Origin of the sequence: Thiomicrospira cyclica ALM1 (genome assembly GCF_000214825.1) — a bacterium.
In the GTDB taxonomy this organism is placed as follows: Bacteria; Pseudomonadota; Gammaproteobacteria; order Thiomicrospirales; family Thiomicrospiraceae; genus Thiomicrospira; species Thiomicrospira cyclica.
In genome coordinates this window covers 1,152,412-1,613,784 of sequence record NC_015581.1, presented here as the reverse complement: position 1 = coordinate 1,613,784, position 461,373 = coordinate 1,152,412, and the positions used below count along the sequence as shown (strand labels likewise).

418 protein-coding genes, 7 tRNA genes, 2 other RNA genes, 1 pseudogene and 1 riboswitch (2 of these 429 cut by a window edge) are annotated in these 461,373 nt (G+C 47.1%); of the genes and pseudogenes, 268 read left to right on the top strand and 160 right to left on the bottom strand.

Annotated elements, in window-relative coordinates; all coding sequences use genetic code 11:
• From rplT to THICY_RS07225, 5 genes are all read left to right on the top strand, one after another.
• A protein-coding gene (gene rplT, locus THICY_RS07245; RefSeq protein ID WP_013835961.1) for a 50S ribosomal protein L20 crosses the window boundary here: on the top strand, nucleotides 1-122 show its final stretch. The gene continues 235 nt to the left of window position 1, outside the view; the window shows 122 of its 357 coding nt (coding positions 236-357); its start codon lies beyond the left edge, outside the window; it ends in the stop codon at nucleotides 120-122.
• 154 nt (nucleotides 123-276) lie between these two features.
• Nucleotides 277-1,275, top strand: coding sequence for a phenylalanine--tRNA ligase subunit alpha (gene pheS / locus THICY_RS07240; protein WP_013835960.1), 999 nt, complete (start codon nucleotides 277-279; stop codon nucleotides 1,273-1,275).
• Between the two features lie 27 nt (nucleotides 1,276-1,302).
• Nucleotides 1,303-3,678 (top strand): phenylalanine--tRNA ligase subunit beta, encoded by a 2,376-nt coding sequence (pheT, locus tag THICY_RS07235; RefSeq protein WP_013835959.1) that lies wholly within the window; start codon nucleotides 1,303-1,305, stop codon nucleotides 3,676-3,678.
• Between the two features lie 9 nt (nucleotides 3,679-3,687).
• Nucleotides 3,688-3,981, top strand: a complete 294-nt coding sequence (locus tag THICY_RS07230) for an integration host factor subunit alpha (protein WP_013835958.1) — start codon at nucleotides 3,688-3,690, stop codon at nucleotides 3,979-3,981.
• Between the two features lie 14 nt (nucleotides 3,982-3,995).
• Entirely contained in the window at nucleotides 3,996-4,388 is a 393-nt protein-coding gene (locus THICY_RS07225; RefSeq protein WP_013835957.1) for a MerR family transcriptional regulator, read from the top strand.
• A gap of 80 nt (nucleotides 4,389-4,468) precedes the next feature.
• Here THICY_RS07225 and THICY_RS07220 read toward each other — a convergent pair whose 3' ends face one another.
• The gene (locus THICY_RS07220; RefSeq protein ID WP_041435455.1) at nucleotides 4,469-4,741 is read right to left on the bottom strand and encodes a hypothetical protein; all 273 of its coding nucleotides are present in this window, start codon (nucleotides 4,739-4,741) and stop codon (nucleotides 4,469-4,471) included.
• Nucleotides 4,742-4,875: 134 nt separating this feature from the next.
• The gene (locus THICY_RS07215) at nucleotides 4,876-5,163 is read right to left on the bottom strand and encodes a hypothetical protein (protein ID WP_041435452.1); all 288 of its coding nucleotides are present in this window, start codon (nucleotides 5,161-5,163) and stop codon (nucleotides 4,876-4,878) included.
• A gap of 418 nt (nucleotides 5,164-5,581) precedes the next feature.
• Here THICY_RS07215 and THICY_RS07210 point away from each other — a divergent pair, with 418 nt between their 5' ends.
• The 5 genes from THICY_RS07210 to THICY_RS07190 all read left to right on the top strand — a co-directional run bounded on the left by THICY_RS07210 (nucleotide 5,582) and on the right by THICY_RS07190 (nucleotide 9,798).
• A complete protein-coding gene (locus THICY_RS07210; RefSeq protein ID WP_013835956.1) occupies nucleotides 5,582-7,180 on the top strand; it encodes an ArnT family glycosyltransferase in 1,599 nt (532 codons plus the stop codon).
• A 2-nt stretch (nucleotides 7,181-7,182) separates the two neighbouring features.
• Nucleotides 7,183-8,190: a glycosyltransferase family 2 protein gene (locus THICY_RS07205; protein WP_013835955.1), complete on the top strand. Its 1,008-nt coding sequence runs from the start codon at nucleotides 7,183-7,185 to the stop codon at nucleotides 8,188-8,190.
• A gap of 3 nt (nucleotides 8,191-8,193) precedes the next feature.
• Nucleotides 8,194-8,544 carry a GtrA family protein gene (locus THICY_RS07200; RefSeq protein WP_013835954.1) on the top strand — a complete coding sequence of 117 codons (351 nt, stop codon included), beginning with the start codon at nucleotides 8,194-8,196 and terminating at the stop codon, nucleotides 8,542-8,544.
• A 183-nt stretch (nucleotides 8,545-8,727) separates the two neighbouring features.
• Complete coding sequence (locus tag THICY_RS07195) at nucleotides 8,728-9,363, top strand: glutathione S-transferase N-terminal domain-containing protein (protein WP_013835953.1); 636 nt, start codon at nucleotides 8,728-8,730, stop codon at nucleotides 9,361-9,363.
• An 18-nt stretch (nucleotides 9,364-9,381) separates the two neighbouring features.
• A complete protein-coding gene (locus tag THICY_RS07190) occupies nucleotides 9,382-9,798 on the top strand; it encodes a ClpXP protease specificity-enhancing factor (RefSeq protein ID WP_013835952.1) in 417 nt (138 codons plus the stop codon).
• Nucleotides 9,799-9,805: 7 nt separating this feature from the next.
• Here THICY_RS07190 and mvaD read toward each other — a convergent pair whose 3' ends face one another.
• From mvaD to THICY_RS07140, 10 genes are all read right to left on the bottom strand, one after another.
• Nucleotides 9,806-10,849: a diphosphomevalonate decarboxylase gene (mvaD, locus tag THICY_RS07185; RefSeq protein WP_013835951.1), complete on the bottom strand. Its 1,044-nt coding sequence runs from the start codon at nucleotides 10,847-10,849 to the stop codon at nucleotides 9,806-9,808.
• A 35-nt stretch (nucleotides 10,850-10,884) separates the two neighbouring features.
• Nucleotides 10,885-11,901: a mevalonate kinase family protein gene (locus THICY_RS07180; protein ID WP_013835950.1), complete on the bottom strand. Its 1,017-nt coding sequence runs from the start codon at nucleotides 11,899-11,901 to the stop codon at nucleotides 10,885-10,887.
• Nucleotides 11,898-12,941, bottom strand: coding sequence for a mevalonate kinase family protein (locus THICY_RS07175; protein WP_013835949.1), 1,044 nt, complete (start codon nucleotides 12,939-12,941; stop codon nucleotides 11,898-11,900). The genes THICY_RS07180 and THICY_RS07175 overlap by 4 nt, the downstream gene beginning before the upstream one ends.
• 1 nt (nucleotide 12,942) lies before the next feature.
• Nucleotides 12,943-14,121, bottom strand: a complete 1,179-nt coding sequence (locus THICY_RS07170; protein WP_013835948.1) for a hydroxymethylglutaryl-CoA synthase — start codon at nucleotides 14,119-14,121, stop codon at nucleotides 12,943-12,945.
• A gap of 20 nt (nucleotides 14,122-14,141) precedes the next feature.
• Nucleotides 14,142-15,179 carry a type 2 isopentenyl-diphosphate Delta-isomerase gene (fni, locus tag THICY_RS07165; RefSeq protein ID WP_013835947.1) on the bottom strand — a complete coding sequence of 346 codons (1,038 nt, stop codon included), beginning with the start codon at nucleotides 15,177-15,179 and terminating at the stop codon, nucleotides 14,142-14,144.
• Nucleotides 15,180-16,238, bottom strand: a complete 1,059-nt coding sequence (locus tag THICY_RS07160) for a hydroxymethylglutaryl-CoA reductase (protein ID WP_013835946.1) — start codon at nucleotides 16,236-16,238, stop codon at nucleotides 15,180-15,182. It lies immediately after the preceding gene.
• Nucleotides 16,239-16,270: 32 nt separating this feature from the next.
• Nucleotides 16,271-17,092 (bottom strand): SDR family oxidoreductase, encoded by an 822-nt coding sequence (locus tag THICY_RS07155; protein WP_013835945.1) that lies wholly within the window; start codon nucleotides 17,090-17,092, stop codon nucleotides 16,271-16,273.
• 219 nt (nucleotides 17,093-17,311) lie between these two features.
• A complete protein-coding gene (locus THICY_RS07150) occupies nucleotides 17,312-18,571 on the bottom strand; it encodes an OmpP1/FadL family transporter (RefSeq protein WP_013835944.1) in 1,260 nt (419 codons plus the stop codon).
• Nucleotides 18,572-18,872: 301 nt separating this feature from the next.
• Nucleotides 18,873-19,445, bottom strand: coding sequence for a DUF302 domain-containing protein (locus tag THICY_RS07145; RefSeq protein WP_013835943.1), 573 nt, complete (start codon nucleotides 19,443-19,445; stop codon nucleotides 18,873-18,875).
• A gap of 178 nt (nucleotides 19,446-19,623) precedes the next feature.
• The gene (locus THICY_RS07140; RefSeq protein WP_013835942.1) at nucleotides 19,624-20,760 is read right to left on the bottom strand and encodes a 4-phosphoerythronate dehydrogenase; all 1,137 of its coding nucleotides are present in this window, start codon (nucleotides 20,758-20,760) and stop codon (nucleotides 19,624-19,626) included.
• A 54-nt stretch (nucleotides 20,761-20,814) separates the two neighbouring features.
• Here THICY_RS07140 and THICY_RS07135 point away from each other — a divergent pair, with 54 nt between their 5' ends.
• The 6 genes from THICY_RS07135 (at nucleotide 20,815) to THICY_RS07110 (ending at nucleotide 29,191) form a co-directional block, all read left to right on the top strand.
• On the top strand, nucleotides 20,815-21,450 hold the full coding sequence (locus THICY_RS07135) for an alpha/beta hydrolase (protein ID WP_013835941.1): 636 nt from the start codon (nucleotides 20,815-20,817) through the stop codon (nucleotides 21,448-21,450).
• Nucleotides 21,451-21,559: 109 nt separating this feature from the next.
• Nucleotides 21,560-22,945, top strand: a complete 1,386-nt coding sequence (locus tag THICY_RS07130; RefSeq protein ID WP_013835940.1) for a TolC family protein — start codon at nucleotides 21,560-21,562, stop codon at nucleotides 22,943-22,945.
• Nucleotides 22,946-24,046, top strand: coding sequence for an efflux RND transporter periplasmic adaptor subunit (locus tag THICY_RS07125; protein ID WP_013835939.1), 1,101 nt, complete (start codon nucleotides 22,946-22,948; stop codon nucleotides 24,044-24,046). It abuts the gene before it with no gap.
• On the top strand, nucleotides 24,046-27,396 hold the full coding sequence (locus THICY_RS07120; RefSeq protein ID WP_013835938.1) for an efflux RND transporter permease subunit: 3,351 nt from the start codon (nucleotides 24,046-24,048) through the stop codon (nucleotides 27,394-27,396). The genes THICY_RS07125 and THICY_RS07120 overlap by 1 nt, the downstream gene beginning before the upstream one ends.
• 149 nt (nucleotides 27,397-27,545) lie before the next feature.
• The gene (xerD, locus tag THICY_RS07115; RefSeq protein ID WP_013835937.1) at nucleotides 27,546-28,448 is read left to right on the top strand and encodes a site-specific tyrosine recombinase XerD; all 903 of its coding nucleotides are present in this window, start codon (nucleotides 27,546-27,548) and stop codon (nucleotides 28,446-28,448) included.
• A gap of 20 nt (nucleotides 28,449-28,468) precedes the next feature.
• The gene (locus THICY_RS07110; protein WP_013835936.1) at nucleotides 28,469-29,191 is read left to right on the top strand and encodes a DsbC family protein; all 723 of its coding nucleotides are present in this window, start codon (nucleotides 28,469-28,471) and stop codon (nucleotides 29,189-29,191) included.
• Between the two features lie 89 nt (nucleotides 29,192-29,280).
• On the opposite strand, the gene THICY_RS07105 is transcribed toward THICY_RS07110, so the two are convergent.
• From THICY_RS07105 to THICY_RS07095, 3 genes are all read right to left on the bottom strand, one after another.
• Nucleotides 29,281-29,991: a TIGR04211 family SH3 domain-containing protein gene (locus THICY_RS07105; RefSeq protein ID WP_013835935.1), complete on the bottom strand. Its 711-nt coding sequence runs from the start codon at nucleotides 29,989-29,991 to the stop codon at nucleotides 29,281-29,283.
• Nucleotides 29,969-32,737, bottom strand: a complete 2,769-nt coding sequence (locus THICY_RS07100) for a valine--tRNA ligase (protein ID WP_013835934.1) — start codon at nucleotides 32,735-32,737, stop codon at nucleotides 29,969-29,971. The genes THICY_RS07105 and THICY_RS07100 overlap by 23 nt, the downstream gene beginning before the upstream one ends.
• A gap of 107 nt (nucleotides 32,738-32,844) precedes the next feature.
• Nucleotides 32,845-33,492 (bottom strand): 2OG-Fe(II) oxygenase, encoded by a 648-nt coding sequence (locus THICY_RS07095; protein WP_013835933.1) that lies wholly within the window; start codon nucleotides 33,490-33,492, stop codon nucleotides 32,845-32,847.
• A 113-nt stretch (nucleotides 33,493-33,605) separates the two neighbouring features.
• Here THICY_RS07095 and THICY_RS07090 point away from each other — a divergent pair, with 113 nt between their 5' ends.
• Nucleotides 33,606-34,034: a hypothetical protein gene (locus THICY_RS07090; protein WP_013835932.1), complete on the top strand. Its 429-nt coding sequence runs from the start codon at nucleotides 33,606-33,608 to the stop codon at nucleotides 34,032-34,034.
• A gap of 74 nt (nucleotides 34,035-34,108) precedes the next feature.
• Here the strand turns inward: THICY_RS07090 and THICY_RS07085 are convergent, their stop codons facing one another.
• Together THICY_RS07085 and THICY_RS07080 are read right to left on the bottom strand one after the other, a co-directional pair.
• Nucleotides 34,109-35,350, bottom strand: coding sequence for an ammonium transporter (locus THICY_RS07085; protein WP_013835931.1), 1,242 nt, complete (start codon nucleotides 35,348-35,350; stop codon nucleotides 34,109-34,111).
• A gap of 34 nt (nucleotides 35,351-35,384) precedes the next feature.
• Entirely contained in the window at nucleotides 35,385-35,723 is a 339-nt protein-coding gene (locus tag THICY_RS07080) for a P-II family nitrogen regulator (RefSeq protein ID WP_013835930.1), read from the bottom strand.
• Nucleotides 35,724-36,121: 398 nt separating this feature from the next.
• Between THICY_RS07080 and glnE the strand changes: the two genes are divergently transcribed.
• Entirely contained in the window at nucleotides 36,122-38,878 is a 2,757-nt protein-coding gene (glnE, locus tag THICY_RS07075; RefSeq protein WP_013835929.1) for a bifunctional [glutamate--ammonia ligase]-adenylyl-L-tyrosine phosphorylase/[glutamate--ammonia-ligase] adenylyltransferase, read from the top strand.
• On the opposite strand, the gene THICY_RS07070 is transcribed toward glnE, so the two are convergent.
• Both THICY_RS07070 and THICY_RS07065 read right to left on the bottom strand, forming a co-directional pair.
• Nucleotides 38,879-40,495: an alpha/beta fold hydrolase gene (locus tag THICY_RS07070; protein WP_013835928.1), complete on the bottom strand. Its 1,617-nt coding sequence runs from the start codon at nucleotides 40,493-40,495 to the stop codon at nucleotides 38,879-38,881.
• A gap of 104 nt (nucleotides 40,496-40,599) precedes the next feature.
• Complete coding sequence (locus tag THICY_RS07065) at nucleotides 40,600-40,983, bottom strand: zinc ribbon-containing protein (protein WP_013835927.1); 384 nt, start codon at nucleotides 40,981-40,983, stop codon at nucleotides 40,600-40,602.
• Between the two features lie 94 nt (nucleotides 40,984-41,077).
• Here THICY_RS07065 and leuS point away from each other — a divergent pair, with 94 nt between their 5' ends.
• Genes leuS through holA form a run of 3 tightly spaced genes read left to right on the top strand, consistent with a single transcriptional unit; the run spans nucleotide 41,078 to nucleotide 45,134 of the window.
• Complete coding sequence (leuS, locus tag THICY_RS07060) at nucleotides 41,078-43,573, top strand: leucine--tRNA ligase (protein ID WP_013835926.1); 2,496 nt, start codon at nucleotides 41,078-41,080, stop codon at nucleotides 43,571-43,573.
• Nucleotides 43,573-44,136, top strand: coding sequence for an LPS-assembly lipoprotein LptE (locus tag THICY_RS07055; protein WP_013835925.1), 564 nt, complete (start codon nucleotides 43,573-43,575; stop codon nucleotides 44,134-44,136). The genes leuS and THICY_RS07055 overlap by 1 nt, the downstream gene beginning before the upstream one ends.
• Nucleotides 44,136-45,134 carry a DNA polymerase III subunit delta gene (gene holA, locus THICY_RS07050; protein ID WP_013835924.1) on the top strand — a complete coding sequence of 333 codons (999 nt, stop codon included), beginning with the start codon at nucleotides 44,136-44,138 and terminating at the stop codon, nucleotides 45,132-45,134. The genes THICY_RS07055 and holA overlap by 1 nt, the downstream gene beginning before the upstream one ends.
• Here holA and THICY_RS07045 read toward each other — a convergent pair.
• Nucleotides 45,131-45,379, bottom strand: coding sequence for a helix-turn-helix domain-containing protein (locus THICY_RS07045; protein ID WP_013835923.1), 249 nt, complete (start codon nucleotides 45,377-45,379; stop codon nucleotides 45,131-45,133). The two genes, holA and THICY_RS07045, sit on opposite strands and share 4 nt — an antisense overlap.
• Nucleotides 45,380-45,502: 123 nt before the next feature.
• Between THICY_RS07045 and THICY_RS07040 the strand changes: the two genes are divergently transcribed.
• From THICY_RS07040 to hsdR, 17 genes are all read left to right on the top strand, one after another.
• The gene (locus tag THICY_RS07040) at nucleotides 45,503-46,117 is read left to right on the top strand and encodes an outer membrane protein (protein WP_013835922.1); all 615 of its coding nucleotides are present in this window, start codon (nucleotides 45,503-45,505) and stop codon (nucleotides 46,115-46,117) included.
• 736 nt (nucleotides 46,118-46,853) lie between these two features.
• The gene (locus THICY_RS07030; protein ID WP_013835921.1) at nucleotides 46,854-48,107 is read left to right on the top strand and encodes a glutamate-5-semialdehyde dehydrogenase; all 1,254 of its coding nucleotides are present in this window, start codon (nucleotides 46,854-46,856) and stop codon (nucleotides 48,105-48,107) included.
• Nucleotides 48,108-48,236: 129 nt separating this feature from the next.
• On the top strand, nucleotides 48,237-48,935 hold the full coding sequence (nadD, locus tag THICY_RS07025; protein WP_013835920.1) for a nicotinate-nucleotide adenylyltransferase: 699 nt from the start codon (nucleotides 48,237-48,239) through the stop codon (nucleotides 48,933-48,935).
• A complete protein-coding gene (gene rsfS / locus THICY_RS07020; RefSeq protein ID WP_013835919.1) occupies nucleotides 48,913-49,275 on the top strand; it encodes a ribosome silencing factor in 363 nt (120 codons plus the stop codon). The genes nadD and rsfS overlap by 23 nt, the downstream gene beginning before the upstream one ends.
• Nucleotides 49,276-49,277: 2 nt before the next feature.
• Nucleotides 49,278-49,748, top strand: coding sequence for a 23S rRNA (pseudouridine(1915)-N(3))-methyltransferase RlmH (gene rlmH / locus THICY_RS07015; protein WP_013835918.1), 471 nt, complete (start codon nucleotides 49,278-49,280; stop codon nucleotides 49,746-49,748).
• Between the two features lie 151 nt (nucleotides 49,749-49,899).
• On the top strand, nucleotides 49,900-50,163 hold the full coding sequence (gene rpsT / locus THICY_RS07010; protein WP_013835917.1) for a 30S ribosomal protein S20: 264 nt from the start codon (nucleotides 49,900-49,902) through the stop codon (nucleotides 50,161-50,163).
• 186 nt (nucleotides 50,164-50,349) lie between these two features.
• Nucleotides 50,350-50,424 (top strand) — tRNA-Gln (locus THICY_RS07005).
• 49 nt (nucleotides 50,425-50,473) lie between these two features.
• Complete coding sequence (locus THICY_RS07000) at nucleotides 50,474-51,439, top strand: ribose-phosphate pyrophosphokinase (RefSeq protein WP_013835916.1); 966 nt, start codon at nucleotides 50,474-50,476, stop codon at nucleotides 51,437-51,439.
• Nucleotides 51,440-51,634: 195 nt separating this feature from the next.
• A complete protein-coding gene (locus THICY_RS06995; RefSeq protein WP_013835915.1) occupies nucleotides 51,635-52,216 on the top strand; it encodes a 50S ribosomal protein L25/general stress protein Ctc in 582 nt (193 codons plus the stop codon).
• Nucleotides 52,217-52,260: 44 nt separating this feature from the next.
• A complete protein-coding gene (gene pth / locus THICY_RS06990) occupies nucleotides 52,261-52,848 on the top strand; it encodes an aminoacyl-tRNA hydrolase (protein ID WP_013835914.1) in 588 nt (195 codons plus the stop codon).
• 29 nt (nucleotides 52,849-52,877) lie between these two features.
• Entirely contained in the window at nucleotides 52,878-53,969 is a 1,092-nt protein-coding gene (gene ychF / locus THICY_RS06985; protein WP_013835913.1) for a redox-regulated ATPase YchF, read from the top strand.
• Nucleotides 53,970-54,017: 48 nt separating this feature from the next.
• Nucleotides 54,018-54,094: transfer RNA gene (locus THICY_RS06980), tRNA-Met, on the top strand.
• A 233-nt stretch (nucleotides 54,095-54,327) separates the two neighbouring features.
• The gene (locus THICY_RS06975) at nucleotides 54,328-55,785 is read left to right on the top strand and encodes a class I SAM-dependent DNA methyltransferase (protein WP_013835912.1); all 1,458 of its coding nucleotides are present in this window, start codon (nucleotides 54,328-54,330) and stop codon (nucleotides 55,783-55,785) included.
• Nucleotides 55,782-56,981: a restriction endonuclease subunit S gene (locus tag THICY_RS08800; protein WP_013835911.1), complete on the top strand. Its 1,200-nt coding sequence runs from the start codon at nucleotides 55,782-55,784 to the stop codon at nucleotides 56,979-56,981. The genes THICY_RS06975 and THICY_RS08800 overlap by 4 nt, the downstream gene beginning before the upstream one ends.
• A complete protein-coding gene (locus THICY_RS08785; RefSeq protein ID WP_013835910.1) occupies nucleotides 56,978-57,199 on the top strand; it encodes a hypothetical protein in 222 nt (73 codons plus the stop codon). Before THICY_RS08800 ends, THICY_RS08785 begins: the two co-directional genes overlap by 4 nt.
• Nucleotides 57,192-58,097, top strand: a complete 906-nt coding sequence (locus THICY_RS06960) for an Abi family protein (protein WP_013835909.1) — start codon at nucleotides 57,192-57,194, stop codon at nucleotides 58,095-58,097. Before THICY_RS08785 ends, THICY_RS06960 begins: the two co-directional genes overlap by 8 nt.
• An 18-nt stretch (nucleotides 58,098-58,115) precedes the next feature.
• Entirely contained in the window at nucleotides 58,116-60,563 is a 2,448-nt protein-coding gene (gene hsdR, locus THICY_RS06955; RefSeq protein ID WP_013835908.1) for an EcoAI/FtnUII family type I restriction enzme subunit R, read from the top strand.
• 51 nt (nucleotides 60,564-60,614) lie between these two features.
• Here the strand turns inward: hsdR and THICY_RS06950 are convergent, their stop codons facing one another.
• The 7 genes from THICY_RS06950 to folB all read right to left on the bottom strand — a co-directional run bounded on the left by THICY_RS06950 (nucleotide 60,615) and on the right by folB (nucleotide 66,352).
• On the bottom strand, nucleotides 60,615-61,070 hold the full coding sequence (locus THICY_RS06950; protein ID WP_013835907.1) for a helix-turn-helix domain-containing protein: 456 nt from the start codon (nucleotides 61,068-61,070) through the stop codon (nucleotides 60,615-60,617).
• Nucleotides 61,071-61,091: 21 nt separating this feature from the next.
• A complete protein-coding gene (locus THICY_RS06945; RefSeq protein ID WP_013835906.1) occupies nucleotides 61,092-61,430 on the bottom strand; it encodes a DUF4258 domain-containing protein in 339 nt (112 codons plus the stop codon).
• Nucleotides 61,431-61,997: 567 nt separating this feature from the next.
• Nucleotides 61,998-62,073 (bottom strand) — tRNA-Asn (locus tag THICY_RS06940).
• Between the two features lie 156 nt (nucleotides 62,074-62,229).
• Complete coding sequence (gene mgtE, locus THICY_RS06935; protein ID WP_013835905.1) at nucleotides 62,230-63,621, bottom strand: magnesium transporter; 1,392 nt, start codon at nucleotides 63,619-63,621, stop codon at nucleotides 62,230-62,232.
• Between the two features lie 338 nt (nucleotides 63,622-63,959).
• Complete coding sequence (locus THICY_RS06930) at nucleotides 63,960-64,727, bottom strand: undecaprenyl-diphosphate phosphatase (RefSeq protein ID WP_013835904.1); 768 nt, start codon at nucleotides 64,725-64,727, stop codon at nucleotides 63,960-63,962.
• A 54-nt stretch (nucleotides 64,728-64,781) separates the two neighbouring features.
• Nucleotides 64,782-65,957, bottom strand: coding sequence for a class I SAM-dependent methyltransferase (locus THICY_RS06925; RefSeq protein WP_013835903.1), 1,176 nt, complete (start codon nucleotides 65,955-65,957; stop codon nucleotides 64,782-64,784).
• A 14-nt stretch (nucleotides 65,958-65,971) separates the two neighbouring features.
• Nucleotides 65,972-66,352 carry a dihydroneopterin aldolase gene (folB, locus tag THICY_RS06920; RefSeq protein WP_013835902.1) on the bottom strand — a complete coding sequence of 127 codons (381 nt, stop codon included), beginning with the start codon at nucleotides 66,350-66,352 and terminating at the stop codon, nucleotides 65,972-65,974.
• Between the two features lie 78 nt (nucleotides 66,353-66,430).
• Between folB and plsY the strand changes: the two genes are divergently transcribed.
• Nucleotides 66,431-67,018 (top strand): glycerol-3-phosphate 1-O-acyltransferase PlsY, encoded by a 588-nt coding sequence (gene plsY, locus THICY_RS06915; protein WP_013835901.1) that lies wholly within the window; start codon nucleotides 66,431-66,433, stop codon nucleotides 67,016-67,018.
• Here plsY and tsaD read toward each other — a convergent pair.
• On the bottom strand, nucleotides 67,002-68,063 hold the full coding sequence (tsaD, locus tag THICY_RS06910; protein ID WP_013835900.1) for a tRNA (adenosine(37)-N6)-threonylcarbamoyltransferase complex transferase subunit TsaD: 1,062 nt from the start codon (nucleotides 68,061-68,063) through the stop codon (nucleotides 67,002-67,004). The two genes, plsY and tsaD, sit on opposite strands and share 17 nt — an antisense overlap.
• A gap of 191 nt (nucleotides 68,064-68,254) precedes the next feature.
• On the opposite strand from tsaD, the gene rpsU reads away from it, so the two are divergent.
• The 5 genes from rpsU to THICY_RS06885 all read left to right on the top strand — a co-directional run bounded on the left by rpsU (nucleotide 68,255) and on the right by THICY_RS06885 (nucleotide 72,922).
• Nucleotides 68,255-68,473 carry a 30S ribosomal protein S21 gene (gene rpsU / locus THICY_RS06905; protein ID WP_006460960.1) on the top strand — a complete coding sequence of 73 codons (219 nt, stop codon included), beginning with the start codon at nucleotides 68,255-68,257 and terminating at the stop codon, nucleotides 68,471-68,473.
• A 2-nt stretch (nucleotides 68,474-68,475) separates the two neighbouring features.
• Entirely contained in the window at nucleotides 68,476-68,919 is a 444-nt protein-coding gene (locus THICY_RS06900; protein ID WP_013835899.1) for a GatB/YqeY domain-containing protein, read from the top strand.
• 81 nt (nucleotides 68,920-69,000) lie between these two features.
• Nucleotides 69,001-70,797: a DNA primase gene (gene dnaG, locus THICY_RS06895; RefSeq protein WP_245534950.1), complete on the top strand. Its 1,797-nt coding sequence runs from the start codon at nucleotides 69,001-69,003 to the stop codon at nucleotides 70,795-70,797.
• 154 nt (nucleotides 70,798-70,951) lie between these two features.
• On the top strand, nucleotides 70,952-72,739 hold the full coding sequence (gene rpoD, locus THICY_RS06890) for an RNA polymerase sigma factor RpoD (RefSeq protein ID WP_013835897.1): 1,788 nt from the start codon (nucleotides 70,952-70,954) through the stop codon (nucleotides 72,737-72,739).
• A 106-nt stretch (nucleotides 72,740-72,845) separates the two neighbouring features.
• Nucleotides 72,846-72,922, top strand: a tRNA-Ile gene (locus THICY_RS06885).
• Nucleotides 72,923-72,955: 33 nt separating this feature from the next.
• Here THICY_RS06885 and THICY_RS06880 read toward each other — a convergent pair.
• From THICY_RS06880 to THICY_RS06870, 3 genes are read right to left on the bottom strand one after another with little or no spacing between them, the layout of a single operon-like run.
• The gene (locus THICY_RS06880; protein ID WP_013835896.1) at nucleotides 72,956-73,426 is read right to left on the bottom strand and encodes a Dps family protein; all 471 of its coding nucleotides are present in this window, start codon (nucleotides 73,424-73,426) and stop codon (nucleotides 72,956-72,958) included.
• Nucleotides 73,427-73,477: 51 nt separating this feature from the next.
• Complete coding sequence (locus tag THICY_RS06875; protein WP_013835895.1) at nucleotides 73,478-73,867, bottom strand: YraN family protein; 390 nt, start codon at nucleotides 73,865-73,867, stop codon at nucleotides 73,478-73,480.
• A gap of 10 nt (nucleotides 73,868-73,877) precedes the next feature.
• On the bottom strand, nucleotides 73,878-75,452 hold the full coding sequence (locus tag THICY_RS06870; RefSeq protein WP_013835894.1) for a penicillin-binding protein activator: 1,575 nt from the start codon (nucleotides 75,450-75,452) through the stop codon (nucleotides 73,878-73,880).
• A 58-nt stretch (nucleotides 75,453-75,510) separates the two neighbouring features.
• Between THICY_RS06870 and rsmI the strand changes: the two genes are divergently transcribed.
• From rsmI to murG, 13 genes are all read left to right on the top strand, one after another.
• Entirely contained in the window at nucleotides 75,511-76,365 is an 855-nt protein-coding gene (gene rsmI / locus THICY_RS06865; RefSeq protein ID WP_013835893.1) for a 16S rRNA (cytidine(1402)-2'-O)-methyltransferase, read from the top strand.
• 32 nt (nucleotides 76,366-76,397) lie between these two features.
• An RNA gene (gene rnpB, locus THICY_RS08675) (RNase P RNA component class A) lies at nucleotides 76,398-76,783 on the top strand.
• Nucleotides 76,784-77,135: 352 nt separating this feature from the next.
• On the top strand, nucleotides 77,136-77,594 hold the full coding sequence (gene mraZ / locus THICY_RS06860; protein WP_013835892.1) for a division/cell wall cluster transcriptional repressor MraZ: 459 nt from the start codon (nucleotides 77,136-77,138) through the stop codon (nucleotides 77,592-77,594).
• The gene (gene rsmH / locus THICY_RS06855) at nucleotides 77,591-78,520 is read left to right on the top strand and encodes a 16S rRNA (cytosine(1402)-N(4))-methyltransferase RsmH (RefSeq protein WP_013835891.1); all 930 of its coding nucleotides are present in this window, start codon (nucleotides 77,591-77,593) and stop codon (nucleotides 78,518-78,520) included. The genes mraZ and rsmH overlap by 4 nt, the downstream gene beginning before the upstream one ends.
• Nucleotides 78,521-78,566: 46 nt before the next feature.
• Nucleotides 78,567-79,817, top strand: a complete 1,251-nt coding sequence (gene ftsZ / locus THICY_RS06850) for a cell division protein FtsZ (protein WP_013835890.1) — start codon at nucleotides 78,567-78,569, stop codon at nucleotides 79,815-79,817.
• A 20-nt stretch (nucleotides 79,818-79,837) separates the two neighbouring features.
• Entirely contained in the window at nucleotides 79,838-80,155 is a 318-nt protein-coding gene (gene ftsL, locus THICY_RS06845; protein WP_013835889.1) for a cell division protein FtsL, read from the top strand.
• Nucleotides 80,152-81,819 (top strand): peptidoglycan D,D-transpeptidase FtsI family protein, encoded by a 1,668-nt coding sequence (locus tag THICY_RS06840; RefSeq protein WP_013835888.1) that lies wholly within the window; start codon nucleotides 80,152-80,154, stop codon nucleotides 81,817-81,819. The genes ftsL and THICY_RS06840 overlap by 4 nt, the downstream gene beginning before the upstream one ends.
• A complete protein-coding gene (locus tag THICY_RS06835; protein WP_013835887.1) occupies nucleotides 81,816-83,408 on the top strand; it encodes a UDP-N-acetylmuramoyl-L-alanyl-D-glutamate--2,6-diaminopimelate ligase in 1,593 nt (530 codons plus the stop codon). Before THICY_RS06840 ends, THICY_RS06835 begins: the two co-directional genes overlap by 4 nt.
• Nucleotides 83,405-84,862 (top strand): UDP-N-acetylmuramoyl-tripeptide--D-alanyl-D-alanine ligase, encoded by a 1,458-nt coding sequence (locus THICY_RS06830; RefSeq protein WP_013835886.1) that lies wholly within the window; start codon nucleotides 83,405-83,407, stop codon nucleotides 84,860-84,862. Before THICY_RS06835 ends, THICY_RS06830 begins: the two co-directional genes overlap by 4 nt.
• Entirely contained in the window at nucleotides 84,846-85,928 is a 1,083-nt protein-coding gene (mraY, locus tag THICY_RS06825) for a phospho-N-acetylmuramoyl-pentapeptide-transferase (RefSeq protein WP_013835885.1), read from the top strand. Before THICY_RS06830 ends, mraY begins: the two co-directional genes overlap by 17 nt.
• A 3-nt stretch (nucleotides 85,929-85,931) precedes the next feature.
• Nucleotides 85,932-87,278 (top strand): UDP-N-acetylmuramoyl-L-alanine--D-glutamate ligase, encoded by a 1,347-nt coding sequence (murD, locus tag THICY_RS06820; protein ID WP_013835884.1) that lies wholly within the window; start codon nucleotides 85,932-85,934, stop codon nucleotides 87,276-87,278.
• A complete protein-coding gene (ftsW, locus tag THICY_RS06815; protein WP_013835883.1) occupies nucleotides 87,271-88,437 on the top strand; it encodes a putative lipid II flippase FtsW in 1,167 nt (388 codons plus the stop codon). The genes murD and ftsW overlap by 8 nt, the downstream gene beginning before the upstream one ends.
• A gap of 8 nt (nucleotides 88,438-88,445) precedes the next feature.
• Nucleotides 88,446-89,555 (top strand): undecaprenyldiphospho-muramoylpentapeptide beta-N-acetylglucosaminyltransferase, encoded by a 1,110-nt coding sequence (murG, locus tag THICY_RS06810; protein ID WP_013835882.1) that lies wholly within the window; start codon nucleotides 88,446-88,448, stop codon nucleotides 89,553-89,555.
• Between the two features lie 4 nt (nucleotides 89,556-89,559).
• On the opposite strand, the gene THICY_RS06805 is transcribed toward murG, so the two are convergent.
• Nucleotides 89,560-89,632 (bottom strand) — tRNA-Arg (locus tag THICY_RS06805).
• A 14-nt stretch (nucleotides 89,633-89,646) separates the two neighbouring features.
• Nucleotides 89,647-89,958, bottom strand: coding sequence for an ArsR/SmtB family transcription factor (locus THICY_RS06800; RefSeq protein WP_013835881.1), 312 nt, complete (start codon nucleotides 89,956-89,958; stop codon nucleotides 89,647-89,649).
• 118 nt (nucleotides 89,959-90,076) lie between these two features.
• On the opposite strand from THICY_RS06800, the gene THICY_RS06795 reads away from it, so the two are divergent.
• Complete coding sequence (locus tag THICY_RS06795) at nucleotides 90,077-91,384, top strand: S41 family peptidase (protein ID WP_013835880.1); 1,308 nt, start codon at nucleotides 90,077-90,079, stop codon at nucleotides 91,382-91,384.
• Nucleotides 91,385-91,401: 17 nt separating this feature from the next.
• Nucleotides 91,402-92,262, top strand: coding sequence for a YihY family inner membrane protein (locus tag THICY_RS06790; protein ID WP_013835879.1), 861 nt, complete (start codon nucleotides 91,402-91,404; stop codon nucleotides 92,260-92,262).
• Here THICY_RS06790 and gshA read toward each other — a convergent pair.
• Entirely contained in the window at nucleotides 92,259-93,554 is a 1,296-nt protein-coding gene (gshA, locus tag THICY_RS06785) for a glutamate--cysteine ligase (RefSeq protein WP_013835878.1), read from the bottom strand. The two genes, THICY_RS06790 and gshA, sit on opposite strands and share 4 nt — an antisense overlap.
• Before the next feature lie 45 nt (nucleotides 93,555-93,599).
• Complete coding sequence (locus THICY_RS06780; protein WP_157862731.1) at nucleotides 93,600-95,534, bottom strand: sensor histidine kinase; 1,935 nt, start codon at nucleotides 95,532-95,534, stop codon at nucleotides 93,600-93,602.
• 87 nt (nucleotides 95,535-95,621) lie between these two features.
• On the opposite strand from THICY_RS06780, the gene THICY_RS06775 reads away from it, so the two are divergent.
• Together THICY_RS06775 and THICY_RS08655 are read left to right on the top strand one after the other, a co-directional pair.
• Nucleotides 95,622-96,305, top strand: coding sequence for a response regulator transcription factor (locus THICY_RS06775; protein WP_013835876.1), 684 nt, complete (start codon nucleotides 95,622-95,624; stop codon nucleotides 96,303-96,305).
• 56 nt (nucleotides 96,306-96,361) lie between these two features.
• Complete coding sequence (locus THICY_RS08655; RefSeq protein WP_013835875.1) at nucleotides 96,362-96,910, top strand: invasion associated locus B family protein; 549 nt, start codon at nucleotides 96,362-96,364, stop codon at nucleotides 96,908-96,910.
• Nucleotides 96,911-96,920: 10 nt separating this feature from the next.
• Here THICY_RS08655 and THICY_RS06765 read toward each other — a convergent pair whose 3' ends face one another.
• From THICY_RS06765 to metK, 3 genes are all read right to left on the bottom strand, one after another.
• Nucleotides 96,921-97,661, bottom strand: coding sequence for a 16S rRNA (uracil(1498)-N(3))-methyltransferase (locus THICY_RS06765; protein WP_013835874.1), 741 nt, complete (start codon nucleotides 97,659-97,661; stop codon nucleotides 96,921-96,923).
• 15 nt (nucleotides 97,662-97,676) lie between these two features.
• Nucleotides 97,677-98,546 (bottom strand): methylenetetrahydrofolate reductase [NAD(P)H], encoded by an 870-nt coding sequence (gene metF / locus THICY_RS06760; protein ID WP_013835873.1) that lies wholly within the window; start codon nucleotides 98,544-98,546, stop codon nucleotides 97,677-97,679.
• Nucleotides 98,547-98,680: 134 nt separating this feature from the next.
• Nucleotides 98,681-99,838: a methionine adenosyltransferase gene (gene metK, locus THICY_RS06755; protein ID WP_013835872.1), complete on the bottom strand. Its 1,158-nt coding sequence runs from the start codon at nucleotides 99,836-99,838 to the stop codon at nucleotides 98,681-98,683.
• Nucleotides 99,839-100,233: 395 nt separating this feature from the next.
• Between metK and THICY_RS06750 the strand changes: the two genes are divergently transcribed.
• Together THICY_RS06750 and THICY_RS06745 are read left to right on the top strand one after the other, a co-directional pair.
• Nucleotides 100,234-101,223, top strand: a complete 990-nt coding sequence (locus THICY_RS06750) for a DUF389 domain-containing protein (RefSeq protein WP_157862730.1) — start codon at nucleotides 100,234-100,236, stop codon at nucleotides 101,221-101,223.
• A gap of 34 nt (nucleotides 101,224-101,257) precedes the next feature.
• A complete protein-coding gene (locus THICY_RS06745; RefSeq protein WP_013835870.1) occupies nucleotides 101,258-101,812 on the top strand; it encodes a thioredoxin family protein in 555 nt (184 codons plus the stop codon).
• Between the two features lie 15 nt (nucleotides 101,813-101,827).
• Here THICY_RS06745 and THICY_RS06740 read toward each other — a convergent pair whose 3' ends face one another.
• Nucleotides 101,828-102,943: a 5-(carboxyamino)imidazole ribonucleotide synthase gene (locus tag THICY_RS06740; RefSeq protein ID WP_013835869.1), complete on the bottom strand. Its 1,116-nt coding sequence runs from the start codon at nucleotides 102,941-102,943 to the stop codon at nucleotides 101,828-101,830.
• 4 nt (nucleotides 102,944-102,947) lie between these two features.
• Nucleotides 102,948-103,448, bottom strand: coding sequence for a 5-(carboxyamino)imidazole ribonucleotide mutase (purE, locus tag THICY_RS06735; protein WP_013835868.1), 501 nt, complete (start codon nucleotides 103,446-103,448; stop codon nucleotides 102,948-102,950).
• 134 nt (nucleotides 103,449-103,582) lie between these two features.
• On the opposite strand from purE, the gene THICY_RS06730 reads away from it, so the two are divergent.
• On the top strand, nucleotides 103,583-105,274 hold the full coding sequence (locus tag THICY_RS06730) for an L-lactate permease (protein WP_013835867.1): 1,692 nt from the start codon (nucleotides 103,583-103,585) through the stop codon (nucleotides 105,272-105,274).
• Here the strand turns inward: THICY_RS06730 and THICY_RS06725 are convergent.
• From THICY_RS06725 to THICY_RS06700, 6 genes are all read right to left on the bottom strand, one after another.
• Nucleotides 105,263-105,997, bottom strand: a complete 735-nt coding sequence (locus THICY_RS06725) for a type II secretion system protein (protein ID WP_013835866.1) — start codon at nucleotides 105,995-105,997, stop codon at nucleotides 105,263-105,265. The genes THICY_RS06730 and THICY_RS06725 overlap by 12 nt on opposite strands.
• Nucleotides 105,960-106,892: a hypothetical protein gene (locus THICY_RS06720; RefSeq protein ID WP_013835865.1), complete on the bottom strand. Its 933-nt coding sequence runs from the start codon at nucleotides 106,890-106,892 to the stop codon at nucleotides 105,960-105,962. Before THICY_RS06720 ends, THICY_RS06725 begins: the two co-directional genes overlap by 38 nt.
• Entirely contained in the window at nucleotides 106,886-107,740 is an 855-nt protein-coding gene (locus THICY_RS06715; protein ID WP_013835864.1) for a hypothetical protein, read from the bottom strand. The genes THICY_RS06720 and THICY_RS06715 overlap by 7 nt, the downstream gene beginning before the upstream one ends.
• A gap of 63 nt (nucleotides 107,741-107,803) precedes the next feature.
• A complete protein-coding gene (locus tag THICY_RS06710; RefSeq protein ID WP_013835863.1) occupies nucleotides 107,804-109,165 on the bottom strand; it encodes a 3-deoxy-D-manno-octulosonic acid transferase in 1,362 nt (453 codons plus the stop codon).
• Nucleotides 109,149-110,093 (bottom strand): KpsF/GutQ family sugar-phosphate isomerase, encoded by a 945-nt coding sequence (locus THICY_RS06705; protein ID WP_013835862.1) that lies wholly within the window; start codon nucleotides 110,091-110,093, stop codon nucleotides 109,149-109,151. Before THICY_RS06705 ends, THICY_RS06710 begins: the two co-directional genes overlap by 17 nt.
• A 46-nt stretch (nucleotides 110,094-110,139) precedes the next feature.
• Nucleotides 110,140-110,805, bottom strand: a complete 666-nt coding sequence (locus THICY_RS06700) for an acyloxyacyl hydrolase (RefSeq protein ID WP_013835861.1) — start codon at nucleotides 110,803-110,805, stop codon at nucleotides 110,140-110,142.
• Between the two features lie 226 nt (nucleotides 110,806-111,031).
• On the opposite strand from THICY_RS06700, the gene hldE reads away from it, so the two are divergent.
• From hldE to recR, 13 genes are all read left to right on the top strand, one after another.
• Entirely contained in the window at nucleotides 111,032-112,456 is a 1,425-nt protein-coding gene (gene hldE / locus THICY_RS06695) for a bifunctional D-glycero-beta-D-manno-heptose-7-phosphate kinase/D-glycero-beta-D-manno-heptose 1-phosphate adenylyltransferase HldE (protein ID WP_013835860.1), read from the top strand.
• The gene (locus THICY_RS06690; RefSeq protein ID WP_013835859.1) at nucleotides 112,449-113,015 is read left to right on the top strand and encodes a D-sedoheptulose-7-phosphate isomerase; all 567 of its coding nucleotides are present in this window, start codon (nucleotides 112,449-112,451) and stop codon (nucleotides 113,013-113,015) included. Before hldE ends, THICY_RS06690 begins: the two co-directional genes overlap by 8 nt.
• Before the next feature lie 47 nt (nucleotides 113,016-113,062).
• Nucleotides 113,063-114,073, top strand: coding sequence for a glucokinase (locus tag THICY_RS06685; RefSeq protein ID WP_013835858.1), 1,011 nt, complete (start codon nucleotides 113,063-113,065; stop codon nucleotides 114,071-114,073).
• A 36-nt stretch (nucleotides 114,074-114,109) separates the two neighbouring features.
• Nucleotides 114,110-115,375: a glucose-1-phosphate adenylyltransferase gene (gene glgC, locus THICY_RS06680; protein ID WP_013835857.1), complete on the top strand. Its 1,266-nt coding sequence runs from the start codon at nucleotides 114,110-114,112 to the stop codon at nucleotides 115,373-115,375.
• Between the two features lie 66 nt (nucleotides 115,376-115,441).
• Nucleotides 115,442-117,124 carry a glycoside hydrolase family 57 protein gene (locus THICY_RS06675; protein ID WP_049778973.1) on the top strand — a complete coding sequence of 561 codons (1,683 nt, stop codon included), beginning with the start codon at nucleotides 115,442-115,444 and terminating at the stop codon, nucleotides 117,122-117,124.
• 49 nt (nucleotides 117,125-117,173) lie between these two features.
• Entirely contained in the window at nucleotides 117,174-118,505 is a 1,332-nt protein-coding gene (gene malQ / locus THICY_RS06670) for a 4-alpha-glucanotransferase (RefSeq protein WP_013835855.1), read from the top strand.
• Between the two features lie 14 nt (nucleotides 118,506-118,519).
• Entirely contained in the window at nucleotides 118,520-120,712 is a 2,193-nt protein-coding gene (gene glgB, locus THICY_RS06665) for a 1,4-alpha-glucan branching protein GlgB (protein WP_013835854.1), read from the top strand.
• Nucleotides 120,713-120,717: 5 nt separating this feature from the next.
• Complete coding sequence (gene glgA, locus THICY_RS06660; protein WP_013835853.1) at nucleotides 120,718-122,214, top strand: glycogen synthase GlgA; 1,497 nt, start codon at nucleotides 120,718-120,720, stop codon at nucleotides 122,212-122,214.
• A complete protein-coding gene (locus tag THICY_RS06655) occupies nucleotides 122,204-124,702 on the top strand; it encodes a glycogen/starch/alpha-glucan phosphorylase (RefSeq protein ID WP_013835852.1) in 2,499 nt (832 codons plus the stop codon). Before glgA ends, THICY_RS06655 begins: the two co-directional genes overlap by 11 nt.
• Before the next feature lie 103 nt (nucleotides 124,703-124,805).
• Nucleotides 124,806-124,902: signal recognition particle sRNA small type (gene ffs / locus THICY_RS08550), an RNA gene on the top strand.
• Between the two features lie 127 nt (nucleotides 124,903-125,029).
• Nucleotides 125,030-126,928, top strand: coding sequence for a DNA polymerase III subunit gamma/tau (dnaX, locus tag THICY_RS08650; protein WP_013835851.1), 1,899 nt, complete (start codon nucleotides 125,030-125,032; stop codon nucleotides 126,926-126,928).
• 25 nt (nucleotides 126,929-126,953) lie between these two features.
• Entirely contained in the window at nucleotides 126,954-127,283 is a 330-nt protein-coding gene (locus tag THICY_RS06645) for a YbaB/EbfC family nucleoid-associated protein (RefSeq protein ID WP_013835850.1), read from the top strand.
• 12 nt (nucleotides 127,284-127,295) lie between these two features.
• The gene (gene recR / locus THICY_RS06640) at nucleotides 127,296-127,898 is read left to right on the top strand and encodes a recombination mediator RecR (RefSeq protein WP_013835849.1); all 603 of its coding nucleotides are present in this window, start codon (nucleotides 127,296-127,298) and stop codon (nucleotides 127,896-127,898) included.
• On the opposite strand, the gene argF is transcribed toward recR, so the two are convergent.
• Both argF and THICY_RS06630 read right to left on the bottom strand, forming a co-directional pair.
• A complete protein-coding gene (argF, locus tag THICY_RS06635) occupies nucleotides 127,895-128,806 on the bottom strand; it encodes an ornithine carbamoyltransferase (RefSeq protein WP_013835848.1) in 912 nt (303 codons plus the stop codon). The genes recR and argF overlap by 4 nt on opposite strands.
• Before the next feature lie 7 nt (nucleotides 128,807-128,813).
• Nucleotides 128,814-129,986, bottom strand: coding sequence for an aspartate aminotransferase family protein (locus tag THICY_RS06630; protein ID WP_013835847.1), 1,173 nt, complete (start codon nucleotides 129,984-129,986; stop codon nucleotides 128,814-128,816).
• Nucleotides 129,987-130,231: 245 nt separating this feature from the next.
• Between THICY_RS06630 and THICY_RS06625 the strand changes: the two genes are divergently transcribed.
• Genes THICY_RS06625 through THICY_RS06615 form a run of 3 tightly spaced genes read left to right on the top strand, consistent with a single transcriptional unit; the run spans nucleotide 130,232 to nucleotide 132,285 of the window.
• Complete coding sequence (locus THICY_RS06625; protein ID WP_013835846.1) at nucleotides 130,232-131,161, top strand: branched-chain amino acid transaminase; 930 nt, start codon at nucleotides 130,232-130,234, stop codon at nucleotides 131,159-131,161.
• Between the two features lie 18 nt (nucleotides 131,162-131,179).
• Nucleotides 131,180-131,386: a zinc-finger domain-containing protein gene (locus THICY_RS06620; RefSeq protein ID WP_013835845.1), complete on the top strand. Its 207-nt coding sequence runs from the start codon at nucleotides 131,180-131,182 to the stop codon at nucleotides 131,384-131,386.
• Between the two features lie 29 nt (nucleotides 131,387-131,415).
• Nucleotides 131,416-132,285: a hypothetical protein gene (locus THICY_RS06615; protein ID WP_013835844.1), complete on the top strand. Its 870-nt coding sequence runs from the start codon at nucleotides 131,416-131,418 to the stop codon at nucleotides 132,283-132,285.
• Here the strand turns inward: THICY_RS06615 and pnuC are convergent.
• The 10 genes from pnuC to THICY_RS06565 all read right to left on the bottom strand — a co-directional run bounded on the left by pnuC (nucleotide 132,282) and on the right by THICY_RS06565 (nucleotide 143,278).
• The gene (pnuC, locus tag THICY_RS06610) at nucleotides 132,282-132,932 is read right to left on the bottom strand and encodes a nicotinamide riboside transporter PnuC (protein WP_245534949.1); all 651 of its coding nucleotides are present in this window, start codon (nucleotides 132,930-132,932) and stop codon (nucleotides 132,282-132,284) included. The genes THICY_RS06615 and pnuC overlap by 4 nt on opposite strands.
• A 16-nt stretch (nucleotides 132,933-132,948) precedes the next feature.
• On the bottom strand, nucleotides 132,949-133,215 hold the full coding sequence (locus tag THICY_RS06605) for a hypothetical protein (RefSeq protein ID WP_013835842.1): 267 nt from the start codon (nucleotides 133,213-133,215) through the stop codon (nucleotides 132,949-132,951).
• 31 nt (nucleotides 133,216-133,246) lie between these two features.
• Nucleotides 133,247-135,313, bottom strand: coding sequence for a TonB-dependent receptor (locus THICY_RS06600; protein ID WP_013835841.1), 2,067 nt, complete (start codon nucleotides 135,311-135,313; stop codon nucleotides 133,247-133,249).
• Nucleotides 135,314-135,381: 68 nt separating this feature from the next.
• Nucleotides 135,382-135,481: riboswitch (TPP riboswitch) on the bottom strand.
• Nucleotides 135,482-135,540: 59 nt separating this feature from the next.
• On the bottom strand, nucleotides 135,541-135,732 hold the full coding sequence (locus THICY_RS06595) for a CPXCG motif-containing cysteine-rich protein (protein WP_013835840.1): 192 nt from the start codon (nucleotides 135,730-135,732) through the stop codon (nucleotides 135,541-135,543).
• A gap of 3 nt (nucleotides 135,733-135,735) precedes the next feature.
• The gene (locus THICY_RS06590; RefSeq protein ID WP_013835839.1) at nucleotides 135,736-138,558 is read right to left on the bottom strand and encodes an FAD-binding and (Fe-S)-binding domain-containing protein; all 2,823 of its coding nucleotides are present in this window, start codon (nucleotides 138,556-138,558) and stop codon (nucleotides 135,736-135,738) included.
• 18 nt (nucleotides 138,559-138,576) lie between these two features.
• Nucleotides 138,577-139,827, bottom strand: a complete 1,251-nt coding sequence (gene serA / locus THICY_RS06585) for a phosphoglycerate dehydrogenase (RefSeq protein ID WP_013835838.1) — start codon at nucleotides 139,825-139,827, stop codon at nucleotides 138,577-138,579.
• Between the two features lie 69 nt (nucleotides 139,828-139,896).
• Nucleotides 139,897-140,730, bottom strand: a complete 834-nt coding sequence (gene thiD / locus THICY_RS06580; RefSeq protein WP_013835837.1) for a bifunctional hydroxymethylpyrimidine kinase/phosphomethylpyrimidine kinase — start codon at nucleotides 140,728-140,730, stop codon at nucleotides 139,897-139,899.
• Complete coding sequence (gene thiE, locus THICY_RS06575) at nucleotides 140,727-141,425, bottom strand: thiamine phosphate synthase (protein ID WP_013835836.1); 699 nt, start codon at nucleotides 141,423-141,425, stop codon at nucleotides 140,727-140,729. The genes thiD and thiE overlap by 4 nt, the downstream gene beginning before the upstream one ends.
• 18 nt (nucleotides 141,426-141,443) lie before the next feature.
• The gene (locus tag THICY_RS06570; RefSeq protein WP_013835835.1) at nucleotides 141,444-141,854 is read right to left on the bottom strand and encodes a hypothetical protein; all 411 of its coding nucleotides are present in this window, start codon (nucleotides 141,852-141,854) and stop codon (nucleotides 141,444-141,446) included.
• 86 nt (nucleotides 141,855-141,940) lie between these two features.
• A complete protein-coding gene (locus THICY_RS06565) occupies nucleotides 141,941-143,278 on the bottom strand; it encodes an ABC1 kinase family protein (RefSeq protein WP_013835834.1) in 1,338 nt (445 codons plus the stop codon).
• A 144-nt stretch (nucleotides 143,279-143,422) separates the two neighbouring features.
• Between THICY_RS06565 and THICY_RS06560 the strand changes: the two genes are divergently transcribed.
• The 6 genes from THICY_RS06560 to THICY_RS06535 are packed head-to-tail and all read left to right on the top strand — an operon-like array spanning nucleotide 143,423 to nucleotide 146,803.
• Nucleotides 143,423-143,692 carry a TIGR03643 family protein gene (locus THICY_RS06560; protein ID WP_013835833.1) on the top strand — a complete coding sequence of 90 codons (270 nt, stop codon included), beginning with the start codon at nucleotides 143,423-143,425 and terminating at the stop codon, nucleotides 143,690-143,692.
• On the top strand, nucleotides 143,693-144,499 hold the full coding sequence (locus THICY_RS06555) for an SDR family NAD(P)-dependent oxidoreductase (protein ID WP_245534948.1): 807 nt from the start codon (nucleotides 143,693-143,695) through the stop codon (nucleotides 144,497-144,499). It begins immediately after the preceding gene.
• Between the two features lie 21 nt (nucleotides 144,500-144,520).
• Nucleotides 144,521-145,024: a CIA30 family protein gene (locus THICY_RS06550; RefSeq protein WP_013835831.1), complete on the top strand. Its 504-nt coding sequence runs from the start codon at nucleotides 144,521-144,523 to the stop codon at nucleotides 145,022-145,024.
• Nucleotides 145,024-145,857 carry an FAD-binding domain-containing protein gene (locus THICY_RS06545; protein ID WP_013835830.1) on the top strand — a complete coding sequence of 278 codons (834 nt, stop codon included), beginning with the start codon at nucleotides 145,024-145,026 and terminating at the stop codon, nucleotides 145,855-145,857. Before THICY_RS06550 ends, THICY_RS06545 begins: the two co-directional genes overlap by 1 nt.
• Nucleotides 145,857-146,339: a hypothetical protein gene (locus THICY_RS06540; RefSeq protein WP_013835829.1), complete on the top strand. Its 483-nt coding sequence runs from the start codon at nucleotides 145,857-145,859 to the stop codon at nucleotides 146,337-146,339. Before THICY_RS06545 ends, THICY_RS06540 begins: the two co-directional genes overlap by 1 nt.
• Nucleotides 146,336-146,803 carry a DUF3429 domain-containing protein gene (locus THICY_RS06535; protein WP_013835828.1) on the top strand — a complete coding sequence of 156 codons (468 nt, stop codon included), beginning with the start codon at nucleotides 146,336-146,338 and terminating at the stop codon, nucleotides 146,801-146,803. Before THICY_RS06540 ends, THICY_RS06535 begins: the two co-directional genes overlap by 4 nt.
• Nucleotides 146,804-146,860: 57 nt before the next feature.
• On the opposite strand, the gene THICY_RS06530 is transcribed toward THICY_RS06535, so the two are convergent.
• Nucleotides 146,861-147,133, bottom strand: coding sequence for an HU family DNA-binding protein (locus tag THICY_RS06530; protein ID WP_013835827.1), 273 nt, complete (start codon nucleotides 147,131-147,133; stop codon nucleotides 146,861-146,863).
• A gap of 267 nt (nucleotides 147,134-147,400) precedes the next feature.
• Here THICY_RS06530 and THICY_RS06525 point away from each other — a divergent pair, with 267 nt between their 5' ends.
• From THICY_RS06525 to lnt, 9 genes are all read left to right on the top strand, one after another.
• The gene (locus THICY_RS06525; protein ID WP_013835826.1) at nucleotides 147,401-147,922 is read left to right on the top strand and encodes a peroxiredoxin; all 522 of its coding nucleotides are present in this window, start codon (nucleotides 147,401-147,403) and stop codon (nucleotides 147,920-147,922) included.
• Nucleotides 147,922-148,554, top strand: a complete 633-nt coding sequence (locus THICY_RS08645; RefSeq protein ID WP_013835825.1) for a M48 family metallopeptidase — start codon at nucleotides 147,922-147,924, stop codon at nucleotides 148,552-148,554. Before THICY_RS06525 ends, THICY_RS08645 begins: the two co-directional genes overlap by 1 nt.
• Nucleotides 148,555-148,600: 46 nt before the next feature.
• Nucleotides 148,601-149,821 (top strand): mechanosensitive ion channel family protein, encoded by a 1,221-nt coding sequence (locus tag THICY_RS06515; RefSeq protein WP_013835824.1) that lies wholly within the window; start codon nucleotides 148,601-148,603, stop codon nucleotides 149,819-149,821.
• Between the two features lie 20 nt (nucleotides 149,822-149,841).
• Nucleotides 149,842-152,253 (top strand): phosphoenolpyruvate synthase, encoded by a 2,412-nt coding sequence (ppsA, locus tag THICY_RS06510; RefSeq protein ID WP_013835823.1) that lies wholly within the window; start codon nucleotides 149,842-149,844, stop codon nucleotides 152,251-152,253.
• Between the two features lie 91 nt (nucleotides 152,254-152,344).
• Nucleotides 152,345-153,784 carry a tRNA (N6-isopentenyl adenosine(37)-C2)-methylthiotransferase MiaB gene (gene miaB, locus THICY_RS06505; protein ID WP_013835822.1) on the top strand — a complete coding sequence of 480 codons (1,440 nt, stop codon included), beginning with the start codon at nucleotides 152,345-152,347 and terminating at the stop codon, nucleotides 153,782-153,784.
• Nucleotides 153,785-153,790: 6 nt separating this feature from the next.
• Nucleotides 153,791-154,780, top strand: coding sequence for a PhoH family protein (locus THICY_RS06500; protein WP_013835821.1), 990 nt, complete (start codon nucleotides 153,791-153,793; stop codon nucleotides 154,778-154,780).
• A gap of 21 nt (nucleotides 154,781-154,801) precedes the next feature.
• Nucleotides 154,802-155,317: an rRNA maturation RNase YbeY gene (gene ybeY / locus THICY_RS06495; RefSeq protein WP_013835820.1), complete on the top strand. Its 516-nt coding sequence runs from the start codon at nucleotides 154,802-154,804 to the stop codon at nucleotides 155,315-155,317.
• Between the two features lie 90 nt (nucleotides 155,318-155,407).
• On the top strand, nucleotides 155,408-156,286 hold the full coding sequence (locus tag THICY_RS06490; protein WP_013835819.1) for an HlyC/CorC family transporter: 879 nt from the start codon (nucleotides 155,408-155,410) through the stop codon (nucleotides 156,284-156,286).
• A complete protein-coding gene (gene lnt / locus THICY_RS06485) occupies nucleotides 156,273-157,805 on the top strand; it encodes an apolipoprotein N-acyltransferase (protein ID WP_013835818.1) in 1,533 nt (510 codons plus the stop codon). The genes THICY_RS06490 and lnt overlap by 14 nt, the downstream gene beginning before the upstream one ends.
• 136 nt (nucleotides 157,806-157,941) lie before the next feature.
• Here the strand turns inward: lnt and glnA are convergent, their stop codons facing one another.
• From glnA to THICY_RS06465, 5 genes and pseudogenes are all read right to left on the bottom strand, one after another.
• Nucleotides 157,942-159,348 (bottom strand): type I glutamate--ammonia ligase, encoded by a 1,407-nt coding sequence (gene glnA, locus THICY_RS06480; RefSeq protein ID WP_013835817.1) that lies wholly within the window; start codon nucleotides 159,346-159,348, stop codon nucleotides 157,942-157,944.
• 663 nt (nucleotides 159,349-160,011) lie between these two features.
• A complete protein-coding gene (locus THICY_RS06475) occupies nucleotides 160,012-160,935 on the bottom strand; it encodes a chromate transporter (RefSeq protein WP_281054521.1) in 924 nt (307 codons plus the stop codon).
• 118 nt (nucleotides 160,936-161,053) lie between these two features.
• A pseudogene (locus THICY_RS08880) lies at nucleotides 161,054-161,296 on the bottom strand (hypothetical protein); the annotation flags it as partial.
• Between the two features lie 5 nt (nucleotides 161,297-161,301).
• Nucleotides 161,302-161,532, bottom strand: coding sequence for a chromate transporter (locus THICY_RS06470; protein ID WP_041435427.1), 231 nt, complete (start codon nucleotides 161,530-161,532; stop codon nucleotides 161,302-161,304).
• Between the two features lie 79 nt (nucleotides 161,533-161,611).
• Entirely contained in the window at nucleotides 161,612-161,863 is a 252-nt protein-coding gene (locus THICY_RS06465) for a 2Fe-2S iron-sulfur cluster-binding protein (protein WP_013835816.1), read from the bottom strand.
• Between the two features lie 95 nt (nucleotides 161,864-161,958).
• Here THICY_RS06465 and THICY_RS06460 point away from each other — a divergent pair, with 95 nt between their 5' ends.
• Nucleotides 161,959-162,258 (top strand): BolA family protein, encoded by a 300-nt coding sequence (locus THICY_RS06460; RefSeq protein WP_013835815.1) that lies wholly within the window; start codon nucleotides 161,959-161,961, stop codon nucleotides 162,256-162,258.
• Nucleotides 162,259-162,387: 129 nt separating this feature from the next.
• Nucleotides 162,388-162,768, top strand: coding sequence for a DUF4168 domain-containing protein (locus THICY_RS06455; RefSeq protein WP_013835814.1), 381 nt, complete (start codon nucleotides 162,388-162,390; stop codon nucleotides 162,766-162,768).
• A gap of 80 nt (nucleotides 162,769-162,848) precedes the next feature.
• Here THICY_RS06455 and THICY_RS06450 read toward each other — a convergent pair whose 3' ends face one another.
• Genes THICY_RS06450 through THICY_RS06430 form a run of 5 tightly spaced genes read right to left on the bottom strand, consistent with a single transcriptional unit; the run spans nucleotide 162,849 to nucleotide 168,916 of the window.
• Nucleotides 162,849-163,700 (bottom strand): symmetrical bis(5'-nucleosyl)-tetraphosphatase, encoded by an 852-nt coding sequence (locus THICY_RS06450; RefSeq protein ID WP_013835813.1) that lies wholly within the window; start codon nucleotides 163,698-163,700, stop codon nucleotides 162,849-162,851.
• A 4-nt stretch (nucleotides 163,701-163,704) separates the two neighbouring features.
• The gene (gene rsmA, locus THICY_RS06445) at nucleotides 163,705-164,553 is read right to left on the bottom strand and encodes a 16S rRNA (adenine(1518)-N(6)/adenine(1519)-N(6))-dimethyltransferase RsmA (RefSeq protein ID WP_013835812.1); all 849 of its coding nucleotides are present in this window, start codon (nucleotides 164,551-164,553) and stop codon (nucleotides 163,705-163,707) included.
• Nucleotides 164,540-165,541, bottom strand: a complete 1,002-nt coding sequence (gene pdxA / locus THICY_RS06440; protein ID WP_013835811.1) for a 4-hydroxythreonine-4-phosphate dehydrogenase PdxA — start codon at nucleotides 165,539-165,541, stop codon at nucleotides 164,540-164,542. The genes rsmA and pdxA overlap by 14 nt, the downstream gene beginning before the upstream one ends.
• A gap of 8 nt (nucleotides 165,542-165,549) precedes the next feature.
• A complete protein-coding gene (locus THICY_RS06435) occupies nucleotides 165,550-166,530 on the bottom strand; it encodes a peptidylprolyl isomerase (RefSeq protein ID WP_013835810.1) in 981 nt (326 codons plus the stop codon).
• Nucleotides 166,531-166,540: 10 nt separating this feature from the next.
• The gene (locus tag THICY_RS06430; RefSeq protein WP_013835809.1) at nucleotides 166,541-168,916 is read right to left on the bottom strand and encodes an LPS-assembly protein LptD; all 2,376 of its coding nucleotides are present in this window, start codon (nucleotides 168,914-168,916) and stop codon (nucleotides 166,541-166,543) included.
• A gap of 98 nt (nucleotides 168,917-169,014) precedes the next feature.
• Between THICY_RS06430 and THICY_RS06425 the strand changes: the two genes are divergently transcribed.
• From THICY_RS06425 to yaaA, 4 genes are all read left to right on the top strand, one after another.
• Complete coding sequence (locus THICY_RS06425) at nucleotides 169,015-170,130, top strand: aminoglycoside phosphotransferase family protein (RefSeq protein ID WP_013835808.1); 1,116 nt, start codon at nucleotides 169,015-169,017, stop codon at nucleotides 170,128-170,130.
• Nucleotides 170,118-170,804, top strand: coding sequence for a nucleotidyltransferase family protein (locus THICY_RS06420; RefSeq protein ID WP_013835807.1), 687 nt, complete (start codon nucleotides 170,118-170,120; stop codon nucleotides 170,802-170,804). The genes THICY_RS06425 and THICY_RS06420 overlap by 13 nt, the downstream gene beginning before the upstream one ends.
• 105 nt (nucleotides 170,805-170,909) lie before the next feature.
• Entirely contained in the window at nucleotides 170,910-171,176 is a 267-nt protein-coding gene (locus THICY_RS06415; protein WP_013835806.1) for a hypothetical protein, read from the top strand.
• A gap of 3 nt (nucleotides 171,177-171,179) precedes the next feature.
• Complete coding sequence (gene yaaA / locus THICY_RS06410; protein ID WP_013835805.1) at nucleotides 171,180-171,956, top strand: peroxide stress protein YaaA; 777 nt, start codon at nucleotides 171,180-171,182, stop codon at nucleotides 171,954-171,956.
• Between the two features lie 20 nt (nucleotides 171,957-171,976).
• Here the strand turns inward: yaaA and hslO are convergent, their stop codons facing one another.
• The 11 genes from hslO to THICY_RS06355 all read right to left on the bottom strand — a co-directional run bounded on the left by hslO (nucleotide 171,977) and on the right by THICY_RS06355 (nucleotide 182,351).
• Entirely contained in the window at nucleotides 171,977-172,822 is an 846-nt protein-coding gene (gene hslO, locus THICY_RS06405; protein WP_013835804.1) for an Hsp33 family molecular chaperone HslO, read from the bottom strand.
• Nucleotides 172,822-173,811 (bottom strand): lipoyl synthase, encoded by a 990-nt coding sequence (gene lipA / locus THICY_RS06400; RefSeq protein WP_013835803.1) that lies wholly within the window; start codon nucleotides 173,809-173,811, stop codon nucleotides 172,822-172,824. Before lipA ends, hslO begins: the two co-directional genes overlap by 1 nt.
• A gap of 27 nt (nucleotides 173,812-173,838) precedes the next feature.
• Nucleotides 173,839-174,504, bottom strand: coding sequence for a lipoyl(octanoyl) transferase LipB (gene lipB, locus THICY_RS06395; protein WP_013835802.1), 666 nt, complete (start codon nucleotides 174,502-174,504; stop codon nucleotides 173,839-173,841).
• Complete coding sequence (locus THICY_RS06390) at nucleotides 174,492-174,788, bottom strand: YbeD family protein (RefSeq protein WP_013835801.1); 297 nt, start codon at nucleotides 174,786-174,788, stop codon at nucleotides 174,492-174,494. The genes lipB and THICY_RS06390 overlap by 13 nt, the downstream gene beginning before the upstream one ends.
• A 10-nt stretch (nucleotides 174,789-174,798) precedes the next feature.
• The gene (locus THICY_RS06385) at nucleotides 174,799-175,698 is read right to left on the bottom strand and encodes a D-amino acid aminotransferase (protein WP_013835800.1); all 900 of its coding nucleotides are present in this window, start codon (nucleotides 175,696-175,698) and stop codon (nucleotides 174,799-174,801) included.
• The gene (locus tag THICY_RS06380) at nucleotides 175,698-176,870 is read right to left on the bottom strand and encodes a D-alanyl-D-alanine carboxypeptidase family protein (protein WP_013835799.1); all 1,173 of its coding nucleotides are present in this window, start codon (nucleotides 176,868-176,870) and stop codon (nucleotides 175,698-175,700) included. The genes THICY_RS06385 and THICY_RS06380 overlap by 1 nt, the downstream gene beginning before the upstream one ends.
• Before the next feature lie 77 nt (nucleotides 176,871-176,947).
• Nucleotides 176,948-178,102, bottom strand: a complete 1,155-nt coding sequence (rodA, locus tag THICY_RS06375; RefSeq protein WP_013835798.1) for a rod shape-determining protein RodA — start codon at nucleotides 178,100-178,102, stop codon at nucleotides 176,948-176,950.
• Nucleotides 178,099-179,937, bottom strand: coding sequence for a penicillin-binding protein 2 (mrdA, locus tag THICY_RS06370; protein WP_157862729.1), 1,839 nt, complete (start codon nucleotides 179,935-179,937; stop codon nucleotides 178,099-178,101). The genes rodA and mrdA overlap by 4 nt, the downstream gene beginning before the upstream one ends.
• A 6-nt stretch (nucleotides 179,938-179,943) precedes the next feature.
• Nucleotides 179,944-180,447: a rod shape-determining protein MreD gene (mreD, locus tag THICY_RS08640; RefSeq protein WP_013835796.1), complete on the bottom strand. Its 504-nt coding sequence runs from the start codon at nucleotides 180,445-180,447 to the stop codon at nucleotides 179,944-179,946.
• Nucleotides 180,444-181,232, bottom strand: coding sequence for a rod shape-determining protein MreC (gene mreC, locus THICY_RS06360; RefSeq protein WP_281054520.1), 789 nt, complete (start codon nucleotides 181,230-181,232; stop codon nucleotides 180,444-180,446). Before mreC ends, mreD begins: the two co-directional genes overlap by 4 nt.
• 78 nt (nucleotides 181,233-181,310) lie before the next feature.
• On the bottom strand, nucleotides 181,311-182,351 hold the full coding sequence (locus tag THICY_RS06355) for a rod shape-determining protein (protein WP_013835794.1): 1,041 nt from the start codon (nucleotides 182,349-182,351) through the stop codon (nucleotides 181,311-181,313).
• Between the two features lie 182 nt (nucleotides 182,352-182,533).
• On the opposite strand from THICY_RS06355, the gene gatC reads away from it, so the two are divergent.
• The 4 genes from gatC (at nucleotide 182,534) to htpX (ending at nucleotide 186,747) form a co-directional block, all read left to right on the top strand.
• The gene (gene gatC, locus THICY_RS06350) at nucleotides 182,534-182,821 is read left to right on the top strand and encodes an Asp-tRNA(Asn)/Glu-tRNA(Gln) amidotransferase subunit GatC (RefSeq protein ID WP_013835793.1); all 288 of its coding nucleotides are present in this window, start codon (nucleotides 182,534-182,536) and stop codon (nucleotides 182,819-182,821) included.
• Between the two features lie 29 nt (nucleotides 182,822-182,850).
• Nucleotides 182,851-184,317 (top strand): Asp-tRNA(Asn)/Glu-tRNA(Gln) amidotransferase subunit GatA, encoded by a 1,467-nt coding sequence (gatA, locus tag THICY_RS06345; RefSeq protein ID WP_013835792.1) that lies wholly within the window; start codon nucleotides 182,851-182,853, stop codon nucleotides 184,315-184,317.
• Entirely contained in the window at nucleotides 184,314-185,747 is a 1,434-nt protein-coding gene (gene gatB, locus THICY_RS06340; protein ID WP_013835791.1) for an Asp-tRNA(Asn)/Glu-tRNA(Gln) amidotransferase subunit GatB, read from the top strand. Before gatA ends, gatB begins: the two co-directional genes overlap by 4 nt.
• A 100-nt stretch (nucleotides 185,748-185,847) precedes the next feature.
• Nucleotides 185,848-186,747, top strand: a complete 900-nt coding sequence (gene htpX / locus THICY_RS06335) for a protease HtpX (RefSeq protein WP_013835790.1) — start codon at nucleotides 185,848-185,850, stop codon at nucleotides 186,745-186,747.
• An 88-nt stretch (nucleotides 186,748-186,835) separates the two neighbouring features.
• Here htpX and THICY_RS06330 read toward each other — a convergent pair whose 3' ends face one another.
• Nucleotides 186,836-187,252 carry a SufE family protein gene (locus THICY_RS06330; RefSeq protein WP_013835789.1) on the bottom strand — a complete coding sequence of 139 codons (417 nt, stop codon included), beginning with the start codon at nucleotides 187,250-187,252 and terminating at the stop codon, nucleotides 186,836-186,838.
• A gap of 148 nt (nucleotides 187,253-187,400) precedes the next feature.
• Between THICY_RS06330 and pcnB the strand changes: the two genes are divergently transcribed.
• Genes pcnB through panC form a run of 4 tightly spaced genes read left to right on the top strand, consistent with a single transcriptional unit; the run spans nucleotide 187,401 to nucleotide 191,011 of the window.
• Nucleotides 187,401-188,810 (top strand): polynucleotide adenylyltransferase PcnB, encoded by a 1,410-nt coding sequence (pcnB, locus tag THICY_RS06325; protein ID WP_013835788.1) that lies wholly within the window; start codon nucleotides 187,401-187,403, stop codon nucleotides 188,808-188,810.
• Nucleotides 188,803-189,351 carry a 2-amino-4-hydroxy-6-hydroxymethyldihydropteridine diphosphokinase gene (gene folK / locus THICY_RS06320; RefSeq protein WP_013835787.1) on the top strand — a complete coding sequence of 183 codons (549 nt, stop codon included), beginning with the start codon at nucleotides 188,803-188,805 and terminating at the stop codon, nucleotides 189,349-189,351. Before pcnB ends, folK begins: the two co-directional genes overlap by 8 nt.
• Nucleotides 189,348-190,139 (top strand): 3-methyl-2-oxobutanoate hydroxymethyltransferase, encoded by a 792-nt coding sequence (gene panB / locus THICY_RS06315; RefSeq protein WP_013835786.1) that lies wholly within the window; start codon nucleotides 189,348-189,350, stop codon nucleotides 190,137-190,139. Before folK ends, panB begins: the two co-directional genes overlap by 4 nt.
• Entirely contained in the window at nucleotides 190,139-191,011 is an 873-nt protein-coding gene (gene panC / locus THICY_RS06310; RefSeq protein ID WP_013835785.1) for a pantoate--beta-alanine ligase, read from the top strand. Before panB ends, panC begins: the two co-directional genes overlap by 1 nt.
• 6 nt (nucleotides 191,012-191,017) lie before the next feature.
• Here panC and panD read toward each other — a convergent pair whose 3' ends face one another.
• From panD to THICY_RS06285, 5 genes are all read right to left on the bottom strand, one after another.
• Nucleotides 191,018-191,404 (bottom strand): aspartate 1-decarboxylase, encoded by a 387-nt coding sequence (panD, locus tag THICY_RS06305; RefSeq protein WP_013835784.1) that lies wholly within the window; start codon nucleotides 191,402-191,404, stop codon nucleotides 191,018-191,020.
• Nucleotides 191,405-191,501: 97 nt separating this feature from the next.
• Nucleotides 191,502-194,309: a phosphoenolpyruvate carboxylase gene (ppc, locus tag THICY_RS06300; protein ID WP_013835783.1), complete on the bottom strand. Its 2,808-nt coding sequence runs from the start codon at nucleotides 194,307-194,309 to the stop codon at nucleotides 191,502-191,504.
• A 128-nt stretch (nucleotides 194,310-194,437) separates the two neighbouring features.
• Nucleotides 194,438-194,962, bottom strand: a complete 525-nt coding sequence (gene ppa / locus THICY_RS06295; RefSeq protein ID WP_013835782.1) for an inorganic diphosphatase — start codon at nucleotides 194,960-194,962, stop codon at nucleotides 194,438-194,440.
• A gap of 88 nt (nucleotides 194,963-195,050) precedes the next feature.
• A complete protein-coding gene (locus THICY_RS06290) occupies nucleotides 195,051-196,025 on the bottom strand; it encodes a class 1 fructose-bisphosphatase (protein WP_013835781.1) in 975 nt (324 codons plus the stop codon).
• 81 nt (nucleotides 196,026-196,106) lie between these two features.
• Complete coding sequence (locus tag THICY_RS06285; RefSeq protein WP_013835780.1) at nucleotides 196,107-197,639, bottom strand: MltF family protein; 1,533 nt, start codon at nucleotides 197,637-197,639, stop codon at nucleotides 196,107-196,109.
• A gap of 89 nt (nucleotides 197,640-197,728) precedes the next feature.
• Here THICY_RS06285 and THICY_RS06280 point away from each other — a divergent pair, with 89 nt between their 5' ends.
• From THICY_RS06280 to rlmB, 3 genes are read left to right on the top strand one after another with little or no spacing between them, the layout of a single operon-like run.
• Nucleotides 197,729-199,117, top strand: coding sequence for a dihydrolipoyl dehydrogenase (locus THICY_RS06280; RefSeq protein ID WP_013835779.1), 1,389 nt, complete (start codon nucleotides 197,729-197,731; stop codon nucleotides 199,115-199,117).
• Between the two features lie 60 nt (nucleotides 199,118-199,177).
• Nucleotides 199,178-201,541: a ribonuclease R gene (gene rnr / locus THICY_RS06275; protein ID WP_013835778.1), complete on the top strand. Its 2,364-nt coding sequence runs from the start codon at nucleotides 199,178-199,180 to the stop codon at nucleotides 201,539-201,541.
• Nucleotides 201,531-202,262 carry a 23S rRNA (guanosine(2251)-2'-O)-methyltransferase RlmB gene (gene rlmB / locus THICY_RS06270; protein WP_013835777.1) on the top strand — a complete coding sequence of 244 codons (732 nt, stop codon included), beginning with the start codon at nucleotides 201,531-201,533 and terminating at the stop codon, nucleotides 202,260-202,262. The genes rnr and rlmB overlap by 11 nt, the downstream gene beginning before the upstream one ends.
• 8 nt (nucleotides 202,263-202,270) lie before the next feature.
• Here the strand turns inward: rlmB and THICY_RS06265 are convergent, their stop codons facing one another.
• Together THICY_RS06265 and THICY_RS06260 are read right to left on the bottom strand one after the other, a co-directional pair.
• On the bottom strand, nucleotides 202,271-203,482 hold the full coding sequence (locus tag THICY_RS06265; protein ID WP_041435759.1) for a PfkB family carbohydrate kinase: 1,212 nt from the start codon (nucleotides 203,480-203,482) through the stop codon (nucleotides 202,271-202,273).
• A 461-nt stretch (nucleotides 203,483-203,943) separates the two neighbouring features.
• Nucleotides 203,944-205,512, bottom strand: a complete 1,569-nt coding sequence (locus THICY_RS06260; RefSeq protein WP_013835775.1) for an inorganic phosphate transporter — start codon at nucleotides 205,510-205,512, stop codon at nucleotides 203,944-203,946.
• Nucleotides 205,513-205,650: 138 nt separating this feature from the next.
• Here THICY_RS06260 and THICY_RS06255 point away from each other — a divergent pair, with 138 nt between their 5' ends.
• The 9 genes from THICY_RS06255 to THICY_RS06215 are packed head-to-tail and all read left to right on the top strand — an operon-like array spanning nucleotide 205,651 to nucleotide 213,009.
• Entirely contained in the window at nucleotides 205,651-206,520 is an 870-nt protein-coding gene (locus THICY_RS06255; RefSeq protein ID WP_013835774.1) for a 23S rRNA (adenine(2030)-N(6))-methyltransferase RlmJ, read from the top strand.
• Between the two features lie 17 nt (nucleotides 206,521-206,537).
• On the top strand, nucleotides 206,538-207,035 hold the full coding sequence (locus THICY_RS06250) for a Na+/H+ antiporter subunit E (RefSeq protein ID WP_013835773.1): 498 nt from the start codon (nucleotides 206,538-206,540) through the stop codon (nucleotides 207,033-207,035).
• Nucleotides 207,032-207,334: a monovalent cation/H+ antiporter complex subunit F gene (locus tag THICY_RS06245; protein ID WP_013835772.1), complete on the top strand. Its 303-nt coding sequence runs from the start codon at nucleotides 207,032-207,034 to the stop codon at nucleotides 207,332-207,334. Before THICY_RS06250 ends, THICY_RS06245 begins: the two co-directional genes overlap by 4 nt.
• A complete protein-coding gene (locus tag THICY_RS06240) occupies nucleotides 207,321-207,635 on the top strand; it encodes a cation:proton antiporter (protein WP_013835771.1) in 315 nt (104 codons plus the stop codon). Before THICY_RS06245 ends, THICY_RS06240 begins: the two co-directional genes overlap by 14 nt.
• Nucleotides 207,619-208,548 carry a hydrogenase subunit MbhD domain-containing protein gene (locus THICY_RS06235; RefSeq protein WP_041435417.1) on the top strand — a complete coding sequence of 310 codons (930 nt, stop codon included), beginning with the start codon at nucleotides 207,619-207,621 and terminating at the stop codon, nucleotides 208,546-208,548. The genes THICY_RS06240 and THICY_RS06235 overlap by 17 nt, the downstream gene beginning before the upstream one ends.
• Nucleotides 208,541-208,843 carry a cation:proton antiporter subunit C gene (locus tag THICY_RS06230; protein ID WP_013835769.1) on the top strand — a complete coding sequence of 101 codons (303 nt, stop codon included), beginning with the start codon at nucleotides 208,541-208,543 and terminating at the stop codon, nucleotides 208,841-208,843. The genes THICY_RS06235 and THICY_RS06230 overlap by 8 nt, the downstream gene beginning before the upstream one ends.
• Nucleotides 208,840-210,315 carry a complex I subunit 5 family protein gene (locus THICY_RS06225; protein WP_013835768.1) on the top strand — a complete coding sequence of 492 codons (1,476 nt, stop codon included), beginning with the start codon at nucleotides 208,840-208,842 and terminating at the stop codon, nucleotides 210,313-210,315. The genes THICY_RS06230 and THICY_RS06225 overlap by 4 nt, the downstream gene beginning before the upstream one ends.
• Entirely contained in the window at nucleotides 210,225-211,853 is a 1,629-nt protein-coding gene (locus THICY_RS06220; protein WP_245534947.1) for a proton-conducting transporter transmembrane domain-containing protein, read from the top strand. Before THICY_RS06225 ends, THICY_RS06220 begins: the two co-directional genes overlap by 91 nt.
• Before the next feature lie 16 nt (nucleotides 211,854-211,869).
• A complete protein-coding gene (locus tag THICY_RS06215; RefSeq protein WP_013835766.1) occupies nucleotides 211,870-213,009 on the top strand; it encodes a PQQ-dependent sugar dehydrogenase in 1,140 nt (379 codons plus the stop codon).
• A 16-nt stretch (nucleotides 213,010-213,025) separates the two neighbouring features.
• Here the strand turns inward: THICY_RS06215 and THICY_RS06210 are convergent, their stop codons facing one another.
• The 3 genes from THICY_RS06210 to THICY_RS06200 are packed head-to-tail and all read right to left on the bottom strand — an operon-like array spanning nucleotide 213,026 to nucleotide 215,292.
• On the bottom strand, nucleotides 213,026-213,898 hold the full coding sequence (locus THICY_RS06210) for a fructosamine kinase family protein (RefSeq protein ID WP_013835765.1): 873 nt from the start codon (nucleotides 213,896-213,898) through the stop codon (nucleotides 213,026-213,028).
• Entirely contained in the window at nucleotides 213,888-214,532 is a 645-nt protein-coding gene (locus tag THICY_RS06205) for an ArsR/SmtB family transcription factor (protein WP_013835764.1), read from the bottom strand. The genes THICY_RS06210 and THICY_RS06205 overlap by 11 nt, the downstream gene beginning before the upstream one ends.
• 19 nt (nucleotides 214,533-214,551) lie before the next feature.
• On the bottom strand, nucleotides 214,552-215,292 hold the full coding sequence (locus THICY_RS06200; RefSeq protein ID WP_013835763.1) for an MBL fold metallo-hydrolase: 741 nt from the start codon (nucleotides 215,290-215,292) through the stop codon (nucleotides 214,552-214,554).
• 91 nt (nucleotides 215,293-215,383) lie between these two features.
• On the opposite strand from THICY_RS06200, the gene THICY_RS06195 reads away from it, so the two are divergent.
• Complete coding sequence (locus tag THICY_RS06195; protein ID WP_013835762.1) at nucleotides 215,384-216,676, top strand: MFS transporter; 1,293 nt, start codon at nucleotides 215,384-215,386, stop codon at nucleotides 216,674-216,676.
• Nucleotides 216,677-216,721: 45 nt separating this feature from the next.
• Nucleotides 216,722-217,633, top strand: coding sequence for an alpha/beta hydrolase (locus THICY_RS06190; protein WP_013835761.1), 912 nt, complete (start codon nucleotides 216,722-216,724; stop codon nucleotides 217,631-217,633).
• A gap of 89 nt (nucleotides 217,634-217,722) precedes the next feature.
• Here the strand turns inward: THICY_RS06190 and THICY_RS06185 are convergent, their stop codons facing one another.
• Complete coding sequence (locus THICY_RS06185) at nucleotides 217,723-218,724, bottom strand: AraC family transcriptional regulator (protein WP_013835760.1); 1,002 nt, start codon at nucleotides 218,722-218,724, stop codon at nucleotides 217,723-217,725.
• Between the two features lie 229 nt (nucleotides 218,725-218,953).
• On the opposite strand from THICY_RS06185, the gene THICY_RS06180 reads away from it, so the two are divergent.
• Together THICY_RS06180 and THICY_RS06175 are read left to right on the top strand one after the other, a co-directional pair.
• On the top strand, nucleotides 218,954-220,747 hold the full coding sequence (locus THICY_RS06180) for a ShlB/FhaC/HecB family hemolysin secretion/activation protein (RefSeq protein WP_013835759.1): 1,794 nt from the start codon (nucleotides 218,954-218,956) through the stop codon (nucleotides 220,745-220,747).
• 22 nt (nucleotides 220,748-220,769) lie between these two features.
• Nucleotides 220,770-233,315 (top strand): two-partner secretion domain-containing protein, encoded by a 12,546-nt coding sequence (locus THICY_RS06175; protein WP_013835758.1) that lies wholly within the window; start codon nucleotides 220,770-220,772, stop codon nucleotides 233,313-233,315.
• Between the two features lie 55 nt (nucleotides 233,316-233,370).
• On the opposite strand, the gene dbpA is transcribed toward THICY_RS06175, so the two are convergent.
• Both dbpA and THICY_RS06165 read right to left on the bottom strand, forming a co-directional pair.
• Nucleotides 233,371-234,765, bottom strand: coding sequence for an ATP-dependent RNA helicase DbpA (gene dbpA, locus THICY_RS06170; protein WP_013835757.1), 1,395 nt, complete (start codon nucleotides 234,763-234,765; stop codon nucleotides 233,371-233,373).
• Nucleotides 234,766-234,891: 126 nt separating this feature from the next.
• On the bottom strand, nucleotides 234,892-235,131 hold the full coding sequence (locus THICY_RS06165) for a helix-turn-helix domain-containing protein (RefSeq protein WP_013835756.1): 240 nt from the start codon (nucleotides 235,129-235,131) through the stop codon (nucleotides 234,892-234,894).
• Nucleotides 235,132-235,238: 107 nt separating this feature from the next.
• Between THICY_RS06165 and THICY_RS08775 the strand changes: the two genes are divergently transcribed.
• From THICY_RS08775 to THICY_RS06125, 9 genes are all read left to right on the top strand, one after another.
• Nucleotides 235,239-235,466 carry a hypothetical protein gene (locus THICY_RS08775; RefSeq protein WP_013835755.1) on the top strand — a complete coding sequence of 76 codons (228 nt, stop codon included), beginning with the start codon at nucleotides 235,239-235,241 and terminating at the stop codon, nucleotides 235,464-235,466.
• Nucleotides 235,463-236,959: a Wzz/FepE/Etk N-terminal domain-containing protein gene (locus THICY_RS06160; RefSeq protein ID WP_013835754.1), complete on the top strand. Its 1,497-nt coding sequence runs from the start codon at nucleotides 235,463-235,465 to the stop codon at nucleotides 236,957-236,959. Before THICY_RS08775 ends, THICY_RS06160 begins: the two co-directional genes overlap by 4 nt.
• A gap of 205 nt (nucleotides 236,960-237,164) precedes the next feature.
• Nucleotides 237,165-238,151 carry an AAA family ATPase gene (locus THICY_RS06155; protein WP_013835752.1) on the top strand — a complete coding sequence of 329 codons (987 nt, stop codon included), beginning with the start codon at nucleotides 237,165-237,167 and terminating at the stop codon, nucleotides 238,149-238,151.
• A complete protein-coding gene (locus THICY_RS06150; RefSeq protein WP_013835751.1) occupies nucleotides 238,148-239,065 on the top strand; it encodes a DUF58 domain-containing protein in 918 nt (305 codons plus the stop codon). The genes THICY_RS06155 and THICY_RS06150 overlap by 4 nt, the downstream gene beginning before the upstream one ends.
• Nucleotides 239,062-239,592, top strand: a complete 531-nt coding sequence (locus tag THICY_RS06145; protein ID WP_013835750.1) for a hypothetical protein — start codon at nucleotides 239,062-239,064, stop codon at nucleotides 239,590-239,592. Before THICY_RS06150 ends, THICY_RS06145 begins: the two co-directional genes overlap by 4 nt.
• Complete coding sequence (locus THICY_RS06140; RefSeq protein WP_013835749.1) at nucleotides 239,585-240,670, top strand: VWA domain-containing protein; 1,086 nt, start codon at nucleotides 239,585-239,587, stop codon at nucleotides 240,668-240,670. Before THICY_RS06145 ends, THICY_RS06140 begins: the two co-directional genes overlap by 8 nt.
• Complete coding sequence (locus THICY_RS06135) at nucleotides 240,571-242,496, top strand: vWA domain-containing protein (RefSeq protein WP_245534946.1); 1,926 nt, start codon at nucleotides 240,571-240,573, stop codon at nucleotides 242,494-242,496. Before THICY_RS06140 ends, THICY_RS06135 begins: the two co-directional genes overlap by 100 nt.
• Nucleotides 242,490-243,866, top strand: coding sequence for a hypothetical protein (locus THICY_RS06130; RefSeq protein ID WP_013835747.1), 1,377 nt, complete (start codon nucleotides 242,490-242,492; stop codon nucleotides 243,864-243,866). The genes THICY_RS06135 and THICY_RS06130 overlap by 7 nt, the downstream gene beginning before the upstream one ends.
• Before the next feature lie 28 nt (nucleotides 243,867-243,894).
• Complete coding sequence (locus tag THICY_RS06125) at nucleotides 243,895-245,727, top strand: complex I subunit 5 family protein (RefSeq protein WP_013835746.1); 1,833 nt, start codon at nucleotides 243,895-243,897, stop codon at nucleotides 245,725-245,727.
• On the opposite strand, the gene THICY_RS06120 is transcribed toward THICY_RS06125, so the two are convergent.
• From THICY_RS06120 to THICY_RS06110, 3 genes are read right to left on the bottom strand one after another with little or no spacing between them, the layout of a single operon-like run.
• The gene (locus THICY_RS06120; RefSeq protein WP_013835745.1) at nucleotides 245,714-246,889 is read right to left on the bottom strand and encodes a ChaN family lipoprotein; all 1,176 of its coding nucleotides are present in this window, start codon (nucleotides 246,887-246,889) and stop codon (nucleotides 245,714-245,716) included. The genes THICY_RS06125 and THICY_RS06120 overlap by 14 nt on opposite strands.
• Nucleotides 246,886-247,326, bottom strand: a complete 441-nt coding sequence (locus THICY_RS06115; protein ID WP_013835744.1) for an NfeD family protein — start codon at nucleotides 247,324-247,326, stop codon at nucleotides 246,886-246,888. Before THICY_RS06115 ends, THICY_RS06120 begins: the two co-directional genes overlap by 4 nt.
• Nucleotides 247,323-248,234, bottom strand: a complete 912-nt coding sequence (locus tag THICY_RS06110; RefSeq protein ID WP_013835743.1) for an SPFH domain-containing protein — start codon at nucleotides 248,232-248,234, stop codon at nucleotides 247,323-247,325. The genes THICY_RS06115 and THICY_RS06110 overlap by 4 nt, the downstream gene beginning before the upstream one ends.
• Before the next feature lie 103 nt (nucleotides 248,235-248,337).
• Between THICY_RS06110 and THICY_RS06105 the strand changes: the two genes are divergently transcribed.
• The 3 genes from THICY_RS06105 to THICY_RS06095 all read left to right on the top strand — a co-directional run bounded on the left by THICY_RS06105 (nucleotide 248,338) and on the right by THICY_RS06095 (nucleotide 249,578).
• Nucleotides 248,338-248,838: a GlcG/HbpS family heme-binding protein gene (locus tag THICY_RS06105; protein WP_013835742.1), complete on the top strand. Its 501-nt coding sequence runs from the start codon at nucleotides 248,338-248,340 to the stop codon at nucleotides 248,836-248,838.
• Nucleotides 248,839-248,954: 116 nt separating this feature from the next.
• Nucleotides 248,955-249,045, top strand: a tRNA-Ser gene (locus THICY_RS06100).
• Between the two features lie 164 nt (nucleotides 249,046-249,209).
• Entirely contained in the window at nucleotides 249,210-249,578 is a 369-nt protein-coding gene (locus THICY_RS06095; protein ID WP_013835741.1) for a thiol-disulfide oxidoreductase DCC family protein, read from the top strand.
• On the opposite strand, the gene THICY_RS06090 is transcribed toward THICY_RS06095, so the two are convergent.
• The 5 genes from THICY_RS06090 to nrdA form a co-directional block, all read right to left on the bottom strand.
• Nucleotides 249,575-250,018 (bottom strand): DsrE family protein, encoded by a 444-nt coding sequence (locus tag THICY_RS06090; RefSeq protein WP_013835740.1) that lies wholly within the window; start codon nucleotides 250,016-250,018, stop codon nucleotides 249,575-249,577. The two genes, THICY_RS06095 and THICY_RS06090, sit on opposite strands and share 4 nt — an antisense overlap.
• Before the next feature lie 127 nt (nucleotides 250,019-250,145).
• Nucleotides 250,146-250,832, bottom strand: coding sequence for a hypothetical protein (locus THICY_RS06085; protein ID WP_013835739.1), 687 nt, complete (start codon nucleotides 250,830-250,832; stop codon nucleotides 250,146-250,148).
• Entirely contained in the window at nucleotides 250,829-251,404 is a 576-nt protein-coding gene (locus tag THICY_RS06080) for an RNA polymerase sigma factor (protein ID WP_013835738.1), read from the bottom strand. Before THICY_RS06080 ends, THICY_RS06085 begins: the two co-directional genes overlap by 4 nt.
• A 123-nt stretch (nucleotides 251,405-251,527) precedes the next feature.
• Complete coding sequence (gene nrdB / locus THICY_RS06075; protein ID WP_013835737.1) at nucleotides 251,528-252,661, bottom strand: class Ia ribonucleoside-diphosphate reductase subunit beta; 1,134 nt, start codon at nucleotides 252,659-252,661, stop codon at nucleotides 251,528-251,530.
• 18 nt (nucleotides 252,662-252,679) lie between these two features.
• Complete coding sequence (gene nrdA, locus THICY_RS06070; RefSeq protein WP_013835736.1) at nucleotides 252,680-254,956, bottom strand: class 1a ribonucleoside-diphosphate reductase subunit alpha; 2,277 nt, start codon at nucleotides 254,954-254,956, stop codon at nucleotides 252,680-252,682.
• Nucleotides 254,957-255,342: 386 nt separating this feature from the next.
• On the opposite strand from nrdA, the gene THICY_RS06065 reads away from it, so the two are divergent.
• Together THICY_RS06065 and THICY_RS08635 are read left to right on the top strand one after the other, a co-directional pair.
• Nucleotides 255,343-255,771, top strand: a complete 429-nt coding sequence (locus THICY_RS06065; RefSeq protein WP_245534945.1) for a winged helix-turn-helix domain-containing protein — start codon at nucleotides 255,343-255,345, stop codon at nucleotides 255,769-255,771.
• 187 nt (nucleotides 255,772-255,958) lie between these two features.
• On the top strand, nucleotides 255,959-256,645 hold the full coding sequence (locus THICY_RS08635) for a TorF family putative porin (protein WP_013835734.1): 687 nt from the start codon (nucleotides 255,959-255,961) through the stop codon (nucleotides 256,643-256,645).
• Nucleotides 256,646-256,781: 136 nt separating this feature from the next.
• Here the strand turns inward: THICY_RS08635 and THICY_RS06055 are convergent, their stop codons facing one another.
• The 3 genes from THICY_RS06055 to THICY_RS06045 all read right to left on the bottom strand — a co-directional run bounded on the left by THICY_RS06055 (nucleotide 256,782) and on the right by THICY_RS06045 (nucleotide 259,560).
• Nucleotides 256,782-257,888, bottom strand: a complete 1,107-nt coding sequence (locus THICY_RS06055; RefSeq protein WP_013835733.1) for an anhydro-N-acetylmuramic acid kinase — start codon at nucleotides 257,886-257,888, stop codon at nucleotides 256,782-256,784.
• A 12-nt stretch (nucleotides 257,889-257,900) separates the two neighbouring features.
• Nucleotides 257,901-259,220, bottom strand: a complete 1,320-nt coding sequence (locus tag THICY_RS06050) for a M23 family metallopeptidase (RefSeq protein WP_013835732.1) — start codon at nucleotides 259,218-259,220, stop codon at nucleotides 257,901-257,903.
• A 76-nt stretch (nucleotides 259,221-259,296) separates the two neighbouring features.
• Nucleotides 259,297-259,560: a sulfurtransferase TusA family protein gene (locus THICY_RS06045; RefSeq protein ID WP_013835731.1), complete on the bottom strand. Its 264-nt coding sequence runs from the start codon at nucleotides 259,558-259,560 to the stop codon at nucleotides 259,297-259,299.
• A gap of 137 nt (nucleotides 259,561-259,697) precedes the next feature.
• On the opposite strand from THICY_RS06045, the gene glyQ reads away from it, so the two are divergent.
• From glyQ to THICY_RS06025, 4 genes are read left to right on the top strand one after another with little or no spacing between them, the layout of a single operon-like run.
• The gene (gene glyQ / locus THICY_RS06040; RefSeq protein ID WP_013835730.1) at nucleotides 259,698-260,636 is read left to right on the top strand and encodes a glycine--tRNA ligase subunit alpha; all 939 of its coding nucleotides are present in this window, start codon (nucleotides 259,698-259,700) and stop codon (nucleotides 260,634-260,636) included.
• Complete coding sequence (gene glyS / locus THICY_RS06035) at nucleotides 260,636-262,711, top strand: glycine--tRNA ligase subunit beta (RefSeq protein ID WP_013835729.1); 2,076 nt, start codon at nucleotides 260,636-260,638, stop codon at nucleotides 262,709-262,711. Before glyQ ends, glyS begins: the two co-directional genes overlap by 1 nt.
• Nucleotides 262,711-263,286: a D-glycero-beta-D-manno-heptose 1,7-bisphosphate 7-phosphatase gene (gene gmhB, locus THICY_RS06030; RefSeq protein ID WP_013835728.1), complete on the top strand. Its 576-nt coding sequence runs from the start codon at nucleotides 262,711-262,713 to the stop codon at nucleotides 263,284-263,286. The genes glyS and gmhB overlap by 1 nt, the downstream gene beginning before the upstream one ends.
• Nucleotides 263,283-264,002: a lysophospholipid acyltransferase family protein gene (locus THICY_RS06025; RefSeq protein WP_013835727.1), complete on the top strand. Its 720-nt coding sequence runs from the start codon at nucleotides 263,283-263,285 to the stop codon at nucleotides 264,000-264,002. Before gmhB ends, THICY_RS06025 begins: the two co-directional genes overlap by 4 nt.
• Before the next feature lie 14 nt (nucleotides 264,003-264,016).
• Here THICY_RS06025 and THICY_RS06020 read toward each other — a convergent pair whose 3' ends face one another.
• Nucleotides 264,017-264,745, bottom strand: a complete 729-nt coding sequence (locus THICY_RS06020; RefSeq protein ID WP_013835726.1) for a uracil-DNA glycosylase — start codon at nucleotides 264,743-264,745, stop codon at nucleotides 264,017-264,019.
• On the bottom strand, nucleotides 264,726-265,373 hold the full coding sequence (gene pdxH, locus THICY_RS06015) for a pyridoxamine 5'-phosphate oxidase (protein WP_013835725.1): 648 nt from the start codon (nucleotides 265,371-265,373) through the stop codon (nucleotides 264,726-264,728). Before pdxH ends, THICY_RS06020 begins: the two co-directional genes overlap by 20 nt.
• A gap of 131 nt (nucleotides 265,374-265,504) precedes the next feature.
• Here pdxH and parE point away from each other — a divergent pair, with 131 nt between their 5' ends.
• Both parE and THICY_RS06005 read left to right on the top strand, forming a co-directional pair.
• Nucleotides 265,505-267,388, top strand: a complete 1,884-nt coding sequence (parE, locus tag THICY_RS06010; RefSeq protein WP_013835724.1) for a DNA topoisomerase IV subunit B — start codon at nucleotides 265,505-265,507, stop codon at nucleotides 267,386-267,388.
• A gap of 9 nt (nucleotides 267,389-267,397) precedes the next feature.
• Nucleotides 267,398-269,170: a tetratricopeptide repeat protein gene (locus THICY_RS06005; protein WP_013835723.1), complete on the top strand. Its 1,773-nt coding sequence runs from the start codon at nucleotides 267,398-267,400 to the stop codon at nucleotides 269,168-269,170.
• A 20-nt stretch (nucleotides 269,171-269,190) separates the two neighbouring features.
• On the opposite strand, the gene THICY_RS06000 is transcribed toward THICY_RS06005, so the two are convergent.
• Complete coding sequence (locus THICY_RS06000) at nucleotides 269,191-270,822, bottom strand: acetolactate synthase large subunit (RefSeq protein WP_013835722.1); 1,632 nt, start codon at nucleotides 270,820-270,822, stop codon at nucleotides 269,191-269,193.
• Nucleotides 270,823-271,007: 185 nt separating this feature from the next.
• On the opposite strand from THICY_RS06000, the gene murJ reads away from it, so the two are divergent.
• The 4 genes from murJ (at nucleotide 271,008) to lspA (ending at nucleotide 276,962) form a co-directional block, all read left to right on the top strand.
• Complete coding sequence (gene murJ / locus THICY_RS05995) at nucleotides 271,008-272,573, top strand: murein biosynthesis integral membrane protein MurJ (RefSeq protein WP_041435407.1); 1,566 nt, start codon at nucleotides 271,008-271,010, stop codon at nucleotides 272,571-272,573.
• A gap of 78 nt (nucleotides 272,574-272,651) precedes the next feature.
• Complete coding sequence (gene ribF / locus THICY_RS05990; protein ID WP_013835720.1) at nucleotides 272,652-273,617, top strand: bifunctional riboflavin kinase/FAD synthetase; 966 nt, start codon at nucleotides 272,652-272,654, stop codon at nucleotides 273,615-273,617.
• Nucleotides 273,617-276,445 carry an isoleucine--tRNA ligase gene (ileS, locus tag THICY_RS05985; protein WP_013835719.1) on the top strand — a complete coding sequence of 943 codons (2,829 nt, stop codon included), beginning with the start codon at nucleotides 273,617-273,619 and terminating at the stop codon, nucleotides 276,443-276,445. Before ribF ends, ileS begins: the two co-directional genes overlap by 1 nt.
• A complete protein-coding gene (gene lspA / locus THICY_RS05980) occupies nucleotides 276,438-276,962 on the top strand; it encodes a signal peptidase II (protein WP_013835718.1) in 525 nt (174 codons plus the stop codon). The genes ileS and lspA overlap by 8 nt, the downstream gene beginning before the upstream one ends.
• 16 nt (nucleotides 276,963-276,978) lie before the next feature.
• On the opposite strand, the gene THICY_RS05975 is transcribed toward lspA, so the two are convergent.
• From THICY_RS05975 to THICY_RS05965, 3 genes are read right to left on the bottom strand one after another with little or no spacing between them, the layout of a single operon-like run.
• Complete coding sequence (locus THICY_RS05975; protein ID WP_013835717.1) at nucleotides 276,979-280,053, bottom strand: efflux RND transporter permease subunit; 3,075 nt, start codon at nucleotides 280,051-280,053, stop codon at nucleotides 276,979-276,981.
• Nucleotides 280,054-280,067: 14 nt separating this feature from the next.
• Nucleotides 280,068-281,162: an efflux RND transporter periplasmic adaptor subunit gene (locus THICY_RS05970; RefSeq protein ID WP_013835716.1), complete on the bottom strand. Its 1,095-nt coding sequence runs from the start codon at nucleotides 281,160-281,162 to the stop codon at nucleotides 280,068-280,070.
• A gap of 22 nt (nucleotides 281,163-281,184) precedes the next feature.
• Nucleotides 281,185-282,408, bottom strand: a complete 1,224-nt coding sequence (locus tag THICY_RS05965) for a lytic murein transglycosylase (protein ID WP_013835715.1) — start codon at nucleotides 282,406-282,408, stop codon at nucleotides 281,185-281,187.
• Between the two features lie 110 nt (nucleotides 282,409-282,518).
• On the opposite strand from THICY_RS05965, the gene rlmKL reads away from it, so the two are divergent.
• From rlmKL to THICY_RS05930, 7 genes are all read left to right on the top strand, one after another.
• A complete protein-coding gene (rlmKL, locus tag THICY_RS05960) occupies nucleotides 282,519-284,834 on the top strand; it encodes a bifunctional 23S rRNA (guanine(2069)-N(7))-methyltransferase RlmK/23S rRNA (guanine(2445)-N(2))-methyltransferase RlmL (RefSeq protein WP_013835714.1) in 2,316 nt (771 codons plus the stop codon).
• A gap of 151 nt (nucleotides 284,835-284,985) precedes the next feature.
• Nucleotides 284,986-286,368: an oxygen-independent coproporphyrinogen III oxidase gene (hemN, locus tag THICY_RS05955; RefSeq protein ID WP_013835713.1), complete on the top strand. Its 1,383-nt coding sequence runs from the start codon at nucleotides 284,986-284,988 to the stop codon at nucleotides 286,366-286,368.
• A gap of 78 nt (nucleotides 286,369-286,446) precedes the next feature.
• On the top strand, nucleotides 286,447-287,967 hold the full coding sequence (locus THICY_RS05950) for a type II secretion system protein GspD (protein ID WP_013835712.1): 1,521 nt from the start codon (nucleotides 286,447-286,449) through the stop codon (nucleotides 287,965-287,967).
• Nucleotides 287,968-287,971: 4 nt separating this feature from the next.
• Nucleotides 287,972-289,501, top strand: coding sequence for a GspE/PulE family protein (locus THICY_RS05945; protein WP_013835711.1), 1,530 nt, complete (start codon nucleotides 287,972-287,974; stop codon nucleotides 289,499-289,501).
• Nucleotides 289,491-290,729, top strand: coding sequence for a type II secretion system F family protein (locus tag THICY_RS05940; RefSeq protein ID WP_245534944.1), 1,239 nt, complete (start codon nucleotides 289,491-289,493; stop codon nucleotides 290,727-290,729). Before THICY_RS05945 ends, THICY_RS05940 begins: the two co-directional genes overlap by 11 nt.
• A complete protein-coding gene (locus THICY_RS05935; protein WP_013835709.1) occupies nucleotides 290,716-292,086 on the top strand; it encodes a hypothetical protein in 1,371 nt (456 codons plus the stop codon). Before THICY_RS05940 ends, THICY_RS05935 begins: the two co-directional genes overlap by 14 nt.
• Nucleotides 292,083-292,895 carry a hypothetical protein gene (locus THICY_RS05930; RefSeq protein WP_013835708.1) on the top strand — a complete coding sequence of 271 codons (813 nt, stop codon included), beginning with the start codon at nucleotides 292,083-292,085 and terminating at the stop codon, nucleotides 292,893-292,895. Before THICY_RS05935 ends, THICY_RS05930 begins: the two co-directional genes overlap by 4 nt.
• 9 nt (nucleotides 292,896-292,904) lie before the next feature.
• On the opposite strand, the gene THICY_RS05925 is transcribed toward THICY_RS05930, so the two are convergent.
• Nucleotides 292,905-293,546, bottom strand: a complete 642-nt coding sequence (locus THICY_RS05925) for a type II secretion system protein (RefSeq protein WP_013835707.1) — start codon at nucleotides 293,544-293,546, stop codon at nucleotides 292,905-292,907.
• Between the two features lie 351 nt (nucleotides 293,547-293,897).
• Here THICY_RS05925 and THICY_RS05920 point away from each other — a divergent pair, with 351 nt between their 5' ends.
• Nucleotides 293,898-294,524 carry a 5-formyltetrahydrofolate cyclo-ligase gene (locus tag THICY_RS05920; RefSeq protein WP_013835706.1) on the top strand — a complete coding sequence of 209 codons (627 nt, stop codon included), beginning with the start codon at nucleotides 293,898-293,900 and terminating at the stop codon, nucleotides 294,522-294,524.
• Between the two features lie 21 nt (nucleotides 294,525-294,545).
• Here the strand turns inward: THICY_RS05920 and THICY_RS05915 are convergent, their stop codons facing one another.
• Genes THICY_RS05915 through THICY_RS05905 form a run of 3 tightly spaced genes read right to left on the bottom strand, consistent with a single transcriptional unit; the run spans nucleotide 294,546 to nucleotide 300,610 of the window.
• On the bottom strand, nucleotides 294,546-298,496 hold the full coding sequence (locus tag THICY_RS05915; protein WP_013835705.1) for a translocation/assembly module TamB domain-containing protein: 3,951 nt from the start codon (nucleotides 298,494-298,496) through the stop codon (nucleotides 294,546-294,548).
• 10 nt (nucleotides 298,497-298,506) lie between these two features.
• Nucleotides 298,507-300,291, bottom strand: a complete 1,785-nt coding sequence (locus THICY_RS05910) for an autotransporter assembly complex protein TamA (RefSeq protein ID WP_013835704.1) — start codon at nucleotides 300,289-300,291, stop codon at nucleotides 298,507-298,509.
• A gap of 13 nt (nucleotides 300,292-300,304) precedes the next feature.
• Nucleotides 300,305-300,610: a cell division protein ZapA gene (locus THICY_RS05905; RefSeq protein WP_013835703.1), complete on the bottom strand. Its 306-nt coding sequence runs from the start codon at nucleotides 300,608-300,610 to the stop codon at nucleotides 300,305-300,307.
• A 128-nt stretch (nucleotides 300,611-300,738) separates the two neighbouring features.
• Between THICY_RS05905 and THICY_RS08630 the strand changes: the two genes are divergently transcribed.
• From THICY_RS08630 to THICY_RS05880, 5 genes are all read left to right on the top strand, one after another.
• Nucleotides 300,739-301,311, top strand: a complete 573-nt coding sequence (locus tag THICY_RS08630) for a UPF0149 family protein (protein ID WP_013835702.1) — start codon at nucleotides 300,739-300,741, stop codon at nucleotides 301,309-301,311.
• A 16-nt stretch (nucleotides 301,312-301,327) separates the two neighbouring features.
• The gene (locus THICY_RS05895; protein ID WP_013835701.1) at nucleotides 301,328-302,710 is read left to right on the top strand and encodes an aminopeptidase P N-terminal domain-containing protein; all 1,383 of its coding nucleotides are present in this window, start codon (nucleotides 301,328-301,330) and stop codon (nucleotides 302,708-302,710) included.
• Nucleotides 302,686-303,909, top strand: coding sequence for an FAD-dependent monooxygenase (locus THICY_RS05890; RefSeq protein ID WP_013835700.1), 1,224 nt, complete (start codon nucleotides 302,686-302,688; stop codon nucleotides 303,907-303,909). The genes THICY_RS05895 and THICY_RS05890 overlap by 25 nt, the downstream gene beginning before the upstream one ends.
• A 21-nt stretch (nucleotides 303,910-303,930) precedes the next feature.
• Entirely contained in the window at nucleotides 303,931-305,166 is a 1,236-nt protein-coding gene (locus tag THICY_RS05885; RefSeq protein WP_157862727.1) for an FAD-dependent monooxygenase, read from the top strand.
• A 151-nt stretch (nucleotides 305,167-305,317) separates the two neighbouring features.
• Nucleotides 305,318-306,265 (top strand): LysR family transcriptional regulator, encoded by a 948-nt coding sequence (locus THICY_RS05880; protein ID WP_013835698.1) that lies wholly within the window; start codon nucleotides 305,318-305,320, stop codon nucleotides 306,263-306,265.
• Between the two features lie 22 nt (nucleotides 306,266-306,287).
• On the opposite strand, the gene THICY_RS05875 is transcribed toward THICY_RS05880, so the two are convergent.
• Nucleotides 306,288-306,713, bottom strand: a complete 426-nt coding sequence (locus THICY_RS05875) for a GNAT family N-acetyltransferase (RefSeq protein ID WP_013835697.1) — start codon at nucleotides 306,711-306,713, stop codon at nucleotides 306,288-306,290.
• Between the two features lie 13 nt (nucleotides 306,714-306,726).
• Here THICY_RS05875 and THICY_RS05870 point away from each other — a divergent pair, with 13 nt between their 5' ends.
• Nucleotides 306,727-307,368, top strand: a complete 642-nt coding sequence (locus tag THICY_RS05870; protein ID WP_013835696.1) for a tRNA-uridine aminocarboxypropyltransferase — start codon at nucleotides 306,727-306,729, stop codon at nucleotides 307,366-307,368.
• A 46-nt stretch (nucleotides 307,369-307,414) separates the two neighbouring features.
• Here the strand turns inward: THICY_RS05870 and THICY_RS05865 are convergent, their stop codons facing one another.
• Nucleotides 307,415-309,919 (bottom strand): Rne/Rng family ribonuclease, encoded by a 2,505-nt coding sequence (locus THICY_RS05865; RefSeq protein WP_013835695.1) that lies wholly within the window; start codon nucleotides 309,917-309,919, stop codon nucleotides 307,415-307,417.
• Between the two features lie 542 nt (nucleotides 309,920-310,461).
• On the opposite strand from THICY_RS05865, the gene THICY_RS05860 reads away from it, so the two are divergent.
• Nucleotides 310,462-311,424, top strand: coding sequence for an RluA family pseudouridine synthase (locus THICY_RS05860; protein WP_013835694.1), 963 nt, complete (start codon nucleotides 310,462-310,464; stop codon nucleotides 311,422-311,424).
• Nucleotides 311,421-312,083, top strand: coding sequence for an HAD family hydrolase (locus THICY_RS05855; RefSeq protein ID WP_013835693.1), 663 nt, complete (start codon nucleotides 311,421-311,423; stop codon nucleotides 312,081-312,083). The genes THICY_RS05860 and THICY_RS05855 overlap by 4 nt, the downstream gene beginning before the upstream one ends.
• Here the strand turns inward: THICY_RS05855 and THICY_RS05850 are convergent.
• Nucleotides 312,072-312,671 (bottom strand): Maf family protein, encoded by a 600-nt coding sequence (locus tag THICY_RS05850; RefSeq protein WP_041435727.1) that lies wholly within the window; start codon nucleotides 312,669-312,671, stop codon nucleotides 312,072-312,074. The genes THICY_RS05855 and THICY_RS05850 overlap by 12 nt on opposite strands.
• A gap of 112 nt (nucleotides 312,672-312,783) precedes the next feature.
• Here THICY_RS05850 and THICY_RS05845 point away from each other — a divergent pair, with 112 nt between their 5' ends.
• The 16 genes from THICY_RS05845 (at nucleotide 312,784) to THICY_RS05770 (ending at nucleotide 327,369) form a co-directional block, all read left to right on the top strand.
• Nucleotides 312,784-313,305 (top strand): YceD family protein, encoded by a 522-nt coding sequence (locus THICY_RS05845; protein ID WP_013835691.1) that lies wholly within the window; start codon nucleotides 312,784-312,786, stop codon nucleotides 313,303-313,305.
• Nucleotides 313,306-313,362: 57 nt separating this feature from the next.
• On the top strand, nucleotides 313,363-313,539 hold the full coding sequence (gene rpmF / locus THICY_RS05840; RefSeq protein WP_013835690.1) for a 50S ribosomal protein L32: 177 nt from the start codon (nucleotides 313,363-313,365) through the stop codon (nucleotides 313,537-313,539).
• A 6-nt stretch (nucleotides 313,540-313,545) separates the two neighbouring features.
• The gene (plsX, locus tag THICY_RS05835) at nucleotides 313,546-314,583 is read left to right on the top strand and encodes a phosphate acyltransferase PlsX (RefSeq protein ID WP_013835689.1); all 1,038 of its coding nucleotides are present in this window, start codon (nucleotides 313,546-313,548) and stop codon (nucleotides 314,581-314,583) included.
• Nucleotides 314,584-314,587: 4 nt separating this feature from the next.
• Entirely contained in the window at nucleotides 314,588-315,583 is a 996-nt protein-coding gene (locus THICY_RS05830) for a beta-ketoacyl-ACP synthase III (RefSeq protein ID WP_013835688.1), read from the top strand.
• Nucleotides 315,584-315,640: 57 nt separating this feature from the next.
• Nucleotides 315,641-316,582, top strand: coding sequence for an ACP S-malonyltransferase (gene fabD / locus THICY_RS05825; RefSeq protein ID WP_013835687.1), 942 nt, complete (start codon nucleotides 315,641-315,643; stop codon nucleotides 316,580-316,582).
• Nucleotides 316,583-317,323 carry a 3-oxoacyl-ACP reductase FabG gene (gene fabG / locus THICY_RS05820; RefSeq protein ID WP_013835686.1) on the top strand — a complete coding sequence of 247 codons (741 nt, stop codon included), beginning with the start codon at nucleotides 316,583-316,585 and terminating at the stop codon, nucleotides 317,321-317,323.
• A gap of 132 nt (nucleotides 317,324-317,455) precedes the next feature.
• Complete coding sequence (acpP, locus tag THICY_RS05815) at nucleotides 317,456-317,692, top strand: acyl carrier protein (RefSeq protein ID WP_006459324.1); 237 nt, start codon at nucleotides 317,456-317,458, stop codon at nucleotides 317,690-317,692.
• A gap of 100 nt (nucleotides 317,693-317,792) precedes the next feature.
• On the top strand, nucleotides 317,793-319,034 hold the full coding sequence (gene fabF / locus THICY_RS05810) for a beta-ketoacyl-ACP synthase II (RefSeq protein ID WP_013835685.1): 1,242 nt from the start codon (nucleotides 317,793-317,795) through the stop codon (nucleotides 319,032-319,034).
• Between the two features lie 39 nt (nucleotides 319,035-319,073).
• Complete coding sequence (locus THICY_RS05805; protein ID WP_245534943.1) at nucleotides 319,074-320,450, top strand: aminodeoxychorismate synthase component I; 1,377 nt, start codon at nucleotides 319,074-319,076, stop codon at nucleotides 320,448-320,450.
• Nucleotides 320,447-321,376 (top strand): aminotransferase class IV, encoded by a 930-nt coding sequence (locus tag THICY_RS05800; RefSeq protein ID WP_013835683.1) that lies wholly within the window; start codon nucleotides 320,447-320,449, stop codon nucleotides 321,374-321,376. Before THICY_RS05805 ends, THICY_RS05800 begins: the two co-directional genes overlap by 4 nt.
• Before the next feature lie 12 nt (nucleotides 321,377-321,388).
• Nucleotides 321,389-322,525: an endolytic transglycosylase MltG gene (gene mltG, locus THICY_RS05795; RefSeq protein ID WP_013835682.1), complete on the top strand. Its 1,137-nt coding sequence runs from the start codon at nucleotides 321,389-321,391 to the stop codon at nucleotides 322,523-322,525.
• A 57-nt stretch (nucleotides 322,526-322,582) separates the two neighbouring features.
• Nucleotides 322,583-323,209: a dTMP kinase gene (tmk, locus tag THICY_RS05790; RefSeq protein ID WP_041435723.1), complete on the top strand. Its 627-nt coding sequence runs from the start codon at nucleotides 322,583-322,585 to the stop codon at nucleotides 323,207-323,209.
• Nucleotides 323,197-324,207 (top strand): DNA polymerase III subunit delta', encoded by a 1,011-nt coding sequence (holB, locus tag THICY_RS05785; RefSeq protein WP_013835680.1) that lies wholly within the window; start codon nucleotides 323,197-323,199, stop codon nucleotides 324,205-324,207. Before tmk ends, holB begins: the two co-directional genes overlap by 13 nt.
• Nucleotides 324,208-324,215: 8 nt before the next feature.
• Nucleotides 324,216-325,004, top strand: coding sequence for a TatD family hydrolase (locus THICY_RS05780; RefSeq protein WP_013835679.1), 789 nt, complete (start codon nucleotides 324,216-324,218; stop codon nucleotides 325,002-325,004).
• Nucleotides 325,001-326,854, top strand: coding sequence for an ABC transporter ATP-binding protein (locus tag THICY_RS05775; RefSeq protein ID WP_013835678.1), 1,854 nt, complete (start codon nucleotides 325,001-325,003; stop codon nucleotides 326,852-326,854). The genes THICY_RS05780 and THICY_RS05775 overlap by 4 nt, the downstream gene beginning before the upstream one ends.
• 62 nt (nucleotides 326,855-326,916) lie before the next feature.
• Entirely contained in the window at nucleotides 326,917-327,369 is a 453-nt protein-coding gene (locus tag THICY_RS05770) for a hypothetical protein (protein ID WP_013835677.1), read from the top strand.
• A 25-nt stretch (nucleotides 327,370-327,394) separates the two neighbouring features.
• On the opposite strand, the gene THICY_RS05765 is transcribed toward THICY_RS05770, so the two are convergent.
• Together THICY_RS05765 and THICY_RS05760 are read right to left on the bottom strand one after the other, a co-directional pair.
• Entirely contained in the window at nucleotides 327,395-328,555 is a 1,161-nt protein-coding gene (locus tag THICY_RS05765; protein ID WP_013835676.1) for an NAD(P)/FAD-dependent oxidoreductase, read from the bottom strand.
• Between the two features lie 27 nt (nucleotides 328,556-328,582).
• Nucleotides 328,583-329,032, bottom strand: a complete 450-nt coding sequence (locus THICY_RS05760; protein WP_013835675.1) for a YhcH/YjgK/YiaL family protein — start codon at nucleotides 329,030-329,032, stop codon at nucleotides 328,583-328,585.
• Nucleotides 329,033-329,149: 117 nt separating this feature from the next.
• On the opposite strand from THICY_RS05760, the gene THICY_RS05755 reads away from it, so the two are divergent.
• Together THICY_RS05755 and THICY_RS05750 are read left to right on the top strand one after the other, a co-directional pair.
• Nucleotides 329,150-329,545: a hypothetical protein gene (locus THICY_RS05755; RefSeq protein WP_013835674.1), complete on the top strand. Its 396-nt coding sequence runs from the start codon at nucleotides 329,150-329,152 to the stop codon at nucleotides 329,543-329,545.
• Between the two features lie 13 nt (nucleotides 329,546-329,558).
• Complete coding sequence (locus THICY_RS05750; protein ID WP_013835673.1) at nucleotides 329,559-330,011, top strand: FKBP-type peptidyl-prolyl cis-trans isomerase; 453 nt, start codon at nucleotides 329,559-329,561, stop codon at nucleotides 330,009-330,011.
• Here the strand turns inward: THICY_RS05750 and THICY_RS05745 are convergent.
• Entirely contained in the window at nucleotides 330,008-330,352 is a 345-nt protein-coding gene (locus THICY_RS05745; RefSeq protein WP_245534942.1) for a PP0621 family protein, read from the bottom strand. The genes THICY_RS05750 and THICY_RS05745 overlap by 4 nt on opposite strands.
• Before the next feature lie 54 nt (nucleotides 330,353-330,406).
• On the opposite strand from THICY_RS05745, the gene sucC reads away from it, so the two are divergent.
• From sucC to nagZ, 7 genes are read left to right on the top strand one after another with little or no spacing between them, the layout of a single operon-like run.
• Nucleotides 330,407-331,582, top strand: a complete 1,176-nt coding sequence (gene sucC / locus THICY_RS05740; protein WP_013835671.1) for an ADP-forming succinate--CoA ligase subunit beta — start codon at nucleotides 330,407-330,409, stop codon at nucleotides 331,580-331,582.
• Entirely contained in the window at nucleotides 331,579-332,463 is an 885-nt protein-coding gene (sucD, locus tag THICY_RS05735) for a succinate--CoA ligase subunit alpha (protein WP_013835670.1), read from the top strand. Before sucC ends, sucD begins: the two co-directional genes overlap by 4 nt.
• Nucleotide 332,464: 1 nt before the next feature.
• Entirely contained in the window at nucleotides 332,465-334,114 is a 1,650-nt protein-coding gene (locus tag THICY_RS05730; protein ID WP_013835669.1) for an NAD+ synthase, read from the top strand.
• Nucleotides 334,115-334,124: 10 nt separating this feature from the next.
• The gene (locus tag THICY_RS05725) at nucleotides 334,125-334,607 is read left to right on the top strand and encodes a L,D-transpeptidase (protein ID WP_013835668.1); all 483 of its coding nucleotides are present in this window, start codon (nucleotides 334,125-334,127) and stop codon (nucleotides 334,605-334,607) included.
• Nucleotides 334,608-334,617: 10 nt separating this feature from the next.
• Nucleotides 334,618-335,538 carry a nickel ABC transporter permease gene (nikB, locus tag THICY_RS05720; protein ID WP_013835667.1) on the top strand — a complete coding sequence of 307 codons (921 nt, stop codon included), beginning with the start codon at nucleotides 334,618-334,620 and terminating at the stop codon, nucleotides 335,536-335,538.
• The gene (locus THICY_RS05715; protein WP_013835666.1) at nucleotides 335,535-336,338 is read left to right on the top strand and encodes an ABC transporter permease; all 804 of its coding nucleotides are present in this window, start codon (nucleotides 335,535-335,537) and stop codon (nucleotides 336,336-336,338) included. Before nikB ends, THICY_RS05715 begins: the two co-directional genes overlap by 4 nt.
• A gap of 18 nt (nucleotides 336,339-336,356) precedes the next feature.
• Complete coding sequence (nagZ, locus tag THICY_RS05710; protein ID WP_013835665.1) at nucleotides 336,357-337,406, top strand: beta-N-acetylhexosaminidase; 1,050 nt, start codon at nucleotides 336,357-336,359, stop codon at nucleotides 337,404-337,406.
• On the opposite strand, the gene murB is transcribed toward nagZ, so the two are convergent.
• A complete protein-coding gene (gene murB, locus THICY_RS05705) occupies nucleotides 337,401-338,426 on the bottom strand; it encodes a UDP-N-acetylmuramate dehydrogenase (protein WP_013835664.1) in 1,026 nt (341 codons plus the stop codon). The genes nagZ and murB overlap by 6 nt on opposite strands.
• Before the next feature lie 59 nt (nucleotides 338,427-338,485).
• On the opposite strand from murB, the gene THICY_RS05700 reads away from it, so the two are divergent.
• On the top strand, nucleotides 338,486-339,931 hold the full coding sequence (locus tag THICY_RS05700; RefSeq protein WP_013835663.1) for a sodium-dependent transporter: 1,446 nt from the start codon (nucleotides 338,486-338,488) through the stop codon (nucleotides 339,929-339,931).
• Nucleotides 339,932-339,970: 39 nt separating this feature from the next.
• Here THICY_RS05700 and THICY_RS05695 read toward each other — a convergent pair whose 3' ends face one another.
• From THICY_RS05695 to dapD, 5 genes are read right to left on the bottom strand one after another with little or no spacing between them, the layout of a single operon-like run.
• Nucleotides 339,971-340,462 (bottom strand): cyclic nucleotide-binding domain-containing protein, encoded by a 492-nt coding sequence (locus tag THICY_RS05695; protein ID WP_013835662.1) that lies wholly within the window; start codon nucleotides 340,460-340,462, stop codon nucleotides 339,971-339,973.
• A 34-nt stretch (nucleotides 340,463-340,496) separates the two neighbouring features.
• Nucleotides 340,497-340,727 (bottom strand): hypothetical protein, encoded by a 231-nt coding sequence (locus THICY_RS05690; protein WP_013835661.1) that lies wholly within the window; start codon nucleotides 340,725-340,727, stop codon nucleotides 340,497-340,499.
• Complete coding sequence (gene dapE, locus THICY_RS05685) at nucleotides 340,728-341,879, bottom strand: succinyl-diaminopimelate desuccinylase (RefSeq protein ID WP_013835660.1); 1,152 nt, start codon at nucleotides 341,877-341,879, stop codon at nucleotides 340,728-340,730.
• Nucleotides 341,876-342,208 carry a Spx/MgsR family RNA polymerase-binding regulatory protein gene (locus THICY_RS05680; RefSeq protein ID WP_013835659.1) on the bottom strand — a complete coding sequence of 111 codons (333 nt, stop codon included), beginning with the start codon at nucleotides 342,206-342,208 and terminating at the stop codon, nucleotides 341,876-341,878. The genes dapE and THICY_RS05680 overlap by 4 nt, the downstream gene beginning before the upstream one ends.
• Nucleotides 342,209-342,264: 56 nt before the next feature.
• The gene (gene dapD, locus THICY_RS05675; RefSeq protein ID WP_013835658.1) at nucleotides 342,265-343,092 is read right to left on the bottom strand and encodes a 2,3,4,5-tetrahydropyridine-2,6-dicarboxylate N-succinyltransferase; all 828 of its coding nucleotides are present in this window, start codon (nucleotides 343,090-343,092) and stop codon (nucleotides 342,265-342,267) included.
• A 96-nt stretch (nucleotides 343,093-343,188) separates the two neighbouring features.
• On the opposite strand from dapD, the gene THICY_RS05670 reads away from it, so the two are divergent.
• The 7 genes from THICY_RS05670 (at nucleotide 343,189) to THICY_RS05640 (ending at nucleotide 348,763) form a co-directional block, all read left to right on the top strand.
• The gene (locus tag THICY_RS05670) at nucleotides 343,189-343,554 is read left to right on the top strand and encodes a VOC family protein (protein WP_013835657.1); all 366 of its coding nucleotides are present in this window, start codon (nucleotides 343,189-343,191) and stop codon (nucleotides 343,552-343,554) included.
• Between the two features lie 83 nt (nucleotides 343,555-343,637).
• Nucleotides 343,638-344,153, top strand: coding sequence for a hypothetical protein (locus THICY_RS05665; protein ID WP_013835656.1), 516 nt, complete (start codon nucleotides 343,638-343,640; stop codon nucleotides 344,151-344,153).
• Between the two features lie 32 nt (nucleotides 344,154-344,185).
• On the top strand, nucleotides 344,186-345,532 hold the full coding sequence (gene rimO, locus THICY_RS05660; protein WP_013835655.1) for a 30S ribosomal protein S12 methylthiotransferase RimO: 1,347 nt from the start codon (nucleotides 344,186-344,188) through the stop codon (nucleotides 345,530-345,532).
• 69 nt (nucleotides 345,533-345,601) lie between these two features.
• Nucleotides 345,602-346,069: a hypothetical protein gene (locus THICY_RS05655; protein ID WP_013835654.1), complete on the top strand. Its 468-nt coding sequence runs from the start codon at nucleotides 345,602-345,604 to the stop codon at nucleotides 346,067-346,069.
• 218 nt (nucleotides 346,070-346,287) lie between these two features.
• Nucleotides 346,288-347,739, top strand: coding sequence for a prephenate-dependent tRNA uridine(34) hydroxylase TrhP (trhP, locus tag THICY_RS05650; RefSeq protein ID WP_013835653.1), 1,452 nt, complete (start codon nucleotides 346,288-346,290; stop codon nucleotides 347,737-347,739).
• Nucleotides 347,740-347,767: 28 nt separating this feature from the next.
• Nucleotides 347,768-348,025, top strand: a complete 258-nt coding sequence (locus THICY_RS05645; protein WP_013835652.1) for a YfhL family 4Fe-4S dicluster ferredoxin — start codon at nucleotides 347,768-347,770, stop codon at nucleotides 348,023-348,025.
• Nucleotides 348,026-348,067: 42 nt separating this feature from the next.
• On the top strand, nucleotides 348,068-348,763 hold the full coding sequence (locus THICY_RS05640) for a glutathione S-transferase family protein (RefSeq protein ID WP_013835651.1): 696 nt from the start codon (nucleotides 348,068-348,070) through the stop codon (nucleotides 348,761-348,763).
• A gap of 19 nt (nucleotides 348,764-348,782) precedes the next feature.
• On the opposite strand, the gene hflD is transcribed toward THICY_RS05640, so the two are convergent.
• Genes hflD through THICY_RS05625 form a run of 3 tightly spaced genes read right to left on the bottom strand, consistent with a single transcriptional unit; the run spans nucleotide 348,783 to nucleotide 351,241 of the window.
• Complete coding sequence (gene hflD / locus THICY_RS05635) at nucleotides 348,783-349,463, bottom strand: high frequency lysogenization protein HflD (protein ID WP_013835650.1); 681 nt, start codon at nucleotides 349,461-349,463, stop codon at nucleotides 348,783-348,785.
• A gap of 6 nt (nucleotides 349,464-349,469) precedes the next feature.
• Nucleotides 349,470-350,639, bottom strand: a complete 1,170-nt coding sequence (mnmA, locus tag THICY_RS05630; protein ID WP_013835649.1) for a tRNA 2-thiouridine(34) synthase MnmA — start codon at nucleotides 350,637-350,639, stop codon at nucleotides 349,470-349,472.
• 32 nt (nucleotides 350,640-350,671) lie between these two features.
• Complete coding sequence (locus tag THICY_RS05625) at nucleotides 350,672-351,241, bottom strand: rRNA large subunit pseudouridine synthase E (RefSeq protein ID WP_013835648.1); 570 nt, start codon at nucleotides 351,239-351,241, stop codon at nucleotides 350,672-350,674.
• Nucleotides 351,242-351,559: 318 nt separating this feature from the next.
• Here THICY_RS05625 and clpS point away from each other — a divergent pair, with 318 nt between their 5' ends.
• The 4 genes from clpS (at nucleotide 351,560) to THICY_RS08625 (ending at nucleotide 363,351) form a co-directional block, all read left to right on the top strand.
• Entirely contained in the window at nucleotides 351,560-351,856 is a 297-nt protein-coding gene (gene clpS, locus THICY_RS05620) for an ATP-dependent Clp protease adapter ClpS (RefSeq protein ID WP_013835647.1), read from the top strand.
• A gap of 27 nt (nucleotides 351,857-351,883) precedes the next feature.
• Nucleotides 351,884-354,154 carry an ATP-dependent Clp protease ATP-binding subunit ClpA gene (gene clpA, locus THICY_RS05615; protein ID WP_013835646.1) on the top strand — a complete coding sequence of 757 codons (2,271 nt, stop codon included), beginning with the start codon at nucleotides 351,884-351,886 and terminating at the stop codon, nucleotides 354,152-354,154.
• A 163-nt stretch (nucleotides 354,155-354,317) separates the two neighbouring features.
• Entirely contained in the window at nucleotides 354,318-355,970 is a 1,653-nt protein-coding gene (locus THICY_RS05610; RefSeq protein WP_013835645.1) for a ShlB/FhaC/HecB family hemolysin secretion/activation protein, read from the top strand.
• A 10-nt stretch (nucleotides 355,971-355,980) separates the two neighbouring features.
• Entirely contained in the window at nucleotides 355,981-363,351 is a 7,371-nt protein-coding gene (locus THICY_RS08625; protein WP_013835644.1) for a two-partner secretion domain-containing protein, read from the top strand.
• 72 nt (nucleotides 363,352-363,423) lie between these two features.
• Here the strand turns inward: THICY_RS08625 and THICY_RS05600 are convergent, their stop codons facing one another.
• Nucleotides 363,424-364,059, bottom strand: a complete 636-nt coding sequence (locus THICY_RS05600; protein WP_013835643.1) for a rhodanese-like domain-containing protein — start codon at nucleotides 364,057-364,059, stop codon at nucleotides 363,424-363,426.
• A 134-nt stretch (nucleotides 364,060-364,193) separates the two neighbouring features.
• Nucleotides 364,194-365,132 (bottom strand): 1-aminocyclopropane-1-carboxylate deaminase/D-cysteine desulfhydrase, encoded by a 939-nt coding sequence (locus THICY_RS05595; RefSeq protein ID WP_013835642.1) that lies wholly within the window; start codon nucleotides 365,130-365,132, stop codon nucleotides 364,194-364,196.
• Nucleotides 365,133-365,165: 33 nt separating this feature from the next.
• On the opposite strand from THICY_RS05595, the gene THICY_RS05590 reads away from it, so the two are divergent.
• Nucleotides 365,166-367,574, top strand: a complete 2,409-nt coding sequence (locus THICY_RS05590; protein WP_013835641.1) for a Lon protease family protein — start codon at nucleotides 365,166-365,168, stop codon at nucleotides 367,572-367,574.
• A gap of 16 nt (nucleotides 367,575-367,590) precedes the next feature.
• Here THICY_RS05590 and THICY_RS05585 read toward each other — a convergent pair whose 3' ends face one another.
• On the bottom strand, nucleotides 367,591-368,139 hold the full coding sequence (locus THICY_RS05585) for a DUF2062 domain-containing protein (RefSeq protein WP_013835640.1): 549 nt from the start codon (nucleotides 368,137-368,139) through the stop codon (nucleotides 367,591-367,593).
• On the opposite strand from THICY_RS05585, the gene THICY_RS05580 reads away from it, so the two are divergent.
• The 14 genes from THICY_RS05580 to minE all read left to right on the top strand — a co-directional run bounded on the left by THICY_RS05580 (nucleotide 368,138) and on the right by minE (nucleotide 382,572).
• Nucleotides 368,138-370,597 carry a DNA internalization-related competence protein ComEC/Rec2 gene (locus tag THICY_RS05580; protein ID WP_013835639.1) on the top strand — a complete coding sequence of 820 codons (2,460 nt, stop codon included), beginning with the start codon at nucleotides 368,138-368,140 and terminating at the stop codon, nucleotides 370,595-370,597. The genes THICY_RS05585 and THICY_RS05580 overlap by 2 nt on opposite strands.
• Before the next feature lie 105 nt (nucleotides 370,598-370,702).
• Nucleotides 370,703-371,053: a P-II family nitrogen regulator gene (locus THICY_RS05575; RefSeq protein ID WP_013835638.1), complete on the top strand. Its 351-nt coding sequence runs from the start codon at nucleotides 370,703-370,705 to the stop codon at nucleotides 371,051-371,053.
• Complete coding sequence (locus THICY_RS05570) at nucleotides 371,053-371,457, top strand: CBS domain-containing protein (RefSeq protein WP_013835637.1); 405 nt, start codon at nucleotides 371,053-371,055, stop codon at nucleotides 371,455-371,457. Before THICY_RS05575 ends, THICY_RS05570 begins: the two co-directional genes overlap by 1 nt.
• Before the next feature lie 6 nt (nucleotides 371,458-371,463).
• The gene (locus THICY_RS05565; protein WP_013835636.1) at nucleotides 371,464-372,963 is read left to right on the top strand and encodes a DUF1538 domain-containing protein; all 1,500 of its coding nucleotides are present in this window, start codon (nucleotides 371,464-371,466) and stop codon (nucleotides 372,961-372,963) included.
• A 22-nt stretch (nucleotides 372,964-372,985) separates the two neighbouring features.
• The gene (locus tag THICY_RS05560) at nucleotides 372,986-375,703 is read left to right on the top strand and encodes a cation-transporting P-type ATPase (RefSeq protein WP_013835635.1); all 2,718 of its coding nucleotides are present in this window, start codon (nucleotides 372,986-372,988) and stop codon (nucleotides 375,701-375,703) included.
• An 89-nt stretch (nucleotides 375,704-375,792) separates the two neighbouring features.
• The gene (locus THICY_RS05555) at nucleotides 375,793-377,769 is read left to right on the top strand and encodes a cation:proton antiporter domain-containing protein (protein ID WP_013835634.1); all 1,977 of its coding nucleotides are present in this window, start codon (nucleotides 375,793-375,795) and stop codon (nucleotides 377,767-377,769) included.
• Nucleotides 377,769-378,872: a tetraacyldisaccharide 4'-kinase gene (gene lpxK / locus THICY_RS05550; RefSeq protein ID WP_013835633.1), complete on the top strand. Its 1,104-nt coding sequence runs from the start codon at nucleotides 377,769-377,771 to the stop codon at nucleotides 378,870-378,872. The genes THICY_RS05555 and lpxK overlap by 1 nt, the downstream gene beginning before the upstream one ends.
• A gap of 28 nt (nucleotides 378,873-378,900) precedes the next feature.
• On the top strand, nucleotides 378,901-379,107 hold the full coding sequence (locus THICY_RS05545; RefSeq protein WP_013835632.1) for a Trm112 family protein: 207 nt from the start codon (nucleotides 378,901-378,903) through the stop codon (nucleotides 379,105-379,107).
• A 5-nt stretch (nucleotides 379,108-379,112) separates the two neighbouring features.
• A complete protein-coding gene (gene kdsB / locus THICY_RS05540) occupies nucleotides 379,113-379,880 on the top strand; it encodes a 3-deoxy-manno-octulosonate cytidylyltransferase (protein ID WP_013835631.1) in 768 nt (255 codons plus the stop codon).
• A complete protein-coding gene (locus tag THICY_RS05535) occupies nucleotides 379,873-380,091 on the top strand; it encodes a hypothetical protein (protein WP_013835630.1) in 219 nt (72 codons plus the stop codon). The genes kdsB and THICY_RS05535 overlap by 8 nt, the downstream gene beginning before the upstream one ends.
• 11 nt (nucleotides 380,092-380,102) lie before the next feature.
• Nucleotides 380,103-380,693, top strand: a complete 591-nt coding sequence (locus THICY_RS05530; protein WP_013835629.1) for a YqiA/YcfP family alpha/beta fold hydrolase — start codon at nucleotides 380,103-380,105, stop codon at nucleotides 380,691-380,693.
• Between the two features lie 15 nt (nucleotides 380,694-380,708).
• A complete protein-coding gene (gene minC, locus THICY_RS05525) occupies nucleotides 380,709-381,440 on the top strand; it encodes a septum site-determining protein MinC (protein WP_013835628.1) in 732 nt (243 codons plus the stop codon).
• A gap of 50 nt (nucleotides 381,441-381,490) precedes the next feature.
• Nucleotides 381,491-382,303, top strand: a complete 813-nt coding sequence (gene minD / locus THICY_RS05520; RefSeq protein WP_013835627.1) for a septum site-determining protein MinD — start codon at nucleotides 381,491-381,493, stop codon at nucleotides 382,301-382,303.
• A gap of 2 nt (nucleotides 382,304-382,305) precedes the next feature.
• The gene (gene minE / locus THICY_RS05515; RefSeq protein ID WP_013835626.1) at nucleotides 382,306-382,572 is read left to right on the top strand and encodes a cell division topological specificity factor MinE; all 267 of its coding nucleotides are present in this window, start codon (nucleotides 382,306-382,308) and stop codon (nucleotides 382,570-382,572) included.
• A 51-nt stretch (nucleotides 382,573-382,623) separates the two neighbouring features.
• Here minE and THICY_RS05510 read toward each other — a convergent pair whose 3' ends face one another.
• The gene (locus THICY_RS05510; RefSeq protein WP_013835625.1) at nucleotides 382,624-383,295 is read right to left on the bottom strand and encodes a CsiV family protein; all 672 of its coding nucleotides are present in this window, start codon (nucleotides 383,293-383,295) and stop codon (nucleotides 382,624-382,626) included.
• A gap of 19 nt (nucleotides 383,296-383,314) precedes the next feature.
• On the bottom strand, nucleotides 383,315-386,797 hold the full coding sequence (mfd, locus tag THICY_RS05505) for a transcription-repair coupling factor (protein ID WP_013835624.1): 3,483 nt from the start codon (nucleotides 386,795-386,797) through the stop codon (nucleotides 383,315-383,317).
• A 144-nt stretch (nucleotides 386,798-386,941) separates the two neighbouring features.
• On the opposite strand from mfd, the gene THICY_RS05500 reads away from it, so the two are divergent.
• From THICY_RS05500 to THICY_RS05485, 4 genes are read left to right on the top strand one after another with little or no spacing between them, the layout of a single operon-like run.
• A complete protein-coding gene (locus THICY_RS05500) occupies nucleotides 386,942-387,571 on the top strand; it encodes a trimeric intracellular cation channel family protein (protein ID WP_013835623.1) in 630 nt (209 codons plus the stop codon).
• Between the two features lie 15 nt (nucleotides 387,572-387,586).
• Nucleotides 387,587-388,840, top strand: a complete 1,254-nt coding sequence (locus THICY_RS05495; RefSeq protein ID WP_013835622.1) for a lipoprotein-releasing ABC transporter permease subunit — start codon at nucleotides 387,587-387,589, stop codon at nucleotides 388,838-388,840.
• Nucleotides 388,833-389,537: an ABC transporter ATP-binding protein gene (locus THICY_RS05490; protein ID WP_013835621.1), complete on the top strand. Its 705-nt coding sequence runs from the start codon at nucleotides 388,833-388,835 to the stop codon at nucleotides 389,535-389,537. The genes THICY_RS05495 and THICY_RS05490 overlap by 8 nt, the downstream gene beginning before the upstream one ends.
• A complete protein-coding gene (locus THICY_RS05485; protein WP_013835620.1) occupies nucleotides 389,524-391,512 on the top strand; it encodes an ABC-F family ATP-binding cassette domain-containing protein in 1,989 nt (662 codons plus the stop codon). The genes THICY_RS05490 and THICY_RS05485 overlap by 14 nt, the downstream gene beginning before the upstream one ends.
• 27 nt (nucleotides 391,513-391,539) lie before the next feature.
• On the opposite strand, the gene THICY_RS05480 is transcribed toward THICY_RS05485, so the two are convergent.
• Entirely contained in the window at nucleotides 391,540-391,755 is a 216-nt protein-coding gene (locus tag THICY_RS05480) for a YgaP family membrane protein (protein ID WP_013835619.1), read from the bottom strand.
• Nucleotides 391,756-391,877: 122 nt separating this feature from the next.
• On the bottom strand, nucleotides 391,878-392,174 hold the full coding sequence (locus THICY_RS05475; protein ID WP_013835618.1) for a hypothetical protein: 297 nt from the start codon (nucleotides 392,172-392,174) through the stop codon (nucleotides 391,878-391,880).
• 58 nt (nucleotides 392,175-392,232) lie between these two features.
• Between THICY_RS05475 and THICY_RS05470 the strand changes: the two genes are divergently transcribed.
• Nucleotides 392,233-392,556 carry an NIF3 1 gene (locus THICY_RS05470; protein WP_013835617.1) on the top strand — a complete coding sequence of 108 codons (324 nt, stop codon included), beginning with the start codon at nucleotides 392,233-392,235 and terminating at the stop codon, nucleotides 392,554-392,556.
• Nucleotides 392,557-392,559: 3 nt separating this feature from the next.
• Here THICY_RS05470 and THICY_RS05465 read toward each other — a convergent pair whose 3' ends face one another.
• From THICY_RS05465 to THICY_RS05455, 3 genes are all read right to left on the bottom strand, one after another.
• Entirely contained in the window at nucleotides 392,560-393,075 is a 516-nt protein-coding gene (locus tag THICY_RS05465) for a copper chaperone PCu(A)C (RefSeq protein ID WP_013835616.1), read from the bottom strand.
• 36 nt (nucleotides 393,076-393,111) lie between these two features.
• On the bottom strand, nucleotides 393,112-393,729 hold the full coding sequence (locus THICY_RS05460; RefSeq protein ID WP_013835615.1) for an SCO family protein: 618 nt from the start codon (nucleotides 393,727-393,729) through the stop codon (nucleotides 393,112-393,114).
• Between the two features lie 80 nt (nucleotides 393,730-393,809).
• A complete protein-coding gene (locus THICY_RS05455) occupies nucleotides 393,810-395,900 on the bottom strand; it encodes a TonB-dependent receptor domain-containing protein (protein WP_013835614.1) in 2,091 nt (696 codons plus the stop codon).
• Between the two features lie 169 nt (nucleotides 395,901-396,069).
• On the opposite strand from THICY_RS05455, the gene ilvA reads away from it, so the two are divergent.
• Entirely contained in the window at nucleotides 396,070-397,599 is a 1,530-nt protein-coding gene (ilvA, locus tag THICY_RS05450; protein ID WP_013835613.1) for a threonine ammonia-lyase, biosynthetic, read from the top strand.
• A 40-nt stretch (nucleotides 397,600-397,639) separates the two neighbouring features.
• Here the strand turns inward: ilvA and THICY_RS05445 are convergent, their stop codons facing one another.
• Nucleotides 397,640-400,114, bottom strand: a complete 2,475-nt coding sequence (locus THICY_RS05445; RefSeq protein ID WP_013835612.1) for an ABC transporter permease — start codon at nucleotides 400,112-400,114, stop codon at nucleotides 397,640-397,642.
• Nucleotides 400,105-400,797, bottom strand: a complete 693-nt coding sequence (locus tag THICY_RS05440) for an ABC transporter ATP-binding protein (RefSeq protein WP_013835611.1) — start codon at nucleotides 400,795-400,797, stop codon at nucleotides 400,105-400,107. The genes THICY_RS05445 and THICY_RS05440 overlap by 10 nt, the downstream gene beginning before the upstream one ends.
• A 42-nt stretch (nucleotides 400,798-400,839) precedes the next feature.
• Here THICY_RS05440 and THICY_RS05435 point away from each other — a divergent pair, with 42 nt between their 5' ends.
• Nucleotides 400,840-401,463 carry an arylesterase gene (locus THICY_RS05435; protein ID WP_013835610.1) on the top strand — a complete coding sequence of 208 codons (624 nt, stop codon included), beginning with the start codon at nucleotides 400,840-400,842 and terminating at the stop codon, nucleotides 401,461-401,463.
• Here the strand turns inward: THICY_RS05435 and smpB are convergent.
• Nucleotides 401,452-401,931: an SsrA-binding protein SmpB gene (smpB, locus tag THICY_RS05430; protein ID WP_173358412.1), complete on the bottom strand. Its 480-nt coding sequence runs from the start codon at nucleotides 401,929-401,931 to the stop codon at nucleotides 401,452-401,454. The two genes, THICY_RS05435 and smpB, sit on opposite strands and share 12 nt — an antisense overlap.
• A gap of 43 nt (nucleotides 401,932-401,974) precedes the next feature.
• On the opposite strand from smpB, the gene THICY_RS05425 reads away from it, so the two are divergent.
• Nucleotides 401,975-402,406, top strand: coding sequence for a type II toxin-antitoxin system RatA family toxin (locus tag THICY_RS05425; RefSeq protein WP_013835608.1), 432 nt, complete (start codon nucleotides 401,975-401,977; stop codon nucleotides 402,404-402,406).
• Nucleotides 402,399-402,692, top strand: coding sequence for an RnfH family protein (locus THICY_RS05420; protein WP_013835607.1), 294 nt, complete (start codon nucleotides 402,399-402,401; stop codon nucleotides 402,690-402,692). Before THICY_RS05425 ends, THICY_RS05420 begins: the two co-directional genes overlap by 8 nt.
• A 5-nt stretch (nucleotides 402,693-402,697) precedes the next feature.
• On the opposite strand, the gene THICY_RS05415 is transcribed toward THICY_RS05420, so the two are convergent.
• A complete protein-coding gene (locus THICY_RS05415) occupies nucleotides 402,698-403,054 on the bottom strand; it encodes an outer membrane protein assembly factor BamE (RefSeq protein ID WP_013835606.1) in 357 nt (118 codons plus the stop codon).
• Nucleotides 403,055-403,232: 178 nt separating this feature from the next.
• Between THICY_RS05415 and fur the strand changes: the two genes are divergently transcribed.
• A complete protein-coding gene (gene fur, locus THICY_RS05410; RefSeq protein WP_013835605.1) occupies nucleotides 403,233-403,664 on the top strand; it encodes a ferric iron uptake transcriptional regulator in 432 nt (143 codons plus the stop codon).
• Between the two features lie 9 nt (nucleotides 403,665-403,673).
• On the opposite strand, the gene recN is transcribed toward fur, so the two are convergent.
• Both recN and THICY_RS05400 read right to left on the bottom strand, forming a co-directional pair.
• A complete protein-coding gene (recN, locus tag THICY_RS05405) occupies nucleotides 403,674-405,344 on the bottom strand; it encodes a DNA repair protein RecN (protein WP_013835604.1) in 1,671 nt (556 codons plus the stop codon).
• Nucleotides 405,344-406,219 carry an NAD(+) kinase gene (locus tag THICY_RS05400; protein WP_013835603.1) on the bottom strand — a complete coding sequence of 292 codons (876 nt, stop codon included), beginning with the start codon at nucleotides 406,217-406,219 and terminating at the stop codon, nucleotides 405,344-405,346. Before THICY_RS05400 ends, recN begins: the two co-directional genes overlap by 1 nt.
• 187 nt (nucleotides 406,220-406,406) lie before the next feature.
• Here THICY_RS05400 and grpE point away from each other — a divergent pair, with 187 nt between their 5' ends.
• From grpE to THICY_RS05350, 10 genes are all read left to right on the top strand, one after another.
• Nucleotides 406,407-406,979: a nucleotide exchange factor GrpE gene (gene grpE, locus THICY_RS05395; protein ID WP_013835602.1), complete on the top strand. Its 573-nt coding sequence runs from the start codon at nucleotides 406,407-406,409 to the stop codon at nucleotides 406,977-406,979.
• A gap of 90 nt (nucleotides 406,980-407,069) precedes the next feature.
• Nucleotides 407,070-408,986 carry a molecular chaperone DnaK gene (dnaK, locus tag THICY_RS05390; RefSeq protein ID WP_013835601.1) on the top strand — a complete coding sequence of 639 codons (1,917 nt, stop codon included), beginning with the start codon at nucleotides 407,070-407,072 and terminating at the stop codon, nucleotides 408,984-408,986.
• 154 nt (nucleotides 408,987-409,140) lie between these two features.
• Nucleotides 409,141-410,292, top strand: coding sequence for a molecular chaperone DnaJ (gene dnaJ, locus THICY_RS05385; protein ID WP_013835600.1), 1,152 nt, complete (start codon nucleotides 409,141-409,143; stop codon nucleotides 410,290-410,292).
• Nucleotides 410,289-411,101, top strand: a complete 813-nt coding sequence (gene dapB, locus THICY_RS05380) for a 4-hydroxy-tetrahydrodipicolinate reductase (RefSeq protein WP_013835599.1) — start codon at nucleotides 410,289-410,291, stop codon at nucleotides 411,099-411,101. Before dnaJ ends, dapB begins: the two co-directional genes overlap by 4 nt.
• 201 nt (nucleotides 411,102-411,302) lie before the next feature.
• Nucleotides 411,303-412,445 carry a glutamine-hydrolyzing carbamoyl-phosphate synthase small subunit gene (gene carA, locus THICY_RS05375; protein WP_013835598.1) on the top strand — a complete coding sequence of 381 codons (1,143 nt, stop codon included), beginning with the start codon at nucleotides 411,303-411,305 and terminating at the stop codon, nucleotides 412,443-412,445.
• A 23-nt stretch (nucleotides 412,446-412,468) separates the two neighbouring features.
• The gene (gene carB, locus THICY_RS05370; RefSeq protein WP_013835597.1) at nucleotides 412,469-415,684 is read left to right on the top strand and encodes a carbamoyl-phosphate synthase large subunit; all 3,216 of its coding nucleotides are present in this window, start codon (nucleotides 412,469-412,471) and stop codon (nucleotides 415,682-415,684) included.
• A gap of 67 nt (nucleotides 415,685-415,751) precedes the next feature.
• The gene (greA, locus tag THICY_RS05365) at nucleotides 415,752-416,234 is read left to right on the top strand and encodes a transcription elongation factor GreA (RefSeq protein ID WP_407635094.1); all 483 of its coding nucleotides are present in this window, start codon (nucleotides 415,752-415,754) and stop codon (nucleotides 416,232-416,234) included.
• Between the two features lie 111 nt (nucleotides 416,235-416,345).
• Entirely contained in the window at nucleotides 416,346-416,726 is a 381-nt protein-coding gene (locus THICY_RS05360; RefSeq protein WP_013835595.1) for a hypothetical protein, read from the top strand.
• Between the two features lie 130 nt (nucleotides 416,727-416,856).
• Complete coding sequence (locus tag THICY_RS05355) at nucleotides 416,857-417,675, top strand: ferritin-like domain-containing protein (protein WP_013835594.1); 819 nt, start codon at nucleotides 416,857-416,859, stop codon at nucleotides 417,673-417,675.
• Nucleotides 417,672-418,571 (top strand): ROK family protein, encoded by a 900-nt coding sequence (locus tag THICY_RS05350; RefSeq protein ID WP_013835593.1) that lies wholly within the window; start codon nucleotides 417,672-417,674, stop codon nucleotides 418,569-418,571. Before THICY_RS05355 ends, THICY_RS05350 begins: the two co-directional genes overlap by 4 nt.
• Nucleotides 418,572-418,623: 52 nt before the next feature.
• On the opposite strand, the gene trxA is transcribed toward THICY_RS05350, so the two are convergent.
• Together trxA and THICY_RS05340 are read right to left on the bottom strand one after the other, a co-directional pair.
• Nucleotides 418,624-418,992 carry a thioredoxin gene (gene trxA, locus THICY_RS05345; RefSeq protein WP_013835592.1) on the bottom strand — a complete coding sequence of 123 codons (369 nt, stop codon included), beginning with the start codon at nucleotides 418,990-418,992 and terminating at the stop codon, nucleotides 418,624-418,626.
• Nucleotides 418,993-419,016: 24 nt separating this feature from the next.
• Nucleotides 419,017-420,402 carry a class II fumarate hydratase gene (locus THICY_RS05340; protein WP_013835591.1) on the bottom strand — a complete coding sequence of 462 codons (1,386 nt, stop codon included), beginning with the start codon at nucleotides 420,400-420,402 and terminating at the stop codon, nucleotides 419,017-419,019.
• 282 nt (nucleotides 420,403-420,684) lie between these two features.
• On the opposite strand from THICY_RS05340, the gene THICY_RS05335 reads away from it, so the two are divergent.
• Nucleotides 420,685-421,356 (top strand): response regulator, encoded by a 672-nt coding sequence (locus tag THICY_RS05335; protein WP_013835590.1) that lies wholly within the window; start codon nucleotides 420,685-420,687, stop codon nucleotides 421,354-421,356.
• A 60-nt stretch (nucleotides 421,357-421,416) separates the two neighbouring features.
• On the opposite strand, the gene THICY_RS05330 is transcribed toward THICY_RS05335, so the two are convergent.
• Genes THICY_RS05330 through ettA form a run of 3 tightly spaced genes read right to left on the bottom strand, consistent with a single transcriptional unit; the run spans nucleotide 421,417 to nucleotide 424,549 of the window.
• Nucleotides 421,417-421,899 carry a DsrE family protein gene (locus THICY_RS05330; RefSeq protein WP_013835589.1) on the bottom strand — a complete coding sequence of 161 codons (483 nt, stop codon included), beginning with the start codon at nucleotides 421,897-421,899 and terminating at the stop codon, nucleotides 421,417-421,419.
• A gap of 54 nt (nucleotides 421,900-421,953) precedes the next feature.
• Complete coding sequence (locus THICY_RS05325; protein ID WP_013835588.1) at nucleotides 421,954-422,871, bottom strand: sensor domain-containing diguanylate cyclase; 918 nt, start codon at nucleotides 422,869-422,871, stop codon at nucleotides 421,954-421,956.
• Nucleotides 422,872-422,881: 10 nt separating this feature from the next.
• Nucleotides 422,882-424,549 (bottom strand): energy-dependent translational throttle protein EttA, encoded by a 1,668-nt coding sequence (gene ettA, locus THICY_RS05320; RefSeq protein ID WP_013835587.1) that lies wholly within the window; start codon nucleotides 424,547-424,549, stop codon nucleotides 422,882-422,884.
• A gap of 158 nt (nucleotides 424,550-424,707) precedes the next feature.
• On the opposite strand from ettA, the gene glyA reads away from it, so the two are divergent.
• From glyA to thiL, 8 genes are read left to right on the top strand one after another with little or no spacing between them, the layout of a single operon-like run.
• Nucleotides 424,708-425,982 carry a serine hydroxymethyltransferase gene (gene glyA / locus THICY_RS05315; RefSeq protein ID WP_013835586.1) on the top strand — a complete coding sequence of 425 codons (1,275 nt, stop codon included), beginning with the start codon at nucleotides 424,708-424,710 and terminating at the stop codon, nucleotides 425,980-425,982.
• 13 nt (nucleotides 425,983-425,995) lie between these two features.
• Entirely contained in the window at nucleotides 425,996-426,463 is a 468-nt protein-coding gene (nrdR, locus tag THICY_RS05310; RefSeq protein ID WP_013835585.1) for a transcriptional regulator NrdR, read from the top strand.
• A gap of 53 nt (nucleotides 426,464-426,516) precedes the next feature.
• Nucleotides 426,517-427,635, top strand: coding sequence for a bifunctional diaminohydroxyphosphoribosylaminopyrimidine deaminase/5-amino-6-(5-phosphoribosylamino)uracil reductase RibD (gene ribD, locus THICY_RS05305; RefSeq protein ID WP_041435384.1), 1,119 nt, complete (start codon nucleotides 426,517-426,519; stop codon nucleotides 427,633-427,635).
• Between the two features lies 1 nt (nucleotide 427,636).
• Nucleotides 427,637-428,284 carry a riboflavin synthase gene (locus tag THICY_RS05300; protein ID WP_013835583.1) on the top strand — a complete coding sequence of 216 codons (648 nt, stop codon included), beginning with the start codon at nucleotides 427,637-427,639 and terminating at the stop codon, nucleotides 428,282-428,284.
• Nucleotides 428,285-428,315: 31 nt separating this feature from the next.
• Nucleotides 428,316-429,431: a bifunctional 3,4-dihydroxy-2-butanone-4-phosphate synthase/GTP cyclohydrolase II gene (gene ribBA, locus THICY_RS05295; protein WP_013835582.1), complete on the top strand. Its 1,116-nt coding sequence runs from the start codon at nucleotides 428,316-428,318 to the stop codon at nucleotides 429,429-429,431.
• Nucleotides 429,432-429,435: 4 nt separating this feature from the next.
• Nucleotides 429,436-429,897 (top strand): 6,7-dimethyl-8-ribityllumazine synthase, encoded by a 462-nt coding sequence (ribH, locus tag THICY_RS05290; RefSeq protein ID WP_013835581.1) that lies wholly within the window; start codon nucleotides 429,436-429,438, stop codon nucleotides 429,895-429,897.
• 3 nt (nucleotides 429,898-429,900) lie between these two features.
• Nucleotides 429,901-430,404 carry a transcription antitermination factor NusB gene (gene nusB / locus THICY_RS05285; RefSeq protein WP_013835580.1) on the top strand — a complete coding sequence of 168 codons (504 nt, stop codon included), beginning with the start codon at nucleotides 429,901-429,903 and terminating at the stop codon, nucleotides 430,402-430,404.
• A gap of 8 nt (nucleotides 430,405-430,412) precedes the next feature.
• On the top strand, nucleotides 430,413-431,396 hold the full coding sequence (gene thiL / locus THICY_RS05280) for a thiamine-phosphate kinase (RefSeq protein ID WP_013835579.1): 984 nt from the start codon (nucleotides 430,413-430,415) through the stop codon (nucleotides 431,394-431,396).
• Between the two features lie 43 nt (nucleotides 431,397-431,439).
• Here the strand turns inward: thiL and THICY_RS05275 are convergent, their stop codons facing one another.
• The gene (locus tag THICY_RS05275; protein ID WP_013835577.1) at nucleotides 431,440-432,507 is read right to left on the bottom strand and encodes a 3-deoxy-7-phosphoheptulonate synthase; all 1,068 of its coding nucleotides are present in this window, start codon (nucleotides 432,505-432,507) and stop codon (nucleotides 431,440-431,442) included.
• A gap of 211 nt (nucleotides 432,508-432,718) precedes the next feature.
• Here THICY_RS05275 and THICY_RS05270 point away from each other — a divergent pair, with 211 nt between their 5' ends.
• The gene (locus tag THICY_RS05270; RefSeq protein WP_041435703.1) at nucleotides 432,719-433,024 is read left to right on the top strand and encodes a DUF3579 domain-containing protein; all 306 of its coding nucleotides are present in this window, start codon (nucleotides 432,719-432,721) and stop codon (nucleotides 433,022-433,024) included.
• A gap of 27 nt (nucleotides 433,025-433,051) precedes the next feature.
• On the opposite strand, the gene THICY_RS08620 is transcribed toward THICY_RS05270, so the two are convergent.
• The 4 genes from THICY_RS08620 to THICY_RS05250 form a co-directional block, all read right to left on the bottom strand.
• Entirely contained in the window at nucleotides 433,052-433,639 is a 588-nt protein-coding gene (locus THICY_RS08620; RefSeq protein WP_245534939.1) for a prepilin peptidase, read from the bottom strand.
• 235 nt (nucleotides 433,640-433,874) lie between these two features.
• A complete protein-coding gene (queD, locus tag THICY_RS05260) occupies nucleotides 433,875-434,261 on the bottom strand; it encodes a 6-carboxytetrahydropterin synthase QueD (protein ID WP_013835574.1) in 387 nt (128 codons plus the stop codon).
• Nucleotides 434,262-434,306: 45 nt separating this feature from the next.
• Complete coding sequence (locus tag THICY_RS05255) at nucleotides 434,307-435,212, bottom strand: polyprenyl synthetase family protein (protein WP_013835573.1); 906 nt, start codon at nucleotides 435,210-435,212, stop codon at nucleotides 434,307-434,309.
• A gap of 2 nt (nucleotides 435,213-435,214) precedes the next feature.
• Nucleotides 435,215-436,093, bottom strand: coding sequence for an SDR family NAD(P)-dependent oxidoreductase (locus tag THICY_RS05250; protein ID WP_013835572.1), 879 nt, complete (start codon nucleotides 436,091-436,093; stop codon nucleotides 435,215-435,217).
• A 137-nt stretch (nucleotides 436,094-436,230) separates the two neighbouring features.
• Here THICY_RS05250 and THICY_RS05245 point away from each other — a divergent pair, with 137 nt between their 5' ends.
• The 17 genes from THICY_RS05245 (at nucleotide 436,231) to THICY_RS05165 (ending at nucleotide 451,703) form a co-directional block, all read left to right on the top strand.
• Nucleotides 436,231-436,923, top strand: coding sequence for a DUF502 domain-containing protein (locus tag THICY_RS05245; RefSeq protein ID WP_013835571.1), 693 nt, complete (start codon nucleotides 436,231-436,233; stop codon nucleotides 436,921-436,923).
• Between the two features lie 95 nt (nucleotides 436,924-437,018).
• The gene (gene aspS / locus THICY_RS05240) at nucleotides 437,019-438,806 is read left to right on the top strand and encodes an aspartate--tRNA ligase (protein ID WP_013835570.1); all 1,788 of its coding nucleotides are present in this window, start codon (nucleotides 437,019-437,021) and stop codon (nucleotides 438,804-438,806) included.
• Nucleotides 438,806-439,903, top strand: coding sequence for a quinolinate synthase NadA (gene nadA, locus THICY_RS05235; protein ID WP_013835569.1), 1,098 nt, complete (start codon nucleotides 438,806-438,808; stop codon nucleotides 439,901-439,903). Before aspS ends, nadA begins: the two co-directional genes overlap by 1 nt.
• 31 nt (nucleotides 439,904-439,934) lie before the next feature.
• The gene (locus THICY_RS05230; protein ID WP_013835568.1) at nucleotides 439,935-440,690 is read left to right on the top strand and encodes a YebC/PmpR family DNA-binding transcriptional regulator; all 756 of its coding nucleotides are present in this window, start codon (nucleotides 439,935-439,937) and stop codon (nucleotides 440,688-440,690) included.
• Nucleotides 440,690-441,220: a crossover junction endodeoxyribonuclease RuvC gene (ruvC, locus tag THICY_RS05225; protein ID WP_013835567.1), complete on the top strand. Its 531-nt coding sequence runs from the start codon at nucleotides 440,690-440,692 to the stop codon at nucleotides 441,218-441,220. The genes THICY_RS05230 and ruvC overlap by 1 nt, the downstream gene beginning before the upstream one ends.
• A gap of 39 nt (nucleotides 441,221-441,259) precedes the next feature.
• Complete coding sequence (gene ruvA, locus THICY_RS05220; protein WP_013835566.1) at nucleotides 441,260-441,871, top strand: Holliday junction branch migration protein RuvA; 612 nt, start codon at nucleotides 441,260-441,262, stop codon at nucleotides 441,869-441,871.
• The gene (gene ruvB, locus THICY_RS05215; RefSeq protein WP_013835565.1) at nucleotides 441,868-442,878 is read left to right on the top strand and encodes a Holliday junction branch migration DNA helicase RuvB; all 1,011 of its coding nucleotides are present in this window, start codon (nucleotides 441,868-441,870) and stop codon (nucleotides 442,876-442,878) included. Before ruvA ends, ruvB begins: the two co-directional genes overlap by 4 nt.
• Before the next feature lie 4 nt (nucleotides 442,879-442,882).
• Nucleotides 442,883-443,560, top strand: coding sequence for a protein TolQ (tolQ, locus tag THICY_RS05210; protein WP_013835564.1), 678 nt, complete (start codon nucleotides 442,883-442,885; stop codon nucleotides 443,558-443,560).
• A 12-nt stretch (nucleotides 443,561-443,572) separates the two neighbouring features.
• On the top strand, nucleotides 443,573-444,025 hold the full coding sequence (locus tag THICY_RS05205; RefSeq protein ID WP_013835563.1) for an ExbD/TolR family protein: 453 nt from the start codon (nucleotides 443,573-443,575) through the stop codon (nucleotides 444,023-444,025).
• A complete protein-coding gene (tolA, locus tag THICY_RS05200; protein ID WP_013835562.1) occupies nucleotides 444,022-445,032 on the top strand; it encodes a cell envelope integrity protein TolA in 1,011 nt (336 codons plus the stop codon). Before THICY_RS05205 ends, tolA begins: the two co-directional genes overlap by 4 nt.
• 41 nt (nucleotides 445,033-445,073) lie before the next feature.
• A complete protein-coding gene (gene tolB / locus THICY_RS05195) occupies nucleotides 445,074-446,402 on the top strand; it encodes a Tol-Pal system beta propeller repeat protein TolB (protein WP_013835561.1) in 1,329 nt (442 codons plus the stop codon).
• Between the two features lie 42 nt (nucleotides 446,403-446,444).
• Entirely contained in the window at nucleotides 446,445-447,017 is a 573-nt protein-coding gene (locus THICY_RS05190) for an OmpA family protein (protein ID WP_013835560.1), read from the top strand.
• 8 nt (nucleotides 447,018-447,025) lie between these two features.
• A complete protein-coding gene (gene ybgF, locus THICY_RS05185) occupies nucleotides 447,026-447,775 on the top strand; it encodes a tol-pal system protein YbgF (RefSeq protein WP_013835559.1) in 750 nt (249 codons plus the stop codon).
• Nucleotides 447,775-448,449, top strand: a complete 675-nt coding sequence (gene queC, locus THICY_RS05180) for a 7-cyano-7-deazaguanine synthase QueC (protein WP_013835558.1) — start codon at nucleotides 447,775-447,777, stop codon at nucleotides 448,447-448,449. The genes ybgF and queC overlap by 1 nt, the downstream gene beginning before the upstream one ends.
• A gap of 74 nt (nucleotides 448,450-448,523) precedes the next feature.
• A tRNA-Lys gene (locus tag THICY_RS05175) sits at nucleotides 448,524-448,599 on the top strand.
• A gap of 120 nt (nucleotides 448,600-448,719) precedes the next feature.
• Nucleotides 448,720-450,198, top strand: coding sequence for a sodium:solute symporter family protein (locus THICY_RS05170; protein WP_013835557.1), 1,479 nt, complete (start codon nucleotides 448,720-448,722; stop codon nucleotides 450,196-450,198).
• Nucleotides 450,195-451,703: a 3'-5' exonuclease gene (locus tag THICY_RS05165; RefSeq protein WP_013835556.1), complete on the top strand. Its 1,509-nt coding sequence runs from the start codon at nucleotides 450,195-450,197 to the stop codon at nucleotides 451,701-451,703. Before THICY_RS05170 ends, THICY_RS05165 begins: the two co-directional genes overlap by 4 nt.
• Here THICY_RS05165 and ygfZ read toward each other — a convergent pair.
• The 4 genes from ygfZ to msrA form a co-directional block, all read right to left on the bottom strand.
• Nucleotides 451,700-452,773, bottom strand: coding sequence for a CAF17-like 4Fe-4S cluster assembly/insertion protein YgfZ (ygfZ, locus tag THICY_RS05160; RefSeq protein WP_013835555.1), 1,074 nt, complete (start codon nucleotides 452,771-452,773; stop codon nucleotides 451,700-451,702). The genes THICY_RS05165 and ygfZ overlap by 4 nt on opposite strands.
• Before the next feature lie 166 nt (nucleotides 452,774-452,939).
• Nucleotides 452,940-454,361: a protein adenylyltransferase SelO gene (locus THICY_RS05155; protein ID WP_013835554.1), complete on the bottom strand. Its 1,422-nt coding sequence runs from the start codon at nucleotides 454,359-454,361 to the stop codon at nucleotides 452,940-452,942.
• A 28-nt stretch (nucleotides 454,362-454,389) separates the two neighbouring features.
• Nucleotides 454,390-455,004 carry a LysE family translocator gene (locus THICY_RS05150; RefSeq protein WP_013835553.1) on the bottom strand — a complete coding sequence of 205 codons (615 nt, stop codon included), beginning with the start codon at nucleotides 455,002-455,004 and terminating at the stop codon, nucleotides 454,390-454,392.
• Entirely contained in the window at nucleotides 454,994-456,154 is a 1,161-nt protein-coding gene (msrA, locus tag THICY_RS05145) for a peptide-methionine (S)-S-oxide reductase MsrA (RefSeq protein ID WP_013835552.1), read from the bottom strand. The genes THICY_RS05150 and msrA overlap by 11 nt, the downstream gene beginning before the upstream one ends.
• Nucleotides 456,155-456,585: 431 nt before the next feature.
• On the opposite strand from msrA, the gene THICY_RS05140 reads away from it, so the two are divergent.
• The 4 genes in view from THICY_RS05140 to gspF are tightly spaced (at most 24 nt apart) and all read left to right on the top strand, a layout consistent with a single transcriptional unit that may run on beyond the window.
• Entirely contained in the window at nucleotides 456,586-457,383 is a 798-nt protein-coding gene (locus THICY_RS05140) for a type II secretion system protein N (RefSeq protein ID WP_157862725.1), read from the top strand.
• Nucleotides 457,384-457,407: 24 nt separating this feature from the next.
• Complete coding sequence (gene gspD, locus THICY_RS05135; RefSeq protein WP_013835550.1) at nucleotides 457,408-459,492, top strand: type II secretion system secretin GspD; 2,085 nt, start codon at nucleotides 457,408-457,410, stop codon at nucleotides 459,490-459,492.
• A gap of 2 nt (nucleotides 459,493-459,494) precedes the next feature.
• Nucleotides 459,495-460,937, top strand: a complete 1,443-nt coding sequence (gene gspE / locus THICY_RS05130) for a type II secretion system ATPase GspE (RefSeq protein ID WP_013835549.1) — start codon at nucleotides 459,495-459,497, stop codon at nucleotides 460,935-460,937.
• Nucleotide 460,938: 1 nt separating this feature from the next.
• Nucleotides 460,939-461,373, top strand: partial view of a type II secretion system inner membrane protein GspF gene (gene gspF, locus THICY_RS05125; protein WP_013835548.1) — the 5' portion only. It continues 807 nt past the right edge of the window; 435 of the gene's 1,242 nt are visible here — the first part of the coding sequence; its start codon is at nucleotides 460,939-460,941; its stop codon lies beyond the right edge, outside the window.

The window sequence follows — 461,373 nt, the reverse complement described above, 5'->3', positions numbered from 1 at the left end:
TTATTAATGGGTTAAGCAAAGCCGGTATTATGGTTGACCGTAAGGTTTTATCTGATATCGCGATTCATGATGCTGCTGCCTTCTCTGCGATCGCAGCGAAAGCAAAAGCCGCACTCGCTTAATTTATTAAGTGGTTGATCCGAAAAGGGGCGTAAGCCCCTTTTTTGTCAATGGAAACTTTAATTTTGTCGAAAAAATGATCGATGAGTTTTATATGGAGCCTAACCAGGCCTGGTTATAAGTTTCATCAATATTTTTTCGTTTAGGAAGCCTGGCATGCAAGAAAAACTAACCGCAATTTTAGCGCAAGCCAAAGATACCGTTGCGCGCGCGACACAACTTGCTGAAGTTGAGCAACTTCGTGTTGATTTATTGGGCAAAAAAGCTGAAGTAACCGCTCTAATGAAAACACTTGGACAACTTTCAGCCGAAGAACGCCCTTTAGCCGGACAACAGATTAATGAGGTTAAGCAAGCTATTCAGCAACTGATTGCTGAAAAAAAGCAGGCGCTTGAAGCCGCTAAAATGGCGGCTGATTTAGCAGGTGATACTCTGGATGTAACCCTAGCAGGGCGTCGGGTTGACTTAGGTGGTCTGCATCCTGTTACACGCACCTTGCGTCGTATCGAGCAGTTATTTGCCAAAGCGGGTTTTGATGTCGCAACGGGGCCAGAGATTGAAGATGATTGGCACAACTTTGGTGCGCTAAATATTCCAGAAACCCATCCGGCCCGTGCCATGCACGACACCTTCTATATTGATGAATCCACCGTGCTACGTACCCATACCTCAGGTGTGCAAATCCGGATTATGGAAAACCAGGCACCACCGATTCGGATTATTGCGCCAGGTCGCGTCTATCGTTGTGACTCCGATCAAACGCACACGCCGATGTTTCATCAAATTGAAGGCTTAATTGTGGAAAAGAACGCTAATTTCGCGCAGTTAATGCAATTACTGACAGAGTTTTTACAGCATTTCTTTGAAGATGAGCAATTAAAAACCCGCTTCAGACCCTCTTACTTTCCTTTTACCGAGCCGTCTGCAGAAGTGGATATTGCTACGGAGTTGTTTGGTGCGGGACGTTGGGTTGAAGTACTGGGCTGTGGCATGGTGCACCCTAATGTCTTGCGCAATGTTGGCATCGACCCTGAAGAATATACTGGACTCGCATTTGGTTTGGGCGTCGAGCGCCTTGCGATGTTGCGTTATGGTGTTAAGGACTTACGCCAGTTCTTTGAAAACGATTTGCGTTTTTTAAAGCAATTTCAATAAGCCTCAGTAAGCGGAAATGATAAGAAGATGAAAGTTAGTGAACAATGGTTAAGAACTTGGTGTAATCCAAACTGGACAACACAAGAGCTATCGGAAGCGCTGAGTTTAGCTGGGCTGGAAGTAGATGATATAACAGCGGTTGCACCAGCCTTTAGCGGTGTGGTAGTTGCCGAAGTTGTGCGTGTTGATGCGCATCCCGATGCTGAAAAGTTGCGCGTTGCCCAAGTTAACGTGGGTGAAGAGGCTTTGGTACAGATTGTCTGCGGTGCGCCCAATGTGCGTCCGGGAATTAAAGTGCCTTGTGCGAAAGTTGGTGCGGTATTGCCCGACAGTTTTAAAATTAAAAAAGCTAAATTACGCGGTGTGGAATCCTTCGGTATGCTGTGTTCAGCAACCGAGTTAGGCCTAGAGCAAGACTACGATGGTTTGTGGGAGTTGTCGGCCGATTTAACCGTTGGTGAGGATATTCGCCAAGCCTTGGCTTTAGACGACCAATTGATTGAAGTTGACCTTACTCCCAATCGTGCCGATTGCTTGAGTGTTGAAGGCTTGGCTCGTGAATTAGCCGTGGTGAGTGATGCTCCTTTTCAACAACCTTTCGAGTTGTCACCTTTAACCTTGTCTGGCAACTGCCCGCAGTCCGTAGAGATTTTAGATTCGCAGGCCTGCTTGACCTATTTAGGCTGTGTGGTTACTGATTATAATGCCCAGGCCAGCACGCCAGATTGGATGGTTCAGCGTTTAATTCGTAGCGGTTTGCGTCCAATCTCCTTATTGGTGGATATTACCAACTATGTGATGTTGGAGCTGGGACAGCCGATGCATGCGTTTGATGCCGATAAGTTGCAAGGCACTGTACGAGTGCGCTATGCCAAGGCTGGCGAACAGTTGGTCACCTTGGACGAAAAAAATCTAGAGTTACAGCAAAACACCCTATTGATTGCCGATGATAAGGGACCCTTAGCCTTGGCCGGTATCATGGGCGGCCTAGCATCTTCAGTAACCGATCAAACTCAGCGTTTGTTTTTTGAATGTGCCCATTTCACTCCTGCGGCGATTGTTGGTAAAGCGCGTCAGTATGGTTTGCATACCGATTCGTCGCATCGTTTTGAACGCGGCGTTGACCCGGCTTTGCCAGCTAGAGCTTTGACGCGTGCCTTAAACCTATTGCAATCGATTGCCGGTGGCAAGGTGACCGAATGGGTTACGGCGGGCCAAAGTGCATCCGCCCAGCAACCGAGCATTCAACTGCGTCGCAGTCGCGTGACCCAATTATTAGGCACCGAGATTGAGGATAGCTTTATTAGTCAATTGTTAGGTCGCTTAGGCTGTCAGGTTACTGTTGGTGCAGACGGCTGGCTGGTGACGCCTCCCTCCTATCGCTTTGATTTAACCATCGAAGTGGACTTGATTGAAGAAATTGCACGTGTGTATGGCTATAACAATCTAGCGATTAACCAAGCGGCAATGCCATTGAACCTGAAGCCCCTACCTGAAAGTGAGCAGGAGTTGCATGTACTGCGTATGGCGTTGATTGGTCGTGGCTACCATGAAGTGATTAGTTACAGTTTTGTTGAGGAATCGGCGGTTAAGCAGCTAAGCCCAGAGATTCCGTATGTGCAAGTCAAAAACCCGATTTCAGAAGATATGAGTACCATGCGTACCTCGCTCTTCCCAGGTTTATTAGGGGTGTTGAGCTACAACCAAAAACGCCAGCAATCGCGTGTACGCGTATTTGAAACGGGTCTTATCTTCTCGTTAGAAGCCGGGCAGATGCAGCAGGTACCAGTGATTGGCGGACTTATTTTTGGCCAGGTTGAACCCATGAGCTGGCAAGGTAACAGTCGCAAGGTCGATTTTTATGACCTAAAAGGCGATGTCGAAGCTCTGTTAGCCATGAGTCATTTACATGACCAGGTGCAGTTTGTGCCGGCACAAAGCCCCGAGTTCCATCCTGGGCAGTGTGCGCAGATTCAATACCAGGAACAAACGATTGGCTTAATTGGGCAGTTGCATCCGCAATGGCTCAAGCCTTTTGATGTGCAGGGACCGGTATTTATGTTTCAGTTATTCCAAGATAGCTTGTTAACCAAACAGGTTCCACAGGTGACAGGAATTTCTAAATTCCCTGAAGTACAACGTGATTTGGCGTTTGTGGTTGATAAAACCTGTCCCGTTGCGACCCTGCTGTCTGCGATAAAATCCCTAGATAATTCACTGATAAAACAGATCCAAGTCTTTGATGTATATGAGGGTACCGGTTTAACGGATTCGCAAAAGAGTGTAGCAATTAGTTTAAAAATCCAACATAATGATAGAACCTTGACCGATGATGAGGTTGATCAGTTGATTCAACAAGTTATAGACCGTGCGCATACGCGTGTCGGTGCTAGCTTGCGATAAAGGAATACCATGGGAACCTTAACAAAAGCCGATATGGCTGAAAAACTTGCTGATATGTATGGTTTTAACAAACGTGAGTCTAAAGATCTGGTCGAGCAGTTTTTTAATGAAATTAGTGAAGTCTTGGTCAGTGGTGAGTGTGTCAAAATTTCGGGTTTTGGCAACTTTGAATTGCGCGATAAGGCATCGCGTCCAGGACGTAATCCACGTACCGGTGAAGAGGTCGCCATTTCAGCCAGGCGCGTAGTGACCTTTAAACCCGGACAAAAGCTCCGCATTCAGGTGGACAATTACACAGGCTAACCTATGGATAAGCAATGGATAAGCAGCCGCAACAATTAGCGATTGATATTGAGTTGCCCGACAAAAAATACTTTACCATTGGTGAGGTGAGTGAGATTTGTCAACTTAAATCCCATGTGCTGCGCTATTGGGAACAGGCGTTTCCGCAGTTAAAACCGAGCAAGCGTCGTGGTCGACGCTACTATCAAAAAAGTGATTTGTTGCTATTGTTGGAAATTAAAAGCTTGCTTCACGATCAAGGCTTTACCATCCCAGGTGCCAAAGCCCGTCTAGATCAAGTACATTCCGCCCATAATGCGCTTTCAGAACAGCGATTAGAGGCACCGCAACAAGATATGCTGGGTCGTTTAACCCAGCTTCATCAAGATGTTGTTGAGTTTAAACACTATATTCAACAAACCTACTGAGTTACTCACCAAACCATTTCAGCGGCTTGATTAATCAAGCCCTCTCTCTAGATGATTAGTCACTTCTCGATAAACCCAATCTACATCAATTCACTCAGTGTGTATAGCATGGGCATTTTTTGTAGTTTCAGCTGTCCGGCAAAATTAATACAGCGCGGGTGATCCACTTTATTTTTGAGTGTTTCCGCTTTATCAAACTCAGCCGATAACCTGGAAAATAACTCTAAATTCACCGTGGCATCAATCTTATTGCGCCGAGACCAGGCGATAAAGCGCAGGCTATCCCAAATTAATAAGGCTAATTTTTCTTCGCGCAGGGTAAAGATATTTTGCTTAGGAATGGTGTTAAGCAAATCCAGGCTGGGTTTGCCAGCGGCGGGTCTTAATCAATCAAAAACTTTCGTAAAGACGCTGGTGATCACGCAGATCGGAATCCCTAGGTAATAGTCTATTTTACGCATCGTATCGACTTTCACAGCTAGGCTCTCTATAAGAGTTTATGTTTGTTGCGCACATAAAACACCAGGACTGGTAGTGCCGTAAAAATAAGCAAGATGCCATAAAGAATCGACATCGACATCGCCATCGCCAGCACCAGCGTGGCGTCGATTCCTACGGACATGAATGAAAAAATGAGTGCCCCTTCGCGTAAAACCCAGCCGGCAAAAGACAGAGATAACACGGTCAGTAAAATGGCCGGTGGAATCAAGACCAGATGAGTCACCAAGGGTTCATTAATGCCGACACTATGACCTATACCAAAAATCGTAATCATCGCTCTAACAGGGGCAGTTTGTGTAGCGAGAGTAGCACAAAAACCCCAACAAAAGCCGCCAGTATTAAGCCGTTAACAAGATAATAAATGTGAGAGGGTAATAAGCTCAGATCAATCATATTCGCAATCAAGGTAATGATTGTAAATGAAATGAGCAACCTAATAATATTAGCTAAGGTGCCTACTTATGTAGGTAGTTGAAAGGGCATGCACTATAACAGAATATATTATTTTATTTGCCAGAGTAGACTTTAGATTATGGGTTAGGAGTTTTATTATGATTTTACTTCTCAGTGGATTGTTCTTATTGTAAGATGCGCTGGGCGAATATGATAGGTTACTAATTGTTTTGAAGGAGTTAATAGTTGGCCTAAATCGTTAATTTTAAGTTGTTTTTGTCATTTAAAAAGGTGAGCAAGTGTTTGTATTAAAGCAAGATTCCAATTTCAAAAACTGGGTTGAAACCTTCTTATTGGGCGAATCACCTTACTCACGTTTGTTGGTTGCATTTATAGTTGGATTAATTGCGGTTTTATATCTATGGCCAGCTCTTCAGTTACCATTGTTCGATATGGATGAAGGAGCTTATGCTGCCGTTTCTAGAGAGATGGTGTTAAGTGGTCAATGGTGGGCAACCATGCTTAATGGCGAACCTTTTTTCCATAAACCAGTTTTAATGTATTGGTTACAGGCCTTGGGGCTAGCGATTGTTGGAGATGGTAGCTTTGCTTACCGACTTTCTTCGTTAGTTGCGTTGGGGCTTTGGTTGTGGGCGACTTTTGTATTTGTTGAGCGCCACATCGACAGAGAAACTGCTTGGTACACCCTGTGGATAGCCATGTTTAGTTCCGGGATTGTGGTGGTTTTTAAAGCGGCCATTCCTGATGCTTGGTTAATTCTGTTTATTTCACTGGCGATCTATCGTGGGCTTGACTTTTTGAGTTCAGCCAAAGCCGCAGACTTAAATTGGGCGTTTGTATGGACGGGCTTTGCTACCTTGGCTAAAGGCCCTATTGGTTTGGTTGTCGTAGCCGGAACATTTTTTATCTATTTAATCTTAACTAAAAACTGGCAAAAATTAAAAGAAATGCTGCTTGCCTGGCAGGGCTGGTTGCTACTTGCGCTAATCTCCTTGCCTTGGTATATATTGCAGTTTGTACTATTTGGTCAGGACTTTATTAATGAGTTTTTTGGGGTTCATAACGTCGGACGCTTTATGAGTCCTATGGAAGGACATGGTGGAACTCCCTTATATTATATTGTGGCGTTAGTGATCCTAACCTTGCCTTTCTTTCCATTGTTAGTGCGTTCTATCCTTCCTTGGTGGCGTTGGTCGAAAGCGGAAGAACTAGCTAAGGTATTGGCTATTTGGTTCTTATTGGTGATTATTTTCTTTACACTCGCTGCCACTAAACTGCCACATTATTTAATGTATGGCATTCCTCCAGTTATTATTGCGATTGCATATTGTGCTCGTCAGCATGGAACTCGTTGGGGGTTGGGTCTTACCCTGATAGTTGTTGCACTAGTGCTCACCAGCGTACCTTGGTTAATTGAGTTGAGCATGCAACAGGAGAAGAATCCTTATTTAGTTGATACATTTGGTCTTGCAACTGAGCTGGTAGAACTTCATTATTTTATTTGGATGCTTGTTTTAGGCTTGGCTGGATTGTGGTTAGTCTGGGCTAAATGGGGAAGTTTAGCTAAGATAGTGTTTTCAGGGATATTGATGACGCTTGTTCTTAACTATGCGGTATTAGATTATGCCGCTGAGCTACAACAGAAACCGATTGTTGAAGCGGCTGAGTTTGTAAAATCAAACCAATTAGAGGTTGTTACCTGTTGTATAGAGATGCCGAGTTTTAATGTTGTCGCACAGCAGTTAACCCCAGTTCGTATGCCACAGGCTGGCGAGGTTGTTTTTGGTAAGACTTATGAGTTGGAACAACGGTTTACACAAGTAGAGTGGCTATGGCAAGGGCGTGGGGTTTCTGTTGCTCGTGTGCTTAAGGAATAATTATGATTTCATTTGTCGGTGAAGATATTGCTAAATCAGTGGGTCGGGGGATTAATTTATCCAGTTTGGACAAGGATTTTGCTCAACGTGTAGATTTGTCGATAGTCGTCCCTTGTTTTAATGAAGAGGCCGTTATTCCGGTTTTTTTAACAACACTTATCCCTATTTTACAGTCGCTTGAACTGACTTATGAGTTAGTTTTTATCAATGATGGCAGCCGAGATAAAACACTGGATGTCCTATTAGAGCAAAAACAAACCTACCCTGAAATTCGAATCATTAATTTTTCACGTAATTTTGGCAAAGAAGCGGCGCTATCGGCGGGTATTGATTTTGCACAAGGTAAAGCTTTAATTCCAATTGATGTTGATTTACAGGATCCACCAGAGTTAATCCGAGAAATGGTGCGCATTTGGCAGGAAAAAAATGTTGATGTAGTCCTAGCCAAACGAGTTGATCGTAGTAAAGACAGTTTCTTTAAGCGTTGGAGTGCCAATGTTTTTTATCGGCTGAATAATTTGATTTCTGATAACCGTATTCCTGAAAATGTAGGCGACTTCCGTTTAGTGTCGCGTCGTTGCGTCGAAGCGATTAAAATGATGGGCGAAACTCAGCGTTTTATGAAGGGGGTTTTTGCTTGGGTCGGTTTTAAAACCCAGGTGATAGAGTATCAGCGTGATGAGCGTCAAGCGGGTAAAACCAGCTTTAACGCATGGAAGCTTTGGAATTTAGCGCTTGAAGGAATTACCAGCTTTTCGACCGCGCCTTTAAGAGTGTGGCTTTATTTAGGGCTTGTTGCTTGGCTCTTATCGATTACTTACGGTTTCTGGATTATTTTACGAACTTTGATTTTTGGGGTCGATATTCCCGGTTATGCCTCCATGTTTACCGCCATTTTGTTTTTAGGAAGCACGCAGCTTATCGTGCTGGGTGTGCTAGGTGAATACATTGGCCGAATCTATTTAGAAAGCAAAGGTCGTCCGCTTTATATTGTCGAAAAAGAATATTAAGTCGTGGCTAAAAAGTTCAGTCGCTATACTTTGATTGGCCTATTAAATACTGCGGTACACTGGATTGTTTTTGCGCTTGTTGTGAGCTTAGGCTTTAGTCAAGCCATCGCAAATGGCTTAGGTTTTTTAACTGCGGTGACGGGTTCCTATTTATTAAATTCCAAAATTACATTTAATAAAGCACCTAATAAAAAAGGTTATAGCTATTTTGTTATCGGAATGGGTTCTATCAGTGTTTTAATCGGCGCATTGGGCGACTACCTCGAATGGCCAGGCTTGGTGACATTAGTGGTCTTTTCATTCACCAGTTTACTACTTGGCTTTGGCTGGTCAAAATGGGTTGTTTTTAAGTAAGCGTAACTCGTTTTGGTGGCTCGCTTGATCAATTCCTAACAGCCTCATAACTCTAGTATCTTGGAGCATCTCCCTGTTTTGCACCCGCTTTGCTCCATTCAGGGGTCTTGACAAGGGGTGTATAATACTATTATTTGTCTATTAAATCACAGCCACGCTGTGTTTTGCGCTGAGGAGTGCTCCATGTCTGATATCCCATTAACAAAACGTTCCGTAATGACGCTGTTTTCTGATCCACGCAGTCCTAATTCGCACCGTGTTCGTTTGGTAGCAAAAGAAAAAGACATTCCGATGGATGTCATCGAAGTGGATCCGGACGATTTGCCTGAGGATCTCGTGGAGTTAAACCCTTATGCGTCCTTACCAACGCTGGTTGATCGCGATCTCATTCTATATGATGCGCAAGTCATTATCGAATATTTAGACGAGCGTTATCCACATCCGCCGCTGATGTCGGTTGATCCGATTTCAAAAGCCCGTTCACGCCAGCAATTGCGTCAAATTGAAACCGAATGGTATCCATTGGTAGAAACGATCGTGCGTAATGAAAATGCGGAAGAGGTTAAGATCGCTCGCCGCGATTTAACCGAGCGCTTAATTCAGATGATTCCCGTGTTTGCGCATCGTCCATTCTTTATGAGCGAAGACTACACCTTGGTAGATGCGAGCTTAGCGGTCTTACTCTGGCGTTTACCGTCTTTGGGGATTGAGCTACCTAAGTCGGCTAAGGCGATTACCGATTATTCGAATCGTTTAATGGAGCGGGAAATGTTTAACGAAAGCCTGTCGGACGACGAGCTGGACATGAATGACGCTTAAGCCCTTTAAGGAGAGATGATGATTTCTAATCGACCTTATTTAATTCGCGCCATTTATCAGTGGATTGTGGATAACGATTGGACGCCGCATATCCAAGTGGATGCCAATTACCCCGGTGTGCAGGTGCCGCAACAGCATGTGCAAGATGGGGTAATTGTGCTCAATCTTGCGCCATCAGCGGTGCAAGGTTTGGATATGGATAATGAGTTATTCACCTTTCGAGCGCGTTTTTCTGGTGTCGAACAGCGTTTAGCCGTTCCACCTCAAGCGGTATTGGCCATTTTTGCCCGTGAAAATGGTCAGGGTATGCCACTGCCGCCAGAGCCCTATCCTGAAACGGATCTTGGTGATGAAAGCGCAGACGCTTCTGTGGAAAAGCCTGAAAAATCCGCCAAGTCAGGCGCAAAAAAACCGGGTTTGCGCCGGATTAAATAGCGCGACCTCAAGATGAAAAAGGTTCAATAACCTTTAATCCTGGAAAAGCGGCACTGACCGCTTTTTTTTGTGCCGCTAAAAACAGCAGTTTGAGGTTCGGACCGGCATCCATCGTAAAATACACTTCCACACCCTGCTGGCGTAATGTCCAGACCTGTTGCATCGCAATAACCGATTCGGCTTGCCAATAGAGCAATGGCGGCCAGCTGGCAATCATGGTGGCGTGCATGCTCAAGGCATTGTGTTCGGCGGTAGCGCCCAAGCGACTAAAGTCCTGCGCTCGAATCGCGTCAATAATCACCGCTTTATCACGCTCCGCTTGTGCCGGCCATGCCTGGTACAGCGCGCAAGCGGCGGTCGTTTGTTGCATCCCGGCGGTAGAGCCGACCGGTTTTTCAGCGACATCAATTTCAACCAGACCGACGCAAAACTCCGGCCAGGGAGCATCAAGCGCTTCTGCAAAACTATCCAGTCCATCGCCTTGTTGTCCGGCATGCCAAATTGCAAAACCCGGGTAGAGCGAGCGGCTAGCACTGCCACTGCCCATGCGCGCCAGCAAAGACAGTTGCGTCATAGGCAATTGCCAATCGAATAGGTCATCGAGTGCTAACACCAGCGCCGCATAACCCGATGCTGACGAGGCCAAGCCGGCAGCCGTTGGCACGCTGTTTTGGGTCACCACCTCAAAAAATGGCACCTCAGCGGTACGAAACAGATTTAAAAATTCGCTAAGACGCTTGGCAAAAGGCGCACTAGCATCGAGCTGTTGGTCATTCAGCCAAACGCTATCCTGCGCCACGGCTGGTTTCAGTTGGGTTTCGCTGCCCAGACCGGGAAGGCTTATGGATACCGAGCCATTTTGTGGCAGATTTAACACCGCATCGCGCTTGCCCCAGTATTTGCTCAGGGCAATATTGACCGGCGCGCTGCCGACGCCTTGTGCTTTAGTCGAGGCGCGGTTTGGTGAATTAGCGCTCAGGGAATGGGCCGTTGCTAAAATCGATTGCACAAAGGCGTGTTGGCGAGGATCGGGTGTTTGAGCGGCGGGCATAAGGTCTCCTTGTTACGCAAGCAGTGGTTGCGGGGTCATAGCACTATCATATCAGCGCCATCAGACGTAATAGGCAAGCTAAAACATGACCAGGCCTGCATCTCGGCTTGCGCAAACCACTGGTCAATCTGCTCAGCTTGATCACTAAACACAATAATACAATCGCCCAGGCCGGAACCAGAAACTTTCGCCGCACCAAGTTGGGCAGCATCGGCAAGGCTGAGTAATTGTTTTAGTGTCGCATCGCTGACCCCCAGTTTGGCCATACAGTCTTGATAGTCCGTAACTGCCGCATAAAACGGCAACCAGGCCTGCTGTTCCAGTGCTTGATAGCCGTGTTGAGTAATGGCCCCCATGCGATGATAAAGCGCATCTCTTTCGGTTGGTCTGTCCTGCCAGTGATCCGCCACCCAAGCTAAGACGTCTGCGGTCGGGGTTTTATAACCGGCATAAACTAAGCCCAGCGATAGCCCTTGGTAGCTAGTTGGGTTTAAGGGCGTGATGCGGGCTGGTTCTGAAGCTGGTGATGAGGCCGCTTCGGAATCAGTTTCGGGTTGTAAGTAAACCACACCACCAAAAAGGCTAGCGGCCAGATCGGCGGCTGAACCGCGACCCTGTCGTTGACGAATAATCTGCCGCCCAATCTGCCAAAGTTCTAACAGGCTGTGGGATTGTTGGCTGAGTTGGTTTAAGCCAACCAGACAGGCGGCTAAGACCGCTGCCGAACTGCCGAGGCCAAGATTGCTATCGATATCACTGCTAATGTTTAATTGCCAGCCCTGGTTAGCGGGTGTGTGTTGACGCAAAGCGGGTAAAAAATAGTTTAGCGCGTCGCACACAAAGCCGAGTTTGGGATGGGGTGTTATCGCCGCTAATCTGGTGTGGTGGTTGGCCAACTCGCTAAGGATAATAAGGTCGGGGCTATTGAGCGGTGTCCAGTCGATGGTTAACCATTGATCGAGTGCGGCGACTAAGGCCGGTTGGCCATAGACCACGGCGTGCTCGCCCATCAACATGGTGTTCGCCGGTGCACGACTTTGCAAGGCGGTCATAGACTTGCCACCTCAGTGACCAGGCCTGGTGCATCCAATTGCACCGCATGACAGCGCCAGCCTTGTTGATCACAAACTGCGGCAGGACTGCTATCACCGACATAAAGTAACACGCCACCGGCATCGCCGCTGACACTGCCCGCGCCGCAAAGTTTTACCCCGCCATGGCGTTGCAATTGGGCGATAGGCTCGGTGAGTGCACTAGGAACGACGCCAAGGTTGACGAGTAATTGATGGTTAGCATTCAGCTGTTGCTGTAAACCGGCCAGGTCTTGGGACAACCAGGCCTGCTGCATCTGCTCGGTGACTTGTTTAAATTCGCGCCAAATTGCCGCTGACGCATCAAAGCGGCGAGCGACTTCGGTGACACAGTCACCCGTGCTGCTGGCTGGGGCACCGGTATCAATCAACCAGGCGTTAAGTGGCCAAGAACTTAGTGGGGTTAATCCGGTTGCGCGTTCAAAGCGTCCGACACCCCCTTGGGCGATAATACTCGGGTCAAGACCGCTGGAGCAGCCGTGTTGCCAGTTTTCTAAGTGTTGGGCTTCTTGAATGAGGCGGTTACGGTCTAGCGGCCTTGTTGAATCGACGGCAGTGAACGTTTGCCAAGCGGCTAACATTGCTAATAAACAGGCGGCGGAGCTCCCTAAGCCACGCCCCATCCAGCTTTGTGATGACAGCTTTAACAAGCAGGCCTGCTGTAGGACAGAGTTAGGTAATGGCTGACTGGTTAGGGCTAACACCACCAGATCGCTTGGGCGCGTTAGCAACCGGTTGATTGGTCGCTGGCCTCGCTGAAAAGCATCATAACGGCTGTCAAGTGTTTGTTTACGCGAGATCACCTCATCCCAGCTTAACCAGGCCTGGTGCTGAAGATCGGCAAGTTCGAGATGCAGCCCGGCGGGCGCTTGCTCATCAAAATGAAGGCTGACTTGCGTCGGTAGATCAATCGCAACCGCTAAAGCAGGGCAGTCATAGAGTACGGCGTGTTCGCCACTGAGAATTAATTTAGCAGGAGCCTGGACGCGCACCGCGTTCATGCTAGGCTCCGGTTTTTAGATAATAGCGTTTGTGATCTTGAATGCCTGCCAGACGATAAGGACCCGTATGAAAGGTGTCAAAAGTAATATTGGCATCGGTCGGTTGTGGTTGATGATAATACGCCAGATAGGTGTCGTAACTTAATGGCTTACGTTGAGCAATTTGAGCTAAATGGCTTTTGGTAAATAGATGTGCCTCATAGCCAGTTTGCAGGACGCCACTAAAAAACTCCGCAACACAGCCCGAGCCATAACTGAATAGCCCGACCCTATCGCCACTTAAATCGTGCGCTTTTTGCGCGTAATGATCCAACATAGAGCAAAAACCAACAAATAGAGAGGCACTGTAACTATTACCAACCACACGATTATAGATTTGACTCGGTTGGGTTTGCGCCAGAGTGTCGGCGTCGGTTTGTTCAACGTTGGATAATTTGACTAATTGTTTATGGGCTTTTTCGGCCATTTTGGTAAACGGAATGTGGTAACAAAAATGTTGAATATCGGCAAAGCCTCGCCCCGTCGCTTCTTGAAAGTAAGCCCAGGCCTGCTTTAGGCTATTAAGATAGACTTTGGTGGAATATTTGCCATCAACTAATGCGGTATCGCGATGATTGGGGCGCCAAAAATCCATCACGTCTTCGGTGTAATAACCCGAACCCGGCTCAACAGCCAGAATGCGTGGATTAGCGGTCACTAACATAGCAACCGCGCCACAGCCTTGCGTGGCTTCACCAGAGGTATCAACGTCATAGCGAGCAATATCCGCCGCAACCACTAAGATACGCTCATTTGCATTCGCACGAACACTGTTAACGGCCATTTGTAAGGCCGCGGCACCGGCATAGCAGGCGTGTTTAAATTCGACCACGCGACAGCGATTTGGCAGCCCTAATAAGCCATGCAAAAACGCGCCTGCCGATTTCGACTGATCGACTCCCGATTCGGTGGCAAAAAATACCGCGGTGATTTGACTAGAGTCACAGGCCGCTAATAAAGGATCACAGGCTTTAGCGGCCAGTGTGACGACATCTTCGTCGGGCGGGGCAATCGACATTTTTTCTTGCCCGATGCCGACAAGGTACTTGTTCGGATCCTGATTTTTTTGCTGCGCAAATTCATCCAAGCCGAGGTAAAAGTCGGCGGTGGCAAAATGGATCAGATCAATACCTACATTCATGCGTAATCTAAGCTTCCATGTTAAGGCTGCACCAAGAGGGCATCATTTAAAAAAAGGTCTGTTGTCGAAGCCGCGCCCACCAAAAACTGAGCCACTTGAAATGCCTGTTTAAATTCAGTAATGGTTTGAATAACGGCATCCGTGCTTTGTAGAGCGGGCGATAAAAAGGGTGCCGCAACGCCACAGACATAGCCGCCCATTATAACTGATTTCACCATGTCAATGCCATTACGGATTCCACCGCTGGCAATAAAGCGAGCCTGATCCTGAAAAGACCGCGCATTATGCAAGGATTGCGGGGTGGTGTAGCCCCAGTCTTGAAACAGCAGGCCCAGTGCTTGTTGACCGGGTTGATGGGCGCGTTGGGCTTCAATTCGACTCCAAGATGTGCCACCGCGCCCAGCCAAATCAAACCAGCGGACACCGGCGTCCAAACCACGTTGAATGTCTTGCCCCGATAAGCCACAACCGACTTCTTTTAAAATGATCGGCACGGGTAAGTTTTGCGCGAGTAGCTCGATTTTGGCACATAGGCCGGCAAAATTGCGATCGCCCTCAGGCTGAATCAACTCTTGTAGCGGATTAAGGTGCAGAATCAGCGCATCGGCTTCTAAGCAATTCACCGCGCGTTTGGCCTCATCCAAACCAAAGCCGTAATTGAGCTGTACCGCGCCGATATTGGCAAGCAGTGGCACCTTAGGCGCATAACGCCGAATTGTAAAGCTTGATTGTGCCTCGGCACTGTCCATCATCACCCGCTGGGAACCGACCGCCAGCGCAATCTGTTGGTCGGCGGCTGCTTCGGCTAAATGGCGATTGATTTTTTCGAGTTGGGAACCGCTACCACCAGTCATCGACGAAATTAATAAGGGAAAGGATAGTGTGTGACCAAATAACTCGCATTGGCTATCGAGTTGGTCAAAGTTAATTTCTGGCAGGGCGCAATGACGCAATTGAATCTGGTCAAACCCAGTTTGTTGGCGATCGACACCGCTATCCTGCAATACCGCATTGATATGGTCTTGTTTGCGTTGATTAATTAGGTTGAATTCGTTCACTTAGCGCTCAAACTTTAAGTGGGCGGCCATCAATTCACCGGGGTTGGTTTGCGCCGCCAGTAAAGACAGCTCGCCACAGAGCGCTGTAGCCCCGGCAATCGCCGCCAAACGACGTGCATTCGTTCCGGGCTCGACATCGGTCGCCGTACAACCGAGTTGGGCGAGATTGCGCTGCACAAAATCCAAGCCTTTGCCATTACCCACACTACCGACAATCAAATTGGGCAGGCTGGTCGAAAAATATAACTCGCCTTCAGGGGTCACTTCCGCGTGATTAATGGCTTGCGAGCCTTCGACGATGTTGGCGGCATCTTGCCCTGTGGCTAAATAAAAACCGAGCAGCATATTGGCGACATGGGCATTGGCACTGCGCAGGCTACCAGCGGCAATCGATCCGAGCAGGTCTTTTTTAATATGCAAATCGACCAGCTTGGCCGGAGTGGTTTTTAAAAAGCGCTGGCAAAGTTTGTCACTGATCCAAGTTTCACACACAATATTCTTACCGCGGCCTAAGATGCCATTGACCGCGGAGACTTTTTTATCGGTGCAGTAGTTACCGGAAATCGACACATAACTCAGTATTGGGTATTGCTGAAGTAACCATGGGGTTAATTGATCGGTCGCTTGAGTGACCATATTATGCCCCGAGGCATCGCCGGTGCTAAATTCCAAGCGTAAATAGAGCAGGTTGCCAATAATTTCGCCATTAATATCGAGCAGTTTGGCAAAGCGACTGGTTTGCGCGACCACTTGCTGTAAGTCGGCTTGACGCTGTTGTACTTGGCGCAACACCTCTAGGGCTTGCGCGGCATTGGGTGCTTGCAACAACAGGGAGCGGGTCATGCGTTCATTAATTACGGTCACTTGAATGCCACCGGCATGGGCAGTGGCGCGAGCTCCGCGCGCGACCGATGGCCAAAGCGGGGTTTCGTAGGTGGCCATCGGCACCATTATGTCATCGGCATTGACGACACCGGTCAGCTTGAGCGGGCCAACCGAGCGCATAGGAATGCTGGCAAATTCAGTATAGTCTGTGGGAGATGCTTTCATGTTCGCCATTATAAACGAGAATACGCAAATGTCACGATGCGCTAAATTAAGCTGGCATAACCTTCTTGATAGGTCGGATAAATAAATTCATAGCCGGTGGCACGTAAGCGCGCGTTACTTAAGCGTTTGTTACTGCGCATCAGGCGGCTGTTTTCGGTCGGTTCCGCGTGCTCAATGGTGCCAATGCTGAGCTGTTCTGCGAGCCATTCATAAACTTCACAGGATAGGGTCGGTTGGTTATCCACCCCAATATATAGGGCATCTGGATTGTCCAGTTGCATCAGGTGGCTTAGTGCGCCCACACAGTCGTCGGTGTGAATACGATTGCTATAAACATCCTCCATGCACTGAGCTTTGCCTTTCATGACCTGGTCGATAATATGGGTGCGCCCTGGGCCATAAATGCCGCCAAAACGCACCACAGTAGCCGGAAAGCCGGCAGTAAGCGCCAGCTGTTCGCCTTCTAAAATGCGTTTGCTGGAAAAGTTATGTTCTTCGGCGAGGCTGTCTTCGGTAACCCATTCGCCATCGGATTGACTAAATACCGAAGTGCTGGAGGTAAAAAACAGCCGTTTAATCGCTTGGCCAGCCAGCGCACTGAGCAGGTTTTTCATGCCGGCGACATAGGCTTGGTAATAGGCGAAATCGTTGTATTTGCCGGCTGAGGCCATATAAAACACATAATCTAAGCTATTGGGCAGTTCCAAGGTGTCTTGGTGCAGGTCGGCGGCAATCGGCTGAATGCCTATGGGCAGTAGGTCGGTGTTGCGGCGAATGCCATAGACTTCATGGCCTTGGTCGATTAAATGACTGCCCAGGCGACTACCGATGTCCCCACAGCCTGCGATTAATACCTTTGCCATACGATCCCCTTCCAATGCTGATAAACGTGTGCGGTTAAATTTTTGGCTAGTATGCCCAAGTTTACGAGTGCTGAAAAGATGGCAAGTGCAAAAATATTGATAATAAAGTTGGATAATGAGATTTGATAATAAAAAGCCCCGGGTGCTTGCGGGAACAAGCCGACGCCGGGGCGGGTTGGGTTAAGTTGGGTTAGCGTGACTAACCCGGGGTCAACGCAATTAGAAGTTCATGCGTAACGCCAAAGTGTAACCCAACTGTGAGTGGGTGACTTTGTGGGAGGTTGGGGGTGTTTGATTAGAGTTGTTAAATGTTGCAGTTACGGCTGAAGTATCGACTTTTTTGGTTTTTTGCGCCGCATAGGTCAAAGCCATATCCACGGCTAAATTGTCGGTGAAGCTGTAACCGCCGCCAAAGGTAAAGTGGCTTTCGACCACTGCTGGGAAGAAGTGGTTGTTCAGTAGGTTAATTGCCTGGCTGGCATAATCACTCCCCGACTTTTTCTTAATCGGTTCTTTGCCGTAGTTATAGCCAACGCCTAACCAATAGTTATTGGCGGTGTATTTGGCACCGACCGCAAACACATTTTGGTCTTCCCAGTTAAAGTCCTTATAGCCTTTGGCCGCACCCCAACCAATGCGCTTGTAGTCTGCGGTGTACATCATGCTACCCATGGTGTAAGCGGCACCCACTTTAATTTCAGACGGTTGCTCGAGGTTATCACTGAAACTAAGCCCAAAACCCGTTGCTGCCGTTGAGATTTGATCTTTGTATTTCATATCAATCGCCGACTGATAAGCCAAGCCAAGAGTTAATTCTGGGGTGACATCAAAATAACCACCCAAATTGAAGCCTAAACCGTAGGCCATGGACATACCGTTACCAATATTGAATAGTTCACCACCGTTATTACCATCAGGAACAAATTGCTTGTAGTTAATATCCAACGCACCATACTGAATCACCGGTGCAAAACCAATGCCCCAGTTAGTGTCGTTGTAAGCAAGGGTTGGCGCAAACTTCATTAGCTGTAGGTTACTGTAACCATTGAATAAACCAGTCCCGTCGAATTGATTTGCGTTGTCACGATAATCGACTCCCATGCCCGCGGTGCCAAAAATTCCTAAACCAAACACCCAGTTGTCATTAATGCGGGTGGCCAGGGAAACTTCTGGAATCACACTTAGATTGGCATCACTGGTTTGACTTACAGGACCAGTTTGAGATGCAACATCAGTCTCGGCTTTCACACGCGGCATAAACACCGTACCGCCAATCGTAAACTCTGTGCCTTGCATCTTACCAATCAACGCTGGGTTGGTTAGCGCGTTTTCAGACCCGAAAAAAGCCGCGGCACCGGTGCCGCCCATTGCGCGTGATTGGGCGCCCAAACCTATTAAATGGTCGCCGTTGGTGGCTAAAACAGGTTGCGAAACCATAGCGGCTGTGGCGATGGCTAAAGCTAAACGAGTGGGTTTCATGATTAGTATCCTTTCTGTTATCGATCTGTTTTTTTATGGTTTGAATCGTTGTAAAAATGCACAAACTTAATGCATTTTCAACTATGCGTTAATTCGGATAAAAAAGATAATCGATAAATTTTTACGATGGATAGAAGAAGTTGATAGTAGATAAGCAATTGATAATAAAATAAAATTATTAAAAAATAATTTTTATGCAAGTATTAATTATTCTAATTAAAAATAACTTATTTGAGAGACAAAAAAGCCGACGCCTAACAAAAGGGTGCGCCGGCAAGGGGAGGAGAAGCGGTGGTTATGATCAGAAAACGTCGCCAGCAGCGCCCTTCTCCATCATGTTCCACATTGCTTCACGCACAGCCATAGTCAGTTCTTTTAATTCTGGGGGCATTTTTTTGCCCATTTTGATCATCATATCCATGTTCATGGTGTAAAGGTGTAAGCCGCCATCATGTTCCACAATAGTAATGCGGCAGGGAAGGAACGCGCCCATGGCTGGACTGAAATCGATCATCTTACGAGCGGTTTCTGGGTTGCAATAGGACACGACGTGAATAATGTCGGACTCCACCCCGCGGCTGTTAAGTTCGCGCGAAAGTGGTAACTGGCCCACATCCATGAGGCCAGGTGTGTTCGTTGCGACGTTATCCAGCGCGTCTAGAATGTCCTGAAGCTCTACACCTTCCTCCGCTTGGCGGTGCCAAACTACCGCATAACCAATGTCGCCTTCACTTTCAACCCAGCGATCCCAAATTTCATTGAAAGTGCCCCAAGCGCCTTCTTCAAGATTGCTAGCGGCTTTCATAGTGCCACAGCCTGAAAGCAATGCAATTAAACCGGCTAAAAAGCCAACTTTTAATACCGTCATATTCATGGTTAGTATCCTTTTTATGGTTACAACGAGGTTTCGGTGTTAAGCGAATTCGCAATCAATATTTGTTTTGATCGGAATTAAGACTACTCCTGTTAACACCAAAAGAGAAAGCGAATTTTTTTGGTGACGAATAATAAAAACTTATTAGAATTGTTTAATTCTCTAATATTAGAAAAAACTAATATAATTGAAATCCTAACGATTGCAGGGCATCGTTCCATGCTTTTTGCGCGGTTTTAGCGACTTGGTGCTCGGTCCATTCTCGGCGGATTGGGTAATCTCGGCGTTGTGTTTCGAATTGCTGCCAAACCTGTTCGATGCGGTCAGCCTGTAAACGCTGGTGGTCGTGATGCGGATTATAGGCCTGATGGAGCAGGTCTAAAAGTGTCGCAGGCCAGCTGTTCAGGTGGGTGTTTAGTTGCAAGGACGCGGGTGCGCTGGGGCAGGCCTGCTGCCAAGCGATTTGGGGGGTGGTGCCCCAAAAAGCGCAGAGCTGTTGGTAAACCCATAAGCCGCCTTGCAGTTTGGCTTCGTAACTGTGTCCGGCAATGTGTGGAGTGGCCATATCTGCTTGGTGAAATAATTTGGAGTTGATTTTAGGTTCGTCTTGCCAGCAATCGACTAGCTTGGTGGTCATGGCGCTGTCGCACCAGGCCTGCTCATCGACTATGCCACCGCGTGCGGCATTAATCAGCACCTGGTCTGCGCGCAGTTTAGCGAGGCGGTCAGCATTAAGCAGATTCGCACTGGGGTGCTCGTCATCAAGGGTTAGTGGTGTGTGCAAAGTGATAATATCGGCTTGGTTAAGTAGCGTGTCTAAATCGGACCATGACCCGGCTTCACAGGCTTCGCCACGCGCTTGGCGAGGCGGGTCGTTTAACAATAACTGAAAACCCAGTGCCTGTGCTTTTGCTACTACGCGTTTGCCGACATGACCAACGCCCACGACACCGAGAGTTACTTGGGCAAAGTCCTGCTGGCGCAAGCAGGCCTGCTCCACCGCGAGCGTGATAATATATTCACTCACCGAATTGGCGTTACAGCCTTGTGCTGAATAAAAATGAATGCCTTGTTGCGCTAACCAGGCCTGGTCAACGTGATCTAGACCGACCACGCTACTGCCAACAAACTGAACGCGACTGTTGGCGAGCAAGGCTTGATTAACTTGAGTGCGTGAGCGCACCACCAGCGCGTCTGCATCGGCAACAGCTTGGGCATCAATGGCGCGGCCGGGAAGTAACATAATGTCACCGAGGTGGCTAAACATCTGTTGCGCAAGTGGTAGGGCGTCATCAATGACAATGCGACGAGTCATGGTAGCTCCAAGTAGTTATCTATTTAAGTAGTTTTAATATTAGGTTATATGATTATGACGCAGTTTAAACGACCACAGGCGTTATTTGTACCCGGGCCGACAGGATTATTGGAGTGCCGAGTGCGTCCAGTCAAACCGGGGCTGCGACCCCGTGGCTTAGCCGTGCTATTGCATCCGCATCCACTGTATGAAGGTAGTATGAATAATAAAGTGGTCACTACGCTCGAAAAAAGCTTTTTGGATGCCGGTTGGCAAACCTTAGCGTTTAATTTTCGCGGTGTGGGGCGCAGTGAAGGCGTTTATGATGAAGGACGCGGCGAGCAAGCCGACTTAGCGGCGGTCGTAACTTGGGCGCAGGGATTGTATGGTGAACTGCCTTTGGCACTCGGCGGATTTTCGTTTGGCAGTTATATTGCCTTAAGTCAGGCTGAGGCGTTACAAGCGCGCTATGTGATTACCGTGGCGCCGCCAGTAAGTTTGTATCGATTTGATCAGTTGGCTTTGCCCGTTAGCGCTCGTTGGAGTTTGATTCAAGGAGGCCAAGATGAAGTAGTGCCACCGCATAAAGTAGCTAATTGGATGCGCGGTTTAGCTGTTAGACCCGATGTTTATTGGCGTGAGCCGGCTAGTCACTATTTTCATGGCGAGTTGATTTGGTTGCGACGGATTGTTGCCGCTTGTTTGAGTTAGATTATTGAATTATAATATTAGAATTTACTAATATATTAATGCATTTGCCGTTGTTAGCAAGGGTGCGTATGCTTAGGCAAATAAGATAAATTTTACAAGGAAAGCGAACATGAAGCCTCGTATTTTGGCTGTGGCGTTAAGCTGTTTATTCTCGAGCACGCTCGTCGCTCAAACAGTTGAATTTAGTGAAAGTGTTAACCAAACGCTGTCTCAAAACCCGCAACGCGATGTGACTGCGGCGCAAATTGATCAGGCGCAAGCCGCGCTAAGTCAGGCGGAACATGGCCGGATGCCACGGTTTAATTTGTCTTTTGGCGTAACCCATTCTAATAATCCACTAAATGTGTTTGGCATGAAGTTACAGCAGCGTAATGCCACTTTTGGTGATTTTGGGTTTCGACAGTTTGACCCCTCGAGCCCAAATCCAAATCTTAAGCCTGACGATCTAAACAATCCCGACCCCTACACGAACTTCAACACCGCGCTGGAAATGCATTTGCCGATTTGGAATGGTGGGCGTATTGCGCACTTCCAGCAACAGGCTGAAGCGATGTTAGCGGCCGCGCAGCAAGGCGATGTCGCCGTTCAGCAAATGCTGACCTATTATGTTTATGAAGCCTATGAAGGCGTGCATGCCGCGCGGCGTTTTATTGAAGTTGCGCAACAAGCCTTAACGGCGGCGCAAGCCTATGTGAACACCACTCAAAACCTTGTTAATCAAGGGGTGGTGGTGCGCTCTGAATTGCTCAGTGCTCAGGCCAATGCGGCCGAAATCTCGGTATTACTCGAGCAAGCACAAAACCAAGAACAAATGGCCTTAGATGGTTTACGAATGTTAATGGGCTTGGCGCCTAATGCGCCGCTCGATGTGGGCGCTCGGGTTGCGGTGGTACTGCCGTCGGACGATTTGGATAGCCTGCTTAACCAAGCCTTATTAAATAATCCGCAGTTACAAGCCAAGCGTCGGGCGTTGTTAGCCCAGCAGGCTGCCGTTGGTGTCGCCCGTGCGGATCTGTATCCGCAAGTGAATATGATGGCGCGCAGTGAATGGAATGATGACCGTTCAGGGTTCAGCGCTCAGTCCTATACCATTGGCGCGATGGCAACTTGGACTTTTTATGATTTTGGTTTTACCCAGCGCAATGTTGATCAAGTCAATGCCAAGTTGCGCGAAGAACAAGCACAGTTACGCAGTCACGAATTAGAAGTGCGAATGCAGGTTTTGCAGGCCTGGCGCCAGTATCAAAATGAACTGAAAAAGCTGGCCGCTAATGAAGCCGCCGAGCGTTTTGCGACTGAGGCACAAGAACTGGTGGCGCGCCGTTATGAAACCGGCATCGCAACCATGACCGAGGTACTAGCAAGTCAAGCGCAATTAGACAAGGCGCGCGCCGAGCTAGTCAATTCACAATATGCTATCAACCTACAAAAAGCCCGTTTGCGCTTGGCAACCGGCTTAATGAATTTAGATGATTTGAGTTTGGAGAACCTATAAATGAAAACTTATTCTTTGGCTGTTGCCGGCCTAGTAGTCCTATCACTAGGTTTAAGCGGATGTAGTGATGAGCCGGCATCGACCAGTTCTCAAAACGAGGCGGTTAATACCCATGAGGTTACGGTGACACAGGTGCAATTAGGCACAGTTCCGGTTTTGGTGAGTGTGCCAGGTTCCGTTGTGCCCGATCAGCAAGCCCGTATTGCCTCGCGCTTGATGGGGAATATTCAAACCCTACCAGTGCAACTAGGTGATCATGTTAAGCGGGGTGATTTGCTATTTACCATCGACCCGCAAGATATTAATAGCCAAATTTCACAAGCGCGAGCGGGCTTCCAGCAAGCCCAAGCGGCATTAGAAAATGCCCGCGCGGACTTTGACCGTTTTAACCAACTGTTGCGCGAGGAGTCGGTGTCGCGCCAGCAGTTTGAAGGCGTGCGTTTGCAATATAACGTGGCACAAGAAAATCTAGCGGCGGCTCGTGCCGGTTTAGAGCAGGCTGAAGCGCAATTAACCTATGCCAATGTGCGTGCCCCTTTCGATGGTGTGATCGTGCAAAAGCTGGCAGTGGCCGGTGATTTAGCCGCACCAGGTAATCCGATTGTGGTGATTGAAAATCTGCGCTCGTTAAGTGTTCAAACGGAAGTATCGCAAGATTTATTTGCCGCGATCAAAGTCGGTGATAAAGCCTTGATTCAGGTGGATGGCGTGACCGAATTGCTTGAGGGTGAAATTTATTCTCTGGTCGCGGCGGCAAATCCTCGCACGCGTGGTCATACCACTAAATTAAGCTTGCCTAGCCTAGAAAATGTTAATTCAGGCACCTTTGCACGGATTAGTTTTATTCGCGGCGAGCGTCAAGCGATTTTGATACCACAAACGGCGGTTATCAATCGTGCCGGTATTGAAGGGGTGTTTGTGGTTACTGATGATGAACGGGTGCAGTTCCGCATGGTGCGGTTAGGGGCACAAAAGGGTGCCGATGTTGAAGTACAAGCAGGCCTAGATATGGGTGAAAGTATTGTATTGACCAATAATCAGACCCTGGTCAATGGTGACCGTGTCGTGACTCAAACAGCGATTATGGAGCGCAGTGAATAATGGCCGACGCTCAGAATCAAGTCTCGCAGGATACCCTGCAACTCAATAGCGCGGGGAAACTCGCAAAACTATTCATTCACTCCAAAATCACTCTGATGATTATGATCGCCATTTTATTGGCCGGTCTGTTGTCATTGTTTATGACACCGCGTGAATACAATCCCCAGATTGTGGTGCCGGCAGCCAATATTATGGTGCCGAAAGCCGGCGCAACGCCAGAAGAAGTTAATAACATGGTGGTTAAGCCACTCGAAGCGATTATGAATGCGCTGCCTGGTGTGGAAAACACCTTTGGTTATGCCACCAGTGACTTTGGTGTCGTAACCGTGCAGTTTAAAGTCGGCGAAGATCAAATTGATAGCTTGGTGAAGGTTTATAACCAAGTGATGCAAAACATGGATCGGATGCCACCGGCGACTCAGCAACCGATTATTAAGCCCATTAATGTCGATGATGTACCGATTTTAACCTTGACGCTGACGTCTGAGCGTATGGGTGGCTATGACTTGCGTGATGTTGGTTTAAAACTGGTTGAACAGTTACGCAATGTGCCCGGCGTATCCTTTACTGAGGTGCTGGGTGGTAAACAGCGAGCGGTTAATGTCTGGCTGGATTCCCAAAAAATTGCCATGACTGGACTATCACTTGAAGACATTAGCGACATGCTGATGGGCTCGAATGTGTCGATGCCAGTGGGAAGTCTCGTCCATACCAATCGTAGTCATCCCGTGCGGGTTAATGGTTATTTAGGTAATGCCCAAGAAGTGGGCGATATTATTATCGGCGCCGATAAAGGCCAACCCATATTCTTACGCGATATCGCCACGATTGAAGAAGGCCCCTTAGAAGACGAGATTCATACGCGCATCGGTTTTGGACCGGCAAGTCCATTAGGTTTGCGCGGTGAATTACCAGCGGTCACCATTTCGCTTGCCAAAAAGCCGGGTACCAACGCGGTTACGGTTTCTAATGCGGTGATGGCGAAGTTTGGCGAACTGCAAACGGCCATGCTGCCTGCCGACGTGCAGGTGGTGGTGACCCGTAATGATGGCGAGATGGCCGATAAAGCCGTTAACGTGTTGGTTGAAAGTTTGATTATTGCGATTGTTGCGGTAGTCATTATTTTGATGGTGTCTTTAGGTTGGCGTGAGGCGCTGATTGTGACCTTAACGGTACCGCTGATTTTGTTTGTGGTGCTGATTGTCGGTTATATTTTTGGCCAAACGCTGAACCGAATTACCTTGTTTGCGTTGATTCTGTCACTGGGGTTACTGGTCGATGCCGCTATTGTGGTGGTCGAAAATATCCACCGCCATGTACGTCATGGGGTTGACCCAAAAACCTTTGACCAGCTATTGATTAAAGCGACTAATGAAATCGGCAACCCAACCAACGTGGCGACCCTAGCGGTTATTTTAGCCTTCATTCCGATGCTGTTTGTTACCGGCATGATGGGGCCGTTTATGGCACCGATTCCGTTTAACGTGCCCGTGGCCATGATTGCCTCCTTGTTAATTGCCTATATGTTGGTGCCTTATGCCGCTTATCGTTGGTTGGGCAAAAACGCCATCAAGAAAATGGCTGAAACTGACAGTATCCAGTCACACCACCCAGAAAAAGAAGATTGGTTGCAACGGGGTTACGTCAAAATGCTGGCGCCGATGATTGCCAGCCGTACCAAACGTAATATTTTCTTGTTTGTGGTGTTGATGAGTTTGTTTGCGGCAATGTTCCAGCCAGCGGTGCAGTTTTTACGTGAAGATGGCATGAATAATCCACTACATCCGTTAGGTGTGGAAGTCAAAATGTTGCCGTTTGATAATACCGATACCTTCTTGGTGCAAGTCGATATGCCACAGGGAACGGCTACTGAAGCGACCGATCGCGTGGTACGTTTTGTCGGGGATATTATCGGGCGGACTGATTATGTCAGCGATTACAGTGTTTATTTGGGTATGCCGGCACCGATTGATTTCGCCGCCTTAGTGCGTGGAGATTTGATTAAGCAGGGTGAAAACTTTGCTCAAATCCGCGTCAATTTATTGGAAAAAGAGCGTCGTTCACTCAGCTCGCATGAAATCGCGCAACTGCTTTATGATCGCTTTGCGATGGTGCGTCAAGACTTCCCTGAAGCGAAGGTGAAAATCTATGAAACGCCTCCAGGACCACCGGTCACCGCGCAGATTTTGGCCGAGCTCTATGGTCCGGATTATGACAAGTTGCGTGAAGCAGCGATTGAGGTGAGTGCCAAGTTCACCGAAATTTACGGCATGATCAACGTCGATAATTCCGTGACTGACGATGTTTTAAGCTATGAAATTAACATTGACCGTGAAAAAGCCAACCTGTTGGGCATTGCCCCCGCGACAGTTAGCAAAATGCTGCGCGATTATGTCAGTGGTTTTAACCTGGGTTATATGCACTATGATAATGTGCGCGAACCGGTCAATATTGTGGTGCGTTTGCCACGTGCGGAACGGACGGTGCCCGAGCAGTTATTGACCTTACGTGTCAATTCCTTCTCTGGTGAGGCGGTTCCCTTGTCGGCGATTGCAACGATCGAAGAGCGTATTTTGGCGAAACCAATTATGGGTCGTGATCAACACTCGATGACAATGATCAGTGGTGAGCTATTACGTTCTAGTCCAGTGTATGCGGTATTAACCCTGGATAAAATGCTCGATAACGTCACCTTGCCGGAATCGGGTGTGACCTTCCAAACGGCTAACCTAGGCTTTATTGAGGCGCAACCGAAAGATGTCACCGATTACACCTTGCTTTGGGGCGGTGAAATGCGCCTAACGCTGGATGTGTTCCGTGATATGGGTAGTGCCTTTATTGTAGCACTGGTGTTTATCTACCTGATTTTGGTGGGTTATTACCGTTCATTCATGTTGCCGTTTATTGTGATGGGTGCGATTCCTTTGACGATGATTGGGGTTTTCCCAGGCCATTGGTTGCTGGGGCAGGCCTTTACGGCAACCTCCATGATTGGGGTGATTGCTCTGGCCGGGATTGTTGTGCGTAACTCTTTGTTGCTGATTGACTTTACTTTGGAATATCAAAAAGAGGGTAAATCTTTGCGTGACTCGGTGATTGAGGCTGGTAAGGTGCGTGCCAAAGCCATTATCTTGACCGCCTTAACGATTATTTTTGCCTCGATTGTGATGATCCCAGACCCCGTATTTGGTGGTTTGGCGATCAGCTTAATCTTTGGGGTGATCTCATCAACGATTCTGACGCTGTTTGTTATTCCGTTGATGTACTTCATTTGGCAAACCTATTATCCGTCGCCACCCGAGTTGACCGATATGGCCAAAATCGAAAAAGAGTTGTTGGCTAAGGCGTAAGTCTTGGTGAAGAAGCTCTATTGGTGGTAACAGATTAACCCCGGTTAGCAGGCATGCTAACCGGGGTTTTTTGTATAATGCCAAAGCGAGTAATGCCAAGGCTAGGCCCCTATTTTTTCAATGACCTGATTAGGAGCGGTACATTTGTTATGCCATTTGATCAAGCCTTAGCCGCATTTATGCGCTATTTACATTTAGCCCAAGGCTTAAGCCGTGCCACTCAGCAGGCATATCAGCGGGATTTGCGCGATTTTGTTCTGCGGGTGGGTGGTGAGCCGGCGTTAAGCTCGACCGCATGGCTCAACTGGCAAGAAGCAGATATTCGCCAGTATCTGACGGGTTTATCGGTGGAAGCGAAACCGCAAACGCTCGCTCGGCGTTTGGCGGCCATTAAGCGTTTGTATAAGTTTGCGTTGCACCAGGCCTGGTTGTCGGTCCATCCCGCGCAACAACTGCAGGCGCCGAAACGCCAACAATCGATTCCTACGGTGTTGTCTGAGCAGAGCATAACCGCACTCCTGGCGGCACCCGATGTAAATTCGTCTTTAGGTTTGCGAGATAGAGCGATTTTAGAGCTGATGTATGCTACGGGATTGCGTGTTTCGGAAGTGGTCAGCCTGCCTTTGGCGCAGGTTGATTTAACAGCAGGCCTGCTAATGGTGGTGGGTAAGGGTAATAAACAGCGGATTATTCCGCTGGGGGAGTGGGCGCAAGATTGGCTGGCCCAGTATTTAGCGCGCGCACGACCAGGCCTGCTGAAACCAGGTGCGACGCTTGATGAGGTGTTTATCTCACGAGTCGGTCGGCCAATGACGCGACAAACATTGTGGCATCGTATCCATAATCTTGCGCAACAGGCGGGTCTCACTGGTACACTATCTCCCCATGGTTTACGTCATGCGTTTGCTACGCATTTAATTAACCATGGTGCCGATTTACGCAGTGTGCAGTTATTGCTTGGACATAGCGATTTATCGACCACGCAAATTTATACGCATGTGGCGAAGGCACGTTTAAAACAGCTTCATCAACAACATCATCCGCGCGGTTAGCCGGATTAGAGGACTTATTTATGATTAGATCGTTTCAGACGCTGGCATTAGCCGCGCTAATGGGCGCCAGTGCGATGGTTCCGGCCATGGCCGACAAAGAACGTATTCAACAAGTATTATCACAAATGGCACCGGGTGCGCCCGCGGCGGATATCCAAGAAACCGTGGTTCCAGGTTTGTATCAAGTGGTCTTAGGCGTCACGGTGTTTTATATGACGGCTGATGGTAAACATGTGTTTAACGGTAATTTAATTAATCTTGAGCAAGGGGTGAATTTAACCGAACAGCGCTTAGAGCAAGCACGGTTAGATGCTTTGAAGGCGATTGATCCAAACTCGATGATTATTTTTAAAGCCAAAGGTGAAACCAAGCGTCAGGTAACAGTGTTTACAGATATTGATTGCCCATTTTGTAAGCGCTTTCATAATCAGGTTGAAAAGCTAAATGAAGCCGGTATTGAAGTGCGTTATTTGGCGTTTCCACGTTCGGGTCCTGGTACACCAAGCTTTGCAAAAATGGAGTCGGTGTGGTGTAGTGCAAATCCGGTTAAGGCGATGGATGATGCTAAAAATGGCTTAGAGCCTGAAGCCCAGCGTTGTGAAAATCCGGTGATGTCGCATTTCCAAGCGGCACAGTTCTTTAATGTATCGGGTACGCCGACGATGATTATTGATGATGGTCAGATGGTGCCAGGTTTTGTGCCTGCTGAAGAGTTGATTCCGGCGTTATTGCAAGGCAACTAATCATTTATAGCAAGTCTTATATTTAATAAAAAGGCACGATAAATTTATCGTGCCTTTTTTGTAAGCGACTACAGTGGTGTTAGTCGTGATTACACACTGTCCCAACTGCCGCGACGTTTTGGAATTCTAAAGAAACGACCCAATAACAAACCTAATAACAATACACCCGCACCGGTTAAAAACCATTGGCGTTTAACCGCATCACCCGCTTGGGCAATTTGTTGGCGCATAATCACCTGCTGAGCTTCTAGTTCATTAATGATTTGACGCATTTCACGGTTTTGCTCATCCAACTCAACCGCTTGGCCTGAGATTTCACGGATTTGTTCGAGTTCACGACGCGCTTCAAAATGCGCTTGTTTTAGTTCCGTTAACTCGGTTGCAACCACGTCATGGTTAACGCGAAGTTGTTCATAATCACGTCTCTGTTCATTAAAGCGGTTTTCAAGGTCGGAAAAACGCGCTCGTTGCTCATTGAGTAATATCCGTGCTGGCGGTTGATTTTGAATTGAAATCTGATGAATCCAGCCTTGTGATGTGCGGTTATTATAATTAGCTTCAACGAGTGACCAGCCATCACTGGTTTCTAGAACTTTAAGGGGGGTTCCTGGTGGCAACATCCGTTCAATGCGGAACTCTACACCGGCACCACGGCGTATTGGTTGTTCGACGGCATCACTTACGTAATGGGTAAACTCTTGAGCCTGAAGCGCAGGGCTGGTCATTACGCCAAATTGCAAACTACCGGCCAGAATAATTGCGCTCAGGGTGCGGCGATTAAAGTGCTCGAATTTTGTCATGTTGTTGCTCCAAATTAGTCAGGGCCGATTGAATATCGGTAAGTTTTTCACGCTCTTTTGCGACGACCGCTTCGGGCGCGCGAGCGACAAAGCTTTCGTTACTGAGTTTGGCGGTTAAGCGTTCAAATTCAGTATTGAGCTTAGTAATTTCTTTGTCCAAACGGACAAGTTCGGCTTCTTTATCAATCAGGCCAGCCATCGGAATTAAGATATTCATGTCACCAACTAATGACATGGCTGACTCAGGCGCATCACTTTCGTTTGCCAAGGCCTCAATCGACTCCAATTTTGCCAGCGTCATCAGGAATACACGGTTATGGTCTAACCAGGCCTGGTCCTGGGTAGATACTTTGGTGAGTAGCACTGGCAAGGGTTTGCCAGGGGCAATATCCATTTCCGAACGAATACGACGCACCCCCATAATAAACTGTTTTACCCAGTCTAGCTCGGCTTCCGCTGCGGTGTCGATTTTACTTTCATCCGCTTGTGGATAAGGTTGTAGCATTATGGTTGCACCGTGTTTACCCGCCAAAGGCGCGACCGCTTGCCAGGCTTCTTCGGTGATATACGGCATCACAGGATGTAACAGTCTGAGCAGGCTTTCGAGGACCCGCACCAGGGTTTTACGGGTGCCTCGTTTGGCGGCATCAGATGAATCTTTATTTAAAATTGGCTTGGCTAATTCTAAATACCAGTCACAGTATTCATTCCAGGTGAATTCATAGAGTAGGTTGGCGGCTAAATCAAAACGGTATTGCTCGAAATGACGCACCACTTCGGTTTGCAGGGTTTGTAATCGCGACACGATCCAGCGATCCGCCAGTGAGTATTCCACTGGCGCGGATTCGTCGACCCCGGTATCAAAGCCCTGGGTGTTCATTAATACATATCGGGTGGCATTCCAGAGTTTATTGCAGAAGTTGCGGTAGCCTTCGCAACGGTTTAGGTCAAAGCGAATATCGCGGCCGGTTGAGGCGAGTGACGCGAAGGTAAAACGTATCGCATCCGTGCCAAAAGCAGGAATGCCATCGGCAAACTGCTTGCGAGTATCTTTTTCGATCTTAGCGGCTTTTTCCGGCTGCATCATGCCATAGGTGCGTTTATTGACTAGGCTTTCTAAGTCAATGCCATCAATTAAGTCGATCGGATCGAGAACATTGCCTTTTGACTTCGACATTTTCTGGCCTTCGGCATCACGCACTAAACCATGGACATACACCTGTTTAAACGGCACTTGCCCAGTGAACTTCAAGCTCATCATAATCATCCGCGCAACCCAGAAGAAAATAATGTCAAAGCCGGTGACTAATACCGAAGTTGGGTGAAATTTTGCCAGTTCCGGCGTTTGTTCTGGCCAACCGAGGGTGGAGAAGGTCCAAAGCGCGGAGCTAAACCAGGTATCCAGTACGTCATCGTCTTGTTTTAACGGACGGTCGCCTAGGTTATGCTTGGCGCGGACTTCGGTTTCATCACGTCCGACATAGACATTGCCTTGGTCGTCATACCAAGCGGGGATGCGGTGTCCCCACCAGATTTGACGCGAGATACACCAGTCCTGGATATTGTTCATCCATTCAAAATAGGTGTTTTCCCAGTTTTTCGGTACAAATTCAATATCGCCATTTTTCACCGCGTCAATCGCAGGTTTGGCCAGTTCTTGCACCGCGACATACCATTGGTCGGTCAGCATCGGCTCAATCACCGCATGAGTGCGGTCGCCTCGCGGCACCATCAGTTTATGCGGCGCGATTTTTTCCATTAAGCCCAGCGCTTCAAGATCGGCAACGATTTGTTTGCGCGCTTCATAACGATCCAAGCCTTGATACTTTTCTGGCGCGTCCGTGTTAATCGCCGCGTCTTGGGTAAAGATATTGAGCATCGGTAGGTTATGACGCTTGCCCATTTCATAGTCGTTAAAGTCGTGTGCCGGGGTGATTTTGACACAGCCCGTTCCGAACGCCGGATCTACGTAATCGTCGGCAATAATCGGGATTTCACGACCAACCAATGGCAAGGTGATGGTTTGACCAATCAGATGTTTATAGCGTTCGTCTTCCGGGTGTACCGCCACTGCTTGGTCACCGAGCATGGTTTCTGGACGTGTGGTTGCGACCACCAAATGCCCTGAACCGTTGCTGAGCGGGTAACGTAAATGCCACATACTGCCTTGTTCTTCTTCTGAGATAACCTCTAGATCAGAAACGGCGGTGTGTAATACCGGGTCCCAGTTGACCAAACGTTTACCACGATAAATCAAACCCTCTTCATGCAGACGCACAAATACTTCTTTAACGGCGTTTGATAAACCATCGTCCATCGTAAAGCGTTCGCGACTCCAGTCAGGTGATGTCCCCATGCGGCGGAGCTGTTTGGTAATCGTGCCGCCGGATTCAGTTTTCCATTTCCAGATTTCATCAATAAATTTGTCACGCCCAAGATCGTGACGGCTTAAACCCTTGTTGGCCAGTTGACGCTCTACCACCATCTGTGTGGCGATGCCGGCATGGTCGGTGCCCGGTTGCCACAGGGTAGGTTTGCCTTGCATACGATTGAGGCGAATCAGAGTGTCCATAATCGTGTCTTGAAAGGCATGGCCCATGTGCAGGCTGCCGGTCACATTAGGTGGTGGAATCATAATGCAATATGGGGCTTTAGCCGAGTCAGTATTGGGTGAGAAATAACCGGCGTTTTCCCAAGCTTGATACCACTTGGCTTCAATCGTAGTGGGGTCGAAATGTTTATCCATGATCTGTTTATTCGTGTCTGAGTAAAAATGTGGTTAATTATAACAAGCGTTTATAAAGAGGTGCGAGGGATTATGATGTTTTGCGTGTCTCATCACACAACACAATTTTAGCTAGGTGGGTTAACAATCCCATGGGTTGATGTATTGCAGCGGAACCAGCCGGCGATGCTGGCACGATCCTGCTGTGTGGGTAAAACCTCATGCGGTAGTTGCTCGCTCATAAATAGCGCCAGCGCGCCAGATTGCGGCATAAGTCGTGCAAGTTCTTGTGTATCCTCTTCGTTATAAAGCACGAGTTCACCACCCCAGTCAGTTTGCCAAGTGGGATTCAAATAGGTCACACTGGTGACCATGCGATTGGCCGCACCACGAAAACTATCTCGATGTTTTTTGTAGAAATCACCGGGAGAGTAAAGCGCAAAGTGTGCTTCGTATTCAAATAAGCCCATAAATAATTGACGATTGAGTTCGAGTTGCAGTTGTTGCATCAGATCTAAGTATTGTGCTTGTGCGGGGGTTTGACGTTCTAGCCAGTGAATGGCGTCGCGCCGAATGCGTTGGTTAAGCTGGTGTTCTTGACCGCGTCCAATACCGGCTTGTTGCAGCTCACCATCCTGTTGGCGTTGTTGTAGTTCAAAATATAAAGCATCACAAAGTGATCTGGGAATGGCATTTTGCCAAAAAAACCAACCTTGATCGACAAGGGCGTCAATCGCGATATTAATAGACGCGGACTCTAATTTTAAATTGAACAAGATGGCATGCTCAGAAGGATAATGGCGAATTATGCGGGCAGGGACACCCGAAAACAAGATGGTGAAAAAAATAAACTATAATGATGCTGAAACGCTATCAAGGAGTGCGCAGTATGTCGTGTTGTAGCAAGGGTTTTTGTAATTTTCAGTTTCCGCCGGGTCCGCCGTTAACCGACTATTCTGTGGCCAGCTTAGAGGCTAATTATTTGTTTTTACCTTATGGCACCTTGCTGCAGGAGGAAGAAGTAGTACGCATTTGGATGGAATCTGGCAAAACCAAAGAGGTGATTGTGGTGGGTAAGTGGCCGGTGACTTTCGATGCTAAGGGCGCACACGTCAAAGCGCGTGATCAGGAGTTACCCTGGCAGTTGGTGGCACTGGATACGGGATTTGAATATGAAGATATTATGGCTTGGCCGCAGCACGATTTATTTAATCCGACCACCCAGCCTGTGGTACTAGAGTTTAAGCATCCGATTGAATATAAGCCGAGTTTAAAAATGCGTTGGTTAGAACTGCTCTATAAAATCCGTAATTTATAAACATCGATAAAACGCCAAAAAAAACCCCATCACTAGGATGGGGTTTTTGTTTTAGTAGGCTAAGGTTAGTTAGATTACTTGTTGCTGAACTCTGGATATGCTTCCATACCACATTCAGACTTATCTAAACCTTCGTATTCTTGCTCTTCAGTCGCGCGAACGCCCATGATAGCTTTGATCACCAACCAGGTTAGTAAGCTAGCAAGGAATACCCAGCTGAAGATCACCGCGATACCAATCAATTGCGATACGATATTGGCATCACCGTTGCTGAATACCACCGCGATAAGGCCCCAAATACCAACCACGCCGTGTACTGAAATCGCACCGACTGGATCGTCAATTTTTAACTTCTTATCCAAAGCAAGGATAGCGAAGACAACAATTGCACCACCAATGAAGCCAACAATCGCAGCACCTAATGGTGAAGGCTCTAGAGGTTCTGCCGTAATAGATACCAGACCTGCTAAGGCACCGTTAAGGATCATGGTTAAGTCAACTTTACCGAATAGGATCTTAGAGACTACCATCGCACCGATAACACCCGCTGCTGCTGCTAAGTTAGTGTTTACGAATACAGCGGCAACGGCGTTCGCATCTTCAACTGTGGTGATTTGTAACTGTGAACCACCGTTAAAGCCGAACCAACCTAACCATAGAATGAACGTACCTAGTGCCGCCAAAGGCATGTTAGCACCTGGAATCGCACGAACTTCACCGTTTGGACCATACTTGCCTTTACGAGCACCTAGTACCAATACACCAGCAAGAGCGGCAGCCGCACCGGCCATGTGAACGATACCTGAACCTGCGAAGTCAGAGAAACCTAACTCGTCTAGGAAGCCTTCACCCCAAGTCCAATAACCTTGTACTGGATAGATCACAGCGGTTAATACCACCGCAAATGCGAAGAATGACATTAGTTTCATACGCTCAGCGACCGCACCTGAAACAATCGACATCGCGGTTGCAACGAATACCACCTGGAAGAAGAAATCCGCTAGGTTTGAGTAATAAGCTTCACCAGCAACAACCTCTTCAAGCGTGTTGTCACCACCTAATAAGAAACTTAGGCTTGGGATGATGCTGTTAACACCTTCACCATACATAATGTTGTAACCAACAATCATGTACATTAATGAGGCGATTGAGAATAGACCAATGTTTTTGGCCAAAATTTCTGTCGTGTTTTTGCTACGCACCAGGCCTGCTTCCAGCATGGTAAAGCCGGCAGCCATCCACATAACCAATGCACCGGCCATGAGGAAGTAAAAGGTATCGAGTGCATAACTGACTTCGATGACTTGTTGTTCCATAATAAAATTCCTTCTGCTAATTTAGTATTGAGCGTTACAGCGCAACATCGCCAGACTCTTCGGTACGAATCCGAATAGCTTGCTCGATAGGCATAACAAAAATTTTGCCGTCGCCGATTTTGCCAGTACGAGCCGCGTTGCCAATGGCTTCAATAGCGGTATCGACCTTGTCATCGGCAACCCCAATTTCTAGGCGAACTTTAGGTAAAAATTCAATTGCGTATTCTGCGCCGCGATAAATTTCGGTATGGCCTTTTTGGCGTCCAAAACCTTTCGCCTCTGTAACAGTCATCCCGTGAACATCGATTTCATGGAGTGCTTCGCGCACATCATCGAGTTTGAAGGGTTTGATAATTGCCACTATAAGTTTCATACTTAGTAACCTCTAAAAAACATTTCTAACGCGGTCTTTGGGTTTTTTTTGTACAAAACCGGTTAAAAATGGAGTTAAAAAAAAGATCTCGATGATTGTTTAGCGGTTACTGTGCCTAAATTTTAAAAAACTAAATAAAACATATACTTGTTTTAAATGTCTATTTTGTTTCGGCATTGTTTTGCTAATTTGTTGCGAATTATATTTAATATTGGTGCGACAGGTTTCAAAGTGGTGCGAGTGGTGGGGCAGCTGATGAAGCACCTCAGGTTGTTACTGCGATGTATGCGTCAGTCTGTGTTGCCCATTAATTAGTTTTAAACGACATTTGCTAGCTCGGCGAAAGTGCATCACCTCGTTTATACTGTTATAAGAAATCGCCTTAATAAGGAGTACGCATGTCTTTGTCGCTTAACCTATCTCGTCCTGATGCTTTAACCAGCCCGCATTTACTTCAACCTTGGAGTGAGTATTTAACCCGCGAGCTGGCGCGTGTGCCAGAGTTAGCCACTCGCGACTATCAGCAGGCCTGGCAGCCCGAACAAGTAAAAAGCTATTGCTTAGACCGATTAGCCCAGGTGACCAGCGATGCGGAATTGGTAAAAGTGCTGCGCGAACTGCGCCGCGAAATCATGGTCAGTATCGCCATTCGCGATTTGGCGGGGGCGGCGAGCTTAACAGAAACCTTACGTAGCTTGTCTGAACTGGCCGATGGCTTAGTGGGTGGCGCTTTAGCCTATTGGGAACCGGTGTTCGCGCAAAAATTTGGGCAGCCAATTGGACGTGAATCGGGTTTGCCGCAAAAAATGGTCATTATTGGTATGGGCAAGCTGGGTGGTCATGAGCTGAATTTTTCGTCGGATATTGATTTGATTTTTGTCTATCCCGAAGCGGGCAGTACCAATGGCGCTCGGCAGTTATCGAATGACCAGTTTTTTGGCAAACTGGGTCAGGCGCTGAATAAATCACTCACTGAAATGACTGAAGATGGCATCGTGTATCGGGTGGATATGCGCTTGCGACCTTTTGGCGATGCGGGACCTCTAGCGATTAGTTTTGCCGGCATGGAACATTATTATGAAGCGCATGGCCGGGCTTGGGAGCGTTATGCGCTGGTCAAGGCACGGGCAATTGCGGGTCCTGTCGACTCGGCAGAAGAGCTGTTTGATATTTTGCGGCCATTTGTGTATCGCCGTTATGTCGATTACACCGCGATGGATTCTCTGCGCGACCTAAAACGGATGATTATGGCCGAAGTGCGCAAAAAAGGCATGGAGTCGAATGTTAAGTTGGGACGCGGGGGTATTCGTGAAATCGAGTTTATCGTGCAGGCCTTTCAATTGGTGCACGGTGGGCGGGATCGCAATTTGCAAGCATGTCAACTGCTACCCACTTTGGATTATCTGGCATCGCAAGACTATATTGTCCAATCCGATGCGGCTGATTTGGCAACAGCCTATAGGTTTTTACGTTTAACGGAAAACCGTTTGCAGGCCTGGAATGATCAGCAAACCCATGATTTGCCAGAAACCGATTACCAGCAACAGATGCTAGCGGAATCCATGGGTTTTGCAGATTATGCTGCGTTTTTAGCGGTACTGAATCAACATCGCAATTTGGTTCAACGGCATTTTGATGATGTGTTTGCCGAAGAGGCGGATGTTTGTGATTTAACCGATGCACTGGCACAGGCTTGGAAGGGGCCGTTGGAAGATGACGCGTTGGTTATTTTGACCCAATTTGGTTTTCGTCATCCTGGCGAGATTTTGCATCTCTTGCGCCAGTTTAAAAAGACGCGGGCGTTAAGTCATATGAGCAGTGAAGCAACCACGCGCCTAGAGCAAGTTATGCCGCTGTTATTAAAGGCTTTGGCTGAACGGGAGCAACAAGAGGTCGCGTTACAGAGGGTGTTGGCGGTGATTGAAGCCGTGGTTCGCCGCAGTGTGTATTTGGTGTTGCTGAAAGAAAATCCGCAGGCCTTAACTCATCTGTTAATTCTGTGTGAAGTGAGTCCGTGGTTAACTGAAATGCTGGTCAAATACCCGGCGTTGATGGATCAATTGTTGGATTTGCGCAGTTTGTATCGACCATTGAGCTTGTCTGAGCTATTAAGGGAAGCTGGCGAGCTGCAGCGCTTATACAGTGATGATGAAGAACGTTTTATGTTGCAGTTACGCCATTGGCGTCATGCACAGGTGTTTAGAGTGGCCGCCGCCGATGTGACCGGCCAGGTGCCGGTGATGAAAGTCAGTGATTATTTAACCTGGATTGCGCAGGCGGTGCTGCAGGTTAGCCATGATTATGCCTGGCAAACCATGACCGCGAAACATGGCTTACCGGAAGGTTGCGATAGTTCGCCATTAATGATCTTGGGGTATGGCAAGCTGGGCGGCATTGAACTAGGTTACGGATCGGATCTGGATATTGTGTTTTTATATCATGGCATTGCCGCAACGGGGCGCACCAATGGTGCGCGATCGTTGGAGCATGGCCCGTTTCTGACTCGACTATGTCAAAAAATTATCTCCGTGTTAACTACGATGATGCCCGCTGGGCAGTTATATGAGGTGGATACCCGTTTGCGCCCGAATGGTGCTAGCGGCATGATGGTATCCAGTTTGGATGGCTTTGCACAATATCAGCAAGAAAAGGCGTGGAATTGGGAGCATCAGGCATTAATTCGTGCGCGGGCGATGGTCGGTAGTACGGCCAATTGTCAGGCGTTTGAAACCTTCCGCTCGAGCTTTTTGACCCAAGCGCGTGACAGTGATTTGGTGCGAGAAGAAGTGGTGTCGATGCGCAGAAAAATGCGCGAGGCCTTGGATAAATCGGATGCGCATTGGCTGGATTTAAAGCATGGTGTCGGCGCGATTGTCGATATTGAGTTTATGGTGCAATACTGGGTTTTGGCCTATGCCGCCCGTTACCCAGCGTTAGCGGAATATTCCGATAATATGCGCATTTTAGATGCGCTCAAAGCGGTGGATTTACTGCCAGCCGATCAGGTGCAAATGCTCCAAGACCATTATCGTAGCTATCGCAGTGCCTATCATCGTCTGGCTTTACAAAAGGACGCCAGCCTGGTTGAGCGTAAGCTGTATCAGCAGGCCTGCGACGATGTCACCGGTATTTGGGCGAAGGTGATGACATTGTAATTACTGCCGCTGTAACACCAGTTCTGTGCGCAGTTCACCGCGGAACCAGTAGTCGATAGTAACTTCCTCGGCGCTTTGTTCCAAATAAACCCCGGTTTGTGGTGGTGGGCTCATATTGGTGGCAATGAGTGGCAGGTCGTTCCAGCTGACCGATAGTTTGACGTGCAGAGGATAAAAGCCATCTAGAAAGCGGCGCATAAAGGGTCCGCGTTCAATCACATAGCTATCGTCTCGTTCAATCAAGGCGTGAGTGTCGGCTTCAATACAAATATTGGCGCCGCGTTTAATGTCATCGAGTTGTACCGTAGGTCCTTCAACCCAGGCCATTGCAATGCCATCATCAGAAACAATGCGAATATTTTCGGTCCGATCGGGATTGTAAACAATTTGCAGTTTGCCGACCGGATCCAAGTTGTAATGACATTGGGTTAATACACCCCAGCCATCCTGAAGCGCATTTGAGCCAAGCTCAATATGGTTGGTCATGTAATAGTCTTTTTCTAAACTAAATGGCTCGCTAAAACGCGGGTAGCGTTTGGTTGCATCCAAGGCGCGGGCTATTTCATCAAGGCCACTATCATCTAATAACCAAGCGCGCTCGGCTTCGGTTAAATCACTGTAATCATCCTCGGGTGGCGGGTTGGTCAGCGCGTTATCCAGTGCGGCATAAAAGGCTTGCGGCTGTTCTTCCCACGGAAAATGATTGCAGTGTTCAAGTTGTTGGTAGGATAGGTTCGGGAACCAGGCCTGGTAGCCGGTGAGTGCCCCGGGCATTAAAATGTCATTACGACAGCCAACCCATTCAATCGCGCGACGTTTGGCTATCTCAGTCATTTGATTTTTATCCAGTGGTTGCTGACGATAGCTTTGCCACACCGCATGGTTAACCGCCAGTTCAAAATCATCACGGCTAAACCATTGCGAATAGGCTTGACCTTGCTCTTGTTGATAAAAATAGGTCGGCAGTACTTGAGTGAGCTGTTGATTAACCATCTCGGCCTCGGTCATGGCGCGGGTTTCAATCAGCTCAAACGGATCATCCGGTTCCGTTATTAAGCCCCATTCCTGGCGTTTGGCATCTATCTGCTGGGTGAGGGTGGTTAAGGCGGTCAATTCGGGGTCAACCGGATTTAATAAAATGAGTCGTTGCACCCGCGTGGGGTGGGCCTGCGCATAAAGTTGCGCCATGAGCGCGCCCCAAGAATGGCCAATCAAAATAAATTGGCCGGCCTGTTCGTAACGGCGTAAGTGCTCTAGGTCTTTAAGCCATTGAGCTAAGAGGGCGCCGGGTTGGTCGTCAGGGTGTTTATTCGATCCAATACCGCGCATATCCATTAACAGCACCCGAAAATCGGCACTTAAGTATTGTTGAATCGGCGTGAGGTTCCAGCTACTAAAGCCCGGGCCGCCACCCAGTAGGAGAACAGTTTGTTGTCCCGTACCAATAGCTTGATATTGTAGGCGGCGATCATCGGTTGGAAAAAACCGCGGTTCGCTAATAAAGCCAGGCGTAATCTGCGCTTGTTGTAGCAGGCCTGCCGGCAGTTCAGTCGCGATAAGTGGTGATGTGAGAAGGCCGAGGCCAAGCCCGACCATGAGTTTGCGCAGAGACAACATACCAACGACCTTTGATTAATTTCAACATTGATTATAGTGTCGTATAAGTGCGGCGATTTATTGTGCAAGTTTTTCGATAGTATTAGCTAACAGGCTATTGCTGTTTATTTACTTGCAGCGAGTGCCGCTTGTAAACGCAGTTTTAAGTGATGAATCTGGCTTGGATCGGCGAGCGATAAGGCTTTTTCCGATAAGATGCCCTCAATCAATGGCCAATCATTTTCAATAAAAGCGTCTAGCCCCTGACCACTGCCTTCCAAATATTCGGCGGCTTGTTCGATATCACGTTGTAAGATGTCTTGCACTTCGTTAAGTTCATGCTCGGTTAGCACGGCGACTTCGGAACCTAATTCTTGCGCATTTTTTTGCAAGTGATCTAATTGTTCGCCCAGCCAATGCAGGCTCACATCCTCAGCTGCTTTCATGCGCATAACCAGTTGGTCGGTCAGGCTGTTATAGGCGGCTTGTAATTTATTGGATAGTGACATGGCTAACTCCTAGCTTTAAGAAGGTTTGAGATTGTTTTGTTATAATGGCGCGATTACTTTTATCATACCGCAAAGAATTTAGGAATTGGGAATCATGAGTGCACACGCCAACGAGACTGCGAGCTATCAACCACAAACACTAGAAGCTGCGATTCAGCAAGTTTGGCAGGATCAAAAAGTCTTTGAAGTCACCGAAGATCCTACTAAAGAAAAATATTATTGCTTGTCGATGTTTCCTTATCCGAGCGGGCGTTTGCATATGGGGCATGTGCGCAACTACACCATTGGCGATGTGATTTCGCGTTATCAGCGTATGTTAGGTAAAAATGTATTACAGCCGATGGGTTTTGATGCCTTTGGTTTGCCGGCAGAAAATGCGGCGATGCAAAACAAGGTCGCCCCGGCGGCTTGGACCTATGACAATATGGACTATATGCGTAACCAGTTGCAGCAGCTGGGCTTGGGTTATGACTGGTCGCGTGAAGTGGCGACCTGTTCACCGGACTATTATCGTTGGGAGCAGTGGTTGTTCACCAAGCTGTATGAAAAAGGCTTGGTCTATCGCAAGTTATCGGTGGTGAATTGGGATCCAGTCGATCAAACAGTTTTGGCTAATGAGCAGGTGATTGATGGCAAGGGCTGGCGTTCGGGTGCGCCTGTTGAGCGTAAAGAAATCGCGCAATGGTTTTTGAAAATTACCGATTATGCCGATGAACTTTTACAAGACTTAGAACAGTTGGAAGGCTGGCCGGAGCAGGTTAAAACCATGCAGCGTAACTGGATTGGTAAATCGACCGGGATGGAGGTTGAGTTCCCGTTGGTTGAGTCGATTGACGGCTTTGATGCCACGCTTAAGGTCTATACCACCCGCCCTGATACCTTAATGGGGGTGTCTTATGTCGCGGTGGCGGCGGATCATCCATTGGCCAAACAGGCCGCTTTAATAAATGAACCCTTAGCGCAATTTATTGAGGAATGCTCACATATTTCGACCGCCGAAGCCGACATGGAAACCATGGAGAAAAAGGGCGTTGATACCGGCTTGCGTGTCCGTCATCCGATTAGCAACGAGGTTGTACCCGTTTGGGCGGCGAATTTTGTCTTAATGGGCTACGGCACCGGCGCGGTGATGGCGGTACCGGCGCATGACCAGCGCGATTTTGAATTTGCGCAAAAATACCGTCTGCCGATTAAGCCGGTGATTCGTCCAGCGGATCAAGATTCGGTGGATGTATCGGAGCAGGCTTATACCGAGCGCGGCGTGTTATTTAATTCCGGCGAACTGGACGGCTTAGATTTCAATGCAGCGATGGATAAGTTGGCGGATTTATTGGGTGCTAAAGATCTAGGGCGTAAACAAACCAATTTCCGTTTGCGCGATTGGGGTATTTCACGTCAGCGTTATTGGGGTTGCCCGATTCCGATGATTTATTGTGCCGAGTGTGACCCGGTGCCAGTGCCTGAACAGGATTTACCGGTGCGCTTACCCGAAGATGTGGTGCCGGATGGGGCGGGTTCGCCCTTGGCCAAACTCGACAGTTTTCAAAACTGTACTTGTCCAAAATGCGGTGGAGCGGCCAAGCGCGAATCGGATACCTTTGATACCTTCTTTGAATCCTCTTGGTATTACGCGCGTTATGCCTGTGCCGATAACGATCAGGCGATGTTGGATGAGCGAGCGAATTATTGGCTACCCGTCGATCAATATATTGGCGGCATTGAACACGCGATTTTGCATTTGTTGTACGCGCGTTTTTTCCACAAGCTGATGCGTGATGTCGGCTTGGTAAACTCGGATGAACCGTTTAAAAATCTGCTCACTCAAGGCATGGTGTTAATGAATGGCGCGAAAATGTCCAAGTCGAAAGGCAATACGGTAGACCCGCAAGGCTTAATCGAAAAATACGGTGCCGATACCGTGCGCTTGTTTATTATGTTCGCCGCGCCGCCAGAGCAGAGTTTGGAATGGTCGGATTCAGGGGTTGAGGGCGCGCATCGTTTCTTAAACCGCGTCTGGCGTTTGGTGCATCAGCATGTTGAAACATCACCAGTTGTGGTGGCCTGCCAGTCGAATGAGGGGCTTAGCAAAGAGCAAAAAGCTTTGCGTCTAAAACTGCATGAAAGCCTACAAAAAGTATCCGACGATATAGGCCGTCGTTTGCAGTTTAATACTGCGATTGCTGCCTGTATGGAATTGTTGAACGCGTTGGCTAAGTTTGAAGACGACAGTGAGCAAGGGCGCGCGCTGATGCAAGAAGCCTTGGAATTATTGGTGTTGATGCTGTCACCGATGGTGCCGCATATTACCCAGGCATTATGGGAACAGCTCGGACAACCAGGTCTGGTATTGGATGTGACTTGGCCGAAGGTTGATAATGCTGCATTAGTGCAAGATGAGATTGAACTGATGGTGCAGGTCAATGGCAAGCTGCGCGGCAAAATTGCGGTGGCGAAGGATGCCGAAAAAGCCGCGATTTTGGCGGCCGCCAAAGCAGAGGACTCGGTACACAAATTCATCGATGGCAAGGAGTTGGTTAAGGAAATTTTGGTGCCAGGTCGTTTAGTCAATTTTGTGGTTAAGGAGGCGTAATGAACTTATCGCGTCGCAGCCTATTAGCAGGCCTGGTGGCCGGGACGTTTGCCGGAACACTGGCTGGGGTATCCGGCTGTGGCTTTCGTTTACGGGGTGTTGGCGGGTTTGGCGGTCAGTTAAACCTTGAGTTCTTGTATGTTACTGGCAGTGTCCCCGCGGGATTAATGGCGGCACTGAATCAACAGTTGGATGCTGCCGGTGTCGAGCGGGTCAGCAGTCTTGCCCAGGCGCCCTACCATTTGGAATTAGGGGGCTATGAAACACGAACCAGTACCAGTGCCCGCAATCAAGCGGGTGAAGTTACTGGCCAGTTGATTCGGATGACCCAGGCGATTCGGTTGCATGATGTCGCCAATGAAACCCTGTTATTAGACACCCAGGTGATGGTCATGCGTGATCTGCAACTTGATCCCGCTGCCAGTTTAGCCGCGGAACGAGAGCGTCGCGATTTAGAGGAGCCCATGTGGCAAGAATTGGCGCGAAACATTCTAGATCGCATTAGTCGACAATTGCCGCAAGAGGGTGCGGATTCGTCAATACCGCAAGGGCCGGCGCGCTAATGCTAATTGCGTCGGCCTTTCTTAAACAACTTCATCAAGGCCAATGGCGCCATCCATCGATTCTATTGGTCTATGGCGAGGAACCGCTGTATATCCGCCGCGTAACCGACGCTTTACGGCAGACCTTTAAAGCGCAGGGTTTTTTGCAGCGAGATCGTTATGATGTCGATGCGCAGTTTGATTGGCAAGGCCTGCAAATGGAAACCCAAACCGGCTCCTTGTTTGCCGATCAACGTTTGATTGAACTGGCGATGCCAACAGGCAATCCCGGCACGCCCGGCAGTCAATTCGTGTTGAACTGGTGTAAGCAACCGCCACAAGATTGTGTGCTTGTAATTTATTGTGAGCGTTTAGAAAGTCGCCAAGTGAAAGCGAAATGGGCGCAGGCTATTGAATCAGCAGGCCTGGTTGTGCAGGCCAAACCGCTGGCACAGCCGGAATTAGTGCGTTGGTGTCAGCAAGAAGCGCGCGTGCAACAGTTGCAGCTTGATACTGAAGCGGCGGCATTGCTTGCCGAACGGGTCGAAGGCAATATGCTGGCCGCGGAGCAGGAACTGATGAAGCTGAGCTTGCGTTATCCGGCTGGTCAGGTGATTAGTGCGCAAGACATTGCCGAGCAGGTGGTGGATCAAGCTCATTACCAACTGTTTGCACTGAGTAGTTTGGTATTAATGGGGGAGGCCAAGCAGGCATTACATGTCCTGCACCGATTACAGCAAGAAGGTACTGAGGCGCCGATTGTGTTGTGGTTGCTCACCAAAGAACTACGGACTTTAGTTGAGTTGGCGCAAGCCAGTAACCTGAATCTTGCGATGAAAGAACAGCGGATTTGGTCAGCCAAACAGGCCGAATACCGCCAAGCCTTATCGCGTCATCCGCTGAAAATTTGGCATCGACTGTTAATCGATGCCTATCAAATTGATCGTCAAATCAAAGGTCTACAACTCGGTGATCCCTGGTTAGGGCTGGCGGATTTGCTGGTTAGCATTGCTCGTTAGTCAGGGTTTCGATCGCTGGAGTTGTCACCAGGCCTGGTTTCAAATAGTGTTTGAATGGGTTTCTTTAGCGCCTTAGACAGTAAGGCTACTTCAATATCGGTAATACGCCGAACTTTAGCTTCAATCTTGGCTAGCGTGCCCCGCGAAATATCCCAGCCAATTAAGTTACAGCGTGCGGCAAATTGGTCTTGGGTTAATCCCTGCTCCTCTCTAAGTTTACGAATGCTATTACCGATTAAATTCATGAGTAGTTAATTGCTCCGTTAGCGGAGCTTGATTTTCTAATGAAAAACGCCTATATTTGCTCCGAATACGGAGCAGGCAAGTTTTGCTTCGATTGAATTGTTAATTTAATCAAGGAATAAAACATGAAAACTAAATTATTAGCATCAGCCGTTCTGGCTGCTTTGTTTGTTGCGCCTGTGCAAGCACAGCAGACCTACATCGGTTTGGATTTAGGTGTTGCAAGTGTTGATCGTGATAAAGAACTGAAGGAGACCTTACGATTCCTTAGAGATGAGGCAGAGGGAGACGTATCAGGTAAATTAGATCAAGGTTCAAGTGTTTTTCGTATTCATGTTGGGCATTTTGTAACAGACAACCTGGCACTTGAGGCCGGCTATTTTAAAACCGGTAGTTATGACGGTACTTATCGCGTCTTAAGCGGTGATTTTGCAGGTTTGCGTTTAAGATCAAGCGTTGAGGTAAGCGGTTTTGATATTTCAGCCAATTATTTTTTTGGTGATTTTTATATTAAAGGTGGCTTGCATAGTTCAAAAATTGATTTTGAAATAAAAGCGCCAGGTGGAATATCGATTAGCAATGACGAGTCAGGTACTGGATTTTTATTGGGTGCTGGCTATCAAGGAGCACTTACTGATCAAGTTGGTTACCGTTTGAGTTATACCTATATGGATTCTATTGCTGGTGAAAGTGATGTTAATTCAAGTATTTTTGCGGCTGGTTTAATTTATAAGTTCTAATAACTCCTACTATTAAAACCAGGCCTGGTCTGGTTTTTTCTTGTCGTGAAAAATCATGTTTAAAAAATTAGCCTTTCTTGCGGTAATCAGTTTATTTGTAACGGGTTGCGCCAAGCGTGCCGTTTGTCTATCAAAATTTAGCTCAGATTAGTAAGCTTCAAACCTTGCGAAACATATTCCTTAAAAGCCTGGTCTTTTGAGATTAAGGTGAGTTGATTTTAAAGTCTGGGTTAACCCAACTTGTCAAGTTTTGAGCCGTTACTCCTTCTCGATTGATTTTTCCTTGTTGACGATAATGTAAACTGCGTTTTACTAAAACAGCTGTTTTTAGTAAATTGTATTTTACTTAATTAAGTCGGCAGATTACCTAGTCATGTAAGATTTACTCGATAACGCCAGGAGCTTGTACTTAGGTTTGTTGCTGCAACCTTTTAGCCCGTCACAAACTCTTTATATTTCCTGTGACCATGCGGTTTTCAAAGACGTCAGTTTATTTGAGGTGGTCGAATTTTTTGCGCAGCAAGGTGATTTTGTGGTGGACGAAAAATGGGTGTTTGAAATTGGGGGAAATCGAAGGATTTTAGCCAGTTAAAAAAGTCGAACGTGACGCTTATTTAGCGCTAGACTCGATTGAAGTGGGTTCTGAGCGCAAAATTCCCCTGTGGTTGTTTGGCATGCTTTATTAATAGCGCTAAAATGGCTAGATTCGTAATGAACACAACAAAAAGAGATCGCAATGAATATTAAAGACTATATGCAGAATTTAGGTCAGCAGGCGCGAGCGGCGTCGCGGGTGTTGGTGACGGCAACCACCGAGCAGAAAAATAATGCCTTATTAGCAATGGCGTCGCAATTAGAAGCACAAGCTGCGTTTTTAAAAGCCGATAATGCCAAGGATTTAGCAGCGGGCAAGGCCAACGGTTTGGATGATGCCATGCTGGATCGGTTAGCAATTACGGACAAAGGTGTGGCGCAGATGGCGGAAGGTTTGCGTCAAATAGCCGGCCTGGTGGATCCGATTGGTGAAATCACCGACTTGCGCTATCGTCCGTCCGGTATTCAAGTTGGCAAAATGCGTGTGCCGCTGGGTGTGGTGGGGATTATTTATGAGTCGCGTCCAAACGTGACGATTGATGCCGCGGCCTTGTGTTTAAAATCCGGCAATGCGGCGATTTTGCGCGGCGGGTCGGAAGCGGGGTATTCTAATCGTGCCTTGGCGGCGTGTATTCAAGCCGGATTGGAGCAAGCCGGTCTGCCTAAAGCCTCGGTGCAAGTGGTGGAAACGACGGATCGAGAAGCGGTGGGTGAGTTGATTGCGATGCCTAAATATGTTGATGTGATTATCCCACGTGGTGGCAAAGGCTTGATTGCGCGCATTAGCGAACACGCGCGCGTGCCGGTGATTAAGCATTTAGACGGGATTTGTCATGTCTATATTGATGATGATGCCGATAAGGAAAAAGCGATAAGGGTTGCCTATAATTCGAAAACCCATCGTTATGGCGTCTGTAACGCGATGGAAACCTTATTGGTGGCCGAATCGCGCGCTGCAGAGGTGTTGCCTGAATTGGCCAAGCTGTACCAAGAAAAAGGTGTCGAGTTGCGCGGTTGTGCCAAAACCTGTGCGCTGATTGACGCGAAGCCGGCAACCGATGAGGATTGGGCAACCGAATATTTAGCGCCGGTGTTATCGATTCGAGTTGTGACTGATATGCCGATGGCGATTGAACATATTGCGCAATACAGTTCGGCGCATACCGAATCCATTATTACCGAAAACTATACCAAGGCACGTCAGTTTATGGCGCAGGTGGATTCGAGTTCGGTGATGGTGAATGCGTCAACCCGTTTTGCCGATGGCTTTGAGTATGGTTTAGGGGCGGAAATCGGCATCAGTACTGATAAATTCCACGCCCGTGGCCCGGTTGGTTTAGAAGGCTTAACCTCGCAGAAATACATTGTGCTGGGTGACGGTCATATTCGCCAATAATCCAAGTTAGTTGATGTTCATAGTTGTTGTTGTTGGGTTACTAGATAGAGCATTCCCAACGGGGTTTCAGCGGCACTGCAATGCCGGTCGTGAGGTATAATACGAGAATTCATCACATTATACTAAGGGATGCGAGTGGCAATAACCAGGCCTGCTAAGCAAGTCGATAAACAAAACATCGAATGGATGGGTGTGTTTGGTGGCACCTTTGATCCGATTCATTATGGTCATTTGCGCCCCGCCCAAGATGTGTTAGAACAGCTGGGATTAACGCGCATTCATTTTATTCCTTGCTATCAACCGGTTCATCGTGGGATTCCCCAAGTGTCTTCAACACAGCGCGCTCAGATGGTGAAGTTGGCCATTGCTGATCAGCCGGCATTTGTGTTCGATTCAACCGAGTTAGATCGACAAGGGCCTTCTTACATGGTCGATACCTTAACCCGCCTTAAACAGCGTTTTCCAGCAGCAGGCCTGGTGCTAATGATGGGGGTGGATGCGTTTGCGAAATTTTTACACTGGCACCAATGGCAACGAATTTTAACCCTGGCCAATATTGCGATTATGCATCGCCCAGGCGAGCAACTGCCGGATACGGGCGAGCTTGCCGACTTGTTGGCAAAACGGCAAGTGCGCGTGTTTTCGCAACCCGCGGGGCAGTTGCTGGATTTGGCGGTTACGCAATTGGATTTGAGCGCGACGCAAATCCGTGATTTAATCCAACATAATCACCCCATCGACGGCTTGGTGCCAAGTGCGGTGCAAGATTTTATTTATACAAACAAGCTCTATCAAAAGGATAGCTATGGAATTAAATGCAGCAATTGAGCTGGTCACCAAAACACTTGACGATGGCAAAGCCCGAGATATTCAAGTGATTGATGTGACTGGTTTGGCGAGTTTTACCGATTGTATGGTGGTGGCGACTGGTACTTCAACCACCCATGTTAAAGCCCTTGGTGGCATGGTGGAGCAAGCCTTTAAGGAAGCCAATGATCCGTGTTTGGGTGCCGAAAGTGGCCCACAGCCAGAATGGATGCTGGTAGATCATGGCAATATAGTAGTCCATGTTATGACCGAGCAGGCTCGCGCCTATTATTCATTAGAAAAGTTGTGGCAGGTTAAAGACGACGCTCCTAAGCCAGTGGCGGATTCGTCTCACGCATAATCATGATTATTCATTTGATTTGTGTGGGGCAGAAAATGCCTAAATGGGTGCAAGACGCTTACCAAGATTACGCCAAACGCCTACCTAAAAGCTGTAGCTTGAATTTGATTGAACTACCCATGGCACTGAGGGGAAAGACAGGCTCGGTTGCCCAATACAAAACTGAGGAGGCCAAGCGTATTTTGGCCGCTGTGCCAAAGCAGGCGCGCTTAATTGTGCTGGATGAAAAAGGTGTCCAGCCCACCACGCTAAAACTCGCTGATAAGCTGGCTGAATGGTTGGGCGGTGGCCAGGACATCGCGCTGGTAGTAGGCGGTCCGGATGGTTTAGATGAGTCGATTCGTGAGCAAGCGAGTTGGATGTGGAGCTTGTCACATTTAACACTGCCGCATCCTTTGGTGAGAGTCCTTTTGGCCGAGCAGATTTATCGGGCCTGGTCGGTATTGCAAAATCATCCTTATCATCGCGAATAATTGTGTCTCATCGCTTGACCTTGTGGATAAGACAGGTATAATCACGCAATCCTTTCAAACCCTATGGTATTTTTCTGGCTGAGTTGTGAATCTGACAACTTAAATAAAACCCAGGTTTACTTTAGATTTTTACCGATTTTTGGAGAATATTGTGGCCAATACAGCACAAGCAGCAAAGCGCGCTAAGCAAGCAGAAGTTCGTCGTTTACGTAACGCATCACAGCGTTCAGATATGCGTACAGCCGTTAAAAAAGTATTAGCAGCTATTAACAGTGGTGACAAAGAGCAAGCGCGTAGCTTGTTTGTAGCAGCGCAGTCTAAGTTAGATAAAATGGCGCGTAAAGGCATCATTGAAAAGAACAAGGCGGCACGTTCTAAGAGCCGTATCAACGCACGTATTAAAGCTATCGCTTAATACACAGTGGGTTGTTGTTTTGAAAAAGCCAGCATGATTGCTGGCTTTTTTGTTTGTGTGATTTGTAGGGTGTCCGGCCATACAACTCGTCCTGATAAAGACAAATTTTTTACAGTTTTTTTAAAAATGCGCTTGCAGTTTTGTCAGATCTTGGCATAATACGCACCTGTCTTCGGACAGAGATATTGGGCTGTAGCCAAGCGGTAAGGCAGCGGGTTTTGATCCCGTCATGCGAAGGTTCGAATCCTTCCAGCCCAGCCATCTCTCATCCGCATAAAGAATTCTATTCCTCCACAGGAGCTGCCATTATATGGCTAACAAAAGCGTCATGATATTTGCGGGTAATGCGAATGTCACTCTTGCCGAGAGAATCTCCCTCTACCTGGACCAACCCTTGGGTCAAGCAAATGTAGGTCGTTTTAGTGACGGCGAAATCATGGTTCAAATCACCGAATCTGTTCGTGGTAAAGATGTCTATGTATTGCAACCGACCTGTACGCCTGAGCCTGCTGTCAACTTGATGGAAATGCTAGTGATGATTGATGCACTTAAACGTGCATCAGCAAAACGCATCACCGCCGTTGTGCCTTATTACGGTTTTGCTCGTCAGGATCGTCGTCCGCATTCAGCGCGTGTGCCGATTACAGCACGCTTGGCCGCTGATATGATTACCGTAGCCGGTGCTGATCGTATGATCACCATTGACCTGCATTCCGATCAAATACAAGGATTTTTCGATATTCCTGTTGATAACATCTATGCCTCGCCGGTACTGGTTGAAGACATGTTGGCGCAATCGGGCTCTGAGGTATCAAATATCGCGGTGGTTTCCCCCGATGTGGGCGGTGTAGTGCGAGCTCGTGCTGTTGCTAAGGCGCTTGATGCCGACCTAGCCATTATCGACAAGCGCCGACCAAAAGCGAATGTGTCACAGGTAATGAATGTTATCGGTGATGTTAGAGGTCGTGACTGTATTATTGTTGATGATATGGTCGATACCGCTGGTACGCTGTGTAAAGCGGCCGCTGCCTTAATGGAAAATGGTGCAAAAAGCGTTACTGCTTATGCTACGCATGCGGTATTGTCAGGCCCTGCGGTGGAAAATATTCGCAAATCAAAATTAAAAGAGCTTGTGGTGACCGATACCATCCCACAATCTTTGGATGCGATGGAGTGCGAAAAAATTCGTCAAGTATCTGTGGCTAATATTTTAGGTGAAACCATTCGCCGTGTGAACAACGAAGAGTCTGTTACCGCACTGATGCCGGCGATGTGATTTTTAACTTAGCCTCAGAACAGATTACAAACCCCGCATGTCGCGGGGTTTGTTGTTTTTAGCCGTCTAATTTAGCTAAGTATCTGAAAAGTATTGGCGATTGAGTATTAAACCAGTATAATACGCCCTTTATTTTTGCCTGGTCGCGGGTAGAAGTTTTTGTAACGAGGGCAACCTCATTGATGGAGTAACGCTATGAGCGCATTATGGACAGCTAAAGTTCGTTCGACTGAGGGGAAAGGTGCGAGCCGCCGCCTTCGTCATACGGGCCAAATCCCAGGTATCATTTATGGGGGTGACAAGGACGCCGTTTCAGTCACCTTGGATGCCAATTTTGTAAAAAAAACCTTGATGAATAACGACATTTACAACACAATTTTGACGGTTGATGTTGAAGGCGCAAGTAAAGAAAGCGTCGTTATTAAAGACATGCAGCGTCACCCAGCACGTGCTGACGTGATGCACATCGACTTACAACGTGTGACTGATAACGGTCGTGTTGTTAAGCGTGTACCCATTAAGTTCGTTGGTTCGGCAAAAGCACCGGGCGTTAAGTTGGGCGGTTTGATGACATTCTTCCAGAAAACAGTTGAAGTTCGTTGTTCAGCTAAAAACCTACCTACAGCTATTGAAATTGATGTTTCAGGCATGGAAGCGGGTGAAAGCTTACGTTTATCTGATCTTCAATTGCCAAAAGGTGTTGAAGTGGTCGCATTGTTACACGGCAGTGCCGACTATGACCAAGCTGTAGTAGGTATTGGTAAAGTTAGACGTTAATAACCTGGGCTCTTCGGAGCTAGGTTGACTAGGAACCAGCGCTTATGTCCTCTGTACAACTCATTGTCGGCTTGGGAAATCCAGGTGAACAATATGAACAGACCCGACATAACGCTGGTTTTTGGTTTGTGGAGGAAATGGCGCGCCAAGCCGGTGAGATGTTTCGTCCAGAGACCAAATTTTTAGGGCTAGTTGCAAAGATTAGTATTGACCATCAACCCGTCTGGTTATTAAAACCGGCAACTTTTATGAATCGTTCCGGCCAGTCGATTCAGGCGCTCGCTAACTTTTATCGCATTCCCGTTGATGCTGTTTTAGTGGCGCATGATGAACTTGATTTGCCGGTTGGTGTTGCAAAACTTAAAACCGGTGGTGGTCATGGTGGCCATAATGGTTTAAAAGACACGATTGCGGCATTAGGTGGACCTGGATTTCATCGACTTCGTCTGGGTATTGATCATCCGGGTGATCGTAAAGACGTCGTAAACTATGTACTCAAAGCCCCTTCTAAGCTCGATCGTCAAGCCATTGACGATGCGATTTATGATGCCACACGAGTGATGGCCGATGTGGTGAAGGGCGATTTTGCCAAGGCCATGAATCAGCTTCATACCAGGCCTGCTACTCAATAATATCATTTCAGATTACAAGGACTCTTATCATGGGAATTAAGTGCGGCATTGTTGGTTTGCCTAATGTTGGAAAATCAACCTTATTTAATGCGTTGACCAATGCCGGTATTGACGCAGCAAACTACCCCTTTTGTACCATTGAACCCAACGTAGGGATTGTGCCTGTACCCGATTCTCGTCAGGATAAGTTGGCTGAAATGGTAAAACCGGAGCGGGTTATGGCGGCCACTATGGAGTTTGTGGATATAGCAGGCCTGGTTGCGGGTGCTTCTAAGGGTGAAGGGTTAGGTAATAAGTTTTTAGCCAATATCCGTGAAACCGATGCAATAGCGCAGGTGGTGCGTTGTTTTGAGAATGATGATATTGTCCATGTCGCCGGCAAGGTTGACCCCTTATCAGATATTGAGATTATTAACACCGAATTGGTTTTGGCCGATATGGAATCGATTGATAAAGCGATTCAAAAAGTGCAACGTGTCGCTAAAACCGGTAATAAAGAAGCGATAGCGCGTTTAGCGACGCTGGAAAAAGTCTCGGCGGGTATTGCTGAAGGCACGTTAGTTCGTAACTTGGACTTGACTAAGGAAGAACAGGCGGAGCTATACGACCTGCATTTGCTAACGATTAAGCCGATGATGTATATCGCTAACGTGAATGAAGACGGTTTTGAAAACAACCCTTACCTAGATGCGGTTACGGCTTTTGCTGAGGAACAGGGTGCCGCTGTGGTGCCTGTGTGTGCGGCGATTGAGTCTGAAATTGCGGAATTAGATGATGAGGATAAGCTCGATTTCCTTCAGGGGATGGGTTTGGAAGAACCGGGTTTAAATCGGGTCATTCGTGCCGGTTATAGCTTGCTTGGCTTACAAACCTATTTTACTGCTGGTGTGAAAGAAGTGCGTGCTTGGACGGTCAAAGTCGGCGCAACAGCACCTCAAGCGGCTGGTGTTATTCATACCGATTTTGAAAAAGGCTTTATTCGTGCGGAAGTAACCGCTTATGACGACTATGTAAAATACAATGGTGAGCAGGGCGCAAAAGAAGCGGGCAAGTTACGCCTTGAAGGTAAGGAGTATATTGTGCAGGACGGAGACGTAATGCACTTCCGTTTTAATGTGTAAGAATGTTTTGACAATCGTTAAAACTTCCTTATAATACGCCCATCTTTTGGCTACATAGCTCAGTTGGTTAGAGCACATCACTCATAATGATGGGGTCCCAGGTTCGAATCCCGGTGTAGCCACCATTTCAATAAATTAAGCGTCTTTAAGGCGCTTTTTTTATGCCTGGAATTCATAAAAATCAACAGCTTAGTGTTTTTCGCTGTCGAAACCCGTCTTTTGCATTCTATTTTAAAGTTTTGCTTGTTTACTACAAAAGGGCATGACAACCAGTCCTGGTGCTAGTAAAATCGACCAACTAAACGCCTAATAATGCGTATTTTGCGGTCACCTACCCTACTAGCCTATAAAGAGTCCTATGTTCGAACAAACCTTTAAAAATATTGATGACATTCTTCACAAAGATGCCGGTTGCTCCAGCGAACTCGACTACACCGAACAAACATCATGGATGCTGTTTCTTAAATACCTAGACGACCTGGAATACAGCAAATCGCTAGAAGCCGAACTCGAAGGTCGTGAGTATCAATACATTATTGACGAACAACACCGCTGGGGACATTGGGCGGCACCGAAAGATGTCCAAGGCAATTATGACCACAATAACGCGCTTACCGGTGATGACTTAATGGATTATGTCGATGGCGAGCTGTTTCCCTATTTAAAATCCTTCAAGCAACGTGCCGACAGCCCCGACACCATTCAATATAAAATCGGCGAAATCTTCGGCGAGATTAAAAACAAAATCCAAAGCGGCTACTCATTGCGTGATGCGCTGGAAAAAGTCGATCAACTGCAATTCCGCTCCCAAGCTGAAAAACACGAACTCTCGCACCTCTACGAAGTCAAAATTAAAAACATGGGTAATGCCGGGCGCAACGGCGGCGAATACTACACGCCGCGTCCGTTAATTCGCGCCATGATTCAAGTCTTAAACCCCAAAATTGGTGAAACCATTTATGATGGCGCGGCGGGTTCGGCGGGCTTCTTGTGCGAAGCCTTTGATTACTTGCGCCAACAACCCGGCTTAACGGTGCAAGACCTTAAAATCCTGCAAGAAAAAACCTTCTACGCCAAAGAAAAGAAATCGCTGGCGTATGTCATCGCGATTATGAATATGATTCTGCACGGCATCGAAGCGCCGAATGTGATTCACACCAATACCCTGGCGGAAAACATAGCCGACATTCAACAGAGTCAACGCCACGATATTATTTTGGCCAACCCGCCGTTTGGCGGTAAAGAGCGCCCCGAGGTGCAACAAAACTTCCCGATTAAAACCGGCGAAACCGCGTTTCTGTTTTTACAGCACTTTATTAAAATGCTCAAACCCGGTGGCCGCGCGGCGGTAGTGATTAAAAACACCTTTCTCTCTAACACCGACAATGCCGCGATTGCCTTGCGCAAAGAATTGCTGGAAAACTGCAACTTGCACACCATTTTAGATATGCCTGCCAAAACCTTTTTAGGCGCGGGCGTAAAAACCGTGGTGTTGTTTTTTACCAAGGGTGAACCGACCCATAAGATTTGGTATTACCAGCTAGACCCAGGGCGCAGTCTTGGCAAAACCAATCCGCTTAACGATCAGGATATGCGCGAGTTTATTGAACTGCAAAAAACCTTTGCCGATGGCAACCAGGCCTGGTCGTTAGCCGTGCAAAACCTTGATTTGACCACTTATGACTTGTCGGTAAAAAATCCAAATGCACCGGAAGATGCGCCGCTCCGCGACCCGCAAGAGATTATGGATGAGATACGTGAACTCGACCAGCAAAGCGAAGCCATCCTCGCCAATATCCGGGAGCTGTTGGGATGAGTTGGCAGGTTAAGAAGCTGGGAGAGGTTTGCACAGTAATTGCGGGACAGTCCCCGGAAGGAAAGTTCTATAACGACAAAGGAGATGGTGTTCCGTTTTATCAGGGAAAAAAGGATTTCGGAAATAAATTTATTGGAGCTCCAACTACTTGGACAACAAAAGTAACTAAGCTGGCGGAGGCTGGTGATGTTTTAATGTCTGTAAGGGCACCAGTTGGTCCAATAAACTTTTCAACAGAAAAAATATGCATAGGCAGGGGGTTAGCTGCAATAAGAGTTGGAAGAACTGTTAATAAGGAGTTCTTATATTATGGCTTACTATCTAAACAAGCCGTAATTCAAGGAAGTGAAGGCGCAGTTTTTGCATCAATAAATAAAAATCAAATAGAAAATATTGATTTTCTTATCCCTTCTCTCGAAGAACAAAAGCGGATTGTGGAGATCTTGGATTCGGCGTTTGAGCAGATTGACCAAGCCAAAGCCATCGCCCAACAAAACCTCCAAAACGCCCGCGAGATTTTTGATAGCGCTCTTAGTCGAGTTAGTTTCCCAAAAAGGAGTTGGGTTAGTGCAAGACTTCAAGATATCACTTTAAAAATTGGCAGTGGCGCGACCCCTAGAGGTGGACAAAGTTCATATAAAACTGAAGGGGTTTCGCTTGTCAGAAGTATGAATGTGCATGATAGGTCTTTTGAGCCAAATAAATTAGCGTTTATTGATGACGAGCAAGCAGCAAAACTTTCCAATGTTATAGTTGAGAAGGATGATGTTCTGCTTAACATTACAGGCGCATCAGTCGCTCGGAGTTGTCTAATGTCTTCAGCGTACTTGCCCGCGCGGGTTAATCAGCATGTTTCAATTATTAGACCTTTTAGTACGATTATTAAGCCTAAGTTACTTAATTTCTTTTTGACCTCAAAGGCATACAAAGACAGTCTGTTAAAGATTGGCGGTTCAGGAGCTACTAGGGAAGCTATAACAAAAAAACAGATTCAAGACTTTGTTATTTATTTCCCAAAATCTACGGATGAACAAGACACGCTTATTAAGCAGGTTGAAGAAATAGAAAATCTTAGCCAGAACCTCGAATCCATCTACCAGCAAAAAATCGCCGCACTCGAAGAATTCAAGCAATCCCTCTTACAACAAGCCTTTAGCGGCAACCTGACCGCCAATCATTCGGGTGCGCCGGTATGAACCATCGTGATATAGCCCTTGTCGATGAATTACGCCTTAGCCGCAATGAGCAGGCCTGGGTGGCGTTTAGAGCGGGCGATGTCAAAAAAAGCATTTGTTATTTGTCGGTGCAAAGCTTTATAATAAGATTCAACAACACCCCTCCCGCTACCCAAGTCTATGACGAGAACAGCGCCCTGCGAGGGGTTTTTCGTTTCTGGGGATACCGTTATGGCTAAGGTTAGCTATCAAAAACCCCATCTTAGCTACGCCGAACAACGGCAAAAACTGCTGGCACAAGGTATGGTGCTAGACCTACCGGATGCGCAAGTTGAGCATTTCCTTTCCCATCTTAATTATTATCGTTTATCCGGTTATTGGTACGGGTATCGTGAAAACGGTCAAAAGTTTAAGCCTAATACCCGCTTTTCAGACATTCTCGCCCTGTATCAATTTGATAAGTCATTGCGCATTTTATTGTTGGATGCGATTGAGCAGATTGAGGTCTCTATTCGCACCAAGCTGGCTTACCATTTAGGGGCTAAGTATGGCGCACACGCTTTATTAGATGCGAGTTTGTTTAGCAACTCAAAGGTGTATCACGATACCTTGGCAAAATTGACAGTGGAAGTTTCAAGAAGTCGCGAGGAGTTTATCTTGCACCTGGCCGCAAAGTATCACGAACCTGTGCCGCCGATTTGGGCTGCAGTCGAGGTGATGTCAATGGGGCAATTGTCGAGTTGGTTTAAGAATTTAAAAACGCGACAGGATGCGCTGGCTATCGCTGACAATTATGAGCTAGATAGTAAGGTTTTAACCTCGTTCTTACATCACTTAACCATTTTGCGCAATCACTGCGCACACCATGCGAGGGTATGGCATAAGCATTTTACGTTTAAGCTGCAACTTCCTAGCCATAAACCCCATGCGGTGATTGAGGCGTTTCAAACAGAACGCCAAGCCCAAAGCAAAATTTATAACACCTTGGTGATGATGGCTTGGGTGCTAAACAAGGTGCAACCTGAACACGATTGGTTGCATCGATTAACGGCACTGCTGGATTCGTACCCACAAGTGAATAGAGCGCAGATGGGTTTTCCTGCCAATTGGCAAGCGTATCCCATTTGGAAAAGTTGAGATAACTGAGGTCATTTAATGAGAAACGAAGCTGACACACGCGCAGAACTGATCGACCCGAAACTGCAACAAGCGGGTTGGGGGGTGACTGACCAGGCGTATATTCGCCGAGAGGTGATTTGTCCTGGGCGCATTATGCTGGGCGGGCAACGCGCGAAACCGGTGAGCAGCGATTATGTGTTGGTGTACAAAAACCGCAAGCTGGCGGTGGTAGAGGCCAAAAAAGAAGCCTTGTCTTATAGTGATGGCGTGCGCCAAGCTAAGGATTATGCCACGCGATTAAATTGCCGATTTGCTTATGCCACCAATGGTCATGTGATTTATCAGATCGACATGGCGACGGGTGAGGAAAAGCAGGTAGATCGTTTTTTATCCCCTGAAACCTTATGGCAGATAACCTTTGATGAAACCGCGCCTTCGGTTAGCCAGGCCTGGCGGTTGCGCTTTAGCGAAGTGGGTTATGAAACCAAGTCGGGCAGTTGGCTGCCGCGTTATTACCAAGAGAACGCGATTAATGCGGTGTTGGATGCGATCGCCAAGGGTAAAAATCGGATTTTGCTGACGCTGGCTACCGGCACGGGGAAAACCTCGATTTCTTTTCAAACCTCCTGGAAGTTATTTCACAGCAAGTGGAGTTTGTCGGCGCAAAACGAACCCGCACTCGCAAAACGCCGCCCGCGTATTTTGTTTTTAGCTGATCGCAATATTCTCGCCAAGCAGGCGTTTAACGATTTCAACCCGTTTGGTGAAGATGCGTTAAAACGTATTGCACCCCACGAAATTAAAAAGGATGGCGGGGTGCCAAAAAACGCCAGCGTATTCTTTACCATCTTCCAAACCTTTATGAGCGGCGGTCAAGATGAGCAAGGCAATGACACGCCTTACTTTGGCGATTACCCGAAGGACTTTTTTGACCTGATTATTATTGATGAATGTCACCGTGGCGGCGCGAATGATGAATCCAGTTGGCGTGCCATTTTGGATTATTTCTCGCCGGCGGTGCAATTGGGTTTAACCGCCACGCCTAAGCGTACCGAGAACGCCGATACTTATGGCTATTTTGGTGACCCGGTTTATAGCTATACCCTGAAACAAGGCATTGATGATGGTTTTTTAACGCCGTTTAAGGTGATGCCGATTGTTGGCACGATGGACGAGTATGTTTATAACCCATCCGATGGTTTGGTGGTGAAGGGCGAGCCTGAACCGGGCAAGCTGTATAAAGAAGGCGACTTTAATCGGCTTATTACCATTCCGGCGCGTGAGCAAAAGCGTGTTGAGTATTGGATGGACCAATGTAATCCGCATGAGAAAACCATTGTGTTTTGCGCCACCCAAGAACACGCAGGCCTGGTGCGCGATAGGATTCAGCAGTATGCGGTGAAACGCGGTTGGACGACTAATCCCAATTATTGCGTGCGGATTACCGCAACCGATGGCGTAGCGGGTGAGAATGATTTAAAAATTTTCCAAGACAATGAAAAAACCATCCCCACCGTATTAACCACTTCACGCAAGCTCTCAACCGGTGTCGATGCGCGTAATGTGCGTAACATTGTGTTGATGCGACCTTGTAACAATATGATTGAGTTTAAGCAGATTATTGGGCGTGGCACGCGGCTGTATGATGGTAAGGCGTTTTTTACGATTTATGATTTTGTGAAGGCGCATCATAATTTTGCCGACCCGGATTGGGATGGCGAGCCTGCGGAAGTGACTGAACCGACATCCTGTGAAAAATGTGGTGAGTTGCCTTGCGTGTGTAATAAAACGGGCGAGCCTGAGCCGCCTTGCTATGTCTGCGGACAGCAACCGTGTGTCTGTTCTAAGCCAAAACCCGAGCCATGCCCTGAATGTGGCCAACGACCTTGTGTCTGTAATAAGATTGAAAAGGTGGTGTTGGAGTTGTCGGATGGCAAGTCACGCCAGATTAAGTTTGTTTCCACGACCTTATATTGGGGGCCGGATGGTAAGCCAATTTCTGCGAAAGAGTTTTTGGAGCGGATGTTTGATGATTTGCCAAGATTCTTTAAAAATGAAGATGAGTTGCGCAGCATCTGGCGCGATCCCATCACACGCGATAGCTTGTTAGACCAGTTAGCCGAAGCAGGTTACGACAAACCATTATTTGACCAAATGAAAGCACTTATCGAGGCCGAGCAGAGCGATGTATATGATGTGTTGGCCTATGTCGCCTTTGCCAGCGAGGTGTACTCGCGTCATCAACGCGTGGAACGGGCGAGTCGCGAGATACAACAGCACTACACCAGTCAACAGCAAGCGTTTATAAACTTCATACTTAATCAGTATGAGTTGCATGGCGTTGAACAGTTGTCGGTTAAAAATATGAAAGGTTTGCTAGAACTGAAGTACAACTCACTGCCGGATGCGCTGGCGCACTTGGGGTCGATCCCGCAAATCCGCGAAACATTTGTCAGCAGTCAGGGGTATTTATATGAGCAGTAATAGTAGAGTTTTCAAAGCTTTTGCTTAACCCACGCCTTTATGTTGTCTGCATCAGGCGGTTTTACGAACCCAGTGTTTATCGCGTTTTTCAAACTCTAATTGGTTCATGGTGTCGTTGGTATCCAGCTCACTCAGGCTTTTAAGTAATAATGCAATGTGGCTATCTTGTTGCAGCGTTTCTTGATAGTAGGCGCGGAGTATCACATCGCTGGTGCGTGGAATCGTGGTTTCGCCTTTTTCCCAGCGCGCAACGGTTTGACCATCCACCCCTAATAGATCGCCAAGGGCTTTTTGAGACAGATTGAGTTCAGTGCGTAGAAAACGAAATTCTTGCGCGGTCAGGGCGCTAGTTTTTTGTGTTAAAGCATGACCAATCTGCGCGTGCAAATCGTCAAGCGCATGAATACTGGTATAGGTTTCGCCATCTTCAATAACGACTTCGTACCCATTCGCAAGGTACACGTTATCTAACCCACACTCGGTGTAGTGGTATAGGTGGTCATGCATATTTAGTCTCCGTTAGTGGTCTTATTTGACCATAACCGTCACGATGTACGCGTTCGGTTCTGTTTCACATTCTTTTAAATCTATGACAACTTCAATACGTTCGCCGGCAGCAATGCCAAGAAGATTGCATTTCCAGCTGCCCCCAGGTGTAAGGTGCGGGCGTTCAGTAAAATAGCTGTTAGCACTTTTTAGAACATCAAAAACTTGCCGAATTGTTACATTCCTTTCGGTCATGCGTTGTTTTGCATGTTGTCCAAAGCGCACCTTGTGCGTTTGATTGCTGGCCAAATCACGGATGATTTGTTTGGCAACCTTGTCTTGCAAGGGAAAGGTAACGATCGGTTGATTGTTCTCGTCCATAAAGTGCCTATCAAATTGATAGCTATCATTTTGATAGCTTGTGTCTGACTTGTCAATTGTCTTTTACTGGAAAAGTACGGAAGGTTAACTTAGTGTTAGAATGACAACTGACTTGTGCGCTTGGTGACAACTAATGTGGGTTTGTCTATGGCTAGCACAGTGCCTTAAAGGGTGAGATTTTTAGGCATGAATTTAGAAGTAAAAAAATTTCCAAAAGTGTGACCAAATGTGTGACTTTTTAAAAGGTTCTATTTTAAGTAATTGATTTTAAATAACTATTGATGGCCGGTGTAGCCACCATTTTCATAAATTAACCCGCTTCAAGCGGGTTTTTTTATGCCTGAAATAACGAAAAATCAACAGCTTAGTGTTTTTCGCTGGCCAATTTAACATTTCAGTTGGAACCTAAAAAGCGGGTGACAGTGGCTATACTATTTTTATTGCTTGATTCGGAAGCAGTTAACTAAGCATTGGAAAAAGCCTTAACAGGTTTGGCTGTTAACGATCATTAAGTAAGATTAGGTCATAAAAAAACCCCAGTTAAATAAATAACTAGGGTTTAAAATTTGGCTCCCCAACCTGGACTCGAACCAGGGACATACGGATTAACAGTCCGGTGTTCTACCAACTGAACTATTGGGGAATAGTCGTTCAAACTTGCGTTTGCTGGGGCGTATTATAGAGCCTTAGAAAGACTTTGCAAGCCTTTTTATGAAAAATATTTAATCATCCAGCGCCTGTATTTATTGGCTTTGCTTATAGGGCTCCATGTTGAAGTGGCTTGGTTAATTTGCGTTACCTAACCACTCGTTGGTAATATCGCTACAGCAATACTAAAGTAAATTAGGATGCCTAGGATATCCGCCATCGAGGTAATTAAGGGCGCACTTGCCGTTGCAGGATCAATTTTCAATTTGGACAGTAAGAAGGGTAAGCTCATGCCCATTAAACTGCCGACAATAACTACGGCAACCATGGATAGTGCCACAACAGCAGCTAAATCCCAGCCGCCACGCCAATAGCCAATCGACGCAATGGCAATACCCATGGTAATACCCAAGGCCGCGGCTACACTGACTTCTTTAATAATTAATCGACCCCAGTCGCGCAGTTCAACATCGCCCGTGGCTAGTGAGCGCACCATTAAGGTAGAGGCTTGTGAGCCCGCATTCCCGGAACTACCAATTATTAAAGGTAAAAAGAACACGAGGGCGACCACGGCTGTAATGGTATCTTCAAAGGTGGCAATCGCCAGGCCAGCAAAAATATTAACAAATACCAATAATATTAACCAGCCGATGCGTTTACGATAAAGCAACACTGGGCTCGCTTCGCTTATGCTAAAGTTAATAACCCCAACAGAACCCATTTTATGGAAGTCTTTAGTCGTTTCTGCTTCGGCAATATCTAAAATATCATCGACGGTTACCATGCCGACTAGCTCGCCATCAATATCAACAACAGGCAGAGAGTTGAGATCATAATGCTGCATCATCTCGACAGCTTTTTCCTGGTTCTCCGTGGCTTCAATAAAGATAACCTTGTGGTCCATAAGATCGGCAATTAGGTCACTGGAGTCACGTGCTAAAGCCAACTTACGGATATGTAAGGCATCTAGTAGGATATTGTCTTCATCTAAAACAAACAGTGTATTTAAGCGTGTGGCATCTTGATTTAAATCTTTTAAATAATCGAGGGCATATTGGATGGTCCAGTCTTTATGGATGGCAACGTAATCTGGTCGCATAACACGCCCAACACTATCGGCTGGGTAACCTAATAACAACTGAACTTCACGTAGCTGTTCATGGGGCAGTTTTTGGGTCAAGGTTTTTACAATCGCCGCTGGCAACTCATCGAGGAAAGCTGCGCGGTCATCCGCTTCAAGACTTTTAACCAGATGCAAGCTATCTTCATCACTGAGGTGGGAGATAAGTTCTTCTTTAGCGGGTTGCGATAAATAGGCAAAAACAGCGGAAGCCGTTTTACGTGGCAGGGTGCGAAAAAATAAAATTTGGGTAGCTTTGGCAAGCCCTTCAAGTAGCTCGGCGGTGTCTTGCACTTCAATGAGCTGAATACGTTGACGAATTTTGTCGAACTGTCGCTGGTTGAGTAACTCTTCCAGCTCGTCGAGGCGGTCATGGAAAACCTTAGTGTTATGTGACGGGTCATACTCCCATGGATAGCTCATAATTAGACTTTTATGTTGATCATTGAATTGCGAACTATTTTAACAAAATTTAGTTACCACTTAATTAATGTTATGAGGGTGTGTAAAAAATTATCCGAATCTTAATGGCTTGACTGACCACTGTTACAAAGCGGTCAGTAGTGAGTAGTGCGAGAATTAAGCGGGCATATCCAGCATCATCACAGCAATAGAGAAGAAAATAATGACGCCCACACCATCGGCAAGGACACCACAAACGCAATTTCATAACCGCCACGGAAAATGCCCAGTGTCGCCACCGCCAAGTCACTAGACAAGATCAGGTGTTTTTCTTGTCAGTGACTTGGCTTGGCCGCTTCTTACACAAACCAAATTAATAGTGCGCTACCTAACAGAATACGGTAAATACCGAAGGCGCGAAAGGTAAAGTGTTGTAGAAACTTTAAAAACAATTTAATGGATAGCCAAGCGACCAAGAAGGACACAATAAAGCCGATAATTAATGGAGTGAAGCTGGTTTGAGCAAAGGCATCGTAATGTTTAAGCAGTGAATAACCGGAAGTGGCGGTCAGCACCGGAAGGGCTAATAAAAAAGAGAATTCGGCCGATGTTTTACGGTCTAAACCAGTCAGCATGCCGCCAATAATAGTGGCACCGGCACGACTGGTGCCGGGTATCAGTGCAAAAATTTGGGCAAAACCGACCCAAAGCGTTTGTTTGTAGGTTAGCTGATCAAGGTTGCGCACGGTATGCTGGCTTTCCTTGTAAAAATGTTCGACCACTAAAAAGATGACTCCGCCGATAATAAACATCCAGGCCACGGTGGCGACATTAAATAGGGCTTCAATGCTGTCGGCCAATAAAAAACCGATGCTGGCGATGGGCAAAAAAGCAATAAATACCTTGATCCATAGCCGATATTGACTGGGGTGAAAGCGCTCGGCATAGGTAGCAAAAACCGCTAAAATAGCCGCTAATTGAATAATGATTTTAAATGCGGTGTTGTGGTCATCCTGATTAAGTCCCATTAGTTCTGCCGCGACAATTAAATGTCCAGTTGAGGAGATGGGTAAAAACTCTGTTAAACCTTCAATGATGCCCAAAATAACGGCGTGAAAAATATCCATAGGTTTTAAACTCACAAATTAACGCATTTAAATTCGCGTGATTATAGCAATTCGTTACAGTAGATGACGCAAATCGCGCTGCTGAAAGCCCATTAGCGGCTGGTCAAAATTTTTGGTGAGTGCCATCATTTTAAAACTTTCACCCATTTCATCAGGCAATGTTAAGCGTTTAATTTGTTGCGACAACTGTAACTGCGCAACGACGTCTTGTGATTGCTCAAGTGTCGATTCAAGCAAGCCAGTGCTCATCAAAAAATGTGCTTGCGTCGTGTAGCCGGCAACTTTAAAGTGCGCGGCATAAGCCGATTCAGCGACAGTGGTAAAGTCCACATGCGCGGTAATGTCTTGGAGCCCTGGGTACCAAAACGGATTGTTATGCGCGCGTTGCTGGTAGTGGCAGCGGAGTGTGCCCATGTAGCGGGTGGATTGCCAAAGCTCACGACGGGGGTAGCCATAATCGATGAGCAGTACCATGCCTTGGTTTAAAACGCTATCTAAGCTGGCTAACCAGGGCTGGATATTAAGGTTGATTTCAGCATGATAGCCGCGTGGATTGGGTTCGCCGATGACCTGTTGTAAGCGATTGGCTATTTTTTGCAAACGTGTGTCGGTAATGGGTTGATAAACCCAGCCAAATTGTTGCTGGGCGTCGTCCCAACCTACGTAGGCTTGTAATTGTTGTTCAGGTTCTAGTCGGATGCGCTCAACCGGCATGGCGTCGAGAACTTCATTGGCTAAGATAACGCCATTAAAAGCCTGTTTGGGTAGCTGTTCTAGCCAAACAACTTTTTGACGCAGTGCTTCAGGTAGCTCGCTGAGCGTTTCAGCTTGCTGCGCCTTCAATGCTGCACTTACTTCCAAAATGTAGTAATGGCTAAATTGATCCGCTCGATCAGCCAAGTACCATAAGATGTCTTTGGCCATGGTGCCACGCCCAGCACCAAACTCTAAAATAGCACCCTGGTCGATATGGCTTAAAACTTGCCAGGCCTGGTTAGCAAGGCATTGCGAAAACAGGGGACTGATTTCAGGCGCGGTTGTGAAGTCGCCACCGGCACCAATTTTAGTTAAACCATTAGCATAGTAGCCGAGTTCGGGTGTGTAGAGCGCCATCTGCATAAAATTGGCAAAGGTAGGGTTGCCGTGACGTTGGATGCGGCGTCGAATATAGTCCGTTATTTCGCGACTCAGTGCCAGCGCATCTGGTTCAGGTGTGGGGAGTTTGTTCATGGTTGATTTCATTGTTATTGAGTACGCCAGCGTGTAATGTGGAGGCCAACTTGCTGACTGTTTGCAACGGCATGGGGTTTGGCGAGCGTGAGTTTGATGCCTTGAATTAAGGGAAAGTCAGCTAACAATTTTGTGACGATCTCATGGGCAAGGGTTTCAATAAGTAAATGGGGTTTGGCTTGACAGTGTGATTCAATAAGCTGTGAAACTGCCGCGTAATCAATCGAGTCCTGAAGTTCGCCAGAGGCAAAAATTGGGCTAAAGTCACAGTAAAGCTTGAGGGTAAAAAGCAGTGGTTGGGGCTGCACTTGTTCCCAGGGATGAATGCCTACAATGCAATTAATGCGTAGGTTTTCGATAAAAATATAATCTGAGTTTGGCGCTTGTGCTGTCATCTTCAGTAATTGATTCAGTTAAAAGCTATAATAGTGCGCAGTTTATCGAATATCGGAGGCGTTGTGGAAGTAATTTTTATGGCTCTGTTGTTGGGCGCCTATCTGCTGGGATCAGTATCAAGTGCTATTATTGTCTGTCGCTTGATGGGTTTGGGGGATCCGCGCGAGGAAGGTTCGGGTAATCCCGGTGCCACGAACGTATTACGTATTGGAGGCGACAAGGGCAAGCTAGCGGCCGGAGTTACTCTTGCGGGTGATATGCTTAAAGGGGTCGTGCCGGTTTTGATTGCCCATGCTTTAAGCTTTGAGCCAGTTTGGGTGCTTTTGGTCGGTATGGCCGCATTTTTAGGGCATTTGTATCCGGTATTTTTTCAGTTTAAAGGTGGCAAGGGTGTCGCAACCTTTTTAGGCGTTATGGTGGCGGTCAATTTTTGGGCTGGGTTACTTGTTGTGGCAACCTGGTTATTTGTGGCTAAGGTCTTAAAGATTTCGTCCTTATCCGCACTGATTGCAAGTGCTCTAGCACCTGTTTATCTCTATTTTATTAGTGGTGAGCTAAGTTGGGTCGTTTTAACTGCTGCGATGACCGTGTTATTGTTTTGGCGTCATCGCAGTAATATTGGGCGCTTGCTACGGGGTGAGGAAACCTTTAAGCGAACTCGCTAGGTGGGTTCAGTTGTTCGAGTGGCCAGCGTGCCTTTGCTGAAAAATTAAGTGTGGGATTGTGCTGACCGGCTTGTAGGCGCTGAGCACCCGCAAAAGCAATCATTGCCGCATTGTCGGTGCAAAACTCGAGGCGAGGGAAGTAGGCTTCACCACCACGCTGTTGCATCAGCGCCGTTAAGCTAGCGCGAATCGCACGGTTAGCACTGACGCCACCCGATACGACGAGACGATTTATGCCGGTCGCAATTAAGGCACGCTTGCACTTAACGGTTAGTGTTTCTGCGACGGCGAGTTCAAAGGCACGGCATATATCCGCTCGCGTTTGGTCTGTGTCGACTCCTTGTTTAACCGCATTTTGCCAGGTATTTAGACTAAAGGTTTTTAGTCCGCTAAAACTCATATCTAGTCCGGGACGGTCTAGCATAGGGCGTGGAAAGTGGTATCGGTCGGGGTCGCCGTTTAATGCATATTTTGAAACAATAGGTCCGCCGGGGTAGCCAAGTCCCAGCATTTTAGCCGTTTTATCGAAGGCTTCTCCCGCGGCATCATCGAGTGTGTCGCCAAGGAGTTTATACTGTCCAATATCATCAACGCGTATGATTTGGGTATGCCCACCTGATATTAATAATGCAATAAATGGGAAGGCCGGTGGATTGGTTTCTAACATGGGTGCGAGCAAATGCCCCTCCATATGGTGCACGCCAAGGGCAGGGACCTTCCAAGCATAAGCTAAACTGGCAGCAATTGCCGACCCAGATAATAGGGCCCCCATTAAACCAGGGCCCTGAGTGTAGGCTATGGCATCGACCTTAATTGGCTCGATTTGTGACTGATTAACCTCGTTCATGAGTTGCTTAATGAGTGGAATCATTTTTCGAATATGGTCACGTGATGCCAGTTCGGGCACAACGCCGCCATAGATTTGATGAAGTTCGATTTGGCTAAATAAATGATGGCCGAGCAGGCCTGCTGATGTGTCATAAATGGCGACAGCGGATTCATCGCAAGAGCTTTCGATACCTAGAACCGTTAAACCTGAAGCCATTATAAGTCCTCTCGAGTAGGCTAAATGATGCGGTTTTACCGCGTTTATACGGTAAGACCAATAAATTTAACGAGATTTTAACAAAATTATTTGCAAATAACCTTGCGCAAAATTATAATCTTGCACTTTAATATTGACTGCATTCAGTCATGTTTCCAGAATTTCCCTATTTAATTTAAAGAAGAAGCTTTATGCCAATTGTAAAAGTTAGAGATACAGAGCCTTTTGACGTGGCACTACGTCGTTTTAAACGTGCTTGCGAAAAAGCAGGCGTGTTAACTGAATCACGCAAGCGCGAGTACTATGAAAAGCCAACTTGGGCGAAGAAACGCATGAAGGCTGCGGCTGTTAAGCGTTTAGCTAAGCGCTTGTCACGTGAACGTCGCCGTTTGAATGGTCGTCCATTTTAATTATGGATTATAAGTCTAAGCTAACAGATGAAATGAAACGCTGCATGAAAGCGGGTGAGAAATCACGTCTGTTAGTGGTCAGAACGCTACTTGCCGCCATCAAGCAACAGGAAGTTGATCAGCAGACGACGCTAAACGATGAGCATATCTTAGCGGTGCTTGATAAAGCCCTAAAGCAAAGAAAAGAGTCGATTGCTCAGTTTGAAGCCGCAGGTCGTCACGATTTAGTTGCAAATGAAGCGTCTGAAATGGCGGTGATTCAAGACTTCATGCCTCAACAACTTAGTGAAGCTGAAATTGCAAGTAGAATCGACCAAGCATTTAATGAAGTCAGCCCAAGTGGAATGCAAGATATGGGTAAGGTAATGGCTTTGCTTAAACCGCAAATGCAAGGTCGTGCCGACATGGCTAAGGTTAGTCAGCTTATTAAGGCCAAGCTTGGATAAGTTCATACGCAGTCGTTGATTGTGGAAAACCTGCATATGCAGGTTTTTTTGTTATGAGGGCAAAAGAGGTGATCAATGCAAATGCAAGGGACCATACCGCGCGACTTTATTGATCAGTTGCTTGCTCGCGTCAATCTTGTTGATGTTATTAACGCCCGTGTTCCTTTAAAAAAAGCAGGTGCAACCTACAAGGCGTGTTGCCCGTTTCATCAAGAAAAAACACCTTCCTTTAATGTTAATCCGACTAAACAGTTCTACCATTGCTTTGGATGTGGCGCTCATGGTGATGCCATTTCATTTTTGGTTGAGCATGACGGGTTAAGCTTTGTAGAAGCTGTTGAGGTGTTGGCGCAGCAAGTTGGTATGACTGTTCCACGTCAAAAGCTGTCTAAGCAACAGCAAAAGGTTCAACAGCAACGTATTGAACGTGAGCGTGACCTTTATGATGTATCCCATGCTGTTGCGAAGTTTTATCGTCAGCAATTGCGTGAGCATTCTTCATCTGATGAGGCTAAAGCGTATCTTCGTCAGCGTGGGTTAACACCGGAGGTGGCTAAGCGATTCATAATTGGGTTTGCACCACCAGGCTGGTCAACATTGGTTCCGGGTCTTTCTGCTGATGTACGTCTAACCCAGCAACTGATTGAGCTCGGATTGTTGGTAGAAAAGTCCGAAGATAAAGTCTACGACCGTTTTCGACATCGGATCATGTTTCCAATTCGCAATGGTAAGGGGCAGGTTATTGCATTTGGCGGGCGAGTGCTGAGTGAAGAAGATAAACCCAAGTATTTAAATTCGCCAGAAAGCCCGATTTTCCATAAAAGCGATACGCTTTATGGATTGTATGAGTGGCGAAAAAGTCGAGATGCCTCTGGTTATTTAATTGTGGTTGAAGGCTATATGGATGTTGTGGCATTGGCGCAGTTTGGCGTTGATAATGCTGTTGCTACCTTAGGTACAGCGATTACAGAGTCGCATTGCCAAATTCTTTTTAATCAGGTTGATACTTTGATGTTCTGTTTTGATGGAGACCGTGCCGGCTTAAATGCGGCCTGGAAGGCATTAGAGCTAGTGCTACCATTCATAGGTGGTCAGCGATCCGTTAAGTTTTTGTTTTTGGCTGAGGGTGAGGATCCAGACTCGACTGTGCGTCAGCTGGGGGCGCAAGGTTTTTTTGACTTGGTCGAGGATGCGTTGCCCTTGTCGGATTTTTGGATGCAAAGCCTGTTAACAAAGCTTAGCGTTTCAACAGCACATCCAGAAGGGCGTCAGCAGTTAGTGACCTTGGCGCAGCCCTATATTATGCGTGCAACGGCTTTGTATCAGTATCTTTTGTTGGAGCTGTTGGCTCAGCAAGTTGATTTGCCAGTGTGGCGTTTAGAGCGTCAAATGGGTTTAAAAACAGGATATACGCCACTCTCTCAGGGTGGTCGTGTGGCAAAAAATAGTGTTAGCCCGCGGCATCATAATGCTTCTTCCTCAGTAGTAAAACCGAGCATGTCGCTAGCAAAATATTTGGTGCGGATTTTGCTAATTAAACCACAGTGGGCAGGACAGCTTGCGCTGGTGTTAGGGAATCTGTTGCAGGCAACTAAAAACCAGGATGCACGAATGCTTTTGGCGTTGCTAAAGTGTTATCAGGTTACGCCACCACAGCAAACCCAGCTACTGGCAGAGTTTACTGACTACTATGCCTCGCAGCTGCAATATATAGAAGCACAACCTTTGCCAGATACGGATGAAGAGTTAAGTCCCATGTTTGAAAATATGGCTATTCGCTTAGCCGATGAGTTAGAAAAAGCATTATTAAAGCGCCAAGTGCACCAAGGTGACGCACTGGATGATTTGCAGGAATTTTTAACAGAGCGAAAAAAATAGCCCCCTAATATGCAACGGTTACGACTGTGCCAATTTGTGGTAAAGCAAACTTTAGGTGTTTTTGTTATAATATTCACCATTTTTTATGCGTCTGAAGCGTGACTGTATTAATTAAACCTAATCAGTCCCCTTTTATCGTTATTTTGAGGCAAACATGACAAAAGTAGAAAGAAAGCAACAATTAATTGATCTTATCGAAAGAGCGAAGGATTTAGGCTACCTAACCTATGCTGATGTAAATGATGTTCTGCCCGACGATATTGAAGAGGATCAACTCAGTCAAGTTCTTACCATCTTGGGTGATTTTGGTATTCCATTATTTGATACCGCGCCTGAAGAGGATGAATTGATTACCAAAGAGGGTGGCGCTTTCGATGAAGCGGCTGCTGAAGCCGCCATTCTAGCACTGGCCGAAGTAGACTCTGAATTTGGTCGTACCACAGACCCAGTACGTATGTATATGCGTGAGATGGGGTCGGTTGAGCTATTAACACGCAAAGGTGAAATTGATATTGCCAAGCGTATTGAATCGAATATTCGTGACATGCTCGACTCCTTGTCTAAATATCCCATGTGTGCCGAAAAAATTCTGCGCGCATTTCAGAAAATGGATGATGGTGAAGGGAAGTTAGCCGATGTTATTCAGGGGTTTATTGATCCTAATGACTTGGAAGATGTTCAGGTTGAGGACTTAAGTGCTGACTCTGACAACAATTCGGAACCAAAAGATGATTCAATCGATCAGGCCTTAATTGATGCGTTCTTGGCAGACCTTGAGAAATTGCATCGTGACGCTGTAAAAGCAGAGGATCTGCATGGCTCTAGTGATCCAAAGGCGAAGAAAAAACGCCAACTTGTTGTCGATCATTTACGTACCGTAAAACTTGTGCCCTTGTTTACAAACGGGGTTATTCGCGACATTAAGATTAAGATTTCGCAAATTCGCGAGCAAGAGCGTGTCATTGTGAATGCCGTTGTTCGTAATGTTAAGATTCCGCGCACGCGATTTGTCGAATTGTTTGTGGGTAACGAAACAAGCCCAGAATTTGTCGATATGTTAATTGGTGAGTACACAGATAAGACCGATTTACTTGAAGAAGTGCGACAGGACGTTAAGCGTGCTCAAAAGCGCTTAGCCTTAATTGAAAAATCTGAAAAAATGGCTATAAGTTATTACAAAAAAGTCTATAAAGATTTGAGTAAATCTGAAAGCCAAGCGCGAGCCGCCAAGCGTGAAATGATCGAAGCGAACCTGCGTTTGGTTATTTCGATTGCAAAAAAATATACTAACCGTGGCTTACAGTTCTTGGATTTGATTCAAGAAGGAAATATCGGTCTAATGAAAGCGGTTGATAAGTTTGAATACCGCCGTGGTTACAAGTTCTCAACCTATGCTACCTGGTGGATTCGTCAAGCAATTACTCGTTCGATTGCCGACCAGGCACGTACAATCCGTATTCCGGTGCATATGATTGAGACGATCAATAAACTGAATCGCATCCAACGTCAGTTACTGCAAAAAATGGGGCGCGAACCGACCCCTGAGGAACTGGCAGAAGAAATGGAAATGCCAGAGGATAAAATTCGCAAGGTGATGAAAATCGCCAAAGAGCCGATTTCAATGGAAACGCCCATCGGTGATGATGAAGATTCTTCATTGGGCGATTTTATTGAGGACTCTAATATTTTGTCACCATCCGATTCAGCAGACTTGGAAGGCATGAGTGAAACTGTGCGTGAAATGCTCAGTACCTTAACGCCGCGTGAAGCCAAAGTGTTGCGTATGCGTTTTGGCTTGGGCATGAATACGGATCACACTCTTGAGGAAGTCGGCAAGCAGTTTGATGTGACCCGAGAACGTATTCGTCAAATAGAGGCTAAGGCATTGCGTAAGTTGCGTCATCCAAGCCGTGCTGAACGTCTGCGCAGTTTTCTTGATTAATGTTTAAGGCGGGTTTTCACGCTAGCATTTCAGCATAAACTCGTTATAATACGGCTTCGTTTGTTTTTGACAATCGAAGCTAATCATCAAAAACAGTCTTTTCTTTGGGCCCCTAGCTCAGTTGGTTAGAGCACACGACTCATAATCGTTAGGTCCCCGGTTCGAGCCCGGGGGGGCCCACCATCATGCTTTGAATGGCATATCCACTAAATCCAACTACTTAGAAAGCAAACTACGTAACATCCAGGCCGTTTTTTCATGTACCTGCATGCGCTGAGTAAGGAGATCGAGTGTGGGTTCGTCATTAGCAGCATCGGCAATTTTAATAACTTCTCTGGCTGTTTTAACCACGGCTTCTTGCCCTGCAATAAGATTGCGAATCATGGTGTCAGCGTCAGGCGTATCTTGCTCTTCTTGAATTTGGCTGAGTTGGTTGAAGCGTTTAAAGGAACCTGGTGCCAACTCACCTAATGAGCGAATACGTTCGGCAATTTCATCAACAGCGGTAAATAGCTCAGTGTATTGTTGCTCAAACATCATGTGTAGGCTGTTAAACATAGGCCCTGTCACGTTCCAATGGTAGTTGTGTGTTTTTAAAAACAATACGTAGGAGTCGGCAAGCAATCTAGAGAGACCAGCTGCGATGTCTTTACGAGTTGATTCGTCAATTCCAATATTGATGTCCATGTTAATTCCTTGTGGAGTTATTGTTCAATTAATAGACTATCAGAGCTTGGCTTACCAGGCAATGATGGCGTTTTTTAGCCAGTTGGGTTGTTCATTAGCTAAAAAGTAAACGATATCAAAACGCATGGGTTGATTTTGTAACTGCGGATGATGTTGTAAGAATATACGTGCTGCCTTAAGTAGTCGTTGTTGTTTGGTATGGGTAATCGTTTCTAAGGGATGGCCGTGATCAGCCTGTTCACGATAGCGCACTTCTACAAACACCAGGTGGTTTTCAAGCCAAAAAATCAAATCCAGTTCACCGCCTTTGTAGGTCGTATTGCGATCAATTAATTCGCCACCTTGTTGAACAAGATAGGCTTCAGCGATCTGTTCAAAATACTGACCACGGGCGCGCTTGCTGTGTTGGCCGCTATTTTTTTTGGTGGTCGATATAGACATAGTAAGTTCGCTAAAAAGAAGGCTGTGTGATTAGTTCAAGTAACTCTTGTTGACGTTCTAGTCGGTCTCGCGGGTGCAGTGGGGCAGGTTCTCCCGTAAATCCAGCAAATGGACGGCTGTTGGGTTGGGATGAATCCACGATTAGTTGTCCGCGGTTATTAAAGTTCACTAGTATTAGCTGACGACTGAGTAAACCATTATTCTGTCGGCGCAACTTTCCTGTCGCCCCGTTAAGGCTTAATCCATCGGTTAGGGCTTGATGATACTGTGTAATTAAAAAACTATCCCAGCCTAGGGCCGCAAGAGGGGATGTAATTAATTCTGGGCTTAAAACCCCAGGATAACTTAGAAAGTGAATATTTTTTAAGTCAGGTTCTAAGTGGTCTACCCGGAATTCACTAGGCATTAGTGTGTCAGTGGCATAGGTTGGAAGGTTGACTTGAAAGAAATCGAGCTGGGGTCGAATATTGCTTAAATATTCACGTTCGCCAAGTAACAAAATGGCATGCCAATCTGCTCGATGTCGAGGGAAAAAAGTTAGACTGTTACCTATGGTGCGTTGAAGAAAATTAGCGCGTACTTGACTCTGGTCACTCAGAAGCGCACGGCCTAACTCATCGCGGAGGTTGCGTTGATTGGGCTCAAAAGATAAAGGTATTATCCGATGTCCCAAAGTGTTCAGCCACAACTCACTCAGGTGAGCAATCTGTTCGATATTGGCCGGTTGGTCTGCGTAGAGAACGGCTAGGTTGCAGTAATGGTGTTGATCAATATGTTGGATAAGTTGGTCTAGCGTATCGGTTGTCCCAAAAGGTAGTTGCCATGACGCTGGTGCGCTAGGTGCCGCGTTTAGAAAAACCACTCTATCATTCGCAACGGGTGCAAGTGCATCAACCGTATTACGGTCAAATGGACCAATGACCCAGTCGGCACCTGCTTGTTGTGTAGCTTCGAAGGCATCGAGTGGCGAGTCAAAATCATCAAGATTAAAAAACAGTAATTGATGTTGTTGCGCAGTTTGCCAGTAGGCGGCTAGGATACCCGCTCGGATTTGATGAGATAGTGTCTGGGTGCGGTTATCATATGGCAGTAAAATAGCGATACGCTGCGATCCGGGTGACCGGATTTTAGCAAGCATTAATTGCGTTAATTGCTGAGTAGGTGGGTGGTCATGAAAGAGTGACTGGGTGCTTTCAAGCCACGCGCCCTGAAAAGAGGGAGTGATTTGATGTGTTGTGGCTATGCTTGACCAGGCCTGGTGGCGTAAAACAGGGCTCTGCTGCCAAAAAGCTGTGGGAATTTCCTGTAATTGCGCGTATGTTTCAAGCAAGAGTTGGTTTTGTTGTTCAGGTTCGCTAACAAATAAAAGCGTTTCAGTTCTGTCCAGATAGGTGGCCCAGTTTTGTTCGCGTAGTGCGGTCTGACGTTGTTCAATTAATGTAGGTGTTCCAGCTATTGGGGCTTCGGGTGCTACAATAAGCATTTCATCTTGTTGGGTAACGGGTTCGCGTATTGAACTAATAGGCGCACAAGCACTTAGCAGGAGAACAGCGGTGATACTTGCAAGTATGGCGAGGGTTTTCACAGATTACATCAACTTTATTTATTCGTTTTTAAGTGTTACTAACAGGCTTTAATTATATATGGAATTGTTGGAAAAAAGCACGCTTTACGTTGTTGCGACCCCATTAGGTAATCTGGCAGACATTAGTCAGCGCGCTTTGACCGTGCTTGCGCAAGCCGATTGGATTGCTGCCGAGGATACACGGCATTCACAAAAGTTACTGACACATTTTGGCATTAATAACCGCCTAATTAGTTTGCACAACTACAATGAGCGGGCTCGCATTGAAATGCTGCAGACACGACTGGCGTTGGGCGAAGTGGGGGCGATAATTTCAGATGCCGGAACGCCACTCATTAGTGATCCAGGCTATCATTTGGTTAATGCATTGCGCCAAGCAGGCCTGCAGGTTAGGCCTGTGCCTGGGCCCAGTGCGATGATTGCCGCCTTGTCTGTTTCGGGTATTGCTACAGACCGTTTTTACTTTGAAGGCTTTTTGCCAGCGAAATCAGCGAAACGTTTGACTCGGCTCAAAGAGCTCAGTCAAGTTGAGGCAACGCTGGTTTTTTATGAAGCGCCTCATCGTTTGATCGCCTGCCTTGAGGACCTAAGTTTGGCAATGGGCCCAGAGCGGCTGGTGTGTGTGGCGCGTGAAATGACTAAGCAGTATGAAGAGTTTCTAAAGGGTACGCTTGCTGAAGTGCAAGATTACTTTGCCCAACAACCTGATAAAGTTCGAGGTGAGTTAGTGCTGGTCGTTGACGGTGCACAAGCAAGCCAAACGGATGACCAGGCCTGGCAAACATTGGTGATGGCTATGTTGACACAACAGGTAAGCGTCAAAACGGTAGCCGAGGTGGTTGCTGAGCATTATCAGTTACCCAAAAAAACGGTTTACCAATGGGCGCAGTCTGCCAAAAATCAAATGGACTAGACAAACTCCGCAAATTAGATTAATGTGCGCACCAAGTGAGTTGGACGATCGCGGAATGCCAAGCATTCGGAGGAAAGTCCGGGCACCACAGAGCAGAATGCCAGTTAACGACTGGGCGGTGTGAGCCGACGGAAAGTGCAGCAGAGAGTAGACCGCCGATGGCGCTTAGCGCACAGGTAAGGGTGAAAGGGTGGGGTAAGAGCCCACCGCGCAGCTGGTAACAGTTTGTGGCATGGTAAACCCCATTCGGTGCAAGACCAAATAGGAAAGCAGGTTAAACTTCGGTTTAACACAGCGTGGCTCGCGCTGGTTTTCGGGTAGGTTGCTTGAGGGCGGTAGTGATGCCTCTCCTAGATGAATGATCGTCACCCCAGGCCTGCTTGGGGTACAGAACCCGGCTTACAGACTCACTTATTTTTAATTTACTGTAATTTATCAAGCTTGGCCACATTATGTTGTGCCTACTTTTCGTTATATCCTATATGTTGTGGATTCTTTCTTTGGCACGCCAGTGCCAGTTTTTAAAATAAAAACAATGTGTTAGTTATTTATTTTAATTATTTTTTTAGGTTTAAATCTTATCTCTTTGTATTTAATAGATATTTTTCAGTATCTTTTACTCTCTTTGTGATATCTCATTACTACGCTAAGTTATTGTGATTGTTAATAAAATTATGCGTTATGTGCCAAATAACGTCTTGACATGACTGGGTAGAAAGTCTTATAGTGGGGTTAAGTGGTTTAAAGTGGAACAAAGTGGGGATTTTAAGGTGCTATTTTTTCGAGGCATTAATGCAATCAATCTTGACGATAAGGGGCGCTTTGCTATTCCTAAGCGTTATCGCGACTCGATTGCGGATGCGTGCGACAACCATTTAATAGCAACAATTGACTTAAACAGTCCCTGCTTGCTGATTTACACTCAGGATGAATGGGAAGTGATTGAACGCAAATTAATCTCACTTCCTAATATGGATCCGCAGGCTCGTATGGTACAGCGCCTGTTGCTCGGCCACGCGTCTGAAATTGACCTTGATGCGCAAGGTCGTATGTTGTTACCTAGCTTGCTACGAGACCATGCAAAATTAGATAAACAGGCTATTTTGTTGGGTCAGGGTAATAAGTTTGAACTATGGAGTTTAGAGGCTTGGGACGCAAGTCGGCCGGATATGTTAAACAGTGTGCAGCAGCTTGATGGCCAAGGCGCCTTAGCAAACTTAAGTTTATGAGCGAGTCAGTAGGTCATTTTTCTGTATTGCTGCCAGAAAGTTTGGCCGGTTTGGCGATTAAAAGCGATGGGTTTTATATTGATGGTACCTTTGGTCGCGGTGGCCATAGTCGTGCCATATTGGCACAGTTAGGCCCTCAAGGGCGACTGGTGGCGTTTGATCAGGATCCAGAAGCGGTGGCTTATGCCAAGGCGAGTATTACAGATAGCCGTTTTGATATCGTTTACGGCAGTTTTGCGGATTTACACTCGGTTGCTGAGCAGGCCGGCTGGATGGAAAAGGTTGATGGCATTCTATTGGATTTGGGAGTGTCATCGCCGCAGTTGGATGAAGCGGAGCGTGGCTTTAGTTTTATGCGAGAGGGTCCGCTAGATATGCGGATGAATCCAGCGGCTGGGCTCAGTGCCAAAGATTGGTTGATTGCTGTTGAGGAAGCAAAGTTGGCGCAGGTATTAAAGCATTTTGGCGAAGAGCGGTTTGCTTACAAAATTGCTCGTGCGGTGAGTCATGATGCCAAAGCAGGCCTGGTTAATACGACAAAAGATTTAGCCGATTTAGTGTCGCGGGTTGTGCCAAAAAAAGACAAGCATAAGCATCCAGCAACACGAACGTTTCAAGCTATACGGATTGCTGTTAACGGCGAACTGGATGCTTTAAAACAAGTATTGGATGCCAGTTTGGCGGTTTTGGCACCTGGCGGGCGATTAAGTGTGATTAGCTTTCATTCTTTAGAGGATCGCATCGTCAAACAGTTTATGCGGGACCAGTCGCAAGTTAAGGATTTGTTTCCTGATTTGCCAATATTGGTGGCTACAAGTGAGGCAAGGTTAAAGCGTATCGGTAAAGCTATTTTTCCCAGTGAAGAGGAGTGCTTACAAAATGTGCGTTCTCGCAGTGCCGTATTACGAATAGCAGAAAAAGTGTAATCATCTATCAATTTATTAAGTTCTGGGCGTGACAAGGGGGTTAGCAATGAGCAACATGAAATTTGATCTAAAAGAGTCTAAAGTGGTAAGACAACCGGGCTTACCGATTATTAAAGTGATTGGTTTAGGTGGTGGCGGTAGTAATGCCGTTGACTATATGGTTCGAAGCAAGGTTGAAGGCGTTGATTTTTTATGTGCCAACACCGATGCACAAGCCTTAGCACATTCTAATGTGCCGGTAAGAATCCAGATAGGTTCAAATGGATTGGGTGCGGGTGCTAATCCTGAAAAAGGGCGCGAAGCCGCTGAACAGGATATTGATGCTATTAAAGAGCATTTAAAAGATGCTGACATGATATTTATTACTGCCGGCATGGGTGGTGGAACTGGCACAGGTGCCGCGCCTGTTGTAGCTCAGGTTGCACGTGACATGGGTATCCTAACGGTCGGAGTGGTTAGTCGTCCATTTAGTTTTGAACGTCGTACCGCTGTGGCAGATAAGGGTATTGAAGAATTGTCCGCCGCGGTTGATTCATTAATTACCATCCCAAATGACAAGCTTGTCGAAGTTTTAGGCAAGGATTTTATGTTTGCCAAAGCTTTTGATCATGCTAACGAAATTTTGCACGGTGCTGTACAGGGGATTTCAGAAATGGTAACTCGCCCTGGCTTAATCAACGTCGACTTTGAAGATTTACGGACGGTTATGTCAGAGGTCGGTTTAGGTATGATGGGTGTTGGAACAGCTAAAGGTGAAGACCGTGCCCGCAAAGCGATTGAAAAAGCAATTGCTAATCCGTTGTTGGATGATGTTGCTGTAGCCGGTGCGCGAGGTTTCTTGGTGAACATTACCGGTGGCCTTGATTTTAGTATCGGTGAATACAATGTGATTGGTGATGTTGTTAACCAGTTTGCCGACAGCGATGCTCGGGTTATTATCGGTACCTCGATAGATGAAACCTTAGAAGACGAAATTCGAGTAACCGTAGTTGCGACCGGTTTAGTTGGATCTGCTAACAAGCCACAGATGGTTCGTCCTAATACGCAAGGCGTACATGCTGTGCAGGCATCTGAGCGCGCGAAAGAAATGAATCAACCGGCACCAGCAACCGAAGCACCAACGACAGAATCGGCAAAAGTCGCAACGATTAAGCCAGCGTTGGTTGAGCCAAAACCGCAGGGGACGGCCTATGAAGCCCAGCCAGCGCGTGTTGCCATGACAGCTAACGGTGCCAGTATACCTCGGTCAAATAACTACCTTGATATCCCGGCTTTTTTAAGACGTCAAGTTGATTAATTGACCCGGGTGGTTTAAAGATGCCAGGGCAATCAGGGCCTACTCCTATCAAACGTATTGATATGGGTGGGCTTTTTACGTTAATACTCATTGCGCTATTAGGTTTAACCTTTATTGCAAAGGTCTTGCTGCAACATCAAATTCGTGACTTAGAAGCTGATTACTATGAGCGTTTAGCGCAACATAGTGAATTGCGTGAGGCATGGGGTCAGATGATGTTAGAGTCAGCGCACTTAACCGCACCATTGCTTGTCGAGCAACAGGCTCGATCCCAGTTAAATATGCGTAAACCACAAGAGCGTCAATACCTTGTCTTAACTGAGGAAAACGAGCCGTGAGTTCTCATGTACGCGGTCGTTTAATCTTGTATGTGCTACTGGCAGGTCTAGTACTTTTAGCGGGTCGCGCATTTTATTTGCAGTGGCTGCATGCCGATTTCCTCAATTCTGAGGCCGATAAACGTCAATTACGGGTTATTGAAGTTCCTGCACCACGCGGTCAAATCTTTGACCGTAATAATGAAGTGCTTGCTTTAAGTGCGCCCATTACCTCGATTTGGGTAGATGCTAATCGCTTAAACAGTCATCCAAATAAAGTCAATATTATTGCCCAGCTAGCGCAGGTAATTGAAATGTCGTCGAGTGATATTGCGGCCCGAGTTAGTGATCAGTCAAACCGGCGTTATTTATACATTAGTCGCGGACAATTACCTGAAATTGGTCAGCGTGTAGAAGCGCTAAACCTCCCATTTGTCTATGTAAAGCCAGAATACCGTCGTTTTTATCCACAGGCGCATACAACGGCCCATTTAATCGGCTATACCAATGTTGATGATATAGGGCAAGATGGCATTGAAGCTATTTACGATAACTGGTTGACTGGCCAAACGGGGCGCTTTAGGGTTGTAAAAGACTTAAAAGGCCGGGTGGTATCATCGGTAGCAACATTGCAACCTATCGAGGCGGGGAAAGATATAAATTTAACACTGGATAGTCATATTCAGTATTTTGCTCACAAAGCCTTGCATGATGCCCTGGTTAAACACAATGCGTTTGGTGGGTCGGTTGTGGTGATAGACCTGAACACATCAGAGATTTTGGCCTTAGCGAATCAGCCGAGTTTTAACCCTAATGACCGTACCCAAATTACCGGTGAAGCAATACGTAATCGAGGTATTTCAACCCTAGTCGAGCCTGGTTCAACCATTAAACCCTTGGTGATCGCAAAACTATTGGATGCCGGCTTGATTACCGCAGATGAGGTGGTATCGACCCATCCGGGACATATTCGGTTGTACGGCCATTTAATTAGCGATGCCATTAATTATCGTGAATTGGACATTACGGGCGTAGTGCAAAAGTCGAGCAATGTGGCGATGGCAAAACTCGTGCCAAGACTCAGTCGTGAGGCACACTGGGAGTTTATGACGCAGTTGGGTTTCGGCGCGGATAGTGGGCTCTTTTTACCGGGTGAACAAAGTGGTCGTTTACGTCACTTTGCCAACTGGTCTCGAATGGATCAGGTTTCTAACTCCTTCGGATACGGGTTTAATGCAACTTTGTTGCAACTGGCGCAGTCTTATCAAATTTTTGGTCAACAAGGACAGGTAACTCCGTTGCGATTGGTAGCCGATCAGCCGCATGGTGCCCCTAAGCAAGTGGTGTCGCCTGAAACCGCACAAGCTGTATTACTGATGATGGAAAGTGTAACTCAGCCTGGCGGCACGGCGACCGAGGCAAAAATCGATGGCTATCGTGTGGCGGGCAAAACTGGTACTGTGCATAAAACCGCTGGCGGGGTTTATCAATTAGATAAGTATCAAGCGATGTTTGTCGGTTTAGCGCCGGTTTCGCGGCCGCAGTTATTGGTTGCGGTCATGATTGATGAACCGAGCCGTGGTATCTATGGTGGCGGCACCGTCGCGGCTCCGGTGTTTCGTGAGGTGATGACGCATGCTCTTAGAGTGCGCAACATTGATCCCGATCAGGTGAATGTGCCATGAGTCATGCCATGTCGTCGGAGCGAACACAGCCGTCAAAAACTCTTGCAGTTTTGCATGAGTTTTTTGGCGCTGATGTGACTTCAACCCATGGGACATGGGACGGCTCAATGTACGTTTGTCGTTTATCTCGCCAGGCGAATCAGTGCGATGAGCAAAGTGTGTTTATTGCCACGGCAGGCCTGCGAACTCACGCACATACCTATGCCGTTGATGCTGTTTTGGCAGGATCGCGTTTAATGATTACGGATCAGTTGCCAGAAAGTTTTCCAGCAGGCTTAGCTTTATGGCTCGTGCCCAACTTAGCCGCACGTATTGAAGCCTTAGCTAAGTGGTTTTATGACGATCCTAGTCAAGATGTTAATTTAATTGGTATTACTGGCACCAACGGTAAAACAACGACGAGCTTTTTAACGGCTCAAGCCTTGCATCAGCTGGGTTATCGCGTTGCGTTAATGGGAACGTTGGGTGCCGGTGTTTATCCTGATTTGGTGAACACTGGGCATACAACACCGGATATTTTTAGTATCCAGGCCTGGTTAGCATCAGCAAAGCAACAGGGATGCCAGTATGCCGTAATGGAAGTCTCATCGCACGCCGTGGTACAGGGTCGGATTAGTGGATTGCACTTTGCTGTTAAAGCCTTAACCCAGGTAACCGAAGACCATTTAGACTTTCACGGAAGTCTAGAAGCTTATCATCAAGCCAAAATGAACTTTTTTACCCGGTATCCTGGCTCTAAGCAGGCCTGCTGGGTATTGAATCAACAGGATGGTGTTGGGCAGCGACTGATCAAATTAGCCTCAGCGCAAGCAGCAAACGACGCGGTGAAGATCGCCGCTTATGCGCCATGTCATGGGTCGAGCTCAATCCAGGCGGCTATGGGTTCGCTGCGCAATACTGAGGTGCTAACACTATCGCAGCAACAAGCCTTGAGCAACGGTTATCAACTTCAAGTCTCTTGGAGTGGGTATGGTTATTCGGTGACATCACACCTATTGGGTGACCACAATATTGAGAATTTGTTCTGCAGTTTACGTATTTTATTGGCACTAGGAATGAATTGGGGTGATTTGATAAGGTTGGTGTCAGATCTAAAAGCCCCTGAGGGTCGATTAGAGCAGGTGCCTTGCGCCAAGCCGCTGCAAGTCTTGGTCGATTTTGCCCATACAACTGATGCCCTGGGTAAAGTATTAACAACTTTGAATGCACAGCGCCAAGCCGCTCAAGTTAAGAATTCTATATGGGTGGTGTTTGGTTGTGGTGGTGACCGTGATAAAACCAAACGCCCGGCTATGACCGCCGCCGCCTATGCGCTGGCAGATAAGTTGGTTTTAACCAGTGATAACCCGCGCACCGAGGCAGTTGATGGGATTATTGCCGATATGCTCACCGGTCTACCCGAGGATTATGATCAGTCTAGGGTCATGATTGAAACGGATCGAAAGTTGGCTATTACAACGGCTTTAAACTTGGCGCAGTCCGGTGATTGGGTCTTAGTTGCTGGCAAAGGCCATGAAACAACACAAGAAATTAATGGGCATTGTTATGTCTTTTCTGATCAACAAATTATAAAGGAATGGTTACCATGACCATGGGTAAAGAGCGCATGCACCATTCATTTGGGCGATGGACACTAGGTCAATTAGCGAATTGGCTGAATGTGATACTACCTGCCGAATGGCAAGCGCAAGCGGATTTAGCGATCTCACAGATGGTCACAGATTCGCGTGCCGTAAAACCGGGTGATGTTTACATCGCGATCGAAGGAACTCGTTTTGACGGACACCGTTTTATAGCACAAGCGATTGAGCAGGGCGCGGTTGCTTGTATTGTTAGCAATAAGCAGTATGCCAAGCAAAGCGTACCTTGTTTGATTGTGGCTGATACTACACGAGCCTTGGGACGTTTAGGTCAAGCACACCGTCAAGCCGCGAAGCTGGAATGTTTAGTAGCGGTGACGGGATCAAATGGTAAGACCACCGTGAAAGAGCTTTTGGCCGCGCTGTTTGCCACCCAAGGGCCAACCTTGGCAACACGCGGTAATTTTAATAATCAGTTTGGGGTGCCAAGAACGCTACTTGAGTTAACGGATGAACACCGCTATGCGGTTATTGAAATGGGCGCTAATCATCAAGGAGAAATCGATTGCCTTACGCGCTTGGCTGAACCCGATATCGCTATTATTACGCTTGCGGCACCGGCACACCTTGAGGGCTTTGGTAGTTTAGATGGCATCATTACCGCCAAAGGTGAGATCATGCATGGTTTAAAGCCAAATGGTGTCGGCATTATTAATACCGACTCGCCAGGTTTTGATCAATGGCAAGCAAAACTAGCTCGAAGCGATCGCAAGATGATCTGTTTTGGTCAAGCGGCTAGTGCGGATATTCGTATTCGCCAGGTCACGACTGAAAAAAACGGCATTCGATTTGAGCTCTATTATCAGCAGGCCTGGCATCAGGTTGTAAGCCCGTTATTGGGGGCACACAATGCCTATAACTTGGCGGTCGGTGCCGCGGTGGCTCAGGTAATGGGTTGGTCCTGGGATGTGGTGGCACCCGTATTTGAAAGTTTCACCGGAACCGATGGGCGTTTACAAACCTTCCAAGTCGGTGCAATGACCTTAATTGATGATAGCTACAATGCAAACCCTAGTTCAATGGCTGCTGGGCTGGATAGTTTGCATGCGCTCGCGAGTACAGATCAGCGTCCGATGATAGCTTGTTTAGGTACTATGGCTGAATTAGGTACAACGGCGCCAGAGGCGCATTATCAGATTGGTCGCCAAGCTGTCCAGCTTGGGGTGCAGCAGCTGTGGGCGCAAGGCCCAAATGCGCAGGATTATGTGGCGGGATTTAAATCATTATCGCGAAGCAAAACGCTGGCTGAGGTTGCCGACCATGCAACGATGATTGATCAGCTTGTTACGCTCTATCACACTGGCGAACCTTGGGTCGTCTTAATCAAAGGGTCTCGGAGTGCGGCAATGGATCAATTGCGCTCTGGTTTAACAGAGAGGGTTACCCATGCTCATTTACCTTAGTCAATATCTAAGTCAGCACCTATCGTTTTTTTCGGTATTTAACTACATTACTGTTCGCGCCATTATGAGCGTGTTGACCGCACTGATTATTTCGTTTCTGATTGGTCCGGCGGTTATTCGTTGGTTAACCCGGTTAAAAGTCGGCCAAAGTATCCGTCAGGATGGCCCTCAAAGTCATTTTGTCAAAGCCGGCACGCCCACTATGGGCGGCACCTTAATCCTATTTGCGATTGCCATTGCTCTGTTGTTATGGGGCGATTTAACCAACTTCTACCTTTTGCTGGTCAGTTTTACTATGTTCGGGTTTGGGGTGATTGGCTTTATTGATGATTATAAAAAAGTGGTCTACCGCGATCCGGAAGGTATGCGTTCACGAACCAAGTTTTTCTGGCAATCAGTTATTGGTTTAATTGCGGCGTTTGGGTTTTATCATTTTGCGCAAGTGCCCGCTGAAACCCAGCTACTCATTCCCTATATGAAAGACACCTATATCTATCTTGGCGCATGGGTGATTGTTTTAAGTTATTTTGTCATTGTGGGGACTTCAAACGCGGTTAATCTAACCGATGGTTTGGATGGTTTGGCGATTATGCCGACTGTGATGGTAGCCGCCGCGCTTGGCGTGTTTGCCTACGCGTCAGGTCATGCGGTATTTGCCGCCTATTTAGATATTCCCCATATCCCAGGTGTTGGTGAACTAACCATTTTAATGGCGGCTATGGTGGGCGCGGGCTTGGGCTTTCTATGGTTTAACACCCATCCAGCACAAGTGTTTATGGGTGATGTGGGTTCACTCGCTTTGGGTGCCGCGCTGGGTGCAACGGCAGTCGCGGTTCGTCAAGAAATTGTATTATTTATCATGGGCGGTATTTTTGTCATTGAAACCCTGTCGGTTATTTTGCAGGTAGGGTCTTACAAACTACGCGGTAAACGGGTGTTTTTGATGGCGCCGCTTCATCACCATTTTGAGCATAAAAACTGGCATGAATCACAGATTATCGTGCGCTTCTGGATTATCACGATTATTCTGGTTTTAATTGGTTTGGCTAGCTTAAAGTTGAGATAAATCATGTATCTAGTCATCGGGTTAGGGGTTACAGGACAATCGGTGTTGCGTTATTTAACGCACAATAACGAAACGATATTCGCCTTTGATACGCGTGAAACCTTGGATATTACCTCTTTGCAGCAAGCCTACCCTGGCGTGCAGTTTGCAACCGGTCAATTGCCAAAAGCCTGGATTGCTAAAACCGCTATCCTAGTGGTTAGTCCGGGTGTTGATCTGCGCCAGACCTGGTTGCAGGTTTTTAAGCAAAAGGGCATTGAAATTATTGGCGATATTGAGTTGTTTGCGCGCGCGGCCAGCGCCCCTATCATTGGCATTACTGGCTCAAATGGCAAAAGTACGGTGACTAGCCTAACAGCTCAATTATTAAGTGCGGCTGGTTATAAAGCCGGGCTGGGCGGTAACATTGGAAAACCGGCGTTAGATTTGCTAAAAGAAAACCAAGATTATGATGTGTTTGTGCTCGAGCTATCGAGCTTTCAACTAGATACCACCTACTCATTGCACACGGTGGCGGCGACGGTGCTCAATATTTGTGAAGATCACCTTGATCGTTACGATGGCATGGACGCTTATATTCAATCAAAAAATACCATCTATCAAGATACTGAGTTAGCGGTGATGCCGCTGGAGGAGCCCACTCATTTTTGGGTGCCAGGTATTACACCCAGGTACTATTTCGGGCTACAGCACCCTCGCAACAGTAGTGATTGGGGTTTAGTTATAGATAAGCAGGGTTTCCGGTATTTGGCCCGGGGTGAACAGTTGATTATGCCCGTGCAAGAGTTAAAACTGCAGGCACCGCATCAGTTGCTCAATGCTTTGGCTGCGCTTGCCTTGGTTGATGAATTTGCTATTCCGCCGGAAATTATAAGACACGTACTAGCTGAGTTTACCGGCCTACCCCATCGTACTGAATGGGTTGCAGAGATGAACGGTGTGACTTGGATTAACGATTCCAAGGGTACTAACGTTGGAGCGACACTAACCGCTATTAATAGTTTAGGTAGCAATGTAGCGCCTGGCAAGTTGGTGCTGTTGGCGGGCGGCGATGCTAAGGGGGCAGATATGGCGCCACTAGCCGCTCCCTTGGCGCAATTTGCTCGTGCGGCCATTTTATATGGCCGAGATGCTGATAAACTCTACCAGGCCTGGTCAGCTGATCTGCCCTGTCATCGATTGGAAACACTGGATGAGGCCGTTGTTTTGGCAGCTTCATTAGCAAAGGCGGGTGATGCCGTTTTGTTATCACCAGCTTGTGCCAGTCTTGATCAATTTACCAATTATCAACATCGTGGCCAGCACTTTATAAGTTGTGTTGCAAACTTGGAGAAATCGTCTCGTGGCTAATACATGGCGTCTCGATATCCGCGGCCTGGATGGCTCCCTGGTGCTAATTGTATTGGCGCTCATTACTATTGGTTTGGTAATGGTGCTATCAAGCTCAGTGGCAGTAAGTGAAGTGCGCTTTGGTCATCAGTGGCATTATTTTCAGCGCCAAGTGTTTGCGCTCGGCGTCGGTGGGCTGTTTGCGGCTCTCGTACTGATGGTTCCGAGTCAAAGTTGGTTGCAGCATCGCGGAAAATGGTTTTTATTGGGTCTGGTGCTATTAGCTCTGGTGTTGATATTTGGTCGAGAAATTGGGGGCGCGAAACGTTGGTTACCATTAGTTGTGATGAATTTCCAGCCCGCTGAATGGATGAAAATTGCGACCATCTTGTTTCTGGCTGGTTATTTACAACGTCATCAAGATGCGGTTAAGCAAGATTCGACAGCCGTTATTCGATTGTTTCTACCCTTTGGCATTATGGCGGGTTTGCTCTTATTGCAACCGGATTACGGCACCACGGTCTTGATTGCCGGCGTGTTAGTTGGGATGTTATTTATTGCCGGCGCTCCTTTTCGCTATTTTGTGATTACCGTATTACCTATTGGGGCGATATTAGCGGTACTGCTGATTAACTCGCCCTATCGGATGGCGCGCGTAATGAACTTTATGGACCCTTGGCAAGACCCCTATGGCGTGGGTTATCAGTTATCGCAAGCACTGATGGCAATTGGCTCAGGGGGCATCACCGGCAGTGGTCTAGGTGCCAGTGTCCAAAAATTGCTCTATTTACCCGATGCCCATACTGACTTTATGTTTGCCGTGTTTGCCGAAGAAACCGGTTGGTTAGGTGTTGTCATTTTGCTATCCCTCTATGGCTTATTGTTGTGGCGAATGTTTGCAGTTGCCCAAGCCGCCTGGTTACCGCAAGCGCCTTTTAAAGCCTTGGTGGTCTATGGGGTTGCGATTATGTTTGCCGGGCAGTTATTAATTAACGTCGGGGTAAATTTAGGCGTGTTTCCAACCAAGGGCCTAACCTTGCCGTTTGTAAGTTATGGTGGTAGTAGTTTAATGATGGCTTTGTTGGCGATTGGTTTGGTGCTACGCATTGATTACGAAACGCGTCTTATTAAAGGGCATTCGACAGAAGAATTGTCGGCGAATCCATCATTCGGTTCATAGGGAGTTCAATGAAATCATCACACCCAAAATCACTGCAACGCATTATGATTATGGCCGCAGGAACCGGAGGCCATGTTTTTCCGGGTCTGGCTCTAGCCAGTGCTTGGCAAGCGCAGGGTACAGAAATCGTTTGGTTGGGCACGCCAAGCGGAATGGAAAAGCAGTGGGTGACCGGGGCTAATATTCCTTTTTATGCGATTGATGTGAAGGGCTTAAGGGGTAATGGTTGGCGTGGCTGGTTGATGGCACCTTGGCGAATTAGCCAGGCCTGCTGGCAGGCGTATCGGTTAATAAAACAGCTCAAGCCTGATGCGGTATTGGGAATGGGCGGATTTGTCTGTGGTCCAGGTGGTTTAGCGACGAAATTAGCAGGTCTACCGCTCTATTTACATGAACAAAATGCCATTGTGGGCTTAACCAATCGGCTGTTAGCGCCCTTCGCAAAACGGGTGTTTTGTGGCTTTCCGGTCGCGGCTTGGTCGGCTAAAAATCAATTTTTGGTTGGAAATCCAGTGAGAGCTGCGATAAGGCAAGTACCGGCCTTGAGTGCGCAACAGGTTGAACAGAGAGAACGGAGTAAGCGTTTGTTGGTAATCGGGGGTAGTCGCGGCGCGCGAGCACTCAATGATACTTTGCCTAAGGCGCTTGCTTTGATACCCAGTGAACAACGTCCACAGGTGGTACACCAAACCGGCATGGCTGATCAAGCAACGACTCAGAACGCCTATCAAGCTAATAGTATTAGCGAGGCACAGGTGGTGTCTTTTATTGATGATATGGCACAGGCCTACAGGGATTGTGATTTAGTGATTGCTCGATCGGGTGCTTTAACGGTCAGTGAAGTACGCGCGGCTAAACGTGCCGCGATTTTTATACCTTTCCCTTATGCGGTAGATGACCATCAAAGTGCCAATGCGGATGTATTGGTGAAGCAGGGCGTTGCTAAAAAAATTATCCAGGCCGATTTGACGCCGGACGTTTTAGCAGCTGAAATTAGTGACTGGTTTAGGGAACAGCGCTGGTTAACAGCCTCGACCGAATTGGCTAATGCAACAACTCCGGATGCCACTGAGCTGGTATTAGCAAGTATCAAAAACGATTTTAATGAAAACGGTTAGAGTGTCCGCTCACCAGGACTCGAACCTGGAGTTGCCGCTTAGGAGGCAGCCGTTTTATCCCGTTAAACTATGAGCGGTTAGTGGAATGCGTTTATTCTGTTGGGCAGAAGGTCGCTTGCATCGCGTGTAACAAGCTGATGATTTCCTTATCAGCAACACTGCAAAGAATCTTACTACCATCACGGCGAGATGCAATAATTCCTTTTTCACGCAAAATATCTATGTGTTGAGAGACGTTGCTTTGCGTAGTACCAACTTTGGAGACGATATCCATCACCGGCATCTCGCCATCACTCAAAACACACAGGATTTTTAGCCTTAATGGATGGCCCATCGCTTTCAAAGCTTTGGAAGCTTTAAGGATATTGTCTTCTTTCATCTCGAAAAGGTTGTGTTCGCTCATGTTTATTCGTATCCTACTTAATAATTTTATTTCAGCAAATTCTAATGCAAAATTACGGTCTTGTGTCATAAAAAGATCACATATAATGCACTAAGAATTGCCTAACGAGGATAGAACTGTGGTTAAAGCGACCGGTTTAAAGAAAATCAGCTGGATGATTATGGGGGGTGTGCTGGGCGCCAGTTTAGTGGTGGGTACCAGCGTGATGGCCGATCGTCAAGCATCCAGTGCCTCCAATTTACCACTTGAACAGTTACGTGCCTTTGTTGAGGTTTATGACCGTATTTCAACCGGTTATTACGAGCCTATTGAAAATGAAAAAATGCTTGAAAATGCCATCCGTGGCATGCTTACTAATCTTGACCCACATTCAGATTACCTGCCCAAAGAAAGCTTTGAGCGCGTCGAAGAGAGCACGCGTGGCGAATTTGGTGGCTTGGGTATGGAAGTCGGCATGGAAGATGGTGCCGTTCGAGTTGTCGCACCCATTGATGATACCCCGGCACAACGCGCTGGCGTTCGTTCAGGTGATATTATTATTAAACTGGACGATACATCGTTACAAGGCATGAGTTTAACCGATGCGGTTAAGATGATGCGCGGTGAGCCAGGTAGCAAGATTACTCTAACCATTATTCGTAGTGGTGAATCTGAGCCGGTAGCAATTGAATTGACCCGAGCCGTTATTAAGGTGCGTAGTGTGCGTGAGCGGTTACTTGAGGCTAATTTAGGTTATGTTCGGATTAGTCAATTCCAAAACCGAACCGGTGACGATCTATCTCGTGCTATTCGAACCCTGGAGCAAGAAAACGGTGGGCCCTTAGCAGGCCTGGTACTAGACTTGCGCAACAACCCTGGTGGCGTATTGAGTGCTTCGGTTGATGTATCGAACGTGTTCTTAAATGAAGGTTTGATTGTTTATACCGAGGGGCGTTTACAAAACTCTAAAATGCGTTTTGAAGCCAAGCGCGGTGATTTAATGAATGGTAATCCGATTGTCGTCTTAGTTAATGAAGGTTCAGCGTCGGCATCAGAAATAGTAGCGGGTGCCTTGCAAGATCATGGGCGCGCGCTTATTGCCGGTCGCGATACCTTTGGTAAAGGTTCGGTGCAATCTATTCTGCCTCTCAATAACGGTGCGGCGATTAAGTTAACCACGGCCTTGTATTTCACACCATCGGGCCGTTCCATCCAGGCTTCAGGTATTAAGCCAGATATTGAAATTGATTTAGTCAAAGTTGAGCGGGTTAATCAAGAGCGCCGTAGTCGTGAAGCCGACTTGGACGGACACATCAATCAGCCAGGTGTTGCGGATGCTGACGACAGCAAGCAAGATGAAGCGGTCAATTTATTATCTGAAGATTATGAACTCTATGAAGGCTTAAATCTGTTAAAGAGCATGGTGTTCGCTAACCGTCGTAATTAAAACGGTGGGATAAATGCTTGTTAAAGCCCATCGTTACTAAAATCGCCAGGCTACCCGGTCTGGCGTTATTTTTTGCCAGTGGCAAACGCTTTGTCATTTGCAAAGGTGGTGACCTTGTCGCATCTCTTGCCTATGTGTCTTTGGTTAGTCTAGTGCCGCTTTTGGCCATTATGATCAGTATTTTCTCGATGTCGCCGTTATTTGAACCCTTGCAAAACTTGGTGCTCGATATGGTGTTCACCCACTTTATTCCGGATTCTCAACCGGTTGTTGCCCAATCGTTAAATAATTTTGCCCAACAAGCCAGTCGCTTAGCCTTGCCTGGCTTGATGGCAATGTGGATGACCACTTTGTTACTGCTGTGGCACATTGATCAAAAGGTGAATAGTTTTTGGCAAGTGCGCCGAGAGCGTAGCTGGTTGATGGTTATTAGCAAATACCTTGCGATTAGTTTGCTAGGGCCGCTGTTATTGGGCGCGGGCTTGTTTGCAAGCAGTAGTTTAATGGCCTATCCGATCTGGCAAGAACTCAATGATTACGAACCGGTCTGGATGTTGGAGTGGTTGAAACTTGTGCCGCTGATTGTCGGGTTTGTGGTGTTTTTTATGGTGTTTAAATGGGTGCCGTCGGCCTTTATATCCTGGCAGCAAGCAGGCCTGGTGGCCATTATGGCAAGCATTCAGTTTGAATTATTGAAGCGGGGTTTTGCTTGGTTTATTCAAGCCTTTCCAACCTACGATTTAGTCTATGGTGCTTTGGCGGCATTGCCATTGTTTTTACTGTGGTTGTATTTGATTTGGTGGATTGTGCTGTGGAATACCGCCTTGTTAGCGGAAATGAATTGCCAACAAGACGAACAGCAAGCTCGCTTTACTTAGCGGTTTTGAGTTTTTGAGTGCTTAATTTCGTAAGCGGCGGCCAATAACGCCAAGCGTGCAATTACGCCATAGGCATAGAAACGATTGGGTTCGGCATCAGGCCCCTGCGTTTGATCCGGCAAAACCCCTGACAGCTGAAATGACATGGGTTCAAAATGCATGCCGGGCGAATTCAGGTTATCTGTAGCGGTCTTGCCGGTATGAATGCGATAAAACCCACCAATAACATGATTGTGAATCATATACACAACCGGTTCTGCGACGGCTTCATCAACCGTTTCAAAGGTGTAAACGCCTTCTTGTACCAACATTTTATCCACTGTTAGCCCTTCCTTCGCAAAACTCATTTTATTGCGCTGTTTGCGATTGAGCTTGAGGATATCATCCGCGGACTGCACCGACATAATCGCCATGCCATAGGTACCACTATCTGACTTTACAATCACGAAGGGTTTGCAGTCGATGTCGTGCTCATGGTAGTAGTCGCCGGTTTTTGCCAACACTTCATTAACTTTGGTGGCAAGCCGCTCAAGGCTGTCTGGGTTTTTAAAGTCCACTTCACCGCACTGCATGGACTCTGGGGTAATTAACCAGGGATCAATATCGACCAGCTCCGCGAGGCGCTTGGCAACATTGGCATAATGTTGAAAGTGGTGAGTTTTGTAGCGGCTGGACCAGCCTAAATCTAACGGCGGCATCAGCACCTGTTCAATGCCTTCTAAAATGGCCGGGCGCCCGGCAGACAAGTCATTGTTTAACAAGACCGCACAGGGGAAGAAACCGGTCACACCCACCCGATTACCTTCACGAGCCAGTGGCTCTAACACCAAACTATTACCCGATGGTAAGTCAATGGTTTGTGCTTCAGTGACTTCTGGATTAATTGAACCTATCCGAACCTCATAACCGGCACTTTCAATAATGTCTTTCAGGGTATAAAGGTTTTCTAGATAAAAGGTGTTACGTGTGTGGTTTTCTGGAATGATCAATACGCCATCAGTAACCGGGCAGGCTTGAGTAATCGCGTGTTGTGCGGCTTGCACCGCCAATGGTCGTAAATCGGGATGCAGATTATTAAAACCCGCTGGAAATAAATTTGTATCAACGGGTGCCAACTTATAACCCGCATTACGCAGGTCAACGGACGCATAAAAAGGCGCTGGGGTGTCACGAAATTCTTGTCTAAACCATGCTTCTATAGCATGAGAATGGTTTAATAGATGCGCTTCTAATTCTAGTAACGGGCCTTTTAGCGCCGTTGTAAGATGCGGAACGCGATAGTCTTGTGGCATAGTCAATGCATTCTTTCATTGTTTAAAAGCGTCAATTATATCAAATTATTCCGTCTCTGCCTCAGTGGTAAAGTCATTAGATAAATAAACAGGCACCATTAAGCGAACGCGGCTGCCTTGATCCATTCGTTCGATAATAAGTTGGCCATGATAACCTGACACAATATCTTGGGCGATATGCAGACCTATGCCTAAGCCAGAGGTATTGCCCGTGTTATTTCCTCGTTTAAACGGTTTGGGTGTATCGTATGAGTGATCAAAGCCAATGCCGTAATCGCGAGCCTCAATAATCAGCTGTTGCGATGCTTTTTCAGCTAATAAAGTCAGTGGCTCCAAAGTGATTGCTAGCTCAACTTTTTGTTGTTCAGGTGAGTATTTAAGGGCGTTGTTAAGAATTAACTTCATGGCGAACAATAGCGGTTGATGATCGCCTTTAATAATCAATTGCGGTTGCTTGGCTAAAGGCACCGCAGTGTTTAAAATGACACGGTTATCAATGTCCATAGCTTTAACCTCATGCTCTACTGAGGTTAAGATCAGTTTCAAGGACGTTTCCCCGTCGCTAAACCGATTGATATCTTGCTGACTCACCAAGCATTGTTGCACAAGTTCTTGCATCCTTTTTAGGGCACGTCGCTGGATGGTTATATCGTTTAATAATTGATTACGTAGTTTTTGATTGCTCTCGCTTTTACATTCGAGTTCTATATCGTCGATTAAATTACGCGCGGCTGCATCGCTGATAGCTAAGGGCGTCATCAGTTCATGTGCTAACAATCTTAAAAATAGTTTTCGTTGGGTGATCTGTTCTTGTTCAAATATAAGCTGTTGTTTTTGAGTGACTAGCTGTTTGAATTCTAAAAAATAATAACTGAGTGTTGTAAAAAACAATAATGTAAGCTGAATAATGCCTACTAATGCAAATAAGTGATTGGTTATAAAATTGCCAGGCAGTAATCCATGCAAAAAAGCCGTTCGTAGGATTAGAGACAATGCCATAAATCCAAAAATCAGCATATAAAGGCGGGCAATAGTGTTGGTTTTAAACAGGCGTATGCTTAGTAGCATAATCATGAATATGGTGAAACTGCCTAAAAGATGGCTGAATAAAATGGCCAATTGAAGTTCATCAATAAAAGCACTGTAGCACGCAAAAACAAAGTTTAGGCTGTTTAGTATTAGAAGGCTGCGGTAGGTTTTTGTGAACAAATTATCCAACTTGAGCACGGTGTTAGATAGTAATAAAAAACTTAACGCAATAGTGGCTTGTGCGATGGTAAGCCAAGGATCACTATTGATGGGGGTTAGATTTAGCCAGCCATAAACAGCGGCCAAGACAAAACTATAGCTAACCAACATTATAAAATAATACGTAAGCGCAATTTTTAAGGTCATCCCCAATAGAATCAGGCTTAGTACACCGAGCAGAAAGAGCGTCGCCGCAATAAACGCGGATAAAATTAAAATCGGTTGTTCATCATCACTAATGGCTTGATCAGTCATCAGGCTTAGGTCGGCGATTAAGGCATTCTGCGAGGCAATCCGAATATATAGGGTTAATGGTTTGTTGGATGTGTCTTGGTTAATATAAGCAGCTAATGGAATGGTGGGTTTTCGCTGCGGGCCAAGTATTGGGTGGGTGGCGCGGCGATCACCAAGCGCATAATGCGCTAATAATTGGTCACCATCTACAATGTATAGGTCAATAAAGTCGTGAAAAGCAGTGCCAAACACTAGGCTCCATTGCAGTGATTCACAGTCCCTATCTAGGTTTAACGGCGTTTTTATCCATATAGCCTCTTTGATTAAACCGAGCGATTGGTTTTTGTAGGGAACGGTAAAGTTAGTTGTCAAGATGTCGGGAAAATCAAGGTCGCTTGGCGCATCGATAAGCATTCTGCTACTGGGGTCAAGCGCAAGGGTTATTGGGCAATGATCCTGAGCCTCCACGCCGTTTAGCGTGAAAGCAAAAAAGATCAACAAAGCCTTTAGAAGCAGGGGTATACTTTTCAGTAGATTTTTGACACCAGGATTATGAAGTAGTGTGAGCAAACAAGGATTCTCCGTATGCGGCTGTTATTGATAGAAGATGAAATTGATTTAGCCTACCAACTAGAGCGGTTTTTAATAAAGCGTCAATATCATGTAACCGTCTGTAATAATTTAAATGATAGTTTACTGGCACTTTCAAACCAAGTATATGATGCTGTTTTATTGGATCGGTTGTTACCCGAAGGGGATGCGCTAAAAGATATCGCGCGGATTAAAAAGCATCATGATGGATTTATGCTCGTTATGAGTGCGCTGGGTGAGGTGCAGGACAGAGTGGCGGCCTTTAACCGCGATGTCAATTACTATTTATCAAAGCCTATTGATTTTGATGAACTTTTGGCTATTTTGGAGCAGTTCGAGCGCAAGATCACTCAAACAGCGTCGTCCAATCCATCGGTCCGTGCTGAAAATGCAAGCTCTAGCTGGTATATCAAACGGAAGCGTCTATATTCGCCTGATCAGTTAGTGATTCAGCTTACGGCTAGAGAAGCGATGATGGTCGAGTTAATGATCGCTGAATTTGGTCAATTGGTTACACGTTCAGCATTGATTATGGCAATGAACCAAGACCCTATTAACTATGATTCAAAAGCGCTGGACTCTGCTGTTTATCGAATTCGCCACAAAATTGAGCAAGCTACGGGTCAGTCAGTGCCTTTTGAAACGGTTCATGGTGTTGGCTATGTTTGGCATGATTAAGCTCGGGTAAAATAGTAAAATTATCTTTTTGGCGTTAAATTTAGGGAGTATTTTTCGTGAGTAAGTTTTATGCGTTATTGTTAAGTGGGCTTATGTTGAATGCGGTCAATGTTGCGGCGGTTGAGCCATCTGCTGACTTGGCGGTTCCGGCGCAGGGTAGTGCCTGGTCCTTGGCAAACACCTTTGGTGATTGGCAGGTGGTGTGTACCGAGCAGGGAGATAAATCCTGTCGAGCGGTGCAGGCTTTAGACCTAGCGCAAGGGGATCAAACTATGCGACTCCTTGAAGCGATGGTGTTCTATGCGGACAGGCAAGCTCGTTTGACCATGACCTTCCCGCTCGGGATGGATTTGTTAGCGGGCATTGTGCTTAGGATTGATGAAAACGAAGAAATTGGACTGCCATTTAGCACCTGCTTGGCTGATGGTTGTCGTGTCATGGGCAATATTGGTGATGATGTGATGATGCAATTGATGGCAGGGCGGGTCATGAAGGTCGGTTTCCGAGGCTTTGGCGAGGAGCAAACGCTGGTGCTGGATGTGTCATTAAGAGGTTCGGCACGCGCTTTTAGAGCGGCTGAAGATCGCCCTGTTGTCATCAACTAAGGTAATGTTTTTAACTTAAATCGCCCCAGCGGCCTTGCAATAGGCTGAGGATAACTGGGGCGGCGGTTTCGGTGCGCAGGATGCGTGGGCCGAGCCGAATACCTTGGAATCCCTGAGTTTGAGCTTGGGCGACTTCTTGTTCGCTTAGACCGCCTTCGGGGCCAATCAGTATCGCCAAGACCTGGCTGACATCAGGTGCCGCAAGTGTATTGAGGGTTTGACGGCTGTAAGGGTCGAGCACCAGGCCTGGTTGCTGTGGGTTTTCAGCTAACCAGTCGTTTAAAGTGACGAGCGATTTGACCTCCGGCACCACGCAGCGGCCAGATTGCTCACAGGCGCTGATCACAAGGGCTTGCCATTGCTGACGGCGCTTTTCAGCTTTTTCTTCATCAAGACGGACTTCGCAGCGTTCGGTAAATACCGGCTGAATCGCGGTTACACCGAGTTCTACCGCTTTTTGCAAACTATAATCCATGCGCTCGCCGCGCGAAATGCCTTGAAGTAATAGGGTATTGAGCGGGGACTCGCAACCAGGCCTGGTGATCTGTTCGCCTAGTTGAACTTGCGCTTCGCGTCGATTGATCACTTGCAGTTGCGCTTCGGCTTGTTGGCCTTGGCCATCAAATACCTGGAGCTGATGACCATTTTTTAACCGCAACACCGTCAGAGCATAGTGGCTTTGCTCTTTGTTGAGCGCCACCACCAGGCCTGGTTGATAGTCGGCGGGCAAATAAAAACGAGGAATACGCACGGGTAATTAACTCGTTTACATCTGCAAGTTATCGTTGCGCCAGTTAAGATCGCGCACGATGTCCAGCGTGGGCTGGGTTTTGTTCATGCTGTAGAAATGCAGACCTGGTGCACCGTTGTCGAGTAAACGCTGACAAAGTCGGGTGACGTACTCCTGACCAAAGGCTCGTAAGCTGGCGGTATCTTCATCAAAGCTTTCCAAGCGACATTTTAACCAACGCGGTACTTCGGCACCACACATCAGTGAGAAGCGAATCAATTGCTCATAGTTGGTAATCGGCATAATGCCCGGCACGATGGGTAGGTCGATGCCGGCTTTTTCGCAAGAATCGATAAAATAGAAATAGCTGTCGGCATTAAAGAAATACTGTGTAATTGCAGCATCCGCGCCCTGGTCAACCTTGTGTTTAAAGTGTTTAATCCCCTGGTCGCAATTACGCGCTTGCGGATGGGTTTCCGGATAGGCGGCGACTTCGAGGATAAACTGATTGCCGGTTTCTTGACGAATAAACGCGACCAAATCGGCAGCATATTTAAACTCGCCCGGATCCATCATGCCGGACGGCATATCGCCACGCAGCGCGACAATGCGTTTAATACCGAGGTCTTGATAGATTTTTAGCAGGGCGCGTATCGAATCTTTGGTGGCGCCAATGCAGGTAAGGTGGGGTACGGCATCAAGGCGAGTGCTTTGCTGGATATGCGTGACTGTCTCCAGGGTTTTTTCTTGGGTGGTGCCGCCTGCGCCATAGGTCACCGAAATATATTCCGGATTTAACACACTTAAATCATCAATCACTTGATTAAGTTTTTCACTGCCTTCGGCGGTGCGCGGCGGGAAGCACTCAAGGCTAAAACCCTGCGGGTATTGTTGTTGTGATTTCATGACTCACGTCCTGTTTTGTAAGTTGTTGCAAGCTCGCTGCTTTCACCTTATGCCCCGACTCCTTCGGCTTTTTTCTGCGAAAAAAGAGGCGTCGCTGGAGCATAAGGTTACGCAACGCTGGCATTTGATTACTGCTATAAACCGGCATCGGCGCGCAAAGCGGCGGCTTTGTCGGTTTTTTCCCAGGTAAACTCGGGCAATTCACGACCAAAGTGGCCATAGGCCGCGGTTTTTTGATAAATCGGGCGATACAAATCCAGCATCGCAATCAGCCCTTTTGGCCGCAGGTCAAAGTGTTGACGCACCAGCTGCTCGATTTTTTCGACCGCGATTTTTTCGGTGCCAAAGGTGTCCAGGCTAATGGAGGTCGGCTCGGCCACCCCGATCGCATAAGATACTTGAATTTCACACTTATCTGCCAGGCCTGCTGCGACGATGTTTTTCGCCACATAGCGTCCGGCATAAGCGGCAGAACGATCTACTTTTGATGGGTCTTTGCCAGAGAACGCACCACCGCCGTGACGCGCCATTCCGCCGTAGGTATCGACAATAATTTTACGCCCTGTCAAGCCCGCATCACCGACCGGGCCGCCGATCACAAAACGGCCGGTTGGGTTAATGTGATATTGGGTGTCTTTATGCAGCCATTCGGTTGGCAGGATCGGCTTAATAATTAATTCCATCACCGCTTCGCGTAGCGCGGCATTTTCGATCTCGGGGCCATGTTGGGTCGATAACACCACCGCGTCAATGCCAACTGGCTGGCCGTTTTCATAACGTAGCGTCACTTGGCTTTTGGCATCCGGGCGCAACCAAGGTAATTCACCGGATTTACGTACTTGCGCTTGGCGCTCCATTAAACGGTGCGCGTAATAAATCGGCGCAGGCATTAATACGTCAGTTTCGTTTGAGGCATAACCAAACATTAAACCTTGGTCGCCCGCGCCTTGTTCGTGGTCGTCATATTCATCCACGCCCATCGCGATTTCAGCCGATTGTTTACCAATCGCGGTCAGAACCGCACAGGTGTCGCCATCAAAGCCTAAATCAGCGCTGTCATAACCGATCTCCTTAACGACTTTACGCACCAGTTCTTCTTGGTCAACCCATGCGCTGGTAGTGATTTCGCCACCGATGAGTACCATGCCGGTTTTAACAAAGGTTTCGCAGGCAACGCGCGCGCGCGGGTCTTGTTGCATAATCGCATCAAGCATGGCGTCGGAAATTTGGTCGGCGATCTTATCAGGATGGCCTTCAGAAACGGATTCAGATGTAAAAACAGTGGTAGTCATGTGCAACCTCGCAATTCTAAAATATCAAAAGTGAGGTACGGAAAGAGGCGGGAAAACTCCTCGCTTTAGCCGTACTTATTAACGCGCCCGCAAGCTGATCATCAAATCGGCGCAAAATTAATTTTCAATTATCGCACAGAAAAAAGCCCTACTGCAAATTCAATAACCCGATGCGTTAGAAAACGCACATTGATTGCATAAAGTCTATAATGGGCGATTAGGTAGCACCTAAAAGGAATGGTGGCGATGATTTCAGATGTGCAAATTGATCAAGTGGTGAGTGACAGTATTGAGCGCGCGATGGCGCGGCCAAAAGACTGAGTATTACTATCGCAAATCCGGTTGATTATGTCCTGGATGATCAACCGCGCCAAGCGGCAGACATTCGTTTTGAGGTGCATCCGCAGCAAGTATTGATGATACCGGGGCGGTTGATTCGTGATAACGATATGACCCCGAAAGCCAATAAAGAAGTGTTTAAGGCGCAAGGCTTGGCGCGTGATGAGGATGCTAAGCTAAAAGCAAATAAGCCGTTGCCCTTGTTTGACCAAGCGCACGAAGAAGACTACCGACATGTTTTTATCGAATTGCGGCAAAGTGCATTGACGACATCGCCCTATGTCACCTTGATGATTTTATCGACCTTGTTAGCCACCTTTGGTTTGATGGCTAATTCGACCTCGGTGGTGATTGGCGCGATGATTTTAGCGCCGCTAATGGCGCCAATTGTCTCTTTAGCCATGGGGTTGGCGCGGAGTGAGTCGAGTTTAACCCTGAGCTCGTCTAAAACCCTGTTGATTGGCCCAGTTTTAGCGCTATTAAGTGCGATGGTGGCGAGCTGGGCAGTGGGAATTCACCATGTTACCCATGAAATTGCTGGGCGCTTGAATCCAACCCTATTAGATTTGAGGGTGGCGTTGGTGCCGCCGTTAGCCGTGACTGGAATTGGCTTAGGCTGGGTGGATTGGCAGGTGATTTATGGCTCGTTTTTACTGTTTATTAACAACTTGTTTGAGATTGCAGCGGCGGCTGCGATTACGTTTTGGGTGATGGGTTACACAAGTTTTGCGCGCGCTAAAAAAGGTTTTGGCGTATCGGCGGTGATTGTGGGTTTGATTACCATTCCGCTGGCCTTTTCGTTTTGGCAAATGGGCCAGCAAAGTCGCTTAATTAATCATATTCAAGGCGTTGAGTTGATGATGGAGTCGGTACCGGTGCGATTGGAGCGGGTTAGTGTGAAATGGGGGAGTGAGCCCTTGGTGCAGTTGAATGTTGTCAGTGGTCAGTTTTTATCGGATGCCGGTTATGACGACCTTGCTGAGCAGTTAAATGCCTTGACCGGCGTGTCTGCCCAGTATCGGTTTAGCCCAGAGCTGAAACGTTAGTAATTATTTGAGTTTATAAGTTAAAGGAGTGGTTATGGTGAGTTTAACAACCCCGGTGTGTGATTTTGGGCAAGCGGCGATTGATTTTGAATTGCCTGGCGTCGATGGTCAGATTTGGACGCTGGACAAAGCTCGTGGCGAGCAGGGCTTGCTAATTGCCTTCATCTGCAATCATTGCCCCTATGTGAAAGCGATTCAAGACCGTTTGGTGCGTGATTGTGCCGAACTAAAAGCTTTGGGCATTAACACGATTGCGATTATGTCAAACGACCCGAATGAATACGAAGAGGACTCGTTTGAGAATATGCAAGCGGTGGCCGAAAAATGGCAGTTTCCTTTTCCGTATGTGTTGGATGAAACCCAGGCGGTGGCCAAAGCCTATGGCGCGGTGTGCACACCGGATTTTTTCGGCTATAACGCCGATTTGCAACTGCAATATCGCGGACGCTTGGATGAATCGCGTAAGCAAGCGGCTGATGCCCATGTGCGTCGTGACTTGTTTGAAGCCATGAAGCAAGTCGCTCAAACCGGCCAAGGCCCGCTGGAACAAATCCCATCAATGGGCTGTTCGATTAAGTGGAAAGCTTAGCAAAACGAGTAAGATTTAAGACAACCAGGCCTGGAGCTGTTCGAGGGTCTGGTTGAGCTCAGCTTGGCTGTTGGCTAATACATTGATATGGCCGAGTTTGCGACCCGCACGCTCGGCCTTGTCATATAGATGCACATGTACATTCGGTAGTTTAAGCGCGGCTTGGATATCGCCATGTTCACCGATAATATTGACCATCGCCGCAAAAGGCTGACGTGCGGCAGTCGAGCCGAGCGGCAAGCCGCTAATTGCGCGAATATGGTTTTCAAACTGTGAGGTTTGCGCGCCTTCCATCGTCCAGTGCCCGGAGTTATGCACCCGCGGCGCCATTTCATTCGCCACCAAACCTGCTTCGGTTTCAAAGAGTTCCAGCGTCAGCACACCGACATGACCCATCTTGTCCAGCAGCGCTTGCATATAACGCTCGGCTTGTTGTTGAATCGCGGGGTCAATCTGTTGCGCAGGCGCGAGGGTTAAACGCAAAATGCCGTCACGGTGTTGGTTTTCGACCAGCGAATAATAGACATGTTCGTTATTGGCATTGCGCACCGCAATAATCGATAGTTCGCGTTTGAAGTTAACAAAGCCTTCTAAAATAGCTGGGCGCTCGCCAATCGACAACCAGGCCTGGTAGAGTTGTTCCGGTTGTTTAATCACAAACTGGCCTTTGCCATCATAGCCCTCGGTGGTGGTTTTGAGCACCGCGGGCAAGCCAATGGTGTTAACCGCCGCTTCTAGGTCGGTGAGGTTATTGACCAGTGCATAGGGTGCGCAGGGAATGGCGAGTTGGTTAAACAAGGCCTTTTCGCGGCCACGATCTTGCGCATAATATAGTGATGTCGCACTGGGATAGACTGGGGTGATTTGGCTGATCTGTTTGACCAGTTCGACCGAGGTGTTTTCACTTTCAAAGGTGATCACATCCGCGAAGCTGACGAGATCGTCGAGGTTTGAGGTGTCATCGGTGTTTTCTTGCGTAGGGGTGTGCATATGCCCCAGCATCGACGCCGGCTCATCATGGCTGAGGCCATAAAAGCCAAACTTATGCCCTAGCGGATAGCCAGCCATGGCCAGCATGCGGCCTAATTGGCCTGCGCCGAGGATTCCGATATGGCAGCTGATCGTGCTCATTGAGTTAGTTTTGCGGGTCAGGATTCGCCAACACATCATCGGTTTGCGCTTGACGCCAAGCACGCACCGCGTCACGCACGGCTGGATTGTGATTGCCAACGATTTGCGCCGCCAAAATTCCCGCGTTTTTGGCACCGGCATCGCCAATCGCCAAGGTACCCACCGGAATGCCACCCGGCATTTGCACGATCGAGAGCAAAGAATCCTGACCATTCAAAGCGCGTGACTTCACTGGTACACCTAAAACGGGCACCAGGGTTTTGGCGGCCACCATGCCCGGCAGGTGCGCCGCGCCGCCTGCGCCGGCAATAATCACTTGTAAACCGCGTGCTTCAGCGGTTTGCGCGTATTCAAACATCAAATCCGGAGTGCGGTGTGCCGACACGACTTTCACCTCATGCGGCACATTAAATTGGGTCAGCATATCAACGGCGTATTGCATGGTCGGCCAATCGCTTTTTGACCCCATAATAACCCCAACAATCGGCTGTTCTGAAACTGACATAGTTTTGCCCTCACGGATTTGGCAGATTTGAAAAAACCGTGAATTATACCGCGCTGAATGAGTCTGTCAATGCCTAGTGGGCGTAGGCTAATTTGCTATAATCCAACCTACGTCCATATCTTGGTAAGGTGATTATGACATTTTTGCAGGCCTTAACGGCGGCAATGCCTGTTCTTGCGGTTTTACTTTTTCTAGTGATCTTGCGAATGCCAGCAAGTCGTGCGATGAGTTTGAGTTTGGTATTGGTTGCAGGCCTGGCATGGTGGGCATGGCAAGTGCCGGGGGTTCAAATTGTCGCCTCGGTTTTGGAAGGCTGGGTTATCTCTGCGTCGATTCTGATTATTGTGTTTGGCGCGATTGTACTGCTGAATACACTGAAAGTCAGCGGGGCGGTTGAAGCTATTCGCAATGGTTTTACGCAAATTTCGCCGGACCGCCGTGTGCAAACGGTCATTGTCGGTTGGTTGTTTGTCGCTTTTTTAGAAGGGGCGAGCGGGTTTGGCACTCCGGCGGCGATTGTCGCCCCCTTGTTGCTGGCGCTGGGTTTCCCCGCGATGGCGGCGGTGGTGTTGGCTTTGATTGCCGATAGTGGCGCGGTGTCTTATGGTGCGGTCGGTACGCCGGTGATTGTTGGCATCGGGCAGGGTTTGAGTGATCCGAGTTACGAAGACATTATGCAGATAGCGGTTACTGCCAGCACCATCGATCTGTTTGTCGCCAGTTTTTTACCGCTGATTATGGTGCTGATTTTAACGCGGTTTTTTGGCGAAAATAAAAGCTGGCGCGAAGGTTTGGGGGCATGGAAGTTCGCACTACTTGGTGGTTTTTCATATACCTTGTCGGCATTATTAGTAGCGAAAACCTTTGGTCCGGAATTTCCAGCAATCCTTGGCGGTTTAGTAGGCCTGGTAATTACCGTCACCGCGGCCAAAAAGAGGTTTTTAACCCCGAAGGATGTGTGGTTATTTAAAGCTGATCATTCGGAACTTTCTGCAAATGTCCTTCATGAGCAACCACCTGGCTTGGTGAAAATTGAAGGCTGTGAAAAGTCCCCCGCTTTATCTTGTCTAGCGGTCGAACCGCCTAAAGAGCATGGTTTATCGTTATACCAGGCCTGGTTGCCCTATGTGTTAATAGCATTGATATTGGTATTAAGTCGATTGGACTTTTTGCCGTTTAAAGCTTGGTTGAATGGATTTAGTGTTGAGTTTAATAGCATTCTCGCGACTGAGATATCTGCAAAATTAGTCCCATTTTATTTGCCCGGCGCATTGTTTATTTTGGTGGCGCTGGTGACCTTGGCTTTGCATAAAGTGCCGCTAAAACAAGCAGGTCTTGCGTGGGGGCGCTCGGCCAAAGTGATGTTGCCGACCATTATCGCGCTGGGCGCATCGGTGCCAATGGTACGGATTTTCTTAAATTCTGGCGTGAATGAATCGGAGTTGTTGTCGATGCCAATGGAATTGGCGGCGCTGGCGGCTGAGACGTTTGAGGGTAACTGGCCGCTTGCCGCGCCCTTTGTCGGTGCACTTGGTAGCTTTATCGCGGGATCGGCGACCTTTTCCAATATGATGTTTGCCCAATTTCAAGAATCCACCGCGCTCGCCACTGGCTTGCCGACCCACTGGATTTTAGCCTTGCAAATGCTCGGTGCGAATGCCGGTAATATGATTTGTGTAGTGAATGTGGTCGCTGCTGCTTCAGTGGTGAACTTGGTCGGTAAAGAGGGTCAAATTATCCGCTATACCTTGATGCCGATGCTGTTTTATGTGATGAGTGTTGGCACCTTGGTTTGGACCGGGTTGTTCTTTGGTTTAATTAGCTAGGTGACTAAGCGATAAATGCCCCGCCGCTTGAAGTAACTGCATGGGGTGAAGACTGCGCCAGCTTAGGTTGGTTTTTTCAGGCAGGGTAATGGTATTTTGGGTAATTAAGCAGGTCTGGCGCGCCGACCAATCCACAAGATCACAGTGTTTAGCAGCGGGATAAGCCAGCCAAATAATTTGTCCCTGGCTCATTTGATTTTGACCTTGCTGAATTCGATAGCCCTCCTGGCTATCCAGCGGATTGGTTGGCGTTGACATCTTGAAGCAGTGATGCTGTGGCTGGTCGTAGCAGGGCTGGTTGTTCCAAAAACTCGCAGAGCTGGTCGCGTTGAATTGATGCTGGCTGTGTTTAGTGCTTGCGGGCACGGCATACCAAATGGCCAGATCGCTGGGCAAACCAAGTTGCCATGAGGGTACATAGCCCAGTTGAAGTTGACATCGGCCATCAAACTCACGTGCCTCAGTACTGCTAGGGGTAACACTGGGGCAGGGCAAAAATCCCTGCTGGCGCAAATGAAATAGTAGGTGGTCTTGCGCCAGGTTTAGACTGCGTTCATGGTGTAAGGCTTGATGGCGATTTTGTAATTGTTGCAGCATTGGCCATAAACTCAGTAGCAGTAATCCGATGATAGCGAGTACCACGGTCATTTCGATTAAGCTGATACCGCGTTGTTTTGCAGTTCTGTTAGTTCGCTGCAGTTTGATGCCAGTCAATTTGATCATGAAGTAAGTCCTTAATGCGATGAATGGTTAGCCAGCGTAATTGGTCGTCAAAATCCCGACTGAGTGGGTCTTGTTGAAAATACCCGTTGTAGTTACAGTTCATCTGCTCACGTTCGTTCAGCTGAGCACAATCATGCCAAGCCGTATGCCCATTAGCACCAAAGCTGATTAAGACAGCGACCACTTGATTGCCGGCATGTTGGCTACGAGGAGTGTTGGAACGACATGCATTCGGGTTATTTGCGCAGACGCGTAAACTGCCGCTTAGCGCGCTACTAGTTCCTAATGGCGGGGTTAGGCGATTAAAGTAAGGCGGAGTGTCACGCATCAGTTTTATTGATTGGCACCAGGGCTGGTCATCATGGACCAAAGGGTCATATCCCGCTGGTTCCGTATGACCGCATTGGGCTTGAGTGCAAAACAAAGCACCCGTTGGGTTTTGATAAAAGCTGTTGTTAATTGAGCCTTGGAATGCAAATAAGCTTGCGCTAGCGCAGGCGTAGCGATGATTACGTGCTGAAGTGTCGCTGGTTGCCCATTGATGAACCGCATAATAAATCGGTTGGCCAAATCCATCTGTAGCGCTAGTGGTCATTAGGGTTAAAAATGGCCAGCGGCCATGGTTGGCGATGCAGCGTCCACTGTTATGACGGTTTTCTAATCCATCTCCGGTTGTATCAGGACAGGGTAGGTAAGCCATTCTAATTAAATGGTGTTCTAAGGCATTCATAGCCATATTAAGTTGTGTCTCGGACTTAGCAAGGCCTTGCTGGCGTTGGTATTGATTGCCTAGTTGCCAACCTAGTTGAATGATGAGGCCAGTGAGCCCGATCGCGATAATGAGGTCAAGCAGACTTAACCCCCCTTGCTTCGTATTGTGGGTTTTTTTCAACATAATAGCGCCCGCCAATCACTCCCAGTTGGGTTAGCCGGTTGCTGGTTTGGACAGTTGGGAGTGGGTTGTTGCGGATTGGTGCAGGCATTAAACCAATGGGGTTGATCTGGCGCTAGCTCACACAGTGTGGCAGAAAAAGATGCGACTTGACTCTGCATCCGGTCTTGCCATTGTTCCAGTGTTAAAGCCTGTTGTAACGGAAACCGATCGTTAAAGGCTTGTCTGTCTGGATGCTGCGGTGATTGCTGAACAGCCTGATGCCAAATTTCTTGGTTAAAGTCTTCATCAGCGGGAATAATAAATAGCAAGGCGACACTGGGTTGCCCTTGTAAATTTTGGAGCCCGGCTTCACCCGGATAGATGACATTGAGTGGTGCAAATCGTTGAATAGGCGGATTATGATAATCAGAGTTCTGGATAACATAGCGACTATCTACGGCATAGCCTAGGCTAAACTCAGGTATATGGTAGGGCGTAAAGTTAATACTGCGTGTTGCTATGTTTTTGGGTAAGCGACCTATTGCAATCGCTTGACCTTGGCCGCAGGGCGCGTTGCTTTGGCCATTGTTGTTGGTGTCTGGGCAGGGGAAGTAGCCGGGGCTAGGGATACGATTAGCATCGTAAAACCGTCCATTGGTGTCGGTAGCGTAGAGTTGTGGGGTTTGTTGACTAAATTGCCAAAGTTGTTCTCGGGTCCAGGCTAAATGGACGATTTGTTTGTTTTGCGCTTGCCAAGTGAGTTGCGCCGTTGTTGGGCGTAGGTTTAGCAACAGAATCAAGCTGATCAAAAATAACCAAAATACGATAAGACTTAAAATAAGCCCCTGTTGTGAGTGCGTTTTTATCATGTGTTACAAGTCAATAAATAATACGTTATTTTACTTATTATTTATTGACTTGTAAATAAGCTTTTACGATAAAAAACGGCGTATTTCGTGATAGTGTTTGGCCAGTGAGCCGGTTTGATTATGCAGTGCTTGCAGGGCTTGTTGACCCCAGCGTGTTTGTTGATCGGGATTATCGGCTAATTGGCTCAGGGTTTGAGCAAGTGCTTCGGGTGTGGCACAAACCTGTAAACCCTGGTCGGCGATAAAGCTGTCATAGAGTGAGGTGAGGTTTTGGTAATGGGTGCCGGATAATACCGGTTTAGCTAAGGCGGCGGGTTCGAGAATATTATGGCCGCCAAAGTTCACCATGCTACCGCCAATAAACGCCGCATTAGAAACCGCAAACCAGAGTAACAATTCGCCCATGGTATCGGCGAGATAGATGGAACCGTCTGGAGGACTGTCTTGATTTTGACTGCGTTTTTGCCAGCTGAGTTGTTGTGGATAAGATGCCAGTAATTCGGCTACTTCGCCAAATCGATCCGCGTGGCGGGGTACTAAAATTAATAGCGCGTCAGGATGGGTTTTTAGCAGTTGCTGATGCGCTTTAATCATTAAGGCTTCTTCATCGGAATGGGTGCTGGCGGCAACCCAAACAAAGCGCTCGGGGTGCGCTAGCTGTTGGCGCCATAGCTGAGCGTCCTGCTGAATCTGGTCAGGGACTTGAATATCAAACTTTAAATTGCCCAGGGTTTTTACCCGTTGCTCTGGCGCACCAAGGGCAATAAAGCGTTCGCGATCGGTATCAAATTGAGCGCCAATCAGCTGTGGATGTTGCAAGGCCTGTTGCATCAAAGGCTTTGCCCAGCGTTGATAGGCCTCAAAAGAGCCCGCTTTTAGGCGTGCATTGATTAACATGAGAGGGATTTGTTGTTGGGTGCAGGCGTGGTAGAGGTTGGGCCAAATTTCTGTTTCAACCATCAACACCAATTTGGGTCGCAAGCGTTTAAGAAACTTGTTGACGGCAAAAGGGTAGTCATAAGGAATCATTTGGTGATAAATCGGTACTGGGCAGAATTGCAGCGCTTGGACGGCACCTTGGGTAGAGCCACTGGTTAGGGTGATGGGTAAGTCTGGATGTTGTTGATGCAGGTGTTCAAGCAACGGAAAAATCGACCGGGTTTCACCGACCGATACCGCGTGAACCCATATTCCGCCAGTTGGTAGCTGTGCTGGGGTAACGCCAAACCGCGCTAGCCAGCAGGCTTTCGGACTGAGTTTGGCAATGAGTTGCGGATGCCGCACTTTGCGACAGCGCCGCCAAGCCGCCACGGCAACAAGTGGTAAGGCTAGATAGAGCAATGCACGATAGATTGATAATGCAAAACGGCCTAACCAGGCCTGCTGACTGGCAGGCTTAGGCGGCCGGTTAACGGTTGAGGTCATAAATTTGGATAACGCCGACCAACTTGTCTGCTTCCGTGACGAGGAGTGATGCAATTTTCACTTGATTCATCAGTTCTTCTGCTTGGGAGAGCTTGGCATTGGCCTCAATAGTTTTTGGCTGAGGTGTCATAATATCAGCCGCTTTTTTGGTCATAAGCGCGGCGGCGTCTTGATCAAGGTGGCGTCTTAAATCACCATCGGTAATAATGCCTTCTGCTTCACCCACAATACATAAGCCCAGACGGCCATCACTTATAGTGTGAATAACCTCTTTCATATTGGCATCAGCTGCAACAATGGGCAGTGGGCCGGTACGCATTTCATGTTTCACTTTGGTGAGAAGCTTGCGACCCAAACTACCACCTGGATGGAATCGGGCGAAATCGTGGGGTTTGAAGTCACGAGCTTGCATGAGTGCGATGGCTAATGCATCGCCCATAACGAGTGTAGCTGTTGTGGAGGAGGTCGGCGCTAATTGCAGAGGGCAAGCTTCTTTGGGTACCGCAATGTTGAGATGGTGATTAGAGTTTTTAGCTAGGGTCGAATCGGGTCGCCCGGTCATGGCAATAATGATGTTGCCATTATCTTTTAGAAAAGGCAGTAGTCGAATCACCTCTTCGGTTTCACCAGAATTGGATAAAGCAATAAACACATCTTCAGGCGAGACCATGCCTAGGTCACCATGAAAGGCTTCACCTGGGTGCATGAAAAAACAAGGCGTACCGGTACTGGCTAGGGTTGCCATGATTTTTTTACCAATCAAACCCGATTTACCCATGCCGCAAATAACCACGCGACCGGTGGATTGCAAAATCGCATCGACACTCAGTTCAAATTGTTCATCAAGCTGAAGAATAAGGTTTTCGATGGCTTGCGCTTCAATTTCAAAAACCTGTTTAGCAATGGTTAGGTGACTAGGTTGTGACATAGAGTTTACATCGGCTCCATTGGGCTAGATTTCGCATAAATATGAGTTAATAATTATAACCGATTGTAATATTGTAAAACTCTATGCCATTGTTTTGTTCATATATATTGTGATTTGAATGATGCTGGATACCTACCTGCCATTCCCAGCGTTTTTGCTCAGAAAAATAGCCACCCATCGCAAACTGTTCAGAGAAGGTGAAGTTACCACCGAAATCACGAACAGTATCGTCTTTGTTTTCAAGTTGTGTTGGGGCCAAAATACTCACACCCGCGCGAACATCGATAAAGTCAAGCACATACAAAAACGTTGGCCACTCAATGCGGGCGCCCGGTGCTATGCCAAGAACGTTGCCTTTATTGGTTAAATTGAGGCCATCTTTGCTAAACTGCCAGGCTGAATAACTCACATCAAGAAAGGGGGTTATGGTCACTGCTCGGAATAAGTGTTTGGTTTCGGTTAGATCGTAGCGCAAGTTGGCTTCAAATTGAATGGCATCATGGTCGGGATAAGCGCCCGTTGTGAAGCGGAAAGAGTCGGCGTTGAAAGGGTTTGTGTAAGCCACTGCGGCAATGGTTGCGTAGGTTGCTCCTCGCCATAAGGCACCTCCTACTTCATCGGCCTTAACCGCTTGAGGCGCTAAGGTAATGGCAAAAGTTAATGGGAGGAGTAAAAGCGTCGCTTTCGCGTGTGATAAAAAACGGTTTTTCATATGATTTACCTAACAAAAATAGAAGTGACCCTCTCACATTATAGTGGGATTAAGTGCTTCTTGGGTGCATTATTTAGTTTTTCTACTGAGGAATCCTGCTAGAATTCTAATTAAATTAAAGGCTAAATGTTGACAGCCAGAATCCTACTGGCTTAGACCATATTTTCATCCATGCGGACTGTAGCGGTTCTAGTGCTTCTGCTATTCGGTAAAACTTTGAATATCTATGACTGAGAATTTTTCCAATGCCAAGGTGTTAGTCGTTGGCGATGTAATGTTAGATCAATATTGGACGGGTAAAGCCGGTCGAATTTCACCTGAGGCGCCGGTGCCGGTGGTGAAGGTGAGCGCTGATGAATACCGTGCCGGTGGTGCCGCTAACGTGGCTTTGAATATTGCTACCTTAGGTGCGCAGGTGCATTTGCTAGGGATTGTTGGCCAAGATCGCTCTGGTGAACAGTTGCAACAGGTGTTGGCAGAACATCATGTGGCCGCTGATTGGGTCTATTGCCAAAGTGGCACGATTTGCAAACTTCGCGTGCTGAGTCACCATCAACAACTGATTCGCATGGATTTTGAGCAACCTGTGCCGACCGATTCTGCGCAAGCTTTAGCCAAGTTGGTTGCTGTAAAACTCGCTGGATTCGACTTGTTGGTTATTTCCGATTATGCCAAGGGTGCCTTAGTTGAGGTGGCGCAGATGATTGGCGCCGCTCGTGCTTTAAACATTCCGGTTTTAGTTGATCCGAAAGGACTGGATTTTGAGCGCTATCGCGGTGCCACGCTGATTAAGCCCAATCAAAGTGAGTTTGAGTTAATTGTTGGAGCCTGCCACGATGATCAGTCCCTCATTGCAAAAGCGCAAGACTTAGTGGCGCAGTTGGATTTGCAAGCACTGTTAGTGACCCGTTCCGAGCATGGTATGGCGTTAATCAGTCATCAAGCGAATCCCTATTTATTATCGTCTGAAGCTCAAGACGTGTTTGATGTGACTGGTGCCGGTGATACGGTGATGGCAACGTTGGCTACTGCGATGGCAGCGGGACTAGCCTGGACTAAAGCGGTGTATTTAGCCAATGCTGCAGCGAGCGTTGTAGTGCGCAAAGTGGGTACTTCATCAGTAAGCCGCGCCGAACTCGATGATTATCTTCAGTTGCGTCATCGTCACCAGGGCTATGTGTCCCCTTCGGAAGCGGATTTAATCGCCTTAATTCAAGCGGCACAAGCGCAGGGCGAGCGTGTGGTTATTACCAATGGCTGTTTTGATATTTTGCATTCTGGTCATGTGCGCTACTTAAATGAAGCGGCGAAATTGGGTGATCGCCTAATTGTTGCGGTTAACAGCGATGCGTCAGTGGCACGTTTAAAGGGGCCAGCTCGTCCTGTTGTGCCGTTAGCCAGTCGCATGGAACTGTTAGCGGCACTCAGTTGTGTGGATTGGGTAGTACCTTTTGAAGAGGATACGCCGGAGCGACTGATCTGTGCCTTACAGCCGGATGTGTTAGTTAAAGGTGGCGATTATAGTCCGGAGCAGATTGCCGGCGCGAAGTGTGTATTTGCACGTGGTGGTCAAGTTGAGGTGTTATCCTTTTGGGACGGCTTTTCCACTAGCGATATCGTGACGCGAATTAAAGGGGCGGAACATGGTTGATTTTGCCAGTGTTGAGCGCGCGCATCAGCAGGCGATAGCATCGGTGTTTAGCCAGTCGGCGACAGTGGGTGCGGTGACCGATGCGATGATTCACGCACTTAATAGCGGTCACAAGGTGTTATGGTGTGGCAACGGTGGCAGTGCGGCAGAAGCCCAGCATATGTCCGCCGAGTTGATGGTGCGTTATGTGGTTAATCGTCGCCCGTTAGCTTCAATAGCATTAACAACAGATACTTCATTGTTAACCGCGCACTCCAATGATTTTGATTTCGCTTCGGTGTTTTCACGCCAAATAGCCGCATTGGGACAAGCGGGTGATATGCTGGTCGCTATTTCAACATCCGGCCACAGCGTCAATGTGTTGCAAGCACTACAACAAGCGAAGCAGCAAGGTTTGGTTACTTTTGCCTTAACCGGCCAGGGACCGAATCCGTTAGCAGGGCAAGCGGATTTCGCAATTTGTGTTGATTCGACTACAACAGCACGTATTCAAGAGGCCCATACTCTGGTGAACCATCTGATTTGTGAAGGCTTAGATCTCGCATTTAATCACAACTAATCGGGCATTTCTTGTAAGCCCGATTGCTTGAAATAGAGGGCTTATTTATGCAACAAACCATTTTGATAGCGGATATTGGCGGCACGAATAGTCGCTTTCAAATTTGGCAGCGTGACCGGTTTCCAGCGGGTCAAGATGACAAACAGGACTGGTTGTGTGTGTCAGATCAGCGCTACGCAAGTGAGGCATATGAGACATTTGATGCCTTGCTCGATCAGGTGGTTGCCTCAGCGAATGCCACAAACTTTCAAGCCGTGGTGATTGGCGCAGCAGGTCCGGTCAAAGCGGGGCAGGTTCAGTTTACAAATCTTAATTGGTTTATTTCAGAAGCCACTCTTCAAAAGCGATTTCTTCAGGCACAGGTTGCACTGCTTAATGATTTTACGATTGCGGCTTATGCATTGGATTCGCTGACCAGTAAAGACAGTCAGATTATTTATTCACCCTTGTCTCATCAGACTAATGACTTGCGACTTTTAGTAGGCGCGGGTACGGGATTAGGGGTCGCGTTATTGCGTGGTTATGGAACAGAGTTATCGGTGGTGGCGACGGAAGCTGGTCACATCGATTTTGCGCCGATTACCAAACAAGATAGCCAGTTGCAGGCCTGGTTAATGCAATCTTGGACTCATGTCTCATTTGAGCGTTTAGTGTCCGGAGATGGGTTGGTGGCTATTTATCAGTTTTTATCCCAGCAATCGGCCTTTGCGTCAGCGCATGGACCTTCAGCACCGACTATTGCAAGTTTAGCGGATACGGGTGATAACATTGCAATTGAGGCCATCAGGCTTTTTTGGGGTTATTACGGTCAATTTATTGGTAATATGGCATTATGTTGGCCGGCTTTTGGCGGCATATATATCGCTGGTGGCATGGCACCAAAACTTGTAAGATGGATGGAAGTGCCAGCGTTTTTAACACGCTTACAGCAAAAAGGTCGCATGCAGCCGATTGTTGAGAATTGTGCCTTGCATCTTGTTAAAGCACTGGATTTAGGCTTGCTGGGTGCCCGCAACTATGCCAGCCATCAACTCCATGATCAGCCAACCTATCTATAACAATTAAGCAATACTGTGACATCGCACGAGGATACTATGAAAAATTATATAGAAACAAAAAGCAGTAACGATTTGACTCGCAAAACGCTGGCGTTGGTGTTAGCTGGAGGCGAAGGAAGTCGTCTTAAAAACCTTACAGAATGGCGCGCAAAACCGGCGGTGCCATTTGGCGGTAAGTATCGGATTATCGATTTTGTTTTGTCGAATTGTGTTAATTCTGGGATTCGTAAAATTGGCGTGTTAACCCAATATAAGTCGCACTCTTTGATTCGCCATGTGCAGCGCGCGTGGAGCTTTATGCGCTATGAAGTCGGTGAGTTTGTTGAACTCTTACCGGCTCAACAACGTATTGATAAGGAATGGTACAAAGGAACCGCCGATGCGCTTTATCAGAACTTAGACATTGTAAGACGTCATACGCCTGAGTATGTGATGGTGTTAGGTGGCGATCATATTTACTCGATGGATTATTCCAAAATGCTCTATACCCATGCCCAATCTGGTGCGGATGTGACCATTGGTTGTATCGAGGTGCCGCGCATGGAGGCCACGGGTTTTGGCGTGATGTCGGTCAATAAAGATTTTAAAATTACCAAGTTCACTGAAAAGCCAGCAAATCCAGAGGCGATGCCAGGCAAGCCAGAAAAGGCGCTGGCATCGATGGGTATTTATATCTTTTCGACGGAATTTTTATTTCAAAAGCTCATCGAAGACCATGACAATCCCAACTCTTCAAATGATTTTGGTAAGGACATTATTCCATCAATTATCAATGAATATAACGTACAAGCTTATCCGTTTGTTGATGATAAAGATGAGCCAGCCTATTGGCGTGATGTTGGAACCCTTGAGTCTTATTGGCAAGCCAGTTTAGATTTGTGTTCCATTACGCCAGAACTGAATTTATATAATCGCGATTGGCCGATATGGACCTATCAGGCACAAATGCCACCGGCAAAATTTGCCTTTGATGATGAGGGTCGCCGAGGGCAAGCAATTGACTCAATGATTTCTGCGGGTTGTATTTTGTCAGGTGCTAAGGTCAAGCGCTCTGTTATTTCCAGTGGTTGTTTTTTACACAGCTATACCATGATTAAAGATTCGGTTTTGTTGCCGCGCGTAGAAGTCGGTCGTAATTGCCGAATCCAAAATGCCATTATTGACAAAGGTTGCTATATTCCGGAAGGCACGGTTATTGGCGAAGATCCTGTTGAGGATGCGAAACGTTTTTATGTGGATGAAAAAGGTTTGGTGTTGGTGACGCCAAAAATGTTAGGACAAACCCTGCATTTCACCCGTTAGTGCAGGCAACGTGAGGGTTATAAGGTGAGTGACTTGCCCAAAATAAAGGTGGTGTTATGTTGGCACATGCACCAACCACATTATCGTGATGGACTTGATGGGCAATATCGGTTGCCCTGGGTTTATTTGCATGCCATTAAGGATTACACGGATATGGCGGCGTTGCTGGAGGCTAATCCAGCGGCACGGGTTGTGGTTAATTTTGCGCCAGTTTTATTAGAGCAGCTAGATGATTATGCCGAACAGTTAAGGTACTGGCGTGATGGCCAGCATCTTATGCAAGATTGCATGTTAAATTTGCTGGCAGGGGCAAAACCTATTCCCTCGGGTGTTAATGGTCGGCTTGAGCTTGTACGCGCTTGCAGGCGCGCTTATGCACCGACGATGATTGATACCTTGCCTGCGTTTGCGCGTTTGTTGCATTTGCTCGAGGGACTAACGGAAGACTCGCCGATTTACCGAGAAAAAATGGCCTATCTTAATGACGGGTATTTTCGTGATTTATTAGTTTGGTATCACTTGGCTTGGATGGGTGCGAGTTTGCGAGATAGCGATGCCCGTGTGAAGAGTTTAATGGCAAAAGAACGGGGCTATGATCAACGTGATCAAGCCGATTTAATCGATGTTATATATGAAGCCATTGCCGGTATCATCCCACGTTATAAATCCTTGTGGGAAAAAGGTCAAATTGAGCTATCCATGACACCCTATGGTCACCCCATTGTGCCATTATTAATTGATTTTAAAAGCTTAGAAGAGGCGATGCCGGATGCGCCTAAGCCGCAAGCTAGTCATTATCCCGATGGGTATGCGCGTGCCAAGTGGCATCTTGAACATGGCTTAAAGGTGTTTGAATCGCATTTTGGCCATCAACCCAAAGGCGTGTGGTTATCTGAAGGAGCGGTTAGCGAAGCCGCTGTTGGTTTATTGGATGAAATGGACTTTGCTTGGACGGCTTCGGGCGAAGGGGTGTGGCGTCACTCATGTGAGCGTTCGCAAATTAATCCGCATGATCTAGCGTGCAAAAGAGCACTCTACCAGCCGATGCAGCAAGGCTCTAAAAACTGCAAAATTTTCTTTCGTGATGATGGCTTGTCGGATTTTATCGGTTTTCAATATAAAGATTGGCAGGCGCAGGATGCCGCACAAGATTTTGCCCAACATATGGCTAACATAGCCAATTTTTTAGGCGCTCAGGCCAGCGAGCATGTGGTCAGTGTGATTTTGGATGGTGAGAACGCATGGGAGTACTATCCAAACAATGCCCAAGATTTCTTAACCCAACTGTATGCCGAACTGGCGAAGCATCCGCAAGTGGAGTTAACAACCTTCTCAAGTGCGCTCGCGAATGGGGCTAAAGCGCGCCATTTACCCATTCTCAAAGCCGGTAGCTGGGTTTATGGTTCTTTTTCGACTTGGATGGGCGACCCGGATAAAAACCGCGGTTGGGATTTATTGGTTCATGCTAAGCAAGCCTATGATAAACAAGTCGATGCGGGTGCTCTGGACGCATCTGCCTTGCAAGCAGCAACCCAACAGTTAGCTGTGTGTGAGGGGTCGGATTGGTTTTGGTGGTTTGGCGATTACAATCCCGCAGGCAGTGTCAGTGATTTTGACCATCTTTATCGTCGTCATTTAACCCGCTTGTATCAATTATTAAACTTAACCCCGCCCGATGAATTGGAGATACCTTTATCCAAAGGCGGAGGTAATGCGGAAAACGCTGGCACAATGCGCCGCAATATTTAGAGAAGATCATTGTGCTGTAATTGGCTACTGTGCCAAAGTGAGGCTGAGTATGACACCACGTGCAGGGTTATTATTGCATCCAACATCATTACCGAGCGGTGTGATAGATACTGATGTAGAACGATTAATTGATTGGGTGGCAGATTCAGGTTTAGGTATTTGGCAAATGTTGCCGCTGACACCCCCTCATGACGATCTATCTCCTTATCAAAGTTTATCGGCTTTTGCGATGAACCCGGCGTTATTGCCGGGGGCATGGCAACAACAATTTGTCGAAGCCGATTTTCAAGCCTATTTACAGTCACCACCGGCATGGCTAGAAGATTTTGCGTTGTTCTGTGTCTTAAAATCCATGCATAACCAGGCCTCCTGGTCTGATTGGCCTGATCCTTACAAATATAGGGATAGCGCTGCTTTAGCCGCATTTACTGATGCGCATCAGCCTGCAATGATGACGATAAAGCGACAACAGTTTGCCTTATCGCAACGCTGGCAAGCGATTAAGGAGTATGCCAATGCTAAGCAAATCGAACTCTTTGGCGATCTGCCGATTTTTGTTGCGTTTGATAGTGCCGACGTCTGGGCGCACCCGCAAGAATTTTTGCTTGACGAGTATTTGCAACCGAGCTTTGTAACCGGTGTGCCGCCGGATTATTTTTCTGAGACAGGCCAGCGCTGGGGTAATCCGCATTACAATTGGCCGTATATGCAACAGACTGGCTTTCAGTGGTGGTTGGATCGCATGGGGCAAAGTTTTGCCCTATTTGATTTAGTCCGTATTGATCATTTCCGCGGCTTAGAAGCAAGTTGGTACATTCCAGCCAGTGAGCCAACAGCCATGAATGGCGAGTGGCGGAATGTGCCTGGCGAGACGTTATTAGCACAAATTATGTCAACCTATCCAGAAGCAACTTTGGTTGCCGAAGACTTGGGGATTATTACACCAGAGGTTGTGGCACTCAAAAAGGCATTTGATTTGCCAGGTATGGCGGTATTGCAATTTGGTTTCAGTGGTTTGCCAGATAACCCGCATGCACCGACCAGCTTAGAGACTAGATCAGTTGTTTACACGGGCACCCATGATAATGATACCAGTCTGGGTTGGTTCAATAGTTTAGCGCCAGATACCCAGCACTGGGTGCGTGGACAATTGCCCGATGGAGGGGATATGCCCTGGCCCCTAATTGCCTGTGCTGTGGCTTCGCCGGCTGAGCGTGTTATAGTGCCCATGCAGGACTGGTTAGGTCTGGGTGCCGAAGCAAGAATGAATACGCCCGGTACCATCGAGCATAATTGGTTGTGGCGTTTTGATTGGAGCGATCTACCTGACGATTTAGCGCCCAGAATTCGCGATTTAGTGGCAGGCCATGGTCGAGTTTAGATAAGGATGTGAATGTGACAGAGTTAAACCCCGCGATACAAGCAGGCCTGGTTAAGTTGCATGAGGGACGTTTGCATGATCCCTTTGAGTTATTAGGTTGGCACCCAGTTGCTGATACTTGGCAATTGCGGGTTTGGTTGCCTACCGCTCTGGAAGTTCGGATAGGTAAGCAGTTGTGTGAGCCGTTGGGCAGTCAGCACAGTGGCTTGTTTGCGTTGACCTATTCACAACAGCAGTATCAGCAGCAGCTTAAACAAACAGCACACCCAATGGTTGAATGGCAAGAAGCTGATGGTCGAAGCCATCAAGGTGCGATGCCCTATACCTTTGCCCCATTACTGGGCGAGTTGGACTTGCATCTGTTTGCGCAAGGCCAGCATTGGCGGATTTATGATCATTTAGGTGCGCATTTAACCGAGGTTGATGGTGTAGCGGGCGTTCGTTTTGCTGTTTGGGCACCAGCGGCCGAGCGTGTCTCGGTTGTGGGTGATTTTAATGGCTGGCATGGTTTACGTCATCCGATGCGTTGTCGCGGCTCCAGTGGTCTTTGGGAATTGTTTATTCCGGGTCTACAGGCACAAGATTGTTATAAATATGAGATTCGTAATGCGCAAACGGGCGCTGTATTTACTAAAACCGATCCCTATGCGCGTGCGATGGAGTTACGGCCGGCTACCGCGTCTTTGGTTGAACAAAGTCATCATCAATGGCAGGACCAGGACTGGTTAAAAGAACGTCAGCAAGATCAGTGGGCGACTAAACCCATTAGTATCTATGAGGTCCATTTGGGATCATGGCAAAAAGACGATCAAGGCCATTTCTTAAATTACCGTGAACTCGCCCATCGCTTAGTGCCTTATGTGCAATGGCTCGGTTTTAGCCATATTGAATTGTTACCGATTACCGAGCATCCTTTTGATGGTTCCTGGGGTTATCAAACCTCAGGCTATTATGCGCCGACAAGTCGCTTTGGCAGTCCCGATGACTTTCGCTATTTTGTGGACTATTGCCATCAACACGGCATTGGGGTGTATTTGGATTGGGTGCCAGCGCATTTTCCAAAAGACAGTTTTGCCTTGGCGCGTTTTGATGGCACTGCTCTATATGAGCACGAGGATCCACGTTTAGGTGAGCACCGAGATTGGGGCACTTATATTTTTAATTACAGTCGTAATGAGGTGCGTAATTTTCTGATTGCTAACGCGCTTTACTGGTTAGATGAATTTCATCTTGATGGTTTACGAGTGGATGCGGTTGCTTCGATGCTCTATTTGGATTATTCGCGCAATGAAGACGAGTGGATTCCTAATGAGTACGGTGGTCGCGAGAACTTGGCCGCAATTGCGTTTATGCAACAATTGAATGCGGAAGTCCATTCTCAGCATCCGGGCACGGTGGTGATGGCGGAAGAATCGACCTCCTGGCCGATGGTATCGCGTCCGACTTGGATGGGTGGCTTAGGCTTTTCGATGAAATGGAATATGGGTTGGATGAATGATACTTTGGATTATTTTGCCAAAGATCCGATTTATCGACCCTATCACCATAATCAGCTGACCTTTAGTCAGGTCTATGCCTATACCGAGAACTTTATTTTGCCGATTTCTCATGATGAGGTGGTGCACTTAAAAGGCTCTTTGTTAACCAAAATGCCAGGTGATCATTGGCAAAAGTTTGCCAATTTACGCTTGCTATTAGGCTATCAATGGTTACAGCCCGGTAAAAAATTGCTGTTTATGGGCTGTGAGTTTGCACCTTGGGACGAATGGACGGAAACCCAGAGTTTGCCTTGGTATTTAGAGCATCAACCGGCGCATCGTGGTGTGCAGTTGCTAATGAAGGCTTTGAATGAACTGTATCGGCAAACCTATGCACTGCATGAAAGAGACTTTGAGCAGCAAGGCTTTGCCTGGTTAGATTGCCATGATTATGAGCAGTCGGTGATTAGTTTTGAACGCCATAGTGCGCAGGGTAGTGTCGTTGTGATATTTAATTTTACTCCGGTACTGCGTAATCATTATCGAATTGGCTTGTCACACCATGGTGTTTATCGCGAAATCCTAAACTCCGATTCCAATTTGTTTGGTGGCAGTAATCAAGGAAATTTAGGTCAGGTGTGCAGTGAACTCCAACCCTGGATGGATCGTCCGGCATCGGCTGAGATTGTGTTACCGCCTTTAGGCTTTATCGTTTTACAACAGGAATAATTAAGTTGCCAAAGAAACAACGCATTTTATTTGCAAGCTCAGAAGTATACCCCTTAATAAAAACCGGTGGCTTAGCCGATGTTTCCGGTGGTTTGCCTTCGGCGCTGGTGGCATTAGGTCAAAATGTACGAGTGATTATGCCAGCTTATCAGCAGGTTATGGATCATCTCAATAAAGTCAGTGTACTCAGTCAGTTTGAAGTCGGGGCCTGTGGACGAACACTAAGGGTTCGAGTCCTGCAAGCGAAAGTCGAAGGTTTGAATGCCCCCGTTTGGCTGATTGATATTCCCGAACTCTTTAACCGTCCGGGTAATCCATATTTAGCTCCCGATGGGGCTGATTGGTGGGACAACGGCGAACGCTTTGGGGTGTTTTCCAAAGCCGTTGTTGAAGTTGCGATGAATCGCGCAGGCTTAAAGTGGCAAGCGGATGTGGTTCATGCTAATGATTGGCAAACAGGCCTGGTGCCAGCACTGCTCACCTTGGAGAGCACGCCGCCCCGCACAGTATTTACTGTGCACAACATGGCGTATGCCGGCTTATTTCCGAAAAGTTTTTTTGATGCCATGTGGCTACCTTGGAGTTGGTGGCAGCCAGATGGTGTTGAGTTTTATGGTTATATGTCGATGCTGAAAGCTGGCATTCGATATGCCGATTGGGTGACTACCGTTAGCCCAACCTATGCACAGGAAATGTGTTATCCCGAGTTTGCTTATGGCTTAGAAGGGGTGTTACAGCAGCGCAGTGAACAAGGTCGATTATTAGGCATTTTAAATGGCATTGATGACCACGAATGGAACCCGGCGACTGATAAATATATTTCTTATAACTATTCAGTTAAAAAAGGGCGGGTGAGTGCAAAAGCACAAAACAAAGTCTTATTACTAACGCTACTGGGGCATCCGACACCTGAGGCCATGGCTAAAGTCCCTTTAATTGGCCTGGTGGGTCGATTGGTCGATCAAAAGGGTATCGATTTAGTGGTCGATCAGTTGCCACTGTGGCTTGAAAAGCATGCGATGATGTTGGTAGTGGTTGGGACCGGTATGCCCCATTACGAGCAGGCATTATTAGAATTAGCGCAGCGCTTTCCAGACCGCTTGTTTGTGCATTTGGGCTATTCCGAAACTTTGGCGCATCAGGTAGAAGCGGGTGCCGATATGTTTTTAATGCCGTCACGTTTTGAACCCTGTGGCCTTAATCAAATGTATAGTCTGGCCTATGGTACGCCGCCGATTGTGCATCATACTGGTGGCTTAGCCGATACCGTAGTGAATGCAAGCGCCGCGCATATTGCCGATAAAACCGCCAACGGATTTGTGTTTTATGATCCAAATCCGCATGCGCTGACCGCCGCGATGGAACATGCTATTGAACTTTATAATAAGCCAAAAACTTGGCAACAAATTCAAAAAACGGGGATGAATCGCGCGTCTGGTTGGCAGACCAGCGCGCAGGCTTATTTAAATCTATACCTTCAGGAGTTATCACATGTTCACTAAAACAAACAAAGCCCCCGTAAAAGCTAAAAAAAGTGCGGCTAAAAAACCGGCTTTGCCCAATGATAAGACGGGCTTAGAACAGGCATTTTTGCACTACTTAGAGAATAACTTGGGGCGTGATCTTCCCTCAAACCCCGAATACCAGTTGAGCGCACTTGCGTATGTCGTGCGTGATCGTTTAATGCAAAACTGGAAAAAAACCTGGCAAACCTATAACGAAAATCCGACCAAGCGTGCCTATTACTTGTCGATGGAATTTCTGATGGGGCGCTCATTGCGCAACAACTTGCTCAACCTTGGCCTAGATCATCCTGTTAAAGAGGCATTGGATGATTTGGGATTAGCCTATGAAGAAATCGAGCAGCAAGAAATTGATGCCGGCTTAGGCAATGGCGGTCTGGGACGTCTAGCGGCTTGTTTTGTAGATAGTTGTGCCACCTTGGGCTTACCGGTGATGGGTTATGGTTTGCGTTACGAATACGGTATGTTTCGTCAAATGATTGAGCAGGGTTTTCAAATTGAGGCGCCTGATCATTGGCTAGGACATGGTGATTATCCATGGGAATCACAGCGTCGTGAATACGCGCGAATCATTAAATTTGGTGGCTGTTGCCACAGTCATGAAGATTCATCAGGTCATCTTAAGGTGCATTGGGAAGGCTATGAAGAAATTTTAGCCGTTCCCTTTGATGTGCCGGTACCAGGCTATAAAAACCAGGTGGTTAATTCGTTGCGCTTGTGGCATGCAGAGGCGCCCGATGCGTTTAAGTTAAGTGCGTTTAATGCCGGCTCCTATTTTGAAGCGGTGGCTGAAAAACAAGCGGCTGAAAATCTAACGATGGTGCTTTATCCAAACGATTCGAGTGAAAACGGTAAAGAGTTGCGTCTGCGCCAACAGTATTTTTTGGTGTCGGCTAGTTTGCAAGATGTGGTTGCACAGTGGTGCCGAACAAAGGGTCATGATTTCACCGACTTTGCTAAGTTTAATGTGTTTCAACTGAATGATACGCACCCTAGTTTAGCGGTCGCAGAATTAATGCGCTTGCTGGTTGATGAGCATCATCTTCCTTGGGACCAGGCCTGGTCGATTACCACTCAAACCATGGCTTACACCAACCACACGCTACTGCCAGAAGCACTGGAAAAATGGTCGCGGCATTTAATGGCACGTTTATTGCCTCGTCCGTTACAAATTATCGAAGAGATTAATCGCCGTTTTCTTATTGAGGTGGCTTGCAAGTGGCCAGGTCGTGCCGACAAAATTCGTGAGTTATCGCTATTTGACGAGCATGGCATGGTGCGCATGGCGTATTTGGCGATTGTGGGAAGCTTCTCCGTTAATGGCGTTGCCGCGCTTCATTCTGAACTGCTTAAAGAAGGTTTGTTTAATGACTTTTATCAGCTTTGGCCCCACAAGTTTAATAACAAAACCAATGGCGTTACCCAGCGTCGCTGGTTAGCGGCCTGTAATCCGGGTTTGCGTCATTTAATTACCGACACCCTGGGTAATGAAGACTGGATTACCGACCTAAGTCGGCTCGCTGCACTTGAAAAGCAGGTAGGCAATAAAGCCTTCGAGCAGGCCTGGTTTGATATTAAACAGGCGAACAAGCAGCGTTTGGCCGATTTAATCGCCCGAGAAGTGGGTGTGCAAGTGAGTACCGATGCCATATTCGATGTGCAGGTGAAGCGGATTCATGAATACAAGCGCCAGTTACTGAATGCCCTGCATGCGATTCATTTGTATCGTCAAATTAAGTTAGGCAACACGGCAAATTGGACCAATCGAGTGATTATTTTTGGTGGCAAAGCTGCGCCGGGTTATGCGATGGCAAAAACCATTATTAAACTCATCAATAACATTGCGATGATGGTTAACAACGACCCCGAGATTGGCGATAAATTGAAAGTGGTGTTTATTCCAAACTACCGTGTATCGACGATGGAAGTGATTTGCCCGGCGGCCGATGTGTCCGAGCAGATTTCGACAGCTGGTAAAGAAGCATCTGGTACCGGTAATATGAAGTTTATGATGAATGGTGCGATTACGATTGGTACGTTGGATGGCGCGAATGTCGAAATCCGTGAGTCAGTCGGTGATGATAACTTCTTCTTGTTTGGTTTACGTGCGCATGAGGTGCAAGCCAAGTTAGGCGAGTATTATCCGCAAAGCTACATAGATGCGGATGCCGATTTACAAGGCGTAGTTGATCTCTTACGCTCTGGCCATTTTAATCCGTTAGAGCCCGGTTTATTTGATGACGTGATTGCCAGCTTTATGGCACCGCATGATCCTTGGATGACCTTGGCGGATTTCCGTAGTTATGTTGCTGCGCAAGAGCAAGTGGCCCAGGCTTATAAGAATCAGCAGGCCTGGGTGAAAATGAGTATCGTCAATTCTGCGCGCAGTGGTATGTTCTCGACGGACCGTACCATGCAACAATATAACGATGAAATTTGGCATTTAACCCCAGTGAACGTCAGCTAGGTCATATTCGATTGCATTGGACAAGAGGTTAACTTCTGCTACAATGGCGCGCAAGTTAGGCAACTAACTGTGCGCCTCTTGGCGTATTTCATTATGGTAGTGCTGTTCGTCCCCTCGCGACGCTAAACTGGGAACCCCGCCAGGTCCGGAAGGAAGCAACGGTACCAGTGGCTGCGGGTGCCGAGGTCAGGCGGATGGTGCTGCCACCCCTAATATTCATCTTTAATACTTCTACGCAAATCTCTCGATGATTTTTCTTGTGTTCTTTTGCCAGTCTTTCAACTGAGCATGCTAGAATTCTATTATTCTTAAAACATAGAGTATGGCATGACCTATCAGGTACTGGCGCGAAAATGGCGACCAAAAAACTTTAGCGAACTTGTTGGGCAAACCCATGTAATGCAAGCGCTCAGTAATGCACTGGAGCAGCAGCGGGTTCACCATGCCTATTTGTTTACCGGGACCCGCGGGGTCGGTAAAACCACGATTGCACGTATTTTTTCAAAAGCACTGAATTGTGAACAGGGGCCCTCGGCACATCCCTGTGGTCAGTGCTCGGCGTGTTTAGCGATTGACCAAGGTCGTTTTGTCGATTTGATTGAAGTCGATGCCGCATCTCGAACCAAAGTCGAAGACACTCGTGAGATTTTGGATAATGTTCAGTACGCACCCACACAAGGGCGGTTTAAGGTTTACCTGATAGACGAAGTGCATATGCTTTCAAAAAGCAGTTTTAATGCTTTGTTAAAAACGCTTGAAGAACCGCCGCCTCACGTTAAGTTTTTGTTAGCGACTACAGAACCTCACAAGCTGCCTATTACGGTGCTATCACGTTGTTTACAGTTCAATTTATTGCGTTTAACCACGGTTCAGCTTGAACAACATCTGGCGATGATCTTAACGGCTGAAGCGCTGGCATTTGAGCCAGGAGGGCTGGCGTTAATTGCGAAGGCAGCGGACGGTTCAGCGCGTGATGCACTGAGTCTGCTGGATCAGGCGATTGCGTATTGCGCAGGAAATATTACCCAAGCGGCTGTTCAGACCATGTTGGGCTTGGTCAGCCCGCAACAGGTGCAAGCGGTTTTAACGACACTGCAGTCGGGACAATCTCCTGCTTTAAAGGCATTGCTACTGGACTTGGCCGCTACAGGCGTGGATTATATGGCTCTGCTAAATCAGTTATTAGCGAGCTTTCATCAGTTGGCACAAACGCAGTTTTTGGGCGAAGCCTTGGATAGTGGAGATTTAACCAGCGCGCAGTTACAGGAATGGTCTGCGGCAATCGACCCCGCTAGGTTGCAGGTCTGGTATCAGATAGGTTTGCGGGCTCAGCAGGATATTCGCTTAGCTCCCGATGTGCGCATGGGCTTTGAAATGATGCTGATGAGGATGTTTGCATTTAAACCGAGCGATGGCTCGTCACGTCCAGCTATTTCTAATAGTGCCGCTAGCGTTACCAATGCGCCCAGTATCGACACTGTCATGTCATCGAATCCGGTAGCTACACAGCCACCGTTAGTGCCCGCAGCTGCGGAAGCGTCAGCGCCAGTTCAACAGCATCAGGTGCGAGAGACTCCCCCTTCTTTAGAGCTAGATGCCTTTCCCGCATTGAAAGCACGAGTAGCTAGGGTGCAAAAACGTCAAAACGCCTCGCCTGAACTTAATAGCGAGTCCGTTACAACGGTGCAAGAACAGCAACCGGCTGTTCCAGAACCAACGATTCCAGAACTCGTTCCACCGCCTTTGGCTGAACCAGCTCCGACGGAAGTCGCCTCGATTGAACCCATGCTGACTGAATCAAGCATTGAACAGACCGCAGCTGCAGGTGTCGGTTTGCCAGTGGCTGACTTGGACAGTTGGATCGCGATGATTGATCAATTACAGCCAACCGGCATGGCTTTAGCTTTGGCTCAGCAAGCCTGTTGGGTCAAACGCGAGGAGCAGGCCTGGTGGCTGGCCTTAGATTCGATGCAGTTACAAGCGAATAATGAGGTTGCTTGGCAAAACTTACAAAAGTTGGTCTGGGAAAAAATAAGTCCAGATATTACATTGCACAAGCTAAGCGAACCTTTAACGGGATTAACGCCTGCTCAGGCGATGAAGGATCAAAAACAACAACAAGAACAGCTGTGGATGGAAGCACTAGAGCAATCCACCGTTCTGGCCAATATTGAAGCGCAATTGGGAATGACCCGATTACACAATAGCCTGAAAGTATCTTATTAAATTAATTAACTAAGAAGGAAGTGTTATGTTTGGTGGAAAAGCTGGTATAGGTAATTTGATGAAGCAAGCGCAAGAGATGCAAAAGAACATGGAAAAAGCGCAAGCAGAAATCGCACAAATGGAAATTGTTGGTGAAGCGGGCGGTGGTTTGGTGAAAGTCACCATGACCGGTAAGCATGAGTTGGTTGCGGTCAATATTGATGAATCTTTGATGGATGACCGAGAAATGTTAGAAGATTTGGTTGCAGCAGCCGTAAATTCGGCAGTGCGTCGTGTCGAAGAAACTACGCAAGAAAAAATGGGCGGTTTAACCCAGGGGTTGAATCTGCCTGGTGGCATGAAGTTGCCTTTTTAAGCGCAATTGACTGTGCACTACTCGCCGCTGATTCAGAATCTTATTGATAGCCTTCGTGGTTTGCCGGGTGTTGGCCCTAAGTCCGCTCAGCGGATGGCGCTGTACTTGTTAGAGAGGAACCCTGAGGCGGCCAAGCGTTTGGAAGAGAGTTTGGGGCAAGCGCGAGAAAAGGTCGGGCGCTGTCAGTCCTGTCGTACCCTTACCGAAGAACCGATTTGCCAGCTGTGTCGTTCTGAGCGACGAATTCGACACCAGCTGTGTGTTGTTGAATCCCCGAGTGATTTAATCTCGATTGAACAAACGGGTGTTTATCAGGGCTTGTATTTTGTGTTGATGGGGCACTTATCGCCGATTGATGGCATTGGCCCCAAAGAGTTGGGTCTGGAGCAATTAAGTGAGCGTTTAGCTGAGGGCGGAGTGACCGAGCTTATTTTGGCTACTAATCCAACCTTAGAAGGCCGTACCACAGCTGATTATATTGCGCAGTTAGCTAATAAACAGGGTGTTCAGGTGAGTATGTTGGCACAAGGATTGCCAATGGGTGGCGAGCTAGAATATGTCGATAGTGCGACCCTATCATTTGCATTTAGTGGTCGCAAATCGTTTGAAAACTAAGAATTAGACGACATCAGGGTTTCAAGTAAAGCTTTTTGGGCATGAAGACGGTTCTCGGCTTCTTGCCAAACAATACTTTGCGGTCCATCAATCACTTCGGCGGTGACTTCTTCGCCGCGATGTGCGGGTAAGCAGTGCATAAATAACGCATAACTATCGGCACGCTCCATAATGGCTTGGGTGACGCGATAGCGTGACAATGCCTGTTTACGCAAGCGTTGCTCATCTTCTTGGCCCATGCTAGCCCATACGTCGGTAACTATTAAGTCGGCGTTTTCAGCCGCATCCATCGGATCGCGGATAATCTCTACTCGGTCTTTCGCCATCTCAAGTAAATCAGCACGTGGCTCGAACCCTTTTGGACAAGAAATACGTAATTTGAAGTCATAGAGCTGTGCGGCATTAATATAAGATTGGCACATATTATTACCATCACCAATCCATACGACGGTTTTGCCTTTAATAGAGCCGCGTGCTTCATAAAATGTTTGCATATCTGCAAGCAGTTGGCAGGGATGAAAGTCGTCCGTTAAAGCATTAATTACTGGCACTGAAGAATATTCCGCCATGGTTTCAACAATGCTATGCTCGAAGGTTCTAACCATAATGCCGTCAACCATGCTTGAAATCACCCGTGCGCTATCTTCAATCGGTTCACCGCGACCTAACTGGGTGTCACGCGGTGATAAGAAAAGCGCGTGACCGCCTAGTTGGGTCATGCCCACTTCAAATGAGATGCGTGTTCGCGTGGATGATTTTTCAAAAATCATGGCCAATGTTTTGTTTTTCAGCGGCTCATGAATGTCGCCCGCTTGTTGCATCGCCTTCAGCTCAATGCCGCGCAATAATAAAGCGTTTAATTGTTCGGCATTGAAGCTTTTAAGCGTTAAGAAGTGTTGAATATTCATAGAAAATTTATTGAGTTAAAAAAGCCTTAATCAGTCTAGTCAGGCCGTTTACAAGTTGTTCGGATTGCGCATGGGTCATCACAAAAGTGGGTAGCAAGCGCACGGTGTCACCCCGTGTGACGTTTATCAGGAGTTTGTCGGCTAACGCCATTTTTACCAAATCACCACAAGGGCGATCGAGTTGAATGCCAATCATATAGCCTTTGCCACGAATATCGACCACGCCTGGAATGTTGGCTAAAGCCGTTTTAAAGGCGGCTAAAAGTTCAGCACCTTGTTTAGCAACGAGGTCGATATAGTTATGGTATTCGAGGGTTTCGATAACCGCTAAGCCGGCAGCACAGGCTAGGGGGTTGCCACCAAAAGTTGTACCGTGATTGCCTGGCGCAAATAGTTCAGCGGCTTTGCCGCGAGCAAGGCTGGCACCTATCGGTACACCATTGCCTAAAGCTTTTGCTAGGCTTAGTACATCAGGCAAAATACCTTCATGTTGGAAGGCAAACCATTTACCGGTACGCCCAATGCCGGCTTGGATTTCGTCGATCATCAATAACAAGTCGTGTTCATCACACAGCGCGCGTAAGGCTTTTAGGTAGCCAGGCTTAGGCACATGAACGCCACCTTCACCCTGCACTGGCTCAACCAAAATGGCGACCACATTTGGATTATTCGCTATTGCGTTTGCAACCGCTTCAACATTATCGAAGGGTACGCGCACAAAACCTTCCACTAATGGATAAAAGCCATCATGAACCTTTGCGCTACCCGTTGCGCTGAGCGTCGCGAGGGTGCGACCATGGAAACTATTTTCCATCACAATAATTTGCGCGTGGCTTATACCTTTACTATGGCCATACTTTCGGGCCATTTTAATAGCCGCTTCATTGGCTTCGGCACCGGAGTTGCCAAAAAAGACTTTGTCCATGCCACTAATCGCAACCAACTTGTCGCCAAGCTGTTGTTGTTTAGCAACATGATATAGATTTGAGGTATGAATTAGGGTTTTACTTTGTTCACACAGGGCTTGAGCGATTGCTGGATGGGCATGCCCTAAACTACAAACAGCAATACCACTCACGGCATCAAGGTACGCGTTATCCTGCTCATCGTATAGCAGGGCACCTTCGCCATAGTGGAACGTTACCGGTAAACGCCCATAGGTATTCATCAAGCTGCTCATGTAAAACCCCTCACAGGTTAAGACGCTATTCAAAATGCTGAAACAAAAAAGAGCAATCCAAACATGCCTATGGATTGCCCTTTCCCAAAATCCAATTTGATTTTAGCGAAATTGTATGAAAATTCAAGTAATTGACTGGTTTAGTATAAAATAAGTTAGCTGAGCAAGCTAGGATTTATCGACAGCTTGCGCTAGAATAATTTCCTTTTTTTAATGAATTGAATGATAAGTAGGAGCTCAGTTGCATGCAAACTATGTCTGATCGCGATGGCCTAATCTGGAAGGATGGCGAAATGGTCCCTTGGCGCGAAGCCAACACCCATGTTCTGACCCATACGTTGCATTATGGCATGGGCGTCTTTGAAGGTGTGCGTGCCTATGATGCCGATGGTGGAACGGCGATTTTCCGGCTAGAAGCGCATACTGATCGTTTGTTTAATTCAGCCAAAATTATGAATATGCCGATGCCGTTTGATAAAGAGACTTTAAATGCGGCTCAGCGTGCCGCTGTCCGTGAAAACGGTTTGAAGTCTGCCTATATCCGTCCGATGGTTTATTATGGTTCAGAAGGTATGGGCTTACGTGCCGATAACCTCAAAACTCACGTGATTATTGCGGCGTGGGAGTGGGGTGCTTATATGGGTGAAGAAAATCTGACCAAAGGGATTAAGGTTGCAACCTCGTCTTATACGCGCCATCACCCTAATATCACCATGACTAAAGCTAAAGCCAACGGCGCTTATATGAATTCTATGTTAGCGTTACAGGAAGCCATCGCGCATGGTTGTCACGAAGCACTCTTGTTAGATAGTCATGGCTTTGTCGCTGAGGGCAGTGGTGAAAACTTTTTTATGATTAAAGATGGTGTTATCTACACCCCTGACTTATCGGCCGCATTAGATGGTATTACGCGTAAAACGGTGTTTCAAATTGCCAAGGAATTGGGTTACCAAGTGGTTGAGAAACGTATTACGCGTGATGAAGTCTATATTGCCGATGAAGCCTTTTTTACCGGTACTGCCGCTGAAGTTACCCCTATTCGTGAATTGGATAACCGCCCTATTGGCTGTGGTTCGCGTGGACCGATTACCGCAAAAATTCAGGCCATGTATTTTGATATAGTGCACGGTCGTTCTGCTGCGCACGAAGCTTGGTTGAGTCGTGTTACTAAATAAGCTAGCTAAGGAGTTTTTATGAGTCAGCAACAATCCTGTTCGCAGCGTCAAGTTGAAGTCACTTATGACGATTTACCGCTTTATTGCCCTATGCCGGATGAAACCGCTTGGGACGCACACCCTAAAGTTTTTTTGCCAATTGAAGAAACTGGCTTTGCCAAATGTCCCTATTGCGGCACTGAATATGTGTTAAAAGATTGGGATCCGTCACGAAAAGGTCATTAATACTATTATCGCCAGCGCGTTGGACCAAATTGGCACAGGCGTTGGCGTTTCCCTTGCCCCATCCGGCTATTGATTCACCTATTCAGCAGGTGTATTGGTCTCCTTCTGTTTACCCTGATGCTAGTCATCAACTTATTTATATCAAAACCGCAACGATCGCTTACTATTTAAAGTGGCCAAAAAAGCAGGTAAAGAGCCACATATTTTGGCGCTTGAGCCAGGCCTGGTTTCAACTTGATATTCACTCAAATTATCAATTTTCGATGGCGTCAGCCGATATCTGGTTGCAACTGAGTTCGGCTTCATCCTTGCACTGGGTACGACCAGTGGCGGTTGAATACTATGTGTTAAGTCGAGCGGTAGCGAATGAAGGGATTCCAACGTATTTATCCGATTCGGCACTCATAAGATTGCGAGATCATTTTCGGGCGATGCAGTCGTTTTCATCTGCCAAGTTTGGTCCTTTAGTTAACCCAGTATGTGACATGAACGGCTGGTTGCAGCGACTAGAGCAAGGATTTCAATTAACTAAAGTCCCCAGTCAGCTGGTGCAATCCGCACTTGCGCAAGCGAAAGAATGCCCGGAAACAAAGGCCGTGCCGCTTATGTTAGATTGGCGTTGGGATCAGTTAGCATGGCAAGCAGGCCTGCCCGATACGATTATTGATTTAGATGCTTGGGTTTGGGCGCCTGAAACGTTAAGTTGGGTAATGTTAGAGTATTTATTGGCTGGACAATCGGATGAGGAGGTATCACGCTGGGTCGTTGATTTGCAGGTCAATCAACATCAATTGGACGCATGGCGACAGGCATATCGTTTGCTATTATTTGCGATGAATTGGCAGGGCGAAACTAACCTGGATGCCTGGTTAGCCGCCCCAAAGCGGTTTAAAGCCTAGGTAGTTTGCGCGCGAAAGCGCAGTTGCCATTTAATCATACCGTACCAAGCTAAGCCCATGTAGGCGACAAACATCATCGCGGTGAGCGGGTAGCCGGTTTGCCAATAGAGTGCTACGGCGAAGGTATTAATCACAATCCAATAAAACCAGCTTTCTAACACTTTACGTGCCATTAAAAAGGTGGTCATCATCGAAAATACCATCACACCGGCGTCTAAATACGGCATTTGACTCGCTTCGAAGAGTGTCAGTAAGCCGCCAAAACTGAAGGTCAGTAACACGCCTAAGCTAATCCATAGCGCATGACGCCCGAGTCCCCAGGTATGAATCGCTAAGGGTTTAATGTCGGTATTAGTGGCGGCGGCTTCGCGACTGGGTTGTACCTGCCATAGCCACCAACCGTAAGCCGCCATGCCCATGTAAAAAAGGTTTAGCGCCGATTGCATGGGCAAATTGCCTTCCCAGAAGATCACCATATAAATGGCGGTACTCACAAACGCCGCTGGCCAAGCCCAGACGATTTCACGAGCGGCCATAAGCACATAAGCGAGACCGAGGGCTACCGCAATGGCTTCCCAAATGGAAAAGTGTTGTAGTTGTATGGCAAAAAGATTAGCCAGTTGTCCATCCATAATGTGTGCTTCCATGTGAATGTTGCAGATGTTAGAGGGCGTCGTGCGTTTTAGGCGCACGATTTTGACCGACAAGTTTCAACACAAAAATCGACTCGGGATGGAGCTCAATTGCGCGTGCCATTTCGTCAGTCATGAGTCCCATAATGTGATGAAAATCACCAAATAATTGAGTACTCAGGGTGTTGCGCACCACGGTGACACGTGGATCAGTTTCAAGTTGGTTAATAAATGCCAAAATGGGCATTGAGTACTCTTTTTTTAAAGGGTATAAGCTAATGTCGAGCGATATTTGCATAGCAATCCTTTGATATGGTGTAAATTCAACCCTAAAAACGCAAACGGGTGGTTATGCCCAATTGTCTGGGGTCGCCGAGGCGAACGTAGCGTTTGTTATTGTCGCCAAAATCATGGTCGAAGAAATAACCGCGGGTGGCATAGCGTTCGTCAGTGAGGTTTTTGGCCCAAGCATAGACTTCAAAGGCGCCGGTTTCATAACCTATGCGGCTATTGACCAGTAGATAGGCACCGGAGCGTTCATTATGCACGTTATCAAAATAAAACGCATCCATGCCTTGCAGTTCTAAACGAGCAAACCAACCATCACCTTGGCGATATTGCCCGCCAAATAAGTACTGGTAATTAGGCGCATGCGCGGCTTCACGACCGTTTACTGCAAAATCGGCCGCTTTTGGAGTACCAGAGATTTCGGTTTTTAACAGACCGAGATGGGCAAACAAATCCAGTCTTGGATGGGCTTGCCAGTCTAACTGAGTTTCTAGCCCATAGTGTCTAGCAGAATCAAAGTTTTCTGTGAAAAATACAAAAGAATTACCAATCAGGTCATAACCATCAAACTGCGGATTTTGCCGATCCATATAGAATAGCGTCGTTGTGGTTTGTAGTCGCCCATAATTGGAACGCAAGCCAATTTCATAGTTGTATAGGGTTTCGGTATTAAAACGTTGAGGAGCATCTTCGTTGCTTAAGCCAGTATTAAAGCCGCCGGCTTTGTAACCTCTTGATAGACCAGCAAAGGCAGTATGACGATCGTTATAATTATGGCTGTAGTTTATGGAGCCACCCCAAAGTGTTTCAGTTGGCTTAAAACTGTCATTAGCGGAATTTTTAAAATTCTGTTTGATGTTTTCTATGCGTAAACCAAAGGTTATGGTGCTCATATCAGTGAAGTAGTAATCGACTTGACCAAAGGTGGCAAATCGATTTATTTCATAATCGGTGTCAGTTAGACCATCATAGGTGTAGAAAGTATCGTTCTGTTCCAATAATCTCGAAGCATAAAGCCCTGACAACCAATCAACTGAGTTATTAAGTATTTTTTCTGAAGAAGTCCAGCGAAGTTCTTGTGAATAATGGGTTCGCTGTTTCTGGTTTTGATAAACAGCATCAGGGTTCTCAGTCCAATCGTCATCATAACTGTAAAGCATTTCTGAGTCAGCAATACTTGTCGTGGACGTCAGCTGATAATTCGAGTTACCGGTCCAAGTCACTTTAAACGCACCGGCTAGGGTTTTTTGGGTGTCACGCCCGGGTTCATCGGATCGGGTGGTGAAACTATTATCGCGTGAAAAGGCATCATAGCCATTATTCAGGTTGGCATAGAGCAGGTTTAAATCAAATTGGGTGTCGCTATTGGCCCACCAGCGTAAGGCACCCCGCGCTTGCGTTTCATCACGGCCATTGGTGTCGGTGCGATTCAGGGTTTTATTAGTCCGAAAGCCATCGCTGTCATGTTTAAACAAACTAAAGCGGTAGAGCGGGGTCAGTTCACCGCGATCAATACCGGTTAAAGCGCCACTATTGGCCAGCCCAATTTCCCGCAAACGATCACTGCCTAGGGTGGTTTCTAACAGGGTTTCGCCAGCGGTGGTGGGTTCATTAGATTGAATGTTGACCAGGCCTGCTATGGCGCTAGCACCATAGCGGGTACTCTGTGGGCCGCGCAGAATCTCCACCTGTTTGACATCAAATAAACTGCCGGCCATACCAATGCCGCTTAAATCAATGCCATCAATCGCAAAGCCGACACTGGGGTTGGGCGCACCGGTATATTCATCGCGCTCGCCCATGCCGCGAATTTGCAGGTGGCGCGGGCGCGACGACTGCCCTGAAAAATTAACGTTCGGGGTTTGTAATAATACATCGCCAAAATGGGTGGCGCCACGGTCTTGCAGTTCGACCTCATCCAGAATGGTGGCACTGGCGGTTAAGGCTTGTTGCTCCACTTGACGTAAATCGGCATTGACCGTAATTGGGGCTAGGGTCGCAGTGGCGTTATCCGCATGACTTGTTGGGGTGATTAGCAGGCCTGGTAAGCTGCTTAATAGGGCAAGATGGAGTGGTTTCATTTTAAAACGAGCGGTGTTGTTTAACATGGTGTTTCCTTTTTATCGCCAGATGTATAAGTCAATGGTTTAAAAAGGACAGGGAACATCGCAAAAGCTTTGCGATTCGACGCCTGTCCCTACGCTGGTATGATCCAGATCAGGTTCAAAGGGTTTTGCTAATGCAATCTCAGGCCGAAGCCACCCCATGGCAAAATGGACGCAGATTATAGCATAAGCGGTTGATAAAAAAGCACATCCGCTTTCTCAGTCAAATCTCAGTAGTCCTCATCTTCACTGCGTGCCGTGACGCTAATGTCACCTTCGTAATCGACCTGAATATGTAAATGAATCGGGCGACAGCAGACAAAACAATCTTCAACATACTGCTGCTCGGGTTCCGAGGGATCGACGACGATTTCGACTTCTTCCCAACAATAGGGGCATTGAATAAATTGGGTATCGAGCATGGCTTAATCTCCGGTTGGGTTGATGCCCTGACAAGCCAGCGCAAATATTTGGGCACTGTGCCAGGCCTGCTTATTGGCAAAGTCGGCCACTTGGTGGCGACAACTGGTGCCGGTCGCGACAATCAAATCATCGGCTTGCGCACTGGCTAATGTGGGCAGTAGCGTTTGCTCGGCAATGGTTAAAGAAATCGCACGATTTTTATAGCCAAATTCGCCGGACATGCCACAACAGCCTGAAGGAATAAGGCGCACATCGAGTTGCGGAATCAGACTGAGTGCCGCTTTGGCATCGAGTGCCTTTGCTAAAGATTTTTGGTGACAATGCACGTGCAACCACAAGGTTTTGGCAATCGGCTGAAACGGCAGGGGGGTGTCTTTGGCTAGCGCCAAGATCAGTTCTTCAAACAGGCGCACATCCTGAAAGTGCCAAACCGGATCAACTTGTGGTGGTAACAGCGCACTAGCTTCATCACGCCACACCAGGGTATCCGAAGGTTCTAGGCCGACAATCCAATCGCCATAACTGACTTGGGTGAGTTGTGCTTGAATCGCTTTCAGACTGTGTTTCGCTTCGTCTAACAGACCTTGGCTTAATAACGCGCGTGGTGAGTGGTCTAAAAACACCGGTATCACTTCCAAATTCAGGGCGTGCAGTGTCTTAATCGCTGCCTGACCAATCGCTGGTTCCTGATAATTGCTGTAAAGATCAATCAGTAACCAAACCCGACCGCGCGTCTGGGTGGATGAGTTGGTTAGCAGGCCTGCTGAGTTTTGCCACCAGTCGGCTAAGGTTTGAGGTGCGATTTGTGGCAATGGGCGAGTGGGATCGACGCCCATTACCCGCTTGCTGAGGCTAAGGTTTTGCAAACTATTAAACAGCTTGGGTGCTTTGCTCCCCAAATTGAGTAATTGCGCATAGTGTTTAATCGACCAACGACTGAATGAAAAGGGTTGTGTTTGATAGAGCACCTCCGATTTCAGTCGCGCCATATCGACACTGGCCGGGCATTCGGTTTTACAGGCTTTGCAACCCAAACACAGCGCCAAGGCATCTTGTAATTCGGCGTTATTCAGCGCGGCACGCGGATCGGGTTCGGTTAAAGCACGGCGTAATAAATTACTGCGTCCTCGGGTGGAATAGTTTTCTTCACGGGTCGCTTGGTAGGAGGGGCACATGGTGCCTTGTCCGGGTGATTTTCGACAAGCACCAGCGCCATTACATTTTTCGACCGCATCTAGCAGGGATAAATCTTTACGCCAGTTGTAACCCGTGGCAAAAGTTTGCTGGGCGCGGCGGGTGGCCCGCAGGTTTTCGGTAATCGGGGTGTCGCTTAAAATCACCCCGGGGTTAAATAGGTTGTGCGGATCAAACAGCCGTTTCAGTTGCACTAAGCAGTCGTAAACCTCATCGCCCAGCTGTGAGCGTAGATAGGGCGCGCGGATTCGACCATCGCCGTGTTCACCCGACAGAGCACCTCGGTATTTTTTGACCAAAGCGGCACTGCGTTGGGCCACTTGGGCAAATAACGCCGGGCCTTCGGGACTGGCTAAATCAATTTCTGGGCGCACATGAATTAAGCCCACCGAGGCGTGACCATAGTAAACGCAACCCAGTTGCAGTTCGGCCATCAGTGCTTGGGTGTCGCGGTAAAAATCCGGCAGGGCGGCGACCGGTACGCAGGCATCTTCAATAACTGCAACCGCTTTTTTGCGCGTCGGTTTGCCCATTAATAAGCCCAAGCCGGCTTTACGTAAATTCCAGACTTTAGCGCTATCCTGTGGATCGATAATTGGGCAAGCATAGGCACCTTGTTGCTGCATCCAGACCTGGTCATCGGCTAGGCGTTGTGCGAGTTCATCGGCCGAATCGGCAAACAGCTCGACGACCAGCACGGCGGCTGGATCACCCTCTACCCAAAAGCGATTCGCGGTTTGTTCACGGTTGTTGAGGGTGCCATCGAGGGTGGCTTTATCAATCAGTTCTATCGCCGCGGGCTGTTGCGGTAAATAGGCTGGTACCACCTGCATTGCGGTAAAAATGGAGTCAAAATGGGCGCAGAAAAGTTGGCGATGTTTGGGCAGTGGCACTAAATTTAGCGTGGCTTGGGTAATAACCCCTAGCGTGCCCTCGCTACCACAAATTAACGGCACCAAGCTAAATGGCTTGCCTTGCGGGTTAAAGGGTTGGTGTTGGGTGTAGAGCACATCCAGCGCATAACCGGTATTGCGCCGAACAATGCTCGGGTCGGGATAAGCCTTGACAATCGCCTCGCCATGGTTATTAAGTAATGCCATCACGCCGCGGTAAATTTGTCCTTCCAAGTCGGTTTGTTGACATTTCGCCGCCAGTTGCTCGGGCGTGAGTGGGCCTACCGCAACTTCTTTGCCATCGGCAAGAATCATCTGCAGCGCCTTGACGTGCTCACGGGTGGTGCCATAGTACACCGAGTAGGCACCGCAGGAGTTGTTGCCAATCATTCCCGCAATCATCGCGCGATTAGAGGTGGAGGTGTCCGGCGCAAAGCGCAAACCATCTTGGCGCACCAGTGCATTTAAATCATCTTGAATTACCCCCGGCTCGACATCGACTTCGCGCTGTTCAGGGCGATAATCCAACACCCGCGTAAAGTGTTTGGATAGATCCATCAGCAGGCCTGGTCCAATCGCCTGGCCACCCAATGAGGTGCCACCGGCACGGGGGGTGATGGGTAATTTCGCGTCTAGCGCGTTACGAACCTTTGCCAGCAAATCGGCCTGATCTTTTGGATAGGCAAACTGCTGGGGTATGATTTCAAAAACGGACGCGTCAGTGGTAATCGTGGTCATGGTGCTGGTTAATGGCCTTTAATGTAATAAGCGTGTACGCAAGGTGCCTGGAATTTGTTTTAATTGCGCCAGGCCGGCATCACGGTCTTTGGCATCGAGGTCTATGACCACATAGCCAATTTCGCTGTTGGTTTGCAGATATTGTGCCGCAATATTAATGTTTTGGGCAGCAAAGGCTTGGTTAATTTGGGTGAGTATACCCGGTTGGTTATGGTGAATATGCAATAAGCGACTGCGCCCGATATGCTCTGGCAGGGCGACTTCCGGAAAGTTGACCGCGGAGATGCTACTGCCAATATCCGAATAGGCCACCAGTTTGGCCGCGACTTCGGCACCAATACTGGCTTGGGCTTCTTCGGTGCTACCGCCAATATGCGGGGTTAGAATCACATTATCTAAACCACGCAATACCGATTCAAACGGCTGTTTGTTGGTTTCTGGCTCGGTCGGGAACACATCAATCGCGGCACCGGCTAATTGCCCGGATTGAAGGGCATCGGCCAATGCTGGAATATCGACCACCCGACCTCGTGCCGCGTTAATCAATAAACTGCCAGGCTTCATCATCGCTAGTTGTTGATGGCCAATCATCCATTCGGTTTCTGGAGTTTCCGGAACATGCAAGCTGACCACATCGGCTTTGCTTAGCAGTTCAGCGAGGCTGGCGACTTGTTGCGCGTTATTGAGCGGCAGTTGTTTAGCAATGTCATAAAAAATAACCCGCATCCCGAGGTTTTCGGCCAAGATGCTGAGTTGCGAACCGATGCGACCATACCCGATAATGCCCAGGGTTTTACCACGCGCTTCGAAGGCTCCTTGGGCGCTTTTTTGCCAAATGCTGCGATGGGCTAGGGCGTTTTTTTCAGGCACGCGGCGCAAGAGTAATAAGATTTCACCCAACACCAGTTCGGCTACCGAGCGGGTATTTGAAAAAGGCGCATTAAACACCGGAATGCCCAGACGCATCGCCGCGGTTAAATCAACTTGGTTGGTGCCAATGCAAAAACAGCCGATCGCATTGAGTTTGGGCGCTTGGGCCAGTAGCTCGGCGGTTAATTGGGTACGCGAGCGAATGCCAATAAAGTGGCAGTCTTGCAGTGCAGTTTTTAGTTCAGACGGACTTAAAGCACCGGCATGGCTGATAATGTTGCTGTAGCCCTGTTCGCGAAAATAGGCTTCCGCACCCGGATGAATCCCTTCTAGTAACAGAATATTAATTTTTTCTTTTGCCAAGGAGAAAGCGGGCTGTGGTGTTAAGTTTTCGCTCATTCAATAATAACCTAGTAATTTAGTTGGTTATTTAGTATAGAGTAAATTGACCGCTGCGCCAAGGGGCGATTACGACCACCATTGATAAAAATGATGGGTGGGGCCGTGGCCCGATCCGACCTGAAGTTGATCGGCATGACCAATCGCTTGGGTAATATAATGCTTGGCGGCTGCCACCGCTGTGGTTAAGTCACCGCTTTGTGCCCAAAAACTGGCAATGGCAGAGGATAGGGTGCAGCCTGTGCCATGGGTATTGGCGGTTGCAATACGCGGCTGGTGTAACCAGCTTGCGCCTTGCTTATTTAACAATAAGTCATAGCAATCGTTACCTGACAAATGGCCACCTTTGGCAAGCACCGCTTGTGCTCCGAGTGCTAGGAGTTGTTCGGCCTGATCCAGCATCTGTTCGCGGGTTTGAGCTTCCGCTTGTCCAACTAAGGTCGCGAGTTCAGGTAGATTAGGGGTTACCAGGCCTGCTAGGGGCAGTAACTGGTTGCGCAAGGCGTGTTGGGTGGGTGAGTCTATTAAAGCGGCGCCACCTTTCGCAATCATCACCGGATCAAGTACCACCGGACCATTGAAATCAGATAGGCGTTTGGCAAGGATCGCAATAACACTGGCATCACTAAGCATGCCAATTTTAATGCCATCAATCCGAATATCCGTTAGTAAACTATCGAATTGTTGCGCCACAAACTCGGCCGGCAGGGGGTGAATGGCTTGCACGCCTTGGGTATTCTGAGCGGTTAGGCCGGTAATCACCGACATACCATAACAACCACAAGCAGAAAAGGTTTTTAGATCGGCCTGAATGCCAGCACCGCCCGAAGGGTCTGAACCGGCAATGGTTAATAGATTGCGAATGGGTTGGGTGGCTTGGGTTGGCTGGGTGGCTTGGGTCATTTTAGGCTCCCTCGATTAGCTGCGGATGGTTTGTGACCTGTGTGCGGATGGCTCAGCCCTTGAACCGCCAATGACCAGGCCTGGCGAAATTGGCGGGTGATGCTTTCAGGGTCGCTGGCACCACAAATCGCCGAGGCAACCGCTAGACCTTGCGCACCGGTTTGATAGACTTGTGCGACATCGATTAGACGCAAACCGCCAATCAACACCACCGGTTTACGGCTAAGGGCAACACCGGCGGTAGCACCAGACCAGCCGATGGGGGGCAGATGATTTTGTTTGGTTGCGGTGGCATAAACCGGTCCATGCCCAACATAATCGGCAAAGCGCAACTCATCCGCTTGTAAGGCTTGCGCATTAGGCGCGGTGCGACCAATAATGACGTCGGCACCGAGTATTTCCCGTGCCGTCGCTAAATCGCCATCGCCCTGACCCAAATGAACCCCCGCGGCACCTACCGCCTTTGCAATCACGACCGAATCGTTAATAATTAACGGCACCTTCAAGGCGGCTAAGCGGTGTTGAAGCTGATGGGCTAGGTCTAAGCAGGCCTGCTGGTCGGCTCGTTTATCACGCAGCTGAATTAGGCTGATGCCGCCCCGAGCCGCCGCAAGCGCCACCTCGAGAGGTGCTAATCGGCATTGGGCAGGGTCTAAAATGAGATACAGGCTGAGGTCAAGTTGGCTGTTGTGCATGGGCTTACAAGGACTCGCTCACCAGGATTCGCTGACTTGGGTTTCTACCCAGGCCATGAAACCGTCATGCCAAGCCATATGTTGTTTCGCGGCTTGGTCAAAATCATAAGGGTTGCTGCTTTTTGCCAATTCGTGTGGTGCTTTGAGCAGTTTGTAAGGGTTTTCGGCTTGTGCCGCTCGGTTACCTTGTTGATAGGCATCTGCCCGCTGCTGTTGCTGATGCGCGTCTTGGGCTTGTTGCAGTAACCAACTATCTTTCGCACCCTGGCGGTGCACATAACGCAAAATGTCTAAGGCCTGCTCAAATTCACTGCAACTGAGCTGGTCTAAAAAAAGCGCCAGATTAAAGTCTGGCGAGTGTTGTCCTAAATGCGCCAGCAGTGGCCAGTGTTTTTGGGTAAAGTTGGGTAGCGTGGATGCTTGCGTCATGAAAAATCCTGTTTACTATCGAGCGAATTTGCCATTTTACTGGGTTTTAGGTTGCTTGACATGCAGTTCATTAGATTTGTATCAACCTAGCTGGTGATTCTATAAGGTTCAAACAAGGCTTGGATATTGACTCGCGCGTTTAATTTGGCGGCCAGTAAATAGAGGCCACCGAGTTTGCGGTGAAAAAATAATGCATCAGCGGGAGGGCTGTGCCAATAGTTCTGTTCAAAACTCAGTGCCATGCCCTGGTCTTTAATCCGTGCCAGCATATCCGATTTTGCAAAATCAAACTTTCCGTTATGGCAGAAGGGTTCGCAGGCCTGCTTAAATAGTTTCACCACCGTGTCTTGTTGCGCGGGCAAAATGTTGGCTTGAAAAAAGCCAATTTGGCGTGCAGCCTCGGTCATGTGAGCAAGGTTGTTGTCTTGTGCGGCGCTGATCAGTTGTTGATAACCCTCGGCAATAGCCGGGCTAAATTGTCGGGTAGCGCCAAAGTCGAGCAGCACAATACGTTGGGTGTCGGCCTGGTACAAAAAGTTGGCAAAATTCGGGTCGGTTTGCATTTGCTGCCAAACAAAGAGTTCGCTAAATAGCAGTTGAAATAACGCGCTGACCAGTTGGTCACGAACGGCTTGTGGAGCAGCAGCAAGGGTTTCGATAGGTTCGCCAGGCATAAATTCCATTGCCAAAATGGCTTTGTTGCTAAATTCTGTTTGCACTTTGGGCTGAGCAAAATGCTGTTCAAAATCCGTGTCGGCTAATTGCTGGGCCATTTTAGTTAGGGCCTTAGCTTCATTTTCATAATCGGTTTCTAATAAGAGTTGTTGTTTGGCTTCCGCAAGAATCGGTTCTAAGTCCACGTCTTTGGGAATCAACCGAGACCAGCGTAATAAACTGGCCAAATTATCAACATCGCTGTCAATGCTGTTGGCTACGCCGGGATATTGAATTTTAATCGCAAGGTCTTCCTTCGCCCGAGTTTGTGCGCGGTGCACCTGGCCAATCGACGCCGCGGCGATTGGGTAAAAACTAAACTGTTGAAAGTGCGCCATCCAGTTGTTGCCCCAATTCGCCGCTAACTGGGTTTGGAGTTGCGAAATGGGCATGGCGGGTGCCTGATTACGCAGTTGCGCCAAAATTACTGCTAATTCGTCGGGAATTAGTTCGCCGGCATCGAGTGATAGCAGCTGACCCACTTTCATTGCGGCACCGCGCATTTTGGCTAGTTCATTGGTGAGGCGTTGGATATTTTGTGTTGATAGCAGCAGCGATTGCTTGGTGGGTTGTTCACCCTGCAACCATTGTTTGGTGCCTTGGTAGATGATAGAGCCGGCCATACCGCCAGCCACTTTACCCAGACGTGCAAGACGATTAAGGCGGTGGGTTGGGAGTGGATAGCTATTGGGCGTGCTGGGTTTGTTCATTCGGCAACCTTGATCAAAAATGAAATTAACACGGCTATTAATAGTGTGTATTGCATAACTTTTGTATAACTTTATACTTTATAGTGTAACAAGCGCAACAATGAATTTGGATAACAATTCACAACCAGCACAGGAATACCTCGCGTGGCAAATTTAGAACAGGGCGATTTAGATCGCATTATTGAAATGGCTTGGGAAGATCGTACCCCATTTGAGGCAATTGAGCAGCAATTTGGCCTGGCTGAGTCGCAGGTGATCAAGTTGATGCGAGCCAACTTAAAGCCCGGCTCGTTTAAGCGTTGGCGTGAACGGGTCACTGGCCGAGCCACCAAACATTTGCAATTGCGTGGTTTTGAGGTGGGGCGTGGTCACTGCGCGACCCAGTATAAAGCGCCGCAATATCGGCAGCGTTAAATGGCGGCATTAATCGGTGAGAAGCACATGACGCAAGACACTCATCACGACGTGTTAGTGGTAGGAGCCAGTGGTGCGATAGGTCAGGCATTGGTTAATCAAGCCTTGGCGCATTTGCCGTCCGAGGCGCGATTGATTCGGATGGCACGTAATCCTAAGAGCTTACCTAGACTGACCACCGCGCATCAGATCATTGATTTAGCGATGGATTTTAGTGATTCCGCGCAGGTTCCGATGCTATTTAATCAGGCGCACCAGGACTGGTCAGCAGCAACGGGACTTGAGCAACCGCTGGCGCACTTGGGCCAGATTTGGATTGCGACCGGTCTATTGCATGACGCAGAGCTCCAGCCCGAAAAACGCCATCAAGCCTTAAGCGCGCAGGCACTCCAGCGGAGTTTTTCGGTTAATGCGATTGGGCCGAGTTTGCTACTATCACAAATTTTGGCTGTTTTACCGCGTCGCATCATGCTTAAAATTGGAGTCTTATCGGCGCGAGTAGGTAGTATTAGCGATAATCGCATGGGTGGTTGGTACAGTTATCGCGCCTCAAAAGCCGCTCTTAATATGTTGTTGAAAACCCTCGCTATCGAGTTAGCGCGGACGCATCCCAATATTACTTTGTTGGGGATGCAACCAGGCACGACTCAAAGCGCCTTGTCGGCACCTTTTAGCCGCCATGTCGCGCCGGATGCGTTGCAATCGCCGGAGTTTACGGCTCAGCATTTATATCAGGTATTACAGCAATGTCAGCCGAGTGATTCGGGTAAACTGTTAGATTTTATGGGTGAGTTTTTTGAGCCTTAATTCTAAACAAAGGAAGCAACCATGAGACAGGGCGCAGAGCAGCGATTATTCCCTAATTTTAGCCAAAGCGCCGGCGAGCAGGCCTGGTACTTTGTCAGTGATCAGGTCATGGGCGGTGTTTCGCATGGCGAGGTGCGAACCTATACTGAGCAGGGTCAGGTGCAAACCTGTTTACAAGGCGAGGTCAGTTTAGAGAACAATGGCGGTTTTATTCAAATGCAGTGGGTGATTGATCCGCAGTTGGATTTAAGCCAGTTTTCCGGTATCTATCTGGATTGGCGCGGTCAAGCGCCCGGCGTTGCACTGCACCTAAAAACCGATCAGTTGATGCGTCCTTGGCAATCTTATCGTCATCCCGTTTCGGTGACGCCGCAATGGCAGAAACACTATGTGTCGTTTAAAGATTTTGCGCCTTATCGCACCGATACGCCGCTTGATTTAGGTCATGTCCGCCGATTAGCGGTGATTGCGTTGGGGGAGGCCGGGTCGGTGCAAGTGTGCGTGCGTGAAATGGGCTTGTATTAATGCGTCAGGTCTTGCCCACACAGTTTGCTAGTCGAAGTGATTTGGTGGCGCAGGTGGTAGCGATTTCGCCGGATTTGTTGTCAACCGACGCGATGCCGGCTAATAAGCCCACTGATAGAGCTGTTTCAGATATTCTTGGCGGTGCCGATGAGGCCGAGTTGGCTTTGCAGTTATGGTCAGTTAGAGATTATGGCCAAACGCGCAATCATTTAGATGGCGCGGTATCGGGTTTATCACCTTACCTTCGGCATGGCGTGTTAACGCCCCATCAGCTTCAGCAGGCCTGCCTGGCAAAACTATCTTTGGATGAATCCCAAAAATTCTTGCAGCAATTAAGTTGGCGCGATTATTACCATCATATTGCGCAACAGTATCCTGAGTGGCTGTGGCAGGATGTTGAGTCTTATAAAACCGGCTTTAGTGTGGTTGATTATGCAGAAGATCTGCCCGCAGATGTGTTAGCTGCTCAGACGCCGGAAGCCTTTATCAATCAGTTGATTGAGCAGCTTTACACCCAAGGCTATTTGCATAACCATGCCCGTTTGTACTTGGCTAGCTACCTAGTGCATTGGCGGCGGGTTAAATGGCAAGTGGGTGCCCGCTGGATGCTGAGGCATCTGCTGGATGGCGATACGGCGAGTAATAATTTATCTTGGCAATGGGTCGCATCTACCTTTAGTGCTAAGCCCTATATTTTTAATCTCGACAATGTGGTGAAGTTCGCTGGTGCGGTTACTACCTTCGATCTAACACCGGCCAATAATCCCGCTTTAGATGCCAGTTATGAAACTTTACAGCTGCGGTTATTTCCCAATTTAACGGCGGGTGAGTAATGTCACAATCGAGTTCTAAGAACAATACAATGCGAGTGTTCTGGTTGCATGACGAAGCCTTGCGCAAACCGGATGCGTATCAAGCGGGTGATCGGTTAGTGTTTCTTTGGGACCCTAATTACTTCGCTCAGCAGGCCTGGTCATTAAAACGGCGGGTGTTTATTTACGAATGTTTAGTGGCTTTACAGGCGGAGATTTATGTGGCCTCGCCAACGAGCTTTTGGCGTGAATTTATTGCGCAAGCGCCGGCTCTGTCGCCAAAGCTTTTTGTTGCCGAGGCTTTGGATCCTCAGCTGCAGGCCTGGTTAGCTCAGTTGCCGGCAGAAATTAAGGTAAAGATGTATCGCAACCCGAGCTTGTTTTTAAAAGCCGATTTGCAGCCATCACGCCTGAAGCGTTTCAGCCATTTTTGGCCTGTACAGGCGAAAAGTTTGGGTTTGTCTGCTTATAAAACCTCATCAAAAACCAGGAAGCATCAGTGAAATCCTCTGCCTACCAACGCATGGCGCATGCTTTTACCTATGCCGGCATGTTGCCTTTTATTTATGGCGTCTTAGCGGTTTTGGGACTGGCTCCGGGCTTGAGCTGGTGGCCAAGTTGGGTGGTTTGGCCGCAGGCTATGATAGTCTATGCCGCCGTTATTTTGAGTTTTTTAGCGGGGGTGCAATGGGGGCGTAGCCTTGAATCCGCTTTATCGAACGCGTCTAGCTTGGGATTGTTGGTGAGCGCCAATGTGATTGCTGTAGGCGTTTGGTTGTTACTACTGCTAGGTGAGTCATCCTGGGCTGTTGTTGGATTAATGTTGGGTTTTATAGTTGCTTTAGCGGGGGATTATGTTGCTTTACGGCAGCAAGATCAGCAGGCCTGGTTCTTTAGTTTACGTTGGCAGGCAACGCTGGTGGCCATGCTATCTTTGTCAGTTGTAGGATTCTTAGTAGGCATATAAAGTAATAAAGGGGCGTTAGCCCCTTTATTACTATTTTACTGAGTATCGAAATGACACTTAGTTTACGGCGTCTTTTAGACCCTTACCTGGTGTAAACTTAACTTGCTTACGTGCCGCGATTTGAATTTCTGCGCCAGTAGATGGATTGCGACCAGTGCGAGCAGGAACATCTTTAACACTGAACTTTCCAAAACCGATTAAACTAATGTCTTGACCCTTAACCATAAGATCAGTAACGGCTTGAGTAACTTGGCTAATGGCAGCAGTGGCATCTTTCTTTGAAAGACCCGTGTTAGCTACGATTTGATCAACTAATGCTTCTTTTGACATATGTATACTCCCTTAAAAATTTCATAATAAGTGATGATAAAAGCGGAATCAGTTAGCTGGGGCGTAAAACATCATTAAATAAAAGGTATTAAGTGTGTTTTACTTAAGCAAAAACCTTCCCTTGTAAAAATCAGTAGACCATAAAAATAAATGGCTTGAATGAATCTTAGGTAAAAATCGCAAAGACTGCAACATTTATCGAGCTTTTGGCGTTATATTTAATGATATTAATTAAATGTAGGTCTATTTTAAACTCGGAGACATGATATGAAATGGTTACGAAGCTTGTTCATGGTGATTTTACCTATCTCTTCGGTGATGGCGATAGAGCCAGGAGATATGGCGCCAGATTTTAGTCTGATGAATCAGCATCAGCAACTAGAAACCCTTGCAAACTATCGTGGTCAATGGGTGGTTGTGTATTTTTACCCAAAAAATGACACCCCGGGCTGTACTACAGAAGCCTGTAGTTTTAGAGATAACATTAATGGCATTATTGCCAAGCAGGCGACCGTGTTTGGGATTAGTGTCGATAACGTGGCAAGTCATGCGGCCTTTGCCGAAAAATATCAGTTGCCCTTTAGTTTGTTGTCAGATGAGCGTGGTGCGGTAGCCAAGGACTATAACTCGTTATGGCAGTTAGGTCCACTCCGTTTTGCAAGACGCAATAGTTTTATTGTCGACCCAGAAGGGCGCATTGCTAAGGTTTATAAGGGCGTTGATCCAGAAGCTCATGTTGCCGATGTGCTGCGCGACCTTAGCAAACTTCAAGAAGCTCAGTCATCTTAATGGCTGCAGAGGTACTGTTAATTGCAGGTCAGCCCTGGCTAATTCAACGTCACCGTCGTAGAAAACGTGCCGCACTGCGAGTAGATTCTGCAGGTTGTTACTGTTTAAGTCCCTTTGGTACTCCTGAAAGCTGTCTTAAGCAATTTGTTTTACAACACCAAGCCTGGTGGCAGGCCCAGTTGAAAAGTCTGCCTAATTTGAAGCCTTTTCAGGCTGACAGTATATGGCCCTTTCGAGCAGCAGGACGTTTGATTACCAGCGAAGATACACCGAAGCGTTTAAAACAATGGTACAAACAGCAGGCAGAAGACTATTTACCTATGCGATTAGACGATTGGGCAAGCCGGATGCCCAAAAAACCAAAGGGCGTGAAAATTCGCTTTTATACCGCGCGTTGGGGAAGTTGTAATCGTCGCCAAGAAATTCAACTTAATTGGGCTTTAATGGCCTGTCCTGATGAGGTGGTTGACTATGTGTTAGTACATGAGTTGGCACATCTTGTTCATTTCAATCACAGCCGTGATTTTTGGCAACTGGTTGCCACCTATTACCCTGAATATAAACAACAGGAGCGTTGGCTGCGACAGCAGGGTCATATCCATTTAACCCAATTAAAAAGCTTGAACTTTTAACGATTCTTGATAGGCTTGCTGAACAATTTTTATACGATGAGGCACTATGTTAGTTGATTGGTTGAGTGGATTATTAAGTCAATGGATTTTATATCCTACCTTGCTTAGCGTGGTAGTAGCAATGACCAGTATTGCCGCGGTTTTGTTATTTATTGGCGTGAGTTTTTACCTTTCTAGACTGTTGGTTCGCCCCTGGGTTAATCGCTTAATTGATTGGTTTGAGGGAGATACGTTAGATGCAACGGTTCAGCATCGTCCGGCTTTAGCTAGTCACATAGCGCATTTGATTCCTGCCATTTTATTAGTGGAGCTTGTGCCGTTCTTTTTTGGAAGTTGGCCCTGGTGGGAAAATCTCGTTCATACCTTAACTTGGCTTTATTTGTATGTCTTTGTAGCCATGACGCTGGCTGCGCTTGCTGATGTTGTGCAAGCGATACTCACGTCTCGACAAGCGGATTCAAATATCCCATTCAAAGTCATTTCACAGTTAACGAAGCTGGTCATTTTTATTGTGCTTGCAATTATGACCGTGAGCTTATTAATGGGGGCGTCGCCAGCCTATTTGCTGAGTGGTTTAGGGGCGCTAACAGCCGTACTTTTATTGGTATTTCGTGATGCCTTGTTGGGCTTTGTTGCCAGTATCCAAATTGCGGTTAATCGGATGGTGGCAAGAGGCGATTGGATTGAAATGCCCAAGTATGGCGCCGACGGTAGTGTCATTGAGTTGGCGCTGACTACGGTTAAAGTGCGTAATTGGGATAATACCGTTACCACAGTACCGACCTATGCTTTAATCTCGGATTCGTTTAAAAATTGGCGGGCGATGCAGGAGTCCGGTGGGCGTCGAATTAAACGAGCGATTTTAGTTGATATTCATTCCATTCGATTTGTTGATGAAATGGAACTCAATAAAATTAAAGGGCATCCGATGTTGGCGACGTTTTTTACTGATCAACAGTTGGTTAATTTAGATCAGCCGGATTTAACCAATACCGCACTTTTTAGAGCCTATGTCGAATGGCAATTACGTAAACACCCATTAATAAATCAAAACCTGATGGTGATGGTGCGTCAAATGCAACCGAGCGAGGTGGGTTTGCCCATTGAAATCTATTGTTTCAGTGCTGATAAAAACTGGGCGAATTATGAGCGTATTCAATCGGGAATTTTTGATAATCTGTTAGCGACTTTGCCGTTGTTTGATTTACAGGCTTTCCAGAGGATTGGTAGTCGTCGTGGCGAGTATAGTGATGAGCTGGTTAACTAAAAAACTCTAAAGGGATAGATATGGCGGTTAATTTTATTCGGTTTTTTAGTGAGTTAACGCTGGATGATTTAGCGCTGGTTGGCGGTAAAAATGCCTCGTTAGGTGAGATGGTACAAGCATTGGCGAGTAAAAATGTGCCTGTCCCTGAAGGGTTTGCAGTTACCGCTGAAGCCTATCGAGAGTTATTAGATGCGAATCAATTAACCGCTAAGATTGCCGCTGAAATGCTGGCGCTTAACCCCGATGACAAAGATGATTTAGCGACCCGTGCTAAACGGGTACGTGGCTGGATTTATGACGCGCAATGGCCAGACGAAATGATTAGTCAATTACATCAAGCTTATGCACGCTTACAAGCTGAGTCAGGGCTTGGTGACCAGCTTAGTTTAGCAGTGCGAAGTTCGGCAACGGCGGAAGACTTACCGAATGCTAGTTTTGCCGGCCAGCAAGATACCTATTTAAATATCCAGGGCGAAGCGGATTTATTAGAGGCGTGTAAACGCTGCTTTGCCAGTTTATATACGGATCGTGCCATCCATTATCGAATTGATAGGGGATTTGCGCATGAGCAAGTAGCATTATCGATTGGTGTGCAACGGATGGTGCGCAGTGATCTAGCTTCATCAGGGGTTATTTTTACCTTGGATACTGAAACTGGCTTTGATCAAGTGGTGTTTATTACCGCCGCTTGGGGGCTGGGTGAAAATGTGGTACAGGGGGCGGTCGATCCCGATGAATTTTATGTGCATAAACCGACCTTAGCACAAGGGTTTGAGCAGGTGCTTAAGCGTCATAAAGGCACCAAAAAAATTAAGATGATTTATGCGTCGGCCGCGGCCAAGTCGCCCGTGCGCAATGTACCGACGTCGCGTGCTGAGAGCAATAGGTTTTGTGTCAGCGATACCGACGTTATAACCCTAGCTCGTTATGCGATGATTATTGAAGATCACTATTCAACGCAAGCCGGCTATCAAAAACCTATGGATATTGAGTGGGCTAAGGATGGCTTAACTGGCGAATTGTTTATTGTGCAAGCCCGCCCTGAAACGGTTGTTTCGCAAAAAAATAAAGCTATCCAGCGTGATTATCGTTTAGCGAATCCAAGCGATGAAATGCCCTTGGTAACGGGACGTGCGGTTGGCAGTAAAATTGGTCAGGGTCGCGTACGCGTCATTAAGGACCTTTCTGAATTGTCCTCCTTCAAAGCGGGTGAAATTCTGGTCAGTGATACCACCAACCCGGATTGGGAGCCGATTATGAAGATGGCCGGCGCGATCGTGACTAATCGAGGTGGTCGTACCTGTCATGCCGCGATTATTGCCCGTGAATTGGGTATCCCCGCTGTGGTGGGATGTGAGAATGCGACTGAGCATCTTAGCAGCGGATTGGACGTTACGGTGAGCTGTGCTGAAGGTGAGCAGGGCAAAATCTATCCGGGCCTGCTGGATATTGAGGTAACGGAAACTGATTTAAGTGAATTACCTGTACCGGCGACACCGATTATGTTGAATTTGGGCAATCCTGAGTTGGCTTTTGCCTATGCCCATTTGCCGGTTGCGGGTGTTGGTCTTGCACGGATGGAATTTATTATTAATGGTATTGGCGTGCATCCACAAGCCTTGTTGGATTTTGATCAGCTTACCGATGCTTCTTTAAAAGCCGCTATTAACGAGCGCATTCAAGGTTATACATCACCCGCTGAGTATTATGTGCAGTCATTAGCAGAGGGGGTTGCCACGCTGGCAGCCGCTTTTTATCCTAAGCCGGTATTAGTGCGTTTCTCTGATTTCAAATCAAATGAGTATGCCAACCTACTTGGTGGCACATTGTATGAGCCGCAAGAAGAAAACCCCATGCTCGGTTATCGGGGTGCGGCGCGTTATATCGATGCCGGTTTTGCGCCCAGTTTCACGCTAGAATGCCAAGCGATTGAGCGAGTTCGTGAGCAGATGGGTCTTACCAATGTTAATGTGATGGTGCCTTTTTGCCGTCGGGTTAATGAAGCCAAAGCGGTGGTGCAGTTGTTAGCTGACTTGGGGATTAAATCCGGCGATCAGGGTTTAAAAATTTATATGATGTGTGAAATCCCCAATAATGTATTGATGATGGATGAGTTTGCCGCTTATTTTGATGGCTTTTCCATTGGTAGTAACGACCTAACCCAATTGGTGTTGGGAGTTGATCGTGATTCTGCCAAGGTCGCCGGCTCTTATGATGAGCGTGATCCTGGGGTGAAAAAAATGTTACAAATGGCGATTGAGCAGGCGCAAGCGCTTGGTAAGCCGATTGGTATTTGTGGCCAAGCCCCCTCTGACTATCCAGAAATGGCTGAGTTTTTAGTGGGTTTAGGCGTAAGCTCAATGAGCTTAAATCCTGACTCGGTACTGACAAGTCTGCCGAAAATTTTAGCGGCAGAGGCGAGTAAAGTTTAAGTCCACGCAAACGGATTGTTTTGTGATAAGCTATGCGGCTATTTTTCTTGGCTGGTTTCAGTTAACCATCTGATTTATAAGGTAAAGCGACATGAGTGATTTATTAACAAAGCAGAATGCGTCATCAACCGGTTCGATTGTCGGTGGTGGGTTGTTGATTAAAACCTATGGCTGTCAAATGAACGAGTATGATTCGGAAAAGATGGCTAATTTGCTTGAGAATACTCATGGTTTACGTTTGGTAGAAACGCCAGAAGAAGCCGATGTTGTGCTAATGAATACCTGCTCGGTGCGCGAAAAGGCGCAGGAAAAAGTGTTTGATGAATTAGGAAAGTGGAAAAAGTGGAAAGCTGCAAAACCGAACCGCGTCATAGGCGTCGGTGGTTGTGTGGCCTCGCAAGAGGGTAAGGTTATTCGTCAGCGTGCGCCTTATGTCGATGTGATTTTTGGTCCTCAAACGCTGCATCGTTTGCCGAATATGATTAATGATGCGCTAGGTGCGCGTGCGCGTGATGGCAAAGCGAAGGCCGTGATTGATATTTCATTCCCAGAAATTGAAAAGTTTGATCATTTGCCAAAGCCAGCGTCGACGGGTGTGTCAGCGTTTGTGTCGATTATGGAAGGGTGCTCTAAATACTGCACTTTCTGCGTGGTGCCTTATACGCGTGGCGAAGAAGTGAGTCGCCCGTTTAGTGATGTGTTAGCGGAAGTTCGCACTTTGGCCGAGCAAGGTGTGCGCGAAATTAACTTACTCGGCCAAAACGTTAATGCTTATCGGGGTGTGATGACAGATGGAGAAATTGCTGATTTAGCGATTTTAATGCATGCGATTCGCTTAATTCCAGGTATTGACCGTATTCGCTATACCACCTCGCATCCGAATGAAATGACCAGTAACATTATTAATGCTTTTGATGAAATACCTGAGCTAGTGTCACATTTACATCTACCGATTCAATCGGGTTCTGACCGCATTTTAGCGCTAATGAAGCGCAATCATTTGGCTTTGGAATACAAGTCAATTATTCGGAAGGTGCGTGCGCATCGTCCACATTTGAGTTTGTCAGGCGATTTTATTATCGGTTTTCCAGGGGAGACAGATGCGGATTTTCAGGCAACCATGAAATTGGTTGAGGAGTTGAAATACGACCGTTCCTTTAGTTTTATCTATAGTCCGCGTCCAGGAACACCGGCGTCGAGTTTGCCAGATGATGTGTCGATGGATGAAAAGAAACAGCGATTGTATGCGCTGCAAGCCTTATTGAATGAACAAACACAAGCGATAAGCAACGCAATGATTGGCACCAAGCAACGCGTTCTGGTTGAACGCTTATCGCGTCGTTCTACGCATGAGCTGGCGGGGCGCACTGAAAATAATCGTGTGGTTAATTTCCCGGGCCGTATCGATATGATTGGTCAGTTTGTTGAGGTTGAAATTCACGAAGTCTTTTCTAACTCATTGCGGGGCGAGGTTGTTAATGAACCTGAGACGGCCCTGCCGCGTGATGTCGTACCCTACTATGCGTTATAGTCTTTTATGAGTAGTTCCAGTCAATTAGATTCGATAGGCTTTGATTTGACGCCTGAGTCAAATGAACAGTTGCAAAATTTTTGCGGTTGGCATGATCAACACCTCAGTGATTTAGAAATAAAGCTCGGCGTGGAAATTAACCACTTAGGCTTTAAATTTAAAATTACCGGTCATCCGAGTCGACTAATGTTGGCTGAACGAGCGGTGAGAGCCTGGTATGCCGAGGCGGCTCATAAAACCCTTCTGCCGGAAGACTTGCATTTATTACTCAATTCCAGCGATATTCAGCAGCGTTTGTCGAGTGCCAGTTCAGACGCGACGCAAGGGTTTGAAATTATTCGGGTTAAGCGCAAACAAATCAAAACCCGCAACCCTAATCAGGCGCAGTATGTTCGCGCGATGCAATATAACGAAGTAAACTTTGGCATAGGCCCCGCAGGGACGGGAAAAACCTATTTGGCCGTTGCCTGCGCGGTAGCAGCGCTAGAGTCAGATCAAGTAAGGCGTATTGTGTTAACCAGGCCTGCTGTTGAGGCGGGAGAGAAGCTCGGGTTTTTACCGGGCGATCTAACCCAAAAAGTCGACCCTTATTTACGACCTTTATACGATGCTTTGTTTGATATGCTCGGTTTTGAAGCGGTTGAGCGTTTGATTGAAAAAAATGTCATTGAAATTGCCCCGCTCGCTTTTATGCGTGGGCGAACATTGAACGAAGCCTTTATTATTTTGGATGAAGCGCAAAATACCACCATCGAGCAAATGAAAATGCTGTTAACGCGGATGGGTTTTAACTCGCGGGTTGCGATCACTGGTGACATTACCCAGTGCGATTTGCCCAAACATCAGAAATCCGGATTGCGCGATGCGATTGAGGTTTTAGCAGAGGTTGATGAAGTTGGCTTTACCTTTTTTCAGGTTAAAGATGTGGTGCGCCATAAGTTAGTGCAGCGAATTGTGCAGGCTTATGAGAAAAATACCCCGTTAAGTCGTCAATAATTGCCAAGAAAAGGGTAAGTCATGTTTGAACTGGATTTACAGATTGTTTATGCCGACGGACACTTGCCTAGTGAGGCCGATTGTTTGCACTGGTTGATGGCGGCGCAAGCGCAATTGATTGATTATGATGCGACCGAGTTTGCGGCACAAAACTATGCTATTAGCCTGCGCTTTGTTGATGCCGTTGAGAGCCAGGAGTTGAATCATACGTATCGAGGCATAGCTAAACCGACTAATATACTGTCCTTTCCCGCCGATGACTGGGGATCGGTTGATATACCGGCTGAATTGCGAGTCGAATTAGGTACGCCGCATTTAGGAGACTTGGTGTTTTGCGTGCCGGTGATGTTAGCCGAGGCAGAGTCCATGGACATTACACCCGAAGCGCATTGGGCGCACTTATTAATCCATGGTTACTTGCACTTACATGGCTTTGATCATATTGAAAATGATGAAGCGGCCTTAATGGAAGCTTTGGAGTCAAAAATCATGCTTAAACTGGGACTAGATGACCCTTATGCTGAAGCGTTCCTATAATCTTGATAAGAATGTTGTAAAAGTCATACAGAATTCATCATTTTTTTGTTACATTAAATTTTTTTATATCAGTGGAGTTAAACCCTCACCATGAGTGACAGTGACAGTAGTAACGGGTCGTCTTGGATAGATCGCATTGCCCGTGTTTTTTCGAACGAACCGGAAAATTTAGACGACCTTGTTATCCTGCTTAAAGAAGCCCAACAACAAGGATTAATTGATCACGACGCCTTTTATATGATTGAAGGCGTACTCGATGTGAGTGAAATGCGTGTTCGCGATATTATGGTGCCACGCCCTCAGGTCGATGTGATTGATGAATCTGAATCGCTAGACGCAATCTTGCAAGAAATTGCCCGTTCTGCCCATTCTCGCTATCCCGTTATCTCAGAAACCAAAGATCAAGTTTTGGGCATTCTCTTGGCCAAAGACGTGTTAAAGCTCATGGTGCAAGGGGAGTTAAACTCGATTGAAGATTTGCGGTCAATCTATCGTAAACCTGTGTTTATTCCAGAGAGCAAGCGGGTAAATGTGTTGCTGCGGGAGTTTAAGTCAAGTCACAATCACATGGCGTTAGTAGTGGATGAGTATGCCGGTTTGGCGGGTGTGGTTACCATTGAAGACGTGCTAGAACAAATTGTCGGTGAAATCGAGGACGAGCATGATGAGGACGAAGAAGACCTCATCAAAGCACACAATGGTAGCAGTTTTAAAGTACAAGCCATTACGCCATTAGAAATGTTTGAAGAGTCTTTTAACGTGTCACTTGACCGCGATGCGAACATTGAAACACTTGGCGGGTTAATTGCAACTCATTTAGGCCATGTGCCACAAAAAGATGAGGAAGTGGTGCTGCAGGGCTTTAACTTTAGGGTTTTAAAAGCGGACAGTCGGCGCGTTCATCTGTTCTTAGTTAAACCAATTAAGCCTGCAACGACCCAGCAACGCGATACGGATGAGCAACTTTAAATCGCGGTTAGTCTGGTTAGGTCGTGCCATTCTGCCCAATCATTGGGCTTTGTTGGCATTGCTGTTAGGTGCCTTGACGGTATTTGGCTTTGCGCCCTTTGAGTTTTCACCATTAGTTTTAGTGGGTCTGGCCGGTTTGTTTTGGTTGTGGAGCGTTAAAACCACAACCTTAGCCGATGGGTTTCGTTATGGCTTATGGTTTGGTATCGGGCAGTTTGGGCTTGGGGTTAGCTGGTTATTTTCTAGTATTTACTTCTATTCTGAGGCCGGCTTAGTCGTCGCTATCTTCTTGGTTATTCTGTTTGTGTTGCTCTTAGCCAGTTTCGTGGCGTTAGCAGGCCTGGTCATAAGCCGATTAGCTGCTGTGGATTGGCCGGGTGCTGCGTTGTTGTGGTTAATGCCGGCTGTTTGGGTGCTGATTGAGTGGTTACGCAGTCATACCTTTGGGGGGTTGCCCTTTCTACTGATGGGTACTTCTCATCTGGGTACCTGGTTGGATGGCTATGCACCAGTGCTTGGTGTTTATGGGGTCAGTTTTGCAGTTGCCATGACGGCCGGTTTGCTGGTGTGGATGTTGCATTATCGTAAATTCCTATCCACCACCCTAGTGATGATTTTTCTGTGGCCAGTTGGTGGTAGTTTACAAAAAGTAAATTGGGTTACCCCTGTGGATGAACCGGTATCCGTGGCTTTGATTCAAGGCAATGTGGCGCAAGATTTGAAGTGGGAGCGCGCTGAGTTTGCCAATATGATGCAGCTTTATACGGACCTAACCCGCGAGCATTTGGATGCGCAGATTGTGGTTTGGCCAGAAACTGCGATACCGGGCTACTTTGATCACGCTGCAGCAGGCCTATTGCGTCATTTTGTTGGTGATGCGCAATTGCAATCACGTGAGATAGTCGTTGGTGCCATCACACGTTCCGATAAAACGGCCACTGAGTATTTCAACTCGATGATTAATCTCCGTCAACCGGATCAAATTTACAATAAGCGCAAACTGGTATTGTTTGGTGAATATTATCCGATGGCAGGCGTCGTTGAATTAATATCAAATCAACTTGATCTGCCGTTTTCACAATTTAGTGCTGGGTCAGCTCGTCAACCCTTAATGAGTTTAGCGGGTCAGCCTGCTGGGGTGTCGATTTGTTTTGAAATGATGTTTGGTGCGCTGATCGCACGAGATGTGCCTGAAGCGCGTTTTTTAATTACAGCGAGTAATGATGCCTGGTTTAGTCATACTTTTGAGCCAGCACAATTGCGCCAAGAAGTCCAAATGAGGGCCAGAGAGCTTGGTCGTGAAGTGGCTCGAGCAACCAATACTGGTTATACGGTCATTGTAGGAATTGATGGTCAAATTAAATACCAAATTCCGCCTTATGAAGTAGGGGTGTTACGAGGTGAGATACAGCCCTATGAAGGCAGAACGCCATTTAGTTATTGGACTCATTGGCCTGTGATGATGTGGTCGTTACTGTTATTAATTTCTGTGATTCTCGTAACAAAGTATCGGCAATAAGATCTAATGGTGCGATGGTTGAAATAATACCTGGTGGCAGAATAAATGTTTATGAACTAAAACTAATAAAAAACCCAGCACGAGCTGGGTTTTTTTATTGGTCAAAGCTGACACGGAGTTGTGCCAGATTAAACCATTAAGAAGAGTAATACATGTCAAATTCAATAGGGTGAGTTGTTGCACGCATGCGTGTAACATCTTCCATTTTAAGTTTAATGTACGAGTCAATTGCCTCATCAGTGAATACACCACCGGCTTTTAAGAATTCACGATCTTCATTTAACGCATCTAAAGCTTCTTCTAAAGAGGCGCAGACCGTATTAAATGTAGCTTCTTCTTCTGGTGGTAGATCATACAAATCTTTCTCAGCAGGAGCGCCAGGATCGATCTTGTTGGTAATACCATCAAGACCAGCCATCAATGATGCTGCGAAAGCAAGATATGGGTTAGCTGTTGGATCTGGGAAACGTAATTCTACACGACGACCACGTTCAGATGCCGCATAAGGAATGCGGATTGACGCAGAACGGTTAGAACCTGAATAAGCCAATAGGATTGGTGCCTCAAAACCTGGAACCAAACGCTTGTAAGAATTGGTGCCTGGGTTAGTGAATGCGTTCAATGCACGAGCATGCTTCATTAAACCACCGATATACCAAAGTGCTTCTTGAGATAAACCAGAGTAGACGTCACCAGCAAAAATGTTTTTGCCACCTTTTGATAATGATTGGTTGATGTGCATACCAGAACCGTTATCGCCCACGATCGGTTTAGCCATAAATGTAGCTGTTTTACCTAGTTGGTGACAGGTATTGTGCACAGCATATTTCAGCATCTGCACTTCGTCAGCTTTCGCGGTTAGGGTGTTACCTGCGATAGCAAGCTCACACTGACCACTGTTAGCCACTTCATGGTGATGTGCTTCAATTTTTAAGCCAATGGCTTCTGCCATCGCACAAATATCCGCACGAATTTCATGAAGTTGATCAACCGGTGGCACAGGGAAGTAGCCGCCTTTTGTTTTTGGACGGTGACCCATGTTGCCGCCCTCATAAACTTTTTCAGTGTTCCATGACGACTCGTTACTGTCGATTTTAACAAAAGAGCCGGACATATCTGCACCCCAGCGAACATCGTCAAAAATAAAGAACTCTGGTTCTGGACCAAAGAAAGCTGAATCAGCTACACCAGTTGATTTTAAGTACATCTCAGCTTTTTTAGCGATGCCACGAGGATCTTTTTCATAAGGTTCAAGCGTTGAAGGTTCAACGATCATGCAGCGAATAACGATGGTTGGGTCATTGGTGAATGGGTCTGAGTAAAATCCATCGGTTTGTGGCATTAGCAACATATCTGAATTTTGAATACCTTTCCAACCACGGATTGAAGAGCCATCAAAACTGTGGCCATCTTCAAAAAATTCATCATCAACTTCAGTCGCTGGAATAGTAACGTGTTGTTCTTTACCAATGGTGTCGGTGAAACGCAGATCCGCCCATTTGATTTCTTGTTCTTTGATTAAGTCAAAAATTGCTTGTGACATAGATTTTATCCTTCGTGGTAGTTGTAATTGTTTTCAACAATGTTTGAAGCGGAAACCGTGCCAAAGTTTTTGTTTATGCATTAAATCATTATAAGTTTTTGATTTAAAATAATATTATCAATTTTAGCTGGGCTTTTTTTTGGGTTTTTCGTGCCATTAGCTTTACATTTTTGGTGCAGGTTGTTTCAAAATAGCGCAGACCAAAAGAGCGATTTAAACTAGGCTCGTGACTCATCTGATATTGACATCTAGCTGTAATATTCGGTCGTTATTATTGGCAGAAATCCATTGCTAAGACGGAAGTCCTTTCAAAATGAGTCAATTAGTTAAAGATAATCTTAATGAAGCGTTAACAGGCAAGCGATCAAAGCGTCGTTTAGTTCGTCGCCGTATTATTGATCATACCGCAAAGTATGGCATTAGTACCGGGGGAATCGGGATTATTTTTGCCGTATTCCTAATCATGTTCTTTTTAATCTATGTCGTATTGCCCATGTTTGTGTCGGCTGATATTAAACAGAGAGCTGAAATGAACGTCCCTGGTGGTACATCAAGTCAAACATTGCATTATGCTATTGATGATTATAAAGAGGTTGGCGTTCGGATTACCGATGCCGGACGCATTTTGGGGTTTTCAACAGAAAACGCGGATGTGTTGCTCGATCAAACTATTGATTTACCTGCTGGCGTAAAGTTAACAGCTTTTACGTTGGTGGATGAACCTACCAATCGGTTGGCGACAATCACATCACAAGTCGCTTTAAATTGTTCAATAGAGTGGATAACGGGTGAATTAAAAAACCGATCCTGTTGCTGCGCACTCATGACCGGTTCGTAAACCACTAGGTTGATACCTTTCGCTTTAATCCGTTTCATCACACCCTGAATAGAGCTGGCGCGAAAATTATCCGAACCTTGCTTCATCACCAGTCGGTAAATACCCACCACTTGCGGTTGACGCTTACAAATTTGTTCAGCGATAAAGACTTTACGGGTGGTATTGGCCTCGACAATTGCGGCAATGAGATTTTGCGGCACATCTTTATAATTGGCGAGCAATTGTTTGGTGTCTTTAGGCAGGCAATAACCGCCATAACCAAAACTCGGATTGTTGTAGTGTTTGCCAATTTGGGGGTCTAGACCAACGCCCTCAATAACTTGACGGGTGCTCAGGTCATGAGTTTCGCAATAGCTATCCAGTTCATTGAAGTAGGCAACGCGCAGTGCCAAATAGGTATTAGAAAATAATTTAATCGCCTCGGCTTCGGTGGCATCGGTAAAGAGTAGTGGAATAGCCGGAGTGGGTTTTGCGGCCCCGACTAATAATAAAGCGGCAAAGGCCTGAGCGCGTTGCCACCAGGCCTGCTGAAACAACCCTTGTCCCAGCCGTAAACTCAGCCAGGCGAGTAACAGGCCGGGTAGAAAAATCATCAAGGTAGCCACCAGTGCGCCGAGCGGCCCGTGTGTTAGTGCCCCTAAATAACTCGCAAAGCCAAACAGCGGGCCTGGCATAAATTGCGCATAGGCATAGCCGGCCAAAAACTCGTCGGCACTTATCCAGCCTTGATTCACCCATTGCTGTTGCAGCGACGTTTGATGTGACTTTTGATGTGGACGATCTTAAGCCAGGTAGCACTTGCGCGCCAATAATCAGCAGCACTAGCCATATTAGCAGGCCTGCTAGGCTGTTTTGCCAGACTAACCAGGCGGTGCTGACTAATGCCAGAGCCCACAAACTAGGGTGGTTACAAAACTTTTGCGCCATTTGCCAGGTTGCTTGGGTGACGAGGGCGAGGGCAAAGACCAGTAAACTACTCAAAATAATCGGTTGCCAGTGCGTGGGCAGTGTACTTAGGTTGTAATAAGCAAGGCTGAGCATCAGCAGGGCGGTGGACCAGGTAAAGCCAATAAAAGCGGCAATACCACCGGCTAAACTACCCCGATGCACGCCAATTAAAAAAACCAGTTGTGTGCTGGCCGGGCCGGGCCAGGTAAGATTTGGCTGATGAGTAAATAATGGCCAAATTGTTGATCAGATAACCAGGCCTGCTGATTAACAAAGGTGCGTTGAAATAGGGCGATGTGAGCGGGTGGCCCGCCAAAAGCCTGCCAGCCCAGTAGGGTGAATTGCCAAAAGATAGCGACAAGCGCTAATAAGCGAGTGGGGGCAGCAGGGCTGTTCATACGTAATCCTTTAATAATTTAGGATTGGGTGAGATGACCAGGCCAGCTTGCGGTTATTTAGCCTTTTGACGTTTGGTTGTTATAACAATTCGATTTCAACATCACCGACTGGAATAACGCTGCAGGTTAAAATATGGCCGGGTTCGGGTTCGTAAATCGGGTCTTGAATTAATTCCACGTCACCGGAGATTAATTTCACTTCACAAGCGCCGCAATTGCCACCACGACAGGAGTAGGGCATATCAAATCCTTGCTCATCAAGGGCTTCTAATAATGAAAACTCGCCATTAAATTCGGCGGTTCCTTGACCGATGACAGTAATCGTAGGCATGCTGGCTCCTCTTGCGTTTTAAAAATAAAACCGTATTCTAACAAAAATATGTGACCTAGAGAGCCCAACCCATCCGCGATAAATAAGGAATTCCTGTGAGTATAGCGCAACAGATTGAAATGAAAATTAAACAAAATTTACCCATTTATGACATGGCCTTGCAAAATGACAGCCATTTGCATGCGGGCCCGGCGACAGAATCGCATTTTAAACTGGTGTTGGTGAGTGACGCTTTTAGCGGCTTAAGCCGGGTGAAACGCCATCAAACGGTCTATCAAGCCTTGGGCGATTTGATGACCCAGTTTCATGCGCTGGCTTTGCACACCTATACACCGGATGAGTGGCAAGCGCGACAAACGCAGGTGCCTAATTCTACGCCTTGTGCGCATGGCTAAGGGGTGCTATTTGACAATCCGCTAGTTGGCATGGTTGAATAAACATGACTGTAAAGCTCCGATATGGAGCTATTTTTTTGTAGGCGGGTGACAAGTGACAACCTGCCTTATTAACGAGAAGGATGATTTATGAAATTATGGATGGCCGCATTGGCTCTTTCTGGCGGTATGATGACCACTCAAGCGGTAATAGCACACAATCACACAGCACCGGTTGCCGCGGAATCTTCTGCAATGCCTTCGGATGCTGACGTGGATTTGTTTGCCCAGTCGATTGTGAACGTTGAAAACTTGAAGCAAAAATATCAAATGGAATTGATGCAGCGTCCGGAAGCTGAAGTTACTGAAGAGTTGCTGGAAGAGGTCAACGCTCGTTTTGAACAAGAAGCGGTTGCGTTGATTGAAAAAGAAGGCATGAGCGTGGAAAAGTATGGCGAGATGATTGGATTGTTGCAACAAAATCCAGAGTTTTTAGCCAAGGTACAACAACGCGTAGATGCGATGCAGTAAGCTGCGTACTGGTAGAAGATTGTTTAGAAAACCGTCCTAATGTTATTGTGGGCGGTTTTTTAGTTTCCAGTGCCACTAAATTAATGGGCTTGTGGTGCCGGTTTTGGGTCGGCATAGCATGGACAGCTGACACTGTGGCGGGTTTGGGTGTCGGTACAATAAGCGGTCAATTCGCCCCCCCAGAGACAGCCGGTATCGGTGGCATGGACCTGATAGGCGTCCATGGCCCCCAGGGTTGACCAATGCCCAAAAAAGATTTGTTGATCTTTATTACGACGATGCGGATGGGCAAACCAAGGCAGATAATCTGTATGAGTCACCTTGCGTGGGTGCGCTTTGAGTTTAAATTCTAACTGCCCTTTGGCATCACAATAACGCATGCGGGCAAAGGCATTCACAATATAACGGTAGCGCGCCCAGCCACTAAGTTCTGGGTACCAACTGCGGGTTTTACTGCCAAACAGATGGTCGCGAATGAATTCGGACCAACGCGGTGAGCACATGATGTCTTGTACTTCTTGGGCATAACCGGCCGCTTCACTACAGCTCCACTGGGGTGGAATGCCGGCATGTACCATCACCCAGGGATGTAATTCGTGTTTTACTATTAAAGGTTGTTGGCGCAGCCAATTAATGAGCTCATCGACATCGGGTGCTTGTAAAATTGGGTCGAGGGTATCGGATTTCGCGCGGTATTTTTCGACACCTAGGTAGCTGGCCAGTAGATGAAAGTCGTGATTGCCCAATACGGTTTTAGCGGCATCGCCCATGTTTTTGACATAACGTAAACATTCCAAAGATTGCGGCCCGCGATTAACCAAATCACCGACAAACCAAGCCTGGTCATGCTGTGGATCAAACTCAATCTTAGCAAGTAGTTCAATCAGTGGGTCTAAACAGCCTTGAAGGTCGCCAATCACATAGGTCGCCATCTTACTAGGTGTCCTTTTGTTTTTGGGTGTAGTGGTGCGAATAATGGTTGGCCAAAGTCACAAAATCAGCAACTCCCAGCGCCTCGGCACGTAAACTGGGTTCGATGCCACACGTGTTAAAGTCGTCGTCATTGAGCCAACCCTTGAGATTATTGCGCAGGGTTTTGCGCTTCATCGCAAAGGATTGTTTGACCAGCGCGCTAAAGTCTTCAAAGTTGTCGGCCTGATAGGGCAACGGCTGATGCGGGGTTAGCCGCACAATCGCCGAATCAACTTTGGGTGGTGGTTCAAAGTTTTCGGGGCCAACAATGAATAATAGTTCCGCTTGACAAAAATATTGCACCATCACCGATAAACGCCCAAACGATTTCTTGCCAGGGGTTGCGGTTAAACGCTCGACCACCTCTTTTTGCAACATAAAATGCATATCGGCAATGTGCGGTAAAAAGTTGAGCAGATGAAAAATCAGTGGGCTAGAGATGTTATAAGGTAAGTTGCCAACTAGGCGCAGCGGTTTGTCATCGGTGGCCAGCTGTGCATAGTCAAAACGTAAAGCATCGGCTTGATGTAACGCAAATGCGGGATAGTGTCCGAGTTTATCACGCAAAGGTTGGTGCAGGTCGCGGTCTATTTCAATAATATCCAAACGTTTAACCTGCTGAACAAGTGGCGTAGTTAGCGCGGCTTCGCCGGGGCCGATTTCCACTAAGTGTTGGTCAGCTTGTGGGTGAATCGCATGCACAATTTGACGAATGATGCTGTCATTGTTAAGAAAGTTTTGGCCAAATTGTTTTTTATGTTGATGGCCACTGGCGCTGTAACTAGGTTTGCCGTGGGTTTTAGCGCGGCTCATGCTGGGCCTCCAACATTTCGAGTGCCACCTGAATCGCATAGCGGAAACTGCCGGCATCGGCCTGTCCTGTGCCGGCCAGTTCTAATGCGGTACCGTGATCGACCGAGGTGCGCACAAACGGCAGGCCTAGGGTGATATTGACCGCTTGACCAAAGCCTTTATGTTTTAAAACCGGCAGGCCTTGGTCGTGATACATGGCTAAAAAGGCATCGGCTTGATTCAATTTAGCGGGCGTAAACAGAGTATCTGCTGGGTAACTGCCAGTGACATTCCAACCCTGCGCTTGGCGTTGCGCAATAATTGGATTGATAATATCAATTTCTTCGCGGCCCATATGACCATCTTCACCTGCGTGTGGGTTAAGTCCCGCCACCATTAATCGTGGTTGGGGTAAACCAAATTGGGTCTGTAACGATTGATAAGTAATGTCGATAATGCGACCGACTAATTCTGGGGTAATCGCATCGGCAACGGCGCGCAACGGCAGGTGCGTTGTTGCCAAGGCCACGCGTAAGCCAGGTGTCGCCAGCATCATCACCACCTGATCGACATCGCTGAGTTCTGCCAGCATTTCGGTATGACCACTAAAAGCGACCCCCGCCTCATTAATAACCCCCTTATGCACCGGGCCGGTAATTAGCGCACTAAATTCACCACTCAAACAGCCTTGGGTAGCGCGAGTCAGCATATTGAGCACATACTGGGCATTGGCGGGATTCATCAGGCCTGCTTGACAGGGTGCCGCTAAGGGTTCGTGCAGTAGGTATAGATGGCCTGGCTCTAGCGGTGCTTGCGCGTCATCAGTATGATAGTCATGCAGGGTCAATGGCAGATTGATTTGCTGGGCACGCTCTTGCAATAATTGGCGATCACCGATGACAACCAATGGCACCGGCCAATGAAGCTGTGCTAGTTCACAAATTAAATCGGGACCAATCCCCGCGGGTTCACCAGAGCTAATGACTAAACGACTGGGGTGATAGGACATAACCGACCTCACAAACGAATGTCGATGACAGCATCATCACGTAAACGGCGCATCCACAAATCAAAGGTTTCATTGCCTTTACGATTCCGAATCGCTTGAATGGCTTCTTCCTGCAATGCCAGGCCTTGTTGACCTTGGGTGCGACGGGTATCTAATAGCGTAACAATATGAAAACCATTTGAGCTTTCAATGATGGGTGAAATATCACCTGGTTGTAAATTACGAACCGTTTCCGCAAAGAAGGAGGGAATTTGATCGTCAGCTAACCAACCCAAATCACCGCCGTTTAGGGCTTGGCGACCTTCTGAGTGGGTAATAGCCATTTCAGCAAAGGAGGCGCCGTCTAGCAATTGCTGATAAATGCGATTGATGCGGACTTGTAGTTCCGTACGTTGTGCTTGGGTTGCCGAGTCTGGACGGCTGATTAAAATATGTGCCAAGCGGTATTCATTGTTGGACACATCTAACTGGCGACGTTGGATAAACTGGTTAATTTCTTCTTCAGTCACCGCAATTTGACTAATTACTTCAATTTCTCGTAAGCGCTGGATCAGGGTTTGATTGGCAATTTGTTGGCGAATTTTGTTAAAGCCGTCCGGTTGTTCGCGATTAAGCACATCACGTAATTGCACCAGAGTCAGATTGTTCTCTTGGGCAATTTGAATAAGCTGGCGGTTAATGTCGTCATCGGATACTCGTAAGCCTCGATCACGCGCTCGTTCTTCTTGCAGTTTTTGCATGATAATGGAGTCTAACACTCGTTCTTGCATAACTTCTCGCGCCGGTGGATTAATACCGCGTTCACGCAGTTCGGCCAATGACAGGTCGGTTTGTTCATCGAGTTCACTCAGCAAGACAATGTCGTTATTGACCACTGCTACAATGCGATCAAGCGGTGTATTGGCCTTGACCACGTTCAGTATTAGCAGCAGGCCTGCCATTACCAAGGCAGTAAACAAAAATGGAGTGGCGCGTTTTTGAGTAAACATAAGTTATCCTTTAAAAATCCAGTTCGCGGCGCAGGGTATCAGCAAGTCGATCGCCGACATTACTCAAGCCCTTAAATTCGATGACGTATTTAATCGTTGTATTATAACGACCATCAAGCTTCTCTGCTTGCTCGATAATCAATTCCGATGCCCAACAGCAACTTTCATAGCGCAGACCACCAGCACGTTGTAAGGTGCGATCGGTTTCTAAATCCATCTGCGCATAACCGGCAAATTGCCAGTTTTGGCTGAGTTGGTAGACGGTGCCTAAGCCCAGCGATTGTCGGCGTCGGTTTTCATCATTTAAATTAAAGCCTTGATGAGTGGCTAACAGCGCTAAACGCGGTTGCCAATAGGCCTCCAATCGGTTGTTAATTTGTTTTAGCTCAAGGGTGTTATCATCCCACTGGCTGGTGCTGGTCGCGCTAAATGGGGCAAAAAAGCTACGCAGGCGCAGGAAGTAATCCGAGCGCGGTTCGGTCGCAGTGGCAGATCCCCTTAAATTGACTTGGCGATCTCGTAGATAGAAGATTTGGCCGATGCCCGCATCAAATTTTGGCGCACCTTCGGGGTCGATAAAGCGTGTGTTCACTGCCACACTGACTTGTTCGGTATCGCCAATACGATCAATGCCACTGAAGCGGTTGAGCTGAAACAGATTGCTAAAATCCAAACTTGCGGTGCCCGAGTCATAAACGGGCAAACGACTCTGATCTACATAAGGCACATAAAGATATTGCACTTCGGGCTCGAGGGTTTGTTGCCAGGCCTGGTTAAATAGGTTGAGGTCTCGTTCAAAAATCAAACCGCCACGCAGTGCACCCTGCCAAACTAGATTATCCGATGCCGCATCGGTTTGGGCATTGGGGTTGATAACTTGGTAGTGGCGTTGGTTGGCTTGCAGAAAGGCATTCATAAAGCCATAGGTGTCGCTGATGCGGTAATCGAGGCGGGGTTGTACTAACCAGCGTTCACCCATCTGTTGACGATTAATCAAACCACGAACCTGGCTTTCACGTTGAAAGTCGTTAAAGCCGTTGTAGCGCACAAATTCGGTGCGTTCGGTGTTTAGGCTGAAACGCAGTTGGCCAAAATTTTCGCTATAACCGAGGCGCAGTTCCGGTGCTTTTTCGAGATAGTTGTTTTCACCGTTACGCAGCGGTAAAAAGCCGAGGTAATTGAGTTCACCGCGCCAAGCGCCTTGATTAAATCGCAGTTCGGCGCGGCGTTCTAAGCGGGTATCTCGGGTGCGCAAGCCACTGGTTTCAGTAAAGTTAGTCGGCAAATCATTGTAAAAATCCGGGTCGGATACTTCGTGCCAGACCAAGTTAGAGCGCACTGAGCGTGACCAAGCCTGCTGACCGGCAAAACTCAAGCGCCAGCGATCGGCACTAGCATCCATGGTTTGCGGATTACCGCCACGACCAATAAAGCTTAGTCCCTGATCTTGCACCAGTTGGTCATTGAGGAAACTGACGCTGAGTTCACCGCGATGGCGCGGTTGCAGGTAGCGCCATTCGTTATCCAGCATGACGCCGCGTTGCTCAATCGCGATGAGTGTCAGTGTGGTGTCTAGGTTGGGGGCTAGGTTGATGAAGTAGGGTTGGGCAAAAACGCCTAGTGGTGTGCCACCTTGCGGTGCATCAACGCTACCGATATACGGAAACAGCAAGCCAGTAGCGCGTTCATCGAGCGGAATATCAAGATAAGGGCTGTAAAAAATCGGCACCCCATAGAAATCCAGTCGGGCGTGTTTGACATACAGACGTCGGGTGTTTTGATTCAGTTCTAAATCTCGGCCACGCAAGGTCCAATCAGGGTTATCTAAAGCACAGGTGGTGTAGGTGGCTTGGCGAAAGTAGCTTTGGTTTTGTTCGGGTAGTGCGTGAATATGAGCGGCATGACCGTGGGCGCGGGTCTCAATAAATTGATAGCGTATATCATCAGCAAAGGCTTGTTGAGGGCTCGCAAAGTAGCGCAGGCTGGGTGCATGAAGTAATAAATCTGATTGTTGTAGACGGACTTGTCCAAACACTAAGGCCGTTTGTTGATCCCGCTGATAAATAGCTTGGTCGGCATGAATCCATAAACCATCCTGTTGGATTTCTACATGGCCGGTTAGCCAAAAAGTATTGGCATCTGTTTGCTCTAGATTTTGCCCCACTAAACGCTGTTGGTCAGCGGGAAAGCTCAAATTACGCGGCGGCTCTAGCCAGTCAACCAAACAAACCTCGGCCTGCACAGGCGTTGTCAGTAAAGCCCAGCTGCTAAACAGCCATAGCGCAAAGTGACGACGAGCCGCTAACTTCGCAGAGCGTGGGTGACCGAAACTCAGCTTGAGCTTAGCGATAATTGGGCGTAAAAGTTGACATTTAAAAACGGGCATTATTAAATTCAGTTTTTCGATAAATTCTTTGCGCTCATTCTACCTGAGAATAGTCTAGGCGTCTTAGAAATGGGCGGTGTTCCGCAAAAGGATGCAAATTGCACGTAGATGATACGTTTGATCCGCGCTTGGCGGCTATCCAAGCTTGGTTAGGTAGCTTGCCTTTGCTCGCAAACCAGTCCTGGTTGCCGATTATGCCGGCTTCAGCGGATGCTAGTTTTCGGCGTTATTTTCGGCTGACGCGTACTGATTTTCAGCAATCCTATATTGTGATGGATGCCCCGCCGGCCTTAGAGGACATTCAACCCTTTGTAAATTGGGCGTCAGCGTTACACGCATTGAATTATGGGGTGCCTAAGATTCATGCGCAGGATGATCAGGCGGGGTTTTTATTATTAGATGATTTTGGTCAAACCACCTTTTGGCAGGTGGTGGCCAGTGAATCACAGCATCCCGCTATTGTCGATGTATGTTATCAACAAGCGCTATTGGATTTGGCGCAGATTCAATTAAACAGTTTTGAAATCGCTCAGCAGCAGTGGTTGCCATCTGGCTTATTAGCGCGTTATTCGGCTGAAAAACTGGCTGAGGAAATGGGTTTGTTCAGTGACTGGTTAGCGGCACAATTCGCGCAACATATATGGACGCCCGAGCAACAGCAAGCCTGGTTACGCATTTGCCAACAATTAATCAACCGAGCATTGGCGCAACCGCAGGTCTGGGTCCATCGTGACTACCATAGTCGCAACCTCATGGTGCTAGCGGCCAGTGAATTGACAGTAGATTCCACACCCTGCTTAGGCGTGCTGGATTTTCAGGATGCGGTGTTGGGGCCGATGACCTATGATGCGGTGTCCTTAATTCGCGATTGTTATATTGATTGGCCGCTAGCCCAGCAGCGGGCCTGGTTGCAGGGCTATTATCAGCGTTTATTGGCTAGTGAATTGGTGCAGGGCGGGCAGCTGCATTTGCCAGTGTGGTCAGAGTTTCAGCAGGATTTTGATTGGATGGGCGTGCAACGGCATCTAAAAGCGGCGGGGATTTTTGCGCGCTTGTATTTACGCGATGCCAAACCGAGTTATTTGGCGGCCATTCCACGAACCCTAACCTATATTTTGCAACAGGCGCAAACCTATCCTGAACTCGCCGATTTAACCGAGTTGGTTGCTCCTGTCTTGGCCTATTGTGAGGGATCTTCGCTATGCACGCGATGATTTTAGCCGCTGGGCGCGGTGAGCGGCTCCGCCCCGTAACCGACCAAATCCCCAAGCCCTTGGTGGAGGTCGGTGGGCAGAGCTTATTGTGGCGGCATTTGGTTGCGCTGGAATCAACACCGGTTATAAGCCTGGTGGTGAATGGTGCTTGGTTGGCGGATCAGGTGTTTGCTGAGGTTGCTCGTTATAAGCAAACGACAAAAGCCCACTTGCCTGTGAATTGGCAATGGCATCGTCAGCTTGAACCCGCGGGCGGATTAGAAACGGCAGGTGGGATTATCATGGCTTTGCCAAGATTGGGTAGAGAACCCTTTTGGGTGGTTAATGCCGATATTTTGACCGACTTTGACTGGTCAGCTATGCCTCAAACCCTGGGTGATGGGGTATTGGCCCATTTGGTATTGGTACCAACGCCGGCGTTTAAGAATCAGGGGGATTTTGGCTTGACGGCAGACGGTCGGGTGGACCCAGCGGGTGATTGGACCTTTAGTGGTATTAGTTTATTGTCGCCACAATTGTTTGAGGGTTTCGAGGTGGGACGACTGGCACTGGCGCCCCTATTACGTGCGGCGATGGCTAAGGGGCAGGTAACCGGACAGGTGTATTCAGGGTATTGGCAAGACGTGGGTACCCTTGGGCGTTTGCAGCAGGCTCGTCAGGATTTTGCGAGCTAAAAAACCAAGCTAACCCATGCCAAGTCATAGCCTGCTACATCCCAGAGTGCTATACTAAAAGTGTAAAGAATTTGACGATTTCCCCCTATGCTAAAGGAGCAGGATATGAGTAATAAACATGATGCGATGATTGCGAAAATTTTTGCCCACCCGATTGCGGCCAATATTGATTGGAAAAAGTTAACTCACGCACTAGAACATTATGGCGCGACCGTGGATATGTCGCATCATGGTCGTGCAAAAATTGTATTAGATGGCAACGAGTTGGTCATTCATAGCCCACACCATGGTCATGATATAGAAAACAAAGATGACATTATGGCATTGCGTCATTTTTTAACCGAGTTAGGTATCAAACCCGTTGAGGCTTAAGCTATGTTAATGTTAATTTCTCCGGCGAAAGCCCTTGACGAAACTCCACGGCCGCGCGATTTAGCGATCACCGAAGGGGCGTTTATGCCGCAGGCTCAGGCGTTAATGCAAGAGCTACAACCACTCGGTCCGGTTGAACTGAGTCAGCTGATGCACATTAGTGATGATTTGGCGGAATTGAACTATCAGCGCAACCAGGCCTGGTCACTGCCCCAAGCAGATGATGCGGCGGCCAAGCAGGCATTGTTAATGTTTAAAGGCGATGTGTACCAAGGGTTGGATGCGGCGAGTTTGACGGAACAGGGTTGGACTTATGCCCAGCAACATTTGCGGATTTTGTCGGGCTTATACGGTTTATTACGTCCAACCGATTTAATGTTGCCTTATCGTTTAGAAATGGGCACCAAGTTCAACAATAGTCGGGGTAAGGATTTGTATGCCTATTGGGGCGAACAGATTACCCATGCCGTGAATAACGCTTTGAGTCAGGCGCAAGGGCCCTTGGTGAATTTAGCGTCGAACGAATATTTCAAATCGGTAAAGCCAAAAAAACTCACCGCGCCGATTATTACGCCACAGTTTAAAGACTGGAAAAATGGTCAGTATAAGATGATTAGCTTTTATGCTAAAAAAGCGCGAGGCTTGATGGTGCGTTATGCGATTGATCATCAGTTAAAAGAGGTCGAGGGTTTAAAGCATTTCGATTATGCGGGCTATCAATTTGCGCCGGAACTTTCAACTGAGCAGGATTGGGTGTTTACCCGCCAGTTGGCAGAGTAAACTTATATGTGGCGTTTGGGCTAGGCAGGTTTAAATAGTTGATTAATGTCTTCGGCATTAAACCGTTCATAGCGATTACACATATCGTTATGTACTACGATTTCACCTTGTTCAGCCAAAATCGCACGGGCTTCTGATTCACCTAGCGCTTTGATCATGGTGGCGACCTGTTCGCGGTTACCGGGGCAGTGGTATTCCGGTTGGCGTGCAGGAAACAATTCGACCTGTTCCTCGTGGTACAAGCGTGTTAGCAGGGTTGCGCTATCTAGTTCCAGTAATTCTTCGGGTTTGACAGTAGCGGCGAGATGACTGACACGATCCCAAGCATCGGCATCATGGCCATCGGTTTCCGGCATTTTTTGTAAATAGAGGGCGCCAATTTTGGTTTCGCTGACTGCAATAAATAAACGCGATTCCAACTGCTCTGATTGGGTTAAAAAGCCTTGTAAATCGACCACCAGGTCATCCGATTCGCGCGCTACATAGGACTGATAGAAATGGTCGGTTTGGCGATTTTCCAAGGTGACGAGAATTTGGCCATCACCGAATAGGGCGTGGGCGCCGATTAAATCGGTGAGAGGAGCTTGGGTTTTCGCAACGCCACGTAAATACAGCTCATCATCAATATCGACCACCAGCAAATTTACTGGGCCTGAACCTTGCACTTGTAGGGTGAGGCGACCGGTGTATTTCATGCCATTTGCTAATAACACCGCAAAGGCGGTGAGCTCGCCAAACACTTGCTTTAGGTTAATGGGGTAGTGGCGGTCTTTTAATAGTGACTGCCAGGCCTGGTGCAGTTGCAGTACTTGACCACGTACGGCATGGTTTTTAAATAAAAAGCGTTGAATAGTGTCTTGAGCCATTAAAACTCACCTTTAGCTTGTAAATCGGCATGATAGGAACTGCGTACCATGGGTCCACTGGCGACATGGGTAAAGCCCAGTGCATAGGCATCTTGTTCGAGTTGCTTAAATTCATCCGGTGTCCAATAACGTTCTACCGCTAAATGGTGAGCGCTCGGTTGCAAGTATTGACCAACCGTAAGCATATCGACATCATGGGCGCGTAAATCCTTTAGAACTTGCAACATTTCGCCATAGCTTTCTCCCAAGCCGACCATTAAACCAGATTTGGTTTTTACGTGAGGATGCAACTGTTTGAAGCGTTGTAATAAATCGAGTGACGCTTGATAGTCTGCACCAGGCCTGGCTTGTTCGTACAAGCTGGGTACGGTTTCAAGATTATGATTGAGCACATCTGGTGGGCATTGAGCTAACAGATCCAGCGCGACTGTTAAACGACCACGAAAATCTGGTACTAGGGTTTCAATCTCAGTGTTTGGTGCCTGCTCCCGAATGGCCTGTACACAGGCTAAGAAATGGCGCGCCCCGCCATCACGTAAATCGTCGCGATCAACTGAGGTGATAACGACATACTTCAATTGCATGGCTTTAATGGTGGTCGCTAAATGCACCGGTTCTTGCCGATCTAGAGCTTTAGGGCGGCCGTGTTTGACATCGCAAAAGGGACATTTTCGGGTACAAATATCGCCCATAATCATAAAGGTGGCGGTGCCATGCCCGAAGCATTCTCCGAGGTTGGGGCAGGAGGCTTCTTCGCAAACGGTGTGTAATTGGTGCTCGCGTAGAATCTGTTTCAGTTCACTAATGCGGTGAATATCTTTGGCTTTGGGCAGCTTAGCACGAATCCAGCGCGGTTTGGCTAGGCGTTCGCGCTCAGGGTCAGGGCGATGCTTTAGGGCTTTGGTTTTATATTCGCCTTTGCTCATTGCTTGGTTGCGTGCTTTTAATCCGCCAATGGTATCGAGGGTGATTTCCTGATAATTTTGCATGATCTGATCCCTTAAGTTGAGGGGCTATTATAGCGAAGATGTGCCCTGTGCGTGTAGTGCCGCGACAAGATGTGTAACCAGGGCTTCGCCGACTTGGGCAAAATCCACATTAGGTCGATGCTCGCGTATCTGAGTCATTTGCATCCCCGCGAGGCCACATGGGGTGATGTATTGAAAGGGCGTTAAGTCCATCGCCACATTGAGCGCAAGACCATGGTAGCTGCATTGGCGTTTCACTTTTAAACCCAGTGAAGCGATTTTTTGACCGGCGACATAGAGTCCAGGCGCATCGGCACGTGCTTCGGCGGTTATGCCATAGTCGGCTAATAACTGGATGCCGGTTTTTTCGAGCAGACGAACCAATGCTTTCACGCCGAGTTTGCGACGTTTTAAGTCTAATAGGGGATAAACAATCCATTGACCTGGGCCGTGAAAGGTTATTTGACCGCCACGGTCGGTTTGAATCAACGGAATATTTCCGGCGAGGTTTTGGTCGTGTTTGGCATCGCCTTTTAAACCTTGGGTATAGACCGGTGGGTGTTCAACCAGCCAAATTTCATCGGGGGTGTCCGGATCACGTTGCTGGGTAAAGTCTTGCATTGCTTGATAGCAGACTTGGTAGTCTATCAACCCTAGGTGTTGAATTTGAATAGGCAGGTCTGCTGCCGTAGCGGATGGAGTTAGAGTGTCCAAAGTACGTCAGGATGGGCGTTCAGTTCACCATAGATGCCATGAATTTGTTTAATATGCGTGGCATAAATGGTGATTTTTACCGATACATACTTGCCATTTTTAGAGGCTTGTAAACGGACCGCTTCGCGTGAAACCTCAGGGGCATGCTTTTGGGTGGTTTGATAAACCAGCTCTACAAACTCCTCACAATGTTGTCCCATGGCTTTAAGTTCAAAATGGCACGGGAACTCAATAAGTGTGTCTGCTGTTGAGTTTGATGGTGTTGTTGTGTTGTCCTGGGCCATGCTTATCCTTTCAGTCCTGCCTAGTGTTTTGCCGGTAATCTTGCTTATATTCTCGTTTATAGTCTTGGTAAAGGTCAAACATTTTTGACCATAGCGGCCCTGCCTGGCCGTTGCCAACGGGCTGGTGATTTAATGTCACAATCGGGATGATTTCCTTGGTTGAACTGGCTAACCAAAGCTCATCAGCCGTGGCTAACTCAGATTCCTGAATGTCCCGCTCGACAAATCCTACATGGTGTCTGGTGCCGAGTTTTTCAACCACTTGGCGCGTAATACCGGGCAAGATAAACTCATTTAGCGGTGGCGTATGAATCGTGCCATCTTTAATCAAAAACATATTACTGGCACTGCCTTCTGTTACTAGGCCATTTTGGCGCACTAAAAGGGCATCTTGCGCTTGGGCGTTTTGTGCGGATTTTTTGGCAATAACATTAGCAAGAAGAGTAATCGCTTTAATATCACAATGCTGCCAGCGCAGATCGGGGTGGGTAATAGCTGCAATACCTCGACCTATGTTGGTTTTATTAATTGCGGGGAGCGGGTTGGTGTAGGCCAGAAGGGTGGGGGTTAAATGAGCTGCAGGCAAATGATCGCGGGGCGTCTGTACGCCACGGGTTATTTGTAAGTAGATAAATTGGTTGGGCCATGGGTGACGTTCGATCAGCTCATTGAGTAAGTCTAACCAGGCTTGCTGACTTAGTGGATTCGAAATCTGGGTTAAGGCCAAGGAGCGTTCAAGGCGCGCATAATGGGCGGGCCATTCGAAGAGTTGACGGTTATAAACCGGCACGACTTCATAAATGCCATCACCAAATAAAAAACCTCGGTCAAGGACCGAGATTTTGGTATCGAGCAAGGGTTGGAACTGGCCATCAAGATAGGCCCATTGGATATCCTTGTCGCCCATCATTAGCCACCGAAGCTAAACAGGTTTTTGAAGAACAGCTTAATGCTGTCAAGTAGACGTTTAAAAAACGAGCCTTTGTCAACAGATTCAAGGGCGACTATCGCCGGTTCAGCTAAAATTTCGTTATTGAAGCTAATTTGTAAGCTACCAATTGAATCGCCTGCAGCTATCGGTGCATTGAGTTTATTAGGAATCACTAACTCAATCGCTAGATTTTGGTATTGACCGCGGGGAATCGTGACATGGACGGCATCTTTAACACCTATGTTAATAAGGTCTTTTGCACCGCCAAAGACACGCGTTTCTTGTAGGCGCTGGTCAGTGCCATAAAGCTTGTGAGTTTCAAAGAAACGGAATGCATAGTTAATTAAACGTTGGCTTTCAGCAATGCGCTGATTAGCGCTATCAGTGCCAGCAATCACGCTAATAATCCGCATATCATCCCGTTTGGCTGAGCTTACTAAGCAGTAACCCGCTGAACTGGTGTGGCCCGTTTTTAAACCATCTACGGTGGCGTCTTGCCACAGCAGACGGTTACGGTTGAATTGGTTGATACCATTAAACGTAAAGCTGCGCTCTGAATACCAAGTGTAAAATTCTGGGAATTCGTTAATCAGTGCACGCGCAAGAATAGCGAGATCACGCGTTGTTGTTAGGTGCTCGGGATCTGGTAAGCCGGTCGCATTAAGGAAGTTGGTATTGTTCATGCCAAGTTTGGCGGCATACTGATTCATCAGCATCGCAAAATCTTCTTCGGTGCGAGCAATGTACTCGGCAAGCGCAACACTGGCATCATTACCGGATTGAATAACCATGCCACGAATTAAATCCTCAACCGAAACTTGCTTATCGACTTCAATGAACATTCTTGAGCCAGGCATACGCCAGGCTTTGTGGCTGATGGTGACCATGTCATCAAGCTGAATACGACCATTGCGAATTTCACTAAACACCACGTAACCGGTCATAATTTTGGTCAAACTGGCCGGCTCAATTTGCATGTCGGGCTCGTTACTGGTGATGATCGCACCACTGTCAAAATCCATCACAATGTGTGCAGTGCCTGCGACATTGGGTGGTGAGGGGATAATAAATGGTGTATTAGCCAATATTTTTGGTGCCAATAAGCTAAGGCTAACCAAAAGGCTGATAAGCAGGGTGCGACTTAGTTTCATAAAGCTAGACTCATAAATGAATTGAATAATTAATAGGTTAACTTACCATAAATTGGCCAAAATTTGGGTTTAAAAGCCTAGACATTTGCTTGATCTGTATTCGTTGATAAGAGCTTTTTATGGGTGTGAATAGACATCAAAATACCAAAACTAATTAATAGCGTCACCATCGAAGTTCCACCATAGCTCATTAAGGGTAATGGCAACCCCACTACAGGGAATAACCCGCTCACCATGCCTATGTTAACGAGGATGTAAACAAAAAATGTGAGGGTAAAACTCGCCGCAACGAGTTGAGTAAAGCGTTCTTGAGCTTGATACGCGATAACTAAGCCTCTAACTAATATAAATAAATAGACGAGTAGTAAACCAATAACCCCAATTAATCCAAACTCTTCAGCAAACACTGAAAAAATAAAATCGGTGGTGCTTTCGGGTAAAAATTCAAGATGCGCCTGGGTACTGCCTAAAAAACCTTTGCCGTCTATACCGCCAGAACCAATCGCTATTTTTGATTGAATAATATGGTATCCCGAACCGAGCGGATCTGATTCCGGATTTAAAAAGGTTAAGATGCGCTGTTGTTGGTAGGCATGCAGAAAATTCCAGGCAATAGGGGCGCTCGCTAAGATTGCGGCCAGTGCGCCAAGGATAAGTTTCCAGGGGAGTCCGGCGAGGAACACCACAAATAGACCGCTCATTGCTATTAGTAGCGAGGTACCGAGATCAGGCTGGAGAAAAATCATTCCGGCGGTTAAAGTCGTAAGCAAAATACCCAGCAGGAAACGAAATGGGTGAATGCGAAGGTCATGGCTAAAGAATAACCAAGCAATCATCATTGGTAAAACGATTTTCATCATTTCCGAAGGCTGGAAGCGAACAAATCCAAGATCTAACCAGCGTTGAGCACCCTTGCCCATATCGCCAGCTATTAAAACGGCTATTAGCATAATAAAACCGGCAAAAAAGAACCAAGGCGTTGCTATTTTGAGCCAAGCTGGGGGAATTTGCGCAAAAGCAATCATCAAAACTATGGCAATGCCCATTCTGATAGCATGGTTTTTGGCGACTTGTATATCAGCACCTGATGCGCTATAGATCGTCATTAAGCCAATCGTCATAAGAATCGCTAAACCAAATAGTAGCCAACCGTCAAGGTGTAGACGGGCTAACCAATTTCTGGGACGAACATAGGGTGAACCATTTTGTGATTGCCCAAACCGATCGATCATTGTAATTCCCGTTGATAATAATCAATTGCGCGAATGGCGATAGGCGCGGCAGTGCGACCACCGCCACCACCATTTTCAACTATGATGCTAATAGCAATATTAGGGTTATGGGCGGGAGCAAAGGCCACAAATAGTGCATGGTTATGCAGGTGTTGTTCGATCTCCTCTTCTCGGTACTCTTGATCATTTAAGCTAAAAACTTGTGCAGTGCCGGTTTTACCAGCGATTTTGTAGCCTTTAATATGACGCCCTGAGTTCCATGCTGTGCCGCGTGGGGTATGAACGGAGTCTATCATGCCGTCGATAACATACTCCCAATGTTGTCGATTCCTTATTGGTAGCTGGTGACTATTTTGCGCTAAAGCTTGATTAAAATGCGGTGGGATTACCTGGCCGCGGTTTGCAAGAATGCTCGTCGCTTGTGCTAATTGCAAGGGTGTAACTAGGTTATAGCCTTGACCGATCGATGAAATGATGGTTTCCCCACGGAACCAGGCCTGGCCATGGGTGGCTCTTTTCCAAGCTTGCGAGGGTAAAATACCAGCTTGTTCTCCAGGATGATCAACACCCGTTCGGGCACCAAATCCAAATGGTGCAAGAATATCGTGCAAGGTGTCAATGCCCATGTCCAAACTCATCTTATAGTAAAAGGTATCAACAGACTCAACAATGGAACGCTTTAAATCGGTCCAGCCGTGACCCTCGCGGCGCCAATTATGGTAGCGTCTGTCTTGAAACTCAAAATGCCCAGGATCAAAAATTCGCTCGGTTGTTGTTGTAAAACCCAGTTCCAAGGCGCCTAATGCTGTCATGGGTTTGGTGGTTGAGCCAGGTGGATATTGACCGCGGCTGGCACGGTTGATTAAAGGGCGTTCAGGGTCATTAAGCAATGCATTGTATTCACGGTGGCTAATGCCATCGACAAAGAGGTTGGCGTCATAGCTGGGTGTACTTACAAAGGCTAAAATCTGTCCCGTGCTCGGCTCTATTGCAACAACCGCCGCGCGCCTTCCAGCGAGTTCTTGCTCGATAAATTGCTGTAAACGAATATCAACCGAGAGGTGTAAGTCTTGCCCTGGCGTAGGTGGAATTTGTTCAAGGGTTCGAATGACGCGCCCTCGCGCATTAGTTTCAACACGTCTTAAGCCTGGCTGACCATGCAATATATCCTCATAAAATCGCTCAAGACCTGATTTGCCAATGATGTCTGTACCGCGGTAGCGTGCACGATCAATTCGGACCGTATCTTGCTCGCTGATTCGACCAACATAGCCGATGAGGTGCGCTGTGGAGGTGCCGAATGGGTATACCCTTTTTTGGCGTGCGGTTAATTGAATGCCTGGAAACTGATGGTTATGAGCGGCGAATCGAGCGGCTTGCTCGTCAGACAGGCTAATCGGGAAAATATGAGTTTGGTGCCAAGGAAGTCGTGTTATTCGTTGCGAAAACTGTTCTAGCCTTTCTTGGTCGATGTCAGGGAATAACTCTGTCAGCTTGATAATGCTTTCAGCTAAGTTAGGTATCCGTTCACGGGTAAAGCTTAATGAAAAAACAGAGCGGTTCTCTGCTAACAGCTGGCCATGGCGGTCGAATATTTTGCCACGCTCAGGTGGAATGATTTGTACCGAAATTCGGTTGCCTTCTGCTAAGCCAAGGTAGGTTTCATAATGATGAAATTGCAAATAAATCATGCGTGCAATGAGACCACTAAAGGCAAGTAGAACAATGACTAATGCGAAAATGAGCCGTTGCTTAAATGGCCAGCTTGCCGCTTTGGGCTTTGCTGTCCAGCCCATTTTGTGAGTTGTTGATGATTGTTTACGAAACCAAGCCATGATCGATTAACTTGTCGTATTCATGCGGGTTAGCCCGCGAAAGCTTCTCACAACGGGTATCCACAATAAGCCTGCTAATAGTGGCACAGACCAATAGCTCAATACGTCTTTATCGCTGAGATGTATAGGTGTAATCGAATAGTAAATGAGCTGATAAATAGCCATATATATCATGATAAAGAGTGCTTGTTGCCATATACGATAACTGCGGAAACGGAGTCGGATACGCAGCATTAGATACATGAAAACAACGAAGAGTAACGCATGCATGCCCAGCAAGGAATGATAGAGTCCATCGTAAAGAAGGCCAAGAATAAACACACTAAAAAGGTGAGGTCCATTAATAAAGTGTGTAGCCCAGAAAAATGCGACGATTAGTGCTAAAGGTGGTAAAAACAAAGGTGTGCTTAATTGGAGATTAATTGCATTTGCCGTTAGTGCGACAAAGTAGCTGAGTAGCCATAACCAAACAACCTTAGAAAATTCTAGTTCATTAAGGCGTTCAGTCATTGTGATGACCTTTCAATGATAAGTACTTCATAACTATTATGTAGATTAGCCACAGGATCAGCTGTGATTGTTAAGTAGCTTTCGCCAGGATAATGATCAACACTTACTACACGTGCTATTGGATAGCCGGAAGGAAATAGTTGCTCTAAGCCGGATGTTACCAGTATGTCATCTACTCTAACTGAGCTATTGGCGGACATAAAGTGGAGTTGAGTCATGCCTTGTCCCATGCCGGTTAGGATACCTCGAGCCCCCGTTCGTAAGTTGCGAACAGAAACCTGGTGGTTGGGGTCACTAATAAGTAATACGCGACTTTTAAAGGGCGTTACATGACTGATTTGGCCGACTACGCCATCAGCATCCACCACCGGTTGTTGTAATTTAACGCCGTCTAGAAGACCTTTGTTGAGGGTTTTATACTCGGTTAATGGTGTGATTGAAAACTGGATAACACTTGCAATTTGTAGGTCATAATGTCCCATGCGCCCCGTTGTGCCAAGTAATCGTTGTAGCCGCTCTAATTCGTGTTGGGTCGTGTCCAGTTGCGTTAATCGATTGCGTAGAATTAGGTTTTCCGAGCGAAGTTGCAATAGGTCATTGCGCAGTTCGGATTGTTCGCTACTGGTATTTAGATACCATGCGTGCAAACTGAAAGGTACACTGGCCACGCGCTCGACCGGCTCTAGCGCCGTAACCAGTATACTTCTTGCTTGGCCAGAGTATTGGCCATAATAATCAAAAACCATTAACAGCAGGCTTAGGATAAATACCACTAGGAAATGAATGGCGTCCTGTTGTGGGCTGGTCGCATTGAGGCTAATGGCTTGGCTCCTTTGGGCTGTTATCTAGAATCCGGGTTTATCTCAATCGGAAGAAAACACATCCATACCCTTGTCGTCCATCATCTCTAATGCTCGTCCACCACCTAGAGCAACGCAGGTTAACGGATCATCAGCAACGATAACAGCAACACCGGTTTCCTCGCTTAAACGAGTGCTTAGATTGCGCAACAAGGCACCACCGCCGGTTAATACAATTCCGTTTTGAGCTATATCAGAGCCGAGCTCTGGGGGTGTAAGCTCAAGCGCCGTTCTAACGGCGCCTACAATTGCGGCCAGAGGATCTTGCAAGGCTTCAAGGATTTCATTGGAGTTTAAGACAAAGCTTCGCGGCACGCCTTCTGCCAGATTGCGCCCACGGACTTCAATAGTCTTTGGCTCAGGTTCAAAGTATGCAGAACCAATGTTGTGCTTAATTTTTTCAGCACTGGCTTCACCAATCAGCATGCCATAATTGCGGCGAACAAATTTGATAATGGCTTCGTTGAAATGATCGCCACCGACCTTGACTGAGTCAGCATAGACAATGCCGTTTAATGAAATAGTGGCAACTTCAGTTGTGCCACCACCAATATCAACCACCATTGAGCCGCTCGCTTCACTAACAGGCATGCCTGCGCCGATGGCGGCAGCCATAGGTTCGTCAATTAAAAATACCTGGCGTGCACCAGCGCCGGCTGCTGATTCGCGAATCGCACGGCGTTCAACTTGCGTTGAGCCAGAGGGTACACAAACTAATACACGAGGACTAGGTTGAAAGAATTTGGCTTCGTGCACTTTACGAATAAAGGCTTGGAGCATTTTTTCGGTGATATAGAAGTCGGCAATTACGCCATCTTTTAGAGGGCGAATAGCATTAATGTTGCCAGGAGTGCGTCCTAGCATTATTTTAGCCTCATTGCCAACAGCAACGATTTGACGATTGCCACGGCCATTATCACGAATGGCCACCACGGAGGGTTCATTGAGCACAACCCCTTGACCGCGAACATAAATAAGTGTGTTTGCCGTACCTAAGTCGATGGATAAGTCGTTAGAAAATAAGCCGATAAGTTTTCGAAACATGCGTTGTCCTGATAGTTTTGTATTTTAATGAGACTAATTTTTGATATTGTAGCGCAAATTTTGATTTAGTATCAGAATAAAAGTATGTAGAAGTGCACTAATTTAGCCAGTAAATTGGCGCATGGCTTTTTCAATGTTAGAATCAGCTTTTTTAAATTTACTCAACTGGAATAGAACGCACTATGGCCTTATCTGAAGATGATGTCTTGAAGATTGCAAAATTGGCAGCAATTGACGTATCAACACAGGACTTAACCAAATTGTCAGCCAAGCTCTCTAATGTATTGGATTTGTTTGCACAACTCGAACAGGTTAACACCGATGGGGTAAAGCCTATGGCTCATCCGCTTGATCAGGTGCAGCGTTTGCGATTGGATCAGGCTGTTGAGGTGGTGGATTGTGAAAAGTATCAGGCCTTGGCACCAGCCTGTGAGCAAGGCTTGTATCTTGTGCCTAAAGTGATTGAATAAATACCGAATTAACTAAGAGAAATCCTTTAATGAATATGATGTCCTTAGCGGAGCTTAACCAGGCCTTACAAAGCAAGCAAATTTCGAGTGTTGAGCTTACCGAGTTTTTTTTAGCGCGTATCGCAGCACATGAGCCAGAGCTAAACAGCTTTATTACGACGACCCCTGAGCAGGCCTTGCGCATGGCACAGGCGGCTGACCAGCGTTTAGCAAAAGGTGATGCCCCCAATTTATGTGGTATTCCGATGGCGCACAAAGATATATTTTGTACCGATGGCGTCTTAACGACCTGTGGTTCTAAAATGTTGGCGAATTTTACCGCGCCATATGACGCTCATATCGTGAGTCAATTCAAAGCCTTAGATATGCCGGTATTGGGTAAAACGAATATGGATGAGTTTGCGATGGGCTCATCGAATGAGTCGAGTTTTTTTGGCGCGGTTAAAAACCCCTGGTCGCTTGACCGTGTGCCAGGTGGTTCGTCCGGTGGTTCCGCCGCGGCTGTTGCTGCCGGGTTAACGCCATTTGCCACCGGTTCGGATACGGGTGGCTCAATTCGTCAGCCAGCCAGCTTTTGTGGTATCAGTGGCTTGAAACCAACCTATGGACTCGCCTCACGTTTTGGCATGATTGCCTATGCCTCAAGTTTTGATCAGGCCGGCCCGATGGCGCAATCTGCTCAAGATTTAGCACTGACTTTAGATGTGATGCATAGTTTTGATTTGCGTGACTCTACCAGCTTAGATCAACCGAAACCCGATTATGTAGCCGCTTTGGCTCAGCCCTTAGCAGGCCTGCGTATTGGGGTGCCTACCAGCTACTTTGGTGAAGGTCTAGATGCTGACGTTAAAAAAGTCATCGAGACGGCCATTGCTGAGTATGAAAAACTGGGCGCGGAGCTCGTGGCGGTCGAATTGCCGAATCAAGCACACGCGGTGGCGGCCTATTATATTTTGGCACCAGCAGAGGCCTCATCGAATTTGTCGCGTTTTGATGGGGTCCGTTATGGTCACCGTTGTGAAGATCCGAAGGATTTGGCCGATCTCTATGGGCGTTCACGAGCCGAGGGCTTTGGTATTGAAGTACAAAAACGGATTATGCTCGGTGCCTATGCCTTATCGGCAGGTTATTATGATGCCTACTATTTGAAGGCGCAAAAGGTGCGTCGTTTGATTCAGCAAGATTTTTTATCTGCCTTTGAGCAATGCGATGTGATTATGGGGCCTGTTGCGCCTACTCCCGCATTTAAGTTGGGTGAAAAAAGTGATGATCCGTTAAGTATGTATTTGGCCGATTTATATACCATTCCAGTGAACTTAGCAGGGCTGCCGGCGATGTCGCTTCCGGCCGGTCAGGTTAAGGGTATGCCGGTTGGATTGCACCTAGTTGGCCCCTATTTTAGCGAAGCAAAATTATTGAATGTGGCGCACCAGTATCAGTTACATACCGATTGGCATCTACAACGCGCACCTATGGCACAAGGAGCAGCATTATGAATTGGGAAGTCGTAATTGGTCTTGAGATTCATGCGCAGCTGGCTTGTGAATCGAAAATATTTTCGAATGCGCCAACCGCTTATGGCGCCGAGCCTAATACTCAAGCCAATGTTGTTGACTTGGCGATACCTGGCGTGTTGCCAGTGCTGAATGCCCGCGCCGTTGAACTGGCGGTTCGTTTTGGCTTGGCGGTGGGCGCCGAGATTGGTCAAACTTCGGTGTTTGCACGTAAAAACTACTTTTATCCCGATTCGCCAAAAGCCTATCAAATTTCCCAGTTTGAACTGCCGATTGTCGGTAAAGGAGAAATCACGATTGAGGTGGATGGGCAGCAAAAAACCATTGGTATTACGCGTGCACATTTAGAAGAAGATGCCGGCAAGTCGTTGCATGAGGATTTTCAGGGCCTAACTGGGATTGACTTAAACCGTGCCGGCACGCCCTTGCTGGAGATCGTATCAGAGCCGGATATGCGCTCGGCTGCGGAAGCAGTGGCCTATGCCAAGGCCATTCATGAGCTGGTGCAGTTTTTAGAAATTGGTGATGGCAATATGCAAGAAGGCTCGTTCCGAGTGGATGTCAATGTGTCATTACGCCAACCCGGCGAAGCCTTTGGTACCCGCACCGAGTTAAAAAATATCAACTCGTTTAAATTTATTGAAAAAGCCCTAGCTTATGAAATTGACCGCCATATCGAAATTTTAGAAGCGGGTGGTGAGATTGTCCAAGAAACCCGTCTTTATGACCCAGAGCGTGATGAAACTCGTTCTATGCGTTCAAAAGAAGAAGCAAACGATTACCGTTATTTCCCAGATCCGGATTTGCTACCGGTTGTGGTTAGTGATGAGCAGTTGGCGGCGATTAAGGCCGCATTACCCGAATTACCAGGACAAATGCGGGTGCGTTTTGAACAGGATTATGGTTTGTCGGCCTATGATGCCCAGCTCCTCACCGCATCAGCCGCTAACGCGCGTTATTTTGATGCGTTGGTCGCACAACTCGGTGCCGAGCAAGCCAAACTGGCCGCTAACTGGATGAATGGAGAGTTAGCAAAATCCCTCAATAAAGCGGATTTGAGTTTAGAGGAGTCACCGATTGCCGCCGATGCCTTAGCAGGCCTGCTAATCCGTATTGTTGATAATACGGTTTCAGGTAAGTTAGCCAAACAGGTGTTTGAAGCCATGTGGGCTGGAGAAGGTTCTGCGGATCAAATCATTGATGCCAAAGGTTTAAAGCAAATTACCGATAGTGGTGCGATTGAGAAAATTGTTGATGAGGTGTTGGCAGCGAATGCCAAACAGGTTGAGGCTTATAAAGGCGGCCAAGAAAAAATGTTTGGCTTCTTTGTTGGTCAGGTGATGAAGTTGTCAAAAGGGCAGGCAAATCCAGCGCAAGTGAATGATTTGTTGCAAGAAAAATTAAAAAACTAAGTTTTTTAATTGATGAGCATCATCATGACTTGAAACCTCATAAAAAAAGCTTATATTAACAGTGATAAATTTTAACCTTCTCAATTAAGGAGAAACAAAAATGAAACGAATTGGTTTGTTTTTATTAACCAACATCGCGGTCATTGCAATAGCATCGATCGTATTGAGCTTGTTGGGTGTCGGTTCGACCCTGCAGGCAAACGGCGTTGACTTGGCGTTGGGCAACCTGCTTATTTTTGCAGCGGTATTTGGTTTTGCTGGCTCATTTGTGTCTTTGGCCCTATCAAAATTTATGGCCAAAAAGATGACCGGTGCTCAGGTGATTGAAAATCCCCGCAATGCCGATGAGCAGTGGTTGGTTGATACGGTGCGTCGTCAAGCTGAAAAAGCAGGGATTGGGATGCCGGAAGTCGCTATCTACAACGCGCCGGATCCAAATGCTTTTGCCACTGGCATGAGTAAGAATAAGGCGTTGGTCGCGGTATCTACTGGTCTATTGCGCAATATGACGCGTAATGAAGTCGAAGCCGTCTTGGGTCATGAGGTAGCACATATTGCTAATGGTGACATGATCACCATGGCGTTGGTGCAGGGTGTTGTTAACACTTTTGTTATCTTCTTTGCACGTATTGCCGGTCATTTCGTTGATCGTGTTATTCTTAAGAATGAGTCAGGTCATGGCATTGGCTATTTTGTTGCATCGTTTATCTTTGAAATTATCTTTGGGATTCTGGCAAGTATTATCACCATGTGGTTCTCGCGTCGTCGTGAATTCCACGCAGACAATGGCGGCGCTTACTTAGCCGGTAAAGAAAATATGATTGCTGCTTTACGTCGTTTGCAGATGATGCAACCAGGCGAGTTGCCAGATCAAATGGCCGCGTTTGGTATTTCGAATCGTCCAAGCAAGTTGGGTGCCCTGTTTATGTCGCATCCCCCACTCGAAGATCGTATTGCCGCTTTAGAAGCAACACTTCAAGAAGAGTTAAAAATTGCTTAATAGCTAAGTTAGTAAGTCTTTAACAAAAACCCGGCATCAGCCGGGTTTTTTATGACCGAAAACGCTGTTCTTTATCTTTATGTGATAGTTAGATACGCTCTTGCGCTTCAGCTTGAATACGTTTAATCATATGATAAAGCCCGGTTGAACGGTTTGGGGAAAGGTGTTGGAGTAAACCGCTGGTCGCTAAGAAATCGAGTGGTGTGTTAATGATTTGTTCTGGCGTGTGATCATGATAGACCCGAAGTAATATTGCGATTAATCCTGAAACAATCGCGGCATCACTGGTTGCCTGAAGCTGTAATTTGCCGTCTTGCTCATTAATGGCAATCCAAACTTGCGATTGGCAGCCATGAATTCGGTTTTCTTCGGTTTTGAGTTCTTCTGGAAAGGGCGTTAGTTGTTTGCCAAGGTCAATGATGTATTTATACTTGTCCTTCCAATTACTAAAATAATTAAGCCGATTTACGAGGTCTTGTTGTTGCGTATCAAGTGACTGAGCCACAGGTATCTCCCATTAAATAGTTCAAATGTTAGCCGATTCTATAGGCTAGGCGCAACCTTATCCAAAGTTTTAAAACCAATATCATAATTATTGGCTAATTGCTCAGCAACCTTGCTAAAATACGACTTTATTTTGTAATGAATTCACCATGATTAAACGAATTTTTAATGCAATTTCGCGCCGATTAGCTGGAATTGCACCTGCACAGACACGCTCAGTCGATGGCTCGGAGACAGCTGGTACATCGGTAAAGTCTTATTCCGGGTATCAGCAAGGCATTCATCATCGGCTTATTGATAAAGCTGCGCTTGATACTGTATTCAGTTTAAAACGGGCGGGCTATGAAGCGTATCTTGTTGGCGGTGCCGTGCGAGACCTGATGCTTGGCATTGAGCCTAAAGATTTTGACATTGCCACGAACGCATCACCGGATCAAGTAAAACAGGTGTTTCGTCATCGATGTCAATTAATTGGTCGACGTTTTCGTTTGGCTCATATCCGTTATGGTCGCTTAATTATTGAGGTTGCAACCTTTCGTGGCGATCAAGAGAATGGTCATCCGGCGCGTCAAGTTGATGACTCAGGTCGTTTACTACGTGACAATGTTTACGGGTCCATGGATGAAGATGTATGGCGTCGCGATTTTACAATAAACGCGCTCTATTATGACCCAAAGCGGGATGTGGTTATTGACTACGTTGCTGGACGTGAAGACCTTTATGCGGGGCAGATTGTATTAATTGGGGATCCTTGGGTACGCTATAGGGAAGATCCTGTGCGGATGATTCGTGCGGTTCGTTTTGCCGCCAAGTTGGGTTTTAAATTAGCCCCAAGTGCCGAAAAACCCATTGGTGAGCTGGGCGTGCTGCTAAAGGAAGTATCAAATGCGCGGATGTTTGATGAAGTCTTAAAGCTTTTTCATAGTGGTTCAGCAATTTTGGTGTTTGAAAAACTGCGCCACTATGATTTATTTAAGCACCTGTTTCCATTAACGGATGCGATTTTAGCCAGCGAGAAGGAGCAGTTTCCACGCCAGCTGGTAATAGAAGCTCTTCAGAGTACCGATCGCCGCATTGCGGAAGATAAGCCGGTTAATCCGGCCTTTTTGTTTGCAGCTATGCTTTGGGAGCCTATGATGCAGGCGCGTCATGACTATTTACGAGAGGGTTTATCACCTCAAGATGCGTTTTTTGCCGCCGCGGGTGATGTATTGCATGTTCAGTGTGCGCATACCTCGATACCGAAACGTTTTACCGCGCAGGTTCGGGATATTTGGAATCTTCAATTTAGGTTGCATAAGCGATTTGGTGACCGAGCAGCGGTGCTAAGAGCTCATCCACGCTTTAGAGCGGCTTATGATTTTATTGGTATACGTTTGGCGGCAGGTGAAACGGAGCTTGAAGATCTATTCGACTGGTGGACGCAATACCAAGAAAAAGATTCCTTGGAGCAGGTGCGTTTTGCTAATCAGATGATTCGCGATATAAAACCAGTGCGGAGCAAGCGTTCTAATCGAAATTTTTATCGTAAGAAATCGTCGCAGTCGACAAATGATTAGTCATCCGCCTTCACACGCAATGATAGAGCCATCGTCTTGGGCTCAAGTCTATATAGGCTTAGGCAGTAACCTAGGTGACTCTCAACAGCTATTAGAGCAGGCTTGTGCCCAGATTTCTCTGTGGCCAAGTGTCAAGGAGTTACGCGTGTCTAAGTGGTACCGGTCAAGACCGCAAGGTCCGCAAGATCAACCAGATTTTGTCAATGGCGCCTGTGGTTTTTTGACTTGCTTAGCACCAGAGGCGTTATTGGATCAATTGCAGGCTTTAGAATTAGCGATGGGGAGAGTCAAACAACGTCATTGGGGCGAGCGACTGATTGATTTAGATATTATTTGTTATGCACAAACGCTACTGCAAACTGAACGATTGACACTACCTCATCCGATGGCAGCTCAGCGTGATTTTGTATTAGTGCCCTTATTAGATTTGGCACCAGGTCTGGTTCTGCCAGGTTATGGTGCGATTGAAGATTGTTTAGCAATGTTACCGGATAGTTTTTTATATGCATCCGATGTTTCCAAGCACAAGGTAATGGCATGAAGAAAACCCTCAAGCATCTTTATAAATTAGCGGCCAATAAACAACCGATTGCTTGTGTCACAGCCTATGATGCCGCATTTGCTCATTGGGCTAACGAGGCAGGTATGGATGTGATATTGGTGGGTGATTCGTTGGGCATGGTGGTGCAGGGTCACGCTACTACATTGCCGGTCACACTGGAGGATATGGTGTATCACACCCAACTGGTACAGCGCGGTAATCAGCAGGCCTGGTGCGTGGCCGATCTGCCGTTTATGGCTGATAAGAGTTTAGACAGTGTATTGGATGGTGCCGCGCAATTATTGAAAGTGGGCCATGCGGATATGGTTAAGCTGGAGGGCGGTCAGCGTATTTTGCCGTTTGTAAAAGCCTTAGCTGAGCGCGGTGTGCCTGTGTGTGGTCACTTGGGCCTGTTACCTCAGTCAGTTTTGAAAAAAGGCTATCAGGTGCAGGGTACTAATCCTGAACAAGCGGCACAATTGTTAGCCGATGCCAAAGCGCTGGTAGCGGCCGGCATTGATTTATTAGTGCTTGAATGTGTCCCTAGCGATCTTGCTCGGCAAATTACGGCGGCCCTACCGATACCGGTCATTGGTATTGGTGCCGGGAGTGCGGTTAGCGGGCAGGTGTTGGTGAGTTATGATGTACTCGGCTTAACACCGGGGCACACGCCTAAATTTAGTGAAAACTTCTTAACAGGACGTGATTCGATTCAAGCAGCTTTTGCCGCCTATGTGTCCGCGGTGAAACAGGGTCATTTCCCCACAGCAGCGCATGAGGTTGGTTAATGGAGCTGGTGCATGATATTGCGTCCTTGCGAGCTCAGCTTGCGCGTTGGCAGCAGGCGGGCAAGCGATGGGGGTTGATTCCCACCATGGGAAACTTGCATGCCGGGCATCTGAGTCTGGTTCGTCTTGCACAAGCGGAAGTTGATTGCGTGGTCGTGAGTATTTTTGTTAACCCGCTCCAGTTTGGTGAAGATGAAGATTTTGCTCAATATCCCCGAACATTAGCCGCCGACTGCGATGCTTTGCGGAGACTAGGCTGTGACCTAGTGTTTTGTCCAGATGTCAGTGAGTTGTATCCTGCGCAGGGGCGGCAAACGCGCTTGCAAGCCGATCCTCAGCTAGCCTCACGTTTTGAGGGGGCGCTGCGCCCAGGTCATTTTGACGGGGTTGTCACCGTCGTTGCAAAATTGTTTAATCTGGTGCAGCCGCATTTAGCCGTATTTGGTCAAAAAGATTACCAGCAGTTGTGTGTGATTCAGGCGATGGTTGCCGATTTAAACTGGCCTATTGAGCTACTTAGGGGACCGATTGCGCGTGATACGGATGGGCTTGCTTTAAGTTCTCGTAATCAATACTTGGATGCTAGACAGCGCAAGATTGCACCGCAACTGTACCAGGTTCTGCAAGATTTGGCACACAATCTTACTCAGCCCCTTCAGCCCCTTACCGACGCATCTCCGGCGCTTTGTTGGCAGCAATTGCAAGCAGACGCGACGGAAAAGCTACTGGCGCTTGGTTTTGATGCCGTGGACTATATTGCTTGGGTTGATCAAGAGCGTTTAACCGAGGTGACGGTGGCAGAGCAGCCTAGTGTGCTTTTGGTGGTCGCGCGTTTAGGGACCACCCGTTTATTGGATAATCTTGAACTGTAACTGCGATTAAACGGCGGTTTTTAGCGGCGCAATCGTATTGCGTGTATGCGTAATTTTGTTATCAGCATCAACATAAACCAGCATAGGTTTGTAGCTGTCCGCTTCTGCTTCACTCATTTGTGCATAAGTTGCAATAATTAATAAATCACCAGGCGCGGCTTTGTGAGCTGCAGCGCCATTCACTGAAATCCTACCAGAGTTTGCTTCTGCGGTGATTGCATAGGTGGTGAAACGCTCGCCATTTCGAACGTTATAGATTTGGATTTGTTCGTACTCTCGAATACCTGCCGCAGTTAATAAGGCGGCATCAATTGCGCAAGAGCCTTCATAATCTAGTTCGGCGTGTGTTGTTGTCACACGGTGAATCTTTGATTTTAAAAGTTGGATTTGCATAGTGTTATGTGCCTGCCTACAAAAAGGGTCAAAAGTAAATCGGCGCCCATTATACCCAAAAGGATGCCAATTACCAAATCGTGCGCTTGCAGTCGTCCTAACCGGTATTACGCATACCAGCCGCAATCGCATTGATACTATTCAATAGTGGTTTTAACCAAATATCGCGCTCTTGTTCACTGACGCTTTCATCTTTAAAGCGTTTTAGCAATACTATTTGAATGTGGTTTAGTGGATCTAGGTAAGGATTGCGACGTTGTAATGATAACGCAATCGATGGTGTTTCAGCCATTAAGTAGGGATTATCACTGACCGATAGGGAGTATTCAACCGTGCGTGCGTGTTCTTCAGCAATCATGTTATAGATATGCATCGCTTGCTCACGATCACTGGCAATTTCACAATACTCTTTACCGGTAATTAATTGCGTTTTATATAAGGCCATTTGAATATTGCTTAACAAGGCACGGAAAAATGGCCACTTGTTATACATATCAAGCAGGCCTGCTTGGCTGTTGTGTTTAGTCCACTCATCAAGGGCATGGCCTGTACCAAACCAGGCTGGAAATGTTAAGCGTGCTTGTGCCCAACCAAATACCCAAGGGATGGCTCTAATTGAAGACTTGGATAAATTGCCTTTTTTGCGGTGTGAAGGGCGAGAGCCAATATTAAGCAAGCCAATTTCATTCACTGGCGTAGCTTCGTAAAAGAGCTTAAAGAAGCCTTCAGTATGGTCAGTTAGCAAACGATAAGAAGCTTCGCCATCTTTTGCAAGCTGCTCCATGGTGCTTAAATGCGTAGGATCATCTTTTGTGACATCTTTCACTAAGCATAAGGAAGCTTTCATCAAGCCGGTTACGCCCAGCGACAGTTCATAGCTGGCAGTCTCTGAGTTACTGTATTTGTAAGACAAGACTTCACCTTGTTCGGTAAATTTAATTTCACCACGAACAGTACCGGTTGGCTGGGATAAAATCGCCATATGGGTTGGGCCGCCGCCGCGCCCAATCGTGCCACCACGACCATGAAATAAACGACAGTCGATTTCAAACGCATCAGCTACTTTCATAATTTTTTGCTGAGCTTGATATAACGACCAAGCTGATGATAGGTTGCCACCATCTTTGGCCGAGTCTGAATAACCCAGCATGATTTCTTGTTGGTTACCACTGGCTTTTAATAAAGCCAGATAGGTTGGGTTATTAAATAGATTTTCGGTAACAGGTACAATGTGGCCTAAGTCTTCAATGGTTTCAAATAGTGGGGTAATATGAATATCACAATAGGGCTCACCAGCGTTGTAGCCTGCTAGGCCAGCTTGATGAGCTAGAAACAGCACCTCCATCACATGGCTGGCTTCATGCGTCATTGAAATGACATAGTTATTAAAGGCTTTAGGACTGATTTCTTTACGTAATTCTCGAAGCGCATTAAAAACTTCGAGCACTTCAGCAGTCATGGGTTTTAATGCCAGGTGCTGGGTATCAATAATAGTTGCCGATGCAACATGTTTAGCCAATAAGTTGAGCTTATCAGCTTCATCTAATTGGTTGTAATCAATCTCTAAATGACTCAATAACTCAGCAACCGCCTCAGTATGTACGGTAGATTCTTGACGAATATCCAATCGCATCAGGTAGAAACCAAAGGTCTCTACAAGACGAATCAAATCTTTAAGTGTCGCATTAGCAACGCTCTGATCGCCATGATTGCATAAGGATTCATGAATTAGCTGTAAATCCGCTAAAAACTCATCTTCCGAGCTGTAAGCAAAGCGTGATGACGATTGAGGTGGTTGTTCATTATTTAAACGGGCTTCGATATAGGCTAAGTTTTCTCTGATTCGACCACGCATTAAATATAGAAAGCGGCGATAGGGCTCATCTTTAAAACGTTCAGCACGCTTATGGAAAACTTTTTCAAGTAGGTCGGCATCAACAATCGTGGCTCGGTTAATAATATCCTGATGGATATCACAAATATGGCGCGAGTGAGTTAGCATGGCGCTAAGCTCTAATAAGCGTTTTTCGTACTCATACAGCACCGATCTTGATTGTAAATAAATCGCTTCTCGCGTTGTTTGATGGGTTACAAATGGGTTGCCGTCGCGATCACCGCCAATCCAAGAACCGAAGGTTAAAAAAGGTGGCACCTGGTGTGCTATGTCGGGATAGTGGCGACCTAATGCACGTTCTAAATAACGATAAACCTGAGGCACTGATTGAAATAACGATTGACGGAAGTAGTAGATGCCGTTTCGAATTTCGTCACTCACCGTTGGCTTGGTTTGTCTAACTTCATCTGTTTTCCAGAGTACCTGGATTTGGTAGCGGAGTTTGCTTATGACGTCTTGGCGGGTATAGCTATTATTGTGCGTTTCTGCTTCGTTGAGTCCGTCAAGTGTGACAAAGATTCGGCGTAGATTTTCCATAACCGCACGACGTTTTGATTCCGTCGGATGCGCGGTAAACACGGGAATGTATTTAATTTTACTTAATAGTTTGGATACGTCTTCACTTGCTAGACCCGCTTCTTTAAACTCACCAATGGTTTGAAGCATAGAGCCCATCCAAAGCGGTCCATCTGATTTTAATTGGCTTTGACGGCCATGATACTGATGTTCTTCTTCAGCAAGGTTAGCTAAACTGAAGTAAATATTAAATGCTCTTATAATTAGAATAAGATTTTCGGGTGATTGCTGCTCAATGAACGTAACCAACGATTGACGTAGTTCAGGATCATCTTGTTTACGAAGTTGGATGTAACCGCGGCGCAGTTTTTCGACAGCATCGAGGGTGGTGCGTCCCACTTGGCTTTCAATAACTTCACCAAGCAGTTGCCCCAGCAGTTTGACGCGCGCGCGCAATTGTTTGTCATGAGATTCAGTTTGAGCAGATACATTCATGTCAGGTGCTTTTCCAAAGAAATTTGCACAATTATAGCAGAATTAGTCGTTAATGAGGGCGAACTGTGAAATGATTAGCGAGCAAAATGGCTCGCTAATTAGGGTTAGATGTGTCTTTCTATCGGAGTCTAGCCTGGGTAGCGTTGCGCACCAGCGAGTATTTCAGCAAAAGCGCCCTCTGCGTCGGTCCAGCCCTCAATTTTCACCCATTTCCCCGGTTCTAAATCTTTGTAATGCTTAAAGAAGTGTTCGACTTGTTCCTTTAGCAAGGGAATTTGTTCAACAGCCGTGATGTTTTTGTAAATCGCGCTAAGCTTGTCTACAGGTACGGCAATGACTTTAGCGTCTTCACCACCATCATCAGTCATTCTTAACATGCCGATTGGGCGACAGCGAATAACCGACCCAACTAATAGTGGGTGCGGGGTAACAACCAATACATCAACTGGATCACCATCATTAGCTAAGGTTTGATTGATGTAGCCATAGTTGGCAGGATAGGCCATTGTGGCGCCTTGCAGGCGGTCAACCCATACTAGGTCCGTATCCTTGTCCACTTCATATTTAATCGGGGGCGCAAAAGCTGGAATTTCGATAATTACATTGATATCGTTTGGTAGATCTTTACCTGCTGGAACGGCTGCATATCCCATGTCATGTCCTTTTTATAATTACATTAGCTTAAAACAACACCACCCGCAGTGCGGGTGGTTATATCATCAGGTATCAATAATTGACAAGTTAGTCTTTTAAATAGCCCATGGCTTTTTCAACTTCATTTTTAGAGCCAAGTATGACTGGGCAACGCTGATGGATCTCTTTAGGATCAACATCCATAATGTGCTCACGACCCGTTGTAGATAAACCACCGGCTTGTTCTACAATCATACTCATTGGGTTGCCTTCATACATTAAACGCAACTTACCTGGCTTGTTTGGTTCACGGTTGTCCCATGGGTACATGAAGATGCCACCACGTACAAGAATACGGTGAACTTCAGCAACCATTGATGCGACCCAGCGCATATTATAACGCTTAGCTAATGGGCCAGTTTCGCCTGCCAGACAGTCGTTGATGTAGTTTTTCATACCATCTTCCCAGAAACGCTGGTTAGACATGTTAATTGCAAATTCATTTGTGTCGGTTGGAATTTTTACCTGTTCACGAGTCAGTACAAACTCACCGATATGGCGATCTAGGGTAAAGAAGTTTACGCCTTTGCCTGTGGTTAAAACCAATAGTGCAGATGGGCCATAAAGCACATAACCAGCCGCTACTTGTTTGCGACCATTTTGTAAGTAAATACCTTGATCATCACCTTGACGGCTGTCAGTAGGTGCTTCAAGAATTGAGAAAATAGTGCCAACAGATAGGTTTACATCGATGTTTGATGAGCCATCTAACGGGTCAAATAATACCAGGTAACGACCGGACTCAGTACCAGCAACTGTGTAGTCTTCTTCTTCAGAAGCAATACCTTTTACACAATTGTCCTCTGTAAGAATTTTTTTCAATAGGTCGTTTGATACAACATCCAATAGTTTTTGAGTTTCACCTTGAACGTTTTCAGTAACGCTTGAACCTAAAATGCCCGCCAAGTCGCCTTGACCCAGTTTATGTGAGATTTCTTTACAGGCAATCATGACATGGCTAATAACTTGTTTCAGTTCACTATTAACGCCATCACGCTTCAAAATTTCGTGCAATCTAATCATGGATTAACTCTCAGTTGGTTTAAAAAAATTCTGTAAATTTTAACCTTTTCGGCCAAAAAAACAAGTTTTTTGCAAGATTAGCTAGGGCGTTTCTTGCGATTGTGCTTGTGTGTCCAGCCTTGGGTCGCGAGTGACTCGACGCTCATCAGTCAGGTTTAATGTCGTACCAAAGGTGGTCTGGTGACGTTGTACGCTAAGAACATAATTAACGGTTTCATGACCAATGCGACGTCGTGCGACCTGCTCAACATTATAAAACCAAACATAGGGATCCAGGCCTGCTCGTTCAGCCTCTCGTTGCAATTGTCTAATGCGTGTTTGGCCGGCATTGTACGCGGCTAAGGCAAAGTTTAGGCTTTCTTCTGGTGTATAGTCGGGACCGGTAAAAATTTGTTGTTTAAGATAGGCTAGATATTTTGTTCCAGCATGAATGTTTTGTTCAAGGTCTCTGATGTTATCAATGGCAATTTGTGGTGCGGCGGCTGTTGATGGTCGTATTTGCATCATGCCAACAGCGCCTCTTGGGCTGACTAAGTGATTACGAAAACGTGACTCTTGAAAAGCAACAGCGGCCACTAGTAGCCAGTCCAGGTCGTAAAAATCAGCATAAAGTTCGAAATAGGGTCGCAGCTGACTAAGTTGATCAAAACTTTCGGCGGTTAGGCCGACTTCTTTCAGCCAGCGGTTATCAACAAAATATTTATTGAACAGGACATTGCTTAGATAGCGACCCGGCTTGGCTTGGCGTTCAATAAAGTTATTGAGGGATTCAAGTAGTTGTGGGTTATTGCTTCGGGTAGCCCAGGCTAGTTGACCGTTGTGATGAAACACAATATTCGATTTTAAAACGAGGTTATCAAGCACGCCAGACCAAGCGCGGGCAATGTGGTCGTCAACAACGGTATAGTCAATGACTCCAGCATTCACTAGCTCGAGTAAATCCTCGGCATCAAGAGTGCTCGGAGCTTGTATAATTTCAATGGGTTGCAATCCGAGTTGGCCTAAAAATTGGTTAGCCAGCATTAGATTTACAAGGTAACTGCTATGAGCAACAACCATGACTTTTTGTCCAGCCAAGTCTTCTAGACGTTCAATTTGAATGGCTTGTCGATGACTAATAAGGATTTCGTTAACGCCAGTAATGTATGGCTGGGTAAAAAGTGCCATGTTTTTTCGAGAGTCGGTAATGGTGAGGCCGGCTGCAATAATGTCACCACGGCCTTCGTTAAGGGCATCAAACAGTTGATCAAATGGTGTCGGTATAAATATTAGATGGGTTTGATAGCGCTGTTGTAATGGCCCGCGATTTAAAGTTTCCTCATAGGCGCGTAAAAATTCATACTCTAGTCCTAAGCTGCCATGCTCAGCCATAAAATAATGCGTGCGGTTATAGCTGATAAGCACTCGAATGATGCGCCGGTCTCTCATTTTATCGAGGTCGCCAAAGAAGGGTTGCATAAGACGATCGCTGTAGGATAAGAACGTTGGGCTAAGGGGGGTTGCTGAGGCGCTATTCATCGCCAAGATTGCAATTAAGGCAATCACTAGCGGGTAAAAAAGCCGGTGCAAAAAACGTCTGTGACGTTGATAAGAGTCTATAAGCCAATCAGGCATAGTGGTAAAGTTACCCTAGTAGCAGATTTTTGATTTTAGAACTTTGGTTAGGTCTTGACCAGTAAATTTTTAGTGAGACTTATAATTATATGCAAGCACATCCCAAGATTCGTAAGGTTAAGTATGCCATTATTGGTGCGGGCTCTGCCGGTTTGACCGCTTGGTCAGAAATAAAAAAGCACACAGAAGATTATATTTTGGTTGATTCTGGCCCATTAGGCACAACTTGTGCAAGGGTGGGTTGTATGCCTTCCAAGGCACTGATTCATATTGCTGAGCATTACCAGGCCTGGCAGAACGCAGAGTCATTAGGAATTAACCTGCCGTGTTTACCCGAGTTAGATGAGGCAAAGGTCATGCAGCGTGTGCGGCGCTTTCGTGATCGATTTACGTCTGGATTAATTGCCAGCACTACAGGCGGCTTAACAGACCAACATTTTATCAGTGGCCGAGCAAAAGTTTATCCCGATGGTAAGCTAGTTGTGGCTGACAAAATGTTTGAGGCTGAACGTATTATAGTAGCGGTCGGTTCAACGCCCATAGTTCCTGCTGATTGGCAAAAAGAGCTCGGTGAGTTAGCACTGACCAGTGATGACGTGTTTGAGTTGGAAACGTTACCTAAACGTCTTGCAGTTATTGGATTGGGCGTCATTGGGTTAGAGCTGGGGCAAGCCTTGTCGAAACTTGGGGTGGAGGTGATAGGCTTTGATGCGCAGGCGCAAATCGGAGGTTTACAAGATAGTTACTGTAATGAGTTTATGCTTGAGCAGATTCAAAAACATTTTCCCATCCACATAAATCAACAGGTTGTGCCGTTTAGAGATAGAAATCAGGTTAAAATAACCTACCAAGATAGTGATTGGGTTGGTGACAAAGTGCTATTGACCTTGGGTCGGCGGCCGAATGACGATTGGCGAACCCCAGAACTGCAGGGTCTTGCTATAGATCCTGTTACACTGCAGCTGGGTGATTTGCCGATATTTGTGGCTGGTGATGCTAGTGGATTTCATGGAATTTTGCATGAAGCTAACCGAGAAGGCAAAACTGCCGCCCAAAATGCTATACACTATACCCACTTACGCGGTAGTGACTATTTATGTCCATTAGCGATTGTTTTCAGTGATCCACAGATCGCCCGGATAGGGTGTGAGTATAACGAACTGGATAAAAATACGACGCTTATTGGCTCGTTCGATTTAAACTGTAATAATGGCCGTGCTATAGTAATGGATCAAGACTACGGTCGAATGCGCCTCTATGCTGATCGAGCAACTGGGCGTTTATTAGGCGGGGAATTAGCAATGCCTAATGCCGAACATCTTGGGCATTTATTGGCGTGGTCAGTGCAAATGGGACTCACGCTGCAAGACTTGTCAACCATGCCTTATTATCATCCTGTATTGGAAGAGGCTTTGCAGAATGTGATTGATGCCATGCTGGCTGAATATAATGCACTGAAAGGTTTGACGAAAAATTAATTGGGTGATGGATGGTATAGGAATACTAAGCCTCACCCCACATAAGTAAGATGGAATCGAGTGACTGAACAAACAACAACACCTGTTATAGACCCCTTTGCTGATCGTGAAGCGGAAAAATACGACAATCCTATCCCGAGTCGGGAATTTATCATAGAACATCTAACCGAACTGCAAAAACCCATGCGGTTGGGGTCGTTAGCCCAAAGTTTGGATATTGATGAGGACGATGAAGAACGTTTCGAGGCCTTATCACGGCGTTTAAAAGCCATGTTGCGTGACGGTCAATTGATTAAAAACCGTCGTGGCGCTTTTGGTTTAATCCAAAAAATGGATCTGATTAAAGGTACCGTAACTGGTCATCCCGATGGCTTTGGGTTTGTAGCCAGTGAAGAGCTAGAACGCGATTTAGTTTTGTCGGCCCATGAGATGCACAAGGTGTTACATGGTGATGAAGTTATTGTATCGATCATTGGCGAAGATCGTCGCGGTCGTCAAGAGGCTGCAATTGTTGAGGTAACGCGTCGTGCTAATGAAGAATTGGTCGGTCGTATTCATATCGAACAAAATCTAGCTTGGGTGCATCCAAATAATAACCGTATTACTCAGGATGTGTTTATTCCTGCCGACGGTTTGTTGGACGCGCAAGAAGGGCAGATAGTCCGCGTGGCGATTGTTATGCCACCGTCACAGCGCCATGGGCCGATAGGCAAGGTTATCGAGGTCCTTGGCGATTATATGGCACCGGGTATGGAGATTGATACAGCGATCCAAACCTTCAATATTCCTAATAAATGGTCCGATGCGTTATCAGCTGAGTTAGCCGCTATTCCGTCGCAATTGACTGAGCAGGATTATGTGGATCGTAAAGATTTACGTAGTCTGCCGCTGGTGACTATTGATGGTGAAGACTCAAAAGACTTTGACGATGCCGTGTTTGCTAAACGCCGCAAAAATGGTTGGCGTTTAGTCGTTGCAATTGCCGATGTATCTCACTATGTCAAAGTAGATTCAGAACTCGATAAAGAAGCTTTTGAGCGAGGTAACTCGGTTTATTTCCCTCAGCGCGTTATTCCTATGTTGCCAGAAAAACTATCTAACGACCTGTGCTCACTTAATCCGAATGTGGATCGGGTATGTATGGTCTGTGATATGTCGATTACCGATGATGGCCAACTAGAGCGCAGTCAATTTTATCAAGCGGTGATGAACTCAAAAGCTCGCTTAACCTACAACCAAGTGCATCAAATGGTCACGGATGAGTCTTCGCAGTTTAGAACTGAGTTTGCTGAAGTGGTCGACGCGGTCGATCAACTCTATGAGCTTTATCATATTTTGCATGCCGCACGAGCAGAGCGAGGTGCTTTAGAATTTGATACCGTTGAAACGCGGATTGTTTTTGATGGCGATCGTAAAATCGACAAAATTGTACCGGTGGTGCGTAATGACGCTCACCGCCTCATCGAAGAATGTATGTTGATGGCGAACGTTGCCGCAGCGCGTTATTTAAAATGGCATAAGTTACCGATTGTCTATCGTGTGCACGAGCCTCCTAAAGAAGAAAAGTTGAAAAAATTGCGCGGATTTTTGACGGACTTCGGTCTCGATTTAGCGGGTGGCGATGAACCGACAGCGCAGGATTTTGATCAGGTACTACAAGCGGCTCAAGGCTTACCGTCGGAGCATTTGATCAAAACTATTATGTTGCGCACCATGAATCAGGCCGTTTATCAGCCGGATAACAAGGGTCACTTTGGCTTGAATTTTGAGCATTATGCGCACTTTACCTCGCCTATTCGTCGTTATCCAGACCTGTTAATTCATCGCGCTATTCGCCAGGCCTGGTTAAAGCAGGGCGCGCAAGGCTTTGCCTATAATGAAGAAGATATGACTCGGATGGGACGTCATTGCTCTGATACCGAGCGTCGTGCTGATGAAGCAACTCGTGATGCTGTCACCTTCTTGAAGTGTGAGTTCCTGTCGCATCGTTTGGGCGAAGAGTATGATGCTGTCATTAGTTCGGTAACGAATTTTGGGATGTTTGTTGAACTAGATCCACTCTATATTGAAGGTCTGGTTCACGTGACAGAATTGGGTGAAGACTACTTCCATTTTGATCCGGTGCGTCATTGTTTAAAAGGCGAACGAACTGGAAAGATTTATCGCATTGGTGATCGGGTCAGAGTTCAAGTCGCTCAGGTTGTATTAGATACGCGCAAGATTGATTTGCGTTTAATCAATCAAACCGATGAGCAGACACCAGCCAATAGCGATCAAGTTTCAATCGATCAGGCCGTAGATGCTTCTGAGCCAGTCCAGGAAGAGGACGTTGGTGATGCGAAGAAAAAGCGTCGCTCGCGGTCGCGTTCACGCCCAAATAACCGTAAGCGTCGTACCCGTCCTAAGGAAAAAAATGACGGATAAAGTCTATGGGTTGCATGCGCTTGAGCCATTGTTAGCGAAACACCCCGAACAGATTTTTCAGTTGGTTTTTTGTGAAGGACGGTTAAATGCTCGTCAACAAGCCTTATTGGATTTAGCCATGCAGGTGGGCGTTAGAACTCAGCGTGCCCCCAAAAAAATCTTTGATCAACTGTCTGGCGTGCATCAGGGCGTTTATGCTGAGGTTGCGGCTCAGGCGGCCTATACGGATGCCGATTTAATGGACTGGGTTGCAAACAATACTAACCCTTTGTTGGTATTTTTGGATGAGGTTCAAGACCCACACAACCTAGGGGCGATTTTACGCACCGCTGATGCGACTGGTGTTACGGCCGTCGTGGTGCCAAAAAACAACGCGGCTGGTTTAAATGCGACCGTACGGAAGGTGGCCTGTGGTGGTGCCGAATCGGTTCCACTGGTGGTCGTAACTAACCTGGTACGCACAATAGAGCAACTACAGCAGCGCGGTGTTTGGTTTACTGGCTTGGCAGGTGAAACAGAGCAAACGATTTATCAAGCGGATTTAACTGGTCCCGTTGCAATTGTATTAGGTGCCGAAGGGAAAGGGTTACGTCCTTTAACCCGCAAAGCTTGTGATTATTTGGTGGCTATTCCGATGCAAGGGCAGGTTTCCAGTTTGAATGTATCGGTAGCCGCCGGCGTCACCCTATACGAGGCCATTAGGCAACGCCAAGCGGTTTAACACCCGATTTAATGCTCTGCAATATATATCGCACCGGTGTCTGGATCAATTTCTAAATCGACCGGTGTTAATTCCTCTCGCCAACAAGGCCCTTCAACACATACGCCGTCCTCAATTCTAAAAAAGGCATCGTGCACGGAACATTTCATAGTCATTTCAAACGGATTGATATCAATTTTGTATGCTTCATCCAAGGGTACGTCTTGATGTGGGCAATTGTTTAAGTATGCCTTAATCTCATTGTCATGCTTAATTAATACCACTTTATGCGGCAGGCCTGGTGCGGGTACAACTGTTGCGCGTGAATTGGTAATGTGTTTTATATTAGCAATAGGTTTTCGAGTAACGAGCGGTGCTAGCAAATTATCCAAACCTAATTGTTGGCATTTACGTCGTGCCAGCTGGTTGCCGGCCATAACGGCTTCTGCGAGTGTTTTTTGAGTGATTAAAGCGTCAATAGTGGCTGCAATAAAGGTATCGCCAGCGCCTAAGGTGTCTACTGGTTTTTCTAACGCTTGACTTGCTTGATGACTGGCTAGGGTGCCAGGCGCAGCAAACCAAGCGCCATCAGCTCCCCAGCAGCAAATAATGCTAGCTTGCGGTGCACGTTGTTGTAAATGGACTATCAGCGCTTCAGGATTGTCTAATCCAAGTGCTAGGGCATAAGCCTTACCGGTAAAGATGAAATTTACTTGCTCTAGCAGATCTTCAAGTCCTTCACGGGGTTTTTCTAGTTCTATCGAAATGGGTTGATGGCTTAAAAAGGTTTTTGCAATGTTTAGCATGCCTGCAAGCGCATCGGTGTTGCGTCCTTCAAAATGTAGCCAATCATAGACTTCAATTTCAATTTTGGCAAAATGCTCAAAATGGACCTCGGGTAAGTCGCGGAAGTGCACAATCGTACGTGAGCCGTTTTGTTGATTGATTTGTACATAGGAGGTTGGCGTTGAGCCTTGAATAAAGCGCTGAATGTGTTGAGTTTCAATCTGCCGCTCTTCTAGCGCCCTTTTTAAGCGTTTAGCTGCATCGTCGGTTGCTAGTGTACTGCAAATGGCACAGTCGTGACCTAGTTGGCGTAAAACTTGTAAATTATTGGCAACGTTACCCCCCATCGCAAAGATTCGCTGTTGCGCGCGTTGTTCGCTGTCTTCCGCCGGATAGTTGCTGACAAAAAGTTGCGTATCAAGAACGAGATTGCCGATGCCTAAAATGCGTGCCATGCCCGAAAAGACCCTTTGGTAAAAAATAAAACCGAATTTTAACGCTAAGGCTTTCATTGGTCACGTCTTAATCGTCAAATCATGTTTTTTTAATAAATAAATTCGAAATTGCGGTTGATTTTTGAACTGTTATTCCTCTTGTGTACTAAACGATTTAAAAAAGTGATTTTTATGTATCTACTAGGGGGTTGACATATTATTTTTTTATTTAAGTCACTGTTTTTAAAGGTTTAAGTTGAAATTTAATACGGAGTGCAATCGTTTTATTTATGCACAAAATCTGTGGATAACTTTGTGTATTGATTTTTAGAATGTGCGCCAAGTTGTTACTATCTCAACTAAAGTTTTAGATTGCTTAAAAATTAATCAGTTTGGTAACTTGATAACAGGTGATCAATTGTTTGCAAAAAAAAACCTGTCAGTTATGACAGGTTTTATGCATTGCCAAAATGGCGATTAGACTAGGCCATCATCATGCTAATACTGTAAAAAATACCAGCCGCAAGTACTGCCGTCGCAGGAACCGTAATTACCCAGGCCGCAACCACTTTCAAAATGATCGAGCGCTTAACCAATTCTTGGTTATAAGCTTTCTTAAGGCCTTTACGTTCCTTTTTAGTTAGGTGGGCATCGTTATCAAGGCTTTTTGTTTTTAGATCTTGAAGCATGCGACCTTTTTCAGCTAAGTTAGCTTTATCAAATCGACGGATAAAGGCTTCAACAATTTCACGTTCTTGACCTTCGTGGTGCTCTTCAATTTGACGAATCATCCGCTGATAGTTAGCTTTTAAGTATTCGCGCAAAAAGCCAACACCAAAAATAGCGCCAATGGTCACATGCGTGGTACTCACTGGTAGCCCTAGTTGTGACGCTAAAATAACGGTTAAAGCTGCCGCCATAGCAATACAGTAGGCGCGCATTTGATCGATATCGGTGATTTCAGTACCGACGGTTTTAATCAATTTGGGGCCATAGAGTGCTAAACCTAATGCTATACCTAGCGCACCTACAACTAGAATCCAGATAGGAATGGCCGCTTTTGAACCGCCTACATCGCCAGAGGTGAGGGCTTCGTGAATGGCAGCTAACGGACCAACCGCGTTTGCGACATCGTTGGAACCGTGTGCAAAACTCAGCAGCGCGGCCGCAAAAATTAATGGGATCGTGAACATTTGGTTGACGCCTTTTTTGCAGTTGGAGGCCGCAACCGAGGCGCGATTCACTAGCGGACGAGTAATAAAGAAAACCGCCGTGGCTACAGCCAAACCGACCAAAGCCGATGTCATGAAGCTAACCTTCATAATTTGGCTGAAACCTTTCATCATTAAATAGGTACCAAATGCCCAACCCATTAAGGCTAACAGCCATGGCACCATACGTCGGGAAGCATCCATCATATCTTCTTTGTAGGTGATGGTTCGTTTGATTAAATAGAGTAATAGCGCGGCGATTAAACCACCGAGCATCGGCGAAATGACCCAACTGGCTGCGATTTGTCCGACAGTGCCCCAGTTAACAATTGCCCAGCCAGCTGCGGCAATGCCCCCACCCATAACCCCCCCAATAATTGAATGGGTAGTTGAAACAGGTGCGCCAAGTGCGGTGGCAATGTTTAGCCATACTGCAGCTGCTAATAAAGCGGCCATCATCAGCCAAATGAAGGCTTCAGTATCATCGACATCGGCTGGATCAATAATGCCGCCCTTAATCGTGGTAATAACGCTACCGCCAGCAATAATCGCTCCAGCGGCTTCAAATACCGCAGCGATTATAATGGCGGTTGTTAAAGTCATGGCTTTAGAGCCAACAGCGGGACCTACATTATTGGCCACGTCATTAGCACCTATATTCATCGCCATATAACCACCAATCATCGCTGCAACAACGAGTGTGAAGCTAATATGACCATAGTTGATAAAGGTGTATAGTATTACGCCAATAATAAAGAGTAACGCTAAGCCAAAACGCAACAGTTCTTTACGGCTGCGTTGGCTCGCCTCTTCAAGGTGTTGAATATTTTTCAGTTCCATAAGAATCCACAGATGATTGCATAGGTTGTAATAAAAATGTAAACGGATTGTAACATTTGGGAATTAAAAGTGAAGCAAATGTTTATCTTGTTGAAATATAAGTTTTTTATTAACTTTTAAGCTTGTTAAGGACATCGAATGTTAAGTTATCAACACGGTTTTCACGCCGGTAATCCGGCCGATTTACTCAAGCACCTGGTGTTGGTCAATGTGCTAGATTATTTGGCTAACAAAAATAAACCCTTGGTTTACATAGATACTCATGCGGGTTCAGGGGGTTACAGCTTGGCAGATGCCCAGGCACAAAAAACTCGTGAGTATCAACAGGGAATTGGCAAGCTTTGGGCTTTATCTAACCAGGCCTGGTCCCCTAGTATTACAAGCTATTTAGACGTTGTCGCAGCTTTTGAAGCCCAAGCGCAACAGGCATCAGCAGCCTCGAGTTCTGGTCGTTTTTATCCAGGTTCTCCAGCGATTGCGCAAGAGTGTTTACGAGATTATGATCGCTTAGTGGCCTATGAATTACATCCGCAAGCATTTGCCCAATTAACAGCTCATACAGCTGGTGATAAACGGGTAAAAATTTATCAACAAAATGGTTTTCAAGGGCTGATTGCGCAACTCCCGCCAAAAGAGCGTCGTGGGATCATTTTGATCGATCCCCCTTATGAGTTGAAGCAGGATTACGATGAGGTGGTGAGTCGTTTAATTGCGGCGCATAAACGTTTTGCTACCGGTACCTATCTGCTCTGGTATCCGGTGGTAGAGCGTCGACGCATTGCTAAATTACACCGTGAATTAAAGGCCAGCAGTATTCGCAATATCGCAGTTTTTGAACTGGGTTGGGAGACCGATAACAATGGTCGAGGGATGACGGGTAGTGGTATGATAGTGATTAATCCGCCATGGACTTTAATGGCGTCGATGCAGCAAGATTTAGCGACACTTAAGCAGATAATTGCACCACAATCAGGCTATTGGTTGGCCGATATGCTGATTGCGGAATAATATCCGTTGGAGGAGCTATGCCATTGTTACGTATAGTAGGTATTTGGTTGGTGTTACTACTGGTCTGGTGGGCGCTTGCTGAAGGCCAATTGAGCGGTTTTGCACTCGTCTGGACTGCTGTGGTGGCCTTGCTAATTCATAAAATTTGGCCGCCTTTTCCTACGCGCTTACATTGGCGCCATTTGCCTGCTCTTATTATTTTGTTTTTACGTGCCTCTCTCTTAGGGGGCTTGGATGTCAGTCGTCGAGCCTTTCACCCCCAACCTCAAATCAACAGTTATTTTATCGACTACCCATTACAACTGCCGCCAGGTTGGGCGCGCGCGGTTTGGGTTAGTGTGATTGGTTTATTTCCAGGAACCCTAAGCGTTGCGGTGGCCGACAAATGGGTACGAGTTCATGTTTTAGATGATGGCTTGGAAGTTGAGGATGACCTAAAGGCTTTGGAATATCATTTAGCGGCGTTCATTGGCTTCGGATTGCCCACTGCGCCATCGATCAAGGAGGCGATATGATAGACCTGCTCTTATGGACTGCCGCCACGTTATTGATGTTCCTGTTAAGCTTGGGTTTATGGCGAGTTGTTAAAGGGCCCAAGTTAACCGACCGGATGCTGGCCGCCCAGTTAGCCGGTTCGACGGGGGTCGCGTTGGTTGCACTTTTGGCGTGGTTAATGAACAACAATGCCTTGCTGGATGTGGCGTTATTACTAGCCTTATTAGCGGCCATCAGTGGTATTGCGTTTGCAAAATTGTTACGGCCAGAGCAACTGCGTAAACTCAATCAAAGTGAGACGAACCATGATCATCATTGAAATTATTGCGGTCGTGTCCATTAGCTTGGGTCTGGTGTTTTTTGTGGCAGGCACACTCGGTCTGCTAAGGTTCACGGATGACTTAAGTCGTTTACACGCGCTCACCAAGGCCGATAATCTGGGACTTGGTTTTGTGCTGCTCGGACTGACCCTGTTGTTTTTCAATGCGGCGCTGTTGATGAAGTTATTTATCATTTGGGCGCTGGTGATCATCAGTGCCGCTACCGTCAGTCATGCGATTGGTCAACGGGCGTATCACCAGTTATCACAGCCGGCGGAGGTGGATGATGATCATCCTTGACCTACTCTTGGCCATCACCGTTATTCTGGTCGCGATCCGCTGCCTCTATACCCCCAATCTTGCTGAGTCTGTGGTGTTGTTTATCGTATTCGGCTTATTAATCGCCTTGATCTGGGTTAGGCTGCAAGCGCCAGACGCCGCTCTCGCCGAAGTTGCGATTGGTGCCGGCTTAGCCGGAGCATTATTGCTGGCCACTTTAAGTCAACTACAGCATACCCAAGATGATCAGCCCAAGCCTATCGTGTTATGGAGTCTGTCGATTCCGTTGTTACTGGGTGGTGCTTTGGCGTTAAGTTTGATGAGCTTGGTGCAGCCAGCGCCAGGTTTGAGTGACATGGTTGTGACCAATCTCAGTGCTTCTGGGGTTGAGCATAGGGTTACAGCGGTATTGCTTAACTACCGTGCTTGGGATACCGCATTGGAGCTCGCGGTATTAATGTGGGCTTGGGCGGCACAGCGTGCACTTGGCCCCAGTTTGTCTTGGCATGGGGTGAGGCTACAAGGACAGGTATTGGTTTATTTTACGCGTTTGCTGGTGCCATTACTGGCGCTTGTCGGTGGCTATGTACTCTGGCAAGGAGCCTATGCACCGGGTGGTGCCTTTCAAGCCGGTGCCTTGTTAGCCGCGGCACTGATTTTAGCTTTTTTGGTTCAACAGACCGAACTGGGTCAATCCCCACCGGCATTTATTACCGGCTTCATTCATAATGGTTGGATTAAAGTTTTGTGGCTTGGTGGTTTGTTGGCCTTTTTTGGTGTGGGTTTAGTAGGCCTGCTGGCTGGATTTGGTTTTATGGGTTATCCACCTGCTTACGCCGGGCAGTTAATCTTAATTATAGAGATAGCTGCAACCTTATCTATTGCGCTGATTTTGGCTGCCTTATTTACCGGTGAAGGGCGTCGCTATGAATGAAATCGCCATTTATTTAGCAACCGGTTCGGTATTATTTGGGGTTGGTTTATGGGGGGTGGTGATGCGCCCACACCTACTGCATAAGATTTTGGGTATCAATGTCATGGGTTCAGCGGTGTTCATGTTTTTCCTCGCTTTTGCTGCGCGTGCCGAACCCGCTGATGCAGTACCGCATGCGCTGGTATTAACCGGCATAGTGGTAGCAATTAGTGCGATGGCACTGGCTTTGGCTTTGATGAAACGGGTTGCTCGTGAATCCAAACAGCATCAGGCGACCCTAGAGGATACGCCATGAATGCCTTAATTCCAGCATTGGTTTTGTTACCGCTGATCGCCGGCGGATTCGCCGCTTTATTCAAGCCTCAGGCTCGGTTGATTACCGGGCTGGCTGGGCTAGCGATGATGATACTTTTAATTTTGCTCAGCCTTGATGCCTGGGGAGTGGGTGAATACCAAGGTGTTTGGATGTTAGGGGGGTGGGAGCGGCCGCTAGGCATTGCCTGGTATTTAGACGATTTAGCCCATTTGATGTTGTTGTTAGTGGGGGTCGTTAGCCTAGCTATATTTGCCCATGCGGCGTTTGATAAAGACAGTTCCGAACACCTTTGGGGGTTATGGTTGGGTGGCTGGGGCGCGATTAATGCGCTAATTCTATCGAATGATTTATTTAATATTTATGTCACTATCGAGCTACTCGGTCTAGTGGCGGTTGCGCTGGTTGCCGTGTCAACGAAAGCCGGTGCCGCCGCTGCCGCCGTGCGCTATTTGATTATTAGCTTAACCGGCTCGATGTTTTTTTTATTGGGTGTTGCGCTCGTTTATGGTCAGTATGGCCGTTTAGACCTGATAGGTTTAGCCGATGTGGTTGAAAATAACTGGGTCACCCATTTTGCCTGGTCAATGATGCTGATAGGTTTACTGGCTAAAACCGCTGCTTGGCCGCTGCATGGTTGGTTGCCTTTAGCGCATAGTCGGGCGCCAACCGCAGGCAGTGCCTTATTGTCGGCACTGGTCATTAAAGCATCGCTGTATTTAATGTGGCGCTTAGCGACCCAGCCCTTTGCCCTACTTAATAGTGAATTATTAGCGGTATTGTTCGCGGTCTTGGGCAGTATGGCGATTTTTTGGGGCTCTTGGCGGGCATGGAAAACGCCTTTGTTAAAAGAATTGATCGCTTGGTCCACCGTTGCCCAGGTAGGCTACTTGTTAATTGGGTTAGCGATTATTTTTCATCCAGCCTCCCATCTTGAGGTGATATTCGGTTTTAACCCAGCGTTGATGTTATTTTGGCTGATGGCCGCGCATGCTTTAACCAAAGCGGGCGTGTTCTTAGTCGCTGGTAACTTAATTCAATTGACCCATAGTTATCAACTGCGCGATCAGGTTATCGTATTATCCAACTCTCCCTTAACCTTATGGACGCTTGGCTTAGCAACCGTCGCTTTAGCCGGCCTGCCATTAACCTTAGGGTTTCTGGGTAAGTGGTGGTTGCTAGAATCGAGCTTATTGCTAGGGCACTATTGGTTACTGGCTCCCTTGATTCTTGGCGGGGTGTTTGCGCTGGCTTATATGGGACGCCTGTTACAACCGGCATTAGAGCTGAGTCTACTCTGTCAATTGGCGCCTAAAAATGCCGATGGTAGTGCGCCACAGTGTGTCAATGAAAGGCAATTGTCTTGGCCGTTGCTGGCTGTACCACTCATCTTGGTATTGGCGGTTTGGGTATTGGCCTTGTGGCCAGTCTATCCGTGGGGGGCGAGTCTATGATCGAAACCCTAATCGACAGCTTAATAAGCTGGACAACCGCCTACTCCTTTTGGCCGCTGGTTATTATGGGTTTATCCTTCGGTGTGGCTCTAGCGGTGTTTTTGATCGCTGAGGAGCGAGTCTGGTTACGTTCTACCGTTAATATTTTAGCCGCGTTGGTAAAACTGCTGCTGGTGTTAGCGCTGATGCCAAGCTTATTGCAAGGGCACGTTTATGAAATTGGCTGGACCATTGTTCCAGGGCTGACCTTACTGCTAAAAATTGATGGCTTGGCGATGCTGTTTTTGGTGTTGTCGGTCTTTTTATGGCTATTAACCACGCTCTATGCGATAGGTTATTTGGAAGGCGGTATTAATCGCGCGCGTTTTTTTGGTTTTTTTAACCTCTGTGTCAGTGCCACTACGGGTGTGGCAATGGCCGGCAACTTGTTTACCTTCATTATTTTCTATGAGCTACTAACCCTCGCTACCTGGCCACTGGTCGTCCATCGAGGCACTCAAAAAGCCTTGGATGCCGGTCGGATCTATTTAATCTACACCCTAGTCGGCGGTTTGGTATTACTAACCGCGGCGATAGGTCTGCATGTGTTAGTAGGTACTCAGGCGTTTGCCGTGGGCGGCTATCTCAATGATTATTGGGCAGCAAACCCTGATATGGCTCCGGTTTTATTTGGTTTGGGCTTGGTCTTTATTGCGGGCTTTGGGGTGAAAGCAGCGCTGTTTCCGTTTCATGGTTGGTTGCCAACGGCGATGGTCGCACCAGCACCAGTGAGTTCCTTGTTGCACGCGGTGGCGGTGGTTAAAGCAGGCGCCTTTGGTTTAACCCGTTTTGTCTATGAGATTTATGGCATTCATGTGTTTAGTGATCTGTATTTGCACTGGGTGCTGTTGGTGTTGGCCAGCTTTACCATTGTTTATGGTTCGGTGCGTGCGCTCTATCAAAGCGACATTAAAAAGCGGCTGGCGTTTTCCACGGTGAGCCAGGTGTCCTATGTTGCGCTAGGGCTGGCTCTTGCTGGGCCGGTAGGCGCGATTGGCGGTATGATTCATATTGTGCATCAAGGGTTTATGAAGATTACGCTGTTTATGGCTGCGGGTAACTATGCTGAAACCCTAGGGATCCATAAAATTAAGGAGCTCAATGGCGTCGGGCGGGTAATGCCCCTAACCACGTTGGCTTTTACCATCGGTGCGCTTGGCATGATTGGTTTACCACCGCTGGCAGGGTTTATTACCAAATGGTATTTGGGCTTGGGTGCTTGGGAGAGCGGTTTTTATTGGGTTATCGGCGTGTTGGTAATTTCCAGTTTATTAAATGCCGCGTATTTTTTACCGACGATTTATCGAGCTTGGTTTTTACCACCACCCGCCGAATGGCCACATCGCCAGGTATTAAGTCAGCGTTTTGAAACCCATTTTTTATTATTAGCACCGCCACTGGTTACCACGATTATGATCATAGTGCTCGGAGTTTGGGCAGGTCATCTTGCGACCCCGTTAGGCTGGGTATCTACCCTGGTGGCCAGTGAATTTAAATGAGTTTGGGTGAGGATTTATGACGGATTTTAAAAGCTGTTCGCGAGGTCGGTTTGGTTTGGTGTCAGGATTCATTTTGGCATTGATGATGTCTTTGTCCTATGCCTATGCGGACGCTAGTTTTAAGTTAGAGCGCTTGGCTTCGGGTTTGGGCGTTGTCTGGGCAATGGATTTTGTCAGCGAGCATCAATTGGTATTTACGCAGCGCTCTGGCGAGGCGGGTATCTTGGATATTCAAACCGGTCAAGTCACTTGGTTAGCAGGCCTGCCGGCGGTGGCAGCAAGTGGGCAGGGTGGGTTACTAGATGTGAAGTTTTTAGCGCAAGATGCGCAGAACCAGGCCTGGTTATACTTCACCTATAGTTATCCGGATGAATTTGGTGCGCGAACCACCTTAGCGCGGGCACAATGGCCAGATTTAACCCAATCAAATCAGTTGCAAAATTGGCAAGATTTGTTGATAACCGAATCGGCCACCGGTAGTGGCCAGCATTTTGGTAGCCGGATTGCCTTTGATGATCAGGGCTATGTGTTTTTTGGTGTCGGTGATCGCGGTGAACGCCAACAAAGTCAAAACACGCGTAATCACATCGGCACCATTATGCGTTTGCATTTTGATGGTCGCGTGCCGGCGGACAATCCGTTTGTTGGTAACCCTGAGGTGTTGGATGAAATTTGGAGCTTTGGTCATCGCAACCCACAAGGCATGGCGTTTGATTTTGCAACCGGGCGTTTGTGGTCAAACGAACACGGCCCACGCGGCGGTGATGAGATTAATTTAATCCAGCCAGGTGAAAACTATGGTTGGCCGTTGGTGTCGCAGGGTCAAGAATATTGGGGTAATCAGGCGATTGGGGTGACCAGTAAGCCGGGTATGATTGATCCGGTGAAGGTGTTTACACCTTCGATTGCGCCAGGAAGTTTATTACTCTATCGCGGTGCGGCATTTCCGCAGTGGCAGGGCAGTTTGTTTTCAGGGGCGCTGGCATTGCGTCACTTAAATCGGGTGACACTCAATCAGCAGGGTGAGGCGGTGAGTGAGGAACGCTTGTTAGTTGATTTGAATGAACGGATTCGTTCCTTGGCGGTTGACCAAGCCGGTCTGCTTTATTTTAGTACTGACAGCGGCACTATCGCGCGCTTGCGCCCCGTTGATTAAATCAGCTTAAACCAGATTAAAGCTGGCTTAGTAGGTCATCTATCAACTGTTCGGCTTGGTGTTGATAATGACCACCAAATAGGTTGAAGTGGTTTAGAACATGATAAAGATTGTAAAGGGGTTTGCGCTGCTGATACCCCGCATCTAACGGCCAGGCCTGGTTGTAACCTTGATAAAATGCGGGGCTAAAACCGCCAAATAATTCGGTCATGGCGATATCTGTTTCGCGGTCACCATAGTAACTGGCCGGATCGTAAATGACCGGCTCGCCTTGCACAGTAAACGCACTATTCCCTGCCCACAAATCGCCGTGCAATAACGACGGCACTGGCTTATAGTGTTCAAAAAACACGGCGAGGTTTTCAGTCAATTGTTGGCCCTTTGCAAGCAAGCGCCTGCTGGCACCTTTTTGCAGGGTCAGCGCCAACTGTGGTTCGAGGCGTTGCTGTCGATAAAAGTCCAGCCAATCTTGTTGCCATGCATTGCGCTGAGGCGTGTGGCCAATAAAGTTATCCTGTTCCCACCCAAATTCGCGATGTGTTGTGCGATGTATCGCGGCTAAGGCTTGACCGCGTTTAAAATCATCACCGCGATGGGTCAGTTGCAGATAATCCATTAATAACCAGGCCTGCTGGTCGGTTTCGCCTTGCGCAATCACGCTTGGGCAGTGAATGGTTTTGCTTTGCTGAATTCGTTCGAGTGCCAAGGCCTCTGCGGCAAACACCGGCGCGGAGCTTACCCGGTTAACTTTTAAAAACCATTGTGTTTGTGCGGTGGTCAGTAACCAGACCTGGTGAATATCGCCACCGGCTACCGGTGCTATGTTTTGGATATCGAGTGTTTGATTTAGGCTGTTATTCAGCGAGTTGATAAGCTGTTCAGAGAGCATGACTCAATTGCTGCCATTCAGGATAGCCCTCGGCCAAGCGCTTGGCTTGGATGCCGTGTTGTTGTAATTGGTCGAGTGCTTGTTGTGACCACATACAATAAGGTCCGCGGCAATAAACCACTAGGGTTTTATCGCTGTGCAGTTCGGGCAGTTTTTGTGCCAGTTGTTCAATCGGAATATTAATCGCTTGCGGAATATGCCCGGCGGCAAACTCATCCGCCGGACGAACATCTAACAAGGTGTAAGGTTGGTTAAAGTCTTTTAAGGCGTTGAGTGAAATCGGTTCAAATGGCGTATTGGGTTGTAAATGGCTTTGTAACAAGCTTTGCATCGAATCTAGTTGTGACTCGGCCACGTCGCGCAAACTGACAATTAAGCGAAACACACTGGGATCACTTAAGCCATAGACCACACGCTGCCCTTGGCGTTCGTTGACCACCAGCCCTGCTTGTTTGAGGGTTTGCAAATGCTTAGATACATTGGCAATACTCAAACCGAGTTTTTGATGCAGGGTATCCACATCGCTCTCGGTTTGCGCCAGAACGTCTAAAATCATCAGTCGATTCGCATGCCCCAGCGCTTTGCTAACCTGCGCTAACTGATCAAACAAATTGTATTTAAGTGAATTCGCCATACAAGCGATTATACATTAGCTATGCTTTATTCGGATTAACATTAAACGCGATGATTTTGTCCATACCTTCTGGCTGGGGTAGAACGGTGCCTTTGACGTGGTTAACAAACGCATCGCGGTCCAGTTTTAGCGTTGGGTTAAAGCGTTTTTCAAACCCGATGGTAGAAACCGGTTTGCCGCTAATACCGGCACCGCAAACACTGCCCGCTTGTGCGCCGGGCAAAATTTCAATGTAATCGGCAAGCGGTAGGATTTTTTGGTCTAAAGAGTCAAATAATGCGCCAGCTAAGATAGTTTCTTTACCATGCAAGTCTGGGCGGCCAACACTGCCAACAAATAAGGTGTGACCCGTGACTAAAAACCAGGGGTCGTCGCAACGTGATTTGTCGGTGACCAATAAACAAATACTGTCTTCAGTGTGGCCGGGGGTGTGAAGAATTTGCGCATGCACATTGCCTGCTTCAATGACTTGGCCATCCGCTAATGGGGTGAATGCACACTGCGCCACTGAGTCTTTAAACAAGCAATATTGGCCGCCACTGCGTTGGGCTAGTTCCGCTCCGCCGGTAAAGTGGTCGGCATGAACATGAGTATCCACGACATAGGCAATCTTGACGCCTTTTTGGGCGGCTTTTTCTAAATAGATCTCTACTTCATCTTGATGAACATCGACCGCAATCGCTAACCCTTGACCGACACAACCAAGCATATAGGATAAAGAACCGGGTTCGGAGTCGGGGGTGTGTTGGAATAAAAACATACTATAACCTCGTGCCAGATTAGATTTCGAATTGACACTATACGACCTTGTCGGCTAATATTCAACCAATTAGTTGAATATAGGGTTTCAAATGCATAATCAAATAATGCACGGTATCAAAGCCAATCTGAATCAGATTGTACAGCAGCTGATTCAGGTGTTTTTAGTTGGTTTAGCCTTGGGTATGACCCGAACCGTGGTACCAGGCCTGGCGGAAAGCGAGTTTGGTTTAGCGGCAAATGCCTTTATGAGTCTGGTGATGTTTGTGTTCGTGTTTGGGCTGGTAAAGGCGAGCATGAACTTGGTGGCGGGTCATTTAAGTGAGCAGTATGGGCGCCGTCGATTATTGGTAGTCGGTTGGTTATTGGCTTTACCTGTACCCTTCTTAATCTATTATGCGCAAAGCTGGTCATGGATTGTCTGGGCGATGGTGTTTCTAGGGTTAAACCAAGGCCTGTGCTGGTCGATGGCACTCAATAGTAAACTCGATTTAGCCAAGGCGAATCAAAAGGGATTGATTAACGGCTTAAATGAATTTTCCGGTTATGCGGCGGTCGGCCTGGCAGGCTGGATGACGGCGTATTTAGCTGAAGTGTATGGCGCGCGTGAAGCCTTATTAGGTTTTGGTCTGGTGGTGATAGGTTTAGGTTTAGTGCTCGCGATCTGGAAAGTATTGGATACGCGTCCTTGGTCGAACTTGCATCAGCGTCATTATGACAATAACCAGCATAACCAAAGTCAGAACAACCAACACCACGGTGATGATGGTGAAAAACAAACCGAGCAAAAACAATCCCTGGCGCAAGCATTCAAAATCGGCACCTTTCAACATAAACAACTGGTCGCACTCAATCAAGCAGGCCTGGTGGAAAAGTTTATTGACGCCTTGGTATGGATTTTTATGCCGGTCTATTTGATTTCGCAAACCCAAACACTGGTGCAAGCCAGTGGAATTATTGCGGTTTATGGCGTGGTCTGGGGCGCGTCTCAACTCATCACCGGCCCGGCATCGGATAAGTTTGGCCGGCGCGCACTGATTGTTGGTGGGTTTTGGTTGTGTGCGATTACCAGTATTAGTTTTGTCTGGGTGGATTCGATGGCCGCTTGGTCTTTGCTCGCTGCTTTTATGGGCTTCGGTATGGCAATGCTTTATCCCACGTTGGGCGCGGCGGTGGCCGATTACAGTCAGCCAAAACAACGTGCCTCGATGCTGGGTGTGTATCGTTTTTGGCGCGATTTTGGTTATGCCGCCGGCGCGCTATTGTTGGGCTTACTGGCCTTCTATACCAGCTCAGTCGTATGGCCGTTTTACTTTGTCGGCGCGATGATGTTTTTATCTGGATTATGGGTATACTTAGCTTTGAAGCCGCAAAAGATAGTTTAGTTACAAAAAATCACGAAAGAGCAATTATCTCTGTAGGAGGAGACGATGAAACAAACGCTGACCGCGATGAAAAACACGGTGCTGACCGGTTTATTAGCTGCCTCCATGGCTTTTGCAGGCTTGGTGAACGCCGAAGAAATTAAACAAACCTGGCAGGGTAAAACCTTGAATGCCAATTTAGAAATGGCGGATGGCAAGAGCTACAGCGATGAATTTGTGTTGCTGCTGCATGGCACCTTAACGCACAAAGGGCGCTCAACCTACATGGCGTTACAGCAAAACCTGGTCGAGCAGGGCATCAGTTCGTTATCGATTAACTTATCTTTTGGTTTGAATGACCGTGATGGCGAGTATGACTGTGCCGTACCTCATACCCACAAACACACTGATGCTTTAGATGAAGTAGGGGTGTGGCTGGATTGGCTAGAGCAGCAGGGCGCAAATAACGTAACCTTAATGGGGCATTCACGAGGCGGCAATCAAATTGCTTGGTTTGCCACCGAACGTGATCGTGACTCGATTGCTAATGTGGTGTTATGGGCACCGGCCACCGGCGCACAACAATCGCATGAAAGCTACGAAGCCAGTTTTGGTAAAGCGATTGGGCCTATTTTGGCACAAGCCAAAGACCGTATTAAAGCCAGCAAGGGCGATGAATTAATGCAGGGCATTGATTTTATCTACTGCCAAGATGCCCAAGTTACCGCGGCTGCGTTTGTGGATTATTATGACATTAAGCCACAATTTGATACGCCAACCTTATTAAAGTCGGCTAAAAAACCGACTTTGGTGATCATTGGTTCCGACGATGATGTGGTGGCCGATTTGCCTGGCGCGATTGAAGCATTGGGCGATTTAGCCAAGGTGCAGACCGTAACCATAGACGGTGCTGATCATTTCTTCTTAGACTTCTATAACGAAGACTCCGCCATCGCTGTGCGTGAGTTTTTGAATTAAGTTAGAAAACCAATTAACGACTGTATCAAAAACCTCAAGAAGGTCGCCAATAGATTTTAGGCGATAGGTGATCTTCTTGAGATATTTTACTATGAGTGGCGCGAAGCCCCTTCTTTGAACGCCTTTAGCGAGCACCCAAACCAACTTCGAAAAGCTCGAAAGAATGAAGTTGTTTCACGATACCCAAGCATCAGTGTTATTTCAGTCATAGGCATATGTGTATTAAGCAAATAATGCTCAGCCATATCCTTGCGGCAGTGTCGCACAATGTCTGTAAGACTGGTGTTTTGTTCGGAAAGACGGCGTTCCAGGGTTCTTTTGCTTAATGATAATCTTGTTGCAACGCGTTGGGAACTTACTTCTCCAGATGGAAGCAACTCATTAACAATGTGATAAACCAAGTTAATAAAAGTTTGATTATCGACTTTAAGAGATTGGGTATTAGTTATGCTGGTGTCGAGACCTTTGGTGACTAAGTTATTAACGGATAAAACTCTATGTTCTAAGTCGGTCAGTCGAAACTCAATTACAGCGCTATCAGCTATTTCAACTTCGCAGCCTATTTGTTTCGAAATTTCAGTCAAGTGAGGTGCTGGGTCAGTGATGGCGACACGTTGCGGCACAATGTTTTTTGCGCTCACATTACGACAACTTTTAACTAGCCATAAAAAACTCATGATTTGTCCAATGCCATAAAGAGGGAAATCATCTGCTTGGCGCTGCAACTCAATCGATAAGCGCTTATCGTCTTCAGTGATATGCCAGCGCACAGGTTCAATAAGTTCTTTAAATCGCGCAACGCGATAAATTCCCATCAATAAATTTTCACTACATTGCAATGCTAAAAATGAATGACCAAAAGCTGCTTTAGAAAACCCATCAGCCAATTTAATATGAAAGTCATCCTTTCCATACTGCATTACTAATTCACCAAATATCGTGGCTATTTGTCCAGAAGTGACATTTAGGTTTTGTAAGTTATCGGTTAATAATGAAATTTTTGATGCTCTCAGAACGGCTTCACTGTCAACATCCAAAATATGGCATGCTGCCTGAAACTCCTGATAAATATCGTATGTTTTGATGCTCATCGTCATTCCCAGCTATTTTTTATAGATGCTATTTTAATGCAGTTTTTAGCATTAAAGGATACATCTGTCATATTGGCGCAAATTGATAATGGTTTGGCGGAAAGTGATATGTAGAAAAAAGTTGTTGCTGTTTATGATACCCGGTATTAATTAATAATTTGAACTTTGCACTTAATTATAGTTATTGCTTAAAACTGCATATTTATTTACCGATGATAATGGGAGTATCATGGCAATAAACCCAATCCAGTCGTTTATACCCCCACTATTTCTACGACAGGCATTATGCTTGAGCCTAGCAGGCCTGCTAGCCAGCTCACCCGCTGTGGCTCAAACCCAACCCGATGCCGGGTCGATTTTGCAACAACTTACCCCGCAGATTCCTCAAATCGCGCCTGCGCTCCCTTCAGTGGAGTCGCGTCAAGACGATCCATTAGCGCCAATTCCGGCGGCCGGACCAACGGTATTGATCACATCCATGACCATTGTCGATGTGGACGGTGTGCTCACTGACGAAGAAAAGTTCGCACTGGTAGGTGATGCTACAGGCCAGCGGTTGGACTATGCCGGTATGCTCAGTTACCGCGATAAAGTTACCGCCTATTTGCGTGCCAAAGGCTATTTAATGGCCCGTGCCTATTTGCCGCGTCAAGATGTCACCGACGGCACGGTCGAGATCCATATTCTGATTGGTCGGCTGGACGAACAGCAGTCGTTTTTATTTGAACGTGAAGACGCAAATGATGCCGCCGACGATGCGCGACCCAGCAGTGAGCTTGATGTGGATTTTCTTACCCGTATGGCCGCCGCACATCTCACCCCTGGTGAAGCGCTGAGTGAAGCGCCGCTCAATGCCAGCGTGTTAAAAATGAGCGATTTGCACGGCATTAACGCCACCGCCACGCTCACGCAAGGGGCGGAGTTGGGTGAGCTGCGGGTGCGTTATCAACTGCAAACCGAGCCGCGGCACAATCTGTTGGCCTGGGTGGATAACCAAGGCAATCGCAGTACCGGCGAAACCCAAGCGGCGGCGCAATACCGATTGGTCAACCCCAGTGGCAAGGGCGATCAGTTGAGCCTGTTTGCCAACCACAGCAACGGGGTCGATCTGGCGAACCTCAGTTATGCTACGCCTCTTAACCCACACGGCCTAATGCTCAATCTGGGCTATTTAAACCTGGATTATCGCGTGATGACCGAATTTGGTCGTGAGCAGCAATCGCGTGGGTCGGTGCAAGGCGTTAATGCCGGACTCACCTATGCGCTGATTCGCTCGCGGGTGCACAACCTGTATTTGAGTGGGGAATTTAGCAAGCAGCATTTACTCGATGAGGTACGCGGAGACATTATCAAACAGCGTGACAAGCACAGCCTAAAGCTCGGCCTCAATGGCGACTGGTTGGACGGGCGCTATGGTGGCGGCTTTAACAGCTGGTCGTTCAACTGGACCCAAGGGCAATTAGACCTGCCGATTGGCTTGGACGCCGACCAAGGCGGTTTTCAAACTGCCGGCGGTTACACCAAGCTCAATCTCAGCTTTAACCGCATTCAACGACTTAACGCCGACTGGACCGCATCACTGGCCTATCGCGGTCAACGGGCGTTTAAAAACCTCGACTCCTCCGAACAAATGAGCCTCGGTGGTGTCAGTGGCGTGCGAGCCTATCCGGGGTCTGAGGCCAGTGGCGATGAAGCCGACCTGATTAATTTTGAACTGCGTTACGAACTGCCCCAAACCGGTTGGTTCGACAGCGCGCAACTCACCGCCTTTTATGACATTGGCTGGGTGCAGTTGCACAAAGATTTGGGCAACCAGCGCCCAAACAATCAACAAGAAATTAATGCCTACAGCTTACAAGGCGCGGGCTTGGGCATTCGGATGACCCGGCGCAATAACCTGATGCTGCAGTTGCAACTGGCCAGCAAAATCGGCACCAATCCCGGCCTAGATAACAATGGCAATGACGCGGATGGTCGTACCGACGACACGCGGGTGTGGGCACAATTGGTCAAGTGGTTCTAAGAGATTCTAAGGGGATAGGACAATGAACAAGGCATATAAGTTAGTCTGGAGTGCGGTGAATCGGACTTGGGTCGCGGTCAGTGAAGTGATCAAGACCGCCCAAAAAGGGCGTGGCAAGGTGCGTCGGGCAACCGATAACTGCCCCGCCGAACCCCATGGCGACTTAGCAGGCCTGCTGGCACCCCCCTTAGCCATCAAACCGCTGGCCTTTAGCCTACTGGTTGCCATGACGCCTGTCAGCACCGCCTATGCGCTGGATGCCAACGCCCTACCCACCGGTGGCCAGGTCAGCGCCGGCCAAGCCGACATCAGCCAAACCCACAATGCCTTAGTGGTTCAGCAACACAGCCATAAACTCATTACCAACTGGAACAGCTTTAACATTGGTCGAGATGCCAGTGTGACCTTCCAGCAACCCACCGGCGGCCATGCCCTGGCGCGGATTAGTGATAACAACCCCAGCCAAATCCTCGGCCAGCTCAGTGCCAATGCCAACCTTACTTTAGTTAACCCCTCGGGGATTATTTTTGGCGCCGGTGCACAAGTCAACGTCGGCTCGCTCGTAGCCACCACGCTGAATATCACCGACCAGGATTTTTTAAATGGCCAATACCGTTTTGATGGCCAAGGGGCGCTGGGACAAATCCTCAACGAAGGCCAGCTGGAAGCCTTTGAAGGCGGGCGGATTGTGCTAATGGCCAATCAGGTGACCAACCAAGGACAGATAACCGCGCCCAACGGCGATGTGGCGCTGATTGCCGCCAACAAAGTCACGCTCGACTTTAACGGCGATGGCAGTTTATTGGTTGAGATAGAGCAAGGCACTTTAAATGCGTTAGTGGAAAACCAGAACGCCATACAGGTGGGCGGTGGCCAAATTCTACTCAGTGCGCGGGCGCTCGACCAGTTGAGTAAATCGGTGGTGAACAACACCGGCTTATTAGAAGCCAATAGCCTAACCGAACAAGGCGGGCGCATTATCCTTGAAGGCGATGACATTACCCTGACGGCCAGCAGCAGCTTAATCGCGACCGGCAAAACCGGCGGTGGTGACATTCTGGTCGGTGGTGATTGGCAAGGTGGGGCGAATGAAGAACGCCGCGTATTTGAAGACCCGAATGCCCTTTACCAAGCGACCACAGTTACCATGGAACAGGGCGCGACCATTGACGCCAGCGCCACGGTCAACGGCAAGGGCGGCACGGTGGTGCTGTGGAGTGACATCAGCAACGCCGAATCGGTGACCGCCGTCAGCGGTAGCTTGTACGCCAAAGGCGGGGCAAACGGTGGTGATGGTGGGCAGATTGAAACCTCAGGCCATCAGCTCAGCATTGCAGATAGCGCTACGGTTTCTACCCATGCGCCACAAGGCAAGTCGGGCGAGTGGTTGCTGGATCCAAGAGATATTCGTATTGCTTCTGATGGTGATGTGAGTGGGGAGGCCATTGGTACGGCACTCGCCAACAACAACGTCACGATCACCACGGAGCCATCTTGTGTAGACGTGACATGTACCTTTAACAGTGAAGGTGAAGCGGGCAATATCGAAATTGTTGATGCCATTACCTTTGAGGGCGCCAACACCTTAACCCTTGAAGCAGCTGGCTCGATTAGTGGTTCCGGTAACATTAACTTTGGCACTCATTCCGGCGCTCAACTTGTCTTGAACACGGCTTCTGGCACAGGCACCTATTCGGGTGTGATCTCGGGTTCGGGTAGTTTGGTAAAAGCAGGTGCGGGCGCGCTTACGCTGACCGGCAATAGCAGCTTTACCGAGGGTATCAGGGTTGATGGGGGTGAACTGATCGTGTCGGGCACTCTCGCCAACAATGCGTCAAATGACGTGGTCGTCAATGAGGGCGGTACTTTTGTTTTTGGTAGAGGGGATCTATTCGCGACAAATTCATCTTCCCGAAACAATACGATCACGATTAATGAGGGTGGCGTTGTCACCAATAATGGCAACTTCAACAATCGAATCGACAGCCTTGTGCTCAACGGCGGCACCTTAACCTCAATAGGTGGTTCAACTAATCCCAGTGGTGGCCAACATGCTGGTGCTTGGCAGTTGTCTGATGAGGTTACTGTTAACGCTAACTCCACTATTACTGGTGTTGGATTAGTAGCTCTTGGGGCTGGAAGTGCCAGCCCGTCTTTTAATGTGAGTGAAGGTGCCGAGCTGAAGATTGATGCCGTATTGAGAAATGGCGTTGGGAACCCAATTTGGCCAACCGCGTTTGCTGGCAACCTCGTTAAAAATGGCGCAGGCACACTGGTGTTAACGCAAAACAATGTTTACACCGGTACCAACACCATCAATGCGGGCACTTTGCAGATTGGCGATGGCAGTGCCACTGCCGAATCCGGCTCACTTGGCACAGCTGCCATCTCAATCGCTGCGGATGCGAGTCTTATCTATGCGCGCTCTGATAACTTGACGCTGAATCAAGCCATCTCAGGTGCGGGTGGCTTGATCAAGGAAAACACGGGTGAGCTCACTCTTAGCAGCACTAATAACACCTTTACCGGAGGCATGATTGTTAACGGCGGTAGTTTGATTGTAGAGGGTCGTGGTAGTGGCAATCCGGTTCTTGCAAACCATGAAAACAACAATATTGTGGTCAATGATGGCGGCACCTTCGTTTTTGGTGGTACTGGCGGCGATGTGTTTGGCGGAAATTCAGTTGCGCGCCAGAATACGATTACAATTAATGCTGGCGGTGTGGTAACGAATAGCGGTAACGTCAATAACCGAATTGGTAAACTAGTGCTTAATGGTGGTACCTTGACTTCTTTAGGAGGCACTACCAATACTAGCGGTGGCGTTTCAGCCGGTGCTTGGCAGTTGTCTGACGAGGTTACTGTTAACGCTAACTCCACTATTTCTGGCGTTGGATTAGTGGCTCTTGGTGCCGCTAATGCAAGCCCAACCTTTAATGTAAATGAAGGTACAGAGCTTACGATTGATGCTGTTTTGAGAAACGGCGTTGGGACCCCGAATTTTGGTAATGCGTTTGCTGGCAACCTCGTTATAGATAACACAGGCACAGTGTTTTTAACGAGAAACAATACTTACACCGGCAACAACACCATCAATGCGGGAACGCTGGTGTTGCGCAACGACAATCCGGATCCGAGTTCCAAAAGCTTCACGGGTGCCGGGCTGTTGCGTATCGAGTCTGATGATGATTCTTTTACAAGTGCCTTCAATACCAACGGCTGGACTTTTGGTTCGGCTTTGACAGGCCTTACCCTGGGTAAAGAAAGCAATACTGCGAACATCACTATCGGCAGTGCTGCATCCATCGCTGGCTCCATTTCAGTATATGGCGGCGATATTACCGTCAATCAAAACCTGACTTCCACCGCCAACGGTGCAGAAATTCTTCTCAAGGCTTCGGGCAGGATTTCGACAGCCAGCGATCGCTATATCCGAGCAAACAATGGCGATATTATCTTCTGGGCAAATTCGAATGGTTCGGAATCTGGGGGTATTACTATAGGAGCAAATAGCTGGCTGAACTCTGCTAACGGTCTACAGAACCAAAGCTCTGGTGGTGGCAACATCATTCTGGCGGGCGGTAGTGAGATAGACGGGGATGGTAATCCAACAGGTTTTGCCAAGAGTAATACAACCCATGGCGTGTTCTTGGGTAATGACACCAGAATGTATAGTGGCGGCGGCGACGTGGCCATTCGCGGCAAAAGCACCAACACATCGAGCAGTCCTTCGGCAGGATCGCGTGATGGTAACGGTTACGCTGCGCAAGGAATCCGACAAGAACGAAAACTGAGGATCGAATCCGGAACCGGCCAAATTTCCTTGGTGGGTGAGAGCGATGGCTATTACGGCATTGAGCTTGCCGCCATGGCCACTTCCAATGATGAACTTATTATCCGATCAGCTGCAGAGAACGGCGATGCAATATCCATTCATGGAGAAGGGCACAATAGCTATGGCGTGATGTTGAATCATACTCAAACTCCTGAACCCCGCAAATGGATTGTCGCGACGGGCGCTGAGGGGAATATTACGATCACTGGCCGCACCAGCCATGGCACTTATATCGGCGAGCGCGGTTCTGGCTCTGATGGAACTTTCGGTATTTTCGCAAATACGAGATCACATATCCTCGCCAGCAGTGGAATCATCACATTGGACGGCGGCACCGAGGGTATTCGTTTCAGAGCGAATAGTGAGCTCGGTGCAAGAGACGCCAGCGGGTCCTTGCTGAGCACAAGCGAGAGCAATCTCGTCTTAACCGCGGATAAGATGATTATTGACGGCACCATTAGGGTGGAAAGTACGGGGACACTGACTGTACAACCTTACAGCACCAGTTTTAGCGAGGATCTTGACTGGCCTCTTACCAATTTAAACATTGTTAACAGCATTTCTGGCTTGACCTTAGGTAAGCCGGGTAATTCGGCCAACATCACCATCAATAGCGCGCAAACTATTGCGGGCCCGATTTCGGTGTATGGCGGCGATATTACCGTCAATCAAAACCTGACTTCCACCGCCAACGGTGCAGAAATTCTTCTCAAGGCTTCGGGCAATATTTCGACAGCCAGCAATCGCACTATCCTAGCAAACAATGGCGATATTATCTTCTGGGCAAATTCGAATGGTTCGGAATCTGGGGGTATTACTATAGGAGCAAATAGCTGGCTGAACTCTGCTAACGGTTCACAGAACCAAAGCTCTGGTGGTGGCAACATCGTTTTGGCGGGTGGCAGTGAGGTAGACGAACATGGCGATCCTACGGGTTTTGCCCAGAGTAATACAACTCATGGCGTGTTTTTATCCGATAGAGTCGGAATTTGGAGTGGCGGCGGCGATGTCGTTATTCGTGGTAAGAGCACAACCGCTGCAAGTCCGGTTGCAGGTACACGCAATACTTCGGGTTATGACGCCCAAGGGGTGCGGCTGAGATATGATTTAACCATAAATTCGGGTGTGGGTACTATTGCCGTTATTGGAGAAAGTAGCGCTTATTATGGTATCGAGTTAAATGCAAATGGTGGCAGTAGTCGGACCACTACGATAAGGTCAGATGCACCTACTGGGCAGGCTATTCTAATGGATGGTTTGGGCCATAATAGTTATGGCATTAAGTTTAATCATGCTGGAAATAAATGGATATTAGGGGCTGGTGGGGGCGATGTTACGCTCAGAGGTCACACAACGGGTACGGTCTATCTTGGGGAGCAGACTACTTTTGGTGGCCTTCGCGGTATGTTTTTTGGTGATCAATCAAGATTGCTGGCTAGTGGGGGCACACTCATTCTGGATGGCGGTTCACATGGGCTTCACTTTAGACCGGATATTAATGTGGGCGCAAGATCGGATTCAGGTGGCCAGATACAAAGTAGTACTAGTAATGTGATGCTTGTTGGTGATGTTATTCCTAGGTTTGATGGCACTCTTGATGTGAGGACAACGGGAGCATTGACCATTCAACCCAGCAGCACGAGTTTTACTAGTGAACTTAATTGGAGAGACTCATTTACTCATTTGCGTGTGTATGAGATCACTGGATTGGTTTTAGGCAAAGAGGGCAATACAGCGAACATCACCATTAACCGCGCTGAAACCATCGCTGGACCTATTTCGGTATATGGCGGTGATATTACCGTCAATCAAAACCTGATTTCTACCGCCAATGGTGCTGATATTCTTCTTATAGCCTCTGGCAATATCACATTAGCCAACAGCCGTAGCATTACCACAAACAATGGCGACATTATTTTCTGGTCAGATAGCGACGCTTCAGGATCAGGTGGTATTTCACTGGGTAGTGGCATTAATCTGAACAGCGTTAATGGCGCGACAACGAGCGGCCTCTCTGGTGGCGGAAAAATCGTACTGGCAGGTGGTAACGACTCGGATGAAGATGGCGTGCCTGACGGCTATGCCGTGAGCGCCAGCGCCCCGGGGGTTCGCATTCAAAATAACGCCCAAATTCGCAGTGGCGGCGGCGACATCATCATCCGCGGCAAGAGCACCAATCCAACAAGCGGCTGGGATGCTGTGGGTCTTCGTCAGGAAGGCACACTGGTGATGGATTCTGGCACTGGAACAATCGAACTAGCTGGACAAAGCGACAAAGCCTACGGCGTTGAGTTGCAGGCGGGCAGTGGGGCGTGGATCGATCCGAATAGCGGGACACTTTCCATCCAGTCTGCGGCAACAAGTGGCACGGCTATTTCACTTACGGGTTCTGGCTTTGGTAGTTATGGCGTACTTCTGAACTACGGTAACGCCAAGACCATCGAAGCAACGGGTGGAGGGGACATTGTAATTATTGGTTCAACGACGTCTGATGAATATGTAGGCGAGTACACGAGTGATCCAACATTCGGCACTAATGTCAGTCCTTGGGGTGTGTTCTTCGGTGACCATACGAGTCTGCTAGCAAGCGGTGGCAAGATCTCAGTTGATGGCGGCACCGAAGGTGTTCGCACGCGAACCAATATCACCTTAGGTGAAAAATCGGGCTCAGCGGTCACAGCAAGCACTGCAAACATCCAGCTCCTTGGCGACAAGGTTCAAATCGATGGCTCATCGGGTACAAGTATTGCCACCACTGGCACCTTGACGCTAGCACCTTCGAGCAACAGCTTTAGCGGTTCACTAAACTGGCCACTTGCTAACCTAACGATTGGTTCAGGCATAACCGGCTTGACTCTGGGCAAAGCGGGCAACATGGCTGATATCATAATCAATAGCCCGCAAACCATCGCTGGGCCGATTTCGATCTACGGCGGTGCGCTCACTATTAACGAAGCCCTTACTGCCACCAACAACAATATCAACCTGCACGCCAGTGGTGCAGTTACTCAGTCTGCTGCACTTTCAGCCAATGGACTGGGCTTGCATGGCACGGGCAACTTTACCCTCACCAACGCCGCTAACAACATCGGCACTTTAGCCGGTGGAAGCTCGGAAACGCCGCTGGGCAGCCTCAGCTTTGTCAATGCGGGCGCCCTTGAGATTGGGGCGATCAACCCGGTTGGACTTAAGGCGACTGGCAATATTTTTGTGGTCACGAAAAACGGCAACCTCACTATCTCCGAAAATGTCGTGACTGAGAGTAAATCCGAAACCGCTATTGTGCTTGCTGCGGGCACCGATGCCTCAGCCGGTGGCGACGGAACTCCGGGCATGGGCAATGTCTTAATTGACCTCGATGGAGTTGGCGATCCCACCATTGAAATCACCGCGGGCACCGGCGGGACTATTAGACTCTACACCGGCGATGTTGACGGCAGCACCGGTCTGTCTCAGCTGGTTGGTTTAGGCAGTGGCAACTTCCGTTACAACACCAGCATCAACGCCGACGGAACCTTAAGCAAAGGCTACACAGCAGAAGCGGAGCTTGATTCGGATGTTGTCAATGCTCTTTATCGCGAACAGCCCACGGCTAACGTCACAGTGAGCAACCAGACCATCACCTACGGCGACAGCCTGACTGTCACGGGTGATGCGACAGGTATGGTCAATGGAGATACACCCACTTATGGCGTCAGTGGTGTCACGGCTCAGGACTTCTCAACTTCTAACAATCTCAAAGTAAACCAAAACGGCGGTTACACCTTAACGGCCACCGGCTTGGAGGCATTAGGTTACAACATCTCTGGCGGCAGCAATGGAACACTCATTGTCAATCCTAAGGAAATAACGATCAGTGGAATTAAGGCGGAGAACAAAACCTATGATGGCAATACAACTGCAACGGTTTTGACTGGAAATGTCCAAAAAGACGGACTGATCGTCGGTGATCTAGTCACGCTCAATTCGAGCGGTGTCTTCGCCGATAAAAATGCCGCAGATGACGTTGAGGTAATCCTCAGCAATAGCTTTGATGGCGCTGATCGTGATAACTACACGATTGTAAATCAAGAAACAACTACTGCGAATATCATCCCAAAATTACTGACACTTTCGGCTTTAAAAACTTACGACGGCACAACCGATTTGACTGGTTTTGTGACTTTGGGAGGTTTTGTTGGTGATGAAACTCTCGGCTACAGCGGAGCCGCCGCGAGTGACAAGCACGTAGCCACCGCAGGCAAGTTTATCAACGCCATTACGCTAGAAAACGGCGACAACGGTGGGATCTCCAGCAACTACGCTCTACCTACGTTAAACGCTGCGAACGCACCCGTTACGATTAATCCAGCCACTTTAACAGCAACGCTCAGCAATACTGGTGTCACCAAAGTCTATGACGGTACAACCAATGCACCGGGTGATTTTGAACCTACTTGGACCTTCAGCGGTCTAGTGAATGGTGATACAGCGGCGGAATTGAATTTCAATGAAGCGGCTTATCAGGACAAGAATGTTTCTTTTGACAACAACCAGCTGACACTTTCTGACTTAGCGATTGATGGCGTAATTGGCACCAACTCCTCGCAAGCGACCGACTATGTATTAGATGCCACGTCCAAGTCTGTCAATGCCTCTATTACGCCTGCACCTCTGAGAGTGCGAGCGAACAATGATGCGCGCTTTGTTGGTCAGACAGAAGACACAAACTACGCTGGTGTTAGCTTTATTGGTTTGGTCAATGGTGAAACATCCGATGTCCTAAATGTATCTGGGCTGTCGATCTCGCGCAGTGATAGCGCAAACAATGACGCTGGCACCTACTCACTGACACTATCGGGCGTGACAGCCGATAACGGCAACTACAGCATTACCTTTGAATCGGGCACCTACACCATTGTTCCAGCTGGTCAGTTGCTGATAAGAGTAAGTAATGTGTCTGAGGTCTATGGCAATTCTCCCACATTTACAATTGCCAGTGCTGAGTATTTAGATAACGACAATTCCACTATCAACTCCGTAACGGTAACAGGTAGCAGCAGTAGCTTTGATACTGACGGTGTCACTTTCGATATCGAAGCCAGTGACGCAACCACAAGTACTGCGGGAGAAATCAATGTTGGCAGCTATCAACTGTCGGGTACTGTGACCGGAGGTAACAGTAGCAATTTCAGTAATAATCTAGTGGTGGTTGGTGTGCTGGATATTACGCCTAGGTCACTTTCGGCCTCAGCCACTGGCGGTATCAGCAAGATCTACGAGGGCACGACGTCGATGTCTGGCGTCACGTTGGCGCTTGATGGCTTGGTAGATAATGATGCAGTCACCGTATCCGGGCTCGGCGCATTTGATAGCCGGGACGTTGGTACTGGTCTTGATTACACCATCAATAACCTCGCATTGAGCGGAGCCGATGCTGGCAACTACTTCCTCTCTGGGGGAGGCAGCTTTACCGGTGGTAATGGCAAAATTACCCCCAAAGAGGTCACTTTGAATCCACAAGCGGCGACCCGTGTTTATGACGGCTCTGTCGACTACACACCAACTCCCGATGACTTGGCTTTCCTAAGTGATTTACTCGGCGTAGCCGGTGACACGGTGACGTCAGCAACTCTGGCGTTTGACAACAAAAATGTCGGTACGAGCAAGACACTGACGCTGAGTGGAGTCGTGATTGGAGATGGCAACAGCGGCAACAATTACACTATCAACGTTGGCTCGAATGATGCCAGTGCGATTACGCGCCTTGATTCGGTGAATTGGGTTGGTGGTGATACTGGCAACTGGTTTGATCCAGCCAACTGGGCTGGTGGTGCGGTGCCGGATCTGGCCAACGTGGCGAATGTGATCATACCTGAAGGCGTAACGGTTTCTTTTGATACTTCTGATGCCATAAGTCCGGCTGATGCTTCTCAAGCCGTTGAGATTGAAAGCATTGGATCGGCAGGCTCGCTTACCCAAGCTAATGGGGAACTTAATATCGGCGATGGCGGCATGACGCTCAATGCCTTCACTCAAAATGGCGGAATCCTGACCAATGCTGGCCCCACGAACTTGAGCTCATTCGAGCAAACGGATGGTAGCTTCACGGGCACGGGTGACTTCACGTCGAAAGCTTTCTCGCAGACAGGTGGCAATACAGATTTAACCAATAACTTCACTGTTTCAGAGAGCTTCAGTCAAGGTGAGGTTGGGTCAGTCACTGTGGGTGGAAACACCTCCATCACGGATATAGACGGTGGTATGACCATCGGTAATTTAAACACCACGGGCACGACGAATCTGACCAGTACGGATGGCGCGATCACTCAGGCTTCCGGTACAAAAATTATTTCCAATGACGAGGCAACAATCAGGGCTCGTGATAATGAATCGCCCGCGAATTTCTTTGATGTGATCTTGGATGAAGAGGACAACGAATTTTCAGAAAAGGTGACTGTTGAAGGCGACAACGTCACGCTTGTTGCGGCAGGTAATTTAGATGCCGATGTCACCGCTACAACTGATGCCAAGGTCGATGCATCAGGGGAGCTGACGATCGAGGTTGAGGCTGGCGGAGATGCGGAGCTGACCTCCGGCGGCGACATGACCGTGTCAGGCAATAGCCAGAACCTGACAACTCAAACAACCGGAGCGGGCAATAGCATCAGCTTTGGCAACACCACGGTGCGCGCTAATTTAGAGACCACCACCAACGACGGCAATATTACTCAGACCGGTCCATTAGATGTGACTGGCACAACAGACCTGGCTGCAGGTAGCGGTGATATCACCCTTGATAATGCGGACAACAACTTCGGTGGCGTGGTGAATGTGTTGAGCGGCAAGGATGTCACCCTTAATGACACCAACAGTCTAACGCTAGGCAACGTGACCACTACGGGTCAGCTCGATGCGACGGCTAAAGACGATCTGACGCTGACTGGGGTAATGGCGGTCGACAGTCTGAAACTTGAAGCCACAGATGGCAAGATTGATCAGACCGATGGAACGCTGACGGTTGATAAAGCCACGGAGCTGACAGCGGCGCAGAATATAGATTTAGCTCAAGCCAATGACTTCAAAGGTAAGGTCAAGGTGACGGATGCGCTGAACGTGACGCTGAATGACATCAATGGCTTGGAACTGGGCGATGTGACGTCGCGCGGCAAATTGGACGCGACGGCGGGCAAGGAGCTAGCACTCAACGGCGCGATCAATGTCGAGAGCCTGGATCTGGAGGCCGAAGCGGGCGATATCACCCAGGATGAAGACAGCACGCTGACAGTGACCCAAGGACCAACCAATCTTGAAGCCGGTAACGACATCACGTTGGATGGGAATAGCAATGCCTTTACAGGCAAAGTTACCGCCGACGGCGACAACGTGAATCTAGCCGCCGCCGGTAACTTGGATGCGGATGTGACGGCCAAAACCGATGTGACGCTCAATGCCAGCGGTAATCTCACCGCCGAGGTTGAAGCGGGCGGAGATGCCAACTTAAGCTCTGGTGGCACAATGACCGTAGCGTTAGATGTGGATGGCAACAGCGATTTGAGCTCTGGCGGTAACATGAGCGTTGAAGGCAGTTCAACCGATCTCAACATTACCAGCGGTGGCAGCACCACATTCGGTGAAACCACCTTAGCGGGCAATCTTGATGTCACGAGTGCGCAAGGCATTAGTCAAACCGGCACACTCGACATCACCGGTACAACAGGCCTGGCTGCAGGTAGCGGTGATATTGCGCTAACCAATGCCAATAATACCTTCAACAGTCCAGTCAATGCCGCGAGCAATAACATTGGCTTGACCGCCAAAACCAATCTGGCGCTGAACAATATTACGGCCAGGGGTGACCTCAATGCGCGTTCGGTAGAGGGTGAGCTGACCCGAAACCGGGATGCCAATTTTGCGGTGGGCGGTCGTCAGAGTCTGTTTGCTCGTGGGGGTGTGGTGAGCTTTGATCCAGCGCCGATTGTGCCGATGACTGATGTGAATGCGGCGCCGATTGTGCCGGTGACCGATGTGAATGCGGCGGTAGCGGGCATGACATCCGGTAATGAATTGTTATTACCGACGCTGGTCAGTGCCGATGCCGGCAGTGATTCGGGCGGCTCCAGTGAGGGCGGTGCCGGCAGCACCAATGTGGGTTCTGCGACCAGCAGTAGCCAGTTCGGTGCCCGTCGTAACGACTTTAGTATTGAACTCAACGAAGTGGATGTGGTGGTGCAGTCAAGTCTGCAAGCCTCAGACATGGGAGCGGCGCCTGCGACCGCTAAGCTGCGTGTGGGCAATCAAACGCTTGAGTTGGGCGTGAGCTCGACGTCACAGACCAGTGTGGTGCGCACCAGCCAAGCCAGCTCGGATGTCAGTAGCGTGCGCACACTCAGTGTGACCCAAGTGAATGGTGCCGGCGCAAGTCGTACCGAGGTGTCGGTGGCGCAAAGTGGCGGTGTCTTGAGCGTCAATCAAGGTCAAACGGCGGTGAGTGAGTCGGTTGAGCCGGTGGCGTTGAACGCACTCAACGTGGTGGATCGGGTAGAAGCTCAGGTCGAGCTAGGGGTTGATGCGTTGGTAGACTTGGTGGTAGAAATCACCGATGATAACCAACTGATCCTCAATCTAACGGATGAGCAACTTGCGCGTTATCCGATGCCACAATTAGTATCCTTGGGCTTAATGGCCGCGAGCTATAGCTTTGGGATCACGGTTGAGGCGGTGAGCAACATCGTCATTCGCACAATCAATTAAACTGATGCACGGCTTATGGGTATTTAGGTTAGCTCACCAGGCCTGCTGAGCGGGTTTATAACATCCGGGCGCGGACGTTTTTGCCTTTTAGTTTTTCACTGCTTAGGTGTTTAAGCGCGAGTTTCGCAATCGGGCGTTCTACCGCGACATAGCTGCGCATGTCGGTGATTTTGATTTTGCCGATCTGTTCGCCAGTGATCAGCGGATTGGCGGTCAGTGCGCCTAGAATGTCACCTGGGCGTAGTTTTATTTTTTTGCCGCCATCAAGTTGCAAGGTAACCATCTTGGCCTGCAGGGGTGTTTGTTTCAAAATACTTAAATCGGGTAAGGGTTCCGTTTTGATCTCTTGATCGAGATACTCACCTAACACCGCCACCTTATAGCTTTCTTTGTCGCTGATTAAACTGGCGGCGAGCCCTTTGCTACCGGCGCGTCCGGTACGGCCAATCCGATGAACATGGATTTCAGGGTCGTGGGCTAGGTGAAAGTTGATCACCGCATCGAGCGCATCAATATCCAAACCCCGTGCCGCGACATCGGTGGCTACGAGTACCGCAATGCTTTTATTGGCAAATTGAATCAGGGTTTGATCACGCTCACGCTGTTCTAAGTCACCGTGTAACGCGGCCACATCAAAGCCGACCTTATGCAAGGCATCCGCCACCATTTGGGCATCTTTTTTGGTGTTGCAAAACACCACGCTGGATTCAGGGCGATGCTTAAGTAGCAATAAACGTAACGCAGTAAGGCGTTGTTCAGGCGTGTCAACCTGATAAAAATGCTGGGCGATGCTGGCATGGTCATGTTGCGATTCAACTTGAATGCGCAGGGGTGTTTGCATAATCCGCTCGCTGATTTGTTCAATCTGGCTCGGAAAGGTGGCACTAAATAACAGGGTTTGGCGCGGGCTGGGTACGGTTTCCATAATCGCATCAATCGCTGGCTGAAAGCCCATATCGAGCATCCGATCCGCTTCGTCGAGTACCAACACCTTGAGGTCATCAAGCTTAAGCGTTTGTTTGCGCAGGTGTTCTTCAATGCGTCCCGGTGTGCCGACTATCACATGCGCCCCTTGTTGTAAGGAGCTGAGTTGTGCGCCCATGTTCATCCCGCCACATAGCGTCATGACTTTAATGTTCGGCAGGCGACGCGCAAGACGGCGAATTTCTTCGGCCACTTGATCGGCCAATTCGCGGGTCGGGCAGAGTACCATCGCTTGAATGTTGAAATTTTTACTATCCAGCTGATTGAGTAAGCCCAAACCAAAGGCTGCGGTTTTGCCCGAGCCCGTTTTACCCTGCGCAATCACGTCTTGGCCCGCCAAAATCGGTGGCAAGCTTTGCGCCTGAATCTCAGTCTGGTGCAGATAACCGAGGCTTTCAAGATTGCTGAGTAGGTCGGGGTGTAAATTAAGGGTCGTAAACGAATGTGGCTGGGCTGGTTGGTTCAAGGCGGGTTCCTGCTGATAAGGTAAAGTGATGTGTTATCGATAGGCTATTGTAAGGGTTTTCTAATTAACTGCTCAATTATCTGCGATGGGTGATGTTAAGAATTAGGGATAACTATATCACCAGGTCTAGTAATGTTTTTTTCGCAAGCTAACTAGACCTTCAACGGGATCAAATCCCAAGCATTCGCAATACCAAACAAATTCCACCACATCTAAGCGGCGCTGGCCAACTTCTATCTTGCCAATAAACGAATGGGGTTTTTGAATCAACTCACCAGCTTGGCGCATGGTTAACCCTTTGGCTTCGCGTTGCTCGCGTAGCCAACTAGATAAGCGTTTAGCTTCTGGAGAGTAAATAGTTTTCATGTGTCCCAATTGTAGGAACAAAATATACGTACCCAAATTGGGGACGTAGTTAACTACTAATATACTGCTATTTTTAATTAGTAAATACAAAAAATATGAAAGCAAAAATGTCTCGTATATCAGGCCAATCTCCTGCGGCACTTATCTTTGGGGGTATTCTCATGCTAATTTACCCCAGCCTGTTAACACTCGAAAAACCTATGTTGTTTTTGACTTTGACATTGTTACAGCTGGGTTTGCTAGTGTTAGCTTTTTATCAGCTTGACTGGGCAATCATCACCCACGTTTGTTTGTTGCTGGTATTAATAATTACAAGTCTGAAGGTGCGCCAATGAATCAGCATAACCCTGCACCCATGCCGCCTCAATATGATGACGAAATTGACCTCTATGAACTCTGGCAAACGATTTGGTCACAGAAGTGGCTGATAGCCATTGCCACAATTATAATGACGGTTATTGCTGGGCTGTATGCAATCAATATGACGCCAACCTACCAATCTGAAGCTTCACTACTACCCCCTAGTTCAGCGCAAATTGATAGCATTCGACTCTCAGAACTGAGCGGTTTTAATTTAGAGCGACCAACTCAAGAAAGTGTGTACCAGACTTATCTGGAAAATCTAACTTCATCAGAAGCAATTATGCATTTGCTTAGGTTGGAGCCTCATCAAGCGTTTATACAAAATGAGCTGCAATTGTCTGAGACGCAAGCCTATCGGTTTTTGCGCAAAAATCTAACTATTACGACGCCAGAGATATCGCAGAAAGAAGTTTTTAAATTACTGAGTACCCGTATTGCTTTTCAAGCATCAAGCCCACATATTAGCTATGAAATATTATCCGACTTTTTAAGCGCTTCCGCTGACTTGACCACACAAGAAATTCGTAACAGTTTACTTACCAGTATTGAACTCAAAATAAGCCGGTTACTAAGCGAATACGAACAAGAAAATGCCCGTGTAAACCGTGAAATTGAAGCTGAAATCAAGCGCCTTGAAGAGGATGACCTTGAATCGAAAACGGTTTTATTGCAGAAATTTGAGCTTGAGAATCAGCGTGTAAACCGTGAAATTCAGGCTGAAATAAAGCGATTGGAAGAGACTGATATAGAACACAAAGAAAACCTGACTGAGCAAATTAAACTCTTGAGAGAGAAAGCAAAGCTTGATAGAGAGTTTCGTATAGCTAGGCTTAAGACTGACCTAAATATTGCACAAGCTCTAGGTATTGAAACACCAGTTAATCCGTCCGACTATAATCGGCAGGCTGGCAATGTTTCCAGGATTGATATTAATAGCCAAAACCCTTCTCGCTACTGGCTTGGAACCAAGGCTTTGACCCAAGAAATTAGGTCATTACAACAGCGCACATCAGATGACCCTTTTATTAGTGAATTACCGGATTTATTTAGACAATTAGAAGCACTTAATGTTAATCAAAGAATCGAACGTTTAAAAAACCGTCAGGACAACTTTCCATTTTCAGAGGAGTTAAGGAGTATTCAAGCTAAGTTGAATCAGTTAGATGAAGAAAATATCCGGATCCTCACTCTAAAAAACCGAACAGATAATTTTCCTTTTTCAGATTCACTTCGTAGCCTTCACAATAAACTCGAAGTGTTAAATGAAGCGAAAACAAAAATCGCTCAGGCCGACTTTAGTGTTTTTCGAGTTGCGCAATTACCGATGGTTCCTGAAAACCCAATTAAGCCCAATAAAAAACTGATTGTTGCAGTTGCCTTGGTATTGGGTGGTATGTTGGGGATTTTTATCGCACTGATTAGAGGTGCCGTGCGCAAAAGAAAACAAATGCAAGTTGTAGATTAAAGCTCAGCAAGTGCTCGAACATTATTCGTTTCAAGAATAGAGATTGCTGAAACGGCTGTTTTCCAGCGTCTTGAAATCAATCTCTTTATTTATTCCCCAAAAATTTTTAGGGTATTTGGCATACTGAACATCTTGCATTCACCAGCCGCCTTTTGTATATTCAACCACTCAGTTGAATATTAGCGCTGGAATTAAAGGAAAAGCTATGTCAGCAAACGCAACAGCGAGCCAACAGGCCTTTATGGGGCTGAAGACACACTTACAAAAAACGATTGTCGGACAGCATGCCTTACTCGAGCGGATGCTAATTGCGATGCTCACCGGTGGTCATGTGTTACTAGAGGGCCCGCCAGGCCTCGCGAAAACGACCGCGGTTAAAACCCTGGCGCGCGGGGTACATGCCAGTTTTCAACGCATTCAGTTTACGCCCGATTTAATGCCGGCGGATGTGATGGGGTCAGAGGTGTTGGATACCCAGCAAGGGGGGTTGAGTTTTATTCCAGGTCCCATTTTTAATGAAATTGTCCTGGCCGATGAAATTAATCGTGCCCCACCGAAAGTGCAATCCGCACTATTAGAAGCTATGGCCGAAAAGCAAGTGACGGCCGGCGGTAAAACGCGTGGTTTGCCAGAATTATTTATCGTGATGGCGACCCAAAACCCGTTGGAACAAAGCGGGACCTACCCACTGCCAGAAGCGCAAATGGACCGGTTTATGTTGCATGTGGTGCTGGATTATCCGACCGAAGCGGAAGAATTAGACATTCTACGTCGGGATCGTGCCAAGCATTTTGGTGCTGATGTTGAGCCCGATACCTCCAGTTTAACCCCGCAGGATGTGATGCAAGCACGCCGCGCGGTGGCGGAGGTTTTTGTGGCACCTGCCGTGGAAGCCTATATTGTGGCGCTGATTGCCGCTACCCGTAATGTAAGTCGTTTTGATGCGAATTTAGCGGGCGTCTTGGATGTAGCGGCGTCGCCGCGCGCCTCGATTGCCCTGTTGCATGCCGCCAGTGCCTATGCTTGGTTACAAGGGCGCGACTATGTGATTCCAGAAGATGTCGCGTTGTTGTTACCTGATGTGCTCCGCCATCGTTTGGGCTTGAGTTTTGCCGGACGTGCGCAAGGTTGGTCGATCGATCGGCTGCTAACCGAATTGTTACGCTGGGTTGAGGTACCCGTTGTGGCATGAGTTCAGCCGTTACTAAGGTGAATGCACCCATTATGAGTGCGGAGGAAATAGCCGCTTGGGCTCAGGCTATCGCCGCAGACTTGGTTGATTTTAAACCCAGCCAACGGGCCAGTGCGCAGCGGTTATTTGGTGATCAGTGGTCTAAATCGACCGGGCAGGGCATGGATTATGCCGACAGCCGAGCTTATTACCCTGGCGATGAGTTGCGTCATCTGAATTGGCGGGCGTGGGCGCGTTCTGGGCAAGCCATGACCAAAGTCTTCCAACAAGAACGTCAGCAGGCCTGGTGCGTCTGTGTGGACCAGGGGCCGAGTATGCGCTTTGGCTCGCACAAGCGTTTAAAAGTTACCCAAGCGATGCGCTTTACCGGCTGGTTAGCCTGGTGGGCGCAGCAACAGGGTGTGCAATGGCAGCTCGTACAAGCCCATGATCAATTACAGGTGTGGCCGGCGCCGGCGGCGCGGGATATTTTTCGGCAAACGATGAATCAACTCGCGAAACCCTGCCCCCCGCAAGCGGTCAACAACGCGGTAGGTTTTGCTGAGCGCTTGCGAGCATCGCAGCAGGCCTGGTTACCTGGGGCAAAAGTTTGGTTAGTGACCGATTTTGTCGATTGGAGTGCACAGGACTGGCAATGGTTATTTGCGGTGCAGGCGCAGTTTGATGTGCAGGCGGTCAGCCTTGTTGATCCGATTGAATTATCTCTGCCCAAGCGGGCGCGACTGGCCTTACAGCAGGGTATGCAGCGCTGGCTACTTGATGCCGATAAGCTGGCGGCTTATCAGCAGTGGTCACAACAGCAAGCTGATACCCTAGCCAAGCAACTGCGTGCTTATGGTATTACCCATTGGCCATTGAGTACCCAGGATGAATTGGTGGATTTTAGACGCTTGGCATTGGAGTTGGCACGATGACCATTGCTCAGCGACCCGATGGCTGGTTTGATCTAGCGCCGACTCTCGATGAACCGTTGGTGAGTGACGTAGCCGCCCAGGGTTTGAGTGGCTGGCAAGGGTTGCTGGTTATGATGATGCTTCTATTCGCATTGCTGTTATTAGCAGGCTTGGTTTGGTGGTTATGGCAACGTTACCAGGCCTGGTATGCCCAGCGCCGTTTGCAACGTTTGGTGCAGCAGGTGGAACGCTTGGTTGAGACGGTTGAAGCGCCAGCGCAACAAGATCTTTCGTTCAGCACAGAGTTACGTCGTTTGGCGTTGGCCATTTATCAAGTGCAGTCGCAACAGTCTCAGTCCCTCAGTCCAACCGAGCATCGCTGGTTGTATGAGGCCTGCTTTAGTGATCGAGCTATGCAACCGCAGGATTTTTATCAGCAACTGCAACAGGCGATGATCGCGCTTGAGCGAGATCGAATGGTGCCGCGAGACCAGCCAGTTCAACAAGGTCAACAAGGTCAGCAAGATCCGCGAGGTCGCCATGACTGAGTTCTTCCCGTTAAGTTGGCAGGATATCGAGTGGCGAGCACTTTGGGTGTTGCTGCTGATTTTGCTATGGCCGCTAATTAGCTGGCTGCGAACCCGTGGCCAGGCGAGTTTTCCTTGGTTGGCCGCACAGGATACCGCTGAGCAATCGGTGTATTATCATTCGCGTATTGCCGCATTTATGGCCACTCAAACCGCTGGCAGCACCCAGGGCAAGCAACGCTTGGCTTGGTTATCACCGCTGCAGGCTGGATTGCGTGTCAGCCTGCTCGGGCTGGTGTTGCTTGCCTTGGCCGGTCCGTTTTATTGGCACAGCCAGCCGCAATCGGTCAGTGACACGCCACCGGTGCGCGATGTAACGCTGGTAGTTGAAAGTTCGGTATCGCTAGTATTAGAAGATTATGCCGAAAACGACCAACCGCTGAGCCGTATCGCCGTCCTACAGCAGGTGCTGGATGAGTTTGTGGCCGCATTACCTCATCACCGCTTTAGTCTGATTTTATATGCCGATGAGGCATTTACGCTGATGCCTATGACAGCGGATCGCAATACTTTGCGGGCGAAACTGCCGCGTTTGTTGCCTTATTTAGCGGGACGTACCGATCAAGCGATGGGCGAAGCGATGGCCATGGCGATTCGTAATATGCACACTGATCCTAATCGTTCAACGACCTTTGAACCGCTGTTAGTGGTGGTGAGTGATGGTTTGCAAGCCCGCAGTCGCTTGAGTTTGGCCGATGTGATTGACTATGCCAATGCCAGCGGTATCGCGATTCATACCATTGGCTTGGGCGGGCAAGAATCTTTATCCGCCGGGCGCTCGAGTTTGATTTATCAACCCTTAGAAACGGCCAGTTTACAAACCCTAGCGGCTGATACCGGCGGACGATTCGTTGCGGTTTATGATCCTGCGGAACTGCGCGACGCCTTTAGCCAACTGCAAGTCCGTGCGCGTGACGACCTGGTCGAACAGGGCGAGGATTGGCGCCAGATCAGCTTAGTCCATTGGCCGCTAAGTTTGGCGTTGGTGGTCGGTCTGTTACTGCTGGCCTCGGGTTGGGCAAGGATGTATTTACGATGAATGGCGGAGCTGAGATGGTGATAGCCGAATTGTTTTTCCGCCAGGCAAGTTGGCTGAGTTTGCTGCTGCCTTGGTTAGCAGGCCTGCTGATCTGGTTAGCCTATCGTCGGCGCCAAGCCACCGAGTATAGTGATGAGGCGTTGCAACCCTGGGCCTTAGCCAGTCGAGCACCGGCCAGTTATTGGCCCTGGCGTTGGCCATTAGGTTTTTGGATTGGGGTGTTACTGCTAGTGGCTTTGGCGGGACCACGCTGGGCGTTAGAATCACCAACTATGCCAACGCAAAGTCAGGGGGTTAATCACTTGGTGCTATTAGATGCGAGTCGCTCGATGACCGCGCAGGATCGTCATCCCGATCGTTTTGCACACGCGCAGAATTTATTGGCGGCTTGGGCACAGCGCTTGCCAGCGGAAGATAGAGTAGGGCTGATGTTGTTTGGTACGGAGGCGTATTGGGCATTACCCATGACCCAAGATAAAGTCTTGTTGCAGGATCGGCTTGGGCTATTGCAAGCTCAGCGTCTGCCGTTTGCGGGCACGCAACTCGATGTGGCGTTACGGCAAGGTTTAGCGGCCGCGCAAGCACAAGGCGTGCAGCAGCTGGTGTTAGTAACTGATGGTGTCTTAGCCAGCCAAAATGAATCTTTGATGGCGGTTGCCGCCGCTATTGCGGCAGCGGATGTGAGCTTGTTAGTGGTTGGTGTAGGCACCTCTGATCCGGTCGCATTGCCCGATTCGGCTTCACCTACGGGTTGGTTGGTGTATGACGGCTTGCGAGTGACGGTACCAATGGAACGCCAAGCCTTACAGCGTTTGGCACAAGCCGCTGACGGCCGCTATGTCGATGATCGTAATCAAACGGCGCAATTGCAGGCCTGGTTAGATTATGACGATCGCTTGGTAGGACAGGCGATCCGTGATGACGAATTAGTCGACGGAATCGAGCAACTTCAGGCCTATTACGATCTTACGCCCTGGATCGTTATGGCGTTGCTGGCTGGTTTGTTGTGGCTATTTGCGGTACCTCGTGTTGCGGTTGGCACAACCACGGGCCTGCTGCTTAGTGTCACGCTGGTGAGTTTTCTCAGTGTGATGGCAAGCTCAGCCGTTTGGGCGAATCCACCCGCTGATTATGTGCGTTGGATGCAGGCCGGTGAACAACAGCATCGCGCGCAACAACATCCACAGGCGCAGGGTTATTTTCGCCAAGCATTATTGACGGCTCGCAATGCCGAAGAGCGGGCGCGTAGCCTATATAATTTAGGTTTAAGTTATGCCGATCAGCAGGCCTGGTCTTTAGCGGTTGAAGCCCTCGAAGGCGCGTTGATTCATCAGTCCGATTTTCCGGAAGCGGCACATAATTTGGCCCTCGCGCAACGTCAGCAAGCCCTGCAGTTAGCCGCGCAAGCACGACAAGATCAAGATGGCGAGCAACAACAAGAGCAGGGTGAAAATGGCCAAGGCGCTGGACGTGATGGCAATGATGATCCCACCCTAGCAGGCGCAACCGATGGTGAAAATTGGGGTCGTGACGATGACGAAGACTATTGGGGCGAAGATTTACCCGAGCGAGAAGGTCAGTTGGCCGAATTGCCGCCAGAACAGCAAGAATTAAGTAGCAGTCGTGGCGCTTGGCAAGGTCAAGCGGTGATTGAACAGCAACGCTTAGATTTTGCTCGTGAACAACGCCAAGCCGATTTACAGCGTTATCTGCAACAGATTGAAGATGATCAGGTGGGCATTTTATTTCACTTGTTTGAACGTGAAGCGGGTTTTCAGGCGCGTCAATCGCAACAAGTCGAGTTGCCAGGGGTGAAACCATGGTAACAGCAAATCTAAGCCGCACAATCTCGGCGGTGTTGCTAGCCACACTATTAAGCATGGCTTGGTTGCCATCACCAGGCCTGGCGATTGGAATTACTCCAACTTTGATGCACGGTGAAAGCATTCAATTAACCTTACGCAGTGACAATACCCATGCCGAATTCGATCGGATGGACTTAACTCCGTTACGTGCCCATTTTCATATTGACGTGCGCTATCCGGCGGTTGATCGGGTTCGACTGACGCTGACGCCTTATCAGCCAGGGCTTATTGAAACCCCAGCCCTACGCAGTGGCACTTTGCAGCTACCGGCTCAACGCTTAGAGGTGGTCGCTAACCCGGCTATGGCGCTGGATTGGTCGGTTGCGCCAGAGCAGGGCTGGTTGGGTGATTGGTGGAGTCAGCAGGTCGATATAACGCTGGTTGATGAAGCCCTTAGCTTAAATGTCCATATGCCACATATGCCTGGTTTAGAGACCGCACCAATGGCACGCTTGAGTAATCAACAGGCACGTTTGCAATGGGCACAGCGGCTGGATGAACCCGGTTCTTTTCAGCGCAGTGCGCCCAGTATTCGCGTGGCGACCCGTCAAGGTGGTGTTTGGGCGTTTTATGCACCGCCTCAAGTGCTAAAAGTGCAGGCGCGTCCTAGTTATATCCCGCCTAGCTTGCCATCCGGACCGGTGGTTTGGCAATGGCAGCGCCCAAAACTGATGATTAGTGGTCGTGTTTATGAATTGCGTACCGAATGGGCGGCGTTGGCTAGTGACCATTTACCCCCTTTGGGCAATCTGTTGCAACAACAATTGCGTGCCAACCTGGTTGATGTGGAATGGTTGTTTCAGCGACGTGAGCAAACAGTTGAATGGCAGGCTGAAGGCCGTACGTTGATTCACCAATGGGTGCAACCCTTTCGTTTAGAAGGGATTCAATGGGGCTATTATGCACCGGTGGATTGGTTGTATTTTGATCGGCATAGTCAGCAATTACAGCAAAAGACTTTAGAACCGCAATGGTTTATTGCCTTACCGCTATGGCTGTGGTTGACTCTAATGGCTTTGGTGCTAGCCGCAGGCCTGGTAGTCTTTAGCCTGCTCGTTTGGTTGGTTTGGGGTATCTATAACCGAGCAAGCTTGTGGCGCATTGTGCATCGCCCAGTCACCACTCCTGCGGAAGCAAGCGCGACTTGGCTAAGCCTATTAGACTGGTCGCAACGGGTTAATATGGGGCGTCCCGCTTCACAGCAGGCCTGGTTAGACGCTTACCAACAGCGTTATAATCGGGTGTGTCCTTATCAAGCGCAAATTCTTGCCTTGCGCCCTTGGTTATTTGCACCGCAAACTGACAGCCAACGTCCAAATCAGCTAAAATAAAACTTCTTTTCAGTGAGAGTTGCTGCGCATGAATCTAATGATCGCATTATGGTTGTGGCCGCTATTATTAACACTCACGTTATTAATGCCCGTTACCAAAAAATATACCGGTACGCTGATTACCATTGGCCTACTGCCGGCCGCTGCCTTGTGGTTAGCACAGCTGGGTTGGTTAACCTCCATGCTAGCGCCCACCGATGCCTTCTATTTCCCAAGTTTTTTACTCGGTATGCGCCTCGTTTGGCATGAGCTGTCGTTTATTTGGTTAAGTTTCAGTGTCATTATTTGGGCGCTCGTCGCTTGGCACAGTCATTGGGTAAAAACCGATGACATGAGTTATCCCTTGTTTATGAAGCTGAGTTTAGCGGGCAGTCTGGGATTGGTGGTCGCCGGAGACGCGTTAAGTTTTTACCTGTTTTTTAGTTTAATGAGTTTAGCGGCTTGGGGCTTGGTGGTACATGAACGCACCACCCATGCGGAGCAGGCTGCGACTTGGTACATTATGCTCGCCGTTTTGGGCGAAATTTTATTATTCAGCGGCTTATTATTGCGTGCCGCCGAGCTAGGCACCACCGATTTAATGGTGTGGTTAAGCAGCCCATCGGGCGCTTGGGGCATGGCTTTGATTGGGCTGGGTATGGCGATCAAATTGGGTGTGCCCTTGTTACACGTGTGGTTGCCTTTGGCTTATACCGCCGCACCGATTCCGGCGAGTGCGATCTTGTCGGGCGTGATGATTAAAGCCGGTATTTTGGGATTATGGATTTTACTGCCCAGTTTGGCCATGCCGTTAAGCGAGACTGGTTTTCGAGTCTTAGCCTGGATTGGCGGCATTGCGATGTTGTATGGTGTAGTAATGGGTTTAACTCAAACGAATCCAAAAACCGTTTTATCTTATTCCAGTATTAGTCAAATGGGTTGGTTGATTTGGGGCTTGGCTTGGGTTTGGCAAACCCCCGATCCGCGCATTTGGGTGCTATGGGTGGCCTTATTTGCCTGGCATCATGCGTTGGTTAAAAGTGCGTTATTTATTGGTTTGGGCTGGTACAAGTTTGCAACAGCTTTAGTCTGGCGTTATGTGGCTTTAGCAGGCCTGGTGATGTTGGCCCTAGTTTTAGCCGGTGCGCCACTCACCGCCGGTGCTTGGTTAAAATACGGCATGAAATTATCCAGTGAAATGGATGCGGTTGTGGCGACCTTGCCACTATGGTGGTTAAGTGTCGCTTCAGGTGCAACTTTCTTATTAATGTTGCACTTTATTCGTCGTTTGCTTAAACAACCCTGGCCCTTGGCTCTGCCAGCAACCACCGTAACATGGTCGCGCGTTTGGAATGACGCTGGTGCTTATAGTGCTTGGTTAATCATCTTGCTACTGATCTTGGTTTGGCCATTGGTGCTCATCTTGGGCGGTTTTACGCAGGCGATTAGTGGCGGCTATAGCGGGGTGGCCGCTTGGCAAACGCTGGCACCCGTGAGCTTAAGCTATGCACCCATGTTACAGCAGGCCTGGCCGCCATTGGTGATGGCGTTGATTGTTGCTGTGGCTTGGCGTATTCGGATTAACCGCCAGTTTCAGTTGCCCGCAGGTGATGTGTTAGTGGTTTATCAATGGCTAGGAGAGCAGCTGCGGACCGGCCATTTAAACGCCAGTGTCTTAAAAGGCTGTCTGCATGCTTCTTTTGCGACAATCAAGCCGGCGGCAGCGGCATTAAGCTGGTTTAGGCATCCGCATATTCACGGCATAATTCACAGCTCAAAAACCATTCATTGGTTGGGTTATTTGCTCGCCTGGTTGGGCTTGTTGGTGTTAGTGCTATTGATTATGGTTTGGCCTATTGGCTATGCGTTTAGTCGAGTTTAAGATTGATTAGCTGGGCGCGGCGATGATTTTCACCGGCTGGGCGCGTGATGAGTAGCTCAACCTGTTGGTTGGGTTGGGTTTGATAGAGCGCCAGCATCAGATCACTAAAATGACGGATCGGTTGGTTGTTAAAACCAACAATACAGTCATTAATCTGCAATCCAGCCGATTCGGCGGCACTGTCGTCAATAAGCTCACGTAAGCAGGCCTGCCCTTGTGGCGTAATATGACTGCCCAAACGCCCGTGTGCCGGCAGGCTAAGCGGTTGGGTTAGCAAGAATCCATCAAAGCGGTTTTCGTACCACTCTTCAAATTCGCCATTAGCTAAACTTAGCGTTTTACCAGTTAAATCGGGCAAGCGACGCAGAAAATCACTAATAATCGCGTGTTGGTATTCGAGGTGAAATTGGCCGGCAAATAGCAACAGCCGTGATTTGGGATGGTTTGCTAACCAAGCAGCGGCATTGGCGGCCATAGTTTCATCCCAGGTGCGTTGCGCGCTAATCAGATAATCTATTTGACCATGGTCGCCCAAGCGTTGGCCGAAAAAGCCCTCTAAACGTTCGGCATGATAGGGTTGCGGCGGCTGAATGTCTGGTAGTTGGGCGCGTTGTTCTGGGCTTAGGCTGTCTAAGCCTTCGCGGGCAATTTGACGGGTTAATTCGGCCGGGGCATTGAGGGCGAGCACCGGGATCTGTTGACCTTGGGCATAGTGCATAATGGGTTGTAACAGCCGCCAATCATAGCGCCAACGGGTAAAGTATTCGGTGCGTTGTAATAGCTCGCCTTCATCAATTTCGCCGGCAATATAGGCATCGACCCAGGGTTGAAAAGGGGCTTGAAACCACTCTACACCGATCGCGAATGACGTGGCTTGTTGATGGAGCAGATGCACCAACTCAGCTTGAATCAGGTGATCGCTGAGTCGATTGTGGATTTCACCATGAAAAATAACTTGGTAAGACCCGAGCTGGGTCGTTAGGGCTTGCCAATCCTCGGCCTTAGCATAATCCAATACATCCGGATTAAAGGGGAGGGTGATTAAACCCTGTGCCGAGGCTTGGGTTAATGGACTGGTTGGCGATGTTTTCGACTGCGCATAGCTTGAATTAGCTAGTGCCAACAACAAGCCTGCTAATAAGGACGTTTTTTTCCAGTTCATTCGGCTTCAATCCAAGCTTGATTAAGCTCAATTTTTGTCACTCGAACGCGTTGACCTTCCTGCCAATCAGCGGTTGGGTTGGCGACCTGCCAATGGGTGCCATGGTAAAACACCATCCAAGTGTCGTTGTGTAATGACAGTTTGCCAATGCCGCCGGTTTGATAGGTAACCGAGATTTCTTCTTTGGCATTACGTTTGGCAATCACCTTGTTGCGTAAGGCAAACAGCAGTACTGAGCCAATGGCGAAGGCAAAAATCAGCTGAATTTCACCATGCTCAAAATCAACCACAAAGCTCAGCAGACCAATCACGATTAAGCCAATGCCAAACCACATTAACATAAAGATACCCACTAGCATTTCAATGCCAATAAGGGCAAAACCCAAGGCAATTAAAAGCCAGCTTGGGATCAATTCGAGCAGGCCAGGGGTGATCATTTCGCCACGCCTGCTTGGCTGAGTACGCCTTGTAACACCGAGAGCGCCCCGACCAGTTCAGTTGCCTCATAAGGAATTACCACTTTATTCGCCGAGTCGCTAGCCGCAATGCCTTCCCAAGCTTTAATTCGGTCTTTGGCCAGTAGGAATTCGGCCGCATTCGGATTGGCCTGCATGGCTTGTGCCAGCATGACAATCGCTTGCTGTTGACCTTCTGCCAGTTGAATTTGTTCATAGCGTTTGGCATCGGCGGTACGCTCGATGGCTTCGGCTTCTTTAAAAGCCTTTTGGCGATCACCTTCCGCTTTGGCAATGGTGGCGTTTTTTAAACCTTCCGCTTCGGTTTCCGTGGCCCTACGCTCACGTTCGGCGCGTAGTTGCAGTTCCATCGCGTGTTGTACCGCTTCAGGCACTGAAATATCCGAAATTTCAACGCGCGTAACCTTTGCGCCCCAGCCGCCGGAGGCATTATCGAGTGCAATCATCAGGGTGGCATTGAGGGTGTCGCGCGAGGACAGGGTATCGTCTAAATCCATTTTGCCGATTTCAGAACGCAGTGTCGTTTGCGCTAACTGCGCAATGGCATGCTTAAGATCTAAGATTTCATAGGTGGCGTGTTCCGCGTTATTGACGCGTAAAAAAACTAATCCATCAATTACAATGCTGACGTTATCGCGAGTAATTACTTTTTGAACCGGGATATCAATGACTTGTTCTTGGGTACCAAATTTAGAGCGCACACGATCGATCACTGGAATGATGAAGTTTAAACCCCCATGCAGGGTGCGATGATAGCGCCCCAAGCGTTCTATTACCTGCAGTTCAGCTTGCGGCACAATTTTGATCCCAGAGACTAAATAAATGACCACCACAGCGAGCAGTATGAGTGTAAAAATTGTGAATTCCATAGTTCATCCTTAGTTTAACCAGTAAGCTTTAGCGCGAGATAGTGATAGAATCAAGCTGATTTAAATCAACAATAAACTAAATATAAATCATCTTGGAGGATGTATGTTGAAACAATCATTAAAATCTTTACTTGTCGCATCAGGCCTGGTTGTCGCAATGGCGCCAGTAGCAAATGCACAATCCTTAACGGTCGATGTGCCACGTTTAACCCTTGAAGTGAATAACAAAATTGCGATGGAAACCATCAAAGCTTGTGAAGCGAAAGGCATTCCGGTATCGGTTACGGTGGTCGATCGTAACGGTATTATTATGGTACAAATGCGCGATTCAATGGCACCGCCGGTATCGTTACCGATTTCCCAGAAAAAAGCCTATACTGCGGTGATGTTTAACGCCAATGGTTCACAGTTAGTGAGTCAAGCAGCGGGCGCTTTGCCAACTTTGGGTGAAGGCCTAGCCTTTATGGCCGGTTCAGTCACGATTTCAGCCGGCGGCCGTTTATTTGGCGCCGTGGGCGTGAGTGGAGCACCGGGTGGCGATATTGACGAAGAATGCGCTGTCGCTGGTGTTGAAGCGGTGCAAATGGATTTAGAAATGATGTAGTTTCAACCCCGTTTTTTTGGTGGTTATTGCAGCCAGGCTAGATTTATTTAGCCTGACTGTTTTGTTTGACAGTTACATAGACAAGCATCGGTGGAGTCGCTATAATGCGCCACCATGGAGAGCTGGCTGAGCGGTTGAAGGCGCACGCCTGGAAAGTGTGTATAGGTCAATAGCCTATCGGGGGTTCGAATCCCCCGCTCTCCGCCATTATTGACAAAGCGTGGGTTGTTATCAGGATGCCTGAATAACTACCCGCGTTTTTTTATTTTTGCTAGGATGATATTTGTAATAAAGTTATCGAGCTAGGTATCTAAGGTAGTTGGCTTCGGTTACATTTTTTAAAAATTTTTGTCTTCAGCGGAGATTGGTAAATGTCAAAATCCCCAATTCGTGTCTTTTACGATGGTCAGTGTGGTCTATGCCGCCGTGAAATTCAGCATTACCAAAAAATTCAACCAGTCGGTGTTTTTGAATGGGTGGATATTACCCAAGATAGACAGTTGTTAGACGAACAGGGCGTTGATCTGGTAACGGCATTGAAGCATTTGCACGTGCAAGATGCGCAGGGCCAATTACATTTAGGTGTTGATGGGTTTTTGGTTATTTGGCGTGGTTTGGGTGGATTTTGGGCACTGCTGGGAAAAGTGGTTGCCTTACCAGGCCTGCGGCAACTTGCGCGTTTGGCTTATCGCGGTTTTGCGGCTTGGCGCTTTAAGCGCCTAAGCCACTGTAAACTTTAAGGCCGAAGGTATACAAAGCCCTGTTGTTGAAGTGCCGCGATTTCAGCGACGCCTGAGGGAACAATGTCGCCCTCAGAGGCATTGAATAGTTGGTCAATGCTAACGCTACGTCCTACCAGTGTATTGGCACAAATTTTAAACCCGACCCCTTGGCCTTTTAAATTCAAAATGCGTGATTGAATGATTTCGTCGGAATGAGCGCGTTGTAGTAAGTCAATGCCTGGTCCATGCATGACTACTTGGATTTCGACCTTATCTAAACCAACGCCATTGATGTGGTTTTGGATATTGCCAAGCATTGCCCGATAACGGTTATCATCGGCATAATTAACGTGATAAACCACCTTTTGTGGTTCATAATTACTGGCTTGAGCGGGCATGCCAGCAAGGGTAAATAGACCAACTAGCGAAATTAATAACGACTTAAATAGATTTTTCATGGGTAAACTCCTAGTTGTTTTTTTAGTTCGGGCTATGTTGCCTTCACTATTAATAACGGAGTTTTTTGGTTTTTATTCCATCAAAGGTTTTGATGTTTCGATTGCTTAAATATATATCACTTAATCGTTAAATCTTAATATAGGTCCAGCCGTCTTTTAAGCGTTTAACAACTTCGTCAACGGCAGGTTCATTAATGTTAACGGCCGGAATTAAATCAAAAGTTTTACCGCCACGTTCAATGCGATCTAGCGTGCGCCGACAGGCCACCAGCTCGAGATTTTGATGTTGTTGCAACAGGGCAATAATGTCTTCAGCGTTAGCGTTTTGTGCATTAAATAACTCGATGCCTTCGTGATTAGTAATGATCTGTACTTGGCTATTCGGTTGCTCCCTGAGCAGTAGGCCTGCTTTTTGGATACTCTCAGCCATTTTGCCTTGATCATTATTATCCAAATGAATCACAAATTTATTGGCAGCTATGGGTATGGAATTAACCTGATCTAGGGAGCTGGGTGATAGACTTAGCATGATTCCCAAGAGTAATCCGGTGAATCCAGCGGCGGCATACCCCCAACCAGCATTAAATTTTGTTTTTGCCTTCGGTTTTGTTATAGGTTGACTATTGATGCCTTTAATGGGTTTTATCTGTTTGTAATGATGGGCGATCTGCGCTTTGATGTGTCTTTTGACACAGATCTGTTCGCGAGATTCCGCATCCTGCTTTAGACGTGATTCAAGAGCGAGGCGCTCGGCAGGGTCGAGTTCACCATCAATATATTGATCAAGTTCGTAAGGTTTAAAGTGAGGGTTCATGATGGTTGCCTCATTTCAATAACATTGTTTTTATTTTGCTTATTACTGAGCATTAACTGTTTTTCAAGTTCTTTTCTAGCGCGTGACAAACGCGACATCACTGTCCCAACGGGTATATCCAAAATCTCAGCGGTTTGTTGGTAGCTAAGCTCTTGTAAATCAATCAGCGTAATGATTTGCCGTTGGCTATCGGTTAAACGAGTCATGGCGGCTTCAAGCGCGGTAAGGGCCTCGTGCTTCATATAGTCGTCTTCACAAGAGGCTTGAGTGTGTTGGAAATCAATGGCGTCTTCTTCCATCCATTGCCATTGCTGTTGGTAGCGCATTTTATCAATATAGAGGTTGTGTAAAATCTTGCACAGCCATGGCAATAGTTGGTCTAAATCATTGAGTTGATGTTGGTGCTCTATGGCTTTTAGCAGGGTTTCTTGTACTAGGTCTTCGCTGACACTGGTTTGATGAGTCCAAGCATAGGCTAATTGATAAAGGCGAGTGTAATGCTGGCTTAATAGGGTGTTGAAATCCATTTTACTGGATGGGGTGCTTAGCCAGTTGTGCAGAGTTTTTAGCATAATGGGCCTCATCAAAATTCTGATTTTATTCTAGCTTAGATTAATCAATGAGGCGAGTGCATTAGAATTTGTTAATGAAAAAGCGCCCTGAAGGCGCTTTTTAGACGGGTTGTATCCGATAAATTAGAGCGAAAAACCACCAAAATCATCTTTGCTGACGTTGGTATCAACCTGTCCAACTAAGTAGGAGCTAATTTCAGATTCTTGTGGAGCGACCTGAACATTGTCACTGACTAGCCAGTTATTCATCCACGGCAGTGGGTTACTGCGTTGCTCGAAGATGATCGGATAGTTGAGGGCTTTCAAGCGCACGTTCGTAATATATTCCACATAATCTTGCAGGATTTTGGTGTTAAGGCCAATCATTGAACCATTTTTGAACAGATAGGCGGCCCATTGCTTTTCTTGTTCGGCGGCGTCTTTAAAGATGTTAATGATCGCCTCTTCTTCTTCGACAGCAATCGCAGCCATTTCAGGGTCATCATCGCCATTACGCAGTATATTCAGCATGTGTTGGGTGCCCGATAGGTGCAAGGCTTCATCGCGCGCAATTAATTTGATAATTTTGGCGTTGCCTTCCATGAGTGAACGTTCGGCAAACGAGAAGCTACACGCAAAGGATACATAAAAACGGATCGCTTCTAGGACGTTAACGGATACCAGCGTGAGGTATAACGCGCGTTTAATTTTCTTGCGAAACACCGCATCTTGCTCAATATCAATTGCTTGCGAATAGAGGGTGTTGGTTAAAAAAATCAACTCGTCATAATATTCGGTTACCGAGATGGCGCGTTTGACAATTTCTTCATTGGTTACGATATCGTCAAACACCACGCTCGGGTCGGTTACGATGTTGCGAATAATATGGGTGTATGAACGACTGTGGATGGTCTCTGAGAATGACCAGGTTTCAATCCAGGTTTCGAGTTCTGGAATCGATACAATCGGCAGCAGAGCGACATTGGGTGAGCGCCCCTGCACCGAGTCCAGTAATGTTTGATATTTAAGGTTACTTATGAAAATATGTTTCTCATTGTCGGGTAGTGCCGCAAATTCGGCACGGTCGCTCGACAAATCGACTTCTTCTGGGCGCCAAAAGAAGCTGAGTTGTTTTTCAATGAGCTTTTCAAAAATCGGAAATTTTTGTTGATCGTAACGCGCCACGTTTACATTTTGACCAAAAAACATCGGCTCTTTGAGCGCATCATTTTGACTGCGACAAAAAGTAGAATATGTCATTTTTTCTTGGCAACTCATAGTCAGTTCCTATTGTTATTATAGTTTACACGCACCGCCAGCACAGCCATCATCATCTTGCGAATCAGATGCACCGTCACGGGTGTTATGGTAATAGAGGGTTTTTAAACCAAGTTTGTAACAATACAGTAAATCTTGCATGATCTGTTTAATCGGCACCTTGCCTTGTTCAAATTTTGACGGGTCATAATTTGTGTTGGCCGAAATCGCTTGGTCAACAAACTTTTGCATAATCGCTACCAGTTGGATATATCCGGTATTGTTTGGAATCTGCCACAGCAATTCATAGTTGTCCTTAATCTCTTTAAATCCTGGTACAACTTGTTTCAGAATACCGTCTTTAGAGGCTTTGACCGAGATGTAGCCGCGCGGCGGTTCAATGCCGTTGGTCGAATTAGTAATTTGTGATGAGGTTTCGCAGGGCATCAACGCGGTTAGGGTCGAGTTACGCAAACCAGTGCTGGTAATTTCGCGACGCAAGGTTTCCCAATCGTAATGAAGCTGAGTTGAGCAAATACCATCAACCTCTTTTTTGTAGGTATCGATCGGTAAAATACCCTGCGCATAGGTGGTTTCATTAAATTTTGGACAGGCACCAAACTCACCAGCTAGTCGATTGGATGCTTTAAGTAGGTAGTATTGAATGGCCTCAAAGGTGCGGTGCACCAAGTCATTTGCGGAGCCATCGGAATAGCGCACACCATGTTTCGCAAGATAGTAGGCGAGGTTGGTGACACCAACCCCTAGGGTGCGGCGATCGAGGCTGGCAATCTGCGCGGCTTTAATCGGGTAGTCTTGGTAATCCAATAAACTATCTAGTGCGCGCACAATCAGTTCAGACAGTTCTTCAAGTTCATCCAGGTCTTCAATGGCCCCCAAGTTAAACGCCGATAGCGTACAAAGTGCGATTTCACCATTCGGATCATCAACCGATTTTAGCGGCTTAGTGGGTAGTGCAATTTCTAGGCACAGGTTGGATTGGCGCACGGGTGCTTGTTTGGAGTCAAACGGACTGTGGGTATTGCTATGATCGACGTTTTGAATATAAATGCGACCAGTTTGCGCACGTTCTTGTGCTAGTTGAGAGAACAAATCGAGCGCTTTGATTTGTTTTTTACGAATGGCAGGATCCGCTTCATAGAGTTGGTACAAACGTTCAAACTCAGCCTGGTCTTCAAAAAACGCATCATACAGGCCTGGTGCATCAGAAGGGCTGAATAGGGTAATCATGCCGCCTTCAAGCAGGCGTTGATACATGACTTTATTCAGTTGTACGCCATAGTCCAAGTGGCGGGCACGGTTCTCCTCTACACCACGGTTGTTTTTTAATACCAGTAAGGATTCCACTTCAAGGTGCCATAAAGGGTAGAACAAGGTAGCGGCACCGCCACGCACACCGCCCTGTGAACAGGATTTAACCGCGGTTTGAAAGTGCTTGATAAAAGGGATTAGACCGGTGTGGAACGCTTCACCACCCCGAATCGCGCTGCCAAGTGCTCGGACGCGGCCAATATTGACCCCAATACCCGCACGTTGCGAGACGTATTTAACAATCGACGAGGAGGTTGCATTAATCGAATCGAGTGAGTCGCCACATTCAATGAGTACGCAGGAGCTAAACTGCCGCGTTGGTGTACGTACGCCTGACATAATCGGGGTTGGTAGTGATAGTTTGAAATTTGAGGCGGCATCATAAAAACGCTTGATCAAGTTCAACCTCGTTGTGCCGTCATAGTGACTAAACAGGCACATTGGGATTAGCATATAGATAAATTGCGGACTTTCGTAAATTTCACCGGTTACCCGGTTTTGGACTAGGTATTTGCCTTCGAGTTGCTTAACGGCAGCATAACTAAAGGTTAAATCACGATCATGTTGGATATAGCTATCAAGCTCATCAATTTCGCTTTTGCTGAAATCCTCTAGCAACTGGGCATCATAACGACCTGCGCGCACCATTTTGTTGATTTGCTCGAACAACGATGGTGGGGTAAAGCGCCCAAAGGCTTTTTTGCGCAAATGAAAAATCGCTAATCGGGCGGCCAGGTGTTGATAGTCTGGTGAGTTTTCAGAAATCAAATCGGCGGCCGATTTGATAATGGTTTCGTGAATGTCAGCCGTTTTAATACCATCATAGAATTGAATATGCGAACGCAATTCAACCTCAGAGACGGAGACCTCGTCCAAGCCTTCTGCCGCCCAGGTAATCACACGGTGAATTTTTTCAAGATCAATGGATTCTTTACGTCCGTCACGTTTGACGACTAAAATTTCAGAAGAGCTTGTATTCGACATAATCAGTCCCTGCAGCGGTTGGCATTTAAGTAAGGTTTCGGTTTACACTTTAATCGGTTACTGACACTGTGAATAACTGCTGGGACATTTTGAATATTAGTACCAGCTTATTGTTTTTTAAAAACATCAACTTAGGGGTTTTTTGTAAGTTAGTTTTTAAAAAGTATCATTTAACTCGTTGTAAGGCGTAGTTGTAAAAACACTATATCTAGTTATAACGTTTTTTTCTGAGACTAAATATAGTGGAGTTGCGAGTAAAGTGCAATAGCTGATTTAGCTAGATTGTTCACAGTGTATCGTTAGTTTAAAGACGGGGTAATCTTGATTTTTAGTAGATTTTATCGAGGCTTAGCTTGTGGATAAGTTTGTGGAATAGCTGTCATTTTATGCTTAAAAAAAATTTAAAAAAAGGTGGTCGGATGCAGGTTGAACAAAAACTACCCGGTGAGGTGTTAAGTGCGTCAATTCGAGGGCGTATCTGGTTGATGGCGCCAAATGGTGAAAGTTATTTTGGCAAGGGTCGCGTTGTATTGTTGGAGCGAATCGCGGAGTATGGCTCAATCAGTCAGGCAGCTAAATCGATGAATATGTCTTATAAAAAAGCTTGGCGTTTGGTGGATGAGATGAATCAGGCGGCCGTAGAGCCTTTGGTGGTGAGTGAAACCGGCGGGCGCCAGGGTGGTGGCACGAGGATTACCGAGGCCGCCGAACGGGTAATTGCGCAGTATCATCAATTGCACGCTGCGTTATTAGCTTTTTGTGCCGAGCAAGAGCGCATTCTTGCGCCAGATCAGGCTGGAAGGTCTAGCGGATAAAGATTGATGTTTTATTTTGGTGCAATATTGCACCTTTAATGCAATTTTATAGCGGATAAAAATTTACTTATACCGCTATTATTTAACTTAACTAATTGTTTTTTAATGTTTTGTTTTATTTCTGGCACGATAAAAGCTTCATAGATTTCGAGTTTAGCTCTTGTTAGTCATAAAAAGGAAAACAAACATGAAAAATGCATTAAAATTAAAATCTTTAGCTTTATCAGTAGCGGTTGCTTCATCTTCAATGGCGGTAATGGCGCCTAACGTCGCGCAAGCCGAATTGACCGGTAACATTGGTATGATGTCAGAATACTATTTCCGTGGTATTTCACAATCTGAGGGTGTTGTTTCACCTGAGTTTGGTGTTGATTACGAGCACGAGTCTGGTTTGTACTTGGGTTTATGGTCGGCAAAAGTTGCTGATAGTGATGTTGAGTATGACATCTATGGTGGTTACGAAACCGAAATCAGTGGCTTTACCTTGGGTGCGGGTTTTACATTATACCGCTACTTGGAAGGGAATTTTGATACGCCTTATGATGAATTAAATTTTTGGGCAGGTTATGGTCCATTAACAGTTATGTATGATCGTGGTATCAACCGTGATGCTGATGATAATGGTAAAGATATTGATTATTCTGTTATTAGTGCCGAATTAGAGTATGCCGGCTTCTATGGTATTTATGGCAAAGGTATGGATTTCGCTGGCAAAGGCGTAGATCACACTTACATGCAGTTAGGTTATAGCACCGAAATCTATACTGATACTTCGATTGATTTCTCAATCTTACGTTCGAGTAAAGAAGCAACGGGTGGTGATGAAGAAACCACTTTATTACTTGGTATCAACAAGTCATTTAGCTTTATGTAATGCAAGTTAGGCTCGCTGTGTTGCGAGCCGTGTTTTCCGATTTATGCTGTCGGAGTCCTTGGTTAGTATCCTCGTAGGCCTTGTGCAAGCAAGGTTTTTTCAGGCCCCTCGCGGGCCTGCTTTTTATCTCAAACCGCTATTTTCCCTGCCAACAACCGCCGAGTATCATCGGTTTTTCACTGCCAGTAACACTCGTTAAATCTACTTTATTGCCCAGCCAGGCCTGCTGCGCCAACCAGGCACAGAGCATCCCTTCAATGGCCAATGGGTCGGTCTGGTAATCCTGGGTGGTTTCCACGGTATGGGTGGCTAATTGGTTGGCTAATTTATCTTGTAAGCGCTGGATTAGCGTTCGGTTTAAGCTACCGCCACCGCAAATAATGACCGGCGCGTTAATGCTATTAACCGCTTGGGCAATGGTGTATACCGTGAGCGCGTTTAAGGTGCTAAGTAATTGCTGTGGCGCCTGCCAAGCTTCAGCGGGTAAGCATTCTCGTAGCCATGCCTGATTAAAATAATCACGTCCGGTGCTTTTGGGTGGGGGCTGGCTAAAATAAGGGTCATCTAATAACTGTGCTAACCAGACCTGGTTAGGTGCGACGCTGGCAGCTAATTGGCCTTGATCATCAAAAGCGCAGTTAAAATACTGTTGGCAAATCTCGTCCATTAGGCTATTGCCTGGTCCGGTGTCCCAGCCTTGTAGTGGTTGGTGTGGGGTAATTAAGCTGACATTGGCCATGCCACCGATATTAACCATCCAAGCCTGTTGAATATTGTGACTGTGTAACCAGGCCTGATGAAACAGTGGCGCCAGTGGTGCCCCTTGACCGCCTAATGCCATATCATCCACTCGAAAATCGCCGTAGGTGCTGATTCCGGTACGTTTGGCAATAATCGCCGGATGGCCAATTTGTAAACTCATACCCAGTTCGGGTGCATGAAATAGCGTATGACCATGACTGCCAATGGCGGTAATATCGGCGGGCTGAAGCTCATGCTGGTAAATAAGATTCAGTGCGGCTTGGGCGAAGGCTTCGCCCAGATCACGTTGCAGTTGGGACAGTTGCGTTAGACTGATTTGCTGGCTGTGATTCAGTGCTTGTAATTCATCGGCATGAGGTAGGGGGTAGCTTAAGCGCCCCACTAGTTCCATGGACTTGTCTTCTGGTTTCACGAGGCAGGCCTCAATGCCATCAGCACTGGTGCCAGACATTAGGCCGATAAAATAGTGCGGCTTGTTCATCTAAGTGTAATGCTACTCGAACAGTGTCGCGAGTTGCGTCACTTCTGGGTCAGTACGGCGCAGTTGACTGTTGAGCAGGCCGGCCCATTGGGCAAAAGTCGTTTTGTGTTCCGCTGCCACCGGATCGCCACCCGGGAACTCAACGGTTAAGGGGTCGTGATGCACGCCGTTAATGCGGAATTCGTAGTGCAGGTGTGGGCCGGTTGCTAGGCCAGTCATGCCAACATAGCCAATAACATCGCCTTGTTTTACCCGTTGTCCCTGCTGAAATTTGCCGAATCGTGACATATGGCCATAGACGGTTTCATAACGCCCCGCGTGTTGCAAAATGATGTAGTTGCCATAACCACGACCCCAGCCGCGGAACTTGACCGTACCGTCACCGGCCGCGTAAATAGGGGTTCCGGTAGGGGCGGCATAGTCAACGCCCTTGTGATCACGGATTTCCTGTAGTACTGGGTGGTAGCGGCCACGCTGGAAGCGCGAGCTGATACGGGTGTAGTTTATGGGGTTACGCATAAAGGCTTTGCGCAGGTTGTCACCATTTTCGTTGAAATAGCCGAGTAGCTCGCCGTCCTGTTCAAAGCGGAAAGCATTGATGGTACGATTACGATGCTTTAGGTTGAGTTGTGCGGCCAATATGGCACCATCGCCAATGTATTCGCCATCAATATAACGGCGTTCGTAAATAATGGTGAACTCGTCACCTTCGCGTAATTCTCGGACAAAATCAACTTCCCAAGAATAAATATCCGCCAAATTCATAATGGTGCGTGGGCTGGCGCCTACGGCTTGCACGCCCAGATAAAAGGAATCACTAATGTCACCCGAGGCCATAACGATGCGGGTTTTAACCTCTTTGCGCTCGGCGTAAATCGCCATGCCGTCGGCTAGTTCATCATTCGTTTCAAGAATATAGGTCAGGGTAGGGGTTCTGTTGAGCTCCATGCGAGCCAGTTCGCCATCTTCAGTTAGCCACATGACCAATTCATCGCCAGTGCGAAGGCGGGTGAAGTAGTGCGCATTTTCATGACGACCAATGCGCCATAGTAGGTTGCCGTTATCCGCTATGCCTTGTAGGGCATGGCTCAGGCTTTGGTTGCGTTGCAGGGTATAGCGGTGTTCGCGCAAGGCAGGTTGTTCGATAGTGTTTTCGTTTTGCACCAATGTGTCAATTCTAGACGGTTCGGGTAGCTCTAGGCTGACACGCTGATAGCTATCCGTTGTAGCATGCGCTGTTTGACTTAAAACGCTTGCGCTGAGCAGTAGCGCAAATAGAATTGCCAGGCGTTTTGAAGCTGAAGCTATACGAAAATGTGGTAATTGCGGCATAAACGAATCCTAAGGTGGTAACTGGGTCGTGGTAACTGGGTTATAACTAATTTTTTGGGTGTCTTTATGAGTGTTTTTAACTTTCTTTTAATTTTAGCCTAATTTGCCAAACGGTTGGAGCAACTTGTGGCTCTGGTTGGGCAAAAATAGCACAACTAATAAAGTCATGTTTATTAATCCGGCACCAGCTAGCGAGATCTTTTTCAGCAGCGGGATCTGTTACTAAGACTTCTAGTTGGCTGCCAGGGGCTAGGTTGCGTGCCGCTTGTTGCACTTTAATCACCGGCATGGGGCATTTCAGTCCCTTTAAATCGAGTTGATGGGGCGGATGCAACGGCATAAATCATCCTTTTTAGGGTATAATCGCGCTAATTTTTTTATTTTTTGGGCAGACCTGGTGGATAGGCTTTTAAAGCACGCCTTTTCAAGCGCGCCAGGGTTTCTGTTCGATTCGTCATTTTAACCGAGGATGGAAGCGTGTCAAATAATCAACTCGTTGCTGATGTATCCAGTTTTCAAGGCTTAATTCAAACGCTACAAGCCTATTGGGCCGCACAAGGCTGTGTGGTGATGCAACCTTATGATAATGAAATGGGCGCGGGCACCTTTCACCCGGCCACCTTTTTACGTTCGATTGGGCCGGAGCCATGGCGTGCGGCTTATGTGCAACCGAGTCGTCGTCCAACCGATGGCCGTTATGGCGAAAACCCGAATCGCTTACAGCATTACTATCAGTTTCAGGTGATGCTAAAACCTTCGCCCGATAATATTCAAGAGCTCTATTTGGATTCTCTACGCCATTTAGGCATTGATCCTTTAGAGCATGATATTCGTTTTGTCGAAGACAACTGGGAGTCGCCTACCCTGGGTGCTTGGGGCTTAGGTTGGGAAGTTTGGTTAAACGGGATGGAGGTGACTCAGTTTACCTATTTTCAACAGGTCGGGGGCTTGGAGTGTCGTCCGGTAACCGGTGAAATCACCTATGGTCTTGAGCGCATCGCCATGTACCTGCAAGGCGTGGATAGCGTTTATGATTTAACCTGGGTGGATGGTCCGCAGGGCAAGGTCACCTATGGTGATGTATTCCATCAAAATGAAGTTGAAATGTCGGCTTATAATTTTGAACATGCGGATGTACCGCATTTATTTGGCCAATTTGATGCCTGTGAAAAAGCCTTTGCTGGTTTGATTGCAGCAGGCCTGCCCCTACCTGCTTATGAGCAGGTGCTAAAAGCCTCACACACCTTTAACCTGCTTGATGCTCGCCATGCCATTAGTGTTACAGAGCGTGCGCGTTTTATTGGGCGGGTGCGTGCTATGGCACGGGATGTGGCCCAAGCCTATTTTAATGGCCGTGAAGCTCTAGGGTTTCCTTTGGTAAAAACAGACAAAGCGGTGCAAGAGGGAGCAAACTAATGTCGGCGCAACAAGATATCTTGATTGAAATTGGTACAGAAGAATTACCGCCAAAATCACTGCAAAATTTGGCCAAGTCTTTAGCGACCGGTCTTGAAGGTGGCTTACAGCAAGCTAATTTGACCTATGGGCAGGTGCATATTTACGCGGCCCCGCGTCGCTTAGCTGTCTGGATTGAAACTGTGCAAACCCAGCAAGCTGAGCAGGTATTAGAACGGAAAGGACCGGCGCTGCAAGCCGCGTATGACAGTGAGGGTCAGCCAACCAAAGCCCTGATGGGTTTTGCAAAGTCCTGTGGTTTAGAGCTGAGCGAGTTATTTACTGAGGAAACCGATAAGGGTGCGTGGTTAATGGCGCGTCAGGTTAAAGCCGGTGCGGCGCTCAGTAGCTTACTACCAGGCCTGGTTGAACAGGCTTTAAAGCAGTTACCGATTCCAAAACCAATGCGCTGGGGCGATTCGGCGATTGAGTTTGTGCGTCCTGTTCACTGGGTCATTTTGATGATAGGTGATCAGGTCGTTCCGGCGACCATTTTAGGTTTGCCAACAGGAAATACTACTCGAGGTCATCGCTTCCATGCGCCACAAGAACTTGAGATTTCGTTGCCTAGTGAATATGCGTCGATCCTTGCAGAACAGGGCTTTGTGATCGCTGATTTTGCCCAGCGTCGTGAGCGTATTCGTGAACAGGTTGCGCGAGTTGCCGATAGTTTTGATGCGCGCCCCGTTATAGACGAGGCCTTATTAGATGAAGTGACTGCGCTTAATGAATGGCCAAATGCGTTGGCTGGCTGTTTTGATGAAGACTTTTTACAGGTTCCCGCGGAATGTTTAGTATCTGCTATGAAAGGTCATCAAAAGTTTTTCCATTGCTTGGCACCGAATGGCGAGCTGATGGCGCGGTTTATTACTGTTAGCAATATCGCCAGCCAAAATCCAGCCTCGGTGGTATCGGGGAATGAACGGGTGATTCGTCCGCGTTTATCGGATGCGCAATTCTTTTGGAACCAAGATCGTAAACAGCCTTTGGATGCTTTTTTACCCGCTTTAGAGAAAGTAGTTTTTCAACAGCAATTAGGCACGGTGGCCGAGAAGATCGGGCGCATAGAGCGATTAGCCGGTGAGTTGGCCGCAGAACTCAATGTGGAGCCTGCCGCGGCCATGCGCGCCGCCAAGTTAGCAAAATGTGACTTGATGAGCTTGATGGTTGGTGAATTTCCAGAGTTGCAGGGAACTATGGGGCGTTATTATGCCCAGCAACAAGGCGAATCATCTGCGGTAGCCCAGGCTATTGAGCAACATTATTGGCCACGTTTTGCTGGCGATAGCTTACCCGAAGATACCTTGAGTCAAATTGTCGCCTTGGCTGATCGTTTGGATACGATTGTTGGAATTTATGCGATTGGGCAGGGGCCAACCGGTGATAAGGATCCGTTTGCGTTGCGTCGAGCCGCACTCGGTTTGGCGCGAATTGTCATTGAATCCGGTTTGCCGTTGGATATCCATTATTGGGTTGAGCGTGCCGCGGCGGCTTATCAACAATTGACCATCAGTGCCGAACAACAGGCTGATATTGTGGCATTTATCGTGTCACGTTTAAAATCCTACTATCAAGATGAGGGCGTGGCCGCTCAGGTGTTTGATGCCGTGCGTGATACTGGTGTGACGCGCTTGTTAGAGTTAAACCAGCGAATTCAGGCGGTACGGCACTTTGCGAGCTTGGAGCAGGCGGAGAGCTTGTCAGCGGCGAACAAACGGATTGCTAATATTTTGAAAAAAGTGGCGCAACCCTGGCCAAATGAGGTTAGTGAGAGCCGTTTTGAACATGAGGCCGAAGCTGTGCTTTGGTCCGCTTTTAGTAACGTAAGAGCGCAAAGTTTGGCGGCGATGAATGATGGCGATTATCAGCAGGCGTTGCTGGTATTAGCAGCCTTGCGTGAACCGGTAGATGCCTTCTTTGATCAGGTACACGTGATGGCTGATGATGCTGGCTTACAGGTCAACCGTATTGCGATGTTGAATCATATTCGTCAAGCCTTTTTGGCGGTTGCCGATATTTCGCGGTTGGCAAATTAATGATCAATGTTGCGCCGCCGTTATTGATTTTGGATCGAGATGGCGTGATTAACTATGATTCGGATGCCTTTATCAAGTCGGCTGATGAGTGGCAACCTATTCCAGGAAGTTTAGCGGCGATTGCGCGTTTTAAACGTGCCGGTTGGCAGGTTGCGGTTGCAACCAACCAATCTGGTATTGCGCGTGGTTACTATGATCGCGCCGCTTTGAGTGCCATGCACCGAAAGCTACATAGTTTGTTATTTCATGAGTTTGGCGTTGTTTTGGACTGGGTATGTTACGCCCCCTATCTTACCGATCAACCCAATGCTGCGCGCAAGCCTCAGCCAGGTATGTTGCGACAAATTGGTATCACCCTTAATCGTTCGATTGAACAGCAAATTATGGTCGGTGACACCTTGGCCGATGTTCAAGCGGCGCAGGCGGCGGGGATGCGTCCTTTGTTGGTGCGTACAGGCAAGGGCGAGCGCACCTTGGCTCAACAACCAGGCCTGGTTAATCAGGTACCGGTTTATGACGATTTGGCCGCTGTTGCCGAGACACTCATATCATCACAGAGCGAGCAGGTCAGATGAAAATTGTCGTGTTTTTTCGATCATTGCTGTTTGAAATCGGGCGAATCAGTTTAACGCTGTTTTTTGCGGTGTTTGGGCAGTTGTTATGGTTAGCACCTTATCCTGTTCGGTATGTTGTGCTCGGCTATTGGGCCCGTTTAACACTCGCGTGGTTGCGCATGACGTGTGGTGTTAAGGTATCGGTTGCCGGATTGGAGCATCTAGACTCTTCTCAGCCAAGTATTGTCATGGCGCACCATGAATCGGCATGGGAAACCTTGGCGCTGCATGGTTTATTACCCCGTCATACCTATGTGCTGAAGCGCGAACTTATGTGGATTCCGTTTTTTGGCTGGACCTTAGCCATGTTAAAACCGATTGCCATCAATCGCTCTGCCGGTGCCAAAGCACTCAAACAGCTGTTACAGCAAGCCAAGCAACACATGAACGAGCGTGGCGATTGGGTGGTTATTTTTCCAGAAGGGACTCGCGTGCCAACTGGCACAGTGGGTAAATTAGGAAGTGGTGCGGCGCGTTTAGCGCAACAAATGCAAGTACCGGTCTATTTTTTAACCCATAATGCCGGCGAAATTTGGCCTAAAAAAAGCTTTTTAAAATATCCTGGAGAGATTCAGGTTGCGATTAGTCCGCGTGTTATCCCAGCCGATCATTCGTTAGAGCAGATCAACCAGCAAGCCGCCGATTTTTTTACGACTGGCTTAAGCAGGTTTATGTGAGATTAATAAATGGGTTATGTCAGCGTCCAATCAATTTCAGCAAGGCCTTGCGAGCGCAGCCAATGATTAGCTTGACTGAATGGTTTACTACCCCAAAAGCCACGATACGCAGACAAAGGCGAGGGATGAGCGCTCATTAAACATAAATGGCGGGTATCAATCAAAGATTGAAGTTGCTGAGCCGGTTTGCCCCACAAAATGAACACGATATTATTTGGGTGCTTATTAAGCTGGGCAATAACCTGTTCGGTAAACCATTCCCAGCCTTGGCCTTGATGACTGTTGGACTGTTCCGCGCGCAAGGTTAGCACACGGTTGAGCAGTAATACGCCCTGGATAGCCCAGCTAGACAAATCACCGTTGATGGGACAGCTGCCTAAATCATCGACTAATTCTTGAAAAATATTGCGCAGGGATTTGGGTAAAGGGCTGACACTGGCCTCGACTGAAAAACTTAAACCATGCGCATGACCCGCGGTGGGATAGGGGTCCTGTCCCACGATGACAACTTTCACTTGTTCGTATGGCGTTAAATTGAGTGCTCGAAACCATTGGGTTTGTGCCGGAAAAATTTGATGTCCTTCAGCTAATTCGTTATTTAAAAAGTCACTGAGTTGTTGCAGGCTAGGATGGCTCCACAGCGGGGCAAGCTGAGCCTGCCAACTGGGTTCAGTTATAAGATTGGCTAAATTAATCGACATAGTATTGCTAAGCTGGTCGGCGTTATGGGGAAAGACGTACACCTGACCATTCCCCCGCGGTATTACAGGTGAAATTAAGCCGGTCGTGTAGGCGATTGGGACGCCCTTGCCAAAACTCGATACGTTTAGGGGTTAAACAATAGCCACCCCAATGAGCAGGCCTTGTGGGTGCGCTATTGGCGTATTGTTGTTTTAACTCGGCCATTTTTAATTCAATCGCGTCACGATTAGGAAGCGTTTGGCTTTGAGCAGAAACCAGCGCGCCGAGCTGGCTATCCAATGGACGGCTCTGAAAATAGCGATCAGAGGCTTCCGGGCTAATTTTGGCTACTCGACCTTCAATACGAATTTGGCGCTCTAGTTGTGGCCAGAAAAAATTAACCGCGGCGACCGGATTAGCTAACAGCTCTTCGCCTTTATCGCTGGCATAATTGGTGTAAAAAACCAAGCCTGCCTCATCAAATTGTTTAAGCAGAACGATACGACTATGAGGGCTCCCTTTGGCGTCCACTGTGGCTAGATTCATGGCCGTGGGTTCATCGACCTTGTGGTTAAAGGCATCGTCAAACCAGGTTTGTAACAGCAGTAAGGGATCGTGCTGCAGGAAATTGTCATCCAATGCACCCATCTCATAACTTTTGCGTTCGGCATGGTAATCACGGTTTGGCATAGTCTACCTCGAATAAATCCGTCAATATGGATCTCTCATGATACTGACAGCGCTGACAAAATGCTAGAGGCACTCACCAAAGCAGGCCTTTTGGTCTATAATTTCAACAAATCTTAGAAAGGAGATGGGCTATGGCACAAGGCTACAATTCAGCGGAAATTGAGGTTTTAACTGGTTTAGATCCCGTACGCAAGCGCCCTGGTATGTATACCGATACTAGCCGCCCTAATCACCTAGCTCAGGAAGTTATAGATAATAGTGTCGATGAAGCACTGGCAGGTTTTGCATCGTGTATTGACGTGGTTCATTATGCGGATGGTTCGATCAGCGTAGCTGATAACGGTCGTGGAATGCCGGTCGATGTACATCCTGAAGAAGGCGTACCTGGCGTTGAAGTCATCCTCACCCGCCTGCATGCGGGCGGCAAGTTTTCCAACAAAGCTTATCAGTTTTCAGGCGGCTTGCATGGTGTCGGTGTATCGGTCGTTAATGCCTTGTCCAAGCGAGTTGATGTGGAAATTAAACGCGATGGTTTGATACACCATATAGCTTTTGAAAGTGGTCAACGAGTAAGCCCGTTAACCGTGACTGGGAAGGTCGCTAAAAAGCAAACCGGCACCCTGGTCACTTTTTGGCCAGATGCCCAGTTCTTCGATTCCCCCAAGTATGCCTTGTCTCGTTTAAAACATCTATTGCGGGCCAAAGCCGTTTTGTGTCCAGGCTTGCTGATTCGATTTGAAGACCAGGTGAGTCAGGAGCAGCAAGAATGGTGTTATGAATCCGGTCTGCAAGATTACTTGGTGCAATCCATGGCCGGTCAAGAGGTCTATCCGGCAGAGGGTTTTGTCGGTGAGCATCGTAGTGAGCAAGAGGCGGTCTCTTGGGCTTTAGCTTGGCAGGTTGGCGGTGAACCCCTCGCTGAAAGCTATGTGAATTTGATTCCGACCCCGCAAGGCGGCACCCATGTTAATGGTTTGCGCCAAGGTGCAACTGATGCGGTACGGGAGTTTTGTGAATTTCGCAATATGTTGCCGCGTGGGTTGAAGTTATCGCCTGAGGATGTGTGGCAAAACGTTGCCTATGTGCTGTCGGCCAAAATGCGTGACCCGCAGTTTGCAGGTCAAACTAAAGAGCGATTGTCTTCGCGTGATGCGGCAGTCTATATTGCTGGTGTGGTAAAAGATGCGTTGAGTCTATGGTTGAATCAACATACCGAAGTGGCCGAAAAGATTGCGGAAATCGCGATTCAAAATGCCCAGTCTCGTCAGCGTAAATCCAAACAAGTAACGCGCAAGAAAATCACCATGGGACCCGCTTTACCTGGCAAATTGGCCGATTGTACGGAGTCCGATTTAACCTTAACAGAGCTGTTTTTGGTTGAAGGGGATTCTGCGGGAGGCTCTGCCAAGCAGGCACGTGACAAGCGTTTTCAGGCAATTATGCCGTTGCGCGGCAAAATTCTAAATACGTGGGAAGTGGCATCAGAGCAAGTATTGGCATCCCAAGAAGTGCATGATATTAGTGTCGCGATCGGTGTAGACCCAGGTAACGATGATTTATCAGGTTTACGATATGGCAAAATCTGCATTTTAGCCGATGCTGATTCTGACGGTGCTCATATCGCGACCTTGATTTGTGCGTTGTTTGTGAGGCATTTTCCTAAGCTCGTTGAGCAGGGGCATGTTTATGTCGCAATGCCGCCTTTGTACCGCATTGATTGGGGTAAAAATGTGTCTTATGCGTTGGATGAAGACGAGCGACAGGGAATATTTGATAAGATACACAATCAAAAGTCAGCAAGTAAAGTACAAGTAACGCGCTTTAAGGGCTTGGGTGAAATGAACCCGTTACAATTACGTGAAACGACTATGGCACCGGCTACGCGTCGTTTGGTGCAGTTGCAGTTTGACGAAACTCATGCCTATGCCAAGATGGATATGATGTTAGCTAAAAAACGCTCATCCGATCGCAAGGCTTGGCTCGAAGAAAAAGGTGACCTCGCAGAGGTTGTATAGGACGTAAAGATGCATAAGATATCAACCCGGATGGTGCTGTCACTTCTAATCGGTGGCGGATTAACCTTATCTGGTTTAACCGGTTGTCAGGGTCAGAGCCTGAGTGTTAAGGCCGATGATGCTGTATCGACAGGCTCACTTGCGGCGCAACAGTTGCCATCTACGCAGATTAACCCTTCTTGGATGTATGATATTTTAGTGGCTGAAATGTTGGCTACGCACGGTGATTTTGTCAATGCCTATCATGTGATGATGAGGGTCGCGTCGCAAAGTCAAGATGTGCAATTGGCGGAGCGGGCGTTTCATTTTGCAATGAGTGCTTATGAACCGCGAGGTATTGAAGAGAGTGCGACCCTTTGGCGTTCGCTGGAGCCTGCCAACGCCACTCCTTGGCGAATTGGCTACATCATGTCGCTTCGTGACGGTGATCTGGAACAAGCTTTATTGAATTGGCAGGCTTACCGCGAACGCTCAACTGACATCTTAGAGGCGGATTTAAAAAATGCGGCGAGTCAGATCGGTCATGGTATGGATCCTGAGATTGCGTTGGCTTTTTTTGAACAACTTTATCTTCGTTATCCCGATGAATGGAGCGCGGGTTATGTCTATGGTTTCGTTGCTGACCATTATCAACAACCTCAATTAGCAATGAAAGTACTCGAAGAGGTTATTCAAGACCCTCAGTCCGAGCGGGATGTGTATTTCGCGCTCATTAATATTTATCTAGAGCAAGATTGGTATGAAAGGGGTATTGAGATGTTGGCCGCTTACATGGTGGCTCAGCCCGATGATTGGAGCATGCAAGAGCGTTACGCACGTCTAGAGGTTCGCGCTCAACAATTTGATGCGGCTGAAGCTCGTTATAAGCGTATAGTGAGCAATAATCCCCAAGCGCGTGCCTCTCAGTTATCCTTGGCGCTATTACTTTTAGACCGTGGCGATTTAGATGCGGCCATGCCACACTTTCATTCCTTGTTACGTCAACAGGCCTATCAAGATATTGCTAACTACTACTTGGGTTTGATTTATCATGGCCAAAATAATGCGACTTTGGCGCGCCAACATTTAAGCCGCGTTGAAGATCCCGTGTATCATCTTGACGCACAATTAGTTTTGGCACAGCTCGATTTTGATCGATCCGGTTTGGAGGCTGCGACGGCTCGTCTAGCTATCTTGGTACAAGACGTCTCATCTATTGATGACACTACTCAGTTAAAGTTATGGCGTGCGCAGGGTTCATTTTATTCTCAAGCAGAGCATTGGCATGATGCCGTTCGTGTCTATCGAGAGGCCTATTCAAAACACAGTGAGTTGTTACCGCTTATTTATGCTTATGCGCTGAGTTTGTATAACACTGGATTGGATGATGAGTATGAGTTTGTTATTCAGCGCGCGTTACAACTCTATCCAGACGAAGCGGATTTACTCAATGCACTGGGTTATTTTTATGCTGAAAAAGGCATTAATTTAAGCAAAGCCCAGATTTTGTTGGATCGGGCCTTGGATATTGCGCCTGACGCTTTTCATATTATTGATAGTCGCGGTTGGTTAGCTTACCAACAAGGTGATTATGAGTTGGCGGAAAAATTAATCAGTCAGGCCTGGTCGATGCAGCAAGACGAAGAGGTTTTATTACATTTAATCCAGGTTAAATGGGCGTTACGTAAGTTTGCAGAAGCAGAAGCGCTATGGGAGCGTTACCATAGCGACTACATGGATAACGAAGAGGTACAAAGTATTCTAAAAAAATTGCGTGCCCATAATAAGTCGGTCACGCAATAATAGGATATCGGGCAGGTCTACTAGGTAGGGCAGACCATTTGCCCCAAGCGCTCAGTGAGTTTTAGATTTTCGGAGTAATCAACCGGGCAGTCAATAATGACGACGCCATCGGTGGCGATTGCTTTAGTTAGAGCTTGTTCTAAGCTAAAGTCAGCGGTGACACGCAGGCCTGTTGCGCCAAAGGCATCAGCCAGTTTGACAAAGTCAGGGTTGTTAAACGCGATATGGCTCTCGCGACCAAATTCATTGAGTTGCTTCCACTTAATTAATCCATAACCACTATCATTCCAAATTAACACCACGATATTGAGTTTGAGTCGCACGGCAGTTTCAATTTCTTGAACATTCATTAAGAAACCAGCATCCCCGGTTAGGGCAACTACCTTTCGGTCAGGATGGGCGAGTTTAGCCGCCATCGCACCGGGCAGTGCAATGCCCATAGCCGCAAAGCCATTTGAAATAATGCAGGTGTTCGGTGCTTGAGCAGGATAGAGTCGAGCCATCCACATTTTATGGGCACCTACATCACAAATGACAATATCTTCATCTGCCAAAGCTTGGCGCAAATCATAGATCGCTTTTTGTGGCTTAACCGGAAAATGATTATCTGCTGCAAATTGGCTTAATTCGTTGTCAATTAAGCGTTTGATTGGACTCACATCGGTTTGGTTTTGGCGCACAACCTGTTTGGAAAGCTGGTTTAGGCTTTCATTTAAATCGGCTACGATCCCTACAGCGAGGCTGTAAAATTCGTCAACTTCGGCAGGTTGAGAGTCGAGATGGATAATGTGGCAATCTGGGCAGTGATTCCACAAATGAGGGTGATATTCGACGATATCGTAGCCAACACAAATAATCACATCGGCACGGTCGATACCGCATGCGATATAATCACGGGCTTGTAAACCAATTGTTCCCAGTGCCAGAGGGTGGCGGCAGGGTAAAACACCTTTTGCCATAAAAGTATTGGCAACGGGGATTTGATGGCTTTCTGCAAAAGTGGCAAGGGCCGTGTTAGCGTTATTACGGACAATGCCGTTACCCGCTAAAATAATGGGGTAGCGCGCTTTGCTAATAATTTCAGCGGCTAAGGCTACTTTATCCGGATGGGGGAAAGGGGCTTTAGGTGCTTGAGGTTTTAAGGGTTGTTTATTAACGGTCATGGGTGCGATGTTTTCTGGGAAGTCAATAAAGCAACAGCCAGGTTTTTCCATTTGTGCCACTTTGAAGGCTTTTCGCACGACCTCGGGTACAATATCTGGGCTTAGAATTTGGGTGCTGTATTTTGTGATAGGTTGAAACAGGTTGACTAAATCAAGCACCTGGTGGCTTTCTTTATGTAGACGATTCGTTGACGCTTGACCTGCTATCGCTACTACGGGGGCGTGGTCCATATTGGCGTCAGCCACACCGGTAACTAGATTGGTAGCGCCTGGACCAAGGGTTGATAAACAGACGCCGGCTTTACCGGTAAGGCGACCATAGACATCGGCCATGAAGGCGCCGCCTTGTTCGTGGCGCGTAAGAATAAACTCAATTGGGCTGTCGAGGAGCGCGTCCATAATGTCGAGGTTTTCTTCGCCAGGGATGCCAAAAATATATTCAACTCCTTCGTTTTCAAGGCACTTGACCAATAGCTCTGCTGCATTCATTGTAGTAACCCTTGTTTTGGTATGATTGGAAATTATCAATTAAAGCCTAAGTAAATAATAGCAACTTTTCGTAAAATAGTAGTTTAAAGTCTTGTATTTTTCATCATTGCAAAGACTTCAAATAAGGGTTAACGCTTCACACGGTTTAAAGGACTTAGATTGCAGGACATAACAGTTTGGCTAACATGATTAAGGCAACCCTCAATGTGGGTAGCATGACCTTTATTTCACGCATTTTAGGTTTTGTGCGTGATATGGTGATTGCTCGTTTTTTTGGCGCATCTGCAGGGGCCGATGCCTTCTTTGTCGCCTTTAAAATCCCCAACTTTTTTCGTCGTTTGTTTGCCGAAGGCGCTTTTTCACAAGCCTTTGTACCGGTGTTGGCAGATACCAAGGAGAATCGTGGTCATGAGGCTGTTCGCCATTTAGTGGCAGCGATTGGGTTGCGACTTGGCTTTATTCTATTGATCTTAACTTTATTTGGTGTGTTCGGTGCATCCTTATGGATGACTGTTTTTGCGCCCGGTTTTCGCAGCGATCCTGAAAAGTTTGCATTAGCTACGGCGATGTTGCAGTTGACATTTCCCTATTTGCTGTTGATTTCGCTGGTGGCCTTGTCGTCGGCCTTGATGAATACTTATAACAAATTTGCGGTACCCGCATTTACCCCCGTTTGGTTAAATCTGGTATTGATTGGTTGTGCCATTTGGTTGGCACCACAACTCGAAGAGCCCATTATGGCCTTGGCTTGGGGTGTGTTATTGGCAGGTCTGGTGCAGTTGTTATTTCATTTGCCGTTTTTGTGGCATATGAACTTGCTACCTAAACCTACTCTGGCCACTGATCCCGGTGTTGGTGAGGTTAAACGCTTGATGCTGCCTGCTTTATTTGGGGTTTCAGTGGCGCAAATTAATTTATTGGTTGATACCATTTTGGCGTCTTTTTTGGTGACTGGTAGTGTGTCTTGGTTGTATTACTCAGACCGTTTAATGGAGTTTCCGTTGGGTGTGTTTGGGGTAGCCTTGGCAACCGTAGTGTTACCAGGCTTGTCAAAAAAAGCTGCTCGTGCTGACTGGGATGGCTTTAGGCGGGATTTAGATTTTGCCTTAAAACTGGTCGTACTCATTGCGATTCCTGCAACGCTTGGGCTATTTTTATTGGCACAGCCCTTGTTAGTCACCTTGTTTTTTTATGGTGAATTTACCGCTTTTGATGTGTTGATGTCGAGTCATAGCTTGATGGCCTACTCACTGGGTCTGTTAGGTTTTATTTTGGTGAAGGTGTTGGCACCGGCTTTTTATGCGCGCAAGGATATGAAAACGCCGGTCAAAATTGCGGTGGTCGCCTTGGTGAGTAACATTATTTTAAATTTGCTGTTGATCGGCCCGCTTGCGCATGTGGGGTTAGCTTTGGCGACCTCTATTTCGGCGATGCTTAATGCCGGGCTCCTCTATTATTTTTTGCTCAAGCAGGGGGTGTTTTGTCTTCAAACTCCTTGGCGCTGGTTTTTACTACAAGTGACCTTGGGCTTGCTGGTGATGGTTTTAGTGATTTTGCTGATTAACCCCGAACACCAGGCCTGGTTAGACTTTAGCGCCTGGCAGCGTGTTAGCTGGTTGTTAGGCATTATTTTGCTGGCGATCTTGGCTTATTTGGCTGCGATGGTTGCCGTAGGCTTTCGGCCAAAGGCTTTTTTACGCCAACTAAAAAACCGAGAAGAAAGTTCTCTGAATGCTGATGAATTGGGATGAACTTAACAAGGGTTACAGTCTGCGCCTAATCCGTTATAATCGCGGTTTATTTTTGTTCAGAGAAACCAAGCCGTTGCAATGCGTTTAATTCGTGGCCTTCATAACATTAACCAATTTACTGCCGATTTTGCCAAGGGCAGTGTTATTACTATTGGTAATTTTGATGGGGTACACTTGGGACATCAGCGTGTCTTAGCTCAGGTAAAGCAACAGGCGGAAGCTCTAGGTTTGCCAAGTGTAGCGATGGTTTTTGAACCCTTTCCTATCGAGTACTTTCGCCCTGAGCAGGCACCGGTTCGGTTGATGAATTTGCGTGAAAAAGCACATGCTTTGGCCGGCGTTGGTATTGATTATTTGCTTTGTGTTAGCTTTAATCGGTCCTTTGCTGTTTTAACAGCAATTGATTTTGTGGATCAGGTATTGCACAAACAATTACATGCTAAGCATTTGGTGATCGGAGACGATTTTAAATTTGGTTACCAGCGGCAGGGCGATTTTGCATTTTTGCGTCAAAGAGGAGTGCAAATGGGGTTCAGTGTCAGCGCGATGCCAACCTTTAATCTTGACGGCGCACGCGTCAGTAGTACACGAGTACGCCAGGTGCTAGCGAAGCCGGATTTATCTGAAGTCGCGCGATTAATGGGTCAGGGATTTCGGTTTGAAGGCCGGGTAATTCATGGTCAAAAACTCGGACGTACATTGGGTTTTCCGACTTTAAATTTGAACCCCAAACGTTTGCAAATGCCGGTAAATGGGGTTTTTGCGGTTAGCGTTGCAGGCCTAGCAGACCAGCCTTGGCCTGGTGTCGCAAATATTGGGCTGCGTCCGACTGTTCAGGGTCAAAGACCATCGATTGAAGTCCATCTTTTCGATTGGAAAAAAATGGTTTATGGTGCCCACGTTGAAGTGCGCCTTGAGGCGTTTATTCGTCCAGAAATGACATTCAGTGGGTTGCCGGCGCTCCAAGCACAAATTGTACAGGATGCCGAGCAGGCCAGAGCTTTATTAACTCATTCATATCATTCAAATTTTGAGAAGCCATAATGACCGATTACAAGCACACTCTTAATCTCCCCGAAACCAATTTTCCGATGCGTGGCGGATTGCCCCAGCGTGAGCCAAAACAAGTGCAGGCCTGGTTAGATGACGATTTGTATCAAACCGTGCGTCAAACGATGGCAGGACGTCCGAAATTTGTGCTGCATGACGGCCCACCCTATGCCAATGGCGATATTCATATTGGTCACGCTGTTAATAAGGTTCTTAAGGACATGATTGTCAAATCCAAAGGTTTAAGTGGCTTTGATGCACCATTTGTGCCGGGTTGGGATTGTCATGGTTTGCCGATTGAATTAAATGTTGAGAAAAAACACGGCAAGGTGGGCGTCAAATTGAATGAGCGTGAATTCCGCCAGGCCTGCCGTGACTATGCGCAAAGCCAAGTTGAAGGCCAGATGAAAGACTTTCAGCGTTTGGGAATTATGGCGGATTGGAACAACCCCTACCTAACCAAGGCGTTTGATTTTGAGGCGAATGAAGTACGCGCACTGGCTAAGATCATTGAAAAAGGTCATTTAGTGAAGGGCACCAAGCCGGTTTATTGGTCAATCGGTGGGCGTTCGGCGCTGGCGGAAGCGGAAGTCGAATACGAAGAAAAACGTTCAAACGCGATTGATGTGCGGTTCAGGGTTGTGGACGAAGCAGCGTTTTTTGAGCGTTGTCACCATATTGAAGATCACACGGGGGAAGGCCCATTGTCGGTGGTGATTTGGACCACGACACCTTGGACCTTGCCAGCTAACCAGGCGGTCGCGATTAATCCTGAACTGGAGTATGCGCTGGTACATGTGGAAACTGAGCAGGGCAAAGAGCGTTTATTTATGGCCGAAGCACTGGTTAAAGACGTGATGGCGAAGTGTGATATTGAGCATTATCGTGTGGTGGCCTATGGCCGTGGTGATCAATTTGATTTAATCCGCTTACAGCATCCCTTCTATGAGCGCATTGTGCCGATTATTTTGGGTGAGCATGTCACCACCGACGCCGGTACCGGCTGTGTGCATACCGCGCCGGGGCATGGTCAGGACGACTTTATTGTCGGCTTAAAATATGATTTAGAGGTGGATTGTCCGGTGGATGGTTCCGGTACCTTTGTTGAAGGCACGCCTTTATTTGCGGGCATTAACGTGCTGAAAGCGGATGAGCCAGTGCTTGAGGTGTTGCGTGAGCGCGGTGCGTTATTGCATCACCAAGCGATTCGTCATAGCTATCCACACTGTTGGCGCACCAAAACGCCGTTGATTTTCCGTGCCACCCCACAATGGTTTATTAGCATGGATCAACAAGGCTTGCGTGCCAGCGCGATGAACGCGATCAAAACGGTCGAGTGGGTACCGGATTGGGGACAAAACCGGATTGAAGCGATGATTGAAGGTCGCCCGGATTGGTGTATTTCACGTCAGCGTTTATGGGGAGTTCCAATTTGTATTTTTGTGCATAAGGTGACGGGTGAAATGCACCCGCGTACCGTTGAATTAATGGAACAGATTGCGCAACGTATCGAGCAGAACTCGATTGATGCCTGGTATGACTTGGACGCAGTTGAGTTATTGGGTGATGAAGCCGATGACTATGAAAAAGTACAAGATATTCTCGATGTTTGGTTCGATTCCGGCGTGACCCATTTTGCGGTTTGTCAGCAGCGTGACGAATTGCAAGCACCGGCGGATTTGTATTTAGAAGGGTCGGATCAGCATCGCGGTTGGTTCCAGTCGTCCTTGTTAACCGGCATGGCAATGAATAATGCCGCGCCTTATAAACAAGTGCTGACGCATGGGTTTACAGTCGATAAAGACGGCAAAAAAATGTCGAAATCGAAAGGCAATGTGGTCGCGCCGCAAAAAATCGCTGACACCCTTGGCGCAGATATTTTACGCCTGTGGATTTCAGCCGCCGATTACCGTTATGAAATGACCGTGTCGGACGAAATTATCAGCCGCACCGCCGATGCCTATCGCCGTATTCGTAATACCGCCCGTTTCTTACTTGCGAATCTGAACGGCTTTAATCCGGCCACTGATTTGGTGGCCTATGCCGATTTATTGCCACTCGATAAATGGGCGGTCGGCCATGCCCACCAGTTGCAGCAGCAGATTGTCGCGTCTTATGAGCAGTATCATTTCCATCAAATTTATCAGGCGGTGTCGCATTTCTGCTCAATTGAACTGGGGGCGTTTTATTTAGACGTCATTAAAGACCGTCAATACACCTGTAAAACCGATGGCTTGGCGCGTCGTTCTGCCCAAACCGCTTTGTATCATATTATTGAAGCCATGACGCGTTGGATTGCGCCGATTTTGAGTTTTACTGCCGAAGAAATTTGGCAATATATTCCGGGTGAGCGTGAGAAAACCGTGTTTGTCGCCACCTGGTATGAAGGGCTGACCGCGTTGGATGAAACCGCTGAGATGAATTCCGCCTATTGGGCGCAGATGATTGAAGTGCGTTCGGCAGTGTCCAAGCGTCTGGAAGAGTTGCGTAATGCCGGTGAAATTAAAGCCAGCCTGACCGCGCAAGTTAAACTCTATGCGGATGGCGAGCTGTATAACGCCTTGGCCAAGTTACAGGACGAATTGCGCTTTGTATTGATTACCTCTTACGCGCAGGTATTGCCATTAGCTGAGAAGTCCGCTACGGCGGTGGAGTCTGAACTGGCCGGTTTGTGGCTAGATGCCCAAGCGGTGCAGGCTGAAAAATGCCCGCGCTGTTGGCATCACCGTGAAGATATTGGTGTTGATGCGGATCATCCTGAGCTGTGCCAACGCTGTGTCGATAACGTCGTAGGTGACGGCGAAGTCCGCCACTATGCTTAAGCTAGATCGGTCGTTATGGCGACAAACTGGTTTGCGCTATCTGTGGTTAGCCGGCCTGGTGCTGGTGCTTGATCAATTGACCAAGTTTTTAGCGGTTAGTTATTTGACTTTTGGTCAGCCCTTGGCGGTGATGCCGCACTTTAATTTAACGCTGGTCTATAACTACGGTGCGGCCTTTAGTTTTTTAGCTGATATGGGTGGTTGGCAGCGTTGGTTTTTTGTTATTTTGGCCGTGGGGATAAGTCTTGGTTTAGTGTTTTGGTTAAGCAAACTCAAAGCTAAACCGACCTTTGAAGTGATCGGTTTGCAGTTAATTTTAGCCGGTGCGATCGGCAATTTAATTGACCGCTTGCTGTTTGGCAAGGTCACCGATTTTCTCGACTTTTATTATGGCAATTGGCACTATGCCACCTTCAATATCGCTGACGTGGGCATAACCCTTGGTGCGGCAATGTTGATTATCTATGAGTTTTTTCTTCGCCCCAAGGATGAAAAAACAGCAACCACTGGAAAGTAAGTGGTACCAGGCCTGATTACGCTGGCTTAACTTTAAACCAGGCACTGTATAAAGCCGGTAAAAATAATAGCGTGAGCAGTGTTCCCATGGTGATACCACCAATTAATACATAGGCTAAAGGACCCCAAAAGGTCGAGGTGGTCAGCGGAATAAACGCCAGTACCGCGGCCAGTGCGGTTAATATAACGGGTCTAGCTCGGCGCACCGTCGCATCAACAACCGCATCATAGTCATTAAGCCCGTGGCGTTTATTATCATCAATTTGTCCAACCAGTATTAAGGTGTTACGCATCAGAATACCGGCTAGACCGATTAATCCCAGGGTTGCGACAAAGCCAAAGGGTTGCGAGAAGAGTAACAAAGCCGCTACCGCACCAATTAAACCTAAGGGTGCGGTTAATAGCACCATCAACGTGCCGCTAAACGAGCGCATCATTAACATAATCAAGGTAATCATTAAAATCACCATTACCGGCATCAGGGCACGAATCGAGCCTTGCGCCTTAGCGGACTCCTCAATAGTGCCGCCAATTTCAATACGATAGCCTTGCGGTAGGGTTTTGTTCAACTCTTCTAAAGCGGGCCAAATCTCAAAAGTGACATCAGGTGGCTGTGCGCCCTGAACAATTTCGCTGTTAACCGACAAATACGGAGTACGGTTGCGGCGTTTTAATACCGGGTCTTCATAGCTTTTCACCAATACCGCTAGTTGCGCAAGAGGTAAGCTGTGACCATTTGGGGTTGTGACTAACAAGCTAGTCAGTTGCTCCAGGTTGATGGACTCTCGGTTATCTGCTCGCGCCACCAGCGCGACGCTGCGGGTATCGATACGCAGTTCGGTTAGGCTTTGCCCTTGCAGTGCAAATTGCAGTTGTTGATGAAGCGTTTGCCGCGTAAAGCCAAGTTGCGCAAGACGTTGTAGGTCGAACTCCAAGTGCACCACAGGCGCACGTTGCCCATAATCCAAATGCGGTTCTAGGGTTTGCGGATGGGCGGCTACCTGATCTCTCACCTGGTTGGCAATATCCCGCAAGATTAACGGGTCTTCACCCATTACGCGGAAGGTAATCGGCCAGGCTACAGGCGGGCCATAAAGCAAGGGATGCACGCGAACTCTGGCATCTGAAAATGCGCCGTCATTAATCAGAGTTTGCAAGCGTTTTTGCAATTGATCGCGCTCGTGGCGATCACCGGTAATGGCGATAATTTTGGCAAAAGCCGGATTGGGCAATTCTGGGTTAAGGGCCATAAAAAATCGCGGTGCACCGGCGCCAATATAACTGGCTAAGGATTGCACTTCAGGCTGTTCGTTTAAGATCGCTCCCATCCGCTGAGTTACCGCTTCGGTGGTCGCAAAAGCGGAACCTTCGGGAAGGTAAATATCAATCATCAGCTCTGGGCGATCGGAGCTAGGGAAGAATTGTTTTTCTACCTTCTTGGCCATGCCTATAACCGAGAGGATAAATAACAGCAGGGTAAGGATTAAAATGCTTTTGCGATAATTAACACAGCCTTGAATAATACGCCGCAGCAGCTTATAGCCACGGGTTTGATAGGCCTGATCGCCATGATCGGCCACAGGATGATGAGTAGGCGCAGCCGGGTGGTTTTTTAATAGCTTGACGCCCAGATAGGGGGTGAAGGTGACCGCCACAATCCATGAAGCGATTAACGAAATCGCCAATACCCAGAAAATATTGCCGGCATATTCGCCGACGTTCGATGCGGCAAAGCCAATCGGCACAAAGCCAGCAGCGGTAATTAGCGTGCCCACAAGCATCGGCATCGCGGTGACCGACCAGGCATAGGAGGCGGCTTTAACCTTATCAAGACCTTCCTCGATTTTAACCAGCATCATTTCAATCGCAATAATCGCATCATCAACCAGTAACCCTAGCGCTAAAATAAGCGCGCCTAAGGTAATCCGATCGAGATTTTTGCCTGTGAGCATCATAATAAAAAAGGTCATCGCCAGCGTGAGGGGCACGGCCAGCGCGACCACCAGACCTGCTCGCAATCCTAAGGCCAAAAAACTAACGATCATAACGACGCCCAGCGCCATTAAGAACTTTAACTGAAACTCGTCAACCGCCATCCGAATCGCATTGGCTTGATTAGTGATTTGTTCGAAGGTAATGTCACCGGCGAGTTGCGCTTGTAACTCGGCTTCAACGCCCTGTAAATTCTTGCCGAGGGTGAGGCCGTTAAAGCCAGGCTGCATCACCACGCCGAGCATTAAGGCTTCTTGACCTTGATCGCGAATAAGGTAGCTGGGTGGGTCTTGGAAGGCGCGTGTGATGGTGGCAATTTCACCCAGCGCAATGACCTGGTTTTCAAGCTGAATGGGTAGTAAGCGTAATTGGTCAAGGTTGCCCATGTCTTGATTGAGGCGCAAATAGGTGCGGCCAGCAGCGGTTTCAATGAAACCTGCCGGGAGGAGTTGGTTTTGAGCGGCAATAGCATCAAATACCCTTTGTGGCGCCAGTTGGAGTTGTGCTAAGCGATCCAAATCTAAATCAACTTGCACCTGTTGCGGGCGCTCACCGAGTAGGTTAACCTTTTGCACGCCGGGCACGCGTAATAACTGATCACGAAGCTGTTCAGCCGGTTGAACCAGTTCGTATTGCGGGCGATTGTTCGAGGTGAGCGCATAAAGACTGAAATAGACATCGGCAAAATCATCATTGACTACGGGGCCGATAACACCGCGAGGCAGTCGTGGCGCCTCATCAAGCATACGCTTGCGCACTTCGTAAAAAACATTTTGCACTTCGGATGCCGGTGTTTCATCTAAAAATTGCACTTGCATCACCACCAGGCCTGGTCGCGCCGTGGTTTCCACGCGATCGAAAAAAGGCACCTCCTGGATCCGCTTTTCCAGGCGATCTGCAACTTGTTGTTGCATTTCTAGTGCGGAGGCGCCAGGCCATTGGGCGGATACGGTCATGACCTTAATAGTAAAGCTTGGGTCTTCAGCACGTCCCAAACTAACAAATGCGTACAAGCCCGCGAGCGACACAAGAATAATGAAATAGAGCGTCAGGGCACGCTCACGGACGGCCCATGCTGACAGATTAAAGCGTTCAAACATACTTGAAATTCCTTTTAATCATTGAGGATGCGAACCGCTTGATTGGGTTGCAAACGGTGCACGCCGTGACGCACGATAAGGGCATCAATTACCAGGCTTGGTTCAATCAGTGCCGCACCGTTATGGAGTCGAACCAGGTTAACAGGGGTTAACTGCGCTCGGTCATTGTCAATTGTCCAGACATGGGGGCCTTGACCGAGATCAATCAGCGCGCTAGCCGGTATTTTTTGTAATGCGACCGCCAGGGGTTTTTGAAATTGCACTGGATAGCGTTCTCCCAGAGGCAGGCCTGCTAACTCGGCAGCCAGGTGCGCCTGATCTGGCGCGAGTTGGTAGCGCACCTGAAATAACCCTGTGTTTTGATCGGCGAGGGGCTCTTGTTCATAAAGAGCTAGCCCAAAGCTCTGCGAGGGCGTGACAAGGGTGGCTTGTTGCGGTAGGTTGGCCATTCGGCTCGCTGGCAATTGTGTTGAGATGATAAGGTCGTCGGTTGGAATGACTTCAAGAATAATCTGGCCCGCTTGAACCTGTTGACCGGGTTCTACTAGGACTTGATTGATTCGACCCGTCACCGGTGCCAAGAGTTGGGTATAGTCGACTTGGCGATTAGCCAATGCGCGTTCTTGGGCTAAACGGGTCAGCTGGGCATCTAAACTTTTAATTCGAGTGGTGATTTGGTCTAGGTCTTGTTGCGAGATCAGTTCGCGTTGGAGCAGGCTGTTTAAGCGGTCGCGGTCAATTTTGGCTAATTGTAAATCCGCTTCTAGCTGGCTAATGCTGGCATCCAATGCGTTACGTTTAAGCTGAAAGTCTTGGTCGTCTAGGCGAATTAATAACTGGCCTGTTGTGACGTGATCGCCGCGTTTTACCAGTCGCTCTGTGACCCGACCAGTAACCTCCATGCTTAATGGAATCTGCTGAGCGGGTAATAATTGCCCTAATGCTTGCCACTGTTCGCTATCAACCCTTGCCACGCTGCTGGTTGAGACCGCTAGGCTAGTTACTGATTCCGTGCTGGTGTTTTCAGCGCTGGCTGGTTGCTCGTTTGAGCAGCCAAAAAGAGTGAAACTAACGACTAATAGACTGGATGCTAGAGTTTTGGTTTGCATGGTGGCCTCTTAAAAATTGCGGTTAACGGCTGGTAGGTATTTGTTGTAACACCTTAAGCATTCTTGGGCTAGGAAAGCCATCTGCAGGCATACCCTGTTTGACTTGAAATTCGCGCAGGCCTTGCCGGGTGCGTTGACCGGCAATGCCATCGGCTCGACCGACATCAAAGCCTAAACGATTGAGGTGATTTTGCAGTGCAATGACCTCGTCTCGAGTCATAGCGGCATCATCCGCAGGCGCTTTGGCTACCAGGCCTGGTTGTTGGCGAATTTGATCGGCAATTAAGCCGACAGCCAGGGCGTAATTATTGGAGTTATTCCAGCGTTTAATGACATTGAAATTGTGAAACACTAAAAAAGCGGGACCTCGATAGTCGCTGGGTAGTAGTAAGGCAGCCGCTGTGTCTGGATTGGTTTGTTGATTTAAACGCTCGCCCTGTGCCGTGGTAATACCCATTGCAGCCCAATCGTCGATGCTACGTTGCGTCCGGCCATCCGCCAGTGCGTAGTTGAATCCTTTCGGTAAGCGTACTTCATAGCCCCAATCTTGGCCAGCACGCCAGCCCAAACGATTTAAAAAATGCCCGGCAGAATGAAACACATCGTCTAGGCTGTTAAATAAATCTTTGCGACCACTGCCATCGCCATCAACCGTGTAATGAATATAGTTTGACGGCATAAATTGCGTGTGCCCAAGTGCGCCAGCCCAGGAGCCTTTCATTTGCTCAAGGTTTAGATGACCTTCTTCTAAAATACGCAGAGCATACAGGAGTTGTTCAGTAAAAAATGCACTGCGACGTGGGTCATAGGCCAGGGTGGCAAGGGCTTCAATGGTAGGGGTATTACCCGTAAAACTGCCAAAATTAGTTTCCATCGCCCAAAAAGATAATAGGTAGGCATCATCAACACCATAGCGTTCACTGACCTGGGTTAGTAGTGGTGCGTGTTGCTGGCGTAATAACCGTCCACGTTCAATACGCAGCGGCGTTACCGTCATGTCGATATATTGCCAAAAGGTTCGGGTAAATTCGGGTTGACGGCGGTCGAGCTCTAGCACACGTTCATTCAGTTTTACATTCGCAAAGGCCAGGTTGAAAGTGGGTTCACTAATGCCCGCTTGGATGGCTTGAGGTTTAAAGTTTTGCACCCAACGTTGAAAGTTCTCATTTGACTCAGCCAAGGCATATCCGGGCAAAACACAGCACAAGCTCATTAAATACCGCTGAAGTAACCGAAGTTTAATCATGTTCATTCCTATCTATGTCGCACTAACTATTTTGCTTATTCTAACGAAAGCGCGCGCTAAAAAGGGTAAAATTGTAATAAGTTGAATTCCCATATTATTAAGAAGGTTAAATGAAGTTTTTTGCTACAGCGCCAAACGGTCTGTCCGAGCTATTAAAAGAAGAGTTGCAAGCACTAGGGGCACAAGCGGTGAAAGCGCAACCGCGTGGCGTGAGTTTTGAAGGCGGCTTGGTTGATGGCTATCGCGCCTGTTTATGGTCACGGTTGGCGAATCATGTGTATTTGGTTTTGTTAGAATCCGAGCTGGATACCCAAGAAGACTTGTATGCGAATGTGCGCTCGCTCGATTGGGCACGTCACATGACCGAAGAGCATAGTTTTGCGATTTCGTTTACCGGTAAAGGGATGGGCATTGAGCATACCCATTTTGGCGCGTTGAAAATCAAAGATGCGATTGTTGATTATTTCCGTGATACTACTGGTACTCGCCCAGCGGTCGATCGTGACTATCCCGATATTCAGTTGCATGGTCATTTAAATCGTAATCAATTTATCCTGAGTTTGGATTTGTCGGGGCATAGCCTGCATCAACGGGGATATCGTGAAGGTCAGCAGGTGAAAGCGCCGCTTAAAGAAAACGTGGCGGCGGCGATTTTAATTCGCGCCGGTTGGCCGCAGCTGGCTGAGCAGGGCGCACCGTTATTTGATCCGATGTGTGGCTCGGGCACCTTTCTGATTGAGGCGGCGATGATGGCATCGGACACCGCACCAGGCCTGGCAAAGTCCCATGATATGGGCTTTTTATCTTGGTTAGGCCATCAAAGTAATGTTTGGGATGAGCTGGTTAAGGATGCGCAGGCGCGCGAGTTAGCGGGTTTAGCGAAGATGCCTCCGATTTACGGCTCGGATGCGCATGGTGGCGCGGTCAAAATTGCGCGTCAAGCAATTCAACAAGCCGGTTATGCCGATGTGATTAAAGTGTGCGTCGCTAAACTGGGTGAAAATTGGTTTGATAATGAAGAGCGACCGTCGCGAAACCTTCAAGTTCAAGGCGGACGCAGCGCAGACACCGGAGTGTACAAGGAAGTACATGAGGATGGCGAGCAGCGCCCAACGCAGGAATTGCAGGTCGTAGCAGGTCGAAAAGGCCTGGTAGTGACCAATCCACCTTATGGCGAACGCTTGGGTGAAGAAGATGAAGTCAAAGCCTTGTATGTTCAAATAGGCGAAACCTTAAAACGTCATTTTGTCGGTTGGCAGGCGGCGGTACTCACCTGTAACAAAGAACTTGGCTTGTATCTTGGCTTAAAGGCCAAACGTGATCATGCGTTTTTTAATGGTGCGATGGAATGTAAGTTGTTCCGCTTTGAGGTTGAAGAAGAATTTTTCCGTCAACCGGCGTTAAAAGCGGGGGCGGATTTAGCGGCGGAAGTAGAAAGCTCGATGGCGGATTTGGCGCAGACCGAGGGTGCGCAGATGTTTGCCAATCGCTTGCGCAAAAACCTAAAAACGCTGCGCAAGTGGGCTGATCGTAATAAGGTATTGGCCTATCGAGTCTATGATGCGGATATGCCGGAATATGCCTTAGCGATTGATTATTATCATACCCTTGAAGCGGGCGAGTGGTTGGTGGTGAATGAATATGCACCGCCGAAAACGGTGAATGCGGCCAAAGCGAAACGACGTCTGTATGAAGCGATGGCGGTACTGCCCGAGGTATTTGGCATTGCGGCTGAGCGGGTGGTGTATAAAATGCGTCAGAAGCAAAAAGGCGCCAGCCAATATGAGAAGCTCGAGGAGCGTAAAGATTACTTTACCATCATCGAAAACAACACCAAGGTGCGGGTGAACTTTACCGATTATTTGGATACTGGCTTGTTTTTAGATCACCGTGGTGTGCGCGCGTTGGTCGCGAAGCTATCTAGGGGCAAAGACCTGTTGAACCTATTCTGCTACACCGCCACCGCTACGGCACAGGCCGCGGTGGCGGGGGCGAATAACTCGCTGAGTGTGGATATGTCAAAAACCTATCTCTATTGGGCTAAGCATAATTTTATGACCAATAATATCGATTTACGTCGTCATGAGCTGTTGCAAGAAGATGTGGTGGCTTGGTTAAAAAATCCACCCAAAATGGACCCGTTTGATGTGATTTTTTTAGATCCACCGTCGTTTTCAACCTCGAAACGGATGGAAGGCGTACTGGATATTCAGCGTGATCATGTTGAACTGATTGAACAGGCGGGGGCGTTACTCGCGCCTGGTGGCACTTTGGTGTTTTCCAATAATATGCAGAAGTTTAAACTAGATAAGGATGCGTTATCCGCTTGGCAGATCGAGGATATTACCCGTAAAACCCTGCCAGAAGACTTTAAACGCAGCCCCAAAATTCACCAGGCCTGGTTGTTGGAAAAACGTCAGGGGTAGATATGTTTGTAAGCTTAGTATTAGTAACAGGTATTACCATAATGTTATTGGGTTTGCTTGTTTGGCAGTTGACTTAAGCAAGGATTGTCAAAGTTATGAACAAGTCTCGCAAAAGCCAAAATAATGACATAAGACTACGAGGGAGATGAGCTTGGAACAAGGAATTCAATTTGATGCGGACTTAATTAAACGTTATAACCAAACTGGGCCGCGTTATACCTCTTATCCGACGGCAGTGCAGTTTGACGAGTTATTCGGTATTGCCGATTATGAAGCCGCCGCTGCGCGCTCTAATGTGTCCGGTCGCGGCTTGTCGTTGTATTTTCATATTCCGTTCTGCGACACCATTTGTTTTTATTGCGCCTGCAATAAAGAATGGACTCGTGACCGCAAAAAAACCACGCCTTATTTAGAACGTCTGTTTAAAGAAATCGAACTGCAAGCGAAGTTGTTTGATCCGAATCGTAAAGTAGAGCAGTTGCATTGGGGCGGCGGTACACCGACCTTTATTAATCACGATGAAATGCGTCAATTGATGGCGAAAACGCGCGAATGTTTCAATTTATATGATGACGACAGCGGCGAATATTCGATTGAAATCGATCCGCGTGAAGCGACTGCTGAAACGGTGAAGTTGTTGCGTGAACTCGGTTTTAACCGCATGAGTTTGGGCGTGCAGGATTTTGACCCGAAAGTGCAAAAAGCAGTTAATCGTATTCAATCGGAAGCAGAAACTTTTACGGTGCTGAATGCGGCGCGTGCCGAAGGCTTTTTGTCGGTAAACGTCGATTTGATTTACGGTTTGCCGTTCCAAACCCAAGCCAGTTTTTTACAAACCTTGGATAAGTTGCTAGAAGTCGAGCCGGATCGCTTCTCAATTTTTAACTATGCACATATGCCGAGTATGTTCCCAACGCAGAAAAAAATGCGTGAAGAAGATATGCCGTCACCCGATCAAAAACTAGCGATTTTACAGGCCACCACCGAGCGTTTATTGCAAGCCGGTTATGTGTATATCGGCATGGATCACTTTGCCAAGCCGGACGACGAACTGGCGGTAGCGCAACGTAATGAAACTCTCTATCGCAATTTTCAAGGTTATTCAACCCACGCCGATTGCGATTTGGTGGGCATGGGTGCTACTTCGATTGGGCTGGTGGACAATACCTATTCTCAAAACCGTAAGGATTTAGAAAGCTATTACTCAGCGATTGATAGTGGCAAATTGGCGATTTTCCGTGGTGTGCATCTGACCGAAGACGACGAGTTACGTCGTAACGTGATTACGCGTTTAATCAGCCATTTTCATTTGAATTTTGCAACGGTGAATCAGCAATGGGGCATTCGGTTTGATGAATACTTTGCTAAAGAATTAGTCGCGGTGCAACAGTTTGTAGAAGACGGTTTGTTAACGCTGGATGAGAACGACATCTACATTACCGCCAAAGGTCGTTTACTGATTCGTAATATTTGTATGGCGTTTGATGCTTATATCAAACCCGGTACAACCAATCGTTTTTCGAAAGTCATTTAGAAAAACACTGAAAATAATTTTAAAGTCTCCGTATAATTGCGTATAATTATTACGTAAATATACGGAGTTTTGTTGTTGATGAGATCTTTATCTTCGCGATATGTCATGACATTGACCCTGGCCGTTTTTAATATGGTCTTGCTTGTCGGTTGTAATACAACACCTAATTACAGTTTTGATGCCGATTATGAACTACCTATTCAAGTACCGGATTATTCATCTGGCTCAATTACGACATCACCAGACTCTGAATCCGAACAATTCTCAGACTCCTCAGTAAAAGCAGAGTTACAAGAATCATTAAAACCAGCTAGGTATAGCTTGCACCTTATTGAAACTCCCGTGTCTGACGTGTTACAGCAATTGGCCTGGATGGCTGATAAGGAATTGGAGCTTTGGCCTAATCAAGCGCCAACCATTACGATTAGAGCAGATGATGTCACGCTTAATGAACTATTGCACCGAGTAGGCGTGGCCAGTGGTTTACAGGTTTTATTACAACAACGTCGAATTGTTGCGCGTCCTGATCAGTTGTATTGGCAAGCTTATCCCGTTGACCTACTCAATCTAGAACGTTCAAAGTTGGATGATTTGGTGACTAATCTCAATATTGGACAAATCAGCACTATTGCCGCCACACAAAACTCCAGTCAATCGAGGATGCAAGTGGTAAGTGAATCGAATATCTGGGGAAGTTTGACCGCGAATATCGCCCAAATTCTTGTTAGTGAACCCTTATCAACCGAACTTTTGCCTGCTCAACGTGTCATGACACAACCCGAGGCAGGTCTGGTGATGGTACTAGCAAGCTATCATCAACAGCAGCAGGTCGCGCATTGGTTATCGGAACTTCAAACGAGGACGCGTCGACAAGTCCTAATTGAAGCGGTCATTGCTGAGGTAACGTTGTCAGAAGCCTATCAAACCGGAATTGATTGGAATTTAGATGGGTTTATTAATCGCAGTGGTTTAACGCAAATGGGGCATGATCGTACATTTAGTGCTCGTCTAGGCAGTGTGGGTTTGGATGTTATGTTAGGCCTGCGCTGGTTAGAAAATTTTGGTCAAGTTAGCGTTTTGTCCAGTCCTCGTGTTAAGGCGCTCAATAATCAGCCAGCCATGTTAAAAGTTGTTGATAATTTTGTGTATTTTACGATAGGCGTCGTTCGTATCACAAATCAAAATGTGACCGAAGTAACCTACGGATCTAATTTAAATTCGGTACCGGTGGGGTTGATTTTAAATGTTCAGCCGATGATCACAGAGCAGCAAGAGGTGTTATTAAACGTTCGGCCAAGCGTGACGCGTATCATTGGTCAGGTATTAGACCCCAACCCAGATTTAGCGGCAGTAGGCGTTCAAAATTTTGTTCCGCTTATCCAAGAGCGTGAAATGGAAACCTTGTTGCGCTTAGAAAATCAAGAAACGGTCATTATTGGCGGCTTGATTCAGCAGCGTCAAGATGAAAATCAAGCGGGCTTGTATGGTCTTGCCCGTCATCAAAGTCCCCTAGCGCGATTATTTGGTTTTAGGCAAGCCACGCAAAGTAAGACTGAGATGGTTGTCTTATTGCGAGCTACGGTTATTGGGGAGGATTAATATCGTGGGTGTTAGTGAACGAATGGAGCGGGAGTATCTATTAGATCAGCGCGTTCTTAATGAGGCGCAACTGGTTTTAGCTGAGCAAGCCCAGCAGCTTCAGGGTGGCAGTTTGCTCGAGAATACCGTTAAGCTAGGTTTTTTAACGCGTGAGGCAGCCAATAACTATTATGGTAAGCAACTGGGTTTAAGCTATTTATCCTTAACCAGCTTAGTTGCTGATCCAGACGCTTTGGCGTTATTTGAGCCGAGTTTGCTTCGTAAATGGCAAGCGGCACCTATTCGCATGCAACAGCAAACCCTTACCCTGGGTGTTGTGAATCCGGAAGACCTATGGGTACAGGATCAAATCGAGCACTATTGTGCCTCAAACTTGCCGTCCTTTCAGATCAGTTGGGTGTTAATTAATGCAGATGAGTTACCAGATTTTCTTGCTCGATCTTATCAGTATGAACGCAAAATATCGGCATTGATGACAGAGGCATTGGAATTAAGTCCTCAGCAAGCAAGTTTAAATGATCAGGATGATTTTCGGCATCCAATTGTGCGCTTGGTTGATAGTGTTTTCATTGAAGCAATCAAGCTCGGGGCTTCTGACCTGCACTTTGAACCTGAGCAAGCCTTTGTCCAACTGCGATATCGTATTGATGGATTATTGGCGCTTCAACATTACATTCCTCGAGCCTTGTGGTTGGCGATATTGGCACGTATTAAAATTTTGAGTGGCTTGGATGTAACAGAGCAAAGACGTCCTCAAGATGGTCGATTTGCGATGATGTTGATGGGGAAGCCGGTTGATTTTCGGGTCAGTAGCTTGCCGGGTGCACAGGGCGAAAATTTGGTGCTGAGGGTGCTGGATCAGCAAAAAAGTGTCTTGGATCTTGCGGCGTTAGGACTTGATGATCTTCGTGAAAAATCGTTAAGGCGTTGGTTAGCTCAGCCAGCGGGAGTTATCCTGGTCGTTGGACCAACGGGTTCGGGAAAAACTACCAGTTTATATGCGATGTTATCAAGTCTTAATCAGCCCGGAGTCAATATTATGACCCTGGAAGATCCTATCGAATATCGGTTAGTCGGGTTACGTCAAACCCAGGTTAATACGGAGTTTGGGGTTAGCTTTCAAAGTGGTTTACGCGCTATTCTTCGGCAGGACCCTGATATTATCTTAGTCGGTGAAATTCGTGATGCAGAGACCGCACGTCTGGCGTTTCAGGCGGCTATGACGGGACACTTGGTGTTATCAACACTCCATTGTGATCGAGCCACTCAAGCACAACATCGTTTAGTCGATTTGGGCGTCAGTGATACGGTGATTAATGAGTGCTTGCTTGGCGTTATGGCGCAACGCTTGGTACGCCGACTCGTTCCTGAAACGGGAAGCTATAAGGGGCGCCAAGCGATAATTGAAATGCTATCGCGCTGGCCAGCCGATGTCGAGTTGGGTGACTTTTTTGACCATGGTCGAGAGCTTGTCGCAAACGCCATTACTGATAAGGCTGAGTTGCAGCGCGTATTAGGTGGTGATGATGCCTAGGTTTCGCTATACCATCACGACAGTAGAAGGTCAGCTTAAAACTGATGAGCTGGAAATGCCTACGGAGATGGATGCGCGTCAATACTTTGAGCAGCAAGGTAGTGTTGTAATACGTATTCGCATGATTACAAAGGATCAAGCAATATCATTTCGGTTACTATCGTTGTTTGGGCTATCAGTTAAGTCGAGTTTGCCGTCGGGTTTAAGGTTTGATTGTGTGCGTTTAACGGAAGATTGGGTGGCATTACTGGTATCAGGTTTAACGGTGGTGGATTCGATTCAGACTCTAATCGAATGGCAGCAGGAGCATTCTTCGCTGGTAAGTCAAAAGTTGACTCGGGCTCTTCAGCAGGTTTTAGAAGAAATTAATGCTGGCAAACCACTTGACCAGGCCTGGTTGTCAGCGGGGTTGCATTTGAATCCCTCATGGGTGCTGAGTATTAAACTTGGCATGCAAACAGCGCAATTGGCCCATGTATTAGGCCATTGGTTAATGTTACAGTCTTGGCGGCGGTCTTTTCGTGGTCGACTAAAAAAGCTACTGACCTATCCCCTGATTGCCTTTAGCATTTTGTTGTTGGTTCTCGGGTTTATGTTGGTTTGGGTGCTACCTGACTTGATGGCATTTTTGGTGGACATGAATGCGCCAGTGAATCAAGCCACGCGTTCCATGCTGGCGATCTCGCACCTGCTGGTTCATCACCCAATTGTGCTATTTATCAGTGTGTTGAGTTTGATAGGGTTATTGATATTGGGGATTAGGCTAGTGGGTCTACAGCGCATCCCTTATTTGGGAACAGTGAGTCTAGCCCTTGACCGAGCCTACTTAATGCGCGAGCTCAATTGGCTGTTATCAGCTGGTGCAACCTTGCATGACGCGGTAGGACAGATGCTTGAAAATGCGTCATCAGTAAAACGAAAAAAGCAGTTGCAAGACCTGCATGATCAATTAGCGCAGGGGGTTCCTATGCCACAGGCGGTTGTAAGTAATTTGTCGCTACCTCCATTTAGTCAGAAACTTTTAAAACTGGCTGAAAAAACCGGGCAGTTAGCGCCCGTAACTCAACAACTTGCCGATTATTTTGAGGCCCAGGCGAAACAACAATTAGATCGCATAGAGCCCTGGGTAGAGCCGATGACTACCTTGCTGCTTGGTGCGCTCGTGGTATGGATGATTCTGGCTATTTTGGGTCCTATTTATGAGATGATGGCTGATGCGGTTTTTTAAGACTAAATCTGCTTTGGAACTGCTTTGGTTTGATGGCCATGAGCTTGCTGTCGACCCTGTTCCTAGGCGCGTCGTTGGCAATTCTGTGCTGGTATTAATAACTAATGATGAGACCTGTAAGTGGCAACAACAGCCTTCACTGGTTTTTTGGCAGCACTGGATTTGGCGTCGCGCATTATTTCGTCGAGCGCGTGATCAGCGGTCTGTTCAACAATCTAATCGCTATTACGCCATGCCTGTTATGCGCCGATGGCAAGGGCAGCGGGTTTATTTACAGCAACAGTGGGAACCGCATCGCAAAAATCTATCACCTAACCATGCCATCTCGACAAGATTGCAATCACAGCTAGACTCATCTCAGGGGCTATATAGTTTTAATCAATGGTGGCTGGCTTGGTGCTCAAAGAGTCAACTTGGGTCGATCCTCAATAAGCAATCGGTTGCTGCACTCCAAGTGATACATTTGCAAGTGTCACCGACGCTCTGGGTTCAAGTTGCTCATTACCATCAGCAGGCCTGCTGGTGGCGTCCCATTAATGTTCGTGAAGAGGTTCATTGGTCTTATGAATATCAACGCTTTGTTGACTTTTTATCCCTGCAACCCTTACTCAAGGCAATCAGCCCAAGCTGTTTAGTTTGGGTTGATAAGACTAGCTATGTTGTTATACCAAACATAGGAGAGGTTGACCCAGGTTTGTCAGTGGAGGTAACCCTTCCAGAAAGGTCTATGTGGCAGTCGCATGAATGCGATTTTGACTCACACACGGTATTGCAATCTTTGGCAAGTCATCAACCTGCGTATGCGGTACAACCTTGGTATCAACAGTATGGGTTGCAAAAGCGTCAGGCAAAGTTGATGCAATTTAATGCATGGTTATTAAGTTTGGTGTTTTTGCTGACAGCAACATTACCCCTTTGGAAATGGACATCGATTCCAAATCAGGTTGGTAATGTTGTATTAGATGAGCCGCTGCTAAACCGCCAGCAACAACAAGCACTGGAAAAACAGCTTGAGGATTTTAACCGTCATTACACTGCGCATAAAAATCACTATGTTAATGACTATGCTGAGCAAGTATGGCAGCGGTTAAGCGGTAGCGGCATGGTGATTAAGCAGTTGGAATGGCGCTGGCAAACGACGGGGTATTGGCAGTGGAGTCTTCAAGCAGAACTGCGTTTATCCGATCGGCACGCATTACCGTCCATTTTAGAAAACCTAGAAGCTGATTTGGCAAGTTATGGGAAAATCGAGCATTGGCAAGCCGATATCTCAGGTTTTGAGCCCGTTGCGGGGCGAATTATGAATCCTCAGCAGCAGCAGATTCATGTCAATTGGCAGTGGCAGTTATGGCCATGAAAGCGAGCATAAAACCTCTAGTGGTCAGCCTAGGTCTAACAACGGTTTTAGCCTTTATTTGTGGTCTGCATCTGGTTAACTATCAACAACTAAAATCCCATTCAAAAATAGCAACTAAGCAAGCGAATGCCTTGCAAACTCAATCTACTTACCAACATTGGCTCAACCAAATTGATGATCTAGCAAAGCCTGTGCGTCATACGCTTCAATTGGAATTCAGCATAGATGATTGGTTACATGAATTGGAAGATTGGCAGACACGCTATCAGCAGGCCTGGCCTGATGTGGTATTTGAGCAGACTGAGCCCGCATTTGCTTGGCAACAGTTTCAGTTAAAAAAGCAGGTGCGGATTTCAACCTATAATGACTACCAGGCTTGGCAAGCATGGCAAAGTCAGCAATTAAAATCTACTGTATTGCCCGGTGGGTGTCGCTGGCAAGCCCATCTTAATAACACACGTAATGAACATTTTATCGGTTCAATCGATTGTGAGTGGCTGGTTAACCAATGGCAGGGAATTCCGGGGTTAAGTCAAGTCATTAAAACCGACATACCGCCAACACTTGCGTCGAGCAAGCCTGCCGAAGTTATTAGTGTGGCGGAGCAGGCACAAGTTATCTTTATGGGTGTTCTGACACAAGGGCAAGACCGTTATGTCAGTATTGATGGTGCTTGGATGCCTCTGCCAACGCTTTGGTGTCAGTGGATTATTGCTCAGTACGATGGGCAGGCATTGATATTAACGAGTACAACAGATCCAGGTTTTGCCCAGCGCATTAGACTAGGACAAAGCCTGCCGAACTGTTGAGTTATCGGTTTAGATGTCAAAACAAACCGTACGATGATCATTGTCGGGTGAAAAGTCAGCTGTGCTACTGGATAACAAAGTGGTGTTATGAACAAGGCGAGCGCGTCCAGTGGTCAGGCTTTCATTACCATCAATTAAACGAATAAGGTGGTTAATATGACTATCGTCCGTTATTTCGCCATAGCAGAGTGCCCAGTTGAAATGATTTGATCCGTTGCTAGCTAAATCAGCGGAACCCAGAGTCCCTCTTGGACTGCCAGAGAGGGTACCGTTTTTAACCAAATAGATAGGCCCCCCTAAACTGTGTTGAGATTTTGGGTTTATGAAGCCCGTGTCACTGAGTTCGTTGAGGAGGCGTTCGCTATCCGTTTGCCAAGATCTTCCACTAGTCTCTGCACCGATTAAGATGCTGCCAAAGCGTTGCTCATAGCTGGCTAATGCCATCGAGTAATTATTCACATCCGTTGCAGCGGTGCTGATTTTGGCATTGGTTATGAGCTCAGTTCCTTTCATGATGCCAGTGATTAATAATCCAATAATCACTAATACAATGGCTATTTCGATGAGTGAAAAGCCCTTTTGTCTGAGCAGAACTTGGTGTTTAGCTTGATGAGCGTGTGTGCGTTTGTAATGTAGGTTTAAGTTTTTCATGAGTGATCTCCAGATGTTAAGCATTATTGCTTATTCTTTATCATAAATAAAAATAAGTAAAAATACTAATTAATCTGTAATAAATTTTATTATTGCCTAGGGATTAATAGACTCAATCGATTATGCTGATGTTTGTTCGTGTTTTAATGGAAAGGTATGGTAATATTGGAATTGTGGAATGGGGTGCGAGACCCTCGAGCCGATAAGTACTACTTTGGGGCCAGAAACTATTTGTGGTGAGCACCTCGCTTATGTCCGAGGAGCCTAAACTTATAGAGAAGGCCGCCACCTTGAACCTCCGGGTTCAGGGACCGCAGCCCCATTTCACTTCTATTACTGCTATGGTTAATCATGAATCTAACCTCTTCGCAACATCGTCAGTCAATTCGTCAGTTACGTCAGCAATTATCGCCCGATGACCAACGACAGCACTTCCTGCAGGCATTTCAGCATTTTAAAATCTATTGGCCTTGGTTATCGCCACGCGCAAACTCTGACAAAAAAGCCATTTTTTTGGGGTTTATAGCAAACGATGGTGAGCTGGCAACAACGGAGCTTCTTAATTGGGTCGCAGCACAACCAAATTGGCAATTAGCTTTACCCGTAATGGGTGAAGAGCCAGGTGAGATGCATTGTGTATTATGGGATGGGCATTCCAGCTTGCAACCTAATCAGTGGGGTATCCTAGAGCCTTGTTTAAATGAGGTGCAAGTTCGTGTTGCGATTGAAGAAGTTAGCTGTGTGTTGATGCCTCTAGTGGCATTTGATCAGCACGGAAATCGCCTAGGGATGGGGGGCGGTTTTTATGATCGTCTATTGGCAGGCCTGGTCAATTTACCAATAGAACAGCGCCCTTGGTTGCTCGGCTGGGCGCACAGTTTACAGCAGGTAGATCCTATTCAACCAGAGCCCTGGGATGTAGCTTTAGATGCCTGTGTTACAGAGGATGGGCTGCACATTTTTACCCCCTCGGCATAAGGTTTAATCACAGAGAGGGGGTTAGCGCTCTAAACGGTAAATTAAGTCTATCGCATTACTGTTTTCACCACTTTCGCTTTTAATTAGCCAGTTGGGTGTTAGGTTAAAAAAGACTTGCACCGCACTTTGACCTACGCCCGATAGGTTGTGGGCATAATTGATGTAGATTTGTTCATTAATAGCCCGTCCCAACATTAGGTTGTTAACTTCTCGGTCTTGGACATCAAAATAAATGTCTTCAATACCCAGTGTTTGCGTTAAGTCGCTCAGTATCGGTAAGTTATTTTGCAAACCTAGCTTGTAAAGCGCAGTCAGCATTTGGGATTCATAGTTTGGCTCGTTTTGTAAATCGCCGGCTCGGCCAAAAATTAACATATTGATAGTTCTGGCTTGCGACTGAGTGGGCGTAGCGTAAAACACAAACTGTGGTCGAGTAGCTTGGCCTGTAATATTGAGGCGAGCTGTGGTTTGGTCAACAACCCGGAAAAGACTTACGTCAAGGCGTGGATTATCAAGCGGTCCATTAAAATTAAAACTGGAACGATCAATTTCTACACGATTTCTGCGATCGATATTTAAATGACCGCGTTCGATATGCACCTTTCCAAAACCTTGGATTTCTGGGCGTTGAGGGGTCTGAACTAGGTTTATCTCGCCACCTAACCATATACGTGCATCCAGACCTCTAATTTGCACATCTTCCCCAAATCCTACTGTGAAATCTAAAAACAGTGGCAGGCCTGTTTCTTCAATAATTACCGGCTGTCCTTGGGCATCAAGTAACACTTCGTCGCCACTAATAGGCGTTCGCGACTGCCCTGTTACAAGCGCTAGATTGAGCTGAGTGTTTTGTAGCTTTATGCCTCCAAGCACTTGAATTGCGTCGGGATGGTAATTGATTTGAATACCTATTTGACTATTGATATCGCCTAGTGAGGTGTTGAGCAATTGTACATTTTCACTGTCAACCCGAATAAAAATGGGGGTTGTTGTCGTATTGTCAAGGTCGGTATCAGCTGGCGTCAAAAGACTTGGATCGTAAGAAATACTAAGGTCTACTTGATTGTCTTGAGGTTGTAACCAGCGACCATTAAGGGTTAGGGGCGCTGCTGCTGATATAGGATAGTTAACAGTGCTGGTGATTTCAACGCGTTGGTCAGCAAGCCCAAGCAACGGCAGGTCAAAACCAAGTGCCAAATCAAGGTGACCTTGTATGTCAGGTGCCGAAACGTTACCCGATAGTGCACCGCTCAGTTTGAGACGTTGCTGATGGATGGTAAGTAAGTTTTGCCAGTCTTCAGCAAGATATAAATCCACAATGTTTAATAGAAATTGTCCGTCAATTTTGGCGTCGTTCCAAGAATCCGTTGCTAATTTTGACAGCTTAATCTCGGTATCAAGTTCGCCTTGTTGATTAAGCTGTGCGCGACTGATTAGATGCAGTTGATTGGGCGTGACACCTAGTTCATTGCGCCAATTCAATACAGTTAAAGGCAGCGCTACCTCAGGTGTTTGCACATTGATGGAAAAGTAGGGCCAGTTAATGCTGTTATTTAGATTCCAGTCGATGTTTTCTGATGGATTATGGGCAGACATTGGCGGGTGCCAGTCTAAGCGACCCTGAATATTAAATTCTCCTAACAGGGTGATATTATCCGGTTTAAAGGGTGCTAACCAGGCTTGCCATGGTAACTGCTGACCCTGCCATCGAATGCGGTGTTGTTCACTCTCAATGCAGAAAGTCGCCGTTGTGCCTTGTTGTAAGCATAGCGGATTGAGTGTTAAACCTTCTGCCAGCCCTTGCCAATGTCCGTGTGTTGTTTCGAGTAGCTGCCATGTACCGATTATGGGCGCATCGATGCTGAGTTCATCAAGGGTAAAGTGGGGTGTCATGCCGGTTTTCTGCCAAGTTTGCCAGTCTTTCAGAGCATCAATATTGATTGGCTTGGGCCAGCTGTCATTGAGATGGATATTCAGACTAAGCTCGGGCTGGGTTAAACGTAAATGGTTGTGGGTTTCGTTATCCACAGCTTGGCGGTTAAACTCCATTTTTTCAAGGAGTGGTATGCCAGCTTTTTTATCAGTCAGATTATTTACTGTAAAGTTAATATCATGCGTAAGCAGGTTTTCGAGTGATCCGCTTGTGGTCAGGCGGGCATCTTCTAGTAGATTATTTAGCCATTCTAGCTGTTTAACCTGCCAGCTCTGATCGAGTTGCGCACTACGCAAGCTGTCAATCCAGTCTGTGCGATCGACGGTTTGATGTACTTGAACTGTGCCCTGCAAAGAACCCGCAATATCAGGATGCAGTGTCGTTAAGTTTGGTGCGCTTAGGTTTAGATTAATATGTAAATCATTTTCAAGTTGGGCGGTAAGATTCAGTTGCGCATCACCTAGTTGAAAGCGTAAAGAGTCCAACAAAAACTGGCTGCGGTCCTTGGCTAGTTGCAGCATGACATCAAACTCTCCCTTAACCTCTCCATAGCTCACATCGCTTGTGAGCCAGTCTAGTTGATAAGTATTTGAGTTGGTAAGTTGACTTAGGGCGTGACCGCTAAATTTGAAAGTTGCAGGCAAGCCCTCAAGATTGATTTCTGGAATGGATAGAATGATGCTGCGTGTGTCCCAGTCAAGTAAGTGAACGGCGGTTTCTAAACTGAGCGACCAGGCCTGCCGGTTATCACGCTGGGTGCCAGGAAGCGCGAAGCCTTTGGTATTAACCAATAATTGCCCCGTTTTATTATCAAGGTTAACCATAAGAGCTTGATGCACTGTGCCGTGGTTTGCAAGGGTAAAAGCAAGCTGTGCATTCATCTCTGTTTCATCATAAACATTTGGCTGAAAGCCGATACGGTTTTGCAATGAAATCGTCGGTAGTTGTCCAATTTGTAGTTGCAGTTGTTGGTGTGCTTCAAGCGACTGCGCATACCAACTTCCTTGACCCTGACTCGTAAGCTGGAAGTGTTCCAACGCTAGGGGGAGTTTTAAGCGACTAAGAAGATCGTGATCTGATCGGCGCAGTTCTATATGAGTATCCCAGTCGACCGCTTGTTCGTTGCCCGCAAGTTTTTGTTGTAAAGAGATATCAATGGGGCCTGACAAGTCCAAATGGATACTCAGCTGGTCCTCATGTAGATTAAGGTGCCCATTAAATGTCATAGCCGGCAGGGTCGTATCCAGTTCAGCCAGTTGTTTAGCCAGGTTAGTAGGTAAGCCCGAAAATCCATCCCACTGATGAATCGCGCCTTGCCAGCTAATGTTTGTATGTTGGAGACTATGAATGTGCAATGAACCCGTCAATTCCACCTTGGTGTTAAAGGCCTCAATGTCCAATTGATCAAGTATCAGCTGTTGTTGCTGCCATCGCAAACCGACCTGTGCCTGGCTAATATCAAGACTCTGGCCTGCTTGTTCTAGTTGCAGGTCGACAAGAGTAAGCTGTTGCAGATTAATCGACCATCCAAGGGCAGTAATAGGGGTGAATATTTGATGCAGGTCAGCCGTATCAAAGCTCAAGTCTTTTAGACTTGCCCAGTCCAGTGGTGTCGTTTTTTCTTCCGGTTTATTGGTGTTCGTTATGCGAAGTTGAGGGCGAATAATATCGAGATTTTTAATAGTCACTTCTTGCAAGAAAAGTCGGTGAAGAAGCCATGATAATCGCAGCTCTTCAATAGTCAGTTCATTGAGATCTGCACCGGAAGCATCTTGTATGGGGAGGTAAAGATCTTGAAGGGTGAGTTCTTGATAAAGTGGGCCTTTCAGAGCGCCAATCGCGAAACCATCTGGCCAGTAGTCAGCGGTTAAGGGAGATGTGCTCGCCCAATTATAAAGTGTTTGAGGGGCGCTGGGATGAGAAATCACCCATAATCCCGCTAGGCTGGTGACGCCAAGGAGTAACAAAACTATGGACGCTAACGCACTGGTCGTTTTTAGAATTAGCCGTAAGAAGTGTTTTTTAAATTTTAGCAGCATAACACCATCTTTATAAATCTAGGCCAAGTGAAAAGTGGATGCGATAGCCACGTTCAGGTTCTGTAAGTGGCCATGCGATATCAAGTTTTGCCGTACCAATCGGGGTAAACCCCCGAATACCAAAGCCAGTGCCGACTAGATATTGATCATTGGGCACATCTTCATATACTTGGCCGGCATCCACAAAAATGCCGGTTCCCAACCAGCGTGAGAAGCGGTAATCGGCTTCTAGTGACCCCTGTACCATATTGGCACCGCCTTCCAAACCTCGCTCTGTTTGAATGCCGATGCTTTCAAAGCCATAGCCTCGTAGCGACTCGCCGCCCAGAAGGTAGCGATAGGTCGCTGGGATTTTGCGTAGGTCATCGCTAAAGGTATAGGCGGCTTGGATGCGACCATGTAAACGCAGAAAGGCCAGTGGCGAATAAATACCGCGACTGCCAAGTTCAATTTGTTGGAAGTCGGCATTGGACAAAAATTGATCACTACTAAATCGAAAGCTGGCGCTATGACGGTAACCAGCGTTAACGTAACCCTCTTGATTAACCCAGCGATACTGCAAGTTCAAGCCACCTAGTAACGATTGAATAACTTCGTTATCTTGATTGCTGTAATTAAAGTTTTCGGTTTCAAGAGAGAGAAAAGGATTCACTCTAAATTTCGGTGTAACTTGATAAATATATTCCGGGGATACCAGGCTGCGGCTACGTTTCAGGTTGGCAGATTGTGTGGCATCAACCCCTAGGTTGATATTCCAATATTGAATAGCAGGGCGTTTACCGGGTAGGCGGTAACGAAAAGTCGCATTTTGTAGCTGTTGACCCAATGTACTTTCAATTTCATAGTTGTGGCCGCGCCGATTCAGTAAGCGATTTTGAAAGCCGAACGTCACTCGTGCACCGGTATCTGTTCCATAGCCAACCCCAATGGTATAGCGATGCTTTAAGTTATCTTCTACTTCAATATCAATGGGAATCTGGCGGTCAACAATGCGATCAAAATCTGGGTTAATTCTCACCATACCAAAATATTGACTGCCAACTAATTGCGTTTGAAGTTCTGTTAGCGGCGCTTGTTCGAACTGTTGTCCAACTTCGAATTCTACATAGCTCATCAAAAAATCTTCGTTTAGTTGGTCACTCCCTTTAAATGAAACTGTTCCGAACTGATAGGCCGTGCCGGTATCCAGTTCAATCGTTATAAAGACCTCTCCAGTATGGGGGTTAACTTTGAACTCTCTTTGGATAAATTGAGCGTCTAGAAAACCATTGTTATGTGCAAGGGTTCGCAGATCGTTTAGGGTGTTAATGTAATGGTCGTGGCGAAAAATTTCGCCCTCGGTAAGGCGTTGGTTAAATTGTCGGTATTCTCGCCATACAGTCAGACGGCGCCCATCACCACGAATTCGGAGTTGATAGTCACGAATACGAACGGGTTCGCCAAGAGTAATAGTGATTCGTGCTCGGGTGCGGGTATCGGAGCGACTGAGTGATGGCTCAACACGAGCTTGGTAATAACCTAATCCGCGAAGTATCTGCAGGATTTCTTGTTCTGTGCGGTTGAATAGAAAATCCGTTTGAGCCGGAAATTGGTCATGGGTTAAAAGACCTAACCGTAGCTCTTGTAGTAACCGTCGTTCTATATCAGGATTAGGCGCATCGGTGAAGCGGATTTGCAAATCAAGAACAGGGCTCGCTTGCACAGGCTGAATTATATTTAGTGTCAATAGCATCACAAACAGCGCGATTGTGGCGCGCCAATAGAGGTAAGGGAGAGTTTGCCAATGACTCGTCACGAGTGAACCTTGGTTAAGGGTTTTCAGGTGGGTTTGTGTCAGTTGCGGCCGTGGAATCCTGTTGCATCACGGCAGTCATCAGTGCTTCAAGCTGTTCTTCAAGGTGGTTTGAATAGTTTAGGGTATCCTGACGTAATCGAATGTAGTCGTAACATAAGTTGAGTGCGACCATCAGCACTTTATTTTCACCTTTTAAGTGGGGCACTTGGTCTAACTTATCCTCAAGTAGCGTAGCCGCTTGTATTAGAGTTGGGCGATCCTCTTCGGTGCAAGGCACGTCAAAATGATGGTTAAGTAATGTGAGTGTTACATGGGTCATAGTTCCAACCTGGTCTAGTAAAATCGCAAAATCGTATCAAGTCACAATCAATTAACAATGGCTTAACCTCATCATGAGCTATGCTATTATTATAGACCTTAACAATTGTAACAAAAGACGTTAATTCAATGAGTACAAAGTTAGATTTTGAACACTACAATGAGTGGATTGCCTCAATTTCGCAATTGGAGTCACCGGCATTTGTGCAGGGGTTGATGATTGGTCAGCTTTGTGCCGATACCAGTTTAACGGAAGCTCAGTGGTTAAAGCAGTTTTTAGTCGAAGCGGGCATTACAAAAATAAAAGAGCGTTGGTTACAAGACTTACATCAGCTTTATGAGCATACATTGTTGGGTTTAAATAGTGATACCCTTGAGTTGGAATTGTTTTTACCTGACGATACCAGCACCTTGTCACAACGAGTTAATCACCTTGCGCTTTGGGCTGAGGGCGTATTGCATGGCTTAGGCTTGGGTCAGTTGCCCGAATTAAATCAAGAGCTTACCGAGTTGATTCAGGATTTAAGTGAGCTCGCGATGGTTGAGCCGCCTGAAAATGTTGATGATATGGCCGAAGAGCAATATATGCAGTTGTATGAGTTTGCGCGTTTAGCTGCGATGATGTTTTATGACCAATTGCATCCTATGGCGACCAAAGCCCCCACGAAGGTCGCGAGTGAGTCGGTGGTTACCCTTCATTAATCGAGAAAAGGTTTATATGAACAGCGATACCGCTCAGACTCAGTTTTCTTGTGGTCAGCGACAACAACTGTTTGCGGCTATGCCCAGTCGCACTATCTGGTTAATTTACGCCGGTGATGAGACCATTCGAAATCGCGATGTCGATTATCCGTTTCGCCCGCAGAGTGATTTTTGGTATTTAACTGGTTTTGCTGAGCCTGAAGCTACGCTGGCGTTAGTTAGTGCGGATGTTATTGCCCAATTACCCGAAGAGTTAAAAAATCAATGGCAATTAAATTCTTCGCAGGAGCAGGCCTGGTTGTGGCTGCGTCCTAAAGACCCTTTGCAAGAACGTTGGCAAGGACGTCGCCTAGGTGTTGAAGCCGCGGTGAAAAAGCTGGCCGTCCAGAAGGCCTGGTCGTCTGATCAGCGCGATACCATGCTGGGTTCGTTACTGGCCTATGCGGACGAAATTCATTTGAGCTTTAGTCATATAGATTATTGGGCGAACTACCTGTCAGGTTGGATACAGCAGGCTCAAAGCAAAATTCGACAAGGCGGTCAGGTGCCGACTAGGTTGATTAATGCGGATGAAACTTTGCATTCGATGCGCCGAGTCAAGGCACCCTATGAGATTGAGCAGATGCGCCAGGCGGCAAAGCTATCAGTAGCCGCCCATTTGGCTGCGATGCAGGCAACCAGGCCCGGTGTTTTTGAGTATCAAGTTCAAAGTGCATTGGAGGCCACGGCACGTCATGCCGGTGCTCAACGAATGGCTTTTAATTCCATCGTTGCCGGTGGTGAGCGTGCTTGTATTCTGCACTACACTGAAAACCAGGCCTGCTTGGCTGAAGGTGAGTTGGTGCTAATTGATGCGGGGGTTGAGTGGCAGGGTTATGCCGGTGATATTAGCCACACCTTTCCGGTGTCAGGGCGGTTTACTAGTGCGCAACAACAGCTCTATCAAGTGGTTTTGGACGCACAGCAAGCAGTCATTGCGATGATAAAACCGGGTGTCGCCTATGAAGCACTGCATCAAACAGCAGCGCAAGTGATAACCGAGGGGTTGGTTGAACTAGGCATTTTGTCAGGCGATCTGGCCGATTTAGTGAATAGCAAAGCTTATAAGGCTTATTTTATGCATGGCACCGGACACTGGCTGGGATTGGATGTGCATGATGTTGGGCTGTATAAGCATAATAACCAATCCGTGGTTTTGGCGCCGGGAATGGTGGTCACAGTAGAGCCGGGGCTCTATATCGATAAAGATGCTACCGAGGTTGCAGAGCATTGGCGTGGCATCGGCATTCGCATTGAGGATGATGTGTTAGTTACCGAGACAGGATCGGAGGTATTAACCCAAGGGTTACCTCGTCAACCAGAGGAGATTATGTCATGGATGCAGCAGCATCGAGTCTAGGCTCGGCAGCTGAAAAACCAGCTGATACCTTACCGTTTGTGATCGCGGGGGGTGGTCCGGTGGGTTTGAGCCTAGCCTTAGGTTTAGCGGCACAGGGTTATGCCGTTTGTTTGGTTGACCCGACTAAGCCTCAGCAAAACTTGAGTGCCAGTTTTGATGGTCGGATGTTGGCGTTGTCCTCAAGCTCAATTCAATTGTTCGAGCAGCTAGGCGTCTGGCCAGCATTGCGCAGCGTAGCTACGCCCATAGAGCATATTCATGTATCTCAAAAAGGGTTTTTAGGGTTAACCCTTATCCATGCCGAAGAAATGGGTGTTGAGGCTTTAGGTTATGCGCTTCGTGCGGCTGATTTAGGACGTATTTTATGGCAAGCGGTGTTAGCAACTCCAAGTATTCGTGGTTATTATGGTGCTCGAGTGGTGGAAGCCCACGAGCAAACAAACCACCTAGAGGTGGTGCTGGCAACCTCAGACACAACTGAAACCGAAACCTTACCAGCCCGATTGCTAATTGGCGCGGACGGCACAAATTCAAAAGTACGCGAATTGATGAGTGTGGCGTTTGAACAAACTAATTACCAGGCCTGGGCTTTTTTAGCGCAAGCAACCAGTCGTCAGCCACATAATGGCTGGGCTTATGAGCGTTTTACACCTCAGGGCCCTGTGGCGTTATTGCCGATAGGAAGTCACGATCATAAGCTAGTTTATGTTGTGCCCGAGGCTGATAAAGCGCTTGTAGAAAATTTTGATGATGATGCGTTTTTGGCGGCATTTTATGCGCAGATGGGGGTTCGAATGGGCGGCTTTGAACGTATTTCGGCACGTTTAGCCTATCCTCTCACTGAAGGTCGTGCGCAACAGGTTTTAAAGAGTCGGATGCTATTAATGGGCAATGCTTGTCATACTCAACATCCCGTGGCGGCGCAGGGATTAAATCTCGGCTTGCGCGATGTCAGTGATTTTTTAGCAATAAGCTCAACGGGTGCGCCGTCTAACTCGGATTTAGTGGCCTACGAAGAACAGCGATTGGCCGACCATCAACAAGTGATGCGATTAACCGATGGCTTGATTCGAGTCTTTCAGCACCCATCGCCTCTTGTTGGCCATTTGCGAGGTTTCGGCTTAATGGTGCTTCAGGCATTGCCACCGTTGAAAAAACGTTTAGCAGCCTTTGCCAGTCGAGGCCGCTCAGTTAACTAATCTGAAGGGAAGATGATGGCTATGCAAGCGAATTATGATGTTATCGTTGTGGGTGGTGGCATGGTGGGTGCGGCCGTTGCATTAGCCCTTAAAACTCAATGTCAGTTACGGGTAGCCCTGTTGGAGCAGAACCCGTCTAGCCAGGATTGGCCAAAGATAGATTTGGCAACCCATCCTAGTCGCGTTAGCGCCATAAGTCGTGCATCAGAAAACCTATTGCGTAACCTGGGAGTTTGGTCATGGCTTGAGCAGCAACAGCAGCTTTTTCCGTTTGTGGGAATGCAGGTCTGTGATGCCGAGCAGGCAGGTGAGGTCCATTTTGATGCCGCGGATATTGGCGAAGCGAATCTAGGTCATTTAGTCGCAAATCAAGCGATACAAATGGCGTTATGGCATGGCTTGCGTCAGCAGGATATTAACATGCTCAGTGGTCAGTCACTGGTGGCACTAAACGTAGATACCGAATTGGCTTATTTGGATTTTGCCGATGGCACTGAATTAACTGCAAAGTTGGTGGTTGGTGCTGACGGCGCTATGTCTAAAGTGCGTCAACTAGCCGGCATAGGTATCGATCAGCATGATTATGCGCAAGTGGCGGTAGTCGGTTGTGTGCAAACGAGTGCCGATCATCAGCAGGTATGTTGGCAGCGTTACACACCGACGGGTCCATTTGCGTTTTTGCCGATGGGGCCGAAAGTGAGCTCCATCGCCTGGTATATGCCGGCAGATCAGCAGGCCTGGGCCATGTCGTTGTCGAAAGAGGATTATCATCAGGCGCTTTATAAAGCCAGTGCTGGCCATTTAGGAGCGATTGTCGATTCGTGGGATAGGGCGGCTTTTATCTTAACACGTCGTCACGCTCAAGCCTATGTTAAGCCGCGCATTGCGCTAGTGGGTGACGCTGCGCATACTATTAATCCGCAAGCGGGGCAGGGTGTAAACCTGGGTTTTCTGGATGCGGCCAGTCTGATTGATGTGTTAGCGGTGGCTAAAAATGAAATTGATGACCCACTGTTGTTTGATCCTGGCCAATTTACGCTGTTGCGTCAATATGAGCGTTGGCGTCGTGGTGATAATGCCTTAATGCAGCGAGCGATGGAGGTCTTTGATTGGGGATTAGGTCAACAAGCTACTGGCTTAGATCCGGTGCGTTCCGAGCTGATGAAGTTAGCTAATTTGGCGAAGCCGATTAAAAATACCTTGATGAGAGAAGCGCTTTATGGGCGTAAACCTTATCCTGGTTTAACCCGCATCTGAGGCAAAGCTAATTAAAACAACTTAAAGCAACAAAACTTTGACTTTTGAAAATCAAGGTCTTATAGTTTGTGCAATAATAAAATATATTTATAATGATTAATTCAGTATCTTAAGATAACTGCAGAAATCAGATCACGAGGGATGAACGGGTATGGCCGATAGACGACTTCAAGTATTTCACACTGTTGCAAAAGTAATGAGCTTTACCAAAGCGGCTGAGACGTTGCATATGACGCAGCCTGCGGTTACCTTCCAAGTTAAACAGCTAGAAGACTTTTTTAACACTCGTCTTTTCGATCGTACCCACAACAAGATCACCTTAACCGAAGCAGGGCGTATTGTTTATGACTATTCGGAAAATATTCTTGAACTCTATGACAAGATGAACTCTGAAGTCCGTGATCTAACCGGCGAAGTATCAGGTAGCTTGGTCATTGGTGCCAGCACCACGATTGCTGAATATATGTTGCCATTCTTATTGGGTGCCTTCAAAGAGCAGTTCCCTGATGTGACTATTCGTTTACAAGTAGGTAACACGGATGCGGTTGTTTCCATGGTCGAAAATAATATGATTGATCTTGGGCTTGTTGAGGCGCCGGTCAATAACAAAAACCTAGATGTAGAGGTCTGTCGTATTGACGAGATGCAGATGATATGCTCGGTCAATCACCCTCTTGCTAAGCGTGAAAAAGTCTCGGTTGAGGATTTCCGTAAATACCCCTTCATTGTTCGTGAAGAGGGTTCGGGTTCTCGCGCTGTGATTGATAACTATATCCGTGAACAAGGCCTTAGCCTTAGCGATATGAATATTGTTATGGAGCTGGGCGCGCCTGAGTCGGTGAAAATGGCCGCTGAGGCCGATGTTGGCTTGGCTATCGTGTCTCGTTCGACCTTGATGAAAGAGTTAAAGCTTGGAACTATCAAAGCGATTCCATTGGATCCACCTTTGACGCGCCCGTTTTCTCACGTTCGTCAGAAACAAAAATTCCGTCATCGTGCGGTGGGTGAGTTGTTAGATTTCGCGATTGATTATTGTAAGCGTCGTGCTTTAGAGTTTGGTTTTGAAGTACCTAACCCACCGAAAGGTATGAAAAAATAACGTTAATGGCTGCTGGTTTGTTCTATTGAATTGAGTAGACCCAAACCCGCCATTTATGTTGTTTTTCAAGTTGCTTCGGACAGGTTTCTTGTTCGGCTGGGCTAAAGCCAAGTTTAGAATAAAATTCGTCTAAATGGTGGCTCGCCATGGCGTAAACTCGTTGGCTCGACTTTGATTGCATTTCTGAAATCGCAAAGTTCATTAACTGGCTAGCAAACCCTTGTTGGCGATATTTAGGCGCTATCCATAACCCCCTAACAAGCCAATCATCGTATGCGCTGTCGAGTCTACGCAATCTGACAATACCTACCCCTTCAATTCCATTACTATGCCAAAATACCCGTTCATCGCGCTGTGGTTTGCGCTGTTTAGTGCGTTTGCATAATTGGATGACTTCTGCGCTAAAATGCTGTGTTTCATAGTGTAAAGTGAGATTATTGTTAGTCATTGTTTGAGGCTCTATGCGAGAAATCTGTGCTCAGTGTCAGTTACCTTTAAAAAGCTGTTTATGTTCTTGGGTTCATCCCATTACGCCTCGATGTGACTGGGCTGTTTGGCAGGATCCTAATGAAGCCAAGCATGCTAAGAACACTTTGCGGTTGTTATCACTTTGTTGGCCGGATTTGCCAATCTGGTCTACGAAAACATTAGATCAAGCTGCTGAATTTGATGCCTGGTTAGCCAAAGGACCAGTTTATGTAGTTTTTCCGGCGCACAAGGCCTGTTTACCTGGTCAACCTGAACCACAGAGCTATCAACTGTCTGACTTACCACTTGCACTGCAGGCTAATGATCATTCAGGCCAAGTAACACCAAGGTTACTCTTTATTGATGCCACATGGCGAAAAGCCAGCGCAATGCTGTTAACCAATCCACAGATTGCACGCTTGCCGCGTCTTCATTTAGACATACCCGAACAGGCTAACTACCTCATACGAAAAAGCCCTAATCCGTATAGTTTATCAAGCTTTGAGGCGATAGTGGCTTGTTTAGAGCGATCGTCAATAATTACATTAGATGATGTGATACTTTTAAGGCAAGGTTATCAGGGGTGGCAGCTACAGGTAATGGGTTACCGATGTGAGGTGGGTAAGGAGGGGTGACCAACATGTCAGCTGACAATGTTGGTCGGGTAGAGGTAACTAAGCGTTAAACTCTCTCGGTCTGCTTAGTTTGTTCTGCCTGATCCTCGGATGTTGAATCAGCGCTTTTTTCAGTTGAAGTAAACTTAGGTGTTGTCTCTGGTTCTTTTTCAGGTACGGCCCCTTCAGTTTGACTTGTGTCTTTAGCCGTCTCTAATGCCGATATGTCAACCGCGTTATCAGTTGATAACGGTGGCAAAGACGACGTTGCTTCGTTGGCAATAATCGCTGTTGTGACAGCAATGTCAGAGGTGCTAACGGGCACCGGCGTTTCAGAAGCACTCTCGACATTAAAGTCATGAATACTTAAATTTTCTGCATCACGAGGTGCGCGACGGCGATTGAGGCTAGTTCGTGAGTTGTAGCGACTCCGACGACGCGGTTCAGTGCTCTTCGTACTCTCAGGCGTTTTACTAGTTGCTCTTTCAGTCTGACGCTTAGAACTACTATATTGAGGCTCAGTTTTTGCATTCAATTCCTCATTGCTAGATGTCTTCTCGGCTGATTTTACGTTGGCACTGCCTCGGCGTTCATCTTTAGTCGATTTATCCGGTGCCGTTGACTCAGGTGACACATTGTCATTGTTATTACTTCTCCCATTTCTGGAGCGATTGCGACGACGTGGTTCACTTAATTTTTCTCCGTCACGAGTCGTCGAGCTGTCGTTTTGGGTGCTAGTCTTAGTCTCGGAGTTATCTGATTCATTAGCATTACGGCGACGTCCGTTACGACGACGATTGTTTCGTCGCGGTCCTTCTGAACTCTCATCGGACTTGACCGTTTTTTGAGTTGACTTGGCCGTTTTCTCAGTTGGATTTTGTGGTTCATCCTTAAACAGCCAGCTCCAAAGTTTGCTAAGCAGTCTTGGTTCGGTTTTTGTATTTGCTTTAGCAGAGAATGGTTGCTCAGTGGGTGCAGGCATTGAAGGAATGTTAATGTTTTTTAATACCGGCTCTTCTTTTTTCTTCTCTGGCTGCTCTAGCAAGGGCAATTCAGGTTGGATAAAGGTTTTAGTTTGGTAACTGGTTTCGTTGCCTAGTTGTTCTCCAATTCGTGATCGTTCGATTAGGTATTGCGGTGTTTCTAAATGCTCATTAGGAACGATTAATACGTGTAGGTTGTAACGGTCTTCGGTTTTAATAATCTGCGCGCGTTTCTCGTTAAGTAAGAAGGTAGCTACATCAACAGGTATTTGCACTGTGATCCGTTTGGTGCCCTCTTTCATAGCATCTTCTTCAATTAAGCGCAAGATTGATAGGGCCAATGACTCTACACCACGAATGACACCAACGCCCCTACAACGTGGGCAAACAATTTGAGTTGATTCGTCAATGGACGGGCGTAGGCGTTGACGCGACATTTCAAGTAAGCCAAAGCGAGAAATTTTGCCAATTTGTACGCGGGCACGGTCGTTCTTAACCGCCTCACGCATTTGATTTTCTACTTCACGTTGGTGGCGTGAAGAATGCATATCAATAAAGTCGATGACTACAAGCCCACCTAGGTCACGAAGACGCAGTTGACGTGCAATTTCAACCGCTGCTTCCATGTTGGTGTGATAGGCCGTTTCTTCGATATCACCGCCTTTAGTCGAGCGGCTCGAGTTGATGTCGATAGCCGTTAGTGCTTCAGTAATATCAATAACAATGACGCCACCAGATGGTAATACGACTTCACGCTGATAGGCCGATTCAATTTGTGATTCAATTTGGAAGCGGGTGAATAATGGAATTTTGTCTTGGTAAGGCTTCACTTTATTTACGTGTTGCGGCATCACTTGCTGAATAAAATCGCGCGCACGATGGAAGGTGTCCATGTCATCAATGAGAATTTCTCCAATATCTTGGCGTAAATAATCACGAATCGCGAGAGTTACGATGTCCGATTCTTGGTGAATAAGAATCGGTGCTGCGCCTTCTTGAGCGGCATGCTGAATAGCCTCCCAAAGTTTAACCAAATAATTGATGCCCCATTGCAACTCTTCGGGGCTTTTGCCAACGCCTGCGGTGCGGACTATTAAGCCCATGCCATCGGGTATGTCAATGTTGCGTAGCGTTTCTTTTAGGTCTGAGCGTTCATCCCCTTCGATACGACGTGAAATACCACCTGATTTTGGGTTGTTCGGCATCATCACCACGTATGAGCCGGCGAGAGTGATTTGGGTGGTTAGTGCAGCGCCTTTGTTGCCTCGCTCTTCTTTTTGCACTTGAATAATGACGTCTTGGCCTTCTTTTAAGACCTGTTGAATATTTAATTGAGGGTCGTAGTCGCCGTTAGGATAGTATTCTTCAGCTATTTCTTTGAATGGCAAAAAGCCATGACGGTCAGAGCCATAATCAACGAAAGCAGCTTCTAAGCTCGGTTCAATTCGTGTAATGGTGCCTTTGTAAATGTTGGCTTTTTTCTTTTGTTGTTGTGGGGTCTCGATGTCTAGGTCATATAGATTTTGACCATCGACTAGTGCAACACGCAGCTCTTCTTGCTGGGTTGCGTTGATAAGCATTCTTTTCATGCTATTCTCTTTGTGGTTAGGGGCGCAGGCACAGGCAGAGTTGGATGCAAAAGAATGTTGCAAGGAAGGTCAACGTTTTGACATCTTGAAATACTTAGTTTCTGTTAGCCAGGCACAGTGAGTGCCGTCTAAAATCAGCAGTGTTTAAGTAAGTTTCGTTTTTGTCGAGCTGGTCAATTTTGTGCAGTTGTCAGCTCTTAGTCTTATATTAAGTTGATTGCAATGCGTGTTCATTCAAACTCAGTGAGTGCCGCGTCTTATATTCAAAATTAATGATAAAATTGCGCGGCACGTCGATAAGTTGTTGGAGTTTTTCTACTCCGAGTCATCCAAATTACACTGTGGCCTTAGCCAAGTTTACATATAAAATTTAGTGGTTATATCTCAAAATTCTTTATCGTCAGTTTTTGTCTATTGCCGGCATTACAAAAAAGCACGCCAATCCAATAACTATCCGAATATAGCACTCATTCTTGTTTTGCGCAATCTAAAAAAATAGCGCTCAATGAAGCTTAATCAGTTACTATAAGCGAAAATTTTTTATGGTGGGTGCTGTGGCCGAGGTGCGATTTATTCATGTGGATGCGGAAGACGCTGGACAGCGTCTGGATAATTTTTTGTTAAAGCACTTAAGAAAAGTACCGCGACCCTTGATTTATCGGATAGTACGAAAGGGTGAGGTTCGGGTTAATAAAGGGCGTGCTCAAGTTTCTCAGCGCCTAAAAGCAGGGGATGTGGTGCGAATTCCGCCGGTGAAACTGCCAGATTCTCCTGAGCGGGTGACACCGCCTGCATCGCAAGTGCCACGGATTGAGCAGGCGATCTTATTTGAAGACGATGACCTGATTGTCATTAACAAGCCCTCAGGCATGGCGGTGCATGGTGGGAGTGGTGTTAGCTGGGGCTTAATTGAGCTGGTACGAAATGCGCGCCCACTGGCTAAGCGAGTGGAACTTGTGCATCGTTTAGACCGTGATACGTCTGGGGCAATTATTTTGGCCAAAAAAATGTCGGTTTTGCGCGATTTACATCAGCAGATTCGTGAGCATCAGGTGACCAAGCTTTACTGGACGCTGGTTAAAGGACGTTGGCCAAAAGCCTTAATGAAAGTGGAGCACCCTTTGCGCAAATTCACCTTACCTTCAGGTGAACGACGCGTCGAAGTGCACCCTGCGGGTAAGCCAAGTTTGAGCTTTGTGCGCTTGTTGGTTGACTTAGGTCAGGCGAGTTTAATCGAAGTAAAACTGGCCACTGGTCGGACCCATCAAATACGCGTTCATTGTGCGGCTAATGGTCACCCCATTGCTGGTGATGACAAATATGGTGATGCCGAATTTGATCAATGGCAGGCGCGTCAGGGTATGCATTCTTTAGCCTTGCATGCACGAATGGTTGCGTTTAAGCATCCTAAAACGGGCGAGCAAGTTAAAATTTTTGCGCCCTTGTACCCTGATTTTGACAAATTGTTACGCCATCATCAGCTAAGCCAAAAGGAGATATCGTGAGTAAGCACAATTACCGGGGCGTCATTTTTGATTGGGATGGTACCTTGATGAATTCTGAGGCAAGAATTGTTGCGGCGATTCAGTATGCTGCGGCTCAGAATAATTTGCCGGTACTCAGTGATCATGAATCAAAACAGATTATTGGTTTGAGTCTACAAAATGCGGTGGCACAACTCTATCCGACAATCGCTGAAGATTTAACCACCATTCAAGCGGTTTCGGAAGCCTACACGGAACATTTTTTACATGAGTCTCAGGTGCCGATGACACCCTTTCCGTTTGCGGATGAGTTGTTAGAAGCTCTGCTGGATGAAGGGTATAAATTAGCGGTGGCTACGGGTAAAAGTCGCCGTGGCTTAGATGAAGTACTAAAGTTAACAGGTTTTGGTCGTTTTTTTGATATTACACGCACGCCAATTGAGTCTGCATCAAAACCCAATCCGTTGATGTTACAGCAAATTATGACGCATTGGAATTGGTCGGCGGAGCAGGTTGTTATGGTCGGTGATACCACTTTTGATATGGAAATGGCGGCCAATATTGGCATGGATAGGATTGCGCTTCATCATGGTGTGCATCACCCGGCGCAACTGGCCGCGTTTAACCCAGTTGCGGCACTCGAGGATTTAGGTTCGCTGCGACACTATTTACTCAGTTAATGGTAAGCTTAATCCCGCTTGTTCAAAAAGTTCACACAGTTTAATTAAGGGTAGTCCAATCAATGCATTGGGGTCTTGGCTGTGAATAGCACTAAATAACATAATACCCAGGCCTTCTGATTTAAAACTGCCGGCGCAATCATAGGGTTGTTCTGCTAGAAGGTAGTCGTTAAGACGTTCGGTTGTGAGCTGGCGAAATACTACCTGCGTGGGTTCTTCGGCATAATGGTAGCTTTTCGTAATCGGGTTATATAGGCAAATCCCCGTGTGGTAGGTTAGTGTTTTGCCCTGTTGTTTTTGTAATTGCGCCAATGCTTGGGTATGTGTGTGTGGTTTGCCAAGCACTTCGTTGCCCAGTGCGGCACTTTGGTCTGAGGCAATGATCCAGCTATTTGGGTGATGGATGGCTATGGCTTGCGCTTTTTTAATACTTAGCCGCTCAACCATTTCAATTACTGGTTCATCGGCTTGGCGTGATTCATCAATCTCAGCCGGATAGCAAGCAAAGCTTCTAATGAGTTTGCTTAAAAGCTGCTTACGATAAGGGGATTGAGAGGCCAAGATAAAAGGGTGTGATTGCTGTTTCATGGGTGTTAATGTCTGTTGTCTAAATAAGCTTGGCATTTTAGACCATTCAGTTGTAGGTTCAAGTTATTATTATTTTTGACAAAATTACTGACAAGAGGTATTATCTCGCGCCATGTTTACTAGACTTCCCGATTTAGTCGATCCGTTGTTTTATGCCGAGCAAAAACGACGGATCAAAGCCAAGGTCGCGCAAGCGCAATGTCCTCGGTTAGTACAGGCGGTTTCTGAGCCTGTGGGCGATATTTTTATAGAAATGGCGTTTTTCAAACAAAAGCAAACCGGTGCGCCCGCGTTTGAGTTGCAGGTTAACACGATGTTAAAGCTAACCTGTCAACGAAGTTTAGACGTGTTTGAACAGCCAGTTGATGCAAATATTCGTGGCGTGTTTCTGTCATCAGCGCAGCTGGCTGACGAATTGGATGCTGACTGGGAAGTGTATAACTTGCCAGAGGATAAAATTTCGCTGCTGCCTATTATTGAAGATGAAGTATTGCTCGCCATTCCTATGGCACCAAGAGCGGCTGATGAAGCCGTTTCATGGTCAACAGCGCCGGCTGAGGTTGAGTTAGACAATAATAAGCCTAATCCATTCTTGGCATTAGCAAAGTTAAAGAGCCAGTCAACTAAGACTTGATTGGTAGATGTTTTAAAATTTAGTACCGCAGAATTCTGCATTTTTAGGAGTAAAACCATGGCTGTTCAACAAAACAAAAAATCACCTGCTAAGCGTGGCACGCGTCGTTCACATGATGCATTAACGACAACCGCAATTACCACTGACCCAACTACGGGTGAGCTACACCGTCGTCATCATGTAACGGCTGATGGCTATTACAAGGGTAAAAAAGTTATTCAAGATAAGGCTTAATCTGCCTTGACTATTCGTATTGCTATCGATGCGATGGGCGGTGATAAGGGACTTGAAGTCACCATCCCCGCCAGCTTAAATGCGCTAAATACCTTTGCAGACCTGCACTTAATACTCGTCGGTGATGAGCCGAAAATCAAACAAGCCCTATTATCTCAGCAAGCGATTCCAAGAGACCGTTTGACGATTCAGTCTGCATCACAAGTTGTTGATATGGACGAGTTGCCCTCGCAAGCGCTTCGTAATAAAAAAGACTCTTCCATGCGAGTTGCCTTGGATTTGGTCAAGCAAGACCAAGCTCAAGCTTGTGTCAGTGCAGGTAATACCGGTGCGCTAATGGCGACAGCAAAGTTTGTACTGAAAACCCTGCCCGGTATTCATCGTCCAGCGATTTGTACCGCATTGCCCACCATCAAAAAACCAGTTTATATGTTGGACCTTGGTGCCAATGTGGGTGCTGATGGTGAGAGCTTAGCGCAATTTGCTATTATGGGATCTGTGCTGGCTAAAACTTTGCATCCGGATATCACGCCGCGAGTGGGCTTGCTTAACATCGGTGAAGAGGAGATGAAGGGCCATGACCGAATCAAGTTGGCGCAACAACTACTGCGACAAACTCCCATTTATTACGTTGGCTATGTTGAAGGTGATGACATCTTTAAGGGAAATGTTGATGTAATTGCTTGTGATGGTTTTGATGGCAATATTGCGTTGAAGTCCAGTGAGGGTGTGGCTAAGATGATCAGTTATTACCTCAAGCAAGCATTTATGCGCAATCTAGTGACCAAATTAATTGGTTTAATGGCCGCGCCAGTGCTAAAAGCCTTTAAGGCTAAGGTGGATCCGCGCAATTACAATGGCGCCTCTTTTTTGGGCTTGCGAAAGTGCGTCATTAAAAGTCATGGTGGTGCGGATAGTTTTGCTTTCGAGAATGCCATTAAGGTCGCTCGTATCGAAGTGTTGCATGATGTGCCAAGTCGCATTCGGGATGAAGTCGCTCGCTTGCTAGATGAGCAAACGCAATCTCAAACACTAGAGGATTAAGTGGATGACAATCTCCCGAGTGAGTCGCATTATATCAACAGGCAGTTACTTGCCCGCGCGGGTGTTATTGAATGCCGATTTGGAGACGATGGTCGATACTACCGACGAATGGATTCAAGAACGTACCGGAATCAAACAGCGCCACATCATTGCTGATGATCAAGTCACTAGCGATCTAGCGGTGGCGGCAGCCAAACAAGCTATTGAACGAGCAGGCCTGGCACCGAATGACATTGATTTGGTTCTGGTAGCGACCACTACGCCCGATAAAATATTTCCCAGTACTGCAACCATTGTGCAGCGTGAGCTTGGTATTACCAATAGTTGTCCAGCATTTGATTTGCAGGCGGTATGCACCGGTTTTGTTTATGCGTTAAGTGTGGCCGATCAATTTATCAAAACGGGTATGGTGAAACGTGCGCTGGTAATAGGTGCTGAAAGTTTGTCGCGGATAACCAACTGGTCTGACCGCAGTAATTGTATTTTATGGGGTGATGGCGCTGGTGCGGTGATTTTGGAGTCGACTGAGACGGGTGAACCTTCAGCGGGCGGAATTATTGCCACACATATTCATGCCGATGGACAGTATGAGCAGTTGTTACATGTTCCAACTGGGCCGTCACGACTTGCTCAAAGCGACGATGTGGCAGAGCGAACCATGAATATGAAGGGCAACGAGGTGTTTAAGGTTGCGGTGAATACCCTGAGTCGTATCGCAACAGAAACCTTAGAAAAAAATAATATTAATGCCAGTGAATTGGACTGGTTAGTACCCCATCAAGCAAATCTGCGCATTATTAAAGCCACAGGAAAAAAGTTGGGTTTAGCCGACAATCAGGTGGTTATTACTGTCGATCGTCATGGTAATACGTCTAGCGCCTCTATTCCGCTTGCGCTCGATCAAGCTATTTCAGATGGCCGAATCCAGCGCGGACAATTAATGCTGCTTGAAGCATTTGGTGGTGGTTTCACTTGGGGCTCTGCGCTCATTCGTTATTAAAGTCTGGCACTGGCGTGCCATGGCGGGTTAATTAGTAAAGCATCAAAAAGGGTTGTTATGACATCTGTAGTGGTTTTTCCCGGTCAAGGGGCTCAGTCTATTGGGATGCTGAATGCGTTAGCTGAAACGCATCCTGCTATTTTGGATTACTTTGCTCGGGCGTCATCTGTACTGGATTATGACCTATGGCAAGTTGTGACGGCGGGACCTGAAGAGCGTCTAAATGACACTGCAGTCACTCAGCCAGCTATGCTGGTTGCTGGTTATGCTTGTTATGCCATGCTCAAAGAGGTGTTGCCCGAGTGGGAGCCGGTGTATTTTGCGGGTCATTCTTTGGGTGAATACACTGCATTAGTTGCTGCAGAAGCAATCAGTTTGGAAGATGCTGTTGCGCTTGTAGCTAAACGGGGTAGTTTAATGCAAACGGCTGTAGCACCGGGTGAAGGTGCCATGGCGGCGGTTCTCGGTCTAACAGATGAGCAGGTCGAGCAGGCCTGTGCAACGGCGTCACAAGGTGCGATCGTGTCTGCGGTTAATTATAATTCGCCAGGTCAAGTCGTTATTGCTGGTGAAGCAGCTGCAGTTACACGTGCTATGGCTCAGGCAACTGAGATGGGCGCCAAACGAGTCGTACCTTTGGCGGTGAGTGTGCCATCACACTGTGCTCTAATGAAGCCGGCTGCCGAACAGTTGGCTGAAGCCATTGCCTCAATTGATTGGCAATTACCGCGATTACCCGTTGTGCATAATGTGAATACGCAAGTATCTGATAAGATTGATGATTTACAAGCTGCGCTGGTAGCCCAGCTTCATCAACCGGTGCAGTGGGTTAAAACTATTGAAAAGTTTGCCGCTGATGGGGTTACCCATCTGATCGAATGCGGTCCGGGCAAGGTATTAGCCGGATTAAATCGCCGCATTGATCGAAGTATGACGGTTGCATCTGTCTATGATTCTGCTACATTAGCCAACATAGTAAACCTACTAGAGGACAACTAAATGCTTGAAGGACAAATCGCATTAGTGACTGGTGCCAGCCGCGGTATTGGTAAAGCTATCGCTGTTGAATTGGCGCAACAAGGCGCGACCGTTATTGGTACGGCTACGAGCGAAGCTGGTGCAGCACAGATTAGTCAGTATCTTGCCGATGCTGGTTTGAAGGGTGAAGGTCATGCCTTGAATGTTACTGAACCGGACCAAATAACCGCGTTAATGGACTGGTTAACTTCGGCGCATGGTACACCGACTATTTTGGTTAATAATGCAGGTATCACTCGCGATAATTTACTGATGCGTATGAAAGATGATGAATGGAATGATATTATTCAAACCAATTTAAATTCGGTTTATCGTATGTCAAAAGCCTGTTTGCGTGGCATGATGAAGCAGAAAAACGGTCGCATTATTAATGTAGCTTCGGTCGTTGGGGTTATGGGTAATGCTGGTCAAACCAACTACGCGGCGGCCAAAGCCGGTATTATTGGGTTTGCAAAATCCTTGGCGCGAGAAGTTGGCACGCGTGGTATCACGGTGAATACAGTAGCACCTGGCTTTATTGATACTGACATGACGCGTGATTTAGCAGAAGAACATCGTCAGCAGTTGATTAATCAAATTCCTTTGGCGCGTCTGGGTCAGCCGGAAGATATTGCTAAATCGGTTGCATTTTTAGCATCACCCGGAGCAGCATATATCACGGGTCAAACGATTAATGTCAATGGTGGCATGGTTATGATTTAAGCCTACCCGATGTGATGGGTGTTGGCCAAGGTAAACTTAGAGGCCTCATAAAAATAAAAAGCTTGAAAAAAACAGTCGAGCAGTACAAAATAAGCGAAATTTTTTCATTATTATTAATTCGGAGAAAAATCCATGAGCAGCATTGAAGATCGCGTAAAGAAAATTGTAGTTGAACAATTGGGTGTTGAAGAGGCACAAGTTACCCCAGATGCGTCTTTTGTTGATGACTTGGGTGCAGACTCACTTGATACCGTTGAGTTGGTAATGGCCCTAGAAGAAGAGTTCGATTGTGAAATTCCAGATGAAGAAGCTGAGAAAATTGCTACTTTGGCACAAGCTGTTGCTTACATTAATGAGAACCTAGAATAAGCTTCTAGTGCTTCTTGCTAAGAAAAGCCGTGAAAACGGCTTTTTTTTTGTCTAAAATCAACAAAGTATTGCCTTCTGTTCAGAAAAAAGGAGAGGTGCCTTGTCAAAGCGTCGTGTAGTTATTACAGGTATGGGGTTGGTAACACCACTGGGGTTAAACGTTGAGCAAACATGGCAGAATATACTGGCCGGAAAAAGTGGCATTAGCAAAATTGAAAAATTTGATACCAGCCCGTTTTCCGTCAGTTTTGCTGGCATGATTAAAGATTTTGATGTGACGGAGTATATCTCGGCCAAAGAAGCGAAGAAAATGGACCCGTTTATCCATTATGGTATTGCAGTCGGCAGTCAAGCTTTAGAAGATAGTGGTTTAGTGGTAACAGAAGACAATGCCGAACGTATCGGTGTTTCGATTGGTTCGGGTATCGGCGGTATTGGTACCATTGAAGCGCAGCATGGAATTTATGCCGCTTCGGGTCCTCGTCGTGTGTCGCCGTTTTTTGTCCCAAGTGCGATTATCAATATGATTTCTGGGCATGTTTCTATTAAATATGGCTTAAAGGGCCCTAATTTATCGATTGTAACTGCCTGTGCAACTGGCACTCACAGCATCGGTGATGCGGCACGCTTGATTGAATACGGTGATGCGGATGTGATGATCGCCGGTGGTGCCGAATATGCGACCACAGAGCTCGGTTTAGCAGGATTTGCCGCAGCGCGTGCACTATCAACCCGTAATGATGACCCACAAGCGGCTAGTCGTCCTTGGGACAAAGACCGTGATGGGTTTGTATTGGGTGATGGTGCCGGCGCGGTGGTACTTGAAGAATATGAGCATGCCAAAGCGCGTGGCGCCAAAATTTATGGTGAAGTTCTTGGCTTTGGCCTGAGTGGCGATGCTTATCACATGACCTTGCCAGCTGAGGGCGGTGCGGGTGCCGCACGTTGTATGGCAATGGCATTAAAAAATGCTCAGTTGCAACCCGCGCAGATTGGCTATATTAATGCCCATGGTACCTCCACACCGGCCGGTGATGTCTGTGAAAATGCCGCAGTTAAATCGGTATTTGGTGATCATGCTTACCAGTTAGCTATGAGTTCGACCAAATCGATGATTGGTCATGCTTTAGGTGCAGCAGGTGCGATTGAAGCCATTTTGACCACCTTGGCACTGCAGCACCAAATGTTACCGCCCACGATCAATCACTACAATCCAGAAGACGGTTGTGATTTAGATTATGTCCCTAACCAAGCGCGTGCGGCAACTTTTGACTATGCACTATCTAACTCATTTGGTTTTGGTGGCACCAATGCCACTTTAGTGCTTGGACGAGTGAAGTAATTGATAGCGATAGATCTAGTCAGTGTTGGGGTCACTCTGGTGAGACAACCTTGGGGTGCGCGTGATTTATTGCCGCTCCATCATCAAGCACCAACCCGTTATAGGCAGCTGCTTGAAAGTGTCGCTAAAACAGTCTCCACCTCAGACGAAGCAACCGCCCTAGGGCGGTTTGACATTTTATTTGCCTACTGTGACACGCCACTTCGTCTGGATAGGTTTGTTGATGCACAAGCCTTTCGTGACAATTTCGAGCAGGCCTGGTTGGTGGAACAACGTCAACTCTCGTCAGCGGATCGCGAACTTCTTGGGGATTGGCCTTTTTGGGGCGGTTGGTTTTGCTACTTTGCTTATGAATATGCCGGGGTTATCGAGCCCACACTGGCATTAACAACCAGCCATTTACCATTAGCCTGGTTAGCAAAAGCGCCGGCAGCGATTATGCTTGATCATGCCACGCAAGAAGTGTGTTTTGTGGCGCCTTTGGATCAACCGGAGATACTCGCGCAATTGCAAGCCGATTATGTGGCGCTTGGTGATAGTCAGGCAGATATTGCTTCAGAGTCGTTACTGGCAGGAAATTGGCAAGATTGGCAAGAAGATCCGCCCGAAAACTATTGCGCTAGTGTTGAAAAAATTCGAGATTATATTCTCGCCGGTGATGTGTTTCAGGTCAATATTTCTCGGTTATGGCAGCAGACTGAGGTGACGTTTAATCCTGTCGATTTGTATGCGCAATTGCGTGTTCATAATCCGGCACCTTTTGCCTGCTTGGTTAATCTCGACGACGGGAATAACCAAGCCTGGTCGATTATCTCTTCGTCGCCAGAACGTTTGGTGCGTGTGCGTGATGGTTGGGTAGATACTCGGCCGATAGCTGGAACTCGCAAGCGCAGTGACTCCCTCGCCGCTGACCAAGCCTTGATGGCCGAATTAATTGCCCATCCGAAAGAACGTGCTGAGCATATTATGCTAATTGATTTAGAGCGTAATGATTTAGGGCGAATTAGTCAGCCAGGCACTGTGGAAGTTAATGAGTTGATGGTGATTGAGAGTTATCAGCATGTTCATCATATCGTGTCAAATGTGCGTGGCAAGTCACAACCCGAGCTAACCCCCTTGCAAGTGATTGAAGCGATGTTTCCTGGTGGTACCATTACCGGCTGTCCGAAAGTGCGCTGTATGGAAATTATTGCCGAGCTAGAATCGTCACCTCGTGAGGCCTATACAGGGGCAGTCGGTTATATCAACTATGATGGTAGCTTGGATTTTAATATTCTCATTCGCACTTTTATCCAACAAGGTCAGGCGCTTCGCTTTCGGGCGGGCGCGGGTATCGTTATTGAATCAGACCCCGCAGCGGAATTGGCGGAAACGCGCCATAAAGCTAAGGGTCTGTTGCGGGCATTACAATCGTGAATAGTCAGATTTGGTGCCAAGGAAAGCTTGTCCTCGATGCAGGTATCGATTGGGCGCAAAGTCGCGCGGCCCATTATGGTGATGGTTGTTTTACAACTGGGGTCGTTCGCCAAGGCGCTTGGTTGAATGGCCAAGCACATCTCGCCAGAATGGATTGGCAAATGGCACGTCTCAAATTTGCGCCTGTTGGTTATGACAGTTGGATGGATGCGATTGAACCGGCATTAGCTGCGAGCAAGGCATATCAGCAGCCCCTCGTGATAAAACTTTGGGCGATACGACAAGGTTCACTGGGCTATCAACCGAGTCCTAACAGTGCGGCGAATATTATGGTGAGTATCTCGCCGATGCCAGCAGGTTATGAGAGTGATATAGTCCAACGTAAGATGAAATCCATAGCGCTGGGGGTATGTCAAACCCCAGCGACTGAAAATGCGGCTTTGGCCGGTATTAAACATTTGAACCGGTTAGATTGTGTGTTGGCGCGTGCGGAAGTGGCCGAGGCGGGTTGGGATGAGGGAGTTATGCTTGACCAACACCAACAGCTTGTTTGTGCTACGCAAGGCAATTTGGTTTGGTATGTACAAAGCCAATTTTTTAGCCCTTTATTGCTTCGGTCTGGTGTGGCCGGGCTAGGGCTGCAAACCTGGCAGAGTGCTGCAACAACGCAACCATGGCATGAAGTATCCACGACTGTTGAGGCGATGATGGATGCCGAGTGTGTCTGTGTGTGTAATGGTGTGCGAGGTATTCAGTGGGTTGACTCCATAGAATTGTCTCAAACTTCCCCGCTGGGAAAAGGCAAAGTAATTACCAAATTTAATAACAAACAATGGCCAGATTCGGCGCGTAAGTTGGCAGAAGATTGGCACAATCAATGGCTTAAGGCCTTCATGGGCGCCCCTGCATTAACAGTAAGGCAGTAAGACAGAAAAGCTATGGCAGAAGCAGACGCTAATGACACTCAAGATTCCAACAACAATACTCCTGCGGTACCATCCAAGCGAGTGTTGGGGTGGGTAAAGCTGATTCAGTGGATGTTAGTGATAAGTGGCTTGCTGATGCTATTAGCAGGCCTGGGTACATCGATTTCAATCTGGCATTGGTCGCAAGCGCCGATAGCTGGATCAGCGGCCGGTGTTGAGAATCATGTTGAGAATCCTAACGAACAACGGGTCCGAATTGAAATACTGCCAGGACAGTCGGCACAACGAACCGCGCGTGAATTGGCTAATCTGCATGTTTTACAGCGCCCAGATTGGTTTGTGTGGTGGCTACGTTGGCAGGATCAAGCCCATTTGATTCGAGCGGGGGAGTATGACATCAACCCGCAATGGACACCGTTACAACTGCGCGATGCCTTGCTGGCCGGCGCTAATGTTCGTCACCCGTTTACGATTGTGCCAGGTGAAACCTTGACACAGGTGCGTCAAAAAATTCGGGAGCTGGATAATGTGCGACAAACCCTAAGTGATGAGGCCTGGTTGACCCTTGGTGATCGCTGGGCTGAGTTGGGTGTGACGCCATTTTTAGAGGGCTGGTTATTACCCGAAACCTATTTTTATCAAGCGGGAGAATCTGATTGGCAGCTGGTTGAGCGAGCGGTGTTAGCCATGGTAGCAACACTTAACCAGGCCTGGTTAGCATCGAATGAAGGTCAGGGCTTGCCGTTAAAATCGCCTTATGAGGCACTGATTTTGGCGTCAATTATTGAAAAAGAAACCGGCGTTGCCCATGAGCGAGAAATGATCAGTGGTGTGTTTATTCGTCGCTTAGAACGCAATATGCGCTTACAGACAGACCCTACTGTCATCTACGGTATGGGCGATGCCTACCAGGGTCGTATTGGGCGGGCAGGCCTGGATACTCCAACACCCTACAATACCTATATTATACGTGGCCTACCGCCCACGCCGATTGCGATGCCGTCAGCGGCGGCTGTGATGGCCACGGTTAATCCTGATCAGCGCGATTATTTGTTTTTTGTAGCCAAAGGCGGTGGCGCTCATCATTTTTCAGTGACGCTTGAAGAGCACAATCGAGCGGTTCGTCGCTATATATTGAATCGTAATTAGTGATGTCGCTCGTGATTGACATCTTGGTAATTTAATTAAAGGGTTGTTTCAATGGTTATGCGTGGAAAATTCATTACACTGGAAGGCGGCGAAGGCGCCGGCAAGTCGACCAATGCGCAGTTTATGAAACAGCAACTGGAAGCAAGGGGGCTTGAGGTTGTGCTTACCCGCGAACCGGGTGGCACGGCTTTAGCAGAACGTATCAGAGCCATCCTACTCGATCCCGATTTACCGCCAATGACCGCCACAACCGAAGCCTTGTTGATGTTTGCGGCTCGTGCTGAACATTATCATCAGGTCATTGCACCGACCTTAGCACAAGGGCAGTGGGTGATTAGTGATCGGTTTGTTGATGCCAGCTTTGCTTATCAAGGCGCGGCACGAGGATTGGGGAGTCAAAAAATTGCCGAATTAGCGGACTGGACCTTGCCGGGCGTTCAAGCCGATTTGACCCTGGTATTTGATTTGCCGGTAGAGGTTGGCATGGCGCGGGTGGCATCGCGCGGGGGTGCTATCGATCGCTTTGAGCTGGAACCACCGGTGTTTTTTGAACAGGTCCGTCAAGCCTACCTAGCGCGTGCGGCTCAAGCACCGTCAAACTATTGTGTTTTAGATGCCAGCCAGACCTTAGCTGAAGTTCAACAAGCTATTGTTGAACAATTGGATAGACTATGTCCGCGCTAACAACGCCGACGACCTACCCGGATTATCCTTGGTTGGCATCCAGTTGGCAGACTTGGTTGCAGTTACAGTCTCGCTTGGGTCATGCCTATTTATTAACCGGTCCAGCTGGAATTGGTGTAGATGTCTTGCTTACAAAAATGGCTCACTCCTTATTATGTCAAGCGACGCCACAGCAACAAAAGCCCTGTGGTCAATGCCCGGCCTGCCAGCAACTTGCGCAAAATTACTATCCCGATTTGATGCGCTTACAACCGCTAGAAGGAAAAAAAGATCTCACTATTGATCAAGTTCGAGGCTTGCAACACTGGCTTAATCAAACGGCGCATCAAGCCGGGCGTAAGGTCGTTGTTATTGAGCAACTTGAGCGCTTAAACTTGGCGGCTTTTAATGCACTGCTAAAAAGTTTGGAAGAGCCTCCGGAGCAGTGTGTATTTTTGTTATCAACGCATCAGGCAGGTCGATTGCCCGCGACGATTCGTAGTCGATGTCAGCTACTTAAGGTGACAGCCCCCAGTTTCGCCGATGCCAAAACTTGGTTAGCCGCGCAGCAATCCTTGCCACCGGCGGCCTTAGAACGGGCATTATTGAACAATTGGCATGCCCCTTTAGCCGCATTAGATTGGATAAATCAGGGGTTTTTAGAACTGGACACGCAATGGCAAGCCGATCTAGCAGGTCTGATGGCGCGTCAAAAAACTGTTACAAATGTTGTACAGAGTTGGTTAAAATGGGACAACAATTTTAGTATTTTGCAAGCGTTTCAAGTACAAGTGCAACAAGCCTTGTGGGCGAGCCTAGAGCATCAAGGACCCCAGCAGGCCTGGTTAGACTTGGCGCAACAGGTGTTGTGGGCCGAAAAAGATCTCCGCAGTAACGCTAACAAAACATTGCTATACGAAAACCTAATAATGGCGTATTTAATCGCCTGCCAACAACCAACACGGCCGCTGAGTCGCATTGATTTTGCTCCCGTACCTGCTCAAGGCTTTGGATTATAGAGGACGTTATGATTATTGATTCACACTGTCATTTAAATATTCTTGATCCTGATGTGGTTGGAACGACCGAGCAGGTGATTGCGCAGGCCGCCGACTTGGGGGTGAGTAAAATGATGTGTGTGGCGATTGGTCCGGATGCTTGGCATGAGGTCTTAGGCTTATGCGATCAATACGATCCGGTTTATGCGAGTGTTGGTGTGCATCCCTGTAGTGGTCCAGAAGTGGTGGTATCCGATGAACAGTTAAGAGCCGCACTGGCGCACCCGAAAGTTTTGGCGGTGGGTGAGGTTGGCTTAGACTATTTTCATCAAAAACCTGATGAATTAGATTTATCCTATCAGCATCACCGTTTTCGCCAACATATCCGCATCGCAAAAGAGGTTAATAAACCGTTGGTGATTCACACTCGCTCCTCCACATCGGATGTGCTACAAATTTTGCAAGAAGAAGGTGCCGACCAAGTCGGCGGGATTATGCACTGTTTTGTTGAAGACCTAGCGACGGCAGAAGCGGCAATAGAGCTGGGCTTTTACATTTCTTTTTCCGGCATTGTGACCTTTAAAAATGCCAAGACCCTCCACGAGGTTGCTAAGGCATTACCTCTAGACCGCATTTTGGTTGAAACCGACGCGCCTTATCTAGCCCCCGTACCTTATCGTGGCAAAACCAATCAACCAGGCTATACCCGCTATGTGGTTGAACAGCTCTCGCAATTGCGAGGTGAGTCGTTTGAAACCATTGCTGAGGCGACCAGCGCCAACTTTTTGCGCTTATTTCGCTTGGAGCCTAACGCATGACTAGTCAACAAACCGCAGTAACGATTAAAGACGAACAGGTAACCCTACCTGCCGATACCATTGGCACCGGCACCCAAGGCATCCCGCCTTATTCTTGGCAACGCATTTTTGATTTAGTACTGCAACACAAGGGTTTGCTTATAAAGGCTCACATTATTGCGATCCTAGCAACCTTGGCTACCGTACCTTTGCCATTGTTATTACCTTTACTGGTAGACGAAGTGTTACTAAATGATCCGGGTTGGATCGTAGCCGGCCTGCAAGACTTAGCACCAGAAAGCTGGTATGGTGCTATTTATTACATTGTCGCGATTACCATTATTACCATAGTGCTAAGGGCTATAGGCGTGGGGCTCGGTGTGTGGCAAATGCAGCAGTTTACTGTCATTGCAAAAGATGTGACCTATCGCATACGACGCGACTTATTGGCACGAGTCCAAGGGGTGTCGATGGCGCAATATGAAACGCTAGGAACCGGCTCGGTCAGTGCGACCTTAGTTAATGATGTCAATACTATTGATACCTTTATTGGTACCACGGTGGGTAAATTGATTGTCGCTGTGCTGAGTTTAGTCGGCATGACGCTGATTTTACTTTGGTTGCATTGGCAGTTAGCGGTATTTATTTTGTTGATGAATCCGATTGTGGTGTATTTCACTATGCGGATGGGTCGTCATGTTAAAAGCTTAAAGAAAAAAGAAAATTCGGCACTCGATGCGTTTCAACAATCCCTATCAGAAACCTTGGAAGCTTTACAGCAAGTGCGGGCGGCGAATCGCGATCGTGCCTTTTTTGACCGCGTCCGCGGCAGGGCAAAAAATGTCAAACAGCACTCGGAGGCTTTTACTTGGAAAAGTGATGCGGCATCACGACTATCCTTTTTAATTTTTTTAGTCGGCTTTGATATTTTCCGCGGTGTCAGTATGCTGATGGTGGTCTTTTCTGACTTGAGCATTGGACAGATGATGGCCGTATTTGGGTATCTCTGGTTTATGATGGGGCCGGTGCAAGAATTGCTCGCGATTCAATACAGTTATAACGCCGCAGACGGCGGTTTGTCACGGATTAATAGTGTGTTGAATTTGCAACAGGAAGGGCAATATAAGCCAAAAGTGAAGGCCTTTGAGCATCCTGGTAAAACCAAAGTCGAAGTGAATGATTTGGTGTTCCATTATCCTGGTAAGCAGCATAAGGTATTGGATGGCTTAAGTTTTACTCTTAATCCGGGCGAAAAGCTGGCGCTGGTTGGGGCCAGTGGTGGCGGTAAAACCACATTGGTGAATATGTTGTTGGGCTTTTACCAGCCCGAGTCAGGACAGATTCTTTATAACGGTCATAATATTCGCGATATTGGCTATGAGCCTCTGCGTGAGCAGGTCGCTACCGTATTACAAAGCCCGATGTTATTTAACCAATCGGTACGATTTAACTTAACCCTGGGGCGAGATTTGGATGACCAGGCCTGCTGGGAAGCGTTGCGGATGGCGCAACTGGATGATGCGATCCGTGAGTTGCCTGAGCAATTGGATACCGAGCTAGGGCGCAATGGTATTAAACTATCAGGCGGTCAGCGCCAGCGTTTAGCGATTGCACGAATGATTTTACAAGATCCGAAAGTGGTAATTATGGACGAAGCGACCTCAGCATTAGATATGGCTACCGAGCGCGAGCTCTACGAAGATCTGGCGCCGTTCTTTGCCCAGAGGACGACATTAATTGTTGCCCATCGCTTAAGCTCAATCAAGCAAGCAGATCGTATTTTGGTGTTTGAAGATGGTAAAATTATTGAAAGTGGTGATCACGAATCCCTATTGCAGCAACAAGGCACGTATCATAAGCTTTATCGTTAATTCTTAACCAAGCATTCACCAAATATTAACCAGCGATCAGTCAGTCAATCAAGGAGAGGGTTATGTTGCAGTGGCAGAAAGTGAAAAATCTACCGGTCATCACCGCTTTGAGTTTGGGCTTGAGTGGGGTAGCTTTATCGCCACAGTCTTTGGCAGAGCGAAACTTTGCTCTCGCTACGCCGGTCGTCGTTTTGATGCCGCATGTCATGCCAAATGCTGACTTATTGGAGTTGACACCTGAGCAACGTCAGGAAGCGCGTTTAATTGCCAATCAGATGAATCATGAGCGTGAAGATAATGAAATTCTTACCCGCTCCCTACGACGTGAAATGTGGGAGTTGCTGTCTGGAGCGCAACAGCCTGATGCTAAAGAACTAGAAAATCTGGTCAAATTGATTAGTGAAGCCGAGCAAGCCCGCGTAGCCATGAGTGTGGAATGTGCGACGCGCTTACGGGCGACATTAACGGCGGATCAATGGGAGCTGTTGGTTGACCTAGCCAGTGACTTGCAATAAGTCACTGAACAGTTATTAAAGGCAACTAACGGTATTGACGTAAATAGAGTTTTTCAAACAGACGCTTCGCATAGTGCATGATGCGTAATGGCGGCAGCATCAGCGTGCCTTTATCGCTACGCTTAATCAACATCCCTTTATCCAGGGTGTCAACGATACAAATGAGTTCATGCTTAATTTTCGCTTGCGCAGTTTGCCCTTTAAGGTAGCTGGCGAGATTGATAGCCGCGGTTTTCGCTTGAATATCAGCAGCGTGAGCTTGTTTCGGTTGCCATTCAGGTCCTGGGAAACTACCGGAATCGCCGGCAACATAAGTGCCTGGGCAGTCAACTACTTGAGTAAACTCATCAGCTGTAATCATACCGCCAGCCGATAAGGGTAGATCACTATTACTAAGCCAACTAGGGCCGGTCATTCCTGGCATAAACAGGATTAAATCGGCGCTAAAACTTTCATTCGCCAGCTGGACCTGATTAGAGCCAAAGCCCATAATTTTTTGCCCCAGCTTGGTTGCAATGTCGCGCTCAGCCATCATGCTGAGCATTTTTTGCGGTACCTTGTCACCCAAGCGTTTGCCTGGCTCGGCGGCAGGATTAAAAAACACCAGTTTAAATTGATCACGGCGCCCTTGGCGGCGTAATAGCGTATCAATGCCAAATAAAAATTCAAATATGGGCCCACCACGCATCGCACTTGGTTCATTAGGATTGCCGCCAAACCCAATCGCTAAAGTACCACCCTTAAGTTGCGCTAACTTTTCACTAAAGGTCACTACTGAATGAACGCCTTCGCAGGGGGTAAATGCCTGTTCAATACCCGGTAGTTTTTTGATGAAACGCCCGCCTGAGGCAATGATTAAACCATCATTGTGCAATGTGCCTGCGCTGGTTTCAACGGTGCGTCCACCTGCGCTTACTCCTATTACATTGGCTTCAATCCACTCGATTTGCTGGCGGGCAAAAAAGTTAGCCAGAGGAATCACCACGTCGGCCGGTTGGCGCAATCCAGCTGGGAGCCAAATTAAACTCGGGTAGTAAACCAGTTCGTTTCGTGGTGAGATGACTTGAACCCGCGTTTGTGGCTGGAGTCTGCGCAGATGTTTAGCGGCCGTAAGGGCCGCAAACCCGCTACCAATAACCTGAAGAGTTGGGGCCGTAAAAGATGTGAGGGGTGAGGGAGATGTCATAAGATACCTTGAAAGTGCGTTGTGCCTTTAGCTGATGCGAGCTTTAAGAATTAGTTTTTTAACCATCTGGCTGGGTTGGCCTAAACAGGGAAGATGTGCATCCTGTGGCATAAAAATTACAAAATGGTTTTGGGGTACATGTAGCATTTGCCCCTGTAGGTTATATAGCGCAAAATCTTTTTGTTCATCATAAACTTGAATGGGTACTTCATTAGCAAGTGTTGCTACTTGCATTATTTCACTCCCGTCAAGCATGAGCTGTAGATCAACAAACTGACGATGTGCCTCTAAGTAGCGATCCTGTGATTGGCCGGTGGGGTATTGGTCAATTATGGCATCTAGCTGGGGTGAAATGGTTTGGCGACCTAAGCTGAGTTGCGCAATAGCACTCGGATCTTGGATAAATGTTAAGGCTTCATCAATGGCAGGGTGAAGGCCTAAATAGCGAGAAGCATAGTGTTGGTGATCGAAGATCATGATGGATGTCCTGTTACTGAGTTTAGATATTATAACTTGCTTATCTAATGCAGTTGGTGCGGATTTCTGGGCTATGGTAGAATTTCGGTTTTATAGTTTGAAGTTAGGCAGAAGACAATGATAAGGCAGAATCGTGTATTGGGGCGTTTGTGGGGCATTCTTGCACTCTCCGCCGTGGTTAGCTTGGCGGGCTGTGCGCAAGTCCAGGTACAGGAATTAACGCCAAGCGCAGCAAACGGCTCGGATGCCGAAGGGTTACAAGAAACTTATCGTTTAACGCAATTTCGAGATGCCGCGCCGAGTAGTTTTGAAAGCCGAGCTTTACGCAAGCAAGCGGAATCTTTATGCCCCAATGGTTACAAAATCCTATCCCGACAAGCCTTTGCAACTGAGATGCTAGCGAGTCACCAGGCGGAATGTCCTAGTGGCTCCTGTGCGCACCAACTAGAATGGCAGATCCGTTGTGGCAATATTCCACGTGAGCCTTTCCGGTTCTTTGGTCGCACGGAATAAGAGGGAGAGTCAAATGACAGATCAAAATCTACGAGTCGGTCCAGGCCTACAAATCGTGCTAGCCTTCAGCATTGCTCTGCCATCGGGCCAAGTCCTAGATCAGGCTGATGAAACCGATCCCGTCACGCTTGAATTAGGTGACAGTCAGTTACATCCCAACCTAGAAGCGCTATTGATAGGACTAGAAGTGGGAACGCAAGCCAAGTTTAGCGTACCGCCAGAAGATGGGTTTGGTTACCCAGATCCAACCAATGTCTATGATATTCCCCGAGTCGAGTTCGCCGATGATATGGATCTCGCACCAGGCCTGGTGATTGGTTTTACGACCCCAACGGGTGATGAAATTCCCGGCACCGTCGTCGCTGTTGATGAGGAACAAGATCAAGTGAAAGTTGATTTTAATCACCCTTTGGCAGGCGAAAACTTCGTCTTTGAGGTCAGTATTTTAGCGATTAAAGGCCATTAATCATCATCAACATCGTTATAAGATGAATGGGGTGCCTCCTTAGGACCTTTGCGCATATGGCCTTCAGAACAATAGGTGTGTCGTCCGTCAAAATAGGCTTCAGATTGCGGTAAATGAATGCCACAATGTGCGCAACGAACCATATTTTGAGATTCTAATTGTGCGTTTTCGTCGCCTGGGTTATTCTTGGCGCGTGCGTCAACAATGATGTTAAGTAGCATTCGTACAACAAAAAAAACCAGAATGGCGAGGCTGATGAATAGTAAGGCTTGCATGGTCAATGTGAGTCCGTTAATGGTTGTTTTTTTATTTTGATGAACTTGACGGTTTTTTGCAATCACTAATGGTCAGGTTCAATCTATTTAATTTTTTGCGTTTGAGGAGAGCATCGTTTCATGAATTTGCATGAATACCAAGCAAAAGCATTATTTGCTGACTATGATTTACCGGTTCCGGTAGGTCATCTGATTAGGTCGCTAACGGAATTAGCCGGTGCTTATGAACAATTACCCACAGATGCTTGTGTGGTTAAAGCGCAAATTCATGCGGGTGCTCGTGGTAAAGCTGGTGGCGTTGTTTTAGCCAGCAATCTTGCCGAAGCGGAAGCGGCGGCTACAGGTCTACTAGGTAGTCATTTAGCCACCCATCAAACAGCAGGTAAAGCCTTGCCGGTTGATGCCCTGTTGATAGAACAAACGCTGAAAATTGAGCATGAATATTACCTCAGTTTGTTGCTGGATCGTGTCACCAAACGCTATTGCTTTGTGGTAAGTCCGGCGGGTGGTATGGACATTGAAGAGGTGGCGGCAACGCAACCAGATCAAATTCATCGTTTTAGTGTTGACCCAGTTCTGGGTGTCATGCCTTACCAGGCTCGTGAAATGGGATTTGCGTTGGGGTTGACTGGGGTGAGTTTTAAGGCACTCGGTCATTGGTTTAATCAATTGTATCGAATGGCGATTGAGCGAGATCTGATGCAGGTTGAAATTAACCCTTTGGTTCGTATCGAATCGGGTGAACTGGTTGCGCTGGACGCCAAAGTCAACATTGATAGTAACGCCTTATACCGACAAGCAGGCCTGCTGGCGCAACGTGATATGCGCCAAGAAGACGCGCGTGAAGCCGAAGCCTCTACCCACCAGCTCAACTATATTGCGCTCGAGGGTAATATTGGTTGTATGGTCAACGGTGCCGGTTTAGCTATGGCCACGATGGATTTGATTCAGTTGCAAGGTGGGCAACCCGCTAACTTCCTAGATGTCGGCGGTGGTACCACCCCGGCACGTGTTGCAGCGGCATTTAAATTAATTTTGTCTGATCCGGACGTGAAAGCCATCTTAGTCAATATTTTTGGCGGCATTGTGCGTTGTGACCTGATTGCCGAAGGCATTATTAGCGCCGTAAAAGAGGTGGGTTTAACCTTGCCTGTGGTGGTGAGGCTAGAGGGTACTAATGCGGAATTGGGTCGTAAGATGTTGGCTGAAAGTGGCTTGTCTATCGAAGCTGCGAATGATTTAGCGCAAGCCGCGGCGCGCGTGGTTGAATTAGCATCGCAGGGAGGCGCGCAATGAGTATTCTAATTAATCAAAATACCAAAGTCATTTGTCAGGGTTTTACCGGCAAGCAAGGAACCTTTCATTCAGAACAAGCGATTGCCTATGGCACTAAAATGGTTGGTGGCGTTACTCCCGGCAAAGGCGGTCAAACCCATTTAGATTTGCCGGTATTTAATACGGTAAAAGATGCGGTTGCGGCTACTGGCGCACAAGCTTCGATGATTTATGTGCCGCCGGCTTTTGCGGCAGATTCGATTATTGAGGCGATTGACGCGGGTATCGAAGTCATTGCCTGTATTACCGAAGGCATTCCGGTGCAGGATATGTTAAAAGTTCGTGCGGTATTGGAGCAGTCAAGGAGCTATTTAATTGGCCCGAATTGTCCCGGCTTAATTACTCCTGGGGCTTGTAAGATTGGCATTATGCCGGGTCATATCCATCTGCCGGGTAAAATTGGTATTGTGTCACGCTCAGGTACGCTGACTTATGAAGCGGTTCATCAAACCACGCAAAATGGCTTAGGCCAATCGACCTGTGTCGGTATCGGTGGCGACCCGATTCATGGCATGAACTTTATTGATTGTTTAAGCCTGTTTGAGCAAGACCCTGATACCGCAGGCATTATTATGGTGGGTGAGATTGGTGGCCAAGCAGAGGAACAAGCCGCTGAGTTTATTCAAGCCCATGTCACTAAGCCCGTGGTGGCCTATATTGCAGGGGTGACGGCACCAGCTGGAAAACGGATGGGACACGCCGGAGCCATTGTATCGGGTGGTCAGGGTACCGCGGAAGCCAAGTTTGCGGCGCTAGAAGCGGCCGGAGTCACCATTGTGCGTCGTCCAACAGATTTGGGCTCGGCGATGATGGCGCGTTTAACTTCATTAGGTACAGATTAAAATGCCAAATCCAGTCATTGTCATGGCGCAAATTAATCCGTTGGTAGGTGATATTGCCGGCAATACGCAGTTGATTCTAACCAGCGTGGCACAAGCTAAGGATTTGCATCAAGCGGAAATGGTGGTGTTTTCAGAGCTCGCTTTGACCGGCTATCCGCCGGAAGACTTGTTATTACGAGATGATTTATATCGGCAAGTTGATGCCGCTTTAGTGCAGATTGCGCAACAAACAGCTGACTGTGTGGTTGTTTTGGGTGCGCCCTGGTGTGACGAAGCGGGTGAGCGTTTCAATGGCGCAGTTTGGTTAGAGGGCGGACAATTAGTGGCGCGTTATGCCAAGCAGGTGTTGCCAAATTATAGCGTGTTTGATGAAGAGCGTTATTTCACCCCAGGTGCCGAGGCGGTTGTTGTTCATTGGCAAGGTTTAAACGTTGGGTTAGTCGTCTGTGAAGATGTTTGGCATCCTCAACCGATTGCGGCGGCCAAAGCCGCAGGTGCTCAAATGGTCTTGGCGCTTAATGCGTCGCCCTTTAATAGTGATAAGCATGAAGATCGACTGGCGGTGGTGCGAACTCGCATCGTAGAAGCCGGCCTGCCGATTATTTATGTTAACCAGGTGGGTGGTCAAGATGAACTGGTGTTTGATGGGGGCTCATTTGCTATGTCGAGCGCGGGAAAGCTGGTGTGTCAAGGCGAAGCATTTGTTTCGGGGTTATACCCGCTTACTGTTTGTGTTGATGCCGGCCAAGCTGAGCTGGAATTGCGTGGAGGTATGCGCTGTTTTTCGCAGATACCAAAAGATGAGGCGCGCGTTTATCAAGCCTTACAGCTAGGTATTCGCGATTATGTGCTGAAAAATGGCTTTAAAGGAGTGTTGTTAGGTTTGTCAGGCGGTATAGACTCGGCACTGACCTTGGCCTTAGCCGTTGATGCTCTGGGTGCCGATAAAGTGACCGCGGTCATGATGCCATTTCACTATACAGCTCAAATCAGTATTGAAGATGCTCAAGCTCAAGCTGAGTTGTTAGGGGTGGCGTTTGAGCAGTTACCCATTGCACCGATATATGATGCCTATGATCAATTATTAACCCCGGTGTTAGGTGCGCCGCCAACTGATATTACTGCTGAGAATTTGCAAGCCCGCATCCGTGGTACCTTGTTGATGGCGCTGTCTAATCGTTCTGGTGCTTTGGTGTTGGCGACCAGCAATAAAAGCGAGTCGGCCGTAGGTTACAGCACACTTTATGGCGATATGGTCGGTGGATTTTCGCCGCTTAAAGATGTGCCTAAGACTCTGGTTTATCGTTTAGCGCGCTATCGTAATCGGCTTGCAGAAGTTATTCCTGAGCGAGTTATTACTCGTCCGCCATCAGCAGAGTTACGTCCCGACCAATGTGATCAAGATTCGTTACCCGATTATGCGGTGTTGGATCAAATTATTGCCGCCTATGTTGAACAAGATTTGTCACCGAGCGAGATGCTGGCAGCTGGTTTAGCCGATGCCGCTACCATTGAACGTATTGTGTCGATGATTCAGCGTAATGAATACAAACGGCGTCAGGCGGCACCCGGCATTAAGGTATCAATGCGTGCTTTTGGTCGTGACCGTCGCTATCCCATCACCAGTGGCTATCAAGAGAACATAGCGTGAGAGCAGTCCGGTGCCATCAACGATCCTAATCCAGATTGCCACTCAGCAGTTGCAACTTTTGGTCAACGAAACAATCGTGGCTCAATTCCCTGTTAGTACCGCACAACGCGGGGTAGGGCAGCAACAAGGCAGTTTGCAAACCCCGCTAGGACAACATTATATTCGTGCCAAAATTGGTCATAACGCCCCAATAAATAGCGTTTTTGTGGCACGTCGACCGACGGGCGAAATCTATTCGCCAACCTTAGCCCAAGCTTATCCCGATCGTGATTGGATTTTAAGCCGTATTTTATGGCTATGTGGTTGTGAGCCCGGAATTAATCGCTTGGGCTCGGTTGATACTTTTCATCGCTATATCTATATTCATGGCACGCCTGATACCGAGCCGATGGGTATCCCTGCCTCCCATGGATGTATCCGAATGCGTAATAGCGACCTGGTCGAGTTATTTGACCGCGTGGATTGCGGTACTTTGGTGAGGATTACCTTGTGAGCAATAGTCCATGACCGGATACTTAAGCCGTCTATTATTATCAACGCTGCTTGTTACTTGGGTTGTCAGTAGCCTGGTGTTCTTGTTAATCCATCTGGTGCCTGGCGATCCTGTTGCGGTGATGTTGGGCGAGTGGGCAAGTCCTGCTGATGAAGCGGCTTTACGGGCACAACTGGGCTTGGATCAACCTTTATGGGTGCAATATGTTCAATATTTTGGCGGTTTGTTACAGCTGGATTTAGGCCAATCGCTGTATTTTGAACAGCCCGTAAGTCAAATTTTGGCGGAGCGTATTCCCTTAACCGCTTATTTAGCGGTAATGGCGTTGCTAATCGCTGTGTTTATTGCCTTTCCCTTGGGCATGATTGCGGCTTTTTATGCCGGTCGTTGGCCAGATTATGCCGCGATGTCTATTTCGCTTTTGGGCGTGTCCATTCCCAACTTTTGGTTGGGTCCATTATTTATTCTGCTATTTGCGATTGTGTTGGGTTGGCTACCGGTGAGTGGTGCCGCACATCCCTTGGCTTGGGTGTTGCCTGCGCTAACGCTTGGCACGGCCTTAGCCGCCATTCTGGCGCGGATGCTGCGTTCGTCTTTATTGGAGGTCTGGCATGAGGATTATATTCGTACCGCACGGGCGAAGGGTTTATCTGGTGTACGTGTTTACGGGGTGCATGCCCTGCGCAATGCCTTGCTGCCAGTGGTAACGATTTTAGGGTTACAGTTGGGAACGTTATTGGGCGGCGCGGTGATTACCGAGGTGGTGTTTGATTGGCCAGGTTTGGGGCAATTGCTGGTCGAATCGATTCAGCGTCGCGATTATCCGCTGGTGCAGGCCTGCATCTTAATTATCAGTTTGGCCTATATTGTGGTCAATGCGCTAACAGAGCTGGTCTATGCCTGGCTAGACCCAAGGATTCGTTTAGCATGATCAAGTTAGCGCTCGCCATAGTTTCGTTATGGGTATTGATGGCGTTGCTAGCGTTCGGCTTGGGTGACGGGGCCAATGCCGTCAATCTTGATCAGTTGCTTACGCCACCCCATGCGGGACAGTGGTTGGGGCACGATGAGTTAGGCAGATCGGTTTGGCAAAGATTAATGTTAGGTGCGCAAACGTCTTTATTCGTCGCTATAGGGGTCGTTAGCCTTTCGGCATTAATCGGAATTAGTTTGGGGCTATTAAGTGGTTATTTAGGCGGTTGGTTTGATCGTGTTATGGTTAAAGTAATTGATGTGTTTTTAGCCTTCCCTGGCCTGCTATTAGCCATTGCGCTCGCCGCTGTTTTAGGACCGGGTATTGAAAATGTCATTATGGCTCTCGCCGCAGTCGGCTGGGTCGGTTTTGCACGACTCACGCGAGCACAAACACTGAGCGTAAAAAATCGTGAGCATGTGACCGCCGCTCGAGCATTGGGTGTGGGCTCGCCCACCATTATGCGACGGCATATTTTGCCTTTAGTCAGCGCGCCTTTATTGGTAGAAGCCACCTTTGGATTTGCTGGCGCGGTCATTGCCGAAGCGGGGCTATCTTTTTTAGGCTTGGGGGTACAGCCGCCAGCGGCATCGCTGGGCAATATGATTCGAGAGGGCACTCGCTATCTTTTGGTGGCGCCGCACCTCGTATTGATTCCGGGGTTGGCTTTGCTGTTAATGGTCTTGGCTATTAATATTTTAGGTGATCGATTGCGAGATCGTTTTGATGTCCGTGAAACCTCACGACGCAAGTTGTAATAGCATAGGAGCGCAAGGGTGACTACAACGCTGGGTTTTGTGATGGTAGGTATAGCCGGTCATCAGCTTACACAACAAGAGCGTAACTATTTAAATCACCCTGCGGTGGCTGGGGTGATTTTGTTTCAACGCAATTTTGCATCGGTTGCGCAGTTGCAAGCCTTATGCGCGGATATTCATGCTATTCGCCATCCACGACTACTAATTGGTGTCGATCATGAAGGGGGGCGTGTCCAGCGATTTGCTGACGGATTTACTCGCCTGCCACCGATGAGTCTTTTAGGTGATCAGTATCAAACTGATAACCAGCAAGCGCTTAGACTCAGTGAAGAGCTGGGCTGGTTGGCTGCCACCGAATTATTAACTTGTGGTATTGATTTGAGTTTTGCACCTGTGTTGGATTTGGATTATGGCCACAACCAAGTTATTGGTAATCGAGCATTTGGTGGCACAGCCTATGGCGTTACAGAGCTCGCATTGGCCTTTAACAAAGGAATGCAGGCGGCGGGTATGGCGGCCGTCGGGAAACATTTTCCAGGCCATGGTTATGTGAGTGTTGATACCCACCTAGGTGTTGCTAAGGATGATCGTCCCTATTTAACGCTCGATGCGCAAGATATGATGCCATTTAAAGCGTTAATTGAAGCGGGTTTGCCGGCAATTATGCCTGCGCATGTGATTTATAGTGATTGTGATGCTCAGCCGGCTGGCTTTTCGCATTTTTGGCTACAACGCGTGCTACGTGAACGCCTGGGCTTTGAGGGCGCGATTATTAGTGATGACTTGGGTATGCAGGCGGCTGTTGCGCAAGGCAGTTTAGTTGAGCGGGTGTTAATGGCACAGGATGCCGGTTGTGATTTAGTGTTGGTGTGTAATGAGTTAGCGGCCATACCGGATTTATTGAAGCAGTTGGCCGAACCAGAAACAGCACCATTGCGTCAATTACGCTTGATTCGACTACATGGACGTAAGCTATCCGGACGTTTTGACAAGCTTCACTTTAATCCGCGTCGGCAAGCGATTCAGCGTGATTTAGACAGGCTACAGCACCCAGTATTGGGTTTATAAAATATTGACTTCCGGCTCCAAATGAATCCCAAATTGGTACATCACTTGATCTTGAACCTTATGGGCGAGTTTAAGCACATCAGAACCGGAAGCCCCGCCTAAATTAACCAGAACCAGTGCGTGCTTGTCTGATACGGCGGCACGCCCTTCGGTTAGCTGATTAGCACCGCTACGTTCAATTAACCAAGCGGCAGGCACCTTGATCTGCCCGTCAAGCGTGCGGTGATGAGGAATGCTAGTCGTGAACTCGCTTTGAAGGGTATCAAAATAGTCGCTGCTAATGATTGGATTCTTGAAGAAACTACCGGCATTGCCCATGTAACGAGGATCTGGAAGGCGTTTTTTGCGAATCGCAATGACCGCTTCAAATACATCTCGCGGTGCTAGGTCGGTCTTATCAAGAGCTTGTATGGCTAACTTTAGCGGGTCGTAAACGAGATTGGCTTGCCCGGCATGACGTTTGCGTAACCGAAAAGTGACCCGATGTAACAGCAAGCGGTTTTGAAAATCTTTCTTAAAGACACTACTGCGATAGCCAAATTCACAGTCATTATTACGAAACTCCATCCGTTCGCCATCAAAAATATTCAATGCCTGCACTCGGGTAATGGTATCGCGGGCTTCGGCACCATAGGCACCAATATTTTGTACCGGTGCCGCCCCTACGGTTCCAGGGATATAAGCCAAATTTTCTAAGCCCCACCAGCCCTGGTCAACGGTATATTCGACTAAGTCATGCCAGTTCATGCCGGCCCCTACAGATAACCATACGCCATCATCATCTTCTTTAACAATTTTAACTTTACTGAAACGACAACGGACTACGACTCCTTCGATATCATGGGTCAGCAAAATATTGCTACCATCACCCATAATTGTCCAAGGCAGTGAGGCCAATTTTGGGTCGGATCGAAGGGTACGAATATCGCTCTGTTTATCCACTTCAACCAGATAGCGGGTTTTGGCTTTAATACTAAACGTATTCAGTTGTGTTAGGGGGAAGTTAGCTTGAATGTGCATGTCCGCATAAACTTGTTATAAAATGCTGTTAAAAGTAAATTTATTATAAAGGAAAAGCCATGGCTCGAACGAAAGTTTCCATTCCCGCTTGGTCGTCACAATGGGTATTTATTATGGCAGCTGTGGGTTCAGCGGTTGGCTTGGGCAATATTTGGAAATTTCCTTACATTGCTGGCGATAATGGCGGTGGCGCCTTTGTAATCGTTTATTTGGCGTGTATTTTTTTAATTGGTTTGCCTATATTGATTGCGGAGATTAGTTTGGGGCGGGCAGGTAAAGCTAATCCTGTGCAAGCGATGCGCAATAATGCGCTAAATAATAATGCCTCGAAAGCCTGGACAGGTTTGGGGATTAACGGTGTGATTGCAGGCCTGCTGATTTTGTCTTTTTATACCGTCATTGCGGGTTTGGCTTTGGCTTATTTTTTTAAAAGTTTGCAAGGTGGTTTTTTGGCCATGGATGCGAATGAAGCTCAAACATTGTTTAATAGCGAAGTCGCCAGTCCGTGGGTGCTCGGTTTTTGGCATACGCTATTTATGCTGTTCACTCTATTAATTGTAGCGCGTGGTGTGCGGGCTGGTCTGGAAAAAGCGATTAATTTTATGATGCCAGGTCTGCTGATGATTCTATTAGTGTTGCTGGGCTATGCCACTATGACCGGCAGTTTTGGTCAAAGTGTCAGCTTTATGTTTCGTGCCGATTTTAGTCAATTGACTTGGAATGCGGTATTGGTCGCCATGGGGCACGCCTTTTTCACCTTGAGTATCGGTTTAGGTACGATGATGGCTTACGGGGCTTATGTGGGTCGTAAGATGTCGATCGTCCAGGCCAGTGTTTGGATTGTGGTGATGGATACCTTGATCGCGATTATGGCGGGCTTAATTATTTTTTCAATCGTCTTTGCTAATGCCTTGGAACCTGGAGCAGGACCAGGTCTGCTGTTTCAAACCCTACCCATAGCCTTTGGTCAAATGGCCGGTGGTTGGGTTTTTGGCAGTTTATTCTTTCTACTGGTGGTGATGGCGGCGTTATCATCAGCCATATCATTACTGGAGCCGGCGGTTAGTTGGTTAGAGCAGCGAGGGCGTTATAGTCGTGCGCAAGCGACCGCTTTATTGGGTGCGTTTACTTGGTTTATTGGCTTAGGCACCGTGTTATCGTTTAATTATTGGGAAAGTGTTTATATCTTTGGCGAGCGCAATGTGTTTGCTACGCTGGACTTTTTAACATCGAGTTTGATGTTGCCGTTGGGTGGGTTGTTGATTGCGGTGTTTGCAGCTTGGACCTGGCAAAAATCAAAGCGGGCAGAGGTGTTGTACTTTTCTAATCAGCTGTTTCAACAATTCTTTGACACGAGTTTACGCTACTTTACACCCTTTGCGGTGCTAGTGGTTTTTGCGTTTAATTTGGCTTTAGGATGGTTGTGGACGTCAGTGATTTTAATTGTCGGGATCGTTGCCTATCTTGGCTATGCTTGGCGCTGTCATCAAGCACAAGCCGGCTAACCGAGCGATTAGCAGGCCTGCTTGTGATCAACTTTTAAATTAACCCATGTATTGATTCGTTACAAAACGACTCATTTCCATAAACTGTGCATTCATATCACGTTGAAGCTGGTGGGATGCGCGCAAAATACCACGCATCAGGTTAAATACTAGTCTAGGCTGGCTATCGATTAGGGGTTCGAAGTCGCTGCGTTTTAGCTTTAACACCTGAGCCTGTCTTTGAGCACGCAAGGTTAAAGTGTGGGCATCGCCATCGATAAAGCTCAATTCACCGGCAAGCGCACCCGGTTTTAGGGTTGATAAAACCATTTCACTTTTTAAGCCAGCATTCTTAACAACTTCTAATTTGCCTGCTAGCAAAATATATAGTGTGTCATCTTTACTATCAGCCTGAAATACAATCTCATTTTGACCGTAATCAGCGGGTTCTGATAATTGAACCAGCAGATCAAGTTCGGCATTTGATAGTTCTTTGCCCCATGTCGTTTGAGCTATAACATCCATAGGGGGAGTGATTAAATCAGCGCTCATATATCCTCGCAAAATTTATTGTTAAATAAACAGGTTAGTAAAGTGTTTGCGGCGGAAATAAAATATTAAACGCCGCGGTCATGCCAAAAATAAATAGAAAAATTAATACAAAAACAATAATTAGCGACAGCGCTTGTTTGTTTTTGATGAATTTTTCTTTCCATTTTTCATCCCGAATCATTGGCCAAACCAGCCAAGCAAAGCCGACAACGGCCGCAATCTGCACAAAAATTAATAAAGCCGTAACCCAGCCTGGAGTTTCCATTTACGCCGCCTTCATTAATAAATTAATAAGAATGTGATAATAAACCTCGGTTAGTTTATTAAGATCTGACAAGCTCACCCGTTCATTGAGCTTATGAATCGTATCATTAAGTGGTCCAAATTCAATAACCTCGGCGCCAGTTGGTGCAATAAATCGCCCATCAGATGTGCCGCCTGCTGTTGATAGGGTGGGTCGGTAACCTAAGCAATGAGCAATCGCATCACTGGTTGCTTGAATCAGCTCGCCCTCAGCTGGTGTTACAAAAGGTAAACCTGATAAATTCCAGCTAATTTCATAATCCAAATTGAAGGGCGCTAGGCAAGCCTCAACTCCAGCTTTTAAACTCTCTGGAGTGTGTTCGGTTGAGAAGCGAAAGTTAAACATAACCTGCAAGTCACCCGGGATGACATTAGTAGCACCGGTACCGGCCCGGACATTGGAAATTTGCAGTGATGTCGGCGGAAAATAGGCATTGCCTTGATCCCATTCAATGGCGGTTAAAGCGGCTAATGCAGGCAGCGCTTTATGTACCGGGTTGTCAGCCAGTTGTGGATAGGCAATATGCCCCTGGACACCTTTAATGGTTAAGGTGGCATTAAGCGAACCACGGCGACCATTTTTAATGGAATCACCCAATTTTTTGTCACTTGAGGGTTCGCCCACTAAGCAGTAGTCAATTTTTTCTTGGCGTGCTGCCAAGGTTTCGATCACTTTAACGGTGCCATTAACAGCGGGGCCTTCTTCATCACTGGTAATTAAAAAACCGATAGAGCCAGGATGGTTTGGGTAGTCCTTGACAAAACGTTCGGTTGCCACCATAAAGCAAGCAATGGCACTTTTCATATCAGCGGCACCGCGAGCGCACAACATATCGCCATCAATCTCGGCACTAAAGGGCGGGTATTGCCATTTTTCGACTGGACCTGTGGGAACGACATCGGTATGACCAGCAAACACAACTAAAGGTCCTGTTTGGCCACGACGAGACCAAAGGTTGGTCACTTCGCCAAACGGCATCGACTCGTTATTAAAGTCGAGTTTGGCTAAATAATCAGCGATGATTGTTTGACAACCCTTATCATCAGGGGTCACAGAATCAATGCGTAGCAGTTGTTGCGCTAACTGGATGGTCGGTGTTTGAGATGAATTCATAGTTGTTGGTACTCGCTGGCATTAAAACCGACTAATAGCTTTGAACCGGTCGCTAGGATTGGGCGTTTAATCAGGGTAGGAAATTGGCAGACCAAATCCAAGTCTTGTGCGTCGACGGCCTTTTGCTGTTCGGGTGATAAGCCTTTCCAGCTGGTACTGCGTTTGTTTATTAAATCCGCGTAATTGACGTCCTTTAACCAGGTCTGGATCATTGGCGGGGTTAAACCCTCTTTACGAAGATCATGAAAGGTCAAAGAGTGCCCGTGCTGTTCGAGCAGTTTTTTAGCTTTGCGTACTGTGTCGCAATTGGCAATGCCGTAGAGAGTCATAGGCGGCCTCGAGTGTCGCTTAGGTGTTAAATGCTACACCTAAGCGGTTATAGAAATTAAATATCGCGAAGTAGTTCGTTAATGCCGACTTTGCCAAGCGTTTTGGCATCGACTTTTTTAACGATGACCGCACAGTAGAGACTGTACTTGCCATCTTTAGAGGGCAAGTTACCGGATACGACGACCGAGCCAGCGGGTACGCGGCCATAGTGGATTTCGCCTGTTTCGCGGTCATAAATGCGAGTCGATTGACCAATGTAAACACCCATTGAAATCACCGAGCCTTCTTCAACAATCACGCCTTCTACTACTTCAGAACGGGCACCGATAAAGCAGTTGTCTTCGATAATGGTTGGGGCCGCTTGCAAGGGTTCTAATACGCCGCCGATGCCCACACCACCGGATAAATGCACGTTTTTACCGATTTGCGCACAAGAGCCAACGGTTACCCAGGTGTCGACCATTGTGCCACTATCAACATAGGCACCAATGTTAACGTATGAAGGCATTAAGACGGTGCTCGGTGCGATATACGAACCACGACGCGCCATCGCTGGTGGTACCACGCGTACACCAGCGGCTTCAAAATCAGCTTGTGAGTAGTCAGCAAACTTAGAAGGCACTTTATCAAAATAACGGGTTTCAGATGAGTTCATTACAACATTATCTTCGGTGCGGAATGAGAGCAGAACAGCTTTTTTCAACCATTCGTTAACAGTCCATTGACCCACGCCTTGACGTTCGGCAACACGCATTTTGCCTGAGTCTAGTAAATGTAGGGTTTCTTGGATAGCCTGTTTGGTTTCAGCATCGACATTTTTTGGCGTGATTTCAGCACGACGCTCAAACGCCGCTTCAATGATTAGTTGTAATTGGTTAGACATAACAATCCCTAGTTAACTAGAATTTAAAATTAAATGTGATTCCCTATTGTAACATTGATCATAAATAACCGAAAAGCTTAATCGCAGGAGACAATCATGGTCAAAGGTATCAATCATGTCAGTTTTATTGTTAGTGATGTTGAAGCGGCACGAGAATTTTATCAATCCGTACTAGGCCTGACCTTAGTCAAGCGACCCAACTTGGATTTTCCGGGTTACTGGCTGGATTTAGGTGGCGGTCAAACCCTGCATTTACTAGCCGTAGATGATCCATATCATGACGTACCGAGACCGCTTCATCTTGGCCGTGATCGCCATTTAGCACTCAGTGTTGCTAATTTAGAGTCGACCATGACACGTTTGGCTGAGCACAAGATCGCCTACAAAGTCAGTCAGTCTGGGCGTTCAGCGCTGTTTTTTTATGATCCGGATTTAAATGTGATTGAATTAACTGAGGTGTAAGTGCGTAGAATTCATTTTTTACTTAACTTAAACGCGTAGATCTTGACTTTTATCAGTTATTATACGTACTTAAGGAGTAGTTCATGACAGCAAACAATATCATTATTGCCCATCCTGAATTGTTGGTGGGTCAAGCTTTAGGTCAGCTTATTACGGCATCAAAATCACAGCGAGTGGGTTCAGTAGTGCAGTTATCGACGGACATGGCGTCCACACGGGCTAGTTTTTTTCAACAACAACCTTTTCCAGTTTTAGCTTCATTTACTAAGTGTGCAAATTGGATATTAATTGCAGATTTGGGCGGTTTGATAGCGCAGGAAGTCTGTGAGCGTTCATTGAATTTTGAGCAAACCCAAGCTAACAAAAGCATGGGATTAGGCGTGTATCATTTATCAACCACCGGCCCAATCAATGGTGAGTTGGTTTTTACACAATCAAAATGGTTGGGTGATATCAACTATGCTACAAACTCGGTGGACTTTATTCCAACACTGGAGCGAGCGATGCAAATGATAGCGCCTTCTATATCTAGTGCATGTAATCACACTGCAGAAACTAGAGATGCTGCCGCCATAAAAACACGAGTTGGGTTACAATAGTGGCTATTTTTAGCCCTATCGAGAATCGAATTATGAGTACCGCAGTATCCCTCCGCCAGCCAAAAGTCGGTGTTGTCAGTTTAGGATGTCCAAAAGCCACCGTTGACTCCGAACGCATCCTGACGCAATTACGCAGTGAGGGTTATGAGTTAACCAGCTCTTATGAAGGGGCGGACACTGTCATTGTTAATACCTGTGGTTTTATTGATTCAGCGGTACAAGAGTCTTTGGATGCGATAGGTGAGGCACTGCGTGAAAACGGTAAGGTGATTGTGACCGGTTGCTTGGGTGCGCGTGACGAGGAAATCTTAAAACACTATCCACAGGTGTTATCTGTGTCTGGTCCACAGGCCTATGAAACAGTGTTGAGTGCGGTGCATGATGTTGTTGCGCCACCCGAGCATAATCCTTTCGTGGATCTAGTGCCGCCGCAGGGTATCAAACTTACGCCACGTCATTATGCCTATCTAAAAATATCCGAAGGCTGTAATCACAGTTGTTCGTTTTGTATTATTCCATCGATGCGTGGTAAGTTGGTTAGCCGCCCAGTGGAAGAGGTGTTGGATGAAGCAAAGCGCTTAGTCGAAGCCGGCGTGCAAGAACTGTTGGTCATTTCGCAAGACACCTCCGCCTATGGTGTTGATGTGAAACACAAACTGGCTTTTTGGAATGGTCAGCCGGTAAAAACGTCCATGACCGGTCTGGTCAAAGCACTTGGCGACATGGGGGTTTGGGTGCGTTTGCATTATGTCTATCCCTATCCGAATGTGGAAGAAGTGATTCCGCTAATGGCGGACGGGAAGGTCTTGCCTTATCTCGATATGCCACTGCAACACGCTGATCCGCGTATCTTAAAAGCCATGCGCCGTCCTGGTAACATTGACCGTCAGCTCGAAAGAATTCAGCAATGGCGTGCGCAGGTGCCGGATTTAACCTTGCGTTCGACCTTTATTGTCGGTTTTCCGGGCGAAACCGAGGCAGAGTTCCAGCGGTTATTAGACTTTTTAGAGGCCGCACAGTTAGATCGGGTCGGTTGTTTTCAATATTCGCCGGTTGAAGGTGCGGCTGCAAACGATATTGCGGAACAGATTCCGGATGATATCAAACAAGAACGCTACGACCGCTTTATGCAAACCCAGCAGGCGATTAGTGCGCAAAAGATGCAGGCTAAAATAGGTCGTGTTTTTGAGGTGTTGGTTGACGAAGTAGATGAAGAAGGGGCGATTGCTCGTTCACAAGCCGATGCACCGGATATTGATGGCATGGTATTTATTCCTGAAGGGCATGAGCTCTCACCGGGTGATCGGTTAAAAGTAAGGATATTTGCAGCAGATGAGTATGATCTTTGGGGTGAGCAGGTTGACCTGGACACGAAATAACCTTAGGCTTACCTAGGTTAAATTTTATGCACTCATAGGTTATATTTATTTCAAGTGAAGGAGACGTTCGTGAAAGCGACACTATTCAAGGTTGTTGGTTTAAGTCTGTTACTGATGCTGGCACCCTATGCCAAAGCCCAAACATTAAACCCTATTCAGTTTCAAGATCAACATGGTGCCGATATGGCATTAACGGATACTGTGACCTGGATGATTTTCAGTCATCATAATGATGGTGCCAAGCTAGTAAAAGCAGCAATTGATCAAGCTGGTATCACCGATTTTTCACAATACAACGGTCTGTATGTGGCGGATATTTCGCGTATGCCCGCCCTGGTCACGCGTTTATTTGCGATGCCTGCCATGCGAAAATATGAGTTTAATATGGCACTAGACCGTGACGGCGATTTAACTCAAAGCTTGCCACGCGAAGAAGCGCGAGTCACCCTGGTTAAACTTGATAATTTGACGATTGTTGAGCAGAACTATGTTGATTCTGTGGATGCTATCCTAGCGTTTATCAACGCAAATCGATAATTCAGTGGGCTAAGCTGTGGCTATACCGTGTCATAGTCTTGCTTCCGTGTTACCCAAACCCGCAGCTATGCGGGTTTTTATTTTAGGCTCCATGCCGCGTAGTATCTCCCAGTCCCGCTTATGCGGCACTAAGTATTGCTAACAAATACCAGGCCTGGCAAGACAAATTACAGAATTTCCGATAAAATAGGTCGGGTATTTTTTGGGGGACACCACGCATGTTTAAATCTGAGCTTTTATCACCCGCAGGCACCATGAAAAACATGGAGTATGCCTTTGCTTATGGTGCTGACGCTGTTTATGCCGGTCAGCCACGTTATAGTTTGCGTGTGCGTAACAATGAATTTGATCATGATAATCTGGCAAAAGGAATTGCCCGTGCGCATGAGCTGGGCAAAAAGTTTTATGTGGTAACCAATATCGCCGCTCATAATTCCAAGCTTAAAACCTTTTTAAAGGATATTGAGCCGGTGATTAACATGCAGCCAGATGCCTTAATTATGTCTGATCCGGGCATGATTATGATGGTGCGTGAGCATTTCCCTCAGCAAGAAATTCATTTGTCGGTGCAATCCAATGCGGTGAACTGGGCAACTGTGAAGTTTTGGCATCAAATGGGCATTACCCGAGTGGTGCTATCACGCGAGTTATCAGTGCAGGAAATCGCTGAAATTCGTGAACAAGTGCCGGAAATGGAATTAGAAGTATTTGTTCATGGCGCCTTATGTATTGCCTATTCCGGTCGCTGTTTATTGTCAGGCTACATTAATAAACGCGATGCCAATCAGGGGACTTGCACCAACGCCTGTCGTTGGAATTACAATACCTATGAAGGTAAAGAAAATGCCGCCGGTGACGTAGTCGGTGTGGAGCGTATTACTGATTTGACCGGCACTACCGAGCGCCCAGCGCCAACCGTTAATACCTTAGAAAAACCCGAGCCTACTTTGGGTGAGGGTGAAACGACGGATCGGGTTTGGTTGCTTGAAGAACAGGGACGTCCGGGTGAATTGATGCCGGCGTTTGAGGATGAGCATGGCACTTACATCATGAATTCAAAAGACTTGCGTGCTGTGGAGTTGATTCCTGACCTAGTCAAAATGGGCGTTCATTCGTTAAAAATCGAAGGACGAACCAAGTCCCATTACTATGTTGCGCGTACCGCCCAGGTGTATCGCAAGGCGATTGATGATGCCGCTGTTGGTAAACCCTTTGATCCGGATTTGTTATTACAACTGGATGGTTTAGCCAGCCGTGGTTACACCGAAGGCTTCCTTCGCCGTCACGTGCACTCAGAATATCAAAACTATGACTACGGTGTTTCTAAGTCAGAGTACCAGCGCTTTGTTGGTGAGGTCATTGACTCTAACGATGACTGGTTGACGATTGATGTGAAAAATAAATTCTGTGTTGGCGATTCGATTGAAATTATGACCCCGGCTGGTAACATGACTATGGTGCTTGATCAGATGCTGGATAAGCATAATCATGCCATTGAAGCCGCGCTGGGTTCGGGGTGGATTGCCAAAATTCCTAATCCATTCAAAAGCTTGTCACCGGATGTGCTGGTGTTTGGTTTGTTAATGCGTAACGAAAGTTGGGGCGGTGATCCAGTTCGTGACAAGGCTGACAAATCACAGGATCAAGCCGTGGTAGCGGCGCCGGTATAAGCGGTGAGAGGGTTGAGGGCATAAAGTTATGGCACTGAAAATTTTATCCGGTTGTATTAACTGTGATATGTGCGAGCCAGAATGCCCTAACCAAGCGATTTCGATGGGTGAGAAGGTTTATGAAATCAACCCTGATTTATGCACAGAATGCGTGGGTTTTTACGATAAGCCGACTTGCATTAGCGTTTGCCCGATTGACGTAATTATTACCGATCCTGCCCATATTGAATCGCAACAAACCCTATTAGAAAAATTTCAACATCTGGTCAAAAGCGACCGTATTTAATCTCACAATATACTGGCCTTAACCGGTTACGAGGTGTCTACTATGTCTATAAATACATCTACAAATACGCTACCCAAACTCAAACTCATTAGTTTTAAATTGTGCCCTTATGTACAGCGTACCGTGATTACCCTGCTGGCAAAGGGCGTGCCTTACGAAATTGAGTATATTGACCTTAATAATCCACCCGCTTGGTTTAAAGTCTTATCGCCGCTTGGCAAAGTGCCAGTGATGCAGGTAAATGATGATCAAGTGTTGTTTGAATCGTCCGTAATTCAAGAATATGTTGACGAGATTACGCCCCCGAGTTTGCATCCTGACGACTTGTTGTTGAAAGCCCAAAACCGCGCCTGGATTGCGTTTGGAGGCGAGTTGATGGGTATGAATGGTTTGCATGGCATAGTGCACGAAAAAGATCAGCAGGCCTGCGACACTATTGTCAGCTCCATCCGGAGTTTATTAGAGCGTTTGGAGCAGGTGCATTCGGGACAGCGCTTTTTTAATGGCGAGCAATTCAATTTGATTGATGCGGCCTATGCTCCGATGTTAATGCGCTTTGAACTATTAAAATCCCATTGCCAATTAGATGTGTTGGAAGGTTTACCGAAATTGCAGGCCTGGCAACGCGAACTTATGACGCTTGAAGCGGTTCAAAATTCTGTAGTGCCTGAATTGCCGCAACTTTATCGTGGCATGATCAGTCATTACGATGGTGTTATGGCCAAGCGCCTGCGCTAAGCAGGCCTGGTTGTGGTTGTTAGTGGCGGCGGAACAGGCTTTCGCCGTCGTTATTACCGTCGTTTTTCGGGCGATGCATAGACTGGGTTAAGCGCAAAATCTTTTTGCGGCTCCACAGTAATTTCCAACGGCTCCCTCCACACTGACGCCATAAAATGGCAGAGCGAATTCCCGCCAGCAGTAAGGCACGAATTTTGTTGGCATTCTGTGGGTTTTGTAAATGACCGTGCTGGCCCTTAACCATAATTCGCGGTGACAGTTCGCTGACATTTTTGGTGTAAACATTAGCGAGAGAGGCAATCACATTTTCGTGAAAATCATCAAACAGCAAGCGTTGTTTTTCGGCCTGTGACAACCCCTGTGCGATAGAAGCAAGTATGCCATCGGTTTGTTGCACACTGCGCTCAAGGGTAATCAGATTAATGGCATAACGGGTAATTTCTAAATTACGCAGTTCTTCCGTGGAGTTGCTACCCATTTGAGCAAGCAGAGTCGAAATCCCAATCTGTAAATTTTCAATATCACCGCCATAAACATCCAGCGTATCATCGGGATTCATGATAAATAGCGAGTTAATCGCGGTTTTAAAGGCGAGTTCATCATGTTTGCCGGTGGTCGCAATATCATAAACGCATTTAGCGACCTGGTAGATGCCTAACAGGGCTTGGGTTCGATCTTGCTCAGTATAGTAATCTGCCATAGTTGCTTACTCTTCTTGATTGCTCATTTCGCTCGATGCCGCAAGGGCACGCCAGTTGTCACTGCGGTCATTAATAACACCACCGCCTAGGCACACCTCGTTGTTGTAAAACACAATCGACTGGCCGGGTGTAATGGCTTTTTGGGGTTGCTCAAACTCAACAACAATTTGGTTTTTACCGTTAGAGTCGGCCTGAAAAGCACGAATCCAGCAGGCCTGCTCCTGTTGGCGGTAACGAATTTTTGCGGTCAGTGCTTGGTTTAATGGCGGCGCGTGACCGATAACCCAGTCTAAATCTTGCGCTGAAAGGGCGTTGTGATACAAACTGGGCTGTTGATCGCCTTGCGCCACAATCAGTTGATTAGTCGTTAGGTTTTTATCGACAACAAACCAAGGTTCACCCGAATCACCGTGCCCGCCGCCAATGCCTAAGCCTTTGCGTTGGCCAAGGGTGTAATACATTAAGCCTTCATGACGACCGACCGTTTCGCCCTGTTCATTAACCATATCCCCCGGCTGTGCGGGTAAGTAGCGTTGCAGAAAATCTTTAAACTTGCGTTCGCCAATAAAACAAATTCCGGTACTGTCTTTTTTATTATGCACCACCAGGCCTGCGGCTTCGGCAAGGCGTCTAACCTCTGGTTTGGGTAGGTGGCCAATGGGAAATAAGGTATGTGACAGCGCAAATTGTTGCAAGGTGTATAAAAAATAGCTTTGGTCTTTATTAGGGTCAAGACCTTTTAATAACTGGTAATCACCTTGCGCAGACTGTGCCACTCGCGCATAGTGACCTGTGGCGATTTTATCGGCGCCAAGAGCCAATGCGTGGTCTAAAAACGCTTTAAATTTTATTTCTTTGTTACATAAGATATCCGGGTTAGGTGTGCGACCGGCTTGGTATTCGGTTAAAAAATGCTCAAACACATTTTGCCAGTATTCTTTGGCAAAGTTTTCAACATGCAACGGAATATCAAGTTGTTCACAGACGGCGAATACATCTTGTAGGTCAACAGCGGCAGGGCAATAATCATCGGTATCATCACCCTCCCAGTTTTTCATAAATAGCCCTTCAACCTGATAGCCCTGCTGTTTAAGCAGCCAGGCCGTTACAGACGAATCAACGCCCCCGGATAGACCGACAATAACTTTAGTTGCTTGATTTGCAGGGTTAAACATGGATACCTGATCGGATTAATAAACTCGGACACTTATTTTAACAGATTCACCGGGTCTGCAAACTGCCATTCACCCGGTGCTAAATCGGCAAGGTGATAGGGGCCAATTTGATAACGAATCAGACGCAGAGTCGGTAGACCAACGGCGGCTGTCATGCGTCTTACCTGGCGGTTGCGTCCCTCACTAATTGTGATGCTTAGCCAGCTGGTTGGAATGGTTTTACGTTCGCGAATCGGTGGGTTGCGAGGCCATAAGCCGGTCGGCTCAGCAATCGCTTCTACAAGCGCAGGTAAGGTTTTGCCGTCTTTTAGCGTCACACCTTGGCACAATGCCCTGAGATCGGCGGCATCAGGGATACCCTCTACTTGAACCCAATAGGATTTTTGGAGTTTAAATTTGGGGTGGCTAATTTGATTTTGCAGACGCCCATCATGGGTTAACAGCATCAGTCCTTCACTATCTCGGTCTAGGCGTCCGGCGGCATAAAAGCCAGGCTGATCAATAAAATTGGCCAGGGTCAGTCGTCCAAGATCATCAGTAAACTGGCACAGAACGTCAAACGGTTTGTTAAAGAGTAGGATTGGAGATTTAGGTGTTGGCATTTATGTTGCCTAAGTTGATTCAGATAACAAAATTATAACGTATCCTTAAAGCGAATTAAGGCAGGCGCTTTTATTTACTTGGGTTAAGGGTTAAAATCAAACGCTATCGATTAGCATTTAAATGCTAGTGTTACGAGTGGTTCCACAAAATTATCAACAAGATAAGCCGATTTATCTTCAAAGTAGAGTTTTTGATGGGTGATGAGCGCGAGTTGTCGGGTCATTGGTATGCGAAGTGGATTGTCGTCTAGGCTTATATCCGGCCTAGTGGGGCTCAATTAACGCTGATATTTTCTAAAACACACTGAACCATTCATTATGACTGATGCTGTAGTACTAAGTCCTGCAAGGCAGGCTGTAAAACCTCCTAAGCGCTATAAAGTAGTGTTGTTGAATGATGATTTCACCCCGATGGATTTCGTGGTGGATTTATTAATGAAGTTCTTCCGAATGGATTATGATAAAGCTATGCAGGTAATGTTAGCGATTCATAAACAGGGCAAAGGCATTTGCGGAATCTACACTCGTGAAATTGCCGAAACCAAATGCTATCAAGTGAATCGTTACGCCCGTGATCATCAACATCCTTTGCTCTGCCAAATTGAGGCAGAATAACCTCAAACCTATAGGGAAGATGACACTATGTTAAGCAAACCCGTTCAAATGTCACTAAGCAACGCGTTTAGCGTGGCACAAGAGTACGAGCATGAGTTTGTGACGCTTGAGCATTTGTTGCTTGAGTTACTCAATCTTCCTGACGTTCAAGAATTACTGAATGCCTGTGGTGCGCACATCGATAAAATTGAACTGGATATCGAACGCTACCTAGAAACAGAGCCTAAACAACCGCAGACCAGTCAAGCCTTAGAAATCCATCCAACCATGTCCTTTCAACGTGTCATAGAACGTGCCATTTATATGGTGCAGTCCAATGGTCATAGTGAGGTGCTAGGGGTTCACCTGATTGCGTCGATGTTTGCTGAGCCGGATTCGCACGCGGTGTATATTTTGGAGTCGAATGGCGTTGAACGTGTTGATGTTAAAAGCTATTTAGCACATGGTGTGATTACCGATGAATCGCAACAAGACTTAAATCAAGATTTACAACATCAAGCCGATGAAGATGATGATGAATCTAACGAGTCGGCCATTACTAACTTTGCGTTGAATTTGAACAAACACGCACTTGAAGGCCACATGGACCCGATGATTGGTAGGCAGTGGGAACTCGATCGTACCCTAGAAATTTTAAGCCGTCGGCGTAAAAATAATCCGCTATTAGTCGGTGAGCCGGGGGTCGGTAAAACTTCGATTGCCGAAGGTTTGGCCTACAAGATTGTCCATGGCGAAGTGCCGGAATCTTTAAGTGATGCGGTGGTGTTTAGCCTCGATATGGGCGCCTTGTTAGCCGGTACTCGTTACCGTGGTGACTTTGAGAAGCGTTTTAAGTCGTTGTTGAATGAGTTGGCCCGGCAAGATCATGCCATTTTGTTTATTGATGAAATTCACACCATTATTGGTGCGGGTGCGGTACAAGGTGGCGCGATGGATGCGTCGAACCTGATGAAACCGGCGCTTGCCAATGGTCAGTTGCGCTGTATTGGTGCTACAACTTATGAAGAATATCGCGGTATTTTTGAAAAAGATCGTGCTTTAGCACGACGTTTCCAAAAGGTTGAAGTGCGTGAACCGAGCGTCCCGGAAACGATTCAAATTTTGAAGGGCTTAAAAGAGCAATTTGAAGCCCATCATGAGGTCAAATATACCCAGCCGGCTCTAAAAGCCGCCGCTGAATTAGCCGAGCGCTATATTACTGACCGCCATCTGCCTGACAAAGCGATTGATGTGATTGACGAAGCCGGTGCCAAACAACGCTTAATGCCACCGAGTCGTCGTCGCAAACAAATTGGTGTCCCTGAAATTCAGCAAGTGGTGGCTAATATTGCACGGATTCCAATTGCCAGTATTACTCAAAAAGAGCGTGATACTCTGTTTGATTTAGAGTCGCATTTAAAACGGGTGGTATTTGGTCAAGATCATGCGGTTAAGCAGGTGGTTGCGGCGATTAAATTAGCACGTTCTGGTTTAGCGCATCCGGATAAACCGAGTGGCTCGTTTTTATTTGCCGGTCCAACCGGTGTCGGCAAAACCGAATTGACTCAGCAACTGGCTAAACATTTGGGTGTCGAATTAGTTCGGTTTGATATGTCGGAGTATATGGAGCGGCATACCGTATCGCGCTTAATTGGTGCGCCACCCGGTTATGTAGGCTTTGATCAAGGCGGTTTATTGACCGAGGCGGTTAATCGTCAACCCCATTCGGTGGTGTTACTAGACGAAATCGAAAAAGCCCATCCTGATGTGTTTAACCTGTTGTTGCAGGTAATGGATCATGGCACCTTAACGGACAATAACGGTCGTAAGGTCGATTTTCGCAATGTGGTGTTAATCATGACCTCGAACGTCGGTGCTGAAATGATGTCGCGTTCCAGTATTGGTTTTACCGAGCAGGATCATACCCATGATTTTGAATCGGAGCTGAAAAAAATGTTTAAACCCGAGTTCCGCAATCGCTTAGATGCGGTGATTCAATTTAATCGCCTTAGTGAAGCGTCGATGGGCTCGGTGGTTAATAAGTTTATTTTTGCCCTTGAGCAAACCTTATCTGAAAAGAAAGTGTCGTTAGTATTAGATAACGATGCCAGAGATTGGCTGGCGAAAAAAGGCTTTGATCCTTTAATGGGTGCGCGTCCGATGGCGCGTTTAATTCAGCAGCAGGTCAAACAGCCTTTAGCGGAGTTATTGCTGTTTGGTGAGTTACAGCAGGGCGGGGCGGTCAGAATTAAGTTGGATAAAGCCAGCGATAGCCTGAAACTAGAAGCGGAGTCGGCCAAGCAATTGGCTGATGCGTAATCTGTTTAAAATATAAGAACTAGCTTATATGTTTAATAATGTTAATTCATGCCGTTGTATTTTGATAACGAATCGCTTTCGCTAAATTGAATTTAATGTTTTTATTGTAAATCTTGACACGCTTTGGTAGAGTTTTCTGTAACTAAATATACGGAACTCTACCATGCCCTATTCTTTTTTTGTTCTAGCACTCATCGTTTCTTTATTGGCCCATAAAAGTTATGCCGCAACTCAGCCCGATGCGGGTCAGTTGCTTCGCGATACGCTACAACAACCCCCTGCGCCATTCGAGCGTGACCTTAACTTAGAAATCCTCACCGAACCCTTAATAGAATCCACACATGGCGGCACCAGCGTACCTTTGTCTAAAGTTGTTTTTGAAGGTAACACGGTCTTTAGTGATGCGGTTTTAGCAGGCCTGCTGGGTGACCTAACCGACAATCTATACGACTTGGCGGCCATGCGGGCGCTTGCAAACGACATTACCCGATATTACCGCGAACATGGTTATCCTTTTGCCCGCGCATACCTACCGGCACAGCGGTTAGCGGATGGTCAGCTTGTCATTGCTCTATTAGAGGGGCGTTATGGACAGGTGACGGCCACGGGTGAGCTCGCGGAGCAAGTTCAACCCTTCCTAAATGCCCTTAAACCTGGTGACATCATCTACTCGCCCACTTTAGAACGGGTAGCGCTGCTCATTGCCGATTTACCGGGCATCAGTATCATACCGATTATTCAACCGGGTGCCGAAACGGGAGCAGCAGACTTTATTTTGCAAGCAACCCCCGCCAAACAATACAGCGGATTAGTTAATATTGACAATCATGGTAACCGCTTTACCGGCGACACCCGTTTGATTGGCAACCTAAACTGGAGCCGACTCTTACTATTAGGTGACCAGCTCAGTGTCAGTGGCATGACAACCGACGAACAAATGTTCTTTGGGAGTGTTAACTACCAGTTTCCCATTCGCTATGAGGGGTTAAGAGGTGAGTTGAGCTATGTTCGAACCGATTACCAGCTGGCCAAAGACTTTAGTGCACTCGATGCAACGGGTCAGGCCGAAATTACAACAATCAGTGCCAGCTATCCTATTTTACGTTCACAAAATGCCAACTTATCACTGGTCACTAGCCTACAGTTCAAACGCTTTAACGATAAGGTCGGAGTGATAGATTCCGATAAAATTAAAACCGCTACGGTTCTACCCATCGCATTAAATTTTGATAAGCGCGACCAAATAGGGCTGGGAGGCATCACCTATGGCAGTGCTATATTCACCTGGGGTAATCTCAATATTCGTGATAGCGAAGATCGTTTTAATGACCGCCTGACAGCGCAAACTCATGGGCAATTTCAAAAAGTAAATCTTGATGTTGCACGTATTCAAGCATTCAACCAGGCCTGGTCTGGGTTTTTGCGACTTAATAGTCAGTGGGCAAAAGACAACCTCGATAGTGCTGAAAAAATGAGTATCGGTGGCGCTCGTGCCGTTCGTGCTTACCCCATTGGCGAAGGCAGTGCCGACCGAGCGGCATTACTGCAATTAGAAATCCGCTACCAACTTGATCCAGCATGGACGCCCTACGGATTTATTGACGCCGCTAAAACTCAAATTAATGCCAACCCATTTGATCAAAACCAGCCGTCTAATAGTCGCGAGTACAGCGGCGGTGGACTAGGGATTCGATACAACCACCAACCCTGGCGTGGCGAATTAATCGCGGCTTGGCGTTGGGGCGGTGGTTTACCTCAAGCCGATACGCGAGATGATGTACCGCGTGTTTGGGCCAATATCAGTTACCAATTTTAAGGAGCGAGTCATGAACCATATCTATCGTGTCGTGTTTAATCACATAAAAGGCGTATGGCAAGCTGTATCTGAAGTAGGTAAGGCCAAAAAGAAAACAAAAACACAGCGTCGGGCGGCTCGAATCAGTGCCTTAGCAGCCAGCAGCTTGCTCGTTTTTCATCAGAATCTACTCGCGAGCTCCACCAGTTTGCCGACCGACGGTCAGGTTGTAGCCGGTAGCGCACAGATCCAAACGCAATCAAAGCAGGTGGTGATCAATCAAACCTCAAACAAAGCCGCAATTGACTGGCAAACATTCAATATCGCCCCGGGTCACACGGTCACGTTTAACCAGCCCGGCGCCGATGCCGTTGCACTTAATCGCGTGATGGGTGCCGATCCCTCGATTATCCAGGGTGCACTCAATGCCAATGGCCAGGTGTTTTTGGTCAACCCTAACGGCATTACCTTTACCTCCTCGGCACAGGTGAACGTAGGGGGGATTGTGGCGTCCACATTGGATATTCGGGTGGATGATTTTATGGCCGGCAATTACCAGTTTTCTGGGAATAGTGCACAAGCAATTATCAATCAAGGCAATATCAATACGCATCAAAATGGCTATGTAGCGATGATTGCGGCAAAGATTGTTAACACGGGCGAAATTAAGGCGCCGGCAGGTCAGGTTTTAATGGCTGCGGGTAGCAACGTAACACTCGATTTTGGTGGGCCGGTTAAGATTCGTGTTAACGAAGGGGCGTTAGATGCCCTGATTGAGCAGGGCGGCGCCATTAAAGCAGACGGTGGTTACGTTTATTTAACCGCCAGTGCAACCAACGAATTAATGACGCGCGTGATTAACCAAACGGGCATTATTGAAGCGCAAACCCTGGCAACTGGTGAGTCGGGTGAAATTTATCTGATGGGCGATATGCAAAATGGGCGCATCGATGTGGCAGGCACGCTGGATGCCAGCGCACCCAATGGCGGTGATGGTGGTTTTATCGAAACCAGTGCGGCGAATGTGCAGATAGCACCAGACCTGGTGGTAACAACCCAAGCACCCCAAGGACAAACGGGGGAATGGTTGATTGATCCCACCGATATTTATATTGTTGATGGCTCTGACCAGGGTGGTCTTACCGGGGATCCAGCAACCAATAGCAACGCGGATAACCCAACAAGCAGTAATATTCACAATGAAACGATTAATACCGCACTGACCTCGAGTAACGTCACCATCACCACGGCATCATCCGGTGATGGCAATGGCGATATCTTTGTTAATGCGCCATTGGCTTGGTCAACTAATAATACCCTGATCCTTAATGCGGATCGCAACATTGAAATTAATGCGTCCATCACCAGTGAAGGTGCTACTGGCAAGCTCGTCTTGCAATATGGCCAGGGTGCGGCTAATGGTGTCATTGGGGGGCAAGAAGCCTTTTATCGCATTAATGCGCCGGTCAGTTTACCAGGTGGTTTAAATTTCACTACAAAACTCGGCAGTAGTGGCAGCGAGATTGTTTACCAAGTCATTACCGCATTGGGCGCTGAGGGCAGTAAAAACGGCGTGAGCCTTCAAGGCATGCAGGGCAATTTAAACCGCAATTACGCACTGGGAGCTTCTATCGATGCCAGTGCAACCAAAGATTGGAATGACGGCGATGGCTGGCAGCCAATTGGGAGTAGTGCTGGTTCTAGATTTACCGGTAATTTTGAAGGCCTAGGCCATACGATTTCCAATTTAACCGTTAATAGGCCAACAACTGATGATGTCGGTTTTTTTGGAAGGGTTGATGGTTCAAGTTTTCGGAACTTCACTCTCTCTGAAATTAACATTACCGGAGGTGACTATGTAGGTGGTCTTGTTGGGTTTTTGTCTGGAGTTGATGGTCAAATTTATAATGTTAATATTACGGGCAATGTTGAAGCCAGCTTTAATTTTATTGGTGGATTGGTTGGTCGAATAGATTCAAATGCCGTGGGAGCAAGCATTGAAAATGTTATTTCAACTGTAGAGGTTACAGGTAAAGATAACGTCGGTGGGCTTGTTGGTGATATGTTTAGGGGTAATTTAGTAAACGCCTACGCAATAGGGTCTGTAACAGGAAGTAATAATGTTGGGGGGCTAATCGGTGTTGCACGTAATGATTCAAGTATCGAAAATGTCTATGCGACAGGTAAGGTGACACGAACTGGTTCTGGTGCTGTTGGTGGCATATTGGGTAACAAGTTTCAATCAAATCCATCCTTTTCGATTACAAACGCATTCTTCGACCAAGACACCACCGCCCAGTCGAGCGGTGTAGGAGATGGAAATCAGACTGGTGTAACCGGTATTCGCAGTTTAACGAATACGGTAGACGCCTACACCCAAGCCACCTACACCGGCTTCGATTTTGACAATGTCTGGTTCATGATCGACGGCGAAACCCGCCCCTTCTTGCGCATGGAGCACAGCACCACCATCACCAACGCCAACCAACTGCAGTTGATGGCGATGGATTTAGACGCCAATTACACACTGGCCAACGACATCGATTTAGCACCAGCCCTGACCAATCCCAGCCTACACTGGCGCGGCACTCTGGACGATGATGCATTCCAAGGCAGTTTTGTGCCGGTTGGGAACAGTACTAATGCCTTTACCGGTAGTTTTGATGGGCAAGGTAGTACGATTTCTAATTTAACCATTAATAGGCCAACACTAAGCGACGTTGGCTTGTTTGGCGTTGCTGAGAATGTCAATATCAGCAATCTTGGTCTTATTGGCGTAGACATTTCCGGAACAAGCTTTGTAGGTGGGCTTGTTGGTAGGAGCTTAAATAACAGCGAGTTTACTAACCTTAGCGTGTCAGGAAATATAAATGGAAGTCAACTTGGTCAATCGGTTGGTGGCTTTGTGGGTCGCGCAATGGATAGTAGTTTTACCAACACGTTTTCGACTGGGAAGGTCGTTGGTGATACAAGTTTCATCGGTGGCTTTGTGGGTAGCGCAATAGACAGTACTTTTAACAACACCTTTTCAACTGGGAAGATCGTTGTTGCTACTGGTTCTTTCATCGGTGGCTTTGTGGGTACCGCAATAGACAGTACTTTTAACAACACCTTTTCGACTGGGAAGGTCGTTGTTGATACTGGTTCTTTCAACGGTGGTTTTGCTGGCAATAATCCGAGAAATAGTTCTACGTTTACCAATACGTTTTGGGATCAAGACACCACCGGCCGGTCGAGTGGTGTAGGTACTGGAAGTGGTGCTGGTGTAACGGCTATTCGTAGTTTAACGGGTACTGTAGACGCCTACACCCAAGACACCTACACCGGCTTCGACTTCGATAAAGTCTGGTTCATGATCGACGGCGAAACCCGCCCCTTCCTGCGCATGGAGCACAGCACCACCATCACCAACGCCAATCAACTGCAGTTGATGGCGATGGATTTAGATGCCAATTACACACTGGCCAACGACATCGATTTAGCACCAGCCCTGACCAATCCAAGCCTACACTGGCGCGGCATGGGCGATCTCGAAAGTTTCCAAGGCAGTTTTGTGCCGGTGGGTGACATTGATAATCCCTTTACCGGAAGACTAGACGGTTTAGACCATAGTATCAGCAACCTTACCATTCACCGACCAACACTAAGCGACGTTGGCTTGTTTGGCGTTGCTGAGAATGTCAATATCAGCAATCTTGGTCTTATTGGCGTAGACATTTCCGGAGCATTCTTTGTAGGCAGCATTGCAGGTACCGCAAAAGGGACAAGCGACTTTTCCAATATAACGGTTTTAGGTGAAATTAGTGGTAGTTCCTACATTGGTGGTTTGATTGGCTATATTGATGGTGCGGTTAATATTACAGGTATTGAGGTTTCTGGCAGTGTTGTGGGTACTTCAGATTTTGTTGGTGGATTGGTTGGCGCAATAGATTCAAGTGCCGTGGGAGCAAGCATTGAAAATGTTATTTCAACTGTAGAGGTTACAGGTAAAGATAACGTCGGTGGGCTTGTTGGTGATATGTTTAAGGGTAATTTAGTAAACGCCTACGCAATAGGGTCTGTAACAGGAAGTAATAATGTTGGGGGGCTAATCGGTGTTGCACGTAATGATTCAAGTATCGAAAATGTCTATGCGACAGGTAAGGTGACACGAACTGGTTCTGGTGCTGTTGGTGGCATATTGGGTAACGAGTTTCAATCAAATCAATCCTTTTCGATTACAAACGCATTCTTCGACCAAGACACAACCGGCCAGTCGAGCGGTGTAGGAGATGGAAGTCAGACTGGTGTAACGGCTATTCGTAGTTTAACGGGTACTGTAGACGCCTACACCCAAGACACCTACACCGGCTTCGACTTCGATAACGTGTGGTTCATGATCGACGGCGAAACCCGCCCCTTCCTGCGCATGGAGCACAGCACCACCATCACCAACGCCAATCAACTGCAGTTGATGTCGATGGATTTAGACGCCAACTACACACTGGCCAACGACATCGATTTAGCACCAGCCCTGACCAATCCAAGCCTACACTGGCGGGGCATGGGCGATCTCGAAAGTTTCCAAGGCAGTTTTGTGCCGGTTGGGAACAGTACTAACTCCTTTACCGGTAGCTTTGATGGCCAGGGGTTTGCGTTGCGAAACTTATGGGTAGATACCGAAGGAGAAATCACTAACGGTATTTTTGGCGCTAATATAATGGCAGGCCTTAGTAATATGCATCTTGATAACGCTTCGTTAACCTTACCGCCAAACAGTAGTAGTTCGCCGTCGATTTATTTCAATGATTTGTTGTTGACTGGTTTATTGGTTACTGAAAACGGTAATATTTTGTTTAGAGATAGCCTTGTTGTCTCAGAGGCAACAGCAGGGATCCAAAGCAATAGCCGTAATATTGACTTTGAAGGTACGGTTACATTGGAGGGTGATTTTATTGTTGACGCGGAAACTTCCGAGAATTTGGGCAATATAACGTTTTTCAATACTATTGATGGTCCACATAAATTGACCCTTCTGTCTGCTGGTGAAGTTACCTTAGAGGGTTTAGTTAATATAGGTCAACTTGATGCGCTTGGTCGCATAATAGAGGTTAATGAGAGTATTGAAACGTCAATAGCTGATACAGAGTTGGCTGCTATTGATGATTTGATCATTTCAGAAATTGAAATAACGTCTGCTGGACGCGTTATTTTAAGTTCGAAAAGGATTAATTTAGCTGCCGATATTACGACGGTAGGAGGCAATATTAATTTTCAACCATTTGATGTAAGTGGACTAGATTTAGCCGACCTGGAAACGTCTGCAAGTTTTGGAACGCTTAGGTTAAGTGGGAATGTGAAGCTAGATACTGGCAATGCCGAGGGCACAATACAATTTTTTAATACAAAAATTGAGGGTAACAATACATCAAATACCCCTTTGTATGATCTTGAACTTTCGGCTGGTACAGGTGAAATTATTTTTGGCGATAGTATTGGAAAAGGTGATCGATTTGGCAGCCTCATTGTTATAAGTTCAGCGGACGTAACTTTTAATGACAGCCTTAAAGCAACTAGCTACAGGCAACTGGACGCGAGCGGAATAACTACTTTTGATAGTAATGTCGATTTATCCGAAGATTTTATATTCAATGGAAATGAATTAACTTTCTTTGAATCAGTTCTAGTATTAGGTGAGATGCAAATTACAAACGCTGGATTATTTAAAACTTTGGGTGTTGAGTCTTTAGATGTTGGATCTTTTATTCAAAACGGTACTGGTTTATCAAGTCTGAATGACAATGTTATAAGCCGAAATGGAAATATTGAGTTTGCAACCCGTGTGGATGTCAGCGCATTTTCCATTCTTTTTGAAGCTAACGGAGATATTGTTTTTTCGGATACTCTGTCAAACTTAGTAAATAGGGGAAGAGGCATTCCAAAGGTTGAAATTAATGCTGGATTAGGGCTGGAGGGCGGAAAGGTTTCATTAAATGAAGTTAATGCCTTTGGGTCAATTGAGATTACAACGCGTTTGGGCGACATTATCCTCTCAGGTGATATTTCTACAGACAGCACCGAATCGAACGCAGTATTTATTGCAGCCGGTATTGGTGCGGAGCGTGGTGGCGACGGAACGCCAGAAGCGGGTAATGTGATTGTTGATCAGTTTTTATCGCTTGAAGATTTACCCAGCATAACCGTTGGCGATGGTGGGTTTATTAAAATTTACACGGGTAGCGTTGGTAGCCTTGGATTGGGTCAGTTAGCCGGCATAGGTTCGGGAAATTTCCGCTATAACACCGGGCTTGATACCAATGGCAATGAGATATCGGATTACAGCCGTCCACTGGCGGCCGATGAGGTCAATGTTCTCTACCGCGAACAACCAACGATTATAGTTTCAACGTTTGAACAGACTATGATTTACGGTGATAGTCTGCCGCCATTATCGTTTGCGACGATTGGCTCGATTAATGGAGTTGTCAATGGGGACGATATTTCCAGCGGTTTAAACGTTCGAACAGCTAGCCTTCAAGAAGGTAGCGTCGGTAGTACTAACGGTCGATTGAATGCTGGCTCGCACAGCATTGTGGTGGCGTCATCAGGGACGGATGCCATCGCAGAAGAACTGGGTTACAACGTCACTAATCAAGACGGAACCCTGACCGTAGCTGCCCGCCCGATTACGGTGAGAGCGGATGCGATCAGCCGAGTTTATGGGGATGAGAATCCGGCATTAACCTTTGCAGTATTAGCGGATGGTGAGGGCAGTAGTCGCGGCATCGTGAATGGTGAAACGCTGACAGGAGAGTTAGCAACGATGGCTACGGTACTCAGTCATGTGGGTGCTTATCGTATCACCCAGGGTGGCGTAACGACCGCTGCAAATCCAAACTATCAGATCAGTTTTGAAGAATCTGATCTGACCGTAGCTGCCCGCCCGATTACGGTGCGAGCCGATAATCAGTCTCGGTTGTTTGGTCAAGCTAATCCACCTTTAACGTTTAGTGTTGATGAAGATGGTGTTGGAACCAGCCGTGGTTTGGTCAGTAATGATAATTTATTATTAAATCTTAGCACGCTGGCGGGTTTGAATAGTCCTGCTGGGAATTATGCTATTGGGTTGGCTAGTGCTGGCAATCCAAACTACTCTCTTACGTTTATAGACGGGATTCTTACCGTTATTGGTCCAGCAGTAGTTGACGCTGTAACGCTCAACACAACCAATCTGGATATGGCAGATACAACCACCAGTGCTATGGCGCAATCAGCGGCGCAATCGGCGGGTCGTTCGGTTGAAGCGAGTCTTATTGTGGCACCCATTCCAGGGCGTGAGTTAAGTATGCCTGAGTATGATGTCATTCTGGACAGTGGTGTCGATACAGCCAATCAAGAGCCAATTGATGATGATGAGATTTAGTGTTTTGTTTGTTACCTAATAAAAAACTCAGCGTAAGCTGGGTTTTTTATTGGAGACGAAAAAAGCGAGCGCTTATTCGTAAGTTACACCGTATTTTTTGAAATAAACCACATCGGGATCAATGTCATAGGTCCATGGCATGCCAGAGTTTTTCCAGCCGTTAACTAAACGGAAGCCTTTCTTTTCACCCTCTCTTACAGTGCCGCCTTCAAAGCCACCTAATAGAAGGTACACATTTTTATAGCCATACTGATCTAAGATGCGCGCCATGGGTGCGGCACGTTCGGAAGCGGAACGACACATAATAATCAGCTTTGTTTCTTCATTACCGTCTAAATCGGCAAGACGATCTTCAAAGTCAGCGATCCAGTTTGGATTGGGTGCTGGCATATAGCGAGGCATATTTTGTACCGTGTCCATTTGCGAGTAATCAAACATCACTGATGGCAGCATGATTTTAGCAAGAGGTGAATAACCTACAAACATCCATTCTTCTGGCGTACGCACGTCGACCAAAATAGCATTGTCATCCGACTTAACCATTTCATAGGCTTGTTCTGGGGAGATATACAAGCCTTGCGGAATCTGGTGAGATTCACGCTCTGGCGCTAGCGACGGTGAGTGTGGTAATGCATTAGCCATAACCGATGCAGAAGTCATCATGCCAGCGGAAAGCAGCAGGCCTGCTAGGGTTTTGTTCAATTTCATGGATTTGTTCCTCTCTGAAATAATCTAAAGTTAATTAAAAAACAAATGCTTGCGATGTTTTTTGTTGTGTTGAGTATAAGCATTTGCTTATATCGGGTCAAGATATTTTGTGATTAAAAATTGTGCAACGCCTGTTAATCACTGCGACCTTGCAGTCCGCCACTGTGGTAAATAATGATTCGACTATCTTCGGGGAAGGCATTGTGGGCTAACAAATGATCAAAGGCATAGACGACTTTAGCGTTATAGATGGGGTCTAGTAACAGGTCGTTGTGTTGTTCGAATTGTTGTTGCATGGCGGTTATTTCGGGGGTGGTTTTGCCATAGCCACCACCATGAAAGGGCGTGTTACCCAAGCCGCTTAATAAGCGCCAGTTGCTTTGTGGTTGTCCAACCCAGGTTTCAATTTGGGGGATTAAATGCTCGGCTTGTTTTAGGCTAGCGATGCCCCATACAGCTTTGTTAATTGTGGTTTTATTGGGCGCGGCTTTCGCCAGGCCTGCTAGGGTGGCGCCGGTACCTACGGCACAGAGTAAATGTGTCCAGTCTGGGCATTGGTCATTAATCTGTGCCATAACATCGGCCATAGCGGTGATGGCCAGATCATTACTGCCGCCTTCCGGTATGACGTAATAGTTTGGGTAGACCGCGTGCCATTTCGCCATCCAGTCGGCCTGATTGCGTTGTCGATAATGACTACGACTGACAAACTCAAAGGTCATGCCAAGTGCCACTGCATTTTTGAGGGTGGCTGACCAGGCCTGCTGATTGTCGCTCAGTTCATCACCACGAATGATGCCCGTCGCCGCCATGCCATAGTCGTAAGCCGCTGCCGCCGTGGCCGCAATGTGATTCGAGTGAGCGCCGCCAAAAGTCAGCAAGCCGGCACAACCGGCTTGTTGCGCCGCCAGCATATTAAGGCGTAGCTTGTGCCACTTGTTCCCTTGAATCCGTGGGTGATTAAGGTCATCGCGTTTGATCCAGGCCTGCTGATTGCCGGTTAGCCTTGGCCACTGGATCGGTTGTAATGGTGTGGTCAAAACTTGTTTGAGACCTAAAGGGGTTTGATACAATACGCACCTATTTAATGAGTGGACATTCTTCGCATGCAAAAACTTCGTGTAGACCAACTATATCGTCAAACCCAGATTGATGCGCAGGCATTTGCACAAAATGAAACCGGTGCCGAGGCTTTTATGCAGCGTTTTCATCCACGTGCCTATCAATCCTTAAACTTTGGTTTGCACTTGAAGCGCAATCATAACCATATTTTTATTATGGGAGAACCCGGGGTTGGCCGAATCGGTATGACCAAGGCGTTACTAAATAAAGCTGCCGCCGCGAAACCTATGCCGGATGATGTGGTTCTGGTTGCGGATTTAAAAGAACCGCCAAAAACTCGTTATCTGTATTTTCCTGCTGGCAAAGGCCATGAATTTAAACTAGCAATAGAGCAATTTATTGCGCAACTGAAACATCAACTGCCGTTGGTGTTTGATGGTCATGGTTATCAACTGCGCTCGCAACAATTGGAGCGAAAAATGGCCGCGCAGCAAGAGGAAGTCTTGCGTCCGGCGTTCGAACTGGCCGAGCAACTGAGTATTGATATTCTGCAAACGGAAAATAACTTTGTTTTGCACGCGATTGTTGATGGCAAAAAAATGCGTTTAGCGGAGTTAAAAACGCTGTCTGCCGATGATCAAGCCCGTTATACCGAGGCATTAGATTTAGTTGAAGCGCAACTCAATGAAGGTTTAACTCGCTTTCCAACGATTCAACATGAATTTATGGAAGAGGGCAAAAAACTTAACACCCAAGTTGCTGAAGAGCAAGTGATGCCCTTGATCGACAAATTGAAATCCCGTTTTGACGATGAGACGGTGGGTCACTATTTGGATGACTTGGCGCAGGCCGTATTAGCCAAGTTGCATTTATTTTGGGACCAAAGTGCCGATCAAGTAACCACGGCAAATAATGGTGGTTCTGGTGGCAGTGCCTCGCCCTTAGAAGAGTTGATGCTGGATCAGCAGGGCTTAAGTCAATTTGGGGTGAATTTGTTGGTTGATCATCGTGGACTGGAACACGCTCCGGTGATTTATGAGCAAAACGCCAGCTTACCGAAACTGTTTGGTTATGCCATTCAGTCGGGACATCAGGGATTGGGCGGTGACACCCTGGGCTTGGCGATGAATCATCAAGCAGGCCTGCTGCAAAAAGCCAATGGCGGTTTTTTAATGTTGAGTATGCAATCGATCTTAAAAGATCCTGAAATTTGGTCGAGTTTGAAAGCCGCTTTGATGTCGCGTCAGCTGAGTTTTGATGTGCCATCCAGCAATAGTGTGGTGCCTTATCATCTTCCCGATTTTCCGTTAAATGTGACCTTGGTACTGTTGGGGCAGGCGGCACACTTTTATGCCTTACAAGAAATTGATGCCCAATTTAGTCGCTTGTTTAAAGTGCAGGTTGAATTTGAGGTTGAGTTGGATCGCACCCCGGAGCATGAATTGGCTTTAGTGCAACAACTCGCCAGCGAAGTCGCCAACTGGGATGATTTACCGGTTGATGTGTCGGCGTACGAGCGTTTAACCGAATATGCGTCGCGTTTGGCCGAAGACAAAAACCGCCTCTATACCAACAAAGCGATCTTGCGTGATGTGTTGGCCGAGGCGAATGCCTTTGCGCGGGCGAAAGGGGAATCGCTGGTAACCCGAGATACCATTGAAGCCACCATTGCTCAGCGTGAATTTCATACTGGGTTGATGGAAGATTACTATCATCGCGCGATTATTGAACAGCAGGTGTTAATTTCTTTAACGGATGCGCACGTTGGTCAAGTCAACGGCTTAACCGTAATGACCGTCGGTCGGCAGTCTTTTGGTCAGCCGGTACGGATTACTGCGCAAGCCTCTGCGGGCGATGAAGGCGTGGTCGATATTGAGCGTGAGATTGAAATGGCCGGGCCGATTCACTCAAAAGGGATGCTGATCTTATCGGGTTATGTGCGTGGGCGTTATATGCGTTACCGCGCGCTTGGCTTTAGTGCCTCGATTGTTATTGAGCAAACCTATGACGGTATTGAGGGCGATAGTGCGTCATCGCCTGAACTTTACGCCTTGCTATCGGCGATAGCGCAAGTGCCGATGCGCCAAGATTTAGCGGTAACCGGCTCGGTGAATCAGTTTGGTGAAATTCAACCTGTCGGCGGCATTAACGAGAAAATTGAAGGTTTCTTCAAGGTTTGTAAAGCGCGCGGCTTAACGGGTCAGCAGGGCGTGGTGATTCCGCAATCGAATGTGCGCCATTTAATGTTAAATGCGGAAGTTCGTGATGCGGTTGATCAGGGCGTTTTCCATATCTACGCGATTGAGCACGTTGATGAGGGACTGGCTGTGTTAAGTAACCTTGCGGTCGGTGAATTGGATCAGGAAGGTCAATATCCGGCGGACTCATTTAATGGCCGTTTGATGCAGGCACTGGAACGCATGAATGAGAAGTCGAGCGATAGCGGCGATTAAGTCAGCTTAATTGCGCTTAATTGCGCGGCTTTTTGTATTCGGTTTGTTCTACCCGTTGGCGTTGTCGAGAGCGCCAACTCAATCGCACCTGAATTTGCCACACCAGCTGTACTAGTAAGTAACCGAAGATCCCTGCACTCACTCCCACTACCAAACTACCTAGCATCAGCGGTTGCCAAATCGCCACAAAGGTATGGCTAATCCAGCTCCAGCTCATTTCAAAGGCTAGATTTTCTTTGGCCGCTTCACCTAATAAAGTCGATCCCAGCCAATAATTAAAATACCAAATCGGTCCCATCGTGATAGGATTACTTATCCATACCAGTAAAATACTTAGCATTAAGTTGGCCTTAAGACTAATGGCACTGATGGCGGCGACCACCATTTGCCAAGGTATTGGCATGGCCGCCCAAAATGGCCCGATAAAAAAGGCTTTGGCGACAGAGCTGCGATTTAAGTGCCACAAGTTCGGTTCTTGTAACCAATGCGCAATTCGGGCTAAACCGGGCTTTTCTAGGAGTTTAGCTGGATGGGGTGTCCATTTTTTAAAGAGTTTTTTTGCCATGTTTGTTTGGTTTGCCCTCGGCTGGATAGCCGTTACCCTATGGTTGTTTCAATTGCCACAGCTACCATCGCCGGTGCTTTTTGCCGTTATTTTAGTGCTGGGTATTTTAGCACAGAGTTTTGAGCGGCTAGGTATTGGACAAGCATTAATCGGCATAGCGCTGGGTGGTTTGGTCTTGGTGTTAGTTGAGCGATGGACAGCACCTTTGCCTTTAACTGGCGTGGGTGATCAAGCTTATGTCACCGGTCAAATTGTTAGCCTAGTAACGGAACAGCGACGCTTTGGGCGCAGTCAACAGCAAGCGGTGTTTGCTGTTCGAAAAATAGAGTCGGTGTCAGGGGGTGGTGAGTATTGGCAGTATCGATTACGACCTCGTTATGTGCAATTAAGTTGTTGGGATTGTCCCGCTTTATCACCCAATCATCGCTATCGTTTACTGGTGCAACTACAACCCCTTAGAGGTTTAAGTAATCCGGGTGGTTTTGATTATGAGTCTTGGGTCAAACAGCAACATCTTGCCGGGCGGGCACGAGTTCGCATGGACAAGTCGGCTTGGCAAACGGCTCAATGGGATTTGGGGGTAAGCTGGGGGTGGCATCGATACCGTCATGAATTAGCCCAGCGGGTTAGGGCGCATTGGGGTGATTCGGAGTTTGCTGGGATTTACTCAGGCTTGCTCTTGGCCGATCGCGCTGCGATTACTGAAGATCAGTGGCGGGTAATGCGAGCGACCGGCACCATTCATTTGATGGCGATTTCTGGTTTACACCTTGCGTTGGTGGCAGCGATGGGTTATGGGGTGGGTGCGATGCTGTGGTGGTTGGGTGTCAGGCTGTTTGGCGTGTGGTCGCTGTGGCCCAGAGTTTGGATAGCCGTGCCGGTGGGGGTTATTTTTGCCACCGTCTATGCGATTTTGGCGGGCTTTACCTTACCCACTCAACGCGCTTGGTTGATGGTGCTGGTGGTGATGGTGTTTATGCTGATGCGCCGTCAGCGCCAGCCCTGGCCGCTGTTATTGCTGGCGGCTTGGTTGATGGTGCTTTGGCAACCCGCCAGTGTGTTAGCGCCCGGTTTTTGGTTGTCGTTTTTAGCGGTGGCGATGATTTTTTTATGGTTAGGTTATCAGCGCACACGATCACATTATTATACTGGTCTGAAAAATAGCTTGTACCAGGCCTGGTCGATTCAATGGTTTATTTCGTTAGGCTTGATTCCGGGCTTGTGGTGGTTTTATCAAGCCTTTCCAACCTATAGTGTGATTGCCAATTTAGTGGCGGTGCCTTTTGTCAGTTTGATTGGCTTGCCACTGGTGCTGATCACCGGTTTTTTAGCCGAGTTGAGTTTTTGGTTAGGCTGTTGTGATTCACAATTCAATCATGTCATTCGTTGGTTGATTCAACTCGCTGATTATTTATGGTTGGCACTCTGGTGGGGTTTACATGGGGTGGCTCGTTGGCCGCATAGTGAGTTGACCTTACCAGCACCTGGTTTATGGCAAGTGGTCGCCCTATATACGGTGATGTTTTTATGGGTGAGTGGTCACCAGCAGGCCAGGTGGTGGCGTGGACGCTGGTTACTGGCTGGCGCGGTTTTGACCAGCGTATTGGCCACGAGTCTATGGCATTATCATAACGGTAGTAAACTCGAAACCCTAGCGCTAGGGCAGGCCCGGGTAACGGTGTTAGATGTCGGCCAGGGACAGGCGGTGGTTATTGATACGCGGCATCATAGGATGATTTATGATGCCGGACCTCGCTTTGGGATTAATACAGATGCGGGTGAGCGGGTTATAGTCCCGTTTTTACAGCAAAGGCCGGTGAAACCCTATCAGGGAATTATTATCAGTCATGCCGATTTAGATCATGCCGGTGGTGTTGAATCATTACGCCGCAAACATGCGTTTGATCTGCGCTTGACCGGTGAGCCTGAACGCTTAGCACAACAATATCATCAGCAGGACTTTGAATTATGTCAGGTGGGGCAAAGTTGGCATTGGGATGGGGTGGTGTTTGACATTTTAGCCCCAGGTTATTTCCCAATATTGGATCATAATGATGCCTCGTGTGTGTTGCGTGTTCAAGCAGGTGACCAGGTACTATTGGTCACTGGCGATTTAGGTCGGACCCATGAACGGGCACTAGTGAGGTATCATGGTGATGAAAAGGTGCGAGCCGATATTTTAATAGCCGGGCATCACGGTTCGCATCATTCGTCTGATCCGCAATTTTTAGCCGCGGTTAATCCGGGTTGGCTGATTTTTTCGGCCGGATTTCGCAATCGTTTCGGTATGCCGCATCCCGATGTGCTGGCGCGTGTGGCGCAGTATACTGAGGCCAAACCGCTGAATACCGCTTGTACGGGAGCCATCGAATTTATTTTGAATCAGCAACCAGGCCTGGTGCCGGTTTTATGGCGTCAGCAGCAGGCACGCTGGTATCATGTGCCCTGTGATCCATGAACGTAAATTTTGTTCTGAAGGTTTGCGTTAAAAACGCTAGAATCAATAAATAAAATCAATAAATTAAAGCAATGACCTAGATTAAAAACTATGAAGGGGTGATCTATGAAGTTTGTGGCGCTGGTGGTGATTACGTCCGCTGAAAATGAATCAGTCGTCAAAGAGATGGCAAAAGAGGCTGGTGCTGAGGGCGCAACGATTATTGAAGCAAAAGGCAGTGGTGTTGAAGAGAAAAAATCCTTCTTTTCGTTAACCTTTGAAGGCAATCGTTCGGTGCTGTTATTTGTATTAGAAAACGGCTTATCTCGCAAGGTTTTGCGTACCTTAAAACCCTATTTTGAAAACCCGGATAATGACGGCCTTGCGTTTACCGCCCCGATTGACCACATAGTTGGCTTGGACAAGGCATTGTTGAGTAAGTTTGAAACCAATATCGAACAAGAGGAGCGTTTGTAATGAGTATGTCAAAAGTACTGGTTAAGGATGTGATGAAAACCCATGTGGTGACGATTAAACCTCATGCGAGTCTCAAAGAGGCGATGCAGCTGATGAAAAAGCATCACCTGAAATCGTTGGTGGTTGAAAAATGCTCGCCCAGTGATGCCTACGGTATTGTTACCAACTCGCAAGTTTTACAGCCGATTCTTGTTGAAGATGGTGATATAGAGTTACTAAATGTCTTTGATGTCTACAGTAAACCGGCATTTTCAGTGTCGGCGGAAATTGATGTCAAATATGCGGCAAAAATGATGCTCGAGCTCAATATCAAACGCGTGATTGTCACGGATAATAATGAGTTAAAAGGGGTGTTGAGTGTGACTGATTTAAGTGATCATTTATTAGCGATGGTTGAAGCCTAATTTGTTATGAATGAAATTTTAAAACAGTTGCAACACGCACTGATCGAGTCGGCACGCAATATTTTGCCAATTTTAATCATTATTATTGGCTTCCAATTACTGGTTTTTCAAACGGTTCCAGATAACTTTATTTCGATTGCCATCGGTTTTGCCATCGTGGTGATTGGGGTGGCGTTTTTCCTGGTCGGCTTGGAGGTGGGGGTGTTTCCGTTAGGCAACTCGCTGTCTAACGAGTTTTTGCAAAAGCGCTCCGTGGTGCTGTTTGTGTTATTTGGCTTTGCAATCGGGTTTTCCGCCTCGATAGCCGAACCCGCCATTATTGCGGTCGCCCTGCAAGCGGAAGAAATTACTCAAGGTGCAATTGATGCCTTTACGCTACGGCTAATTATTGCGTCGTCCGTCGGTGCGATTACCGCTTTTGGTATTTTGCGTGCGTTGTTTGGCTGGTCGGTGTCCAAGATCATTATTAGCGGCTACATTATTGTTCTGGTCATTACCGCCTTTACCCCCAAAGAAATCATTGGCCTAGCCTATGATTCCGGTGGGGTCGCAACCAATGTCGCCACGGTACCGCTGATCGTCGCTATAGGTATAGGTATTGCCTCATCCATTCGTGGCCGCAGTGTGTTGCGTGATGGTTTTGGCTTTGTTGCGCTGGCTGCAATTACGCCGATGATCAGTATTCAGCTGTATGGCATTTTTGTTTTGGGTGACGATTTAAGTATGCTCGGAGTCGGTTATGAAAAGTCAGTTGAAGCGGCTTATACGCTGGCAGACTTTGCACCTATGGCAATTCTAGCGGGCATTTTTGATACCTTCTTAAATATCCTACCGATATTGGCAACGATTTTTATCTTCCAATTTTTGGTCTTGCGGAAACGTTTACCAAATTTTTCGCGGGTCGTTATTGGCTTTGTATTCTTGGTTATCGGTCTGTATGGCTTTATTTTAGGTATCAAGCTGGGCTTGTTCCCAATCGGTGAATCCATTGCCGGCAGCTTGGTGGATATGAACAGTCTGTTCTTTATTTTCTTGTTTGCCTTTTTGGTCGGCTTTGGCACCACCATGGCTGAACCGGCGTTGGTGGCGGTGATTAAACAGGCGGATAAATACTCGGAACTCAGCTTAAACGTAACCTTGATTCGTATCTTGGTCGCGGTGGGCGTTGGTTTTGGTATTTTGTTGGGTACTTATAAAATCGTCAATGGTATGGATATTTGGCTCTTGATTACCTTGCTCTATACGTTTGTAGTGGTGCTGGTGTTTTTTGCCCCAAAAGAAATGCATGGCTTTGCATTTGACCTGGGCGGGGTCACCACCTCCGAGATTACCGTACCCTTAATTACCGCATTTGGGATATATCTGGCAACCAATATTGAAGGGCGAAATATCCTCATGGATGGCTTCGGTTTGATTGCGTTTGCTTCGGTATTCCCAATGATTACCGTATTGGGTTATAGCATCATCGCCCAAAAGATGAGTAAACGAAAATCACGCAACATCTAAACTGATTGATAGAGGTAAGGCTATGTCTAACAAATCCAATACAGTCAGTGATAACCCATTGAAATGGCACGCCTACAAGTCTGATAAAGCTTTAGCGCATTTTGAAAGCCGAGCAGAAGGGTTGAGTGTTATTGAAGCTGAAAAACGTTTAGCTGAGATTGGGCAAAATCATATTGAAACCAGTCAGCGCAGTGGGCCACTCGTTCGTTTGGCCCGTCAATTTAATAACATCCTCATCTATATCTTGATTGCGGCGGCTATTGGTACCGCGTTTTTAGAACACTGGGTGGATACCTTTGTTATTTTGGCTGTGGTGCTGATCAATGCAAGCATTGGTTTTGTGCAAGAAGGTAAGGCTGAGCAGGCACTTGATGCCATTCGTAATATGCTGTCGCCCCAAGCGGTTGTATTACGTAATGGTCAGCGTCAAACCATTCCGGCTGAACAGCTGGTGCCAGGCGATATTGTGTTGTTACAAGCCGGTGATAAGGTGCCGGCGGATCTACGACTATTAGATACGCGCAGTTTGCGGATTGAAGAAGCGGTATTGACCGGTGAATCTGTGCCTGTTGAAAAACGTATCGATCCGGTAGCGACCTCCGCGTCGTTAGGTGATCGCTTATCGATGGCTTATTCCGGTACGCTGGTCAGTTTCGGTCGAGGGCGAGGAGTGGTGGTTGCAACGGGTGCGCAGACAGAAATTGGTCGCATCAGTGCTATGCTGTCAAAAGTGGAGATGATTACCACGCCGCTGTTGCGTCAGACGGCTGAGTTCGGGCGTATCTTATCCATCATCATTATTTTCTTATCAGCGCTTATTTTTGCTTTTGGTTATTGGGTACGCGATTATGCCGCCGCCGAGATGTTCTTAGCTGCGGTGAGTTTAGCGGTATCGACCATTCCCGAAGGTTTACCGGCCATTATGACCATCACCCTGGCTATTGGGGTGCAAAAAATGGCACGACGCAATGCCATTATTCGGCGTTTGCCTGCTGTGGAAACCCTTGGCGCCGTCACCACGATTTGCTCTGATAAAACCGGCACGCTTACCTGCAATGAAATGACGGTGCAAGCCTTGGTCACTGCGGACCATCAGTACCAGGTATCCGGTGTGGGTTATGCGCCACAAGGAGCCATCGAAATCGATGGCAAGATGCGCGATCTCGACCAGCTAGATCCGGCACTGGTTATGGGTTTAAAAGGCGTCTTGTTATGTAATGACAGCTGGTTGGTCGAAAAAGAGGGTGATTGGCAGGTTAGTGGCGATCCTACTGAGGGGGCATTACTCGCCGCCGCGATTAAAGCTGGGCTTGATCCAAAAATAGAAACAGGCTTATGTCCACGTACCGATTTGATTCCGTTTGAATCGGATCATAAATTTATGGCCACTCTGCACCATGATCATCAAGGTCAGGGTTATATTTTTATCAAGGGTGCGCCAGAGCGGGTATTGACCATGTGTCAGCATCAAGCGACCGCAGCGGGTGAACAGCCGATTGATGCTGATTTTTGGCATCAGTCGATGGAGCGGCTGGCCGATAGTGGTCAACGGGTGTTGGCGATTGCGGTGAAAAAAGTCCCCGGTACGCAGATGGAACTTGGCTTTGATGATGTTAAAGCAGGCGCGGTGCTCCTTAACTTATTTGGCATTATCGATCCACCGCGCGAAGAGGCGATTAAAGCGGTTGCCGAATGTCACCAAGCCGGTATCCGGGTGAAGATGATTACCGGAGACCATGCGGCTACCGCCAAAGCGATTGGCTTACAGCTGGGTATTGGTGATGGTAAAACCGCGATTACCGGTCATGACATTGAGCAAATGGATGATACGGCGTTGCAAAAAGCGGTAACGGATGTCGATATTTTTGCGCGCACCAGTCCAGAGCATAAACTCAGATTGGTGGCGGCCTTGCAAGCGCAGGGTCATGTCACGGCAATGACTGGTGACGGAGTGAACGATGCGCCAGCCTTGAAGCGGGCGGATGTTGGTATTGCGATGGGTAAAAAAGGCACCGAAGCTTCAAAAGAGGCTTCAGAAATGGTGCTGGCTGATGATAATTTTGCCTCGATTGCACGTGCCGTTAAGGAAGGCCGTACGGTTTATAACAATATTCGTAAATCGATTTTGCACATGTTACCGACTAATGCGGGTCAATCCTTAACGATTATCTTTGCTATTTTATTGGCCCATCAATTGCCATTAACGCCTGTGCAGGTATTGTGGGTCAACATGGTGACCTCGGTAACGCTGGCGATGGCCTTGGCCTTTGAACCAACGGAGCCCGGTGTCATGCGTCGCCATCCGCGGCGTCCGGATATGCCATTATTATCCGGCTTAATGCTGTGGCGGATTCCGTTTGTCGCATTATTGCTGTGGGCGGGTACCTTTGGACACTTTGTTTATATGGATATGCTTGGGGTGATGGATGACTACGCCAGAACCGTGGCGATTAACACCCTGGTTGCTGGTCAGTTGTTTTATCTGTTTAACCTGCGTTATATCGATCAGCACGTATTTAGTGTTGATGGTTTATTTGGCAGTAAGGCGATGTGGATTGCGGTGGCTGTGCTGATTGTAATCCAGTTAGCCTTTACCTATGCACCGTTGATGAATACCTTATTTGGTACCACGCCGATTGCACTGGAAGACTGGGGACGAATTTTAGTATTTGGTTTGTTGGTGTTTTTATTGGTAGAGCTAGAGAAGTGGGTGCGCCGACGTTACTTTATCAGCGTTTAAACCGGTTTTATGCAAAATAAGCCTGCTCAGCCTTATACCTATTTGCTAAAATCTTACTTAATTTACTTTACGCATTTAAGGTTGCCCAAATGCTAGAACAAACTCTAACTCAAGTTATTATTTTACTTGGGTTAACCGTATTTATTATTTTGGTGTTTAAAAAACTGCAGATCCCAGCCAGCTTGGGTTATTTGGCGGTGGGTGTGTTATTGGGCGCCTATACGCCCGGTCCGGTTATTGAGGAAGAATATATTCGGCTGATTGCCGAGTTTGGGATTGTCTTTTTGCTCTTTACCATTGGGTTGAGCTTTTCCATGGCGCAAATTTATGCGTCGAGGCATACAATTCTGGGCTTGGGAACTGCGCAGGTGGTCTTAACCACGGCGGTGGTTGCGGTGATTTTGTGGGCGCTGGGTGTACCGGCGATTGCGGCGTTTGTAATTGGCGCAATTTTTGCCCAGTCCTCCAGTACGATTATTATTAAACAGCTCGCCGAGCAGGGCGAGGGGCAAACCCGTCATGGCCGTTTAGGAACCACTTTGTCGGTGTTCCAGGATATTACCGCGGTACCTTTTGTGGTGGTGATTCCGGTGTTGGCAATTGCCAGCACGCAAGCCTTGGCGATGGATTTAAGTTGGGCGTTGTTGAAAGCCTTATTTGCGTTTTTCTTAGTGTTCTTTTTAGGGCGTTATTTACTCAAACCTTTCTTTCATACTGTGGCGCAACGAAACTCCGCAGAGTTGTTTACCTTATCGGTGCTGTTTGTCTCTTTGGTGGCCGCTTGGACTACCATGAGCCTGGGTTTATCCATGGCGTTTGGTGCCTTCTTAGCGGGGATGATGCTTGCGGAAACCGAGTTTAAACATCAGGTGGAATCAACCATTCGTCCATTTAAAGATGTACTCTTGGGCTTATTCTTTATCAGTATTGGGATGCTGTTTAATCCATTTTCACTGCCTGATATTTGGGTTGAAGTGCTATTAGTAACCCTCGCTATTTTTGTCATCAAGATTTTATTAGTCACCTTAATTGTCAGAGTATCCGGGATTGATTTACAAACGGCCATACGTACCGGATTACTTTTAGCGGTAGGTGGCGAGTTTGGTTTTGCGCTGTTGGCAATTGGGATTGATGCCAGCATTCTAGAAGATCGCATGGCGCAGATCGTGTTGACCTCGGTGCTATTCTCGATGATTTTAGCGCCATTCTTAATTCGTTATAACCAAACAATTGCCAGTTGGTTTAAGCCGAGAAAGCCTTTATTGGCGATGACGACGGATCCCGAGTTAGCCCCGACCGCTTCGGAAGAACACGTGGTGATTTCCGGCTATGGCCGAATAGGTCAGATTGTTGGCCATATGTTAGAAAAAGAGAAAATTACTTATGTGGCGCTGGATATGGATGCCGGGCGGGTTAAAGAGGCACGATTAGGTGGTGAGCCGGTTTATTATGGCGATTCATCGGATTTGACCGTATTAGAGGCTGTGGGCGTGCCTAAAGCGAAGCTGCTACTGATTTGCCATGATGATTTACCAGCCACACTTAAAACTTTAAAGTTAGCGCGATTACTGAATCCCGAGGTTCCTATTTTAGTAAGAACACGCGATGAAATTCATGTCGCGGAGTTGCGGCGAGCCGGTGCGACCGAGGTAATACCAGAGACGTTCGAGGCCGGTATTATGTTGAGCTCGCATGCAATGTTGGCATTGAAAATGCCTTTAGCAAAAGTGGCACGTACCTTACAAGACTCGCGCGTTGATCGTTATCAAATGATGCGTGAATTATTTAGAAGCACGGTGGAAATTAATGATTGCATTAATCTTCCGGAGTTCTTACATTCTGTAGCCTTAACAGAAGGCAGTTCGGCCATTGGAAAGCGGTTAGATGAGTTAGATTTAGAAGACGACCAGGTTGAATTAAATGCGTTGGTGCGAGATGGCGAACGTAATTTAAGTCCGCAACCGGATACGGTATTAATGCCGGGTGATGTGTTGGTGTTATTTGGCACCCAAGAAAATTTAACCAAGGTCGAAAGTCGACTCACTAACCTCTGCGTTATTTGCTGATGAGTTGGCCAGGTTTTTGGTTAAAACCCAATTGGCGAGCACAATTATTGCGGCCATTAGCAGGCCTGGTTGCATGGGTCGCGAAACGGCGTTTTAAGGCGTTTAAGCAACAAGCAACCCACGATTACGATAATAAGATGCCTTTTGTGTTGGTGGTGGGGAATTTGGTGGTTGGCGGTAGTGGTAAAACGCCGCTGATTAGTTGGCTAATTCCGCTGTTGCAAGCGCAGGGCTGGCGGGTTGGGGTGATTGCTCGCGGTTATGGCGGCGTGGCCATTCAGAATCCGCAACAGGTTACGGCAGTCAGCGATCCGGCGGTAGTAGGCGACGAACCCTTGATGTTGGCACAAGCCTTTGATATTCCTATTGTGGTGTGTCGTGATCGCGCGGCGGCTTTAGCAGGCCTGCTGGCTATCGAGTCGGTAGATATTGTCATTAGCGATGATGGTTTGCAGCATTATGGCCTAGCACGTGATATGGAACTGGTCGTTTTTGATGCCAGCCGACCAAATGATGGCATTGGTAATGGCTATTGTTTGCCTGCGGGACCGTTGCGGGAACCGCTTGATCGTTTGCAGCAGGTGGATTTTGTGTTGTTTAACGGCGCAATTTCGCCAGTGTCGCCCACCAGCTTTTATAACCCGCCCAGCTGGTTGGCGGCTGTTGATAATAGTCCACCCAGCTATGGCTTTGCATTAGAGCTGCAACAAGCCTATCGGTTGGATGATGCTAGTCAGCAGAAACCCCTGGCGGACTTTCAGGGGCAGTTTATCTATGCCATCGCAGGTATTGGTCATCCACAGCGGTTTTTTAGCGCACTCAAGCAACAGGGGTTGGATGTTTTCGAAAAGCCCTTTGCTGACCATTATGTTTTTAGCGAAGCAGATTTTGCCGAGCTTGATCCAACAAAACCCTTAGTTATGACGGCTAAAGATGCGGTAAAATGTCAAAAATTTGTAAAAGGTGTGTTTGCAAAAGATCGTTTTGCCAACACAAATTGGTGGGTCTGTCCAGTAAAAGTGGTCATGGATGCGGCATTTGAAAGCGCATTATTGACAAAATTGCATCAACACCCACGCTTGTCCCGCAATACAGCGACTTAATCTTAGGCATTAAAAGGCGAGAACAACAATGAGTTTAAATCCGAACCTGCTCGATATTTTGGTATGTCCTGTTACAAAAACCAAGTTGTATTATGACAAAGAAAAACAAGAGCTTATTGCCACCGCGGCCAATCTAGCCTATCCGATTCGAGATGATATTCCGGTGATGCTAGAAGATGAGGCTCGGGTTATTAGTGCCGAAGAGGCCGAACATTATCGCAAGTTAAAAGGTTAGCCAACATGGCATTTACTGTCATCATACCTGCTCGTTATGCGTCAACCCGATTGATGGGTAAGCCATTACTGGATATTGCTGGCCAGCCGATGATTTATTGGACCTGGCAAAACGCGATTAAGAGCGCCGCCACCCGCGTGATTATCGCAACCGAATCGTTTGAAGTTCAGCAGGCCTGTTTGGCAATGGGCGCGGAGGTGTGTTTAACCTCGGACCGGCACGAATCAGGTACCGAGCGGATTGCCGAGGTGATTGAGCGTTTGAGTTTACCCTGTGACGAGGTGATTGTGAACCTGCAGGGGGATGAGCCGATGTTGCCACCTGCGCTGATTGATCAAGTTGCTCATGCCTTAATGGGACGTCATGATGTTGAAATGGCGACGCTGTCTGAACCCATTACGGATCTGGATATCTTATTTAGCCCACACGCGGTAAAAGTGGTTACCGATGCCAAAGATTTTGCCATTACCTTTAGTCGCGCCCCGATGCCATGGGCGCGTGATGCTTTTGCAGAAGATCCCAAGCAATGGCCTAGTTGGCCTTATCGCCGCCATATTGGCTTGTATGCGTATCGTGCCGGGTTTGTGGAGCGTTATGTCAACTGGCCGGTGTGTGAGCTGGAAATGATTGAGCGGTTGGAGCAACTGCGTGTGTTGTGGCATGGTGAACCGATTCTAGTGCTGGAAGCATTAATGGATGCTGGGATAGGGGTGGATACCCAAGCAGAGCTTGATAAGGTGCGTGTAAAAATAGCAGGCCTGCTAAATGCTTAAGTTTTTGGGTTTGTTATTGGTATTGGTGTTTTTTATTTGGTTTATTAAATACCAGTGGCAGCGCAAAAAAATGCAATGGCGTGGCGAGGTGATTCCCGAACAAAAAGGTCTAAAAGGACTGCGCCCGATAACCCTACTTAGCGGGGTTTTTGTAGTGATGTATGGCGGTTATATTATTTGGTATGTGTTTGATGCCTGGTTACAAGGTTAAGGAGGGTTTCGATGTTAGCCTATTTACACGGTTATCAATCCAATGGTTTAAGTTATAAGGCGCGACATTTTAAGCGTGCTTTTGGTAGTAACCAAGTGTTCTGCCCATCATTACCTGATAAAGTGCCCTTAGCCATCAATACGCTAGAGCAGTGGTTAGAAACTCAAACCCAACCGGTAGGCCTAATTGGAGCGTCCTTAGGTGGCTTTTATGCGCTCTATTTAGCAGACAAGTATCAAGTCCCGGTCGTATTGATCAATCCAGCGATTCCTCCTTTAGCACCCTTAGTCGATGTTATCGACACGACCAGCCAAGATCAGCGATTTGTTTGGACAGAAGAGGTTTGTGAGCCCCTGAAACCCTATTTTATTCCAACCTTAGCAGATGCCACGCTTAAGCGCGTCTTGTTGTTACAACAAATGGATGATGAGATTTTAGATCCTAAGCGGGCATTACATTATCTGCAAGGTGCTTCGATTCATCGTGCGGTCGGTGGTGGTCATAAGTTTGAAAAAATTAGTGTGTTTGATCAACAGATAGCTCAGTTTATGCAGCGTCAAGGCGTCGCTGTGTCAATAGTTGATTCGGATAGCGCCGGCTAAATAAAGAGAAGATATATGCCCAACCCTGTCAGTTTAAAAGGCTCTGTTTTATCGCTATCGATTTTAAAGGTAGCGAGTGCGGAAATTGATCATGTTACACAATCACTAGTCGAAATTCTTGGCAAAGCACCGGCTTTTTTTAAAGGCTTGCCAATTGTTATAGAGTTAGATGTCACCATTGAAGACCCGATGTTTTTGGCGTTGTTGGTCGAGTTTTTACACCAACAAGAATTGGTGCCGATTGGGGTGCGTACCGATGAGCAAGGGGTGATGGAGCAAGCAAAGTTTGCTGGCTTGGCGGTGTTTGATCCAAAAGATAAGCCCAAGCCCGATGCTATTGCCACAGCTGAGGCTGCGCAACCTGCTGAAGCGATCAGTCGAGAAGCCGATGTTTCCATTAACCCAGTAATCTCAAATCAGACCGCTTTAATGGTGCGCGGTGCGGTGCGTTCAGGGCAGCAGATTGTTGCCAAAGACCGTGACTTACTAGTGAGAGGGTCGGTTAATCCAGGGGCCGAAATTATAGCGGATGGTCATGTGCACGTGTATGGCGCGATGCGCGGCAAATTATTTGCGGGTAGTAGTGGTAATCGTGATGCCCGCATTTTTGTGCAAAAGCTCGACGCGGAACTCGTGTGTATTGCCGGCTTCTTTTTATTGGCTGATGACATACCACAGAGGTATCGTGGTCAGGCGGTAGAAGTTTATTTGGCCGAAGAAAGTTTACGTTTTGAATTTTTAGGGTAAACTATATACATAATTTTAATTAGTTGTATTTTTTTAGTGAAGGAGTAGTTGTGGCTCGTGTCATTGTAGTGACTTCAGGAAAAGGCGGTGTGGGCAAAACCACAACCAGCGCAAGTTTTTCAGCCGGCTTAGCCGCGCGCGGTCATAAAGTGGCTGTTATTGATTTTGATGTCGGCTTGCGTAATTTGGATTTAATTATGGGCTGTGAGCGTCGTGTCGTCTATGATTTTGTCAATGTGGTGCAGGGTGAAGCCACTCTTAAGCAAGCATTGATTAAAGATAAGAAAACCCCAAATTTATTTGTACTAGCCGCTTCGCAAACTCGCGATAAAGATGCGTTAACGCAAGAAGGCGTTGGTAAAGTCATTGAAGATTTAAAAGCGGACGGCTTTGAATACATTATTTGTGATTCTCCTGCTGGTATTGAAAAAGGTGCGCAATTAGCCCTTTATTTTGCCGATGAGGCGATTATTGTCACCAATCCTGAAGTGTCTTCGGTGCGAGATTCTGATCGTATTCTGGGCATACTACAAGCGAAATCACGTCGTGCTGAGCAGGGCGAAGATTCGATTAAAGAACATTTGGTGTTAACTCGTTATAATCCAATGCGCGTGGCGGCTGGAGAAATGCTCGCTATGAACGACGTCGTCGAGTTATTAAGCGTTGATTTATTGGGTGTGGTGCCAGAGTCACAAGATGTGTTGCAGGCTTCTAATGCCGGTACACCGGTGATTATGCAAGACGGTACCGATGCGTCGGAAGCCTATAAAGATATCGTGGCACGGTTTTTAGGTGAAGAAAAACCCCAGCGTTTTTTAACGATTGAGCATAAAAGTCTGTTCAAAAAGTTATTTGGGAAGTAGTCATGAGATTATTAGATTATCTATTAGGTCAAAATCGTAAGGGGTCTGCCAATCAAGCAAAGGATCGTTTGCAAATCTTACTAGCACATGAGCGTTCGCAATCAACTGCCCCCGATTATTTGCCGAAAATGCGCCAAGAAATTTTAGAAGTGATTGGTCGCTATGTGGATATTGACGAGGAAAACTTACAAATTTCCTTAGATGCCGATAACGGCTATGAAGTGTTGGAGTTAAATCTGATTTTACCGGATGCGAAACGTCCGAGCTAAAATTTGGTAAGGCTTAAATAACCAGGCCTGCTATAGCAATTAGCAGACCTGCTACTCAGGCTGACTTACACGACTTACATGAATGAGTACCCCAAAAAGTGGGTGGTCAACATAGTGGAGTTCTCCAGGTCGCACACGACGTGATTCGTCTATCACAAACGTCCAACTGTCGGGTAACCAGGCTAATTCGATGCCCTGGTGTTCAGCAAAACGTTCACGAAGATTGGCCGGTATCCTGCGGTCTAGTTCTACTAAAATCTCAACATGATTAAAGCGTTCTTGATAGGCTCTGACTTGCCCGTAAATGGGTGATGTTTCATGACGGCGTTTTTGCAGTTGACTGTCAATGATAATAGGTTGTGCTTGGTTACGATTAAAAGCGGGTTGCTGCCACGCAAAATGGGCCAGTACATCATAGCCCCGATCGGTGGTCATGCGACTGCGCACCTCGGCGAGTTGTAGGTCATCTAATACTACCGGCGTTGCCCAGGTTGTGGTTTCATCCAGCCTAACAGGGTTATCGGATAGCACCAGGCCTGGTGTTAGTGGCCAGTATTCTTCGGTCCAACCCCGTTGCGCTAAGCTTTGAAAAATAATAATTTCCACATGAACCTGAGGAGTGTCAGAGGTCTGGGCTTTGGCAATGTTTGGCGCAATTAAGGCTGCGCTGATCAGGGGTAGTAAAAGCCAAGCTGTGGCAAAAATGCGGGTAAGCTGTTTCATAAATTCGTTTGGCCTATGATTAATGAGCTTGCAAATGGGTGAGGGTAAACTGCAGATGTTTCACCCGATCTACAACGGTTTCCATCTTATCAAGAATTTTTAATTCTGCTTGACCTTTCAGTTTGTAGCGTTGCGGGTGGGTTTGCATCAGCTGAATCAGCTTATCGGCCGAAATCTTGGGTTGGGCATTAAATTGGATCCGAATCATCGCCGCACTGGCATCGATTTTAATAATGCCTATCGGTTGTGCCAGTAGTTTTATTTGCGTGGTGCTAAACAGGGTTTTGACCTGATCGGGTAGCAAACCAAAGCGGTCAATCATTTCAACTTCCAGTTCGTGCAATTCCGCGTCGGTTTCGGCACTGGCAATGCGTTTGTAAAACACGAGGCGTGTATGAATATCGGCCAGATAATCTTCAGGAATGAGTGCGGCACTGCCGAGTTCAACTTCACAATGCGCCTCCAGCTCAAGACTCAGCGCCGGCTGCTTGCCCGATTTTAGGGCTTTGACGGTGCGTTCCAGCAATTCATTGTAAAGCCCAAAACCAACTTCTTGAATTTGTCCCGATTGGCCTTCGCCGAGCAATTCGCCAGCACCGCGAATTTCTAAATCGTGGCTCGCCAGCATAAAACCGGCACCCAGCGTGTCATGCTTGGCAATGGCATCTAAACGTTTGCGTGCGTCGTCGGTGAGTGTATTGGGTTCACCGGTGAGCATATAGGCATAGGCTTTATGATGTGAACGACCGACGCGACCGCGTAATTGATGCAACTGGGCTAAACCAAATTTGTCGGCACGGTGAATTAAAATTGTATTGGCATTGGGTACGTCAATTCCGGTTTCAATAATGGTGGTACAAACAAGAACTTGACTGCGACGGTGATAGAAATCTTGCATCACCTGTTCGAGTTGGCGTTCGTTCATTTGACCGTGTGCCACTGCGACCTTCGCTTCCGGGATCAACATGGCGAGATCGTCGGCCATGCGATCAATCTTATCGACCTCATTAAAGAGAAAGTAAATTTGACCGCCGCGGCGTAGTTCTCGCAAACAGGCTTCGCGTACGGTTTGGGGTTGCCAGGCCTGCACAAAGGTTTGCACCGACAAACGTTTGGCCGGTGGTGTCGCAATAATCGACAGGTCGCGTAGGGCATTCATCGCCATACTGAGCGTGCGTGGGATTGGGGTGGCGGTCATGGTTAAGATATCCACCTGGGTTCGCCATTTTTTGAGTTGTTCTTTCTGGCGCACGCCAAAACGGTGTTCTTCGTCAATAATCAGTAGACCTAGGCGGTTAAATTTGACATCCTTTTGAATCAGTTTATGGGTGCCAATAACGATGTCGATACCACCTTCGGCGAGTTTTTCTAATGTGAGGTTTTGTTCTTTAGCGGTTTGAAAGCGAGAAAGCACCGCAATGTTAACTGGCCATTCGGCAAAGCGATCACGAAAACTCTCAAAGTGTTGTTGCGCCAATAGCGTTGTTGGCACCAAAATTGCCACCTGTTTGCCGGCATAGGCAGCGACAAAAGCGGCACGCATAGCGACTTCGGTTTTACCAAAGCCGACATCGCCACAGACTAGACGATCCATTGGCTTAGGTGCTTGCATATCCGCCAAAACTTGTGCGATGGTTTCGAGTTGATCGTCGGTTTCTTCAAAGGGGAAGGCGGAGCAAAATTGTTGATAGGCCTGGTCACTGAGCTCAAACGCCATGCCTTGTTGAGCGGCACGTTTGGCATAAATTTCGAGTAGTTCGGCGGCGACATCGCGGGCTTTTTCAGCGGCTTTGCGTTTGGCTTTATCCCACTTGTCTGTGCCCAATTTGTGCAATGGCGCGTGTTCAGCAGAGGTGCCGGTATAGCGACTGACCAAGTGAAGCGAGGTTACGGGTACATAGAGTTTGTCTTGGTTGGCATATTCCAACACCATAAATTCACGGTTTTCACCTTGAATTTCAAGGGTTTGTAAACCTTGATAACGGCCCACCCCATGATCATAGTGCACAATGGGGCTGTTGATTTCCAACTCGATGAGATTCGCAATCGCTTGATCAAAGTCTTGATGACCTTTTTTACGCCGGCGCTTTTGTTCAACTCGTTGTCCGAGTAGGGCCGATTCTGCAATCAGGCACAGGGGGGTAACGTGGCTTGAGCTGATAATAGGTGCCACGGCTAGGTTTATAGGACTGCTGGGTTTTAAATCGACCAGACTTAGCTGGCCTGGGTGCGCTTGGTCGATAATTTCGACCTCGAGCGCGTGCTGGCGTAATAGGTTAAATAAGGCTTCACGACGACCCAAGGATTCGGCGCAAATAATCACCGGTTTAGCAACCGACGTCAACCAGTCCTGCAATGGCGCGAGCGGCTGTTTGACTTGATGATTAATGTGTAAATTGGGCAGTGGCAGATTATCAAATTGAATGTTCAACTGAGTAACGGGACGTGACTGCTCATTACTATGCAAGCGAATACGATGATAGTTTTTTAGCGCACTAAAGCAGGCCTGGTTTTCCATTAATAGGCTTTGTGGCGGCAGCAGTGGCCGTTGGTTATCATGACGGCCAATTTCATAGCGCTCTAGATAGTCGTGCCAGTTGTGTTCTAAAGCCGCCTCTAGCTCGGAATGTTCAATAAATAGCGTATTGGTTGGCAAGTAATCAAACAGGGTGTCGGTTTGCTCGAAAAACATCGGTAAATAATATTCCAGCCCACCGGGGTTTTGTTGATCACTGACGGTTTTATAGAGTTGTGAATTGCGGACATCGCCACCAAAAATTTCTCGTGCTTGTAAGCGGAATTGACGAATACCCTCGTCTGAAAAATCATATTCTTTGGCAGGTAAGAGATTAATCTGTTCAATTTGGCTTTGACTGAGCTGGGTATCTGGATCAAACAGCCGAATGCTTTCCAGTTCATCATCAAATAAGTCTAGACGAATCGGAGCATGACTGCCAATCGGAAACAGGTCAATTAAGGCGCCCCGAACCGCCATTTCACCGGGTTCCATCACTTGATTGACGCGTTGGTAACCGGCTTGTTCAAGATGACTTAAAAACGATGCAATATCTAGGGTGTCACCGACGGCGAGTTGCAGGCTTTGGCGCTGCACATAGTCTTTTGGCGGCAGGTGCTGAACAAGGCTGTTAATGGGAATGACTAAACAGCCTTGTTGCAATTGTGGCAATTGATGCAGACTACTCAGGCGACTGGCAATAATATCTTGGTGAGGCGAAAAACGGTCATAGGGCAGTGTTTCCCATTCTGGTAGCTGAATGATCGTTTGAGCAGGATCGCTAAAAATCGCCAATTGTTCACTTAGGCTTTGGGCCTGAGCACTGTCTTGGCACAGACAAACAATTAAACCTTGGTGTTGTGCTAGTAACTGGCTAACGCACCAGGCCTGCTCGGTAAGATTTAAATAACCCCAGTCGGAGCGATGCCCAGCAAGCTTAGGGTGTTGAAATGGAAATAATGACTGTTTTGGGGCGTTGGCTGACATAGCGTTTAATAGTGATCATAATGAATGGGAAAATATTCTAACCCGAATTCCAATGAGTTTTGCAAGCTTTGTCAGCTTTTGCCATGGTTTTAATCGTGTTGCGTGGGTGCGTTTTAGCGACCGACTGCGTATAATTGGCGCACTATGAGCTTTATTGATGGCATTTTTTATCTCGATCTGTTAGGAACCTTGGTGTTTGCAATTACCGGGTTGCTGGCGGCTGTGCGGAAACAATTGGATTTGTTTGGCGCGTTGGTGTTGGCGACCGTCACGGCTGTCGGTGGAGGTACTATCCGCGATTTGATCCTTGATACCCCGGTTTTTTGGACCCAGCAGGTGATTTATCTATATGTCATTTTGTTTGCGAGTGTGTTCACCTATATCTATATTCGTTTTTTTACCTTTCCTAATAAGTTGTTATTATGGTTAGATGCCCTTGGTTTGGCGGTCTTTACGGTGATTGGCGCTCAAAAAGCCTTGGATTTTGGTTTAGCTGTACCAGTTGTGGTATTGATGGGCGTGATGACCGGTGTATTGGGTGGCATCATCCGCGATGTGTTAGCCGGCGAAGTGCCGCTGATTTTCCGTAAAGAAATTTATGCGACCGCGTCGGTACTGGGAGCGATTGTGTATGTTATCGCGCTGGAATGGTTTGCGGTTATGGAATGGGCTGCAATCGTCGCTATTGGACTTGTTTTTCTTCTTAGGGTTTGGGCGATTCATGCCAAAGCCAGTTTGCCGACGTTTGGTAATCCCAATCAGTCGGGTCAATAAGGATTTATCTTCGTTATGTTTAAGTTGCCGGTGGAACTGTTATTGGGAACCCGTTACATTCGTGCGAAACGGCGTAACGGCTTTATTTCGTTTATATCTATGTCCTCGATGATTGGTATCGCTCTGGGTGTGATGGCCCTAATTACGGTAATGTCTATTATGAATGGCTTTCAGCATGAGTTGCGTGAGCGCATTTTAGGCATGACCGCGCATATGACGATTAGTGATCGTCCGAGCTATTTGGCGGACTGGCAAGCGACCCGTGAATTGGCGTTACAGCACTCCCAAGTGATTGGCGCGGCCCCCAATATTCAGGAGCAGGCGATGCTGAGTCATCGTGATCGTGTGCAGGGCGTGATGGTGCGTGGCGTGCTACCCGAGCTGGAAACCCAGGTGGCCAATATTGAACAAATTTTAACCTTAGGAAGCTGGGATAGACTCATGCCCGGTGAGTTTGGTGTAATTCTTGGTCAAGACTTGGCGATTAATTTGGGGGTTGCGGTTGGCGATCAAATTACCTTGCTGGCACCGCAAGGGGCCGTTACTCCGGTTGGCGTCGTGCCTCGGGTAAAACGGGTGACGGTAACAGGTGTGTTTAATGCCGGTATGTATGAATATGATTCCGGTGTCGTTTATATGCATTTAGCCGATGCGGCGGTGCTATTTCGCTATCGTGATGGTGCCGTGTCGGGTCTGCAGTTAAAAGTCACTGATATGTTTCGAGTATTTCAGGTTCGCCGTGACTTTACTGCGATGAGTGGTGAAAACTTTTTTATTCGCGATTGGACACAGCAGCACGCCAATTTTTTTAAAGCCATTCAACTCGAAAAACGCATGATGTTTATTGTGTTGGCACTGATTATTATGGTGGCCGCGTTTAATATTGTGTCTACGATGGTGATGGTGGTGACCGATAAGCAAAAAGATATCGCGGTGTTACGCACGCTGGGCGCGACACCGGCGAGTATCCAAGCCATATTTATTATTCAGGGGCTGATTATTGGCATTATAGGCGCCACTTTAGGGTTGGTGCTGGGCGTGTTGTTATCACTCAATATTGGGGTGATAGTGCCCTTTATTGAAAACCTGTTTGGATTCGAATTTTTTCCAGCCGATGTCTATTACATCAGCCAAGTGCCTTCCAAATTGCTTTGGAGCGATGTCTGGTCGGTGTCCATCCTCGCGTTTGGACTGACGTTGGTGGCGACCCTTTATCCCGCCTGGCGAGCATCGCGCATTCAACCAGCGGAGGCGTTGCGTTATGAGTAAGTCCGATTCTGTCATTCTACAAGCGCAAGGTCTGAGCCAAGTTTTTCAAGAGGGATTGCTTGCTACGCCGGTGCTCCATGATATTAATTTTTCCCTCCATGCCGGTGAACGTCTGGCGATTGTTGGCGCATCTGGCTCTGGCAAAAGTACCTTATTGCATCTGTTAGCAGGCCTGGCGCAACCTTCTGAAGGTGAGGTTTTTTTACAGGGTCAAGCCTTTGCCAGTTTATCGGAAGCCCAGCGCAGCCAACTTCGTAATCAACATCTCGGCTTTGTGTATCAGTTTCACTATTTGTTGGCTGAGTTAACCGCGTTAGAAAACGTGATGCTGCCGCTACGCATTGCGCGTGTGCCCGCCAAACAAGCGCAACACAAAGCCCAGGAGTTGCTGGCAGCGGTCGGTTTAGCCGCACGAGCCGATCATAAACCGAGTGAATTGTCGGGCGGCGAGCGTCAACGTGTGGCGATTGCACGAGCCTTAATCACTGAACCGGCGTGTATTTTGGCCGATGAACCCACCGGCAATCTGGATTCAAAATCGGCAGAACAGGTTTTAGCCTTAATGCTCAATCTCAACGAACAGTTTAATACCGCATTGTTGGTGGTAACCCATGATTTGCAGTTGGCCAAGCAATTAGGCAACAAAATTGAACTGGTCGATGGTCAAATTCAGCGGGATAACGATGCTAACGCTTGAAAAAGTCCAACTGTTTGCCGGTACTAAGTGCCTATTAGATCAGGGTTCGATGACCCTCCATCCAGGACAAAAAATGGGTGTGGTCGGTCGCAATGGCGTGGGTAAATCGAGCTTGTTTCGGGTTTTACTCGGGCAAAGTCATTTTGATGCGGGTCAGTTTCGTTATCCCGCTGAGTGGCGTTTAGGTTATGTTGATCAACAGGATGATTTGCCCGATATCGCGGCGCTGGATTTTGTGATGAGCGGCGATAGTGAATATGCCCATTTATCCGCTCAGCAGCAGGCTTGCGAACAGTTGCTAAGTCAAGCGGATATTAGCGCAAGCCAACGTCATGATGCCGAGCAACGCTTAATCAGCCTGCATGATAATTTAGATCGGATTCAAGCCTATCAAGTGCCGGCCAAAGCGAAACAGTTGTTAATGGGGCTAGGCTTTAACGAAAGCGACTTTACCAAATTAGCACCGCATTTTTCGGGTGGATGGCGGGTGCGGTTAAAACTGGCTCGAGCCTTAATGCAGCCGGCCGATTTATTGTTATTAGACGAACCCACTAACCATTTAGATGTGGAAGCGGTTGCTTGGTTGGAGCAATGGTTGGCCAGTTACAGCGGTGCCTTATTGGTTATTTCGCATGACCGGCATTTTTTAGATCAAGTTGTCGATCATATTCTGGTGATTGACCAGCAAAGTTTAACCACTTACAAAGGCAATTTTGCGGCCTATGAACGCCAGCGCGCGGCAGCGATCATGCAGCAACAGGCGTTGGCCGATAAGCAAAAGCAAAAAATGCAACAACTTAAAAGTTTTATCGCCCGTTTTAAGGCCAAGGCGAGTAAGGCTAAGCAGGCGCAAAGCCGGGTTAAAGCTTTGGCGCGTATGGACGAAATTGCACCATTACAAGCACTCAATCCCATTCAGTTCAGTTTTACTAGCCCTGACTATTGTCCAGATCCGATGGTGCAGTTTGAAAAACTGGCTTTTAGTTATCCAGATAGTCCGCCACAGTTTGTCGATGTATCTCAAACTCTGCGGGCGGGTGATCGGATTGGTTTAGTCGGTATTAATGGCAGTGGTAAATCAACCTTTATCAAATTGCTGGTCGGTGAGCTAAGACCGGATAGCGGCAAAGTATTGCGTGCGAAAGGGCTAAAAATAGGCTACTTTGCCCAGCATCAGATTGAAACTCTAGAACCTGATGACACTCCCATTCAAGCCATGTTGCGCCGTTTTGCGGATTTAACCGAGCAGCAGGCGCGAGATTTTATTGGCGGTTTTGGTTTTGGTCAAGAGATGGCAGGGCAAACCATCGATTGTTTTTCAGGCGGCGAGAAAGCACGATTGTGCTTGGCTTTTATTGTTTATGAGCAACCTCACCTTATTATCTTGGATGAGCCAACCAACCATTTGGATATGGACAGTCGCGATGCCTTAGAGCATGCCTTACAAGACTTTAATGGCGCGCTGATTATGGTGTCACACGATCAATTGCTCTTAGCAGGCCTGGTGGATCAATATTGGTGGGTACATAAGCAGCAAGTAACCTTGTTTTATGGCGATTTAGACGCTTATTTGCAACAGCGTTTAGCCTTGCTTAAGCAGCAAAAACAACATCAAAAACAAGAGAAGCTGGTCGTGCAGGCGGATAATTCGCCAGCTGCGCAAAAGAATAAAAAAGAACAGCGGCAAGAAGCCGCTGCACTGCGTCAACAACAACAAAAATTGACCCAGCCGCTGACTAAGCAACTTCAAAAGTTAGATCAGCAAATGACTTTCTTAACTGAGAGATTGGCTGACCTGAACCAGCAATTAGCCGATCCTTCGCTTTACGAGGATAGTCAAAAATCGGTTGATATTGCGGCGCTGTTACAACAGCAGGGTAGCGTGCAACGTGAGCTGCATGAGGTGGAAGTAGCTTGGCTAGATTGCCAGGAGGAACTAGAAGCCTTGTTAGAGAGTATCGCTAACCAAGATTAGTTAGCGATTGCCTGTATTACTTGGTACTTACACTTCGCGCTTGGTAAAAGGCGAGCCGTGCTTTAGACCTAGTTTTCTTAAGATTAATACCATTGGGCAAAAACCCGTTAGGCTAGAGAAAATAAGGTTGGCGCCTACAAAGGCGGTTAAAAAGAACCAATAAGGGTGAAACATTAAGCCTAACAATAAGCTAATTAATACCATGCTACCTGCCACCAATAAAACGATACGTTCGATATTCATGTAATACTCCTTTATAAGTCATGAAATGATAACCCTACTATTCTAACGGATTTAGCGGTTAAAAGCGATGACTATTTATTAGGGATTACTAATATTCCTAAGAAGTAGCAGTAAGTCTCTAATTAGGCCATTCCACCCATTTGGTGGTTCCATAAACTTCCAAAAATCAAGCTGAAGAAGATGCCAAATCCAAGTACCACATACCACATCTTCCGCCATTTTTTGTCTTCTAACGCCTCTGGAGAATCCTCTGTCCACTCTTCGGGGCGATCCTTAAAGAATAAATACATAATACCCATGGCACCAATAAAACCAGCTAAGTTGGCATAATAGACCACGCCGGTAAAGTAGGACGCCATAGCAAGCGCGACAATAATTATGTAGGCGACAAACAGTTTTATCATGGGTGATAAGGTCATAGGCTTTCCTTTCATTTAAGCTTGCCCTATTGTAGAGAAAATTTGAGGAGGGAAAAAGGTGTCTGACTATAAGTTAGTGGTTTTTGTACCAAAAGAGGCGATAGAAGCGGTCAAACAGGCTATTTTTAGTGCCGGTGCCGGTCGTTTAGGCCATTACGATGCGTGTAGTTGGCAGGTACTTGGAGAAGGACAATTTCGTCCTTTGGCGGGCAGTCAGCCGTTTATTGGTGAGCTGGATGCGGTAGAAAGAGTCGCTGAGTATCGATTGGAAACCTTGGTTGCAAAACAAGATTTGCACGGAGTTTTGGCAGCCTTAAAGCAGGCGCATCCTTATGAAGAGCCTGCTTTTGAAGTGGTGCAGTTGGTTAATCTGTCAAACTAAGGATTAGTGGTGATGACGGTGGCCGTGTCCCTGACCTTGACCTTGACCTTGTCCCATGCCGTGTCCCATACCCATGATTTTGCGCACCGGAGCTTGCAGTGATTTTTCACTGCCATCGGCCATAATCAGCGTAATGTCAACTAAGTCGCCTTCTTTTAGCGCGCGGGTTGGGCCAATCAGCATCACGTGCAAGCCACCTGGCTTAAGCTCGGTTTGCCCCATAGGCTCGATCACAATCTCGGGGATTTCACGCATCCGCATCACACCATTATCATTAATATGGGTATGTAGCTCAACAGTATTGGCGGCATCTGATTGGGCGCGTACCACCGCAATTGTGGCATCACCGGTGTTGAGCAGGGTCATAAAGGCGCCAGTCGCCGGAGCCATCGGCGGCATTTCGCGCACATAGGGATTATCGATTTCAAGGTTGACCGCTTGATTAGCCATCACCGAAAAACTGCCGAACATCAGCAGGCCTGCTAGTCCCATAACGGTGGTAGATAAGGTTTTTTTCATCGCGAGATTCCTTGTTTGTTTGTGAGAGTCGTTGGATTAATTTAAGTAATTTTGCATGGTGTCACGGTAAAAATCGACACCAGCGGCATGCGGCAGTTGCGTTTGCAAACGTCCTTTACGATCAATGACATAGGTAAAGGCAGAATGATCGACCGCATAGTTTTCACTGCCATCATCGATTTTCACATACACCGCCCCATAGCGTTGGGCGACCTCCGCAATCGTTGCGGCATCTGCAGTTGCCCCAATCATATCGGCGGCAAAGTAATCGACATATTGACGCAGTCGCTCCGGAGTATCGCGTTCCGGATCAACCGAAATAAATAGAATTTGCACCTGTTGTTGTTGCTCAGGGGTTAGTTGGCGATAGGCCAGTGATAACTCACCCAGGTTAGTGGGGCAGATATCAGGGCAAAAAGTATAACCAAAATAGGCTAGCACCAACTGCCCTTCAAAATCGCGCAACGACACGGGGCCTTGATCGGATTGCAAGGTAAAATCACCGCCGGTGGGTGCGGTCATGCTAACGCTTTGCGCACTTGGATGGGTTGATTTTGGCTCCAGGGTATAAATAAGGGCATAACTGCCGGCTAAAAACACCCCGAATGCCAATAGTAGCAATAAAAAAGCTTTGTTGATTTTTGGTTGTTGCATCTGTTTGATCTCCGCTCGTCAAATAATAGGATGAGGTTATTCTACCGAATTTTGTTGCCGATTTTCGTTAGCAGGCCTGGTTAAAAGTGTGCGGTTACTTTCGCCCAAAGGTTGCGACCGGGTTCATTAATCTTAGCTAGGATTTGTCCAGTTGTAGGGTCGTTACGGTTGATATGATTAAAGTAGGCTTTGTCGAACAGATTATCAACACCGGCTTCAAGGCTAAAGGTTTTATTGATTTGATAACCGCCGTAAAGATCAACGCTGCTCCAAGCTGGAGTTTCACGTTCATTAAACTCGGTATTGACTTGGCTTTGCTGTGTGGCAAAGTTAATCCGTAAGCCGGCATAGCCTTGATCACGTGAATATTCACCAAACACTTGCCCATTAAGCGGTGCCATGTGGCTCAGATTACGACCATCGGTGAGGTTGCGTCCTTCTGTAAACGCTAGGAAACCGCCAAACAACCAGGCCTGGTTGACTTGGTAGCCAAGATCAAATTCTGCGCCATAGATTTCAGCGTCAATGTTGACGTAGATTGAGTTAATACCTGTTATATCAGCAACGCCATCTACCATAACAGGTCGTGCATTGGCACTGGCTTGGTTTTTAGCCTGGTCACGCAAAATATAATCCGTCACTCGATCGTAATAGACATTAGCCGACCAGTGCCATGCTTGCGTGGTTTGGCTAAGTCCTAAATCAAGCTGGGCATGACGCTCGGGGTTTAGGTCTGGGTTACCGGTCCAATCCGTTCGTGCCATAAAGCGTTCGGTTTCATCAGCGGTGCGCGTGGTCAGGCTCAAGCCGCCAAACCAAGCCAATGATGAACTGAGCGTTTGTTCATAACGAATCAGGCCGTTCCAGTTGGTTTCATTAATGCTGGTGGCACCGGAATAATTTTGATAGGCTTCGTTGTAGAGATTTGTAGGAGCTCGCGATGCCGTTGGATTGCCGGGCCATCCAGCAGCATCCGGTACCTTGTTCGCATCACGCGCTTTGGCATGAACGCGATCCACACGCACGCCATAGATAAGGTTTTGAGTATTGGAAAGAGCGCTATTCGCTTCAATAAATAGGCTGTTTTGTTCGGTGATGGTATTTGGCCACATTAAAAACTGCGATTGATTTGTCGCTCTGTTAAACAAGGTCGCTTGTTTTTCAATAGATTGCAGTAACAACCCATAATCAACGAAGGTATGGCCAAAGTTCGAGGTCAAGCGGAGTTTACCGCCCTGAGTGGTCACTGTTGAAGGTACTTCCATTTTCGAGGGAGCCGTCAACGGGCGCAAGCTAAAGTTATTCATCACATGATCGACTTCCGAGCGATAAATAGACACCTCGATACCAGTAACCAGGCCTGCTAAATCGTCCGCTTCGTAGCTTAAACGCGTCATAGTGCCATCAGATTTCGGTGCGTCCATCCCAGCGCCTTGAAATAACGCATCAGCGGTATTGGCAATTTCATGTGACAATTTCAAATGTTGGTTGTCTGTTGGCGTCCAACCTAAATCAATATGGCCTTGGGTGGTGCGGTAACTGGAGCGCACTTCATGTCCATTGCCATCACGATAGTTTTCCGCATCCTTGTAACTGCCTTGCAAACGAATATAGCCTTGATCATTACCGGCGGTCATTTCAGCGCCATAGTTTTCGCGCAAACCATTGCTGGCAGTACCGATAAATGCTTCCCCCATAATCGATTGACCAGGCGCAAATAGTGGTCGATCACGATGCAAAATCACCGTGCCACCTGTACCGCCCACGCCATATTGCAAAGAGCGCACACCTTTAATGACTTCAATCCGATCAAAACTGCTTAACTCGGTATAGGCGGTCGGTGGATCCATGCGATTAGGGCAGGCGCCTTCAATTTTGCCGCCATCGATTAAGACATTCACCGCCGATTGACCCTGGCCACGAATAATCACATCCAAACCATGACCGCCTAGGCGTTGACCATCGACGCCAGAAAAGTTACGCAACACTGCTCCGGTCTCACTATTGCCTTGGCGATTAAGAAGCTCATGCAGTTCGGGAGCGTTATCCAGCTGACCGGACACAGCAATCGCCGGTAGGGTGGGGTTGTTAGAGGTCGCGTCACTGGCCTGTGCCAGCATCGGCGTTGCTAATAGACTGGTCATGGTTAGGTGAAGTAAAGTAGGGCGCATGATCTTATCTAGCCTCTGGTTGATTGAAATTGTGCACCAGTTTAGCCAAGTTTTACCACAAGACTATTGAGAGAGTCTTGAGATGTGTTGCAAGGCTTTGTAAGCGATTGATTCTTTTAGCGGTGTTGGAATTGTTATAATGGCTTCTTTTTGGTTGGATGGAATCGCTATGGCTTTGCTTGAACAGGTGCTTAAAAATGCCCTTACCGTGCCCGTGTATGATGTGGCTGAAGAAACGCCGCTTGAATTAGCGCCTTTATTGTCGCAAAAGTTGCTTAACCAGGTCTGGTTAAAGCGCGAAGATTTACAGCCGGTGTTTTCATTCAAGTTGCGCGGAGCTTATGCCAAGATGGTTAAACTAACCCCGGCACAAAAAGCGGCCGGCGTGATAGCCGCTTCCGCCGGTAACCATGCGCAAGGTGTGGCTTTATCGGCGAAAAAAATGGGCATTAAGGCCATTATTGTGATGCCGCAAACGACGCCACCAATTAAAGTGAACGCGGTGAAACGCCTCGGTGCTGAGGTGGTTTTACACGGTGAAGCCTTTGATGAAGCCGCCGTTTATGCCAAACAACTCATGCGTGAGCAGGGCTTAACCTTTATTCACCCTTATGATGATGAAGATGTCATTGCCGGTCAGGGCACCATTGCGTTAGAAATTTTGCGCCAACACCCTACGCCGTTTGATGTGATGTTTGTGTGTGTCGGTGGCGGGGGATTAATTGCTGGTATTGCCGCCGTGCTGAAGAAAATTTGGCCCAAAACGCGTATTGTTGGGGTGGAAGCCGAAGATGCCGCGTCTATGACGCAAGCTTTAGCTGCAAAAGAGCGCGTGGTACTACCCCAGGTTGGTTTGTTTGCCGATGGCGCGGCGGTGGCTCAGGTGGGTGAGAAGCCGTTTGAAATTGCCCTGCACTGTGTCGATGAAATGATTACGGTGACTACCGACGAAATCTGTGCGGCGATTAAGGATGTGTTTGAAGATACTCGCGCTATTTCCGAACCGGCTGGTGCGTTAGCAGTTGCGGGTTTAAAGAAGTTTGTGCAGCAACGCGGCGTATCTAATTTAAGCTTGGGTGCGATTGTAAGTGGCGCCAATATGAATTTCGATCGTCTGCATCACATTGCGGAACGAACAGAGCTCGGCGAAAAACGCGAAGCCATTTTTGCAGTCAAAATTAAAGAAGAGCCGGGCAGCTTCAAGCGTTTTTGTGAGGACTTGGGGGCACAACGGGTGATTACCGAGTTTAACTACCGTTACGCAGATGACCAGGAAGCCCTAGTCTTTGTGGGGGTGAGAACCGCCGGTGGTTATGCCGAGCAACAACAGCTTGTTCAGCATTTACGCGAGCTGGGCTATGAAGTGGAAGATATGTCGGATAACGAGCTGGCAAAATTGCATTTGCGCCATTTAGTCGGTGGACGCGTACCTGGACTGATGGATGAAAAAGTCTATCGTTTTGAATTTCCCGAACGCCCTGGCGCGTTACTCAATTTCTTGAGTCGGATGAGTGTGGAGTGGAATATTAGTCTATTTCATTATCGTAATCACAGTGATGCCTTTGGGCGTGTTTTGGTTGGGGTGCAAGTGCCCGATCAGCATCATGCCGATTTTGAAGCTTATTTGGATTGTTTAAAATACCCCTATACTTCGGAACAAGATAACCCGGGTTACCGGTTGTTTTTAAGCTCAAAGTAAGCCGATAGCAGGCCTGCTAGTTGGTCTGTTAACTGACCTGCTAGTCAGCTTGCAAAGTCTGTAATAACTGCTTTGGTGTTTGGCGCAGGGGATGACGCTGGGTTAACCAGCCAATCAACAGCAGCAGTAGTGCACTGACAATAATCGCACTGAGCCAAATGAGCGGGTTAAAGCCCACCTGCAGTTCTAACCAGAAATGGGCAATTAAGCTACTCGCGACTTGGCCTAAACTGGCTGCAAATAAGCCCCCCAAAATACCAATTAACACAAATTCCGTTAAACCAATTTTGACAATGTCGGCTTGTTTGGCACCGAGCGTGCGCAACAGCAGCCAGGTCCGCAAGCGAGCCAGTTGGGTTGATTGGGTGGCGGTAAACACTACCACCAGACTGGCGACCAGGGTAAAGATATAAAGTAGCGTCACTGCCATCGCCGCCTGGCTCATAATGTCACGAATTTGTCGAATCATCGCGCGTGCATCAACCCACAATACCCCCGAGAATTGTTCGTTAATCGCTAAGCGTAAAGCGAGGGTGTCTGTTTCATCCAAATTCGATTGGAAATTGGTGATATAGGTAATCGGTAAAGGCTGATCCGTTGGTTCCAGGATAAAGAAAAAGTTCAGTCGAAAACTCTGCCAATCCACCTCACGGAAACTGCGCACTTGATACTGGAGTGTTTCGCCAATCAGGTCGAAGGTTAGAATATCACCCAACCGAATCCCAAACAGCGTCGCAATCTCGGCCTCGAGCGATACGCCAGGCAGCTCGGTTTGCCATAGGGTTGCCGGTAATTGTTCGGTGATACGATTGTATTCTGGCGGCGTGCCGAGTACCGCAATATTGGCTTCGCGCTCTAGTAATCGTTTGGCGCGCGGTTCTTCAAACTGACTGGCACGCATCGGTTGATCATTTTTAGCCATTAGTCGCCCCCGCACCATCGGCACTAGGTCGGCATCTAAACTCCGCTCTGCCAGTAACCCAGCGACCCCGGTTTGTTGGTCGGGTTGAATGTTCATTACAAATGTGTCGGGCATATCTGCTGGCAGTGTTGATTGCCAAGCATTCAGTAAATCATGACGTACAAACGACATGACTAACAGCACAAAAATAACTAATCCGATGGCGACTAATTGGGTGATAACCAGACCTGGTGATCGGGTCAGCCCAGCGATCGCAATGCGGAGCCAGCCTTGTGTCCAGGGTTGAATTTTCACCAAGCCCCATAACAGCAGGCCTGCTAATAACGCTAAAATCGCCCCGCCGATCATTAAACTGGGCATGGCCCAGATCAACAGTTGATTATTTAATAGCAGTGACATCAAAACAAATAGCAACAGCAGACTAATTAACAGGGCGGTCAGGGCATTTTTGGGGCTTAGGTCTTGGCGGAGTACGCTAAGCGGCGACACTTGCATGGCGCGATAAAAAGCCGGCCAGGTAAAGGTCCAAAGCGCAAGGGTGCCACTAAGCAAACCTAACAGTATGGCGGTGCCTGGGCTGGCTATCACCAGCGGGCTAAAATAGTTAGCTAATACAGGGGTGAGTAAATAAAACAGACTTAATCCTAGCGCAATTCCGACGCCGCTGGCAAATACCGCTAAGAAGGTGAGTTGTAGGGCAAAAAGAGCCATCAGATGGCGGCTGGTGGCACCAGTGGCCCGTAATAGGGCGAGGGTTGCTGTCCAGCGTTTTAGATAAAATTGGCTGGCAATCAAAATGGCTAGACCGGCAACTAATACGGTCGCTAGCGATGCTAGGTCTAAAAATAACCAAGCGGTATTAAGAGCGCGTTCGAGGTCGGGGGTTGGTGCACGGGCTTGCAATATTTGCCAATGCGGTTCGTCGGCTTCGATTAGCTGTAAATAGAGGTTCTCTAGGGTAGCGGCATTGCCACTAAACCCGATTTCAAAGGTGGCGCGACTGCCTGGCCCCAGTAAACCGAGTTCGGTGATTTGTTCGATGGGTAGAATAACTTGGGGGGCGAATTGGCTGAAAGTGGCTTGAAATACATCTTGGTCACTCAACCAATCCAGGGCGATAAAATCGCGGTTGCCGAGCGATATTTCATCGCCCAGATTTAAACCCAGCAGGCCTGCTAATTGCGGGTCAGCAAACACCGCGTTATCCCCTAATTCAGCGAGTTGGTGCTTATGTTCGGTGCGTAGTTGGCCACGTAATGGGAAGTTGGCTGACACGCCTCGAAGCATGACCATTTGAAACTGATCTTGGTGCAGTGCCATAGTGGTTAAGCTCAGGGTTTCACTGGTTTCTAGTTGGTTGTCGGCCGCCCAGTCTTGCCAAAGGGTATCAATGGGACGGGTTGAGCGAATCACCAGATCCGCCGATAAGGATTCGGCGGCCTTGCTGAGCATGCTTTTTTGCACGGTTTGTGCGACCTGTTCAACCAGGGTGACACTGGTGCTGGCAATAACCACCGCAATCCATAGCCACAACCAATCACCGCGTCGAATGCCACGCCAAAACCAACGCAAAGCCGTCGTAATTAACGGCATACTGTGTCCTCAATGAGTTGACCATGCTCTAAACGTACTTGCCGCTGACAGCGCGCAGCATAGTCGACATCATGGGTAACCAAGATTAAGGTGGTATGGTCTTGTAGTTGAAACAACAGATCTTGCACTTGATTGGCGGTGGTTTCGTCTAGGTTGCCGGTCGGTTCATCGGCAAACAAAATTTTGGGCTGAGTGACGAGGGCGCGGGCGATGGCGACGCGTTGTTGTTCGCCACCCGATAAAGATTGTGGGCGATGATGCAAGCGGTGCGATAGGCCAACGGATTCTAAGGCCGCTTCAGCGCGTTGTTTGGGTTGATCAAGATTAAACAATTCCAAGGGCATCATGACATTTTCTAACGCGGTTAAGCCCGACATCAGTTGAAAGTTTTGAAACACAAATCCGACCGATTGTGCGCGAACTTGGGCACGTTGATCTTCATTGAGTTGTGATAAATTGTGCGAGAGCAATTGCACATCACCCCGTGTGGCAGTATCTAAGCCCGCCATCAGCGCCAGCAAAGTCGATTTGCCAGAACCGGAACGCCCAACAATCGCCAGACTCTGTTGTGGCTCGACTTCTAGTTCACAGCCCTTTAAGATAGCCAAAGATGAAGCAGCAGAGGATACTTCGTAGTGAACATTGTGCAAGCGCAAAATAGGGTTAGTCGGATTGTGGGTCATGAGTTAATTACTCTTTATCGTCAGGTTAGGCGAACTTCGCAATTGATTGTATTGGGTGTGATGGCTTTTGCGTTGGTTGTGGCCAGTCAAACATCACAGGCGTCAACAACCTTGCTAGTGCTGGGTGATAGTTTAAGCGCGGCCTATGGTATTCCACAACAAGACGGCTGGGTGTTCTTATTAGACCAAAAACTCAGTCAACAGACTATGCAACAATTAAAAAACCTACGCGTGGTCAATGCGAGTCTAAGCGGTGAAACCACCTCGGGCGGTTTACAGCGATTACCAGGCCTGCTGTCTCAGCATCAACCCAGTTATGTCATTATTGAGCTGGGTGCGAATGATGCTTTACGCGGGCAAAACTTAGCGCAAACCCAGCAGAATCTCGCACAGATGATTGAAGTGAGTTTACAACAGGGTGCTAAGGTGAAATTGCTGGGAATCCGCTTGCCGCCCAATTATGGGCCAGCGTTTGATCGCCGCTTAGCGCAAATGTATCAGCAGTTATCAGAACAATATACTGTGCCACTGGATCCGTTTTTTTTAGCGGATGTGGCATTAAATCCCGCGTTAATGCTGGACGATGGATTGCACCCAAATGCCGCCGCACAACCACTTATTCTTGAGCGGTTATGGCCGCAGTTGCAGGCTTGGTTAACCGAATGATTTTAGGATGCGTTGTTTATCACGATTCCAATCGCGTTCTTTTTCAGTCGCGCGTTTATCGTGAAGCTTTTTACCTTTTGCAAGGCCGATGTCTATTTTTACCCGACCTTGATGCCAGTGTAGGTTTAGTGACACCACAGTATAACCTTTTTGATCGACCTGTCCCATCATACGATCAATCTGACGACGGTGCATTAAGAGTTTTCGGGTTCGCAGCGGATCGTGTGCTTGATGCGAAGAAGCCGTAATCAATGGCGTAATAAGGGCGCCAAATAACCAAGCTTCATTGTTTTTAAACAAAATGTAGCTTTCGTTGATTTGCACCTTGCCCGCGCGCAGGCTTTTGATTTCCCAGCCTTCCAGCACTAGGCCTGCCTCAAAGGTTTCTTCAATAAAATAATCGAAGCGCGCTTTCCGGTTTTCAGCGATGCGGTTTGAGTGGTTTTGTTTCTTTGCTTTTTTTGCCATAATGTCGCGCATTATAACGAAGTTTGCTCAAAAAAAGATGCCTATGAAAAAAATTTCCCGCACCGCCTTGTTAAATTATTCTGCCAAGCAAATGTATGACGTGGTTAATGATGTAGCTCGTTATCCCGAGTTTTTGCCTTGGTGTGGAGGTGCGCGCGTATTAATGGTTGATGAGCTTTCAATGCAAGCTGAGGTTACGATCGCCAAGCTGGGCATTAAGCAGGTCTTTAAAACCCAGAATCATTTGACGCCGAATCAGCGCATTGAAATGCGATTATTAGATGGGCCATTTAGTCATTTGCAGGGTGAGTGGACTTTTAAAGCGTTAGATGAGCAGGCATGCAAAATCAACTTTGAGATTGAGTTTGAAGTCAGTTCTGGTTTACTAAAGGTGGCGCTCAATAGTATTTTCGAGCAAATTGCCAATACCTTTGTCAGTAGTTTTGTAACACGAGCGGAGCAGATTTATGGATAATTTGGAGCAGAATACGGCCACCATACGTGTTGAGGTTGCCTATGCTTTACCAAATAAGCAGTCTTTGTATGTGCTCGAATTGCCGGAGGCAACGTCGGCGCTTGAGGCTGTAAAATCTAGTCCGTTACTTGACGATTACCCAGATGCGGTAATTGATCAGTTAGGAATTTTTAGCCGGCCGGTAGCGGTTAATACGCCATTACGAGATGGTGATAGAGTAGAAGTATACCGCCCTTTAAAAGTCGATCCTAAAGAGCGCAGGCGACAGGTTGCCGCTGATAATTAAACGTCTTAAAGCTTAATTTTACGACTTTCGGTTTCAATGACTTGCCAAGATTCTAAAAAGCCTTGATCATCAAATATCAATTGCAGTCGACCAGCCGCATCTGGGTGCAGGTTGCGATTACTGTTCGAATAAGTGTAGTCCCAAACATTAGGGCGAAAGGGGTGTTGGCCATAGTTAGGCCCTAATAAACTCCGGACTTGTTGCTGACTTAAGCCTACTTGTAGTTCCTCTAGCATAGCCTGTTCGATCACTACGCCTTGAGCAATGGGTGCTTTGAAGGGTTTAATGCCACCACAACCGCTTAGAAACAGGCTGAGTAATGTAATCCAGCTTAGATGGAGCAGTGGAGCTTTTACCGTCATAATCTTTCCTATATGTGCGTCTTTTACGCTTTACTAAATTAAACTTTGCTATTAAAATTTGAATTTTGATTGATTTTTAAATGGTGTTGAGCGCATTTTTTTCGTTATTATAGTCAAAAGTTGTTCATTCTAGCCATTACTTTAAAATAATAACAAATCTCATAAGTGGAGTCTTTAAATGAGCGGTCATGAATTAAAACGGGTTGGCTTAAAAGTGACCTTGCCCCGCCTAAAAATACTACAGATTTTAGAGTCATCTGGTGATCAACATCATTTGACCGCAGAAGATGTCTATAAGATTTTGATTGAGCAAGGTGAAGAAGTTGGCTTAGCAACTGTTTATCGTGTGTTAACGCAGTTCGAACAAGCAGGTATTGTTCGTCGTCTAAATTTTGAAAACAATATTTCTATTTTCGAATTAGATACTGGAGATAACCACGATCATCTTGTCTGCTTGAAGTCCGGGTTTGTAAAAGAGTTTGTTGACCCAATTATTGAGGATCGTATTCGAGATATTGCCAAAGAAAATGGCTATAACCTTTCGAATCACAACTTAGTTATCTATGGCACACTTGAGTCTGAAACCAGTAAAGACGAGCGCGGTCGTTAGCAGAAAAAGTTAAAACTGATTGGCCTGTTCGAGTAGTTCATTTGCCAGGCCAATGGTTTGCTCGGTAATCTCAATACCCCCAATCATCCTTGCAATTTCCTTCACTCTAATGTCTTTATCTAAAGGTCGAACTTCGGTTATGGTTTCATTGTACTGGCTTTGTTTGGCGACCTTGAAGTGCTGGTTGCCATAGCTTGCGACTTGACCAAGATGGGTGACCGCAAAGACTTGGCGTTGGTGTCCTAGGGTGCGCATTTTTTGACCGACGATTTCGGCCACAGCGCCACCAATACCTACGTCCACCTCGTCAAATATTAACGTAGCAGTCTGACTGATTTGCGCACAAGCGACCTGGATCGCAAGGCTAATCCGTGACAACTCACCGCCAGAAGCAATTTTTTGCAAAGGCTGTGCCGGCTGACCTGGGTTGGTTTGAATCAGAAACTCAATTTTATCTTGTCCGTAAAAATTAACTTCGATCGGTGTGATAGCGACTTCAAAGCGTCCAGCGGCCATGCCCAACGCTTGCATAGCTGTGGTGATACTAGTATTAAGTTGCTTGGCTGTCGTCTGTCTTGCCTCTGTGAGTCGGCTACATGCCTTGAGAAGTGCGGTATGAGCTTCTGCGATGTCTTGTTCCAACGCCAACTGATGCTCGTCTTGGTGGGTTAGGCTGTGGCGTTGCTCGCCAAGTTGTTGATAAAAGTCAGCAAGCGTATCCGGGGTAAGATGATATTTTTTTGCAAGCGCGTGCAGTTGTCCAAGACGGCTATCGACTTCATCGAGTCGGTAGGGGTCTAGTTCAATGTTATCACTGTAATGATACAGCTCATTAGCGATTTCTTGTAGCTCGATTAATAGGCTTTCCAAACGCAGTTGTTGTTGGGCAAGCGCGGGACTGTAGGTCACGGCTCGAGTGATCTCACCCAGCGCTTTGCTGATGTGACTGGCGGCACTGCTTTCGCCATCGAGTTGCTCATAGGTTTGTAAACCGGCGGTTTTAATGTCATTAGCATGGGCTAATGTGCGTTGTTCTTCAGACAGTTGATCAAATTCGCCGCTAAGTGGTTTGATTTTGTCAAATTCCTGAAATTTAAATTCGAGTAATTCTAATTTGGCCTGTGCGTCTTGCTGTGCCGCTTGCAATGCCCGTAGCTGTTGGGTTAGGCTTTGCCAGGTTTTAAAAGCTTGTTTGACTTGGTAGGCTAGGGGTTGGAGTTGGCCAAACCTGTCAAGGAGTTCGCGTTGCGTGTCTAGGTTAACCAGTGCCTGATGTTGATGTTGACCATGAATCACAATTAATTGTTGCCCTAGCTCTTTTAATTTACCCAAGGTTGTTGGGCGACCATTAATGTAGGCTTTGGAGCGGCCATCGGCATTGACACTGCGCTGGATGATACAAGTCGCTGCGTGATGGGCGTCTTCTAAATCGTTGTTTTGAAGCCAGGCCTGCTGCTCGGGTGCATGAGCTAAGTCAAACTCAGCCGTAACTGTTGCCTTGGTTTTACCATGTCTGACTAAGTTAGAATCCGCCCGTTCACCGAGTACCAGTCCCAAGCCGTCAAGTAAAATCGATTTACCCGCGCCTGTTTCTCCGGTTAAGACGGTAAGTCCGGGTTTAAATTGCAGTTCGAGCTGGGTAATGAGTGCGAGGTTTTGAATGTGTAAAAAAGACAGCATTATAGTTTTTCACCCCAATGAAGTTTGGCGCGTAGTAATTGGAAATAGTCATGCCCGCAAGGATGGATGAGTTTTATAAAATGTCGATGCCTTTTGACTTGCGTACGATGACGTGCATTAATTTCAAAAGTAATTTGGCCATCACAAGTAATTCGCGCAATACCATTGCAGTTTTCATGGGCGCGAAGTTCAATTTGGCTATCACCATCGACCACAAATGGGCGGTTACTCATAGTATGCGGGTTAATTGAAACCAGGGTCAGTACATTTAGACTGGGATCAACAATTGGCCCACCAGCTGATAGCGCATAAGCCGTTGAGCCGGTTGGTGTGGCAATAATCATGCCGTCAGAGCGTTGGCTTTTTAGGAAGCGACCATTGATGAAAGTTTCAAATTCAATCATCTTAGGTGCATCTGGCTTATGAATGACGACATCGTTAAAAGCTAAATGCTCAAAGACAGGTTCATCCTGATCATAGATAGTCACGCTAAGTAGGTTGCGTTCTTCGCAATCATAGGTGCCATTTAAAACATCTTCCATAGTGTTAAGCATCAATTCCGGTGATACGTCTGCCAAGAACCCCAAACGCCCAAGGTTGACGCCTAAAATCGGTTTTTGCTGGTCTACAACAAAACGTGCCACATCTAAAAAAGTACCATCGCCCCCGACGACAATCGCTATATCAAACTGCCCTATCATTTCATCGCGATTCAGTAATGGGACACCATAGCGTTCCACGGGAAAGTCTTGACAGGAGATTTGGTCAAGGACAACCTGTTTGTTACGGTCCTGAAAAAACTTGATCAATTTGTCAATGCTTTTCCAGGATTGAAATCCGTTGTATTTACCAAAAATAGCAATTCGATCAAACATGAAAAGACCTGTTATTAGCGTGATGATTTTAAAATTATGAAGTTGATTATAGCCCAAATTTTAGTGCTATTAAGACGTAAAATTTTTGTCTAGCCATCGAAAATAAGTTGATTGACTACTTGAAAGTTTAAAAACTGCCCCCACTATTTTGGCAATGATTCATTGATATTACCTTTAGGAGACATGCATGCAGAACGCAGAAAATATGACAGACACCAGTCGCGACCTTGATGATACTGATCTTAATCAACAAACGGAGCAATCAGATGCTGCGTCATCAACAGAGCAGGTGGAAGATTTCGATCCCATGGCGGAATTAGCAGCGGTACAACAACAGGCCGCTCAGCATTGGGACAGTCTGTTGCGTTTGCAAGCCGAGATGGAGAACTTGCGTCGTCGATCTCGTATTGATGTAGAAAATGCGCATAAATATGGTGTTGAGAAACTGCTTCATGCTCTGGTGCCAGTTGCTGATAGCTTGGAGTTTGGTTTAGAAGCCGCGACCAAGCCAGAGGCGTCGTTAGATTCGATTCGTGAAGGTGTTGAGATGACCTTCAAGCAGTTTTTAGATGTGTTAGCAGACTTTAATGTTGAACGAATTAATCCGGCTGGTGAAAAATTTGATCCACAAAAGCATGAGGCGATGACGATGATTCCATCGCCCGACCATGAGAGTAATAGTGTGGTTGAGGTGTTTCAGAAGGGCTATGCGCTTAACGAACGTTTGATCAGACCAGCACGCGTCATAGTTGCCCAGTAAAAATTTGCTTTAACGGGCTTGAATAAAACCAGACAAGACCTATTAAGTTACTAAGTTATTAAAGATTTAATTGAATTTGGAGAAAGTAAGATGTCAAAAATTATTGGTATAGATTTAGGAACCACTAACTCATGTGTAGCGGTTATGGAAGGTAATGATGTTAAAGTCATTCCTAATGCTGAGGGTGCACGTACTACACCTTCCATTGTGGCGTATGCTAACGATGGTGAGGTATTGGTCGGCGATTCGGCTAAGCGTCAAGCGGTGACTAACCCAAAAAACACCTTGTTTGCAATCAAGCGTCTGATTGGCCGCCGCTTTGAAGACAAAGAAGTGAAAAAAGACATCGGTATGGTGCCTTATGCCATTGTGGCTGCAGACAACGGTGATGCGTGGGTGGATGTCGATGGTAAGAAAATGTCACCACAAGAAGTATCGGCTCGTACACTGCAAAAAATGAAGAAAACCGCTGAGGACTATCTAGGGCATGAAGTTACCGAAGCGGTTATTACAGTGCCGGCTTATTTTAACGATGCCCAGCGTCAAGCGACCAAGGATGCCGGTAAAATTGCTGGTCTGGAAGTAAAACGTATCATTAACGAGCCAACGGCAGCCGCGCTGGCCTATGGTATGGACAAAGCGAAAGGCGACAGCAAAATCGCGGTCTATGATCTTGGTGGTGGTACCTTCGATATTTCAATTATCGAGGTGGCTGACCTGGACGGTGAAAAGCAAGTTGAAGTGTTATCAACTAACGGAGATACCTTCCTAGGTGGTGAAGACTTTGATAAGCAAATCATGGACTATTTGGTTGCTGAGTTTAAAAAAGAGCAGGGTGTTGATTTAACCAATGATCCATTGGCGCTACAGCGTTTGCGCGAAGCGGCGGAAAAAGCCAAGATTGAATTATCATCGCGTGAGCAAACAGACATTAACCTGCCCTATATTACAGCGGATGCCTCTGGTCCTAAGCACATGAATATTAAGATCACCCGTGCGAAATTTGAGTCTTTGGTAGAAGATTTAGTGACCCGCTCGATTGAGCCTTGCAAGATTGCGTTAAAAGATGCCGGTCTATCAGCATCAGAAATCGACGATGTGATTTTAGTGGGTGGTTCAACCCGTGTGCCTATGGTGCAAGCACGTGTTAAAGAATTCTTTGGCAAAGAACCACGTCGTGATGTAAATCCTGATGAAGCGGTTGCAATGGGGGCTGCGATTCAGGGCGGTGTCTTGTCTGGTGATGTAAAAGATGTGTTGTTGTTAGACGTATCGCCTTTGTCATTGGGTATTGAAACCATGGGCGGTGTTATGACCAAGTTGATTGAGAAAAACACCACGATTCCAACGCGTAAATCGCAGGTTTTTTCAACGGCTGAAGACAATCAAACCGCAGTCACCATTCATGTGTTACAAGGTGAGCGTGAAATGGCGACCGGTAACAAGTCATTGGGGCAGTTTAATTTGGAAGACATTCCGCCGGCACAGCGCGGTATGCCACAAATTGAAGTAACTTTTGATATTGATGCTAACGGTATTTTGAATGTTTCAGCGAAAGATAAGGCCACCGGCAAAGAGCAAACGATTACGATTAAAGCATCTTCGGGTTTATCGGATGAAGAAGTTGAGCGCATGGTGAAAGATGCCGAAGCTCACGCGGAAGAAGATCGCAAGATGAAAGAGTTGGTGGAAACACGCAACCAAGCCGATGCGATGATTCACGCAACGCGTAAAGCGATGGCCGATGCCGGTGATGATCTTGAAGTGTCTGAGAAAGAATCGATTGAAGCGGCAATCAAGGATGTCGAAGAAGCGATGAAGGGCGATGACAAGGCAAAAATCGATGAGACGGTTCAAGCTTTAGCTGCGGCATCACAAAAAATGACTGAAAAAATGATGGCGAAGCAACAGCAGCAAGCGGGTGGCGAGAGTGAAAACTCATCAAGCGCGCAGCAAGATGATATTGTTGACGCCGAATTTGAAGAAGTTGACGATAGCAAAAAATAACTTAGCTTAGCCTTGCTTATTTTATAATGCGTGACAACCGACAACGGCTCTTATGAGCCGTTGTTTTTTAACCATAAGTTAATTGGTTGAATAGATGGTTAACGTCTATTGAACCTATTGACTTAACAAGCCTAATTGCAAGAAGATCGAGATTATGAGCAAACGAGATTACTACGAAATATTGGCCGTGGCCCGTAATGCCACCGAGCAAGACATTAAAAAAGCCTATCGTAAGCTGGCCATGAAGTATCATCCGGATCGCAATCCTGATGACCCGGATGCCGATACTAAATTCAAAGACGCGACGGAGGCGTATGAGGTTTTAAGCGATCAGCAGAAGCGTGCCGCCTATGATCAATTTGGTCATGCTGGGGTACAGGGTGGTGCTCAAGGCGGTGGTTATGGTGGTGCTGGTTTTGGTGATGCCTTTAGCGATATTTTTGGCGACATCTTTGGCGGTGGCGGTTTCGGCCGTCGGGGTCCACGCGCCGGTGATGATATGCAATATGACCTAGAAATCACCCTAGAGCAGGCTGTTAATGGTACTGAAGTAGATATCCGGATTCCTTATGAAGATAATTGCGATGCGTGTGGTGGTTCGGGGGCAGAACCGGGCACTACCGCTCAGACCTGTCACACCTGTGGTGGTGAGGGACAGGTTCGCATTCAGCAAGGTTTTTTCTCAGTAGCTCGCACCTGTCCGACCTGTCATGGCCGTGGCAAGATTATCAAGTCACCCTGTAAAAAATGTCAAGGTGAGGGTATAGTCACTAAACATAAAACCTTGTCGGTTAAGATTCCTGCCGGTGTTGATAGTGGCGATCGGATTCGTCTTCAAGGAGAAGGTGGCATGGGAGAGCCCGGTGCGCCGCGGGGTAATCTTTATGTACGCGTTCGAGTTAAGCGTCACACGATTTTCCAGCGTGATGGTGACTCCCTGTTCTGTGCGATGCCTTTGTCTTTTGCAACCGCAACCCTTGGTGGCGAGATTGAAGTGCCGAGTTTGAGTGGAAAAACGCGTTTAAAAATTCCAGCGGGAACCCAGTCAGGGCAACGTTTTAAGCTAGCCGGGAAGGGGGTGAAGTCAGTACGTTCAAGTCGTGTGGGTGACTTAATTTGCGAAGTCAGTATTGAAACACCGGTAAAATTGACCAATGAGCAAAAAGCGCTGTTAAAAGCTTTTGATGATAGTTTGCATGGCAAGCAGGCCGAGCATAGCCCGAAATCACATTCATTTTTTGATGCCGTCAAAGCTTTTTTTACCAGCGATGATGAGGCTGAGACGCAGAAAAAGGATAAAAAATGAGTCAGTTTAATCGGATAGCCATTTTAGGTGCTTCAGGTCGTATGGGTAAATACCTGCTAGAGGCGATATTGGTTGAACCAGGCCTGGTGCTTGGCGCGGCTGTCGAACGCCCCGGTTCGTCTTTGGTGGGGGTTGATGCGGGTGATTTAATTGGTGCCGGTCCACAAGGTGTTAAGGTGGTTGATCACCTAGCCGATGTCGTTGATGACTTTGATATTCTGATTGATTTCACTCGCCCAGAGGTTACCTTGCAAGCGCTGAGTTTGTGTGTCCAAGCGAATAAACGGATGGTGATTGGTACGACGGGATTTGATCAAGCCGGCCTGGCTGCGCTTGATGAAGCATCTTCAAAAATACCCCTGGTGTTTGCACCCAATATGAGTGTTGGTGTGACCCTAACTTTAAAGTTGCTAAAAATGGCGGCCGAAGTGCTTAATGACGGTTTTGATATTGAAGTTATAGAAGCGCATCATCGCCATAAAATCGATGCTCCTTCTGGAACGGCTCTACGTATGGCGGAAGTGGTTGCTGACACGCTTGGTCGCGACCTAAAAACCTGTGCGGTGTATGGTCGTGAAGGCAATACGGGTGAACGTGACCCAAATACGATTGGTTTTGCTACCGTGCGCGCAGGTGACATCGTCGGTGATCATACCGTAATGTTTGCTGGCATTGGCGAGCGTGTTGAGATTACCCATAAAGCTTCAAGTCGGATGACCTTTGCTAAGGGAGCGGTTAGGGCCTGTGGTTGGTTAGCAGAGCGACCAAACGGGCTGTATGATATGCAAGATGTGTTAGGTCTGCGATAGTTTTTGGAATAAGTGTGGATTTCAACTAGACTTGTTAGGCCTTATCGATTAAAATTCGCCCAATTTAAAATTGATTTTATGACTAAAAATAAAAGGTTGGCATGAAGTCATCTTACAGACATTATTTAGGACGGAGTTGACCCTTAATTGGGGGTTAACTCCGTTTTTTTATAAGCAAATTTAGACTTTTTGGGGCAAAACATGGAAGCATCAGCGTTACTGGCACTAGCCGATGGCACGCTCTTTTGGGGTCGAGCTATTGGCGCTCAAGGTGAATGTGTGGGAGAGGTGGTTTTTAATACCTCAATGACAGGTTATCAAGAAATCTTAACAGACCCTTCTTACTATAAACAAATCGTAACCTTAACCTACCCACACATTGGCAATGTTGGTGTTAATGATGATGATAGAGAGTCGCCCAATATTATGGCGCAGGGCTTGGTTGTAAGGGACTGCCCTCGAGTGATGAGTAATTTTCGGGCAACGCAGAGCTTGCCTGATTATTTAAAAGCTCAAAATGTTGTCGCTATTGCGGATATTGATACCCGAAAATTGACGCGTCTTCTGCGTGAAAAAGGTGCACAAAGTGGCGTTATTGTAGCTGGTGTGCAAATTGATGCTGCTGCTGCCGTAGCAAAAGCACAGGCCTTTGCAGGTTTAAACGGTATGGACCTAGCTAAAGAAGTTACGGTCAGTAAGGCCTATACCTGGCATGAAGGTACCTGGCAATTAGGTGAGGGGCACGTTGATCGTTCGGCGCAAGCAACCCGACATGTTGTGGCTTTTGATTATGGTATTAAGCGTAATATTTTAAGGATGCTGGCTGATCGTGGTTGTCGTTTAACGGTAGTTCCAGCACAAACTTCAGCCGCTGAGGTGTTAGCTATGAACCCAGACGGCGTGTTTTTATCTAACGGACCTGGTGATCCCGCGCCTTGCGATTATGCTATTGAGGCTGTTCGTGAGATTTTAGCGGCTAAAGTACCGGTATTTGGTATTTGCCTAGGACATCAGTTATTAGCCTTAGCGGCGGGTGCGAAAACGCTAAAAATGAAGTTTGGTCATCATGGTGGCAATCACCCCGTTCAAGAGCTAGAGACTGGACGGGTAATGATTACCTCTCAAAACCATGGTTTTGCGGTTGATCCCGCAACTCTGCCTGCGCACGTTAAAGTGACCCATAATTCATTGTTTGATGGTTCATTACAAGGTATTACCTTGACAGACAGACCTGCGTTCAGTTTCCAAGGTCACCCAGAAGCGAGTCCGGGGCCACATGATTTAGCGCCATTGTTTGACCAATTTATTGTCCAGATTAATCAGTATCGTTCGGCCTCAGCGTAAAGGTCACGAATCAAGGAATTCCCATGCCAAAAAGAACAGATATAAAAACAATTCTAATTATCGGTGCCGGCCCGATTATTATCGGCCAGGCCTGCGAGTTTGATTATTCTGGCGCCCAAGCCTGTAAAGCACTCAAAGAAGAGGGTTATCGTGTCGTGTTGGTTAACTCAAATCCGGCCACGATTATGAGTGATCCGGATTTAGCGCATGCGACTTACATTGAGCCAATTACTTGGCAGGTTGTTGAAAAAATTATTGCGAAAGAACGCCCCGATGCGATCTTGCCTACGATGGGTGGACAAACAGCCCTTAATTGTGCGTTGGATTTGGCCCACAATGGTGTGCTGAAAAAATACCATGTTGAATTGATCGGCGCGAGTGAAGACGCAATTGATAAGGCGGAAAACCGTGATCGTTTCCGTAAAGCTATGACCAAAATTGGTTTGGATATGCCTTATTCTGAAGTTGCGCATAATTTGGATGAGGCTTGGCAAATTCAAGCTAAAGTTGGATTTCCAACGGTTATTCGCCCTTCATTTACCCTCGGTGGTTCGGGTGGTGGTATTGCTTATAATCGTGAAGAATTTGAACAGATTTGTAAGTTTGGTCTTGATTTGTCGCCGACAAAAGAGTTGTTAATTGAAGAGTCTATCTTGGGTTGGAAAGAATTCGAGATGGAAGTTATTCGCGATAAAAAGGACAATTGCATCATTGTTTGTTCGATTGAGAACTTTGATCCGATGGGCGTTCATACTGGCGACTCGATTACAGTGGCTCCTGCACAAACCCTAACCGATAAAGAATATCAAATCATGCGTAACGCCTCGTTGGCGGTGTTACGTGAAATTGGCGTTGAAACCGGTGGTTCCAACGTACAGTTTGCGTTAAATCCTGAAAGCGGGCGAATGATTGTGATTGAGATGAATCCGCGTGTATCACGTTCATCGGCTTTAGCGTCTAAAGCAACGGGCTTTCCAATTGCCAAGGTGGCGGCCAAACTGGCGGTAGGTTATACCCTTGACGAATTGAAAAACGACATTACTAATGGTGCAACACCGGCTTCGTTTGAGCCTTCGATCGATTACGTGGTTACTAAATTGCCGCGTTTTACCTTCGAAAAATTCCCGCAGGCCCAGGCGCGCTTGTCGACGCAAATGAAGTCGGTTGGTGAAGTCATGGCGATGGGGCGTAATTTCAAAGAGTCTTTGCAAAAAGCCTTGCGTGGTTTAGAAACCGGCATGGATGGCTTAAATGAAATGATTGATCTTGCTACCACGGATGAAAAAGATGTTCGCGATATTTTGCGTCGTGAATTGCGTGATCCGGGTCCTGACCGCATTTGGTATGTTGCCGATGCTTTCCGTGCGGGTTGGATAGTTGAGCAAGTCTTTGAGGTATCCAAAATCGATCCATGGTTTTTGGCACAGATTGAAGAGTTGGTCGAGTCTGAACGTCAAATGATGGCCAAAGGCTTAGACGCCTTAGAAGCCGACTTTTTGAAACAACTAAAACGCCAAGGTTTTTCGGATAATCGCATTGCCGCCTTGTTAAAAACCGATAGTGCGTTGGTTAGAAAATACCGTCATACGCTTGGTATTCGTCCTGTGTATAAACGGGTAGATACCTGTGCCGCTGAGTTTGCAACCTCTACGGCTTATCTTTATTCAACCTATGAAGAAGAATGTGAGGCGCAACCAACTGACCGAAACAAAATTATGGTGCTTGGTGGCGGTCCGAACCGTATCGGTCAGGGTATTGAGTTTGACTACTGTTGTGTTCATGCGGCGATGGCGTTAAGTGAAGACGGTTATGAAACCATTATGGTTAACTGTAACCCTGAAACAGTTTCAACCGACTATGACACCTCAGACCGTTTGTATTTTGAGCCGTTAACATTAGAAGACGTGCTTGAAATTGTGGCAATTGAAAAACCAAAGGGCGTTATTGTGCAGTATGGTGGTCAAACGCCGCTGAAATTGGCGCGTGATCTTGAAGCGGCGGGTGTGCCAATTATTGGTACCAGTCCTGATTCGATTGACTTAGCCGAAGACCGTGAGCGTTTTCAACAGCTGCTTAACAAGCTCAATCTGCGTCAACCGCCTAACCGAACTGCGCGTCGTGAAGATGAAGCAGTGACCCTGGCAAAAGAGATTGGTTATCCTCTGGTTGTGCGCCCATCCTATGTACTCGGTGGACGTGCAATGGAGATTGTCTATTCAGAAGAAGACCTACTTCGTTACATGAAGTTTGCTGTGAAGGTGTCAAATGATTCACCCGTTTTGTTAGACCGTTTCTTAGATGATGCCGTTGAGTTAGATGTTGATGCTATTTGTGATGGTGAGCAAGTGGTTATCGGTGGCCTGATGGAACATATCGAGCAGGCAGGTATTCACTCGGGTGACTCAGCTTGTTCACTACCGCCTTATAGTATTAAAAAATCGGTCCAAGACGAGATTCGTAACCAGGTTGAGCAAATGGCTAAAGCCTTGGATGTTGTGGGTTTAATGAATACCCAGTTTGCTGTGAAGGGCGATGATATTTATGTTTTGGAAGTGAATCCGCGCGCATCTCGGACGGTACCTTTTGTGTCAAAAGCGATCGGTCGTCCTTTAGCAAAAATTGCCGCACGTTGTATGGTCGGACAGTCTCTAGCTGAACAAGGGTTTACTACAGAAATCATGCCCAAGCATTACTCGGTTAAAGAAGCGGTTTTTCCATTTATTAAGTTTTTGGGTGTGGACCCGATTTTAGGCCCAGAGATGAAATCAACCGGTGAAGTTATGGGGGTGGGAGCTAACTTTCCGCAGGCCTATGCGAATGCACAGCTGGCGGCGAGCACCATATTGCCGCGGGAGGGTAAAGCCTTCCTCAGCGTTCGCAAGGCAGACCGCGTGAAAGTTATTGATCTGGCAAAACAGTTGCAAGCAAAAGGCTTTCGTGTGGTGGCAACCCGTGGTACAGCTACCTCCTTACAAGAAGCGGGAATCGAGTGTGAATTGGTTAATAAAGTTGCGGAAGGTCGTCCAAATATCGTTGATGCGATTAAAAATGAAGAAATTCAATTAATTGTTAATACTTCGGATGGTTCGGTCAGCATTAAGGATTCGTCAGGGATTCGTCGTGAAGCACTTATGCATAAAGTGTGTTATACAACGACCATGGCAGGTGCCTTTGCTACGGTCGCGGCGATGGATTATTTAGATGATCAACCGGTACATCGTTTACAAGATTTAAACTAATTTTATTGTTACACTTGTTGCAGAAGCTGGCGCCTTGGTGCCGGCTTCTTTGCATTTTAAGGAGCAGATGACTATGCAAAAACATCCTATGACCAAAGAAGGTGCGGATAAGTTACAGGCCGAATTAAATCGTTTAAAAAAAGAAGAGCGTCCGCGCATTACTCAGGCCATTGCGGAAGCACGGGAGCATGGCGATTTAAAAGAAAATGCTGAATACCATGCGGCTCGTGAACAGCAGGGCTTAATTGAGGCGCGTATTAAGCATATTGAGGGCGTACTCAGTCATTCGCAAATTATTGATGTAACGCAAGTGCAAGCCCATGGAAAGATTATTTTTGGTGCGACGGTAAAGTTATTAAACATCGATAACGACCAAGAGGTGGTTTATCGTATTGTTGGTAATGAAGAGTCGGATGTGAAGGAAAATAAAATTTCGATTAACTCTCCGATTGCCCGTGCTTTAATTGGCAAAGCAGAGGGTGATGAGGTGATGGTGCAAGCGCCCGGTGGGACGATTGAATATGAAATTCTTGAGGTGCTTTACCTATAAGCGCAATTAATAAGGAATTGGTAATATTCTATCTGCTTAAGACTTGCATTTTTGGTGGAAAGACGCGAAAATTACTAATGCTAGAGAGGCAAATCCTATTTGGAGTAATCGATGAAGCAATTAACTCTTAAAGCTTTGGTCCTATCTGGTGTTGCAGCATTTTCTATGAATGTGCATGCTGCATCAGTCTTCGAGCAATGTGTTGCTGATGCAAAACTATTGATCGAGGCAGGTATTCAAGGTGGTAATACGGCAGCGCGTGAAGTGCAGCAGGCAACTACTGTACAACAATGTCGCGAAGAATTGACTCGTATGGAAGTCAAGTATGAAGACCAGTGGCGCTTTGAAAAAGACGGTAAGCAGTATGTTCGTGCTCCTTACTCTGTCATGACTCCTGAAGATCGTTTAAAGTGGGCTACCCTTTTTAATGCGATTGACACGAAGAATTTCATGGGCGTTCGTTACCTGATGGCAGTTTACTATCGTCAATAATTTTATTGACCCTAGGTGATGCATCTCAAAAAGCCGGCTTAGCCGGCTTTTTTTTTGTCTAAACAACGTAAGCTTAATTTTAGGCGGTTATTATTAATAATAAAGAGTAGCCAAGGCACAGGGAGAAGCCGTGTTATTTTTTCAACAAGTATACCGGTGTTTAACCGCTAAGCACTTAACGGATAAGTTGCAGCAGTTGGATGCGTTGATTGTGGCTTGGAGTGAAAACGCTGTCGATATGACACCAACTGGCAAGATTGAACGAATTGCCGACCCAGGTCGTCCCGATCGTCCTGAATTAGTGCCGCCGAAAGATTTGGTGAGACGGCGCTTGGGTTCACCGGAAGGACATGCGGCCTTAATGCACGCTATTGCGCATATTGAGTTTAATGCGGTTAACTTGGCGTTAGATGCCTTGTATCGCTTTCAGACCATGCCACGCGACTATTATGCTGATTGGTTAGGGGTTGCTACCGAAGAGGCCTACCATTTTCAGATGATTCGAGAACATTTGTCTGGGCTAGGTTATGATTATGGCGATTTTCCGGCACATAATGGCTTGTGGTTAACTACCTATGAAACGGATCATGATCCATTGGTTCGAATGGCGATGGTGCCGCGTACCTTAGAAGCACGAGGCCTAGATGTGACACCCGACATGATTAAGCGTTTACGGGCTGTTGGCGACCAGCGTGGGGTAGAAATTTTAAAAATTCTATTGCGCGATGAGATTGGGCATGTCGCGGTAGGAACGCGTTGGTTTCGGTATTTATGTGAGCAGCAGGGACGTAATCCATTTGAGACTTTTCAAGCTATTTTGCATCAGTATTTTCATGGTGATATTCGTGGCCCGTTTAACTATGAAGCCCGAGTCGAAGCAGGATTTTCAGCAGAAGAGATTGCTTGGTTAAAAGCAATGGAGGCGCAAACCTTTGCGCAATCGTCGTGAGGATTGGCGTAGATTTAGGTGGCACCAAGATTGAAATCGCATTGATTAATGCTCAGCACGAGATTCTTTATCGTTATCGAGAGCCTACTATCCGTGGTAACTATGCTGATACCTGTCAGCAGATTGTAAAACTCATTCATCAACTGGAGCTGGTGCAAGGTGTTGCCGATTTGCCCATTGGTATTGGCATTCCGGGAACTATTGCCAAGCAATCAGGCCTGGTTAAAAACGCCAATTCAACTTGGCTTAATGGGCAACCTTTGTTGGTGGATTTAAATCGTGCATTAGATGGGCGAGTCAGAATTGCCAATGATGCTAATTGCTTCGCTCTTTCTGAAGCGTTATTTGGTCATGCGCAAGGCGCACAGAGCGTATTTGGGGTGATTATTGGTACCGGTTGTGGCGGTGGTTTGGTCTTCGATGGTCAGCTTATAGCTGGGGTGAATGGAATTGCCGGTGAATGGGGTCATAATCCCTTAGCTTGGCAAACTCCCGAAAAACCAGAGCAATCTCATGTTTGTTATTGCGGACAGCAGGATTGTACTGAAACCTATTTATCGGGTCCCGGCTGGGTAAAACGAACCAATCAACAGTATCAAACCTGTTGGCCAGATGCGCAGTCTGTTTATCAAGCCTATCAGCAGGGTGATAGCTTGGCGCAATCCGCTTTTGCGGATTATAGTCAGCATTTAGCGCAGGGGCTAGCAAACGTCATAAACGTCTTTGATCCCGAAGTAATTGTTTTAGGTGGCGGGCTGAGCCAAATGAGCGCGTTATATGAATCGGTACCAAGGCTATGGTGCAATTGGGTTTTTAGTGATTGCGTTGATACCCGCTTAGTTGCACCTAAATTAGGGGATTCAAGTGGCGTGCTGGGTGCGGCTTGCTTGTGGTAATTTGATTATACTTTTAGCCAGCCAACAGCCCCTGCAGACTTCTACTTGTCGATTATTGCTGCTGTTGCATTTCAGCCACATCGGCATGCACTTTAGCCATATCAAGGTTCAACATTTCTTGGATACCTTGTTCGAAATTACTAGCAGGTAAAGCACCGGGGTTGGCGTAAACCACCACTTTTTCACGCATAAATGCAATGGTTGGAATAGAACGTACCTGAAACATATTCGCCAGGTCTGGTTGCTCTTCTACATTGACTTTAGCGAACATAATATTGGGGTGTTGTTCAGAGGCCGCTTCAAATACGGGTCCAAACTGTTTGCATGGTCCGCACCATTCAGCCCAAAAATCGAAAATGATCATATCATGCTGTGCAATAAATTCATCAAAAGCATCGGCAGTTAGATTAACTAAGGCCATTTACTACTCCTTACATTACTTGGTTTAAAGGCCGGGTGTACCGCCCTCTGTTAAACGTTTAGGGTCTAAAAGTTTCATTAAGGTGTCGCGATCAAGGTCAGTGAGCTGTTCAGCTACATCAATAACTGCTTGCCCTGTTTGATAAGCGGTTTTGGCAATTTCAGCACCTTTTTCATAGCCTACCACACCATTAAGAGCCGTGACTAGGATTGGGTTAATAGCAAGGGCGTGATCGAGCTGGCTTAAATTTACCTTAAAATTTTGAATGGCTTTATCAGCAAGTTGATACATAGCGTTGCTTAACCATTCAATAGCGTTTAAAAGATTATAGGTGATCATCGGCAGCATTACGTTGAGTTGAAAATTTCCAGACTGTGCTCCAATAGTAATCGCGGTATGGTTGCCCGTGACCTGCGCGCAAACCATTGCCACAGCTTCTGGTATAACCGGGTTTACCTTGCCTGGCATAATAGAGCTCCCCGGTTGCAAAGCCGGCAATTGAATTTCGGCCAAACCAGCGAGAGGACCCGAGTTCATCCAGCGTAAATCATTGGCAATTTTCATTAAACTGGCCGCAAGAACATTAAGTTGGCCACTCAACTCCAACACCGTGTCTTGACTACTTAAGCCGACAAAGAAATTATCCATTGGCTGGTATGTATCTTGGTGCATCTCGCTGAGGTGCTTGCAAAAGGTTGCTGAAAAATTGGTCGGTGCGTTAATACCTGTTCCGACGGCTGTGCCACCAAGCGCAAGTGCTTTTAGACGTTGTTGAGTTTGAGTTAAACGAGTCAGATTTTGAGATAGCTGTGCTCGCCAGCCGGATAATTCTTGGGATAGCGTAATAGGCATTGCATCCATTAAATGCGTACGACCTGTTTTAACAATACCGACCACGGCTAACTCTTTATTTGCTAAAACTTCAATCAGGTGGTTAATGGCCGGTAGAAGTTGTTCGCTCATCAAGCGATTAGCGCTAACGTGCAAAGCCGTTGGTATCACGTCATTTGAACTTTGACTCATGTTGACATGATCATTAGGGTGGATGCTGACATTAACGAGTTGTTCTGCGAGTGTTGATATTACTTCGTTCATGTTCATGTTTGAACTCGTGCCAGAACCTGTTTGGAAAACATCTACTGGAAATGCGTCCATTGGTTGTTGACACAAAATATGTTTGACGGCTTGCTCGATGGCATTAAGCTGTTGGTCGGACATGAGTCCTAGTTGATGATTGGCTTTTGCGCAAGCGAGTTTAACCTCAGCCAATGCCAAAATAAATGGTTTTGGCATTGGCTGGTGGCTGATTGGGAAATTCTCGATGGCTCGTTGCGTTTGTGCGCCATAGAGTGCATTTTCTGGGAGTGTCATGGCGCCCATACTGTCGTGGACGGTGCGAGTATTGGTCATATGTCATTATCCTGTCGGCCTAAAAAATAGTCCTATTTTACCTGAGTTTGCCCAGTGTGTTTGTGCTGGGTATTTGTAAATAGAAGTGTGAGGCCTGCTATTTGGCGTTTAAATTATTGAATTTTGCATAAATGGGGATAATTAAGTTCGTTTTATATGAAAAATCTTGTTGTAAAAAAAATTTACATGGTAATATAACCACCAATAATATAAGCGTATGTTACCTATTTTTTCGCGGGTTTGTTATTAAATCATTTTCTATCACAAAGACGGGAGTCCGGAATGTCTGACAAAATAAAACTAGTATTAGCCGAAGATCAAGAGTTGGTTCGTGGGGCTATAAAAAGCCTAATTGAAGCAGATGAAAGGTTTAGTGTCGTCGGAGAAGCGGGTGATGGTATTGTTGCAATGGAAATGGTTCGCGCGACGGAGCCAGACTTGATTGTTATGGAACTGGCATTGCCAAAACTTAATGGCTTTAATACGATTTCACAATTAAAGCGTCGCCATCCAAAAGTAAAAATTATGATATTGACTTCGGCGTTAACGCCCAGTGTTTGGGTTGAGGCTCTTGAAATGGGGGTTCATGGTATTGCAACGAAATCAGTGGCTAAGTCATCTTTATTAGATGGTTTAGTAAAGGTTGTTAACGGTAATTTGTTTGTTGATGATGTTATTAAGCCCCACGTAATGGCCGTCATTGAAAATGCTAGTCCGGTTAAGAAGAAGCGCAGTATGCGCAAGCTTTCTGTTCGTGAAAAGCAAGTGACTAAGTTGATTGCGGAAGGGTTTAAAACCAAGGATATTGCAGTAATGTTGGATATTAGTGACCGTACCGTATCAAAGCATCGTGAAAACTTGATGACGAAACTCGGTGCGACATCACCAGCAGAAATTACTCACTATGCAACAGATACCGGTTTAACAAAGGTCGATATTGTTGAAATTGAGTAGAAAAAAAGCCCCGGAAGGGGCTTTTTAATGGGCTTTCATTCAAGTTAAGGATGGTTGTGATTATTGGATTTTTAGATAGGCATAGCCTTGACTTTGCAAGATTGCAATATCAAAAACGCCTGAGCCAACCAACTGAACGCCATCGTAGATCTTGGCTGGGTCAAGGTTAATTTCATTACGCGTATGATCACAGAGCTTTACTTGTACACCACGTGAATTCATTAGGGCGTCAAGACGACCTTTTAACTCATCGCGACGCTCTAGTAGTGCGGCATCATGTTCATAAGGTGTGCCGCTTAAGCCATCATCGGTCACAAAACGTAACCCAAAACCAACAAACACTAAATGCACATCGGCGTCCATAAGCTCATTTTCGTAGGCATTCATGATGTTATTGATTGATGTAAGAGTGGCTGAATAGCGGGTGACATCACTAAAATCAACATGATAAACAACTTTTGCACCCTCATCGGCGGCATGACCAGCAGTGCTTGCCAGTCCAAGTGTCAGAGCAATAGCTAGGGTTTTTAACCAGTTTTTCATGAGTCTCTCCTTATCGTTTTTATAGTATGGCCAAGTGTTATCGTAAATTCTCGGTTAGGCCATTTTAGTATTCTCACGACTGCTCTTAATCGCAACAATCGCTTCCTGCACGCGATTAAACAAATGACGACTATCTTCATCCGTTTCTCGCAATTCAGTTACACCCGCTTTGCTAGTCAAACAAGTTGTGGTGTTTTCGTCAAGACGAATTTTTTGCGCGGTGATTTTTTCCTGTGCTAATTTTGCGATACGGAAAGCATCAACGCCTTTGACTCCATCTAAGACTAACATAAATTGATCACAACTTAAGCGGCCAATATAACCCAAGTCTTTGCATGTCACTTCGAGTGCGTGGGCAGCTTGCAATATGGCTTGATCACCTAATTCATGACCATAGCCATCGGTAATGTTTTTGAAACAATCGAGGTCAACTTTAATCAGTGATAGGGCTTGATGATTCATCCGTGCTTTGTTAATTAATTCGTCGCAAAGATTTAAGAAGAAATCCCGATTGTAGAAGCCGGTCAACGCATCGTTTTGAGACAGATGTTCAATCTGTTCTTCCATGTGCTTGCGTTGGGTGATATTGATCGCCAGCCAAATAACGGCTGGTTGCCCGTAGGCGTCACCATCAATAGGATAAACCCGCGCCTCGTACCATTGCCCTCCGCTTGGACCTATCGGCTCAATGCCTTGTACTTCGGCGTTGGAGAGTTGGTATTCAACTTCTTGCAGTGATTGGGTTTGAATGGCTTTTTGAACCACATTTAAAAAACGCATTGCCATTTTTTCAGGCAATACCTGCGAGTAGTTTTTGCCAATTAATGGATGGCCATCGGCATAAAGGCTGCGTTCTTTACCGCCAATGATATCAAGGTAAGTACCATCCCGACCCATAACAAAGATTGGGTCGGGCATGGCATTAGCGATTGCGATAAGATTGGAAGCTAAGTGTTGCTGTTGATCGGCCATACGTTGCTCCTTAAACTTTAATAGGTTTGTATTTAATACGGTGTGGTTGTGCGGCTTCAGCCCCTTTACGACGTTTTAAGTCAGCTTCATAATCGGTGAAGTTGCCTTCGAACCATTCAACATGAGAATCACCTTCAAAGGCCAACATGTGCGTAGCGATCCGATCAAGAAACCAACGGTCATGTGATATAACAACGGCACAGCCCGCAAAATCAAGTAAGGCTTGTTCTAATGCGCGCAGGGTTTCAACATCTAAATCATTAGTAGGTTCGTCAAGCAGTAATACATTACCACCTTTGCGCAAGGTTTTGGCCAAGTGTACGCGATTACGTTCACCACCAGAAAGCTCTCCAATCCGTTTTTGTTGATCGCCACCTTTGAAGTTGAATCGTGAACAATAGGCTCGTGTATTGACTTCAAAATTGCCCACCATAAAAATCTCGTCACCGCCTGAAATTTCTTCCCAAACCGTTTTAGTGTCGTCCAGAGCATCTCGACTTTGATCAACATAAGAGAGTTGCACGGTGTCACCAAACACAATCTCGCCACTATCGGGTTGTTCTTGTCCAGTCAGCATTTTAAAGAGCGTTGATTTACCGGCGCCGTTGGGCCCAATAATCCCCACAATACCACCTTGTGGCAATTTAAAATGTAAGTCTTCAATCAGCAGGCGGTCACCAAAGCCTTTTTTGATGTGGTTGACTTCGATGACTTTTTCACCAAGCCGTTCAGCGACTGGAATAAAGATTTCGTTGGTTTCGTTGCGCTTTTGATTTTCAACACTGCTGAGTTCTTCGAAGCGTGCCATACGCGCTTTTGATTTGGCGTGACGGCCTTTGGGATTGGCGCGTACCCATTCCAATTCTTGTTTAATGGTTTTTAAACGTGCAACTTCTTGTTTGGCTTCTTGTTCCAGGCGTTGCTCTTTTTGCTCTAACCAAGAAGAGTAGTTGCCCTCATAGGGGATACCTTGGCCACGGTCGAGCTCTAAAATCCACTGCGCGGCATTATCGAGGAAGTAGCGGTCATGGGTAATTGCGACAACGGTACCAGGGAACTCTAGTAAAAAGCGCTCCAGCCAAGCAATCGATTCGGCATCTAAATGGTTGGTCGGCTCATCGAGTAACAGCATGTCAGGTTTGGATAGGAGCAAGCGACACAAGGCAACTCGGCGTCGTTCACCACCCGATAATTTGGTCACATCCGCATCCCAGGCCGGAAGGCGCAAGGCATCAGCAGCAATTTCAAGCGCGCGTTCTAGGTTATGTCCATCCATGGCTTGAATTTTATCTTCAATCTCCGCTTGTTTAATGGCGAGTTTGTCAAAATCGGCATCAGGTTCAGCATAAGCGGCATAAATTGCGTCCAAATCGGCCATGGCTTGTTTTATGTCAGCGACCGCTTCTTCAACATTCCCGCGCACGTCTTTACTCGGATCGAGTTGGGGCTCTTGGGGTAAGTAACCCACTTTAATGCCAGGTTGAGGGCGCGCTTCACCCACGATATCGGTGTCAATACCGGCCATAATTCGCAGTAGGGTGGATTTACCCGATCCGTTTAAACCCAGAACACCAATTTTGGCACCAGGAAAAAATGATAATGAAATATCTTTTAGGATGTATTTTGACGGGGGAACCACTTTACCTACTCGGTTCATGGTGTAAACAAATTGAGCCATTCGAAATCCTATTTAAACTGAATAAATTAATCTCACTAACTTTACCTAAGTTTGTTCAATTGTGAAAGTCGATCACGCTTTTTACATGGTGTATTTTTGTAACAGCTGTTAAAATTACTTCTATTTTAAAGTAGCCTGATATAAGTTGGAGTAGATAAATGTTTAACCAAACCATGACGATTGCTGGATATGATGATGATGTAGCTGTGGCTATTGCTAAAGAGGCCCAGCGTCAAGAAGACCATATAGAGCTTATTGCTTCTGAGAACTATACCAGCCCGCGTATTATGGAAGCGCAAGGTTCCGTTCTTACCAACAAATATGCGGAAGGTTATCCAGGAAAACGTTATTACGGTGGTTGTGAACATGTTGATGTGGTTGAAGCCTTAGCTATTGAGCGAGCGAAGCAATTGTTTGGCGCTGATTATGCAAACGTTCAGCCGCATTCGGGCTCGCAAGCTAATGCGCCTGTATTTATGGCTTTATTAGAGCCAGGTGATACGGTTCTGGGTATGAGCTTAGCGCATGGCGGTCACTTAACCCATGGTGCGAAAGTTAATTTCTCGGGTAAAATCTATAATGCGGTTCAATACGGTCTAAACCCTGAGACAGGGGAAATCGATTATGAGCAAGTTGAAGCTCTCGCCAAAGAACATAACCCCAAGTTAATTATTGCCGGTTTTTCTGCCTACTCGCAAATTGTTGATTGGCAACGTTTCCGTGATATTGCAGACATGGTCGGCGCGTATTTGTTAGTGGATATGGCTCACATTGCAGGACTGGTGGCGGCGGGTGTTTATCCCAACCCGGTGCAAATCGCTGATGTAACAACGACTACAACGCACAAAACCTTGCGCGGCCCTCGTGGTGGCTTAATCTTAGCTAAAGCTAACCCAGATATAGAGAAGAAACTAAATTCTTTGGTGTTCCCGGGTACGCAGGGTGGCCCATTAATGCATGTTATTGCTGCGAAAGCGATTGCGTTTAAAGAGGCGATGGAGCCCGCTTTCAAAACCTATGCACAGCAAGTGGTTACCAATGCCCAGACCATGGCTGAGGTGGTCATGGCACGTGGTTTAGACGTCGTTTCTGGCGGCACAAAAAACCATTTATTTTTGGTTAGCTTAATTGAAAAAGGTCTAACGGGTAAATTGGTAGACGCCGCACTAGGCGATGCGCACATTACTATCAACAAAAATTCGGTACCAAATGATCCTATGTCGCCATTTGTAACCAGTGGTATTCGTATTGGTACGGCGGCTATTACTACTCGAGGCTTTAAAGAAGCGGAGTGTAAGGAATTAGCAGGCTGGATTTGTGATGTGATTGATGCCTGTGATCAAGCTAATGAAACCTGGGATCAGGTTGTTATCGACCAGATCCGTCAAAAAGTGACTGCTTTGTGTGCTCGTTTCCCGGTATACCAGGCCTAGGTAAGATCAGATTATGCATTGTCCTTTTTGTAATACGCCAGAAACAAAAGTGGTCGATTCACGCTTGGCGGGTGAAGGTAATCAAATTCGCCGTCGCCGTGAATGCCTTAACTGTGGTGAGCGTTTTACAACCTATGAATCGGCTGAGTTAAGTTTGCCGCGAATTATTAAATCAGATGGTAATCGCGAGAAATTTGACGATGCTAAATTGCGGCAAGGTTTACTGAAAGCCCTTGAAAAACGCCCAGTAGCCAGTGATCGTATTGATGATGTTATCCAGCAAATTATTAAACGTTTAATGGCTGAGGGTGCTCGTGAAGTGCCCGCGAGCCGTATTGGTGAATGGGTAATGAGTGCATTACGTGACTTAGACCCAGTTGCTTATGTTCGTTTTGCGTCTGTTTATCGCTCATTCCAAGATGTCGAGGCTTTTCGTGAGGAAGTTGAAAAGTTAATGGCTCTGACGGCTGCTAAAACCTAATTACTACACTCATGCTAAGCTCATATCCTCATTCGCTCACGGATTCAATTTGGATGAATCGTGCGCTGGATCTTGCAAGTCTTGGTCGCTTATCAACCCGTCCTAATCCAGCTGTCGGTTGTGTTTTAATCAAAGAAGGCCAGCTGATTGGAGAGGGCTGGCATCAGCGTGCCGGTGAGCCTCATGCTGAAGTGTTAGCTCTTCGCATGGCCGGTGATAGAGCACGTGGTGCCACAGCCTATGTAACCCTAGAGCCCTGCTCGCATTTTGGAAAAACACCGCCTTGTTGCAATGCACTCATTACAGCCGGTATTAAACGGGTGGTAATTGCTATGATCGATCCCAATCCACGGGTTTCTGGGCGCGGTATTGCAGCACTTCAGGAGTCAGGCATTGAGGTCACCCAAGGCGTGGCAATGAAACGAGCACAACAACTTAACAAAGGCTTTGTCAGCCGGATGCAACGAGGGCGGCCTAATGTTAGTTTAAAGTTAGCCACGAGTGTTGATGCGAAGGTGGCCTTAGCTAACGGTCAAAGCCAATGGATTACCAATGCACTAGCAAGGGCGCAAGGTCATCTATTACGCGCGCAGCAATGTGCCATTATCACCGGGATTGCTAGTGTTATCACTGATGATCCTCGATTAACGGTGCGACTTGATGATTCGGCGTTTTATGCTCAGGGCTGGTCAAGTGCCGGTCGTGTTGAACCGATGAAGGTCGTGGTAGATAGTCGGTTGCGTATACCTTTGAATGCGAAGCTCTGTCAGCAAGCGGACGCTTTGATAATTTATACAACCAGGGCAACGTTATGCGCCCAAGCCGATAAGGTTGCGCAGCTTGCGGCAAAGGGTATTAAAGTTCATGGGGTTGATTGTGACCCGCAACATAGAGTTAACTTGGTGTCGGTGCTAGCGCATTTAGCATCACACTATCAGTGTAATAATGTCATGCTTGAGTCCGGAGGGGTTTTAGCTGGTGCGATGCTTTCCATTGATTGTGTTGACGAGATTCATTGGTTTAGTGCACCTTTGGTGTTGGGGCAGGACGCACAGAGTTGTTTCGTTACCCAAACCTTAACGCAACTGTCTCAAGCCCCACGTTTAAAACTGGTCGAACAGACAATGTTGGGCGATAATATATACTCGCGTTATCAATTGGAAAAGGAATAGCATGTTTACAGGGATTATTGCGGCAGTTGGGCATATCAAGGCGATTGAACCGAAAAATGGCGATTGGCGATTAACTCTGGCAACGGGTTCATTGGCTCTGTCGGATGTTCAGTTGGGCGATAGTATTGCAACCAATGGTGTTTGTTTAACCGCCATTGAGTTAGGCGCTGATTTTTTTGTCGCGGATGTTTCGGCTGAAACCCTTGGGGTAACAACGCTGGGTTCCATGAAGGTTGGTTCTCGTGTTAATTTAGAAAAAGCCCTGCGTTTAGCCGATCGTTTAGGTGGTCATCTGGTTAGTGGACATGTTGATGGGGTCGGAGAGGTGCTTCGCGTGTCACAAGACGCTCGATCATGGCGTTTTGTCATCTCGGCCCCCAACACTATTGCGCACTATATTGCGCACAAAGGATCGGTTTGTATTAATGGTATTAGCTTGACAGTTAACCATGTTGATGGGCATACCTTTGACGTCAATATTGTGCCACATACTATGGACAATACCACTATCGTTGATTGGCAGGTTGGAACACAGCTTAACCTAGAGGTTGACTTGTTAGCGCGTTACCTTGAGCGGTTACTTCAAGGGCAGCAAGCTCCAGCGCCATCAAAGATTACGGCTGATTTTTTAGCTAGCAGCGGATATTAAGTCGAAAAAGACACAAAGCAAAGGTTTAGGCATGGAATTAAGTAGTATTGAAGAGATTCTGGCAGACTATCGCCAAGGTAAAATGGTGATATTGATGGATGATGAGGATCGTGAAAACGAAGGTGACTTGCTTATTCCAGCGCAAAAAGTGACGCCTGAAGCGATTAATTTTATGGCGCGTTATGGTCGTGGTCTGATTTGTTTAACGCTGACTAAAGAGCGTTGCCAGCAATTGCATTTACCGCTGATGGTTCGAGATAATCAGGATCCTCATGGTACTAATTTCACTGTTTCCATTGAGGCAGCAGATGGCGTTTCGACCGGCATCTCTGCGAGTGACCGCGCGATTACGGTATTGGCCGCCGTTAAGCCAGATGCGAATCCCGCAGATATTGTAACACCTGGGCATATTTTCCCTTTGATGGCCAGACCTGGTGGTGTTTTAACTCGGGCCGGTCATACAGAAGCCGGATGTGATTTAGCCCGTCTTGCTGGTTTTGAGCCCGCCTCGGTTATCGTCGAAATTATGAATGAGGATGGGTCTATGGCTCGACGCGATGATCTGGAACGTTTTGCACTAGCGCATGACTTAAAACTGGGCACCGTTGCCGATTTGATCCAATATCGGCTTCAAAATGAAAAAACTGTTGAGCGCGTATCAGCCTGCCGTTTACCAACACGTCATGGTGAATTTAAACTCTATGCCTATGAAGATCGTTTAGATCATAAAGCGCATTTTGCATTAGTCTGTGGTGAGATTGAGTCTGATACAGCAACCCTTGTTCGTGTACATATGCAAGATACTCTATGTGATTTGCTAGGTTCGCAACGAGAGGAGTGTGGTTGGTCATTAGATGCCGCGATGCAGCAAATTCAAGCTGCGGGTGCTGGTGTCATTGTGGTGTTACGTAAACACGAAGAAGCAGTCGATCTATTAGACCGAGTTGCGCGTTATCAGTTAGCAGACAGAGGTATTCAGCATCCAGACTCCTTCGCTGAAGACGATACAAAAACTTATGGTCTTGGTGCCCAAATTCTCGCCGACTTAGGTGTGTCACGCTTGAATGTTATAGGGGCCCACTGGAAGCTAAATGGTTTAAGTGGTTTTGGACTTGAAATTGAACAATATATTGATAAGCAGGGATAATGAAATGAAAGTAGTGTCAGGAAATTTACAAGCAGATGGTATGAAAGTGGCGCTAGTGGTTGGACGCTTTAATAGTTTTGTGGTTGATCACTTGGTTAGTGGTGCGGTAGATACCTTTGTGCGTCATGGTGGTAATCCAGAGCATATAACCCAAATTTTAGTCCCCGGTGCGTTTGAAATTCCATTGGCGGCGCAAAAAGTGGCGGCATCGGGCGAATATGATGCCGTAGTGGCTTTAGGTGCGGTAATTCGCGGTGGTACGCCGCATTTTGATTATGTTGCCGGTGAATGTGCCAAAGGATTGGGTCAGGTCATGTTAGACCACAATGCGCCGGTAGCATTTGGGGTGTTAACCGTTGACTCTATTGAACAGGCGATTGAGCGTTCGGGGACGAAAGCGGGTAATAAAGGTGGTGAAGCGATGATGTCCGCCATTGAAATGATTAACGTGTTAAAGCAGATTTAAAACATGAGTGACCATATTTGGGAAAAGCTGGATTTAGCAGACTTAATAAAACAGCCTTCTGAGAGGGTTGATGAAGAGGCTACTGCTGTATCACAGCGGACCTTAACCAGGCGAGTCGCGTTACAAGCCCTGTATCAATGGGCGCTTAATCCACAGGATACTTATTTAATTGAAAAACAGTTTTTTGAAGAGGGTTTGCTGGGTGATGTAGATCGTACCTGGTTTAAAGAAATTCTAAACAAGGTCACGCAGGATGTGACATTGTTTGATGAAATCTATGCGCCGTTCTTAGATCGCTCTGTGAAGCTGATTAATCCGGTCGAGCGTTGCATTCTGAGAATGGCTGTCTACGAACTTCAGGAGCAGTTGCAGGTACCCTCAAAAGTCATTATCAATGAAGCGGTAGAGCTGACTAAATATTTTGGCGCTGAAGATGCTCATAAGTATATTAATGGGGTTGTTGATAAGGTGGCCAAACAATTGCGTGCCGCAGAATTTAGTCGCTAATTATTGCTATGGAGTTTGAATTAATAGATCGCTACTTTACACCTTTGAGTCATGGTTTAGCGACAGATGAGTTGGGTATCGGTGATGATGGTGCCATTATGACGCCGCCAGCGGGTCATCAGCTGGTAGTGGTGACCGATACATCGATCGCGGGTGTGCATTTTCCGCACGGAACGTCAGCATTTGACATGGCTTGGAAAGCGCTTGCAGTCAATCTAAGTGATTTGGCAGCAATGGGAGCACATCCAGCATTCTATTCTCTAGCGTTAACCTTAGAGCGTTATGATCAGGCCTGGTTGCAGGATTTTGCGAGCGGTTTAGCGGCGTTAGCTCAGCAGGTCTCTCATCAAACGCTTAACGGCTTTTTACCGCTTATTGGTGGTGATACAACACGAGGTCTCCTTAGTATTACGATTACGGCACATGGCTGGGTTAAGACAGGTTCGACGTTACGACGTAATGGCGCTAAGCCCGGCGATGTTATTTTCGTATCTGGTCATCTTGGTGAAGGTGGTTTAGGTTTACAAATGGCTTTAGCAGGCCAGCAGACTGAATCTCTTGCTACGGCAGCGGCATTAGCGAAATTAAATCGGCCAGAGCCTCGCGTTGCGCTGGGTTTGGCCTTGGTTGATTTAGCAACGAGTGCCATCGATATATCAGATGGCTTATTAGCCGATTTAAATCATATTTTGCAGGCTTCAAGCGTTGGTGCTGAGCTGAACATGTTATCTATGCCTATTACGGATAGCGTTAAAGCCTGGTCAGCGGCTGATCCAATCAAGCCGCTGGTAGCTGGTGATGATTACGAACTGTGTTTTACACTAGACCCAGCTAATATACAAAGGGCTATGCAAATCAGTGCGCAACTTGGACTTAAATTATCACGGATTGGAGTGGTTTCAGACAGTTTGGGTATCCGAATAGATGGTAAATGCTTGACTCAGTTTACTGAGACTAGCGGAAATGGCTTTAGCCATTTTGCTAGTCAATAAAGCCTTAGTTGGTAGCGTACTACAGTTGTACTATCGGTTTTACTTATGGGTTGTTTGCCCGGCGGGAACGCACCCCATCAGCTAACATTTCAAGCAAGGTTTCGCTCATTGGCCAATCGATACAAGCATCAGTAATGCTTTGACCAAAAGTGAGTGATTGGCCTGAGATAACATCTTGGCGGCCAGCTACTAAATGGCTTTCAACCATAGCGCCCATAATATAGGGTGAGCCATTCGCTAATTGCTCATTAATAGAGCGGGCTACCTCCATCTGCTTCAAATGATCTTTAGAACTATTAGCGTGGCTACAGTCAATCATCAGTTTCGGCTGCACCCCAGCTTTTTGCAGTTCTTGTACGGCTTGTTCAACAAAGGGGTGCGCATAGTTTGGGCCATCATTGCCGCCGCGTAAAATTACATGACAGTCCTCATTCCCAGTGGTTGAGAAAATCGCTGAGTGTCCCTGTTTTGTTAAAGACATGAAAATATGAGGGCGATTAGCGGCTCGAATAGCATCAACGGCGACTTTAAATCCACCATCAGTACCGTTTTTAAAACCGACAGGGCATGATAGGCCTGAGGCGAGCTCTCTATGTCCTTGGCTTTCAGTGGTTCGCGCGCCTATAGCGCCCCAGCTGACTAGATCAGAAATATACTGCGGCGAAATTAGGTCTAAAAATTCTGTCGCGGCCGGAACACCAAGGCTATTCACATTAAGTAAAAACCCACGAGCTTTTTCTAAGCCCTTGTTGATTTTAAAGGTTTCGTTCAGATCTGGGTCGTTGATTAACCCTTTCCAGCCAACGGTGGTTCGGGGTTTTTCAAAATAGACTCGCATTACAATGAGTAAGTCGTTCGCATACTTGTCAATTTGCGTGGCCAGTTTTTCAGCATAGGCTAGACCGGCTTGAGTATCATGAATAGAGCAAGGCCCAATAACGACCAAAAGGCGATCATCGTCACCATTTAAGATGGCTTTAATAGCTTGTCGAGTCTTAAACACCGTGGTAGCTGCGGTGTCTGTAATGGGGAATTTTTCGTGCAACGCAATGGGAGGTTGTACTTCAGTAATGTGATTGATGCGAAGGTCGTCGGTTTGAAACCTGGTCATAGCGGCCTGATCCTAGAAACTGATGTCATTTAAATGAAGGTATTATAGGGTATTTGTGCCTAGAGACCAAAAGATGTCGTTTATTATTGCAAAAATAATCGCCACATAGTTAAAACCTATAATGACTGTTAATAAATTCAATAGTCTATGGGTATTAAAAAATCTTATTTGTGCTAAAATTTGCTCCATGTTTTTAAATGAACAAGAGAAGATGGTCTTGACGCAACATTGTAAGTTTATTATTGAAGGGGTAACAGAAGACGGGCGTAAATTTCGTCCGAGCGATTGGATTGATCGCATCTCGTCTTTAATGGCGTCTTATGGCGCTTCTCATCGTTTGGTTTATTCAGACTTAATGCATCCCGAACTCTATCAAGGTCAGAAATGTTTGATCATTGATACCGAATTGGAGATTAAAAATCCGGGTATGTTTGAGTACGTTATGAACTTTGCTAAAAGTAACAACCTCAAAATGACCAAGGTGTGCGAAGTGGTTGAATCTAAGCTGGGCACTTAATTTAACGAATACACATCAATTACATACTTACTGTTTAAGTGCCAGAAGTGCTATGACTAGCCAGCCTGCGATTGCCAGGCTCGGACCGAATGGAAACATCTGATCCATTGGCTCGGCAAAACGCCAACGTCGCCATAGACTTATTAACAGTGCAGTCATGGCGGCTAAAATCAAAATTAATGGTAAGTTTTGTAACCCCACCCATGCCCCAAGTGCGGCGGCTAATTTAAAATCACCATAGCCCATACCCTCACGTTTTGTGAGTGCAAAATGCACTTGATAGACACTCCAAAGCAGAACATAGCCCATAATGGCGCCCAAAACAGCTTGTTCTAAACTCACCCAGTCCAAGATTAAGTTTACTAAAAGACCAATCCATAGCAGCGGCAAGGTTAAGCTATCCAATAACAATTGATGTTCCTGGTCGATCTCGGCACTCACTAAAAGCCACCAGCCTAGCAATGTGATGATGATTGCGTTTAGCGTGTCAGCAATCATAACCAGGCTGAGCAGGGGAATGAGTAAGCTTAGCCATCCAATTCTATGCCATTGTTTGACTCGATTGGGTTTTAGTGGCGATGGGTTCGCTTGCCAAAAAAGGGCGCTATGAAACATACTGCTTTTGCGATACCAGGGTGTGTTAATTTTATACACATGCCTTAGCGGGCGAAGCAACAGCCGCCATTGTAGTTGCTGAGTCTTAAATAATAGCCGTGGTAAAAGGTAGGTTAGTTTAAAAAGAATTGGACTGGCAACTAGGGTTACTAAAATGACAGAGATAGTTGTAATAAACCAATGATCTTGGTGGCTGGGTAGTAGTGTTAGTGAAAACATAGCCAGCCTTACTTATCTAGTGTTCAGTTTCTGAGTAGGTTACATAGTTGCGGTCATTTTCCCAAACGCGGACTTGATGCATTTTAAATTGATCCTGGTTTAGACGTTTCGCTAGCTCATTGTAAAGATAATGCGCAATGTTTTCTGCCGTCGGATTGGTGCGTTGAAAGTGCGGGTGATCATTTAAATAACTGTGATCTAGTTCAGCGACAACGGCTTTAGCATGATGTTTTACTAGTTTAAAATCAACAACCATACCAATATCATTAAGGCTATATCCAATAACTGAGACTTCGATTTTCCAATTGTGCCCATGAAGTTTTGCGCAATCACCTTCATAGCCAATCAGGCGGTGAGCAGCGGCAAAATCTAACTGTGTGGTGAGAATAAAGTTCTTTTTCATGGTGTACTCTTGTTACCGTGTTTTATCAGCATAATTATAACGAATTTAATGCTGACGCTCGCCAATAAATCGAATGATGTTCGCTAAAAAGCGCAGGTCGCCGGTCACAGCTGGGTTGGATGCAATGTTTTCTAAAGCGTCATTGGCCTGTCTAATCAGTTGGTCGCGCATGATTTTTGAACCGTCTAATCCTAATAAGCTGGGATAGGTGCTTTTACCGAGTTCAGCGTCTCGCCCTTGGGTTTTACCGCGGGCTTCAGTTGGTACCTCAATATCTAGAAGATCATCCTGAATTTGAAATGCGAGCCCAAGGGTGTTACCCAATGTTATTAATATCGGTTTTAGTTCATCAAAATGCGATGATGTTAGAGCGCCTAGCAAAAGGCTGGCAGTGATAAGCGCCCCAGTTTTTAGTTGATGAAGTTGGGTAAGCTGTGCCAAGTTAAGTTCAGCATTTTCCCCTAAAATATCAAGCATTTGACCGGCAATCATGCCTCTTGGGCCAGCGGCTTCTAATAGCAACTGGCAAGCGGTCACTTTTTGTTGTGCCGTCAGGTGTGCTGATTCTATTAGGGTTTGATAGGCAAGGCCTTGAAGGGCGTCTCCGGTTAAAATCGCGGTTGCCTCGTCAAATTGAATATGACAGGTCGGTTGGCCACGACGCAAAACATCATTATCCATCGCAGGTAGGTCGTCGTGTACTAAAGAATAGGCATGAATAAACTCAATGGCCACCGCGCAATCTAATAAGGCGTCATCAGACACACCAAGCGATGTGCCTAAGGAAAAACACAATGCAGGCCGTAAGCGTTTGCCGCCTTGTGAACTCGCATAAACGAGTGCCTCGGTGAGGGGGGCGATGGCAATGGTCGAGTCGGTTAATTGAGCGATTTTTTGGTTGAGATGCGCATTGATCCGGGTTTGAATCCGGCTAAGTTGTTCGTGTTGCATGATTAGCGTTTGCCTCCGCCGCTAGCAAGAATAAGTAAATAATCCAGCCAGCGTGCCGGCAATAAGCGACGTATAAAATGGAAGACTTTGGTCGGCACAGTAATGGGGTATTGCACTTTTGGGCGTTTGGCTCTTAGTGCTTTTAGTGCAACCTCTGCAACCGCCTCAGCAGGCAGGGTAAAAGGTGCGGGTGCGGTTTCAGCGGTTAAGCGATTGGTCATATTATGGTAGGTCGCTTCATAACGGCTGGGTTGATCTGCTATCCATTTCAGGTAGTTTTGATGCGCATTATATCTAAATTGACTAATAATCGGCCCCGGCTGCAGTAGAACAAGGTCAATGGGATCATTTGCCAGCTCTAGGCGTTGTGTCGCAGTTAAGCCTTCAAGGGCAAATTTACTCGCGTTATAACTGCCTCGTAAACTCATCGGAATAAACCCAAGTACAGAGCTGTTTTGTAGAATACGACCGCCGCTATGCACTAACATATGTTTTACGGCTAGCTGAGTAAGTTGATGCGTACCAAATACATTGGTTTGAAACTGATTCTCGAGCGCCTCACGACTGACGTCTTCTAAGGCGCCGGGGATGCCAAAAGCGGCATTATTGAATAGCGCGTAAATTTTATGATTGCTAAGTTCTAAAGCTTTTTGCCAGGCCTGGTTGATACTATTAGAGTCAGCCAGATCGAGTTGGATGTAGCCAAAAAAGCCATAGGCCTCTAATCGTGACAGGTCTTCCGTTTTGCGATAAGTTGCAATAACTTGGTAGCCCTGCTGGTGAAGCAACTCTGCCGTTGCCAGCCCAATTCCAGAAGAGCAGCCACTGATTAAAACAGTGTCATAGGGTCTAATAGGGCGGCTCGATTGCATGCTTTTCATAAATTTGGCGACTTTAGTCAAAATTGACTCACAATAGTAGCTGAAAAAGCCAGTTGAAACAATGCGTTGATTTTGTAAGATGACGTCAAGCGCCCCGTTAAATTATGTATAATAATGCGCTAAATTTTGGATTAAGTATGAGTCTACTAAAGCGCTATTTTATTGCGGGTTTAATGGTGTTGTTGCCCTTATGGGTTACCTTTGAAGCCATTTTGTTTTTGATGGGGATCTTTGATCGCAGTCTGCGATTAATTCCTGATCAGTACCAGCCTGAAGTTTTGCTCGGTTTTGCTATACCTGGTTTTGGTCTGATTGTTTCATTTGCTATTGTAATAATGACAGGCATGCTAGTGGCCAATATTTTGGGTGGCCGAATTGTTAATTGGTGGGAAAGACTCTTGTCAAAAATTCCGCTAGTGCGTTCGATTTATACCGCAGTTAAGCAAATTGTAGAAGCGATTGTCGGTACTGGCCAAAAAACCTTTCAGCAAGTCTATTTGGTAGAATATCCGCGCAAAGGCTTATGGACACTTGGTTTTAAGACCAGTGATGTGATGGGCGAAGCACAAATCAAGACCGGCAAATCGACGGTTATTAATATTTTTATTCCAACGACGCCCAACCCAACATCGGGGTTTTTTATTATGGTGGCGGAGCAGGATGTGGTAGAGCTGGAAATGTCCGTTGATGAAGCTTTAAAAATGCTGATTTCAGGGGGGGTAGTGGTTCCGCCTTGGCAGCAAGCTCAGGGTGAGTTGCAACAAGAGTTGAATTTAGTCGCACCAACCGATTTAAAGCCCTCCAGCAATGGTGCTGAGGTAAGGTTTTAGTGGACCAGTTGTGTGGCAAGTTAAGGTTTAATTTACAGGTTTAATTTACAGGTTTCATTTAATAGTTTAAGTTTATAAAAGTTGAAGGATAAGCAATGCGTACACATTATTGTGGTCAGGTAACAGAAGCATTAATTGGTCAAACGGTTAGCGTAGCCGGTTGGGTTCATCGTCGTCGTGACCATGGTGGCGTTATTTTTATTGATTTGCGTGACCGCGAAGGTTTGTTACAGGTCGTTGTGGACCCAGATACGGCGGAAATTTTTGCCAAAGCGGAACATTTGCGTGCGGAATGTGTTTTGCGAATTACTGGCATTGTGCGTGCGCGCCCAGAAGGAACGGCAAATAGCAACTTGAGCTCAGGCCAAGTGGAAATGTTAGCAAAAGAATTAGACGTGTTAAGCATGGCAGAGCCGATTCCATTTCAGTTGGATGACAAGCATGTCAGTGAAGAAGTTCGCTTGAAATTTCGCTACATTGATTTGCGCCGTGATGAGATGCAAAAAACCTTAAAGTTGCGTTATGCCGTGACCCGTTCGATGCGTAACTATTTGGATAATAATGGCTTTATCGATATGGAAACGCCGATTTTGACTAAGTCCACACCGGAAGGCGCTCGAGATTATTTGGTGCCGAGTCGTACCCATGAGCATAAGTTTTTTGCCTTGCCCCAGTCGCCACAATTATTTAAGCAGTTGTTGATGATGTCGGGCTTTGATCGTTATTATCAAATTACCCGTTGTTTCCGCGATGAAGATTTACGTGCCGACCGTCAGCCCGAATTTACCCAGTTGGATATTGAAACCTCATTTATGGACGAGGCTGGCGTTATGGGCTTGATGGAGGGTCTCACCAAAACGATTTTCAAAGAGGGTGTTGGTGTCGAGTTTGATTATGATTTCCCGCAAATGACCTATGCCGATGCGATTCAAAAATATGGCATTGACCGTCCAGATTTGCGTATTCCGCTTGAGCTGGTTGATGTCGCAGATTTGCTTCAGGACATTGAATTTAAGGTATTTGCTGGGCCCGCGAAAGATCCAAAAGGACGTGTGGCCGCTTTGTGTGTGCCGGGTGCGGGCGAAATGTCGCGTAAAGAAATTGATGATTACACCAAGTTTGTCAGCATCTATGGCGCCAAAGGTTTGGCCTACATTAAGGTTAATGATATGGCCGCCGGCATTGACGGTTTACAGTCACCGATTGTGAAGTTCTTCCCAGAGCAGGTGATGCAGATACTTGATCGTGTTGGAGCAAAAGACGGTGATATCGTGTTCTTTGGTGCCGATAAAGCCAAAATCGTTAACGAAGCTCTTGGCGCATTGCGGGTCAAAATTGGCGAAGACCGCAATATGTTTACCGAAAAATGGAAGCCGGTTTGGGTCGTCGATTTCCCGATGTTTGAAGAAGACGAAAAAACTGCTCGTGTGGCGGCAATGCATCACCCATTTACCCAGCCAAAAGCAACCACAGAAGAAATTTTAGCCTCAAAAAACCCAGGGCAAATGCTAGCTCGCGCCTATGACTTGGTGATTAACGGTATTGAAGTCGGTGGTGGCTCGGTACGTATCCATGATACCCATATGCAAGCGGCGGTCTTCAAATTACTGGGTATTAATGATGAGGATGCAGCGGAGAAGTTTGGCTTCTTATTGAATGCGTTGAAATACGGTTGCCCTCCGCATGCGGGTATGGCGTTTGGTTTGGATCGTTTGATTATGTTGATGGCAGATCGTGAATCCATTCGTGATGTTATTGCCTTCCCGAAAACCCAGTCTGCGGCATGTTTGTTGACTGAGGCACCAGGCCTGGTGGATATGGCGCAATTGCGTGAATTGAACATTCGTTTAAATAAAAAAGTCGCCGAGGCTGCGCAAGCCTAATGATTGAGTTAGCAACGGACATCCCGCGGCAGCTTACGGCACGTATTAATCAACTTGCTTTGGATGCAGACCGCCCTGTGCCTCTTTCGGCTGATCAAAAAAGTCTGCTAAAAGCTCAAATTAAGCAGCTGCTGGTGAAGCATAATGCCCAGTTGGTCGCTCACTATTATGTCGACGCTGATCTGCAGGCTTTGGCTGAAGAAACCGGTGGGGTTGTTGCTGACTCATTGGAAATGGCTAATTTTGGTGCGCAATCCGCGGCCGATCTTTTAGTCGTATGCGGAGTGCGCTTTATGGGTGAAACGGCCAAGCTGTTGAGCCCCGAAAAAACGGTATTGATGCCGGATTTGCAAGCCACCTGCTCTTTGGATGTAGGCTGTCCTGCCGATGAGTTTGCCCAGTTTTGTGCGCAATATCCGGATCATAAGGTTGTCGTCTATGCTAATACCAGTGTCGAGGTAAAAGCCCTAGCGGATTGGGTGGTCACTTCGGGTAATGCGTTGCAGATAGTGCGGCATTTAAAAGCCCAGGGTGACAAGATTATTTGGGCGCCAGATCAGCACTTGGGTCATTGGATTGAGCAAGAAACCGGTGTTGAGATGATTCGCTGGATGGGGCATTGTATTGTGCATGATGAGTTCAAAGCCTTCGAGCTTGAGCAGCTAAAACAACGCTATCCAGATGCCAAAGTTTTGGTGCATCCCGAATCGGCAGCTGCGGTAGTTGCCTTGGCCGATGTGGTAGGTTCAACAAAAGTCTTAATCAACGCGGTGCAATCCTTGCCCGATCAGCAATTCATTGTGGCAACGGACCAGGGTATTTTTTATAAAATGCAGCAGCTTGCACCCCATAAACAACTGATTGTTGCACCAACCGATTCCAAAGCCAAGCAGTGTATTAGTTGTGCTAACTGTCCTTGGATGGGTATGAATAGTTTAACTAACTTAGCGGCGGTACTGACGTATTTTGATAATCAGGACGCATCAACCAAGAATCATGAGATTATTTTGGATGAATCTAAACGTCAACAAGCCTTAGTGGCATTAAATCGCATGTTGGCGTTTTCGAGAGAGCATGGGTTGGTCGTAAAACGCTAACAAGCAAGTGTTAATAAGAGAGTGAGGGAAGATGGCTGGACACAGTAAATGGGCAAACATTAAACACCGTAAAGCACGTCAAGATGCTAAAAAAGGTAAGGTGTTTACCAAGTTAATACGTGAACTTGTAGTAGCGGCAAAAGCAGGGGGCCCCCACCCAGAAGACAACCCTCGCTTACGCTCGGCTATTGATAAAGCACTAGGTGAAAACATGCGCCGCGATACCATTGACAAAGCCATTGCGCGAGGTGCGGGTAACCAGGAAGGTGACGATTACGAAGAAATACGTTACGAGGGTTATGCACCGGCGGGTGTAGCGGTGATGGTTGATTGCTTAACCGATAACCGAAACCGAACGGTGGGTGAAGTGCGTCATGCATTCTCCAAAAAAGGCGGTAATTTAGGTACTGACGGATCGGTTGCATATATGTTTGTTAAACAAGGCTTGATTCAGTTCGAACCAGGGTCCGATGAAGATGCGGTTATGGAAGCTGCTATTGAGGCAGGTGCTGAAGATGTCAAAGTAGATTCGGATGGCAGTATTGCCGTTATCACCGCACCCGAAGAAGTTCATCCCGTTGCCGACGCTATTATCCTGGCTGGATTTACGCCCGCCCATGTTGATATCAGCATGGAAGCCGACATTAAAGTGAGGTTGGATTTTGAGGATGCCCAGCGGGTAATGGCGATGATCGACATGCTGGAAGACTTAGATGATGTGCAACAGGTTTACACCAACCTCGATATATCGGATGAGGTGATGGCACAATTAATGGCAGCAGACTAGTGGCCAACCTTCGGCCCAGTCAACGTATATTGGGCATCGATCCAGGGTCACGGAAAACAGGCTTTGGGGTTATCGAGTCGGGTCGCTATCATCCTAAATATTTGGCCAGCGGCGTTATTCGAGTTGAAAAATTTACTGGTACTGAGCGACTCACTCGTATTTTCCAGTCGATTGGTGAATTGATCGAGCGCTATGATCCACATTTTGTTGTGGTTGAAAAAGTCTTTGTGCATAAAAACCCCAGTTCAGCGATTAAATTAGGGCAAGCGCGTGGCGTCATTTTGTGTGCGGCCGCATTACAGTCACGCGCGATTATTGAATATACGCCGACACAAATAAAAAGCACGATTGTGGGGCAAGGCCATGCTGGAAAGGATGCCGTTCAATTTATGGTCAAGCAGTTGTTGCGGCTAACGGAAGTTCCTCAAGAAGATGCGGCCGATGCTTTGGCTTGTGCTTTGTGTCATGACCGTTATTTAACGCTGGGTATTGACCCGGCAAGTTTATCGAAAGGCACGCATTTTAAATAACCGCAGGTGCTGGCGGTCTCATTGCAACAAGGATTAATGATGATAGGCTTTCTGCAAGGCACTTTGGTTTCAAAACAGCCTCCTTTACTCGTGTTAGATGTAAATGGTGTGGGTTACGAGCTGGAAGCACCCATGTCAACCTTCTATGCGTTACCTGATATGGGTGTCATGGTTAAACTGCTAACCCATCTTCATGTGCGAGAGGATGCCATGTTGCTTTATGGCTTTGCTGGTGAAGCCGAGCGCCAGTTATTTCGTGAGTTAGTTAAGGTGTCTGGAATCGGCACTAAGATGGCTTTGGCTGTGCTGTCCACCTACTCGGTTGAGGACTTTCAACACCATGTTCATAGCGCTGATACAGCGGCCTTGGCTAAGGTGCCTGGCATTGGTAAAAAAACGGCAGAACGAATGGTAATTGAGATGCGAGATCGTATGCAAAAAGTGTTCGGACAAAGTGTTACTACAAGTTACGTTTCGGCGGACTTATCGGCCAATAATGTTAATACTATAAACAAGCATTCAGCAGTTGCAGCCCTGGTTTCTTTAGGGTATAAAGAAGCACAAGCTGAGGGTTTGGTCGCGAAGGTTTACTCCGATACGCTTTCACTAGAGCAGTTGATTAAACAAGCCTTATTGCAGGTTAGGGTATGATTGAAACAGATCGCATAATTGGTAGTCAAGAGCAGGACGATGACCTGTATGCGTTGCCTAAAATCCGCCCGCAGTTTATGCAGGATTATATTGGTCAAACGGCTGTGCGTGAGCAACTGAGTATGTTCATTGATGCGGCAAAAATGCGCGGTGAACATCTGGATCATGTGCTTCTCTACGGACCACCTGGCTTAGGAAAAACGACTTTAGCGAATATTGTTGCCCAAGAAATGGGTGCCACCTTGCGCCAAACCTCGGGCCCAGTATTGGATAAGCCGGGGGATTTAGCCGCAATTTTGACACGGCTTGAACCCCATGATGTGTTATTTGTAGATGAAATACATCGCTTAAGCCCGGTGGTTGAAGAAATTCTCTATCCCGCGATGGAAGATTTTCAACTCGATATTGTGATAGGTGATGGACCGGCGGCACACAGCGTAAAAATTGATTTGCCGCCCTTTACTCTCATAGGTGCCACCACGCGAGCAGGCCTGCTGACATCACCATTGCGTGATCGTTTTGGTATCGTGCAACGTTTGGAGTTTTATAATGAAGCCGAGCTCACACAGATTGTGGCGCGTTCGGCGAATATTTTAGGCGTGGCTTGTGAGCAATTGGGGGCGGCAGAAATTGCCAAGCGTTCGCGCGGTACCCCGCGAATCGCTAACCGCTTGTTACGGCGTGTGCGGGATTTTGCACAGGTCGAGGGTCAAGGCGTCATTACCCAAATGATTGCCAGCGCGGCATTAAATTTGCTAGAAGTCGACCCGATGGGGTTAGATAAAATGGATCGTCGGTTATTAGAAAAAATTATTGCTAATTTTGACGGTGGTCCAGTAGGGATTGAAAGTATGGCGGCGACCGTCGGTGAAGAGCGCGGTACCATTGAGGATGTCATTGAACCCTATTTAGTACAACAAGGTTTTATGATTAGAACGCCAAGAGGGCGCGTGGCAACCACCAAAGCCTACCAACATCTTAACTTAGTAGCAACAGAAAAGGATTAGCTGAATGGGTGATCACTCTATAATTGATTTAGTGTTAATGGCCAGTCCAATTGTGCAATTGGTCATGGCCATTTTAGTATTTATGTCAATCTCAGCATGGGCAGTTGCTCTAGCCAAAACACATCAAATGCGCAAAGCGAAGCAGCAGCTAAGCTCGTTTGAAGCAACCTTTTGGGATTCTGATGATTTGGGTCAGCTTTACCGCCAACTTGCCAATAAAGAGGGTGATGACTTGCATGGTTTGGAGCGTTTGTTTGAAGCCGGTTTTCAAGAGTTTGTTCGTTTAAAGAATCAAGGCGTCCAAGATGTTAATGAATTAGTTTCAGCCAGTCATCGAGCTATGAAAATTGCGCTGGGTCGTGAAACGGAGCGTTTAGAACATCGTCTCTCTTATTTAGCGACGGTTGGTTCATCGGCGCCGTATATTGGTTTGTTTGGAACGGTCATTGGGGTTATGCATGCCTTTCAGGGTTTGGGTGATTCCCCAAACATGACGCTTGCGGCTGTTGCCCCAGGTATTGCTGAAGCTTTATTAGCAACCGGCATGGGCTTGTTTGCCGCTATTCCAGCGGTCATTTTCTTTAATAGCTTAACCAATCGTGCGGATCGACTATTAAGTGAATATGAGCATTTTGCCGAAGAGTTTTTAGCCATCCTGCAACGACAAGCGCATTCGAACTAGAAGGAGTGATCTGTGAACACCAGTTTACGATCAATTCGTGATAAAAAACGGTTAATGGCGGAAATTAATGTGGTGCCCTACATTGATGTTACCCTAGTGTTGCTGATTATTTTTATGATCACGGCACCGCTTGTTCATCAAGCTATTACTGTTGACCTACCTGGTACTCCTGAGATTGAGCGCTCGGTTGAAGCGACACAGCTGACACCCCCTTTTGTCATTACCGTAACACGAGATGGTTTGTATCATACTAGTGAAAACCCCAATGAACACCTAACACCGGCTGAGCTCGCCATGTTGGTAGCTGAAGTGGTGGCACGCAGTCAGTTAAATGAACAGCTACCTATTGTTATTGAAGGGGATCGAGATGCGCCATATGGACGTGTCGTACATCTGTTTGTATTACTGAAGAATAATGGTGTGCCCAATGTTTCATTAATGACGCAACCGGAGGACGGGGTGTGATTAGTTATATTAAACGACATCCTTATGCGGTGGGATTAGCTTTCGTTTTTCATATCATTATTGCGCTATTTTTGATTGGTAATTTTTGGTCAAAACCGACAATAATTACGGTGCAAGATAGTGGGTCGGCGTTAATTCAGCCTGAAGTGACACCTCAGATGCCGCTAACGACCATGACCGTGGATCAGTCACTGATAGAAGAACAACTGACTCGAATTCGTGAACAAGAATCACAACGTCAAGCGGAACAGCAACGTCAATTAACTGAAGCTAGGGAGCGTGAACAGCGTATTGCCCAACTGCAACGCCAGCAAGAAGAAGAGGCGCGACGTGCCGAGCAAGCTCGTCGTCAAGCGGAACAAGAACGTCAGCGCATCGATGCCGAACGTCAACGAGCTGAAGCGGAACAACGCCGAGCGGAAGAAGCGCGTCGCGTTGCCGCACAAGCCGAACAACAACGTGCACAAGCCGAGCGTGATCGCGCCCGTGCCGAACAGCAAGCTCGTGATGCTGCTGAGCAGGCACAACGTCAGCGTCAAGCAGAAGAGCGCCGTTTAGCTGAATTGGCGGAATTACAAAAGCAAGCCGAAGCAGAAAGGGCACGAGAAGAAGCAAGGCAGAGAGAAGTGGCCGAGCAAACGCGTCAACAGGAAGCAGAGCGCGCACGTCTAGCAGCACTGGCTGAAGAAGAGGCTCGTGAACGTGAAGCGGCGCGACAGCGTGAGGTACGAAATCTTCGACAAAGTTATGTGTCGTCAATTACCGCAAAAGTGCGTGAAAATTGGCGAACACCGGCGGATATTTCGGCCGAAGCCCAATGTGAACTGGTTATCGTGCAAGATCGTGACGGTACAGTGGTCAGCGTGCGAACAGAGAGTTGTAACCCACAAGCATCAGAGCAATTTAAACAAGCGGCTGAGCGGGCGGTTCTTCGTGCATCGCCATTACCACAAGCACCAGTAGCTGAAGTTTATGAACGGACGATACGTTTTGTATTTAGACCCTAATACCTTGAAATGCTCATAGGATAATTGAGAAGGATAAGATTATGCGTTTTAGCGCAATTCAACATATTTTTGCACGTTGTTCAGCAGGTCTGGTTTTTGTATTTGCCAGTCAGTTTGTGCAAGCGAATTTGGTCATTGAAATTACCGAAGGTTTCGAGAATGCCATTCCTATAGCGGTGGTACCATTCAATGTCGAGGGACGCGGTGCTGCACCACAGGATGTCGGTGAAATTATTCAGAACAATATGCGTCGTAGTGGTCGCTTTGCGCCTGTCGCCACCAATCGTTTGCCACAACGTCCTGTCACAATGGATAGCGTTATTTTTGAACAATGGCAGCGACTTGATGTCGATCATTTAATTATGGGTCAGTTAAGTCTTCGTCCTGATGGAAGCTATGATATTGATGTTCGTCTTGTCGATGTACTTCGTCGTCAACAGGTCCTTGCAAAACGCTATCAGCAAATCCCTGCGAATCGTCTGCGCCAAGCGGCGCATCAAATTTCAGACGAACTCTATTACGAATTGACGGGTGTTTGGGGGGCATTTAATACCCGTTTAGCCTATGTGACCGTTCGTGAACAGGGTAATGAACGTAATTATTCGCTTGATGTATCGGATTCCGATGGACATAACCCAAGAACAATTTTACGTAGTCGAATGCCGATTATGTCGCCACGTTGGTCACCGAATGGTCAGCAAATTGCATATGTTTCTTTTGAGGCTGGGCGCTCAATTATTGTGTTACAAAGTCTTGACGGCAGTCAGCGAGAGGTTCTAGCAGAATTCAGAGGTATTAATAGTACACCTGTTTGGTCACCAGATAGTCAGCAGATGGCGATGACCCTGTCTAAAGATGGTAGTGCGAATCTTTACATTATGAATTTAGCGACGCGTCAATTACGCCAAGTAACCAATCATCCTGCTATTGATACTGAACCGAGCTGGAGTCCAGAAGGCGATGCTATTTTTTTCAACTCGGATCGTCGTGGTCAACCTCAAATTTTTAAATTGGATTTAGCCACGAATGTTGTGACGCGGGTTTCTTTTGAAGGGCGCTACAATGCCAGTCCTATGATGTCGCCCAATGGCCGTTATTTGGCTATGGTTCATGCGAATAATGGTTTCAATATTGGTATTATGGACATGAATAGTGGTGACTTTAGACAGGTAACCCGTACCAGTCTTGCCGAGTCACCCAGTTTCGCTCCCAATAGTGATATGTTGGTCTATGCAACGAATAACCGTGGTCGTGGCGAATTAGCAGTGATTTCAGTGGATGGGCGTGCGGCACAAGTGTTAAGAGTTCAAGATGGTCAAGTTCGGGAGCCGGCATGGGGTCCTTACCTGACGCCGCCAAGAATGCGTTAATAATTTATCTTTCTCCTTCTTTATTAATAGGGATCAACCAACATGAATAGCGTAAAAATTTCCTTGATTTCCGTGTTAGCTTTCACCATCGTAGCTTGTAGTAGCTTGCCACAAGTCGATTTGTCTGATGAAGTATCCTCCGTTGCAGATGATCGAAGAGGTGGCGGTGGTCTGCTAGAAAACCGTGGTATTGAGGTTGTTCCGTTAGAGGGGGAAACCGGTTTCGAAGCATTGGATTTGACTGATGATCAGTTACGAGACAGGCTGGCGGATGAAATAACCGCTGAAATGGAGCCCATTATTTATTTTGGATTTGATCAGTATTCTGTTGATGATGCTTCATTGAATGTACTTCGCCACTACGCGGATGTATTACTAGATAATCCAAGTTTAACGGTAAAACTTGAAGGTCATACGGATGAAAGAGGCAGCCCAGCTTACAACCTAGCTTTAGGCGAGCGTCGTGCGATTGCTGTGCTTGATGTCATGAAAGCCTATGGCATTGCTGAAAATAGAATGATGGCAATTTCATTTGGTGAAGAACGCCCTGCGGTATTAGGACAAAGCGAAGAAGCTTACTTAATGAACCGTCGCGTTGAGTTGAATTTTAGATAGGAGTTGCTATGCGCAAGTGGTTTGGAGTAATGGCATTGAGTTTAATGGGGTCTAGCCTCGTCAGCGCACAAACGCTCGAGCAGCGGGTGGATCGATTAGAAGGGATTGCCAGTAATCCAGTAACTATTCAGTTAGGACAGCGTCTGGATTTTCAAGCCAATGAATTAGCACAAATTCAAGATCGGCTGGATAGGCTGCTCTTCCAAAATCAGCAATTACAATCGCAACTAGAACAATATATACAACAGTCTAGTCAGCGTATAGCACAGTTAGAGGCGCAGTTACAATCTCAGTCGGTTGACTTAACCTTTGTGCCAGATGCCGCAGGTGAGGACGCGGCACAAGAATTATTGATTATCGAATCAGCCCCATCATCTAATGCGCAATCATCTTATGATGCGGCCTTCCAGTTATTAGGAGCAGGCGAGTACGGTGCTGCGCAGCAAGCATTTGAAGCATTTATAAGTCATTATCCCGACGAAACCTTAACCGCTGATGCTTATTATTGGTTAGGTGAAGCACGATTGATTCAACAGGATTTTGGCCAGGCATTTGAAGCATTCCAAGTTATTATTAATGAGTTTGAAGATCATGTGCGTTTTGAAAATGCGTTATTGCGTGGGGCTGATAGTTTGGTTGGTTTTAATGATATTGATCAGGCCGAGGTGTTGTACCAACAATTAATTGATCTCTTCCCGAATGGTCGTGCGGCAAAAAGCGCGCAAGAGCGATTGAATCGCTTGCGAGCATTAAACTGATGAAGCAGGCGGTTATTTTATTATCTGGTGGTTTGGATTCCGTTACGCTGTTAGCCTTGGCAAAACAGGAAGGGTATGATTGTCATACCTTGAGCTTTGCTTATGGTCAGCGCCATACTGCTGAACTTCTGGCTGCAGCGCAGTTATCCGCTCATTATGGCGCTAAATCACATCGTGTGGTCCAAATAGATTTAGCAAGTATTGGCGGGTCAGCACTCACCGACCATAGTTTGGTTGTACCAGTGGATGGTGTTGAAGATCATATTCCCATTACCTATGTACCAGCGCGTAACACCATTTTTTTAGCCTATGCCTTAGGTGTTTGTGAAGTCTTAGAAGCGCAGGCATTATTTGTAGGGGTTAATGCGGTTGATTATTCGGGTTACCCAGATTGTCGTCCGGAATTTATTGCCGCTTTTCAAACCTTAGCAAATTTAGCGACAAAAGCGGGTGTTGAAGGCCGCGGTGTTGAAGTTAAAACACCATTAATTGCAATGTCAAAAGCTGAGATTATACAACTGGGCGTAAGACTTGGTGTTGATTATAGTCAAACTGTATCCTGCTATAGTGCTGATGAGCAAGGCCGTGCTTGTGGTTTATGTGATTCCTGCCGTTTGCGTAAACAAGGATTTGAACAAGCAGGCCTGGTTGATCCTACGCGTTATCAAGTCTAAAAAAATGTCATAAAAAATTAAGAAAAGGCTTGCGCTTCCTGAGGTGGAATGTATAATACGCCCCATATCAACGAGGGTCGTTAGCTCAGTTGGTAGAGCAGTTGGCTTTTAACCAATTGGTCGTGCGTTCGAGTCGCACACGACCCACCACATTTAAAAACCCCATCATGTTTGATGGGGTTTTTTTTTGCTTTAAATTGTCATTTTTTTGTTATATTTCACACTTAGGCCGGACTTCCGTTTTCAGCAAGATTCTGAGGGCATAAACCCATGTTAATTACCTTTACGGCGTTGTATTTATTTGTAGCTATTGTGATAGGTTTGCTAGCGGCAACAAAAGTAAAAAATATGGGAGACTATGTGTCGGCCGGTCGGAGTTTGCCGATTTGGATGGTGACAGCGATGGTCTTTGCGATCTGGTTTGGCGCCGAGACTGTATTGGGTGTGCCCGCTGAATTTTTACAGGATGGACTAGGCGGCATTATAGCTGACCCCTTTGGCGCGGCTCTGTGTCTGGTTTTGTTTGGCGTGTTTTTAGCCCGAAAACTCTATCGTATGAATTTATTAACCTTGGGTGATTTTTACCGTATTCGCTTTAATCGCAATGTTGAATTAATAGCATCAGTCGCGATTGCGGTATCCTATTTGGGCTGGGTATCGGCGCAAATTATGGCACTGGGGATTGTGTTTAATGTGTTGTCTGATGGTTCTATTAGCGTGTTCAATGGGATTTTGATTGGTACTGGCGTGGTGCTGATTTATACCTTGTTTGGTGGTATGTGGTCTGTAGCGGTGACAACATTTGTGCAAATGATTGTGATCGTGCTAGGTTTGTTGTTTATTGCCTGGTATCTATCAGGCATGACCGGCGGGATTATGCCAGTTATCGAGCATGCCTCTCAAGCAGAACGCTTTATTTTTATGCCGGATCTTAATACCATCGCGATGTTAGCCTTTATGTCAGCACTGCTGACCATGGGCTTGGGTTCGATTGCACAACAAGACGTATTTCAGCGCGCTAACACGGCTAAGAATGAATCTATCGCTGCTTGGGGTACCATTAATGGCGGTCTTATATATTTGGTGTTTGCGGCTGTGCCAATTTTCTTGGGTTATTCGGCGTTTTTAATCAATCCAGATTTGGTTAATCACTTTATGGCCATTGACGCTCAATTGGTTTTGCCCTATTTAGTCAAAGAGCATTTGCCTCTCTATGCTCAGGTCATTTTTTATGGCGCACTATTGTCGGTGATTATGTCGACCGCATCGGCGACCATGTTGGCACCTTCAGTCATCATTTCGGAAAACATCCTTAAGGATTTTATAAAGGGAATTAGTGACCGTTATTTGTTGATGCTCACTCGAGGTGTGGTGGTGGCTTTTGCCTTGCTGGTCGCTATTTATACGCTCTGGTCACTGGAGCAAGAAACCTCCATTCATAAAATGGTCGAGAATGCTTACAAAGTCACGCTGGTGGTTGCTTTTGTACCATTGGTGGCAGGTCTGTATTGGAAAAAAGCCAGCAATGGTGGCGCTTTGCTAGGCATCGGTTTAGGTGTGGTCACCTGGTTGAGTCTTGAATATCTTTTCCCAGGGTTAGAAGAGAGCTTACCCGCGCACTTTATTGGCTTCTTTATGGCGATTGCAGGGATGATTATTGGCTCTTATGTGTGGCCAAAAAAGCAAACACCTGATTTTGAAACAGCGTCCGAAAATACGGGGCCATTTAGCCCAGCACAGCCTGGATGAGTCGATATCAGGTAGCAGGATTTGATGCCACAGCCGAACAAGTGGCGATTATAGATGCGGCGATTGCCGGTGAGAGTTTTGCGGTGCCAGCCTTTGCCGGCACCAGTAAAACGGCCACTTTGAATGCGATAGCACAGCAACAGCCATTTAAAAAAGCCCTTTATTTGGCGTTTAATAAAGCCATTGCCCAAGAGGCGAATGCCTTATTTCCGAATTGGGTGGAATGTCGAACCGCGCATAGCTTAGCCTATCGTTATGTGGTGCAACCGAGTCAGGCTATGATGCAAAAGCTTCGTGCGGGTGGCGGTTTCATACCGTTTCAAGATATTGAAGCCTATGCTGAGAAAACGCCCAATTGGCCAACTCTTGGTCGTAGTCGCTTTCAAATCAATCTCGCCATTAGTGAAACCCTCACTGGATTTTGTAATTCGGCAGATGCCGAACCGGATGCCAGTCATTTACCGGAACCCTTGCAGGACTGGTTACACAGTCTTAAGCCCCACGAGCAAAGCGCCTTTTTAATGCCACTATTGGCCAGTGTGCATGCCTTGGCGCAGGCTATGTTCGATGAAAACCACCCCTGTGCGATTACCCACGATGGTTATTTAAAGTTGTTTCAATTGCGCCAACCCCAACTCAATTATCAGCTGGTCTTCTTAGACGAGGCACAGGATACCAATCAGGTACTAAAAGCCCTGTTAAATCGCCAGTCGGCTCAAAAAATTTGGGTGGGTGACAAGCATCAACAAATCTATTCGTGGCGTCGTGCCAGTGCCAGTTTATTGGGTGAACCCAAACAGCAGTATCCGCTAACCCAGTCGTTTCGATTTGGACAGCATATCGCCCAGTTAGCTAATTTATTGTTGCAGCAAACGGGTGAGCAGCGAGTGGTTAAGGGTTTGGCCAAAGACTATCCGATTAATACCCAGTTTGATCCCTATGCGCCATACACGGTGTTGTGTCGAACCAATGCCAAGGTCTTTGAAGTGGCGGAGTTTTGCATTGAACGTAAGATTACCTTTGAAATAAACGGTGGACTGGACCAGGTCGCCAAGCTGATTGAGTCAGCGTATGCGCTGTATAAAGGCAAGTTAGCGCAGGTTAAGGTCAGTGATTTGGCGATTTTTACCAGTTGGCAAGAATTTACTCAGGTGGCTGACGAGGCGCAAAAAAATGAATGGAAGCACATTATTAAATTTGTTGAAGCCCATCGTGATCAAACCCTGGCTAGAATTGCTCGCCTGCATCGGCATTGTGCTTCAGGCTCACAACAGATTTCGCAGGTTTTTATTAGTACGGTGCATAAAGCGAAAGGCCTTGGGTTTGAACAAGTGGTTCTAGCGTCTGATTTTGAAGCACCTGAAGCGGATGCCAATGATTATATTGAACAGTTGAATGTGCTGTATGTAGCGATTACGCGTGCTAAAAAAGTATTGAAGTTACCCAAAGCCCTCAACCAATTTTTTGATCAATTGGCTGAAAAACCTGCTAACAAACCCGGCTAGTCTTCAACCGAAACTAGCGGGTAGGGATGGGGTTCGATAGTTACCAGGCCTGTTTCCGGACTTTGTAGTTGACCTACGGCGGCTTCTAAAGACTTCACAGTAGCGACAGCCAAAACTTGGGTCCCAGCAAAAATATCCGCTGTTGCCGAGACGACGTCAAACTTATGTTTTTTACCATTGGCATCCATTAAACTCAACTCAGAGCCAGGTTCTAAATCCACAGATTGAGTCAGCTTTAAGCGGAACATACGCTTACTGGGTTGGCTACGGTAATGTAGGCGAGCGATAATTTCTTGACCGGGAAAACAGCCTTTTTTGAAGTTAATTTGATCGAGTTTATCCAAGTTTATAAATTGGGCGATAAATTGTCCGGAAGTTAGAGCATTGACACTGGGAAAACCGGCCAGAATTTTTAACAAGCGCCAGTCCTGAGCATTGGTGGCTTCTCCGTTGCGTTTGAGCGCTTCCCAAGCTTTTTGTGCCGTGGTAACTGGGGCAAAAATTTCATAGCTGTGATAGGGGCCGGGCACCTTAATCAAAGTTAAGTCTGTAAAACTTTCATCCTTCGCTTGCGCAGTGGCAAGTGAGTTCTTCACTTTCACATCTAAGCGGCGTTGAATTTCTAAATCGGCAAATTGCCCTGCGTAGCCGATTTTAATCCAGTCTTGGCTAACATCGGTCAGGGTTACTTTAGAACGCATGATAAACATTTGTAAGCGTTTTTGAACGGCGTCTTTTAAGCTGCCATCAAAACTCAAATAATAGGCGTCGGCCATTTTAAACACGAGCATTAGCGCTAAAACCTGCCCCTTTGGGTCACAGTAGGCGCTGTAGCAGGCATTTTCTTCGGTAACGGTTTTTATATCATTAGTGAGTTGACCATTCAAAAAACTGAGCGCTTCCTCACCGCGTACTTCTAGTAGGGCGTCATGAGCAAGGCTAGTTAGCGCGGGGCCATGTGTTAGGATCGTGCGTTCTAGTTCAGGAAATTGCAGTGCTGTAATAGCACCTTCTTTATTGAGCACGGCATGTTGTTCATTTAAAAAAGTTTTCCAGTCATTATTGATCATTTGTGTTCTCTATTTGCTAGTGTTGGTACTCATTGAATTATTATAACGTTACATGGGTTTAACGACCATGACTGATGCGCACCAGCATGACAAAATGATTGTTTATTAGCCCTAAAAAAGTGAATAGCAGAAGGGCTCCTCAACCCAGTATCGATGGTGTCAATTTTTAAGACGAACAACTTAATCGTAAGCCTTTTTGGTTAAGTTTTGGGCGCTCAGTATAAGTCAGCCATTCTGCTGAAATGTCAAACGGGTTTTGCAAGGCTTTACGTAATTGGTCTACCCAAGCACTATCGCCAGCTTCGGCACGCTCAATCGCTTCTTGCGCAATATGGTTGCGTAAAACCAGTTGTGGGTTTTTATTTAAAATCAATATCTTGCGGGTATGTTCTGAAATTGATTCTAAGTCAAGTCGTGCTTGATAAGTTAGCCACCAGGCCTGGTAATCTTTGAGTTTGCTGGCAAATTGTGCGTCTAGCGGCAGGGCTAATTCTCGCCATGTACAACTCCAATCGAGAGCATGTTTATCCATCAAAATAATCAACTCGGCCACCAATTCCTTATCTTTAGCATTCTCGCTGACCAACCCAAGTTTATGCCGCATGAGAGTTATGTAATGCTGGTTATAGGTGGTGACATAGTTGTTAATAATGGCCTCACGGGTGCTTGTTTCTGGAATTAAATCGGCAAAACTCGCCGCTAAAACCTGGCAATTCCATAATCCGATTTGTGGTTGCTCGTTGTAGGCATAGCGTCCCGCCTGGTCGGAGTGGTTGCAAATATAAGCTATCTGACAATCATCTAAAAATGCATAAGGGCCATAATCAAAGGTTTCGCCTAGGATAGAAAAATTATCGGTATTCATGACGCCATGATTAAAACCAACACTTTGCCATTGCGCGATCATCTTTGCTGTTCTAGTTACGATTTCAGTGAGTAAGGCCGCATAGGGTTCAGCTGTGTCTGCAAGATTCGAAAAATGCTGTTCAATCACATGGTCAGCCAGTTGCTTAGAAGCGGCGGGGCCTAATTGTGCGGCCCATTCAAAATGGCCAAAACGAATATGGCTTGGAGTTAAGCGGAGCAAAGCAGCTCGAGGTTCAGCACCTTCTCGCCAAACGGTTTCATCATTACTGACCACCGATAGCGCTCGACTGGTTGGAATTCCTAGGCCGGCCATGGCTTCACTGGCTAAATATTCCCGAATACACGAACGTAAAACGGCGCGACCATCACCGCCGCGAGAAAAGGGCGTGCGACCAGCCCCTTTTAAATGCCAGTCATAGGCGAGACCATTTGCCTGAGAGCCTTGACCAAGTAATAAACCGCGACCGTCACCCAAATCGGGATTATAGTAGCCAAATTGATGACCTGTATATTTTTGAGCAATAGGTGTTAATGAATCATCGAGTTGGCCGCTGGCCAGTTTGAGTAGTTCGGCATCGTTAAAACTTAACCGGTGTTCAACAATCAGCGCATCATTGCGAGCGACCCAATGGGCATTATGCAGAGGTTCCGCTTGGCAGTAACGAAAAAACTGTCCACCCAGTTGGCAGTAGGGCTGTTGAAAAGGGCTGAAGCTTGCCACAATGATTCCTGACTAAATTAGTTGGTTATTAGCTTATTGTAGAGTGAATAAGGGTAATTGCAAGTATAAACAAAACCGTGGCACTGATTCGGTTTAACCAAAGCTGACGCTCTGGGTGTTGTTCAAATAACCATGTTTTTAGTTTTGCAGCCAGGAGGGCATAGGCACCCAGTACCAGGGTTAGAACGCCGCTAATTAAAGCCAACAAAACTATTTGATCATGAAGCGTAAGGGCATCTAAATCAATAAAAACAGGTAAAAAAGCCAAATAAAACAGCACTGGATTGGTCAAGCTGACGGCAATGCCGGCCATAAAATGGCTAACCGAAGCATGACCTTCATCCAGTCTTAAAATGATCGGTCGCCGCCAACTTTGAATACCAAGAACAATCAACACCAAGCTTGCGATCACCATCAAAAGGGTTAGCAGGCCTGGTTGGTTAGCAAGCGTTAGCAGATTTAAGCCGGCCAGGGTTGCCATTAACACGACCAAATCCATGGCAACAATGCCAGCAACCACGAGTAGACCGGCAGTCAGACCAAACTGTAGCGTACGGGTTACGGTCATAATCACCCCGGGTCCGGGTGCGGCCGCAACTAAGGTTAGAGCGATGGATAAGCTCAGCAGTAAATTAAACGTCATGCTTAAACAACAGTACCTGACCGTTAATGCAATAGCGTAAATGGGTGGGTGCAGGGCCATCCTCAAACACATGACCCAAATGGATCCCGGTGCTGGCACTGCGTACTTCGGTTCGAATCATGCCATGTGAGCGATCTTTGACGAGGGTAACGGCATCAGCCACTACGTCAAAGAAACTGGGCCAGCCGGTGCCGCTGTCAAATTTTGTATCACTATGAAATAACGGGACACCGGATAAGGGATCTAAAAACCAGCCACGGCGTTTTTCGGTTAAATAAGGCCCACAAAATGGGCGTTCCGTGCCTTGTGAAAAGGCAATGTAATGTTGTTCTTCGGTTAGCAAATAGTGTCCGAGCCACCGCCAAAACTCCGTATAGGGTGGACTAAACGGGTCAGCAAATTCAGCGCTTGGTCGTCCTTTCTGCTCAAGTTGTAAGGTGAGCGGCGACGCTGATTCTTGCCAGCGTAACTCAAACGGCAAGGGATAGTGTTTTAACACCTCGTTACAAAACTGATCTTCGGCAAAGGCCGTCTGTTGCCCGTAAATAACCAGAGTCCACTCTGGGTAGGGGCGAAATGCTTGGCTGCTAGGGTAGGCAACCCCGGTACCGCCTAAGCCACAATAGCCGTTGGGGTTTTTTTGTAAATAGCGCTGATGGTAAGTTTCTGCCGGTGTGTAGCTCATTAGCAGGGTAATGTCGGTGGTAATTTGAGAGAATCCAGCCGTATCGAGCGCTTGTTGATATGTTTTTCTAGAAGCTTCAGCAATAGGCAGGTCTTGTTCGGTGGCGGTAAAAATAGCACTGCGGTAATTACTGCCGACATCATTGCCTTGGCGGTCGCCTTGAGTTGGGTTATGGCTTTCCCAAAATTGAGCGAGTACCTGTTCAAGGGTTGTTTTTGCCGGGTCAAACCACACCTTAACGACCTCAACATGGTTTTTAAGCTCACTAAGCCCCATGCGGCGCTTGCGTTCATGCGCTAATATAGCTTCGTAGCTGGCATCAATCTCACCATTGGCATAGCCGGATTCGACATCCACAACGCCTGCAAGGCTTAGCATCCGTTTTTCTGCCCCCCAAAAGCAGCCCATGCCCAGTACGACAAAAGGGTAGTTTGCATTTTGACTCATTTTAGTTTGTTGGTTCATGGTTAAAGTCTCCTGTTAAGAGTCTAAATGATCACTATACACGACTCATATAATAGCGTTTTTATTGGTTATGATCTGTTCTAATGTGGAAATCTCAATATGAGACAATAGTAGCTGTTGAAGCTTGAAAGTGAATGTGAGTCAAAAGTGCGCTTAATAAAAAGCGACACTAACGAATTTAAAAAAAGAAGCCGTTATCCTTTGTGAAGGAATAAGGTTAGATATTTCCCGATGCGGCAATTGAACTAGGGCTTATATTGGCGAATAAATACTATCTGGTTTTTGCTTTTTAAAAAGCCTTGCAAAAAATTACGTAATCAAATTTAGGTTTTGCTATGATGTTAATATTTAAAGTAACGTATTTTCCATTGCAAAACTTAATTTTTAAGCCACACTTATTAGCCCGCATTTTAGTAATAGGGTTAACCCCGATGCTTGTCTGGCAAGCAGGGGTGTTAGCGGCTAAGTTTTTAGCAGTGCCCGTTACCCCGCCTTTGCCAGTGATGCAATCATTATCGCTTCAAAAATCCATAGAGTCCCCAATTCCTTTAGGTTTGTGGGGTGAGTCGCCCGCAGTTGCTTCAGCGTCGTTTGTTCCTGTTCAGTCTGAACCGATTATTACCGAAACTCGACTCAATTTTCAGCTGATTGGGGTCATTCGTCAGCAGGATAAACAAGTGGCGATTATTCAAGCTGGTCGCGATGTGCGGGTGTTAGCGGTGGGTGACCAATTGCCAAACAATGTCGCGCTTGCTGAAGTGGGTGCCGATTTTGTGATGTTGCGCAACCAGGGACGACTCGAGCGCTTGTCGATGGTTGATAATGCTATGGGCTTGCTGGAAAAAAGTGTCGAAAATCCAACAGATGCCGAGTCGCCGTTGATCGAGCAAGTTGGTTTAGACGCACAGCAACAAACGCAATTACGACAAGTCAGTCAGCAAGTACGTCAAAGCCCGATGGCGATTGGTCAGTATGTGCGCTTTGAGGGGGTAAAGGAAGGCAGTAACTGGTTAGGTATCCGTATTGCGCCACGTAATCACCCGGATATATTTAGCGCGCTGGGTTTTCGAGAGGGCGATTTGGTGACCAGCATTAACGGCATCACCGTGGCAGAAATGGCTGAAAATCCGACTGTGTGGAATCAGTTTTTACAAGATAGACGGTTTAGTTTAGTGATCAATCGTAATGGGCTAGCCGAAACGATTGAAGTTGATTTAAGTGCCGAATAAGCCAAATAAATGGAGTGAAATCGAGTGTTGAAGTCACAAATAGGGCGATTTAGTTTGTTAGTAGGCCTGTTTATTTGGGCGATGATGATTCCGCGTGTGCAAGCGGCAGAGATTCAACAAAACTTTCGTGATGTGGAGATTGCGAATGTCATTGAAGCCGTAGCAAAAGTGACTGGTCAGAATTTTATTATTGACCCACGTGTCAGAGGTAAGGTGACCTTGATTGCACCACAAGCCATGTCGGGGGATGCCTTATATCAAACCTTGCTGGCGATTTTAAATGTGCACGGTTTTGTAGCGATTCCCAGTGGTGAAGTGATTAAGGTGGTGCCGGTTAATTTAGCGCGAGACCAATTGCCTTATGTGAGCCCGCAGGATGTAGGGGAGGCTTGGGTGACCGAAGTGGTATCAGTGAATCATGTCGAGGCTGCTAAATTGGTTGCCATTTTACGTCCGCTTGTTGCGCGCGAAGGTCATTTAGTGGCACTGGCCGATAGCAATCGATTAATTGTAACGGATACTGTAGATGGCTTGAATCGGATTAAAGCGATTCTAAGACAAATTGATATTAATACTCATGCCGAGTTTGAGGTGATCCGTCCGCAACATGCGCCAGCGGATGAGTTGGTAAGAACCTTGCGCGCGGTTCAAGGTGTTTCTGGTGCGGGTCAAAATGTATTGGGTGCACGGATTAATTTTGATGAACGTTCTAATCGCATCATAGTGTCAGGTGATATTGATGATCGGTTAATGGTGCGCGCCTTAATTGCGGATCTGGATGTACCTTTAAGCCGTGACGGAAGTATCCAGGTAGTGTATTTGCAATATGCTAAAGCGACGGATTTAGTACCCATACTCCAGCAGCTGGCAAGTCAGGAGGGTTTTCGCGGTGGATTGGAAAGCGTAGCTGGTGAGTCAGCCACGAGTGAAGACGCCAGCAGCAGGCCTGCTAATCAGGTCTCGTTTGAAAAATCTATGATGACCAGTGTATCCATTCAAGCTGACGAACGAATGAATGCAATCGTAATGAGCGCGCCTGCCGATATACTGGAGGGCTTGAAAAGTGTTATACGTCAGCTTGATATTCGCCGAGCACAAGTCTTAATAGAAGCGATTATTGTGGAACTGTCTGAGGCGCGTGCGGCACAGTTAGGCGTCGATTGGGCGGCTTTTGGCGCGAGCGGGGTAGGCTTGTTTAACTTATCAGGTAATTTGCCGGGAGTGGCAACGGCCGTGGGTACAGGCAATATCCAAGCCTTGCCGGATGGCTTTCCGGGTCGGGGTGTGACTGCGGCGGTGGGTGAAGTTCGTGGTAACAGCGGCTGGGGTGCCTTAATTAATGCATTGCGTTCTGATACTGGTGCCAATATTTTGTCAACACCGACCTTGTTAACTTTAGATAACGAAAGTGCTGAAATCATTGTGGGTCGAGAGGTTCCGTTTCGAACCGGTAGTTTCACCACCAGCGCAGGTGGCACTAATCCATTTACTACTATTGAACGAAAAAGTGTCGGACTCAAGCTGCGTGTTAAACCGCAGATTAATCAGGGTAATGAAGTTTATCTAGAAATTGAGAATGAAATTTCTGATGTATTGCCTGGTGATACCCCCGATTTGTTACAGACCTCTAAGCGTGAGTTACGGACTAGTGTCATTGTCGGTGATGGAGATACGATTGTGCTGGGCGGTTTGTTGAGTGAGCGGGAAACCGATACACGTAATGAAGTGCCAGGCTTAGGTAGTATTCCCGGTTTGGGCGCGTTATTTCGGAATCAATCCAGCCAGCGTGAAAAAGTGAATTTGATGATTTTTTTACGCCCTGTCATTATTCGTGATCAAACCATGGGAAGTTTCCACAGTCGCCAAAAATATGGGCAGATGCAAGAACAACAGCAAACAATCTTACGTCATAGTCCAAGCGGGTTGCTGGAAGGTCTACGACCGGAATTACCTACTTTAGAGCAATTAGACGATGGCTTGGCGACTTCGTCAGAAAAAGGCGTGATTTCAACCATGCCTAGACGCGACTCTGTGATTGAACAATCGACATCCTCTTCAAGCCGCGCCGTGGAGCGCCGTGATAGCTCGCTTGAAGTATTGGGCTTTTAGGTATGTTGTTGCCGTTCTTGTTTGCGCGCAAAAATCACGTGTTGTTAGAGCAACAGGCTCAGCAAGCCGTGCTGCGCGTGACACAAACAACACCCATGTCAGCGATTATCGAAGCGCAGCGCCTGCAAGAGGCACCTATTTCATTAAAGCAAGTGTCGGAGACGGAATTTGAACGCCAGCTACAGCGCCTTTACGCCCAAGGGGCACAAGATGCAATGGGTGTGGCTGCTGATTTTGATGATGATTTAGACTCACTGGTCGCGCAGGTTGATGAAACGCAGGACCTGCTCGACAACCAGGATGATGCACCAATTATAAAATTACTTAATGCCGTGTTTTCTCAAGCAATTCGCGCCAACGCGTCTGATATTCATATCGAACCTTTTGAGACAGAGTTAAGAATACGTTTTCGGATTGATGGACAACTTAAGACGATGCTTACGCCTAAATCAGGCTTAGCCGGGATGTTGGTGTCACGGATTAAGGTCATGGCCAAGCTCGATATTGCTGAGAAACGCTTGCCACAAGATGGGCGTATAGCCTTAAAACTGGGTGGGCGTGCAGTGGATTTACGGGTGTCAACAATCCCTTCAAATTACGGTGAGCGGGTGGTGATGCGTTTGTTGGATAAGTCAGCGGGATTGTTAGAACTTGTTGACTTAGGTATGCCAAAACAGGTGCTATCGCACATTCGGCAATTGCTGGCGCGGCCACATGGTATTTTTTTGGTCACCGGTCCAACGGGATCAGGCAAAACCACCACTCTCTATGCTGGTTTGTCGCGTTTGAATGATAGCCATCGCAATATCATGACCATTGAAGATCCAGTTGAATACAACATAGCCGGTATTAGTCAAACGCAAGTTAACAGTAAAACCAACATGACTTTTGCCAAAGGGTTACGGGCGATTTTGCGTCAAGATCCTGATGTGGTGATGATTGGTGAAATTCGTGATTTAGAAACTGCTGAAATAGCGGTGCAATCCTCTCTAACTGGGCACCTGGTGCTATCGACTTTACATACCAATACCGCGGTCGGGGCAATGACGCGATTACGCGATATGGGTATAGAGCCGTTTTTATTAGCCTCAAGTCTAACGGGTGTGTTAGCGCAACGTCTGGTTCGTCGATTATGTACGCATTGTAAAGAGTTACATCACGCAGATCCCGCTGAATGTGCGTTGCTCGGGGTGGATAAGGCCGACATTTACCGCGCAAATGGTTGTGAACAATGTAATTACACCGGCTATCAAGGGCGTTTAGGTATTTATGAGTTGATTCTGATTGATGAACCTGTGCAACAGATGATTCATAGCGGAGCTTCGGAATTAGCCATTGAAAAATATGTTCGGCAGCACACTCCATCGTTGCAAAAAACCAGTTTCGAGCGAGTGCTTGCCGGTGAAACTAGTTTAGAAGAAGTGTTACGAGTGACGCAACAATAGTATGCCAGTTTATGAATATCAAGCCATAAGTGCACTAGGTAAAACAAGTAAGGGATTACTTGAGGGCGATTCCGAGCGCCAGGTACGTCAGGCTCTGCGTGATAAAGGTTTGACGCCGTTGCAGTTAACGTCGGTGAATAAGTCAGCTAATAAACGTTTTGCAAATAACACTCCCCAAACCTTGGAGCAGCAGGCCTGGTTAAAGCGTAAAATTTCTATTGCGGATTTATCTTTAGCCACTCGCCAAATTGCAACATTGCTTGAAGCGGGTATGCCGCTTACGGCGGCATTGCAAGGTGTTGCAAAACAGGCCGAAACGAAGTTAATGCAACGATTTTTAACGAGTTTGCATCATCATGTCGCGCAAGGCTATTCATTTGCTCAGGCATTAGCGCAATCGCCCTATTTAGTGGGTAAGGATTATCAAGCGACTATT

Coding starts and splice junctions, on each gene's coding strand:
- tolQ (WP_013835564.1), top strand. CDS start 442,883: ATGGGTGATCACTCTATAATTGATTTAGTGTTAATGGCCAGTCCAATT.
- THICY_RS07105 (WP_013835935.1), bottom strand. CDS start 29,991: ATGACAAAATTCGAGCACTTTAATCGCCGCACCCTGAGCGCAATTATT.
- ftsZ (WP_013835890.1), top strand. CDS start 78,567: ATGAGCAACATGAAATTTGATCTAAAAGAGTCTAAAGTGGTAAGACAA.
- THICY_RS08635 (WP_013835734.1), top strand. CDS start 255,959: ATGAAAAATGCATTAAAATTAAAATCTTTAGCTTTATCAGTAGCGGTT.
- THICY_RS05690 (WP_013835661.1), bottom strand. CDS start 340,727: ATGGAAACTCCAGGCTGGGTTACGGCTTTATTAATTTTTGTGCAGATT.
- metF (WP_013835873.1), bottom strand. CDS start 98,546: ATGAAATCACAACAACAATACCCGCAGGGTTTTAGCCTTGAGTGCTTC.
- THICY_RS06745 (WP_013835870.1), top strand. CDS start 101,258: ATGGTGAGTTTAACAACCCCGGTGTGTGATTTTGGGCAAGCGGCGATT.
- THICY_RS05270 (WP_041435703.1), top strand. CDS start 432,719: ATGGTCTTGACGCAACATTGTAAGTTTATTATTGAAGGGGTAACAGAA.
- THICY_RS06835 (WP_013835887.1), top strand. CDS start 81,816: ATGAGTCATGCCATGTCGTCGGAGCGAACACAGCCGTCAAAAACTCTT.
- THICY_RS07150 (WP_013835944.1), bottom strand. CDS start 18,571: ATGAAACCCACTCGTTTAGCTTTAGCCATCGCCACAGCCGCTATGGTT.
- THICY_RS05245 (WP_013835571.1), top strand. CDS start 436,231: ATGAGTCTACTAAAGCGCTATTTTATTGCGGGTTTAATGGTGTTGTTG.
- THICY_RS06095 (WP_013835741.1), top strand. CDS start 249,210: ATGTCAAAATCCCCAATTCGTGTCTTTTACGATGGTCAGTGTGGTCTA.
- fur (WP_013835605.1), top strand. CDS start 403,233: ATGAGCGGTCATGAATTAAAACGGGTTGGCTTAAAAGTGACCTTGCCC.
- THICY_RS05730 (WP_013835669.1), top strand. CDS start 332,465: ATGCCAAATCCAGTCATTGTCATGGCGCAAATTAATCCGTTGGTAGGT.
- THICY_RS05425 (WP_013835608.1), top strand. CDS start 401,975: ATGAAAAAAATTTCCCGCACCGCCTTGTTAAATTATTCTGCCAAGCAA.
- THICY_RS05880 (WP_013835698.1), top strand. CDS start 305,318: ATGGCCGATAGACGACTTCAAGTATTTCACACTGTTGCAAAAGTAATG.
- ruvA (WP_013835566.1), top strand. CDS start 441,260: ATGATAGGCTTTCTGCAAGGCACTTTGGTTTCAAAACAGCCTCCTTTA.
- THICY_RS05695 (WP_013835662.1), bottom strand. CDS start 340,462: ATGAGCGCTGATTTAATCACTCCCCCTATGGATGTTATAGCTCAAACG.
- THICY_RS08800 (WP_013835911.1), top strand. CDS start 55,782: ATGAGTTGGCAGGTTAAGAAGCTGGGAGAGGTTTGCACAGTAATTGCG.
- ygfZ (WP_013835555.1), bottom strand. CDS start 452,773: ATGATCAATAATGACTGGAAAACTTTTTTAAATGAACAACATGCCGTG.
- THICY_RS06065 (WP_245534945.1), top strand. CDS start 255,343: ATGCTTAAAAAAAATTTAAAAAAAGGTGGTCGGATGCAGGTTGAACAA.
- ychF (WP_013835913.1), top strand. CDS start 52,878: ATGGGAATTAAGTGCGGCATTGTTGGTTTGCCTAATGTTGGAAAATCA.
- THICY_RS05760 (WP_013835675.1), bottom strand. CDS start 329,032: ATGATCTTCGATCACCAACACTATGCTTCTCGCTATTTAGGCCTTCAC.
- THICY_RS05645 (WP_013835652.1), top strand. CDS start 347,768: ATGGCACTGAAAATTTTATCCGGTTGTATTAACTGTGATATGTGCGAG.
- THICY_RS05940 (WP_245534944.1), top strand. CDS start 289,491: ATGATGCCTAGGTTTCGCTATACCATCACGACAGTAGAAGGTCAGCTT.
- THICY_RS06235 (WP_041435417.1), top strand. CDS start 207,619: ATGATGATCATCCTTGACCTACTCTTGGCCATCACCGTTATTCTGGTC.
- hsdR (WP_013835908.1), top strand. CDS start 58,116: ATGAGAAACGAAGCTGACACACGCGCAGAACTGATCGACCCGAAACTG.
- THICY_RS06950 (WP_013835907.1), bottom strand. CDS start 61,070: ATGCATGACCACCTATACCACTACACCGAGTGTGGGTTAGATAACGTG.
- mvaD (WP_013835951.1), bottom strand. CDS start 10,849: ATGCCCGCCGCTCAAACACCCGATCCTCGCCAACACGCCTTTGTGCAA.
- glgC (WP_013835857.1), top strand. CDS start 114,110: ATGAAAAATTATATAGAAACAAAAAGCAGTAACGATTTGACTCGCAAA.
- glyS (WP_013835729.1), top strand. CDS start 260,636: ATGTCGGCGCAACAAGATATCTTGATTGAAATTGGTACAGAAGAATTA.
- THICY_RS05770 (WP_013835677.1), top strand. CDS start 326,917: ATGTTGCAGTGGCAGAAAGTGAAAAATCTACCGGTCATCACCGCTTTG.
- THICY_RS05465 (WP_013835616.1), bottom strand. CDS start 393,075: ATGAAAAAAACCTTATCTACCACCGTTATGGGACTAGCAGGCCTGCTG.
- THICY_RS05485 (WP_013835620.1), top strand. CDS start 389,524: ATGCTAACGCTTGAAAAAGTCCAACTGTTTGCCGGTACTAAGTGCCTA.
- THICY_RS07065 (WP_013835927.1), bottom strand. CDS start 40,983: ATGTCACTATCCAATAAATTACAAGCCGCCTATAACAGCCTGACCGAC.
- THICY_RS05490 (WP_013835621.1), top strand. CDS start 388,833: ATGAGTAAGTCCGATTCTGTCATTCTACAAGCGCAAGGTCTGAGCCAA.
- THICY_RS06500 (WP_013835821.1), top strand. CDS start 153,791: ATGAGTAGTTCCAGTCAATTAGATTCGATAGGCTTTGATTTGACGCCT.
- THICY_RS07055 (WP_013835925.1), top strand. CDS start 43,573: ATGAACTTATCGCGTCGCAGCCTATTAGCAGGCCTGGTGGCCGGGACG.
- THICY_RS05875 (WP_013835697.1), bottom strand. CDS start 306,713: ATGACTAACAATAATCTCACTTTACACTATGAAACACAGCATTTTAGC.
- THICY_RS06620 (WP_013835845.1), top strand. CDS start 131,180: ATGAGTCAGCAACAATCCTGTTCGCAGCGTCAAGTTGAAGTCACTTAT.
- mnmA (WP_013835649.1), bottom strand. CDS start 350,639: ATGTTTAACCCTGCAAATCAAGCAACTAAAGTTATTGTCGGTCTATCC.
- THICY_RS05930 (WP_013835708.1), top strand. CDS start 292,083: ATGAAAGCGAGCATAAAACCTCTAGTGGTCAGCCTAGGTCTAACAACG.
- holA (WP_013835924.1), top strand. CDS start 44,136: ATGCTAATTGCGTCGGCCTTTCTTAAACAACTTCATCAAGGCCAATGG.
- recN (WP_013835604.1), bottom strand. CDS start 405,344: ATGCTGTCTTTTTTACACATTCAAAACCTCGCACTCATTACCCAGCTC.
- clpS (WP_013835647.1), top strand. CDS start 351,560: ATGACTGATGCTGTAGTACTAAGTCCTGCAAGGCAGGCTGTAAAACCT.
- THICY_RS06080 (WP_013835738.1), bottom strand. CDS start 251,404: ATGCTAAAAACTCTGCACAACTGGCTAAGCACCCCATCCAGTAAAATG.
- hslO (WP_013835804.1), bottom strand. CDS start 172,822: ATGGCTCAAGACACTATTCAACGCTTTTTATTTAAAAACCATGCCGTA.
- mraY (WP_013835885.1), top strand. CDS start 84,846: ATGCTCATTTACCTTAGTCAATATCTAAGTCAGCACCTATCGTTTTTT.
- yaaA (WP_013835805.1), top strand. CDS start 171,180: ATGTTAATGTTAATTTCTCCGGCGAAAGCCCTTGACGAAACTCCACGG.
- clpA (WP_013835646.1), top strand. CDS start 351,884: ATGTTAAGCAAACCCGTTCAAATGTCACTAAGCAACGCGTTTAGCGTG.
- THICY_RS06160 (WP_013835754.1), top strand. CDS start 235,463: ATGAATCAGCATAACCCTGCACCCATGCCGCCTCAATATGATGACGAA.
- THICY_RS05230 (WP_013835568.1), top strand. CDS start 439,935: ATGGCTGGACACAGTAAATGGGCAAACATTAAACACCGTAAAGCACGT.
- THICY_RS06190 (WP_013835761.1), top strand. CDS start 216,722: ATGAAACAAACGCTGACCGCGATGAAAAACACGGTGCTGACCGGTTTA.
- tolB (WP_013835561.1), top strand. CDS start 445,074: ATGCGTTTTAGCGCAATTCAACATATTTTTGCACGTTGTTCAGCAGGT.
- ruvB (WP_013835565.1), top strand. CDS start 441,868: ATGATTGAAACAGATCGCATAATTGGTAGTCAAGAGCAGGACGATGAC.
- THICY_RS06240 (WP_013835771.1), top strand. CDS start 207,321: ATGATCATCATTGAAATTATTGCGGTCGTGTCCATTAGCTTGGGTCTG.
- gatA (WP_013835792.1), top strand. CDS start 182,851: ATGAATATGATGTCCTTAGCGGAGCTTAACCAGGCCTTACAAAGCAAG.
- ribBA (WP_013835582.1), top strand. CDS start 428,316: ATGGAATTAAGTAGTATTGAAGAGATTCTGGCAGACTATCGCCAAGGT.
- holB (WP_013835680.1), top strand. CDS start 323,197: ATGTCCGCGCTAACAACGCCGACGACCTACCCGGATTATCCTTGGTTG.
- THICY_RS06185 (WP_013835760.1), bottom strand. CDS start 218,724: ATGAGCATCAAAACATACGATATTTATCAGGAGTTTCAGGCAGCATGC.
- gatC (WP_013835793.1), top strand. CDS start 182,534: ATGGCCTTATCTGAAGATGATGTCTTGAAGATTGCAAAATTGGCAGCA.
- THICY_RS06290 (WP_013835781.1), bottom strand. CDS start 196,025: ATGATTAGATTGCACGAAATTTTGAAGCGTGATGGCGTTAATAGTGAA.
- THICY_RS05535 (WP_013835630.1), top strand. CDS start 379,873: ATGCTTAAGTTTTTGGGTTTGTTATTGGTATTGGTGTTTTTTATTTGG.
- THICY_RS05715 (WP_013835666.1), top strand. CDS start 335,535: ATGATCAAGTTAGCGCTCGCCATAGTTTCGTTATGGGTATTGATGGCG.
- THICY_RS05140 (WP_157862725.1), top strand. CDS start 456,586: ATGCTTGTCTGGCAAGCAGGGGTGTTAGCGGCTAAGTTTTTAGCAGTG.
- THICY_RS06120 (WP_013835745.1), bottom strand. CDS start 246,889: ATGAACTGGAAAAAAACGTCCTTATTAGCAGGCTTGTTGTTGGCACTA.
- thiD (WP_013835837.1), bottom strand. CDS start 140,730: ATGACCCAAGCCACCCAGCCAACCCAAGCCACCCAACCCATTCGCAAT.
- THICY_RS06880 (WP_013835896.1), bottom strand. CDS start 73,426: ATGGACATCAATATTGGAATTGACGAATCAACTCGTAAAGACATCGCA.
- THICY_RS07140 (WP_013835942.1), bottom strand. CDS start 20,760: ATGACTCGTCGCATTGTCATTGATGACGCCCTACCACTTGCGCAACAG.
- nrdA (WP_013835736.1), bottom strand. CDS start 254,956: ATGTCGAATACAAGCTCTTCTGAAATTTTAGTCGTCAAACGTGACGGA.
- THICY_RS05400 (WP_013835603.1), bottom strand. CDS start 406,219: ATGTTTGATCGAATTGCTATTTTTGGTAAATACAACGGATTTCAATCC.
- ybeY (WP_013835820.1), top strand. CDS start 154,802: ATGTTTGAACTGGATTTACAGATTGTTTATGCCGACGGACACTTGCCT.
- THICY_RS06105 (WP_013835742.1), top strand. CDS start 248,338: ATGTTGAAACAATCATTAAAATCTTTACTTGTCGCATCAGGCCTGGTT.
- rsmA (WP_013835812.1), bottom strand. CDS start 164,553: ATGAGCCGCGCTAAAACCCACGGCAAACCTAGTTACAGCGCCAGTGGC.
- THICY_RS06800 (WP_013835881.1), bottom strand. CDS start 89,958: ATGAGCGAACACAACCTTTTCGAGATGAAAGAAGACAATATCCTTAAA.
- ppsA (WP_013835823.1), top strand. CDS start 149,842: ATGGCGGTTAATTTTATTCGGTTTTTTAGTGAGTTAACGCTGGATGAT.
- metK (WP_013835872.1), bottom strand. CDS start 99,838: ATGACTACCACTGTTTTTACATCTGAATCCGTTTCTGAAGGCCATCCT.
- THICY_RS05665 (WP_013835656.1), top strand. CDS start 343,638: ATGACAGCAAACAATATCATTATTGCCCATCCTGAATTGTTGGTGGGT.
- THICY_RS06420 (WP_013835807.1), top strand. CDS start 170,118: ATGCACGCGATGATTTTAGCCGCTGGGCGCGGTGAGCGGCTCCGCCCC.
- ileS (WP_013835719.1), top strand. CDS start 273,617: ATGACCGATTACAAGCACACTCTTAATCTCCCCGAAACCAATTTTCCG.
- THICY_RS07195 (WP_013835953.1), top strand. CDS start 8,728: ATGTCTGATATCCCATTAACAAAACGTTCCGTAATGACGCTGTTTTCT.
- minE (WP_013835626.1), top strand. CDS start 382,306: ATGAGATTATTAGATTATCTATTAGGTCAAAATCGTAAGGGGTCTGCC.
- dapB (WP_013835599.1), top strand. CDS start 410,289: ATGAGTCAGTTTAATCGGATAGCCATTTTAGGTGCTTCAGGTCGTATG.
- THICY_RS05475 (WP_013835618.1), bottom strand. CDS start 392,174: ATGACCTTATCACCCATGATAAAACTGTTTGTCGCCTACATAATTATT.
- THICY_RS06000 (WP_013835722.1), bottom strand. CDS start 270,822: ATGAATGCAGCAGAGCTATTGGTCAAGTGCCTTGAAAACGAAGGAGTT.
- THICY_RS06215 (WP_013835766.1), top strand. CDS start 211,870: ATGACGGATTTTAAAAGCTGTTCGCGAGGTCGGTTTGGTTTGGTGTCA.
- trhP (WP_013835653.1), top strand. CDS start 346,288: ATGTTTAAATCTGAGCTTTTATCACCCGCAGGCACCATGAAAAACATG.
- gmhB (WP_013835728.1), top strand. CDS start 262,711: ATGATCAATGTTGCGCCGCCGTTATTGATTTTGGATCGAGATGGCGTG.
- THICY_RS06630 (WP_013835847.1), bottom strand. CDS start 129,986: ATGAGCAGCTTGATGAATACCTATGGGCGTTTACCGGTAACGTTCCAC.
- THICY_RS07000 (WP_013835916.1), top strand. CDS start 50,474: ATGGCTAACAAAAGCGTCATGATATTTGCGGGTAATGCGAATGTCACT.
- nrdR (WP_013835585.1), top strand. CDS start 425,996: ATGCATTGTCCTTTTTGTAATACGCCAGAAACAAAAGTGGTCGATTCA.
- nusB (WP_013835580.1), top strand. CDS start 429,901: ATGAGTGACCATATTTGGGAAAAGCTGGATTTAGCAGACTTAATAAAA.
- THICY_RS05925 (WP_013835707.1), bottom strand. CDS start 293,546: ATGAAAAACTTAAACCTACATTACAAACGCACACACGCTCATCAAGCT.
- THICY_RS07175 (WP_013835949.1), bottom strand. CDS start 12,941: ATGAACGCGGTGCGCGTCCAGGCTCCTGCTAAATTAATTCTCAGTGGC.
- ppc (WP_013835783.1), bottom strand. CDS start 194,309: ATGAATGTATCTGCTCAAACTGAATCTCATGACAAACAATTGCGCGCG.
- rsmH (WP_013835891.1), top strand. CDS start 77,591: ATGAGCGAGTCAGTAGGTCATTTTTCTGTATTGCTGCCAGAAAGTTTG.
- THICY_RS06705 (WP_013835862.1), bottom strand. CDS start 110,093: ATGTCACAACCTAGTCACCTAACCATTGCTAAACAGGTTTTTGAAATT.
- THICY_RS05860 (WP_013835694.1), top strand. CDS start 310,462: ATGGTGGGTGCTGTGGCCGAGGTGCGATTTATTCATGTGGATGCGGAA.
- THICY_RS07205 (WP_013835955.1), top strand. CDS start 7,183: ATGATTTCATTTGTCGGTGAAGATATTGCTAAATCAGTGGGTCGGGGG.
- THICY_RS05670 (WP_013835657.1), top strand. CDS start 343,189: ATGGTCAAAGGTATCAATCATGTCAGTTTTATTGTTAGTGATGTTGAA.
- THICY_RS06645 (WP_013835850.1), top strand. CDS start 126,954: ATGTTTGGTGGAAAAGCTGGTATAGGTAATTTGATGAAGCAAGCGCAA.
- minC (WP_013835628.1), top strand. CDS start 380,709: ATGCCCAACCCTGTCAGTTTAAAAGGCTCTGTTTTATCGCTATCGATT.
- THICY_RS06355 (WP_013835794.1), bottom strand. CDS start 182,351: ATGTTTCGAAAACTTATCGGCTTATTTTCTAACGACTTATCCATCGAC.
- THICY_RS05530 (WP_013835629.1), top strand. CDS start 380,103: ATGTTAGCCTATTTACACGGTTATCAATCCAATGGTTTAAGTTATAAG.
- THICY_RS06700 (WP_013835861.1), bottom strand. CDS start 110,805: ATGAAAAACCGTTTTTTATCACACGCGAAAGCGACGCTTTTACTCCTC.
- THICY_RS05865 (WP_013835695.1), bottom strand. CDS start 309,919: ATGAAAAGAATGCTTATCAACGCAACCCAGCAAGAAGAGCTGCGTGTT.
- THICY_RS05850 (WP_041435727.1), bottom strand. CDS start 312,671: ATGAAACAGCAATCACACCCTTTTATCTTGGCCTCTCAATCCCCTTAT.
- nadD (WP_013835920.1), top strand. CDS start 48,237: ATGCGAGTGGCAATAACCAGGCCTGCTAAGCAAGTCGATAAACAAAAC.
- THICY_RS05915 (WP_013835705.1), bottom strand. CDS start 298,496: ATGCTGCTAAAATTTAAAAAACACTTCTTACGGCTAATTCTAAAAACG.
- THICY_RS06900 (WP_013835899.1), top strand. CDS start 68,476: ATGGATTATAAGTCTAAGCTAACAGATGAAATGAAACGCTGCATGAAA.
- THICY_RS06675 (WP_049778973.1), top strand. CDS start 115,442: ATGCACCAACCACATTATCGTGATGGACTTGATGGGCAATATCGGTTG.
- THICY_RS07120 (WP_013835938.1), top strand. CDS start 24,046: ATGGCCGACGCTCAGAATCAAGTCTCGCAGGATACCCTGCAACTCAAT.
- THICY_RS06530 (WP_013835827.1), bottom strand. CDS start 147,133: ATGTCAAAAGAAGCATTAGTTGATCAAATCGTAGCTAACACGGGTCTT.
- THICY_RS05415 (WP_013835606.1), bottom strand. CDS start 403,054: ATGACGGTAAAAGCTCCACTGCTCCATCTAAGCTGGATTACATTACTC.
- THICY_RS06605 (WP_013835842.1), bottom strand. CDS start 133,215: ATGCAAATATCGCTCGACATTAGCTTATACCCTTTAAAAAAAGAGTAC.
- THICY_RS05190 (WP_013835560.1), top strand. CDS start 446,445: ATGAATAGCGTAAAAATTTCCTTGATTTCCGTGTTAGCTTTCACCATC.
- THICY_RS06740 (WP_013835869.1), bottom strand. CDS start 102,943: ATGAGCACGATCAGCTGCCATATCGGAATCCTCGGCGCAGGCCAATTA.
- THICY_RS05920 (WP_013835706.1), top strand. CDS start 293,898: ATGAATCTAACCTCTTCGCAACATCGTCAGTCAATTCGTCAGTTACGT.
- htpX (WP_013835790.1), top strand. CDS start 185,848: ATGAAACGAATTGGTTTGTTTTTATTAACCAACATCGCGGTCATTGCA.
- THICY_RS05500 (WP_013835623.1), top strand. CDS start 386,942: ATGAGCTTTATTGATGGCATTTTTTATCTCGATCTGTTAGGAACCTTG.
- THICY_RS05905 (WP_013835703.1), bottom strand. CDS start 300,610: ATGACCCATGTAACACTCACATTACTTAACCATCATTTTGACGTGCCT.
- THICY_RS05555 (WP_013835634.1), top strand. CDS start 375,793: ATGCTAGAACAAACTCTAACTCAAGTTATTATTTTACTTGGGTTAACC.
- THICY_RS05300 (WP_013835583.1), top strand. CDS start 427,637: ATGTTTACAGGGATTATTGCGGCAGTTGGGCATATCAAGGCGATTGAA.
- THICY_RS06720 (WP_013835865.1), bottom strand. CDS start 106,892: ATGTTGAAAAAAACCCACAATACGAAGCAAGGGGGGTTAAGTCTGCTT.
- THICY_RS06195 (WP_013835762.1), top strand. CDS start 215,384: ATGCATAATCAAATAATGCACGGTATCAAAGCCAATCTGAATCAGATT.
- THICY_RS05750 (WP_013835673.1), top strand. CDS start 329,559: ATGACAGATCAAAATCTACGAGTCGGTCCAGGCCTACAAATCGTGCTA.
- THICY_RS06255 (WP_013835774.1), top strand. CDS start 205,651: ATGTTAAGTTATCAACACGGTTTTCACGCCGGTAATCCGGCCGATTTA.
- miaB (WP_013835822.1), top strand. CDS start 152,345: ATGAGTGATTTATTAACAAAGCAGAATGCGTCATCAACCGGTTCGATT.
- THICY_RS06455 (WP_013835814.1), top strand. CDS start 162,388: ATGAAATTATGGATGGCCGCATTGGCTCTTTCTGGCGGTATGATGACC.
- THICY_RS06730 (WP_013835867.1), top strand. CDS start 103,583: ATGACATTTTTGCAGGCCTTAACGGCGGCAATGCCTGTTCTTGCGGTT.
- THICY_RS05950 (WP_013835712.1), top strand. CDS start 286,447: ATGAGATCTTTATCTTCGCGATATGTCATGACATTGACCCTGGCCGTT.
- xerD (WP_013835937.1), top strand. CDS start 27,546: ATGCCATTTGATCAAGCCTTAGCCGCATTTATGCGCTATTTACATTTA.
- pdxA (WP_013835811.1), bottom strand. CDS start 165,541: ATGTCCTATCACCCCAGTCGTTTAGTCATTAGCTCTGGTGAACCCGCG.
- gspE (WP_013835549.1), top strand. CDS start 459,495: ATGTTGTTGCCGTTCTTGTTTGCGCGCAAAAATCACGTGTTGTTAGAG.
- hldE (WP_013835860.1), top strand. CDS start 111,032: ATGACTGAGAATTTTTCCAATGCCAAGGTGTTAGTCGTTGGCGATGTA.
- THICY_RS05895 (WP_013835701.1), top strand. CDS start 301,328: ATGAACAGCGATACCGCTCAGACTCAGTTTTCTTGTGGTCAGCGACAA.
- THICY_RS06945 (WP_013835906.1), bottom strand. CDS start 61,430: ATGGACGAGAACAATCAACCGATCGTTACCTTTCCCTTGCAAGACAAG.
- THICY_RS05480 (WP_013835619.1), bottom strand. CDS start 391,755: ATGAATATCGAACGTATCGTTTTATTGGTGGCAGGTAGCATGGTATTA.
- THICY_RS07225 (WP_013835957.1), top strand. CDS start 3,996: ATGGATAAGCAGCCGCAACAATTAGCGATTGATATTGAGTTGCCCGAC.
- gatB (WP_013835791.1), top strand. CDS start 184,314: ATGAATTGGGAAGTCGTAATTGGTCTTGAGATTCATGCGCAGCTGGCT.
- THICY_RS05455 (WP_013835614.1), bottom strand. CDS start 395,900: ATGCGCCCTACTTTACTTCACCTAACCATGACCAGTCTATTAGCAACG.
- rsmI (WP_013835893.1), top strand. CDS start 75,511: ATGGAATTGTTGGAAAAAAGCACGCTTTACGTTGTTGCGACCCCATTA.
- THICY_RS06930 (WP_013835904.1), bottom strand. CDS start 64,727: ATGGATATTTTTCACGCCGTTATTTTGGGCATCATTGAAGGTTTAACA.
- THICY_RS06130 (WP_013835747.1), top strand. CDS start 242,490: ATGGTAACAGCAAATCTAAGCCGCACAATCTCGGCGGTGTTGCTAGCC.
- ettA (WP_013835587.1), bottom strand. CDS start 424,549: ATGGCTCAATTTGTTTACACCATGAACCGAGTAGGTAAAGTGGTTCCC.
- lipA (WP_013835803.1), bottom strand. CDS start 173,811: ATGCAAAATTATCAGGAAATCACCCTCGATACCATTGGCGGATTAAAA.
- THICY_RS06200 (WP_013835763.1), bottom strand. CDS start 215,292: ATGTTTTTATTCCAACACACCCCCGACTCCGAACCCGGTTCTTTATCC.
- THICY_RS07125 (WP_013835939.1), top strand. CDS start 22,946: ATGAAAACTTATTCTTTGGCTGTTGCCGGCCTAGTAGTCCTATCACTA.
- dapD (WP_013835658.1), bottom strand. CDS start 343,092: ATGTCTAACCAATTACAACTAATCATTGAAGCGGCGTTTGAGCGTCGT.
- THICY_RS06570 (WP_013835835.1), bottom strand. CDS start 141,854: ATGACGCAAGCATCCACGCTACCCAACTTTACCCAAAAACACTGGCCA.
- thiL (WP_013835579.1), top strand. CDS start 430,413: ATGGAGTTTGAATTAATAGATCGCTACTTTACACCTTTGAGTCATGGT.
- THICY_RS05510 (WP_013835625.1), bottom strand. CDS start 383,295: ATGAAACAGCTTACCCGCATTTTTGCCACAGCTTGGCTTTTACTACCC.
- THICY_RS08785 (WP_013835910.1), top strand. CDS start 56,978: ATGAACCATCGTGATATAGCCCTTGTCGATGAATTACGCCTTAGCCGC.
- glnA (WP_013835817.1), bottom strand. CDS start 159,348: ATGTCACAAGCAATTTTTGACTTAATCAAAGAACAAGAAATCAAATGG.
- THICY_RS08775 (WP_013835755.1), top strand. CDS start 235,239: ATGTCTCGTATATCAGGCCAATCTCCTGCGGCACTTATCTTTGGGGGT.
- mgtE (WP_013835905.1), bottom strand. CDS start 63,621: ATGAGCTATCCATGGGAGTATGACCCGTCACATAACACTAAGGTTTTC.
- THICY_RS07215 (WP_041435452.1), bottom strand. CDS start 5,163: ATGATTACGATTTTTGGTATAGGTCATAGTGTCGGCATTAATGAACCC.
- THICY_RS07085 (WP_013835931.1), bottom strand. CDS start 35,350: ATGGAACAACAAGTCATCGAAGTCAGTTATGCACTCGATACCTTTTAC.
- mltG (WP_013835682.1), top strand. CDS start 321,389: ATGGCAGAAGCAGACGCTAATGACACTCAAGATTCCAACAACAATACT.
- THICY_RS05575 (WP_013835638.1), top strand. CDS start 370,703: ATGAAGTTTGTGGCGCTGGTGGTGATTACGTCCGCTGAAAATGAATCA.
- THICY_RS06625 (WP_013835846.1), top strand. CDS start 130,232: ATGCAAACTATGTCTGATCGCGATGGCCTAATCTGGAAGGATGGCGAA.
- rsfS (WP_013835919.1), top strand. CDS start 48,913: ATGGAATTAAATGCAGCAATTGAGCTGGTCACCAAAACACTTGACGAT.
- THICY_RS06430 (WP_013835809.1), bottom strand. CDS start 168,916: ATGCCCGTTTTTAAATGTCAACTTTTACGCCCAATTATCGCTAAGCTC.
- THICY_RS06280 (WP_013835779.1), top strand. CDS start 197,729: ATGCAAGCACATCCCAAGATTCGTAAGGTTAAGTATGCCATTATTGGT.
- THICY_RS08625 (WP_013835644.1), top strand. CDS start 355,981: ATGAACCATATCTATCGTGTCGTGTTTAATCACATAAAAGGCGTATGG.
- THICY_RS06415 (WP_013835806.1), top strand. CDS start 170,910: ATGAGTAATAAACATGATGCGATGATTGCGAAAATTTTTGCCCACCCG.
- THICY_RS06125 (WP_013835746.1), top strand. CDS start 243,895: ATGAATCTAATGATCGCATTATGGTTGTGGCCGCTATTATTAACACTC.
- THICY_RS05585 (WP_013835640.1), bottom strand. CDS start 368,139: ATGGCAAAAAAACTCTTTAAAAAATGGACACCCCATCCAGCTAAACTC.
- murD (WP_013835884.1), top strand. CDS start 85,932: ATGTATCTAGTCATCGGGTTAGGGGTTACAGGACAATCGGTGTTGCGT.
- THICY_RS06110 (WP_013835743.1), bottom strand. CDS start 248,234: ATGGAATTCACAATTTTTACACTCATACTGCTCGCTGTGGTGGTCATT.
- THICY_RS05610 (WP_013835645.1), top strand. CDS start 354,318: ATGCCCTATTCTTTTTTTGTTCTAGCACTCATCGTTTCTTTATTGGCC.
- THICY_RS07180 (WP_013835950.1), bottom strand. CDS start 11,901: ATGACCGCCTTGCAAAGTCGTGCACCGGCGAACACCATGTTGATGGGC.
- THICY_RS05335 (WP_013835590.1), top strand. CDS start 420,685: ATGTCTGACAAAATAAAACTAGTATTAGCCGAAGATCAAGAGTTGGTT.
- THICY_RS06115 (WP_013835744.1), bottom strand. CDS start 247,326: ATGATCACCCCTGGCCTGCTCGAATTGATCCCAAGCTGGCTTTTAATT.
- nikB (WP_013835667.1), top strand. CDS start 334,618: ATGACCGGATACTTAAGCCGTCTATTATTATCAACGCTGCTTGTTACT.
- THICY_RS07100 (WP_013835934.1), bottom strand. CDS start 32,737: ATGGATAAACATTTCGACCCCACTACGATTGAAGCCAAGTGGTATCAA.
- THICY_RS06545 (WP_013835830.1), top strand. CDS start 145,024: ATGCGTCAGGTCTTGCCCACACAGTTTGCTAGTCGAAGTGATTTGGTG.
- THICY_RS06960 (WP_013835909.1), top strand. CDS start 57,192: ATGGCTAAGGTTAGCTATCAAAAACCCCATCTTAGCTACGCCGAACAA.
- THICY_RS05255 (WP_013835573.1), bottom strand. CDS start 435,212: ATGCAACACGAACAACTTAGCCGGATTCAAACCCGGATCAATGCGCAT.
- THICY_RS06725 (WP_013835866.1), bottom strand. CDS start 105,997: ATGATCAAATTGACTGGCATCAAACTGCAGCGAACTAACAGAACTGCA.
- THICY_RS07030 (WP_013835921.1), top strand. CDS start 46,854: ATGAATATTAAAGACTATATGCAGAATTTAGGTCAGCAGGCGCGAGCG.
- purE (WP_013835868.1), bottom strand. CDS start 103,448: ATGTCAGTTTCAGAACAGCCGATTGTTGGGGTTATTATGGGGTCAAAA.
- rpmF (WP_013835690.1), top strand. CDS start 313,363: ATGGCTGTTCAACAAAACAAAAAATCACCTGCTAAGCGTGGCACGCGT.
- panB (WP_013835786.1), top strand. CDS start 189,348: ATGAAGAAAACCCTCAAGCATCTTTATAAATTAGCGGCCAATAAACAA.
- tsaD (WP_013835900.1), bottom strand. CDS start 68,063: ATGGCTTCAGGTTTAACGGTTCTAGGTATCGAAAGCTCTTGCGATGAA.
- THICY_RS06450 (WP_013835813.1), bottom strand. CDS start 163,700: ATGGCGACCTATGTGATTGGCGACCTTCAAGGCTGTTTAGACCCACTG.
- THICY_RS05340 (WP_013835591.1), bottom strand. CDS start 420,402: ATGACCAATACTCGCACCGTCCACGACAGTATGGGCGCCATGACACTC.
- THICY_RS07070 (WP_013835928.1), bottom strand. CDS start 40,495: ATGTTGTCTCTGCGCAAACTCATGGTCGGGCTTGGCCTCGGCCTTCTC.
- lnt (WP_013835818.1), top strand. CDS start 156,273: ATGAGCAACTTTAAATCGCGGTTAGTCTGGTTAGGTCGTGCCATTCTG.
- sucD (WP_013835670.1), top strand. CDS start 331,579: ATGAGTATTCTAATTAATCAAAATACCAAAGTCATTTGTCAGGGTTTT.
- THICY_RS05165 (WP_013835556.1), top strand. CDS start 450,195: ATGAGTCGATATCAGGTAGCAGGATTTGATGCCACAGCCGAACAAGTG.
- THICY_RS06830 (WP_013835886.1), top strand. CDS start 83,405: ATGACCATGGGTAAAGAGCGCATGCACCATTCATTTGGGCGATGGACA.
- THICY_RS05600 (WP_013835643.1), bottom strand. CDS start 364,059: ATGAAATTGAACAAAACCCTAGCAGGCCTGCTGCTTTCCGCTGGCATG.
- THICY_RS05560 (WP_013835635.1), top strand. CDS start 372,986: ATGTCTAACAAATCCAATACAGTCAGTGATAACCCATTGAAATGGCAC.
- THICY_RS06715 (WP_013835864.1), bottom strand. CDS start 107,740: ATGATAAAAACGCACTCACAACAGGGGCTTATTTTAAGTCTTATCGTA.
- THICY_RS06150 (WP_013835751.1), top strand. CDS start 238,148: ATGAGTTCAGCCGTTACTAAGGTGAATGCACCCATTATGAGTGCGGAG.
- fabG (WP_013835686.1), top strand. CDS start 316,583: ATGCTTGAAGGACAAATCGCATTAGTGACTGGTGCCAGCCGCGGTATT.
- fabD (WP_013835687.1), top strand. CDS start 315,641: ATGACATCTGTAGTGGTTTTTCCCGGTCAAGGGGCTCAGTCTATTGGG.
- THICY_RS06690 (WP_013835859.1), top strand. CDS start 112,449: ATGGTTGATTTTGCCAGTGTTGAGCGCGCGCATCAGCAGGCGATAGCA.
- acpP (WP_006459324.1), top strand. CDS start 317,456: ATGAGCAGCATTGAAGATCGCGTAAAGAAAATTGTAGTTGAACAATTG.
- ftsL (WP_013835889.1), top strand. CDS start 79,838: ATGCCAGGGCAATCAGGGCCTACTCCTATCAAACGTATTGATATGGGT.
- THICY_RS07130 (WP_013835940.1), top strand. CDS start 21,560: ATGAAGCCTCGTATTTTGGCTGTGGCGTTAAGCTGTTTATTCTCGAGC.
- argF (WP_013835848.1), bottom strand. CDS start 128,806: ATGAATATTCAACACTTCTTAACGCTTAAAAGCTTCAATGCCGAACAA.
- THICY_RS05885 (WP_157862727.1), top strand. CDS start 303,931: ATGCAAGCGAATTATGATGTTATCGTTGTGGGTGGTGGCATGGTGGGT.
- rpsU (WP_006460960.1), top strand. CDS start 68,255: ATGCCAATTGTAAAAGTTAGAGATACAGAGCCTTTTGACGTGGCACTA.
- sucC (WP_013835671.1), top strand. CDS start 330,407: ATGAATTTGCATGAATACCAAGCAAAAGCATTATTTGCTGACTATGAT.
- THICY_RS06435 (WP_013835810.1), bottom strand. CDS start 166,530: ATGTTTACTCAAAAACGCGCCACTCCATTTTTGTTTACTGCCTTGGTA.
- dnaJ (WP_013835600.1), top strand. CDS start 409,141: ATGAGCAAACGAGATTACTACGAAATATTGGCCGTGGCCCGTAATGCC.
- THICY_RS07145 (WP_013835943.1), bottom strand. CDS start 19,445: ATGAATATGACGGTATTAAAAGTTGGCTTTTTAGCCGGTTTAATTGCA.
- THICY_RS07135 (WP_013835941.1), top strand. CDS start 20,815: ATGACGCAGTTTAAACGACCACAGGCGTTATTTGTACCCGGGCCGACA.
- trxA (WP_013835592.1), bottom strand. CDS start 418,992: ATGGCCTTAGTTAATCTAACTGCCGATGCTTTTGATGAATTTATTGCA.
- THICY_RS07160 (WP_013835946.1), bottom strand. CDS start 16,238: ATGGCGAACATGAAAGCATCTCCCACAGACTATACTGAATTTGCCAGC.
- murJ (WP_041435407.1), top strand. CDS start 271,008: ATGATTAAGGCAACCCTCAATGTGGGTAGCATGACCTTTATTTCACGC.
- pheT (WP_013835959.1), top strand. CDS start 1,303: ATGAAAGTTAGTGAACAATGGTTAAGAACTTGGTGTAATCCAAACTGG.
- THICY_RS05445 (WP_013835612.1), bottom strand. CDS start 400,114: ATGCCGTTAATTACGACGGCTTTGCGTTGGTTTTGGCGTGGCATTCGA.
- panC (WP_013835785.1), top strand. CDS start 190,139: ATGGAGCTGGTGCATGATATTGCGTCCTTGCGAGCTCAGCTTGCGCGT.
- THICY_RS05420 (WP_013835607.1), top strand. CDS start 402,399: ATGGATAATTTGGAGCAGAATACGGCCACCATACGTGTTGAGGTTGCC.
- THICY_RS05780 (WP_013835679.1), top strand. CDS start 324,216: ATGATTATTGATTCACACTGTCATTTAAATATTCTTGATCCTGATGTG.
- serA (WP_013835838.1), bottom strand. CDS start 139,827: ATGAGCGAAAACTTAACACCACAGCCCGCTTTCTCCTTGGCAAAAGAA.
- THICY_RS06490 (WP_013835819.1), top strand. CDS start 155,408: ATGAGTGACAGTGACAGTAGTAACGGGTCGTCTTGGATAGATCGCATT.
- THICY_RS06925 (WP_013835903.1), bottom strand. CDS start 65,957: ATGAACAAACTCCCCACACCTGAACCAGATGCGCTGGCACTGAGTCGC.
- THICY_RS05330 (WP_013835589.1), bottom strand. CDS start 421,899: ATGAAAAACTGGTTAAAAACCCTAGCTATTGCTCTGACACTTGGACTG.
- THICY_RS06555 (WP_245534948.1), top strand. CDS start 143,693: ATGGCGGCATTAATCGGTGAGAAGCACATGACGCAAGACACTCATCAC.
- dnaX (WP_013835851.1), top strand. CDS start 125,030: ATGACCTATCAGGTACTGGCGCGAAAATGGCGACCAAAAAACTTTAGC.
- THICY_RS05970 (WP_013835716.1), bottom strand. CDS start 281,162: ATGCAAACCAAAACTCTAGCATCCAGTCTATTAGTCGTTAGTTTCACT.
- THICY_RS05590 (WP_013835641.1), top strand. CDS start 365,166: ATGCAAAAACTTCGTGTAGACCAACTATATCGTCAAACCCAGATTGAT.
- leuS (WP_013835926.1), top strand. CDS start 41,078: ATGAGTGCACACGCCAACGAGACTGCGAGCTATCAACCACAAACACTA.
- THICY_RS06875 (WP_013835895.1), bottom strand. CDS start 73,867: ATGTCTATATCGACCACCAAAAAAAATAGCGGCCAACACAGCAAGCGC.
- THICY_RS07110 (WP_013835936.1), top strand. CDS start 28,469: ATGATTAGATCGTTTCAGACGCTGGCATTAGCCGCGCTAATGGGCGCC.
- THICY_RS06380 (WP_013835799.1), bottom strand. CDS start 176,870: ATGAAACTAAGTCGCACCCTGCTTATCAGCCTTTTGGTTAGCCTTAGC.
- carB (WP_013835597.1), top strand. CDS start 412,469: ATGCCAAAAAGAACAGATATAAAAACAATTCTAATTATCGGTGCCGGC.
- THICY_RS06140 (WP_013835749.1), top strand. CDS start 239,585: ATGACTGAGTTCTTCCCGTTAAGTTGGCAGGATATCGAGTGGCGAGCA.
- rimO (WP_013835655.1), top strand. CDS start 344,186: ATGAGTACCGCAGTATCCCTCCGCCAGCCAAAAGTCGGTGTTGTCAGT.
- THICY_RS05495 (WP_013835622.1), top strand. CDS start 387,587: ATGTTTAAGTTGCCGGTGGAACTGTTATTGGGAACCCGTTACATTCGT.
- ribD (WP_041435384.1), top strand. CDS start 426,517: ATGAATCGTGCGCTGGATCTTGCAAGTCTTGGTCGCTTATCAACCCGT.
- THICY_RS07090 (WP_013835932.1), top strand. CDS start 33,606: ATGTCGTGTTGTAGCAAGGGTTTTTGTAATTTTCAGTTTCCGCCGGGT.
- plsY (WP_013835901.1), top strand. CDS start 66,431: ATGGCTCTGTTGTTGGGCGCCTATCTGCTGGGATCAGTATCAAGTGCT.
- THICY_RS06180 (WP_013835759.1), top strand. CDS start 218,954: ATGGCAATAAACCCAATCCAGTCGTTTATACCCCCACTATTTCTACGA.
- THICY_RS06540 (WP_013835829.1), top strand. CDS start 145,857: ATGTCACAATCGAGTTCTAAGAACAATACAATGCGAGTGTTCTGGTTG.
- gshA (WP_013835878.1), bottom strand. CDS start 93,554: ATGCCACAAGACTATCGCGTTCCGCATCTTACAACGGCGCTAAAAGGC.
- THICY_RS05775 (WP_013835678.1), top strand. CDS start 325,001: ATGACTAGTCAACAAACCGCAGTAACGATTAAAGACGAACAGGTAACC.
- pth (WP_013835914.1), top strand. CDS start 52,261: ATGTCCTCTGTACAACTCATTGTCGGCTTGGGAAATCCAGGTGAACAA.
- THICY_RS08630 (WP_013835702.1), top strand. CDS start 300,739: ATGAGTACAAAGTTAGATTTTGAACACTACAATGAGTGGATTGCCTCA.
- THICY_RS06265 (WP_041435759.1), bottom strand. CDS start 203,482: ATGGCACGCATTTTAGGCATCGGCAATCTCGTTCTTGATACGCAACTT.
- THICY_RS05765 (WP_013835676.1), bottom strand. CDS start 328,555: ATGACATCTCCCTCACCCCTCACATCTTTTACGGCCCCAACTCTTCAG.
- rodA (WP_013835798.1), bottom strand. CDS start 178,102: ATGATCGATCGGTTTGGGCAATCACAAAATGGTTCACCCTATGTTCGT.
- THICY_RS06050 (WP_013835732.1), bottom strand. CDS start 259,220: ATGCCGCAATTACCACATTTTCGTATAGCTTCAGCTTCAAAACGCCTG.
- THICY_RS05640 (WP_013835651.1), top strand. CDS start 348,068: ATGTCTATAAATACATCTACAAATACGCTACCCAAACTCAAACTCATT.
- rpoD (WP_013835897.1), top strand. CDS start 70,952: ATGACAAAAGTAGAAAGAAAGCAACAATTAATTGATCTTATCGAAAGA.
- THICY_RS06210 (WP_013835765.1), bottom strand. CDS start 213,898: ATGCTCTCTGAACAGCTTATCAACTCGCTGAATAACAGCCTAAATCAA.
- THICY_RS05150 (WP_013835553.1), bottom strand. CDS start 455,004: ATGACGTTTAATTTACTGCTGAGCTTATCCATCGCTCTAACCTTAGTT.
- THICY_RS06655 (WP_013835852.1), top strand. CDS start 122,204: ATGTTCACTAAAACAAACAAAGCCCCCGTAAAAGCTAAAAAAAGTGCG.
- THICY_RS05755 (WP_013835674.1), top strand. CDS start 329,150: ATGATAAGGCAGAATCGTGTATTGGGGCGTTTGTGGGGCATTCTTGCA.
- THICY_RS06045 (WP_013835731.1), bottom strand. CDS start 259,560: ATGCCGTTGCATCCGCCCCATCAACTCGATTTAAAGGGACTGAAATGC.
- THICY_RS05935 (WP_013835709.1), top strand. CDS start 290,716: ATGCGGTTTTTTAAGACTAAATCTGCTTTGGAACTGCTTTGGTTTGAT.
- nrdB (WP_013835737.1), bottom strand. CDS start 252,661: ATGAGTTGCCAAGAAAAAATGACATATTCTACTTTTTGTCGCAGTCAA.
- THICY_RS05845 (WP_013835691.1), top strand. CDS start 312,784: ATGTTTACTAGACTTCCCGATTTAGTCGATCCGTTGTTTTATGCCGAG.
- THICY_RS06385 (WP_013835800.1), bottom strand. CDS start 175,698: ATGATGGGCGACAAGGATATCCAATGGGCCTATCTTGATGGCCAGTTC.
- THICY_RS07155 (WP_013835945.1), bottom strand. CDS start 17,092: ATGGCAAAGGTATTAATCGCAGGCTGTGGGGACATCGGTAGTCGCCTG.
- THICY_RS07170 (WP_013835948.1), bottom strand. CDS start 14,121: ATGAATGTAGGTATTGATCTGATCCATTTTGCCACCGCCGACTTTTAC.
- msrA (WP_013835552.1), bottom strand. CDS start 456,154: ATGAACCAACAAACTAAAATGAGTCAAAATGCAAACTACCCTTTTGTC.
- THICY_RS05680 (WP_013835659.1), bottom strand. CDS start 342,208: ATGACTCTCTACGGCATTGCCAATTGCGACACAGTACGCAAAGCTAAA.
- THICY_RS05965 (WP_013835715.1), bottom strand. CDS start 282,408: ATGATTAAACTTCGGTTACTTCAGCGGTATTTAATGAGCTTGTGCTGT.
- THICY_RS05830 (WP_013835688.1), top strand. CDS start 314,588: ATGACAATCTCCCGAGTGAGTCGCATTATATCAACAGGCAGTTACTTG.
- grpE (WP_013835602.1), top strand. CDS start 406,407: ATGCAGAACGCAGAAAATATGACAGACACCAGTCGCGACCTTGATGAT.
- pnuC (WP_245534949.1), bottom strand. CDS start 132,932: ATGGAAGCACACATTATGGATGGACAACTGGCTAATCTTTTTGCCATA.
- mfd (WP_013835624.1), bottom strand. CDS start 386,797: ATGTCAGCCAACGCCCCAAAACAGTCATTATTTCCATTTCAACACCCT.
- THICY_RS06550 (WP_013835831.1), top strand. CDS start 144,521: ATGAGACAGGGCGCAGAGCAGCGATTATTCCCTAATTTTAGCCAAAGC.
- lpxK (WP_013835633.1), top strand. CDS start 377,769: ATGAGTTGGCCAGGTTTTTGGTTAAAACCCAATTGGCGAGCACAATTA.
- THICY_RS06685 (WP_013835858.1), top strand. CDS start 113,063: ATGCAACAAACCATTTTGATAGCGGATATTGGCGGCACGAATAGTCGC.
- glnE (WP_013835929.1), top strand. CDS start 36,122: ATGTCTTTGTCGCTTAACCTATCTCGTCCTGATGCTTTAACCAGCCCG.
- THICY_RS07230 (WP_013835958.1), top strand. CDS start 3,688: ATGGGAACCTTAACAAAAGCCGATATGGCTGAAAAACTTGCTGATATG.
- THICY_RS05890 (WP_013835700.1), top strand. CDS start 302,686: ATGGATGCAGCAGCATCGAGTCTAGGCTCGGCAGCTGAAAAACCAGCT.
- THICY_RS06390 (WP_013835801.1), bottom strand. CDS start 174,788: ATGGCCCAGGACAACACAACAACACCATCAAACTCAACAGCAGACACA.
- parE (WP_013835724.1), top strand. CDS start 265,505: ATGGCACAAGGCTACAATTCAGCGGAAATTGAGGTTTTAACTGGTTTA.
- nadA (WP_013835569.1), top strand. CDS start 438,806: ATGATTGAGTTAGCAACGGACATCCCGCGGCAGCTTACGGCACGTATT.
- carA (WP_013835598.1), top strand. CDS start 411,303: ATGGAAGCATCAGCGTTACTGGCACTAGCCGATGGCACGCTCTTTTGG.
- THICY_RS05325 (WP_013835588.1), bottom strand. CDS start 422,871: ATGGCCGATCAACAGCAACACTTAGCTTCCAATCTTATCGCAATCGCT.
- dnaG (WP_245534950.1), top strand. CDS start 69,001: ATGCAAGGGACCATACCGCGCGACTTTATTGATCAGTTGCTTGCTCGC.
- THICY_RS05440 (WP_013835611.1), bottom strand. CDS start 400,797: ATGACCCACAATCCGACTAACCCTATTTTGCGCTTGCACAATGTTCAC.
- ppa (WP_013835782.1), bottom strand. CDS start 194,962: ATGGGATATGCAGCCGTTCCAGCAGGTAAAGATCTACCAAACGATATC.
- THICY_RS07080 (WP_013835930.1), bottom strand. CDS start 35,723: ATGAAACTTATAGTGGCAATTATCAAACCCTTCAAACTCGATGATGTG.
- THICY_RS05360 (WP_013835595.1), top strand. CDS start 416,346: ATGAAGCAATTAACTCTTAAAGCTTTGGTCCTATCTGGTGTTGCAGCA.
- THICY_RS06085 (WP_013835739.1), bottom strand. CDS start 250,832: ATGAACCCTCACTTTAAACCTTACGAACTTGATCAATATATTGATGGT.
- THICY_RS05975 (WP_013835717.1), bottom strand. CDS start 280,053: ATGTTTGAACGCTTTAATCTGTCAGCATGGGCCGTCCGTGAGCGTGCC.
- THICY_RS06260 (WP_013835775.1), bottom strand. CDS start 205,512: ATGGAACTGAAAAATATTCAACACCTTGAAGAGGCGAGCCAACGCAGC.
- THICY_RS05250 (WP_013835572.1), bottom strand. CDS start 436,093: ATGAAAAGCATGCAATCGAGCCGCCCTATTAGACCCTATGACACTGTT.
- queC (WP_013835558.1), top strand. CDS start 447,775: ATGAAGCAGGCGGTTATTTTATTATCTGGTGGTTTGGATTCCGTTACG.
- queD (WP_013835574.1), bottom strand. CDS start 434,261: ATGAAAAAGAACTTTATTCTCACCACACAGTTAGATTTTGCCGCTGCT.
- THICY_RS08620 (WP_245534939.1), bottom strand. CDS start 433,639: ATGTTTCATAGCGCCCTTTTTTGGCAAGCGAACCCATCGCCACTAAAA.
- THICY_RS07040 (WP_013835922.1), top strand. CDS start 45,503: ATGAAAACTAAATTATTAGCATCAGCCGTTCTGGCTGCTTTGTTTGTT.
- THICY_RS05545 (WP_013835632.1), top strand. CDS start 378,901: ATGAGTTTAAATCCGAACCTGCTCGATATTTTGGTATGTCCTGTTACA.
- thiE (WP_013835836.1), bottom strand. CDS start 141,425: ATGCACAACAGCCAACTTGACCTCAGCCTGTATCTCATTTTAGACCCT.
- THICY_RS05580 (WP_013835639.1), top strand. CDS start 368,138: ATGTTTGTTTGGTTTGCCCTCGGCTGGATAGCCGTTACCCTATGGTTG.
- greA (WP_407635094.1), top strand. CDS start 415,752: ATGACTATGCAAAAACATCCTATGACCAAAGAAGGTGCGGATAAGTTA.
- dnaK (WP_013835601.1), top strand. CDS start 407,070: ATGTCAAAAATTATTGGTATAGATTTAGGAACCACTAACTCATGTGTA.
- rlmKL (WP_013835714.1), top strand. CDS start 282,519: ATGAAGTTTTTTGCTACAGCGCCAAACGGTCTGTCCGAGCTATTAAAA.
- lspA (WP_013835718.1), top strand. CDS start 276,438: ATGCTTAAGCTAGATCGGTCGTTATGGCGACAAACTGGTTTGCGCTAT.
- ilvA (WP_013835613.1), top strand. CDS start 396,070: ATGGCTTTGCTTGAACAGGTGCTTAAAAATGCCCTTACCGTGCCCGTG.
- murB (WP_013835664.1), bottom strand. CDS start 338,426: ATGCACATTCAAGCTAACTTCCCCCTAACACAACTGAATACGTTTAGT.
- THICY_RS06515 (WP_013835824.1), top strand. CDS start 148,601: ATGTTAGTTGATTGGTTGAGTGGATTATTAAGTCAATGGATTTTATAT.
- mreD (WP_013835796.1), bottom strand. CDS start 180,447: ATGACTGAACGCCTTAATGAACTAGAATTTTCTAAGGTTGTTTGGTTA.
- glyA (WP_013835586.1), top strand. CDS start 424,708: ATGTTTAACCAAACCATGACGATTGCTGGATATGATGATGATGTAGCT.
- THICY_RS06600 (WP_013835841.1), bottom strand. CDS start 135,313: ATGTTAAACAACACCGCTCGTTTTAAAATGAAACCACTCCATCTTGCC.
- THICY_RS06205 (WP_013835764.1), bottom strand. CDS start 214,532: ATGGCGAATTCACTTAAATACAATTTGTTTGATCAGTTAGCGCAGGTT.
- THICY_RS06155 (WP_013835752.1), top strand. CDS start 237,165: ATGTCAGCAAACGCAACAGCGAGCCAACAGGCCTTTATGGGGCTGAAG.
- kdsB (WP_013835631.1), top strand. CDS start 379,113: ATGGCATTTACTGTCATCATACCTGCTCGTTATGCGTCAACCCGATTG.
- pcnB (WP_013835788.1), top strand. CDS start 187,401: ATGATTAAACGAATTTTTAATGCAATTTCGCGCCGATTAGCTGGAATT.
- THICY_RS06775 (WP_013835876.1), top strand. CDS start 95,622: ATGCGGCTGTTATTGATAGAAGATGAAATTGATTTAGCCTACCAACTA.
- THICY_RS06470 (WP_041435427.1), bottom strand. CDS start 161,532: ATGAACAGCCCTGCTGCCCCCACTCGCTTATTAGCGCTTGTCGCTATC.
- THICY_RS06710 (WP_013835863.1), bottom strand. CDS start 109,165: ATGACCTCAACCGTTAACCGGCCGCCTAAGCCTGCCAGTCAGCAGGCC.
- malQ (WP_013835855.1), top strand. CDS start 117,174: ATGACACCACGTGCAGGGTTATTATTGCATCCAACATCATTACCGAGC.
- THICY_RS06025 (WP_013835727.1), top strand. CDS start 263,283: ATGAAAATTGTCGTGTTTTTTCGATCATTGCTGTTTGAAATCGGGCGA.
- THICY_RS06005 (WP_013835723.1), top strand. CDS start 267,398: ATGCATAAGATATCAACCCGGATGGTGCTGTCACTTCTAATCGGTGGC.
- mrdA (WP_157862729.1), bottom strand. CDS start 179,937: ATGGCTTGGTTTCGTAAACAATCATCAACAACTCACAAAATGGGCTGG.
- aspS (WP_013835570.1), top strand. CDS start 437,019: ATGCGTACACATTATTGTGGTCAGGTAACAGAAGCATTAATTGGTCAA.
- THICY_RS06565 (WP_013835834.1), bottom strand. CDS start 143,278: ATGAACAAACCCAGCACGCCCAATAGCTATCCACTCCCAACCCACCGC.
- THICY_RS06285 (WP_013835780.1), bottom strand. CDS start 197,639: ATGCCTGATTGGCTTATAGACTCTTATCAACGTCACAGACGTTTTTTG.
- THICY_RS06975 (WP_013835912.1), top strand. CDS start 54,328: ATGTTCGAACAAACCTTTAAAAATATTGATGACATTCTTCACAAAGAT.
- THICY_RS06090 (WP_013835740.1), bottom strand. CDS start 250,018: ATGAAAAATCTATTTAAGTCGTTATTAATTTCGCTAGTTGGTCTATTT.
- THICY_RS06230 (WP_013835769.1), top strand. CDS start 208,541: ATGAATGAAATCGCCATTTATTTAGCAACCGGTTCGGTATTATTTGGG.
- ribH (WP_013835581.1), top strand. CDS start 429,436: ATGAAAGTAGTGTCAGGAAATTTACAAGCAGATGGTATGAAAGTGGCG.
- THICY_RS05625 (WP_013835648.1), bottom strand. CDS start 351,241: ATGCCAACACCTAAATCTCCAATCCTACTCTTTAACAAACCGTTTGAC.
- THICY_RS06995 (WP_013835915.1), top strand. CDS start 51,635: ATGAGCGCATTATGGACAGCTAAAGTTCGTTCGACTGAGGGGAAAGGT.
- THICY_RS06595 (WP_013835840.1), bottom strand. CDS start 135,732: ATGCTCGATACCCAATTTATTCAATGCCCCTATTGTTGGGAAGAAGTC.
- folK (WP_013835787.1), top strand. CDS start 188,803: ATGATTAGTCATCCGCCTTCACACGCAATGATAGAGCCATCGTCTTGG.
- THICY_RS06145 (WP_013835750.1), top strand. CDS start 239,062: ATGACCATTGCTCAGCGACCCGATGGCTGGTTTGATCTAGCGCCGACT.
- THICY_RS05570 (WP_013835637.1), top strand. CDS start 371,053: ATGAGTATGTCAAAAGTACTGGTTAAGGATGTGATGAAAACCCATGTG.
- THICY_RS05870 (WP_013835696.1), top strand. CDS start 306,727: ATGCGAGAAATCTGTGCTCAGTGTCAGTTACCTTTAAAAAGCTGTTTA.
- THICY_RS05460 (WP_013835615.1), bottom strand. CDS start 393,729: ATGCAACAACCAAAAATCAACAAAGCTTTTTTATTGCTACTATTGGCA.
- THICY_RS05170 (WP_013835557.1), top strand. CDS start 448,720: ATGTTAATTACCTTTACGGCGTTGTATTTATTTGTAGCTATTGTGATA.
- rlmH (WP_013835918.1), top strand. CDS start 49,278: ATGATTATTCATTTGATTTGTGTGGGGCAGAAAATGCCTAAATGGGTG.
- THICY_RS08645 (WP_013835825.1), top strand. CDS start 147,922: ATGGCTGCAGAGGTACTGTTAATTGCAGGTCAGCCCTGGCTAATTCAA.
- THICY_RS06245 (WP_013835772.1), top strand. CDS start 207,032: ATGATAGACCTGCTCTTATGGACTGCCGCCACGTTATTGATGTTCCTG.
- THICY_RS06165 (WP_013835756.1), bottom strand. CDS start 235,131: ATGAAAACTATTTACTCTCCAGAAGCTAAACGCTTATCTAGTTGGCTA.
- dapE (WP_013835660.1), bottom strand. CDS start 341,879: ATGAATTCATCTCAAACACCGACCATCCAGTTAGCGCAACAACTGCTA.
- hflD (WP_013835650.1), bottom strand. CDS start 349,463: ATGGCAGATTACTATACTGAGCAAGATCGAACCCAAGCCCTGTTAGGC.
- THICY_RS06055 (WP_013835733.1), bottom strand. CDS start 257,888: ATGAACAAGCCGCACTATTTTATCGGCCTAATGTCTGGCACCAGTGCT.
- THICY_RS06175 (WP_013835758.1), top strand. CDS start 220,770: ATGAACAAGGCATATAAGTTAGTCTGGAGTGCGGTGAATCGGACTTGG.
- smpB (WP_173358412.1), bottom strand. CDS start 401,931: ATGGCAAAAAAAGCAAAGAAACAAAACCACTCAAACCGCATCGCTGAA.
- pheS (WP_013835960.1), top strand. CDS start 277: ATGCAAGAAAAACTAACCGCAATTTTAGCGCAAGCCAAAGATACCGTT.
- THICY_RS07045 (WP_013835923.1), bottom strand. CDS start 45,379: ATGAATTTAATCGGTAATAGCATTCGTAAACTTAGAGAGGAGCAGGGA.
- folB (WP_013835902.1), bottom strand. CDS start 66,352: ATGACAGCACAAGCGCCAAACTCAGATTATATTTTTATCGAAAACCTA.
- murG (WP_013835882.1), top strand. CDS start 88,446: ATGAAATCATCACACCCAAAATCACTGCAACGCATTATGATTATGGCC.
- THICY_RS05700 (WP_013835663.1), top strand. CDS start 338,486: ATGGCTCGAACGAAAGTTTCCATTCCCGCTTGGTCGTCACAATGGGTA.
- THICY_RS06250 (WP_013835773.1), top strand. CDS start 206,538: ATGCCATTGTTACGTATAGTAGGTATTTGGTTGGTGTTACTACTGGTC.
- tmk (WP_041435723.1), top strand. CDS start 322,583: ATGCGTGGAAAATTCATTACACTGGAAGGCGGCGAAGGCGCCGGCAAG.
- THICY_RS05565 (WP_013835636.1), top strand. CDS start 371,464: ATGAATGAAATTTTAAAACAGTTGCAACACGCACTGATCGAGTCGGCA.
- THICY_RS05275 (WP_013835577.1), bottom strand. CDS start 432,507: ATGACCAGGTTTCAAACCGACGACCTTCGCATCAATCACATTACTGAA.
- ybgF (WP_013835559.1), top strand. CDS start 447,026: ATGCGCAAGTGGTTTGGAGTAATGGCATTGAGTTTAATGGGGTCTAGC.
- THICY_RS06225 (WP_013835768.1), top strand. CDS start 208,840: ATGAATGCCTTAATTCCAGCATTGGTTTTGTTACCGCTGATCGCCGGC.
- THICY_RS07190 (WP_013835952.1), top strand. CDS start 9,382: ATGATTTCTAATCGACCTTATTTAATTCGCGCCATTTATCAGTGGATT.
- THICY_RS06525 (WP_013835826.1), top strand. CDS start 147,401: ATGAAATGGTTACGAAGCTTGTTCATGGTGATTTTACCTATCTCTTCG.
- pdxH (WP_013835725.1), bottom strand. CDS start 265,373: ATGCCAAACCGTGATTACCATGCCGAACGCAAAAGTTATGAGATGGGT.
- THICY_RS06465 (WP_013835816.1), bottom strand. CDS start 161,863: ATGCCTACGATTACTGTCATCGGTCAAGGAACCGCCGAATTTAATGGC.
- panD (WP_013835784.1), bottom strand. CDS start 191,404: ATGCAAATCCAACTTTTAAAATCAAAGATTCACCGTGTGACAACAACA.
- rlmB (WP_013835777.1), top strand. CDS start 201,531: ATGACGGATAAAGTCTATGGGTTGCATGCGCTTGAGCCATTGTTAGCG.
- ribF (WP_013835720.1), top strand. CDS start 272,652: ATGCGTTTAATTCGTGGCCTTCATAACATTAACCAATTTACTGCCGAT.
- THICY_RS06590 (WP_013835839.1), bottom strand. CDS start 138,558: ATGACCACGATTACCACTGACGCGTCCGTTTTTGAAATCATACCCCAG.